The sequence below is a fragment of the Barnesiella sp. B2-R-119 genome (genome assembly GCF_023656675.1).
In the GTDB taxonomy this organism is placed as follows: Bacteria; Bacteroidota; Bacteroidia; order Bacteroidales; family Barnesiellaceae; genus Barnesiella; species Barnesiella intestinihominis.
Window position 1 is genome coordinate 115,343 of sequence record NZ_JAMOKL010000003.1, and the last position, 391,718, is coordinate 507,060.

Genomic DNA, 391,718 nt, shown 5'->3' on the forward strand with positions numbered 1-391,718 from the left:
GTATTTTCCCATTTAATAATAGCCAGTGAATAGGCCGGATCATCTTTGCCGTCATAAATCACTTCTACAACTTCAACCACCCCTTTAGGGGAATTTATAAACTTCGGATTTTTATACGAATAAGTGCTCATGTCTTTTATTTTTTATTTATAGCACACAAAGATACTCAAAAACAAATATATACATATATACATATATACATACGTATGATTAACGTATAAAAACATTTATGGTTATTCTAATCTTTGATTAATTCCGGTACAGAAACAAAACGTACCGAAAGACGGAAACAGGATTTATTTCGGTACGCTTCCCCGATCGGCACAAAAAACACGCAAAAAACGAAAAATACTACTTTTAGTATTTTAGTATATTAGTTTTTGACTATATTTGCGGACATGACAACCATTTAAAAAACTGAATTTATGAGCAAAGCAAAAGTAATCTCCGTATTGAATCACAAAGGGGGAGTAGGAAAGACTACAACCACGATCAACCTGGGCGGCGCGTTACGTCAAAAAGGGTACAAGGTTCTTTTGATCGACCTTGACGGACAAGCCAACCTGACTGAATCGCTGGGCTTCTCTGCGGAGCTTCCCCAAACGATCTACGGTGCGATGAAAGGCGAATACGACCTGCCGATCTACGAGCATAAGGACGGCCTTAGCGTCGTTCCCTCCTGCCTGGATCTCTCGGCCGTTGAAACGGAGTTAATCAACGAGGCCGGGCGGGAACTTATCTTAGCCCACCTTATCAAGGGCCAAAAGGAGAAATTCGATTATATCCTGATCGACTGTCCCCCCTCGCTGTCGCTGCTCACGCTTAACGCACTGACGGCCTCGGATCGGCTGATTATCCCGGTTCAGGCTCAATTCCTGGCAATGCGTGGAATGGCCAAACTTATGCAGGTCGTCCACAAGGTGCAGCAACGTTTGAACTCGGATCTTTCGATAGCCGGGGTTCTGATAACCCAGTACGACGGAAGAAAGAACCTGAACAAGAGCGTTTCGGAACTGGTACAGGAAACATTCCAGGGCAAAGTGTTCAGCACCCATATACGCAACTCCATTACGCTGGCCGAAGCCCCGACACAAGGGCAGGATATTTTTCACTATGCCCCCAAATCTGCCGGGGCAGAGGACTACGAAAAGGTATGTAACGAACTGCTAACAGAAATAAAGTAACCATATGGCAAAGAAGAACGATTTAAAAAACAGTATGTCGGCCGGGCTGACCGGGGGATTAGACAGCCTGATCCAATCCACGGCCGGGCAAAAAGAGGCTCAAAAGCCGAAGAAAGCGAAAACCGTGCATTGTAATTTTGTCATGGACGAAACCTATCACCAGAACTTAAAGCTGATCGCGATCCGCAAAGGCGATTCGCTAAAATCGGTATTGCAAGAGGCTATATCTGACTACTTGGATAAAAACAGTTCCCTGCTATAACAGCGTATCGGGAATATACAGGGCAAACACTCCACAAAAGAAATTCTCCAGGAAAAAGGTACGCAAAAAGCACCCCTACACATCAAAAAGTATATTGAAAATGCGATTCCCTATAAAGAACCCGTTGGCGGGATTAATCTTGCGTATGTTTAACCTGCCAACGGGTACGATATTAATTAAACGTTTACGTCTTTTGCCGCATTAACCCAGCCTGTTGTCTCTGCATCAAACTGGATCGGATTCAACACAGCCTCTCCCTGATCATCATAACCACCACCGAAAATCAACGTGTAGATATGACGCTTGCCCTGTTCCCATGTATCTCCGAACGGAACATAAATTGTTTTGTATTCGCTTGCTGAACCCAACAGATAAGCTCCGGACTGCCGGATTTTGCAGGCGATCTCCAGATAACATTGCTTCGCATTATCGGCCTCCAACTTGCTTTTGGTGGCTGTTTCGGAAACTTTCCAAGCAGTCAGCTCCTGTGGTATATTCAGCATAGGAGTATTTGTGGTAATATCGGTAGCTTCGGTATTGCTATTGACCGTGATGTTTGCGTTTTTCACTACGGTAAATGCGTGTGGAAATGCTAAATCAGACGAACTCCAACTTCCCGTTCCATCGGCTGTCGCAGGCAATGTGAAGGCGCCGGCAAATTTGAAATTATGAATCTTGATCACGTCGATGTCCACCTGCATGTTATCGTATTGGGTCTTTGCTTTGAATACGACCTGTGACAGAATATGTTTGAAATTAAATTTCACTATTCCGTTGTTCATGTCTTTTGTCTGGCCTTTGGCCATGGCATACATCACGTCGTAGTTTGCATGAGTACCGGTTCCATACTCATCCATGCAGGTATAACTTATCTTTTGGACATCCTTGGTGGCTTCCCAACTATAAAACACCATCATGTCTTCACTAACCGTTCCGGGATTGAACGCGTAAAAGTCCAAAGCCTCGGTAGGCCAATAACGAAGGTCGCTCGCATTGTCATAATCCCACTTACCATTTTTGTACACGATCTTCACTCCGTCATGTTCAAATTCCGTGTCGTTCTTTCCCATGAAGGCAGTACCATCCGCCGTAAAAGCGAACACGTCGAAATCGGTGTTCTTCAAGTTGGTGTTGGTAGTAGGGGTAGCCCTCGTTTCCGCCGCATTACTTAACACGTTAAAACCAATCGCATTTCGTGAGGAGGTTTCCACATTCGCAATCTCCTCGTCTGAGCAACCCATGAGTAGAGCTCCAAAGATTGCCCAAAGCATTACTGTACTTTTTTTCATAAATAAAAACAATTTAAATTGATACATATAATTAACAAACTCGATTACAACACTATATCCACATTCACATCATCCCAATCATCAACGTCCACATCAAATCCCGGACCGCCACTTCCCGGCTCGGATGGTACCTCATAATCAAAATTCAACACCAGATGCACATCACCGATATGCCCCGCTACCGGGACATCATGCACTTGGTCGCTCACGTCCTGTTCCAATACAGACATGCTGCCTGAACGGTTCTTGAGATACAGCCGGAAAACATTGGGCTCTCCTTCAAGTGCGGAATGTCCAAACGTATAGAATCCGCCTATAATCTGATTCCGTGAAACCATTCCATCAAAGAGCAGGCTCTCCGAAAGATCGGCGGGCAAACTGTCGCCGGACATGTTAAGCGAGCCGGACATGCCGGAAAGAGCGGCCCGCAAATCCGCCACCCTGTCCAGTCCCCGAAGACCGTTCACCTCATACGTGTAGTGACATACCATGTTTACGGGAGTTAGCCGTACTATCTCCGCGCTACCTCCCGGAATGTCCTTGAGGATAACTCTGTCTATATGGTCGCCACACAGCCAGGGTGGGGTGACGGCCATTGTCCGGTTATCCGGCGACCGAACATCACGCGTATCGGCAGTAAAAAGCGTGTAACTGCCGTTTCCTTTCCAAACCATCCCGTCGGTATCGTAGTTGAAGCAAATTACCCGGTAATCATTCTCGGGTAGCTCCACTTCCCCATCCTCTCCTCCGGGGAAATCAAATGTCCACGTGTTGCTTTCATCGTCGGTCGGATAAAATACGACCCTCATGCCTTCAGGCTTGTCATGATTGGAAATCTTGGTCCAGTCGAATACTACCCGCACCGTGACAAAGTGCGGATGATCGTAACATAAATCCTTATGCTCACAAGCCGTCAGTCCTATCCATAAAAATATGGACACCAGACAAAAGCGTATCCGTATCACTGCCTGCCTCCTTTCTTCCCGTTGTAGTTGCCACGGCCGATCAACCACACCAAAGAGATCCCCGCCTTGGTCGGGCCGAACCAGCGGCGGTTTTTAGTGGTCTGCCATACATAGTGACCGTCCAAAGGGATGTACTCCTTGTACGATCCTCCAAGGTAGCCGATTCCCAACGTGAAATCCACATTGAACCGATGTCCCACAGGTAACGAGTAGCCGTAAGCCACGCCTCCCCCGTAACTCCATTTATCCCCCAAGTAACCTTTCCCACCCAATTCGAAATCATAGGTGACGATCTGCCCGTACAATCCGACATGATGCCCGGAAAACGGTTTTTCCACCGCTCTCCGACCGAACCAGCGGCGCAACTCCACATCTCCCCCATAGATACGCCAGTAGTTATGCTTCCGATCACTTTTCCACCAGGCATACATCCAATTCCCGGCCACAGACCAGTTCTTCCCCAAACAGAACTCAACCCCGATGTCAGGTATCAAAACAGCGTCATAAAGCAAGTTTGTTTTCACCGCCATGCAAAACGGCCGTTTCTTTACCGGAGCTATGACGGTAACGGTATCACGGATGCACAACGTATCACGTGTATGTATATATACCGTATCTCTGACGGGATTCATCGGATCACTATCATAGCATATTTTCACCATCGACGAACGAAGTTTCGGAAAATGGAATTTATACAAATATGAGTATGGCCTCCCCCCTTTCAGTCTTTTCAGTTCTCCCCCCAAATAAGGGCTGTCCTGGTTTTCCAAACGGACGATCTTCTCCAACAAACGAAGGACATCCTCCCTCTCCGGAACATTCACATCCGCTCTCACCATCGTTATAAGTCCGTTCCAGTCACTTCCCGAAAAATGAAAATCCTTCTCCAATACCGGAATCTTTATATAAGGTGATATATACCGCCACAAAACCTCTGCTCGTTTTTCAGACAGCCTTCCATTCAATAGCCCCCCTCCTTCCGGGGAAGCTCCTCCTATTATTTGAATTTTCCTGATAAGACGGACGGAGTCGTTCAATGCGGAACAGATTTTAGCAAACCGCTCCATCTCGTTCCCATTGTCAAGTAAACATGTATCTATATTTACCTTTCCTTGATGAAAATAGATCCTTACCGAATCACGCTTCTCCTGAGCGGATATTTCTCCGCTTATACTCAACACGAGCACGAACAATACACATTTAATATAAAAAAAACATCTTTTCGTCATTTAATCATTTGTTAATATGACAATCCAAACCCAGGCTTTTACACCCCTTGAATTTCGACCGCAAAAATACATACCTATAAACCAACCTCCAAAGCAAAAAACAAGTATTTTAAACTTATAAATACTTAAAAAGACAACCACACAACAGCTACAACACTTACCACAGCAGCCAATCACGCTTACACAACAATTAAAAACACTTAACATCATAAAGAAAAGTACTTAAACATACAAAAAAAAAAAAAAACAGTTATTTTTGCAGGAAACATTATACTTAATAACACTTAAAACAATAAAACACATGAAAATCAGCACAAAAGCCGCTACTTTTCTAAGTTCAATAAAAACTCAAACTTACGACAAAAAAGAAAGAGAAATGATAATAACGTATCAACAAAAACGTGTCTTTCATCTATCCCTGCTCATGCTGGCCTTATGCGCACCCATATACATATATTCAGTTCCATTTCCCAATGAACAGTTTTATTATATTAACAGCGTATTATTCCTGTTTATCATTATGTGCACTCTCGCTTATTTTAAAAAGAGAGTAAATCTGACCACGACCTTTTCCATTATACTGATAGCCATACATATCGAGATTTTTATCGAAATAATTTATTGCTCAATATGTAGCGGATATGAATATAGTTATCAAAGAGCATTGATAATGAGTAACATTACTATCTCTCTCTTATTTACCATGCTTTCCATCTGTGCCTATATGAGTAATATCTCCATCCTATTGTCCTCCCTTACCATAGCTTCCTATACAATCTGCACACTTATCACCGACGAACCGTTCCTATACAGTTATCTGCCTTTGATCATCATCATATACACCATGATCCCCTTATTAGGAAGATCCTTACACAGTAATATCAGCAGCTTGCTAAAAAGTAGCAACTTGCTAAAAGAGGAAGAGGAAATGCTTTTGAAACGTCTCCAAATGAAAAAGGAAGAACTATTCGCGTTCGCCGAGTTGTTAAGCGAGAATAACCCGGAAGAAAAGACAAGCTCCCTGTTAAACATAATAGGGGAACAATCCAAAGAAAATCTTTTTACAGCCCTTGCCGCATACCAGAAAAAGGAAAAAAGTAAACTTGATACAATCAGGAGAATATATCCCAATTTATCCCCGTCCGAATTAAACATCTGCCGTTTAATACTGCAAGACAAGACCGTCAGCCAAATATGCGAATTATTACATCGGAGTAGCGGAAACATAACCAGCCAACGAGCGAACATACGTGCCAAACTCGGACTGAAAAAAAGCGACAATTTAAAAGAAGCATTACAAGAACGCATGAGGCTGTATGAAGAAGAACACCACCGGCAAGAGGAGTTTTCAGCCATGCGTTAGGGATTGCAGAGTAAAGCCCACAGCCTTTAGGCGAGGACTTGAAACGTAAAGCCCGACCGTCCCACGGGAACGCCCAAAAGAAAAAAAATCCCCCGAACATTCATCCGGGGGACATTCAGGCCGTCACGTCAATTATAATACAGATTAAGATCATCCATACCGATCTCCTTCCCGTCCCGGAAAGAAAGGCTCTTTTTCTCGATCTCCTTTCCGTTCTTGTAAACGGTCACAACCCACTGCATCGGCTCGTTCACGACACCGTCCTCCCCGTCCACGACACTACCGGAAACGGCGAACTCGATCGCCTTTCCCGTCGTGGTTAACGTCACCTTTTCGACGGCCAGTTCTTCATCGCTTAGAATCAACGGGCTTGCGAGGCTTTCCCCCGTCGCCCCGTCTTTCAACCGCGTACCGTTGGCGACTACCACGACCGACTTAATGAAGCTGCGGAAATCTCCCGACTGCTCGATCGTTACCTCATACATCGCCCCTTTTCCTCCCGGTTCGTCGTCGTCCTTGCTGCAACCGACGAAACACAATGCCATGCACACGCATACGGCCGACAAATACAAATACTTTCTCATACCTTCAATTATTTAAGTTTATAAATAGATCACGCACCCCAGGCCGACATGGTTGTTATTCCGGAGAATGGAGTTAAACAACATTTCAAACCTGTATTCGGCAAAAAGAGCCACTTTCGGGCTTAGCAACATTTCCGGCCTTATCCCGACCTCGTATCCATACACGAAAGCCTTGCTTTTCGCCAGGTACACAAGATCGCTTTTCGCCTTGGCTTTTTGGTAGCCGATCGTCCCGGCTGCGATCCCCAGGAGCGAGAATTTCCGTCCTTTCAGGGCGTAATAGGCCAGCTCCGGGCCGACCGTCACGGTGTTTGCCTTTACCAGATCTCGGTTTAGATTCCGGTAATTAAGGTTTGCCCCCACCTTGAAAGCCTTGTACACCTTTCCAAAACCGAACGTCCCCTGCACCTGACTTTCATCCACGATATAGCCCAGCTTCACGTTCATATACTGGCTTCCGATATATTGTGCCCTGCACACGGCCACCAGATATGGCAAAGGACTACAGAAAAAAGAAGAAATCATGTGTACCATTGGACGGATATCAGGCGGAACAGCTCGCGAGACTTATCATTGCGGAAACCGAAAGGAAGGTGCATTACGGCACGGAAAGGAAGAAACGGATTGCGGCACCCAGCGGTGCCGTAATTCTTTTCTGAACACCACATTCACGCCGATGCCTCCGCCGGAACTGTTCTCGGAAAGTCCTGACGGAAAGCCGTGCAACCTGATCACGCGGGAAAACTACGAGTACCTGCGTGATTCCTTTTTCAGATATGCGAGTCTTATGAAAAAGGAAGCGGTACATGCACCGGGACTCACAATGGCGGAAGGAATAACGAGACTGCATGATGAAATGAGCGACCTTGTCGGCAATGACATGAATGTAAACATCGAGCAGGATGGGGAAAGACTCATTTTCCGTCTCTGGAAATGCCACAGATGGGGAGAACTTACGCTGTATTACTTCCCTGTGAAATTTGTGGAAAATCTCGGGCCGGAACTGAGACGCATATCTGTCACCTTCATCCACAACCTGATGCAGGCAAACGGAATTGACACCATACTGGACGAGGATGACACGGAATATGCGCTTACCTGGCTGGCTGAAGAGAATGACGACGAACAGGACGACAGGAAAAAACGGCTGAAACTGCTGCATTCATACGAGAAAGGCAGGATACACAGTCTGCTCAGGAGAGTGGAACGGAAATCCTACTACAAGGACCTGCCGAAGGCAATCGGACGGTATAAGCCGGCGAACGGATACGAACAGTCCCTGCTCTCCGCCATGAAGGAAGGTCTGGAATTCCTCTCGCCTGAACGCGGCATCATGGAATACGGCTACGACCCGTTTTATGAAGAGGAACCGGACTACCTGCCCATGTATCTCAACAGGCAGATAAGGGTCGTCTATGACTGCAATGATCCCGTGACGGACAACCTCGTGGACTACTACAACTCCTACAGCCGGGAGACATACGACATCATTCCGGTCACCACCTGTGACCTGTCTCCGGAAACGGAGGAACTGTTCCGCATGGACGACTACCCGGAACGCTTCTTCAAATGGGCGGAAAAATTTATCAACATCACAATATAAACCAATCTGAAAGCATATGATAGACAGCAACGAACTGACCAGAAAGATCAAGACACCGCTCAACCCCAGGGCGGCACTGATAGCCTATGCCTCGGAAGGGGACAAGAACTTCTTCCTTGAAATCCGGGGTATTGACGACCGGGGAAACATGACGGAAGGAAGACCGGTGACACTGGAATTCATGAACACCCTCGTGAAGGAATACTCGGAAAGACACGGTACCACTCCATACGGGAAGATACCCGACAACCTGCTGTATTGCGACTCGCGCAAGGGCAGCGAAAGATACGTGTGGTACAATCCACCGCACAAGCGGATGATGTTCTTCAGCACCGCACTCAAAATAGAAAACGCGGAATATTACCTGCCGGGAGTAATCTACGAGGCCGGAGAGCACGGAATGAGAATCTATGCCTACAAGGGGAACGTTCCCAGACCGGATACCGTACTGTATGCCGCACCGTTCTTCAACGTGACAGGTTCCAGCGTATGTCTGGGAAACGCCAGGATAGAGCTGCCGAAGGACCTGACCTATGAAAAGCTGCTGCAGTACTGGGAACGGAAATTCTGGCTGACGGAATTCACCCACCTGGGAGGGAACGGGAACCCGACAAGGTCAAACCTCGTGCTGGTGGCAAAGGCGGCACGGGACAGGGACTTCAACCTCGACGAACTGAAACAACTGAACAACATAAAACTTAAAGACATACTGAAATGAAAAGAGTACACTACATCGACAACTATCTCATAAACCCGCAGCATCCGGTAACGGTAAACCTTATCGGAGCGGGAGGAACAGGCTCACAGGTGCTTACCTGCCTGGCCAGGCTTGACACGGCACTGAGGGGACTCGGACATCCCGGACTGTTCGTGACACTGTATGATTCCGACATCGTGACGGAAGCCAACATCGGGCGGCAGCTCTTCAGCCCTTCGGACATCGGACTGAACAAGGCGCAGTGCCTCGTCACACGCATGAACAACTTCTTCGGCAACGACTGGAAGGCGGTACCGGACATCTATCCGGCAGCCCTGAAGGACGCCAGACGGGATAATCTGGCCAACATAATGATTACCTGCACGGACAACATAAAGTCCCGTCTCGACCTCTGGAACATACTGAAAGCCGTGCCGGTTTCGGAATACAGAAGCCACGAAACACCACTGTACTGGATGGACTTCGGCAACATGCAGAATACGGGACAGGTCATCCTCGGAACCGTACCTAAGAAAATCAGACAGCCGGCATCCAAGCTGTACGAAACGGTGGAATCGCTGAAGGTGATCACACGATATGTCAAATACGCAAGAGTGAAGGAAAAGGATTCCGGACCGAGCTGTTCGCTGGCGGAGGCTCTGGAGAAACAGGACCTGTTCATCAACTCCACACTGGCACAGCTCGGCTGCAACATCCTGTGGAAAATGTTCCGCAACGGTATGATCGAGCATCACGGGCTGTACCTGAATCTCTCCACCATGAAAGTGAATCCGATAACTGTATAATATCAAAGCGTTTCCGTATGATTAAAATATAAAAAAGAACTCAGGAAAATAATCCTGAAAACCAATATTTTTCGTAACTTTGTATCAAAATCAAATAAGCATAACAATGGAGCCATCTATATACAGTTTTTCACTTTATACCGCACTGCCGTTGATGTTATTCTTCGGCTTTTATTTTTTGTTTGCAAAGACTCCTGAAAAGAAAATTTTCAAGAATTATCTCCGCTCCCGACAGATTATGGGTATAGCTATGCTGCTGCTTTCGGCAAATTATTCGGTACATTTCTTCTTTGGTATCCGATTCAAAAATGCGGATTCTGCCATATTGATGAACATGTCCACATACTTCCTGTGCTATTCTCTGTTCAGTTCGGCATTGATAATGTTGCTTGATCGTTTTTACATTACCAAACGGCGTGTGTGGACACATATCATTTTATGGATTATATTTTCAACTCTTTCCGGAGTTGTGTTGTTCCTGTTGCCAAGCGGAATCATGCAAAAATTCTCTTTATTTGCTTTAGCTGTATGGTTAGTCGTTTTTGGAGTCGTTTTAGCTCGCAGAGTCATAATTGCATACCGTAGAGCCATTCGGATTTTCAATGAAACTCAGGCGGATGATATAGGTACATATATCGAATGGCTTTCCATATTCACTTATTGGGCTGTTATCTTCGGTGTCGGATGCGGATTGCTGACATTTCTGCCAGACAAATATGTTTTTATCTGGATTTTGTCGTCAATACCGTTCTACAGCTATCTTTTCTACAGCTATCAGAACTACCTGCTGTTCTATGAACAGGTGGAAAATGCTTTTGAGCAAGATATACAGTCTGAAGAAGAACTTCTGACAGATACGGAAACAGAACCTGAAATAGTTTCTGAGAAAGAAGTTCCAGTGTCCTATACAGAAATTATAGAGAAAGTGGCCAACTGGATAAAGACAGACGGCTATGTCCAGCAGGGACTTACCATAAAAGAACTGTCCGAAATACTTCACACAAACCGTACCTATCTTTCCGCTTATATCAAGACTACGTATAAAATGACATTCCGCGAATGGATAACCGGTCTCCGGTTGGAGTATGCGAAAAACATACTGAAAGAGCATCCGGAAATCAATATACAGAAGCTGGCTGAGTCTTCCGGTTTTCTTTCCCGCAGTAACTTTATCAAATCATTTACAGAGAAGGAAGGATGTACGCCTGGCAAGTGGAAAAAAGCAAATCTGGAATAATTTGTGTGGTAAAAAGCCGATGAAAAAGCTCTCAGAAACCCATTTTCAAAAAGTGCTCAAGCGACAAAAAAGTGCTAATTCGACAAAAAAAGTGCTCAAACGACAATTTGAAAAGTGCTCAAACGACAATTTTTATAAAACGCTGTATTTCAACAGAAAAAGTTTTTGTAATATTTTGGGCGCTGAATGGCATTTATTACCTTTGGAGAAGACAAAGATAATAAATTCAAGTTTATATGAGCAGAAAAATCACTTTTCTCACCCTGTTTCTGTGGCTGATGACGGTAACTTTTCCTGTCATTGCGCAGCAGAAAGCAGACACGACCTACACCTTCCGGTTCGTTACGCAGAAGGACATGTTCTACGTGCCTTGGAATGGCAATGACACGGAACTTGCCCGTCTGCTGGAATGCATCGAGCGCAACAGAACGGACATTCTTGACGGCAGGCTGCCGCTGCTGGTTGACGGCTACTGCAACTCGCTGGGCAGTGAAACCGAGAACCTTGCCACGGCGAAGATCCGTGCCAACCGTGTGAAATCCGAACTGATTATCCGTGCGGAAATCAAGGAAGAAAACTTTATCACCCGCAACCATGCGACAGAGGGAGACTTTGTCACCGTGCGCCTGACGGTACCGGTCAAGGAAACAGCCGTGACGGATGCGGAAGCGGAAGCACGACGCAAGGCGGAAGCCGAACGACTGGAAGCCGAGAAGCGTGCCGAACAGGAACGACTTGCCGAAGAGCAGCGCAAGGCGGAAGAAGCCCGACTTGCCGCTGAAAAGGCAGAAGCCGAGAAAGCCGCTCAACAAAATACACTTGCCGACACGCCGTCGGAAACCAAAATCACAACTGATTATCATCTCTCCCTGCGTGCCAACCTGCTGCGCTGGGCTACCCTGACACCCGACCTTGGCGTGGAATGGCGCATCTGCCCATCGTGGGGCATTGCCGTAAACGGCTCGTGGACTTCATGGACGTGGAGCGACAAGGACCGCCGCTATGCACTCTGGGAAGTGGCTCCGGAAGTGCGTTACTATATGGGTGAGAAGAAAGCCTGGTATCTGGGCGCGCTGTTCAAGGCCGGACAGTTCAACTACAAGCTCTCCGAAACAGGCAAACAGGGCGACCTGATGGGTGGCGGCATCACCGCCGGCCACCAGCTGCGGCTGAACAAGGCACTGGCTCTTGATTTCAACCTCGGTCTGGGCTACCTGAATGCCGACTATGAGAAATATGAGGTCATCGACGGCGTGCGTGTACGCCACGGCAACGAGACAAAAGATTGGTGGGGCCCCATCAATGCCGGTGTGACATTGGTATGGAAGTTATTCTAACACGGAGGAATAGAATATGAAAGCAAAACAATATATAAATATGATGGGAATGGCAGCCGCCGTGCTGCTCTCTTCCTGCGTGAAGGACACGCTTTATGACACGCCGCACCCCGACTACGGGAAGATTGCGGTAACAGCCGACTGGTCGGCCCGCGGTGAGGGTATCGACATACCTGCCACATGGACGGTCACCATGGGCGACTATACGGGTACGGAGACTTCCGCCACCCATGCCCCCGACCATCTGTTTGCTCCGGGCAGCTACACCCTTGCGGTGTGGAACCCGGCTGAAGGAATCACGGTGAACGGCACCACAGCCACCATTGCCGCAGCCACGGGAACCCGGGCAGGCACGGATGCCTTTGTGAACAATGCCCCGGGATGGTTCTTCACCTATACGGAACAGGTGACCATCGAGAAAGACAAGAACTATCCGCTGACCGCTACAATGAAGCAGCAGGTGCGCGAGCTGACGCTTGTCGTCGAACCGACGGGTGATGCCGCTGGACGCATCACGGAGATTGTTGCCCATCTGACGGGTGCAGCCCGAACACTCAATTTCGCTACTGATACCTACGGAGCCGCTTCGAACGTCGTGCTGCCCTTCACCAAGATAACCGAAGGTGACGATGCTGGCAAGTGGAAAGCCACGGTGCGGCTGCTGGGTGTGACCGGAACGGAACAACTGCTGACGGGTGAAATCCGCTATGCTGACGGCAACCCGACCCCCACCACGCTGAAAAGCGACCTCACGGAAGCCCTCAAGGAGTTCAACACCGGAAAGGGCGAATCGCTGACCCTCGGCGGAACGCTGGTTGAGACTCCCGAAGGCATGGAAGTGGACGGAGCCGAAATCAACGGCTGGGAAGAAGTGAAAGGTGATGATGTAAATGCCGATTTGTAACTAATATAATGACAGATATAATGAAGACAAGATTTTTTGCACTTGCGACGCTCGCCCTCGCACTGGCAGCCTGCAACAACGACAACGAGAACCTGAACGGTGACCCCGTGGCCGCCCAGTTTACCGCCAACATCGCCCCCGCCACCCGCGCCAGCGGAACCACCTGGGATAACGGCGACCGTATCGGCATCACCGACATCGGCAACGACACCCAGTACGGCAACGTGCCTTTCATCCTGAAAAATGGGAAATTTGAGGCAGAAAAAAAGGTCATCTATATCGAAGATACAAAGACCCATACTTTCCGCGCCTACTATCCGTACAACGCGGCGGGAGGTATCCTCGCAGCCACGACCGATGCCACGGCGCAGCAGAACCAGTCTGCCATTGACTTCCTCTTTGCCACAGGAGCCACGGGAGACAAAAACAACCCGGTAGTAAGCTTCACCGACAAAACCGCCAAAGGCGGTGAAGACAACTCCTTCCACCACCGCATGAGCCAGATAACCCTTACCTTCGAGGCGGGCGACGGCGTGAATTTCAGCGTGGTCAAGCCTGAACGTTACACGCTGGACGGATTGTTACTCACCGGTACGTTCAACACGGCCGACGGTATTGCCACCGCAGACAACGGGGCACAGACCGGAGAACTGACCATGAATCTGGCAGACGGCAATCTCACGTCATCGATCATCCTCTTCCCGCAGACAGTTGCATCCCTGCCGTTGGTTGTGAATTACAAAGGTCAGGAATATCATGCCACACTCACCATGCCCGAAGGCGCACTGCAGGCGGGCAACAACTATACCTATACCGTCAAGGTACGCAACAAAGTCCTTGAAGTCAGCGAAGCCACCATTGCAAAGTGGAACGATATAGACGGCGGAGAAGTGAATGCTAGCCTGTAAGATATTAATAATTAATTGATTAGGTTGAAGAATTATGAGACATAGAATTTTTATCCCCGCAGCCACCGCACTGCTGTTCGCCCTCGCCGCCTGCACGCAGGACGAACTTGCTGGCGATAACCGTCTGCCCGAAGGTGAATACCCCGTCGTCATCCGTGCCACCGGACTGTCCGTAGAAGCAACGCCGCTGGCAGCCCCTTCCACCCGTGCCGCTGTGGACGGCGACTGGCAGGGCGTCACTTCCGTGGCACTCAAGTTGGGCGATGCGGTAAAGGAATACACCGTAACGGCTTCTACCGATTTCAAGAGTGCCACGCTTTCACGCGAGAACGACCCGTACTACTGGACCAGCCGCAACCCGATTACCGTATCGGCATGGTGGCCCTTCAACAATGCCAACATCACACAGATGCCTGCCGTGAAGGTGGCCGAAGACCAAAGCAAACTGGCTGACTTCCAGAACAGCGACTTCATCTCTGCTGAGAACCGGAAGGTGGAATTTAACAACCCGACTCTTGAATTTACCCACCGCACGGCACGCGTGACAATCGAACTGAAGCCCGGCACGGGATTCACGAGCGTCGCCGGTGCCACGGTGAGCCTCGTGAGTCTGTCCGCCGATAACGGCAACCCGACCGCCATCAAGACCTACAACGCAAGCGGCAACACCTACGAGGCACTGACTGCCCCGCAGACCGTTGCGGCAGGCAAGCCGTTCGTCAAGGTGAAACTCGGCGGCGGCACCTTCTACTTCCGTCCGCAGAACAACGTCGTATTAGAAGCGGGTAGCCGCTATAAATATACAGTTAAGGTGAACACCACCGGCCTGACGTTAGAGGGTTGCACCATCGGCAGCTGGGTTGACGGCGGCGGCGAGAGCGGCGCAGCCGAGGATTTGGGCTATTCTATACAGAACGACGGCAGTTACATGGTCTATAACGCTGACGGCCTGCTGGCATGGAACAAAGCCGCACAAAAGGACGAATCGATAAATTGCACCCTCACCGCCGACATAGACCTGACGGGTAAGGATTGGACACGGATAGGCACATGGCCTGGCTACTCCGGCGTCTTTAATGGGCAGGGACACCGCATTACGGGATTAAACATTTCAGCAGCGACTACTGAACTTTTTGGGTTATTAAATGTACGTGGTGTGATAAAGAACCTACAACTCATAGATGTGAATCTGTATGGCAGTAGTGGATCAGCAGCTGGAATAGTGGAGCAAAATGAGGGTCAAATCATTGCCTGCTCTGTGACGGGAAAAATTTCTGCATATGGTAGAACTTGTGGTATAGCCGATTTAAATTATGGCAGTATCACCGCTTGCTGGTTCGACGGCACATTGAAAGAGTATGAATCTGGAGCAATAGTGCGTTATAACTACAATACTATAACTTCCTGTTATTGGGGAGGCAATGCCGGGCAAGGAGTATTCCGTAATCATGGAGGAACGGTAGATGCCACGAAGGTGGACGGTGCGACCGCGAAATGGCAGACAGCCGTCGACGGCATGAACCCCGCCCTCACCGGCAACGACTACCAGTGAGCACTCGGCACCGACGGCCTGCCCGTACTGAAAAGAAACAATAACAACCCCTAAACAACACGCATCATGAAACGAACAAACATCCATATATTCGCAGCCATCGCCCTGCTGTTCGCCCTTGCCGCCTGCACGCAGGACGAAGCGGGCTTCCTACCGGAAGGGGCGGAAGGCACATCCATCGTCTTCACCGCCACGGGACTGAATCCCGCCGCGACAGCCACCGTCGGCACCCGTGCCCCCGCGGATGGCAATTGGACGGGTGTGCAGAGCGTGGCAGTTCTGATGGACGGCACGGTGAAGACGTACAACGTGACGCCCTCCACCGCCGACCCCACCAGCGCCACGCTGACCTCCACCGACCCGTACTACTGGACCAACCACAACGACATCACCGTCACGGCGTGGTGGCCCTACACCGCTGGCGAGACAACCCCACCTGCGGTAAAGGTAAAAGCCAACCAAAGTGCCCAGAAAGACTTTGAGGGCAGCGACCTCATCGTAGCCGACGGGCAGACGGTGACCTACGGCAGCCCCACGCTCCGCTTCACCCACCGCACGGCGCGGGTGACCATCGTTCTGACGGACAACACCGAGGGGCTGGCATCCGTGCAGCTGACGGGTCTCTCCACCGAAGGCGGCAACCCGGATATAATCGTCCCGTATGACAAGGGCAGCAACACCTACACCGCCATCGTAGCCCCGCAAAGTGTGGCAGCTGGCACGGCCTTCATTACCTGCACCTTCACTAACGGCAAGACCTTAGTTTATAAGATGAAGAATGCTACCGACTGGCAGGCGGGCGGTGAATATACCTACACCGTCTCCCTCGCTACGGCAAGAGGCTATATCATAGAGGACGACGGCAGCTACACGGTCTATAACGCCGACGGTCTGATGAATATAGCCGAATTAGTGAACGGAGGTAAGACCGACATAAACATTACCCTCGACAAAAACATTGACCTCACCGGCAAAGCCTGGACGCCGATAGGCACAGACTACGACAACTCATACAAAGGCACCTTCGATGGTGGCGGCCATACCATTACGGGGCTGACCTTTACGACAAATGACGAATTTGCGGGTCTGTTCGGCTTGCTCAATAGAGCTGGTACGGTGAAGAACGTGGTGATGGAGGGCGTACAGATAACAAGCAATCAAATATATGGCGGCAGTATTGGCGGCGTGGTAGGATCTAGCTGGGGCACCATTGAAAACTGCTCGGTGTCGGGCAACGTCAGCGGCACGGTGTATGTCGGCGGTGTGGTGGGTGTTCAAATAGGCGGTTCCATCACCGGATGCAGTTCCTCTGCCACAGTGAAGGGAACGGTCGATGTCGGCGGCGTGGCAGGTCAGACGAATTCGAGTGCCACCCTGACCGCTTGCTATGCCACGGGCAACGTGATCATAGAAATAAACCCCAAAAAGAATATCGCTGGCGGCAGTCTGGTGGGAATGAACGCAGGAATCAGCCTCCTTGCCTGCTATGCCACGGGCAACGTAACCAGTACGGGTAGTAGCACCGGCAAAGTACATATCGGCGGCTTTTTGGGAAATAACTACACCACCGTGACCGCCTGCTATTGGAAGAACAATCATGAACAAGGCATCGGCTACAATAAAGAAAACATCGTCCCCGAAGCCACGAAGGTGGACGGCACTGGCGTTACCTGGAAGAATGCCGTTGATGCCATGAACACCGCCTTGCAGAACGCAGGCTCAAAGTGGCGTTACGAACTTAAAGGAGCATTGCCTACCTTGAGGAAGCAGTAAGCCGTTGCGGGCGGAAATGTTCCGCCCGCAACGAACATTAACCGAAGTATAACCCCAATAAAAAAAGGAGGACGTGCTGGAACACACGGAGAATCCACCATATAGGTTTTGGCATCAAGGCATTGTTAATAATAATATAGACTCCAGTGTAAATATGGAAGCTGTAAGCCGGACATTGTCAAGATTGGTGCTCATTAAAGGCAACAAATCAAGTAATTAAATTAAAAACATGGGACTTTTTCACAGAGACAAGAAAAATAATGACGATGAGCCGGACAGTGTTCAAACCAATTCATTCTCTGATATTATGAATGGTTTGCAATACGCCGTAAACTGTGCACAAGATACATTGCAGAATCATCAGATACAAAATCTGACCAGACTTTTTGAAGGAACAAATGCAAATAACGCAAATACGTTCCAATCGAAAAAAATCATGGTTGGAGACAAGACTATTGATATTCCACTTATAGCTTTGATATCCCATCATTATCTTGCGATGGATAATGTGCAGATAAAGTTCAAGGCGAAGGTCGGAAGCGTGGAATCACAGATTCCAGAAAACAACTTATTGTTATCCAGCCCACAAAGAGCCAATCTCCAGATGCAGATGAGCAACATAAAACCGGATGCGGATGATGTCATGGAGGTTTGCGTCAATTTTAAGGTTCAGGAGACTCCAGAGAGCATTTCCCGAATTATTGACGATTTTGTAAAAAATATCTAACAATTTTAAAATTCAAATGTTATGGCAGAAGAAATAAAGAACCAAGGGCAACAAGAAAATGCGGAAAACTTGAATGAAAATGTAAGCGGACAGGCGAAAGAAATTATCTCCGCTGCATTGGAAGAGACTCAAAACAGAGAAACTTCTCCAGTTCTTAAAGCAGATTCAAACGTGACTGACAAATTCAAGGGGCTTCCCATGCGGGAACTTATTGCAGCTCCACTTATTGCAGCAGCCGAAGCACAACAGGAATTGGCAGCGACAGCATGGAATTTCTACCAGCAAATTGCATTTGATGGTAAAAGCGGCAATAAAGCGCGTATATTGGAATTCGATGTCGAAAGACCGATACAGCAGGATGGAAAAATGACAACAATGTCACAAAGTGTCAAGGCTCCGTTTATAGGATTGGTGCCTATTCCTTCCCTGCTCATAGATCGCGTGGATGTCGATTTCCAGATGGAGGTTACCGATACATCAAACGTAAAAAGCACTACCAACGCAGAAGTAGAGGCAAAAGCTTCTGCAAAACATTGGTTTATAAATGCGGAAATCAGCGGCAAAGTCACGACCGCCCGCGAGAACACCCGCATGACCAACCAAACGGCAAAATACCAGATACATGTGACAGCCAGTCAGCAGCCGCAGACCGAAGGTCTGTCAAAACAGATGGATATAATGGCTTCCTGTATCGAGCCTATAAATACAGAAAGCAGTAAATAGAGTATAAACATATAGAACGGGATGGATAAAGTCCCGTTCTTATAATTCATACAAAAATGCCGATATTACCGAGTTTAAGAATTAACCCTGTAGCGACTATCAATAGTTCAAATATCTTTGAAACTTTTTCCTAATATAAAAATATTAGTATCTTTGTTTATTGAAGAGTTGTCTCTTGAGTCTGAGATTGTAAAATACTGAATTTAGCACAATCTCCAAATCGTTACCTGAAATTTTTCTAAACTTCCATAAGTGTTTATCTTTCATATAAATCAGTTAATCTGACAAAAATTTAAAATAAAATTATTTCAATTTCAACGGCATGTTCGGTGTAATGATAGTCATGTTATCCGGTGTTCTGATCGGATATATATTACGGAATATTCGAGCCATACCCGCCCTCGTTTCCAAAATCAACATTTACATTATTTTCTTGTTACTTTTCGTGATGGGTCTATCGGTAGGTAGCAACCCGCAAGTTATACAAGGGCTGGGAACCCTCGGCCTCTTAGGTATCGCAATCTCCGTTGTATCCATTGCAGGAAGCGTATTTTTATCGTGGATCGTTTACCGTCACCTATTCAAAAAAGAAGATGACCAACGATCATGAAAAATAGCCTCATCATTCTGTTATGTTTTGCGGCGGGAGTACTCTGTTCCTACTGGGGCATAATCCCCGAATGCGACGACTCCCTCAGCCTCTATATCCTGTACGTCATGATGTTCTTGGTGGGAATAGGACTCGGCAGTGATTTAACCGCACTATCCGCTCCCATCAAAAAATATAAATTCCAGATTTTGTTGATACCGTTATCCACGATCGTCGGGACAATCGCCGCTTGTTGTCTGTTCTCGCTATTCTGTCCCGTTCCGTTACGAGAAACCGTTGCCATCGGTTGCGGATTCGGATATTACAGTCTATCGGCAATTTTACTGAACGAGCTTGCAGGAGCCGACATCGGTACTATCGCTCTTATTTGTAATCTGAGCAGAGAGCTTTTGACACTTCTTACAATTCCGCTACTTGCCCGTTATTGCGGGAAATTAGCCCCGATTACAGCCGCAGGAGCAACCTCCATCGACACGACTCTACCTCTCATCAGCGCCACCCTCGGAGAAAAATACGTCATCTTCGCCATCTTTCACGGCATCATCGTCGATATTTCGGTTCCCGTCCTCATCTGGCTATTATACCTATGATTGCCCCCGACATACAGAACCGCAAGGGTATCTATCAAAACGACCAAAACGATGCAAAAATCAATCGAATATACCCTCTATGCTCTCCACGGGAGCTGTAACGGATTCTTCGATATATGAACTTCCGCTACAAGGATCGGAATACTCCTCAGGAATCTCGAAGTCGCTATCTTGTGAATAACCCAGACTTTGATCCCCATAAACTTTCTGCATATAAAGACCATAAATAGGCAATGCCATACTGGCTCCCTGCCCATCGGCCATACCATCGAAGTGAATCGAGCGATCCTCGCCTCCTACCCATACACCGGAAACTAAATCGGGAGTAAATCCCATAAACCAACCGTCCGAATTATTATTGGTCGTCCCTGTTTTACCTCCCATAGGAGCAGTAATACCATAACGGAAACGAACACGACCGCCCGTTCCGTGATCTATCACATCTTTCAACATCGGCAAAATGCGATAATAAGCCTGTTCACTGAAAACCTCGGTCATCGAAGGCGTGAACTCGGCTATTACATTCCCTAAATTATCCTCTATACGAGTCACATACAAAGGGTCTACACGCACGCCTTTGTTCGAAAAGGCTGTATAAGCCGTCACCATTTCCTCGACCGAGACCTCGACCGGACCTAAACAAAGAGAGATGACTTCATCTATCTTATTTTTAATCCCGAACGAATGCATCAACCTCGCCAATGACGAGGGCGACAACTTATCCATCAATCGAGCAGAAATCCAGTTATTCGAATTTGCCAACCCCCAACGCAAAGAAACCATCTCGCCCACACGCGCTTTCGACGAATTCCGAGGAGACCAGGGCTTCCCGTCTTCTGTAATCAATGTAGGCTGTTCATTTAAAAACATATCGCAAGGAGTGAATCCCTCCTCCATCGCTAACGTATATAAGAACGGTTTCACGGTCGATCCTATCTGGCGCCGTCCCACCGAAGCCATATCATATTGAAAATGCGTAAAATCAGGACCGCCCACATAAGCCTTCACATGACCTGTATTCGGATCCATAGACATAAATCCCACTCGCAAGAAAGACTTCTGATAACGGATAGAATCCAATGGAGACATAATCGTGTCGATCGAACCTTGATACGAAAAGACCTGCATCTCGACAGGAGTAATAAATGCCTTTCGAATCTGCTCATCGCTCGCACCCGATGCTTTCATCGCCCGATAACGATCCGACTGCTTCATCGCCCTGTCCAAGATTGCCTCCCGCTCTTCCCGAGTTATGCTTCGGGAAAACGGCGCATAACTCCGTCCTTTTTTCTCGGCGAAGAAACGAGGTTGTAAATACCCGCCCAAATGTTTTTCCACAGCCTCCTCGGCATACCGTTGCATCTGCGCATCGAGTGTCGTATAGATTTTCAACCCATCGGTATAAATATTATACTTGGTTCCGTCAGCCTTCACATTTTTCTCGCACCAACCATACAACGGATTATTCGCCCAAGCAATGGAATCGTCTATGAATTTTTGAGCTTCCCACCCCCGATATTCCGATTTCACAGGCTTTTTTGCCGTCATCATCAATCTCAATTGCTCTCTGAAATAAGGAGCCAACCCCTCTTTATGATCCACCCGAGTATATTTCAGCTCCAAAGGCAAAGCTTGTAAAGAGTCAAGTTCTGCCTTTGTAATATACTTGGCCTTATACATTTGGTTCAAAACCGTGTTACGACGCCCCCTCGTGCGCTCGTTAAACCTGCGGGGATTATAATACGAAGGATTCTTGCACATACCCACCAACGTCGCAGCCTCCTCTATTTTCAACTTATCGGGAGTCGTATGAAAATAAATGTATGCCGCCGATTGTATCCCGACCGCATTATTCAGGAAATCGAAATGATTCAGATACATATTCACGATTTCCTCTTTGGTATAAAAACGTTCGAGCTGTACAGCTATAACCCATTCCTGCGGCTTCTGGAACAACCGTTCCACCACATTATCGGCATTAGGAGAATAAAGGAGTTTAGCCAACTGTTGGGTAATCGTACTTCCTCCCCCCGCACTCTTTTGAAATAATAGCCCTCGTTTGATAAAAGCCCGGAACAAAGCCTTCACATCTATGCCGGAATGGTCCTTGAAGCGAATGTCCTCCGTAGCGATAAGAGCATTGACCAAATAAGGAGAAATTTCATCATAATGTACATAAACCCGGTTACTCTTGCTTTGATAAAACCGGCCTATTACTTCCATATCGGAAGAATAAATCTCCGAGGCGAATTTATCTTTCGGATTTTCCATATCCTCTATCGGCGGCATATATCCTATCCACCCCCATGCAATCATCGCAAAGGCCGCAACGACAAGAACAACGATTCCCCCAAAGGCATACCACATATACCGCACAATACGCGATGTATCCCCGATAGATTTTTTCAACTTACCCACTTTCATCTCTCCATCTATGCATTTATTAACAAAGTCTTAAAAGCCATTCGCTCTATCCGCAGCCAATTGTTAAAGCAAAGGTAACAAATATATTTTATCCGAATACATTTTGTAGATTTATAAAGAATATTTTTTATGTCTGAACACTTGGCTTTCGGTCTTTTTTTACTATCTTTGCTTAGTGAAATGAGTGGGCAAGAACAAACATATAATCCATTACGGCACAGGCATTTTTATAAAAGCCAAGAAATACATTTTCTTGAAAAAAACAAAATAAAAAGCCAATATGACTTTTATAGTCGTGTTGGCTTTTTTGTTAACGAGCATTGTAATATAAAAACAAATCATACCGACGATGAAACATGAGAGTTTAGTATCTATTACCGATTTTTCAAAAGAAGAAATTCTGGATCTTCTCGAAAAAGCGCGTCGATTCGAAGAAAATCCCAATCGAAAAATTCTGGAAGGTAAAGTCGTGGCGACTCTGTTCTTCGAACCTTCTACCCGCACTCGACTCAGCTTTGAAACCGCAGTCAACCGATTAGGCGGAAAAGTCATTGGATTTTCAGACGCCAGCACGACCAGCTCCTCAAAAGGAGAAACACTGAAAGACACCATCATGATGGTAAGCAACTATGTCGACTTAATCATCATGCGCCACCATCTCGAAGGTGCGGCTCGTTATGCCTCTGAAATTTCTTCCGTTCCCGTTATCAATGCAGGAGACGGAGCAAATCAGCATCCCTCTCAAACCATGCTCGATTTATATTCCATCTACAAGACACAGGGCACTCTATCGAACCTGAACATTACTATGGTGGGAGACTTAAAATACGGACGCACCGTACACTCCCTGCTGATGGCTATGTCTCATTTCAATCCCACATTCCATTTCGTCGCACCCAATGAACTGAAAATGCCTATCGAGTATAAACTCTTCTGTGAACAAAATCATATTCCCTACTTCGAACACACCGAATTTTCCGAAGAGGTAATCAATCAAGCGGATATTCTATACATGACCCGGGTTCAACGCGAACGATTCACCGACCTCATGGAATACGAAAAAGTTAAAAACGTATATACGCTGCACAACAGTATGCTCGAACACAGCAAAGCTAATCTGAGAATCTTACACCCGCTCCCCCGGGTTAATGAAATTTCTTACGATGTCGACAGCAATCCCAAAGCCTATTATTTCCAACAAGCCAAAAACGGACTATTCGCTCGGCAAGCCATTATCTGTAAAGTTTTAGGAATTGAAGTTTAACCCCTTTTATTTTCGGTAATCATGAACGACGAAAAAAAAGAACTAAAAGTAGCGGCTCTCGAAAACGGAACCGTTATCGACCATATACCTTCGAGCCAATTATTCAAAGTAGTATCTATCTTAGGTCTTGAAAACTGTACGAACAGTATAACCATCGGCAATAACTTAGCCAGTAAAAAAATAGGGAAAAAAGGTATCATCAAAGTTGCCGACCGTTTCTTCAAAGAAGAAGACTTAAATAAGATCGCATTGGTAGCCCCGGCTGCACAAATCAATATTATCCGCGATTACCAAGTCATCGAAAAACGGAAAGTATCTTTACCGGACATCGTGCATGGCATTATCCGCTGCGGGAACCCCAAATGCATCACGAATAACGAACCGATGGAAACCATATTTCATGTAACCGACAAAATCGATGTCCAAGTAAAATGCCATTATTGCGAACGGTCGGTAACCAAAGAAGAAATAGAAATCTGTTAATTCTTCCGATATATGAAACAAAGTTGGAAACCCGGGACTACCATCTACCCGTTGCCGGCCGTTCTGGTCAGTTGTGGTAATACGCCCGAAGAGTATAACCTCATTACGGTAAGTTGGGTCGGCACGCTCTGTACCAATCCTCCCATGTGCTACATATCCGTTCGACCGGAAAGATATTCCTACGAGATTCTAAGAAAAAACATGGAGTTCGTAATCAATCTCACGACCGTTCAAATGGCAAAAGTGACCGATTGGTGCGGCGTTTCCTCCGGAAAGAATTATAACAAATTCGAAAAAACAGGACTCACTCCGAAAACCGCTCAAATCGTAAAAGCTCCCTACGTCGAGGAATCTCCCCTCTGTATAGAATGTAAGGTAAGAGAAATTATCAGCCTCGGGTCCCACGATATGTTCATATCCGACGTAGTAAACATATTGGCCGATGATAAATATATAGATCCCGAGACAGGCGCGTTCGATATGCAAAAGGCCGATCTATTGGTCTATTCCCACGGGCATTACTACGAAATAGGAAAAGAAATAGGGAAATTCGGTTGGTCTGTCCAAAAGAAAAAATAAATAGACAGGTATGAAGAGAATCACTACGGTTATCTGCATGGCACTCTTATGGATTCTTACAGTTCAAGCTCAAATACAAGAATTGAACGTAAGCAAGCGATTCAATTGGGGAATCCGCTTGGGAGTCAATGCGCCGTTAGTCGACATAAGACATTTGACCCTGAACGGTAATAAAGTCGACGAATCCGATTCCGAATCGAGTTTAGGATTATCCGGTTCTTTTATAGGAAGATACAATTTCAAAAAACATTATATACAACTCGAAGTGGGCATGCACCAGTTCCATACCCGGTTATATAATCCCGACTACGGGCTACGCAAAATCAATACATCGGCCTATGCCATCGATGTTCCCATACTATACGGCTATAACATCACCAAACACGGCCCTTACCTCATGAATCTTTTTGCAGGGCCCCGGGTTTCCTACATCTTTAACGAAACAAGCGGAATAAGCACTACGGGAGGTTCATTCCGCAACCTAATCTACGATGAATCCCCTAACAGCTTTTCATTCTATTTGATCGGCGGATTGAGCACCACCATAGGCATCTATACATCGACTTTCGGTATGCCTATTGTGTGGGAAATTCCAAAGATTTATCTTTCAAAGTCAATCCCGATGAGCTCCAAACCAGTCAGGTAAAACTGTCCAGAGCCGTCAACGAATTGAGCATTTCAATAGGATATTTATGGTAAAAACTTTTAATACACAACACAATATGAAAAGAGACGACATTATTTTCGACATCATTGAAAAAGAGAATCAACGACAACGAAAAGGTATTGAATTGATTGCCTCGGAAAACTTTGTCAGCGATCAGGTCATGCAGGCAATGGGTTCTTGCCTGACCAACAAATACGCCGAAGGGTATCCCGGGAAACGCTACTACGGAGGTTGCGAAGTGGTAGACCAAAGCGAACAAGTCGCTATCGACCGTATCAAGAAACTGTTCAATGCCGAATGGGCGAATGTTCAACCGCATTCGGGAGCACAAGCAAACATGGCCGTATTCATGGCCGTATTGAACCCCGGTGACAAATTCTTGGGGCTGAACCTTTCACATGGAGGCCACCTTTCGCACGGAAGCCCCGTAAATTTCTCCGGACTGATGTTCCACCCGTTGGAGTACAGTGTGAAAGAAGATACCGGATACGTCGATTATGACATGATGGAAGAGGTAGCCTTGCGCGAACGTCCGAAACTGATTATCGGCGGAGCCTCGGCTTACTCTCGCGAATGGGACTATGCCCGCATGCGCAAAATAGCCGATGAAATAGGCGCCATTTTTATGGTTGATATGGCTCACCCCGCCGGGCTCATAGCCGCCGGATTGTTGGACAATCCTTTGAAATACGCTCACATCGTCACCTCGACCACACATAAAACCCTGCGCGGGCCCCGTGGAGGTATTATCCTCATGGGTAAAGATTTTGAAAACCCCTGGGGTAAAAAAACACCTAAGGGAGAAATCAAGAAAATGTCTGCATTACTCGATTCGGCAGTCTTTCCGGGAGTACAAGGAGGTCCGCTCGAACACGTTATCGCAGCCAAAGCTGTATCGTTCGGCGAAGCCCTGCAACCCGAATACATCGAATACCAGACTCAGGTGAAGAAAAATGCCGCTGCTATGGCAAAAGCATTCATGGATAAAGGATACAAAATCATATCCAACGGTACTGACAACCACTGCATGCTCATCGACTTGCGTACCAAATTCCCCGAATTGGCAGGAAAAGTCGCCGAGAAAGCATTGGTTCAAGCCGACATCACGGTGAATAAAAACATGGTTCCGTTCGATAGCCGCTCTCCGTTCCAAACATCGGGTATCCGTGTGGGAACTCCGGCGATAACGACTCGTGGAGCAAAAGAAGAAATGATGTGCGAAATCGTAGAACTTATCGACACGGTTTTGGCCAATCCAGAAAGTGAAGCCGTCATCAAAGCCGTTCGGGAAAAGGTCAACGGCATGATGAAAGAATACCCCATCTTTGCTTATTAACACCGTTTATTCATTTCAAGAACACTCCGAATGGAGTGTTCTTACTTCATTTTAAATACCATGAAACTTCTATCGAAACTTTCTTTACCATTCATATTCTTTACAGCAATACTGACTCTTGAATGCGCAGCGCAAGATTGGCCCAATCTGAATCGTTATCGCGAAGCCAACAAAGCTATTATGGAAATGAGGAAAAACGACTCGGAAGATGCCCGTAAAAATTGGGTTGTCTTCATGGGTAACTCAATTACACAAAATTGGGCTTCTTTGGATCCGCAATTCTTTTCCGAAAATGACTACATCGGAAGAGGAATCAGCGGACAAACCAGCTCTCAAATGCTTCTGCGATTCCGACAAGACGTGATACATCTGGCTCCCAAAGCAGTCGTCATATTGGCCGGGACAAACGACATAGCCGGGAATACCGGCCCGACGAGTATCGATATGATCATGGACAATATCAAATCCATGACAGAACTGGCACAAGCCAACCATATAAAAGTCGTCTTATGTTCCGTACTCCCTGCCAATCGATATGGCTGGTCTCCCGAAGTCCAACCGGCAGATACGATTATTGCCTTGAACGAACTCATTAAAGATTACGCCCGTTCGAAACGATTGGTTTACGTCGATTTTTATACTGCCCTTGTCGATGAACAAAAAGGGTTAAACCCCAATTACGGCAGGGATAGCGTCCACCCCAACCTCGACGGATACAAAGTTATGGAACCATTGGTTGTTAAAGGAATCAAACGAGCGTTATCCCGCCCATAGGTCGCCATCTCCAAGCGATTTCCATAAAAAGAAAAAGGCTCGAATTTTTCGAGCCTTTTTCTTTTTATCATTTGATTCCGTATTTCTTTAATATCCTCATAATCTGAGGTTGGTATTGCTCTACCATACGATCGAATCCCAAGTCGTTAGGGTGAGTACCGTCTACCGAACCTTCATGATCTGTCCCGATGGCATGATTGTCCCGAATCAAATACAGGTCCTTTATACCTTGTTTCTTTAACAGTTCATACTGTTTCACAAATGCCTCGCCTTGACGGGTACAACGATCGTGCACAGCTTGATCACTGTATCCGTTTTCCCTCATATAAGTCTCTATCATGATAATAGGAGTTCCCTGATGATATTTCCGAATCGTGTTCACCAAATATTGAGTACGCTCCGTGATCTCCTCGGGAGAAGGATTCGGCATACAATCCAAAATAAAAGCATCGGCATCAATATCTTTCAACATATCGGCCACCGCAGCCTCCATTTTACCGTTTCCGCTCAAACCGTAATTCACGAAATTGATACCCGTATTTCTCGACATTCGCGCAGGGTACGCCAGCCCCGAACGACTGGCACAAGCCCCATGCAAGATACTCGATCCATACATAAGAACCGTATGACGGAACGGAGACGGCTCTGCCTCGATAAAAGACCCCTCGTCTACTCCGATTTCCAACGAACGTACCTCTTCGAACAACGGGAGATATAACAAAAACCTATGCACCCCCGGCTTTAAATTCTTGGTGATGACCCGCTCTTGCTCCGCTTTTCCTGCCGACGGAGTGCCTGCACCCACCGGTATCCATTTCCCGCCGTCATTCATATACAAATCCAATCCTCTATCGCATATCGGCGTAACGTTTCCCATCACACCTTTTCCCTTCGTTGTCCAACGAGCGGCAACCGTCGGGCTATTGGTCTTAAAACTAACGACCAATCCGGCCGAATGCGTAAACAACCGCTTTACTTGAAACGGCATATCGTTATACTTTACCGTATCGACCCGGTGATAGACATTTTCGGGAGTCGGCATCACTTTCCCGATGAGCGTCAAACGAAACGCATCTACATACTTCAATTCCGCATTTATCGGCAAAATAAAAGCCGAAATCATGCATAAAACTGCAATTAAATTTCTATGTTCCATGGATATGATTATAAATTAGTTATTGATCACACTACATCGGGTCTACATCATAATAGAGCAACAAAGTCTTAAACCGGTCGTCCACCAACATATTTTCATAGACCTGTTTCAAAATCTCCTTTACTTTCGGCATCGATGCCGAAAGTTCCATTTTCAAGACGACCTTCCGTATATATAAAGACTGAATACGAGCCACAGGCGGATTATCGGGGCCTAACACACGTGCGCCGAATACCTCTCTCAACAGAGATGTATATCGTACCGACAACTCCTGCAAAAGAGTCTCGTCCCTATGTTTCAGATAAATATATATCAACCGGGTATAAGGTGGGTAAGAAAAAGCCTTTCGCTCGGACAACTGCATGTTATACATACCCTCGTAATCATGAGCGATTACCTGACGTATCAGAGGAGATTCCGGCTGAGAAGTCTGTAATACGACCACACCCTTCCGATTTTTCCGACCGGCTCGTCCCGAAACTTGCTCCATCATCTGGAAAGCTCGCTCGTGGGCTCTGAAATCGGGATAATTCATCATCAAGTCGGCGCTCAATATCCCCACCACGCTCACATGGTCGAAGTCCAATCCCTTCGTAATCATTTGTGTGCCGATAAGGATTTTATTCTTTTTCTTTGAAAAATCTTCGATAATCTGTTCATAAGCACTACGGGAACGGGTCGTGTCCAAATCCATACGAGATACCGGTATATTCGGGAAATGTTGAGCAATATCCTCCTCTATCCGTTCCGTTCCGAAACCCATCACCCCAATCGTAGGCTGTCCACAAACCGGACACACTTTCGGTATCTCATACGTAAAACCGCAGTAATGGCAAGTCAGCTGATTAAAACGCTTATGATAAGTCAGACTCACATCGCAATGTTCGCACTTGGGAACCCATGCACACTGTTTACATTCCACCATGGGCGCGAATCCCCGCCGATTTTGAAACAAAATAACTTGCTCGTCCCCGTCCAAAGCAACCTGCATGCGATTGAGCAATTCAGGTGTAAAATTCCCTCGCATACGGTTCTTTTTTCGCATCTCCCGCACATCTACCGGGATAATTTCAGGTAACTCCACATCGTTAAATCGGCTCTTCAATTCTACCAAACCATATTTCCCCTGCCTCGCATTGAAATAAGTTTCGATAGCCGGGGTAGCCGTTCCCAACAAAGTCTTAGCCCCATGCATCGAAGCCAAAACGATCGCAGCGTTACGAGCATGATAACGGGGAGCCGGGTCGTACTGCTTATACGAAGTTTCATGCTCCTCGTCGACAATTACCAATCCCAAATCGCCGAACGGCAGAAAAATGGAAGACCGCACACCCAAAACGATTCGGGGAGAATGGTCGTCGAGCAATGTATTCCAAATCTCCACCCGCTCGTTATCCGAGAACTTCGAATGATAAATCATCAATTTATCCCCGAAAATTTTGCGTAAACGATTCGTCAACTGTGTCGTCAATGCTATTTCGGGAACCAAGTATAATACCTGCCTGCCTTCGTGCAGAACACGGTCTATCAAATGAGTATAAATCTCTGTTTTCCCGCTCGATGTGACTCCATGCAACAACGTGACGGAATGCTCTTTAAATGAATCAGATATTTGCCGATATGCAACTTGTTGGGCATCGCTCAACGGAGCAGCCACTTGAACAGTATAAACCTCTGTCTCGAAACGACTTATCTCTTTCTTATACGGTTCGAACAGCCCCTTCTCGACCATAGCACCCAAAACCGCCGAAGACACTCCCGAACGATCGAGCAAGCTCTTCCGGGAAACCTCTCTCAGTTTTCCCTTTTGCATAAACAAAGATAAATCGAGAAACGACAGTAGCATCGTCTCCTGCTTCTTGGCTTGCTTCACGCATTCAAACGCATGGCGCAAAGCCGCATCATCGCCTTGCTGGAACGTCAAACGAATATAAGTTTCCGTCTTCGGACGGTAGTTCGTCTTCAACTGTTCGGAGATAAAAACAGCCTCTCGTTCGAGCAACACTCGCAAAGTAGGTAAAATATTGCGCATTCCGCTCTCCTTTTCGAGTTCCTGCACGGTCATGCGTGACTTCTTGCCCAATGCCGCCAACAGCATCCATTCGCGCTCTTTCAAACGATTATCGTCCGGTTCCTCGAAATCTGTATTCAACGTGACCGTCGTTTCACTTTCGAGTTTCAATCCCGAAGGCAACGCCGCTTTATACACATCGCCGACCGAACAGAGATAATAATCGGCAATCCATTCCCAGAACTGTAATTGGGGACGGCGCAAAACAGGACGCTCGTCGAGCACTGAAATAAGCTCTTTCACCTCGTATCCCTGTGGCATGACATCGTGTAACCGAACTACAATAGCCGTATAATACTTTTTCCTGCCGAAAGGAACCACGACCCGACTGCCAATTTGCAAAGCCTCCTGCAAATCGGAAGGAATCCGATACGTAAAATATTTATATAACGGCAGCGGTAATACAACGTCGGCAAGTGTGCTCATATCAAGTCCTGTTCTTTCCGAGAGAAATCAAAAATACCCTCTCTCTCTTATGCAAAGATAGCGAAAGGTAAGAGCAGAGACAAATGGAAATCACATTTCCGACTTGGCTATGCCGAACCGCATCCTATCTTCGTAGTAACAAAGATACATATAAGCGAGAGCAGAGCCAAACAAAGCTCGCTTTAATTTTATTCTGCCGAGCGGAGGTATCTTCGAGTTTCAATGCAAAGATAGCGAAAAGAGAGTGCAAAGACAAACGGAAATCATACTTCCGACTTGACTATGCCGAACCGTATCTATATAAATATAGAGAAAGTCAAAGGTAGAAACGGGTTTATTCGGGCACAGTAGGAAATCAGTGAGATTTATCCCTTTACCCCCTCCTCCCTACACTCCACGGCATTACAAGACATTCACACATTCCTCCCTTGCCGTGTCCAGCCTTACGGGGGTTGCAACGCAAAGTATAGAGCGAGGTAGCACAGACGGAGAATAAAAACAGTAGAACCATGTTATCGAAAGATTTCTACACTACTCCCCTGCGTTTTGCAACGCAAAATATAGGGAAGGTGGCACATAGTGACGGAGGGGTTAGAAAATATCCGCAACAGAGAAAACATATCAAGGTATCAACCCTCTCCCCCGATGTGCCGTAAGGAAACATAGGAGAAGTCCTCACAAAACAAAATGGCCGTTCAAAGCGACGCTTTTACCCTCTCCCTCTGCTCATCGCAGATGAGATAGGGGGAGTGCCCGTAGGGCGAGGGGGTTAAAAAAAACAGGGGAGAAGGGTAAAATCTATCCTTATGCAAAAACGAGAAATACCACCTTTAACCTCTCCCCGCCGTACCCCGCAGCATTGCAGGGTATCGCGAAGCGATACAGAGGTCTTCCGTTAACCGCATAGGGAAAACGAATAAATACGAGGGAGGTATTACCCCCTCCTCCTCTGTGTTTTGCAATGCAAAATATAGGGGAGGTGGCACGAAGTGACGGAGGGGGTAACCCTTACAGCAAAAAAACTTATGAAATCTTTTCAACCCCTCTCCTCAGAAACTACCGTTTCATCAGTTCCCCCCTGATCTCCTATTGAGCCAATATCCCACCAATTATAAGCCAAACCGAAGATTCCGGTTAAGATACTTCTTTCACATTATTCCACAATCATACGCTTAGAATCGACGAGCGTCCCATCGATCACCAAAGCATAGAGATACATTCCGGCGGTTAAGTCCGAGGCCGGAATCACAATCTTTCCCGTTGGCATATCGGGTTGCAGCGTATAGGATTTCAACTGCTTGCCCGTCAAGTCACAAATACATATCGATGCCGATCGAGCATTGGTCGAGAGCCTATATATAATTTCGGTAGTCTGGGAAAAAGGATTGGGTACGTTTTGATAGATCGCAGCCTCTCCGGTGGAAGATTCGATTTCGCTATCCTCCGAATCGCGGGCGTTCTTCGGCACGACTTTTTCCGGAACATTGTCACCCGATAACGACTCTTCCAGTTCGGCAATCCGTTCCTCCTGTCTTTCGATAGTCGCTTGCATCTCCTTCATACCTTCCACCAGTAAAGGTATCAAATCGGTATACATGACGGTCTTCGTCCCGTCCGGCAAAGTTCGTACCACTTCCGGCACCACGATCTCCACCTCCTGCGCAATGAACCCTATGCGTTCCCTGGCATTCTCCGCCTCGATCTGTCTCTTGATATCGGACGAAGCATATCCAGCGTGGCTGTTCTCATTCGCCACAGCCGATACCGGCTGCTCCTCACCCGGTTTATAGCGGAAACTCACTCCTCGCAAAGCCGAGATTCTGTCCATGCCCGAGACAATCTCCTTGACATCTTGTTTCAGCCGTCCGTCCGAGGCTTGCGTAAATCCGCTCAGTCCGTATACCAGCCCGTTTCCATCGACCGAAAACACCTGCATGGAAGTCCGGTACGAATCCGGAGTAGTCGCCACAACATATGCGGCGAACGGCCGGTCTGTATTTTTGTAGACATCAGATCGTATCCCCTCATGAGTTCCTCCTTCCGCACCTGTATAGATGGAATGGATCGATCGGCTTCCACCGCTCCGCACCGTCAATGCGGCATGGTAATGTTGGGGATATATAGACTCATAAAGAGGATCAAATCCATAGTCGACTTCCGTATTAAAAATATTAGACCCGGCCTCCGCCGCCTCCAAAAAGAATTTACCCAAACTTGTCATCTTCAATCCGCCGAATCCATCGCTCCAATAAAAGTCACCCTCTTTACCGAACAATGATTGGCGAAGGGATCCTTCTTCACCGGACAACTTCAATTCTTTATGGATAATCGTACTACCGAGACTATCCACTTCCAGCTGTGCCCAAACCGAAATCTGGCACAGCCATGTCACCAAAGACAATAAAATCACCCTGTTCTTCATAGTTCTTGTTTTCGCTTTATGCTTTTTAACTTACTCTTTATCATATTCTCCCGGACAAAGCACGTAACATCACTTTCTCCACCTTGCCGGCACATTCCACCACATAAAATCCCGCAGGCAGCACCACTTCCATACGGCTACCTGTGGCCTCGACAGTCTTCACTTTGTGACCGGTCGTGTCATAGACGGCAACCGGCATCCCCGGCGAGAGGTTTTCAAGAACTATCGATCCACCCGAGGCATAAATGCGCACGCTACCCTCGGCCGATATCTCCTCTATTCCCGAGAAGTCGGTCGCTATTATATCGAAGTTCTGCCATACCGGGGCATTCCGGTAGGCCTCCACCGAGCCCTCGGCCACATACAGTTTACAATCTCTCTGCCCTATGCCGAGGAAGCAATCGGCCTCACAAATGGGCGGAACTGCGGCTTTACACGTGATTTCCGTCAGACCCGTACAGCCGCTGAATGCCTCTTGACCGATACTCGACACACTCCCGGGGAGCATTACCGAAACTATATTTTCCAGATCTAAAAAAGTGGCTGTTGATATGGAAACTGTACCATCTCGAACTTTCAAGTGTGTATCATAAGGAGCCAATCCCTTATAATCACACAATATATCATTAATGTAAATCAATCCATCTGGCTGGGCAGAATACCACGGAGTAAACAAAAATGCATTTGTTCCTATTTTCTTCACGCTGGTTGGAATATCCATTGATGTCAATAACTTGCAGTACATAAATGCCTCACTACCTATAATAGTGACTCCATCTTCAATCGTTATCGAAGTTAACCCTCCACTATAAAAGGCATTGGCGCCTATCTCGACCACACTGCCCGGTATCGTCACTGATTTCAAATCATAACAATGAGCAAAGGCCCATTCTCCTATCGAGGTAACACTTTTCGGTATCGTTAAAGAGGTCATACGATTAGAGCTTCTTGCAAAGGCATCGCTCGATATAGCGACAGTGCCCTTTCGTATATCAATATGAGTATCGGAAGGCATTTCTCCTTTATAGGTGTACAATATATCATTGATGTACATTACCCCGTCAGGTTGGTTGTTATACCAAGGAGTACCGTCAAAAGCTCGAAAACCTATATTCTTGACACTTTTAGGTATGGACAATGAAACTAAACTTTCACATCTCATAAACACTCCTCGTCCAATCGTGGTTAAACTCTCCGGTAGTGAAATTGAAGTTAGGTTTATACAACGATCAAACGCTTCATTTTCAATTGTCTTTACACCATAGCCTATCTCGACCGATGTCAATCCGACACAATCTTTGTATTTGCAACCAGTTATTTCTCAATAGTTTGTGAGTAATAAGTCAGAAATATGGTCGTAAACTTTAATGGTACATTCTAAAGGGTGAAGATTTAACGCTTTTATTGTTTCTTAACTCGTTGGGAGTGCCAATTTGGGCGTTATCTTCTCTTTTCGATGCAATTTGGGTTCCGCTATTCCACTTCTATTTGGACTTTATCTCCTAAGCCACTGCAAAGGTACGATATTTTGCCGGATAATCTTCCTTGACCATCTCATTTGTGGATTATTTTGCCGCACAGCAAATGTACTAATGCCGCAATACCAACGCAGCAAAGGGAAGGAGGAAAAAGGAATCTATTATTTTGGAGGGAGTGCAGTCTTCCGCTTGCCTTATTTGTTCTTGCTAAAATTAGCCCGCTCCGAAAAAATAATGGTGTGTAATCGGTTTTCAGACCAAGAACTATTGTTTGAGTTGATATTTCTATTATTTCGTCAGTCGTTTGTCTCCGTTGCCGGATGCTTCATTAAGCCAAGCCGATGAATGGGGAAAGGTTTGGGGGCTGTTTACTCTCCGCAGGAGGAAGAAACTGCTCCAAACGGTTTACCGCTTGACCTTTCCATATTCAATGAGGCTGGCTACCTTTGCATCCGACATGAGGAGATAAACGACTGAATGTACTTAAACCAAAGATGGTACCTGTACTTTGCATGTACACTTTTTCTTGGATTATGCAAGGAAAACCGGGGAAAATGTATTACCTTTGCAATCAAAATACAACTGCGCTAATGACCTGAAGAATCAAAACGATAAAGCAACATACGAAACTCCTTCGCTGTCTTATGGGCTTTGGTCAGCCTCGCAGGGATAGCGGTGGAGTTTTTCGCTTTTATATACGATAATGGCAAAGAAAGCAAAAACAAAGGACGTAGTAAAGAAAACCATCGAGCAAACATTGTGGGATTCGGCAAACGAATTACGTGGCAATCTTGATGCAGCCGAGTATAAAAGTGTGGTACTTGGACTTGTGTTCCTAAAATATATCAACGACTGCTTCAAAGTTAAGCATGACGAACTTGTTGCTGAAGGTGAAGGCTTTGAGGAAGACCCAGACGAATATATTGGCGATAACATATTCTTTGTTCCTGTCGATGCTCGTTGGGAGAAAGTTGTCAATGCCTCACTTACTGCCGAAATCGGAGCTGTCGTTGATGCGGCAATGGAAGCATTGGAGAAAGAAAACAAGCAGCTCAAAGGCATTCTTCCCAAGAACTATGCTCGTCCAGAACTAGATAAACGCCGCTTGGGTAACGTAATTGATATTTTTGAAAACAACCTCCACTTTACAGGTTCGGAAGCTCGTGATGTGCTTGGACGTGTATATGAATATTTTCTTGGAGAATTTGCCCGTGAAGAAGGCAAGAAAGGTGGTGAGTTCTACACCCCTTCATGTGTAGTCCGTACCATAGTTGAAGTTATTCAGCCTTATAAGGGAAAAATCTTTGACCCTGCTTGTGGTTCGGGCGGTATGTTTGTGCAGAGTAGTAAGTTTATTGAACGCCATCAAGGTAATATCAATAAAATATCCGTCTATGGGCAGGAACTTAACAGCAATACGTGGAAATTAGCACAAATGAACCTTGCCATTTGTGGAATTGAAGCCAATTTTGGCGACAGTTTCGGAGATTCCTTTCACGATGACAAACATCCATTCTTAAAAGCGGATTTCGTAATGGCAAATCCACCGTTCAATATCTCCAAATGGGGCGGTGACCAATTACGTGACGACCCACGTTGGCAATACGGCATACCGCCGGAGGGGAACGCCAACTTTGCATGGATGCAACACATGTTGTATCACTTGGCAGACAATGGACGCATCGGCTTGGTTCTTGCCAATGGCTCGCTATCCTCTCAACAAGGTACAGAGGGAGATATTCGTGAAAACATTGTCAAGGCCGATTTGGTGGAAGGTATTATCGCCATGCCATCCCAATTATTCTACAATGTGCAGATTCCTTGCTGTTTATGGTTCTTGACAAAGAGCAAAGCACAACCGGGCAAGACGCTTTTCATAGATGCTCGTAACATGGGCTATATGAAAGACCGCACACACCGTGAACTCTCTTGCGGAGAAGAAACGGAGGAGCATGGCAACGACATCGCACGTATCGCAGATACTTTTGAGCAGTTTCGTGCTGGAACGCTTGAAACCGAAAAGGGATTTTCAGCCATTGCAACAATCAAGGATATAGAGAAGCAAGATTTTATCCTCACCCCCGGACGTTATGTCGGCATAGCCGAAGTGGAGGAAGACGGCGAACCATTTCAAGAAAAAATGGAACGCCTCACTTCCGAACTGTCTGATTTATTCGCCCAGTCGCACACGCTCGAAGACGAAATCCGCAAGCAATTGGCAAAAATCGGCTTCACCGTCAAGTGATATAGCTTCTACTCTTCGTTAGGTTCACCATATAATAACGAAGAATATGAAAGAAAAATTAATTCAGGAAATCAGCACCGCAATGACAGAAGTGTTAAGTTTTGAACAAGTAGCTCACCTTAATAGTGTATTGCTTCAAGTAGTAAGCCAATACACTATTACTGAAGATGGCGAGACACTGCACGAAAATGCAGCGTCTAACGACCGTCTGCTTGACATATTCCTGTCCGCGAAGCAAGTGGAGGGTTGCACAACACCTACAATCAAATACTACGGCTCTACCATTCGGCAGTTATTTAAGAAGATGCCTAAAAAGGTCACCGACTATACTACCGAGGACATTAGAGCCTACCTTGCCGTATTCCAGCGAAAAAACAAATCAAGCAAAGTGACCATTGATAATATCCGCCGGATTTTTTCTTCGTTCTTTGCTTGGCTCGAAGAAGAGGACTACATTGTCAAAAGTCCTGTCCGCAGAATACATAAGGTGAAAACAGGAACACAGGTCAAGGAAGTATTGAGTGATGAGAATATCGAGCAACTCCGTGATAGTTGCACTAAAATCCGTGACCTTGCCATTATTGACTTACTGGCTTCAACAGGTATGCGTGTAGGCGAATTGGTAAAACTCAATCGAGAAGACATCAACTTCACAGAGCGTGAATGTATCGTATTTGGCAAAGGCAACAAGGAACGCATCGTTTACTTCAATGCCCGTGCAAAGATTCATCTACAACAATACTTAGCTTCTCGCAAAGACAGAAATAAGGCTCTTTTTGTCTCTTTAGCTAAACCGCATAAACGCTTGGAGATTTCGGGGGTAGAAACTCGTCTGCGCAAAATTGGCCGCTCTGCAAAGATCGTGCGTGTTCATCCTCACAAGTTTCGCCGTACATTGGCAACAATGGCTATCGACAAAGGTATGCCTGTGGAACAAGTGCAACGCTTACTTGGTCATGTCAAGATTGATACTACCATGCACTATGCAATGGTGAATCAAAACAATGTCAAACTCTCACACCGTAAATTCATAAATTAGCATGTGGTATTGTTTGACACATAACAGTGGCTCATCTTTCCTGAAAAACAGACAAGGAAATGATAATTTAGAGCAGCAGGCGCAGGCGTTGTTCAAGTCGTGGTTCGTAGACTTCGAGCCATTCAGAGGCGGTGAATTTGTAGATTCAGCTCTCGGTAGTACCCCCAAAGAGTTACCAATAGTTTACATCGAAGATATACCTCACAATATAGAAAGTGGAAAAAGACCCAAAGGTGGTGCAACCTTTGAAGGCGTTCCAAGCATTGGGGCGGAAAATATCAAAGGATTGGGGTATTATGACTATTCTAAGACAAAGTACATTCCAAAAGAATATGCTCAAACTATAAAAAAGGGAAAGATAAATGGATATGAGCTATTGATTTACAAAGACGGAGGCAAACCGGGATATTTTATTCCAAATTTCTCTATCTTTGGAGAAGGATTTCCTTTCAACGAAATGTATATCAATGAGCATGTCTTCATCTTGGACTTAATGGATAACGCTTATAATGCGTTTGCATATTTTTATATGCGTACACCATACATTATGAACCAATTAAATTCAATTGGAGGAAAGGCTGCAATCCCCGGTATAAATACAAAAGATATTGAGTGTCTTCCAATATACTCAAATGAAAGTCCGTATGTAAAAAGGTATGGAGACATAGTTCTTCCTTTTATCAAAACGATACTTTCTAACAGTCTTGAAAATGCAAGGTTGGCAAAGATGCGTGACACGCTTCTCCCACAGCTAATGTCTGGTGAACTAAAAATTAGTGAATAAAAACGGAGAAATAAAATGGTTAAATCTATCGGCATATTAGATAAGGATTACACTTTATGGGTTAAAGAGCTTGTAAAGCGTTATCGTGGCAGCCAAATCAAGGCGGCTATAAAAGTGAATAGAGAATTGCTTCGCTATTATTGGGAACTCGGTAAAGATATTGAAGAAAAGCAAGCAGATAACAAGTATGGCAGTAAGTTTTACGCTACATTAAGCCGTGACTTGCGCCATGAAATGCCTGATGTGGAAGGATTATCTGAAACATCAATCCGTTACGCAAAACGTTTCTATACTCTTTATAAACAACAGATTGCAATTCTTCCACAAATTGTGGAAGAATCTGAGAAAGAAAATCTTCCACAGCTTGTGGAAAGATTATATTCTGATTTATTCTCTATTCCTTGGGGACATCATCGTTATATCATAGACAAATGTTCGACTGATTCAGACAAGGCTTTGTTCTATGTCCGCCAAACATTAGAGAATGGATGGAGCAGGGATATATTACTCAATGTATTAGGCACAAATCTGTATGAGCGCAGCGGAAAGGCTCTCACAAATTTCAAGAGTACGCTCCCTGATGTGGATAGCGATTTGGCGCAGGAACTAACACGCGACCCCTACGATTTCTCATTCACGGGATTACGAGGAAAATATAATGAACGACTACTAAAAGATACATTGCTCACCAATATCACAAACTTTCTGTTGGAACTTGGCACAGGTTTCGCCTATGTAGGCAAAGAATATCGCTTGCAAATAGCAGAGAAAGAGAAGTTTATAGACTTGCTTTTCTACAATCTTAAATTGTCTTGCTATGTGGTAGTAGAGGTAAAAATCGGAGAGTTTGACTTTGCTGATGCCGGTCAATTAGGCGGTTATGTTGTTGCTTGCAATCATCTTCTTCGCAAGGAGGGGCGCGATAATCCGACAATAGGATTACTCATTTGCAAGCAGAAAAGCAATACGTTGGCTCAATATGCGTTAGAATCAAGTAGTCAGCCTCTCGGAATATCCGAATATGAGCTTGAAAAACTCTATCCTGAAAAGGTTGAAGGAACAATGCCATCAATCAAAGAGATAGAAGCCACATTAGATGGTCAAACAAACAGCTAAATTCTCATTTATGGAACAGCATATTTTGACACCAGTAGTAATCGAATGTATTGCCAATGTCTTGGGCGATACATCAGAAGGTCTGACTGGATCGGAGATACATAAATGCCTTATTCAATCAGGTATTGAAGATGTTGACCCTACAAACACAAAACGATATCGACTTTACAATGCTTTTGCTAAAGCATGTAATGAATCAAAATGTTCAAATTGCGTTTTTACGTTTATTTCCGTGGCGCTTGCCCCAGAACGTTTTGTGTCTGAAAAGGAACGTTTTGAATCATTGAGAGATAAAATAAATCAGCAGCTTGCTTTTTGCGGCTACAAATATAATGAAGATGGCAAATTTTCTAAGACCCAAAAGGCAAGTAGAATTACAGATGTAGAAATAAAAGCTAATAATCTAAAAGTTGAAGTAGAAAAGCGTAAAGCTCACTCTGAAATATTAAATTATTGTAAGGCGGAACTTCTGCAAAACAACTATTTTCATGCTGTTTTTGAAGCAAATAAGGGATTATTCCAAAGAATAAGAGATTTGTCGGGCTCGAAGGAAGATGGAAATAAACTTATCGAACAGGTATTTAGTAGTAACCCCGTATTGATTATCAATAGTTTTATTTCTAAATCCGAGAAGGATGAACATTCTGGCTTCGCAAATTTGTTAAAGGGATTGTGTGGTATGTTCAGAAATCCTGAAGCACACGAGCCTAAAGTCTTATGGAATATAGAAGAACAAGATGCTTTGGAAATATTGGGAATAATATCCTATTGTCATAGGCGATTAGATAATGCTCAACGGATTAGGTTAATTTGATGCTCAAGTGCTATATGTAGAACGAATGTATCGTAAATGTTTGTATTATGGAATTAAAGAAAATACATATATCAGATATTGGTAAAATTGTTACGGGAAAAACACCAAGGACATCAGTTGCGGAGAACTATGATGGATATATACCTTTCTTGACCCCCTCAGACGACCTCTCTCATAAGTCTGCCCCTAAAACGACTAAGACACTTACAGAACAAGGACTAAATGAAGTAAGAAATTGTTTACTTCCGTCACGTTCTATATGTGTGAGTTGTATAGGCTCTGATTTGGGAAAGGTGGTAATGACCAAAGAACCGACTGTTACGAATCAGCAATTTAACTCAATTATTCCCAATAAAAACTTCAATGCGGATTTTGTTTATTATTTTATGACATTGGTTGGTAGAGAGTTGAATTATCTTAGCAAAACTTCTACTGCTGTGCCTATCATTAACAAGAGTTCGTTCTCAAATTATGAAATTGAAGTTCCTGATTTGGAAACTCAAAATAGGATAGCCTCTATTCTTTCCTCTATAGACTCGAAAATCGAGCTGAACCGCCGTATAAATGATAATTTAGAGCAGCAGGCGCAGGCGTTGTTCAAGTCGTGGTTCGTAGACTTCGAGCCATTCAGAGGCGGTGAATTTGTAGATTCAGAGCTTGGATTGATACCCAAAGGTTGGAGAGTTGTTAGCTTAGGTGAAGTCACAAAGCAAATAACAGAAAAGGTTGGCAATCGTGAAGATGTGACAGTGCTGTCTCCTATAAATTCAGGAGAATTGGTATTGTCAGAAGAATACTTCACCAAACAAGTATTTAGCAAAGACTTATCAAAATATCTAATTGTCAACCCTTTATCATTTGCTTATAATCCAGCTCGTATTAACATTGGCTCAATCGGGTTAAATACTTTCGACTTTGTGGGTTGTGTTAGCCCAGTCTATGTCGTTTTTGAGTGTGAACCTAATTACCAGTATTTCTTCGACTTTTTCAAAAGAACAGCTATGTTCAAAGACGAAGTTGCTTTAAGAGCTATTGGTGGAGTCAGACAATCGCTCGGCTATAATGATTTGTCGCTTATAAAAACAATATACCCAACATCTGATGTTGTAGTTGAGTTTAATAACCTCTATTTGAAAATGAAAGAGGTTATGATAAAGAATACGGATCAAAATGAAAAATTCATTTCTTTGCGAGATTCGCTTCTCCCGAAGCTGATGTCTGGCGAGCTAAAAATTAACGAATTTAATTGCTAAATTCTCATTTATGGAAGAATATAATAAAATTGAAATACAACATATTTGTTCAAATATATGCAGTGGTGGTACGCCCAAAAGCACCGTTATGGAATACTATGGCGGAAATATTCCTTGGCTTAACACAAAAGAAATTAATTTTAGCTGCATATATGAAACTGAAAAAACAATAACAGATGAAGGACTTAATAATTCATCCGCTAAATGGATACCTGCAAATTCTGTAATTGTTGCAATGTATGGTGCAACTGCAGGGAAAACAGCTATTACAAAGATTCCACTTACCACTAATCAAGCGTGTTGTAATCTAACCATAAATCCTGTCAAGGCAGATTATAGATTCGTTTATTATGCCTTATATAATGACTATTCTCACCTAGCTTCTCTTGCAAATGGAGGTGCTCAGCAAAATCTAAATGCGCAACAAATAAAGGAATTTGAGATCCCTTTTCCTCCTTTAAAAGAACAAAAACGTATCGCAAACTTCCTATCTTCCATTGACGATAAAATCGAGCTTAACCGCCGTATAAATGATAATTTAATTCCAACCTATTATGCCTAATACGTTCCATTTTACAGAAGATTCATACGAGCAGTCGATAATCTCTTTGTTCAAGGAAATGGGCTATGAATATCATTATGGCCCGGAACTTGAAACCGACACCTGCCGAGAACTCACTGATGCCACCATACCGGGAGCATTGCGTAAGGCGATGTTGCTTATCAATGGAACAGACAAAGTTGGAGCCGTTGACGAAGCTATCCGACAAATACGTGAATTATTCAGCCAGCCTTTGGTTAGTGCAAACGTGACCCTTACCGATTGGCTACAAAATGGCTTGGACGTTACGTTCAAAACTGACCAAGGAACACTGCGCAGTGACCATATTAAAATAATAGACCCCGTTAATATAGACAACAACTCATTTGTTGTTGCCAATCAATGGACGATCGTAAACGGTAATTCCACCAAACGTGCCGATATTGTGGTGTTTGTTAATGGCCTGCCTGTCTCTGTCATTGAGTTGAAGTCTCCTTCCCGTGAAGTTACCAATTCGGAGGAAGCCCATCAGCAGTTGCAGAACTATATGCGTATTGTTCCGCAACTCTTTACCGCTTGCCAAATGCTTGTGATAAGCGACATGGCAGACACTCGTGTAGGTACGATTACGGCACCGCTTGACCGGTATATGGAGTGGAAAACCACAGACGGGAGTTATGAAAGTACAGTATTTGCCGACTTTGAGACTTTCTTTAATGGTATCTTCACCAAACATCGCTTCATTGATATTATTGCAGACTTCACCCTCACTATGGGTGTGGATAAAAAACTCCGCATCCTTGCTGGTTATCATCAGTATTTTGCCGTAAAGAAAGCTCTTGACTGCACAAAGCAAGCCTTACAACGCAATGACGGTAAAATTGGTGTATTCTGGCACACGCAAGGTTCTGGTAAAAGTCTTTCAATGGTATTCTATGCCCATCAGCTTTTGAAGAATCTGTTGAGTGCGACCTTGCTTGTGCTGACAGATCGCCTCGATTTGAACGACCAACTTCATAACACTTTTGCGGCTTGTAGCGATTACTTGCGCCAAACGCCAATAAAGGCTACTGACGGCGAACACTTGTATGAACTGCTGGAAAAGCGTAAAAGTCATGGTGTTATCTTTGCCAATATCCAAAAATTCAAAGACCGTGACAAACTAATCACCAATCGTTCCGATGTGATTGTGATTAGCGATGAAGCCCACCGCACACAGTCAAATACCAAAACGAAAGTAGATACAGAAACAGGTGAACTGAAACTCGGTTTTGCGGCTATCGTGCGTAAACTTTTGCCTCATGCTGCATTCATCGGCTTCACTGGTACACCTATTGAGCAAGACGACAACGATACAAGAGAGGTCTTCGGCAACTATATCGACATCTACGACATGACCCAAGCCGTGGAAGACGGTGCTACAGTCCCTGTATATTACGAAAGCCGCTTGTTGAAATTGGATTTGGATGCCGACACGCTTAAATTGCTGGATAACGAGTATGAGAAACTTGCGGAAGAAGGAGCGGAAGAACAGGACATCAAACGCTCAAAGGATGAAAATGCACGTCTTCACGCCTTGCTCTCAGCTCCGCAAACCATAGACTCTCTATGTAAGGACATCATAGACCATTACGAGAACAACCGTGCCGACTTGCTTACGGGCAAGGCTATGATTGTGGCGATTGACCGTGCTACAGGAATTGATATTTACAAAAAGCTGATAGAACTTCGTCCTCAGTGGAAAGACATTATTTGTGTAGTCATGACACAAGGAAACCAAGATCCAGTAGAATGGAATGATATTATTGGGTCTGGCGCACGAAAAGAGGAACTGGCTCGTCAGTTCAAGGATAACAATTCACCGCTGAAAATCGCTATTGTCGTGGATATGTGGCTCACAGGTTTTGATGTACCCTCGCTTGCCACGATGTACGTTTATAAACCTATGAAGGGACATAACCTGATGCAGGCTATTGCTAGGGTAAACCGTGTTTTCCCGGAAAAGAGCGGTGGTTTGGTAGTAGATTATATTGGCATAGCCAAGGCTCTAAAAAAAGCCATGCACGACTATACAGGACGTGACAAAAAACGCTTTGGTGACCCGAACATCAAGACAACTGCTTATCAGCAATTTGTTGCTGCACTAAAGCATTGCCGTGAATGTATGGATGATTACGACTATTCCGCTTTTGCCGACTGTTCCAACTTGCAACGAGCCAATCTTATAAGAGGCGGTGTGAATGTACTGCTTGACAAAAATAATCTTGTTTCCTCTCAACCTACTACCCAGACTGATGAAAACGGCAACATTATTTTAGTGGATGCCGTTTCTGCAGAAGCTCAAAAGGTATTTATGGAAGAAAGCAAACGTCTAGCGCAAGCCGCATCGCTTTGTCGTAGTCTGCTGACTCCTGCGGAACGCTATGAAGAAGCATACTTTGAAGCGGTTAGGACGTTGCTTTTACGCCTTACGGGAAACAAGAAGATTACCCGAAAAATCATAGACGAGCGTATTACACAGTTGCTCAAAGTGGCTATCAAGGCTGACGGCGTGGTGGAAATACTCAGCACTAAGGGAACTGAAATTTCTCTTTTTGATGAGAATTTCTTGAAAGAGATTGCCGAGATGAAAGAGAAAAACTTTGCTCTCGAACTACTCAAACGCTTGCTTGAAGAACATATCAGAAAACACGCAAAAAAGAGGATGGTTGAAGCCGAGAAGTTCAGTGAGATGCTTGATGCCCGACTTGCCGAATACTTGCGTGGCTTGATTTCCAACGAGGAAGTAATCAAAGAGTTGCTAAAAATGGCGCAGGAGCTGAAAGCGAATGCTGAGCAAGCGTCAGAGTTGGGACTGACAGAGGAAGAGCAAGCATTTTACGATGCTTTGACAAAACCGCAAGCCGTAAGAGATTTCTACGAAAACGACCAACTTGTTGCTATGGCTAAGGAACTGACCGAAGCCTTACGTAGCAGTAAAACGATTGACTGGCGGCAGAAAGAATCGGCTCGTGCCAAGATGCGCTCTATGGTAAAACGATTGCTCAAAAAGTACAAGTACCCGCCTGAAGAACAAGAAGCAGCCCTCGAAACCGTTATCCGTCAATGCGAACTATATGCAGATTCTGATGATAATTAGTACACAATAATTATTGCAATAATAATTCTGTAATATAAAAGCTACAGGTTGACATGAACCTCAAAAGTTAGACAAAAAACTTTCTGGGTTCATGTCAATTTGATACATTCACTCCTTTTCGGAGCTAAGATTTATTGGCAGATAGAAATCCTTAGCATATTCCTCATCAATATCACTAGATCCGCCGATAATCATCATTGGCTTATTGGCAATTACCTTATCAGCCAGATTCTCATTGAGAAATTGACCCAGCAAATCAAGTTCATCATGAAATGTACTATGATTAGTATTAATAATCTTTCGCATGTCAAGATAAGATAAAAATTCATCTTCTGATTCAACAAAGTCAGCAACAACCATCAAGTCAAATAATGACACAACCCATGTATCACGGAAGCGTTCCTCCATCAAACTAGCAGCCACAAGTTTATCCATCTGTCCCAACAACGAAGAATAATGCTGAAAGGTTACAGCTATCTTGTATATTGGTTTTGTCTTGTTAATTAAAACTGCCCCTTGTTGTGTGCCAAATATAGGTTCTGTTGAGTTATTGATAAAATCAACTGACCTGCAGCATTGTTTACATGCCTCAGCAACAGAGGCCTTGAATTTATACTTGGCTCCATCCAACCTAACTCTGTCCTTATAAGAAAGTTCATGGGCTTTAACTTCTATAATATAGACGGCCTTATCTGAAACGCCAAGAATATCTAGTTCTGGATTCTTTTCTACCTCATCCTCTACTATCTTGTAATGTACAGAAGAATAAAATGTGACATCTGACAGAAATGACTCCATAACAGACTTTACTTTATTCTCAATATAAAAGTCTCGGCTAATCGGACTTGTATTCTGCTGGAAATTCTTCTGGTAATAGGCTCCATCGCGCATCATAAGTTTTTCTGCAATCAAGAACAGATTTCTATGAGGAATCATAGGAGTAAAGCAATAGTATTTATCACCATCTTTAACAAATGGTTTCTCAAAAATACTATGACCATTCATAATACTGCCTTTGAAATCGCTTTCTGCAAGAAAAGCAGAATTATCGCCAAATTCCATAGAAAGAGAATCTAGAATTCTTGTTTCCACTTCGTTTTGAGGATAAACCCAAAATATCTTATCAGAATTCCCATAATCATTTGGTTGATACATTAGGAAATGCATACCGTCTTCCGTGTGTGCTACATCCGGGTTTGCCTCAAAGAACGCGCCAAACAGACCTTTTGAGAAATCTCGATTCTCTAATGTAGCTTCATCGTCAATAGGACCAAATGTCTTTTCGTCCCATTTCTTCCACCGTTCATGCATTTTTGTTATGCCATAGATATTCTCTTGACTAGCAATCTTGCATATAACTCTATTTTCCAGATCCATAAAGAATTCAAATAGTTGGTCAACACTATATCCAAATTGTTGTTGGTAAAAGGTTGTATGAGGGAAGAACATTTCTTTAAATACTTCATATACATGATTTTGATAACCATCACCACGAACAGCTATAGTATCCATATGAATCATCCAATCAATGGACTGCATAGGATCATCAACTAAAGGCATATCTTGATAGATATATGTCATGAACAAGGCCCTCAATCGATTTCTCAAATCCTTAACTACTTCATCTGTGGGATTATCTATGCCATCATTTGGCATTGAAAGACCAAAGTTCATTGCATATTCCGCTATCACTTCAGCATTTTCGTCCAGATGCATCTCTGTGCCATTCATCTGTGCCATAAAATACTTTTCAAGATTGGGAAGGTTATCTAATAAATATAATCCAATGCTTCCAAGCAACTGCACAGAATCATATTTCCTGAAATAGCCCTCAATCGTCTCAATATGCTCTCTTAAAGTTGCATTGACAGTATCTTTATCCTTAAAGACCTCAAGCAAGCGTTTACCCATAGCGCGCATTTGTGTTTCAAATAGATTAAAGCCATTGATGGATTGCTTAGCCATTACCTTTTGTTTCTTGGTTTTAGGCTGCTGTCTTTTCTTCTTGGTATGTTTTTTCTTTTTAGTCATAATCTTCTTTAATTTATTTACAAAGTTACTCTTTTTATTCGGTTGTACGTCAAAATCTTACGATTATTATCACTGACATAGCATTATCGGTTATCTTCCCATTGAGAAGCCCCTCTTTTGCTGGTAGTCGTAGCGACCTTCCACCACATTTTCGACCTCTCGTTGGGCTTTGACCTGCTCACGGCTATCCAAGTTTCCTTTTTGCTTGGCTGAAATATACAGGAAATCCCCGGCTGCACGGTGAGATTGTTTGTCACTCCCAAACAGGTTAAGCGCACTCTTGATGTCCGATACCTGCTCCGAGTCAAAACGTGGCTTGTAATAATCCTTTGCCAAACGGATGATGCCGTTTACAGCCTTGCGGAAGATGTCGCTTGTTTTGAGTAGCAGAAAACTGAGACAGCCAATAATATGGTTCTGCCAAGCAATCCGATTTTTAAGTCTTGTGGTTTCCTGCGTATGCTCTGCCTCCTTGCGGTTCAGTTCGGACTGGTGCTTACCCTCCAGCTTCATCAGTTCACGGTGATGGTCGCTCTGCATTGTCTGGATTTTACACTGCAACCTCTCGATAGTGTTCTCGTGCGTGGAAATCTCATCACGCAAATCCTCAATTTCGCTTTTCAGAGCTTTTGACCTGCCTGTAGCCCAGCCGACAGCGACATCCAAAAGTTCGCTCCCTTTTTCCTTGTTCAGTTTGGAGCGTTTCTCGCTGATAGCCCTGTCAAGGTCTTCACTCTGTTGTTGCTTTTGGCTGGCTTGCTCCATGAGAGCGTTGGTAACATTTTCCGCCTCCTGCATCTTTTGATTCGCCTGTTCCAACTGATGCTCACGGTATAGTCTTGTGGCATTAAGGCGGTTCATCTCCTCTTTCTGTTTCTCTATGATGAAATCGTTGCGTTCCAAATGTTCCTTGCCTGTCTCGGCTTTGGATTTTCCTCGTTTCATAGAGAGTAAATCGGCTGCCAAGGTTTGCATCTCTGTCATATCCTCGTCATTGAGCTTTCGGCTCTTTCCTGTGTCGTGGTTCATCCAATCGAATACGATATGAGCGTGGTAGTTCGGTTTGAACCACTTGCCACTGATTTGGAAACTCTCTTCGTCCTCAGCTTCGGGCTGTCCGCCCAGCCAATGCCCCTCGTCCTTGTGCAGGAAGATTTGAAGCGGAGTGATGCCCCAACGTTGTTGACATTCCTCGCCAAACTTGCGCACATCTGCCAGTGTAGTGTCCGGTCTGATGAGAAGTACACCCTCACGGATGGGAGAACATCCTGCCACTTTGATGATTTTACCGTTCTTGCCTTTGCGCTCACGCTCTTTCTCCTGCATGGCACGGCCAGTCTTTTCCTTAACCATCCGCTTGATGTGGTCATAGTGCGCTTGCAAGTCGGGGTTGCCGAAGCCGGGATTTATCCACTGCTCGTTGTCGGCAGAGAGTTCAGGCACGATGTAGATTCTGGACTCGCCGATATTACGCATATACTCGGCAGTTCTTCGGTTATGAGCCCCACTTGATTTGACATTGCAGGACTTGATATGTATGCTTGATTTTGTTGCCATTTTCTTAAAATTTGATTTGGGTTGTTTAACTGAATTCATTTGCTCCGCTCATAACCGCAGAGGTTACTTTCAGTGACCCTCGACTGCATTCTGCATAGGTTAAGCAAGCTTACCTCTGCTCTCATTTGTACGAGGGTTCTTAGGGGTGTAACCCATAAGCGGAGATTGCAAAGAGAAGGTCACTCTTTGCTCTGGGTTCTCAGGGGTGAAACGCCCTGAGTGGGTCAAGGGCAAAGCCTTGTGGGTTATTAGGGCAAAGTCCTAATCCCCTCGGGAGAGCCCACAACTACGGAAGCGAAGCGTGTAGTTATAGTGGGCTATATCAATGGCAAGCCATTGTCTGCAAACTCCAGCCTACGGCTTCCGCTCTCCTCCGTCAGGGAGGTTTTTCATCATCGTTGCCGATTGGAGATGCACCGACCAGCACAAGGTCTAAATCGTCTATCAGTTTTTGCAGGACGGGATTCTTCTCTATCATCCGCTGGAGGATTCTCTCAGCCTCAACCAAGTGGTTGGCGGTACTCATCACCTTGCCCTCCCGTATCTGAAAGATAATCCAATCGGCTATGTCGATATGGGCTTCTTTTTGTTTCGGGGTGGCATTCCTTTCGATGATGTCCGAAACCACCACCTTACAAAAGTACATGCTCTCGGCTCGCTGTTTCCACTCGGCATAAGCATCGGAATCGGGAAAGAGAAGCACGGTTCGCCCTGACAGTACACGGAGTTTCTCTTCTCTCATCTGACTCTTGCCACCCGTAGCCAGCCATACATAATCGGGGAAGATGGCAGAACCGATGACGGCACTCTTCTCGGATTCCACCAAGACCACCACCTTGTCGGGATGGGGTTTCAACAGGTGTTCCCCGAAAAGGCATTGAGATAGCTGCCAATTCTCTGCCAACACACGCTGCTTTTTCAGTATGCTGTGTATCCAGTTCACTGCCGATGTCTGTCCTCCCTTGATACGGTGTCCGTTTTCGGGATTGTACTGCATCACCTTTCCCGTGCGTACCTTGCCCGTCCTGTCTATCTGCCAAAAGATAACAGAGCCGTCACGGGTTGCCCCCAAACGGTATTCCTCCAACAACCGCTTCAACACCTCTTTCGCCTTGCTGCCATAGTAGGAAGTAAGGAGTGTGAAGAGGAAACGGAAGAAATTGCTACGCTCGCTTTGCGACTTCTCCACATAGTGAGGGGGAATATAGCCGATGGCTGTCGGCTTACTTTGCTGCTTCACTTTCTTCTGCTCTGCTCTTTGCCTGTCAAAAGAGAAATCATTGGTAGTTCTGTGTTCAGGATGCTCTTGAAAATACTCTTTCGGAGTGTAGTGATACCCACAACCGCTTTCGTGGTTACATCTGCCGACCGATGGATGCAACGGCACATTATTTTCGTCCACGTAATAGACGAAAGAATGCCTGTCTCCGCATTTGGGGCAGGTATGCCGTGTTGCCGTTCCTTTATACTTCTGTAATGAATAATTGCCCATAGCTTAGTCCGTTTTTGATGGTTGATTGTCGGCTGTCCCATCCTGTCCCATTGTCCCACACTCTAAGGGTTGGGACAGTGGGACACCTGCGTTTTTACTCTCTTTGCTGCGCTGGATGATACGGTTTACGGTGGACTTGCCACAATTCACCTGTGAGGCTATCTCCCTGACGGACTTGCCCGATTGGGAGAGTTGCAGAATTTGGCAATCCCTTTGGCTTGATTCATTGTCGCCCAATTTTTTCAAGTGTTCCTTTTCCGTGGAATAGCCCCTGAACACGAACTGCAAGAAAGCATCCACCTTGTCAATCTCGTAAACGATTACATTATCCGCATCATGAGAGAACGTGCCATAGCGCACTTTAAGCTGCTTCACATAGCGAAGCCCTCCGTCTTGGGCACTTTTTCCAATGGCGAACACGCTGTCAAAGAAATTGTAGAGCCGTTTGCTACCTGCAAGGTCGTTGGACGTGATGGGACAGTCCAATGAACGCTTGGGAGTATGCGCCAACACAAGGATAGACAGCTCGTATCTATTTTTGAGATTATTGAGGTGTATCATCAGCCGTCCTGCCGCATCGCCTTTTTCCATGGCACAGCACAGGTAAGTAAGATTATCAACAATGAATATCCTACAGGCGGTCTGCTGTGCCATCTGTTCTATACTGCCGATAATGGCTTCCTCAAAGTTGGCATCCAACAGGGAATTGCAGTCAAGCGATACACGATACAGCTTCTCGGGAAAGGTGTAGAGGTTGCCATGCTCGTTGGTATAACGGAGTTGGAACTGCTTTTCTGAAAGCTCAAAGTCCAGATACAGCACATTGTCGGTTCGGGCGATACGGTCTGCTATCTGCACGGCAAGGATGGACTTGCCCACATTGGAGTCGGCAAACAGGCAGGAGAGTTCCCCCTCATACCAAAAGCAATCCCACAGCGCACGGGGTGTAGGCTGCAAGGATGCTTCAAGAATGGTCTGGTTGGCTGTCTTGATGTGCATCATGCCTACACTGTCGGGCATACCGTTCTGCGCTTGGGTGGCTTTTGCGAGGTCGCCATGTATCAGGTTGATATAGTTCTTGTCCTCTTCCATACCGTTTACCAATTACGTGGGTTGGGTTTACGGCGGTGTGAAGAGGATATGGACTCGTTCAGCTCTTCGTCTGATAACGGCACGGGATTCTTTCGGGAGGATTCCAGCCATTTGTCAAGTTCGTCACGGTAAAGGCAATAGCGTTTGCCGGGCTTGGTGGCAGGAATACTTCCTTCCGAAAGTTTCATGTAGAGTGTACCTTTGGGGATACCTAAATACTCTGCCGCCTCGTCCACCGACATGGGTACGTGGGTGTCCACCGCTTGGACATTGTTCACACTGCGCTGCTCGGTGAGCAGGCTTCTAAGGCTCTTAACCTCGTCTCGAAGCTGAGCCACAACCTCGGGGAGGTCGTTGAAGGTAAGGATTGTTTTTTCCATTTGCGTACTTGTCTCTTTTGTAAGACTTGGCGCAAAGGACTGAAATGATATATCCGTGAATATCTCCACGACACGTCATTGCAAAATAATTCCCGAATAATTAAGACCAGCCATAAATGACGGGTAAAATTACTCGGGAAACGATGTAAAACAGGATGTTATGAGTTACCTGATGGTTGTCGTTGGTGTCGTGATCATCCTAATTCTGCACATAATCCTCGGGATAGTGGAAATCAAGTTTGCCGTTTTCGGGTTCATCAATGGGAATTTCCGTCTTTAGCGGTTCTACCTTGAAATTCTTGATGGTCGATAAATCCGTATCGGCAAACGCCTTCGGGAAAAGGGCTTTGATGAACTTGGCACGGTTATCCCCGTTATAGTATTTCTTGTACAGGAAACGCTCGGAGATATTCCATACAAAATGACGGAGTGGAATGTTGTTGATGTCTTTGGTAAGCGGTCTTGATACGGGCTTCGGCTTGTAGTCGAAATCTTCCATCCATTTGTCCACCTCCGTGCAGATATGGTTCACGGTTTCTTGGTCGGCAATACGGGGCAGGTAATAATGGCAATACTCCATGACCATGCGGATGCGCCCTTCGTTTTCCCGCTGTTCCCTGCTTACATAGTCGGCACGGTTCTTCTCGTGAAGATCCGGGGCAATGGTCAACTCTATCGGCTGTGTTTGGATAGGTGCCTCTTCTTTTGTCGGGAATGATTCGGGTACAAGCTCAGGAACTGATGTAGGTGCAGGTACAGATGTGGCTTCTTCAAGTGTATTTTGTGACAGTTCTTCCTGCACCTCTATGGCTTCGACAGTCGTTTCTTTCTTTCCGAACTTGATTTTGTAGATTTCGTATGTATCAAAGATGAGCGTCTGAAAGGAGAAATAGAGCAACCATCCCAACAGGTTACAGCATACGAATACTATCCACCTGACAAAGTTGTCTTGGTTGAAGCTGTCCGCTATTACCAGCGTGGCAATGGAAGATATTAAGACGATGACAAAGCAGACAAAGCCCAAGATGATGTATTTGTCCTTGATTGATGATTCCATATTTCATTGAGAGATTGAATGTTCCTATTTTATTTTGTGCAAAGTTAATGCTATTTTTCCCAATTATTGCCCGTTATTTGCGGTTGGAACGGTCTTTTTCAATGTATTTCACTAAATGTCATCATATCATACTCCATTTCATACTCTGAGGGGCTTATAAATGGTGGCATCAAGCCAAAAACAGAGAGGGCGATTATAGCCTTGTATCCATAACCGCCCCTCTGAATACCTGTCAATGTGAGATATTTATGCCTCCTTGCGCTTCAAGGTTATCTTGTCCACCACCTGACACATCTGCTGCGCTGCTATCTTGGAATAGATTTGTGTGGTGGTAATGTTCTTATGACCAAGATAGGCTTGGATGACAGCCATGTCCGTTCCCATTTCCACGTGCAGGCTTCCGAAGCTGTGACGCGTGCAATGAAAGGTGATTTTCTTGGTTATCCCTGCTGCCGTGAGCCACCGTTGGAGTGGTCCTTGCAGCATCTTGTCCTTGAAACCCTCAAAGATTAGCCCCTCGCCACGTTCTCCCAACAGTCCGTAGGCTTCATCGCTGATGGGGTTATGCACTATCTCCTTGGTCTTCTGCATACGGGTGGTAACGAACATCCTGCCGTTGGTGTATGGCTGTATCTGCAGCCACGTGAGCTGCCTGATGTCGCTCTTCCTCAATCCTGTAAGACAAGCGAAAAGGAACGCCCTTTTCAAGACCTCTTCTTCGCAAGGAGTTTCAGCAAGTCGTATCAGTTCCTCTTGGCTCAAATGTTCCCTGATGGTGGGAATGCACTCGATGCGGTCTAAGAAGCCGTTGGGATTCTCCTTTATCTTCCGGTCACGGTAGGCTGTATGAAGTACCGCACGGAAAGTTGACCAATAGCCTGCTGCGGAGTTGATATGCAGCTTTTGGTTGGTGTGGATGGTTTGAGGGGCGTTAAGCAGATACTCCATGAACTTGCGGCACAAGTCCACATCCACCTCTTCAAAGGTGCATTTGCCGTTCACGAACCGCTCGAAGTGTTTGTAAACGTGCTGCCACTTGATATTCTTACGGTCAGCCAGTCCTTTGAAATAGGCAAGGAAATCGCCCTTCATCTTGGTCTTGTCAAAAAAGCCGTTGTTTTCATTGAAAATGGCTTCGTAGCGCTGGTTGCGCAGGATGACCGCTTTCTTCATCATGCGTGCGTTGAAGTCCCGTTCCTGCTGGTTTGCAGGTTTGGCGAAGATGTAAATTCCTAAGGCTTCACGTGTAATCACTCTCATGGTGACATTGTCACGGTAGCCGGGATAGTAGTCAAGGCATAGTGAATACTGTGTCCCGTTCTTAATCTTGCGCTTACGCAAGGTAACTGTTTTGCATTTACTCATAATAATTATCTTTTAATTGGTTGTATACATTTTGGAGTTGTATCCATGTTTCCGATGGCAAAGGAACAACGTGAAATATCCGTGAATACCTCCACGATACATCATTTTGAAATAATTTTCGATAATCCCGATTTTTCACGGTTATTTGTTCCTTTCAGCCATGACACGCTCCACATCTGAGCGCAAAAGCAGGTTTTTCACACCCACCTTTATCTTTTCGATGTGCTTTACCTTGACGATATGGCAGATGTTGGCTGACGAAAGACCATAGATTTGCTGCACCTGCTCAACGGTATAGTAGCGTTCATCGTTCACAAGGTCAGTTCTGCGGAGTTCGTTCAAATGTGATTTGGAGTAATAGGTACGCCCGTACTCTCTTTTAGTGGGTATCTTATGGCGATAGGTGTAGGCACGGAGTGCGGTCGGCTTCATGCCGAACAGTTCCTCCACCTCCTCGGTCAGTAGCCAGTCGGTAATTTCGCTAATATCAACTGCTACACCGAAAAACTCGTCAATATGCTTCTTGCTGTAATAGTTCTTTCCTGCGATACGGCAGATGGGGATATGGTTACGCTTGGCGGAAGTGTAAAGCCACGACTGCTTTACCTTAAAAAGGGACATCACCTCCTCGCCCGAATAGAAGTCCAACACTTCTTCGCTTTCCTTTTCCCTTTTTTCTCTTTTGGCAGGTAAGGAAGATGAAGATGATTTCCTTGGTGTGGAGGTGTTGCCGGGCAGGATGCGGTGATAGGGATTGCCCTCCAACATCTGCTCGATGTCGGCTCTGCGGATGAATGCCATGCGGTTGCTGATGCGTGAGGCTTTCAGCTTGCCGATGGCTACAAGTTTGTAAATGTACTGTCGGGAACAGCCCATGAGGATGGCTGCTTTGGAAAAGGTGAGATACTCCTGATGCTGTATCTCCATCAAGGGTTGGGCGACTTTGAAGAGGTTGTTCTTCTGCATCACTCTGGCTCGTTTGGCTTCTGCCTGACAAGCCTCACTGCAATATCTTTGCATACCGCTTCGGGTTACAAAGGACTTGCCGCAAAAACTGCATTTTCTGGTTGCTTTCATACCGTTTTATCGTTTAATGGTTCATTTCTTCAATCCTATATCTCTGAAATGGTAAACGGATGTGAACGGAAGTCAACCGTTGTCGCTTTTCTACACAGTGTGACTGTTTCCGCATATCGGGGCGGTTATTGTCGCTTATCGTAAACGGTTGTAAACCCTTGTCAACTACCTGCACGATGTGACAAAAAATAAGCTCCGCAAATTCTCCACGTCAGAAATATGTATCAAAAATATGTGGAAAATTGGGAAGCGACAAATGGCAACCGAAAAGTGTTAAATTTTAGAATATGCTGGTAATTAAAGATTTATACTCGGATATTTCTGATTGCTTTTGGTTGTTCTATGGTTCTAAATACAATTCCAAAAAGCGTAAACCCCTATCTTGTCAACACTACCCGGTATAGTTACAGAAGCTAATTCGCTACAATAACGAAAAGCGCCATCAGATATTTGGGTTGTCCCATCTCGGATATCTATGTGTGTTTGGGGAGGCATTTTACCCTTATACGCATAGAATATCGTATTAAAATAAATTTCTCCATTAGGTTGGTTATTATACCAAGGAGTACCACCAAAGGCAGAGCCACCTATGTATTTTATCCCGATTGGTATATTCACAGTCATTAGCGACGTGCATCCACTAAAAGCAGAACTGCCTATATAAGAAAGACTTTCAGGTAAAATTATCTCGGTTAAACCTTCGCATCCCCCAAAAGCACCGGATCCGATCGTAGTACAACTTCCCGGTATTTCAATGGAAGACAAAGATGAACAACCCCGAAATGCAAAATCGCCTATCTCAGTAATTCGATAGTATTTATTCGCAAACTCTACCGTTTCAGGTATCACTACAACGCCCGAATAAGAAGGCTGATAACCAACATCGAATGGATTATCTCTATAAGTTACAAACACTTCAAAAGGAATCGTACCATTGAAATTGTAATAGATACCATCTTTCTCGAAGTCATAGGCTCTCGACTGAAAGGCAACAAAGAGAAGCATTAGCAATATCTCTATTTTTTTAATGTCGTATTTTACAAACTTCATCATATCTATTTTTTAGGTTGTACTTCAAATTTTGTACCCGGTTTTATGGTCGTCCCACGGTCGAGAATCACCTTCTCTCTGCCGGTCAAGGTAACTTCGCCATTGTTATTTTATCCACACTTTCTTTCCGTTCCGTATGTAGAGGCCACGCTCGGGTGTGCCCGTCACCCGACGGCCTTGAAGGTCATACAAAGGCGATTGGGGTTCGTCCAATTCCTCATCGACCCGTATCTCCTCTATTCCCGAGAAGTCGGTCGCTATTATATCGAAGTCCTGCCATACCGGGGCATTCCGGTAGGCCTCCACCGAGCCCTCGGGCACATACAGTTTACAATCTCTCTGCTCTACGCCGGAGAAACAATCGGCATCGCAAACAGGTGGAACCGCAGCTTTACACGTGATTTCCGTCAGACCCGTGCAGCCGCTGAATGCCTCTTGACCGATACTCGACACACTCCCGGGGAGAGTTATCGAATACAAAAGCGGACTATTGCCAAAAGCATAGTCGTCTATCCCGGTCACCCGATAAGTATCTCCTTCATGTTCAACCGATTCCGGTATTGCCACAGTACCCCAATACGTTCCCGTGGGATTGGGATTACTGTAACAGGCTACTTTCACTTCCGAATCGGACGTAAAGCTGATGGAATAATACAGTCCTTTGTTCCAAAAATCATGGTATACCAAATACCTCTCTAAGGAAGTATCCGACAGGGCTTCTTCACGAGTTTGTGAAAATATTTGCGTTTCATTTTCCTCGAAAAGCCCAAGATACTTATCAACTCCCCGTTCCCATTGATTGGGATTCAAGTAACGCAATAGAGGATCTCCCTCCGAACAAAGACACCCTATTCCCTCCACGATTTTCAATCCGTTACTGAGTATAAAAAGTTTTCGTATCTTCCCATCATCGAAGGCTATTTTACGGATTTCGGACACCCATACATCGTCATATCCCTCCACGTGTCCATACTTGTTTCCCACCTTCATGTTGAAGTCATAAAGCACCAACTCTCCTCCATCTGTCTTTTTATAAGGGATATAATCGACATATGCCTTTGTACAATAATTTTTATAATCCTCATAATCCACCAATATGCGACCGTTCTCCTCCCTAATCTTTCTCAAAAGCGTATCCGGTCGATAAAAGTCTGTCTGTCTTTGTAATCCGTGCGACTCACATTGGTCCAACATATAAAAGAGTTTAAAATAAATTTTTCCATTTACCTCTTCCGGATCTCCCACATCATACCATCTACCCTTCCAATGAGCCTCCATATCCTCTAATCTCCAATGCGGATTCCTCTCGAATAAATTATCCGCTTGGACATACACTCCCCCAATAAAAGACAAGAGCACGATGATTATATTCTTCGATTTCATAACTGTCATTTTTTTATTTGTATCTTAAATGTGGTTCCTCGCTTAACGGTCGTTCCACGGTCGAGAATCACCTTCTCTCTGCCGGTCAAGGTAACTTCGCCTTTATCGAAGACGGCTTCTCCTTTCGCTTTCTCGTCCGTGACATGACTGCCAACCTTGATGGTATCAGCTTTGTAATATTTAGGGCCTTGTACAGTCTCGTTCTGAATATAAAGTACATCGGGATATACCGGAAAATCGATTGCGGGAACCTTATTCTGTCCGGACACGCAGACCCGCACATAACGGGCATCGCCCGAATATTCCGCCGAACGGCCGGTATAAAACCGAATTTCTTCTGTCCGCTCGTCGTAAAAGGCGATATCGCCCGCCTCCGAACCTAAATCGACCCGAACCCCGAGACTGTCGCGGGTCACCGAAAACTTCTCAAACTCCGTAGGAGTATCGGTATATATGCGCATGCCGGGGTCGCCGAAGCAATGAAATATCTCCTTAGAAAACTGTGTATAGATGTGTCCCCGATACGCCCCCCAAGTTTCCTCCATACGCCTCAAACCTTGATCCAAAATTTCTCCCAATCGGGTGGTTTCCCACAATCGAGAGGGAGAAGTTGTCATATGCAAAAAGTTATATAGTTTAGAATCCACTCCCGGATCGGGCCAGATGGCATCGAACATGCCTATCACCATCGCATCGTTGTAGCCCGGCCAACTTTTCTCTGTTGCCGCATAGACCGCTATGGCTCCCCCGTTCCGCTTCTGCAAGAACGCCTCCGCAAAACAATCGTCTTCTTGGAAGCTGCCTGTCTCGCAATTGATACTAAAAATAACCGGCAAACGGTCGCCATTAGCGAGTGAGAGGATATTATCTCCTGTAAAATAAGGTTGTACCCAAGTAGAATCCGTACCATGCCCCCGATACAAGACATAGAATGCCCCCTCGTCGATATACCTCACTATATCTGCCGAATCACCATCCCATGCGAAATAAGGTCTTTGTAATTCCACTGGTATGGAATCCCCCCAAGCAAATTCTCCATTGTTCCAAAATGTCGGAGGCGGATAGTCATCCGTTTCTCTATAATCATAAGCAAAATAGACCCGATTGACCGCTTTCCCTTTGGATAGCATATAGTTTCTAACTTCCTCCGAAGTCAATGTAAATCGTTTATCCTCGATACCGTCCCCCGGACCGTTCCAACCATATGGCGTACAATCCTCAAAATAGGCGCAATGCAGTCCCGTATCATAGAAAGCGGTGTCTCGCACCGGATTCCGCTCGTATCGGATAATCTTGTCGACCACCGTCATCGCCTCCGTCGCCGTGGAGACCGGCAATCGCCCCCGGTAGAGGTCGACAAGGACATCGTCCTCACCGTCCATACAACCATAGTAATAATCCGTTACATATTGATAACTGTTTCCATCGTCCTGATTGACGATAGTCCGTGCCATATCCTCCGCCGGCACATCGTCGTGGTCGCCCACGATGAGCAGATAGTAGAGCGAGGGTGCGGAACGGTAAACCTCTTTCACCGCAGACTTGATATGCTCGGGTGTCCAGTCCCCCCGCAACCGGGTATGCACACCGAAGCCCAATGTACGCTTCCAGTCGGCCAAACGTCGCACGGCCTCCTCGAACTCCGGGGTCGAGAGTATCAGATAGTCCTTGCCTGCGGAGCCCGTATCCCCCGCGCTCCGAAACATCTCATATCCGGCCGCCCCGACATTCCCGTTGAGCGTCGTATTGTCCAAGAAAGAGTCGTCAGGCGCTATTCTCCCCTCCGGAGCGGACCGTAGGCTGCCCTCTCCGAAAGTCACCCGATAGACGATCTTGGAACAGGCCCGCACAACGCCGTTCTTCCAGTCGTATCGCACCGGATAGACACCCACTTCCGCCACGGAACGTCCCCGGTACACCCGGACTTCGCCTGTCTCCACGACCTCGCGAGGAAACCACCCTTCGTAGGGAGCGATGTCGGGAACAACCGCCGGGGACTCTTTCCCCTCGGGCTGCGGAGCACGGGCGGGAGAGAGGCGCAACGGCACATCGACACAGGCGCTTTCAAGAACCGAGACGGTGAATGAGGCACAGCCTTCGGGCAGCGCAAACGAGTCCCAACGGACCGGAACGTCCGGCTCGCCCGGAACGACACTATGCCCGAAGCCCGAAATGCGCCACAGATAATGATCCGCGACATCGGGATCGGACAAAACGACCGCATGCTTAAACTCGTAGGTGACCGTGACGCCGTCGGGGGAGACGGAGACCCGACGCTCGGGACGTTCTGCCGAGCTTTCTCCAACGAATGCCCCCGTCTCGTGAGAGACCGTTCTCTTTTGAGCGACTGCCGACGAGACGGTCAATCCCCAAATGCAGAACAGGTAGAAGATGGTCCTTTTCATAGTCTTTGATTTTTCGATCGCTTCTCGCCCGTCAATCATCATGGCTCCTTTCCCCATAAAATAACCGGAAGAAAGAAACGAGATGCCTCTTTTGCAAGATTAAGCATTTATTTACATTTTTGCAAGAAAAACAATCTTTTTTTACTCATACAATCAAAAAAAACTGATTTCAAGCGTAAACAGCCGGAATCTTCCAGCCCCTCTCCCTTGCCGTATCCAGCCTTACGGGGGTTGCAACGCAAAGTATAGAGCGAGGTAGCACAGACGGAGAATAAAAACAGTAGAACCATGTTATCGAAAGATTTCTACACTCCTCCCCTGCGTTTTGCAACGCAAAATATAGGGAAGGTGGCACAAAGGGGTTAAAAAATATCCGCAACAGAGAAAACGTATCAAGACAACAACCCTCTCCCTCTGCTCATCGCAGATGAGATAGGGGGAGTGCCCGTAGGGCGAGGGGGTTAAAAAAACAGGGGGAAAAGGGAACCCCCGATAACAATAACAGAACTGTAAATCAACCTCTCCAAAAAGACTGGAATATGGTTGTTAACAAGAAATTCATCGCTAAAATCCATATCTACATCTCACCACTGATTACCTGCCGAACCCACATTCCCCAGACATAAAAAACAACGAGGCAGAGAGTTTCTCCCTGCCTCGCGATTATATTTTGAAAAAAATCCAGTTTAGAACAAATAAGCCGCCGTAATGGTCCATGCCCGGCTCTTACCTTTCATAACCGAATCGGGAAGGTCGTTCTTGACCTCCATGGCACTACCCAATCCCCAACCATATTGACCGGCAATCTGCAAGTGATTGAAAAGTTCGAGACCGAGGCCCACATTTATCGCCGTATCGAAACTTTTCTCTTTGAATTGCTCTTTGAAATTATCGCCCACACGGAATGCAAAACTCGGCCCGGCATATACAAAAGGAGACAATATAGAACCGACTACCGGCAGCGAAAACTTATATTTCAAATTAATGGGAATCTCTACATAATCGACATGTTTACTCTCCGATATACCACTCGTTATATCTTTCAATTCCGACCCCTTCCGAGTATACATCAAACTGGCATCGACCCCGATACCGATAACAGGAACCATAAACTCGGCCATCAGACCTCCCGTAAAGCTCGAAATATTATTTGCCTTGAAATTATCAGACAAATTTCCACTGAGAGAAAGAGTAGATATATTCATACCCACTTTGGGACCGAACTTAAATTGTGCATTGGCAGGAATAGCCAAAAACAAGGCAGCGACAAGAGCTACACAAAGAACTGTCTTTTTCATAAACTTCATTTTATTTTTATTTATAATCAGCCATAGGCTATTATTATAACCCATTTCTCGACCTCTATTTGCACAAAGATAAAATAAAATATATTAAAATCATAAAATTGACAGACAAATCGACAAGAATCATAAAATTTTACAGACCCTTATCGGCTATCGAAAAAAATAGCGTATCTTCGACAAACAAAAACAAATATATATTTCTATGGAGAATAAACCGACCATCGAAGAAGAAATCGTAAAAATGCTGAGAACCGTTTACGATCCCGAAATACCGGTAAATATATACGACCTCGGGCTCATTTACAACATAGAGGTAAACGACGGGACCGTAAAAATAGAAATGACATTGACCGCTCCTAACTGTCCGGCCGCAGACTTCATCATCGAAGACGTGCGTATGAAAGTCGAGAGTATCGAAAATGTGAAAAATGTGGATATCCAGTTGGTTTTCGAGCCGGAATGGGACAAAGACATGATGAGCGAAGAGGCAAAACTCGAACTTGGACTTTTATAACACAATCATGCCGGGGAAAAAAATTTACTTCGCATCCGACTTTCATTTGGGAGCAAGATATATAGAGAATCCCATCGAATACGAACGTCGCATCGTTAGATGGCTCGACAGCATAAAACAAGATGCCGGAACACTCTATTTATTGGGCGATATTCTGGACTACTGGTATGAATACCGGTATGTAGTCCCCAAAGGATTCACCCGTTTTTTCGGCAAACTGGCCGAGCTAAGCGACAACGGCATTGACATACACTGGTTTATCGGGAACCACGACATCTGGATTTTCGATTATCTACCTCATGAATTGGGCATTACGATACACGACGGAACCTTGATAACCGAAATTGGGGGAAAACGTTTCTTCCTCTCGCATGGAGATAACGTCGGAAAAAGAGCCATGACATTTCGCTTCCTCAGAAAAATATTTCGAAACCGCTTCTGCCAATATCTTTACGCAGCCATACACCCCCGGTGGACCGTTGCTTTTGCATTGCGATGGTCGGCCCATAGTAGAAAAGCCGGAGATGACTACGCCGAATATCAAGGCGAGAAAAACGAGCACTTGGTATGCTTTGCCAAAGAATTTAGAGAAACGGATAAAATCGATTTTTTCATATTCGGTCATCGACATATCCTGCTCGATCTTGCACTCCCCCATCAGAGTCGCATCATTATTTTAGGGGATTGGATCAAGCATCCTTCCTATGCAGTTTTTGACGAGACAGGACTAAATCTGTTCGACTACATCGAGGAATAACAAGCAAAAAGTCACCGACAAGTACGCATTTAATATTTTTTATACATTCGAAGCATTCAAATAAAATAGTTCAAAAGGAACTATTTATCAATAGTTTATCATATAAGAATCAAAAAAGTATTTATAAAAGCATATTGTATAACATATTATTTTGTTTGTTTATCTGCAAAAAAAGGTTGTCCTTTGTCTCAATAACCTAAAACAATCTTTTTTACCTTAAAAAAATTAATACCTATTGAAAACCTATAAAAAAGAGCTTTTGAGAAAAAGTTCTTTTTTGTTTTTATATCCACACAGTTTATCGCTACCTCATACAACCTATCTCTCGATGTGTAACTCCGTTTACGACATGCACTATTTTCTGTCCAATACGTTACGGAGAAATATATTTTATCGCTTAACCATTCCGAAACCCTACATTTCGATAAAAAAACGAAGATTTTAGTATCAATTTTTCAAAAACATTTCTATATTTGCAAAAAATAAAAATATAATATTATTATTTCATATAATTCTTTTCTAATTGTTTTAATTATGAAAAAATCTTACACTTTCACTTGGATTGGGATTGTAATATGTTTACTGGGACTGTCGCCGGTAAGTTACGCCCAAGCTATCGAAATCACCGATAGCGCCCCATTTTTTGAAGATTTTAACGAAATCTCCTCTTCCGAAGAAAATTTTGGATTGAGCGGTTGGACTCTAAAATCGGGATATGCGACAGGAAGCACTGCGACCAAATGGTCGGTAAATACATCAAGTTCAAATGCATGTGATGGCTACTCATTAAAAGCCGATGATGCCAGAGCTACCTCAACGGCAATATTAGTGACCCCGAAACTGTCTTTTGCTTCTGGACGAACTGCTAAAATTTCATTCTTTATGAATCGTCAATCGGGCACAAACAAGCCCAATGAGGGATTTAAAATATATGTCAACTCCATAGGCGATATTTACAACTATGACGATGATAACAAAGTAATTATCAACGGAGACCAAACCGTTACGACTCTAAGTGAACCCATTCTTCACGCCAAAAGATACGCAGGCACTGAGATTACTAAAACCGGAATGTACGAAATGTCGGTCGACATACCGTCCGAAATGGCCGGGCAAGAATTTTACGTTATCTTCGAAGCGATCCAAGAATATGGAAACGCCAATTATATCGACAATATCAAAATCGAATTGATATCGGAGCAACCCAAATTAATCAACGAAACGAAAAATATCGATCTGGGTATGGTGAAAGCCGGGGAATCGGCATCACAAGAATTTATACTTTCCAACGAGGGAATAAACACGTTGAATGCTACCCTTTCCGTAGAAAACGGCGAATCGTCGCCTTTCTCCGTTACTCCGACAACGACCGATATCGCTTTCAACGAACAAAAAACAATTACCGTTAACTTCTCGTCGGCAGAAGTAAATTCATATACCGGGAAATTATACATCGACTCTAACGGAGGAAAAGACACGATTACCCTATCGGCCGAGACCTATCCGGCAACAGCCTACTACGAAACATTCGACGAACTATCCAAACTTCCAGACGAATGGGTGGTCGTTAAAAACGGAAATGAAACTACCTATTCCATCAACAGTAGTAAAGGTGTAAACGGATCAAAATGTTTAAGCGGTTCTATCGGCTCTTGGGGAGATGAATCGACCATCGACACGATATTTACCCCTGTCATATCGGGAAAAGTAACATTCGATTTCAAGAAAGCCGGAGGCTCTTCCGATGCTATTCAAGCGTATATCGTAACAGCCGCCGGTACGCAGACCGCAATAAATACGGGAACAGGTTCTTCGTCATCTTGGACAACAGTCAATGTCGACGATGTACCCGAAGGATCACGCATAGCCTTCACACTGAACAATGTCTATGTAGATAACTTCATAGCATTCACTCGGCAGGAAATTTCCAAAGGCATACAGTTGGTTAAAGAAGCCAACAATAGACCAAGTAGTTGGATGACATTATATGCAGGCCCCGACAAAGCCACTCAAAACACATTGCAATTTGCAGTTAAGAACATCGGGACTCAAACAGTCTCGGCCAACAGCTATAATTTCACAACCCAATTAGTGAACGAGAACAATACCGTAGCCGAAGGCGTCTCCTACAAAACTTACATCATTAACGGAGAAGACACAACCTTATACGAAGACAATGTTATCCCCGGGCCTGAAATAGCCGCAGGCGCAGGAACTACAATCAAGGGTTATCTGTTCATTAGCAGCAATAACGAAAAAAGTAAACTATCGCTCAATGTAAAAGTAAACAACGTCGAAAATACACATTTCACCCAAGTAAAAACGGGCGATAATATAACTATCAAGCCCAATAAGGGGGATGCCTCCTTATCGGCTATAAACTTTGGATTGGTAAACAAAGCGACGACATTGGATTATGTAATCAAAAACAACAGTAACAACGGAGCATTGACCGTATCGAAAATCACAGTGCCATCGGGGTCAGCATTCTCGGTAAATGCAGCACTGCCATTGGTTATACCCAGTAGCAAATCCGATACGATCCAAATCACTTTCAATGCCGAACCGGGCATATATAACGATAATATCACGGTAGAACACGACGGTATAGGCAATACGGAATTTACCGCATCCGGTACAATGCTATCGGCTACGGCTTTATTAGAATCGTTCGAAGGCGAAACCTTCCCGCCAATCCTTTGGGATATGAAACAAGGACTTTGGGAAAGAAATACGACGACTAAACATCATGGTAAAACCAGCATTGTCAATACAGAATCCACAGTCGATACGATCATCACCCCCTTGCTCCATCTCTCGGCAGGAGACTCTATTGCATTCTCTGTAAGAGCGACCTCATCTTCTGGATATAACACAGATATTCTATATTCCGCAGACGGAAAGACATGGAACCTGTTAAAATCTTTCGCCATTTATGCCAATTATTGGAGTGACTGGGCTGAGATGGCGGCTTATATGCCCGAAGACTTTACCGAAGGTGATTATTATATCGGATTCGCCAGCAAAAAGACTTATATCGACTTGGTTTACGGCCCACAAGTAGTTTATCAAGAGCACCGCATCGACATTAAAGGATTTACCGGAGAGAACAAAGGTATGGTAAACTACACTCAAAACTTTACCATCGACGTGGCTTGCTTGGGCACAGCCGGAGAAACGGCCGAAAGCTATTCGATTGCCTTGATGAACGGCGAAGAAAACATCGGCAACTACACAGTAGAACCTATGATATTGGGCGACATGAAAAGCTACACTTGTTCGTGGACCCCGAGAGCCGCCGGCGAAGCATCGATCTATGCACTGCTTACACTCGACGATGTAGTGACCTCGACCGACACGATTACGGTATCTGTTGCCGAGGAAAGCCTGATCTCTACCGTTATGATAGGCGATTTATCGACAGAAAAGTCAACTCCTAACTACACTAACTATCTATATGAGATACTCTACACCCCGGAAGATCTTGTAGGATTACAAGCTGGCGACGTGATTGAAACGGTAAATATCCCCTATTACGCCACAGATGCAGCCATAAAAGGATATCGAATAAATATCTGGATAGGCAATACCGAAAAAACGGCTCTCACTACCGACAAAATGAGCGAAGCGGACATAACAGGATTGAGCCATATCGGAGCGAACTTGCGATACGAAGCGGGAGGAAGCAAAGAATCGCCTCTATATTTCGAAATGAGACCCGAAATTCCTATTACCTATGAAGGAGGTAATCTCAGTTTAATCATCTCGGTAGACTCCACTAGATATAAATCAGGAGCTAAATTCTTCATCAAAGAGGTATCGACCCAATTGATGAAGACATACCAAAAAGATGGTTATATTGCTGATTATATGGATATGTGGACCAATGGTTCTTACACACCCAGCTTAAAAAATGAAATCATGGTGATGGAACTGGGATTGGCAACCGAAGCGCCGGTCGTACACGGCATTATAACCCGGAAAGATAACCAAGCCCCGATAGAGGGTGCTACGGTAACCATGCAATCGGGCGAAGTCATTTACACCGCTACTACCGATGAAACGGGAGCTTACAGCATTTCCGTAATGCAACCGGGAAAAGAATATGAAATGACGGTTAGCAAAGATAACTATACAGGTGTGGACGGTGTGCTTGTGACAGTAAACGAAGATACCGAACAGAATTTCGAATTAACGATTATCAGTGGAATAGACCATACGACAGAAAATGCGACGAAAATATTCACCGACCGCACGGGAAACATTCATGTCGTAGCCGATGCCGTTATCGAAACGATAAAAGTATACTCGACGAGCGGAAGCCTCTGCATAACCGAAACCCCGGCAAGTGAATCGGCCGTTATAAATGCCGGTGATCTGAAAGGTATTTATGTGGTAGAAGTCCAAACAGCAGGCAGTGTGAAGCGCGCAAAAGTAAGGCTATAACATTGACTTGAATCACATAGCGACAGGCGGAAGAACTCTGGTTCTTCCGCCTGTCTTTTTCTTTCCCCTTTTCCCTTCATTCCCCTCGAAACCACCCTTTGCTCTGTACGCACAAAAGAGAATATTTCTCCATACAGAAATAAATCCTTATATTTGTAGAATATAGGAGACGGTTCGACATAGTCAAATCGGAAATGTGATTTCCGTTTGCCTTTGCACTCACCTTTCGCTATATTTGCCTTACGGGTGGAAACAGGCTGCGCTTCGGTACAACCGAATAAATTTGTTTCTGCTCTCGCTTTGTACTATTTTTGTAATCATAGGAAAAGAAGCCATCGATGAAACGATATGCGATCATAGTAGCCGGAGGAAAAGGGACTCGTATGAGAAACGACATTCCCAAACAATTCATCGAGATAGCCGGCAAACCGATATTAGCCCATACGATAGAAAATTTCTACCGATTCGATCCGAATATCGATTTAATAATCGTACTTCCTCAAAACCAACAAGAATACTGGAAACGGCTATGCACAGTTCACCGAATCACAATTCCCCATCTCGTTGTCAAGGGGGGAGAAACACGTTTTCATTCGGTTCTTAACGGACTATCTCTTATCCCGGACGAAGGGATTGTCGCTATCCACGACGGAGTACGCCCGCTCACGGCTCATCGCGTAATAGAAAATTGTTTTCATGTCGCAGAAGAAAAAGGCGGAGCCATACCCGTTCTTCCTCTAACCGATTCATTAAGACAAATATTTCCCGACAAATCCAGCAAGGCCGTCGACCGCACGGCATTCGTGGCGGTACAAACTCCGCAGACATTCCGGGTCGAAGAAATAAAAAAGGCATACAAGCTCCCTTATAACGACACTTTCACCGACGATGCCTCGGTGTACGAGGCTGCCGGATACATTCCCGAATTGGTCGAAGGGAATCGGGAAAACTTGAAAATAACTCTGCCGGTCGACTTGGCAATCGCCGAAATAGGATTGAAGGAATGACAGATTTAGCCGGTTTAAATATCAAATACCTTCCCGGGGTCGGCCCTAAACGCGCCGAACTCCTAAACAAAGAATTAGAGATATTCACCTATCTCGACCTGCTGCACTATTATCCGTATAAATACATCGACCGAAGCAAGACCTACAAAATAAACGAAATCGACGGCTCGATGCCTTATATTCAGTTACGAGGTAAAATCGTTTCATACACCACTCACGGAGAAGGGGCACGCCGGCGGCTCACCGCTCTGTTCTCCGACGGTTCGGGAGTCATAGAGCTCGTTTGGTTCAAAGGAATACGCTATATCACCGACCGTTACAAACCGGGAACGGAATATACGCTTTTCGGGAAACCCACTCTTTTCAACGGGAAATTCAACATCGCCCACCCCGAGCTCGACCCGATAGACGATCGCATAGACAACACGACCGGACTACAAGGATACTATACCACGACCGAAAAAATGAAAAATGCTTTCCTCAACTCGAAAGCCATACAGAAAATGGTATATACCCTTCTCTCCGGAATACAAAACCCACTGCCCGAAACATTGCCCCTTCCCATTATCTCGCGAATGCAACTCATGAGTTCGACCGATGCCCTACGCAACATTCACTTTCCGGTGACGATAGGCCACCTGAGGCGGGCAGAATTCAGGCTCAAATTCGAAGAGTTATTCTACCTGCAATTACACATTCTACGATATACCCGGTTACGGAACCTGAAATTGGGAGGATTCCGTTTCGACCACATCGGGAATTATTTCAACGACTTTTATCATCAAGTGTTGCCCTTCGAACTCACCCAAGCTCAAAAACGAGTCATCAAAGAGATTCGAGCCGATATGGGCAGCGGCAGACAAATGAACAGACTGTTACAGGGAGATGTAGGCAGTGGAAAAACATTGGTCGCGCTCATGAGTATGCTCATCGCCGTAGACAACGGTTACCAAGCCTGTCTAATGGCTCCCACCGAAATATTGGCCACCCAGCATTACGAAGGGCTGAAAAAGATGGTAGAGCCGTTAGGACTACGTATTGAACTACTCACGGGGTCGGTATCTAAAAAACGAAGAGCTCCCATTTTAGAAGGGCTCCTCACCGGAGAAATAAACCTGCTGATAGGAACCCATGCCCTTCTGGAAGACTCGGTAAATTTTGCGAATCTGGGTTTTGTCGTCATCGATGAGCAACATCGGTTCGGGGTAGAGCAACGGGCTCGGCTTTGGAGAAAAAATAAAATTCCGCCACACATTTTGGTCATGACTGCCACCCCCATTCCCCGGACTTTGGCCATGACCGTTTATGGCGATCTCGACGTATCGGTCATCGACCAACTGCCCCCCGGACGCAAACCCATACAAACACTCCTTCAATACGATAACAAAAGAGCCCAGCTATACGCTTCTTTGCGCAAGCAACTACAAATCGGGAGACAAGCCTATATCGTGTATCCGCTCATACAGGAAAGCGAGAAGAGCGACTTGAAAAATTTAGAAGAAGGATATGAACACATTCGGGAAATTTTCCCCGAATATCAAGTGTGCATGGTACATGGAAAAATGAAAGCGGCCGAAAAGGAAACCGAGATGCAAAAATTCGTATCGGGAGAAGCCCGCATTATGGTGGCGACTACGGTCATAGAAGTCGGGGTGAACGTACCCAATGCATCGGTTATGATCATCGAAAACGCCGAACGTTTCGGTCTGGCTCAGCTACACCAGCTCAGAGGGCGTGTAGGTCGTGGCGCCGAACAATCGTATTGTATCTTGATGACATCTTATAAAATCAACCAAGACACCCGAAAAAGGCTCGAAATCATGGCAGAAACCAATGACGGGTTTCGCATTGCCGAAGCCGACATGCAAATGAGGGGACCGGGGGATATGGAAGGGACTCAGCAAAGTGGAATTGCATTCAATTTACAAATCGCCAACTTGGCAAAAGATGCACAAATATTGCAAGTAGCTCGCGATGAAGCAGGTAAACTGCTAGATTCCGATGAATTGTTAGAACGACCCGAAAACCAAATCGTACGAAAAGAACTAAACCGTATTTTCGAAAAACAAAAAAACTGGGGATTAATCAGTTAAATAAAAAGTTTTCACTATTTTATGTTGTAAAACATGTTTACACATAAGGATATATAAATCAATGTTTTATATGAAAAACACAAACAAATCGGCTTACTAGATACCTAAATTTTGTTAACCAACCAGAACACATTCCTCCAAAATTCATTATCTTTGAAAAGTGTGTGCAAAAATATACGCATCTTTCTTTGGTGGACTTAATAAAAAGGCTACTTCGACTATTTATTTTAGGACGCGGCTTATGCCAGAATTAGATAAATAAAATGTATTTCGGAAAAACAAAACATTACATTCTACCTCTCCTGCTTGCATTCTCGCTAGGTAACTTAAATGCCCAGCACAATAGGAATCTCTCCACTCACCTACACTCCAAACAACACCAGGACCTCATCGCAGGGCAACAAAACATACACAAAGAAATAAACTTGGTCGATTCCATCGCCCTACTCGAAATGCTCGAAGAAGAGGAAGAGGAGTTTCCCGGTATCGATATTTATGGAGAAAATTGGGATCAAACATGGGTAAACCCATACAAAGTCCCGATAGACAAATTGCCCGAATCCGCTACTATCGACGTCTCGGAATATTGTATGCCCATCATTGGCCATGTTACATCGAACTACGGTTGGCGACGCAGACGCATGCACAGAGGAGTGGATTTGTCGCTTCATATCGGAGATACGATACGTGCGGCCTTCTCCGGGAAAGTGAGATTAACACGATATGAACGCAGAGGATACGGATACTACGTAATCATTCGTCATGGCAACGGCCTCGAAACCATATACGGCCATCTCTCCAAATTCTTGGTTAAGCCCGATCAAATCGTAAAAGTGGGAGAACCCATTGCTTTGGGAGGTAACACGGGACGCTCCACGGGCCCTCATTTGCACTTCGAAACGCGCTATTTGGGAATGGACATCAATCCCAATAAGATTTTCGACTTTGTAAATCAAGTGCCTCATACCGACCAATATACTTTCAATCCGAAAGAATTAGCCAGCAGCTTGGGATACGGCAGATACAAGGGCAGTAACAACGGAGCGAAATACGTATCCTATCGAGTTAGAAAAGGAGATTCACTATCAAGGATAGCCAATAAATACGGTGTCTCGATCAGTCATCTGTGCAAGCTCAACGGGATTAAGCGAAACGGAGTATTGCGCGAAGGCAAAATCTTACGAATAAAATAAAATACAAAAAGAAATAATTTCATTTCCACTAAAACAAATTGCTTCTTTCTATAAAAGGCATTAACCGAAGGGTTAATGCCTTTTTTAATACATTCGACTCGGCTGCCGAGGGCTTTGCCAGAAATTTCGATTCAGCAGAAAATTCGTGGGGCAGGCTTGAATCTTAGCGACGAATCTCTTATCTACAACCACATTCCAATCTTTTCGGAGAGTGGTTAAAAAGTAGCCGAATAGATTTTCGATAAAATTCAGCCTCCCCCTCTGCTCATCACAGATAAGATAGGGAGAGTACCCGCAAAGCGAGAAGTATAAAATCTATCCTTATGCCAAAACAAGAAATACCACTTTTAAACCTCTCCCTCTGTGTTTCCGTAAGGGAATATAGGGGGAGTGCCCGCAGGGCGAGGGGGTTAAATTCTACAATCAAAAAATCCTATACCCCAAAAACGATGACAGCCTTTTCAATCTCTGCGCAAAAATTACCGTTCCTTCGGCAAACTCTCTACATCACAGCAAGAAAAGTGCAAAGAACCGATAACTCCAAAAATATAAATATCTCCCTCTTTTTTCTAAAAAAGTTCGATCATGCCATAAACAACAGACATACCGGTTCTACATTTGCCTGAAAAAACAGACGTATGGAAACACAAGAACAGATTCTGAAAGAACAACGATTGAGAATAGAAGTGTTGAGACATCAACTCCTATTACGTTATTACGAACTGCTGCTCTCGTTAGACGTACTGACACAAGCTGCGGAAGTAAAAACTTTGATGGGCTACATCAACACCCTCGAACGATATGCCAAGCGATTCGAGAATAAGCCCTCGAAGAAAGAAGCCGGGAAGAAAGGACGGAAAAATACGGCCGACGAGACGACTGCCGATGATATCCACCCCGAAGCCTCTATCTCTCTATCCGAACACGCAAAGGAACTCTTCGATATGATGGCTCTTGACGACAACCTGCCATCGGAAGAAAACGAATTGCCTGCTGACATCGACGACTTCCTGAAAGCCGGATATGCCCGTTTTCTCGAACAGCAAAAACTACGAGCCCATAAAAATACGCCACATATCTATCCCGATAAAATGTAAGCATATCGACACCCCTCATCATAAAAGGAACACTGAAATCCTCATGAGGACAAAAAATATTCAAACATAAAAACAGGGTATCAGAGCTATAAAATAAAAAGAAAAAAAACAGCTCTGACTTGCAACTATTTACCGAACAAGGCACGATATTTATACAGCAAATCGCTGTACTGCGACAAATGTCTGATGGGTAACAGCGATACCGGAGAGTAGCAATCGACATGAATACGATAATAATCGCCATATCCGTTTTGCAACGCCTTGTCGAGATAGGAAATCGACTTGTCGACATCAAAACCGGCATACATGCAGGCTAAATAAAAATAATCGATATTACGAACCGACCCGGAAGCCAAAAGCGAACGCTCCCACTCCTCGGCCTGTTTTTTCAGATGAAGTCTCGCAAATGCGATTCCTTTCAAATTATTGCCATAAGCGGCAGACGTACCGTCCAAGCTAAGTACTTTGCGGTAATCCGCCTCAGCAGCTATACGATTTTCCATACCATATTCTTGCGTATAAGCCCGTGCCAAATAAGAATACGGTTCATCGGGAGCTGCGACGACAGCCTCGTTATAACAACTTATCGCCTGCCCGAAGTCGCCTTCGTCATAGGCAATCATTCCCCTTTCCAGACAAATCGCCACATTCGACGGGTCATATACCGCCGCTTGCCGAACAGCTTGTTCGGCAGCGGCAAGATTGCCGTCTCCCCTCTCGATTTCAGACAACAATCGATAATATTCGGCATTCTGCGAATCTTTCTCTATCGCTCTTTTTATATCGGCTCTCGCTTCGTCGAATCGGGTCAACCTCGACAGACAAAAGGCCCGGTTATAATAGACCGTATGAAAATTGAAAAAGTTCTCCTCCACGATCGTATTCCAATCACGCAAAGAAGATGCATAATCATAATGGTCTTTATAAATGGTGGCACGCACATAATAAAGCATACCCTGCCGGGGAGAACGTTCGATATTCCGATTCAACCCTTCGATAACGCCGTTATACGACTCGTTACTATAAGCGACCAGCTTTTGTATCGCTCCCGAATGCCCATCATCGAGCGAGACGGCATAGACCAAATCATCGACTGCTTCGGGCATCATGTCCATCTCCTTATAAATCTCGCTGCGCTCCAAATAAATCTTCGGATCTTTGGGCGAGAGATTGACAGCCTGAGCTAATAAATCTTTCGCTCTCACCGGCTGGCCGGTATGAGCCTCGACTCGCGCCAACCCCATAAATGCGCTTTGACTGCGGGTATCCATGCGCAACAAATGGTTATAGTCGATTTTAGCCATATCGTATTGTCCCAACCGGCACAGCAGATCTCCCCGGTCTTTCAGAGCCAACCGATGGTTAGGGACTAATCGTAAAGCACTGTTCAAATCGGTCAAAGCAGACTTGGTCTCTCCCCTTTCCGACAGAATCTTGGCTCTCAGCAAATAAGCCTGTGCCAAATCGTCCTTCTCTTTTCGAGGAAAATATTTAATCGCATTGTCGATATCAGACAAAGCCTTTTTCATATCCCCCTGTCCGAAATAAGCCATAGCCCGGCTATAATACGTTCTGTAATCCTGTGGATTGGCAGCCAATTCCTCGGCATATACCTCCATCATGGCTTTCACCAAATCATCGTTCTCCGTTGCATGAAGAGCAAACGACGACGTGAAAAAACAAAATAAGATACCCCCTATAAAACACCTGAGTCGAGAAACCATTGTCAAACAGCTTTTATATGTTACTTATCTTTACTACCCAAAGACATTACAGCCTGCCGAATGCACACCAACCTTGTCAGCAAGCCTTCCAAAAGATCCAACGGCAACATATTGGCTCCGTCCGATTTAGCTTTACACGGTTCGGGGTGAGTCTCCATAAACAACCCATCGACACCCACTGCGATACCTGCCCGGGCGATAGTCTCTATCAATTCCGGCATTCCTCCGGTCACGCCCGAATCTTGATTGGGCCTTTGCAACGAATGGGTAGCATCGAGAATAACCGGGAAACCGAACTTCTGCATAATCGGAATGCCCCGATAATCGACCAACAGATCTTGATAACCGAAAGAGGTTCCCCGTTCTGTAATCATCACATCGTTATTCCCGGCATCCACGACCTTTTGAGCGGCAAACTTCATGGCCTCGGGCGACAGGAATTGACCTTTCTTGATATTCACCACTCGCCCTGTTTTTGCAGCAGCCACCAACAAATCGGTCTGGCGACACAAAAATGCCGGAATTTGCAACACATCGACATACTCGGCAGCCATCTTAGCCTCCTCGGCCGTATGAATATCGGTAACGACAGGTATTTTGTATGTATCGGCGACTTTCCGTAATATTCTCAAAGCCTTCTCATCGCCTATCCCCGTAAACGAATCAAGGCGAGAACGGTTGGCCTTGCGATAAGAGCCCTTGAAAATATAGGGTATCTGCAACGATTCTGTTATCCCGACGATCTTTTCCGCAATATCCATCGCCATGTACTCTCCTTCTATGACACAAGGACCTGCCAACAGAAAGAAATTACCGCTATCGGTATATTTAAGATTTTCGAGTCTCATTATTTCGATTTTAACTGATTCAACACTTGTATCGTATGGCAGGCAACTACTCCGGCCGTTTCCGTACGCAACCGGCTCTGCCCCAACATCACCGGCTGAAATCCACAGGCAATAGCCTGTTCTACCTCTTCGGGGCTGAAATCACCCTCAGGACCTATCAAAATCAAAGCATTCTCTCCCGGGCTATATACCTCGGAGAGTTCTTTCCGCTCGCCCTCTGCATAGCAATGAGCAATGAATTTCTGTCCATCGAAAGGACGGGCGACAAAGTCCGAAAAGGCTTCCATTTCGGACAATCGGGGCAAAACAGCCTTTAAGGATTGCTTCATCGCCGAAATCAGAATTTTGTTCAGACGATCGAGTTTTAACTCTTTCCGTTCAGAGAATCGGCATTTCAACAAAGCAATCGAATCAATGCCTATCTCCGTGACTTTTTCGGCAAACCACTCCATTCTATCGAGATTCTTCGTCGGCGCAATCGCTACATGCACTTGTGCCCGCCACGGATTGGGGACTTTCGATTTTTTCAATATCCGTATGCCACAACGCTTCGGATGCGCCAGAACGATTTCGGCCAGATATTTATTTCCTCCCCCATCGACAATTCCAATCTCATCACCTTCGCCCATACGCAAAACTCTGACACAATGCTGGCTTTCCGCCTCAGGGAGCTCATGCACACTTTCAATATCGGGAGCATAAAATATCTGCATAAGACCTCGTTAAAAGATTAAACTTTCTCTGCCTTGACTTTGGCTTGATGTTTATAGTGGAACGTCAATGCAAACAAAATACCGATTACACAAGCATAAGCCGCAAAGATAGTCCAACATGCCGGCCAGTCGGTCACCACACCATTCTCGCTATGATAAGCGATAACCAACCCAGCACCGTAACCACCCACGATAGAGCCCAGTCCATTCGTCATCATCATGAAGATACCCTGAGCACTGGCTTTTATGGAAGCGGGAGCCTCATCGGCAATGAAAAGAGAACCCGACACATTGAAGAAATCGAAGGCCATACCATATACGATCATCGATAATACCAAGAATACGACCGGGAAGCCCTCGGGACCGCCGATTGCGAAGAATCCAAAACGCAATACCCATGCCATGAAACTGATGATCATCACCCTCTTAATACCGTATCGGCTCATAAAAAACGGTATCGCCAGAATAAAAAGAGTTTCCGATACCTGAGAAAGAGAAGAGAGTATGACCGAATATTTCACAGCCCAAGCCTCGGGGTGAGTCGCCTTGAAGCTATCGAGAAAAGGAACGCCATACATATTGGTCACTTGAAGGGCTGCCCCCAACAAAAAAGAGAAAAGCAAGAATACGGCTGTACGGTAATTCTTAAACAAGACCAAAGCATCCAATCCCAACACAGACATGAGCCCGTTATTCTTCATCGCCTTAGCCGGAGGACAAGCCGGTAAAGTGAAGCAATAAAGTCCCATTGCGGCAGAGGCACACGCAGCCATAATCAACTGCCCATTATTGGAACTGAACCCGGTGAGGTTATCTATCCACATAGCGACAATAAACCCTATCGTTCCCCAAACTCTCACGGGAGGATAGTCCTTAATGCGGTCCAATCCGGCTTTATCGATAGCATTATATGCAACGGTATATGACAATGACAGAGTGGGCATATAGGCCAGCATATTGACCAACATCGCTATTTTGAACAAATCATAATCGGTAACGAACGCCGCACAAAAAAGAGAAATAGCTCCGACCCAATGCAGAACTCCCATCAGCCGTTCGGCATTCACCCACTTATCGGAAACCACACCTATAAGCGCAGGCATAATAAGAGAAGCTATACCCGATAGAGCAAACACACTGCCCACGAGTGCACCGTCGAAAGCCAAGCCCCCGTCTTCAACGGGTGTCGTCATATATAATCCCAATGTACAGAGCCACGATCCCCAGATAAAAAATTGGAGAAAATTCATGACTATCAGTCGAATTTTTACACTTTCCATATTCTTGCGTTTGTGTTGTAATAATTTCCTTTTTTACAGGACATGGTTTAGATTATCCGTCAAAAATAAAGCCGATCGTGCACGGGAATACCTCACTTGTCCGAGCGTTTTACCGACATACGACTTATTTCATGCAAATCTAAAAAAATATCGGTGTTCTTACAAGTTATTATCTCTTTTATTCAGCTCATCTTGAATACGAGCGGCTTCTTCATAAGCCTCGGAAGCAATAGCCTTTTCCAAGCGTTCTTTGAGTTCCTTACGGGAACAATTCGACAAACTCTTTTCTTCGGGGAGTTCTTCTGTCTCTACGACTTCTTTACCTTCATTTTCCTCATAGACAAATCCTGCCTCGTCTATAATATCCTGCATGACATATATGTCGGACCGGGTACGCAAAGCTATGGCTATTGCATCGGAAGTACGGGCATCGATACGAATCTCACGCGTACCATCGTCAAAAAGCATTTCCGAGGAAAAAACTCCATTCTCAAATTTATAAATACAAACCTCTTTCAAACGAATGCCGAAACCGTGAGAGAAACTCACAAAAAGATCATGAGTAATCGGACGAGGCGGAACAATACCTTCCAAAGATATAGCTATAGACTGAGCCTCGGACACTCCTATCACGACAGGAATACGACGAGGCCCATTTTCTTCGGCAAGCACCAAAGCATATGCACCTTTTTGTACTTGACTGTAAGTCAACCCCAACACCTTTAATTTTATACGAGTATCCACGTCACCACATTTTTAATCATACAAATATAGCGAAAGACGAGTGCAAAGACAAACGGAAATCACATTTCCGGCTTGACTCTGCCGAACCGTATCCTATATTCTACAAATATAATGAAAGGTGTGTGCAGAATAAAACAAATACGCTTGTTTTTCATACCGAATCGTATCTTATCTCTCGGTTTGGCAAAGATCTCCTCCTCTTTTGTTCAGGCTCAGAGGGAACTATTATTTATTCTATTCCGAATACAAGAAGCATCGTTACAAAGTAATTACTCCACTACCGACGCAAATATGGCGTTCCTTATCGTACACGACAGCAAATTGTCCGGGAGCGATACCCTGTACCGGTTCCTTCGAAGAGATAGAATACGACTTGCCCTCCTTAATTAAGAGACCTGACGTAAAATCGGGGGTATGCCTGTTCTTAAAAGTTATCTCGACAGGCGATTCCATCTCTCCCCACGGGTCATCTGTAATAAAATGGAACTCCGCCAACTTTAAAACCTTCCCATATTGTTTCTCCGTTCCATACCCGTTCGATACGAATATCGTATTGGTATCGACATCTTTCGCCACGACGTACCACGGACCGCCACTCAATCCGAGTCCCTTCCGTTGTCCTATCGTATGAAACCAATATCCCTTGTGAAATCCCAATATCTTACCGGTTTCGAGCTCTACTATCGCCCCTTGTCGTTCGCCCAAATGTCGACGGATAAACGCATTGTAGTCGATATTCCCCAAAAAGCAAATACCTTGACTGTCACGTCTGGAAGCATTAGGGAGCTTAGCCGAAACAGCCATCTCCCGAACCTCCTGTTTCAATAAATCGCCGATAGGAAATAGCAAATGGGAGACCTGAACAGAGTCTATCTGTGCCAGAAAATCGGTCTGATCTTTCTTTTTATCTCTTGCCGTGGAGAGATAAATTTTACCATTCCTCTCGGTCGTCGTAGCATAATGGCCGGTAGCCGTTTTATCGAACGCATGCCCCCAACGTTCCTCAAAGAAACCGAATTTGATCATTTTGTTACACATCATATCGGGATTAGGGGTTAATCCGAGTTTCACCGTTCGCAAAGCATATTCCATAACATGGTCCCAATATTCCCTATGGAGAGATACGACTTCAAACGGAAGTCCGTACTTACGCGCAATATAAGTACACATTTCTATATCCTCCTCGGCCGAACAGTCGCCTTCGTCATTGTCCATTCCTATGCGAATGTAAAATAAAGTCGGGTCTATCCCTTGCTCTTTCAGCCGATGCACAACAACGGCACTATCCACTCCCCCAGATAATAATACGGCTACGTTCATCTATTCGTTCTCTAATTCCGGTTCCGGTGATACCTGTCTTTCAAAATTAAACTTCTTCCACGCTTTCTGACGAGGTTTCTAAATGAAAAGTCTTCACGAAGAAGGCATCCGCAGAATATCGTCCGGGACCCGCAAGCAGTATAAAAGTATAAATTCCCAAATAAAGCATCGGTAATTCTGCCGTCGACAGGCTAATCGGAGAAAAGGTAAAAAAAGCTGCAATAATCATAGAAAACATCAACGGTAAAACCGCCAACCTTGTCATAAATCCCAACAGCACCAACGAGGAACAACCAACCTCTACCAATATGATAAGGATTAACGACAGCTCACTACTCATTCCCATAGTTGCAGGAAACGTAGATTTCAAAGTATCGAACTGTTCTATTTTGGCGATGCCGTGAGTCAGCATCATGAAACCGATAAACACCCGTAACCCTAGTTTTGCCCAATCGGACAATCGTTCACACAACAAAAAGCGGGAGACCGTTTTAGCGAAATTCTTCATATTCAATTTTGTTAATTCAATATTTAAATAACAACCGAATTGCTCAAATAGATTAAATAGAAAAGACTTTGTGGTCGATTCTTCCTTTTTCAGGTGTTATTGGGTCAAAAAAACCTATGCTCACGCACAGAGGGGATCTCAAATGGACGATTCACATCGTTTACACAGAATCAAAACCACAAAGTCTTTTTACTTATTTTCCTTCAATATCTTTTCTACTTCTTCCAGCGAAGTATTGCGCAATATTATTTTCTTATCTTTATCCACCAAATACAAAGCAGGCATAATCCTCAAATCGAAATAACGGTCTCCATTTTCCATAGAAGCCACCACCCACTCTTTGGGATATTTCTCAACACTGCCCAACCATTCGTCCGTCTCTCCATCGGGATAAACCGACAAAATAACGAGTCGTCCTTCTCTTATTTCCTTCAATAAGGCCTGCGAAACACTCAACCTCAAAGTAGTCAACGAGCAATCATCGCATTCGGGATCGTTAATATATAACAGGACAAAAGGAGCTTTTAATTTCTTAACACGGAACTTCTTTTCTTTTCCCGGTAATTTATATTCAAAGTCGGTCAATTCCATTCCCAATTGGTTTTTAGTCAAAACATCATATTGATAGGAATAACGCAACTTACGTAACTTATCCACTTTTTTCGAATCGAGCACCGCTTTTACAAACGGCAAATAGGCTTCCTCGCTAACTAAATGCCCCTCTCCACTATATAGATATTTATCGGCTATATCGGCATACATCAACAATATATCTTCATCGCTCGAAGCCCGCCTCAATAAAATATCAATAGATTTCAATGTGCTCTCTCGTGAAGCGATACGCATAATAGAGGTAAAATCGACGAAAGCCTGTTCCGGAATTTCCCTCGCATCCAAATATGCGCGGTTTTCAATATCAAAATTATCCCAATAATGGGCAATTAAATATTCGCTTCTAACATCGGGCGTCACCAAACTATCGGGAATATCGGGCAACTGATATGGACGGACAGACTCTTCTTGTGCCTCCGACATTACAAAGGTACATGCGAATATACACAACAGAATTTTTCTTACCATAAAATTTCCCATATAACTAACCCAAGAGTAGGAGCAAACACCCTTGACTATATCGATGTATAATCCGTTTTTGCATCGGTTGCAAATATACACAAATTATCGTAAACAGCAACCCATTTGACTTTTATATTTAGTTCATTCGTACTAAATATAAAATATTAAATAATTTCTATACTAAAAAACAGCCCGATTATTTTTTTAGATTTTTTTATTTTCCCACTTTCCCCATTTCATATAAGCCGCCGAAAATAAAAGGATTCCAATGGCATAGATATGCTCTGTCGTCCAGCAAATAGCAACATCGACCCTCAGATAAAATATCATAATCGCCACATAGACGACATAGAGCACCAGCGCCATCAGTTCCAAAATAAACGCAGCACGAGTATTGCCTGTCCCCGAAACCGACTGAAAATAGACATTCCCCGGAACTATAAAAATATAGGCAGAACAAAGGACAAACAGAGACGGAAGCGATGCCGAAATAAGATCGGGCATATCGGTGTAAATGCGCAAGATCCAATTGGGACAAAGGATAAAAAACAATATAATCGGAAACACAAACAAATATGCCATACGGATACACTGATTCAACGTGCCCCGTACATAGCGAGTATTTCCAGCTCCTATCAAATTACTGATGAGCGTACTACATGTCGAAGAGAACGTAATGACAATCATAAAAGGCAGGGCCGATACGTTACGAATAATATTCGTTATGGCCAACGATCGCTCGCCCAGATGTTCCACAGCGATAAAAAACAGGAACCACGTAGACATGGATATAAAATTTTGAACCATCGTCCATACAGAAATATTCAAAATATTTCCCAAAGGTTCTCCATTCCGCAAACCGAAGCGATTTAATCCATATTTTTTGACATCGACTCGTACACGAGTGTAAACGACAAAGAAAATTACCGATACCAACTCGGCCAAAGAAGAACCGATGGCGGCTCCTGCAATTCCCATAGCCGGAAATCCCAATTTCCCGAAAACCAGAATGTAATTAAACACGACATTCGACAATACCATGACAATCGAATTGAGTGTCAGAGTCTTTGTTTGGGTTGTTCCCACGAAAAAGGCGCGGAACATCACGGCTACGAATGAAAAGAAAAATCCATATACCCGCCAGCGAATATAACTTACGGCAGCTTCATGAACATGAGGCGAATCGATAAATCGTTCGAGAATCAAAGGCGAAACGAAATGAGAAGAGACAAACAGCACCAACGCTACTCCCAGCAAAAAATAGGTTCCCTTATAAAATATCGGGCCTATCTTCGCATAATTTCCTTCTCCGTTTCTCCGCCCCATAATGATTTGCGCTCCCAAGCTAAACCCGAAAGCAATCATATAAAATGTCATGTAATAGACTCCGGCAATGGCCGAAGCTCCCAATTCGACTTCACCGACACGCCCCATAAAGGCGGTATCGGTCATGCCGATGAGTTGCTCCATAACGAGACTGATAAGAATCGGATAGGCAATGAACCAAATCTGTTTATAGCTGAATTTTACCGGATTATTTCCCATACTCTTTCAAATAAGCCTCGGCGGCTTCACAAAGATCGTTATACCACTTTTCTCCAAACCTGCGAATCAACGGTTCTTTCAAAAATTCGTAAACCCTCACTTTTTCCCGGCGGCCCAATACTTCGGCGGCCTTGCAAATTTTCCAACGGTGATAATTTACCGCCGCAAAGTCTTTGTATTCTTTCAAACGCACAGGATACAGATGACAGGAAACAGGCTTGTAAAAATCGATTTTCCCCTCTCGAAACGCTTTCTCTACGGCACATTGGCACATTCCGTTTTTACCGTAACAGGTAAAAACACAATCCTTACCATTCACGATAGATGTCACCAAATCGCCCTCTTCATCGACATAGGCAACTCCTTGCCGTTCGATAACGGCCTTCGCTTCGGGTAACAAATCGTCCCAGATAACCGGAAGAATTTCTTTCAGTTTACGACATTCTTCCTCGGAGACCGGAGCGCCGGCATCTCCCTCAATACAGCATGCCCCCAAACATTTTTCGAGATCACAGATAAAAAAGCGTTCTATGACATCGAGGCTCACCAGCGCACTACCTACTTGCAGCATAATTTCTTCGGATTCTATCGTTTTCATCTATCTTTATGAGGAAGAAAAGCCGGAACGCAAAGCATACGTTCCGGCATATCGTCATCGTCGATCGTTGTTATTTCAACAAATCATGTCCTGTCATTTCGGCCGGCTGAGGCAATCCCATGATGTGGCAAATCGAGGGAGCTACATCGGCCAAAATACCATCTTCGACCCGTGCGTTCTTGTTCTCCGTCACATAAACGAAAGGCACAGGATTCAACGAGTGAGCCGTATTGGGTGTTCCATCGGCATTCTCGGCATTGTCAGCATTACCGTGATCAGCTATGATAATCACTTCGTAACCGTTGGCCTTAGCAGCCTCGACGGTATCGCGCACACAAGCATCGATAGCCACGACAGCTTTTTCGATAGCCGAATAGACACCTGTATGTCCCACCATATCGCCGTTAGCATAGTTCACGACAATGAAGTCGTATTTATTTTCGTCGATGGCGGCTACCAATTTATCTTTCACTTCATAGGCACTCATCTCGGGTTTCAAGTCATAGGTAGCTACTTTGGGAGAAGGAACCAAAATACGATCCTCTCCCTCGAACGGAGTTTCGCGACCGCCGTTAAAGAAGAAAGTAACATGGGCGTATTTCTCGGTTTCGGCAATGTGCAACTGGGTTTTATGCGATTTCGACAAATACTCGCCCAACGTGTTATGTACATTCTCTTTGTCGAAAAGAATATGAACACCCTTGAACGAGGCATCGTAAGGCGTCATGCAATAGTATTGCAAACCGGGAATCGTGTGCATACCGGCCTCGGGCATATCTTGCTGCGTGAGCACAATCGTCAGCTCTTTGGCGCGGTCGTTACGGTAATTGAAGAAAATAACCACGTCGCCCTCCTTGATTCGCCCGTCGCAAGTCGTGTTTACGATAGGTTTGATAAATTCGTCGGTTACATCGGCATCATACGATTCCTGCATGGCTTGCACCATATTATCCGATTTACGACCGATACCGTTTACCAAAAGGTCATAGGCTTCTTTCACCCGCTCCCAGCGTTTGTCGCGGTCCATCGCATAATATCGTCCGATAATAGAGGCTATCTTTCCGGCCGATTTAGCGCAATGAGCCTCCAACTCCTCGATAAATCCTTTACCGCTGCGAGGATCGGTGTCACGACCGTCCATGAAGCAGTGGATAAACGTATTTTCCAAACCATATTCTTTGGCGATGTCGCACAACTTGAACAAATGATCCAGCGAACTGTGCACCCCTCCATTAGAGGTCAGCCCCATAAAGTGGATATTCTTACCGTTGTCACGCGCATAAGAGAACGCAGAGACAATTTCTTTGTTCTGTAAAATGGAATTGTCGGCACAGGCTTTGTTGATCTTCACCAAATCTTGATAGACGATACGTCCTGCACCGATATTGAGGTGACCTACTTCGGAATTTCCCATCTGACCATCGGGCAAACCCACATTCTCGCCACTTGCTTGCAACTGCGAATGAGGATAGGTTTTCAACAAATAGTCCCAATAAGGAGTGGGGGTATTATAAATCACATCTGCGTGCGAATGATTACCGATGCCCCAGCCGTCGAGAATCATCAATAGTGCTTTTTTACTCATCTTCTATATCTATTTAGAGTTATCTAATTTCATATATCAACCGACAAAAACAATGCCGAACTTTCCGAAGAGAAACTCTCTACCCCGACATCTTTGCTTTCTCCGGATATCCCCTGCCAAATTGCGGGACAAAGATAGCGAAAGATGAACACAGAGACAAACGGAAATCTCATTTCCGACTTGGCTATGCCGAACCGTATCCTATCTTCGTAGTGACAAAGATACGAAAAACCAAGAGCAGAAACAAATTTACTTGATTATACCGAGAGGAATATTATATTCAATTTATTTCAACAATCTTTTTAACTTCTGCCCCAAAAACAAAAATCCCCGAAGGTTGCTTTACACCCCCCGAGGATTTTTCCTATCGTGCATTTACCGCTTTACGATTTTATACGTCCTGTTCTGGATACGGCACAAGTACACACCTCGTTTGAGAGCCGACATGTCGAAAGTCATAGCCCCACCGTAGGCCCTGTCCGAAAGCACCAACCGACCGGTCATATCGTACAAGGTAATAGATGTTCCGGTGATTACCCCATCGATATGTAACATATCGTCTACGGGATTGGGATAAATCGACACTTGGTCTGCTTCATGCTCCTCCACGGCATCGACATAGTGCACCGACACATGGCAAGTAGCCGTCAGTGCCCCATCGTTCAACGATACGGTAATATCGGCCTCGCCCTCTTTGTTTGAATGAACAATCCCGGTTTCAGAAACCGTGGCTACCATCTCGTTACTGCTTGTCCAACGAAGGCCCGAAAATGTAGCATGCTCGGGATAGACCGTAGCCAACAGAGACAAGACTTCATCTTCACGGGTTATCTGGTAACTCTCTGTATCGAGTATTAACTTTGCAGGGGCCACATCAGGGAAGGTCTCTATCGTATAGAAAAAACGCCACGGAGCCGTACGACGATAAACCTCCTCGGCCGATGCCGGCACCACTAGAGTACCATCGAGAGTAACTGTTGAAAATGTAGTCATCGTCGCTTCCGGAGGAGTAGCTCCCAAGCAAATAACCTTTGACAAATCTTTACAACCCGAAACATCTTGCATGGTCAATATCATACTACCAACTGTCAACGTCGACAAATAGGCACACTCATTAAACTGCGGCACACCACTAATCTTCCGCCCTATATATAGTGTATCAATCATCATATTGCCACCATTGAAACACTTGCCTTCAATCAAAATAGGCCGATTCCCATCTTTTAGTTCCAATGATGAAACAGAGTCACAGTCCACAAACGACGAAAGAATAGAATCTACCGAGGCGGGTATAGACAAAGACTTTAACCGTCTACACTCCCCAAAAGCCTCAACGCCTATTTTTTTAACTGAATTACCTATCGCAAGGTGCTTCATATTGCTACACCCCTTAAAAGCATAGTCTTCTATACGTTCCACCTCATCGGGAATGGCAACAGATTGCAAACGGCTACAAGAAGCAAAGGCAGATATGCCTATGGCTGTTACACACTGAGGAATGTTTACTACTGTCAATCCTGTACAACCTTGAAAGAGAGAAGCCTCTATTCGCAATAAATTTTCTGGCAAAACGACACTTGTTAAACCGGTACAACCCTCGAAAGCACCTTCTCCAATATCCTTAATATTCATCAAATCGAGGGTACCCTGCAAAGGACAACCCTTATATGCATAAGCTCCTATTTGCGAAACGCTCTTTGGAAGAGAAATCTGCTTCAACTGAGTGCAACCATAAAAGGCCGTGTCACCTATTACTTCCAAACCCTCGGGCAATACAATCTCAGTTAATTGGTTACAATTTCTAAAAGCCGATTTACCTATCCGTTTCACCTCTTCGGCTACTCGATAAATCCCCGAAAAATTTTTAGGGCAATACAACAATTCTCTCTTATCCTTACTATACAGCACGCCATCATCAACCATAAAATAGGGATTCTCTTCGTCAACAGTAATCGAGGTCAAAGAATCGGAGTTCAAAAATACATTCTCCCCTATCGTTTCTACCGATTTTCCCAAATGCACATGAGTCAGTCCAATACAGTTAGCAAACGCATAGGTGACATGTACAACATGGACAAAATCAACAACACCGCTACTTTTTTTTCATAGTAAACCTCCTTATATTTTGTGTTTTGTAAAAGTAAGAAAAAATCTGTTTTTCACAACAATCGGCAGCCACTTTTTTCAAAAATATTTTATATTATATCATCATGCCATAAAATCACTTCTTCCCGATTCTACTTTTTCCGTGTATTAATCACTAAATTTTTTAATTATGACAGCAAATGAAATTTTAGCGGATATCGAAAATTACGAAAAGTTCGATCCGGTCAAAGGAACAGTCGAAGGGAAAACTTATGTGGTAGTCCCGACTACTACAGAAACAGGCAAAAATTCAGACGTCGTTATCAATAGGCATATCACCTTAGCCCACAACACGACGTTGATTTTTGCCGGAGGGAAAATCTCAGGGACAGGCACACTCACCGGCGACAATACTCGGTTGATAGCCCCTATTACCCAAATTTTTGGCGAAGACATCACCGTCGACGGCATTTGGGTAATGGATCGCGCCTATCCTCAATGGTTCGGGGCAAGAAACGATATTTCCAACAATGAATTTTGGCATCTGCGCGTTGCCTGAGAAACAGCCAAATCTACCGAAGAGAACCCTCTCGCCCCCGAAGCTGAAAAAGACAAGATTGAAGAAGCCCGAAATGCGGCCTTAAAAAACTTAAAAGCATGGAAAGTAGACTCCTCCGATGCCATCAACAAGGCCATGAAGCTGAAACATGCCGGAGAAGTATTTCTGCCCAAAGGAGAGTACGCCATTTGTAAAACTTTGAAAGTTCCTTATGGTATTGTACTTCGAGGAGAATTGGCCGACTATCGTCTTAACAGAAGTAACATACAGTTGCCTATCGGTGATTATCCATTAGGAGGAGACACTACTCCCGACGATCTTTCGTCTTATTATAAATTAGGGACTGTTATTCGCCCCTTAAACACCAACTATCCGCTCACAGTCGATAGTGACGGGACGCCTATCACTTCGTTCGACAACAATTTTGCGGTTGTCATCAACCCCAACATTCACCCGAACGAGAATCATAATAAGGCATGGGAACAGGAATTTCCTCCTGCTTTCACTACGATACGAGATATCCAGTTTAACAATTTTTGGACAGAGACTCCCAGCATGCGGGGAATCTATGCGATAGGCGGCATGAAAATCGAGAATGTCAGTTGGAGTCAATTTGTGCAAGCCGTAGCCACACCCGACGATATGTATTGCGACGGAAAGACCATTATCAACTGTGGTTTTAGTGCTCCTACGGGTTGCATATTCAAGGACTTTGTCTTCGAAACCTTAGTAGAAGAGCCCAAGAAAATAATAAAACGATTTGCTCAGGACCAAAAAGAGTATTACGCTTTCGATCTAAATGGATTAGGCGATAATCTCTACTTCCATCGGAATCACATGAATATGAATGAAATCGCCGGAGGATTGAAATTGTCGAAATCGAATGGGGCTCAAATTAGTTGCAATATTATCAACGACAATATTACATTCTATGATTGCAAAGGCATTTCTTTTTCTGCCAACCACTGCGAAAATGGTATTCAAGTAAAAATATCCAATTCTCAAATCGTTTTTTCCAGTAACTATTTCCATAAAGGGTCAAAACCGACATTTCTCATTAGAGATAACAATGCGCGAGGATCGGTCAATGTGCAATCGTCTACAATAACCCTACAAAACAACTCTTTGGTTTTCTTAGACCACGAAGATGAAAGTTCCAACCTTTATATTGGGAATATCAGTCCTTACGATATCCAAACCGACGGGTATCTATCCTTGTCGATACAAAACACCTATCGATACCGTACTCCCAGAAATGCCGCAGGAAGCATGCACGGGTGTGGACTGGCCATTCTTAAAGAGATTTGGACTATTGGAGAACCTGAGCCTAAATTGATTCCGTTTACCGAGTTCAACGATTTGAGTTATCTCTTATCCGGGAACTCACTTATCAAACCCAACTTCCATATCGTACACAACCATATGGTGAACAATACGCAATTTTTCCGAGCCTCGGCTATGCCCAACAACAATATCGTATGGTTCCTCGAAAAAGGCGCATACCATTACCGCATGCAAACTATTTGGGACAAAAAACGACTAATCGGCAGTACTGCTATGGACTTAGAATTTGATTCTAAAAAAGAATTCTATCTAGGAGAAATCGATCCCAATACAAATTTTCCGCAAGGTCTCTTGTTGAATATAGGGGCTAATTCTTATGACGGTCCCAGCGACGGAAATGGCAACCAAGTAGTCATTCGACTCATGCGAGCCCGTGCGAACGGGAATACAGCTTATCACAGTATTGAAATTCCCGTTTGCGGAACCCGCTTCCTATATGACAATGGTCTGTCGGTATGCGGATTCAAATGGAAGCAGGAAACATCGATCGCCCCGTTGACAGTCAACACCATGATCCAATCTATCCACTTTGTCGGCGACAACGTTGTCTGCAAAGGAACCGCTTGTCCTACCGTCGGCGAGTGGACCGTGGGTGATATTGTTTACAACACAGGTACGGCATCGAACAATGCCATGTGGATATACACTGCAAACGGCTGGCAAGCCCGATAAAAAATAGATGAGCTCTACTTAGAAGCTGTTTTAAATTTATTGAGAAATAATATTATCATTGCAAGCAGGTATGTTCCGGCCATATTGAGCCCCCGTCTCGGAATAAATTTAGAACAGCTTCTTAAAACATAAAAACCGCACCGAATATTCGGTGCGGTTTTTATATGCCTTGTAAGAAAGATTAAACTCTTCTTTCTTTAATACGGGCTTTTTTACCGGTCAACGCACGCAGATAATAAAGTTTAGCGCGACGTACTTTACCGCGACGGTTCACTACAATCTCTTCGATGAAAGGCGACTCGATGGGGAAAATTCTTTCCACACCTACATTACCCGACATTTTACGAACCGTGAAACGCTTTTTGTTACCGTGACCCGAGATACGGATAACATCTCCGCGGAATTGCTGGATACGCTCTTTGTTACCCTCTTTGATACGGTAAGATACGGTAACAGTGTCACCACTACGAAACTCGGGGTGCTCTTTACCGCATGCGAATGCTTCTTCTGCAATCTTTACTAAATCCATTTTTAATAGCTATTTAAAATGTTCATACTGAAACGTAATTTAACAGGCCACTTCTCCTGCCAGAGATTACGAAAAGCGGGGCAAAGTAACGACTTTTTCGCCACATAAACAAATATGCCGTCGATTTTTTCAGACAAACCGCTCTTGCAAGGTTAACAAAATTCAATCTTGGGAACAATTTTTGATATATTATCTTCAAATTTGTAATTTCGTCCAAGAGAAAAAAACGACATACTAACATTCTTCACATCATGATAAGAAAACTCATAGGAATAACGGCCATATATTTGTCCGTTTCTTTGTGCGGACTGGCACAAACCGAACGCATCGTCATTCTGCACACCAACGACACTCACAGCCAAATGGAACCTTTCGCAGCCACCCACAAAACATACGGAGGTTTGGGAGGAGTGATGCGGCGTATGGCTATTATAGACAGTATCCGCAATGCCGAACCTAACGTATTATTAGTCGATGCCGGTGACGCTATTCAAGGGACACCCTATTTCAACCTTTTCAAAGGCGATGCCGAATTCGAAGCGATGAACGCCATGCGTTACGATATTCGCACTATCGGAAACCATGAATTTGATGCGGGTATGACCAAACTGGCTCAACTGATAAAAAACTCGACAGCCGATTTTATCTCTTCCAACTACGACGTATCCCATACACCTTTACACGGGACCTTGCAACCGTGGGTCATCAAAAAAGTCGGGAAATATAAAATAGGATTTTTAGCCTTGAACGTCAATCCCGATAATCTCATTCCTTCGGAATCGTGTAAAGGGGTGATATTCCACAATCCTATCCAAGCAGCCAATGAAACCGCAGCTTTGCTTAAACAAAAAGGTGCGGATATCGTTGTGGCCGTATCGCATTTAGGATACACGGCACAAGACAAAAAAGACGTTACCGACCCACAAATAGCGGCAGCAAGCAGCGACATAGACATCATCATCGGGGGACATTCGCATACGGTCATCAATCCCGACAGTATAGACAATAATCCTCTCTCTACCCTACAATACCAAGTTAAAAACAAAGATGGGAAAAACGTACTCATCGCTCAAACCGGAATGAGCGGAGCTTACTTGGGTTGCATTACCATAGAACCTCGAAACTAACTACTAAATCGTTATGAAGAAATTAAATACATACTGTTCCATCGGCTGTCTTTCGGTCGTTTTGTCAATCCTCTCGTCCTGCTCCACGTCCCGACAGGAATTCGACATTTCTTACAAACTCATTCCCGTCGATGCCCGTTGGGACAAGACTCCCGAACCGCTAATGGAACAAATAGTCGATAAATACAAGACAAGTGTCGATAGCATAATGAGTATCGTCATCGGGAAATCGAGCCAATACATGGCTCCGGGCAGACCTGAAACCTCATTGACCAACCTCTCGGCCGACATCATAAAAACCGAAGTTCAACGAGATTTCGGTCAACCGATCGATTTCGCAATCATCAATACAGGGGGGATACGCAATCCACTCATGCAGGGAGATATTACATTGGGCGAAATATATTCTATCTTCCCTTTCGATAATACATTATGTCTCATAAAACTAAAAGGTTCCGATGTACGCGAGTTACTCAATATCGTAGCTTCCCGGAACGGAGAGGCCGTGAGCAAAGATGTACACATGACTATTGCCGACGAAAAAGCCATCGAACCGACCATCAACGGCAGACCTATCGACGACGATCGTATCTATTCCATCGCCACGATAGACTATGTAGCCAACGGCGGGGACCACATGACCCCGTTCCTGAATGCAATAGAACGGAAAAACAGCAACACTTTCATGAGAGATGCCGTTATAAATTTCATCGAGAGAGAAAACCGGGAGGGACACACCATCGCACCTCCCAAAGGGGGACGCATAATCTCATCGAATAACAAGTAACCAGACATGAAAAAGATAATTGCCTGTATCGGGACGTTTTTTGCTTTGGTAGCCCTATCTACGCAAGCTAAAAACCCGTATCTACTTCAAACGGCCGATCGGTCGGCTATGGAGCACTGGGTCGACTCGGTGTTCGAATCGCTTTCTCCCAAAGAGCGAATTGCACAACTGTTAGTTATTACAGTGCGCAACAGCGATACCCCGCAAAACCGTAAAACGTTACAAAGACTCATACAAGAACAAAAAATCGGGGGACTGCTTTTCGACTCAGGAACAGCAAAAGACCAAGCCAACTTAACAAACTACTGTCAGTCTTTATCCAAAGTTCCCCTGATGATCACTCTTGACGGAGAATGGGGGCTCGCCATGCGTTTGTCCGATACTCCGCGCTTTCCGGTCAACATGATGTTAGGAGCCGTTCAAAACGATTCTCTCCTCTACGAATACGGCCGTGCCGTAGGGAAGCAATGCAGGCGCATGGGCATACATGTCAATTTCGCTCCGGTTCTCGACATCAACAGCAACCCGCGTAATCCGGTAATCGGCAAACGTTCTTTCGGAGAGTCTTTAAAAAATGTCTCGTCCAAAGCTATCGCATACGCCAAAGGATTGGAATCCGTAGGAGTCATGGCCGTTGCCAAACATTTCCCGGGACACGGAGACACCTCGGAAGACTCGCATAAGACACTCCCCCTTGTTCCTCATAGCAAGGAAAGGCTCATGAGTACCGAAATACCTCCATTCAAAGCATATATCGACAGCGGGCTATCGGGCATAATGGTGGGGCATCTGAATATTCCTGCATGGGATGCCACCAATACCCCCTCTTCCTTATCGCCGATTATCACCCGCGAACTTTTATGCGACTCCTTAAATTTCGAGGGGTTAATATTCACCGATGCTTTAAAAATGAAGGGAGCATCGAAATTCGGCAATACGGCACTACGAGCCATACTCGCCGGGAACGACATCGCTCTGAACCCATCGAAACCCGAAGAACAGTTGAACAGCATTTTATCGGCTATCGAGCAAGGAAAGATAACTCAACAGGCCATCGATAAAAAATGTAAAAAAGTGCTACGCTACAAATACGTTTTCGGATTAGCGAACTATACACCCATAAAAACCAAAAACCTTATCGAAGATTTGAACGCTCCCGAATACGATGCCCTTAACCGAAAGCTCAACAGCGAGGCCATGACCTTGCTACGTAACAGTCAAAATCTAATTCCTATCACACATTTGAACAAGGGCAGAATCGCCGTTGTATCCGTGGGGAACGACACGGAATCGGTTTTCCAGAAAACAATAACGCTATACGCCGACAACGTAGGCCGTTTCGACGACAGCAATCCTCTGCCTTCACTGCTGGACACACTGAAACATTATGATAAAATCATACTGGCTGTACATAGTGGCAATGCCGAACATAGAGCCAGAATCGGCCGTATATGCCAAACCGGGAAAGCAATAGTCGCATGCTTTCTCTCCCCTTATCAAATGAATCGGTTAAGTCACGAGTTGACTCATTGCAAAACACTTCTATTAGCCTACGAAAATACCTCGTTGGCACAAGAATATGCAGCACAAGCCCTATTCGGAGGATATGCCATAAAGGGAAAATTACCCGTAAGTTTAGAAGGTTCGTTCAAACTGGAAGAAGGCATATATATTCCAAAGTGCCGATTGGGATATGCGATTCCCGAATCGGTCGACATGGACAGCCGGATATTGTCTGCTGTCGATTCCATTATAGAACAAGGGATTAAAGAAGAAGCATTCCCGGGCTGTCAATTATTGGTTGCCCGACAAGGAACAGTAGTCTGGAACAAGGCTTATGGATACTTCGACTACGAAACTCACCGCCATGCAGTCGCCACAAACGACCTCTATGACTTGGCATCCGTCTCGAAAGCGACTGGTACTTTACCGGCTATCATGAAGGCTTATGACAACGGACGTATAGACTTGAACAAACCGATGAGCAAATACTTCGCTCCACTGCGAAATACCGATAAAAAAAGTCTGACGATCAAGGAAGCTCTTTTACATGAAACCGGTATGCCTGCCTCATTGCAAATGACTTCGGTCATTATCGACCCCAACAGCTTCATGAAACCATTAATCAAGCGTAGGAAAAGTAGCATCTACTCCATACAAATAGGGAATAACGCTTTTGCCAACCGCAATGCACAACTACGCAAAGACCTATTATCCTCTCGGAAATCGGATCGATTTCCCATGAGAATCGCCCAGAATTTATATGGTTCGAAATCTTTGCCCGACACCCTTATCAACCGTATCATCGAGTGCAAATTACGCCCCTCCAAACGATACTTATATAGCTGCCTGAATTTCGTCTTATTGAAAGAGACTGTCGAAAGCGCCACCGGCATTGCGATGGACAAATATTTGCAGCAAAACATCTACGGACCCTTAGGCATGCAAACGACCGGATATCGCCCTCTCGACCGATTTCCAACCGAAAGAATCGCACCGACAGAATGCGACAACTTCTACCGGAAGCAACAACTGATAGGGTATGTCCATGACGAAACAGCATGTTTTTTCGGAGGCGTACAAGGCAATGCCGGACTCTTTTCCAACGCCAACGATTTGGCTAAACTATGCCAAATGTGGCTAAACAAAGGGACATATGGAAACGAAAGAATTTTATCCCCGAAAACCGTAGAACTGTTTCTGACAGAAAAAAGCTCGACCAGCCGCAGGGGGCTGGGATTCGACAAGCCCGATATGGAAAACCCGGAAAAGAGCCCTACGGCCATCGAAGCATCGGCCTCGACCATCGGTCATTTAGGCTTCACCGGCACTTGCTTTTGGATAGATCCCGAACAAGAACTCATCTATATATTTTTATGTAACCGGGTATATCCCTCCCGCACGCATGGCGCGCTATCTCAATTGAATATACGTCCCGAATTATTCTCGACCATTTACAGGTCCATAAAAAATCATTCGAAATAGAACGACAATATCACCATATTCGATGTCGCTTTCTTCAAGGACTGAGTAAATTTAATATCGGCCGGATCCCTTAAATCATTTCGTTTCCGGTTAATGACGTCTGTAAGTCCGAAACAGAATTTCAATTCGGGAATCAATTTAAAATATGGTAAATAAAAGTCACAACCGAGGCCGATAGTCAAATAACCGTCGAATGTATTCAGTTTAAGCAAATCGTTTCTCTTTTTCGATACGTCGGCCGTTCCCATGACTCCCCCGATCAGGTATGGACGGAAATTATTACAACGCAAAGCACTGAATTTCAATTCGATAGGGACGACGATATAATTCGATTTAATGTCTTGTGTCCGATATTCCTGCGTCGCCGTCTCTCTAAACTTCACCACTTTATTCCCGAAAAATATACCCGGCGAAAATCTCAAATTCAAATGGGGGCACAAATAAAGGTCGGCCATCAAATTCACATTGAACCCGGGTGAAAAATCGGGAATATCCATGTACCAACTTTCTCCACCATCGGTAACGAAACCCGAATGTACAAACTTCATATCTTGCACATGCGTACCAATAGAAAAGCCCAAATGCAAGAGTTTATGATCTGCATACGGTAAATTCTGTACTTTACGAGGTTGAGCACATACACATACCGGCCACAACAACGCTATGCACGCCACGAAAACGTACAATCGTCCCACGTATCTACGGACCGTAAATCCATGTAATACTTTCCCTTGTATATCACTACCTCTATTCATAGTACGATAACTATTTATCAAACGGAAAAACAAGCGGTATATTGTTCCACAGGAATTGTATTTGACACACAAATTCCTACTCCTTTTCTTTTGCAATAGAGATAAAAATGCTACTTTTGTGTCGCAATTAGATCTAATTATTTCAAACTAAAAACTAAAAACAATGGCTTACGTAATTAATGACAACTGTGTGGCTTGCGGTTCTTGCATTAGCGAGTGTCCGGTAGAAGCGATTTCGGAAGGTGATATCTACAAAATCGATGCAGACAAATGTTTGAGCTGCGGTACTTGCGCTGAGGTTTGTCCTAACGACGCTATCCACGAAGCATAAGCACACCGGTAAAAAAATTAAAGAAAAGGCTACTTGGTATAAAACCAAGTAGCCTTTTTTGATTCAGTAGAAAATTCGTAGGGGGTAGACTTGAATTTTAGAGATGAATCTCTTGCCGACAGCCTTATTCCAAATCTTCTTCGGAAAGGAGTTGGGAAAGACAACATAGGAGTTTTCGATTGTAGGACTTAACCCCTCCGTCACTTCGTGACACCTCCCCTATATTTTGCGTCGCAAAACACAGGGGAGGAGTTTTAAAATAGCTCCGAACAGTAAGGGCACAAGAGACGACAAGGGAGGAGGTTTAATACCCCTCTAACGCATTTTTTAGCGAATAAATGGATTGTGTTTGTCCTCCTCCATTGTGTTGCAGTGCAATAGGGGAGACACCGAAGAAACAACAGTTTCTGAGGAGAAGAGTTAAAAAGCAGCTGAATCGACTTTTGACAAAACTCAACCTCTCCGTCACTCACGTGACACCTCCCCTATATCTTGCGTTGCAAAACACAGGGGAGGAGTTTTAAACACACCGTAAGGACACGAGAGACGACAAGGGAGGAGGTTTAATATCCTTCTAACGCATTTTTTAGCGAATAAGTGGATTGTGTTTGTCCTCCTCCTTGCATTGCAGTGCAATAAAGGGAAGATACCGAGAAACATCAGTTTCTGAGGAGAGGGGCTGGAATATACAAGGACGCTCTCCACTGATTACCTATTGAGCTTATTTTTTTATTATCACGAAACTCCAATTCACAAAACAGAAAATAAAAAACGTGACAACTCATATCCGAGAAGTCACGCTTTCTATAAATAGTTATAACTCTTATCAGTTATTATCCGCCGGTTTCACCGATACATACGAACGGTTTTCTTTACATTTACGGAACACTACCGTACCGTTTACCAATGCGAACAACGTATGGTCTTTTCCAATACCCACGTTTTCTCCGGGATGATGAACAGTACCTCTCTGACGAACCAAAATATTACCGGCCTTAGCATATTGTCCACCGAATATTTTGATACCCAATCGTTTGCTTTCCGATTCACGACCGTTCTTCGAACTACCAACACCTTTCTTATGTGCCATTTTCTTAGAAGTTTAATAGGGTTAAGCAACAATTTCTTTAACTAACACTTCGGTGAAATATTGACGGTGACCGTTCAATCTACGGTAACCTTTTCTTCTTTTCTTCTTGAAAACAAGAATTCTTTCACCTTTCACGAGGCCTTTTTTACCGAAACCGTCGTTCGAAACGACCTCACACACGACTTTCGCACCTTCCACGGTGGGAGTGCCCACAGTTACAGCTCCGTCTTTATCGACGAGCAATACTTTGTCAAATTCGAGAACAGCTCCATGCTCTGCTCCCAGATAGTGGACAAACAATTTCTTTCCATTTTCTACCTTGAATTGTTGTCCTTGAATCTCAACAATAACGTACATTGTATTTTTATTTTTACGTTCTCTCTGCCGGGCGGGGTCAACCGAGACACCTCTTTTTGAGCCCATATCAGAATCAGCCCACAAAAGTACTACAAAAAATCATTCCGCACAAACATTCCGCCGATTTTCTCTGAAAAAGAAAATCTATACCTCCACAATCAATTCCTAAACAAAAATCTTTTTCTTGTAATATATTTCTCGGAACTCTTTGGGCGAGCACCCTTTTTTCTTCTTAAATATGCGATTGAAATTCGACAGATTATTAAATCCGCATTCATAGCATATTTCGGCAACCGTTTTCGTCGAATCGACCAACTGTCTTGTCGCATGTCCCAAACGTATATCGATAATATAATCCGACAGACTTTTTCCTGTTCTTAATTTGAAAAATCGGCTGAAAGAGACCGGCGTCATATCGGTAAGCTCCGCTAATTGCGACAATCTGATTTCTTCCGTATAATGTAAATTGATATACTCCTCCACTTTTTGTACCCGACGACTATCCGACGCAGTCTTGGATCTCGCGAAAGAACTGCTCGACAACGTGCGGGCATCATCACAAATCGACAATTCATACAGGATTGTCAAAAATTTTACGAACTGATAAAATCCCGGTTCTCCTTTTAACAAAGAATCTATTGTCGAATAGACTTTCATCACCGCATGCAGAGGGAACGACAATCCCTTTTGCGCCCTATCGAGCATTTTACGGATAGACGTGAATTGCTTCTTGTCAATAAAATTATTGGAAAATAAATCCGGAGAAAACTGTATAGTAATTTCCCGAATCTGCTTGGATTGACAGTTTCCTTGTTCCCATACATGCTCCAAATTATCCCCGCAAAGCAAGACCAAATCATAATCGCCGATCTCTTCTACCGAATCTCCGACAATCCGCCTTACTCCTGCTCCATTCTCGACGAAATTCAGCTCGTATTCCTTATGATTGTGCAAAGGATACGTAAACTCCGTTTTGTATCGTTCCACAATAAACAAGCAATCTTTTTCCGACAATGGAGATATTTCTGTAATGATATGCTTATTCATGCTATAACCATATAAATGAGGGTATAAAGATACATATTCCGTTCAGCATTCAAAATTATAAGTACAATTTTTATACCTCACCTCCAAAGAATTAACACCCATTCGGAATTGATTAAAAACCCAAATGCAAAAAACTCTCTTGACCCAATAAGCTGATTCAGTAGAAAATTAGTGGGGATAGACTTGAATTTTAGAGATGAGTCTCTTGTCTATAATCCACTCTGAGGACCTATTGAACCGATATACCCTTTAATTATCGACTAAGTCAATAATCTCCCGTATTTCTCCCGGTCGCATTTAAACGATCAAACCCAACTTATTGAACTACAATAAGTTGGGTTAAAATCAGTCGGGGTGAGACGACTCGAACGTCCGACCTCCACGTCCCGAACGTGGCGCGCTAACCAACTGTGCTACACCCCGCACTTAGTTTTGCGGGGACAAAGATACACAAAGTTTGGGAAAAGTAAAACGAATCTTTCAAAAATCTATATTTAAAATAGAAATATCTTCTTTTTTCATTTTTACGGTAAAAAATTAGGAAGATAATCAAAAATAATTCTATCTTTGCACACGCAAAAATGATGGTGCCATAGCTCAGTTGGTAGAGCAAAGGACTGAAAATCCTTGTGTCACTGGTTCGATTCCCGTTGGCACCACAAAAAAAGGACTCGTAAAGACGAGTCTTTTTTTTGTATTCGGACATTACTCATGACCGATACACTCGGCGACATACAAAATATAGAGGAGCAAGTGAAGACATCTCGCCGAGAATGAATATAATGCTTCCCTCTTCTCAAAATAAAAACGATAATCCGGCACAAACGTCAGTCGCTACGATATCCGTGTTATAACGGTATTGTCCCCCTTTCAAATCAAGTTGCAACAGATACTTCTTTCCTACTTGTCGAGAGCAGGTAAAAACGGCATAATAACCGACGTAATCGGAAGAAAGATTCTTGTAATTATAACACCATGCGGATAGAAGGGCGGCATCGTCAATCGAGGAAGGAGTATGAAATAACCGACTATCAAAAGTCATAGCATAATTTCCACCTATTTCCAGTCGTAAAAACCAATCTTTCGACATGCGGGAAACAGACAGCGCTACCTCTGGCGTAACTTCTCTCACACTCATTTCCCGCAACGGATAGACATACTCAGCTTTTACTCGCCCATAATTTACTCGTGGCTGTACAGAATAATTCCACCCTTTTCTACGAACCGCTTCATAGAATCCCGAAAGGGAGAGTCTGTATGCATGACTACTATACTGTTCGGCTTCTCCAATTTTCGGATAAATCTGGTTCGCCGCATCACCGAAAATATTTTCGGTCCCCAATTTCAATTCATAATTCCCAGTCAATTTTATACCCCAGCTCTCAATACCCGACAAACTTTTCCGATACAACCACTCTCCGGCGAAAGTATGCCGCCCAATCCGAGCCATAGGCAATTCGTTCAAGGAAGATATAATCTTTTCACACGAGAAATAACGATACGCCACATTCCCCACGAAACCGATCGAACGCGAAGTGTGCACACCCAAACTTCCTCCCCATTCGTATCCGTTATAATACGTGGAATAATTATTTCCGGCAAATCGGTTATAATGCATTCCCAACCCGGTGAGATGATAGACTTTCGAAACACCCAGCTCACTATAAAATTTAATTCCGTTGGTTTGCTTGTACTTTCGTCCTGAGACCGAAATATCGAACAAATAGGAAGGAGATACCGGTATCGACAAACCTAAGGAAAGCGACAAATCCGACGTGGTGTTTTTAGGTCTCGGATCTATTCCTCTATAAGCGACGGAGGCCTCGTATGAAAAATTACCGCCCCATGTTATCGATTCATAACGAGCGGCATATCCCCCTGTAAAGCTATAAATCTCTTTCGACAAGTCTCCGCCCACCGAATCGGCCAACAAATAGGGATACAACAGCTCCCAATCGGAGGTCTCGTTCCACTTCAAATTTTTCACACGTCCATTTCTATACAACGCATTTCCCCACAAACAATAATTCTTTTTTCGTATGTACGAATCGGCTTGAAAGCCTATCGACTTTTCACCGTCTCCCGATTGTAACAACACAGGCTCGCTCTCCGAAGTATATTGTCCACCGACGGTTGCCCGCGTAAGAGACGAAGAATACCTGTCATAGCGTACCGCAGGATTACGATACGACAATTCGACAAAAGATACAACTACCGATCGATGTTCCCACAACCGATCCCATATAGAAACCCGAACCGTATCTCCGGCTCGTAACTCACAGAGACACACCAAGCATAATACGCAAAAGACACACAACTTTTTCATATCCCTCTAATCTATCAACTCTTGACCTCTACTCCGTCATAGGTTTCTGTTTCGGCCTTCGTACCATTTGCATCTATCGCCGTATGCTGTTGCTCTATCAAAGAGGGCACACACTCGGTATTGAAATCGGCAGACGAATCGTTGGTATCCTTCAATACCCGACGACCGTCACGGGTGAGATAAAGCATTTTTCGACGCACACTTTTGAAATAGCGAGTCTTATCGTGGTCTATCGTACCACAATGTGTCCACCCCCGGTCCAACGAAGGGGCCGTGACATTCCACACATACTCCGATTGTACACTGGTATTCACTGCATCGATAATCCATTCGTTCGGTACTTTATAGGCGGTTTGCTCCATCGGGAAAGTCCCGGCCGGTAAAACCATAACATAGGAATAGGTATATAAATTTTCGGTCAAGAATTTTTCTTTTTCAATGGGAATTCTCGCTATGGCAAATCCCCTGAATCCCCGATTGTGGAGAACCCAAAAACTTTTCGTGTAACAATACCACTTATCGAGATTAGGAACGGTCGGACTGTCTATATCCAAATGAGCAGGAACCGAGGATTCGTCATACCACTCATAATCCGCCCGACTCAAATCAAATGAATTGGGATTCGCGATACGATGGTCTATACCCGTATCGCAAAGGATAAACGACTCTCCGGGAGCGACCGGATGGTCTGTCCCGCTACCGGGGATTACATACACAGCCTGTACAGTCATGTGAGTGCTCATAATATCGGGGGTATAATCGAATTTTTGAGTCGTAACAAATTTCGACTCCATCAAAGCGACCCCATCGGCATATAGCATGTGATCGGTATTGTTATAGATTTTCACATAACCATCTCCATAGTATTGTTTTCCAGAAGACTGCAATGTCCCGGTAAAAAATATTTCCTCTATAATGAAGTCGTCTTTATTCTCTACCTGATAACTACCGATAGAAACACTTCCTTGTGCTCCCATAAGCTCCAATGACCTAGCATACCCGGATAACGAAGTATGAATTGTGCTATCGGCAGTCTGATAAGTTATCGCAGCTTCATAAGAACAATCGTATAATCCCTCGGGCAATGTAATTCCTTTACGGGTCGTAAAACTGGTAACCATACCCGACGTAATATTTCGAAATTCAAAGGTTTCACTTTCCACAGAAATCCCCGACAAATCCGACGGATACCGGACATCGATTTCGACAGTCGTCCAACGTATATCCCGTTCCTCGTCACAACTGCAAAACAAAGCCAACATGCATAAGGAAACACAGAGTGTAATTCTATTCATATATTTCATAATCAAAAATTTTATCGATCATAACGTAAAATTAAGTTCCATACCGAAATAAGGATCCACATTGCGCCGTATGAGCAGACCATTCATCTTATATGAAGGAAGATAATCTAGAATACGATTAGCGAACAATGACAATCTCAACCATTTGCCTATCGTTTTGGTCGCTTTCAGGTTTACATAAACGGCCGTGGGTATTGTCTGTTTTTTATACAAATCGCCGTTATATGTCTTTATAAGAAACTGCAATTTAGGATCGGCAGCCGACTCCTCGGTATAGGGATATAACTTTCCGTCGCTTGCTGCCATATAGCTCACCGGGACTCCATTTTTCCACATTACCCGAGTCGAAACAAACCACATGCACTGTACCGATGTGGAAAAAATCAACCCCCATTCGGGTATTTGAGTATCTAACTGAAAATTAGTATTAAACTGTTCGTTTACTCGACCGTCGTTCCAATCGTACAAACCCACGTATTCTTCCGAAACCGGACGGTTGTCCACTACATCGGCCACAGTCTCGAACATAGGACGACTATTCGTATATACCGAACGGAACCAAGCTCCGTTTATAACGACGGCAGTCCTCAGTGCCGATATACGTTGTGAAGTAAATTGAAACTCGATACCCTGTTTATCGATGCGGCTCCCGTTGGCCGACTGTCTATAACCGTTCAACGCCTTCATATCGGTATAAGGAATGTCTTCCAAAGCAGGAGGCCCTTGTAACCCAGAGGCATCGACTGCCGAATGGTCATACTTCCGATAACTGAACGGAGCATAAAAAGAGGAAGTCCGAAATCCCGATGTAAGATTTTCATGAAAATAAGTTACCGACAACCGGTTTCCCTCAAATGAAATATCGCCTCGTACTTCCCACTTATGATTACGAGCCGGTTTCAAATCATAATTGGTTATATCTTCGATATAAGTAATTATATTTACCCGACTATATTCGAGCGGTTTATTCACATCGTAATAATTGAGTTGCACTATATCGTTATACCACAAATCGGGATAAAGATAGTCGAGCGTAGGCATCTTGGTCGTCACACCATAACCTCCCGAAATCGAAATGTGCAAGTCTTTCCCAGCGACAGGAATCGCAGGGAAGCTCCATTGTGCATTCGCACGAGGATCTATATAAGGCTTTCCTTGTAACAAATATCGCTCGCTCATTCCTATCTGTGTCACAGAACGAGCTCCTACTTGCAGTTCCAATTTATTCTTCCCCAGCAAGAACAATGTATTTCCTTCCAAGAAGAACGACAGATTCTGCAAGGCCGGAATATCGCTATAAGCCCGAGGGCGAGCCCCCCAGCTCGTCGAAATAGGGTGGGATAAATCATAAACTTGCCCCTTCCCGAAATTTTTGGAATAATTCCATTCTCCACCGGCTTTGGCGTTCAACCGATATTTTGCGCCTTCCCAGCCGAACTCCCCTTTGGCTTTCAGAAAAGCATTCACCGGTTTCCCATCGCATAAATAATCTGCCACATACTCCGAAAAAAGATAAGTACCGTCATGAACCCCGGGCTCCTTACCGGTAGGTGCAACCGTCGCTCGCTGAGGACTAATAAGCTTCGTCCTTTTCAACTGATCGGACTGAGCGCTCACCGACGCATCGAGATTTACCGTTTTTATCCATTTTAACCGAGGAAACGTCCATTTGAAATTATTTGTCAAAGAAGCTCTGTTATACGACGATTTATATTTGTCTATTTTTTGATAGCTCAAATCGGGATCTGTCTTCACGTTATCGAAAGATCCCGTATAATCCGCACTCGGTGTCCATGTCATCTCCCACTTATCCCTCTTCCATAACTTCGAAATGCGAACAGAAAAATTCACTCGCTTATAATTTTCAAGATTATTCCGGGGATCTACTTTCGAGTCCAAAAAACCGCCATCGACATTCAATGTGAAATCATGGTTGGGAACTGTAAAACCTTTCCCCACCGAAAACAATTTGCTATATTCATCGGCTTTAAAACGAGCTGTAAGGGGTGTCGCCTTTCTCACTCTCTTTATATTTACCATACCACTGGTAAGATTTCCGTATTCGGCCGAAGGTATACCCCGCACAATCTCGACACTTTCTATATCGTCTGTTGTCAGCGTGCGCATATCTACCCCTTTGTTCGTCATATTTCTGAGCGATTCCGGCGAGGTCCCGTCCGAAGAAGTTCCCCCGGGAATATATTGCAGATTCGCATCGCCGTTAAGAGGAGCTCCATCTACTAAAAAAAGAGTTCCCAACGATGTAATGGCATAATCGGGATTGGAATATTGTTCTCCCGATGAATTCAGCGTTCCCGTTTCTCTCAACTGTATGGAATTGACCTGTCCCATCGAAGGGGTCTTGGATATATTTCCCGGAAGCAGCTCCAATAAATCGCTAAAACTGGTAGGCTGCAAATGGGTCATCATTTCGCGATTTATCTTCGACGAGCTTACCAGCCCCTGCGACTCCCGCGCCGTCACGACAATTTCGTTCAACGAATTTCCCGAAGGGGCCATTTTTACGGTCAGCTTCGTATCCCGTTTCAGTGTAACCCGTTTTTCATAACGATCGTATCCCACATAAGTAATACGCAGTATATAGTCGCCCGGATGCACAGAGGGAAAAGAAAATACTCCATTATCTTTGGACAATACCGAATGGACCTCATCTCCATGCAGTAATTGTATCGTTGCAAACGATAACGGGTCTTTCGAACCTATATCCGAAATTACCCCCTCGAAAGAAACCGTAGCTACTTGCGATACATTCACAGAGTACATAGTCTCTATTCCCACATAACTTATTAATATAATGAAAAATAATCGAAGTCGCATGTCTTAATTTTTGTGGACAAAAATACAAAATGCATAAATCTCGCACCCTCACCAAAAATGGCTATTCTATGTCTAAAAAATACCTATATATTATTATTGTAGCCCAATTATGCAGAAAATAACTTTGCGGTGTCGAATTAAAAAAAATTTGTTATGAAAAAATTCTTACTTTCTACACTCCTCTTTATCGGAGGAATTTTAGGATCGATACAGGCAGAGGGTCCTGTATTTCAATGGGCGAAATCCTTAGATGGAAATCCCGGGAACGGAGGTGACAATGCTCACAGTTTGATAAAGAGCAGCGACGGAAAAATTCTGGCGCTCGCACAATTCGGGTCGAAGAAAGACAACGATCCTGTTTACTATGGAGATGACATTGTCGGCTACGGCTGTGCTACTCAGGCAAACTCCGACAATTGTAATATCGTTCTTCTCAAATTAGATTCGGACGGGTCTAAAATATGGAGCCTATATAGCTTCTCCGGCGATGTAAGCATCTCTTCGAGTTCCATTGCCGCCACTTCTGACGGAGGTGCTGTCTTAGCATTAAAAATGAGATATGCATCCGGTATGACCGATAAAACCCCAGCATTCAAGGATGCCAAAAACAACACCGTGACCATACAAAACTGGAATACCGGTTACCGTACATACTATGCGGTTCTACTAAAAGTCAGCTCGGAAGGAGTTATCGAATGGAACAAATACATCGAAATAGACAACAGCCCCGAAGCCGCCGCTACTTATTACACAGAAGGTACACCAGACGGCATTTACCCTTATGCTACCGCTACCGACGAGAACGGGAACATCTATTTAGCCGGGAATTATCGTAAAACCATGACTTTTTACACGGCAGAAAATTCGCCTGTACAACTAATCCCTCACAACACCGTAAACTGGAACGGTGATTCTCAAAAGACAGTAGGAGACTTGTTTATCGTAAAACTCGACGACAAAGGGAATTATTTGGGCCACTTTACAACCACAGTCTCCGGCACAATCGAAAGAGAACAAATAACCCATCTCATCTACGACAACGGTAAACTCTATTTCTACGGAACTGTAAAAAACAGTAACGAAGGCTCGATCAATTTAGGCTCGATCAACCTCGTGCCTTCGTCGTTCGACGACATTCTCATCGGGGAAATCGATACCAACTTAGACGTGAAATGGGCAAAATTAATAACAGCATTCGGAGCCAGCGACAGCAAGCACACTACCCAGACCAAGAACATGGACTATATAAACGGAAGTCTTTACCTTTCGGGAATGATGAAAGGAGGGTTCGCCCCTTATGGAGAAGAGGAAGCCCGAATAGCCTCTAAATCTACTCCGCTCAATGGGTTTGTAATCAAATGCGATGCTTCAAACGGAGAATGGTTAGGAGGTGTCTCTGCCGACGAACAAGGTATCGGTGGTTATTTCGGAGTAGCCAAAGGAAAAGAAAACAATCTCTATGCCTACGGGTATAGCTGGGCAACCCCCAATAAAGGTATTTGCCTAACCACGATAGATGAATCCAGTTGGGAAAAAACAGAAAAGATAGCCCTCATAACCGAAACCGGTATGGGTACAGCTTGGAGCTGTTTGGCAGACGGTACAAATTTCTACTCCTTTTCAAGAGGTAATAAAGCCGTCAATTTCTATAATTCCGAATTTACCTTACCTGCACCCACAGGTTGGGGAATGTTCATATCGAGCTGGAAACTCGACGATATAGCCACAGGGATAGAAACTCCAAATTTAGCCGGAAACGATACACGAATATACGGAGTGCAAGGAGGAGTAGTCGTCAATACCGAAGAACCTATCGATGTGTATATCTACAACATCACCGGCGCACTGGTTAAACAAATAAAAGTAACCGGCAACGAAACAATAGAACTTCCCAAAGGTATATATATCGCCAATAAGCAAAAAGTCATGGTTTACTAAATCATGGTTTATGAAATGTTTATATTTATAGAACGGTGGCGCATGCCACCGTTCTTTTTGCATCAATCGAACAAACCAAAAATCCCGAACAGAGGAAACCTCTGCCCGGGATTGGGATCGCATATCCTACCTATCTAATAACTTATCGATTATTCTCTTTATCGATTGCGGCTAACCGTGCATACATTTCTACCATAGCGAACTGTGTCAACAGCCACTTCGAATCGTTTTTCGTTTTTCCGCTCCAATCATCGTTAAACAATCCGTTTTTCTCACGCATTTCCGTCCAAGCGAAATCCAGATTTTCCCTAAAAGCATCGATATACAAACTATTATGATCTATACCATACAGCTCAACGAATCCCCTAAACATAATAGCGGTAAACCAAACATCACCCCGATTCAGTACTTTATATTTACGATCCGACTGCGAATCGTGGCTAAAAAAACGATTGTAACAGGCAGCAGCCAGCCGTTGGGCCTCCTGCAAATATTTTTTTTCACCTGTAATTCGATACAAAAGCGCTGCCGATTGCATCATTTGTCCACTGTTATAAGCAAACTTCGCCCTACCGATTTCTCCGTTCAAACTCTTATTATCGAAATATAAACCGTCTGCGGGATCTTGCAGATTTTCTTTCGTCCACTCATACAATCGAATTCCTGCTTGTAAGTAGGAACTATCGCCGGTCGCTAAAAAGAGTTTCGAAGCATACACCGACCCCGGAGCATTGGAACAGGTATTTTTCCCGTTCTTTTTCTGCTCGCACCAATATATGCCATATCCCAATTTATCATCGGTTCCACTTTCTATAAACCGCCAAACCATCTTGGCTTGCGAGAGATATTCTTTTTTCCCGGTCAATAAATACAAGTCGGTAAAATCGAGCCCTATCCAAATATTATCGTCATAGAATCTATCGGAAACCGGAGCCGTGTTTATATACGAAGCATACGCTGTCGGAGTTCTCTGCGTGTCGAGATACATTTCCAGCCCGGGACGAACCGTTTTAGTCAATACCTTTCGGAAATCGGACTTCGGTTTTACTTCCAGAAGAGCCGTAACGGCCGACAGGCTCCCCGAAAAAGGCCACAGATAGGAATATAGTTTCTGTTGCTCGGCCTGTTCTTGATTAGAAAGATAGGAGACTTTCAAATGGTTGTCAAAGGGATAAGTCTCCCTGAATAAAGGGACATCTTCAACTCCATAAAGTTTTTCAATGGCCTTGAACGTATCGGCCGCACGAGTATAGTTATCGTTCCCTGCAAAACTTTTTCCTGAAAAGAACAAAAGAAAAGCGAGCGCAAAGCAACGACCAAGCATAATTGAGAATAATTTCTTCATACGATTTTACAATTTTCCTTTCGGGGAAATTTCTGTTTCCCGGCTTTTTCCATCGATATAAAAACGAGCAAAAAAAATCACCGAGCAGAGGACACCCCCCCGACCCGGTGAAAAACAGAAAGATATTATTTAACTATTACTTTATTGGAATACACAGCGTTACCGCAATTTACCCGAACAATGTACACGCCGCCATGAGCCATATCGAAAGAACAATCGGAAACCATCGCTGTCGAAGCGACACAATTGCCCAACAAATCGAACACCATAACGTCATCGACAACAGCGCCATTGGTCAAAACCTGAATAGTCGACCCACTGACTGTCACAACGGGCTTAACAGCTGCCGAAACTTCCTCAATGGCAGTGGGATCGCCTTGTTCTACCAACAGAGTCAACGCATTGAGATCGACCGTCAACTTGTAATAGCCATCGGAGGGAACGGTAAACTTATTGTCATGGTTACCGGCAGTAAAATAGGAAATCGTATACGTTTCACCTAACGTAATGAGTTGATTTCCCTCTTTTGTTTGATCGAATACAAAACAGTTTTCCCAATTTCCGGCAATGAGTTGATTGATAAATTTGAATTCCGTATCACCTCCTTCGGAGTTCTTAGCATACAAAAATCCATTCCATGTAAACACGCCTTCGCTTACTCTTGTCATTTCAATTCCGTCCTCGGTTTTCCAAGCTCCCGGTTCTCCTTTCATGGCACTACCGATCAGATATAAATGATCATAGTCGATTTTTGTAACCTCCATTTTCACGGTATTCAAATCGATCGTAATCGTATAAGTGGCCGTAGAAGCAATTTGGTATTCCGCAGTGGCGACTCCATCGGCACTGAAAACCGGTGCATAAGAACCAGATTTGACTTCAGATGCATTCGCCGGATTCAAGGATTGGCTATTGTCGTTGCTTACGATATAAAAACCGGTCACGGGATCTTCGACTTCAAGTTTTCCTTTCCATGTATAGACACCGTCCGATTCTTTCGTCATAGCAACTCTTTCGGAGAATGCGCTACCAGCTAAATAGGCCTGTCCGAATTTCTCGACATCAAGAATGTCCAAAGAACTTTCTGTCAAAGTCATCGTTTCTGCATCCAAGTCGATCGTAATCGTGTATACCCCGGTTTTTTCTACTTGGAAAGAGGTGTCATAACCTCCGTGTTCGCCTTTGTCATACAACTTTGCGGGAACACCCGGAGTGACAATTTCGTGATCGGGCACATCGGGATTAGGTGCAAGACAAGGATCCCAGCCTCTTCCTACCAAGAATTTGAATCGACGGTCTCCCGTTTTATCCAATAACTCTCCCGTCCATGTAAATTGGCCGTCTCCGACCTTCGTCATTTCAAGAGCATCCTTAGGGCTCCAACCTGCTGCACAAGCATCTCCGACAACATACAAATTGTCATAATGATTGATAGCCGACATACCGAATACGGCCAACAAACACGCGATTAAAAATGTAATCTTTTTCATAATTTTTATTATTAAGTTTAACAAAAGAATCTACTTTACCGACCTATCAATACCTTTTTGGTAAATACCTTATCCTCAGTATGCACCTTTACGAGATAAACTCCTTTCTCATCTACCGACAAAGAAGCCCGACCACCGTCGAAACTGCCTTCTTTAAGGATTTGTCCGAGCGAATTATAGACCCAATAATCGGTAGAAGAAGACTGCTCGATAACGATATGTTTGTCAAGAGCATAAACCTTCCCCACCGGCTCGGCGCTCTCAGGGGTCTCGATAGCGGTAGTACCATCGGCATATTTCGACAGAGTCATGCGGTCTATATTAGGGCCATACTCCGAATTATTCCCGATTTCCACCGTATTGCTTGCCGTGTGATCGAGGTCTACCCATATAGTTTTATGGGCCAAATTACCGCCGCTCGTTCCTCCTGTACCGACAAATGAGACCTCTTGCCAAGAATCCATATTACCGTTCATCTTTACATAGGCCGTACAAGGGGCATCGGACATATAGTAAACGGTCATCGCATAAGTGCCCGATTCAGGGACTTTTACATCGTTGAAAGTAATGGAACGTCCATTTCCTATCGAAGCCACATATTTCCCACCCGAGCACAAACTATCTGTATCGGTCTTAACCGGTACACCGAACGGAATCGTATTGCCATCGGCCTCAGCCTCATATTTCATGAAAATAGGTTTAGGAAGTTGCGAAGACGTAGAGAACAAAACAGCCGCTCCCCCATGTTTTAACAAATCGATCGACACCGTATCTTTCGATGTCAAATTTCCTTTCCATTCGAATTGAATTTCCGACGGACATTCACCATCTTTATAAATGTACGCATTGTATCGTTCACCGGAGGATAAAAACGAAAGAGGAACGGACACGGTGCGGGCATCGTGTGTCAGCGAAGCGAAATACCACTCATTGCCTTTGCAGCGTACGATACTTACATATTCGTCGGGAACAGCTTCAAGGCAGCGGGTATCGTCCCATGCAGCCGGTACAGTCTTTAAAAATTCCCGGGCAATGTTATATTCGATATTTTCGGGAGCGTCGCCGATATGTTGTACTCCCGATTCAAAAACTACCGATAAAGCCAACTGGTGCGCTGCTGTCGTCTTTTGATGGATGCACCCGTTTTTATCGGCAAAATCTACCGGGACATAATCGGTCGACCCGATAGCCCCTCGGATAATCGCCGAGTTTATATTGTGGATATCGGGAAAAGTCGTAAAAACCGTATTCTCCAACACGGCCTCAGATGTCAGCAAATGCGGCCATGTTCTCCTCAAACCGGTCGGTTTAGTACAGGCATGTAAATTAAGTAACAACTGCTTTTCGGCCGTTACCTTCAAAAGCAAATCGTATTTCTTCATCATAGCCTGATCGTCACTTTCCCAAAAATCGACTTTCAACCCTTTAACTCCTTGTGCCTTCCAATTCTGTACCATAGAAGCCATCGCCGACTCATCGGAAGGAAGCGAGTTTTGATTCACCCATACGAACACTCCCACCGATTTGGAGGATGCATAATCCACTACCTCTTTCAACGAAACACCGTTCTGCTCCCAGCATTTGTCCAATGTGAAATATTCCCAACCTTGCTGTTTAGCCCAATCTATATATTTCTTAATGTTACTCATGCTAAGATAATCGGAGTGGAAGTCTTCTCCGCCGAAATTCCATACAGCACGTCCGGGTTTTACCCACGACAGATTAGTCAAGGCCGTTTTATCGTTCAAATTTTCCAATATAACCGACTCTGCTATCGATTCTAAGGAACCCACCATGAGAACTCTCCACGGCGTATACAAGGGAAGGGTAGCAGCGACATTCCCAACCAGCCGGTAACCGTAGGCTTTCGTCTCTTCATTCACAAACAACGAGCTTCCACAATAATTCCCATTGACCATCGCTTCGGTCAACAACAGATAATCGCTTCCCGTATGAACCAGCAATGGCAACGGGGTATATAGTTCACATGCCATAAATTCTGTATCGTTCTCTTCATAAAGAGCCTGATTATTTTTGGTATATTGCTGTGAATAAACTTTTTCCTGTCTTACCGGCAAACATTCGCTATTTTCGGCATAAACCGAAATGTCTCCGCTACCGAGAATCGCATAGCGGTAAGCCACGCCATCGTCATACACCCGAAAAATAAATTGTACGGTATGTCCGTCTTTATTACATGAAACTGTCGCCTCTTTATATGTATTATCATATCGACTGCGCTTTCCCGACGGTAAGCTATACGAATCGTCCACCAAACGTTCGGTAAAAGAGGGTTCGCTCAATCCCGTTGAAAAATCGCCTACCGAAGTGGTAATTCCCAAAGCCGATTTTTCCACAATAGAGGTAACCCCTTTCACAACCTTATAATACAAAGCATCGTTATCGCTCACGACAACAAGTTTTATAGAATCGGAGGGAGAGACGGTTTCTCCGACGACAGTCTCACCCCATACCGGGCAGGCTCCTGCCATCATCGCGCCGACCAAAAGACCATATATACATTTATTTTTCATTGTCAATATTTACTTCCTGTTTCTACAATAAAGCTACTTCACGATTACTTTTTGCACGACTCGTTCTTGCTGTACAATTACCCCCACCAGATAAGCACCGGGCGGAACAGGTATTCTATTCACACGACCTGCTATTTCACTCTCGTACACAATTTGGCCGGACAAGTTCACTACTTTACAAAATCCATCGGAATCCATAGTAATTACAATTTCGCGATTCTGCGTAGCGACATCGATTCCTTCGGCTACCGGTTTTGTAACAGAAGACGGTTTGTCACTGCCGAACAGTTGCCATTTCAAAAGCTGAAAAGAATCGGCTCCGTTATTTTCGATCGTCCTCAAACGATAGCCTTTATATAATTTAGTACCATTTACTGCAAATTTCATAGTTGCATACCGGCAAGGGAATACAAATCCATTGACTTCGCTTACGGCTTCCCAGTCTTTGTCAAAGCCTTCGACAACCCAACTCTTAGGGTCTCTCTCGGGATAATCCTGACACGAAGTCAACGTATAATAGTCCAATCGATACGGTTTATCTAGTTCTACCTCGACATTGAATACCGGGCTTTCGTCACTATAATACTTCCGTTCCATATCCCGGTCGAAAAGATTAAAATATCTTTCATCGGCAATCGTAAAGGCTCCGAGCGGAGAACCTATCACATTGGAAAAGACATCGACATTTTCGGTAATATCTGCCGGAAAATTTTTATGATCGGCCGATTCATAATAAGGTATCCCGAACAATTGTATTTCCCCGACATTCCGCCCTTTCGTATCGATACGATAATATCGGGCTGCCTTGCCTGCATCTGCATGAGGTTGACGGTTTATCGTAAACAAGGTAGCCGCACTATAACGGGTAGAGGCCCCGGAAGTCAATTGCGAGTAATTTCTCCCGTCAACCGAATATTCAAGGCTCCATGAATCGACATTTTGAGATGTAACTTCTCCCTCGGAAAATAGATAACCTGTAATCAAACAAAGGTCTGTACAGGTAATATATATGTAATCCGAAGAACCCTGTAAATCATAAGCCGTGTATTCATCGTTATCATTCAGAGCAGACCCGGAAATATCTTTTCCGTTAATCGTGATTACAGCATTGTCGGTAAGGTCATAAGCATAAGCTGCCTTCATCTTTTCGGGCTTCGGCATTTTAACCTCGGTCTCCCAGATTTCAAATTTATCTATATTAGGGCCACCGCCATTGTAAGGTGTGATTTTTATCGTATTATCGCCCTTATCGAGATAAATATACGAAAGCATCATACCGACCGGAGGGCGGTTCCAATCTTCTGTCGTCTCCGTCATACCTATCACCACCGGTGCATAAAATCCCGTTTGAACGGCTATGGAACGAATGAACATACTCGTGTAATAGGTACGGAACTCATAAGTGCCTTCCTTATCGACATAGACATTCCTAAACAAAATCTCGGACCCACTGTCGTTGTCCCCTACATAGGCATCTCCCGAATATCCATTCACATATTTGACCTTTACCGGAGGTGTGAGAACCGCATCCTCTGCTTCCAACACTAAAAGCGGATTTTGAGCGCACAAGCCGACAGCAGGCAACAAAGAGAGTAGTAAAATCTTAATTTTTTTCATTCCTTCGCAAATACAATTAAGCATAAGAACCACTTAGAATCTTTCCTAAACCAAAGACTCCAACAAGGATACTTCACAGTCGAAAAGGATAGAGAAACAACCGTTGTCTGAACAATATCTGTACTTACACGAGTTTTTCATGTTGGTAACATTCCAAGGGTTTTACATATCTATGACACAAAAAACATCATACACCCTTATACCAAATGAAAAAAAATTTTACTACCACAAATAGCTGTACTGATCGCCTAAAAATTTTTTGATTTTTTTCAAGGCCGTGGTTATCTGACCCTCAACGGTTTTTACCGAAATATTCAACCTCCGAGCTATTTCCTGATTCGTAAGATTCTCACTTCGGCTAAGCAAAAAAATGTTCCGACATTTGTCCGGTAAAGAAAAAACAGCCTCCTGAATCAAACGATATAATTCCTCGGTTTCAAGAGTAGACACACTGGTATTGATCGTAGAGACTTCCACTCCGTCGAGACCTACCGTCTCTTTCTTTTTTCTCAATTCATTCAAACACTTATTTTTCGCTGCTTGGAACAAATAGGCTTTCAGTGAAAGCTGTATCTGAAATGTCTCTCTGTTTTCCCATAAATAAATAAAAATATCCATCGCCAACTCTTCTGCCACATTCTTATCGTCCAAATGGAGATATATGAAACGGCACAAAGGAGTAAAATATGTTTCAAATAAAGATTTGAATGCATCCTCATTTCCTTCACGAATCTGCCTAAGCAATGATATGTCATTAGTGATATTCGCTACCATTATTTATTACAGGAAAACTATGCAAAGAAAATAATATTATTCAAGATAAAAAAAATAATATTCACAGCAAAAATAAAAAAATATAAAAGCCTCGAAAGATTTCTACTTATTGATTACAAAGTAATTATAAAATGGATATCTATACCAATCAGACATTTTTTCTTTTTTATTATCTACACATATAAGGGTCAAGCCCGATTTTTGTGTCTAAGTAATTGAAATCTTAAAATTCCATCAAACATGAATAATAATCTTCCGTGGGATATAATCATCGCTAAATTCGAAGGAATCTCCCTATCAGAAGAAGAGCAATCGCAGCTACAAAACTGGCTAGCGGCCGATAACAAAAACAAACTTCTTTTCGATGAACTGAAAACCCTTTGGGATAGCATCCAAGCAAAATCTGCCAACTACAATCCCGATGTAGATTATTATTGGAAAAAATTCCAAGCCTATATTCACAAAGACACTATACAGAAAGAACCTATAAAGGTAAAAAAGATTGTTCCCCGGTTACATTTCGGCAAGAAACTAAACCGCATTGCCGCAGCTATCAGTTTATTATTAATCGTTTCGGGGATAGGGTATTATTTCTTTTCCAGCAACAAATCTTTGAACAGAGAGACAATTGTCCAAACTTATTCGACAATTACAGGAAAATCGAAATTCATACTTCCCGATGGTAGTGAAGTATGGTTAAATTCACATTCGAAGCTGGAATACAAAAATCTTCATGCCGACATGCGAGAAGTCGAATTGAAAGGCGAGGCTTTTTTTAAAGTTCAGCACGATGAAAGGCCGTTCATTGTCAAGACCAGCGACATAGCGGTAAAAGTACATGGTACACAATTCAACGTAAGCGCCTACCATACTGACGAAAAATCGGTAGTGAGCCTATACGAAGGTTCGGTATCGATGCATGTATTGGGCGACGATAGCTCGAACTGTTATCTGAAACCGGGGGAAGAAGGCTCTCTCGATAAAAAAGACAAAACAATTCGGGTTGAAAAAGGAGACGTAGAATTTGCAAAAATGTGGACTAACGAAAAAGTCAAACTGGAAAACAAAAATCTTCATGAAGTTTGCAAATATCTTTCCAAATGGTATAACGTGAACATCATCATCGACCCGGCTTTGCCCGACGATCAATCTTACACGTTTACCCTCCATGACCAAAGTCTCGAAGATATCATTCGTATCATGTCGAACATATCTTCGATAAACTACTACTTTACAGAAGACAACACATTAATGATAACCCTTTAACACATTATTGCCTATGACTATACATTAAAGACAAACCACCTATGTAGAATGAATGATTAAAAATTTTTATTCTTAAACCCAAAAACAAAAAAAAGAAAGAGAACTTATTAAGTTAACTTTAATATACCCATGATATGAATCTAAAGAAAAAATTGGCTGTATTTCTAGCCATTTTATTCTCCTTGAACTTGTTTGCTCAAGCACCGGGAGAAACCATAACAATTTCTTTTCAAAACATTCCATTATCCGAGGCTATCAAAAAAATAGAAAGTGTAAGTAAATACACGTTCTTTTACGATGCCTTAAAATTGAATGTCGATCAAAAAGTATCGCTGAACGCCCAAAAGACACCTATTCAACAAGCAATATCCCAAATGCTTGGAAATTCGGGTATTAAATTTGAAATTAAACAGTCTCAAATCATCTTATATAACAAAAACGTATCCTCTGATGAAAAAAAGATTTCCATACGAGGAAACGTTACAGATGTCAACGGCGAGCCGCTTATCGGTGTAACCGTCTCGGTAAAGGACAATCCCTCTATCGTGACTATCACCAATGTAGATGGTATCTATGACATAAAAGTGCCCGATAAAAGTGCCATACTACAATTCAAATACATCGGGTTCGCTTCTCGTGAAGAAGCCGTGAATAGCCGGAAAATTATCAATGTGGTGTTACAAGACGCAGCGACCCAACTCGAAGACGTCGTAGTCGTTGGATACGGAGTACAGAAGAAAGCATCGGTAGTCGCAGCTATCACCAGTGTGAAACCTCAACAATTACAAGTAGGGACGACTCGTTCGTTGAGCAACGACCTCGCTGGTAACATCGGGGGTATCATCGCCGTTCAACGTTCCGGTGAACCGGGTTATGACAACTCCGAATTCTGGATTCGCGGTATGAGCTCTTTCAAGGGCAGCAACTCCCCGCTCGTACTTGTCGATGGTGTAGAACGCTCCTTGAACAACCTCGATATTTCGGAAATAGAATCGTTCTCGGTACTGAAAGATGCTTCGGCAAGTGCCGTGTACGGTGTACGTGGTGCGAATGGTGTAATCCTTATTACAACCAAACGAGGACATTCCGGTAAGACGAACATCAACGTATCGGTAGAACACTCTATCACTCGTCCGGCCAAATTACCCTCGTTCCTCAATGCGGCAGATTACCTTACGCTCTTGAACAATATCAATATCCAAGAGACGGGGACAGAACTTTATTCGCCGGAACTAATAGATAAATACCGCAGCGGATACGATACCGAACTATATCCCGATATAGATTGGATAGATGCAATTACAAAAGACGTCGCTCACAACACGAGGGCCTCGTTCGACCTTTCAGGAGGTAACGAGAAATTGCGTTACTCTTTCGTCGGCGCATACTATAACGAAGCAGGTATTACCGAGAGCGACAAAACTCAAAACTGGAACTCCAATATCTCGGTGAATCGATTCAACTTGCGTACCAACGTAGACATGAACGTCACCTCCTCTACATTATTGACATTCAACATCGGCGGATACCTTCAACAGAGAAACGCACCGAAAGACGGTATCGACGATATTTTCGGCGCTGCATTCAAAGCTACGCCGTACATGGTTCCGCTGATTTATGAAAACGGGGCCCTTCCCAAACCTCGTGAAAATGAAAACCCGTGGGCCAAACTGACACAATCGGGTTTCAAACGTGAGGCAGAAAGTAAACTGGAAACCTTGTTCGCCGTGGAACAAGACTTAAAATGTATCTTACCCGGTTTGAAAATAAAAGGTATATTCTCTTACGACTACTATTCACGAAACGGAGTAAACCGGGGCAAAGCTCCCCGTTACTATTCGCCGGCCACGCAACGCGACCCGGTGACCGGAGAGTTAATACTGACGGTTCTGAGCGAAGGAGACGAATTCTTGGGCTACGAAAGATGGGAAGACTATGGCAATTATAACACCTACTTAGAAGGAAATATCACCTACGACCAACGATTCGGAAATCACTCGGTAAGCGCATTGTTGTTGTACAACCAACGCAACTACGACGACGGTGACCAAGTGCCCTATCGTACACAAGGTTTCGCCGGCCGTGCGGCATATACATACGCCGACCGCTATATCGCAGAGTTCAACTTCGGTTATAACGGTTCCGAGAACTTTGCAAAAGGCAACCGTTTCGGTTTCTTCCCGTCTATCGCTGCGGGCTGGATTGTTTCGGAGGAAGAATTCATGCGTCCGGTACAAAACTACATCAATAAATTAAAACTGAGAGCTTCTTACGGTTTGGCCGGGAACGACCGCTTTTATAACGACGACGGTTCTCAAAAACGTTTTGCCTATATCACTACTATCGGCACGACCGACGGATACAAGTGGGGTAATTCCAATGCATTCTACGATAAAGGCGGTTTGCGCGAAGGTGATCCCGGTGTTGAGTCCCTGACTTGGGAAACCGTGAAAAAAGCCAACGTCGGAATCGAATTGGGTTTGTTCAAAATGGCCGAATTGCAAGTAGACTTCTTCCATGAAAGAAGAGAAGACATCTTCATGCAACGAAAGAACATTCCGTCATCGGCCGGCTTCCCCTCCGCTCCGTGGGCGAACTACGGTATCGTGACAAACAAAGGTTTCGATATTTCATTGGATTTGAACAAACAAATCAACAAAGACTGGTTTATTTCGGCTCGGGCAAGTGTTACCTACGCCAAGAACAAAATCATAGAACAAGACGAAGATTTAGGTGTACTCGGCACTTACCGTTCGAGTACCGGCAAACCGGTAGGCCAGATATTCGGTTTGGTTAACGACGGCTTATATACCGAAGCCGATTTCGAAGACGTAACGACCGGTAAGCTGAAACCGGGACTACCGGTTCCAAAATTCTCGGATAGAGTTTATCCCGGAGATATAAAATACGTGGATTTCAACGGTGACGGAGAAATCACAGAAACCGATAAAACCGCCATCGGAGGTACGGTCAATCCCGAACTCGTATATGGTTTCGGTATTAACCTGAGCTATAAAAATATCGATTTCGGGGCTTTCTTTCAAGGAAACGGCCGCACCTATCGTATCATCGGAGAAAACCAAAAGAACTTCTTACCCGGTTCTACTATCGGTGCCGAAGGTAACATATTTACCAATGCCTCGGATGCATGGACAGTCGACAACCCCAGTCAAGACGTATTCTATCCGAGACTCCACATGGGCTACAACGCCAACAACGCCCAAGTATCGGATTGGTGGTTGAAAGATATGAGTATGTTGCGGTTGAAAAATGTAGAATTGGGATATTCATTCTCAAAAAATCTTATCAAAAAAGCTGCAATGGAGTATGCCCGTATATTCGTTCGCGGAACAAATCTTTTGCAGTTCTCCAAGTTCGACCTGTGGGACCCCGAACTGAATACCAGCAACGGTTTGAAATACCCCATCATGGCCACTTATTCTATCGGACTACAAGTAAGATTCTAAACCTATTAATATAAAAATTATGAAACATACAATCGTTAGATATACATTAGCTATCATCGGTCTGTTTTCGGTCACTTCCTGTACCGATTATCTGGACAATGCTCCCGACGATATTTTAACATTGGATATGGTATTCAACAGTAAGAACCGTACCGAGGAATGGTTGGCCGGTATCTATGACGGAATCCCCGACCCCTACACGCCCATGATGCGTAATTACGATGCCTATGCCGATGATTTCTCGCCTTCGCAAGACTGGCGGGCATTCTCCGACTGGGATTGTATCGACAAAATCTTAGGTAACTGGACTCCCCAAAGCGAGTGGAAGGGGAATTTTTGGAGCGACTTTCCGGTGAGAATACGCGAGGCTTACATTTTCTTAGACAACGTCAAGGCTCTGCCCGAGCAAGAGGTCTATCAAGCCGATGTGGACAACATGAAGGCCGAGGCACGTTTCTTGATTGCCTACTACTATTATCTGTTGGTGAATACCTACGGAGCCATACCGTTCCAAACCTCACTGGTCGACATGAACGACCCCATCGACAAGATATTGATAGGACAAACACCTTACGACCAAATAATCGATTGGCTCGATAAAGAGTTCAAAGCCGTATCGGAACTGTTACCACCCTCTTATACCGAAGAACGTAAATACGGACGAGCAACCTCGGTGATGGCGTTGGCTATCCGTGCCCGTATGCTTCTTTTTGCTGCAAGTCCGTTGGTAAACGGGAACGATGACCCCGATTATGCCGCTTATACGAACAATAAAGGTGAAGCAATCTTCAACTCTACCTACGACCCCAAGAAATGGGAACGTGCGGTAAACGCTTGCAAAGATCTTTTGACCGAGGCCGAAGGCAACGGTTATGCCTTGTACAAAGAGTATAACGGAGATGGTTCGATCGACCCCTTCATGTCCTATTCCAATATGTGTTACAAAGAATTCAATCAAGGTAACAAGGAAATTCTGTTCGCCCGTCCCGATGTAAGTTACGACCTTTACTCTCAACACTCGGTTCCCCGCGGATCCCGTGGACAAGGCGGTTTGGGAGTTACTCAGGAATTGGTCGATGCGTTCTTCATGAGCAACGGTCTGCCCGCTATCACAGGGTATGAGCCCAACGGCGAGCCTATCATCAACAAAGCCTCGGGATACAATGAAAGCGGATTCTCTACCCAGCCCGATGTCAGAAAGACCAAATGGATCGAAGGAGACAAAGATGCCAAAGAATCCAACACCGAAAATACAATCGCTCCGGCCGGAACATTCAACATGTATGTCAATCGCGAGCCTCGTTTCTATGTATCGGTGCTTTACAACGGTGCTTGGTATCGTCAATCGAGCCGTTATGTGGATTTCTATTACGAAGGAGAAGACGGCCGGCCCGCGTCCGGTTCTTTATGGGATGCTCCGCAAACAGGTTATCTGTTGAGAAAACGCGTACACCCCGAAACGAATATCCTCAACTACTCCATTCCCTATCGTCCCGGTATTATCTGCCGGTTGGCAGAAGCCTATCTGAACTATGCCGAAGCTCTCAACGAATGGGCTCCCGAGCAAACCGACGAGATACTGAAATACGTGAACCTCGTAAGAGAGCGCGCAGGTATCCCCCAATATGGAACAGGGAAAGACAGCAACGGATTAGACAAAATCCCCGCACCGGCCGATCAGACCGCTATGCGTGAAGCGATTCGTCGCGAACGTCGGGTTGAGTTCAACTGCGAATATGCGATCCGTTTCGATGATATCCGCCGTTGGAAACAAATCGATATTCTGCGCGGTGACTTCTACGGCATGAACAAGTTCGGGACAGAAAAAAGCTGCGACAAGAACAACGAGAATGCCTACTTCAAACGTCGCGTCGAAATCACACGCGCTTTCAGCGAAAAGAACTATTGGTTCCCCATTCATCAAAATCAATTGGACAAGAACCCCAACCTCAGACAATTACCCAAATGGTAAATTCAATTTTGAAATCTAAAAGTATAAATGTATGAAAACGATATATCATATATTATTCTCACTTCTGTTCGTACTGGCTTTTGTCGGCTGCGACGATGACGACGATAAAGTCATAGAGCGGAATCAATTGAAATTGACAGCCTCCGCCCAGTCGGCGACTCTTACTCCGGATGCGACAGACGACAAGATTATTTCGTTCTCTTGGAACGAAGCGACCAGTTTAGGGGCAGACTACACTTTCTCCTATCTGTTTCAAATAGATATAGCAGACAACAACTTTCAGTCGGCAACCGATGTCCGCACATTCGGACCCAATGAATCGATCAGCTACTCATCGGCCGAACTGTACGACCTTATTGTAGAAAAATGGGGAAAGACAGCCGGAGAAGCAGTCTATGTGGAGGCTCGGGTAGCCGCCAAAGTGGAAGGTCCCAAATTCAAATATCCCGAAATAGCGACCACGAAAGTGCAAATAACCACTTATAAGCCTACATCGCAACCGCTCTATATTACGGGTACGGCTACGACCGGCGGTACGGATCTGAATGCCGCTGAGAAAATAACCGAACTATCTAACGGTCGTCTGTATAATTGGAGAGGCCAGTTGAAACAAGGCGGATTCAAATTCATCACCACGCTGGGGCAAGCCTTGCCTTCTTACAACAAAGGAGCGGACAACAGCTCTGTCGTAAAACGTACGAGCGAAACGGAAGCAGACGACCTCTTCCAGATAAACGAGGCTGGATTGTATTACATCTACCTATCGCTTAAAGATATGACTATCTCATACAAGAAACTTCTATATGAAAACTTATATCTTGTAGGTAATGCGACTGCTGCCGGTTGGGATATAGAAAAGATTATCGCCATGACTCCCGATAACTTGAATCCTAACATCTTTACTTACCAGGGGGCTTTGCAAGAGGGAGAATTAAAAATCCTCGCCCAAAGGAAGTTCGACGGAACCACGTTCAAGCCACTTGTCGAAAACGGGTCTATCGAAAGTACCGATGTACAAGTGACCCCGGGAGAACAGCCCGACTACAAGTGGAAAATAACCGCCGAGCAAGCAGGTCTTTACAAGATCACGCTCGATACGGAAAAAATGGAAATCAAATTTGAAAAGCAGTAATCATGATCGCGCTACTATTCGGAAAATTCCGAATAGTAGCGTCGACCAATGAATCTCGTCAAATTCGTTAAAACATCACACAACTCATCATGAAAAAAAATTTATTAGCACTCGCTTTCCTTGTAGGACTACTGACCTGCTGTAAAAGCGAAGATGCTCCCATCAAACCCGTGAAACCCACTGATCCGGGAAGTATCAATAAGGAGTACATGTCGCGAGCCGAAACGACTTTTGCCAATATTTTCAAATATTATTGGAGCGACAAAGTGCGAATGATGTTCGGCTCATATCCCAATACATTGGGAACTCCTCAAGAACCTTCCAGCCCCGACTATGACAGTCATGCTTACTTATGGGGATTGGGCAGCGTCGTCTCAGCTTTCAACGCTATCGTACAAAATACCGATAACGTAGATTTCCGAATGACCTACGAAAGCCGGTTGAAAGAGACACTGCTCAAATACTACAATACGACAAAAGAACCCATGTGTTTCGGCTGTTTTGTCAACCCTCACGATCAACGTCTATACGACGATGCTATTTGGGTGGGTATAGATTTAGCGGATCTTTACAGCAAAACCAAAGATAGCTGGTATCTCGACTATGCAAAAAGCGTATGGAATTTCGTACTCTCCGGGAAAGACGATGAACTCGGAGGCGGAGTTTATTGGGACGAAAATGCCAAAGACTCCAAAAACACTTGTTCCAACGCTCCGGCTGTGGTTCTCGCTTTGAAACTCTATCAAATCACCAACGATGCAGCGTACTTGGAGAACGGTAAAGATATTTACAAATGGACAAAATCGAAATTACAAGACCCCTCCGACTACCTCTACTGGGATTGCATCAAAACGAGCGGTAAAATCGAAACCAGCAAGTTCTCCTACAACTCGGGACAAATGATGCAAGCAGCTGTGTTGCTCTACAATGCGACAGGCGAGGAACAATATCTCACCGATGCCAAATTGCTAGCAGAGGCTTGCTATAATTATTTCTTCGAAAACTTCATATCCAACTCGTCGGGAGAGCAATTCCGCATTCTTAAAGACGGAAGTCGCTGGTTCAATGCGATCATGGTCCGCGGATTCCTCGAACTGAACAAAGTCGAGAGCAATGGGACTTATATGATCGCCATACGCAAATCGGTCGACCACGCATGGAAATACACCCGGGATGCCGAGACCGGACTTTTCTTCAAACAATTCAGCGGGAACGACATAACGGACAACCCGGGAGATATTCTTGCACAAGGAGCTATGGTTGAATTATTCGCAAAATTAGCAGTTAACTAATAATTAAAATTTTTATCCATGAAATTAAACGGAATTATAGTCGCTTTATGCTCGGTCGGAATCCTCAATGCACATGCCGAAAACGTAGCTATCGCCAAATCTTCTCTCGTGGGAGACGGGATAGTAGAATTCGTTCCGCAAGGATTCGACCAAACGAAAACCCCCTCTTTAATTCTTAAAGAAGAACCCACGGCAAAAGGGTCTGTACCCTCCGATTGGGAATTATATCCACAATTCACCGTCGTGGACGGAAAAGCCAATGCCTCATTGAGCCTGACCGGTGAAATAAGTCTGTATGGCGGTGGCGAAGTTACCGGGCCTCTATTGAGAAACGGCCAATACATAAAACTCTGGAACACCGATACAGGAGCCTACGGCGTCGATGGCGGTAAACGACTGTATCAATCACATCCGTGGGTATTGGGTGTGAGAAGAGACGGTAGCGCTTTCGGTATTTTGTTCGATAGTAGCTGGAAATCGGAACTACATACCAATTCCGACAAAATCGAATTTAACACAGAAGGAGCTCTATTCCGCATTTACATCATCGACAGGGAATCACCCAAAGATGTCCTCAAAGGCCTTGCCGAATTGACCGGGACCATCACGATGCCTGCCCGTTGGACTCTGGGCTACCATCAATGTCGTTTCTCCTACGGTAGCGAGCAGAAAGTACGGGAAATCGCAGACAATTTCCGTAGCAGAAATATCCCTTGCGACGCTATCTGGATGGACATCGATTACATGGACGGCTACCGTATTTTCACATTCAACGAAACTAATTTCCCCGACCCCAAAGCCTTGAATGAGGAACTTCATCAAAAAGGATTCAAAGCCGTATATATGATCGATCCCGGAGCCAAAGTGGACAAAAACTACCACGTTTACCAATCGGGAACAGAAAACGATGTGTGGGTAAAACGCCCCAACGGTGAAATTTACGAAGGTAAAGTATGGCCGGGATATTGCGCATTCCCCGACTTTACCATGCCCAAAGCCCGTGAATGGTGGTCCAATTTGTATAAAGATTTCTTGGCATTGGGAATCGACGGCGTATGGAACGACATGAATGAGCCGGCCGTTACCGACGACGATATTCCCGAAGAAAACCGTATTGGAACCATGCCTTACGATACTCCTCACCGAGGAGGCGGCAATTTACCCGCCGGCCCTCACCTGCTCTACCACAACGCCTACGGTCGTCTTATGGTCGAAGCCTCGTATGAAGGGATTATGAAAGTCAACCCCGAAAAACGCCCCTTCCTTCTTACGCGTGCCGGCTTACTGGGTTATCAACGATATGCAGCAACTTGGACAGGTGACAACTGGGCCGGTTGGGATCACTTGAAACTTTCCGTACCTATGTCTATTACATTAGGCCTTTCAGGTCAAGCATTCAACGGTCCCGATATCGGAGGATTCTTAAATAATACGGATGCCGATTTATGGGCTCATTGGTTGGGATTCGGAGTATTTTTACCTTTTGCCAGAGGTCATGCTTGTGCAGGAACCAACGACAAAGAACCGTGGGCTTTCGGCGAGGCCATAGAAAACACCTCTCGTATTGCCCTCGAACGTCGTTACCGATTGCTTCCCTATTTCTACACGTTGTTCTACGAAGCTCACAAGACAGGTGTTCCGGTTATGGAACCTGTATTTTTCGCCGACCCCAAAGACCTGAGATTGCGCAGCGAGCAACAGGCTTTCCTATTGGGAGACAATGTCCTTGTTATTCCCGCTTTCGCCGAGAATCCCGTATTGCCTTACGGAATTTGGGAAAATATGACACTGATCGATGGAGAATACAGCGATAAGTACCAAGCCAAATTGAAAATCAAAGGCGGAAGCATCGTTCCGGTCGGAAAGGTTATACAAAGCACCACCGAAAATTCGTTCGAACCTCTTACTCTTTTTGTATGCCTCGATGAGAACGGAAAAGCTCACGGTCAACTCTATTGGGATGCCGGAGACGGCTGGAATTTCCAATGCGGAGATTATAGCTTGATGACATTCTCTGCCGAGAAGAAAAACAATCAAGTAAAAGTCTCTCTCGCTTCCAAAGAGGGTAAACGTAAAATAGAGAAAGAAATCAAAGCTCTGAATGTAGAATTAATGATGAACGGGAAAGTATATAAAGGTTCCGGTTCGTTGAAAAAAGGTGTAACAATAAATCTTTAAAAAATGAAGAGAGTGCATCGGTCGATGCACTCTCTCTTTACTAAAACTTTTTTATCATGAAAAACAGATATTCCATCTGGCGACTAATGTCGTTAGGAGCTGCTTTAATGACAGCTCCGTGGCTACAAGCCCAAGACGTGCTTGTAACGCTCGAAGCAGAAAAGGGAATAATCACACTGCCTGCAAAAGTAAAACCTGTCGACGGTAGTACCGTAGAAGGAATCTCGGGCGGTAAATATGTAGGTGATAACGACCCCGGTAGCTCCATAGTTTTTAACGATATTGAAGTGCCCGAAGCCGGGACTTATGAATTCAAGACTTATTACATGAGTATGCAGAATAGGTCTATTGCCGTTAAAGTCAATAACTATTCCGAATACATATCGACGGTCTCCAATACGACACCGGGTTGGGACGTACCTCCCACAAACAAAATGAGTACCTATATCTACATGGATAAAGGGAAAAATACGATAAAAATTACTCCTATGGGAAGCGGTGGCCCTAATATGGATAAATTCGAAATCATTACAACCGACGTAGAGCTTCCGAAACCGGGAGAGTTTCCTATCGTTCTCGAAGCCGAAACCGCTCAATTATTCGGAAACCTGAAAGTAAAACCTACCGACGGTTCTTCCGTTGCCGGTCTATCGGGAGGCAAATATATCGGAGACTTCGACTTAGCCGCTAACTCCTATTTACGGTTCAACAACGTCGAGATACCCGAAGCCGGGACTTACGAATTGAAAGTCTATTCGATGGGGTCGAGCCGAGCTCTCACCATCAAGGTCAACCACTATCAAAAGAGTATCATTCGTACGAAAGACTCCCCCAACTGGGACAATGCCCCTACCTCAATGGTATCTACCTTGATATATCTCGATAAGGGAACAAACACCCTGACTTTCGGACTACACGAGGACAATGGCCCCAATATCGATAAATTCGAGATATGTACAACGACCGAAGAAATAGATAAACCAGAAGTCGAGAAAATCGCTTACTCGTATGATTTTACCGACGAGGCCGAAATTTCTTCTACACAAGAAAATTCTACGCTGAGCTTGTTGACCGATAATGATGAATACACTTATTATGTTCCCGAGACATCGAATGTAGAAATCGTAGCCAAATGCCAGCAACCGGTACTCTTGACGGGATTTTTACTCTCAGCAGGTATCGACAGTGAAATCGACGTTGACACTTGGAAATTATATGCTTCGGCCAATGGCTCTACATGGAAAGAAATTTCTTACGATAAAGTAACCGATCTCGACGGAGCCCACCTATATGAAATAACCCGATATCCGGGAACCGCAGCAGCAGACGCCGCACAATATTACAAATTAGCGGCAACCCACGAAAATCTCGAAATTGCAGAATGGCAATTGTTCGGTCTGCCCTATGTCGCTTCGGGAGACAAAAATTTTCCGACTGACCTGACTGAAAATATCGATGTTCACTCCAATGTATCGGCATATCCTATCGGAGAATCGGGTGATAATTTCTCCGAAGAATTTTACAATCTGTTCGACCGGAACATGAACACCAAATATTATGCACATGAAGCAACGAGTTTTTATGTAGAAATAGATTTGGAAAAGCCCTATACGATCGAATCTTATGCCCTTACAAACGCTCATGATTATCCCGACCGGGATCCTCGCAAATGGATTTTAAATGCTTATAACGAAGAATTGGGCTGGGTAGAACTCGACCGTCAGACAGACACATACTTCCCCACCCGGTATTCTACTTTGAAATATAACGTAAACTCGTCCACGGGATTCACCAAAGTCATGCTCGACGTAGAAGCTAATAATGGAGCAAAAGACATTCAACTCCTTAAATTCCAAATCTTCGGTAAAGAATTTAACGGAGCCGGCATCAACGCCGCCCAGGACAAAACACTTTCCATCATTGCGGATCAAGGGAAAATCATTATTTCTCAAACAGAGGGCAAACCGGTAAACTACACGGTATATAACCTGTCGGGAACAGTGATCGAACAAGGTACGACTGATGTTTCATACCGAGAAATCGTACTGAATGCCGGAGCATACATTGTATCGGCTAATGACGGAAGTAAAAATAAAATAGAAAAACTAATTGTTAAATAAACATTGAACCATGAAATCCAGAAGATATAAACTACCCTTGATAGCCTTATCGCTATCATTAGCATTACCGGCTTTCTCCCAATCGTGGTTTACTCCCGAAGTAGAAAAAAGAGCCGAGGATATTTTAAAAAATATGACAGTAAAAGAACGCCTGACCTATATCGGTGGTATAGATTGGATGTACACCCGCGCTATTCCCCGATTAAATGTTCCGGCTATAAAAATGTCCGACGGACCGCAGGGCGTAGGTACATGGGGAGCTTCCACGGCTTATCCTTGCGATCTTTTACTGGCAGCCACATGGAATCCGGATATGGCCTACGCGTTCGGTGCAGCTTTGGCACAAGACTGCAAGGCTCGTGGTGTAAATATTCTATTAGGTCCTGCCGTAAACATCGCAAGAGCTCCTTTCTGTGGTCGGAACTTCGAATATATGGGAGAAGACCCTTTCTTGACGGCAACGACTTCTACCGGATATATCAAGGGATTACAAGAAAACGGAGTGATGGGAGTAATCAAACACTTCACGGCCAACTTCCAAGAATATGACCGTAATTATGTGAGTTCCAACATTGACGAGCGAACCTTACATGAAATCTATTTCCCGGCATTTAAATCGGCCGTCCAGAATGCAGAAGTCGGTGCTGTCATGAGCAGTTATAACTTGCTCAACGGCGTATGGACAACCGAGAATCCCTGGTTGCTCAAAGAAGTACTACGGGAACAATGGGGATTCAACGGACTCGTGATGTCCGACTGGGGCTCCACTCATAACTGTGTTCCGGCGGTTAAAAACGGACTCGATTTGGAAATGGCAGGAAATGAAATCGAAAACGAGGAAGCTCTGCGCCATTATCTCGAAACCGGAGAAATAAATATGAGCGAAATCGATTTGAAAGTCAAACATATCTTACAAACGATGATCGGATTCGGATTCTTCGACAAAGAACAATTAGATCCGAGCATTCCCCTCGACAACCCCGAAACGGCAAAAGCCGCATTGGAAATTTCGAGAGAAGGAATCGTGTTGTTGAAAAACGAATCGAACATTCTGCCATTGAACACCAATACGATTAAAAACATTGCCGTAATCGGTAATAACGCTACAATTTATGCGGCCGGCGGCGGAAGCGGACTGGTAAGACCTTTCCATTATGTGTCTTACTTCGACGGATTGAAAAAGTTGGCAAATGAAAAAGGCATCAACGTCACACTCGTGGATCTCTATGATCACATGGAAGATGTCCTGTATACAGCTGCCGGCTCGAACGAACATGGTCTCAAAGCCGAATTTTACAACAACGAGAATCTATCAGGAACTCCTGTAACTACCCGCATAGACAGTCGTATCAACTTTGAATGGACCTCGGGACCCGATGCTGCCAATGTCGAGAAAAACTATTTCTCGGTCAAATGGACCGGTGAAATTCGTCCCCAAGAAACATCGAACTATACTTTCATCGTGAAAGGAGATGACGGTTTCCGTTTAATTCTCGATGGAAAAACGGTCATCGATGAATTCAAATCGGGTTCCACTCGTGAAAAACGTTATACCATGAAAATGGAAGCAGGGAAAGCCTACAAAATTCAACTGGATTATTTTCAGGGAGGAGGCGGAGCCTGTATCGATTTGGCATGGCTCAAAGACGGAGATGAAAACCGGTTCCAAAACGAATTGGACAAAGCCGACATAATCGTCGCATTCATCGGTCACAATTCAAGTAGCGAAGCCGAAGCCGGAGAACGGTCCTTCGGATTGCCCCAAGATGTAAAGGACCTCGTCCTAGCTGCCCAAAAGAGCTCCAAACCGATGATCGGAGTCGTCAATGCCGGCGGAAACGTAGAAATGCAAGACTGGGAACCTAAAATGAAAGGTCTTCTTTGGGGTTGGTACGGCGGACAAGAAGCCGGAACCGCGATGGCCGAAGTGTTATTCGGAGAGTACAACCCTTCGGGAAAACTCCCTGTAACATTTGAAAAAAGATGGGAAGATAATCCCTGTTACAACAGCTATTACGATAATGGGACCAAACAAGTGAATTTTACCGAAGGTATTATGATGGGATATCGTGGATACGACAAAGCCGGTACAAAGGTCCAATATCCGTTCGGTTTCGGATTGTCCTATACGACATCGAACTTGGATTTTCATCTCGCGATATAAAATTGAAAGACCAAACTCAAATCAATGTTGTTTCGGCTATTGACGAAGCCCGCCAAGATACCGAAAAAGGCAACTTAATTCCCTCGGTAGTTAAACAAGGTGAAATTATCAGAATTGCAAAAGGCTGTGCTTCCGAGTTAAACATTTTCGACCTTACAGGGCAAATGTTACTCAAACAAATCGATAAATGCACTATCGATACCTCTTATCTAAAAAAGGGAGCCTATCTTGCTTTGTATAAAATAGATGAAAAATTTCATACGGGTAAATTCATCGTTGAATAGCTTTTAAAACTTCCAGACAACAAAGAGGCCCGGAAAATTGAATTTCCGGGCCTCTTCATTTTAATTCGTTCGTTATTCAACCGCCCAAAACAGTTTCTCAAACTAGCATTTATCTGGGCAATAATTTTACTTTCAATTTCTTGTATGCACGATCTGCCTTCGCTCGCGCCTCCTCCACCGTATCGGCTGTCGCCAAAATCACCCCTAATCGACGGTGTCCGACAACTTCCGGCTTCCCAAAAATTCGCATTTGCACTCCTTCTTCCGAGAGAACCTCATCGAGGTTACCAAATACAACTTTATCCGTATCTCCTTCTACAACGATAGCACGAGATGCCGATGGACCATAGAAATGAACTCCGGGAACGGGTAATCCTAAAACAGCACGGGCATGCAAGGCGAATTGTGACATATCTTGCGAAATCATAGTCACCATTCCCGTATCGTGCGGGCGCGGAGAAACTTCGCTGAAAAGGACATCGTCTCCTTTAATAAAAAGTTCTACTCCAAAAATACCATATCCACCCAAAGCATCCGTAACTTTCCGGGCTATATCCTGAGCTTTTTGCAATGCTTTTTCCGACATAACCTGTGGTTGCCAAGACTCCCGATAATCGCCATCTACTTGTACGTGCCCTACCGGTTTTAGAAATGTCGTTCCAGCAGAATGACGGACAGTAAGTTGAGTAATTTCATAATCAAACTGCACGAATCCTTCCACAATAACCCGACCGGCTCCGGCTCGTCCCCCTTCCTGAGCATAGTGCCACGACTTATCGATATCATCGGCCGTACGCACGACACTCTGTCCGTGTCCCGAAGAACTCATGATAGGTTTCACTACACATGGCATGCCTATTTCTTTCACGGCCTCCTCGAACTCTTCTCGTGTAGAGGCAAATTTATAAGGCGATGTAGGCAATCTCAGTTGCTCTGCGGCCAAACGGCGTATGCCCTCCCGGTTCATAGTCAGGTAGGCAGCCGTTGCCGTAGGTGTAACCGAGTATCCCTCTTTTTCGAGAGCCACCAACGTATCTGTCGCAATAGCTTCTACTTCGGGAATGATGTAATCTGGACGTTCCGTTTCTATCACTTCTCTCAACTTTTTGCCATCGAGCATAGACAAAACATGACTGCGATGAGCGACCTGCATAGCCGGGGCATTGGCATACTTATCCAAAGCAACCACCTCCACACCATAACGTTGCAGCTCTATTGCTACTTCTTTACCCAATTCTCCACTTCCGCAAAGCAAAGCTTTCTTACCGACAGGAGTTAGTACCGTTCCAATTTCTACCATATATACTTGATTTTGTATGTGTTATTCATTTATACAAATGTCTTATGCTAACCGAAAAAATGCAGGCTATCCTCAACTATATACCGAGACATAACCTTTCTTTACATCTTATGCAAAGATACAGGAAAAATGAATGGAGTACAAATGAATAAACGGACTTCCTACTAACAAAAAACGGGCTCTCGTTTTCGAAGTCCGTTTCAATTCTTTGGAACACCTTTAATCTTCGACATGGGAACCGTCGCAAAAGGGCTGATTCGACGATTTTCCACAACGGCAGATAAACGCCCGTCGTTTAATAACCATACTCCCATCGGAGAACATAATTCTTACATGCCCACCAATACGCAATGGACCGCATTCGATAACCTTTACGACCACCTCGGGTTTTATCGGCACAATAGTTCCTTTCATAGCTGCTTCTTTTTTAGTTTTATATTCACTTAAACAGCAAATCCGGTTCTTTTGTTTATTGTACCGTTAAACGATCGAGGCGTAGAAAATAATTTCTACGCCTCGATCTATAAACCTACGTATCACTTTATTAAAGCAATACTACCTCTATGTCTGCATCTACTTCATACATGCTCACTTTACCTTCGCGAGCCAACCAGCCAAGGGCTGCATACAATTCTTTTTCTTTCAGTTTCGTTGCTTTTTTCAACCCTTTTACAGTTAATTTTCCGGACTCATTTAAAGCATTCCAAACCTGTCCTGCCCATGTTCCAATAACTTCTGCATTCATTCTTTTTTACGTTTAAATTAAACAACTTGAAAACACATTGTTTTAATCTGGCACAAAGTTAATACATTTTTCTTTAATTTTAATGCTTCAATGTGTTTTTTCATATTATCTATACCCCTCTACAAAAGAAAAATAGACATTATAAAAACACTCTACGGGTGATTTTGTTTGCCCCAATCACTATCTCCCCAGTATAATTTTCAATTCTTCTCTTGCCAAAAAAGAAGGAGCAAATTCTTCACGTGCTTGCTCTAATAACTGTCGCTCATTCTCATATCGAGCCGAGAAATGCCCCAATAATAATTGCTTTACACCTGCTTTACGAGCTATAATAGCCGCTTGCCGAGCCGTCGAATGACAGGTTTCCTTCGCAAGAGCTTCGGCATCGTCCCCGAATGTAGCCTCGTGATACAACAAATCTACACCTTCTATGATCGGTAACAAAGCCTCGTTATAAGCCGTATCGGAACAATAGGCATAACGTAACGGAGGGTCTGCCGGCGTCGTCAAATATGAGTTGGGAATAATTCGACCATCGGAAGTAACAAAATCTTCTCCCGCCTTTATCGCAGCTCTACGGTAAACCGGAACGTTATAAAAATTCATCATATCTCCCAATAAATGTCTCATTCCTACTTTCTCTTCAAAAAGGAAACCCGAACACGGAACCCTGTGTATCATCGGTAAGGAACGAACTCTAATAGATTTGTCTTCATAAATCACCTCCGTTCTATTCGGCAATACAGGTTCGAAACGAACAGTAAAAGGCAAGTCCCGACAGAAAAAATCGAGTTGAGGCCGAAACACCTGCTCTGCCTGATGATGGGCATGAATCACCAGTTCTCCGGTCCTACCTACTAACGCAAAAGTCGAAATCATTCCGATCAAACCGAAACAATGGTCTCCATGAAGATGACTCAAAAAGATATGCCCCAATCTCGTAAACTTCAATCGCATGCGACGAAACTGTATCTGAGCCCCTTCTCCGCAATCAATCATAAACAAATTGTCGCGAATATTCAGAATCTGCGTACTCGGATAGTGACGTGCGGTGGGCAAAGCCGACCCACACCCCAAAATATTTACCTCAAACTTTCCCATTTCAAAGCTCCTTTGACATTTACAAAGATACGCATTTCCTCACTTTAACCTGCACTTTTCATAATCAAACAAAAAGACCGGCAAGATTGCCGGTCTTTTCTTTATAATACGCTTTTAATGCGCCTTATTTTTTCTCTGCGTCGAGTTTCTCTTTCAAAGCTGCCAATGCATCGATATCGCCCAAAGTAGTTTTTTCCATTTGAGGAGTTACGATAGCATCGTCTGCCTTAGCTGCTTTTTTAGCGGCTTTCTTAGCAGCATTTTCTTTCTTAGCCTCGGCCTTAGCTTCATCTTCGAAAATACGGCTGTGAGACAAGATGATACGTTTAGCATCTTTGTTAAACTCTATAACCTTGAACGGAAGTTTCTCTTCCAATTGAGCCTGAGTTCCGTCTTGTTTTACCAAGTGTTTGGGAGTAGCGAATCCTTCTACGCCATAAGGCAAAGCAATTACAGCTCCCTTATCGAGCATTTCGATGATAGTACCTTCATGGATAGAATCAACGGTAAAGATACCTTCGAATACGTCCCACGGATTCTCTTCGAGTTGTTTGTGACCCAAGCTCAAACGACGATTTTCCTTATCGATTTCCAATACTTGAACTTCGATGTCGGCTCCGATTTGAGTAAATTCAGACGGGTGTTTGATTTTCTTCGTCCAAGAAAGGTCTGAGATATGAATCAAACCATCTACGCCCTCTTCGATTTCAACGAATACACCGAAGTTTGTAAAGTTACGAACTTTGGCATGATGACGAGAACCGACAGCATATTTGGTTTCGATATCTTCCCACGGATCCGGTTTGAGTTGTTTGATACCGAGAGACATTTTACGTTCTTCACGGTCAAGAGTCAAGATAACGGCTTCTACCTCATCGCCTACTTTCATGAAGTCTTGTGCACTACGCAAGTGTTGCGACCAAGACATTTCGGAAACGTGGATAAGACCTTCGACACCCGGAGCTATTTCGATGAATGCACCGTAGTCAGCCATTACGACAACTTTACCTTTCACTTTGTCACCCACTTTCAAATCGGGATCCAAAGCATCCCATGGATGGGGTTGCAATTGTTTCAAGCCCAACGCAATGCGTTTTTTCTCATCATCGAAATCGAGGATAACTACATTGAGTTTTTGATCGAGAGAAACTACTTCTTCGGGGTGAGATACACGTCCCCAAGAAAGGTCGGTGATGTGAATCAATCCATCTACGCCGCCCAAATCGATGAATACACCATAGGAAGTGATATTCTTGACAGTTCCTTCGAGTACTTGTCCTTTTTCGAGTTTGGCAATAATTTCTTTCTTCTGTTGTTCGAGCTCGGCTTCGATAAGAGCTTTGTGCGAAACAACCACATTCTTGAATTCTTGATTGATTTTAACAACTTTGAATTCCATAGTTTTACCTACGAATACATCGTAGTCACGGATAGGCTTAACGTCGATTTGAGAACCGGGCAAGAATGCTTCGATACCGAATACATCAACAATCATACCGCCCTTCGTGCGACATTTGATATATCCTTTGATGATTTCGTCGTTTTCAAGAGCCGAGTTAACACGGTCCCAAGAGCGAGTAGCACGAGCCTTCTTGTGCGACAAAACCAATTGTCCTTTTTTATCTTCCTGATTCTCGATATAAACCTCTACTTTATCTCCTATTTTCAAATCGGGATTGTAGCGGAATTCGCTCATCGGAATGATACCGTCCGATTTGTAACCGATGTTTACGACCACTTCACGTTTGTTCAATGCGATTACCGTACCTTCGATTACTTCTTTGTCTTTTACCGTATTCAAAGACTGGTCATAAGTATTTACCAATTCATCATGGCTCTTATCACCATACACTTCGCCTTTTTCAAAGGCATCCCAGTCAAAATTTTCTACCGGGCTGTTTTTTAGTTCTTCACTCATGTTAATTAAATAATTGATTTTTTGATTAATAAGTTAGACATTATATGGTCTTGTTAAAATCGGTGCGAAGATACAAAATCTTTTCCTCTCTGCAAATTATTTCAGAAATATAATCTCCTAACACCCTTTGACATAAACATATATTCATCTTTACAAAAAATTCCGCCATACAATAAACAGCGTATAATTTTGTTTTATATTAAAGAGAATATATACCCACCCATGAACAGACAAAAGATAACATGGTTGCAAATACTCCAAGGTTGGAGTATGTTATTGGTCGTAATAGGACATGTTACCTTAACCGGTATTTTCGAGAATCCTCAAACTCCGGTGAGCGCGACGATAGAGCGTGTCATATACAGTTTTCACATGCCTCTTTTCATGTTTATCTCCGGTTTCCTTTTTTATTTCACAAAAATCAGCCGAGACTTAGCTTATAAAGAAGTTGTGTTCGATAAACTCAAACGGTTGGGCATCCCCTATTTGTTCTTCACCTTTTTCACCTTCTCCGTCAAGTTTATATTCTCACCATTCATGAAACGCCCGGTAGAATTGTCTTTACGACAATTTACCGACAGTTTTCTATATCCCGGCTCCAACCCGTTGAGCGAAATGTGGTTCGTCGCCACACTCTTTATCATCATGCTATCTTATCCTTTGCTGAAATATATGATAACGGGGAATTTCAAAATCGCGGTATTAATTATCGGAAGTGTCGTACTCAATTTATTTTTCCCTCCCGATATATTCTTGCTTTGCCTTTCTAATGTGGCATATATGTTCCTTTTTTTCTGCTTAGGCATACTTTTCTGCAAATTCGATATACAACGTTTTTTGAGTCATTCCGGGAGTCTCCTACTTTCGCTCCTTCTTTTCATCGCACTGAATCTGATTCCCGACTGCCCGATTTTACTGTTAAACCTCACCGGAATAATCTTTTCCGTCTCATTGTGTCTGAACTTAACCCCGATAGTATCGGGACTATTCTCCTCCTTCCGAGACTATACGTTTCAAATTTTTCTATTAGGAATTTTTCCGCAAATAGCCATCAGAATACTCTACTCCAAGATTCCACAAAACGAATTGTCCTATTGGAGTCTCTATATCATTAGTATTCTATTAGGGATTTACCTGCCTGTTTTCATAGCAAAAATCGTAGAGAAGATTCCCAACAAACTTATCCGCCGTTGTTTCGGACTCTGATTCTATCGTTTTTTCGCAAAAAAATCTTTCATCAAAGCGATACACTCCCCAGCCAAAACGCCACATTCTACCTCTGTTTTAGGATGCAATACCTGAGGAGCGAAACGCCGGTAACCTCGTTTCTCATCGCCGGCTCCAAACACGACCCGAGCGAGCTGAGCCCACCCTATCGCACCGGCACACATCACACACGGCTCCAATGTCACATACAGGGTACAGTCGGTCAAATACTTACCGCCGAGCGAAGCCGCAGCCGAAGTAATCGCTTGCATTTCGGCATGAGCCGTCACATCGCCCAGACATTCGGTCAAATTATGTGCCCGAGCCACAACCCTATCTTTACAAACGATGACAGCTCCCACCGGTATCTCATCGGCATCGAATGCCTCTTTTGCCTCCTGCAAGGCCATTCTCATAAACCGTTCGTCCTTTACTCTATCGACCATATCTTCTCATAAGCTTTATGGGAAACACTATCATTTCTCATACAATCCTGACAGTATTCCCCACATAGGAGCTCTTGTCCTTTTTCTTAGAAGCTGTTTTTAATTTATTCCGAGACAGATTGAGACCTATGTTGAAGCAGATTGGAGTCCGAGATATGCAGTCAATAGCGGGCTATTGACAAAAATCAAGGGATTCAAGATGCAAGACAGGGGTTCAATATGGCCGGAACATACCTGCTTGAAATGATAATATTATTTCTCAATAAATTTAAAACAGCTTCTTAATTCTTCAAATAATATACCACCGAGGTCACGACCCGCACATGCTTCAAATAAGGAGTATTGGCATCCCTATCCTCGATAGAGAATTGTCCTTGATATGCCGATGATATTTTGCCCAATTTACTATCGGAGTCTTTAGCGAATTTTTCGGCGGCAACTCTCGCATTTTGAGTGGCTTCGGCAATCATCTCGGGTTTTAGTTCATTCAACTTGGTAAACAAGAACTGAGTGTTATACTGATAATCCCCGGAAACGATAGCCACCCCCTTTTCCAACAAGGAGGCTTGTTTCACGATCAACTCTCGTACTTTCTCTACTTGATTCGAAGATACCGTTATTACCGAAGTAACATTATAGCGATACGGGACACTTTGGTTTCCATACCGTTCGGCCTGCATATCTACGATTCCGGGAGCCGCAATAGAAATTTCGGCGTCGGATATCCCGTTAGCTTTCAGAAAATTTATCACGATTGTATTCTTGGTATTGATTGTACGGTAAATTGTGCCCAAATCATTCCCCAACTCCTTATATACCAAAGGCCAGATAACTTTATCGGCCGGAACCTCACGCTCCGACAAACCCTTTACCGAGACCGTACGCACAGCCTCCTTCGAACGAACGATACCTTGTTCGATTCGTTGCCCCAATAAAAACAAGCCTACTGCTATGATAATAGCCGGCACAATCCATTTGTTTTTCATAATCTTCCATATTTTATTTCTTACAAAGAAAATGCATGCCAGACTCAAAAGCAAATTTTATTTGCAATTTTACCGAAGACATAGACTATTTTCACATCTATTGTCAGGAACTGTTCCAAAGATAATTATTCGCCGTATCTATCAGACTTTTTCTCACTCCGATTTCTTTTTTCATCGAATCTTCGTATATTCGCTTTTCCAAATTCGTACTTATGGCGCAACACAACCAATTGGGAAAAACAGGAGAGGAACGAGCCGCAGAATATTTGATTTCCAAAGGATACATTATCCGAGACATAAATTGGCGGAGTGGAAAAATGGAATTGGATATTGTAGCCTATCGTGACAAAACGTTGGTTGTCGTAGAAGTCAAAACACGAAAAAACAACGAATTTCTACGCCCGGAAGAAGCCGTTACACTCCGCAAGATAAAAAATATAATCCAAGCCACGGATGCCTATATTCGTATGTTCGATATACCTTTCGACATACGATTCGACATCATTACCTTAGTCGGGGAAAATGAAGACTTTCAAATAGAACATATAGAAGATGCCTTTCTTCCTCCATTAAACTGTCGATAAACATGAACGTAGAATCTTTGCGTGAATTCTGTCTGTCACTACCACAGGTAACCGAATGTTTCCCATTCGATGAATGGGTGCTGGTTTTCAAAATCGAAGGTAAAATGTTTCTCTTCTGTGATTTGTCGGCCGAAGAGAAACGAATTTCGCTCAAATGCGACCCCGAACTTGCCATAGAATTACGGGAACGATATCCCGAAATAGAACCGGGCTACCACACGAATAAACGATTGTGGAATTCTATTTGGCTAAGGCCTTCCATCGACGATAAAGTCATTTGCGATTGTATCGTCCATGCTTATAGCGAAGTGCTAAAAAAACTACCCAAAATCAAACGCGAACCTTTATCGGAACTACTCGAAGCATGGAAACAAAAGAAATAAAATTCCAAAAAACTCACTTAAAGGAGATCGGCTCGACCAATACATATCTCCAAGAATCGGACAAAGACAGACTTCTACCGGAAGGAACCATCGTTTACTGCGACATACAACGGTCTGGGCGCGGCCAACGTGGAAATTCATGGGAATCTGAGCCCTTCAAAAATTTAACATTCAGCCTTTTACTCAGGCCAGAACATATCCCTGCCAATCGGCAATTCTTACTTTCTGAAATCGTATCGCTGGCAACTGTCGATGTTCTGAACCGATACGCCACTGGATTCTCTATCAAATGGCCGAATGACATCTATTGGCACGACAAAAAAATTGCCGGTATTCTCATCGAAAATGTACTGAGCGGGAGTACATTCTCACGGGCTATTATCGGAATGGGGCTGAACATCAATCAGAAAAATTTTTACAGCGATGCTCCCAACCCGGTTTCATTATATCAAATAACAGGTCGCACCTACAAGATAGAAAAAATATTAGACGAATTCACAGAGGCTTTCGGAAAGCGATATACAGACACATTTACAAACTCCTCCGACCGTATCCACAAAGAATATATAGCGGCACTCTACCGAAACGACGGGGTATATCCGTTTTATAGCGACGGCAATATTTTCCACGCCTCTATTGCCGATGTCGAACTTGACGGTCATCTGCTTTTATCGACGGAATCGGGAGAGAAAAAACGCTTCGCTTTCAAAGAGGTTTCATTCCTGCTTTAAACGTTTCAAGAACGGACGAATAACCCCGCTGCTTTGAGGCAACTCATCGGAAAGTCCCGACAGCATGGAAAGTTGTTCCAAAAGATATTTATTGCTACGAACCCGTGCAGCAATCGTAAAATATTTTTTAGCACAAGCTATATCGCCGTTGATCACTTGCCTTTTTTCCTCTTTATATACGGAAGCAGAGATAGAAAGACCGTTCGAATCTTCAAGATACTGTTGATCTATCGATTTCAGTTTTTCCTGTCCCTTTATAGCATAATAGCTTCCCAAAAACAAGTTTGCATCAAAATTAAGAGAGTCTATATCCAAAATAGTTTTCTGAACCTCGACCGCTGCAGTATCGTTTCCAAGTAACAACAAAGCATCGGCTTTGGCTTTCAAATAATTAATTTGCCCGGGCATCACCGACAACAATTCGTCAGCAACGGCAAGTATCTTTTCAGCATCATGCCGAAACACATAATACCCCAATAAATAATTATTCGTCACCCGAGTAAACCACGGCTGTTGTTCTTTCACCAACAAAAGTACCTGTTCATAAATGCCCGACTGTCCGATAGATCGCGACAACACGTCTATGCCGGTAAACAACGAATCCAAAGATAGTCCTTGCATTTCCGAACGAACCACATATTGCATAATAGACGAAGAATCGTTCATCATGGCCGATGCGACAACCGCATCCACATACGTTTTCACCCTACCGGGACGGCGTTCCAACAATACGTCATACATAGTAACAGCCTCTTGCCACTCCTTATTGGCAAAGTGATCATCGGCTTTTCTCAACACAGTACGATACGGCATCTCGGCAAAAGCCGAAAAAGCGATACTACAAAAAAGGAAAAATCCTATTATCCGTCTTATATACATTTAATTGTCACCCATTATGAACAGACAAAGATAGCGAAAGGTGAGTGCAGAGACAAACGGAAATTTTATTTCCGATTTGACTATGCCGAACCGCATCCTATTTTCGTACTTACAAAGATAACAAATCAACTCTGTAATATAGGCAATACTGCCGACAAAAATAAAACAGATTCCCCGCGAAACTTGCAGCAATCCGGTAAATAGTCCCGATGAATTAATTAAACATAAACTTTGAACGAGCTTCATTCTAAAAATAAAATAAATTAATATTATATTTATAAATAATAACTTTATACATAGCATTATTCCCATATCTTTGTAACAGTAATTAAAACAGTCCATTAAGATAAAAAGGCTCGTCTTCCTGTACTGTTATTTTCAATCCGAGCCGAAAAATTCCATCATGAAAAAACTTTACTCAAAACTATTGACGTTAGTCACTATCGGTTTTTACAGTCTATCTGTCTGGGCACAAGATGCTCCCGTCATTCAGAATTACAGCGACTATACCGGAGACTCATTCGTAGCCAACTGGGACAAAGTATCGGGAGCAGACAAGTATTTCCTCAATGTCTACACGAACGGGACCAACGTTCAAAACGTAAATGAAACCTTTGGCAACATCAACCATTCCGATGGGAAAATAGACCAGCAATCGCCCAATTACCCGAATGGCTGGGAGATAAACGTGAGTGAAAACGGCAGTACCGATATGGTCGTCTACGAAGGTGTAAATAAAATTATCCTCGATGCGACAGACGACTACATAAGCACCGAACAAATTATCGGAACCGGCGTGGGGAAATATATCGTTAACGCCAACCTCATCAATGCAGAAAATATCACCCAAGAAAATTCAAGCTTATTCAAGATTGAAATATTCGACAAAGCAGGTATACTTCTTAGCACCGGAACAATCGAAACTTTACTTTTTGCCCAAATAACCGAATTCAATATTTTCGACGGCTTCGGATACACACAAGCAAACATCGGGCGCCTAAAAATATCTATCGAAAAAGGTGACGGAAAAATTGGAGACCTCATGATAAACTCTATCTCTTACTCTTGTACCGAGCCTTCGTATATTCTGAAAGATCAAGCAACGGCCGAAAATTCTTATCCTGTAACCAACCTCGACCCGGAAAAGGAATATTACTACTACGTCGCTGCTTCGGTGGAAGGAAAAACGACAGACGCATCGAACATCATCAGAGTAAATGAATTCCTCACTCCCAAAGCCTTAGACGCAACCGGCACATCGGAAAACTCGTTCACGGCAAATTGGGAAAGACTGCCCAAAGCAAAAGGATACATCGTGCAAGCGTACCAATATCACACCGCAACACAAGACAGTGAGAAGAAAATACTCGACGATTCTTTCGAAAAATCGACAGAGGGTACTATGGACGATCCGATCTCTGTTACCGACCCGGACTTATACACCGCAGTTCCGGGTTGGAGCGGGAAAAACATACTGGCAGCCAACGGTATGCTCGGAGCCGACAACGGAAGATTTCCCGTAAGCCTCTCTTATTTATGGACTCCCACAATGAACCTGTCATCGAATAACGGTAAATACAAAATCCACATCAAAGCCCGTGGAACAGCCGGAGATTATCTGTCGATTTATCGAATAGGTTATATGATAGACAGCAACGGAGACGGAGAACCCGATGCCCTTAACATACATAAAGTAACAGCTTTCGACGAAAACGGATACGCCGAAGAAACTTGGGAAATGGAAGACGGTGCTGAAAACATGCAACTCTCCATCGAAGAAAACAAACTAAAAAGATTTTTCATCGACGAAATCACCATCATACAAGAAAGCAAGGCCGGAGAGGTTACGAGAATACCTCTCGTTCCGGCAACCATTTCGGACGGTTCTCAAACGTCTTATACTTTCACAGATCTCGAAACGAATGGAAACTACGGCTACGAAGTGACCGGTATGCGTTACAACGACTATGAGGAAGAAGAATATTCCGAAACGTCTAACCTTATTACCGTGCAGTTAATACATTCGGGAATAGAAAGTAGCACAACTCAAAACGTAAAAGTAATCGCTTCTGAAAACTCAATCAACATAGTTCTATCGGAAAGGGCACTCATACAAATATTTACTGCCAACGGACAACTTGTAAAAACCATAAATGGAACCTCGGGAGAAAATATCGTTTCTATCCCTGCTGCCAATATTTATATCGTAAAAGTCGGAAGCAAGATATTTAAAGTCATCGCCCGATAAATCATCGGAAATAGGAAATCACCTACACAATCGAGACCGACAAGGTAGACTTACTTTGCCGGTCTCGACTTTTCTCATAATCACTAATCGGATATTATTTTCTCTTCAAAGGCTACGTGAACCATAAAAATTGATTATTTTTGCATAAATGCGACTGTTTAATTAAAAGAACGAATCTGATTATGAATAACCAATACAAAAGGATTCTCCTGAAACTGAGCGGTGAATCGCTCATGGGCGAAAAGCAATATGGCATCGATGAAAAAAGAATAGCCGAATATGCCACACAAATTAAAGAAATCGCCGACATGGGCATAGAAATAGGTATCGTCATCGGCGGCGGAAACATATTTCGCGGATTGAGCGGAACTTCCAAAGGGGTAGACCGTGTAAAAGGAGACCAAATGGGCATGCTCGCAACTGTAATTAACAGTTTGGCATTAAGCTCCGCATTGGAAAAAATCGGACAAAAAGCCCAAGTCTTCACGGCAATCAATATGTTCCCCATCGGCGAATATTATAGTAAATGGAGAGCTATCGAGGCCATGCAAAACGGAACCGTAGCCATTATATCGGGAGGGACGGGAAACCCATTCTTCACGACCGATACAGGCTCGGCCCTAAGAGGTATCGAAATAGAAGCCGAAGTCATGCTGAAAGGGACACGTGTCGACGGTATTTACACGGCCGATCCAGAAAAAGATCCTACCGCAAAGAAATTCGACAAAATCAGCTACGACGAAATCTATACCCGTGGATTAAAGGTCATGGACCTCACGGCGACCACCCTCTGCAAAGAAAACCATCTGCCCATTATCGTATTCGATATGGATACGGTCGGAAACCTGAAAAAAGTATTGTCAGGAGAGAACATAGGGACTCTGGTATATTAAACCCGGTCTTATATGGCTATTCTTAAAAAAAAGAGTACATTTGTTCACGAAACTAATTATACAGAAAAATTTCAACCTTATTCATTATGGACGACGTAAAGACATACTTGAACTCTGCCGAAGAAAAAATGGCTATGGCCATCGAATTCTTAGATGAAGCATTAGCTCACATTCGGGCAGGTAAAGCCAACCCCCGAATTCTCGACGGCATACGGGTCGATTATTACGGAAGTTTGGCCCCGCTTTCCAATGTAGCTAATATTTCTGTCCCCGATGCACGTACCATCGTTATTACCCCCTGGGAAAAATCCATGTTCAAAGTGATCGAGAAAGCCATTTTGGATTCAGAATTAGGCATCACTCCCGAAAATAACGGCGAAATCATCAGACTATCAATTCCCCCGTTAACCGAGGAGAGACGTAAAGCACTCGTCAAACAGTCGAAACAAGAAGCCGAAAATGCCAAAGTGAGCGTGCGCAATGCGCGCCGGGATGCCATCGATGGGCTGAAAAAGGCTCAAAAAGAGGGAATGCCCGAAGATGTCGCCAAAGACGGAGAAACCTCGGCACAAAAACTTCACGACAAATACATGAAGAAAATCGACGATATGTTTGCCGAAAAAGAGAAAGAGATCCTCACCGTATAAAACAAAATCTAAAATATATTCAAAAGGGTCTTCATTTTCGGAAGGCCCTTTTTTTCTCGATTCAAAAGTTTCTGCTGTTTCTAAGGTTCAGTAGGAACTCCGTGGGGTAAGCATGAATTTTAATGATAAATCTCTCGTCGGCACACACATTCCGGTCTCCTCGGCGAAAAGTTGGAAAAGATAGCATAGGAGTTTTTGATTGTAGGGCTTAACCCCTCCGTCACTACGTGACACCTCCCCTATATTTTGCTATGCAAAACACAGAGGAGGAGGTTTAATACCTTTCTGCCACATTATTTTATCGAAAGAGAAGGATTGCATTTACACTTATCCCCTGCCGTGTCCCGTAGCATTACGGGGAGTTGCGTTAGCGATAGGGGAGATACCTTTCTAAGGAGAGGGGGTGTGAGATCGTTTGATTGTAGAATTTAACCCCCTCGTCCTATGGGCACTCCCCCTATATCTCTGTGCGACACAGGGGAAGTGGATAAAAGTATCACTTTGAATGGATTTTTTGGATCCCCTCTTCGCGTTGTAGGTACTTACCCTATTCTCTTGCGGAAGCATCGGAAGAGAAGGTGATGCACAATTCTGCCATCGTTACCGAGAGTATTAACACTTCTCCCCTGTGTTGCGGAGCAATATAGGGGAGACACCGAAGAAACAGCCGTTTCTGAGGAGAGGGGTTAAAAAAAATCACATAGGATTTTTCGATTGTAGAATTTACCCCCTCTCGCCCTACGAGCACTCCCCCCAATATTTCTTCGGGAACACCCCATAAGGCTACGGGACACGGCAGGGGAGAGATCCAAAATGCAGTTCAAAAAAAACAAATGCATTCGTTGTTATCCGACTCTCGTCCTTCATTATATTTGTAGAATATCGGAGGCGGTTCGGCATAGTCAAGCCGAAAATGTAATTTTCGCTTGCCTCTGCGCTCACCTTTCGCTATATTTGTGGAATATAAGAGTGGAGTAGCATAGTTGGAAATATGATTTCCTCTTGCCTCTGCATTTCACTTTCACTATCTTTGAGTTGAAACTCGAAGATACTTCTGCTCGGCAGAATAAAATTAAAGCAAGCTTTGTTTTGCTCTGCTCTCGCTTATACGTATCTTTGTCACTACGAAGATAGGATGCGGTTCGGCATAGCCAAATCGGAAATGAAATTTCCGTTTGTCTCTGCTCTCACCTTTTGCTATCTTTGTTCATTAAATTTCATTACATGGAAGGTCTTGTCACAAAAAATACGGGAAGCTGGTATATCGTCCGCACAGAAAATGGAGATTCGATACGCTGTAAAATCAAAGGTAATTTCAGGTTAAAAGGAATACGCAGCACCAATCCCGTATCAGTGGGCGACCTTGTGGATATAGAGTTAAATCCCGACCAAACGGCTTTTATCACTCGCATACACGAACGAAAAAACTACATTATCCGCCGATCGTCCAATTTGTCGAAAGAGTCTCATATCATTGCCGCCAACATAGACCATGCCTTACTGATCGTAACGGTCAATACGCCTCCGACCTCAACCACCTTTATCGACCGTTTTCTTGCCACAGCCGAGGCGTATCGCATACCTGTATGCATCGTTATCAATAAGAGCGATACATTTACCGAAGAAGACCGGGAATATGCCGAAGCACTTCGCTACCTTTACACCTCTATCGGGTATGACTGCCATTGTGTATCAGCGATTACCGGTGAAGGATTCGATTTCATAGACTCATTTATCGCAAACAAAATTACCTTGTTATCGGGGCACTCGGGTGTAGGAAAGTCTACGATTATCGACCGTATTCTACCGAATGCTCATGTAAAAATCGGAGCCGTATCCACTTCTCACCACAAAGGCATGCACACGACCACTTTTTCAGAGATGTACCCTTTGCCACAAGGTGGATACATTATCGACACTCCGGGTATAAAGGGCTTCGGAACTATCGATTTTAATCCCAACGAAGTGGCACATTTCTTTCCCGAAATTTTTGAGATTTCCCAAAACTGCCGGTTTAACAATTGCACCCATCGACACGAACCTGGTTGTGCAGTATTAAAGGCGTTGGAGAACCACCAAATAAGCGAATCGAGGTATACGAGCTATTTGAGCATTATCGAAGATAGTTCGGAAGGAAAATATCGGGAAGCATTTTAAAAAGATTGAAGCGAATCGGCGCAATGAGATACAAAGGCATCGGAATTTTATTTTTCATGATGGCAAATATCCTATCGACAAATGCGGAGGGAAAAGACTTGCTTGTACCATCGAAGACCGACACCGTTACTATCGATACGCTTTCGACAAACAACAGGGTTTCACTACCCCTACCCAACACACTTGTCAACAAACAAATCGACCGTCTCGTCGAATATGCCAGAAAATACATCGGGACACCTTACAGGCGAGGAAGCAAAGGCCCCAACCGATTTGACTGTTCGGGTTTCATGCAGTATATTTTCAACCATTTCTCCTATTCCCTCAATGCAAGTTCCGCTTCTCAATATTTACAAGGAATCTCTGTTAAAGACGAAGAAATCTGCCGGGGAGATTTGGTATTTTTCAAAGGTAGAAATTCTCGGCGGTCGAATGTAGGACATGTAGGCTTGGTTACGGAAGTATATCCCGACGGACGATTCAAATTTATTCACGCATCCACATCACAAGGGATACGGGAAGATTGGAACTTCTCTCCCTATTATGCTCAACGATATGTCGGAGCCCGACGCATTTATTTCGTTCAAATCGACAAACGACTGATTTTAGATGCTATTCTCGAATTGGAAGACATCGATGACAACACTCCTTTTACCGAAACGGAAAAGAGTATTACGCCGCAGGAATTTTCAACTTTTGTCCGGGCTGAATAGCATTTCCTTTCAAATTGTTCGCCCGTTTAATATCTTCGGCCGAAACCCCTTTATATTTTTGAGAAATCGTCCATAGGTTCTCGCCTTTACGAACCGTATGATATTGACCTTTTACTGACGAAGCCCCACTTTTACTTGTCGTTGTCTTGCTACAAACCGCCAAACGTTGCCCGATACGCAAATATGAATTTTTTCGCAAATTATTCCAAGAGCGCAAGTTACTTACCGACACTCCATATTTTTGAGCTATCCCGGAAAGAGTCTCTCCTTTACGAACCTTATGATAAACCGTTGTTCCGGGAGCCAACCCTGCCGGCTCAACGGCAAGCCGTCGTGCATACAGCTCCTGATTATGCGCAAAAATTGCATCTTGCGCCTCGATAAAAGCATAGACCTGTTGCGATGGCAAAATGAGCGCATAAGGCCGGATATTACCCGGTATGATGTCGCGACGATATTGAGGATTCAAACTTCGAATCTCCTCGATCGGAATCTGTAATACATCGGATATCTGCTGCAAATGGACTCGACGTGTCACTTGTACGGTATCCGTTAACAAAGGGCGCCGGGTAAGTACCGGACAGATATTGTGGTCGCCATAATAATTCATCACATAATTGACTGCGATAAAAGCCGGAACATAGCCTCTCGTTTCACGAGGCAAATAGGGATAAATCTCCCAATAATCGGTTTTACCCCCCGAACGGCGAATAGCTTTACTTACATTCCCCGGGCCACAGTTATACGATGCGATAGCCAGTGCCCAATCATGGTAAATACTATATAAATCTTTCAAGTAACGGGCCGCCATCGCCGAAGATTTAATAGGATCCCGCCGTTCATCTACAAGACTGTTCACCTCTAATCCCATACTCTTTCCTGTCTTGACCATGAACTGCCACAAACCGGCTGCTCCTACCCGAGAAGTAGCATCGGGACGCAAAGCAGACTCGATAATCGGCAGATATTTCAATTCCAAAGGCAAACCTTCCCGTTCAAGAGCTTCCTCGAAAATGGGCATATAATATGTACTCAATCCCAAAAGATTCTCAACAAGCGCTCTCCTTTTCTGTACATACATGTCTATATAACGGCGAACGACACTGTTATAAGGCATCTCGATAACAGTCGGCAGTTGTGATAATTTACGGATATAAACCGAATCGGGATAATCCACATTAACGCTATTCACCAAACAGGAATCATCTACAACAGCATATTGCTGCATATACCAGTCGGTCAAAAGATTATTCAAATCGGCCTCCATACTTTCGGGATACACGATAGCATTATCTATCGTATCCGACAAGGCAACCTCTATCGTGTCGGTATCTACGATTTCCTCGTCCGTTTCTATTTGGGAAAAACTATATAAAGACATTCCCAAGCCCATAAAAACAAGCCAAAATTTCTTCATAGCAAATAAGCATTAAAATGTAATCGCACATTGTAATCCGATCGATGGCAATACCGTACGCCCGGTAGGAATAATCGCCGGCTGCCACTTCATCGAAATATCGGGGCTGACATCAAAATGATACAACTGAGCATCGACATAAGCATCTATCATACAAACAGCATAAAGCCCTATCATACAAATAATACATAGGTCACGATTCTGTCTATAATAGTCTTTCCTCTGCTTCAATACACGGGTTAACCATTCCTTGTCTATATCTTCCTCGCGATACGACGACGAAAAAAAATCCATATAACTGTTCGTACCCGGATCACTGTCCATAATATCCAAATAGGCTCGTTGATAATCAGACAGCATACGGCTGTTCCATGTCGTGGCATAAAAAAGCCCTACATATCCTCCCACGACGATAGGCAATTTCCAATACCTATGGTTATAAATTTGACCCAATCCGGGGAACAAAGCCGATAACCATACGGCTCTCATCGGGTCAGGATTGAAATCGGAAGGTCTCCACGATTTGCGTGAAGCCGCTTTCATTCCCAAAGAATCGGACGGAGCAAGCCCACCCAGAGAATCGGTAATCATCACCGGGACCGAATCTTGAAATAAAGCTCCGACACTATCTCCCGAAATAACCGAAATAGAATCGGGACGATTATATCTCGCATTCTCCATTTCCACCGTATCGGCAGAATTAACTTCTACCTCTACTAATTCCTGATATCCAATATTCGAATCGGCCTTGACTTCAAGAATAGACAATGGTAATAACGCAATTATAAAAATAATAATCACGGCACGTCTCAATCCCATGTCACCCGATATTCCCAAAATCTTATTTCAATTTATCGAACAAACCGATAATCCGTTCCAAATCTTCTTCGTTCTTAAATGGAATAGATATTTTCCCTTTCCCTTTTTCATCACAGGTAAACTGAACCTTAGCGTTGAAGAAATCGGACAAATGCGATTTCAGCACATTATACTCTTGTCGCATCATAACTTTCTTCTGTGCTTTCTTACGGGCTCGCTCTCCTCCGGCAGATAAAGTTTTAGCCAAGTCTTCGACACTACGCACACTCAATCCGTCGGACAATATACGCTCGTACAACTCCAACTGTAAAGCAGGGTCGGCAACAGACAACAACGCCCGAGCATGCCCCATATCGATACGTTTATCCCGCAATCCTATCTGTACCTCGGCCGGAAGTTTCAACAAACGCAGATAGTTGGCTATCGTCGTCCTCTTCTTCCCGACCCGCTCACTCAGTTTTTCCTGTGTCAGTTGATACAATTCTATCAATTTCTGGAAAGCCAATGCAATCTCTATGGAGTTCAAGTCTTCCCGTTGAATGTTCTCGATAAGAGCCATCTCCATCAACGTTTCGTCCTCTACTGTTCTCACATAGGCGGGAATCGTTTCCAACCCGGCCATTTGTGCAGCTCTATATCGCCTCTCTCCGGCAATAATCTGATAATTTCCACCATCTACCTGCCGCAACGAAATAGGCTGTATAATACCCAATTCCCGAATAGAGCCTGCCAATTCTTCGAGAGCTTCCTGATCGAATTCCCGACGAGGTTGATCGGGATTAGGCACAATCTGGGATAATTCTATTTCATGAATAGAAGATGTGCCGCTGGTTACAATGTTATCCATCGAAATCAACGCATCCAAACCTCTACCCAATGCACTTCTTTTAGGAGTTGCCATAACTTATCGATTTTAGCCGCTTATCTATTTTTCATTATCAATTCTTTCGCCAGTTCCATGTGATTGACACTACCCCTCGACTCACAATCGTATAGCAAAGCCGGAAGCCCGTGACTCGGAGCCTCGCTCAAACGGATATTCCGTTGAATGACCGTATTAAATACCAAGTTTCCGAAATGCCCCTTCAACTCTTCATAAATCTGATTGGCCAAACGCAAACGAGAATCGTACATCGTTAACAAAAAGCCTTCGATTTCGAGCTGAGGATTCAATTTCGATTTTATGATCTTGATCGTGTTCAACAACTTGCTGATACCTTCCAAAGCGAAATACTCTGCCTGTACGGGAATAATAACAGAATCGGCCGCCGTAAGAGCATTGACCGTAATCAATCCCAACGATGGAGAACAGTCTATCAAAATATAATCATAATCGCCTCGCGCTTCGCTCAACACATGAGATAAAACCCGCTCCCGATTTTTCAAATTCATCAATTCGAGTTCTGCTCCAACCAAATCGATATGAGAGGCGACCAAGCCCAATCCCTCCACACAAGTTTCGACAACCGATTCCTTGATCGAGGATTGCCCCACCAAACATTCATAAATAGACGACTTCACCTGTTGCGGATCCACTCCCAAACCAGACGAAGCATTTGCTTGGGGATCGGCATCAATGAGCAAAACCTTCTTATCCAGAACCGCCAACGAAGTGGCCAAATTTATAGAAGTCGTTGTCTTTCCGACTCCTCCTTTTTGATTTGCAATAGCGATAATTTTACCCATACTGTTATTTTTTCTTCACGAAGACAGTGTAGCCGGAAGCAAAATGAAATCCCATTTCTTGCGCCGAGATACCCTTTCTTCACGAGTTTCCCATCGCAAAGGAATATCTTTTAATTTGTATTTCATTCTCTCGGATGCCCGAAAATATCATAATTGTTGATAAGTGACCCTTTTTGTTGATAAATCAGCAGAATCACTTCTCCATTTTCTGCGTAAAGATACACTTTTTTTACAAGAATCCTATGAGGATAAAATCTGTCTTTTACCTATTTTATGACTCCATATTATCCGTTAAAACATAAAAAACGAGTATTATTCATTACCTTTGCATAAAGCAAAAAATGAAATGAGCCTCGGTATATCCGAGTGAACTTGTTTCGATTCACGTCTTACCCTATCTTTGTAATAGTCAAACATATTTTCTCTTTATATGAAAAAAATAACACGTTCTCATAAACCTCTCATTCTCATCACTAATGACGACGGCATACAAGCCAAAGGTATCCGCGAAGTCGCCGATTTTCTAAAACCCTTAGGAGATATTCTCATAGTCGCTCCGGATGCGCCCCGCTCGGGACAAAGCTCTGCAATTACCGTAACTTCTCCCCTTCGCATGAAAGTCGTCGAAGAGCGAGATGGGTTTCTCGCAATCCGAACCAACGGGACACCGGTCGACTGTATCAAGTTGTCGATGAACATTCTTTTAGACGAACGCCCCGACTTAATCGTATCGGGTATTAACCACGGCTCCAATTCGGGAGTAAGTGTCATCTATTCGGGAACAATGGGGGCTGTTTTTGAAGGAGCCTTATTACATATACCTTCTATCGGATTCTCCCTTTGCAATCACAAAGCCGATGCCGATTTTTCACACTGTCGGGAACTCATTTTGGACGTATGCCAAAAAGCATTGACCCATAACCACTGGCCCCAAAACATAGGACTTAATATCAATATTCCCGATGTGCCCCAACTCAAAGGCTCGAAGATTTGTAGAGCCGCACAAGGTCATTGGACCGAAGAATATGATTGCCGGACAGATCCTCACGGACAGGAATATTACTGGCTAACCGGAAAATTTAAAAATGCCGAACCCGAAGCAACCGATACAGACGAGTATTGGTTGGAACGTGGATATGCGACGATTGTTCCCTGCACAACAGACAACTCCGCCCTCAATATCCTCCCCGAACTATCGTCGGTTCTCGGAATATAAAAAGACTATCCAACACGACAATACAGATAAAAAAAGGCGGAAAACATTTCCCGCCTTTTTTATGAATACAAATTGAATACACATGCAATAATGGTTTAAATATCACCCTATATTGTAAAAAATATACAAAATCCATTCTACCATTTTCATTTTTAAACTATATTTGCCGCATAATTATTCAAATATATCATAGGCATGAAAAATAAAGTTGCCCGCTTACAAGCTATAAGAGAAATTATTATCCATTCAAGAGTAAAAAGCCAAGATGAAATCTTGAAAAAATTACACGAATTAGGATTTGATTTAACACAGGCTACTTTGTCCCGAGACCTGAAACAATTGAGGATTGCCAAAGTTCCCGGCAATGACGGTTCATATGTATATATTATGCCCGAAATAGGGAGTATAGGCAAATTGATGCAGGAAAAACTATCGGAGAATCCCGAGCGACAAATACCCGGAGGATTCATTTCCATTAATTTCTCAGGAAATTTGTCTGTAATTAAAACAAGACCGGGATATGCAGGAAGTCTCGCATACGATATAGATAGCAATACTCCTCCCGAAGTATTAGGAACTATTGCCGGAGACGATACGGTTTTGGTAATTCTGGAAGAAAACATATCCCATCAACAGGCCATGTTGGCTCTTTCGCCCTTTATCCCGGTTTTACATGACTAATTTTTTAACTGATCCTATAACAACACCTACAACACCTCTTTTAAGGAGAAGAGGTTTACACATCATGGAAGAAATAAAAGTATTTGTAGCCGACGAACGACACATTAAATACGTCGACACGATTCTCGACACAATCGAGAGAGCTGCAAAAATAAGAGGAACCGGAATTGCAAAGCGTTCTCCCGAATATGTAAAACAAAAAATGCTGGAAAGAAAAGCAATCATAGCATTGGACGGAGACAAGTTCGCCGGCTTCTGTTATATCGAAAGTTGGAGCAACAAACAGTTTGTAGCCAACTCGGGATTAATCGTCGTCGATACTTATCGGGGACACGGTTTAGCCAAAAGAATCAAGCGCAAGGCTTTCGAGTTATCCCGCGAACGATTTCCGGAAGCCAAGATATTTGGGTTAACGACTGGCGAAGCAGTCATGAAAATAAATAACGAATTAGGATACAGACCCGTAGCATTTGCTTCGTTAACCGACGACCCTGCCTTTTGGAAAGGGTGCGAAAGTTGTGTGAACTTCGACATCTTGCAACGAAACAATCGACGCATGTGTCTCTGCACAGGCATGCTTTACGATCCTCACGAACATGAAAACAAAGACAACCAAGAACTCAAATAACAAAAACATCATGGCAAAAAAGAAAGTAGTATTAGCTTTTAGCGGAGGCTTGGACACCTCGTTTTGCGTTAAATATCTATCGGAAAAATGCGGATACGACGTATATACAGCCATTGCCAACACCGGAGGTTTTAATCAAGAAGAATTAAAATCCATCGAAGAACGAGCCTATAAATTGGGTGCGGTACAACATGCTACACTCGATATAACACAAGAATATTATCAGAAAAGTATCAAATACATGGTATTCGGGAATATTCTAAGAAACGGGACCTACCCTATTTCTGTCAGTTCCGAACGAATCTTCCAAGCCATAGCCATCATCAATTATGCCAAAGAAATCGGAGCCGATTATGTAGCGCACGGTAGTACCGGAGCCGGAAACGACCAAGTACGGTTCGACCTCACATTCCAAATATTGGCTCCCGAAATCGGGATTATCACTCCGACCCGAGATATGACATTGACTCGTGAATACGAAATAGAATATCTCAAAAAGCACGGATATACAGCCGACTTCAAAAAAATGGAATACTCTATAAACAAAGGTTTGTGGGGAACGAGTATAGGAGGTAAAGAGACGCTAAAAAGCGACCAAACCCTGCCGGAGTCGGCCTATCCGTCACAAATGACAGCTACTCAAAGCAAGACTATCACGCTCGATTTCGTCAAAGGTGAAATCGCCGGGATCAATGGAAAAGCATACGACAATAAAGTCGCTGCGATCCAAGACCTCGAAGCGCTCGCCGCTCCCTATGCCATAGGACGCGATATGCACATCGGAGATACGATCATCGGTATTAAAGGCAGAGTCGGATTCGAAGCAGCCGCACCCATGCTTATTATCGCCGCACATAAGATGTTGGAAAAACACACCCTCACCAAGTGGCAACAATATTGGAAAGATCAAGTAGGCACGTGGTATGGAATGTTTTTACACGAAGCTCAATACCTCGAACCAGTCATGCGCGATATAGAGGCTTTTCTCGATAGTTCGCAACAAAACGTTACCGGACGTGTAATCATCGAACTACACCCTTATCGCTATGTTTTAGTGGGGGTCGAAAGCGATTACGACCTCATGAAATCGGACTTTGGCGAATACGGTGAAGTAAATAAAGCGTGGAGTGCCGACGATGTAAAGGGCTTTACCAAAATTCTGGGTAACCAAATGAAAATTTTCTATTCCGTACAAAATAAAAACAAAAAATAAATTGTAGATTAGACGCCGAATTAAATTATTAAACCCGTAATTATGATAAAAGTAGGTATCATCGGAGGGGCCGGCTACACCGCCGGAGAACTTATAAGACTATTGATCAACCACCCCGATGTAGAAATCATTTTCGTTCACAGTGAAAGTAACGCCGGAAACAAAATTACCGACATACATACCGGCCTGTTCGGTGAAACCGATCTCATATTCACCAGCGAAACTCCTTTCAACGAGATAGACCTGCTTTTCTTCTGCACGGCACACGGAGATACCCGTAAATTCATAGAGAGTCACAACCTTCCCGAAGAACTGCGCATCATCGATTTATCGACCGACTATCGGCTCGATGCTCCCGGTAATGACTTCATATACGGTCTGCCCGAATTGAACAGGAAATACATCATTCGTTCTAAACGAGTGGCCAATCCCGGCTGTTTTGCTACGGCCATTCAATTGGCTCTGCTGCCATTGGCAAAAAATCTGCTGCTGAACAATGAAATCCATGTGCACGCAATCACCGGATCGACAGGAGCCGGGCAAAAACCGTCGCAGACGTCTCATTTCAGTTGGCGCAACGACAATATTTCCATTTATAAACCTTTCACTCATCAACATTTGGACGAAATACGCCAAAGCCTGTCCAAACTGCAAAACAGTTTTTCGGCTCCGATCAACTTTATTCCGGTCAGAGGGAATTTCTCTCGGGGTATTTTCGCTTCGCTGTATCTCGACTGCCCTGTCGAAATAGAGCTATTGAAAGATTTATACAATTCATATTACGACGATCATAATTTTACATTTCTCACCGACAAAATGCCCGACTTGAAACAAGTTGTCAATACCAATAAATGTCTGTTGTATCTCGAAAAACATGATAACAAACTTCTCATCGTTTCTGTGATCGACAATTTGTTAAAAGGGGCATCGGGACAAGCTGTGCATAACATGAATCTGCTTTTCGGATTGCATGAACGGGTTGGCTTACATTTAAAACCATCGGCTTTTTAACAAAAAGATATGAAACTTTTCGACGTATATCCCCTGTTCGATATAGAAATAAAATCGGGGAAAGGCTGTTATACTTACGATACAGAAGGGAATGAATATCTCGACCTCTACGGTGGTCATGCCGTCATTTCCATCGGACACTCGCACCCTTATTATATAAACAAAATCACCGAACAGGCACAAAGACTTACATTTTACTCCAACTCGGTCAAAAACAGTCTCCAACAGCAATTGGCCGATAAATTAGGGAAAATATCGGGATACGAAGACTATTCCCTATTCCTCATCAATTCGGGAGCGGAAGCCAATGAAAACGCTTTGAAACTGGCCTCGTTCCACACGGGGAAGAAAAAGGTAATAGCTTTCTCCAAAGCATTTCACGGGAGAACCTCTGCCGCAGTGAAAGTAACCGACAACCCCAAAATAGTCGCTCCCATCAACGACACTTTTGAAGTGGCTTTTTTACCGCTCAACGACATCGAACGAGTGAAAAAAGAAATTTCGAAGGGAGATGTCTGCGCCGTTATTATCGAAGGCATACAAGGTGTAGGAGGAATACAAGTACCCGACACACAATTTTTGAAAGAACTTAGAAATATATGTACCCAAAATCAGGTCGTTCTCATTCTCGATGAAGTACAATCGGGATATGGTCGAACCGGAAAATTTTTCGCACACCAACACTCCGGCATACGCCCCGATTTGATCACTGTCGCAAAAGGAATGGGCAACGGATTTCCCATCGGCGGTGTCCTCATCAGCCCTGCTTTCACACCGGTCTACGGTATGTTGGGAACCACCTTCGGAGGGAATCATTTAGCCTGCACCGCCGCTTGTGCTGTCCTCGATGTCATGCAAGAAGAAAATTTAATCGAGAATGCAGCCACCGTCGGAGAGTATCTCATATCCCAGCTCAAAACAATACCGCAAATTAAAGACATAAGAGGTAAAGGCCTAATGATAGGACTCGAATTCGATTACCCTGTCAAAGAACTTCGGAACAAGCTACTCTTCGAGCAACATGTATTTACGGGAGCTTCGGGAACGAATGTCATTCGACTGCTTCCGCCTCTGTCGTTATCCAAAGAACAAGCCGATTGTTTTATCGGCAAACTTAAAAACATACTCTCATGAAGATATCAATTATCGGAGGCGGGAACATGGGGGGAGCCATAGCCCGCGGATTGTCTCAAAGTTCAATCGTTGCCTCGTCGGAAATCACAGTCAGTAACCGAGGAGAAGAAAAACTAAACGAACTCAAATCATTTAATCCTTCGATTCATACGACCACCGACAACAAAGAAGCCGTCAAGGATGCCGATGTTATCATTTTGGCCGTTAAACCCTGGATACTCGACAGTGTGGCATACGACATACGTGAAGTGCTGGACTTTCCCCGGCAAATCATCGTTTCGGTGGTAGCGGGTATCACATTGGAAAGATTGTCCGAATTATTCTCATCGGAAGATGCGGCTCCGGCTATTTTTAGAGTAATACCCAATACGGCCGTCTCTATTCGACAAAGTATGACTCTCATTTCGCCCTACAATGCCGTACCGGAACAAATAGATTATATTCGGTCTCTATTCGACAGCCTCGGGAAAAGCCTTCTCATCGAAGAGAATCTGATGACAGCAGGGACAGCACTCTGCTCCTGCGGAACAGCTTTTGTCATGCGTTATATGAGAGCGGCCATCGAAGGAGGAATAGAGATGGGAATTTATCCCAAAGATGCGGCTTTACTCGTAGAACAAACGGTCAAAGGTGCAGCGGAATTATTATTGACTAACGGCTCCCACCCCGAAGTCGAGATAGACAAAGTAACTACTCCCGGCGGTATTACCATAAAAGGTCTGAACGAAATGGAAGCCGCAGGATTCTCCTCCGCAGTTATCCGAGGATTGAAAGCCGCCAAATAACAAAATCGGGTTCTATTCTCACTACCATCATAAGCCCCGTTAGAGCAGACTAACGGGGCATTTTTGTAAACCATACAAGGAGTCGTTTGTTTTCTTTTCGATTATATTGGTTACCAATCAAAGATAAGATACACCTTAACTCAAAAAAAACGAATAGACCTGTCTTGTTCTATGCGTAACTTTCACTATCTTTGACGCTACGAAGATACGATGCGATTCGGCATAGCCAAGCCGGAAACAAGATTTCCGTTTGCTTCTGCTCCCATCTTTCACTATCTTTGAAAATTATTTTTACAATCACTCAACGACTATGTCAGTAAATAAGGTTATTCTGATAGGGAATGTAGGAAAAGACCCAGATGTTCGATACCTCGAAAACAATGTATGTGTCGCCAATTTCACATTGGCTACGACAGAGCGTGGATATACGACCCAAAGCGGTATACAAATACCCGATAAAACAGAATGGCACAACATCGTGGTTTGGCGCGGATTAGCCGAAATAGCAGAAAAGTATGTCCGCAAAGGGACTCAACTATATATCGAAGGCAAAATTCGCACTCGTTCATGGGAAGACCAAAACAAGATTCGTCGATACACAACCGAAATTTATGTCGACAATATGGAATTATTGGGCCGACGCGACGGACAATCATCACCGAGTTCTGCACCAGTAATGTCCCAGTCGCAAAATAATCCCTCTCCGGCAAACACAAGTTACAATTCCCCTATTGAAAATAGTAGCGATGATGATTTGCCTTTCTAATATAATATTGTAATTTTGCGAGAAATTAACTGGTATCTATGTATTTATAAAATGGAAAAATACGGCCGAAATAGATAAAATTCGGCAGATACCCATTGTTTAACTAATCCCACTGATTCTTGGACCCAGATTCGTATTTATCGGTATTCTCCTCAGCCATAGAAATTACAGCTCCGTCAGGAGGAGCTATTTTAGCAATCGTATTGGCCGGATTATTTTTGTGTGTTTCTGCATTTGTCTCAGCTTCCGAAATAGCCTATTTCTCCCTCACGTCCGAAGAGTTACAAGAATTCGATGAAGAATCCCCTCGGGATCGTTTAGTCAAACGATTACTTGCCCACCCCGAACACCTTTTAGCTACGATACTTATATCAAACAACTTAGTCAATGTAGCAGTCGTTATCCTTTGCAATTTTTTCTTCTCAGATATTCTACACTTCAATAGTGAAGTATTGGACTTTATTTTCCAGACAATCCTGCTCACCTTCCTCCTTCTCTTATTCGGAGAAGTGATTCCTAAATTTTATGCAAATCTAAAACCTGTCGTTTGGGCTAGGAAAAGCTGCAAAGGATTGTCTTTATTAGGAAAAATATTCTCCCCGCTGGCCAATTTCTTGGTTCGTTCAACCCATATCGTAAATAAACGTATCGTACGAAAAAACACCAACATTTCCATGAATGAACTTTCGCAGGCTCTGGAAATGACAAATGTCGGAGCTAACGACGAAAAAGAAATGCTCGAAGGGATTATAAAATTCGGAGGTAAAACGGTCGAAGAAGTCATGACAGCCCGGGTCGACATCACCGATATTGAAATGCGGACAGATTTCAAACAACTCCTCGACACGATTATCGAAACCGGATACTCCCGGCTCCCGGTCTACGATACGACCGAGGACGACATTAAAGGAATCATATACAGTAAAGACCTATTACCCTACATTGGTCAAGAGGCATCGTTCGATTGGCACAAATTAATGCGCCGAGCTTATTTCGTTCCCGAGACGAAAATGATAGACGATTTGTTAGAAGAATTCCGCACGAAAAAAATACACATGGCAATCGTTGTCGATGAGTTCGGAGGCACATCGGGAATAGTGACTATGGAAGATATTTTGGAAGAAATAGTCGGTGACATCAGCGACGAATATGACGAGGAAGAGAAAAACTATACGAAGATAGATGAAAACACCTATATATTCGAAGGGAAAATACTTTTAAATGACTTTTACAAAATCACAGGACTAGACGAAAATGAATTCGGTGACAAAGCAGAAGATGCCGAGACGCTGGCCGGACTTATTTTAGATATCAAAGAAGACTTCCCCAAAATAAAAGAACAAATCGATTATGGAAGATGCCAGTTCATCGTACTCGAACTAGACAAACGGCGTATCGGTAAAGTAAAAGTGATTATCAATTCCCCTTCGGAAGAGTGAAGCAAACCATCGATTCATATCCACACTTTCACATGCGATTGAATAAAGCCATACTATATACGACCCTCTTCATAACTATGGGACCGGTAATATTTTCCTGCCACAGAAAATATACACCTCTTCCAGACGGATACTTTCGTATAGACCCATACCCCGAAGAATATAAAGAAATGACTTTATTATCCCCTTTTATTTCTTTCGAAATTCCAGACGGGACAACAGCTACCCTCGACAAAGACACCACATTACACAAAAACGACGTTAAATGGCTAAACATAAGATATCCTCGTTATAGAGCCACTATTTATTGCAGTTATCACATCTTGCACAAAAATCTCGAAAGCCTGCTGAACGAAAGTAAAGACTTGGTTTACAGGCAAAGTATTCGTCCGGACTTCATAAAAGCAGGTAATTACGAAGATCCTGAACGAAAAATCTATGCAACCTTGTATAACCTCTCTGCCGAAAGTGCTACGCCTTTACAATTTGTAGTTACCGACAGTACCCGATACTTGCTGAGAGGAGCTCTTTATTTCGATGAATCCGGCAAAAGCGACTCTATCGCTCCGGTCATCGACTACTTATCAGATGATATTATTCACCTAATCGAAAGTATCGAAACTCGTGCCGAATAATGCCTTTTCACGAACACATATCGACAAAATTCGGAGCAACAATCGTTTTGTGGCAGCTCACAGAAAATGAACAGACCATAGCCACCCTGCTTTCAGAAAAAGAGCGAAGCCTCATAGACTCACAAAATCTTTCCCCCAAGCGATTCTGCGAACGAGCTGCCTCCCGATTATCGCTAAACAGAATAAAAGAAACTCTAAACGACGATATAACCTACACCGCCGAGGGTAAACCTCACTTACTCAGGAAGTCCGGTCACATATCGATTTCACACACAAAAGAATGGGTAGCTGTGGCTTACCACCCTTTCTTACCGATAGGAATAGACATCGAACGAATCGGCGAAAAAATAGAAAAAGTAGCCCCACGCGTATTTAACGCCCCTGAATTGAATATATCATCAGAGAATCGGGGAAAATGGTTACACATCTGCTGGTCGGCAAAAGAAGCCCTTTTCAAAGCTATACCCGAGACCGGGATAGACTTTCGGGAACACTTGCATATCGTCCCCGCCCTCCTTACAGAAGAAGGCTACCTATCGGCGTGGGAGACTCGTACCGAAGCCACAAAAGCCTACACCGTTTGGTATCGCATATACGATGATTTCGTACTCGTCTGTACGGTCCCTTTACAATAATTCGGCCTTAAACCCGGCGGCACGCACAGCCTCTACAACTTTCTCCGCAGGCACATCGGCTTTCACCGTCAATAATTTATCGGGAGACGACAAATCGATACTCCACTGCTCAGGAGTCAAAAACGTATTTAGCTGTTCCGCTATCTTGGCAACACAACCGGCACACTTGGCCGAAGTTTTTACTTGTATCATTTCACTATATTTTTTAATTATTCTTTATCGTAACCTCAAACTGTTGAGTATCACCGATACCGAGCTGAATGCCATAGCAGCACTCGCCCACATGGGAGACAATAATATACCTACGGGATAAAGGACTCCGGCTGCAATAGGGATGCACACTACATTATAACCGAAAGCCCAAAAAAGATTCTCCCGGATAATTCTTACGGTCTTTCGCGATAGCTTTATCGCTCTCGGCAACAAAGCCAAGTCCGAGTTCATCAAAGTCACCATAGCTATATCCATAGCCACATCGGTTCCCTTTCCCATAGCCACACTCACATCGGCCCGTGCCAATGCCTGTGAATCGTTAATGCCATCGCCGACCATAGCCACACATTTGCCCCGACGTTGCAAATCCAAGACAAAACGTTCCTTATCATCGGGCAAAACACCCCATTCATAATGGGTAATTCCTGCTTGACGAGCGATTTCGGAAGCCGCAGACTCTTTATCACCGGTAAGCATACAAACCTCTACTCCATACGACTCCAATTGACGTACTGCCTCTTTCGAATTTTCCTTCAAAGCATCTTTTACTTCAAAAGCAGCTACCAACGAATCTCCTTTACCAAAATAGATAGAAAACAAATCGGGTAATAAAACACCCACATTCTCTTCCGCCAATGCCTTGCTTCCAATCCAGAATTTCTCACCTCGGTATTCACACATTACACCTTTTCCCGTAATACTTTCAAAAGCCGATATTTCGACAGGCTTGACCCCCTTCTGTCGCAAATACTCCGAAAGCGACACTGCCAAAGGGTGCTCCGAACGCATTTCGGCTGCCAACAATACCGACACATACTCTTCGAAACCAGAGTATAATTTCTCGCCGACCACCTTCGGCGTTCCTTCGGTCAAGGTTCCGGTCTTATCCAGAACAATTGCATTCACACGGCACATGTTCTCCAAAGCAAAGGCATCTTTGATGAGGATATGCTGTTGCGCCGCTTTACCGATACCTACGGTTAAAGCGGTAGGCGTAGCCAATCCTAATGCACACGGACAAGCGATAACCAATACCGAGACTGCGGTTAATAACGCATAAGGAAACATGTTCCACCCGGCAACCGAAATCCAAATCACAAAAGTAAGTATAGATAACAAAATAACTACCGGTACAAAAACAGACGAAACCTTATCGACCACCCCCTGAACAGGAGCCTTACTCCCCTGCGCCTCCTGAACCATACGAACCATACGGGCAAGTACGGTATCGGCTCCCGAAGCCTGCACGTTCAACAAAAAAGCGCCACGCTGGTTCAACGTTCCGGCCAAAACCCTATCCCCGGCTTGTTTCTTCACGGCCTCAGACTCCCCGCTGATCATACTTTCATCTACATAAGAACCACCTTCCAAAACAGTCCCGTCCACCGGTATTTTCTCACCGGGGCGAACACTCACTGTATCCCCGGGAAGAAGCATAGCAATAGGTACATCTTTTTCTTCCCCGTCCTTTCCGACCAGCCTTGCCGTCTTGGGCTGCAATCCCATTAAAGAACGGATAGAAGCCGATGTGCTCTGCTTAGCCCTCGCTTCCAATAATTTCCCCGACAAAACAAAAGCTATAATCATAGCAACCGCTTCGTAATAGACATGCGGAACAAGTCCCAAAGAAAGCCAAAAATACGGATAAATCGTACTGAACAAGCTGAACAGAAAAGACACGGCAGTACTCAACATTACCAAAGTGTCCATATTGGCTCGTCCTCGTTTTACAGCCTTCCAACCCGATACATAGAACGAACGCCCCCAATATAACACCGGAAGAGTCAGTGCGAGCAATATCCAAGTAAGAATCTGTGAAGGAGAATGAAAAATCATCGACAATACCATCACCGGCAATCCGAAACTCCAAGCACCAATGGTTCTTCTTCGCAAATCGAGATAAAGACGATGTTCGGCATCAATAGCATCAGCCTCCGCATTTTCCGAAATAACCAAGTCATATCCTGCGGCACTTACCGCAGCCTGCATATCCTTCAACGAAATCTTATCGGGATCATAAACCACCTGCAATGTATTAGCCGAAAAATTCACACTCGCCTCTTCGACCCCGGTCAACTCCCGAACAGTCTTCTCGACTGTTGCCGCACAAACGGCACAACTCATTTCCAAAACGGGTATTACTCTTTTTTCCATACTATCCCTTTAATTAGAAATTAACACCCTATCCTCGATTTTGCTCACCAAATCGAAAAAAATAACAACCTTTCAGGCATCGCCTCCATCATCGAGCTGCTGCAACATGGTGCACTTTCCGTTCAACACGGCTCCGGGCTCTATCGCCAACCGTCGAGCCTGTATATCGCCCTCCAAAGAAGATGTCGCTTTCAACACCAACATCTCGGCCACCATTACATTACCGGTTATACGCCCTACCACTTCGGCATTCACAGCAACAATATCCCCTATCACCTGACCGGTCTCCCCGATGACAACCTTACCCTGACATTCCAATCGTCCCTCCAAAGCCCCGTCTATGCGAATATCTTTTTGCGAAACTATCTTCCCGACAATCGTAGTCTCCGCTGTCAGAGCATTATGCGCCATACCCGAAAAAGTATTATCCTTTGCCATAATATAATCTTATTTATTGACTCCAAAGATAACATAAACCAAAGGTAAAAACAAGTTTACCAGATTTTACGAGATACAGTCCATCTCCACATCTCATACAAAAATAATGAGAATAGGCCGAAATGTCATAGATTTCGGCCTATAATATTCAGAAAGAGATTTCAATTTTAAAGCTATACGACAGAAAGCTTATATAATGTAGTGTGGTGATAAGGTTTCTCAGGAAACACAACCCCTTGTGGGAATTCTGAATGATTCGGAAAATCTGGGAAGTATTGAGTTTCAAGACAAAATCCACACATAGGAGTATACTTATACCCTTGCTTCCCGACAATCTGCGATGATAAATACCCACTAGAATAAAATAATACTCCCGGATATGTAGTAAAGACATCGAGTTTTCGCCTCGATTTAGGTTCATACACGCTTGCTGCCCATTTCATCTTTCGCTCATCATACAAGGAGAAAACATAACAATGGTTATAACCTCTGTTCCATTCGAGTTGTTGCGTTTGTTTCTCAATATCCTTACCTATATTTTTTCCATACCGAAAATCGAATTCCGTTGCCTCTACCGGAAGAATACCCCCAGAAGGAATAAACTCTGCATTTGTTTCAAGAATATAGCTCGACGGTATTGTGACTCTATGTTGTAGTATATCTCCTTTGCCAGCAAGATTGAAATAAGCATGATTGGTCAAATTAAGTACAGTAAGACGATCCGACACTCCATCGAAATCAATAGAAACCATTCCGTCAGAAGTAAAACTATAAGAGACCGTCACCTCGACATTTCCCGGATATCCACCTTCTAAATGAGCAGAAGACAAACGAAATACAATTTTGTTTCCCTCATAACTTCCTTTCCAAATTTTAGAATGGAAACCTGAATACCCTCCATGATTTGTATTCGCCCCATCGTTTTTCTCCAATGTATATTCATGATCCTCCAAAGAGAAAGTCGCTCCTGCTATACGATTGGCAAATCTACCCACAATAGCACCCATATAGCAATCATCTTGCAAATAATCCAACACAGTGGGGTATCCCAACAAAATATCGGAATACTTTCCGTTCCCATCAGAAACAACCCACGACAACCATCTCGCTCCCAAATTGCTTACTTCAATATAAGAGCCATCAGAATGGGCAATACGAAAAACTTGTATTTGAGGTTCCCTATTCATTTCAATCAGATCAACGCATTATACGAAACACCAGAACATCTTTCTTGGGTATACAAACCCGCACATTTTTCTTGAATTTCACCTCTTTTCCAGACCATAATTCTTTGGCCTTATAAGTAGAAAATTCCCTTAACCCGAGACGAGACAATGGCAAATCATAAGTGAGATCATAGCCCGAATAATTAAACGCAGCTAAGTAAACCTCTTTTCCCGTATCATACATAAATAGGAAATCTGCTCCGTCCATATTTCCATTTACCGGACGGAAACTTTTCCCCATTTTAGCTATCGCATTTATATCCTCATTTGTCAAAAATTTACGAGCCTTATCCTTAGCCACTTGAATCCCCGAAATATAACTCAAATCATCTCCATTCATAAAGATCCCAGTAATAACGCCTGATGTTATACGAGCTCGATTTTCCCCATCGGAAACTGGTTCTAGCAACAGATGATCTGGATCGTTATAAGTATATACTTGATTAAGCCACCACCCATAAGTCAAAGAGTTCAACGTGTATTCTGTATCTCCTATTCCGGCCCAAGCATCGCATGCGATACGACGAGAGTGAGCATACTGCGATGGGAACAAAGGTGAAATAGCCATAGTAATATACATACCCTCCATCTGTTCAAGTAAATAGGCCATTCCTTTGTTATACGCCTGCATACCGGTTTGAACCTCTGGATCGTAATAATAATCGGCTTCGGCACAACCATGCGTTAAGAAATCAATTTTAATGTATTCATATCCCAATCGTTTAAATCGCTCTGCTGTTTCACGGATACGTTCTTTAATTGCCGGATGCGTAGGATCCATAGCCAACCCACCGGCAACCATATTCTGAGTTTTACCGTTAGCATACAAATAAGCATCTTTACACTTATATCCTGAACTACCGTTGATATAGGCCTCGGGATCTCTCCCCCAATCCGAGAAAGGTGTAAAATATATACCAGCTTTTTGTCCATTTGCTTTACAATGTCTCGCAATATCAGCCAACTGCTCATCACTCATTTTGGCCCAACCAGCATCCATTCCGATATATACAATACCATTATTCTCGAAATTATTGTTTTGCAGATTCTCCTTAAAGAAATCGGATACTTCAAGTACTTTTTCATAGGATAACCGGAACTCCATCTTAGCCCAACTATTCCAACCGAAAGGTGTTCCTAAATTCCACGGTAACGGAGGTGCTATTGTCGCACAAGCCCGTCCGAACTCTTCCATACCGTCACGCCAATCTTCAAAATATCCGAAAAAGGTTTTCGGCGAACGAACAGTTTTCCCTTTTACCTTGCCATGAGGGAGCACATCTCTTGTCCCTTCTCCCGACGCTCCGGTATAAAGTTCAAGACGAGATATGATACCGGGTTCATCGGACTCTATGCGAACACCGCTCTTCCATGTATCGTGTTCCACCGATCCGATAACGATTCCCCTGCGAGTATCTGCATTATAAACAGCACTTACTTCAAAGCTGTTTACCCCGCCTCTCAAATCGGAAGAACGATAGCGTACCCATTTGTCGTTATCAAACGGAACGATAAGAACACGATTATCGCCCTTTCCCAAAATATCACAACGGGTGTCGGGTTCAGTAGAAATAGGACGCAGATAATTGGTTTCAACACCTTTTTCGTCGCTCAGCGCCACATCGGTAAGGAAATAATCTTTCCCCTCATATAAGAAAAAACGCTGTATGACAGAAGGTAAATTTTCTCCCGATCTCGTCACAGTAAAACACATTCCCGTTCCGAAACCGTCCGTTATTTCTTCCTGTCCAATCTCATATTCAGTATACGTTCCTGAAACACCCGTACCCACTTTATCGAACACCGTTTTACCTTGATATATGTATTCGGCACTACCCGTAGAAAGAGTATATTTCAAATGCCATTTCCCATATTTGAAATCGGCCGTATTCCCACCGGCCATAACTATCTGTCCGATAAAGACCAAAAACAATGTGACTACACAAATTTTTCTTCTCATATTCAAAAAACGATATTTTTATTTTTCAAACGGATAGGGGAAAAGGTCCGATTTCACATGAGCCTGCTTTATAAAAATTTCCATTTGCTCCACGATATCGGGGTGCTGTTCAGACACATCGCAATCTTCATGAACATCGTTTTCAAGATTGAAAAGTTGCATAGGAGCTTGGGGATTCTTACCAAAATTCAATTTAACTCCTTTCCAATTTCCCATTCGTACAGCAACGCGTCCGCCTCTTTCATGAAATTCCCAATACAGATATTCATGTTGTTTTTGGCCTTTCCCGCCAAATAATGTAGGAGCAAAAGATATACCGTCACACTCACCTTTTATTTCGCCACCAGCAATATCGGCCAAAGTGGGCATAACGTCCCAAAATGCCGAGATATGGTCGCTACAAGTTCCGGCCTCCACTTTCCCCGGTGCCCAAGCAATCAAAGGGACACGGATACCACCCTCATACATATCTCTCTTAATACCACGAAAAGGACCATAACTATTGAAAAAATCGGGATCTGCCCCGCCTTCTTGATGAGGGCCATTGTCGCTAGCGAAAAATACGATAGTATTCTTATCCAATCCTAATCTTTTCAATGTTTGCATAATTTCGCCGACATAAGCATCGAAACGAGTCACCATCGAAGCGAAATCGGCATGTGGGTTTTCAGAAGAACAATACCCTCCGTACTTATAATATGGATTCTTTATGTCGTCGACACCTTCATAAGGTTTGCCTTCCTCGATTTTACCCTTATACATGGCAAGAATGGAATCTTCGGGCGACACCAATTCGGCATGTGGCAGAATATAAGGCAGATACAAAAAGAAAGGTTTCGATTGATTATCAACGATAAACTGCAACGCTTTTTCCTGTATCAAATCCTGAGCATAAGTTTCGGTTTTACTCCCCTCATTTCCGGGCAGCATCACTTTCTCTTGATTATGCCACAAATGATAAGGATAATAGTGATGAGCCTGACGTTGGCAATTATACCCGAAGAACTCATCGAATCCGAGATTGGTTGGATCACCCTCTGAACACGGATAGCCCAACCCCCATTTACCGAATGCACCGGTCGCATACCCGGCATCCTTCATCATACGAGCAAGCGTATAGGTGTTGCCCGGCAGTGGTTCTTCACCCTCAGTACCATGACTTTGATTTCCCCGAATATAGGTATGTCCCGTATGCTGCCCCGTCATTAGACAAGAGCGCGAGGGGGCACTTACCGTACAACCCGAATAATGCTGCGTGAACAACATTCCTTCCTCAGCAAGCCTGTCGATATTAGGAGTTTTTATAATCTTTTGCCCATAACACCCCAAATCTCCGTACCCGAGGTCATCGGCAAGTATATAAATAACATTCATTTTCTGCTTTTTGCTTTTGGTCGTGCAAGAGCTGCTTATCAACACCCCCAAAAGAGCGACACTCAAAAATACTTTTTTCATATATAGTAATTAGAATATAAAACTATATAACATTTATCTCGACACTCGATGATTTCAAGCCCGGGCTTTTCGCCTGTATCCGCAGTCTGCCGGCATTGTCGGTCGCTTGTAATATCAATAACGCTTTACCATTGAAGGTTTTTCTATGAAGCACTTTATGAGGTGCAATATCCAAGACATCTCCATTTTCAACTCCAATAAGTTTATAATCGCCTTTCACCTCAAAATCCACGTCCACATTGGCATAGGGTACAAAATTCCCTTTCTTATCGGTTACATCGACGGTCACAAAAACTACATCCTTACGATTGGATTTCATTGTTTTTCTATCTGCCGTCAATTTCAAGGAGTAGGCTTTTCCGGCAGTCTTGTGAGAGCATGAGGCGATTACCCGCCCGTCTTTATAAGCTACTGCCTTGATGGTTCCCGGACGATACGGCACATTCCAAACAATCTGCAAAGAATCTCTATGCATATCTTTCCTCCCCAAAGATTTGCCATTATAGAACAGTTCCGCTGCATCACCGTTAGTATAGACAACCACCGGTATTTCTACTCCTTCTTTACCCGGATGTGTCCAATGAGGCAATACATGAACCATAGGCTCATCGCTCCACAAACTCTGATACAGATAATAATGATCTTTCTCAAAACCGGCAAGGTCTATGATACCATAGTTATTGGTTCTTCCGGGCCAACCCCACGATTCTCCCAGATAATCGAATCCTGTCCAGACAAATTGTCCTATAAAAAAGTCATTGTCACGAGTCTGTTTCCATTGCTCCCTTACCGATATACGGCGGGTCTGATTGTCATAACTCGAAGCATAACGAGTATCTATACCATCGAATACCTCTTCGGTCGTAAAACTCGTAAGAGGGAATACTCTGGCAGCATCATGCTCGTTCAACACCTCATCTTTATCCCACGGTTTACGAGTTCCAATCGTGCGGTACACCCCACGAGTCTGCCGAGTATGAGGGATCTCGGTTCCCACAGCCAATTTAAGCGGTTGCTTTTTATGGAAATCAGATATATCGCCATTGCATTCACCATTGGCATTAAATCCCGCAATATCGATATAAAGGTCTGTACAATAGGCCTGCGTTGTAGGACGAGTAGGATCCATATCATGGAAAATCTTATTCATCTTATACTGCAAATACATATGCCTATCATATCCCCAAACCTCATTTCCCAAACTCCACATCACCACGCTCGGGCAATTTCGGTCGCGTTTTATAAAATCGGGAAGATCTTTTTCCCACCAATCAAGAAAGTCATTGCTGTAATCATAAGGCACTTTGTGACAACCATACCAATGGAACCAGCCGTCCCACGGTTCGTCTATCACCATAAAACCAAGTGTGTCGCACATGGCATAAAACTCGGGAGCATAGGGATAATGCGATGTACGTATGGCGTTACCCCCCATTTTTTTCAACTGTATTAAGCGTTTATGCCATATATCTTCTGTCAAGGCCGTTCCCACAGCTCCCATATTTTGATGCAGGCACACACCTTTCATTTTTGTCGGTATACCATTGAGTCTAAATCCCTTTTCGGGTATATATTCCAGTCTTCTGATACCAAAACGCGTCGTATAATTGTCTACGATCTTACCCTCTTTCTCTACAAAGCTCTCCATATAGTAGCATTCGGGAGTATCAGGACTCCACAATCGAGGATTTTCGACACAAATCGTATCAAACAACGTCGATTGATAACAACTGATTTGCCCATTGCGTTGACTTCTACCGACTTCACGGCCTCGGCTGTCCCGAATGACAGAAATTAACTTGATAGGAACCTCACAAGCCTCTGGACTATTCACCTCGGTCTCTATACATATCCGAGCCGACTCGGTCGAAATCTCCTCGGCTCGGATGCACGTTCCGAATCGAGCTATATGAACCGGATCGGTCGTCACCAAATTTACATGACGATAAATCCCTATGCCCGAATACCACCGCGCACTCGGCAATCTACTGTTATCCAATCGTACCGACAGAACATTAGTTCCTTTCACTAAATAAGGAGTGAGATCATAGGAAAATCCAAGATAACCATTAGGATAGAAACCTAGCTTATAACCGTTCAGCCAAACCGTACTGTTCATATAGGCTCCATCAAACTCGATAAATACCTTCTTACCTTCCCACAAAGGATTCCATTCGAGCTCTTTTTTATACCAAACGACACCGCCACCCGGCAAAAATCCGTTTTCACGGCCATTTTTCTGATCATAAGTTCCTTCGATACTGTAATCATGCGGGACATCGACTTTTCGCCAAGATAAAAAACGACTATTATCCATCTCACAACCTTGTATATCGGCTGGGTAGAAATACCAATCGAAATCTATATTCTGTATAACCCTCGCCTCTGTTGCCCTCAGGCAAAGAGGAGAAAGGGTTAAAATCAATAATCCTAAAAGCGATAATCTTCTCATCACCTTTTTTGTGTGTTTATCGGTAACTACTTTACGGTTTATTCTTTAATGAACGAAGCAACAAATCTATTCCTCGTGACGGTATCGGTAGATACCAGTATATAGCTGCCCGGGGCGAGAGGATTCACATCAATCACGTCTCCACCGAAATCGTCCAAAGAAATCAGTTTCTCCCCGGCAATAGAATACACGTCATAATCGCAGTTATTTTCGTTATTCAATTTATTTATATACAGTTCATCATGACAAGGATTGGGATAGATTTTAGTATCTTTATCTGCCACAGCCTCTTCTACCGAAGATATGGTTCCAGGATAAATCTTAAATACTCTGGCATCGGAACGAGGCACTTTCAACGTCAATATATTTGCTGTTTTATCTGTCATTTCTTTTTTATCTGTCCAAAGTTCATGTACAGTGTAAACCACGCCTTCGGCAAGCCCCAAATCACTATATTTCAAATTAAAAACTTTTTGAGTCGGAGACGTAGTAAAGTGATATGCGGCCACATAAAGGGTATCGGCAACTCTATGCATAAAAGCATCGGCTTGACCCGTTCCCCAATAATCGTTCACGATAGGACGAAACGACTTCCCTATTTTACCGATACGATTTATCTCTTCATTCTTGACAATCGACTGTGCACGAACACGCGCTTCCTCTGTACAGTTCAAGAAATCGTCCCCCAACAAACATAGTCCCGTAGTTACCACCGAAGTGAACCGAGCTCGGTTTTCTCCCGGCGAATGCAATGTATAAGTTCTGCCCGACGGATATTCCCCATTACCCGTAAATTTACCGAAGACCATGTAATCGGGGTCGTTATAACAATAGAAACGATCGGTCCACCAACTATGTGTCAATGCGTTAAGCGCATATTTCGTATCGTTCATCGTTCCATATGTATCACAAGCAAAACGACGCCCATTGGCATACTGCGCCGGGAAAAGAGGTGCGATAGAAAGGTTCACGTACATCTTATCACCTATTCTGTCCGAAAGATATTTCATTCCCTGATTATAAGCCTGTATTCCCGTAGTCACCTCTGGATCATACCAAGAGTCGGCCTCGAACGTTCCGTGTGTCATAAAGTCTATTTTCAGGAACTCATAACCATCTTTAATCCATTGGTCTATATAATAATCTATACGCATCTTCGTGCCGATGTGAGTAGGATCTAATGCCCAACCTTTATTTCCACCAGGGAACTGTGCTGGCTGCCCATTGATTTTCAACACAATATCTCCATATTTATATTTACCGTCGGTTCCTTCCACATCTTTATTCATGTTACCTCCCCAATCGACAAAAGGAGTCCAATAGATCCCCGGCTTTTGCCCACGTTCCTTACATTCTCTAATAAAGCGACGGCGATTTTGAGCCGTGATATTTGTCCAATAAGAATCGAGACCGATATATACGGTACTGTCATTGGTAAATTCGGGAGCCAGTTTATCGGCAAAGAAAGCCGATACACTCGAAGCAATCGCATACGAAACATCAGACATCGCATTTCCCCAACTGTTCCAGCCGAACGGTGTTCCTTTATCCCACGCACGTTTAGGTGCCACAACGGCATTCAACTCGCCATAAACCTCCATTCCATCGCGCCAGTCATCAAAATAACCAACCATTACCTTCGGTGACTTCACAGTTGTACCTTTCACTTTACCATGGAGCAGTTGATCTCGGGTTGTAGGTGTCTTCCCGGAATAATTGTCGCTAATTCCTCCATAAACAGTGAGCGATGTAATAGCATTGGGTGTATCGACTTTCGTGACGACTCCCGTTTTCCAATTATCATGTTCGATAGAGCCTAACACCAAACCATTGTTGTTTTTCGTGCTATACAAGCAGCCCGCTTCATAGCTCGTGTAAGTTGATTCCACTCTAAAAACCTTAGAGTTGTAAGCTACCCAACAGTCATTGTCATAAGGGACAATCAAGGCCACATTGGTCCCGTTCTCGGCGGGAAGGAAAGCCGTTGTCTCGGTAGAGGTCAAAGGAGACATATAGTTCGATGCTATCACATCGGGTGACTCTACTTTCAATTCGGTCAACAAATAGTTTTGACCCGAATAGAGATAATAAGTATGCGTAACTGTCAATGCCGGATTCCCGTTCGTATACACAAGATCGACACGCTTGCCCGAACCGAATGAGTCGGAACAATCTTTAATATTCGCTCCGGTAAATGTCAATGATGTGTTTACGGGATACTCGGTCTCATCTATCTTAAATACAGCATGGTTTTTGGAAATCAGCAAGACTTCGTTTTTATAAATATCCGTTTGCCCATCTGCATCCGAAATATTTAATTTCAGAGCTCCTTCCTGTACCGTGATAGCCGATACAGAAAGGGGGATAACACAAAATAAAAGGGAGGTGAGTCGGTTCATATTATTGGCGTTTTTTAATCGCCGGGGATTTTGTTTCCCCGGCGATTAGATTAAAAATTTAATTATACACATTTACGCCCTGCGTAAATCAAAGTTCAAAAAAGGAATTAGAAGCCTGCGATTATCTTAGATACAGATTGTTTGTTTCCAATGATAACTTTTACCAAATAGGTGCCAGTGTTTACATCGAAATTCACGCTCTGACCGGCAGCCACACGATATTGAGACAATGCTCTTCCATCGATTCCCAAAATTTCAAATACGGCAACTTCGTTCGAGGAGTTTTGCAAATACACGGTTTGTCCGGCAGCATACACTTTGTAATCGTTTCTGTCTAAAACATTTTCGATGCCCGAAGTAGAACCTACAACGAAAGGACTGGCCAACCAGCCGTTATCCACAGCAGATACCGCAATTTCCACGCCCTCGGTTTTAGGCATGTACAAATCATATTTATTAACCGGGATCAACGGATATTGCGTCCCATACACTTTCAACGCACCAGTGGTTTTATCGGCAGGAAGTATGAAATTTATCTTACCATCGGGATTCTTGACATAGATATTGTACCGAATTGCCTCGACCGGAGTCGTATCGTCGGTAGCTTTTTCCCATCTCAACTCATAGCAACCTTTGTTTTCATTGTAAATGGCAGTAAAGTTCTGGGGAGCAGAAGGCGCGGCATTGGCAACGACTCCATCGCCTCCCTTGTTGAACAAGATATAATCGGGCCAAGAACCCAATCCATCACCATCTGCCCCACCACCATCACGGTAACCGAAGATACCCATATCGAGGAAACCGTCATTATTAATATTTACGAAAGTAGTCGATCCTCCGCGGGAACGAGCATCGTCGGGAATAAGATTTTGTTTTGTAAACGAATTATCCCCGTTGTTATACATAAAGGTGGCATTGGTATTCCAACCCGTCATGAAATAATCATTCAACCCATCGTTATTCACATCGCCAATCGCCAAAGCACAACCACCACCGAAGAAATTGGTCTCGGCTTCCTCATGACGAGTGAATGTTTCATCTTGATTATTGACATACAATTTCCCGAAAGCGGCCCAACCATTATTTACGTCACGGCCTATCTCAATAATATCGGCATATCCGTCGTTGTTCACATCGATAAAAGCGGTCTCTCCTTGTTGATGTCCCACGAAGTCGATACCTGTCACTTCTGTAAAAGTATCGTTCCCGTTATTCTTATACAATTTTGTCACCGATTTATAGGTATCGTGATACCCGGTAACCACCATATCTATCCAACCGTCATTGTTGAAATCGGCCACATCAACCGATCCGCCATTAACACCGATGAAATTTTCTGTTCCGTTAACCGGGTTTTTCACCAACTCGAACGAGCCTCCTACATTTTTCATAATGGCGCACACACGGCCTTGTCCCGTTCCTCCGGAAACTTCCTCCCACACTCCGCCGGCACTTCCGTTGATAAGCAAGTCGGTCCAACCGTCATTATTGTAATCGAAAGCGGCAAGTAGCTTAGAGCCGTTGTCATTCGATTCGGTGCAAAGACCGGGAAAAGCCTCTATCATATTCCAGTCGGCCACAAATTTATAATCGGGAGCACCGCTGTTCATAAATATGTCCGTAAACGCATCGCTACCGACTTTCCCGACAGTAATCAAATCGAGATTACCATCGTTGTTAATATCGATAAACACGGCCGAACTTTGATTTTTTGCATACAAATCTTCCGACACCGCAGTAACATCGGTATACGTTCCATCGGCATTGCCTTTGAACAAGCCCATACTAGGTGTATTCTGTCCAGCAATAATAAAATAGTCCATAATGCCATCGTTGTTAAAATCGGCAAACAACTGGCGACCGGAAGCAGTCATCGGGAATCCACTCTCCCCGTCCACCGGATTTCGTAAAATTTCCCAATTCACCGAATTTGTAGAAAAGCCTGAAAATACAGTTCCTACAAGAGCCAAAGAGATTAATAATTTTTTCATATTCATAGTGTTTTTATGGCGAGGTCTATTTTTATTTCTCTATCGGTAAGACAGACCTCTTAATCCCACCGATAGAGAATATATAGTCGCTTAATTCAACCCGGGATTTTGATCATCTTCCAAATGAGGATTTTGTTTTATTTCTACCATCGGCACAGGGAATAAGCGATGTTGCGCTCCAATAGTCGAAGCCAAAGCCTGCCAACGGTTTCTCACTTTTATATACTCTTCAAAATGTCCGGTTCTCACAAGATCCATACGCCGCCAACCCTCGCAAGCGAGTTCACGCATACGCTCATCGAGTATTTTCGTGCGGAATTCTTCAGCAGACATACCCGTGTCCCAAACATATTGAGCCGGAACCGTTCCACCGAAAGCACGAGAGCGAACAGTCGTATTCACCAATGTAACAGCACCAGACGTATTTCCTGTCTCGTTCATACATTCGGCCAACATCAACAACGCATCGGCATAACGGAAGTAGTACATATTTCCACCCGTATAATAAAAAGACTTAGTTCCATCGATACGCACATCTTCAAACTTTTTGAAATGGGGCTTCAATTGGTCTTCTCCAAAACCAGCAGATGGAACAGGCTGTTTGCCCTTATAAATAAAATCGGAGCGTATGCTGGCATCTTTTCTCAAGTCTCCCGGCTCGTATATATTCACGCAATAATCAGTCGGTAAAACAAAATCATATCCTCCATACATGCAATTGGGATCTCCGGAACAAGCACGAGTGCCTGCATACCATTGAGCCTCGTTAGAATCGGGCCATACATTATTGAAATAAAACGTGAATATTTCTTCTGTACTGGCCTGAGACGGTAAATTTCCCATTACTTTGTTGGCATCGAACAAATCGGCATAATTGTTTTCAAGAACAAATCCGCCTCTGCTTTTCAAATCTTCCAGCAAAATCTGCGCTTCACCGAAATCTCTATATCCTGACTCCACAGGAGCCGACATATATACCTTCGCCAACAACATTTTTGCGGCCCAAATCGTAGGGATACGTCCATCGGCCGCTCTTTTTTCCGACAAGTAAGTAAGAGATACCTTCAAATCATCTGTAATCATCTTGTAGACTTCTTGCAATTCTTTGCGCGGCCCCAACTGATTCTGGCCGTCTACGATATTGGGCAATGGTAATTTGCCCCAATATTGAGTCAACTCAAAAAGAATACATGCCCGATAAAAAGATATCTGTCCCAAGAACACCTTATACTGCTCGGCTTCATCGGCAGAAGCAGATTTCAACAATCGATCGATATGCCATAACCCCTCACTTGCTTGCACAGCCACCGGCCAACGAATATTCCAAGCCTCTGCAATAGAAGTATTTTCAGAATCATAATATCCGTCATATTTATCGAACGCCGCCTGCATAGCATTTGTCCTTACCTGATACTCACCCTGCTGAGCCTCATCGGTTCCTAAAATCGTGTAAAAACCTTTCCGATTCACACGAGTCGCACGCCATTGATAGTACAGCCCATAAACAAAAGCTTGCACATTCTCTGGTTTTTCAAAAACCTGTTCGCTCGACAAACTGGTTTGCGGATCTTGCTTCAAAAAACCGTCTTCGCAAGACGATACAAAAATCGACAGAAGCAACGCTATAACGATATATCTATTAGTTTTCATATTCCTAACTTTTAATTTCTTAGAATGATATATTTAGACCGACAACATACATACGCATATTGGGATACCAATCCCCGGTTTCAGGATCGAATCCTTTGTATTTCGTCGCAGTAAAGAGATTACTTCCCGTAAAATAGATGCGAAGATTGTCAAGGTAAATCTTATTGATCAATTTACGAGGGAACGTATAAGCCAACGTAGCCGAACTTAACCGGAAGAACGAGGCATCTTGCAAACATAGGCTCGTACTGCCGTACCCGAATCCGCTAAACGCATGATAAGCTCTCGGTATCAATGTATTCGTATTCTCCGGTGTCCAACGATTCAATATATCTTTATGAGCTGCACTTCTTCCATCACTGGTAACCAATGAATTATACAAGAAACTCGTTTTCTTGGCTCCATACGAATAATTCCCGACAAGCGTCAATTCCAAACCTTTCCAACTTACAGTCGTATGGATACCACCATAGAATTTAGGGTCTTTAACCCCCACGACCGTACGGTCCTTATCATTAATAATGCCGTTATGATCTCTATCCAACGGCAAAATATCTCCGGGTTGTGCCGTCCGAGAACCCAATTCGAGAGAGTTCACATAATCCATATCCGACTCCTGTATAATCCGGTCGAACAGATACATATAAATCGTATTCAACGACTCACCCACAAACAAGTTACCCTCGGTCTGTATCTCGTTATTCGACATACCACCTAATTTATAGATTTCCTGAGCCTGCCCGTCCAATTTGATAATCTTATTGCGATCGGCAGAAATATTAAATCCGATATTCCAATTCCAGTCCTTTGTACGAATAGGAGTGGCATTTATCGAAAATTCAATACCTCTATTCCGAAGCGTGCCTACATTGGCTAATTGATCAAGGTATCCCGAAGACGGCGACTTACTAATGGTCATCAACAAATCCTCGTTATCAATATGAAATAAATCGAGTGTAAAGCTCAAACGATCGTTAAACATGCCATAGTCCAATCCCACATTAATTTGTTTCTGCTTTTCCCAGCGTAAATCGGGGTTACCATACCGTCCCCAGTTAATCAACGCACTCGTACCAAGAGTAGCTCTTACATCATAAAGCGTTTGGTAACCATAGTTGGGAATATTTTGATTACCAGCCAAACCATAGCCTACCCGAAGTCTTAGGTTATTAATGACATTCTGCGACTGCATGAACTCCTCTCCTGTAATATTCCACGAAGCAGATACCGAAGGGAAGAATCCCCATTTATTATTGGTTCCGAATTTAGATGAACCATCATAACGACCTGTAAACGTGACATAATAGCGACTATCGTATACATATCCCGCACGCAAGAATACAGAAGCCATAGAGTAAGTCCAAAAATCTGAATTAACGCCGAAATCCTCTTTCTTCGAAGCTCCGGCTATTGCCTTATATGAGAAAAAGTCATTACCAAAACCCTTCACATCAAGACTATTCCAATTTTGACCGTAATAAGACATATTAGCACCCAAAACAGCCGATATCCTATGCTTCTCTTTAATTAATGTTTTGTATGAAACCGTGTTATCCCACTGCCAATTCAACATTTTATCCTTACGATGTTTAGCCTGCCCATCGGCTGACGCTTTATAGGACTGTGTCGTTTCGGTAGAATAGTAGGTATAGTCTTCTTTACTCATATAATCAATAGAAAAGGTCGAACGTATATCAAGTCCTTTTATTGGATTGATATTGATAAAGTTAGAACTCATAAGACGAGCTTGATTCGCATCTCTGACCACATTCAAGTCCCTGATAGGATTATTATTGCTCTGGCTCTCTTCTGTGCCATATTTCATATACCAATATTCACCTGATATCGGTAACAGAGGATCTGCTCTAAGCGCCACAGGAAAAGTATTGTCATCTGCAACAGGATGTCCCACCTGATAAACGAAGGTTGTATTAGTTCCTACCTTCAACCAAGGCTTTACCATCTGATCGAGATTGATTTTACCTGTGTAACGCTCATAGCTTACATTTTTCATTAAGCCCTCTTGCTGATTATAGTTAAAACTCATGAAGTAAGAACCCTTATCACCAGCTCCAGAAAAACTTACCGCATGATTTTGCTGATATGCATTTTGAGTAACCGCATCAAGCCAATTATACGTTTTTCCCGACAGGTAAGCCTCCATTTCATCTTCTGTAAAAATCGTATTAGGTGGAACCGTTGTCGATAAGAAATTATCCTTTATGTATTTTTCTCGTCGGGCAGGCGGTAAATTAGTCGTATTATTAAACTCATTGATATATGCCTCTACGCGGAGGTCATGCAATTGAGAGCCATTGATCAACGGCATCTCTTTGCTGAAACTTTGCGAGCCATACCAACCGTCATAAGTAACACGGGCCTTACCTTTTTGCCCTTTTTTAGTGGTAATTACAACAACCCCATTTGCGCCGCGAGCTCCATAAATAGCAGTCGCCGAAGCATCCTTCAATACGTCGATAGTAGCTATATCATTGGGATTCAGCATCTCGAAACCTTGATCAACCAACAAACCGTCTATGACATAAATAGGAGAAGTCCCATATTGTATCGAGTTATTTCCCCGAATCTTAATGCTGGCAGCCTCTCCGGGTTTTGCACTATTCTGGATAAATACACCGGCAACTTTCCCTTGCAATGCAGTATTCAAATCGGCGGTAGGGATCTGTTGTAAGGTTTTATCGGTCACCCTAGCGACCGATCCTGTCAAATCGCTTTTCTTCATGGAAGCACCTACAACGATTACCTCGTCCATCGCGATTCCCACAGGGTTCAATTCTACTTGAATTTTGGCATTTCCTTTTACCTCATACTCCTGTTTCTCATATCCGATAAAAGAAAATTCAAGCACAGAACTCTTTTGAACGGTAATAGAGAACGCACCGTCGATATTTGTCATTGCACCGACAGACGATCCTTTTACCATTACATTAACACCCGGCAATAGTTCATCTGTTTGAGAATCTCGAACCGAACCCTCAATTTTTACACTTTGTGCCATCGAACCGAACAACGGTAGGACACAAAGCAAAGTGATAAAACATAATTTCAACCTGTTCATAATGTAAAATAATTAGTGTTATCCATGCTATATATTTAGTTTTATTCAGCCGTAATGCGTATCACCTTACTATCGTATTCATTATACATCGTGAAGCGAAGGCCATATTTCATCAGATAGTCGCCCGAAAATACCTTTCCGTCCAACGGCGTAAACCACGAATATCCTTTGGTCTCTTTATTCAATTCCGTTACCCGATAATTTTTATCAGGGTCAAGACCTTCGAGAATCAAAGGTTGTGTATTCCCGTTGATACTTTTCTTCAAAAGATATGTGAACAATACAGCATCATTTTGGTCTTCGGTAACATACATCATAGCCGTACGTTTATTCTCATATGGAGAAAGTAGGCGATACAAATCACCGAACTGTACAATTGAGCGGATACTGTAATAGTCTTTAATCGCATTTTTCGAGAACTCTTTATCCTCGGGGGTCATATCTTTGGGTTGCAAATCCATACCCAATTTGGCAGACATCGCCACATCGAAACGGAACTTCAAGGGAACGATACGACCTGTGATGTGATTGGGAACAACCGATACGTGACTGGCTAGTGCCATAGAAGGGAAGAACTGAGTAGTCCCCCATTGTATAAAAATACGGTCGAGGGCATCGGTATTATCACTAATCCAAAACTCATCGAAATAGGGAAGAGTGGCATAATCTATACGACCGCCTCCCCCAGAGCAGCACATCATAGAAACATCTTTATATTTGGCACGTACCCTATCGAGAACCGAGAATAATCCCCGCACATAACCGATCCAAAGATGAGACTGTTTCTCGGGGGATAAGAAATAAGAACCCGAATTCGTAACAAAGCGATTACAATCCCATTTGATATAGGCAATACCGGGATTTTCGCTCAGCGTTTTATCTATCACCCCGAAAACAAAATCTTGCACTTTGGGATTAGAAAGATCGAGAATCAACTGATTACGACTTAAATCGAGCGGTCGATTCGGTTGCCCGATTACCCAATCGGGATGCTTTTCATACAATTCACTTTTGGGATTAACCATTTCGGGTTCGAGCCATATACCGAATTTAATACCTTTTTTCTTCGACTCGTTCACCAAATAGCCCAACCCATGGGGAAGTTTCTTTTTGTTACAATCCCAGTCACCTAAACCGGCTTTGTCATTATCGCGAGGATATTTATTAGCAAACCACCCGTCATCGAGCAAGAAAAGTTCGAATCCCATGTCTGCCGCATCCTTAATAATACCACTCAAAACCTCTTCATCAAAATTGAAGTAAGTTGCTTCCCAATTATTCAACAAAGTAGTTCTGGTCTTATCGCCCCGATATATACCATATTTTTTCGCCCATCGATGGAAACGTCTCGAAATGTCTCCTGTACCCTTAGACGAATAGGAATACAGCAAAGCCGGAGTTCTGAACACCTCCTTAGGATTAAGTATATATTGTGAAGCATAAGGATTAATTCCCGATATAATATGTAAATTCTCACGATGATCTACTTCGAATGAAAGACGATAGCTACCCGGCCATGCCAATGTTCCTCCTACGACCCGGCCTGCCTTTTCCTGAGCTTTGCCATCGAGTGAAAGATAAAAACAGGGATGCGAATGCTGGTTGGAACGCACACCCAATTTCGATTCAAGATTTTTCACCCCTCTCGATAATTGAGTCTCGACCATGTTCATCTCCATTGCCCACTCACCACAGAATTGAGTGAGATGATAAGACGATTCGTTGAAAAACAAGTGTGATGAAGCATAGTTATAAAGTGTTACCGGCTTTTTTTCGGTATGACTGATTTCGCTCCATTGCTCTATCACATCATTTTGAGCATAAGATTTGAAACAAAGTTTCACCGTGAACGGGAAATAACCATCTTTAAGCGTAATAATCGTTTCGGTTATATCATCGCTCAATTTATTTTGCTCCACACCCTCGAAATAGAGTTCGGTAGAAGTATTTCCGTCACCATGCACTGCACGTAAAGCCGCTTCATTGACATAAGAGGTTCCGAAAGTAGGATAAGCATCGGATTTCGTAACCTGCGTTGCCTCGGACTCTTTCTCATCTAAAAAAGATCCGAAATAGACTTGTCTCAGTTTTTTATCCTTATCTACTTTATAAATTAACGAGGTATTATCCGTATTTATGGATATCGTCTCCTCGGCATAAGTTGTTACTGCGAAACAAAGTAGCAAATAACACAGCATTTGTCTTCCAAGTGTTTTCATGTCTATTTGATTTATCGTTTCTATTTAACTAATTCTTTTTCAAGATCTTCAAGTGATTTACCCTTTGTTTCGGGAATATATTTGAGTGTAAAGAGGAATCCCAATAGGCAAATAAAGGTGTAAAGCAGGAATGTTCCTCCTGTTCCTAATCCCGAATTGAGGAATGGGAAGGTGTAGGTCAACAAGAAACTGGCTACCCACAACGCACCTGTACAAACCGCCATAGCAACCCCACGCACGGCATTGGGAAATATCTCTGAAAGCAACACCCATGCAATAGGACCTAATGACATGGCATACAATCCTATCGCACACACAACCAATATAATCATGAATATACCGCTTGCATGAACGAAATAACACCATGCCAGAATGCTATAAATAAATAATAAACCGCCAGAGCCTATCAGTATCAATTTTTTACGACCGAGCTTCTCTACCGTAAAAATAGCCACGAATGTAAATATAAGATTGGCAATGCCTGTGACAACGATATTCATCAAAATATCGGATACACCATAACCTGCCGCTTGAAATATCTCTTGTGCATAGTTAAATATGACATTGATTCCGCACCATTGCTGAAATACGGCAATAACCAACCCTATGGATAGCACAAGACGCATTTTTTTCGAAAATAGCTGTTTGACCGCTCCCTTACCATGTTTCTTCGCTTCTGCATCCGATTCGCGATAACCGGCACACTCAGCCAATGCATATTCTCGATTGCCTATCCGTTCCAATGCAATCATGGCCTGACGCTCATTTCCTTTTTGAATCAGCCAACGAGGGCTTTCAGGAATAAAAAAGACTAAAACAAAAAAGAGGAACGAAGGAAAACAGACCGCATAAAACATCCATCGCCACCCCATTGTTCCATTCCAAGAGGCTGCAATATCCGCTACGGTAGCATCAGGAGCGACCGATTCTGCGATAAGCATATTGACGATTTGAGCTGACAATATCCCCAGCACAGTAGTTAACTGATTGAGTGAAACCAGCTTGCCCCTCACACTTCTCGGTGCAATCTCGGCTATATACATAGGAGAGACATCGGCTGCGAGCCCAATAGCTATCCCTCCGATAAAACGCGATATGACAAAAATCACAAAATAATCCGCCATGCCGGTACTTAGCGAAGAAAAAAAGAATACCAAAGCCGCAACTATCAACAGACGTTTCCGTCCATATTTATCGGCCAGTACCCCTGCTATCATAGCTCCTACAAGACACCCCAGCAGAGCCACACTCATCGCCACGGCCCGCATCGTGTTATCATCGGTAATTCCAAAATACGGTTCATAAAACGGCTTCGCCCCGCCTATTACTACCCAGTCGTAACCGAATAACAATCCGCCCATTGCGGATACAAGGCATATAAAATAGACAAAACCTTTCTTATATTGTGCATTCATGTGTATAAATTTTAAGAGTCAGTTTCTTTCACAGCACATTCAATCCTTGATGGTTGATATCGAGCTCTCTCACTTTTCCGAGAAATCTTTCTGCTGTCTTTCTATCGTTCAAGCCCAAATATCCAAGCCCCATCACCAAATTACAATGTATCTGGTTGCGCAGATTGAGATCGTCCTCCCAAATCAACAAATCGGGTAGAGAAACAGCAAAGTAATCGATTTTCACATGGTCGAAGAGATGCTGTTCCCCATGATTGATAAGCTTATTGAAACGGCTTCGAGCTTTCTTTTCGTCTCCCAACTTACGCCAAGCAAGTCCTTGATAATATATCTTGTCAGGTTGTTGGTCGTTATAGAAGAATGCAATCGCAGGTTCGGCTGAACCGACCGTAGCCTTTCCAAAATAAAGTTCAGCATTTTCCTTATCACCCAATCCTTCATAGGCACAACCCATAAAATAATGTATATCGTTTTCTTCGGCTCCCGCGAGTTTTCCTTCTCCAAGATTGAAAGGATAGTATTCTGTCTCTCTAAGTAAATCGATAGCATCTTGATAACGTTTTTCGGCAATTGCCTTTTTCGCCAATTCAATGCGGCAGATTATATACTGTCCAGAAATCTTACCCTCTCCGCCTTCCCACGGATGGAATTTTCTCGAAGCAATCAAAGATTTGGCTTTTTCATACTCGCCCAATTGATTATATAAGGTAACACGCTCTACACTAAGGTCGTCGCGTCTCTCCACCAAATCGAGATGCTTTTCAAGGAATGCCAAACGTTCTTTATGCGGACGACGCAACTTCTTATAGAGTTGATCCAATTCCATCAAAATGCGATCGTCGTTCGTATCGAGAGCAAACGCTTTTTCAAGACAAGCCAACGCATCTTCTTTCCTGTTGCGTTTGTTGTAATATCCCAATGCAAGATTACGCAAAACAGTAGGGAATTGATCGTCAAGTTCTACCGAACGTTCCCAACAAGCGATAGCTTCATCGTGCTGACGAGCTCCATACCAAAAGTTTCCAAGATAATACCATGCTTTGGAATCATTCGGTTGCAATCTATTTGCATCTTGCAGCATAAGAACTTCTTCCAATTTATTAGGGAAACAATAGTCGGGAGCCATCTGAGACGCTTTCTTGTAATAATCGATAGCTTTAAGCACATCGTCCGATTTCGATGCAAAGTAACCAAGTGCATAATAAACCATCGGATATACTATTCCATCGTTTTTGTTTACCCACAAAAGGAGAAGTCGCTCAGCTTCCGCATAAAGTCCGGCATTGGCAAAATCCAACGCATACTCGATATAAGAATGTACCGATGTCGTCTCATTCATCAAAGCCATCATCTCGTCGAGAGCTTGTTGCGCAGATTCCCCACCAAGCAAATAAAGCTCGAATCGGCATCCTATATTAAACTTATCTATCGAGAGAGACTCTGCTATGAGCGTAGCCGCAGCTTCTTTTTTACCCAATTTGCGAAGAATACTTGCTTTCAACTGACGTGCTTTATGATTGTGCCAGTTACGCACCAATGAACGATCGATATGTTCGAGAGCTTTCTCGAAATCATTTCTAATACAATCAATTTGGGCAAGAGCGTAATATGCGGAATCTTGTTGGGCAGCACTCCAAGTCGCTTTAAAAAAAGCATCATAAGCTTCGTCAAACTTACCTTGCATTTTAAGACTCCAACCCAAATTGTAATGAGGTTCTCCGTCAATCGGGTTGGGATTGCGTTCTATCAATGTGGCGATGGCAGCCTCAAAATAAGGTTGAGCTTTTGCGAACTGGCCTCTACGCATCAAGAACAACCCCATGGCATTATTACAACGCACATCACCCGGTTCACGAGACAAAGCCTCCATATAGTAATCGGTAGGATTATACGTAGCATGACGATACTGTTCCAAATGTAACCCGGTCAGATACAATTGTTCTATGCTTGCGATATCTTTGGGATCTTTGGCTGCTTTCGCAGGATCGGGGATAGGTTTGATTTCCTTTTTTTCGGCCTCATATTCTACCAACACCTTACCATTATTATCGTATACGCATAACTTTAAAGAATCAAATTCGACACCATTTAAAGCGAACGATTCTTTTACCGGTTCGGCAGGAGACATGTCGTGAATACTATCCAAATAGACTTTTCCACCACATGTCACCAGAATTCTCACACTTTTATATACACTTGTCGTGTAGAGGATTACTTCTCCTTTATCCTCATTCTTTTTTAGTGTAACAATCGCCTCTTTTGTCGCATTTTTCACCATACCGACAGCACTGTAAGGCATGAAATATTGCTTCCACTCTTTCTCCTCATACGGTTGCAACCATGTAAAATCGGGCTGATTATCACAATACATACCCGTCATAAGTTCTATATAAGGGCCATCTTCATCGGTCAAGTTTCTATCCCAAGCCTGTCCGAAATCCCCACACCCCCATGTCCATTGCTTCTTACCCGCATTGACATGATGATCGGCCACATGCAACAGACCAGCCTCTACGTTTTCCTCGTATCCTCCCACAAAATCATACTTGGAATTGATTGCCATATAAGAGGTAGGAACCGGAATATTTTTATACTTCGAAATATCCACACCCGAAGAATAATCCTGTTTATAGTAAACTCCGGTAGCAATAGGGAAACTCGATACCGCACGTTTACCATGGTCAAACACGGCATTCACATCGGGCGGAAACACCGAATAATAATCCTTATGGACTACAACCGCAGGATTCGCCCACCACAAGAACGTTTGCGGTAACGAGGTGCGATTATATACTTTCGCTTTTATTTCAAGATATGCTTTTCCCGGATACAGGGTAAACCCAGCCATTCCTTTTGTGCGAAACATTCGTTCCACCTCAGAACACCACACCGTAACACTTCCATCAGGAAATTCCTCTATCGTACATTCCGTTGGCAAATATGTCGAAGGACGGTGATGTTGAGGCCAGTTAAATTCGATACCACCCGAAATCCACGGACCAGTCAACCCCACGAGTGCCGGCTTGATTACTTGATTATAATATACGAAATGACGTTGTTTAATTTTATCGTACGCCATTTGAACCCGACCACCAAGCTCGGGAAGAATCATTATTTTCAGATATTCGTTTTCCAAGAAAACAGCACGATAAGCTTTCTCCTTCTTTTCATCACATATTTTTTCCACTACCGGATAGGGATATACCACTCCCGAACTGCCTTGATAAACTCTCTTTTCTATAAAAACCGGATTTTTCTCCTCTTTACCGATCTCATAAGTCGGCAACATAACGGTTTCTTCCCAAGCCTTTACTTCGCTTTTCTTTACAGTACTTTTGATAAGATATTTTGTGATATTTTCCATGATATAAACATATCTTTTTGAATATTCTTTTTAATATTACAAATATATGGCAAATATAAACTTGAAAGCAAGGGGAAAAAATGTATGTAATATTTGAAAATATGTATATTATATTCTTATATTTGCCATATAATATCTAATAATATGAGTATCAAAACTTTTATTCCATCTGGATTTCCGGGAGAAAGGGAGATTATCATTCCTGCTGATTTATTGGATTCTATAATAAACAACCCCGTTACAGAACAATTGTATGTCACTCATATAGGATATTACCCAAATGCCAAATGTCATTATAGAGAACGACCTATCGGAGCAGAACAATACATATTTATATATTGTGAAAACGGAATTGGTTGGGTAGAATACAATGGAGAACGCATGACATTAGCCAAAGACCAATTCATTATACTACCGCCCTATGAGAAACATGCATATGGATCGGGCGATAAGAAATCATGGAGCATATATTGGCTTCATTTTAAAGGAACAAATGCGCCTTTTTTCAATTCAATCATGGGGCGCAGCATTGAAATAAAAGATGCCGACAACAGCCGTATCCAAGATCGACTCATATTATTCGCCGAGATATATCGTAACATCGAACACGATATATATGACCCCGAAAATCTTCAATACACATCTTTCTGTCTAATGCATTTTTTAGCCTCTCTAAAATATATAAAATCATTTCGGGAAATAAAAACCATCGGGAAAATCGACAATATCCAAAAATGTATACAATTCATGAAAGATCATTTAGAAGAAAAAATTACCCTTAGTGATATTGCCGATTTCAGTGGTTATTCCATAACTCGAATCAATGCCCTTTTCAGAACGGAAACCGGAGTAACACCTATGGAATATTTTTCTAATCTAAAAATCCAAAGAGCCTGTAAATACCTCAGAGATTCTGATTTAAAAATTAAAGAAATCGCTTTCAAATTAAATTATTTTGACCAATTTCATTTTTCAAAGAATTTCTATAAAAAAATAGGAATACCCCCATTAAAATACCGCAAAATGGTCCAAACAAAAGATACAATTTGACTCAATAAAACCACATTTGTATGAGAACCTCCATTCACATTGGGACCCTGCGCTTCTACGCCCATCACGGAGTACTGCCCCAAGAACAAAAAGTAGGGAACTATTTCAAAATAGAGACCACTCTTTATACGGACTTCTCCCGAGCTCTCGTTACGGACGAACTGACCGATACACTCAACTACGCAGAAGTCTGTAAAATCATTTCTGACGAAATGGCCATACCCTCTCGCTTACTTGAACACGTTGCAGGGCGAATCATCAACTCGCTTCGTTCTCATTATCCACAAATAACAGGAGGTCGATTAATCGTTACCAAAGAAAAGCCTCCAATCCCCGGCGACATTCGCGATGTGTCGGTCATTGTCGAATGGTAGACCTTCTTCCCAAACTAACGGTCAGCAGGTATTTTGTCGATTCTCCTTTGATGGCGACCGCCCTCGAAATCGGTATTCAAAAATACGTCGACTATCTCTCGGCAAAGTTCTCCCGAAATAAATCGGCCGGGCATAACTAACACGTTAGCATCATTATGTTGACGAGCCAATGCTGCAATCTCAGTCGTCCAGCACAATGCCGCACGGATTCCCTGATGTTTGTTCAGAGTCATATTTATACCATTTCCACTACCGCAAATAGCGATACCCGGATAACATTCACCCGCTTCCACAGCCAAAGCCAGAGGATGTGCGAAGTCGGGATAGTCGCAACTTGCTGTCGAATATGTCCCGAAATCCTTATATGCAATACCTCGAACATCAAGTTCCTGCATAACAATCTGTTTCATCTCATAACCGGCATGATCACATGCTAATCCCACCGGCTTTCCCTCTTTTAATATGCTCATAAATTTTGCAGTTCAATTAAACTATAATAGGGAATAAAAACACAAAGTCGGCATCTTGATGTCCAAACACCCCTGTTTTTGCATCCCACGGATACAAAAATACGAAATATTTTGAGATATAGACCGATTCAAATATAATAAAGTAGGGAAGTACAAGTCAATGATATAAGGTTTTGTCGGGCAACATTCTTCCTCTCTGTCGAAAAAACAGAGAATTGACGGGTTGAAAAGTGCCCTCGCTTTTTGCTTACCCATAGCTTTTTATCTCACTTTCTATATCTGTCCGGCACAGCAGAAGCCACGAAAATCTCTCACATATACAATCTTTCTATATTACTCTAAGACAAATTCAAACAGCTCTTATTCTATCACCGAACCATGTTCTTTCAAATAGATACGCAACAATTCGAAAAATGCAGGTGCATCTAACAATACAATACTATCATCTTGCGCTTTCACCTCATTCATCACCTCACAATACCAAGTAGGTTGTTTCAGAATATTACGAAACCAATGGAACGGTAATGCAGAACGCTCTTTTACACGTTCCACGATTCTTTTGGCGGCAACTTTCGGGTCACCGTCATTGATGTCCAAATCGGCTCGTATTACAGGCATATTGCCATGTAACAGGGCGGTTGCAATCTTCTGAGGCACAATACCATTCGGGCTAAAAGAAGCATAACAGTCCAAACCCTCTTTATTCAATCCCGGGGCATGTCCGTCAATAACAAAACCGGTAATCGACAATCCCCATTTCTTATAATACTTTTTACAGTGCTTACCCCATGTTTCCAAACCGGACGGAAGCCCAGACTCTCGCGGTTCTTGCAACATACCAGGCATGATATATCCCGCTCCATTATCGGCCGCAGCGAAATAATCATTTTCAGTGGCCGTTGTGCGGAAGTTATGCATAATATGGGGCACGCGCTCAGCCAATACGGGACTGATACACCACATCAGAGGCAATTTTCCACGGTTCGGGTCGTCCCATATAGAAGGTGTTCTTTGTGATATCCATGCGGAAGCATCATAATCGCCGACATAAAAAATAATAAAATTCCTGCCATCTACATTTACTTTACCGTCAGCCGTCAACAACCCTCTTTCTCTTAATTCTTTATGAGAAATCCAATTTTGAGTATATTGCTTTTTGGTAGGGAAATGTTGCCAAAAAGAGGCATTCGCCAATGCGCCATAGCCAATAGCATCTGCATCCTTAAAAGCATTGTATGCACTGATGATACGGCTGAACTCCCATTCCGTAGGCACATCATCGTGGCTACCAGAAGCATGCATTGTGTATTTATAAGCCCACGCAGGAAAACCTCCTATGTAGCACATCTTTTCATTGTTATTTTGCCGATAAGCCAACAGCAACATTTCTTTCAGTGTATTCAAATCAGTGCCAACAGCTTGGGTAGGATCATCAGTGGCCGGTTCATCTCCCCACGGAGATAAATCGAAGAAAAAGGCTCCTTTACTTACAAAAAAATCGTGGTTGCACAAAGTGTGGTGATTCCTTACGGTGGCAAAAGGTTTCTGCTTCCAATACTGATCAATGTAATAAGCGGCAAACTCCGTATTGCACTTTCCGGTTTTCATATACTTCTCTATAAACCAAACATAAGGATCGTTCTTCAAGGATCCGGTAGAGTAGCGTTCCGTTCCCGGAATCTTTGTCCCTTTCTTACCGGTAAACATAGAAGTGCCATCAGGGTTCAACAACCATCTTTTTACCGGCAATTTAGGCCCGTGCAATACAAGACGATCATACAAACTTCCCGGAGTTTCATCATAACGAATAGCCACCAAATTTTCAATTCCTGCTACCGAGGATGCCACATTACTGGTAGAGGCGATGTTTCCATCATAAACGACTACCCCCTCTATATAAGGAGCATATACCGTGAATAAATCCTCCATTGTCTGGTATGTCCGTGTCTCACGTCCATACAACCATTCACCTTTCTGACGATATTTATTCCACCAATAACCATCGATATCGTGATTACCCTCCATTACAAAGTAAACATACAACCGGGGAGCATCCCTGTTTACCACTCCTTGCAAAGTAGAGACCGCATGAACATCGTCCCAAGCTACATCGAGTCCTTCTTTGGTATTCAAGTCGGTATTGAGTGTATAACGTAGATCATAAATACCGATTTCCGCATTGGCAAAAGCCGTATATATCATCAACAATAATACAGCTACGATTTTTAAATATCTATTTATCATTTTTCTATGTTTTATTTTTGTTATCTATTATTTTTCACACGGTATTCTCAATACAGTCAGCGAATTGGCCTGACAATCAATAGTAAATTCACTGCTAATTCCCGATAACTCGGTGACGTTCGGAACAATTTTCAAAGGATCGCTGAAACTATTTTCATCAAATCTGTCGTCTGCACCTAATACAATTTTAGTTCCTTTCGATGCCAGATTTTTCGCCTTATCCAATTGTAACCTGACTTTCCAGTTACCGGCCTCGGCATTTACCAATTTAACAATAACTTCTTTTCGCTCTCTGTCATAACCCGATACGACATAATGTTTTTTCTTAGGAGCATAAGTATATTCATATTGTAGCTCATCGTTAAGAAAACATTTCCAATGAGCACCCTCGATTTCGATTCTCACCGTATACCATTGATCAGTCTTAATAGATGCCGTATTTCGATAATCAAATAACGAAATAGGACCTTCATTATTCACCTCTCGAAAAATAACAGACTCATTAGTGTGGCTTCCTATGTCCGCCATAAAATAATTATTCGAATCCGTGCCGCCAAACACAATTCTGAATCCTTCTGTTCCAGAAATTTTTTTGGCCTTCAACTCAATCGTACAATCATCAAACTCCCTATCTTCAAGGATAGCCAAAGCATCTATTCCTTTCTGGCTCTGAGACAAAAGATTTCCTTCCATTTTCCAATCGCCGCGAATTATAGTCCATTTATCCACGAAATCACTCCACCCCGAAGTATATATTTCTTCGCCATTTACAATGACTTTCAAATCTTTAAATTGAGCTTCCGTATTATTCGTACCCAATCCGATAAATCCATTTGTGCGGAATACCGGCTCAGGAGAAGCAGGTTTTAAATCTGTGTGTAAATTCACATCAGGGCGATTCTCCGAGAACATTTTCAACACATAGTAATTCGTACGGCCATAGACTGAATCATTTTTCAGCACTAACAAATGATCTTTTCCGTGAGCCGCATTCTCTATCAACGGGGCATAAGATACCATTTGAACTTTATCCGCATTCCTTTCAACCCCCGTCAGATAAGCAGCCTCTGCCAAAGACGAATAGAGAGAGGGTCTGCCGATAGCCGCATATTCCCCCACATAGATTTTATACGGAATATCATCGGGCAACTTATCATAAACATCTGCATTATTATAGAACCAACCAGCCGTCTCATAATAATGGGGATCCAAGATATCTATTTTCTCCGCCTCTTGAATATAAGGACTGAACATGAGAGCACATACGACCTCTATCTGAGGATATTTTTCTTTGATGGCTTTATAAAAGCGATTATAGTTTTTCACGTAACGAAGCCCTACATTTTCGTTTCCCACCTCTACGTATTTGAGAGGGAAAGGGGCTGCATGACCATTCTCCGCTCTTCTCTTTCCGTAAACGGTGGTCGTATCGCCCAACGCATACTCGACAGCATCCAAAGCATCTTGAATCAAATTATCAATCCGATTCTCTTCTTCCCAATAATCACCATTCCGAAACAGGCAAGACATACCGGCATTACAAACGAACAGACCATCGGCATCAATATCTTCACAAAATTGTAAGAATTCATGATAACCGAATCCATAGGTACTACGATATCCCCACAAATTATATTCTCCGGGGCGTTTCACAATATCACCTATCGTTTCTTTCCATTTGATACGGTTATCCATAGTTAACCCTTCGACTATGCATCCGCCCGGCCAACGAACAAAATCGGGTCGCAAGTCTCGAAGCATCCCGGCAACATCTTCTCTCAAACCATTTTTATGTCCGCAAAAAGTGTTCTCGGGAAACATGGATACAAAATCGATATATACTTTCCCTTTATGAGGTAACAGCAAAGCAAAACGAAGATCATTCGCTGTCGTGTCGACTGTAAAAGCTCCCTCATAATGATTCCACGAACCATCACGTTCTATCTGGAAATTCTTAGAAACAACTATCTGTTCTTCGCAATCCAGCAAGGCCGCCGTCACTACCGTATTCTTCAATTCTTCCGTAAACAGATAAAATTGGAAATTATACCTTTGTCCCTCTGTAACGGCTATTCCCCAGTAACCGTCATTCACAACCCATACATCGGATGCGGACGCACCCAAATCGATAAATAAGGCATGGGGAGTAGCGTTATTCAGTGGCTTAACCTCGGTTATCTCATAAAAAGGAGGCCTCGTATCGGAAACACACTTCACTTCCCAGCTTTCCATAAAAAGCGAATCGTTCCAAGCGATACTAAAATGGTTAATGGAATCATTGGAATAGCAATGCAAAGGTTTGGCAACTGCCTTTCCATCTTTCAACACCGTGCCGGAAGGTAAAGTACCATCTTCAAAGCCACGATTTCTTATCATTTCTGCATATAAACCGCCATCTCCAGAATGAGTAATCTCTTCAAAAAAGATACCATACAAGGAGGGTGGTATCTCGGCCTCTTCCCTTGACAAATCGATCGTTACTACATCGACGGGCTGATTGCAGGACATAAAGAGGAATAAACCTCCAAATTGCATTATTTTTTTGATCCACTTTTCCACAATCTATTTCCTTTTATTTCTAAGATAATGATCCAATGATTTCATAAAGACACCTCCGACCACCGAACGCGCCCGAAAGTTTATATAGTCGGCATTCAATGTTTCATACCAATCGCCCAAAGGGACTCTCGAAGAAGTCTCATTTACATATTTCCAAATCGGTCGTATCAACTCTTGAAAATCACCTTCCGAGTCGGCCATTGTGGCACTCCATACGGTATCGTCAGTTTTACCCCATGTAAAGCGATTGTCCAAAGGCAACCCGTATTTGTTCTGGGTTTTCAGATAGAAAGTGACTTCCTTTTTCATTATACGGTCTGGCAATATATTAAGGCCCAAAACTTTATCCCATACAAAATTATACTTCTGGCTCCAAGTACCCGGCATATCGAAGGCCAACCGATAATGATCTCCGTCATCGGCTCTCCGTTCCCACTCAATGGCCATTCTTTTAGCCATTTCGGTAAATTTCTTGGCCTCCTCCGGCTTATTCAACATTTCGGCCAAGCGACCATAACCGGCAATCGCCATAATGGCTTTGGCCGAAAGATTGGCATTGTGCGCCAAATGTCCCGCAAAATCTTCGGTGCACAACTGATTTTCAGGATCCATACCTGCCTCGGCCAAATAATTGCTCCAAGCCGTCAAGATTTCCCAATGTTTTGCCGCATAGTCTGCATTCCCATCGGCAATAGCGATCGCAGTCGTCATAATCAACATATTCCCCGTTTCTTCCACAGGCATATCTCCCTGATAAGTTTGCCCATTTGCCAAAGGATATGTACCGACATCGTGTGCGGCAAAAGGCTTTTTCCAACGGCCCGACTCGCTATAATCGAAAATGAAATCCAGCATAGCTTTCATTATTTCTGTATTATACCGAATAAAAATAGGACAAGAAGGATATGTCACATCAACCGTACCAATAGACCCGTTACTGTTATTTTCCTTAGAAAAAAAGAACAACTCACCGGCGGGGCCACAAACCAGTTTATGAGCCGATATAGCTTGGCGATAAGAGGCTGCACAAAGTTCGGCATACTGCTGTCCTCCGGCTTCAACAGCGTCTTTCATAACCTTATAATCCCACTCGTCACATCGCTGCATGTTTTTTTTATAATTCTTTCGGGCATCGGCCAATGCGGCTTCCATCGTCGGATATTTTTTCTTCCAATACGCTTTCAGATTTTTCCCGAAATATTGTACAGAGGCAATATCGTCATAACCGATCATCAAATATCCTTCGGATTTCCGTTCTCTCACATTGCCCAGATTTTCGCTATACGCTAAAAGAATTTCTTCCTTATCCAAACGTACCGATGTCCGAGATATTTTTGTATCCGGCAGTATTCCTTTTCCTGCAAAACTCTCTTGAATAAAGCGGGGAGTTCCCACAGACATATCAGAAAATTCAGATAGGTTACCGGCCAGATAAAAGTATCCCCAATCGATACAAATAATATCACCGCTTTTACCTAAAACATTCTGCTCTAATGTCCCCGTTTTCAGAATATGAATGTCGGAAGATCGATAGTTTTCTACACTTACTTCTTGATCCAAACTGTTAACTGCCCATCGAGGAGTCGCAGAAAAATAAATCTGCACATCGTGAGCGCGTTTATCCAATGACCGGACTTCATAACTAATATAATTAACCGGGCTACTCAATAAATCCAAATCATTCAAGACCAATGGACTCGTAAATTTCAAGTCCAATTGGACAGGACCACAATAAAAAGAATAATAGGTCTGGGTAGGTAATACGCTTACCTTTGTCTGTTCGGCTTCCGTACCGAAAAAAGACTCCATTTCATCATCGGTAAATAGGCCGAAATCGACATAAGCTCCTCCCTTCGTATTGTGACAATGGGCTGCAATGAGATTATCTTCTGCGGTTAGCGATTTCACTTGTTCTGCATCCAACGGTTGCACGACATAATTCCGCCACTTGTATCCCGTGCTCACTAACATCTGCCCATTCAGATACAGTTCAAAAACATCATCGTGCGAATAAACGAGATATAACCGTTTCTTCGAGATATTCTTATCTTCGATCGAAAACTTCCTACGTATCCAAATATCCCCCTGATTCCACTCGGTTTTAACATGAGGCATATCGGCGCTCCCGAAAGCCCCCGCACCTTCCTGCCATTCCGTATCATTATACTCTTTTGTATACCAATCGGCATAAGGCATTGTATTCGTATATCTGGCTGTCCATTCCTCGTCTCGGGCATCTTTCAAAATTGAAGTTAAAGCCTGTTCGCCTTTTCCCATGAACCGATAGCATTTACCATCGACCCTTAAAACGCCTGTCAAAGAATGTTCTGTTCCTGTCCAATGCCGAACTTCATCTTCATACAGCTTATCGGTATGTGACCACGCCGAAATGTAAGGATCGATGGTAACCAAAGGATAGGCCGGAACTCTCAAATTAGAAACGGGCACTTCCTTGTTATTCCCGGCTTCCACAAAGACACCCCAAAAAGTAGTTAATAGCAAAAATAAAATACCTCGTTTCATAATCCTGTTTTTTGTTTGGTCATTCTGTTACTAATATTTTCTTCACGACCGCACCACCATTCCCTCTTGTTATCCTGACAATGTAAAATCCGGGAGCGACCGATACGAATGCCGAACAATCGGAAAGCCTCAATTCTTTCACTTTCAATCCTTCGGGAGAATAAACCTCGACATTACTTATAGGTGTCGCAGAATTAATTCTAAAACCCAATTTACCGCCAACGACAATCAGTTTTTCCTCCTCTATATCCATCACGGAAACGACATCACTCTTATCCAGATAAACATTAGCCACGTTCGCACTATTCCCGCGCCAGACCATTTTCAAACGATGCTTACCGGATAGTTCTCCCAAAGTTCCTTTGCCAAATTCATACTTCGTCAAAGACCCTGTACGAATCAGTTCTACGCTGGCAAAAGGGACCAATTCATTTGCCCCGAACGTTTTCAGACAGGCCGAATGGTTTCTCCACCGGACATATATGGCATGAGAACCAGTAATGTTTACACTTAACGGAGCCGACGCTTCTTTATACTCTCCCTCTTTCGTCTGTTCCACAGGAATCGATGCCACAGGGACCGCCGTATCTTCTATATAAATATCAAAGAAGCCGTCCTCGCAATCTCCGGGGTGCGTGTATTCCACCATAAACCGGTTATACAAACCATACCTTGCATCCCCGAAATCAATATCTCTGATACGTATCCTCGTTCCCGAACTCGTATTAATTATAGATTCGGTCTTTCCATCATACTTAGCGCCTTCTGTACCCTTATTGACGATAACAACTTGATAAAGGCCTCCTCCTTTGGCCGGAATACGAATATCCCCGGCATATGCAGGCTTTGCGGCAACAAGGAACGACAGAAGTAAAAACAGAAAGAATTTATTCATGCCCATTTCCTCCATTCTTTTCAATATACTCTTTTAGCGTAGCACAAAGATCCATGGGCAATAAAAACTCATATGTATTCGGCAAATAACTTTCGACACGCTGTAATTCACGAATCAACCGTTCATATCCTCCTACTCCGCCGTAACTGGCCGCAATCAGATAAACATTCCGAAAAACAGGCTTTTGCCCGTTGGGTTTTACACTTATCAAATCTTTATACACATCGCCCTCTTCCCAACAATGAGCTCCTTGTAGAATACAGACAACACCTTCGCCGTCTTTACCAACCTCATAACGTTCCTTATTATTTTCAAAACCATCAAAAACGCCCTGCAAGCCACAAGTTTGCATATATCTCCCAAAACGTTCTTTATTAGTTGTATTCCACAGGCAAGCAGTATGGAAGCCGGCTGTTTCCAACCATTTTTGATTGGTTTCCAGCCATTTCTCATAATTATTTTCATTGTATTTATCGCCATAGATAAACTGGAATCCAGAGGGACCGGCTACTAATTCATCATTGGGAGTCAGATTTTTATAAAAATACTCCAACAAAACGGGATTCAACTCTTGCAAAGATGCAGCCATTGTCATACCTACCGGAACCTTTCCCCTACCCGGAGCATTCTTAAACATATTGTACATTTGATTGGAGTCGAATTGTACGTTATCTCCATCGCTCCATATAAGACTCACATAGATTTTGCCGGGTAATGCCTCTATGGCTTGACCCTTACGCTGTTGGAAAGCTTTCCTCGGGAACGAGCACCAAAAACTTCCGTTTGCATAATAATCACTAACCATAAAACCTACATTATACGGATTGGTTGCATTATTCAGAGCATCCCCGTCTTTTCCTGCCCCATAACCCATTGTGGAAGAACCCGGTTGATAGTCCATTTTATCACAAATCTTCTGGATCATGGCAAATTCATCGGGATCTGAGTCGCTTAAAAAAAATACAAACCCTTTGGAGGCTGCTGCATAATCATATATCTTCCACGGGTTGGAAACATAGTCACTACGCAAACCGGCAGAAAAGCTCAGAGACTTATGACATCCGTCGGCCAAGTTATCGATAGCCCACTGATAGGCCTCCAATTTAGTGGCCCAATTATTCGAAATGTCTTCACATTCTATATTCCAATCCAGTTCATTGTTAAAAAATTCCTTTATCTCCTTAGTAACCGGAATCCCTTTTTGCTGTGCACAAATCATTTGTGCCAAGCACCAAGTCCATTCCTTATCAGGATCCCAAAGGACCATCTTTTTAAAACGATCTTTATACTTATCGACCAACGTAGCTAATCCCGCATATTTTTCTTCCGAATAATTTCCCCGTAAGAGGTTCCACGTTTCCCCCTGTTTCCCATAAACGTCTTCGAACTGTGTCTGGTGATGATCTTCATACACCAAGTAAACCTCCGCATTGCTCTGGTTCAACACGCCCTGAGCAACGGCCGCCGTTATTTTACCATAACTGTCATCACCCCTAACATCAATTACCGAAATCTGGCTTAAAGGCACATTCTGATTTTTGAAAAAAAGACCTTCCTGAGGTTGTTTATCGGATTCATAAGAATCGAGATGGGGAAGTTCCTGTGCAATTGTAAAATCGGTCTTAGGTTCCAAAAGCATGTCATCTAAATAAAAATCGAATCCGGTCTGCTCCGTCGGTTTCATAACATTTGCCATCTCAACCCAAACACGATCATAGTCCCCCGAACCGAAATCGATCTCTCCCAAATCCAATGTCAAACCATCGCTTGTCCCTTTTATTCCCTCATCTGTAAAAACCACCGAGGTCTTGGGGTCATAAACGACCGACACCTTCGATTCTTCCATAGGCAGAATCATAGCATCCTGTGAAGGAGAATCGATATCCCCATTCGTTAAAGGAGCAGCCTGTGACATGACTGCCACAGTGCTGCTCAAACCAGATGCCAATATTATAGCATACTTTACATTCATATTTTATAATTTTATTTTTCAGCAGTTTGTGCCGGAACAACAATTTCTTTTATCGTACTAAAATTATATCGTTTTTGAGGATTAGCGGTACGGACTCCAATACGCACCCAATATTTCCCCGGATCCAAATTTCTTACATTCTTTTCTACCACTTGGAAAGGTACTCCGGGTTCATAATCGCCACGTTCAAATTCCTTTTTAGCTCTTATCGTATACTTGGTTTCCGAATTATTCACTCCCACATTAGGAGATTTGCTGGAAATAAAAACTTGGGCTTCGCTCAAAGTATACAACCCCTCGTCCAAACCTTCCGTATTGACTTCCTTCTCTGTATCTTCAATCGTATATTTGATCTCCAAATTATTCTGTTTGCTACCGGTCAATGTGATTTCATCTATATTCACACGAGCATAAGGTATAACGGAATAATCCAATCGGGTCAAACGATTCTCTTTCAAATACACGACTTCCGGTTCGGGAGCGTAAAATGCGCCTTCTTTCAAAGTAATCCGATATTTCCCGGCAAAAATTTTCGTATTCAAAAAAGTGCCATCGGCTTTCCCCCAAAAGAATCGGGACTGGGTATTGGCGTGTCCCGCCTCTTCCCAACTTAACTCATAATATTCGACTTTATAGCTATTTGCCGCTTCTGCCTGCAAAGGCTCGTTGGTCTTACGGTCGACAACAGTCCCTTCCAAACCGGAATTCGGAGCTTCATAATTGTCATATTCAAAATAGTTGCAGGACGAGAGAAGCAATGCCGACAAACCAAATATATAATATAACCTTTTCATATTTTATTACGCTTTTAATTATAATACGGATTTTGTTTCAATTTCTCATTCTTGGCAATTTCCCCATCAGGAATTCTCTCATAATACATTTTTACATCGAATGTATAATAGTATTTATTGGCAGCGACTTCCTCGAATATATACTTCTGTTTGTTAATATCGAAATATGGACACAAACCCGTATACTGCTTGGTCTCGATTTCTTTATCGGCAATTCTCCAACGTCTCAAATCCCAATACGTGTGATTTTCAAAAGCCAGCTCGATTCTGCGTTCGTGTCTAACCTTATCTACGATCAAGTCGCTTAAAGAAAGTTGCTTAATATCTGCACGACTGCGGATATCATTTATCCAAAGCAAGGCATCGTCCAAATGCTGCCCCATTTCTACCGCCGCTTCGGCTCCATTCAAGAGAGCTTCTGCATATCTGAACTCAATCCAATGTTGTTCCGAATAATTTTCGATGACTTCTGATTGCGGCATATTCTCGTTCAAGTACTTGCGCATAAAGAAACCAGTCATATTACCCGAATAATTTCCACTTCCGCTTTTCCCTACAATATGATAAACCTGTCCGTCATTGGCCGTATAAACAGCCTCCTCATAATTCGTGGCATTTTCCTTCTTGCTGCCATCTTCTATGATCAATCCCTTTTGTATAGAACAAGGCTCTCCCTTGAAAATAGCATTCGGATAAATGATCGAACCGCCAAAACGGGCATCCATATTTTGAAACAGCTCCGAAGGATCATCGAAATAAGTGTCCTTCGCTCTTTCTGCGAAATTTGCAGGAGTACCGTCTTTGTGTTCAAACATTTCAACAAATTCCAATGTAGGGTTCATATTGGAAGAAAAACCGTTTCCACGGTATTGGTAAGGAACGAAATAAACATCCCAGCCATGTGCGTTTACATTGCGTTGGAAATATTTACAGAAAATATTCTCTGGGCTGTCCTCGGCAAGGAACAGCTCGGCAAAATTTTTCTCTTTATCCGAGTTCTTCCTATACAACGAAAATCTCTTCGATTTTTCAAGTTCCTTTACAGCTTTATAAGCTAATTCGAAATAATCGTTTGCCAAAGCCTTATCGATACCGACCAAACCATTCAAATCAACGGTTCCATAACGCGCGATACTACCGGCATACAGCATAGCGCGAGATTTCAATGCCAAAGCAGCATATTTGGTGGCACGTCCTTTTCCCAAAATCTCCTCATTATCGGGCAACAGACGGAAAGCCTCGTCTAAATCTTCCGCAATAAAATCATAGCAGGCCTTTTCCGTATCTCTCGGTACTTTCAGCGATTCAATATCGCCTACATACTCTTGCGGTTCTCTCAATATAGGTACACCACCATATCTTTTCACCATTGCAAAATAGCAGTAAGCCCGGATAAAATGAGCCTCTCCCATCCATGCATCAGCAAGAACCGTATTCTGGAAATTGGATTTATAGGCCGGGAAATTTTTCAAAAAGTAATTCACCCGACGAATTTTTCCATAATCCCAACAGCCCCACCAAGTTCCATCACCGATGGTCGAAATATCATCGCTGGAACTACACATAGCCTCACCCGACACATTCGGTAAACGACCTTGCCCTTTACCCGATACATTGAATCCTTGTTGTGTATAGCGAAAGTCCTCTATGGGTAAGTCATAGTAAAGAGTCGTCATATAAGACGTTATACCCGATTCTGAATTAAAAATCGCATCATCTTGTATAATATTAATGGGCGGCACATCTAAGTAATCACACGAATAAAACGATAGGGCCATCACCAATGCCGATACTAATATCTTATTTATTCTCATCGTATTTCAAATTAGAATGATAAATTCAATCCAAAGTTAAAGTTTCTCATAATCGGATACAGGTATCCATAATTCCCTTCCGGATGCTCGGGATCGACGAAATCCAAATTAGATAGCGTAAATAAATTATAGCCATTTGCAAATATCCTCAAACGATCCACTTTGAATTTACGAGTGATATGCTGGGGTATTGTATAGCCAATTTCCACGCTTTTCAACCGTAAATAAGAAGCATCGTATGTCGTCTGTTTACATCTTGCATAATTCACGCTATAAGATCCGGCATCACGGGTCGTAGGCCATTTTCCGGGAATCCAGTTCCCATTTTCGTCCTGACGATATCTGTCATAAAAATGAGCCAAACCGTTTCCACCGAAACACAACGGGTATTGCAATTGCTCGAAATAGATCACATTGAATCCACCACCGCCTTGGAACAACAGGTTCACATCAAACCCTTTCCACTCGGCAGCGATAGTAGCACCGAATGTCATTTTGGGATTTCCGTTATCATTGGTGTGCTCGTACACGTTCGGATAAACATCATTGTCATCGATGATTCCGTCGCCATTCCAGTCTTCATATTTCCAGTCACCCGGCAACTGGGTAGCACCACCCTGACCGTCTTGAATAGGCGACCGCCAAATATCCTCCATCGAAGTAAATTGTCCGTTTGAGCCATAAGCCCACCCCATATCGGAATATCGGTTTGAATATTTATTTCTCCATCTATCATAGGAATTCACTGCATCCCCTTCCTCCAAATGTCTGTTCTGACGACGAGTCAATGCAAAATTCAAACTTACCGAATAGTTGAAATCATTAATCTTATTGCGATGTCCCAATACGATTTCAAAACCTTTATACAAATCTTGATTCAAATTTTCTTCCGGCAATTCAGCACCTATAGTACCGGGAACTTCACCACTTCTCTTTCCTAACAGACCATCTCTGTATCTCCAAAAGAAATCTACCTGTGCAGACAGCATACCATTCCAAAGATCAAGATCGGTTCCCACGTTCAAGGTCTTCGACTTATACCAAGTTATCAGTTCATTCGGTAGACCTCTGAAACCCAATCCTTTATAGACAACATCGCCGAATACATAACTGGCGCCCGGATAATCATATCCCGACAAATATTGATAGGACGAGGAACCATCGTCACCCATAGCTCCATAAGATGCTCTTAACTTCCAATTCGTAATAAAGGACAGCGGAGCAAATTCTTTGATAAAGCTCTCTTCCGAAATTCTATATCCGACAGAGGCCGATGGGAAAAATCCCCAACGATGTCCTTTGGCAAACTTGGAAGAACCGTCATAACGGAAGCTAACTTCTGCCAAATATTTGGATTGATAATCGTAATTGACACGTCCGACTATACCCATATTCGTTACACGATAAATCTGGCCAGCATCGGCATTACCGATTTGCTCTTCTTCGGAGCCTGCAAAAATCTCATCTACGGCATCCATCTCGAAGTTTCTTTTTGCCCACAAGTTATCCTCTTCCTTTGCACTTTGTTCGTACAAAAACAAGACTTTCAAGTTATGTTTCTCTGCAAAAAGACGCTCATAGTTCAAAGAGGCCTGTAATTGATTCTGTGCTCCCTCCCATGATTTTCTGTAAATAGAAGAAGGCGATGAATATATCTGAGAATTATAAACATCTTTCTCCCTATCGTATTTATATAATGTATATTGTTTTTGAAATTCTTTCTGTTGATAGTTCTTATAATCATAAGCATACAAAAACTTAGCACTTAATCCTTTCAAAAAAGGAGCTTTATAAGTCAATGTAAATGTAGTATTCAAGGTTCGGTTTATCCTACGCTTATAACCGGATTGATCGGCATCGGTAATCATAAGCGGATTCAAACCATACATCACGTCATTAGGAAAACTCTCATTATTATTGGCATACGGAGTTTCCGTAGGTTTAAGCATCCAAATAGCTTTGAACTGTTCCCAAGTATCTTTATAAGGTTGATTCTTTTCATCGGACATCGCACCGATCAACAATTCGGCTTTCAAATCTTTTGTAACATCGAAACTCAAATTGGAACGGATATTATAACGATGGTAATTTAAATCGCCGGTTTTCCAAATACCGTCTTCGCCATAGTAACCAAAAGAAAGGAAATATTGTGTACGTTTCCCGCTTCCGCTGGCTGTCACATTGTGATGGGTTTGAGGAACCAAATTTTTCATAGCCAAATCATACCAGTCGGTTCCTCCCTCCCGGCGGAAACGAGCTACATCTTCTTCCGTGAAAGTGGTATTAATACCTCTACCCATATTTCTATTAGCTTCACGAACAAGCTCGGCATATTGAGCAGCATCCAAAACATCAGGCAAGCCCGACGGATTCTGGAAACCGAAACTTCCGGTATAATCAATTCGGGTTTTACCGCTCTCACCCTTACGAGTCGTCACCAATAACACGCCATTCGATGCACGCATACCGTAAATAGCGGCAGATGCGTCTTTCAATACAGACACGCTCTCGATATCGTTAGCTTCCAACCGCTGGAAATCTGACACCTCTCTTACGACACCATCAATAACGACCAAAGGAGTACCCAATCCACGGATATCCATCTTGGCATCATAACTACCCGGCTCTCCCGTACGTTGTTGAATACGTACACCCGGCAATTTACCGGCCAACATATTTTGGACATTCGAAGTGGGTGTAACGGTCAGTTCATCTGTTCCTATCGTACTGACTGCTCCTGTTAAAGTAGCTTTTTTCTGTGTGCCGTAACCTACGACCACTACTTCATCTAATATCTGGTCATCTTCACTTAAAGTCACATTCACTACGGTTTTTCCCTTCAAGGCAACATTTTTCGAAGCAAAGCCGATCAATGAGAATTTCAATTCCGCTTTGTCCAATTTGTCACCAGATACATTCAAATTGAAAACACCGTCTATATTCGACATCGTACCGGTATTAGTTCCCACCATTACGACATTAACCCCGGGTAAAGGTTCCCCGGACTGATCCCTCACTACCCCTGAAATTTTCTGCTGTCGATCATTTTCTGCCAAAACCGTAGCGCAGCCTACCACAACAAAAAATAAAAATAGGAATGAATGAGAATAATGGGAAAGCATTGAAACCGCCTTTTCCATATAAAAGAAATTGTTTTTTTTCATGCGTCCTGTTAGATTATTGTTATTCAACCATTTCCTTAACAAGCAATTGCAATTTTAGAATTTTAAAAAGAGAGGAAAGGAGAGGACCGACTAAGCGAATCCTCTCCTATTTGATTTTTTATTTTACAACCTTAAATGCTTGGGAAGCTCCGGTTGAAACGATATTGACTACATAGATACCTTTCCCGGTCAAAGAAATATTCTCTATTGTATTTTCAGCTATTTGTTTAGCCACCAACACACCATTCGTCGTATAGACATAGATCATTTCATTTCCATTCAAACCTTCTGCTCGGATACCGTCGGTAGTCACATAAACGTTATAAGCGGCTTTTTCGACATTTGTAACTCCACTTGTGCTTGTTTGCCATTTAAATACCGGATAAGGAGAAATAGTGGGATCTATTGTCCATATTTCATCAAAATCCCAACCCATATCGTCTGCATAAAACGATTCGGTCAGTTCCTCTACCGTTTCTCCATTATCGGTATCGATTCCCGTTCCCTCTGTTACGGCTTGACCATTCAATAAAACCGAAGAGTGCGCATAATTATCAGAAACATCTCCACCGTTTCTCTTTCCTACAACACGATGTGTCACTTCGACTTCGCCTATAATATCCTTGTTCAAAGACAAACAGGAAATAACCGCGCCACCATCATTAGCACCGACAATACCACCGACATTGGTTTTACCTTCGATAGTAGAAGTCGAATAACAATACATCACTGTGGCATTTCCAGAACTAACGATTCCACCTACGGCATCCCCGGTCTCACCATCAGTAGACTTAGCCATTACATTACAATCGGCCGTATAACAGTCTGTGATTACAGTAGTACCGGCACAAGGCCCAACGAGGCCGCTGGAATTAGAACCTGTTCCAATGTTCGAACAAGAACTGTTGATAACTCCCACTTGCTCAATCGTAGCATTACGAGTTAATCCCGTCAAGATACCTAAACGCCCGCCACCAATGACAGTCACATTATCAAGCAATAAATTTCTAATCGTACCACCGTCAACAACGCCGAAAACACTCATATCATGCGCACCGGTATCATCTCCATGCTTAGCCATCAAATTGGAAATCTTATGCCCATTACCATCAAACGTACCGCTAAAACGTTGGTCCGAACCATCTCCGCTTCCCCATTCTCCTAACGGCCACCAACCGCCTTCTTTTTCATAAGAAGCAAAATCCAAATCGGCCATCAATTTAAAATAGGAGCCCCGATTCTCGCGTACAGCATCAAACTGAGCTTCCGTCTCAATCAAATAGGGATCTGACTTTGACCCAGTACCTCCGGCATACAAATCACTTTCCTGTGCCCAAGCACTCGAAACCAGCATCATGCTGCAAAAACAAGATACTACAATCTTTTTGTAATCATTCTTTTCCATGACATTAAAACTTTAAATTATTAATAACACTTTATTTAATAGCGGATTTCGGACGACAATCCATATTCGTCCCAAAATCCTTATTCGGTTTATTTCCCATTGTAATAACCAATGTTCCCCCATTCACTATATCGGCATGAGAGATATAAGACTTATCATACGGTCGACCGTTCAACTGAACCGACTGAATATATTTGTTCTCTCTTGAATTATTGACCGTCCTTATTTCAAACACCTTATTTTCTGGCAATTTCAAAGCGACCTTATCAAAAATCGGTCTGCCGAAAACATAGATTCCATTAGAAGGATTGACCGGATAAAAACCTAAGGACGAAAACACATACCACGAAGACATCTGCCCGCAATCCTCGTTACCCTGTAACCCGTCGGGTGAATCATGATACATTTGTGACAATATATAATCGACCTTCTCCGCCGTTTTCCACTGCAATCCGGCATACGAATAAAGATATACGGTATGATGTCCGGGTTCATTGCCATGTGCATATTGCCCTATCAAACCGGAAATATCAGGAGATGCCGCATCGCCCAAATCGGCATTAACCGAAAACAAACTATCTAATTTCGAAACAAAAGCGTCATCACCACCCAACAAAGAAATGAGACCTTCCACATCATGAGGGATTAACCATGTATATTGCCAACCATTTCCTTCGCAATAAGCATCGTTCCGATGAGTTGAATGAACAGGGTTAAACGGAGTAAGCCAAGAACCATCTTGATTCTTTCCTCTGAAAAAGCGGGTATCCTTGTCCCAATATTTTTGATATGCCAAAGCTCTCTTCGAAAAATACTCATAGTCATCTACCTTACCCAGCTTTCGAGCCACTTGTGCAACTCCCCAATCTGCAATGGCATATTCCAATCCCTTAGCTACCGATTCCTTCTCTTTATCTGCCGGAATATATTCAAGTTTTGTCACATACGATAATCCTTTATAATCAGACATCATTGAAGCCTTCATTGCCTGATAAGCCCGTTCGTAATTAAAACCTTTCATATTTTTCAATATAGCATCCGCTATAACAGGAACCGACTGAATACCTATCATTTCATTCGTGTCCGAACCATACAAATGCCAAACCGGCAAACGTCCTTGTTGCTCATAAATAGCCAACATCGAATTAATAAAATCGGGAACACGCTCCGGCTGTACCAACGTATATAATGGGTGAGCCGCACGATACGTATCCCACAATGAGAATACGGTATAATTGGTGAAACCCGGATCGCCATACACATTTTTGTCGGTACCTCTATATTCCTTGTTACAATCATTGAACATAGCCGGTTGTATAAACGCATGATATAAAGCTGTATAAAAAATACGTTTGGCCACTGTATCCGTAATCGATACTTGCAGTTTGGACAATTCGGCATTCCATTTGGCAGTCGTCTCATCTACAACCCGTTCAAAATTCCAATCGGCGATTTCTTGTCGAATATTAGCCGCCGCATTTTCCATACTCACCGGCGATATTCCCACTTTCACATCAAGTTTCTCGACATCAGATGCGACAATTACATTTCCCTTCACGTCGATACCTTGTAAAACATTTCCTTGTACTGGTATCGAATCGTGAAACAAAGCTAAACGTATCGGTTCGGAGAAAACAGCCGTAAAATAGATTTGCTGTTGCTTCGACCAACCAGAGGAACAACGATAACCACTGACAGTAGTATCGTTTACTTGTTCCAGAAATGTATCGGTAGGACGATCGTCGCCATTGGCATCCTTTAAATTAATCATCACATACTTTTCGACATTCTTCGGGAAAGTGTATCTGTGAAAGGCAACTCGGTCCGACGCCGTCAATTCTACTTTTGTACGATGAGTTTTCAATACTACTCCATAATATCCGGGTAAAGCCGTTTCATCACTCTTAGAATAATAAGAAGCATAACCCGATAAGGGATTATCTTGGGTTCCCGGCTGCGTACGCATTTTCCCCGTATATGGCATAAATAACAAATCGCCCGTGTCGCTACAACCGGTTCCATTGAGATGCAAATGTGAAAATCCTATTACAATCGAATCGGAGTAATGATAGCCAGAACACCAATCCCACCCTTTATTTATATTGTTAGGACCGATCTGCACGGCTCCGAACGGAGCAGCGACTCCTAAAAACGTATGACCATGTCCGCCGGTTCCTATATACGGGTCCACATAATTTACCGGAGAAAATATCGCCGATTCGATATTTTCGTCTTTTACTCTACACGATACAAGTAAAAATAAAATAGAAATGAATACAATTAAAGGTTCTTTTTTCATTACAGCATTTTATGTGTGTGAGACAAAAGTAAGATTATAATATTAACAAAAACATTAATAATACATTAAGAATCCACGATTCAAGCATACATAAAGTAGATTTTTTACGACCGAAACATTAACAAAACATTAATATTCGAAAGGTATCATTTTTCAATTCACTTTTCCCGTTATTCCTCCGACATTCGTAATTCCTTCTATCCGACAAGTCGAGTAACAATCGATGATTTCGCTATCTTTACTCATGGAACTGGATATACCACCCGCACAATCCTTCGCATAAACATTTCCACCCTTCACAGAACAGTTTTTTATCACCGACCGGTAAAGTGGTCCTGTCAAACCTCCGGCATTCGACCCATGATCCGATAATCGGTTTTCGCATTGGCTATCGAGTATATCGACCTGTTCTATCTTTGTAGAAAAGGTAGCGCCTGTCAGAACTCCTAAACGCCCCTCTCCAATGATGCTGCAATTTTCAACTTTCAAGTTGATAATCTCTGCACCTTCTGTCACTCCAAAAATACTCAGGTCATGAGCTTTTCGTTCCACCGACAAATTCCTAATCGAATATCCACCTCCATCAAAAAAGCCACGAAAACGCTCCATAGCATTATCTCCACTTCCCCATTCGCCCAAAGGCCACCAACTTTGGCCATCTTCTCTGACATAATCAGAAAAATCGAGGTCGTTAATCAATCGAAAGCATTGGCTTCTATACTCCCTTATATGGTCGAACTGTTGCGGTGTAGAAATAAGAAACGGATCTTCCCTACTCCCCGTACCACCGGCAAAAGGAGCAGTTTCCTTCAAATAAATCCGCAAAAGCTCAAAAAAAGACGGGGCATCCAACAAACAGATACTATCATCTATTTTTTTCAGTTCCTCGACTACCTCTACATACCACGTGGGAGATTTTATTATATTTCTAAACCAATGAAAAGGCAACCCCTCTCTCTCCCTTATTCTATTGACGATAGCCACCGCAGCATCTTTGGGCTCGACATCATTGATATCGTAATCGGCCCTCAACACAGGCATATTTCCAAAAAGCATACTCCACGAAGATAGTTTCTGAGGAACGATTCCATTGGGACTAAATGATCGATAGCATTCCATTCCTTCCCAATTCAAACCGGGAGCATAACCGTCGACAATAAAGCCGGTAATGCTCAATCCCCATTTCTCATAATAGGGCTTGCAGTGCTCCGCCCACGATTGTAATCCAGAAGGTAATCCCGAAATAGGTCTGGGTTCTTGTAACATTCCGGGGCTCAAATATCCTGCTCCGTTGTCCGATGCGACAAAATAATCATTCTTAGTAGCCGTTTTTCTAAAATTATGTAACACATGAGGCACGCGCTCCTGTAATACCGGACTTATGGCCCACATCATCGGGACTTTTCCTCTATTGGGGTCGTCCCAAGTAAGAGAGGTAAATTGGCTCACCCACGATGACGCATCATAATCCCCCACATAAAATATCAGAAAGTTCCTTCCTTTCACGTCGACTTTACCGTCTTCGGTCAACAATCCTCTTTGCTTCAACTCTTCATGAGTAACCCACGGTTGCGAATACCGTTCCTCCAAAGGGAAATGCTGCCAAAAAGAGGCATTCGCCAACGCTCCGATTGCAATTGCATCGGCATCTTTAAAAGCGTTGTAAGCGCTGATAAGACGTAAAAACTCCCACTCCGTAGGAACATCGTCGTGGATACCGCCGGCATGCTTCGTATATTTAAATGCCCATGAGGGGAACCCTCCTATATAGCAGTACTTTTCACCTTTATTCTGTTGGTATGCCAACAATAGCATTTCTTTAAGGGTAGCCAAATCAGTCCCTACCTTTTGAGTCGGTTCGTCTGTTGCCGGTTCGTCTCCCCACGGTGATAAATCGAAAAAGAAAGCTCGCTTGCTAATGAAAAAATCATGATTAGAAAGCGTATGATGATTCCGTACCGTAGCACCGGGATTTTGTTTCCAATATTGATCCAGATAATAAGCGGCATATTCCGTGTTACACTTGCCGGTTTTCATATAATTCTCTATATACCAAATGTACGGATCGTTTTTTATAGAGCCTGTGCTGTTTCGATTCGTCCCCGGAATCACCCCCGATCCCGTAAACATAACACTTCCATCTTCATTGATCAATCTACGCTTTACTTTCAATCGGGGACCACCCAAAACTAAGCGACTATACAAACTCTCGGAATCAAGATCATAACGGATCGGCAAAAGGTCTTCCGCACCCGCAACGGCAGAAGCGACATTGCTTGTGGACGGAACTCTCTCATCATAAAGTACCACCCCCTTTATGTATCCGGCGTAAGCCGACACCAAGTCTTCAATGGTATTATACGTCACCGTTTCCTTTCGATACAACCACTGCCCTTTCCTACGATACTTATTCAACCAATATTTATCAATATCCAATTGATCCCTATCCACAAAAAAGACATATAGTTGCGGAGCATCCCGATTGACGATTCCTTGCAAAGCCGAAACGACATGTACATCGTCCCAAGCGAAATTGCGTCCCTTTGGTGTCGACAAGTCGGTTTCCAAAGTATAATGCAGGTCATAAAGCCCTATCGCCTCTTGACCGGCTGCCTTATAGCAACCCAATACCCAAAACAGCACTCCATAGATAAGAACACTCTTCATCATGCGACTCACCTCTTAAATTTTCAGACTTTTTATACCACGCCATCAAGATCACCTCCACCGATTTTACTTTTCATCAAGCAGTAAAAAGTAGTTTTCATGAGGTCAAAACATGGTCACCTCCGGTTTATCCGAACCGGAACACCTCGAATGTACATGGGATTTATTTGATTCTTACTTATCCTCGTTAGTCAAAGAATACGGGAAATCTTCATCGTTTATTCCGCGCTCTGTATTAGGCGTATGACTCATATCGAAATCAAGAACAGCGCCGTCCATCAATTCCTCGTGTTTCAACCAATTATGGTTATACTCTTTCCCGTTCATTTTCAGAGAACGTATATATCTATTTTCGTTCGTGTTGTCAGGAGCATTCAAAACGATCTGCTTTCCATTTTCCAACGTAAGAATCGCCTTTTTAAAGAGCGGAGCTCCCATCACATACTCCCCTGAGCCCGGACATACCGGATAAAAGCCCAACGCAGAAAATATATACCATGCAGAAGTCTGTCCATTATCTTCATCTCCACAATAGCCGTCAGGATAAGGAGTATATAGCTTATCCATCACTTCCCTTAACCAATATTGCGCTTTCCAAGGCTGCCCGGCATAATTATAAAGATAAATCATATGTTGGATAGGCTGGTTGCCATGTGCATAATTACCCATATTCATAATCTGCATTTCCTTTATTTCATGAATGCACTGCCCGTAATAACTATCGTCATAAATAGGAGGAACCACAAAAACAGAATCCAACATGGAGACAAAGTTCTCCTTCCCTCCCATCAGATCGATAAGTCCCTGCACATCATGAAACACGCTCCATGTATAATGCCAACTGTTGCCTTCGGTAAAAGCATCACCCCATTTATACGGACTGAAAGGAAACTGGAATGTACCATCTTCGTTTTTCCCGCGCATCAGATTGTTCTCTTTATCGAAAACGAACCGATAGTTTTTACTCCTTTCCCGATAAAGATCGATTTCTTCCTGCGGCCGGTTCAATTGTTGCGCCAGTCTCATAATACACCAATCATCATAGGCATACTCCAACGTGCGCGCCACATTCTCGTTAATACCTACATTATAAGGTACATATCCTTTTTGATTGTAATATTCATATCCCAATCTTCCCGTCGAAGGAACTTGGGGGTGCACATGATTCGCTCCGTGCAGAACAGCCTCATACAACAGATCGATCTTTTCTGTCTGGCATCCTTTCAAATAAGCATCGGCCACAACAGATGCCGAATTATTACCCACCATGCAGTGACGGTGTCCCGGGCTGGCCCATTCGGGTAAAAATCCACTTTCTTCATAACTGTTTGCCAATCCTTCTTGAATTTCTTTGTTGACAGAAGGATACATGAGGTTCAAGAAAGGAAATAAAGCGCGGAACGTGTCCCAAAATCCGGTATCTGTATACATATATCCTCTCCTCACTTCTCCGTTGTAAGGACTATAATGGACAATATTTCCATATTTATCTACTTCATAAAACTTACGGGGAAACAATAAAGAACGATACAAGCAAGAGTAGAAAGTACGTAGTTGTTCATCAGTTCCTCCTTCTACTCTCACTCTATTCATTACATCGTTCCAAGCATTTCGAGCAGACTCTTTTACCTCGTTAAAATTCCTACTGCCCAATTCTTCCAAATTCAACCATGCCTGCTCTTCACTGATAAAAGAAGAACTTACCTTTACACCAATCTTTTCACCTTTATAAGTCTTGAATCCCAACACAGCACCGACATGATTATCCTCTACCTCTCTTTTACCTTTTATAATTTTATCTCCGCTCCATACTTCCGCCGAGGCAAAAGGCTTATCAAATTTCATCACGAAGTAATTTCTAAAATTATCCGGTACTCCCCCGCTATTTTTAGTCGTATAGCCGGTTACCGTGCCATTTTCCTCATCTATCTGAACAAAAGACCCGTTATCGAATGCATCTACTACGATATACGACTCTTCACTTTCTGGGAAAGTAAACCTAAAATAAGCAGAACGTTCCGTCGGAGTAATTTCTGTTTTCACATCATGGTCAGCCAAATACACACTATAATAATAAGGTCTTGCCGTCTCAGCTTTATGAGAAAACCAGCTTCCTCGTTCATTTTGCAGGAACTTTTTACCACCGGTCACCGGCATCAATGCAAACTGCCCATAATCATTGATCCACGGACTGGGCTGATGTGTCTGCTTAAATCCTTTTATCTTGTCGTCGGTATAACAATAGGCCCAGCCATTTCCCATATCTCCCGTTTGCGGTGTCCAGAAATTCATTCCCCACGGTAATGCGACAGCCGGATAGGTATTACCCGTAGACAAGGTAAACTTAGATTGAGTTCCCACTAACGGATTCACATAGTCAACCGGTGAAAAAGAAGTAGAAAGCACCTCTTTACCTCCGCACGATATAAGTAAAACAGATAAAAATATAAGTAAAGAAACTTTTTTCATGGAATCATTTTTTTATTTTTTGTGACAAAAGTAAGCCGGAGCAATTAATAAAACCATTAATAGAATATTAATTATCCATATGCAATACTTATTTCCGAATCAAAAACATTAATAAGGCATTAACAATTCTCATAAGAAAAGGAGCGACATAACAAGATTAATAACAGGGGGGGGGTAACCACTCGACAATCAGCATAAAAACAATTCTTTCAAATAAAGCTATCGAGGTCAACGTTATTGCCTCATATCTTTCCATATATTTTACTGTAAATAGTCACGTGTAGAAAACAACATCGCCTCAAACAAGAAAAACAACTCAATGAAAATTTTCTTGTTTGAGGCGATGATACATTTCTGATACTATTCGCTAATCCGTAAGCCTATTGACACCGACACCGTCGAAAGTCATCTTCACCGGTTTAATAAAACCATTTTCGTCAAAATACATACGGTCGATACAAATCTCTCTATGATTTGGAATCGTATCGCCCAATGGGTGACGATGATAAACAATATACCACTCGTCTTTCCCCGGTATCTGAATGACCGAATGATGTCCCGCACCTGTACCCACACTCTCGTCTTGTTGCAATATTTTCCCAATACGCTCGAAAGGGCCGAACGGAGAATCGGCAATGGCATAAGCCACACTATAATCCGAACCTCCCCAACTGCCTTCCGACCACATAAAATAATATTTGTTATTCCGTTTCAGCATAAAAGGTCCCTCCACATAATTCTCAGGTGTGACAGATTTATAATACGAACCATCGTCAAAAGGAACGAGACTCAATAAATCCGAACTCAATTTTACCATATTACAATGATGCCAGCCTCCATAATACATATAATAACTACCATCGTCATCTTTAAAAACGAACTGATCGATCGGCTGGGCACCGTTCACAATCTTATCGATCAAAGGTTTCCCCAAAACGTCTTTAAATGGGCCTGCCGGGTTATCAGCCACAGCGACACCGATTCCTCCATATTGCTCATCATTCTGGATATCATTCCCTCCGAAAAACAGATAATATTTGCCATTCGCCCGAACAATAGACGGAGCCCATAAGGCAAATTCCAACCATTTTATATTCTCAACAGACAACACTTTGGGATGCTTAGTCCAGTGGACCATATCTTTTGATGAAAAAGCATCCATATAAGTCTGTATATTATAGACCTGATGAATGGCCCGCGTTTCTTTTTGCAATCCGGGAAAATCTGCGCTATCGGCTCCGAAAGGAATATCGGACAACGTAGGATATATCCAATATTCATCATCGAAGACAACCCCTTCTGGATCGGCATACCAACCCTCGACAATAGGATTGCCACTATACTCTTTCTCATGCTTACACGCCACCAACAGCAGCGCCAAACTCAATACAATAATACTTCTCATCATGTGTCGTTTTTAATTAATGTAACAAAAATAAACGTCGGTCATTAACGGAAATATTAATAAACCATTAACAAACAAACTTCGGTACACAGTAAAAATACTCTACCCATTAATAATATAATATTTTTATTATCAATTCCATGAAAAGATTCCATAAATATAATTTTTTTCTTTGTAACCCTCCTAAACCATATTATCTTTGCAAAAAACAGTTATAAGTATTCATGCAAAAGACGCTTATATTTCTGCTCTTAATGTTGGCCCTGATACCGGTTGAAGCACAAAATATTTCATCTGGATTATATTTTGCTGCCCATACCTCCATTAAAGAAGAAAGAACATCGCTTATCCTATCTCCCGAGTTCGACGCCTCAAAAGGTCTAACATTAGATTTCGATATTAAATTCAGACCCGAAGAACATAACTACGGATATGTCTTTCGAATCATAATCGACGATGAAAAGAGTTTCGATTTGATAGCGAATATTACACCCGAAAAAAGAGCGTTGAATTTGATAGAAGGGAACAACGTCTATCTGGCTTTCGATGAAGAACTACTGAATCAATACTCATGGAATAAATGGGCGCATATCCAGTGTTCAATCTATCCGGATAGTTTACGGCTCATCTTCGACAACCAAACATTGCAAGGCCAGTATAAATCCATCAATATCAAAAACGTGAAATTCTACTTCGGATACTCCGATCATGAAAAGTTTCATTCTTCCGATGTTCCTCCGATGTCTATACGTAACATAAAAATCACAGACAATAAAAATAAAACAATTGCATATTGGCCTTTAAAAGAACATCTGTCGTATTCCTGTTTGGATAGTCTGTATCAGATTCCGGCGACAGTCACCAATCCTACATGGGAAATAAATAAACACACCAAGTGGGTAAAAGAAAAAACATTAGCATTACCCATATATACACAAATCTGCCATGCCCCGTCAAAAGGGAATATTTATTTTGCCAACAGCTCATTTGTACTCGTTTATTCGACTATCGACAATACATTAGATACGATTTATCCTGCTCATGGAGCTCCATACACAGAAATAAACAACCAACTCATTTATCAGCCTTATTACGATGAATTATGGTCATACGATTTCGATCCCTTGAAACAGATGTCTATATTCAATTTCAAGGATAACACATGGACAAACAATGACCGTGAAATAAAAAATCCGGAATATTCTCAACACAATACGTTTATATCGCCCAATGACTCGTGTCTGTATATTTTTGGCGGATATGGTAATTATCAATATAAGAACTTGATACTTAAAAAAGGACGGACACAGGACGACTGGATTCCGGTATCGTACAACGAAGAAATACCTCCGCGTTATCTAAGCGGATCGGACTACAAAAACAGAGACACGATATTGGTGTTCGGCGGCTGTGGCAACCCGCAAGGGAAACAAGAATTAGGAGTCATAAATTATTACGATCTTTATGCGATAGACATCAACACATTCAAAACAAAGAAATTGTGGACTATCCCCAACGATACGAAAAACTTCGTCGTCGGTAATCATATTGTTACAGACGAAACGAATAACAAGCTATATGCTTTATGTTTTCCGAATGATTGTTCGAACAGCTATATCCTGCTAAAATCGTTCGATTTGACAGATGGGAATAACTGTACGAACTATGCAGATACAATCCCTTTCTCCTTCAATGATGTAAATTCTTTCTGTACACTCTACTACGACTCGTTACAGTCGAGGCTGTATGCCGTAACCAATTATAACTATAACAACAAATCAAATATAAACATATACTCATTAGCTTACCCCCCGTTAAAAATAGAAGATACGTTGCAAACAGTTGCAGGACATAAGGCACTTGTTACAAAGATAGGGTTCTTCATAGGTATAGGAATTTGCATAATTGCAGGTATGGGCTGTATGTACCTCTGCTACCGAAAAAAGAAAAGAAGAAGAAAAGAAAGCCACATTCCTCACAACCCTTCGGTTGTTACAAATACGGATCGTTCCTCCAAGACAACTACCCAAGACGAAAACTATAAGCCCCAACCGGACATTCACAAAAAATCATCTATTCTTTTCTTAGATGGATTTCAAGTATGGGATAAAAATGGTGCAGATATCACCAAATCATTCACACCTATTTTGAAACAACTGCTCATTCTTATCATATTATATAGCGTAAATAACAAGAAAGGGATTTCAAACGTCACTCTGAGAGAGTTGCTTTGGTTTGATAAAACAGACGAAAGTGCCCAAAATAACCGCCGAGTAAATATCCGAAAACTAAAACTTTTGCTGGAAAAACTAGACGGTGTCGAACTTGTAAAAGAAAGCACCTATTGGGCGTTAAAGTTCACTCACGCTTATTGCGATTATATCGATGTTTGTAATTGGATCGACAAAGTAAAAAACAAAGAACCTATCACAGCCGAAAACATCAATGATTTACCCTTAAACCTGCTATCGGGACAATTATTACCATATGTCCAAACAGACTGGTTGGATTCTTTCAAGTCCGATTACACGAATTCCGTATTAGATATGGCAATAAATTTATCCAAGCAAGAATATATAAAGGGAAACAACGAATTATTAATTCAGATAGCCAACAGCATGTTTGCACACGACAAAACAGACGAGTATGCATTGATTCTCAAATGCCACACATTATATAAACAAGGAAGAACCAGCTTGGCCAAAACGACATTCGACACATTCTGCAATGAATATAAAGCAATGCTGAATACGAATTACACAAAAACATTCAATGAAGTAATTAATTGTCAATTGTAATCCGCAACTACATAGAAGAATAAAAACGAACGTTCATCGAGACCGGTCAATAATCGTCCATATATATTTATTTATATCGGACTCTCGTTAAAATACAAAAAATATACACCGAAAAAATTTTATATCCTGAATATTTCTCAAAATCGATCTTTACTTTCCCTCGTCAATATTAAATTATTGAACCTTCTGAATAATAATTTGTTATTACAAGAAAGGACAATTCCCACCGCTACGCTACACCTCCATATAGACAAATGACACGAGAAAGAAAATTTATACAAAACTTAACATATTGAATAAAAAGCAATTAGGCAATTAGCCACAGAAAATATACATTTGCATCTGAACTCGTGAGAGAAACAAATTAATTATATGAAACAATTCATTCGATATACGATATTATGCGTCGGATACATTTTAGGCTCCCAAAGTCTTTTGTACGCCGAAACGCCAACCGATAGTATAGATACTATTCCTACCGACTCGATTATCGCAAAAAAAGATACCACCGTAAAAAAACTGAACATATTCCAAAAGGTTCTGAAATACTTCGATGACTCCAATGCTCCACGCCCCGATAAAAAATTCGATTTCGGTATCATCGGAGGACCTCACTATTCTTCCACGACAAAGCTGGGAATAGGCTTGGCTGCCTCGGGGACATACCGGTTACGAAGAGACTCGATCACACAACTCTCCAACGTTTCGCTTTATGGAGATGCCACGACCACAGGCTTTCTTTTGATAGGAGTAAAAGGGAATAATATCTTTCCCAAAAATAAATTCAGGATAGATTACGACTTTTATTTATACACATTCCCGAGTGACTTTTGGGGCATAGGTTACGAAAACGGAAATAACAACGCCAACAAAAGCTCCTACGACAGACTGGAAACTATTTTACGTATCGACTGGCTGGCTCGCTTACATAAGGACCTCTACGGAGGAATTTCTACGGGATTTAACTGGGTGAAAGGATCGGATTTCACAAAAATCGAACTACTCGAAGGAGAAGCCCGAGAAGTAATCAGCACGAGTATAGGAGCCACACTTGTATACGACAGTCGCGATTTTATTACCAACGCAGCAAAAGGAGTTTATATAAAAGTTAACCAACGATTCTTCCCCAAATTCTTGGGCAATAAAAAAGCGTTTACTCGCACCGATTTCATTTTCGATTATTATCACCGCCTATGGGAAGGAGCGATCCTTGCTTTTGACCTACATGGAGAATTCAATTACGGCGATGTACCCTGGAATATGCTTGCAGCTTTGGGAGGGTCGGCCCGTATGCGAGGATACTACGAAGGCAGATACCGAGACAAAAATTTAATCGAAACTCAAATAGAACTCCGTCAACACATTTGGAGGCGAAATGGCATAGCCGTATGGGTAGGAGCAGGAAACGTATTTCCTTCGTTCTCAGGTTTTAAATGGGGACATACACTCCCCAATTACGGAATAGGCTATCGCTGGGAGTTCAAAAACCGAGTCAATGTACGACTCGACTACGGATTCGGAAAAAAAGGACAATCGGGATTTTTATTCAACATCAATGAAGCATTTTAATCAAATATTTACACAGAGGCGCATATTTTGGATTTTTTCGGGAATCATGTTGGTTCCCAATATTTTTCTATGTTTTACAGAACAATTGCCACTCCTGTTCAAAGTCTCCTATATCCTCATTCCGGGAGCTTTATACCTTTTGTTATTAATTCTCTCCCGCAAACCGGGAATCACCTTTTGGGCTCTTTTTCCCCTTCATTTCATAGGCGCGTTTCAATTGGTACTACTCTATCTTTTCGGTAATTCCATTATCGCCTCAGACATGTTCCTGAACATGTTTACGACCAACAGCGGAGAGGCTTTCGAATTACTCGATAAATTGGCTCCGGCGGTGGTAGGCGTATTCTTACTTTATCTTCCGGCATTGGCTCTTGCCGTTTACTCCATACGTCGCACCGAGACCCTCACACCTCTTTTTCAAAAAAGAGTGTTCATGTTGGCTATGCTCATGATCGGTAGTGGAATACTTGTTTACACACCTGCTCACCGAAAATATCCTCATACGGCAAGGCTCGACAACCTTTACCCCATCAACGCGTTCAACAATGCCCGATTCGCCGTGGACAGTTGGGAAGCAGCAAAGAACTATCCACGCACATCGAGAAAATTCGACTACCGGGCCACATCGACAAGAGACACCGAACTCCCCGAAATCTATATCTTCGTAATCGGAGAAACCTCCCGCGCCGGAAACTGGGGGCTATATGGGTACGAACGAAATACGACCCCCAAACTCGACGCCATGCCCGATGTCATTCATTTCGACGATGTACTGACACAAATCAATGCGACTCATAAAAGCGTTCCGTTAATGCTATGCCCCGCCGATGCACTCAATTACAATGAGATATACCGACAAAAGAGTCTTATTTCGGCATTTAAACAAGCCGGATTCCACACGTCGTTTCTCTCCAACCAACTGCGCAACGGATCATTTACCGAGTTCTTCGCCGACGAAGCAGACTGTACGATCTATTTCGCCGCACCGAAAAATAAACCGCATCTACATGACGATGTACTATTATCCGCAGTCGACTCGTTACTGAACATAGGTAAAACGAAGCAACTCATTATCCTTCACACCTATGGCTCCCACTTCAATTACTGTGAACGATACAATACCGATTGTCGAATATTCACCCCCGACCACATTAAAGAAATCGATCATAAGAACAAGCAAGCCATGATAAATGCCTATGACAACTCGATCGTTGCCACCGACAAATTCTTGGCACAAGTTATCGATAAACTCGACCGAACCGGAAAAACTTCGGCCATGCTGTATCTCTCCGACCACGGGGAAGATCTGCTCGACGATGAACGTAATCGATTTCTGCACGCCTCCCCCATTCCCACCTATTACCAGCTGCACATACCCTTTGTCATTTGGTTCTCGGATAATTACTCTACTCTTTTCCCCGATGACATACGACAAGCCCGGAATCGGCATACCACCCCATTCGACTCGCGAGTCGTATTCCACACCCTACTGGGTATCGGAGGCATCGAAACCGAATATCGCGATGACCGACTCTCCCTCATAAGTCCGTCGTTTCATCTCGAAAAAAGATATTATGTAGGAGAACAAAACATACCTATTCCCGTTCGACGTTTACCCCTCGAAGAAGAAGACTTACAAGCCTTCGAACGATACGGAATCTCTCCCCGATAATACAATACTTGCATCCTTGATTCTCTTTACTTCTCCTAAATAAAGGAGAAGCGAATATTCATATTTTTATATTTTATAACTATTATAATAGACCGACAAGGAAAAAGCAATAATCAAATATTTACTACAAAATAAATATTCTATACACTATTACACTTTCAAAATTCAAGAAATTCACTTTAATATAAGACAAAAGCTATTTTTAAAAAATCTATATTTTAAATCAATTTCAGAGAAATCAGCCCCAAATTAGTTAAAATAGCATAAATACAATACAGGTAATACGACAATATCGATGTATTATTTAATATTATAAATATTTTTGCAAATAGAGTTTCATTACAAACCAAAAATATTCATTATCAATTCTGTTTCACTATGAAAAAAAATCTAATCACATTTTGCTTTTTATTGCTATTATTTGTGCCCTTTGGTACAAAAGCGCATCTGATCGCTCCACGGAACGCATCAGAAAAAACGACTGTCATTCCGGCCTCCCGAATCTCCTCTCCAAAGGGACTTACAAAAGTTTTGGAAAACACAGTCGACGGAACGACCCTTTATGGGAACCTTATCTTTGCTCAAAGTTGGGGAAACGATTCCAGTCCTATGGGTATCTACAAATTCAATACGACAGACAACCCTAAGGCAGAATTGGTGTATCGTCCCGAAGCCGGACCAATAGGAGCCAATGGAGGAGCGACTCTCGTCGATGCAAAATATTTCTACTGTATTACCTATACAAAATTAAGCGGTACGACGATAAGCAACGAATTGATTTGTTATGACATCGAATCGTGGACAGAGGTAAGCCGTAAAGCTATACCTTTAACGACTATTTCCACCGACATGACTTGGAATCCGGCAGACCAAAAAGTGTACGGAGCCTTCTACAACACGACTAAAAACGGTTATGTATTCGGAACTCTCGACCTTGAAACCGGTGCAGTAAACAAACTATCGGATATCACTCTGCAAGACGACAAGGGATATCCTGCCGGATTCGTAGTCATCGCAGCCAATTCCATCGGTGAAATATATGGCATTTCCCAAATGGGAGATTTATACAAATTCAATACCGAAGACGGCTCATATAGCCTTATCGGAGCTACCGGATACACACCTCTTTACCAACAAAGCGGATGCTTCGACTTCACGACCAAGCAACTTTATTGGGCAGCCTGCAACGAAAATTCCTCCGGTATTTATCAAGTAAACACCGATACGGGAGAGGCTACACTACTCGGGTCCTTTAACGATTTGGAAGAATTTGTGGGACTATATTCCCTAAGTCCTAACGCAGACCTCGAAGGGCCGGGAAGCGTTACCGACATCGACATCGCATTCGAAGGAGCAGCCCTTTCAGGTACAATAACTTTCAAACTCCCCACTACGACTGTCAGTGGTAACAAACTCTCCGGCGATATAAACTACACCGTTGAAATAGACGATGAAACCCTTTCGTCAGGCACATCGACCGCCGGTTCGCTTGTCGAACTGCCGATAACCCTATCCGAAGGGAACCACACTTTGGGAATCACGACACATACAATACATGGCACAGGTCCGGCTTACAAGGCTCCATTCTATGTCGGCACAGATACTCCGGCAACGGTCACAGGAATCACGGTCAACCGAGAAAGCGACAATGTAACAATCGCATGGGAAGCAGTAACGAAGGGTCAACATGGAGGATACGTAGATATAAGCCTATTGACTTATAACGTCATACGCAAACCCGACAACAAGATTATCGCTACCCGAACAACCGAAACGACCGTCACGGATACAGAGCTACCTCTCATTCTGGGTGAATACACATACGAAATCATAGTCTCAGACGGCACTCGACAAAGTGATCCCGCTCTATCCGACGGAATAATGCTCGGTTCATATCTCGAACCACCTTACAACCATTCGTTCAAGTCGATGGATAGTTTCGACCAATATACTATCATCAATGCCAACGAGGACGACAAAGCATGGACGGCAACGGTCAACGGTGCACAACTCAATTATAGCCGCACACTCGCCGCCGACGACTGGATCGTCTCTCCGGCCATGAAGTTGAAAGCGGGTTTCCTATATACCCTCATCTTAAAAGGACGTTCCAGTAGCGCCACTTACAAAGAACGGTTTGAAGTAAAATACGGGACAGAAGCAACAGCCGACGCTTTGACAAACGTCATCATAGAACCTAATTTCTTCACGACCTCGAAAGAAGAGACCTTCCAAGCTGTATTCTCGCCTCAATCCGACGGAACATATTATATAGGTATTCACGGTATCAGCGATAAATACATGGGGTCGTTATATATCTATTCCATCGAAATTACAGAGCCGATCAACGCGCTTGCCCCAGCAGCGACAGACGAAATGAACGCTGTTGCCGCTCCCGAAGGAGCGCTCGGAGCGACCATATCGGCGACCGCCCCCTCTAAGCGAGCCGATGGCAGCAACTTGACAACAATCGCCAAAGCCGAAATTTGGAACAAAACAAAAGAAAGACTTGTAGGAAGCATCGACAATCCACAACCCGGTAGCGAAGTATCCATAACCGATACTCAGGCTGCTAACGGATTCAATACCTACTCGATCGCATTCTTTAATGAGGCTGGAAAAGGATACGAAACAGAATGCAATGCATACATCGGGATAGACATTCCCACCGCTGTTATAAACCCACACGTAGTACAAGCCGGAGACAAGGCAGTACTTACATGGGAAGCACCTGTGACAGGTATCAACGGCGGTTACATCGACCTCGAAAAACTAACCTACCAGATTTCGCAATTGCAGCCGATGTCTGTTTCGACTGCCACCGAAATAACCGGACTTACCTATACCGACGAATCATTGAACGCCGATTCGGGACAAATGCTTCTAAGTTATCAAATAAGCGCAAAAAGTATCGCAGGCGAGGGCGAAGCCACACCCACCAACTCCATACTTTTCGGGACTCCCTATCCGGCTCCATTCATAGAGTCTTGGCCTGAGGGTAAAACCGAAAACGACCCGTGGGCAATCGACATCGTCGAAAAAGGATATGGCGATTGGTCGGTAACACAGACCAGTTTCTCCACAATATTGGGAGCACAAGACGGCGATGACGGTTGGATATCGTTCAGCGGACCCGGCTCGTACCGACTGGTTTCTCCCAAAATAAACGTCGCTGCACTCGAAAATCCGGTGTTGAAAGTATGGGTAAATAATCCCGACGGGTTATCCGAGATTCATATTCAGGCAAGTGTCGATTTAGGTACAAATTGGACAACGCTTCTCGAAATCAATAGCGCAGACAATAATATATGGAAATGCCACGCCATCGACCTTAGTAACTATCGCAACGCAGACTTTCTGCAAATAGGTATTCTCGGAGCAACCGAAGATTGGGGCGCCGAAAGCATCATGATCGATAACCTGCGAATTTTCGACCAACTGGCAAACGATCTTGTTCTGAATGGATTTACAGGTCCCGAATCGGTTATCGGGGCAAAGCCGGCAGACTATTCTGTCAAGATATATAACGATGGAACCAATGAGGCTACCGACTACAAAGTATGTATCTATTCGGGAGACAAACTCATTGCAGAACAAAACGGTAAACCCATACGGCCCGATGCCTACGAGACTTTCGATTTCGTTCTTTCATCACCGGTAAACAGTACGGTCTTCGACCTCACTGCAAAAATAGAATTCGATGGCGATCTCGACACAGACAACAACTCGGCTGCACTGTCGGTCGCAGTCGAACGACCCAAATATCCCACCATCGACAACCTCAGTGCCGAAGATAACGACAACTCGGTATCGCTCACATGGAGCAGACCCGCTTTATCCTGTATCCCAGATCCCGCTACCGACGACATCGAAAGTTACGAAGAGTGGAGTATCGGCGGAATTGACGACAGTAATCGTACCGGAACTATCGGAGACTACACGGTGTACGACAACGATGGCCAAACGACGGCCAAGATAAACGCATGGGCTCCCCAATACCCGAACAGCGAAGCGAAAATGGCATTCCAAGTCATGAGTACGAACTCCGAATCTCTGTCACAACAATTGACTTTCTATGGCCTCACCGCTCACTCGGGCAAACAATTGTTCGCTTGTTGGAGTACTATGGGAGGAGCTGCCAACGACGATTACCTGATATTACCCGAGCTTAAAGATGGCAATAGAAGTATCAGTTTCTGGGCTCGCTCAATTCCTTTTATGTATGGAGGAGAAGGCTATGACAAGTTCGAGATCGTGTACTCGACCGGCAACAACGACATCGACAACTTCGTAATCCTCGAAGGTAGCGAAACAATCGTCCCCGATGGATTGGAGCGAGATCCTGAAAACGGATACAACAAATACAGCTTCAAACTGCCGGACAATGCCAAATATGTCGCAATCCACTGTATATCTTCGGGCAAAATCGGTTTGCTCATCGACGATATAGAGTTTATTGCAGCCAATATGCCCGATGAAACGCTTATCCTCAATGGATATAACCTGTATCGCAATGGCGAACTGTACAAACAACTCCCGGCGACCGAGGGCTATACCGACACGGAAATAGAAAAAGGAAACATTTATACCTACAATGTCACGGCCGTATTCGATAAAGGAGAATCGCCATATTCCAACACGGTTACGGTAGATAGGTCTCAATCGGGTATCGATGAGACATCTGGAAACCCGATAAAAGTATATGCCGCCGGCCACACGATCGTCATTGAAAATGTCGATAACCGGCAAGCCGAAATATTCAAAATAGACGGTAGCAAAATTTTCGACGAGATTATTTCTTACAAAGACCGGATTCGCGTTGAAACCGGCATATATATTGTTCGCATCGATGGAAAATCGTTCAAAGTCATAGTCCGATAAATCGTTCGACTGATCGATTATCCTTATTCATAAAGGCTAAACCCTGAAAAGGGTTTAGCCTTTATGCTATCGGCGAACAAGCACACGTCAAGTTTTATTACCCTTCATTCACACCTTTTTTGCCTGTTCCGAAAGTCCGAATAAAAAAAGTACTTATATTTGTAGAACATAAAAACAGAGGCGAAGCGACACGACATCATAAATTTATATGTCGTCTGCACAATCTGTTTCGACAAATACACTAACAATACCTATATGGACAGTACAGCGCTTTCGAGATCAGACAGCATAGTTCTCATTCCCACTTACAATGAGAAAGAAAACATTGCCGCAATTATCCATGCCGTATTCGAACTTCCCCGTCAGTTCCATATACTCATCATCGACGACAACTCCCCCGACGGAACAGGAGTGATTGTCAAAGATTTACAAAAACAATTTCCGGGCGCTCTCCACCTCATGGAACGAACCGGGAAACAAGGGCTGGGAACAGCCTATATTGCAGGATTCAAGTGGGCTATCGAACACCAATACGAATACATTTTCGAGATGGATGCCGATTTCTCCCACAACCCCAAAGACCTGATGAATCTGTTGGCTGCTTGCAAAACCGGTGGTGCGGATATGGCTATCGGTTCCCGCTACGTCACGGGAGTGAACGTAGTTAATTGGCCTATGGGAAGAGTCATGATGTCCTATTTCGCATCAAAGTATGTGCGTTTCGTCACCGGTATGAAAATACACGACACGACCGCAGGATTCGTTTGTTACCGACGTCGGGTACTCGAAACGATCGGACTCGATTCAATCCGATTCAAAGGATATGCCTTTCAAATCGAAATGAAATTCACGACCTACAAATACGGATTCACCATTAAAGAAGTACCCATTATATTCATTAACCGAGTATTGGGTGAAAGTAAAATGAACACCAGCATATTCGGTGAAGCTGTATTCGGAGTCATCAGATTAAAAATAAACAGTTGGTTCCGCAAATACCCCAAGCAGGGAAATTAACCGCCGACGCCTCAAAAGACAACCGGTCATGTGCAGAACAATCATTACAAACGGAACAATCGTAAACGATGGAGAACATTTCATCGGGAGCATCATCGTCAAAGGAGAGTTTATCGAATCCGTCATAAAGGGAAAACTTCCTGAAAATATCGTATGCAACACAGACCATATCATCGACGCCTCGGGCAAATGGATTCTCCCCGGAGTCATCGACGACCAAGTGCATTTCAGAGAGCCGGGACTCACTCATAAAGCCGAGATCGCCACCGAATCGGTTGCAGCGGTCGCAGGAGGAATCACCTCATTTATGGAAATGCCCAATACCGTTCCCCAAACGACGACCCTCGAAGCCCTCGAATGGAAATACTCCCGTGCAGCCGAAGTTTCCCCGGCGAACTATTCTTTTTATATCGGCGCTACCAACGACAATTTCGAGGTACTGAAACAGGTTGACTTCTCACAGGTTTGCGGTGTAAAAATTTTCATGGGATCATCTACCGGAAACATGCTGGTAGACAACGAAAAAACATTACGACGGATCTTCGCCGAAATTCCTGCGCTCATCGCCGTACATTGCGAACAAGAATCCATCATACAAGCTAACAAAAAGTATTATACCGAACGCTTCGGAGAGGACTTACCCATTTTCTTCCACCCTCTTATCCGCAGTGCCGAGGCCTGCTATACATCTTCGGCCAAAGCCGTGGAATTAGCGACAAGATACGATACCCGATTGCATGTCCTACACCTCTCCACGGCACGGGAAATGTCTCTTTTCGACAATCATAAACCACTCTCGGAGAAACATATCACGAGCGAAGTATGCGTGCACCATCTCTGGTTCGACGACAACGACTACGCCCAATTCGGGAACCGCATAAAATGGAATCCTGCCATCAAAACCTGTGCCGATCGTCGGGCTCTGCTCGATGCACTTCGATGCGGCAAACTCGATGTCGTGGCGACAGACCACGCCCCTCACCTATGGAGCGAAAAACAAGGTTCCTGTCTGAAAGCGGCATCCGGTGGTCCGCTGATACAGCATTCCTTGCAAACCATGTTGGAACTTTCTCTAAAAGGAGAATTCACGATCGAGCAAGTCGTTGAAAAGATGTGCCACGCTCCGGCGACGCTCTACCGCATCGACCGCCGGGGATACCTGCGCTCCGGGCACTACGCCGATATCGTTGTCGTCGACCCTTGCAAACCCTACACAGTAACAACAGAAAATATTCTGTCGAAATGTAAATGGTCTCCTTTCGAGGGACACACATTCCCAATATCGATCGATCGTACTTTCGTCAACGGAAACGAAGTATTCTCCGAAGGGAAAGCATGCAATCGAACCCGAGGAAAACGACTTACATTCCACGATAATTCAACTCAAAACAAAAATGTTTAGAAAGCATTATATATGTTAATTTTTATATAAAACCCTTTTCCCAATATTTATAAATGTCAATCATATGTTTTTTTTTCGAATCGTTTTATTACTTTTATAGTCTCAAAACGAAACTGTTTTATAACGAAATGAAACACATTAGACTTATTTTTTCAGCGATACTCTTATCGCTCGTCGTTCCATGCGGATACGCACAAACACGACAAGACTCATTGGCTATCGCCCATGCACAATGGCATACCGATACGTTGCAACACGGAGCAGTATGCATGTACACGAATATACACGTATTCGATTCACCCCAACAAATTTCTATCATAAAATACGATCCTAAAAAGTATAAAACTCAAATCGTACAAGCTCCGCAAATGACGATGACCAGCCATTTGGCAAAGGAAAATCAGGCCGAAGCCGCAATCAACGGCAGCTACTTCAATGTAAAAACAGGAGCCCCCACGACATTCATACGGCTCGACGGTATCGTTCGTGGAGAAACCACCCGTGCCGAAGCCTTTCGCACAGACGGGGCTATCTCCACAGATAAAAACAAAATAAAAATTCATACCTTCGACTCCATTACAAGTAAAAAATTGGGCAAAAAATACAAAAACATTTTGGCCGCAGGACCTCTATTGTTGAAAAACGGAGTACGCCAAATGGCTCCGACCTTCCCAGAAAACACAGGCAAAGCCACCAAAGGAAACGCCCACAGTTCCGACGTTCCACAAGGTTTCTTCAAACGCCACCCTCGTGCTTTTATCGGCATTACCCCAGACAACCAAATCATGATGGTAGTGGTGGACGGCCGTTTCAAAAAACACTCGGTAGGTATGTCTATCGATGAACTATCTTATTTGGCAAAACAATTAGGCATGCGCGACGCACTGAATCTCGATGGTGGAGGGTCTTCCACCTTGTGGAACAATAAAACGGGAATCGTCAATCACCCGTACGATAACAAAAAATTCGACCACGAAGGAGAAAGAGAAGTAAGCAACGCCATACTTGTTATTCCTAATAAATAAAGATTTACCATGAAAACACTGTTGAAAACCATAGGAATCGTAAGTACACCGATTGGCAGCTCATTTTTATTTCAAAACAGTTCCGAAAAAGAGAGTATTCCGGGAGGTATTATTCCCCCTACCGACTCGGTAAGCTCAAAGATAGAAATTAAAAATTTCTCGATCGAAGCCAAAAGGCTAAACGTAGGGGCTACCACGACAGCCGATTTCGTTTCCTATGCGACCGCCCACATGTTCAAGGCCACAGCATCGAACGCAACCTCTACCGTAAAAATAAAAGTAACAGACCGATTCGGAAATACATACAGTGAAACAATGAATCGGCCCAAATCACTCAGTTGTTCTATGAAATAAAAGAAAGAAAAACAATAACATTAACACACAAAAGCCTATGAAACAATTTGCAAAAAAGTCTTTGGTTCTTTTCATCGTCCTATTTTTTACGGCCACATTATCCGCAAAAACGCCCAAATACATCTTCTATTGTATCGGTGACGGCATGAGCTTTGCCCATGTAATGGCAACCCAACTTTTCTACGAAAACGGGAACTATGAAGATGGAAACGAATCACTGGTTTTCCTCGATTTTCCTGTCCGTTCCGCCATCAGAACCCATGCCAACAATAGTCTCATCACTTGCTCTGCTGCCGCAGGCACAGCATTGGCTACCGGCCATAAAACCAACTTGACTCATATCGGAATCGGCCCCGACAAACAACCGTTAACCTCCGTTGCCAAACAACTGAGAGACAAAGGATATGCAATCGGGATTATCACCAGCGGGCAACTCGACGATGCTACCCCTGCGGCCTTTTATGCCGGGCAAATGCGAAACGACACCTACCAAATAGGTAAAGAAGGGGCAGACAGCCAATTCGATTTTCTAGCCGGGAGTACATTAATGAAACCATTTAACAGGAGAGACCCGAGCCAACCTTATATATACGACTACTATCGCCAAAAAGGCTACACGGTATGCCGAGGTACGGAAGGCTATAACTCCCAAAAAAATGCAGACAAAATACTACTAGTGGATACCGACACCACACTCAAAAAATGGTTACCCTACGTGATAGAAAGGGAGCCCGGTAAATTAGGTTTGGAGTTTATGGTTCAAGCCGGTATAGAGAAACTATATAAAAAGAAAAATAAAAAAGGTTTTTTCATGATGATAGAAGGCGCAAGCATCGATCATGCATCTCACCCCCGCGATATAGCCACGGCAATTAAGGAAACCATCGAATTCGATCGAAGTGTACGCTTGGCATACGAATTCTATAAGAAACACCCCGATGAGACTCTCATCATCGTAACCGCCGACCACGAAACCGGAGGGCTCACCATTGGAGAAACGACTACACACCCTTTCAACTGGGAGTATGTAAACTATCAAAAAATGTCCAAAGAATCCCTCTCCAAATTATTTCAAAAAATGAGAGAGACAGGAGAAATAGACACTTGGGAAAAAACAAAAAAAATATTGGCCGAGAACACCGGATTATGGGATAAAATTCCTGTAAACGCAGGGGAGGAAGCCCAGTTAATGCAATGCTACTACGAGACGATTGTTAAAAAAAACAGCAAACAGGAAATTACACTATATGCAAAAAGCGAACCGCTCGTTGCCGATGCCATTGCTTTATTGAACAAAAAAATAGGAGTAGGCTGGACCAGCTTTTCACACACCGGTGGATTCGTTCCATTCTACGCCATCGGCTGCCAAGCCCGACAATTCGGAGCTTTGAACGATAACATCGAAATACCCAATACAATTCGGAAAATCATGAAAATAAAATAAGCGGTAAGTTTTAAAAAACCTGAGAAACTGACCGATAAAAAACGGTATAACACCGGGGTTCTTCAAAAGTTCTCTATCGGCTATTTGAACCATCGAAACCATAGAACTTGAAATACATACCAAACTTCCCGAGGCGCAGGTCATAAAAACACCTGTCGCCGACGGCGGGAAGACTCATGCAAACATAGATAATTTTATCAATAAACAATAATCTGTAATTTAAGAACATGAAAACAGAATTTCAAAAATGTATGGACGGAGAAATCTTTGATGGGAAAGACAAAGAATTGGCAGAGATGACATTAAAAACCAAACGTCTGCTTGTAAAATTAAATTCTACGGATTTGCCGATACGAAACAAAAAGAAGCCATCTTACGGGAGATGTTCGGGCATTTGGGAGAAAATGTCCATGTAGACATCGACTTTCGCTGCGAATACGAAAAAAATATATTCGTAGGCAATAAAGTCATTATCAACATGAACTGTACATTCGTAGATAATAATCGTATCGAAATAGACAATAATGTTTTGATTGCCTCCAACGTACAAATATACACAGCCACACACTCGACAAATGTAAAAGAAAGAACCATGCAAAATTGGGACGAAAGTAAAGCCATTTGCAATACATTCGCACTTCCCATAAAAATCGAAGATAATGTATGGATAGGAGGTGGAGCCATTATCTTGCCGGGAGTTACGATCGGGCGTAACAGTGTCATAGGCGCCGGCAGCGTAGTCACCCGTTCCATTCCTGCCGACTGTGTGGCGGTGGGAAATCCTTGTCGGGTAATCAAGCACATGAACAACGAGCCGGACTAAAAATAAAAAGAGCTATCTCTCGCCCGAGAGTAGCTCCAATTCTTTCCTTGTTTAAGTTGCAAATTATTCAGCAACAACAGCAGCAGAGTCAACTGCAACAGAGTCAGCAGCAACAGTATCAACTACTTCTACTGCAACTTCTTCTACAACAGCAACGCTATCAGTAGCTTCGGTAGATTCAGCGGCTTTATTGCCACAAGAAGCGAAAGACATTGCAAATGCAACAGCGAAGAACAAAACTAACTTTTTCATTTCCTTCAAATTAAAGATAAAACAATATTTTTTTGCTTCAAAAACGCCACAAAGGTATATATTCTTTTTATATGTTGTACTCTTAATCTTACTTTTTTTTCAGAATCTTTCATTTTTTCTGTAAAAAATGATTCAAAAAAAGTTCAATTATCATATAAATATCGTTTTATACTCCTTTTAGGTGTTTTCTCGAATTCATTCGGATAAAGTTGAATGCGAGTAATCTGCTCGTATGGAGCCAACATCTTATTTAAATTATTTCTGACCTCCTCCATAGCCATCGGTAAATCTCTATTAGAGACACCGTAACTATCCATCGCTTCATAGTCGGGACATACCAAAGCGACTAATTTCCCGTCCCGCTCGACAATTAGGCTTTCCATCACAAAAGGCATATTATTCAGTTTAGCCTCTATTTCCTCGGGATAAATATTTTGCCCGTTCGAAGTGAGAATCATTGTCTTAGAGCGACCCTTTATAAAAATAGTACCATCGGCGCTTATGGTTCCCATATCACCGGTATGCAACCACCCGTCCTCATCGAGAACCGCTTTCGTCGCCTCCTCGTTTTTATAATAACCTTTCATCACATGTTCGCCCCGTACACATATTTCACCGGGAATATTTTCCGGGTCAAGAGAATCTATTTTGGTCTCTACATACCCGAACAATGTCCGCCCCGACGATCCCGGTCTAAACTCCCGATGGGGTGTATAACTGATCAACGGAGCGCATTCGGTCATTCCATATCCCACCGTAAAGGGAAATTTTATTTTATGCAAGAAAGTCTCTACCTCCCTATTTATCGGGGCTCCACCCACAATCACCTCCTCGAATCGGCCTCCGAACGCATCGATCAATTTCTTCCTCACCTGTCCGTAAATACGACTGTCCAATATAGGAATATTTAACGCCCACCGCATAGGCGTTTTATTGAGCAACGGCTGTATCTGTTTTTTATAAATTTTTTCTAAAATCAGAGGAACACAAATAATCAAATTAGGTCTTATCTCTTCCAACGCTTTCAGCAAAATTTTAGGGGAAGGAATCTTACCCAACAACGTGATATGTGTACCCACGGCCAAAGGAACCAACAAATCGAAGGCACACCCGTAAGCATGTGCCAACGGTAAGAACGAAATACATTTACTCCCCTTATAATGCAAGTGAGAACGAACACCGAACATGACATTTCCCGCCAAATTGTTCCCGGTTAGCATCACTCCCTTACTAAATCCGGTTGTCCCCGATGTATAATTAATCAAAATAACTTTGTCGTTATCCAAATCGGCATACTTGATGTCCTCTCTATTGAAACCGTTCGGATAAGTAGCTTTGAATTTCCGCTTCATCTCCCGCAAACACTTGGCAATCTCCTCGCCATCGCGTTGCACGAGGCAAGAAAAATCCTGCAAAGAAATAGCAGCCCTCACTTCGGGTAACTTCTCCATTTCGATATTTTCCCAAATATGATCGCCGACAAACAGCAACACCGAATCGGAATGATTGATAATATGATGTATATCATGAGGATTGAACTCTTGAAGGATCGGAACCAAAATAGCACCATACGAAACGGTAGCCATAAAGGCGATACACCAGTTAGACGTATTTTTTCCCACTAATGCGATCTTATCGCCTCTTCTGATTTGACAATGGCGAAAAAGGATATGCAATTTTGCGATTTCTCGCGCCATGTCTTCATACGTGAGCGTACGTTGTTCATTATAATCGGTCAAAGCTGGCAAATCCCAGTTTTCACGAAAACTCGACTCATATAGCTTTATAAAATTTTCGGGAATCATATTCAAAATTTAAATAGTTTGGCAACAAAGATAGTACAAACAAAAACAGAAACAAATGATATTCGGTTGTACCAAATCCTGTTTATTTGTGCATTTGCCGACAAATATACAACATAGTTTGCAAAATAGCTTCCTCATAAACAACTATTAGAAATCTATGGGAAGGTATTTTCAAACGAAATGAGTACCTTTGTTTTTTATTTTGCATTACGACCGGCTGAATATGATAGACGTCCATACATTCGAAAATAAAACAGCGGCCTACTATACATTGGGCTGTAAACTTAATTTTGCCGAGACCTCCACACTTGGAAAAATTCTCGAAGAAAACGGCATTCGCAAAGTACGACCGGGAGAGAAAGCAGACATTTGCGTGGTCAATACTTGTTCGGTAACCGAACTGGCCGATAAAAAATGTCGTCAGACAATCCGAAAGATAGCCCGGCAACACCCCGGAGCGTTTATCGTCGTCACCGGCTGCTATGCACAACTCAAACCCGAAGAAATATCCCATATTCCCGATGTCGATTTGATCTTAGGAGCTGAACAAAAACTCGATATCCTGCAATACTTGGGAGACTTGCAGAAAAAACAAAAAGGAAATATCGTCACGACCCCTACCAAAGACATCAAAAAATTCTCTCCCTCTTGTTCCCGAGGTGACCGCACCCGATATTTTTTAAAAGTTCAAGACGGTTGCGACTACTTCTGTACCTATTGTACAATTCCGTTCGCACGGGGCAGAAGCCGAAGCGGAACCATCGAACAACTCACCGAACAAGCTCGGGAAGTAGCCCTGTCCGGAGGAAAAGAAATTGTCATTACCGGAGTCAACATAGGAGACTTCGGCAAACAAACCGGAGAAACCTTTCTCGACCTCATCGAGTCGCTCGATCAAGTAGAAGGAATCGAACACTACCGTATATCCTCGATAGAACCCAATCTACTGACCGACGACATCATTTCGTTCGTCGCCCGGTCGAAACGATTCGCCCCTCATTTCCATATACCTCTGCAATCGGGTAGCGACACCGTTTTGAAATTGATGCACCGTCACTACGACACCGATTTATTTGCCCGTAAAATCGAAACCATACGGGAAAAGATACCCGCTGCATTCATCGGCGTCGATCTCATTACCGGTGTACGGGGCGAAACCGAAGAACTGTTCGAGGAAAGCCGTCGTTTCGTCGAAAGCCTCGACATTTCACAACTACACGTGTTTACCTACTCCGAAAGACCCGGAACGCAAGCGTTGAAAATCAATCCGGTCGTTCCCGTCCCCGAAAGACACGAGCGTTGCCGCCGCATGCTCGAAATCTCCGAGAAGAAATTGCACGACTTCTATTATAAATTCCAAGGGACAACACGTCCTGTATTGTTCGAGCAACCGCGTAAAGGAGCTCCCATGCACGGATTCACCGACAATTACATACGGGTAGAAATGCCCTATCGTAAAGAATGGGTAAATACTTGTCGTCCTGTTAAATTAGGAGAATTTAACGAGTCGGGAGATGCTCTGCTCGCAATCGAAATATAAATTCGTGATATGAAAAAAGAGACTCTTCAAAATATCGTCTATTCTCCGCTTCACCTGTGGTTCAAACTGCATGCTATTCTGCCCATGCGGATACTATATATTCTATCCGATATTTTATATTTTCCTCTATATCACATCGTTCATTACAGGAAAAAACTAGTATCCGAAAATCTGCGCAAAGCGTTTCCCGATAAGACCGACAAGGAACTGAAACAACTGGAACAGAAATTTTATCACCACTTCTGCGACTATATCGTCGAAACTATAAAGCTAATGCATATCTCCGACGAGGAAATGCGTCGCCGCATGAAATTCGAACAGGTAGAAATCATAGACCGTCTCTTTGCAGAAAACCGCTCTATCATTATCCTGTTAGGGCATTTCGGTAATTGGGAATGGGTTCCGTCCGTAACGCTGTGGACCCACACACCCGATGTCATGTTCGCACAAATATATCGCCCCTTGAAAAACAAGTGGTTCGATCGTTTTTTCCTGAAACTTCGTTCCCGATTCGGCTCCGTATGTATTGCCAAACAAGATACGTTAAGAGCCATCTTACAAATGAAACGTTCGGGCAAACCGTCCATTACAGGCTTCATGTCCGATCAAACCCCCTCACCGAAAAACATACACCATTGGGCTCGATTCCTCTCGCAAGACTCTCCCGTATTGACCGGCTTCGAGAAAATCGCCCGTAAAACAGATTTCGCCGTTCTTTACTTCGATGTCGAAATCGTTAAACGCGGATACTACAAAACGACTATACGGGAAATAGCCCTGCGCCCCAACGAACTGCCCGAATTCGAAATCACCGATCGCTACACGGCCATCATGGAAAAAACGATTCTCAGGAATCCGTGGGCATGGTTGTGGACTCACAAACGTTGGAAATACAAACACGAGGATTTTCCCGGTACATGATATGAAAAAAATCGCCGTCATTATACTCAACTGGAATGGAGCGGATTTACTGCGTAGATTTCTTCCTTCGGTATGTGCCCATACCAATGCCAATATAGCCGATGTCATAGTCGTTGACAATGGTTCCGACGATAACTCGGTCGAAGTTCTCAAACAGGAATTTCCACAAGTTAAAACGCTGCTATTCCCTCAAAATTACGGATTCGCCGCAGGCTACAACAAGGCGTTGGAGATGCTGGATTACAAATACGCCGTATTGCTTAACTCCGATGTCGAAACCACTCCACACTGGCTCGAACCTCTGTTGGAATTTGCGGAGGGCAACCTCGATGTAGCGGCTTGTCAACCCAAAATCAAGTCATTAAGGAAGCGTGAAGAATTCGAATACGCAGGTGCGGCCGGCGGATTTATCGATCGTTACGGTTACCCGTTCTGCCGGGGAAGAATCTTCAATACCCTCGAAACCGACCGGGGACAATATGATGATATATGCGACATCTTCTGGGCCAGCGGTGCGGCTCTTTTCGTCCGCTCTGAAATCTATAAAAAAGTCGGAGGATTAGACCCTTCATTCTTCGCACACATGGAAGAGATCGATCTCTGCTGGCGCATCCATCTCGCAGGATACCACATCGCTGTCGTACCGCAAAGCACGGTCTATCATTTGGGAGGAGCATCGCTCGATGCCGCCAATCCCCGGAAAACCTATCTCAACTTTCGCAACAACCTTTTAATGTTGCACAAGAACCTGCCCTGCAAAGAAGGGAAAAAGACACTGTTTGTCCGCAGGCTTTATGACACGCTGGCTTTTGTGCGGTTCGCCCTTTTAGGACAGTTTTCCCATGCCCGTGCCATACTACGCGCCCACAACGACTTTCGGCAAATGCGTAAACGATACACCGAATTTCCGAATACCGATTTGTTAAAAACATTCCCCGAATCCGGGCGCAACATAACAATAGACTATTTTCTCAAAGGGAAAAAACGATTCCGATAAAAACCGGTTCTACCGAAACATCTGAACGACACGCTTCACAGCCGCAACAAATGCTTCCGCTTCGGCATTCGTATTATATGCGGCGAACGAGGCTCGCACTGTACCCTCGATACCGAGAGAGGTCATCAGCGGTTGCGCACAATGATGCCCCGTGCGAACGGCAACACCCAGTTTATCGAGCAACATACCCATATCGTAGTGGTGTATCCCGTCCACCAAAAACGAAATAACCGAACTTTTATGTTCCGAAGTACCGAATATACGCATACCTTCTATGTCTTGCAATCGATCGGTCGTATAACGCAACAATTCGTTTTCATGAGCGGCAATAGATTCCAATCCTACATGGTCGACATAATCCAAAGCCGTCGCAAAAGCGCTCGTCCCCACATAGTCCGGTGTACCGGCCTCGAACTTGAAAGGCAACTCCCCGAAAGTCGTACCCGAAAAATCGACATGAGCGATCATCTCCCCACCTCCTTGATAAGGAGGCATGGCATCGAGCCACTTTTCTTTACCGTATAACACACCTATCCCCGTAGGTCCATATACTTTATGAGCCGAGAACACATAGAAATCGGCATCGAGCTCCTGTACATTCACCCGCAAATGAGGTACGGCTTGTGCGCCGTCCACCAAGACAGGAACCCCCTGCGCATGAGCGTAAGCGATCATTTCACGCACCGGATTAATCGTCCCCAATACATTCGAGACATGGGCGACACCGACCAAACGAGTATGCTCATTGAAAAGAGACTTATATGTTTCGACGTTCAAATCTCCACGTTCGTCGATGGGAACTACCCGGAGTTTGATATTGCGCCGGCGCTGCAAAAGTTGCCACGGCACGATATTGGCATGGTGTTCCATAACGGTGAGAATAACCTCGTCGCCGTCGTGCAGGAACTCATCTCCAAAAGAAGAAGCCACCAAATTGATTGCCTCCGTTGTTCCTCTTGTAAAAATAATTTCCGAAGACGAACCGGCCCCGATGAACTGTTGCACCCGACGGCGGGCAGCTTCGTGGGCATCGGTAGCCTCTTGACTAAGCGTATGGACTCCACGATGCACGTTTGCATTTACCCGATAGTATGTATCGGCAATATGATCGACCACACACTTGGGAGTCTGAGACGTAGCGCCGTTATCCAAATAGATTAACGGTCTTCCCGAAATCTCCCGACTCAGAATAGGAAAATCTTCCCTTATTTTTTCGACATCAAACATAACGGCACTCCTTTCTCATAAATCTTAATGACATGCTTGACAACCGGAGCATTTCGCCAACTCTCCACGAAACCTTTTCTCAACCAATTGACGCAGCCGATCTTTCAAGGCATCGAGTCGTACCAACTCGATGACATCGTTGGTAAACGCGAACATCAACAACATGCGAGCTTCAGACTCGGGAATACCGCGCGACCGCATATAAAACAGGGCATTTTGGTCGAGTTGACCGACCGTGGCTCCATGACTACACTTCACATCGTCTGCATAAATTTCGAGTTGAGGTTTCGTGTACATTTTGGCGAGCGGAGATGCACACAAATTCTTATTACTCTGATAGGCTTCGGTTTTCTGAGCCCCGTGTCGGACCAATATGCGTCCGCTGAACGAACCTCGCGCCGAATCGTTCAACACGTATTTGAACAACTCGTTACTGTGGCAATGAGGGACGGCATGATCTATATGCGTATACGTATCGACGACCTGTCCTTTATCGGCGATAGCCATACCGCAGAGAGACAATTCGGCATGCTCTCCTTCAAAAGCCGAATAGTAATTATTACGGGTTACTCCGTTATGCAATACGATACCATTGACCAATACGTTAGATCGTTCCCCTTGACGCACGAACACCGACGAAACTTTCGACGTATTCTCCGAAGACTCCTCTATATCGTAGTAGTCGAACACAGCGTCGTCGTCCACGAATATCTCGCAAACTTGCGACGACAGAAATTTAACGGTGGCCTCGTCCGAGTGATCGCACACCAGCAATTTGGCCTGCGCCCGTTTTCCTACGACAATCAACAACCGGCGATTCACCATAAAATCGACATTGCCCCGAAGGATATTTACCAACTGTATCGGTTTTTCCACGACGACTCCGTCCGGAATATACAAAAAGAAGCCGTCTTGGGCAAAAGCCGTGTTCAAGGCAACGGTCCCGTCTCGTTTCATATCGGCGACCTTTCCGTAATAACGCGATACCAAATCGGGGTATTGCAAGGACATGTCACAAAGGCTACCCACCAAAACGCCGTCAGGGAGTTTAGATGATACCGGCTGAACCCGTTTGTAAAAAGAGTCATTGACAACGAAATAGAGCAACGTACTCAAATTAGGCACATCGCAACGAAACACTTCGTAAGGATTGATCTCTATATCTATCCGACCCAGATTCAACCCGTAATCGAGAGAATAGACCGACTCTATATCTGTCCGCCGGTGTTCCTCATCTTTCAAAGAGGGTAATCCCCGACTCTCCAACAAAGACACAGCCTCTTCGCGCAACCCGTTCATCACGGCCGACGAATGGCTGTTTATCAAATCTTTTTGAGACCTATATAAATCTATATATTGTTGTACTGCACCCATATCGACTTAAATTTCGCCCAACTCTTTTTTTATCCAGTCATACCCGCGCTCTTCCAGTTCAAGAGCCAATTCGGGGCCGCCCGATTTCACGATTCTCCCCTTATAGAGCACATGGACGAAATCGGGGGCGATATAGTCCAACAAACGTTGATAGTGTGTGATGACAATCGTCGCGTTCTTCTCGGACTTCAATTTATTCACACCGCCGGCAACGATACGCAGGGCATCGATGTCCAGCCCGCTGTCGGTCTCATCGAGAATAGAAAGACGGGGTTCGAGCATAGCCATCTGGAATATCTCGTTCCGTTTCTTTTCTCCACCCGAAAAACCCTCGTTTACCGAGCGACCGGCCAGTTTATTGTCCAACTCCACAATCTCCCGCTTTTCCCGCATAAGTTTCAAGAAATCGGTAGCCGACAGTGGTTCGAGGCCTCTGTACTTGCGTTGCTCGTTCACAGCCGTGCGCATGAAATTAACCATACTCACACCCGGTATCTCCACCGGATATTGAAAACTCAAAAATATACCTTCGTGAGAACGATCCTCGGGTGACAAAGCCAAAAGGTCTTTCCCATAAAACTCGACCGAGCCACGAGTCACCTCATAAGCCGGATTACCGGTCAATACGGCGGAAAGCGTACTTTTCCCCGAACCGTTAGGCCCCATAATCGCATGCACCTCGCCCGGTTTCACTTCGAGGTTTATACCTTTCAATATCTCTTTGCCATTTATGCTGGCATGTAAATCTTCAATCTTCAACATAGATATTTCGTTTTATTCTTTTCTTTATTTATTCCCTGCCGTTACTGCGACTACTTGTCCCGCCACGACATATACACCACAAGGCAAATAGTCGGTATTCAAGCCCTCAACTACATTCATCATCTTCACTATTTGTCCCGTCACTTTGTAAACAGGCAACTGCATCGACCGATCACTTTGTACGAACAAACGTCCGTTTGCAGCGTACACTCGACCCTCCGAATGATCTGCCGGTGAATCCACTCCATCGACAATACGGTCGATATGCACCGGATAGCCGTCGTTTTCCCCGGGAATATATCCCCAATTCCGGCATGAAGTGCCACCTTTCGTCGCATTATTATTCAACGCTTCCAAAAAACCGCTTCCGGCAGACTGCATCTCTGCTGTGCTATACGCAATACCGTTCTCGCCGACTTCTGTACCTTCTATGACTGCATCACTGTTATAATAACAAAAATGCACGTTCGACTCACTCAACCGGCACACCTTGACACCAGCGACATCGCTGTATACATCACCAGTCGAATAACTATTCCACAATAACTTATAAGCCTTTCCAACCAAGCCTCCGACGCTTCCCTGTGAAGAACCTTCCTCATCTATATGTGCATCGATTAAAGAGATATTTCCTCGATTATAGCTATTGTACACCGGTTCTTCACAATATCCGACCAGTCCACCTGCATAAATAGCATTCCAACTGGACGAAGAGCGGGGAGCCGAACTTTCGATTTTCAAACCTCCACGATTCCAACAATCTACAACCGGGCAATCTGTATTCTGACCCATCACTCCCCCGACCGACAACATCGAACCATTCGATTTAACCTCGATCTCACCTTCGTTTCCACAGGTGTACAACGAATCGGTTTGCAAACTATTATAAGAGGAATAAGAGCAAACACCTCCTACCTGTACTTCAAAACCATCGCTTTCACAAATCACGGAGTCCCTATTGAAACAGTACGTTATACCCATGCTCGCCGAGGAAACCCCGCCGACATAAGCACTCCCTTCATAAGCATTCACCTTAACGACCGAATGGTTCTCGCAACTATCCACCCGGAATGAATAATTACTCGAAATTCCGCCTACCGACACACTTCCCGAAGTATTGCCCGATACGAAAATATTTCCCCGGTTCGTACAAGAGACAATACGATTCTCTTTACCATAAACCGGTCCGCATCTACCCACAAGACCCGACACCCTTATGTCGACCACATCGCTGTTATCTTGAATATCCACTATTATCTTTCCCTCATTGGAACAATCGAGGAACTTCACCTCATCAGCATGAGCCACAAGCCCGCTTACCGAGCAAACGATCTCATGTGAATCGCCAGTTCGCAATACAGGAGTAGTCACAATATCGGCTCGATTCACACAGCGAATGAAACGGACATCACCCTCTGCCGAAGCCGCTATCGTACCTATCTTCAAATCCAAGTCCCCGAAAGAAAAGTAATAGGTTCCAGATACTTCTACCCGACAAGTCTCATCTAACGTCAAGTCCCTTATTTCGGCTCTTCGGACCTTACCGAACAAACCGGCTGTAACACGTTTGTAATCATCGCTGTATCCACCACCTTCTTCTGCCGGCACGACCGTCAAACCGCTAATCGTATATCCATCTCCATCGAATACGCCGCTAAAATAACCACCAAACTGCTCGTTAACAGGTGTTATCCATTTGTGTGCCGACATATCTATATCGGCCGCTAACCGAACGGTTTTATCCGGATAATTCCACGACCATCTATTCATGGCCGCCCCCCAAGCAGCGAACTCCTCGGGCGTGGAAATAATCATCACATTGTTATCGAAATTCTTGTCAAGCCATTCTTCATCGTAATTCCCTTCATCGAACCACGAGTCCTCTTGCGCCGAAACAGGAAAAACCTCCACAGCCAAAACACTCAATAACACAATGAGAAAAAAACGATACGCAATCCTTTTCATATCACTCTACTATTTTCCTTAACCTACCGAACCTTCCAACGAGATCTGCAATAGCTTTTGCGCTTCAACGGCAAACTCCATAGGCAGTTTATTCATTACCTCTTTGGCATATCCGTTCACGATAAGACCCACGGCATCCTCGGTAGGGATTCCACGCTGGTTACAATAGAATATTTGGTCTTCGTTGATTTTCGAAGTAGTCGCTTCATGCTCTACCACGGCCGAATCATTCAGAATCTCCATATACGGGAAAGTATGTGCCCCGCAATCGGAACTCAACAACAAACTGTCACACTGGGTAAAGTTCCTTGCATTCTCGGCACTCGGCAACACTTTCACGAGTCCTCGATAGCTATTCTGGCTACGACCCGCCGAAATACCCTTCGATACGATCGTACTGCGGGTGTTTTTCCCGATATGTATCATCTTCGTTCCTGTGTCGGCTTGTTGATAATTATTGGTAACAGCCACCGAATAAAACTCCCCGACCGAATGATCGCCCGCCAGCACACAACTGGGATATTTCCAAGTAATGGCCGACCCCGTCTCCACCTGCGTCCAAGAGAGCTTAGAGTGATCACCTTTGCACATGCCTCGCTTCGTCACGAAATTATAGATACCGCCTTTCCCGTCCTTATCGCCCGGATACCAATTCTGCACGGTCGAATATTTCACTTCGGCACGATCATGCACTACAATTTCCACGATAGCTGCGTGCAATTGATTCTCATCACGCATAGGAGCCGTACAACCTTCGAGATAGCTCACATAGCTGTCGTCATCGGCAACAATCAATGTTCGTTCGAACTGTCCCGTATTAGCGGCGTTGATACGGAAATAGGTAGATAATTCCATAGGACACCGGACTCCTTTGGGAATATAAACGAACGAGCCGTCACTGAATACGGCCGAGTTAAGCGCTGCAAAAAAATTGTCCCGATACGAAACGACCGAGCCTAAATAACGTTTCACCAAATCGGGATAATCTTTCACCGCCTCGCTGAACGAGCAGAAAATCACACCCAATTCGGCCAGTTTTTCCCGGAAAGTCGTCCGTACCGACACACTATCCATCACCGCATCGACCGCTATACCCGACAGTTTCATCTGTTCTTCGAGCGAAATTCCCAGCTTGTCGAATGTCTTGCGTAGCTCAGGATCCACTTCATCGAGGCTTTTCGGAGCCTCTTTGGTCTTGGGAGCGGCATAATAACTGATAGCCTGATAGTCTATATCGGGAATATTCAAATGCGCCCAATGCGGCATTTCGAGCGTCTTCCAGTAAGCGTATGCTTTCAGACGGAATTCAAGTAACCATTCCGGCTCCTTTTTCTTCTCCGAAATATGGCGGATAATATCCTCGTTCAATCCGGTAGGAATAATATCTGTCTCTATATCGGTTACAAATCCGTATTTATAATCGTTAGTAGTAACGTCGTTTAATATTTCATTCGAATTATCCTGTTTCATTTTTAATCTGCTTTACAATTTTCACAACAGAGATACGGCTCGTTGCATATCGAATAAGGTATAAACAATCCCCTCGTCGGTTTGGTTTCCGAAACGAACTGCTCTTGTGCCATCGAAAAGAGCAACGGAGCTACACGTAATGTATATCCATAGAACTGTGACGAAGCCGTCTCTTTTTCCGGAATCAGTTTACCCTTAGGATCGATAATATGGACAAGATTAAGCACTATACTCAATATGACCAAATATTTGACGGCGCCGAACAAAGCCCCGGCCAATCTATCGAGCCACCCCAATGCCACATGATGCGTAATGTGATGTATCAGCCTCATCAGTTGAACGCATATAATGTAAACAATAAGGAACAATAACGAATATGCGATAACCCGGCTTACACCCTCAGGCAAATCGAACATCTCCCTCAACAACGCAGAGAACGAATTTCCGAAAAACCGGGCGACGACTATACCTGCGATAAACCCGCCCAACGAACCTACCTGACGGATAACCCCTTTGATAAGTCCGTACAGAAAACCTATAACGGCGATCAATAGGATAGTAAAATCAACATAATTCATCTCTCACACTCCCGATTCTTAACCCTGCAAAATTACTTTTTTATTTTGAATACTCCGTATTTCCGCCTTATTATCCGTCAAAGACGATAACAAAGGCCGCCCCGTACCTACGAGGCAGCCTCTCTATTCCCGAAAAACGTTTCTTTCTTAAAGCGTCTTTTTCACTTCTACCTCTTCATAGGCCTCTACGAGATCGCCTATCTTAACATCGTTGTAGTTCGTGATGTTCAATCCGCACTCAAATCCCGTAGTCACCTCTTTAACATCGTCTTTGAAGCGTTTCAGAGAACCCAAATCTCCGCTATAAATCACGATACCGTCTCGTATCAAACGTATCTTGCTCGACCGTTTCAGCTTACCTTCCTTCACGATACAGCCGGCAACCGTACCGACTTTCGTGATATGATAAGTTTCCAAAACCTCGGCCGTGCCCAATATTTCCTCTTTGATTTCGGGAGACAACATACCTTCCATAGCCGATTTCACCTCCTCGATAGCATCGTAGATGATCGAATAGAGACGTATATCGACTCCTTCTTTCTCGGCCAATCGGCGAGCAGCCACGGAGGGTCTCACTTGGAATCCGATGATAATAGCATTGGATGCGGCGGCCAACGTAATATCCGATTCGGATATTTGTCCTACGGCCTTATGCAATACATTGATTTGTATTTCGGGGGTGGATAGTTTGATAAGCGAATCGCTCAAAGCCTCCACCGATCCGTCCACATCGCCCTTCACAACCAAATTCAACTCTTGGAAATTACCGACAGCTATACGACGACCTATATCGTCGAGAGTCAATAACTTATGAGTACGCAAGCCCAATTCGCGTTGCAATTGTTCGCGTTTATTGGCAATCTCGCGTGCCTCTTGCTCCGTATCCATCACATGGAACACATCACCTGCCTGAGGAGCACCGTTCAAACCGAGAATCTGAACGGGAGCCGACGGACCGGCAACTTCGATACGGGCATTTCTTTCGTTGAACATAGCTTTTACCTTTCCGTGATTGGTTCCCGCCAACACGACATCGCCTTTATGCAAAGTCCCATTTTGCACCAATACGGTAGCAACATATCCACGCCCTTTATCCAAAGTGGACTCGATAATCGAACCGGTAGCCCTCCGGTTGGGATTCGCTTTTAAGTCGAGCAATTCGGCCTCCAACAAAACCTTTTCCATCAATTCATGTACTCCGGTTCCTTTTTTAGCCGAAATCTCCTGCGACTGATATTTACCGCCCCAATCTTCTACGAGGTAGTTCATATTAGCCAACTCCTCTTTAATCTTGTCAGGATTGGCATTCGGCTTATCGATCTTATTGATAGCGAACACAATGGGAACACCGGCTGCCGAAGCATGATTGATGGCCTCCACAGTTTGGGGCATTACATTGTCGTCGGCAGCGACGATAATAATGGCGATATCGGTCATTTGAGCTCCGCGGGCACGCATAGCCGTAAATGCCTCGTGACCCGGAGTATCGAGGAAAGTGATACGACGTCCATCTTCCAATTTCACATTATATGCACCGATATGCTGAGTGATACCTCCGGCTTCCCCGGCAATCACATTCGAATTGCGAATATAGTCGAGCAATGAAGTTTTACCATGATCCACGTGTCCCATCACGGTCACGACAGGAGGACGAGATGTCAAATCTTCTTCCCTATCCTCTTCTTCATGAATAGCCTCGACCACCTCGGCGCTTACATATTCGGTCTTAAAACCGAATTCTTCCGCAACGATATTGATCGTCTCGGCATCGAGACGCTGATTGATCGACACCATCATGCCGATACTCATACAGGTAGCGATAACCTCGTTCACCTGAACATTCATCATCGAAGCCAAATCGTTTGCCGTAACAAACTCCGTCAGCTTCAACACTTTACTTTCAGCTTCCTCCATTTCGGCGAGTTCACGTTCGCGATTCGAGAAAGCCTCGCGTTTTTCCTTACGCCATTTAGCCGATTTCTTCTGTCCTTTTGTATTATTGGTGAGGCGAGCCAATGTCTCTTTTATCTGCTTTTGTACATCTTCCTCGCTCACCTCGGCCTTTATAGGACGTTGTTTTTGTTTATTCGGTCTATTTCCTCCGTTATTTTTGCCATTTCCTCCACGGGAGGGTTGTCCACCCATCGATGAAATGCTTTTCGATATATCTACCTTTTCTTTACTGATTCGTTGACGCTTCCTACGTTCACCACCTTGCTGATTAGCATCGTCACCACCGGCAGCCTTGTGTGATTCTTGTCTCTGTTTCTCTTTACTCTCCCGCTCTTTACGTTTTTCCTCTTTCGTCTTTTTCTTCGGACGAGTCTGTTGATTCAACGCATCGAGATCTATTTTACCGACGACATTGATATTCGAGGTAAACGCCGGACGATTAATGGTAAACACCTCGTCTTCATGGGATTCCTCGACTTCCTTTTCTTCTTTAACCTCTTGCTCGACAGTCTCCTCTTTTACTTTCGGTTCAACTATTTGAGGTTCTGGGTTCGATTGAGAGACAACCTCTTGTTTAGGTTCGGCGACCGGCTTATTCTCTTCTTCGGCAGGCTTCACTTCTTCACGGGCCGACACCGCCGGCTCTGGTTTTTCCTCTTTCGTTTTCACTTCGACCTTGTTCTCCTCCGATTTAACCGGCTCTTTTTTCTCTACCGGATTTTCCTTTTTATGTTCGGACGACTTCGGACGATTCAAAGCGTCGAGATCTATTTGACCGACCACTTTCGGGCGTTGTGTCTCGGGAATAATTGTTTTCAGCTCCTTCGGTTCTTCCTTTATTGCCGATGAAGAATTCCCCTCCTCCGATTCGGTAGCCGATGTCGCCTTGCTCTTTTCCTTATGACGTTCAAGACTAATGCTCTCCGATTCGAGTTTCAAATTTTTGTCCTTACTGAACTCCTTGACAAGCAGTGCATACTGTTCGTCGGTTATCTTGGTGTTAGGGTTAGCTTCAACCGTAAAACCTTTCTTTTGAAGAAATTCGACCGCCGTCTGAATTCCTACATTCAAGTCTCTTGCTACTTTATTTAACCTTATCGACATACTCAGTTTTAGTTTATAAATAATGGAAGAATTAAAGATGCCTCCGACAAAGGCACAAAGACCGCATTGTATCGGTCCCGAAAACGGATTACTCTTCAAACTCCGCTTTCAAAATAGCGAGAACTTCGTCCACGGTGTTCTCTTCGAGGTCGGCTTTCTCGATCAATGTTTCACGAGGCAACGCAAGCACACTCTTCGCAGTAGCGCATCCGATACCTTTCAAGGCCTCGATCACCCAGTCGTCGATTTCGTCGCTGAATTCGTCGAGGTAAATGTCCTCCTCTTCTTCCTCGTCTATATCTCTGTAAACATCGATATTGTAACCCGTAAGCATGCAAGCCAACTTAATATTCAAGCCGCCTTTACCGATAGCCAACGAGACCTCCTCAGGTTTAAGAAATACCTCTGCTTTCTTCTCCTCTTCATTCAACCGAATCGAAGAAATCTTGGCCGGACTCAAAGCGCGTTGTATAAACAGTGATGGATTGGCCGTGTAATTAATGACATCGATATTTTCATTGCGCAATTCCCGGACAATACCATGTATACGCGAACCTTTCACACCCACGCAAGCTCCTACCGGATCGATACGATCGTCATACGATTCAACGGCAATTTTAGCACGCTCTCCCGGAATACGGGCAATCGCTCTTATCAAAATCAAACCGTCGTGAATTTCGGGCACTTCGAGCTCGAAAAGACGGCGAAGAAATTCATTGGACGTGCGGGATACCAAAATTTTAGGATTGTTGTTCTTGTTATCGACTTCCAACACGACAGCCCGCACGGTCTCACCCTTCCGGTAAAAATCCGAAGGTATCTGTTCGGCTTTCGGCAACAGCAACTCATTACCGTCGTCATCGATCAACAACATCTCCTTTTTCCAAATCTGGTAAACTTCGGCACTTACCAATTCGCCTATTTTATCTTTATATCTATTGTATATGGCATCTTTTTGCAAATCGAGAATCTTCGAAGCCAGTGTTTGGCGCAAGTTCAAAATAGCTCGACGACCGAATTTCTCGAAATGCACCTCGTCGGTCATCTCCTCGCCGACCTCGAAATCGGGGTCGGTTTTCCGAGCTTCCGACAAAGAAACCTGCAAATTACTGTCGGTCACCGCTCCGTCTTCCACAATCTCACGGTTACGCCATATTTCGAAATCCCCCTTCGTCGGATTCACGATTACATCGAAGTTTTCATCGGTCCCGAACATCTTTGCCAATACGTTGCGGAAAGATTCTTCCAGCACACTAATCATCGTAGTTATTTCGATGTTCTTCAACTCTTTGAACTCTGCAAAGGTATCGACCATGCTAACGGGTTCCTCTTTTTTTGCCATATTATTTAAATCTGATTAGATATTTTGTATATTTTACTTCATCATATCCAAAAGCGAGGTCTTCCTCGACCTCCACTTTTCGTTTACTGGTTTCGCTCTTTACTTTCTTGGTTATCGTCACGACAAATTTCTCCGAATCGGCACTTTTCAATATCCCCGAAAGTTTCATGCCGTTTTTGGTCAACAATTCCACTTCCTTGCCTATATTTTTCTTGTACTGCCCGAGGACTTTGAACGGAGAGGTAATCCCTGCCGACCCAACCTCCAATTCATAATCTTCGACATCTCGGTCGAGCTTCGATTCCAAAAAACGATGTAACGCCACGCAGCGATCTATATCCACACCCTCTTCGTTATCTATTTCCACGACAATCACATTATCGGGTTTTACTTGTACATCGACTACGAAACAGTCGCTTCCGGTCAACCCTTCTTCAACAAATGCCTCTATTTCTTTTTTATCTATCATAACGACTCTATGCAAAGAAAAAAACGAGGGGACATCATTGCCCCCTCTTCCATTCCAACCGCCACAAAGATAGCACAATATTATATAATACGCAACTCCACAGATTCCCTACGAACCAAAATAGGATAATTCGCACCTAAAATTTAAATATTTTTCAACAAATATATTCTTATTTAATATAATAAAAATGCGAAAGAACGCAATTGTTTCCGCAACAAAAGTTCTCTGCCCCCACAATAACGATTACACAAAGCATGAAATAATGGACTGTGATCCATATATTTTAGATGAGCGAGCTCATGGCAAATAACATAATCGATCAACTCTTCGGGTAGGTACATCAAATAAAACGACAACTGTATCTCTCCCCGACGGGTACAATGCCCCAACTTTCGCCGCCCGCGACCTATCGTTACCGAAACCACTGGCAACCCCAATCTCGACGAGATTTGATTCAGCCTCCGAGGTAAAACCTCTTGCGCCCTTCTGTAAACGAAACGACCCACTCCCCGCGACAACGTTTTCCGTACATTCGTCTCATTCAAATCGATTCCCGGAGGACAAAACACCTGTAAACAATCACCCTCATACCGAAATAAAAACTTATTCGACACACCCGGCAACAAACATATATCTCCTCCATAACAAGGAATACTATCGCCCGTAGACAAAACTCGATTTTTCCGTATCGTCACGCTTCGAGACACCAACACCCTCAGTTTTTCACGGTTATCGTCCACTGCCGATTTCACCCGGTTTACAGCATATCCTTCCGGGCAAGTAATCTGCAAACCATTATCCTTTACTCTAAATATCAAACGGCACGCCCGACTATCCGAACGAATATAAATCTCCCCGAATTCCTCGTCTCGATAAACAAACATCTACTTTCTCCTTTTCCATTTGCGAAGATAATGGAATTGGAGCATTTGAACAAAATCGGACAAAAATGGCTCGATCGATAATTAGTCGGGATATCGGCTTAAAAAAAATCGGAGGCGATTCTCCTTTAACTTCTCTCTTGTATTCACAGACAGATATGAAAAAGAATATTTGAAGCAGCATTATAAGTCCTCTTCCCTTCTGCGTCCCGCAGCCTTACGAGGTGTTTTGCAACGACAAAAATCGAAGCAGGGAAGAAAGCGAAATTCATACCAATCTCTCCCACTGTGTTACGCAGAGATATAGCGGGAGTGCTCGAAAAGCGGAAGAGCTAAATCAAGAAAAACACAAAAAGGTGTTAACGACAGAATACTATTAACCTCCTGCCCTGCGCACGCATATGCGACACCGGGGAGAAGTGTAAAATCTATCCTTATACCAAAAAAGAGAATATTCCTTTAACCACCCCACCTATACCCTGTGGCATTGCAAAGCACTCACCCCTCCACTGTGTTTTGCAACGCAAAATATAGGGGAGGTAGCACGAAGTGACGGAGGAGTTAAATAAATATCCACAACAGAGGAAACACATCAAGGTATCGACACTCTCCCTCTGCTCATCACAGATGAGATAGGGGGAGTGCCCGCAGGGCGAGGGGGTTAAACTCTCAAAAACATAATTTATTATCTTCCCAATCCTTCTCCGAAGAGCCTAAAATATAGCTACCGTCAAGCAATTCATCGCTAAAATTCATGTCTATCCCCGAATTCTCCATTGAATCCAAAAACGCTCTCCCCCACGAAAAGAATTGTCGGTAAAATCTATTTACCACCGGTTCCCCAAAAATAGTTTCGCTCCACAACAAAACCGAAATAACACCCCATTAGTTAAAAAATCATATTTATTTAGTACCATGCGATACAAACTACTAAACCATACCTATATTTGTGTTGTAAAAGGTACTAAACATGAATACAGACAACGTTAAATCTCAGATGAGAAAAGGGATACTGGAATATTGTACCCTGTTGATTCTTCAAAAAAGAAGAGCCTATGTTTCTGATATTATCCAATCGCTCAAAGAAGCGAAACTCATTGTAGTGGAGGGAACGCTATACCCGCTTCTTTCCCGCCTTAAAAACTCCGGATTACTTACTTACGTTTGGGAAGAATCCACGCAAGGCCCCCCGAGGAAGTATTATGAACTTACTCCCGAAGGAACTGTTTTTCTAAACGAACTCGACAACGCTTGGAAAGAATTGAATCAAGTCATAGACCACATCAAAGAACAATAAACCAAATACACTTTTATATGAAAAAGACCGTAACCGTCAATCTCGACAAAACGATTTTCAATATCGACGACGATGCCTATACCGTCCTCGAATCTTATTTAGAAGCACTACACGACCATTTCAAAAAAGAAGAAGGCGGGCAAGAAATCATGAACGACATCGAAAGCCGCATTTCCGAACTTTTCAAGGAAAGGTTAGGGTTCGGCATGCAAGTAATCACCCTGCAAGAGGTCAACGAAGTCATCGCCATAATGGGCCAACCGGACGAAATAGAAAACCCACTCGATTCGGGAACGGCTCCCGACAATAATGCGGAAGGCGATAACTCCGGGCAAACGACCGATACTCCGAACAACGAATCTCACAAATCGACCAAACGGCTGTACCGCGACCCCGACAATCGCATATTGGGAGGTGTAGCATCCGGTATGGGCTACTATTTCGGTATAGACACGGTAGCCATTCGCGTCATCATGGTATTGCTGTTACCCTTATGGGCTTCATCGGTATGGATATATCTGTTGCTTTGGATATGTATTCCCGAAGCCCGCACGACCTCTCAAAAACTCGAAATGCGAGGTGAAACACCCACTGTCGACAATATCAAAAGAGCCGTAGAAGAAGAAAAAGAAAATGTCTCCCGAAACAGAGGTGTCGCCAATTCGATTTGGCGAAGCATGGGGAGTATATTCCGTGGACTTTTCAAATTCATATTTATTTGTATCGGCGGGCTTATCGCCATATCCATTATCGGAGCCTTAGTTACCTGCATCATCAGTATTCTAGGTTTCTTTTTCTTAGGGACAGCAACCATAACGACCCCCTTCTTCTCGATTTTTCCCGGAGGGATGCACGTTCTTAACGGACATTGGGAACTGGTGGTATTCACACTCTCGCTATTTTTTACTTTCGGTATCCCTTTGTATGCCATACTTCGAGCCGTATTAGGATCTATATTCCACTGGAAAGCCCAATCGTCGGCACTCAACATTTTCCTGCTGGTTCTTTGGATACTTTCTCTGGTCGGGCTATTCGTCTCCACCTTCATTTACATGCCCGAATATCCATTATTAAACCTATAAAGCTCCATAATTAGAAAGAGAACGCCACAAAACTGCCGGGAAACCCCAGTTTGTGGCGTTCTTGCTTTATAAAAAAATCGGGTCACTCCCGTTTATCGACCCCCCACATCAATTTCGCGCGGAGCGTTGCCGAAAAACTATGGCCCAATCGCTTCACCACTTTTATGGAAAACGGAGCCTTTCGCAACACGACTTGCGAATCTGTATCCAACATAACCGAACGACCGTCGAGACTCAACAAATAACTATGGTTGCGGCTATCCACACGCAACGTAATATTCATATCGTCATTCACGACCAACGGTCGAACCGTCAAGCTGTGCGGCGCCACAGGCGAAATAACCCAATTGGCAGCCCGAGGCATAATAATAGGGCCTCCTACACTCATCGAATAAGCGGTCGAGCCGGTAGGTGTCGCCACGATTAAACCATCGGCCTGATAGGTATTCAAATAACTATCTCCCACAGTCGTATGAATGGAAATCATCGATGAAGTATCCTGCTTCAAGACAGCGACCTCATTAAGAGCATAAGGCCAAAAATTCTCCGACAAACCGTTAAACTCGACTTGAAGCAACGATCGCTCCTCTATTTTATACTTTCCCTCTAAAATTTCGTTCAATACCGGTTCTACTTCTTCGGCAGGGACATCGGCTAAAAAGCCCAGACGACCGATATTCACACCCAAAACAGGAATACCCCTGTCGCCTATTTTTTCGGCAGCCCGCAGGAAAGTACCGTCCCCGCCGATACTCAATGCCATATCGGCAGTATAATCGCTTCGACAATCGATCTCCCCGATTCTATGACAAACATCGGGAAATTCTTTCGATAAAAAATCATAAAAATCCCCGTGCGCTACAAGCTCCGCCTCGGTACGGGACAATGTCTGCAACACATGCCGAATCTGTTCCGATCGAGATGGTTGATAAGTATGCCCGAATAATAAGATCCTCATATATTTCTACTTCATATTTCAAGATAATACATCAATTCTTTTATCCTTTGTTCTATCCGCTCGTCCATGACTCCATGCAACTGGTAATAACTCACTACCCGATAATCGAACCGCTCCAACGAACGAAGCACAGGGGTGGCATCTTCCCTGTCTATTCGCAAACAAGCCTTCCATATACCTGTTTTCTCATCGGGACGAATCATCAAATTCATCACTCGACAATCGTTATCCTCCACCAATCGAGTCAACTCGGTAGCCGAATAATCTTCTCGCGGAATCTCCAATTCAATAATCGCTCCCGAAGAAGAGGTTTGGCACAAATGAGCGACCGCAACCAAAGCCGAATGAATGGATATCGCGCCCACATAACGGTGATCGGTCGTTACCACCGGAAGTATATCGTCGGAGTATTGAGCAAGTTGATTGACGACATCGAACAAATGGCTCTCTTCCCGAACAGACGGAGTACGCCAGTTTTCGCGCCCGATCTTTCCGGCTACATCGTCCCGAAGCAGCTCTTTCTCATGAACGACTCCGACATACGAGCCCTCGTCCACAATCGGCAGACTCGACAATCCAGACATCTGCATCGTCACCAACCCTTGTTTGACCGACATTCCCGGGGTTAAAAGAGGTATTTCGGGCAATATCATATCTTTTGCTTTCATTTTTTGCTCATATTTCTGTAATTCGTATTATTTTTGCGGTAAAGATTATACAAAAATAATGAAAGGTGTGTGCAGGATAAAACAAATCCGTTTGCTTTTTACGCCGGACTGCACCTTCTTTTCGCATTTTATGCAAATATAGTGAAAGGTGAGTGCAGAGACAAGAGGGAATTATATTTCCGACTTGGCTTTGCCGAAATGAGTCCTACACTATACAAATATAGGTATTTTTTCGGTGGACAAACCCGTCGGATTGTTTGAGTTAAAATTATTACCGACAATACCGAAGGTTTCAACACCAAAGCGAGATAAGGTTAATAAAGAGAAATGACAAAATTAAGTGTAAATGTCAACAAAATAGCCACCTTGCGAAACGCAAGAGGCGGTAATATTCCAAACGTGTTAAAAGTCACTTTGGACTGTGAATCATTCGGAGCAGAAGGTATCACGGTTCACCCCCGTCCCGACGAACGCCACATACGTTATGCCGATGTGTATGAATTAAGACCTGCTGTAAGCACCGAATTCAACATCGAAGGTTATCCCTCCGAAAAATTTCTCGACATGGTTCTCAAAGTGAAACCCACGCAAGTGACGCTCGTTCCCGATGCACACGATGTCATTACATCGAATGCAGGTTGGGACACCAAAAACAACTTCGATTTTCTTTCCAAAGTGGTCGACCTTTGTAAATCAGCGAATATACGAACCTCCATTTTCGTAGAACCGGATTTAGAGATAGTCGAATACGCCGCAAAAACCGGAGCCGACCGTATCGAATTATATACCGAGCCCTATGCCGTTCGCTATCCACAAGATAAAGAAGATGCGATAAAACCATTCGTCGAAGCAGCCGAGCATGCACGCGGCTTGGGATTGGGCGTAAACGCCGGGCACGATTTAAGCCTTGAAAACCTCCGGTTCCTGCATGAAAGAATCCCTTTCCTAAGCGAAGTATCCATCGGGCATTGCCTCATCTGCGATGCTCTGTATTTAGGTCTGCGGGAAACCATCAAACAATATAAAGAATGCCTGAAATAATCCATTAAACCGAACGCCATGAATTTATTGACATTGCTTTTGCAGACTACCGACACGCTTGTGACCCCCCCTGTTCTGACACCCACGGTCGAAACCGCAGGTGATTTGAATCTTTGGGAACTCGCCTGCAAGGGAGGAATCATCATGATTCCCCTTTTGTTGCTCTCCTTGTTATCCATCTACATTTTTTTCGAAAGGCTGCAAGTCATCAGACGAGCCGCACGCGAAGACAATACGTTTATGGAACGGATCAAAGACTATATCCACGAAGGCGATATAGATAGTGCATTGAAACTCTGCAAAAAAACCAATACGCCCTATTCCCGACTTATCGCCAAAGGTATCTCTCGCTTGGGTCGTCCCATGAACGATGTTTTAGTAGCCATCGAAAACGTGGGAAACATCGAAATCGCCAAACTCGAAAAAGGATTTCCGTGGTTAGCGACAACCGCCGCGGGAGCACCCATGTTGGGATTCCTCGGGACCGTCACTGGTATGGTGAGGGCTTTCTATAACATGGCATCGGCCGGAAACAATGCCGATATCTCCACGTTGTCGGGAGGTATCTATGAAGCACTGGTAACGACCGTAGCCGGTCTCATCGTCGGAATTATCGCACTCTTTGCCTATAACTATCTCGTATCACGTGTAGACGGGGTGATGAATCAGTTGGAAGCGAAGACTATGGAATTTATGGATTTGCTCAACGAGCCGGCAGAATAACTTGGAATCATGGCACTCAAACGAAGACATAAAATAGACGCGACGTTTAGTATGGCATCGATGACCGATGTCATATTCCTGTTGCTCATATTCTTCATGATCACCTCTACGATCGTCTTTCCCAACTCCATAAAGGTAAACCTTCCGCAAAGTAATCAGCAAGCGGCGGCCAAACCGCTCACACGGGTAACGATCGATGAAAACTTGAACTATTACATTGCTTTCGGAAACGAAGCGGCACAACCTGTCACATACGACCAACTGGTACAGAAATTGGCAGAAGCCCCGCAACACGACACCGAGCGATTCGTCGCTCTTTATGCCGACGAAACAGTCCCCTATCGCGAAATCGTCAAAATACTCAATATAGCCAACGACAACCGATTAAAAATGGTACTGGCCGCCAAGCCCGTACACAACCCATAACCCTTTTCCGTTTTCCGTGGAACAACAGAAAAAAGATAAAATACTGGCACTTGTCACGACAATCGTCTTGCACATAGTCGTCCTGTTTGTCCTGTGGCTCACTTTCTTAGGAAAGGAACCCATCGGCACAGGTAGCGGCGTATTGGTACAAGTAGGTTTTGTAGATGAATCGGCAGGTATGTTCGAATCGAATGCCGATCGTCCCGAACAAACCGAGGCGGAACGTCCCCGTGAAAACGAAGATGAGCTACTGACTCAAACCGACGAGGAAAGCATACACATCGAAAAGAAAGAAGATAAAAAAGATAAAACCATACAAGAGAATAAAAAAGACGAGCGCATAGCCAATCAAGTCAAAAATGCTTTCGGGAAAGGAGTTTCCAATGACGGCAGCAGAGGCGATAGCGACGAAGGAAGCGGCACGCAGGGCAATCCGTTCGGTAACTCTTCGACCGGCGAAATAACCGGTGTGGGAGGATATGGAGGATACAACCTCGGCGGACGCGGACTCGTAGGTTCATTACCATATCCCGAATACGACAACAGTAACGATGCCGGTATCATCACCATATCCATAACCGTGGATCCGCAAGGAAAAGTCATCAGTGCTATCGCTACGGTTAACGGCAGCAAAGGCACGGCATTCTCCAACCCGAAGTTGCGGGCATCCGCCGAAGCCGCCGCCCGCAAATCGCGATTCGAGCGCAGCACGGGTTCCTCCAATCAAACAGGAGTTATCATCTATATCTTCAAACAAAATTAAGCACTTCTTTACTACGGAATTAAAGTCGAAAGGAGAAACCTCTCGACTCCTTTCCTCTTGTCCCTCGCACCTTCGGCTTGTCCCGTAGCATTACGAGACAGCCTCTCACTCCTCCCCTGCCGTGTCCCGTAGCCTTACGGGGTGTTTTGCATCGCAAAATATAGGGGAGGTGTCCGAAGGACAGAAGGGTTAAATAAATATCCACAACAGAAGAAATGTATCAAGGTATCAACACTCTCCCTCTGCTCATCACAGATGAGATAGGGGGAGTGCCCGCAGGACGAGGGGGTTAAACTCTCAAAAACATAATTTATTATCTTCTCAATCCTTCTCCGAAGAGCCTGAAATGTAGCTATCGTCAAGCAATTCATCGCTAAAATTCATGTCTACCCCACAGTTTTCCTACTAAACTAAAAGAACAGTGCAATAAACGTAGAAATAGCGAGAGAATAATTTACGCCGTCTAATACCCCAACGCTATATTATCGATCCAAAAAGTATTGCCCAATCCTCCTATATAGGCAGTTCCACAAGTAGCCGAAGCCATTACCAACATGTGCGTTACCGGTTCATCGGCTTCTCCCCAACCCACTTCGACCACCGGAACCATATCGCCTTTGCTGTTTCGGCAATAATACGATTTATCTTCGGGAATAAGCCCCATATAAGATTTGTAAAAAGGCTTATCGGTAATATCCCCGTAGTGAATAGGCACACTATGACCGTTAACCCAATCGGGTGTACTCTTTATATATCGTTCTCTCCCAGTGCCCACACGACGAGCATACACATTTCCGTCCTCATCTTCCCACCGGTGCTGCAACAAAATATATACTTCCGCGCTATCTCTTCCGGCCAACTGTTTCCGAGAACTGAATCCGGTCGATTCCGTACGGAAATCATCGGGCGAAGCCTTATATTTATAATCGAAAATCAATCGCACGGGACGTTTGGTGAACGGTATACCCATTTCCATTTTGCCATAGGGATTACTCGTCGAACGAATCGGCTCGTTCACCTCTCCTAAAAAAATACTTCCGCTCACCAACACGTGAAGATTCATCATACCCAACACACGACAATCCTCTATGACGGTTTCCATACAAGCACATGTCCCGCCATCTTGACGTTTCTCCGGTCGTACGGTATTACTGGTTTTCACTATCCCCATTACATTCGCCATCACATTCGACGACGCCCAGGGAGAACCGCCCATGTTCCGATACGCTTTATTCCCTTTGATATACTGTGTCGGAGCGATGGCGTATACAGTCTTCGTTTTTCCTCCCAACAAAGCAGATTCCTTGATTTCACGAGTTACCCAATGTTCAAAATCGCCGAAAGCTATCGGTTCCACATGTTGAGCCCTCAGACTCACCGGCTCCAAAAGACCGAGCAAAATAATAAACAAACTTAGTTTTCGCATCTTTTTCATCTTAATTTTCACAAAGTCAGACGTTACAAAATTAAATCCTCCTTCGATTTATTGTGGACAATTATCTATTTTTAAATATTCACAGGTCCTCATTTTGTATAAAACCTTTCTATTCCGCTTTTTGTTCGAAACAAAAAATGTTTCTTTATGTAAAAATACAGAGGGTTTCAGAAAAGTATTTAAATCGGAAACGATCTCTTTAATTTTCATTATTTTTGCAATATGTATGAAAATAGAAGCGGTTTAACACGAGAAAAAACATATTCGTCTTACTCGGCCCCTATCCCATCATGCGTTATTTTTGTAAAAACATTACTATTCATTTATCTTATATCGAAAAAACACAATGGACACGGCTACATTCAATACATTCCTCGTCGTCATGGCCGTTACGGCACTTATCGTTTTCATCGCGCTACATTTTATCAACGCGGGCTACGGTATGCTTTTCGATAAAAAATGGGGAGCATCACTTTCCAATCGCATAGGCTGGATCGTCATGGAAGCTCCGGTATTTATCGCCATGATTTTCTTATGGATTTTCGCCACCGACGAATACCGGTTCGACCCGATTCGAATCACATTCCTCGTCTTGTTTCAAATTCATTATTTCCAACGCTCTTTCATATTCCCCTTTCTCATTAAAGGGAATAGCCGCATGCCACTCAGTATCGTGAGTATGGGTATCATCTTCAACCTGCTCAACGCACTCATGCAAGGAGGTTGGATCTTTTATATCTCACCCCTAGACTACTACACTGCCGAATGGTTCTATTCTCCGCAATTCATCATCGGAGTTATTATCTTCTTTGCGGGAATGTTTATCAACATTCAATCCGACTCCATTATACGCCACCTGCGCAAGCCCGGTGACCGACGGCATTACATACCGCAGGGAGGAATGTTCCGATGGGTATCCTCGGCAAACTATTTTGGAGAATGGCTCGAATGGGTAGGATTCGCTATCCTCACTTGGTCATGGGCCGGAGTCGTATTCGCTTGGTGGACATTCGCCAACCTCGCCCCACGGTCGGCGGCTCTTTACAAGCGATACAGAGAAGAGTTCGGAGAAGAATTTACAAAAGAAAAACGAAAAAAAATAATACCCTTCATCTATTGACAACATGGATAACGAATATTCCCAAAAACAGGCCATACTGTTCACTCCGGCTTCGATAGGCCCGATAACCCTGAGAAACCGCACAATCCGCTCAGCGGCGTTCGAAGGCATGTGCGACCATAACGCACCCACCGAAATGCTCTATGACTACCATCGCAGCGTAGCGGCAGGGGGTATCGGTATGACCACATTGGCCTATGCTTCGGTAACCCGAAACGGGCTCTCGTTCAAACATCAATTATGGATGCGACCCGAAATCGTCAAACCGCTGCGACGCATTACAGATGCCATTCACGACGAGGGAGCCAAAGCCTCCATTCAACTTGGACATTGCGGCAATATGTCGCACCGCAGCACAGCCGGCCAGATTCCCATATCGGCATCGACCGGATTCAACCTCTATTCCCCCACATTTGTGAGAGGAATGCGTAAAGACGAAATCGAGGAAGTCGCAAAAGCCTTTGGCACTGCCGTCAATACAGCACGTGATGCCGGATTCGACGCCGTAGAAATCCATGCCGGACACGGTTATCTCATCAGCCAATTCCTGTCCCCGTACACCAACCGGCGGCATGACGAATACGGAGGCTCGCTTGACAACCGCATGCGATTTATGCGCATATGCATGGAAAATGTGATGAAAGCGGCCGGCAGCGATATGGCGATAATCGTAAAAACCAACATGAGAGACGGATTTAAGGGAGGTATCGAAATCGACGAAGGCATACTCATCGCACAAGAACTCGAACGCTTGGGAGCCCATGCCTTAGTATTGAGCGGAGGGTTCGTCAGCAAAGCCCCCATGTATGTCATGCGAGGCGAAATGCCCATTACCTCCATGACTTATTACATGAAAACATGGTGGCTAAAATACGGTGTCAAACTGGCCGGACGATTCATGATACCCAAATCCCCGTTCCGAGAAGCCTATTTTCTGGACGATGCACTCGAATTTAGAAAAGCATTGAAACTTCCCCTCATTTATGTGGGTGGTTTGGTAGCTCGTCCGACGATCGAAAAGGTGCTCGACCACGGATTCGAATTCGTACAAATGGGACGTGCGCTCATCAACGAACCCGATTTTGTCAACCGCATGAAAAACGAAGGCGAAGAACGTTGCGGGTGCGATCATACGAACTATTGTATCGCCCGCATGTATTCCATCGAAATGGCCTGCCACAAACATTTGGAAGGACAGCTTCCCCCTTGTATCGCACGGGAAATAGAGAAAATGCACCATGCCACGAAATAAAGATCTTTCGGCATACACGGCTCTCGTCACCGGAGCGAGTTCGGGAATCGGGCTCGAATATGCTCGACAGTTAGCTGCGCAGGGAGCTAATTTGGTGATGGTGAGTATCGACAGGGAAGACCTCGATCGGGAAGCAAAAAAGATTGTCGACACCAGTGGCGTATCGGTCGAAACCATTTGCATGGATTTGGCCCAACCCGATGCGGCAAACAAACTTTACGACCACTGCCGACAAAAAGGAATACAAATAGAGATTCTCATTAACAATGCAGGCATATTCTCTTTTCAGGAAATAACACACACCGATCCGAAGAAGATAGAAACAATGCTCCAACTGCACATCGGTACAGTTACCCGCCTGTCCCGCCTCTTCGCCGCAGACATGTGTAACAGGAAACACGGATACATACTCAACATGTCCTCCTTATCCTGTTGGACGCCCTATCCCGGCATAGCGCTCTACACAGCGACCAAAGCCTATATCAGAGTGTTCACCCGGGCTTTGGGCTACGAATTGCGCGACTACGGAGTCGTAGCCACAGTCGTTTGTCCCGGAGGCGTTGCCACCGGATTATACGGATTAAAACCCGGCCTACTGAAATTGGGAGTTCGGTTAGGAGTCCTTATGACAACCGAGCGCTTGGTTCGCAAAGCATTAAAAGCCCTGTTCCGAGGCAAAAAACAACTTATCCCCGGAGTATTCAACCGTCTGCTGATTCCTTTGGCATCTATTATGCCCACCTCCATACGGCTATTTGTAAAACACCATCTGCTCGATGAATAAAGATTATTACATAGTTACCGGAGCGAACGGTAGCATAGGACAAACCATTACCGAAGCTCTCGCTGCCCAAAACCTCCCTGTCGTCATGGGCTGCCGGAATATAGCCAAATCACAACCCATCAGACAACGAATCATAGAGAAAACCGGTAATTCCGATATTCTCCTCTTGCCGCTCGACCTTGCCTCATTCCAATCCATATCCCATTTTTGTAAACAACTGGCAGAAACGGGTATCTCCATAAAAGCACTCGTTAATAATGCAGGAGTCATGTGCAAGGACTTCGGTAAAACCGTCGACGGATTCGAAACCTCGATAGGCGTCAACTACATAGGAACCGTTTTTCTCACCGAGTCGCTAATACCGCTCATGCACCCGGGGAGCCGCATTGTCATGACCACTTCGTTAACCCGATATATCGGGAAAATAGATTCCTCTTTTTTCTCCGACTCACCCCGAACCTACAAACGATTCAAGGCATACGGAAAATCGAAACTCGCCCTTACCATATACACGGCACACTTGTCCATGAAAATTCGAGATAAAGGAATATCGGTAAATGCAGCCGACCCCGGTATCGTCGATTCCGACATGATCACCATGCATTCTTGGGTCGATCCGTTAGCCAATCTTTTTTTTCGACCCTTTATCAGCTCACCCCGAAAAGGAGCGATCGGAGCGATCTATGCAGCGAGTGCGCCGGATACGGATAACATTACAGGCGAAATTTTCACAAAACACCGCCATACCCCTATCCCAGCTAAATGGAGAAAGTCTCGGCAAGCCCTATGGTTGCAAAACGAAACCGAAAAAATAATAGCCGGTATTAGGGCGTAAAACGCCCTTGCTTCCGACTGAAAATATAAAATTATACAAGACTTGTATTTTCTTATTAACTCGCCGCAACCGCCTATTAGACATAGGCACGAATGGTAACATAGGCATAATAATATGACAATTATCCAGATACGGAAAGTCCCATCTATCGACATACCTCTATTTAATCATATTTTTATAAACGAACCCCCTTTTTTCAGCACGTAGAATAAGAATTATAATTTTGTTTTTAATTCCGAAAACACTATCTTTGCCGAGTATTCAGACTTACATTTTCTCTTGTTTCAAGGGAAAAAGAAACAAGAGACATCTTTGATATTACGAACAAGTTCTGCCGGAAAAAACAACGATGTGAATCGTTATACTATCAGTCCCCTTTTTTTATGATATCGAGATTCCGGCAGAACTTTCCTTTTTTATATCCTTAGACCAAACAAATAAACATTAACCTCTCTGCACACGATGCAAGAGATGTCATCAACAAACACAATCTTGCCTTTATCGAGTTTTACCGGAAAGCAATAAAGCACAATAACAATACGACCAATTAGAACCGATTAAAAGGACTAAGTCGATAATTAGTGGGGATTCTCCTTTTATACCTCTAACCCCTCAATCAAAGATTATATAATATTTTCAACCCCCTCGCCTTGCAGGCACTCCCCCTATCTCATCTGCGATGAGCAGAGGGAGAGGATTGAAAGTATCACTTTGAACCGTTTTATCCCTTCGGAGCCTTATGGGGTATTCTCCTCCTCCCCTGCCGTATCCCGTAGCATTACGGGGTGTGGCAATAGGGGAGACACCGAAGAAACGGCAGTTTCTGATGAGAGGGGTTAAATGATATATAAAAACACTACTCCCTCTGATTTCTTACTGAGCCCATTCAAATTAACCTCATTTTTTATCTCCTAAAAACAAAAACCGCCGAGCTCGTTCAGAACTCGGCGGCATTATGTATGTAATCAAATCCTTCAATTACAATTTACCGGCACTGCCCAATACATTTTCAATTTTGTGCTTGTACAATTTTTCCATGTTGTCACGAGCCGGGCCCAAATATTTACGAGGATCGAATTCTGCGGGTTTCGTCGCAAACACCTCGCGGATAGCGGCTGTCATAGCCAAACGGCTGTCCGAGTCGATGTTGATTTTACAAACGGCCGACTTAGCAGCTTTACGCAATTCCTCTTCGGGAATACCGATAGCGGCATCCAATTTTCCTCCGTATTTGTTGATCGTATCGACCTCTTCTTGGGGTACAGAAGACGAGCCGTGCAATACGATGGGGAAGCCCGGAAGTTTTTCCATAACGGCATCCAATACGTCGAATGCCAAAGGAGGAGGAACCAAACGACCCGTCTTAGGATCTACATGACATTGTTCGGGTTTGAATTTATAAGCTCCGTGAGAAGTACCGATAGAGATAGCCAAAGAATCGCAACCTGTGCGAGTAGCGAAATCGATTACTTCTTCGGGGTCGGTATAAGTGTGATGTTCTGCACTTACCTCGTCTTCTACACCGGCAAGCACACCCAGCTCACCTTCTACTGTTACATCGAATTGGTGAGCATAGTCCACTACTTTCTTAGTCAGAGCCACATTCTCTTCGTAAGGCAAGTGAGAACCGTCGATCATTACCGAAGAGAATCCCATATCGATACAAGATTTGCACAATTCGAACGAATCGCCGTGATCGAGGTGCAGAACGATTTGAGGATGTTCGCAACCCAACTCTTTGGCATATTCCACTGCACCCTGTGCCATATAACGAAGCAATGTTTGGTTGGCATAGTTACGAGCGCCTTTCGAAACTTGGAGAATTACCGGCGATTTGGTTTCAACAGAAGCCTTGACAATAGCCTGTAACTGTTCCATATTGTTAAAGTTGAAAGCGGGAATTGCATAACCGCCTTTGATAGCCTTAGCAAACATCTCTTTGGTGTTTACCAATCCTAATTCTTTGTAGCTTACCATCTTATAATAAATTAATGTTAGTAATTCCTCATGTGAAAAGATTGCGAGCAAAATCAATAGGACTTTTTCTTATCAGCCAGTCCGACTTGTTTTCGACAATCGTTGCAAAGATAAACATTTTTGCCGACTCCCTTTATCAACAAGTATAAAAAACATGCATACCGCATACTTTTTTACTAATTTTACATAACGGAAAATGTGGCATTCCACTCTCTTTATATCGATATAACCTGCAAAATGTTCAATAAATATACTCAGAAAAAGGTTAAATCTTTGTACAATCGCACATTATTGCATTTTGAAACCGTTTCTGCTTTCTCTATTCAATTATTATCCGTACTTTTGCCCTCCGTATATTTTTTATAACCCCTTAAATTCAATTCGTTTATAAAAAATGAGAAAATGGCGTATTGAGGACTCCGCCGAACTATATAACATCAACGGGTGGGGCCTGAAATATTTTTCGATCAACGACAAAGGGCACGTCGCTGTAACGCCCCGGGAGGGAAGCACATCGGTCGATTTGAAAGAATTAATGGACGAGTTACAAGTCCGCGACGTCACATCGCCCGTATTGTTACGTTTTCCCGATATTCTCGATAATCGTATCGAGAAAATATCCAAATGTTTTCAACAAGCGGCCGACGAATATGGTTACACGGCCAAAAACTTCATCATCTACCCCATCAAGGTCAACCAAATGCGACAGGTGGTGGAAGAGATCGTCAGTCACGGTAAAAAATTCAACATCGGCTTGGAAGCGGGTTCCAAACCCGAATTGCATGCTGTATTGGCAATCAACACCGATGAAAACTCGCTCATCATCTGTAACGGATACAAAGATGAAAACTACGTCGAACTGGCGCTTTTGGCTCAAAAGATGGGACGGCGCATCTTCCTTGTCGTGGAAAAATTGAACGAACTACGTCTCATAGCCGATATTTCCAAACGCTTGAAAATACGTCCGAACATCGGGATTCGCATCAAACTGGCAAGTTCAGGCAGCGGTAAATGGGAAGAAAGCGGAGGAGACGGAAGCAAATTCGGGCTCAATTCCAGCGAATTGTTAGAAGCTCTCGATTTCTTGGAAAAAGCCAAGATGACCGATTGTCTCAAACTGATACACTTCCACATTGGCAGCCAAATCACAAAAATACGACGCATCAAAAATGCGCTCAAAGAAGCCTCGCAATTTTATGTCCAGCTCCAAAACATGGGATTCCATGTAGAGTTCGTCGATATCGGCGGAGGCTTGGGTGTCGATTACGACGGAACCCGTTCCTCATCGAGCGAAAGCAGCATGAACTATTCTATACAGGAGTATGTCAACGACTCCGTCTCGGCGTTGGTCGATGCTTGCGCTAAAAACAATTTGCCGCAACCGAACATCATCACCGAGTCGGGACGATCGCTTACTGCCCATCATTCCGTACTAGTATTCGAAGTACTGGAAACTACCTCGCTCCCGATATGGGACGAGAAAGAAGAACTCGGTGAAAATCCTCACGAACTGGTAGACGAGCTCTATAAAATATGGGACAACATGAATCAACCCCGGTTGCTCGAATCGTGGCATGATGCCCTGCAAATCCGGGAAGAAGCGCTCGACCTGTTCGGGTTGGGTCTGCTCGACTTACGTACCCGTGCCCAGATAGAGCAACTATTCTGGTCTGTGGCTCGCGAAGTGAACGAAATCGCCTCCGACATGAAGCATGCTCCCGAAGAACTTCGGAAAATCTCCAAACTTCTGCCCGACAAGTATTTCTGCAACTTCTCTCTGTTCCAGTCGTTACCAGATTCATGGTCGATCGACCAACTTTTCCCCATCATGCCCATCAGTCGGCTCGACGAGCGCCCCGACCGCACGGCAACCATACAAGACATTACTTGCGATTCCGACGGAAAAATCAATAATTTCATCTCGTCGCACGGAGCGAACTCGCACCTTGCCGTACATGCGCTCAACAACAAGGAGCCCTATTACATAGGCGTATTCCTCGTGGGAGCCTATCAAGAGATATTGGGAGATATGCACAACCTCTTCGGTGACACGAATGCCGTGCACGTCAGCGTGTACAAAGACCGCTACGAAATAGACCAAGTCATCGATGGCGAGACGGTGGCCGAAGTCCTCGACTACGTGCAGTTCTCACCCAAGAAACTGGTTCGCAGTGTGGAAACATGGGTAACCTCGTCTATGAAAGCCGGCATCATCACTCCCGAAGAAGGTAGAGAATTTCTCTCCAACTACCGATCGGGTTTGTACGGATATACCTATTTAGAAAACGACTAACTTTTCACATGGATTATCGGGACACGAGTTTCCCGGTAATCCATTCCTATTTAAAAATGCAACGCTATTTCATCTACCTCTCTTTCAACGGTGCGCAGTATCATGGCTGGCAAATACAGCCCAATGGAATCACTGTGCAAGAAGTCCTTGAAAAAGCGTTAGCCACATTGCTCCGCCGTGAAACTCCGGTGACAGGAGCGGGACGAACCGACGCCGGCGTCAACGCCCGACTCATGGTTGCCCACTTCGACGCTCCAATACCCCTCGACAATCCGACCGAAACGGCCGACAAACTCAATCGTATTCTGCCGCCCGACATAGCTGTCTACGAAATACGTCCCGTCATTGCCGAAGCACACAGTCGATTCGATGCTTTGAGTCGCACCTACAAATACTACATAATAGATCACAAATCACCATTTATCGAATCCTTCGCCTGCCGTTATCGGGGAGATCTCGACTTCGACAAAATGAATACGGCGGCCGAACAGCTCTACCGATATACCGATTTCACCAGTTTTAGCAAACTGCATACCGATGTTAAAACCAATAATTGCCGAGTGACATTCGCCCGCTGGGAACCCGAAGGCGAACGACATGTATTTACCATCACTGCCGACCGTTTCCTCCGTAACATGGTGCGGGCCATCGTAGGAACGCTGCTCGATGTAGGACGGGGAAAACTTTCGGTGGAGGACTTCGGCCATATCATCGAGCAAAAAAACCGTTGCGCCGCTGGAACTTCGGTCCCCGGCAAAGCGCTCTTTCTTCACGACATCGTTTATCCAGACCACCTTTTCCTGCCTCGTTAATCCTTACACGACCTGTGAAAATCAAACACATCACACAAAACAAGGCCGACTTTCTTGACCTGCTTTTATTGGCCGACGAAAGCGAAACTATGATAGCCCGCTATCTTGACCGCGGCGAAATGTTCGCCTTGTATGATGACGATTTGAAAAGTACCTGTGTTATCACACAAGAAGGGAAAAATCTTTACGAGATTAAAAATCTGGCCACCTATCCGCCATTCCAACGACAAGGATATGCCCGTCGGCTAATCGAATACATAGAAAATCGCTACAACGCACCCGGCACGATACTGCAAGTCGGCACAGGCGACTCGCCTCTCACGATACCCTTTTACGAGCATTGTGGGTTCCGCTACTCCCATCGTATTCCTCGTTTCTTTACCGACAATTATCCGCACCCCATCTTCGAAGGAGGGAAACAGCTCGTCGATATGATCTATTTGAGAAAAGAACTCTAAGAAATTCTTTCGAAATTTCCCGGACAACGACTCTTGCGCGACCACCTATCGAACCGCTTTCTTCCGCTTCGTGATTACGAAATATAGCCCCAACAAGACAAACGGGATACTCAATATCTGCCCCATATCGATAGGCAATACATTCTCGAAATCCACCTGCCGCTCCTTCAAGAATTCGATAAAGAAGCGGAACAAAAATATCACAGTAATACACAACCCGAAGTAAAAACCTCGCCCGTAATTATCCTTTTTATATCGAGCGACCCCGACCATAATCAAGAAAAACAGAAAATAAGCGATAGCCTCGTACAACTGAGCCGGGTGACGAGGGAGCATATCCACACGCTCGAATACAAAAGCCCACGGCACATCGGTGGGCAAACCTATAATTTCGGAATTCATCAAGTTGGCAAGCCGTATGAAACCCGCCGCCAACGGTGCGGCGATACCCATCATATCGAGAATATCGAGATAATGAATCTTGGTCTTGCGACAAAATATAGCAAGGGCTATAATCAACCCCAACGTTCCACCATGACTTGCCAATCCCGCATATCCCGTAAACTTCCAATCGCCATCGGGATAAAAGTGCACTGGCAAAACGATTTCCAACGGGTGACTCAGGTAATAGTCAGGCTCATAAAACAAACAATGTCCCAACCGTGCCCCGATAAAAATACCTAAGAAACTGTATAAAAACAAATTCTGAAACGTATCGACAGGTAAACCCTTCGATTGATACAATTTATAAACCACCTGACTGCCCGCCAAAATGGCGATAAACCAAAAAATACTGTACCAACGTATCGCAATGCCGGCAATCGAAAACAATATGGGATCGGGATTCCAATGGATATATAGCAACTCCATAATTTACAACGATGTATGTTAAAGAAATAGTACAAGCCGAGAGTGGAAACAAATTCACTTGGTTACACCGGGGCACAGTCTATTTTCGTAAAATGCAAAGATAACGCAAGGCACGAAAAGGGCAAAACGGACTTGTCCATTTTTTATTTCGAATCACTACCTATCTGCAATAGACTTTTCAAAAAACAACACAAACAAAGTCCTAATCTACCATCTTCTCCCTCTTTCCCAATCTCATCGGAAATAAGCAGGAGAAGATGGGGCGAAGAGACCCATTCAGTCAGACACCCGTTCCACTTACACCAAACATCTATTTGTAAAAATTAAAACAGTTTCTAACTTTGCAAGCGATTTACAGATATAACTAAAAGATACAAAAGATGTGGTTATCACTCGCTTTTCTCTCGGCTTTCCTATTAGGCTGTTACGAAGTCTGTAAAAAGAAATCGCTCGACAACAACGCTGTCATTCCTGTACTCTTTCTCAATACCTGTTTTTGCAGTCTGTTGTTCCTCCCGTGTATTGTCCTTTCCTACGGGTTTCCCGAACTTATGCGAAATTCACTCTTCTATGTGCCCCCTTCCACCGGTCACGAGCATATTTATATCATAGGCAAAGCGGCGCTCGTCCTCACATCATGGACTTGTGCCTATTTCGCCACCAAACATTTGCCCATCACCATAGCCGGGCCAATCAAGGCTTCCCAACCCATTCTCACACTCATAGGAGCATTACTCATCTTCGGCGAGCAACTGAATCTCTACCAATGGATCGGAGTTATTCTGGCGATCGTCTCGTTCATTATGCTATCCTTCTCCGGAAGAAAGGAAGGCATCAATTTCAAACACAATATCTGGATTCTCTTTATAGTCCTCGCCACAATCACCGGTGCGGCCAGCGGGTTGTACGACAAATATCTCATGTCGCACGGCTTCGACCGAATGACCGTACAAGTATGGTACTCCTACTATCAAATGGCGATGATGACCGTTATTCTCTTTGTGTTATGGTATCCCAAACGTAAGCATACCACACCTTTTGTTTGGAAACCCTCTATCTTTTTCATCTCCTTATTTCTCGTTTGTGCCGACTTCGTATATTTCTACGCCCTCAGCTACCCCGACTCCATGATTTCTATCGTCTCTATGGTACGTCGCAGCAGTGTCGTCGTCAGCTTCATAGCCGGCGCATTCCTGTTCCGAGAAAAAAATATCCGTAGCAAATCGTTCGATTTGATACTCGTCCTATTGGGTATGTTCTTCCTTTATCTCGGCACAAAATAAAAAACGGTAACAATATTTACGGCTGTTTTTTTGGCTCACAGAAGCAAATATGATTACTTTTGTGTCAAACGATCGTTATGAAACTAAGGAATCTGTTATTCTGTTTATGCTCGATAGTCACCTTGACATCATCGGCAATAGAACCAGTAGCGCAATTATTCATTGCCATGCCCGACTCGCTCGTCCCCTCTATCGAAATAAACCGGAGGAAGGACTTGATCGATTTGATGCACGCCGGACAGAAAGCCGAGATTGTCACGAAACTCGGCGGTAAAGCCGAGATGACACTGCTACAAGACAGCCTGCTCTCGATCGACCTGTCGAAACGCAGTAAAATGGAAATACGGTGGTATGATACAACCGGCAACGATACGATTATCGCTCTTGTCAATACGGTATATGCCCCGGCGGGAGACAGTCGCATACGGTTTTTCGACACTGCATGGAAGGAACTCCCCGCTTCGGAACGCATTCGCCAGATACGACGGGAAGAGTTTTTCCAATTCCCCGATAGCTTGACAAAGGCAAAAAAAGAAGACTTGTTACGTCCGGTAGACATTTTCCTTGTGGAGTACAACTTCGCTACCGACGGTTCTCTATGTGCCCGGCAGTCATGGGCAAACTATCTAGACAAAGAATCATTCGATCGTATCGAACCCTATCTGCAAGATTCAATCGTGTTGCATTGGAACGGAAAAAGATTCAAATAAAACAACCTCACTTTCCTGAACAGAATCAGATTCAATCGCAGCGATAATCATCTTATATCATCAGAGACCAAACGGGCTCAGTCGATAATTAGTAGGGATTGACCTTGTATATTCCAACCCCTCTCCTCAGAAACCGTTGTTTCTTCGATGTCTCCCCTATACGGCTAACGCCACACAGGGGAGAAGGGTAAATACAATCTCCATCTCATTCTCCAAAATAATGCGGCAGAGGGGAAACTCATCCCTTACCGTTTCTCGCAACCCTATGGAGTATATGTCGCCAAACAAAATATAGGGAGAGGAGACACATAGTGACGGAAGAATCGGAAAACAGAAAGGTATTAACCTCCTGCCCTGCGCACACACGTACGATAGGGGAGGTGGCACGTAGTGACGGAGGAGTTCAAAAATACCCGCAGCAAGAGGGAACGGATTAGGGCATCCCCCTCTCCCCCTGCCGTGTCCCGTAGCTTTACGGGGTGTTCCCATAAAGGGATACAAGGAGAGTACCCGCAGGGCGAGGGGATTAAACTTTCAAAAAGCAATATATTGTCTTTCTCAATTCTTCTCCGAAGATATCCGGAATGAGGTTGTCGACAGAGATTCATCTCTAAAATCCAAGTCTATCCTCACAAATTTTCTACTAAATCACAAAACGGGGTTACCTTTACAGGTAACCCCGTTTAATTATACAAAAAAACCTCTTTAAAACTCTGCGTTTTTCGGTGTACGAGGGAACGGTATCACGTCGCGGATATTAGTCATACCCGTAACGAACAACAGCAACCGTTCGAATCCGAGCCCGAAACCCGAGTGGGGAGCCGTACCGAAACGGCGGGTATCGAGATACCACCACATATCCTTCATCGGGATATGCAACTCTTCGATACGAGCAAGCAACTTATCATAATTTTCCTCACGCTGCGAACCTCCGATAATCTCGCCGATACGGGGGAACAGCACGTCCATCGCCCGAACCGTCTTGCCATCGTCGTTCATTTTCATATAAAAAGCCTTTATCTCTTTCGGATAATCGGTGAGGATAACCGGTTTCTTGAAATGTTCCTCTACCAAGAAACGCTCATGTTCGCTCTGCAAATCGGCACCCCAATAGACTGGATATTCGAATTTATGGCCCGACTCTTCCAAAATTTTCACACCCTCGGTGTACGGCAACCGCACAAAATCGTTATCCACGACGAACTTCAATCGGTCGATCAATTCCTTGTCGTACATCTGGCACAAAAATTCGAGGTCGTCCTGACAGTGATCGAGCGCATAACGAATCAGGTATTTGAGGAAATCCTCCGCCAAATCCATATTCTCTCCGATTTCATTGAAAGCGACTTCCGGCTCTACCATCCAAAACTCGGCCAAGTGACGTGGCGTATTCGAATTCTCGGCGCGGAACGTAGGGCCGAACGTATAAATCGCGCCCAAAGACATCGCACCCAATTCACCTTCGAGCTGTCCCGATACAGTGAGGCTGGTAGGTTTGCCGAAGAAATCCTCGCTATAATCCACCGCTCCGTCCTCGGTCTTAGGTACTTGGTTCAAGTCGAGAGTCGTTACTTGAAACATAGCACCTGCACCTTCGCAGTCGCTACCCGTAATTAACGGAGTATTCAAATAGAAAAATCCCCGATCGTTGAAATATTTGTGAATGGCATAAGCCATATTGTGACGGATACGCAACACTGCTCCAAATGTATTCGTACGAGGACGCAAATGTGCGATTTCCCGTAAAAATTCCAGCGTATGCCCTTTCTTCTGCAACGGATATACATCGGGGTCGGCGCCACCGTAAAGTTCTATGCTATCGGCCTGTATCTCGGCCTGCTGACCTTTACCTTGCGACTCCACCAATGTACCGATGACACTAATACAAGCACCGGTCGTTATCGGTTTCATCTCCGCTTCCGAAAATTTGGAGAGATCCACCACGACCTGTATATTTTTAATGGTAGAACCGTCGTTCACGGCAATAAAGTTCACATTTTTATTGCCACGGCGCGTACGCACCCAACCCTTTACATTCACTTTTGTCCCGTAAAGAGATGCATCAAATGCATCGACGACTTTGGTTCTTTTCATTGTTTCCATACTTTCCTATATAATTGTACACTTTTTTAAGCATCGCCCCGTACGGAGAACCGTTCGGGACGTGATAAACATTTCTTATTCGAATGAACCCATCTGCAACATGTTCACCTCTTGCTGAGTGAGGTAACGCCAACGTCCCCGTTGCAAGTTCTTCTTGGTAAGCCCGGCGAAATAAACCCGGTCGAGTTTAACCACACGATACCCTAAGGCTTCGAAAATACGACGCACGATACGATTCCGACCCGAATGAATCTCGATACCCACTTGGTTCATATCCGTCTCGTTGGCATAACTTACGGCATCGGGCTGTATAGGGCCGTCTTCCAATTCTATACCATCGGCGATTCGTTGCATATCCTCCTCGCTCACATCTCGGTCGAGCCACACATGGTATATCTTTTTCTTGATAAATTTCGGGTGCGTCAGTTTCGATGCAAGGTCGCCATCGTTCGTCAGCAGTAGCACACCGGTCGTGTTGCGGTCAAGACGTCCCACCGGATAAATACGTTCGGTACAAGCGTTACGCACGATATCCATCACCGTGAGCCGTCCTTGCGGGTCGTCCGATGTAGTCACACAATCCTTAGGTTTATTCAACAACACGTAAATCTTGCGTTCCAAAGTCACCACCTTGCCACGGAATGTCACCGTATCATTACGGGTAATCTTCGTTCCCAGTTCGGTCACGGCAACCCCGTTGACCAACACTTCTCCGGCTTGAATAAATTCGTCGGCCTCACGACGGGAACAGATCCCTGCATTAGCCATAAATTTATTCAGACGAATCGGTTCATTCGGATCCACCTCCGGCAACTCATATTCGATGCGCTGCGGGCGGCTGAACACCTTATTATTCCGACGCGGTTGCTGGCGATTCTGATTATATCCTCCACGATTATTATACCCCCGGTTATTATATCCGCCCGGGCGATTGTTTTGCTTCGGATAACGAGGTCTCTCACTTTCCCCGTAAGGCTGCTGAAACCCCTCTCCCACTTCGTTATTACGATTATAATCCTGATTATACCTCGGAGTATTGTTGTAGTTATTGTTCCGACGGTTGTTTCCGTAATTGCCCTGACGGTTATTGCTATACCCTCCCTGACGATTACCATAGTTGTTAGGACGTTCGTTGCCGTAAGAACGATTTCCTCCATCTCCATAGTTATTGCGGGGATAGTATGGTCTTTCCGCATTCGCACTGTACGAGGAGTGTCCCTCTTCTCCTCCATTTCTTCTGTACTCTACTTTTTCATATCGCTCGGTCGCACCTTCGCGGTTCGACATTCCGATGCGCGGACGCTTAGCTCTTTTTTCGCTTTCCATAGAAATTGTTTGTAATTAAAAATACAAGCCTCTCGGCCTATTAAAAACATCTGTTATAAATGATAGTTCTTTTTTCTCATAAACAAAAATTCGTGCAAACCGAAAGTAAAAACAAATTTACTATCGAGCCGCAGCCTATGTTTGTAAACACGTTGCAAAGATACGAAGGATTTTTCATTTTGCTTCTATTACAATCGAATAAGTTGTTATTTTCTGCTTAAAAAAACAAAAGCTCGGGCCTTTTGTTCGTCCGGCTCGCAAAGAATCTGCCTTACAACCGTTCAAAGCAATAAATACATACTCAATACGGGAATCAGTGAAGATTGTCCTTGCATATTTAACCCCTCTCCTCAGAAACGACTGTTTCTTCGGCCGCTCCCCTATCGCTATGCAACACAGGAGAGAAGAGTAAAATCTATCCCTGTGCCGAAATGAGAATTACCATTTTAACCTTTTCTTCCTATTGTATCTATGTGGCATTGCCGGACATTTCAGCCTTTTTTTTAGAACAGTGAGGGATTGGAGTGAGATTATTAAAACCTCTTCCCTGCCGTGTCCCGTAGTATTACGGGGTGTTTTGCGACAGCAAAATATAGGGGCGGTGTCCGAAGGACAGAGGGGTTAAATAAAATTATCCGCAACAGAGGAAACATATCAAAGTATCAACACCCTCCCTCTGTTCATCGCAGATGAGATAGGGGGAGTGCCCGAAGGGCAAGAGGATTAAGCCTTCAAAAACATAATACATTATCTTTCCCAATCCTTCGCCGAAGAGATCGAACTGTTGCTATCGTCAAGAATTTCATCGCTAAAATTCATGTCTATTCCTTCTGATTTTCTGCTGAACCCAATACAGAACCGACATGCGATAAATGTCGAAGGAGAATAAGAGGCTCTCTTATTCTCCTTCGGTTACAAGTCTCATTTTTATTTTTCATCTAATCTTGCGAGGCTTCCCCACCTCATCAAAACCCGGTATATGAGTGAGGAGTTATCTTTCGTAATTCCTCTTTTACCGATTCCGAAACATCGAGCGTATCGATAAATTCCCGTATGGAGTCGGCATTAATTACCGTATTCGTCCGTGTCAAAGCCTTCAAAGTCTCGTACGGGTGAGGATAACCCTCCCTCCGCAAAATCGTCTGGATACCTTCGGCTACCACATTCCACATTTGATCGAGATCGCGATATATAGCCGGTTCGTTCAGTAACAGTTTATTCAAGCCTTTGATTGTACTATGGAAGGCAATTAACGTATGAGCCAAAGGAACACCCACATTCCGCAACACGGTCGAATCGGTCAAGTCGCGTTGCAAGCGCGAAACCGGCAACTTCGAAGACAAGTGGTCCAATATGGCATTGGCTATTCCGAGATTCCCCTCCGAATTTTCATAATCGATGGGGTTCACCTTGTGAGGCATTGCCGACGACCCCACTTCTCCCGCTTTGATTTTCTGCTTGAAATACTCCATAGAAATGTATTGCCAGAAGTCCCGGTCGAGATCTATCACAATCGTGTTGATACGGCGCAATGCATCGAACAGAGCGGCGAGATTGTCGTAATTCGAAATTTGAGTGGTCCATTCCTCCCGGTCTATCCCCAACCGCTCCTTCAAAAACCTGTTCCCGAAAGCCGGCCAGTCGATATCGGGATAAGCAAAACGATGAGCATTGAAATTACCGGTAGCTCCTCCAAACTTACCACTCACCGGAACCGATTCGAGCAAAGCCATCTGCCGCTCCAACCGATAGCCGAATACCCGTATCTCTTTCCCCAGACGGGTGGGCGATGCCGGCTGCCCGTGAGTTTTGGCAAGCATGGGAATATCTTTCCATTCCTCGGCATACCGGTTGATAATAGCCAGCATATCTTTCAACACCGGGAAATAACAATCGTGCAAAGCCTCTTTCAACAAAAGAGGAACCGACGTATTATTAATGTCTTGTGAAGTCAACCCGAAATGGATAAACTCTTTATAAGCCTCCAAATGCAATTCGTCGAATTTCTCTTTGATGAAATACTCGACAGCCTTCACATCATGATTAGTAACAGACTCTATCGACTTCACTTTTTCGGCATCGGCCTCCGTAAAATCGGCATATATCTTGCGCAACGCCGGGAATAAATCAGGATTTACCCCCGAGAGCTGAGGCAGCGGCAATTCGCACAATGCAATGAAATACTCGATTTCGACCCGTACCCTATACCGGATAAGTGCCCATTCCGAAAAATAAAGCGACAAATTTTCCACCTTATTGCGATAGCGGCCATCGACAGGAGATATGGCCGTGAGTGATGATAATTCCATAGTCTTTTATTTGAAATAGAGTACAAAAATACGATTTCCCCGGCAATTTTTACACAATAATTTCATTTTTTGTTTTGCAGATAAAAAAATAGTATTACCTTTGCAACGCTTTTCGGCAAACTATCCGGGCGTTTAGCTCAGCTGGTTTAGAGCATCTGCCTTACAAGCAGAGGGTCGGCGGTTCGAATCCGTCAACGCCCACTATCCCGGATAAAACCCTGTGGGGCGAAAGCCTACGAAAACAGGGGCGTTTAGCTCAGCTGGTTTAGAGCATCTGCCTTACAAGCAGAGGGTCGGCGGTTCGAATCCGTCAACGCCCACAAAATCTTGGACAAAACCTTGTTGAGCGAAAGCTCAAGAAAACAAGGGCGTTTAGCTCAGCTGGTTTAGAGCATCTGCCTTACAAGCAGAGGGTCGGCGGTTCGAATCCGTCAACGCCCACTACCCCAAAAACAACTATATATGTCCGCACTTGTAAGAATCAGTCTTGCAGGTGTTTTTTGTTTTATGGCAAAGCCTACTCTTTACCATACATAATACAGAAGATGCAGCCTACCATTTGCATATTAGGAAAAAATAGGTCAGTAAAAATTTAGTGGGGATTATTCTTGTATATTCTCTCCCATATATAGCTAACACCGTTCTCCGTAATACTACGGGATATAGGGGGAGGGAGATACATCACTCTGTTCCTGTTATCGAATTTTTACAAAAAAAGCGCCTGCATTTCTGCAAGCGCTTCTGTGACCCCGGAGGGACTCGAACCCTCGACCCAATGATTAAGAGTCATTTGCTCTACCAACTGAGCTACGGAGTCGACTTCTTAGACGGAACGGGTGCAAAGGTAACTCTTTTCGAGAAACCGGCAAACGATTATTCAAAAAAATTTCTCGCAACCACTATTTTTGACACTCCGGCAAACGATCCGGCTATCCAAGACAGTCATCTTCTCCCGAAACCGCACTGTTCCAATCCATTCTTTCCGACTCTTCAAACGTATAAAGCTCCGACGGGTGATTACGGGTAAGTGCCACCAACTCCACATCTTTACCCACTCGTATGCCTTCCTCGTAAAGTCGGTTTTCCACCGTCTTATAAGCCAGTTCAGGGTGATTGTTATCCCCGCTGAGATGACATAGAAAAATATTTCGCAAAGCCGGCGTATAGATTCGAGCCAAATATTCGGCCGTACGGGCATTGTCCATATGGCCGCTATCGGCAAGGATACGTCTCTGCAAATGAAGAGGATAAGAACCGTTACGCAACATCGCCTCATCGTAATTCGATTCGATGACCAGATAATTAGCTTGCCGCAAATATTTATCTGCCGTAGGCGTGATATGCCCCAAATCGGTCGCAAAAGCAAAATACAAATTCCCGTAAGAAATAAAAAAGCCTACGTTGTCGCTCCCGTCATGGGGTACTTCGAAGGCTGTAATCGTAAAATCCTTGATCTTGAACGGAATCTCTTTTACAATAGGCCGATGAGCGCTGTAAATTTTATCGACCATACAATAATTACGATTCATTCCGTTCTTGATGGCCTCGGTGGTATAAATGGGTATGCCGTATTTTTCGCCTAATGTCCCTGCCGCCTTGATATGGTCGGCATGGTCGTGGGTAATGCACAGAGCAACGATTTTTTCAAAAGGGATACCATACTCTTTCAAAACCTTCTTGATCGTCCGCACACCCTTGCCGGCATCGATCAGTATGCCATACTCCTCGTTTCCCAGATAATAACAATTGCCGCTACTGCCGCTGGCAAGGCTTAGAAATTGTAAGCTCATATCCTTTTTTCTCCTCGGGGCACAAAGATAGCTTTTTAACGGCACAATTGAAAATTATCGAAGGTAAGATATTTAGAATCCGTTTAAATTTCTTCGATCTCCGACGAAGCATAAAGGCAAAAAAAAACGATTCTGCCAATAGAGATTGTCCTTCATCTCCCCAGCCGTGTCTTGTAGCATTACAGGGTGTTTTGTGGCAAATAAAATATAGGATAAAGTGTCACGAAGAAACAAAAGGGTTGAAAAAACAGAAAGGTATTAACCTCCTCCCTGCCGTGTCCCGTAGCCTTACGGGGTGTTTTACAACGCAAAATATAGAGGAGGTGTCCACAAGACGGAGGGGTTGAAAAAAAATAACCACAGCAGAGAGAGCGGATTAGGGCATCCCCCTCTCCCCCTGTGTTTCCGCAAGGAAATATAGGGGGAGTACCCACAGGGCGAAGGGGTTAAACTCTATAATCAAAGGGAAAAAATCTACTTATAAAGTAAAAAAATGGCAGGGGTTTTCTGATAATCATACTTCGTCTTCGCCCACTCACCCAACGAGAGCGTACGAATACTTTCATCGGGGCAAGAAATACCCGCCGCCACGCACAACCTCGTATGAGGACGACAGGCACGCACCAAATCCTCTATCATCTTATGATTACGATAAGGCGTTTCGATAAATATCTGCGTCTGCCCTTCGGCATATACCCGTTGTTCGAGCTGCTTGATTCTCTTTATCCGTTCTCCCGCCTCGATAGGCAGATAACCCTGAAAAGCGAAACTCTGCCCGTTGAATCCCGAAGCCATCAGCGACATCAATATCGACGAAGGGCCCACCAATGGAACCACAGGCAAATGCTCCCGCTGGGCGATCGCCACAACATCGGCCCCCGGATCGGCCACAGCCGGGCAACCGGCCTCCGAAATCACGCCTGTCGCATATCCCCGCCGCAACGGTTCGAGAAAACCCGACACCTCCGTCGCCTCCGTGTGACGGTTCAATTCATAAAACGTCAAGTCGTCGATACAAATATCGGGATTTGATTTTTTGAGAAACCGTCGAGCCGAACGCACATTCTCTACGATAAAGTGACGTATCCCGGCTATTACTTCGCGGTTATAAGAAGGTAGCACCTGCTCGACCGGCGTATCGCCCAGAGGAACAGGAATCAGATATAATGCGGTTTTGAGCATACAAATTCGATTTATCGGCAAAACCCATTTTCACCGTTCGACAAAAATAGGTATTTTTGCCCAAAGAGAAAAACAGAAACTGTTATGACAGACCTGCCTGCCCCATTTATCGAACGTACCCGCCGATTACTCGGCGACGACTATCCCCGCTTTGCCGAGGCCCTCGAATCGGAATCTCCGACAAGCATACGGCTCAACCCTTCGAAAAGTACTCCGACAGGCACGATAGGCGATCCGGTTCTCTGGGCTCGACATGGGTTCTATCTCTCTTCCCGGCCAACGTTTACCTTCGACCCCCGGCTTCACGCCGGAGCCTATTACGTACAAGAAGCGGCATCGATGTTCCTCAATCGGGTAATACGGCAATACGTTCATGAGCCGGTCCGTTATCTCGACCTTTGTGCCGCACCCGGTGGAAAATCGACCGATGCCGTTGCGTCGCTCCCGGTCGGCAGTTTAATCGTCAGCAACGAAGTCATACCCAACCGGGCGCATATCCTCGCCGAAAACATTGTCAAATGGGGATCGCCCTATTGCATAGTCACCCGCAACGAAGCCTCGGCATTCGGCGCACTCGAAGAATACTTCGACATCATTGCCGCCGATGTCCCTTGTTCGGGAGAAGGTATGTTCCGCAAAGACCCCGCCGCCATCACCGAGTGGTCAGCGGCGAATGTGGCGCATTGCGCCGAGCGACAGCGCGCCATTCTCACCGATGTGTGGAACGCTCTACGCCCCGGCGGATTGTTCATTTACAGCACCTGTACCTACAACACCGAAGAAAACGAGGAGATGATCGGTTTCCTCCGAAAAAAGTTCGGGGCCATACCTCTCACAGTCGATATCGACCCAGCTTGGAACATAACGCCTGCACTCGTTGGCGATCTGCCCGCCTATCGCTTCATGCCCCACCGTACCCGGGGCGAAGGTCTCTTTATGGCAATCCTTCGGAAACCGGGCGAACCCGGTGAAACTCGACGAGAGGCTCTCCTCTCGACAGCCGAAAAGACAGAGAAACGCAACAAAAAAAATAAAACACCCCGAATAGCTATACCCGATGAATGGAGGCTTCTCGTTGCCAACCCCGACCGCTATACATTCATATCCGACGAAGAGAAAATTATCGCTATCCCGGCCGAGTATACAACCGATTATAAACTCCTCGACCGGAATCTCGACCTGTTGCACGCCGGTATCACCGTAGCCACGCTCAAAGGAAAAGACTACGTGCCACATATCTCGCTGGCACTCTCCACAGCTTTCGACACGAGCCAAGTCGTCCGCTACGAGGCCTCCCTCGACACAGCCCTTGCCTACCTCCGACGAGAAAGCCTCTTCCTGCCCACCGACTTACCCCGGGGATATATACTTGTCTCCTATGAAGGATTTCCCCTCGGCTGGGCAAAACATCTTGGCAACCGAACCAACAACCTCTACCCGCAAGAGTGGAGAATCCGTAGCGGATATACGCCCGATACTCCGTTCGAATTGAACATCGCACCGAAATAACGACATAAATCTTCTCTCGGACTTTCCCTCTGGCACTGCGTGCCACCTCCCCTATTGCTGACGCCACAAAGAGGAGGAGGAAAACACATACCTCTCTGTTCCTGTCATCAAAAGTATTAACACTTCTCCCCTGCCGTGCCCCGTAGTATTACGGGGAGTTGCGTTAGCGATATAGGGGAGAGACAGAGGAGCGGTAGCGACGATGAGAGGGGTTAGAAATACTACATCATTCTTGCTTATGGTATTGAAAAACGACATCTCATCAGTCTGCTTCTATCGGACATATCCCTTCCTCCCTACTTTTACCCGATACCGATCGGGTAAAAAAATTCAATCATGCCATAAAATGCGAATGCCCCGACCATACATTTGCCTCAAAAAAAGTATGGAAACACAAGAACAGAAATTCACCCGGGAACTGGCAAATAGCCGTATGCAAATAGAACTGTTACGCAATCAAGTATTGCTGCGTTATTACGCACAATTGCTCGAACTCGATATTATGCAGCATCCCAAAGAAGTGAAAACGCTCATGAGCAGCATTAACACCCTCGAACGTTATGCTCGCAAATACACCCCCAAAGACTCTGCCGAGGTTACTCCCGTCTCTAACGAAATCCAACCGATGACAAACGGGAAAGAAACGGCAACAAACACAGTTCCACACGAAGGAGAAAAAACCGAAACTATTGAACCGAAAAAAATACAGAATACGGCTGTCGCAAAACCCACCCCACATACGCCGGTCGAACCGCCACACCTCCCGTCAGTGACAAATTTCCCCGAAGGAATAAAGATAAAGAAAGTTGTCCATCGAAGTAAAACACACCGAAAATAACCTCCGGGGGAAACACAAAGTCGATTTTTCGACCACACGGTCGTCTCCGGCATCAATTTTCATATATTTAAACTTACCGAATACAAAAAGCACATTCGATATAAAAATAAATAAACTTGTTTGTTCTGCGCTCGACTTTCATTATATTTGCACGTGATGCAAAGGAAATCGAGCCCGGCCGTGCAAAAAATTTTCACATCGGGTCATTTGTTTTTTCTTTGTACAGAAACAACGGGCAGAAGCAGTAACTGCATCGCTCTTTATATTCCTCCTTAAAATACAGCCCTATGAAAACTCTGAAACTGATAAAAAACGACCCGTGGCTGGCTCCTTATAAACAGGCTATCGAAGGCCGGCACAATCGTGCCGTGGAAAAAATTTCGGAACTAACCGGAGGAACAGGAAACCTTTCCGATTTTGCCGACGGCTATCTTTACTTCGGATTACATAAAGAAAACGGCCACTGGGTATTTCGGGAGTGGGCGCCCAATGCCAATGCTATCTATTTGATAGGAAACTTCTCGAACTGGAAAGAACGCCCCGAATATCGGTTATTGGCCATCGGCAGAGGAGTATGGGAAATAAAACTTCCACTCGATACGTTACACCATCTCGACTTTTACAAACTATCCGTACACTGGCCCGGAGGACAAGGAGAACGCATTCCGGCTTGGGCCACGAGAGTCGTGCAAGACCCCGAAACATATATCTTCTCGGCACAAATTTGGGATCCCGAAAAGCCTTTCGTTTTTTCAAAAAAGCCGTTTCGCCCCCAAACCTCCCCGCTACTGATTTACGAATGTCACATCGGTATGGCGCAACAGGAAGAAAAAGTTGGCAGTTATACCGAATTTAAAGAAAAGATACTTCCCCGCATTGTTGCCGACGGATACAACGCCATACAAATCATGGCTATACAAGAGCACCCCTATTACGGTTCTTTCGGGTATCACGTATCCAGTTTCTTCGCCCCGTCGTCCCGCTTCGGGACACCCGACGAATTGAAATCGCTCATCGACGAAGCTCATAAAATGGGAATAGCCGTCATTATGGACATCGTACACTCTCACGCTGTCAAGAACGAAGTCGAAGGGTTAGGTCGATTCGATGGCTCGTACAACCAATACTTTTACGGCGACCACCGGCGAGAGCACCCCGCTTGGGACTCTTTGTGTTTCGACTATGGAAAAAACGATGTAATCCACTTCTTGCTCTCCAACTGCAAATACTGGCTCGACGAATTCAGGTTCGATGGGTTCCGGTTCGACGGCGTCACCTCGATGCTCTATTACAACCACGGTTTGGGACAGGCTTTCGGTTCGTACGACGACTATTACAACGGAGGGCAGGACGACAACGCCATCGTTTATCTCACTCTGGCCAATGAACTCATTCACCAAGTAAATCCGCGGGCGATAACCATCGCCGAAGAAATGAGCGGAATGCCGGGATTAGCAGCGAAATTCAACGACGGAGGAATAGGGTTCGATTACCGAATGGCTATGGGAATACCCGATTTCTGGATAAAGACCATTAAAGAGAAAAAAGACGAGGACTGGAAACCCACGGCCATATTTTGGGAACTGACCAATCGGCGTTCCGATGAAAAGACCATCAATTATGCCGAGAGCCACGACCAAGCACTGGTCGGCGATAAAACCATTATTTTCCGGCTCATCGACGACGTCATGTATTGGCACATGAGCAAGGGAGATACCAATCTGATCGTAGATCGAGGCATGGCCCTGCATAAAATGATACGGCTGGTAACCCTCTCGACCATCAACGGCGGTTACCTCAACTTCATGGGAAATGAATTCGGCCACCCCGAATGGATCGATTTTCCGCGTCAAGGAAACGGCTGGTCCTATAAATACGCCCGTCGGCAATGGGACCTCGTAGACCGAAACGATTTGAAATATCAATACCTCGGAGCCTTCGACGAAGCCATGATTCACATCATAAGCCAAAAGAAAAAATTCGAACGAACCCCTATTGTCAAACTCTGTGAAAACGACGGAGACCAAGTACTCGCATTCCTGCGCGACGATCTGCTTTTCGTATTCAACTTCCACCCGTTCAAATCCTTCAACGGATACGGCATTTTGGCCCCGACAGGAGAATACGAACACATACTCAGTAGCGACGATCCTGCATTCGGAGGATACGGACTCATCGATATGAAAGTGAAACACCTCACCCGACACGATCCGTTATTCGAAAAAGACAACAAAGAATGGCTCATGCTCTACCTCCCGGCACGGACAGCTCAGATTTTAAGATGGAAAAAGCCCGAACCCGGAGAAACGAAGAATGCAAGTAAATCGAAAAAATCGGCAGGTTCGATAAAAAAAGAGAATAAAAGCAAAAAGAAATAGTCCATCGACAATCCGTTTAGATATGGAAAAGCGTAATAAATGCAAAGCTCGAAATGCAGTAATTCACACAATTGGCATTTATTAAGTAGTAATCTTTCATTCGGAAGCTCATGAAAAAAATACTTGGAACGCTACTGATACTCACAAATATCGTGATATTCTCCGGTTGTACTTTTATTAACGAAGAAGAAAAATTCAATCCGGTCGCTTTGAAAATCGAAAGTACAGATTTGGCACAAACGACCCGAGACGAATATACGATACCGGCGGGAGGAGGGCAGCTAACTGTTTATAGTGCAGAAGAAAAAAATCCTTTTTGCCTCGTCAACTGGTTCGAAGTAAACGGTGTGGAATGCTACCTGAACGGAGTAGAAAATGATTTATACAACGACAGGGCAGACTATTCCTACGACTGGGGAGAAATTATCATCTCATCGGCCACTCTACCGGTCAAAAACAATATTACAATTCGTCCGAATCTTTCCGGGAAAGAGAGGAAAATTCGCATAGGACTCAACTGTTTCAAATACGATTATAGAATTCTGGATATAATCCAACTTTCGAATGAAAGCAACCCTTAACGAGCTTTACAAAATCGAGTTACGACGAAGATAGTCTATTGAGAAAGCCATGATACCGAAAGTAATCGAACAATTACCGAGGACATTTTTGCCTCTTACAGAATCTCCTGCTCGAATTTCCGGCACTCCACCGACGAAAATCGAAGAAAAGAAACAAGATAGATACATGTTTGTAACGCTTCTGTAACATCAATATCGTTTCTTTGCGAGTGAAAAAACATGCAAATTGGACATTATGGAAACGTTCTATCTGATCATCGTTATTTTTATCTTTCTCATCGCCATTTTCGATTTATCGGTGGGAGTCAGTAACGATGCCGTCAACTTCCTCAATTCGGCTATCGGGGCAAAAGCAGCCCCCTTCAAAGTAATTATGGCGGTCGCCGCAATAGGAATCTTTGTAGGAGCCTCCATGTCGAACGGTATGATGGATATCGCACGGCATGGAATATATCAGCCCCAATATTTCTACATGAACGAAATCATGAGTATCTTGTTGGCGGTCATGCTCACAGATGTAGTTTTACTCGACATATTCAATACGATGGGACTTCCCACATCGACCACCGTATCGATGATATTCGCATTGTTAGGCGGCACATTTGCTTTGGCTATCGTGAAAACGATAAATAGCGCAGGAGCCTTGCAAATGGGAGACCTCATCAATACAGACAAAGCTCTGCAAGTAATCGTAGCCATTTTCGTATCCGTAGCCATCGCCTTCTTCTTTGGTGTTTTGGTACAATACATCGCCCGCTTGATTTTCAAATTCAATTACCAGAAACAGTTAAAATACTTCGGTGCGCTGTTCGGCGGATTCGCGGCTACCTCCATCATCTATTTCATACTTATCAAGGGATTAAAAGAGTCCACGCTGATGACTCCCGAAAACCGCCAATGGATTCACGACAACACACAAATACTTTTAGGCTGTTGCTTCCTATGCACGACAATACTCATGCAAGTACTCATGTGGTGTCGCATAAACATTTTGAAAATAGTCGTCTTGTTGGGAACTTTTGCTCTGGCATTAGCTTTTGCGGGAAATGACTTAGTCAACTTTATCGGTATGCCTTTGGCCGGTTATTCGACCTACCACGACTACATCGCCAACAGCAACGGCGTCAGTCCCGATCAGTACTTGATGACCTCTCTTCTCGATTCGGCTTCAACGCCTTCCATATTCCTCATCGGTTCAGGTATAATTATGGTTGTCGCCCTGCTCACCTCCAAAAAAGCACATAACGTAATCAAAACTTCTCTCGACCTATCCCGCCAAGAAGCCGGAGAAGAAAGTTTCGGGACTTCTCCCATCGCTCGTAAATTGGTGCGCATGACAACAAATACATCTTCTTTTATTGTCAATAACATACCGCCCAAAGCCAGAACTTGGCTCAACGCCCGATTCGACAAAGACGAAGTCATACTCGAACACGGTGCGGCATTCGACTTAATTAGAGCCTCGGTAAATTTGGTGCTTGCCAGCTTGTTGATCGCACTGGGAACCTCGTTGAAACTACCCCTATCCACTACCTATGTCACCTTTATGGTTGCTATGGGTACATCTCTTGCCGACAGAGCTTGGGGACGCGATAGTGCCGTTTACCGTATCACCGGAGTCATCTCCGTTATCGGAGGTTGGTTTCTCACGGCCGGAGCCGCTTTTTTGATTTGTTTTACAGTGACGATGATTGTCTATTTCGGAGGTAGTATCGCTATTATCCTGTTGGGAGCATTAGCCGCTTATATGCTCATACACAGCCAAATATCATACAATAAAAAACTAAAACAAGAAAAAAACAGCTCGCTGGCACAACAAATGGTCGCCAACAAAGACAAGCAAGAAGCACTTGTCTTATTGAGAAAATTCAGCCGGGAAGAATTCGCCAAAGTCCTCGAATGGAGTGCCGACCTATATCATCGAGTCACCACCGGTTTCCTCAACGAAAGTTACAGAACCCTGCGCAAAGCGATGGGCGATATAGAAACAGAGCGGCGATACTTCAAACAAGTAAAACGTTTGGGAACCATAGGAGTCTCCCACTTGAATGACAAAGTAGGATTAGAAAAAGGTCTCTATTATTTTCAAGGGAACGATTTCTCTTACGACATTATCCACTCCATAAAAAGGACCTGCGAACCTTGTTTGGAACATACCGACAATAATTTCAATCCTTTGGAGCAAAGTCAGAAAGACAGCTTTGGAGAGATAGCGCAATCGATCGTATCGTTCTTGGAGGAAAGCCGGCAATCGATCGAAAAAGATGCGTTCGGAGATCTTGCCGCCCTCTACAATCAAGGGAATATACTCATCAATCAATTAGGTGTACTCAAACGGGAAGAAATACGTCACATGCGGGAACAAGTCTCCTACATCAAAGTAGGAATCGTTTACCTCACTGTCATTCAAGAATCCCAAAATGTAGTAGCTTATACGATAAACCTGTTGAAAATGAATCAAAAATTTCAGGAAGGGAATTAACAATCATATAAAGTCTCAATTTGCATCTTTTAATTTTTGAGAACTTGGGTTGCCTTTTGCGGGAGTAAAGGGCAACTCTCTTTTTATAGACAAAAATAGGGCTTATCATTTCTGAATATGCCCTATCGGTTATAACGACTCTGTCGATAATTTAGCAAGGATATGACTCCGTGGTAAATCAGGAGGAGTTATGTTTTTTACCCATCTAACCCCTCTCCTCAGAAACTGTCGTTTCTGAGGTCTCTCCCCTATTGCTAACGCAACTCCCCGAATGCTACGGAACACGGCAAGGGAGAAGGGTAAATGTAATCCTTCTCTTTCGATAAAATAATGTGGCAGAAAGGTATTAAACCTCCTCCTCTGTGTTTTGCACCGCAAAATATAGGGGAGGTGTCCGAAGGACGGAAGGGTTAGTTCTACAAAGATACTATATGCCATCTTTTCAACCCCTCTCCTCGTCGCTATCGCTCCTCTGTCTCTCCCCTATATTTCCCCTACGGAAACACAGGGGAGAAGTGTTAGTACCTTCGATAACAGGAACAGAGAGGTATGTGTCTCCCTCCTCCTCTGTGTGGAGCAGCCATATAGGGAAGGTAGCACACAGTGACGGAGAGGTTAAAAAATATCCGCAACAGAGGAAACGTATCAACCTCATCGATTAGTCCGAAATGTGATTATTTACAAAGAATTCATCTCTAAAATTCAAGCCTATCCCCCACGGATTTTCTACCGAATCGTTGTGCTTCGATTTTGTATTATTTTTCTTCATGAGGAACGATACGAATCCCCACGTCGGAAATTCCTCTGATACGATCGTCCCGCATAGCTTGTTGCACAGTGAAGACATGTTCCTTCTCGCCCGAAAAGCGGAAATCGTCATTCAGCAAAACCTCCTGCTGATAATAAGAGCCCCAACCTCCGCCCGACCATCGTCCGAACTCATCGGCCAATTCACAATTTACCGTATCGGTTTTCAAAACTCCGCCCTCGTCGTTGTAAGAAACGAAAAGCCACAAATTTCTATACGTATAATCTCCGTTATGCCGCAGAGACAAATAGACATCATACCGGTTCACAGTATCGGGAACTTCCGGTGTAAAGCGTTGTACGTCCCGTTTGAACCAGCCGTTTTTAGGAAGGGTATTAAACTCGTTATACACATCGGTTCGCCCGCAAGAGACCGTGCCTCCCAACAAAAGACAAACGATACCTGTATTTACCAAGTTCCTCCACATACGCCCATCTATTCTTTCTTATCGGAAGCGGCAGGTTTAGACGAATTGTTTTCACTACCGTTGCGAGCAGCAGCCGTATGGTTGCCATTGTCATTTCCGCCCTTTTTATTTCCATCGCGGGAAGACTTATTCTGATTCCGATTGTTATTATTAGAACGGTTATTGCGCTCGCCCGACTGTTGACGACGATTGTTATTACCTCCGTTATTATTCCGTTTCTTATTTTTCTTCGCCTTATCGAAGCGAGTCAAACTATCTTGTCCCACCACGTCTTCGAAATCACGACGTTCGGGAGCACGAGCTCCGGCTTCCGACTCCAATGTATCGGGCTTTATTCCTTTCTTATTCAAAGCGATTACCTCGAATACCCTATCGGCAGAAATCGTTACCAAATTGGCGGCAATAGACTTATCGGTCGAATAAGTCATCTCACGTTTGAAAATATCGGTTTTGAAGTGATAATAGGTATTCATCTTCGTTTCCAACGGAATCTCTCGCGATGGTAACCGCTTCTGGGCTTCCACGTATGCATCAGCCTCATAATTCAAGCAACATTTCAATTTGGCACATTGTCCGGCCAACTTTTGAGGATTGAGGGCTATATCTTGGAAACGGGCAGCACTGGTCGCTACCGAGACAAAGTTGGTCATCCAACCCGAACAGCACAATTGACGACCACAGGGTCCCAAGCCCCCGATACGTCCGGCCTCCTGACGCGCCCCGATCTGCTTCATCTCGATACGCACCCTGAACGCTTCGGCCAACACTTTAATCAACTGGCGAAAATCGACCCGCTCGTCGGCAATGTAATAGAAGATGGCCTTATTACCGTCTCCCTGATATTCGACATCGCCGATCTTCATATTCAAATGCAAATCTTCGGCAATCTTGCGGGCTCGAATCATCGTATCATGCTCTTTCGCCTTAGCTTCTTCGAATTTTTCCAAGTCGTTGGGTTTGGCTTTCCGATAGACACGCTTTAACTCAGGATTATCGATCTTTACATTGTTCTTTTTCATCTGTATCAAGACCAAACGCCCGGTGAGAGTAACCTCACCGATATCATGACCGGGCGAAGCCTCGACAGCGACCAAATCGCCGGGAGCGAGTTTGATATGAGTTGTATTACGGTAATATCCTTTTCGGGTATTTTTGAAACGCACCTCGACCAAATCGGTATCGTCGTGCGATTCGGGAATATCGGACAGCCAGTCGTAGACTTCCAATTTCGCACCTTTCCGACGACAAGCGCACGGGTCGAGTTGTGTTTTTTCCGACGGATTTATCGTATTGTTATCGTTTGTATTATCCATTTTGAATTTGTCGTTAACAAGAACAAAGCCATAGATCGTACACGAATTTCATTCGGGTAACGCCCTACGGCCTCGTCATTCGTTTTTAAAGTGGAGCGGTATGGCGTCTCCTTGTTATTTGGCGAAACTTACAGCCCGAGTTTCCCGGATAACAGTAATCTTCACCTGACCGGGATAAGTCATCTCGTCTTGAATACGTTTTGCAATTTCGGTAGACAAGTTTTCGGTTTCGGCATCGCCTATCTTATCGGCTCCGACAATCACCCGCAATTCGCGGCCGGCCTGTATGGCATAGGTCTTCAACACGCCCGGATAAGACAGAGCCAACTGTTCGAGATCGTTCAACCGTTTAATGTAGGCCTCGACGATTTCACGACGGGCGCCGGGACGAGCTCCCGAAATAGCGTCGCACACTTGTACGATAGGAGCCAACAGACTGGTCATTTCGGTTTCGTCGTGGTGAGCTCCGATAGCATTACAAATGTCGGGCTTTTCCTTATATTTCTCCGCCAACTTCATGCCTAACAATGCATGCGGCAATTCGGGTTCCTCATCGGGCACTTTACCTATATCGTGCAACAAACCGGCCCGACGGGCTTTCTTGGGATTCAAACCGAGTTCCGAAGCCATAACGGCACAAAGGTTCGCCGTTTCACGAGAGTGTTGCAGCAAGTTCTGCCCGTAGGAAGAACGGTATTTCATTTTACCCACCAGACGAATCAATTCGGGATGCAGACCGTGCACGCCTAAATCAATGGCAGTGCGTTTACCGGTCTCGATGATTTCTTCCTCGATCTGTTTACGCACTTTGGCAACCACCTCTTCGATACGTGCCGGGTGGATTCGGCCGTCGGTTACCAACTGATGCAAGGCCAGACGGGCGATTTCACGGCGAACGGGATCAAAAGCCGAAAGCACAATGGCTTCGGGGGTATCGTCCACGATAATTTCCACCCCGGTAGCCGCTTCGAGAGCTCGGATATTACGACCTTCACGCCCGATAATACGACCCTTGATTTCATCGGATTCGATGTGGAATACCGTAACCGAGTTTTCGATAGCCGTTTCGGTCGCTACCCGTTGGATACTTTGTATCACGATACGTTTCGCTTCCTTATTGGCCGTCATTTTGGCATCGTCCATGATGTCGTTGATATAAGAAGCTGCCTGCGTCTTGGCTTCTTCCTTCAAAGATTCTACCAAACGTTCTTTCGCTTCTTCGGCAGAGATTCCCGAAAGGTGTTCGAGCCGTTCCACTTCGGACTTATGGAGTTTTTCCAGTTCTTGTTTTTTCTTCTCTACCATTTCGAGCTGAGTATCGAGGTTGGCACGAATGGCATCGGTCTCACTTTTCTTCTTTTGCAGGTCTTGTTGCTGCTGGGAAAGCTGCATTTCCCGTTGTTTCAGTTTAGCCTCGGCCGACTGTATCTTGGCATTGCGAGCATTCGCCTGCTTTTCCATTTCGGCTTTCATGTGGATAAACTTCTCTTTCACTTCGAGCAGCTTGTTTTTCTTAATTACTTCGGCTTCTTTTTCGGCCTCTTCCAAAATCGTTTTCGACCGAGTCGCCAGCAGATAGCGGTTCACCAGAAAGACAACAAGCCCCCCTATGACCAAACCGCCAATTACTGAAAAAATCAATAGTATGTAATTCATCTTTTCTAAATTATAGTTATAAAAAAAGCACTACCAACCGGTCCTTTCGAAGGACCTGTCGCAGTGCAGGAATTATCTCTCTTTTCCATACCGTTATTCTCCGGTATGTCCGTCTAATATCTTCGCAGCCTCGGCTTCAAGTTTTCTTAAATCGGCCAGCAAGGTTTTACGGTCTTGTACCATCTCACAGTACAATCGAGCCATCTCTACCGCCACCATCGCCATCATAGATTCCGAATCCATCAATCCGTCTTTATACTTGTCCTTATAAAAAGCCCAACGCTTATTGAACAAGTCGGCAGCATCTCTCCAATATTTTTCGTCCGCTCCATAATCGACCCGCAAGGCTAACGGGGTTTTCAGATCGGCGATCCTCAGAGTTATTTTTAATTTATCATCGTTCATAGCATCTATTCATTCAAGAGTGAGATGCATTTATCGATTTCCCGCACTAATCTGGCAAACCTGACTTTTGTTTCTTCGGTACTCGAACCATCTTGCCCCGCAACCGTCTTCGAGAGCTTCAAATTTCCATATCTTTTCTCCAACTCTTCGTACTTACTTTGCAAAGCTTGCATCTCTTGTTTCTGATGCATCAACTGCTCTTTCAAAATACCGTTTTCGTTCTCGAAAGCCTTACATAAATCACTCATAGCATGAAACTTAGCAATCAGTGAATCTATTATGTCTTTCGAACTTCCGGCCATTATCCCACCAAATTTCTATACAAATATAGGTATTTCCCGCCAAAAGCTGTAACATCGACCCAATTATTTCTTTTTTTCTCTCTTTTATTACAAATTTTAATCTTATTTAGTACCTTATTTACTATAAAGCCATAGGGGAAAAACCTTCAACTCCGCTATCCTTAATCGAATTTGAAAATTTCAAACAGATTACCCGCTCGAAAACTCAAACTACACCGGTCGGCTCGGACACAACGTTGCACCACCTATCGCAAAAACTACTGTCTACCTGTGACTTCGAGGGATGCAAAATCAGGTTTATCAGCGTCTGAGTAAGCAGTTCACCCGAAGACAGTCTCGACGGGGTTCAACTGCAACTTCCCTTAGACGATCCTCCTTAAAAATCCTGACTATATCCAATTACCACGCGACTTTCTGCACGATACGCCCACCGCGATTGTCGGTGAGAGTTACCACATAGATACCCGAAGCGAGGCCGGTGGTGGGAATAATCACCTCGCCCGGTTCACCGTCAAGGTATTCGCACCACACCAAGCGGCCGGTAGTGTCGATGAGTTCGGCCAGGCGGTAACCGTCGCCCGGCAGGGTCACGACCAAGGCATCGGGCGTGCGGGCGATGCGCAGGGCTGCTACACGGGTCTCGCCTACGGCCAGTATGCAGTTGCCGTCGTCCAGAGGAGTTCCGTTGTGGTTATCCTGTAAATAGATATATTCTCCGTTCTCCCGCAGATAATAAAGAAAATAATTATCGTCGTCACATGGTCTGTCTGGATATGGACAGCCTTCATGATCATCGAAAGTCCATAGGGTTCCCTGATTCATATCGCCGATGCCTTCCATCCAGTAGCCTATATAATAGCCATAACTATTTTTGAAGTAGATGCACTTGCGTTCTTTCCCGGCAAATTCGACGGTTTTTACATCGTATACGGTTATATTTATATCAGTATCTAAGGAATTGTGCATGTTGCTCAAGATAATACCATCGCCTTTGGTCAGGTTGAAATCATAGCCTATCTCTTCTTCCGTACCTCGGAAATATACTTGTCGATTCTCTTCCCTGATTTGTTTGGCCAAGGGGATTCTATCCCAGTCGGGACATTCGCCCGTGAGAGAGATGTTCTTGTATGCCTTGCCGTTGATGGTTGTGTCGCCTGCTATGCGGTAATGGACATAATTGCCCGTTAAGTCGCCGCCGTGGTAATAGTAATCGGCCTCGTAATAGCCGTATTCACAGTCTCTGACAAACGGTTCGTACGACCGGCCAAACTCGCACTCGTCGCGCAGCGTGTTGACTGTCCCTTTATATTCATAGTCGCCGGTCTCCATATTCTTTATGTATCCGAGCCGGTTGTGAGGGTCCCCGATTTCTTCTGTCGTAGCTTCGAAGGGGAAGAAGAATCCCCGGCAGGGTTCGAGGCTCCCGAACCCTTCGATATAACTGCCCGACGACAGTTTGATGCGTCGCCGCAGCTGGTCGTTATTCACGGCTATGGTGTCGATATGAATCACCGGCTCGCCTTCGGGATTGAGCCGGGTAGGCACCCGGTCGCCGGGCTTCTCGACGCTGAAGTCGTAGAGTACCGTCTCCTGTTCGTCGCCGGGACGCAGGCAATAGACCACCCGATCGTCCTCGCGAGCCAGGCCATAGAGTGTCTGCCCCTCTTCGAAGGGGCAGCTCTCGCTCACATAGCATTTCTTGTACGACACCCCGCCGACTACCGTATCGCCCTCGAAACGATAGCATTCGTCATATCCCCACTTTACCCCTTCACGCACGAAAGGCACATATTCATAGGTGCCCCATCTGGACCACTCGGGTTGGTAGATAAGGCGGTTCTCTATATTTTCAAAGGACTCTAACCGGTCGAGATATTTTGTCCCCGCTTCGGTATCGGGATTGCAAAAGGGATAATAGAGATTATTACGCTTGCCGGTATAGCCTATACCCTCGATGCAGACTCCATCGACATCCTTCAGTTTGATTCGTCTCCTGTATGTGTTGTTGACGAGTATCGTGTCAATCCACTCGACCTCCATGCCGAAATAGGGCGGGTCGTTGTGCCAGGCCCACATGGTATCGCCAGCCTGCTCTACATTGAAGTCGTAGATGGGAATTTCGGATTTCTGGGGAACCGTATCGAAATGATCTATATTTACATCCACTTGATAGACGACTTTATTCTCTTCACGCAGGAATATCAAAATCTTTGCCCTGTACGAAAAGTCGGGCATATAGGCATAGGCATAGAGTTGCCCATTCACATATCGGTTATCCGGCAAAATAGTCATCGTCTGTCCATCACTAAATGTATATCGAACATTCTCCCGCACAATGGGCACATATTCATACTCCTGCGCCTGACTGGCGATGCAGCCGAGACATATCAGCGCGAAACTCCAAAGTAGTGATTGTGTTTTCATATCTGTGAGTTTTATTTAAATTCGACATTTGCTCCTGCTTTTGCTTCAAAGCCAGGCTGTATCTCTATTTCTTCGCCGGCTTCAATTTGCAGGGTACCGCCCCCTTCGACAAGTCCGCCGGAAAGAATGGCTTTACCAGTGTTTTTGATAATCAATGTAGCTCCACCCTTTATGATGAGTCCGTCGCCAATCCATACATCGCCGTTCGATTCGAAAGTCAGTACGCCTGATTCTATAACCACATTCCCTTCGGTGCGGTTCGTATCTACCACTTTACCGATATGAATGTCGTTCACCTGGAAATATTGCGAAGCGTCTAACGTGTCGTTTTGCAGATACAACGGTGCCACATAAGGTATGGCATTGCTTTTATATACTGTTACGATGCTGCTGGGTGAGGCATTGGCAAATGTGATATTTGTACTTGTCGCCTCTTTTACCTCGGGCAGTTGATTGACTCCCGACGTAATGGCGATCTTGCTGCCTGTTATTCCTGCACCGGATACGGTAATCGAGTGGTCGGTTCGAGTTACCGATATATCGCTGTAAACCGATGGAATATCGGTCCACATGGAGAATTCGGGACAGCCAATTAGATGGTGAGCCAAAATAACTTTATGAGCAAGATCTGTATTAACTTCATTAACAGAATCTTTATTCTCATTTAAATACGCCTTCGAAAGAGCCTCCGCTGCTCCAATGCAATTACCCGCCTTGATTAAGTTGACAAATTCTTCTTCCAATGTGGCCGAAGCATAATTTTTATAATAGCCTTCACGTGTATTTCCCAAAAAGGCAGGGCCACCATATAACCCAGCCACAGTAAAGGAACTCCCTATATTGTATGGAATATTATAACTGCCATAAATATCAAATGGTGTTGTTGTACAGGCTATTGAATAGGCTATGGCCGGATAATCGTGATTGGTCAAGCAATCCAATCCGTGACCGCTTTCTTGGATAAAACCTTCTGGACTAACATTTTGGAATGCTGTAATCACGCGGTTGCTATCAACATGAGCACTATTACTTACCACTATATGTGAAGGGGCTCCATGTCCATGCCAGCTTAAAAAGCCATATCGATTGTTCATCTCGTCGATTACCTGCTTCCCGGTTGGGCCGGTGGTTTCATTGGCATCGAAAGAGGGCTCTTCTTGCATGATTTTATGCTCGATAAAGGTCGTCCCCCAAGCTCTTTTTATTATCTCGGCTTCATTATTTTCTTGTAATTGGTCGCTTTGACAGTAAAAGGCTTTCTTCAAATAGCTGAAATCTCCATTACCGGGATTGCGCTCATATCGCAACAATTTCTCGGTATAATTCTCAACTTCTTGTGAGGTGGTACACAACAGCCTTCCTACAAAAATTTCGGGATAATGATCTATTTGATCGGCATTAGGCTCTCCATAACAACGATTTCTGTTTGAGTCCCAATCCCCATTAAAATCGCTAAAATATAAGTCTGTAGGTATCATTTTATCGATGTTGTCAGGTTGGCTCATTATATCATAATCTTTCCTATAACCATACCTGATTGGGAGTATGCGATAATCTCCGGCCAACAGAGCATATTGGAGGGAACCTAATTTGTAGGCATGTTCCAGATAAGCCCGTAGCTTACCGGCATCGTCGTTGATATGGGATAGGGTATCCCCTTGTTGAAACTCTTGGCATGCCAGAATATCTTCAATACAGACTACTCCCGCCGAAAGGCCTTTTTGCCGTTTCCACCCTAATAGGCGATCAAAAGCCGGTGCCAATGCTCTACTTGTGACAACCGTGTATTCATAGCTGGGTAAAACCGTCGCTTCGTTAAGGGGTACCGTTGCATGCGCTATGGTTATTGGTGCAAATCCATCGACCTGCGAAGGGTTGACTACCAGCCGTTTGGTTTGTTCCCGACCCCATCGATGAACCCTTCGTGAATTTTGGCGGGTAATAGCCCAAAGTATCGGTGTTGGGGCAGAAGCCAGTGTCGTATTTCCATTCCTTAATGTATAGTCGAGCCGAATTGTCACAGAATTGCGAAACATCATCTCCCCGTTGGCCGGAGCATAGCTTATCGGCCATACGGCTATGGTGACGATGTGGTTATCGCCATCGAGAAAACCTTCATTGACAACCTGTACCGGAGATATTGGGCAATATCGGCTACTGTTGTATACAACACTATCTGGAAAAACAAACGGGATATCGGCGGAGTCAATCGGTTGTACTGGCTGAACGGGATAAACAGGTAATGTGTAATGTTCTGTAACGGTATTCTGTTCTGTGATGGTTACCGTAAAATCGACAGCATTGTAAGGGACCGAAAAGCGCAGGTAGTGAACCGGCAATTCGGGGGATCCGATGTTACCCTCTCCCCATAAATCGAGATATTTAATTTTCAAGTACGAAACACGATCCACCACGGTTGTGTCGATACTTAGAAGATTGCGATCGAAAGTCACCGTGTGAGTCAGCTGGGCATTTAGGAGTTGAGCCAAGCAAAGGCATGATAGAGAAACGGCTATATGCCGAAACCGCATAATAATCGGATTCATACACTCACCTCCTTTCCCTTATTTAGTCAATATCATACGTTTGCTGTCTATCTCTTTCCCATCGGCTATGAGCGAGTAAATATACATACCGGCCGAGAGCTCGGAACCTTGTAAAGTTACACAACTTTTACCTCGGTCGACAATTTCAATCCGACGTATTTGAGTACCTTGCATATCATAAATATACAAGTCTGCCTGTACCGTTTCATAAGGTAAAGCAAACCGTATGAATGTGGTAGCGCTAAACGGATTAGGATTGTTTTGGTAAAGTGCAGGAACGATAGTGTTCTCCGACTCGATAGAGGCCGTATTCCGTTCGGATCGACGGAGCGGTGATACGGGTTCTCCACCCTTGTGCTTCAATTCAACCAACTCCTGCTGTAATTGGGCAATGACAGTTTCTTGAGAATCGACTTTGGCTTGAATTTCGTTTAAAGCATTCACAATCAGAGGAACCATACCCATATAATCGACATACATATAGCCCAACGAATCGATTCGCACCAATTCAGGATAAACCTCTTTTACCTCCTGAGCCAAAAAACCAAATCGGGTACGGTTATCGCCTTTAACATTTATCTTACGATTTTGGGCAGAATCAGAAGGGGCACTTACGTTTAAGCGAAAACTAACGCCTGTAAGTTGCTCTAATCCGGACAGGGTATTGGAGAGAGGAGTTATATTACCCTTGAATCGACTGTCGGAAAGGGTATAAAAATTGCCGATGACATCAGAAGAAAAATAGACTTGGTCTCCGTAAGTGTCGGCATCATATTGCATAATCGAACCCGCATCGGTGGTCATCTCTACACCCGATGCCCCGTGCAGATGCAATCGAGGCGATTCTCGTCCATCAGTTCTATCGGGATAACGCCCCACAAAGACATCGAGGTCAGATTGATTTTCGGTATATCTCGAGTTGAAAGAAACTCGGGTAATCCCTGACGTATTACTGGGGTAAAGACTTATCGCAGCATTACCGATCGTGTTTTCTCCATAGTTGCCGACTAAGATATTTCCTTCACCATTTTCAATTTTCATTTGCCCCATTACACTTACAGATAGACAACATGCTACAACTAAGATAGATAACCCGGTTTTCATAATCGAGTAAAATTTTAATTTCGTTTTTTAGAATATTAAGGTTCCTAATCGCTTGCTTCTCGATAGTTCCCAACAGTTATATCGTGGTATGTTACAGCTCCAAAAACGTATTGGTTTGGAATCGATCTACACAGATCGACACTTTTCAAAGGTAATAAAAACTTTTAATAAATCTATAATTATGAAAGAGGAAAATGTACCTATCCGACGGCTTTTTCTAAACTCTCCCGATAGAGAACAAACAGGCATTCCTACCCTTCACTTGATAAAAGAATTACCATAATCTAAAACTGGGAGTAAATGAAAGGAACCAGTTCGCTCGAACGCACCTGCAAAACAAAGAAGAGTACCAGCGCCAGAATAGCTGCCTTAACTACCAGCGGCGACCACGAAAGCTCGCGTTGCAGCCACTGCGACCAGCGATGCGGGGCAAAATGGAGCAGATAGCCGACTATCAAAGCCACGAATATAACGGCGTATCCCGACACGAAGGCGGGAATGGCTTCGGGACGGAAGTTGGTGAATATCTGGGTAAATATCTGTCCGGCAACATCAAGAGAAGGCGACCGAAAGAATATCCAGCCGGCGGCCACAACATGGAACGTAAGCAAAACATGAAAGAAATGGCGGATAATACCCGGGCGATCGTCTTTCGCCGCAGGGAATATACGCCGATAAACTTTATGGACAATCAACAAAACGCCATGCCAAGCACCCCATATCACAAAAAGCCACGAAGCTCCATGCCAAAGTCCACCCAGCACCATAGTTATGAACAAATTGAAATAGGTACGGACTTTGCCTCGACGATTCCCGCCCAAAGATATATAGAGATAGTCTCGCAACCAACTCGACAAAGAGATATGCCAGCGACGCCAGAACTCGGTAATAGAACCCGACTTATAGGGAGAATCGAAATTGATTTTAAAACGATACCCCATAAGCAAGGCTATGCCGATAGCCATATCGGAATAACCCGAAAAATCACAGTATATCTGCAAGGTATAGCCATAGACACCCATAAGATTCTCGAATCCGGTATAGAGCATGGGATTGTCGAAAATGCGGTCTACGAAATTGACACTAATGTAGTCGGAGATAACCACCTTTTTAATCAATCCGCACATGACGAGAAAAAGACCTTCACCCAACAGCATAGGTGTAATCTCCAACGGACGGTGTATCTGAGGGACAAAGTCTTTCGCCCGAACTACGGGACCCGCCGCCAACGGAGGGAAGAACGAGAGGTAAAAAACATAATCTCTCAAATTCGTCACCGGGGACATTTGCCGCCGATACACATCTATAATATAGCTCAACGAACGGAAAGTGAAAAAAGAGATACCGATGGGCAACACAATATCCAACGGCTCGAAAGGCTCACGGGTGAAATCGGCAATCGTACCCAGTAACAAGTTGGTGTATTTGAAATAACAGAGCATGCCCAAATTGACCGCCATGCTCATCAAAACGAAAAATCGACGCATCCATTTCCACGAAACCCAACCTAAAAGCCTCCCCAACGAATAGTCCGAAAGGGCGACGAAAAGCAACAACAGGAAACACAGCCCACTCGATTTATAATAGAAATAGAGAGAAAAAAGTATCACGAAGTAGATACGCAAAGTATCGCGCCTCGCCAACAACCTGTATATCCAGACAAATCCGACGAAAAGGAACAGAAACAATCCGGTATTGAACATGAGCGGATTCTGCCCGTCATAAACGAATAAATCCACGACTTTCGATACGTCAATACTTTCCCAAAAGGAGATCGCACCGGTCTTTATATTATTGAGCCACTCTATCCACATATTCCTGATAAGCTTTCATAAGAGCACGATACAACATTTCGCCCTGCACCCGATAGCCCGTCTCGGTACAATGGGTGCGATCATAGGCCATGAACCCGGCCTTCCGCCATTGCGAGGACGAACCTTCGCCTCCGGCAATTTCGTACCAATCCCAACAAGCCAGCCGATGCTCCACCGCATAGGAACGAATCGTTTCCCGAACGAGCTTTACCCGAGCATTCGGCGTATAATAAACTCTACGTTTTTTATTTACGCGACGCACCCGACGCCGAGCACATTCGGCCGGAGTAGTCAGCAAAATCTGAGCCTGCGGACAATCTTTTCGCAAAGACGAAACGACGGTATCGATCTGTTTATATAACTCGTCGCGGGTCAAAGAGGTGGAAAACGACTCATTCGTACCCAACGACAAAACAATAAGCGACGGCGAGAGTGCTGCCACCTGCTCGGAAAAGCCGGGAATGGCAGCATAACTACTGTAAAAAGCCCCGTTGTTGCCGATAGTGTGGTAAAGAATTCCGCTCTCACCGGTTTCAAGGCTCGCTCCATAAATGGCCAAAGGCGTCTCTTTCGAGACGGCTTCTCCCGTAAGATGAACGCTACACACGGACTCCTCCCACGAAAAATGGGTCAAAAAAGGTAATCGGGTTTCACCCTCGACCAAAAAGGGTTCTGAAATTACTCCCGGAAAAGAGTCGACCGGCGCATGGAACAAACGAACTTTCTTGAAACCTGCACAGTCATCGGTCTTACTAAGCGTGGAAACCGTCAAATCAATGCGACCGTTACGGGGTACAATAGCTATACCGCCTACTCCCGGTGTATAGTTACTATACTTCCGCCCTACACAACGAGAAAAATTCCAACTTCCGTCCGCCACGACCGAATAATCTCTCGGTTCATTGGTCTTCGCTAACTTCAAAGGAACGACCAACCCACGCCCTGCATCCCCGAACCTTCGCTGCAACGGTAATCGGACAGCCTCGGTGAGAAACCCTGCCTGAACATGCGAATCGCCGATATGAACCATCGCCACTACCCGAGGAACAGTATCCGTGTCGTTCTGCAACCGTACCATTCCATCGAACAGAACCGACCAATCGGCATCGTTAAACTCGATAACGTTTTTCTCTTTTTTCAAAAAAGAGGGTACAGTAACGGTGTCGCCTGTCAGCTGTGCACAAAGTTGCACTGCCAGCACTGCGACAACGAAGAAAAACCCTATTACCGACAAACGAAATTTCATAAGCCTTCTCGATTCATTTCATACTCCAACGACTTGACAAACTCGGCCGCCAATCGTTTACCGCCTTTATGGTTAATGTGCGTATAGTCTTTATTCGCCTGTCCGTTAGCGACAAAATCGAGCATCCCGTTGTGCCCTCCCATCGCCTCGTATGTATCCCAAAAAACGACACCAGCACTTCGTGCCGCACGACGTTGCGCTTCGGAAAGAGCGACTACCGCCGGCATCGTAACGAAAGCCCCGTTCGCTTTGCGACTGCGATCACCTACTCCCATCAATATAATGTCGGTATGCGGATAGCACTCCCGCAAGTGACGAACGACCTCCGTCATCTTACGGGCATAAGACCCGTAATGCAAAATTTCGGGAGTCATCACATTCAGTCCGTATTGCAACACAATGGCATCGTAGGGAACGATACTGTCCATCTGAACCGCCCTTTCCCGGGACAATGCTCCGAGCGAAAGGCCCGAATAACCACGAGTCGATATATTATCGACAGCAATGCCCTGCACATCGTCCAGCCACACGCCTATGGCTGCAAATCCCGGTGTATTTCCCACTCTTACTTGAAAACGTGGGGTTTGCCCCTCTACCGCCAAAGATTGAATCTCATGAGAACCCGCAACGGGAAAAACCTGCCATTCGCCATCGGCTATTTTCAACTCGACCGAGCAATCCTGCCGGGCGATAAATACGAACCGAGACAGTGCCCAACTATCGGCATGTTCTATTTTCGTAGTTCCTCTGTATTGAGCCGTAGCACCCTCCAACGGTACGAAATACTGCTGCTGCAAAGTCATGACTTTCCAGTCGACTTCTTTGGGTTTCAATACACTATGCACTTCCCAACCTTCGCCCGACTGTATGACCGACCGACGAAATCCGGGAAAATCGGAATGCATAGATACGTATCCCACACCACTCCCACCATATCGGGATTGCAACAAACTTCGCACGTCTTGCGTAAATATATCGGCCTCGATAAACGAATCGCCCAAAAATGCCAAACGCACGGGACGTCCCAATGAGGCTCGTTCCTTCAAGGACGAGAGAAGATGAGACAAACCATTTTTCCCCGGCGAGAAATCTTCGAACAAAACCACATCGCCGTCCCGTCGGGGAAGATTCCCGACCTCTGCCGTATCGGACGAAATATTCGTTACGAGAAGAGTGTCGGCTGTTTCTTGTACCCTTATCGTATCGGGCACGACTTGTCGATCCTGCGGTTCATCTTTCTCCACAGAGGAAAGAGAGTCCACCCCCTCGTTCAACCACTCCATTCCCTCCTCCTGCCACTCTGCATCGCCCGGCAAATCCAAATCTTGCTCATCGACACGGATATCGGAAAAGAGATCGACAGGTTTCGTCGCGAATCCACCCCACTCCAAAACAGGCAACTGAGTCAGGAGAAACAGAAAAACGAGAGAGAGTACCAACAGAGCAACCACATGCCCGTCTTTGTATTTAGAGGAATTATTCCCTTGCTTTTTATTCTTCACTTCGGCTATTCAAATGAGACTACAAAAATAGAGAAAGGAGAGTGGAGAAAAAAGAACTCGCCCTATTTTTCTACCGAGCTACCTCCCATTTTCGCATTTCACACAAAAATAGGGAAAGATTTATATCTACGAACGATTCCTTCCAAATTTCACTCGTCCCATTCACATTTCTTACAGTTCTCTCCCTCCTCATGATTTTTTCAAGAAACAACTATCCTATTTGCTTTTTTCAGATTTTTTTTCTAATTTAGCTTTCGGAATGTTGACACTCGCCCTATTACCGCCAATCGACGACTGGGTATACATCGTGGTCTATACGATATATGCCATTACCATACTGGGTACGATCGTGATAATCATCACAGAGAATCGCAATCCGGTAAAAAGTTTGGCATGGGTGCTCGTATTGGCATTTCTTCCCATCGTAGGATTGGTTTTCTATATTTTTTTCGGGCAGAATTTCAAGGCGAAAAGAATGGTTTCCCGACGCATAAAGAGGAAATTACGAAAGCGGGATTATCATTCGATCGTCAATATCGACAGTCTTCCACTGAGCGAGGAGAGCAAGCAAGAGATAAGATTGTGCCACAGTTTGTGCAGTGTACCGTATTATTCGGGAAGCCACGTGAAGATATTCACTTCGGGAGAAGACAAATTCAAACACTACCTGCAAGATTTGGAGATTGCCCAAGAGTATATCCATATCCAATATTACATCTTCGAGGACGATAAACTCGGCAACCGAGTCAAGGAGGTTTTGCTTCGATGCGCCCGCCGAGGCATACAAATAAGAATCCTATACGACGATGTGGGTTGTTGGTCGGTGAAAAAACGTTTTTTCAAAGAGATGCAGGATGCGGGAATCGCCGTACGTCCTTTCCTTGAAATCACATTTCCCCAGCTCGCCAGCCGAATCAATTACCGGAACCACCGCAAAATAACGGTCATCGATGGAAAAATAGGCTACATAGGAGGCATGAATATCGCCGACCGCTATGTCGAAGGAACCAAATGGGGAACGTGGCGCGACACACATTTGCGTATCGAGGGGCCTGCGGTAAGAGGATTACAATTATTGTTCGCCGTCGATTGGAGCTACGAATGCAAAGAGGTTCTTTCGGATTCCCGATTTTTTCCACCGGTAGCAGACAAAGGGAAAAGCGGCATACAAATCGCTCCGGGCGGCCCCATAGGGGAATGGTCGAACATCGCCATGCTTTTCTTGAAAGCGATTACCAATGCTAAAAAAAACGTATATATACAAACGCCTTATTTCCTGCCTACCGAAAGTTTGGTGAAAGCCTTGCAAACCGCAGCTCTCGCCAAAGTGGACGTGCGGCTAATGATACCGGAACGGTCGGACTCGACGGTGTTGCGTTTTGCATCGTTTTCTTACATAGCGGAAATGTTACGCGCCGGGGTAAAAGTTTACTTTTACCAACCGGGCATACTTCATTCCAAGACGATCATCATAGACGACGAGTTATGTTCGGTAGGCTCTACCAACTTCGACTTCCGCAGCTTCGAACACAATTTCGAAGCCAACGCTTTCATTTATGACCGAGAGGTCAACAGTGAAATGAAACGTATTTTCTTGGAGGACCAGCAACAATGTCGTCGCATTATCCAACACTATTGGCGACACCGGCCCCTCTATCAAAAAGGGATAGAGTCTATCATGAGGTTATTGAGCCCTGTATTATAAAGACGACTCCCGAAACTCTTCGCTCATATTGACCAGCCATATCTTCTCGGTCGCCCGGGTGAAAGCCGTATAAAGCCAACGATAGAAATCGAGCGAAACCGCACCCTGAGGGATATACCCCATATCGACATAGACATGTTTCCACTGACCGCCTTGCGCTTTGTGACAAGTTACCCCATAGGCATATTTTACTTGCAAAGCGTTGAACCACGGATCGGTTTTCAGCCGTTTCATTTTTTCTCTCTTTGTCGTAACGTCATAATAGTCGGCCAAGACTTGCGCAAAAAGAGTCTCCTGCTGTTCCCTTGTCAGAGAAGGGGACTCACTGGTAAGGGTATCCAATAGAATCTTAGCTTCCATCTCGACTTCCAAATCGGGGAAATAAAGTTGTACATCGGCAAAGCGGAAACCATACATATCGGTACGTTTAAGTACTCGCACGACACGGGCCACATCGCCGTTAGCGATGAAATCGACCTCTTTATAGTCCTTTCCCCAGAAATAGTTATTCTTGGCGACCAACAACAGATCGCCTGCGGTAAGTTCCTCTTCCCGATAGAGTATCTGGTTGCGAATCCCCTGATTGAATATATTGGCCCGTTTATTGGAACGAGTGACGACAATCGTTTCGTCGAGTCCGACACGGTCGTAAGAGTCGGATATACGTTCTACCAAATACTCTCCGCTAAGAGCCTCGACATCGGGAAACCCGTTCACCCGCAAGCAGGGTCGGGGCAATGGCATCTCTTCCATACATTCCCGCAAACGGGTGGCATTATAGAGGATTCCCGATTCGGCAGCCTGCCGAGCGACCTCCCGCAATTCATATTCCACGACATTCAATCCGTAACCGCCCATAACGGCGGCATCCAAAGCCGGACTACGCTCCTGACCCACCGGAGGCAGCTGTGCGGTATCGCCCAACAAAATCAACCGACAATGCTCGCCTGAATAGACATACTCGACCAAATCGTCGAGCAGCCTCCCGGAACCGTAAACCGCCCCTTCGCCCACCGAGTTGGCAATCATGGAGGCCTCGTCGACAATAAACAGCGTGTGTTTCGCCAGATTTTCCCCGATAAGAAATCCTTCCATATCGGGCGAATAGCTCTTTTGCCGATATATCCTCCGATGAATCGTATAGGCCGGGTGACGAGCATACCGAGAAAACACCTTAGCCGCACGCCCCGTAGGAGCCAGCAATACCACCTTGCTCTGCAACTGTGTCAATGCTTTTACCAAAGCTCCCACCAGTGAGGTTTTACCAGTTCCCGCATATCCCCGTAGCAGGAACAACGAGTCGTCCCGTCCGTCGAGGACAAAAGCGGCTAGCTGCTGCAACAACTCGCTCTGTTCGCGATTCGGTTCGTACGGCAAACAACTTTCTATCTGTTGGACAAGCAGGTCGGTAATCATGTGCAATCGGTTAAAGCATACTGCAAAAATAACGTTTCCCGGTTTCTTTACCTACATTTGTATAGGATAAAATACCAGAGTATTTTTGTAGGCATAGTCAAGCCGAAAATGTAATTTTCGCTTGCCTCTGCGCTCTCCTTTCACTATATTTGCAACAAATACGAAGGCAAACAACGGTTATTTCCAACCACCCGACCCTTTGCACTATGTGCCGCCTCTCCTATATTTTGCCTTGCAAAACACAGAGGAAGAGACTAAACCCGGGGATACCTTGCTCTGTTTGCACAAAGACTGTTAAAACAAATTGACGATGGAACCGATAGAGGCACTGAACCGACCGATAAAAGAGAGTCACAAATACATCTTGGCGATGTATGCCGACGGTTCGTATCTGTATATTTTATTACAACACACGGAGAATCGTGACGAAATCGTAACGGAACGTTTACCGCTGACCTCAGAAAAGGGAGTTCTTTCTATCGAAGAGGCTGTTTTCTCCCAACCCATATTGACCCGTCCGTTCGAGAAAGTCTTTTTCATAGCCGACTCTCCTCGGTTTATCTTTATCCCCGACGCATTCGCTTCGACGGAGGACAATCCTCTCTATTTCGATTTTTGTTTTCCAGACAGCGAGGGAACTTTGATTTCGGCCGACCTACCTCAAACGGGAGCGAAAATACTTTTCGACCTGAACACAGAGCTGTCGTCTTTCGTGAAACGCACGTTGGACCGCCCCGTACTGCTACACAGGTTGGCTCCGGCGTGCGAATACTTTTTCAGAAAAAGCCGATTGGGATATACGTCTAAAATGTATGTTCACTGGGAAACCGACCATATCGATTTGTTTTGTTTCAACCAACAGGGCTTCCTGCTATCCAACAGTTTTCGCATACGCCATATCAACGACGGTATATATTATCTATTAAACGCTTGGAAACAATTGGGATTCCATGCCGGAGAAGACGAACTGTCCTTGTCCGGGGACCATGAGAATCTCCGACAAAATGTTATCCCGGCTCTTCGGAAAAATTTGTCTTATATCACCTTGACGAAGTTCCCTTCCCACGCTCTCACCGGGAACGAGAATCTGCCGTTACCTCTGCGCCTAATATCCGTCTACATGCGATAACCCGACACCGCCGTATCCCGTAAAACAAAAAAATGCTTTCGGGATTCGGTCGAACCCCGAAAGCATCTCTAACCTAATCTCCCAAAAAGCCTATAATTCGAATTTATACATACGAGCCAATCGCAACTGATACTCATATTCCAAAGAGAGTTTATTCTCAAAAGCTTCATAAAGTTGCGTAGCATCTACCAAGTACTCCACCATCGAGATCTTGCCGGATGCCAAAGCCTTCTGTAACAATTCAAAATTATTCTGCCGAGTCAACAGCTCATATCTCTCCCGATTATCTTTCAATGCAACTGCTTCGTTATAGGAAGACTGCAACGCCGCCAACGTCTGCAACTCCTTGTTATTAACGGTGAAAGAACCGGCCACCGCTTGTGCTTTGGCTATCTTTACTTTCTTGCGATTGGCAAACAAAGGAATGGAAACACCCACGGACAATCCGTTGAAACGCTCGCCCAATTCGTAGGCATGACGATAGCCCAGCTCGAACTTCGGCAACCAGCCTGCCCGGTTGAGAGAAACCTCCTTACCGGCAATCTGGTTTTCCTGCCGCAACATTTGTAATTCGGGATCGGATTGCAACGCCTGTTCTTTCAAGTCATCGAACGATGCCGGCAACTCCCTATCGGAATATTCCGTCAGAGCCGACTCCGCCAAGTTCAACGGCTCACCGCCATTCAACGCCTGCAACTGCGCCAGACAAGCGGCCAGTTCATTCCGGCGTTGTATATTGCTCGTCGTAATATTCAACTGCTCGATTTCGATTTTATTCACGTCCAGAATATTGGCATCGCCAGAGGTCAGCCGTTCACGATATAGTTTGACCAACTCGTCGGCGGCAGCTTGCCTCTCGTTTCCCAACCGAATACAACGATTCAAATAGATCACCTGCAAACACAGCTCCTTTGCCTGCAACAATATTTGTTGTCGCAAAACAGCCTGCTGCCCATCGTACAAAGTACGTTTCAAATTCCCTATTTTATTCCGCTGAACATATAGCGAAGGAAAATCGAACGACTGGGAAACCGAAATATCGTACTTGCGGTCTTTGGCATTGTCGGCTCCCCATAAATGTTCGAACTCGAAGTTAGGGTCTTCCAACGTGTTCTGTGAAGATACTTCGGCTTTCTGACTCAAAACGATTTGAGTCCCGGCTTTCAATTCGGGATTGTTCGTTTCGATAGAAGCCAATATATCCGCCATATTATTTTGTGCTCCTATATTCGCAACAGCGAATACAAAAAGACATAAAAAGCTATTTCTCATCGATTTTCTTTTTTACGGTTCATAATCCAATAAACAACCGGAACGACAAAAGCATTGAGGAAAGTCGAAGTTATCAATCCTCCTAAAATGACTTTTGCCATAGGGCTTTGTATTTCATTCCCCGGCAAATCACCACCCAAAGCCAAAGGAATGAGTGCAAGAGCCGATGTAAGTGCCGTCATCAATATGGGGTTCAACCGGTCGAGCGAACCTCTTAAAATGGTATCGTGCAACGAATTACCTTCGGACAGCATCGTATTATAGTGCGAAACCAACAACATACCGTTACGCGTGGCGATTCCGAAAAGAGAAATAAATCCGATAATAGCCGGTATACTTATCTCTCCGGTCGTAAAGCGCAAGATAAACACGCCTCCGATAAGTGCTAACGGAAGATTCAGCAAAATGACCGCCGACTGCGATACGCTTCGGAACTGATTGTATAACAACAAGAATACAACCAGCAAGGAAAAAAGCGAAACGAACGAAAGCGTACGAGAAGCTGCCGCCTCGCTTTCAAACTGTCCTCCATACTCGATGAAATAACCTTCGGGAAGCACCACGGTTTCATCGATACGTTCCCTTATATCGTCCACTACACTACGCAAATCGCGGTCGCTGACATTGGCCGATATGACAATCTTACGTTTCACATTCTCCCTATTAATCGTATTGGGTCCCGTGGCGGACTTGATTTCCGCCAAATAACTCAATGGAACTTTCCCGTCCTGGGTATCGACCATCAAATCTCCTATCTTGGCCGCCGAAGAACGTTCATCGTCTTTTACTTTTACCGTCAAATCGAATGTGCGGCTTCCTTCGTACACCTGCGACACAACCTCGCCAGCCAATGCGACATCGATAAATTCGGCGAATTCGGACAGCGATACACCATAACGAGCAAGCATTTCCCTACGCGGAGTGATTTTCAATTGCGGGCGTTCGATTTGTTGCTCCACGTTCAAATCGACCACTCCATCGATTGCCGAAATATTCTTCTTAATCTGATTGCCCAACATAAACATGCGGTTCAAATCATCGCCGAAAAGTTTAATGGCAATACGTGCCTGAGTACCGGAAAGCATAGCGTCGATACGGTGAGAAATGGGTTGTCCAATCTCGATATTCACCCCCGGAATCACCGACAGTTTTTTGCGTACATCGGCAACGACCTCGGCATGCGAACGGTCTCCCAATACAAAGGGGGCTTCTATCTCGGAGGTATTCACGCCCAAAGCATGTTCATCGAGTTCGGCACGCCCCGTCTTCCGGGCGACAGTCTGTATCTCGGGAACTTCAAGTAGAAGTTCTTCTGCCCGACGACCGATATTGTCCGATTCCTCCAACGAGATACCGGGCAAAGTGCTCACGTTGATTGTAAATGAACCTTCATTAAAAGGAGGCAAGAAACTACGTCCCAACGTGAAAAAGGTAATCATGGCAGCCACAAACAGGGCGATAGTTCCGCCCAACACACCGGTACGGTGACGCAGCGCCCACTCCAAAGCTTGCCCATAATATTTTTTCAAAGTACGGGCGACAAACGGTTCACGACTAATATCCTTATCAGTCTTTCCTTTGCCCAACAGATAGCTGCACAGTACCGGTGTCAACGTCAATGCAACGACAGTCGATGCAAACAACGCGACGATAAAAGCAATACCGAGGGGCACGAGCATGCGGCCTTCCATGCCGGTCAAGAAAAAGAGCGGAATAAAAGTGACAATAATGATTAATGTAGAATTGAGAATAGGCATACGCACCTCGCGCGAGGCTTCGAACACGACTTCGACAATCGGCTTCCGTTGTCCCGGCGGTAACAGTCGATTTTCCCGCAGATGTTTATATACATTCTCCACATCGACAATGGCATCATCGACCAAAGATCCTATGGCTATGGCCATACCACCGAGGCTCATCGTATTGATGGTCAACCCCATAAAATGGAGCGCCAATATAGAGAACAGTAAAGACAACGGCAAAGCGACCAACGAAATGAGCGTCGTACGCACATTCATCAAGAAGAAAAACAGAACGATCACTACGAATATAGCCCCTTCGTATAAGGACTTTTGTACATTGTTTATGGAACTTTCGATAAAATGAGACTGACGGAATATATCGGTCGAAACCGTGACATCGGCCGGCATATTTTTCTGTAACTCGTCCATCGAAGAAAGCAGTTTTTCCGTGAGGTCGAGAGTACTCGTATTGGGCTGCTTGGTAACTGTCAGCAAAACGGCAGGATTGGCCCGAACCGAAGCCGTACCCAATTTAGGGGCTTTGTCTCCTATCTTCACCTCGGCAACGTCGCCCATCAACACAGGAACGCCATCGACCCGTTTTACCACGGCTTTGGCAATCGCATCGACGTCGGTCGTAGCGACAGCTCCCCGTACAATGTATTCATTGCCATATTCATACAAAATACCTCCGTTGGCATTCCGGTTCATCTCACGAGCAGCATTGAGAACCTCGTCCAATGTGACACCGTACTGTTTCATACGGGGCAAGTCCAAAAGAATCTGGTATTCCTTCATCTCGCCGCCGATAACCGTAACCTGCGCCACACCGCCGATAGAAAGCAAGCGGGGACGGATAGTCCAATCGGCCAACGTGCGCAAATCTCTCAAAGATGTAGAATCGGACGTCAGACCGATAATCATCATCTCGCCAAGAATAGAGGATTGAGGGCCTAATGTGGGAGTTCCCACTCCCTCGGGCAAACTTTCACCCACGACAGCCAATTTCTCGGAAGTAATCTGCCGTGCCCGATAAATATCGGTTCCCCAATCGAATTCCACCCAAACCACCGAAAACCCGGTCGTCGAGGAGGAACGTACCCTACGCACATCGGTCGCTCCGTTCAATGCGGTTTCTACGGGGAAGGTCACCAACCGTTCCACCTCCTCGGGCGCCATACCCGGAGCCTCGGTCATGACGACTACCGTAGGAGCATTCAAATCGGGAAAGACATCGACGTCCATTTTCATAGATGTGTACAATCCCGCAAAAAGTAACAATACAGATGCCACTAAAATCAGCAGCCGATTGTTCAAAGAATATCGGATAATTTTATTCAACATGGCTGTAATGTATTAGTGGTTGTGCGAATGGCCTTCGGGAATCACTCCGCTATTGGCGGCGAGTTTTACCTGATAGACACCCCGTGTAACGACTTGGTCGCCTTCGTGCAAACCGGACAATATTCTCACATTCTCGCCATCGGAATTTCCGACTGTAACTTCTTGCTTTTTATACCCTTCTTCGTCTAAACGCAAATAGACGAAATAGAGCCCTTGTTCCTCGGTTAGTGCCGAAACAGGAACCACGATCGCATTATCGATCGATGCCGTCAACAAAAAGACTTCTATGTAGGCTCCGGGAACTATCTCGCCCTTATTGTCCAATTCGAAAACCACGGGGATATAAGCACCTCCTGCCAAAGTGCCCTTTCCGTAACTCAATAATCGTCCGTTCAACCGAGAAAGCTCATATACCCGGTCGTCATAAGGTGTCTTGAAATTGGCCGAAACAACCGCCGGCAATTCCTTATAATAACGTTGAGGAACTTCGGCCCGCAATTGTAAACGTTTATTTTGCGAAAGGGTCATCAGCGGTTGTCCCATCTCTACAAAATCACCGTCTTTCACCATGATATTTTTCAAATAACCTCCCATAGGGGCTTTCACGGCACTGCCCGACTTTCCTCCGCCAATGGCTTCATAAGCCAATTTCGCCGTCTCATAGTCTTTATATATCTGTTCGTATTCCTGTCGGGAAATAATCTGATCCTTTACCAGCTCCTGAGCACGCTCATAGGTCTTGCGAGCAGTTTCGTAATCGATATAAGCCCGTTTAGCCGGATCTCCGGTAGCCATCTTCTCGGCAGAAACATTCAACAACACACTGCCTTTGGCGACCGAACTACCGTCGGTAATATGTTTACCGGCCAATGAAACCACACCGGCAACCGGCGAAACAACGGTTACTTCATCTCCCTGCGCAGCCAATAAAGTTCCCGAGCAAGAAATAACGCCGTGAAATTTTTCGGGACGGATAGTCTTGGTCGTTAAACCTATGGCTTCGGCCTCGGCTTTTTTCAAAATTATCTCGTCGCTATGTTCTTCGGCGTCATGGTCATGACCTTCGTGTTCGTCGTGATTATGATCATGAGCTTCTATATGATCGCTATGTTGATGCTCATGTTCATCACTGTGAGAAGAAGACGAACCCGAACACCCCCAGAATATATAAGTGAAAAGAATTGAGAATATAATATTTCGTTTCATAGGTATAATTAATTATGGAATAAATAATAGTTAGCGGTTCGGATACAAAAATACCGAACGAATTTTCTCTTATGGAATTAAGAGATATTTATACCTATGCGACGGGAGGAGCCCGCAGCCCCAACGTTTTAAGAAAAGTAAATGTATGCAGCCGCTCGATGTAAATACCGAAACAGGGAGATACCTCCAAACTGTCGATAACGAAATCGGGCAACATAGCCCACGTCCCCAACAAAATTTTTACCGGGGCAAACTTTAATGTAAGATATTGATTTAAAGAAACTGTATCGACCGGAGCCTTATATGCAAACCAACTACAACCGCTGCAATCGCCAGCCTTTTCGGGGACATCGGACGAATGGGTATCTCCCGACTCTGCGGCATCGATTACCCAGCAGATCATACCATTCTCATGATGGTGATGAGGAATCACCGTCGAAAAAACAGCCAGACAACCGGCCAAACAAACGAATAGTATTTTCAGTTTTTTCGCCCACATAAGACTTAATCTTGCAGACAAAGGTAAGGGAGATTATTTCAGAGGAGTTATACGGTCCTTTCTTTTTTAGAAAATTTAAATATTCGACTTTATCCAACGGGAAATACATTCCGCTATCCCCTATTCGTCCAAGTCGTCATCTTCGAAATCGAAATCAAAATCGAATCCATCATCGGCATACTCCGATTCGAGGAATTGCTTCATTTGACGACCGTCTCTTTTCGTCGGTCGTCCCAATCCTTTTTGGCGATTGACAAAACCTCCTATACGCACCATTTCGAGCAATTCGTATTGTTCCGTCGGAGTGATATTCTCCAAATACCCGGGAACTAATTTTGCCCCCATACGATTTTCAGAGAGAGCCAAAACTCGAAAAGAATATGTTACAGGCGGTTTTCTCACTTGTATGACATCGCCAACTTTGATCATTCTGGAAGGTTTCACCGCAACTCCGTCGAGCATTACCCTTCCCTTTTTACAGGCTTCGGTCGCTATGGTACGAGTTTTAAAAATGCGGGTAGCCCACATGAATTTATCAATTCTTACCTCGTCTTTCGCCATATCTGCTATTTATTGTTATATTGATTCATAGTTTGCTGCACGCCGGCTAAACAAAAACTCTTGATAATCTCGCCGGCTCGTTCCAACTTTTCGGGGAGTTGCTTCTCCTCTTCCGGAGGAAAAGATCCTAAAACGAACTCTATTTGTCCCCCTCGCGGAAAATCATTCCCTATACCGAATCGAAGACGGGCATAGCATTGTGTACCCAATATTTCGCAAATATGTTTCAATCCATTATGACCGGCATCGCTGCCTTTGGGTTTCAATCTCAATGTACCGAACGGCAAAGCCAAATCGTCTACGACGACAAGCATATTCTCCACCGGTATATTTTCTTTTTGCAACCAGTACCGAACCGCATTTCCGCTCAAATTCATATAGGTCGAAGGTTTCAACAAAACCAACACACGTCCTTTTAACCGAAGTTCGCATGTAGCACCGTAACGTCCATCGGTAAAAACGAGATTGGACGCCTTAGCTAAGGCGTCCAATACTCTGAATCCTATGTTATGCCGGGTATTCTCGTATTCATAACCGATATTCCCCAACCCTACAATCAGATATTTCATCAATAAAACAGGTTTATCGATCGTTATTTAGCGGCAGCTTGCGCACCACGAGCGGCACGAGTCAAGTTAACCGCACAAACCACGGCATTCTTGGCGTTCATCAATTCCAAACCTTCGAAATGGAGTTCTCCCACTTGCAAGGTTTTACCCAATCCCAAATTGTCGATATTGATTACCAAACGTTCGGGGATATTGGAATAGATGGCTTTTACTTTCAGTTTTCTCATCGACAAACTCAATTTACCACCGGCACGTACACCTTCGGAGTGTCCTTCGAGTTGAACCGGAACTTCCATAACAACGGGTTTCTTATCCGATACTTCCAAGAAATCCATATGCAGAATAGCATCGGTCACAGGGTGGAATTGCAAATCTTTCAATACCGCCATCTTTTTTTCACCATCGATAGTCAACTCGACTGCAAAAATATCGGGAGTATAAACCAATTTACGAACGGCATCCTTAGTCACAGTGAAATCGGTAACGATAATACCTTTTTTACCACCGGGAAGTTCTACCAACTTTTCACAGGGTTTGAGCGCTCCTTGATAAGGCAATTCTACCAACTCGCCACCATTCAGCACTGCGGGAATCAATCCTTGCTTACGCAAACCTTTTACTGCTTTCTTGCCCAAATCGGTACGGGCCGTACCATTTAATTGAAATGTTTTCATCGTTGTGTTGTTTTGTGTTACTCAAAATTAAGCTTTCACTGCTCCTTAATTTCCCATCACACGGAATTTTCAAAAAGCGGGGCAAAGTTAACATTTTATTTTCTTACCCACAAGCCTTTACGAAATTATTCCTCTCGAAACAAAAAATCGGGGAAGCGTTTTTTCTCCGCTCTCCTTTCGCTATCTTTGTCACTATGAAGATAGGTGCGGTTCGGCATAGCCAAATCGGAAATAGAATTTCCGTTTGTCTTTACACTCACCTTTTTGTATCTTTGCAATTCATAATAAAGAATTTAAACACACCAACCACCATGAAAGGAAAAATCTTGGTTACCGGAGGAACGGGATACATCGGGTCTCATTCCACAGTAGAACTGCAAAATGCAGGTTACGAAGTTGTCATCATCGACAATCTATCCAACTCTAACATCGAAGTACTCGACGGAATCGAACGTATCACAGGCAAACGTCCTACGTTCGTTCAAGCCGACTGTACCGATATGGAGGCTTTGCGCCAACTTTTTAAAGAGAATCCCGGAATAAAAGGGATCATACATTTCGCGGCGAGCAAAGCAGTGGGCGAATCGGTTCAAAAACCTTTGCTCTATTACCGCAACAATCTAATGTCTCTTGTTAATTTATTAACTTTAATGCCGGAATATGGCGTAGAAGGAATCGTATTTTCATCGTCTTGTACCGTTTACGGACAACCGGACGTTTTACCGGTAGACGAATCGGCTCCTATCAAACCCGCCTTATCGCCCTACGGCAATACCAAACAGATTTGCGAAGAAATCATTAAAGATACCATTCATGCCAACGCTCCTTTCAAATCGATCATTCTCCGTTATTTCAACCCGATAGGGGCACACCCGACCGCCGAAATAGGAGAACTGCCCAACGGCGTTCCCCAAAACCTTATCCCATACTTGACCCAAACCGCCATCGGTATTCGCAAAGAATTGAGCGTATTCGGCGACGATTATCATACTCCCGACGGTTCTTGCATTCGCGATTACATCAACGTCGTAGATCTTGCAAAAGCCCATGTGACAGCCATGAATCGTATGCTTGAAAATAAATCGCCCGAAGCTATCGAGATATTCAACCTCGGTACGGGGCGAGGGGTTTCCGTGCTCGAACTAATTTCTGCATTTGAAAAAGCTACGGGGGTAAAAGTTCCTCACAAAATAGTAGGACGCCGAGAAGGCGATATAGAACAAGTGTGGGCTAACCCTGAAAGAGCGAATAAAGTTCTAGGCTGGACAGCACAAGAAAGCATCGAAGACACGCTTGCTTCTGCATGGAAATGGCAATTGAAATTACGCGAAAGAGGTATTATGTAATGTACAATCATCTATCTTTCTAAAAAACAGAGCCTTTAATAAAGGCTCTGTTTTTTGTTTCTATCAAAGTTATCAGACAAGAAATATCCCTCTGTCTTATTGCATTATATTGCTTTTGCGAGTATGAAGATAGGCTGCGGTTCGGCATAGTCAAATCGGAAATGGAATTTCCGTTTGCCTCTGCACTCGCCTTTCGCTATCTTTGCCTTAAACAGAAATAAGAAAATATGCCGGAGGTATGTAGATTCTTTGGAATTATAATCAGTTTATAAATGCATCAACGACCCAAAATCCAGTATAACAACAATAAATAATTATTTTATATCTCTTTCGTCAAGCTAAACTCCTTATCGGCAAATAATTCGGCTAACCCGGATATTTGTTTAAACCGTAATAATTCGTCCTTATCCATACCAATATTCCGCATAATCCAGCTATCGGACATACCGGCTTTCGTCAACTCCGAAACAATTTCGCACATCAATTCGATACAATGCGTACCTCTCGCCCTATTATGCCGTATGGTAGAAGCCATTCTGTTCGAAAGGTCTTTATCTATCACCACCACCGGCAACAAACCCTTTTCCCTGTCATATATACGCTTGGAGGTTTTCATAACTTTATAGCGATGAAACCCGTCGACCAGTTCATACTGGTCTTTCTCCGGAATATAATAACACACACAGGGCATCGTATATCCGTCCTCCCAAATAGAAAGTTCGAGTAATTTCATCTCGGGCGGAGCAACAATATTCGGATTATACGTATTGGCGACCACTTTTTCCACGGGAACAGCAATCACATTGTAAACCGGACTTTTATACTCTTCCATTTTTCAAATCAATGCTTTATATTTTTCCATCACTCGTTCTTTTTGTTCTTTCTCGGCCTTATTCAAAGAAAAGCCCATGTATTTGCATGCATGATCGTTTTTAAGAATACATATACACATGCGTTTAAATGTGGGGAGTTCTTTAAATTCGGGGATATCGATATCGTCTAAATATTCCATTCGTACAGGTTTTTTCTCGGTCCTGTAATTGGAATGGTCGCCCACGGTAATAGGAATTCCCATCTTTTCCAGCTTTCGAATGGTTTCATCTGCCAGACACCCCCCTTTATCCCGCCAGAAGTTCATACTCACCGACAATTTTCGCTGGTAATTTTTACGAGTACTTTCCGGAAGCGTTTTCAACAAAAAATCCAAATATCCTTCCCATGTCATATTGGGTGGAAGTTTGATAGAATGCCAGCCCATCATAGATGTATTCCCATACAATCCGGCAAAATTCACCCCATTGACCCGACTTACCATTTTCCCCCACATATCCGGGTCTATCGCACGATACAACCGGAGGCTCGATATGGCTTGCGATATAAACGGGCTGGCCACCCTTTGCTTATCCAACGGAACCCCGGCTCGATAGTAGAGATCGTACAACTTATTATAATCCCAATGATACCGGCCGTTAGCGACCCACACGTCGGTCGTCAGCCAATCGTGTATGGGATAGGCATTGCAAATGCCATATTTCATCTCACGAATCCACTTCAAACCTTTATACTTCCTGTAATTCTTATCGCTATGAATCGTGCGCCAACGATTGAAACTTTCTTGTGTGCGAATGCCGATGAGACAACAAGTCCTGCGAGCTGCATTCCGCTTGTGCAACCATTCGGCGAACTTAATCTGAAACTCATAGTCCCATAAATCATCTGTATAAAAATCGAAGTCTTCTTTCGTATAACAGTTTTCTGGTTTTTCTCTTACCCATAACGGGCGCATAGAGTCCTCCCACGGGCGCCAATAGTTTTGATACATCGAAGCACACGTCGCAACCTTGAACGGGACGCAAATCCTATATACATCTAATATATCGGAATTAGATGCCAATACTCTGTCTACATAACGCGTCGTCTCCTCATATTGGACTTCATAGTCGATATGAAATACCCCCAATCTACGATTCAATTTATTCTGGCGAATATAATCGATACATAAATTAAGAAGCACACCGCTATCTTTTCCTCCCGAAAAAGAAACATACACATTATCAAAATCGGAAAATATCCGATTCAATCGCTCCAAAACGACTTCATACACACTGCTTCTCAGATTCCCCATTTGCCTCATACACCATTTTTACATACAATTTCCACGTTTTCAATTCAGAAAATCCACACGCCCGAAAGGCATCAACATGCCGAACATGAGAAATCGCATAAAGAGTGCAGTCTTGGGCAAACTCTTCTTTCGCTTTTTCGATAAGAGAAGTCAACAATTCGGAAGAATCTCCCGCCAAATAGTAATTATCGATACAAGCTCCCGCAGTTTTTCTTTCAACAGGCATAAAACCTTTTACCTCGCCTCGTTCCAAAGCGATAAACCAAAGGTGTTTACGAGAGGTTTTAAACGGATAATTATTGTTCTGACGAATAATGGGAACACTCATAACTAACGGCGCAACAAGGGCATATAGCCGCGCATCTGTCCCCGGCAATTTTTCTACTATCATGGTGGAGCATTTTTGTGATTCATTCGAAACATAACATCGGTATGTTCCAAATGCCTCTATCTTATTTTAGTCACAAAAATAAAAAAAGAATGAATATATACAGCAACAAAAATGTCACAATTTCACTATAACAATAATATATAAAATACGATTTATCGTTATTCTATGGGCAAACCGTACATTTAAAATGTTTTAGAACATATCCATTTATATTTTTCACAACACCTAAAAACCTGTCGCGAACAAATTTTTCCACTTAAAAATCATACCTGTCTTATTCCCCTTGTAATCTTTGTTTATTCACAAAAAATTTTTATCTTTACCCATAATTATAAAACTTTCTTAAATAATCGTTTTCTTAAATTAGAAATATTCCAATTTAAGAATTATTCTAATTACATTTGTACCAGAATTAAAAACACATCAAAAACAAAGAATGCTATGAGTAGTATTAAAGGAACAAAAACAGAACAGAACTTATTGAAAGCTTTCGCCGGAGAATCGCAAGCTCGTACTCGTTACACTTTTTTTGCCAGCGTAGCAAAAAAAGAAGGTTATGAACAAATCAGCGCCATTTTCATGGAAACAGCCGAACAGGAAAAAGAACATGCCAAAAAGTTCTTTAAATTTCTCGAAGGTGGTATGGTCGAAATCACAGCCTCCTACCCTGCCGGCGTAATCGGAACAACCGCTGAAAACCTGAAAGCGGCAGCAGAAGGTGAAAACGAAGAGTGGGTAGATCTTTATCCCGAATTTGCCAAAATCGCCGACGAAGAAGGATTCCCCGCTATCGCACACACATTCCGTAACGTCTCCAAAGTAGAAGAAGAACACGAGAAACGCTATCGCAAACTGTTATCAAACATCGAAAACGGAACCGTATTCTCCGACAGCGAAGAAATCGAATGGCAATGCCGCAACTGCGGATATGTGTTCCGTGGCAAAAAAGCGCCCGAAGTATGTCCCGCATGCGCTCACCCGCAAGCCTTCTTCGAACGCAAGAAAAACAACTATTAAAATTCAGTTTCAAAAATCTAAAAACAACCTATCGGTCTGCCCTTATCGGGTAGACCGATATTCTTTAATTATGGATATTACAGCATTACGAAACCTCACCTACGGGCTATATGCCGTAGGCACTAATGACAACGGCCGCCCTACGGGGTGTATCATAAATACTTGTTTTCAAGTAACCAGTGAAAATCCCATTGTCGCTATTTCCATGAACAAAAACAATTATACCCACGATATAATCGTACGACATGGAAAATTCAGCTTAGCTATTCTCGCAGAAGAAAGCGACACATCTTTAATCACTACTTTCGGGTTTCAATGCGGCCGAGACCGAAACAAATACACAAATTACGATTATGAGTGGCAAAACGATGTCCCCATCTTATCAGGGAAATTTTCAGGACATATTATCTGCGAGGTATTGCACATTGCCGACAACGAAACTCACGACGTAATTTTTGCCCGCGTCCTCAATACCATTCCCGACAATGGTACTCCTATGACTTATGCCTACTATCACCATGTAATTAAAGGAAAAGCTCCCAAAAACGCACCGACCTACATCAAGGAGGAAAATGTTTCCCCAGAAGATCCAAAACCAAACTCCGGGAAAAAGTACGTTTGCGAAGTATGCGGATACATTCACGAAAGAGAATTGCCAGACGATTTCAAATGTCCGGTCTGTCAAGCACCGAGGAGTTGTTTCAAAGAAATTTGATTTACTATGAACCAAATTCCCGATCAAAAGTTCTATTTTCAATCGGGAATTTTTACTGTTTCAAAAGATAGGAACCACCGAGAACCCAATCTAATTCACCAAACTTGCTTTGGCTTATAGTTTACACTATCTTTGCATAAAATACAAAACAGACGATATTATCTTTTATTAGAACTTTTAATCTTTACACAATGGATTTTATAATCGACAATCATCTGCAAGGCCTCGTTATTGGAATCTGCACATTTCTAATCATCGGAATGTTCCACCCCATAGTCGTCAAAGCCGAATACTATTGGAGTACTCGTTGTTGGTGGTTATTTTTATTTTTGGGGATAGCAGGCGTGATATCGTCTCTATGCATCGAAAATGTAGTTATATCGTCCTTGTTGGGTGTTTTTGCCTTTTCTTCTTTTTGGTCGATTAAAGAAATCTTCGAACAAGAAAAACGCGTGCAAAAGGGCTGGTTTCCCAAAAATCCTAAGCGGACTTACAAATTTTAAAGAGCATACCCATCATATTTAACGCCTTATCCTATACAATACTACAAAAAAGAGCTATCTTTGCAAGAGATATAAATAGATGCCACACCGGCATAATCGATTGAAACATATCGATTTGCAAGACATTCTATTTTTAGATAGTGTTGTTATGAAGTATCTTTACGCAGTCTTTTTCGCGTTAGTATTCAGTGGCTTCGTCCTTCCAACGGCCGTAGCTCAAACAACTATGGAGAAAGAGATCTGGAAGATCGACGACAACCGTCAAAATGAACCCGTCCAAGAAGCCCCCATAGAGGTTTCGAGCAAGGACGGAAGCATTTATATTCGTACCCCACGCAAAGCACAAGTAGTAGTCTACACGATATTAGGACAGATCGTAACCGACCGGACCATCAATCCCGGCCTCTCTGAATTAAAAATAGGTGTCCGAGGTATTTATTTAGTTAAAATAGAGGGACAAACACAAAAGATTGCTCTTTAATATATCCTTTTTACTTCAAATCGATATTACAAAAATAAAACCTTAAACATTGTTTCAATATTTCATGAAATAGTTTAACTTTGTCCCTATAAAGTTAAACTTAAAAACCGAAACAATGGAAAGTATCGATTGGTCAAACCTGTCATTCGGCTATATGCCTACCGATTATAATGTACGGTGTATTTACAAAGACGGGAAATGGGGCGACATTACAGTTACCAGCTCACAAACATTCGAAATACACATGGCAGCCACTTGCCTTCATTACGGACAAGAGGCATTCGAAGGAATGAAAGCCTTTCGGGGTAAAGACGGAAAAATCCGCATTTTCCGTATGGACGAGAATGCAGCTCGCTTGCAAAGTTCCTGCCGGGGAATCATGATGCCCGAACTGCCCACAGAGAAGTTTAACGAAGCCATACTAACCGTAGTCAAGAAGAACGAAAGGTTCGTACCTCCCTACGAAAGCGGAGCTTCACTCTATATACGCCCATTACTAATAGGAACATCGGCACAGGTAGGAGTCAAACCGGCCAAAGAATATTTGTTCATCGTCTTCGTATCTCCGGTAGGTCCTTATTTCAAAGAGGGTTTCAAACCTACCCCTATGGCGATACTCCGTCAATACGACCGCGCCGCTCCACTCGGAACAGGACGCTACAAAGTAGGAGGAAATTACGCAGCCAGTTTAGTGGCCGGTGAAAAAGCCCATGAACTGGGATATTCCGCCGTACTCTATCTGGACGCCAAAGAGAAAAAATATATCGACGAATGCGGTCCGGCTAACTTCTTCGGCATTCGGGGAAACAGCTATATCACCCCGAAATCGACGTCCATTCTCCCTTCAATCACCAACAAAAGCCTCATGCAACTTGCCGAGGACATGGGCATGACGGTAGAAGTACGACAAATACCGGAAGATGAAATCGGGACATTCGACGAAGCGGGAGCTTGTGGAACAGCTGCCGTCATCAGTCCTATCGCCCGTATAGACGACCTTGATGAAAACAAATCGTATATTTTCTCCAAAGACGGTAAACCCGGACCTATTTGCGAAAAGCTATACAATAAGTTACGCGCTATACAATATGGCGACGAACCCGATACTCACAAATGGATTACTATCGTAGAATAACTACAAGATTATACAACGGCAGCCCGGAGAGACACTCTTTCGGGCTGTCGCTTTTATAACACATTTTTTCAGTGACAACCATGAATATCCAACAAATCTTCGAAAAATACTATCAACCCGGAACGCCTCTTTATAACAGCGTATGGTCCCATAGCAAACTGGTTGCCGAAAAAGCCCTGAAACTAGCCCAAGCCCACCCGGAATTAAATATCGATTCGGACTTTGTTTACGAAGCCGCCATGCTTCACGACATCGGCGTATACCTTACCCATGCTCCTTCGATTTACTGTACAGGAGAAGAGCCCTATATCCGTCACGGCATTATAGGAGCCGAACTTCTTCGAAATGAAGGATATCCCAAACACGCTCTCGTTTGTGAACGACACACAGGAACCGGACTGACGGTCGATGACATCGTCTCCCAAAACCTCCCGCTTCCACACCGTGACATGTGCCCTATAAGTCTCGAAGAAAAACTCGTTTGCTTCGCCGACAAGTTTTATTCGAAATCTACTCCCGACCAAGAAAAACCGTTCGATAAAGTTCGTAAAAGCGTTGCTAAATATGGCGATGCGTCTCTACACCGTTTCGACGAAATGGCCACTCTGTTTTTATAGAAACCTACACAATCAATAAAAGGAAGATACTCTGAACATTGAATAAAATATATTAAATAAAGCCCAAACGCCGATAAGTCATGGAAAATGTGTATTTTTGCGAGTTGATTACAGATTAACAGCCGGATGCCAAAAGACAGCAAAAAATACGCTATACTTTTATCTCTTCTATGCTCCTCACTGTTTGTGTCGCTCATCGCACAAGACAGGCATCCGTCTTATAGCGAAGTGACTTCACTCGATTCCACCACGAGCAAAGATAGTGCTACTTTATTATCAAATAAACCGATAACACTTTTAGACAGTATTTCCAAAGATTCGTTACAATCGGATTCGTTAGGAGTCGATTCGCTTGCCAATGATTCTGTCACACCCAAGAAAAAGAAAGCCGGTTTGACTTCGGTTGTCGATTACAAGGCCAACGATTCTATCGTTTTCACCCACGGTAACGAGGTGTACATGTACGGAAAAGGGGTAGTACAGTTCGATGGCATGGAGCTCAATGCAGATCAAATCGAGATGAACATGGACAGTAGCTTAGTCTACGCCGTGGGTCGTCCCGACTCTGTGGGAGATATAGTGGGCCGTCCCGTTTTCAAGGATAAAAGCGGAGAGTACGAATCGGAAACCATGAATTATAATTTCAAGACAAAAAAGGGATATATTACCAATATTGTCACCCAACAAGGCGAAGGTTACTTGACAGGCGGACAAACAAAAAAAATGGAGAATGACGAATTCTACATGAAAAGCGGACGTTACACGACATGCGACAATCACGATCACCCGCACTTTTATCTGCAATTAACCCAAGCGAAAGTCCGTCCCAAAAAGAATATCGTAACGGGGCCGGCTTATATGGTACTGGCCGATGTTCCTCTTCCCCTCGCCATTCCGTTCGGCTTCTTCCCTTTCACCGAAAAATATTCATCGGGTATCATCGTTCCCACTTTCGGAGACGAACTGGCACGAGGATTTTATTTGCGTGACGGCGGTTATTATTTTGCCATCAACGATTACATAGACCTTGCACTGACCGGTGAAATTTACACAAAAGGTTCATGGGGTATCAACGCTCGTTCGGCTTATATCAAACGATACAAATATTCCGGTAACTTCGATTTGAGTTTCATCACAACCATTACCGGAGATAAAGGGTTGCCAGACTATTCAAAGATGAAAAACTTCAAAATAGCATGGACCCATACCCAAGACACTAAAAACAACCCTAACATGTCGTTATCGGCAAGCGTTAATTTCACAACCAGCGGATATACCCGAAACGATTTAAATAGCTATTACAATTCCAACAGCTTTACCGAAAACACCAAAAGTTCTACGGTAAACATGACCTACCGTATTCCTAACTCGTCATGGAGTTTTTCGGCAACCGCCAATATCACTCAACGTACGCAAGACTCGACACTAAATGTTTCTTTCCCCAATTTAACCGTGTCAATGGGGCAAATTTATCCATTCAAACGGAAATCGGTCGTGGGCAATGAACGATGGTATGAAAAAATACAAATGTCGTATAGCGGTCGTTTCCAAAACTCGATTCTCACCAAGCAAGACCAGATACTTAAATCGAATCTGATTAAAGACTGGCGAAACGGTATGTATCACAACATTCCCATATCGGCGACTTTCAATGTGTTCAAATATCTCAACCTGACTGCCAGCTTCAACTTTACCGACCGTATGTACACCAACAAAGTTATGAGAGAATGGGATACTCAACAGTCAAAAATAGTTCAAGACACGACCTACGGATTTTACAACGTATTTAATTATTACGGTTCGTTAAGCGCAGATACCAAACTGTACGGATTCTACAAACCGTGGAAAATATTCGGCGACAAAGTACAGGCCATACGACACATTTTCACTCCATCTATATCGTTCAGCGCCGCCCCCGATTTCAGTTCTCCCCGATATGGTTTTTGGAAAACACTTTCCTACGTAAACGAACGAGGAGAAACGGTGACCGAAAAATATTCTCCTTTCTCAAACGGAATATTCGGCACAGTGTCACAAGGGAAACAAGGAACAGTATCGTTCTCGGTATCGAACAATTTGGAGATGAAGGTCAAATCGGACCGCGACTCGACAGGAGTTCGCAAAATATCCCTAATCGAAAACCTATCGGCCAATATGAGTTATAATATGGCCGCGGACTCCATGAAATGGAGTAACCTAAACACCTCAATACTCATTAAACTAACCAAAGGGTTTAACCTACAAATGAGTGCGACATGGGATACCTATACTTATCAATTGGACAGTTACGGAAACCCTGTACGAGTGAACAAACCCCGGTGGACCGTAGGCAAGGGATTAGGCCGTTTGTCCAGTACAGGAACATCTTTCTCCTATACCTTCAACAACGATACTTTTAAAAAGAAGGACAAGAAAAAAAACGACAACAAACAGCCTCAACCACAACCCAATACACTGCCACCCGACCCGAATGAAGAGCCGGAAGACGATACAGCCTCGGAAGAATCGGACACACAATTCGGGGCCGACGGTTATGCGATTTGGGAGGTCCCGTGGAGTCTATCTATCAACTATTCGGTCAATTACGGATATGGGTCTTTCAACAAAAAGAAAATGGAATATAACGGCCGGTTTACCCAAAACCTAAGTTTTTCGGGGAATATCAACTTTACGAAAAACTGGTCTTTTAACTTCTCGGCCAGCTATGATTTCGACGCCAAGAAAATTGCCTATATGAACTGTAACATCACCCGAGACTTGCATTGCTGGTCGATGAGTGCCAGTTTCGTCCCTGTGGGACCTTACAAATCATACAATTTCCACATTAGCGTGAAATCGTCTTTATTGCAAGACCTCAAATATGACAAACGAGGAAACTCTTACAGCCGACTCGACTGGTATTAAACCCGGTCGCATTTGTCGCAACCCGTAAAAACCAACACATTTATAAGCTATTCAACCAATAACCATGCAAACCGACAACGATCTTATACTCGACCATTTGAACGACCCGATATTTCATCTCATCGGTGAAGTCGCCGATGAGATGAATCGCCCGTGTTTCGTCATCGGAGGATATGTACGCGATATTTTTCTGGACCGACCGTCCAAAGACATCGACATCGTAACCTTAGGCAGCGGTATAGAACTCGCCGAGGCTGTAACGACCAAACTGGGGAAACGGGCCCACCTGTCGACATTTCGGAACTTCGGAACAGCACAAGTAAAATACAGTGACCAGAAAGAAAATATAGAGATAGAATTTGTCGGAGCTCGAAAAGAGTCATACAGCCATGACTCGCGTAAACCGATAGTCGAAGACGGAAGCCTGCAAGACGACCAGAACCGAAGAGACTTCACCATCAATGCTTTGGCTCTTTGCCTGAACAAAGAGCATTGGGGCATGCTCGTAGATCCATTCGACGGCATGAACGATCTGAAAAAGGGAATTATTCGCACCCCCCTCGATCCTGACATTACATTCAGCGACGACCCCTTACGCATGATGCGTGCTATCAGATTTGCCACTCAGCTAAATTTCCACATCGAGAAAGAGACATTCGCAGCCATCGAACGAAACCGAAAACGAATCGAAATCATTTCGAAAGAACGCATCATCGACGAACTCGGCAAAATCATACGTTCGGATATTCCCTCTCGGGGATTTATTTTATTAGACGACTGTAAACTGCTGCCTATCATTTTTCCCGAAGTCGCCGCACTCAAAGGAACAGAAACAATCGAAGGACGAGGACATAAAGACAATTTTTATCATTCGCTCGCCGTCCTCGACAATGTGGCACTGCGCAGCCGCAACGAATGGTTACGTTGGGCTGCACTACTCCACGACATCGGGAAACCACGTACCAAACGCTATGATTCCCGCTTGGGTTGGACATTCCACAATCACAATTTCATAGGAGAAAAAATGATTCCCGGTATTTTCCGCAAAATGAAACTACCACTCAATGAGAAGATGAAATACGTACAGAAACTCGTAGGATTGCACATGAGACCTATCGTCCTCGCCGAAGAAGTCGTTACCGACTCGGCCGTAAGAAGACTCTTGTTCGATGCCGGCGATGACATAGACGATTTGATGCTTCTTTGCGAATCGGATATTACCTCCAAAAACAGAGAAAAGGTGAAACGATTCCGCGACAATTTCGAATTGGTGCGAACCAAACTGCGAGAAATAGAAGAAAAAGACAGCATACGTAATATGAAGCTCCCGATACGGGGAGAAGAAATCATGGAAACCTTCGGGTTACCGCCGTCCCGTCCCGTAGGTGAAATTTTATCGGCTATCAAAGAAGCCATACTCGACGGAAAAATTCCCAATGAATATGAACCGGCACGACTTTTTATGCTGGAAACCGCTGCAACAATGAATTTATTTCCGACAAAGAAATAATATAATATCAATTTTGCCGCAAATACAACACCAATAGCATACAAACAGATACATTTTTATCATTTTTATTGTGAAGTGGAAGTTTTTATAAGAAAATGCTTTCATTTTACGTATTTTGTATTATCTTTGCAACGAAATCAAAGAGAAAGATTACATATTTATAGAGACTTTCCAAAACTCAAAAAACATACTTATCAATGAAAACAACAGAAGTATTGAGCGAATTAAAACGCCGTTTCCCTAACGAACCGGAGTACCACCAAGCTGTGGAAGAAGTGTTATCGACTATCGAAGATGTGTATAACGAACATCCCGAATTCGATCGTTACAACCTGATCGAACGGTTGTGCATTCCCGATAGAATGTTTTCATTTCGGGTAACTTGGGTCGATGACAAAGGTCAAGTCCATACCAATATGGGATATCGTATCCAACACAATAACGCCATCGGTCCGTATAAAGGAGGCATCCGTTTTCACTCATCGGTCAATCCTTCGATCTTGAAATTCCTTGCTTTTGAACAAACCTTCAAAAATGCCTTGACTACTTTACCTATGGGCGGAGGAAAAGGCGGATCGGATTTCAACCCCAAAGGGAAATCGGACATGGAAATCATGCGATTCTGCCAAGCATTCGTTACCGAACTTTGGCGGCATATAGGCCCGGATACCGACGTACCCGCCGGTGATATAGGAGTAGGCGGTCGGGAAGTAAGCTACATGTATGGTATGTATAAAAAGCTGGCCCGCGAAAATACCGGGACATTCACCGGAAAAGGTCTTGAATTCGGAGGCTCACTTATTCGCCCGGAAGCCACAGGATATGGAAATGTATATTTCCTACTCGAAATGCTTAAAACCAAAGGAATAGATATTAAAGGGAAAGTAGTCACCGTATCGGGGTCGGGAAATGTCGCTCAATATACGGTGCAAAAACTTATCTCCCTCGGAGCCAAAGTTGTCACCATGTCCGATAGCGACGGTTATATCTACGATCCAGACGGAATCGATGAAAAGAAACTGGCTTACATCTTCGAACTGAAAAACCTCTATCGAGGACGTATTCGTGAATATGCCGAAGAATATGGCTGTAAATACGTAGAAGGAGGACGTCCGTGGGGAGAAAAATGCGACATAGCCATGCCTAGCGCAACACAGAACGAGCTAGATGGCGACGACGCCCGTACCTTGCTTGCCAACGGCTGTTTCGCCGTTTCGGAAGGTGCAAATATGCCTTCTACTCCCGAAGCTATCGAACAATTCCTCGCAGCCAAAATTTTATATGCTCCGGGTAAAGCCGCCAATGCAGGAGGTGTCTCGGTAAGCGGATTGGAAATGACACAAAACTCAATGAAAATAAGCTGGACAGCCGAAGAGGTAGACCAAAAACTGAAACAAATCATGCACGATATTCATGAACAGTGTACCCGCTACGGTAAAGAAAGCGACTCTTATACCAATTATGTGAAAGGAGCCAATATCGCCGGCTTCATGAAAGTAGCCAAAGCGATGATGGCACAAGGGATATTGTAAACAAGTAGATTTGCCAACCGACATGAAACTGAGAGTGTGTTTTACGAACACACTCTCAGTTTTATTTTTAATATCTTACTTAAAATTATCCTCCGGCCTCTTTTCCCGTCATTATTCAAACATCAGAATCACCTAAGCATAATATTCCTCCTTATAAAAAGTTTCTATAAAAAATATTATCTTCGCTATTCAAAACAAATCTAATTATGGCAAAGCAGCCCTATATTCAATCGCCGCTTAATTATATTGGAGGAAAATATAAAATACTTCCGCAAATATTACCACTATTTCCCAGTCGAATACGAACATTCGTCGACTTGTTTTGCGGAGGATGTAATGTAGGCATTAACGTTTCTGCCGATAGAACGATTTTCAATGACAATATTTCGTATTTGATAGATTTGTACAGAAAATTTAATGACACTCCTGTACAAGAAACGATGGATTATATCGAGCAGAGAATATCGGAATTTCAGTTATCGTTGACAAATGAAAATGGATATAGAGAATTGCGTAGGATATATAACGAACAGAAAAATCCATTGGATTTATTTGTCTTGACAGCTTATTCATTCAATCATCAGATCCGATTTAATAACTCTCACGAATTTAACATTCCGTTCGGTCGGGAACGTAGCCATTTCAACTCTACTATGAAATCCAATTTATATACTTTTCTAGATAGATTGCATACGAAAGATTTTATTTTTTCATGTACCGATTTCGACAAATTCGATTTTTCCGAATTATCAGAGAACGACTTTGTCTATTGTGATCCTCCTTATCTCATAACGACAGGAACATATAATGATGGAAAGAGAGGCTTTACCGGTTGGAACGAAAAGCAGGAATGCAAACTATTGAAAATATTAGACATGTTACATGAACGGGGTATCTCTTTTGCTCTTTCGAATGTCCTTATTCATAGAGGACGGAGAAATACTACTTTGTTAGAATGGATAGAGCATAGAGGGTACACAATTACTTATTTAAATAAAAATTATGCGAATTCCAACTATCAGATAATCGACCGTGAGAGCAAAAGCGAAGAAGTATTGATAACGAATTATCACCATGAAATACAGCAAGGAGTTTTATTTGAATGAGATATATAGGGAATAAGGAAAATGTAATACCTCGTATGTATGAAATATTGATACATAAAGGTATAGCAGGGAGGAGTTTATTTGATTTCTTTTCGGGAACAACCAGTGTATCTAAATTTTACAAACGATTGGGATATACAGTATCGTCTTCTGATTTTATGTATTTTTCATATTGTTTGCAAAAAGCCTATATTGAAAATAATTCCACGCCGACATTCGAGCGACTACTACCTTTACCGCCTTTGAAATCATGTGCGAGCCCACTTGATCGGGTTATTGCATACTTGAACGAATTAGAACCAGAGGAAGGTTTTATTTATAATAATTATACTCCCGAAGGAACTTCTCATTTATCTCAGCCGAGAATGTATTTCAGCAATGAAAATGGAAAAAAAATAGATACTATCCGCCAACAGATTGAACGATGGAAAAATGATAATTTGCTTTTGGGAAACGAGTACTACATTCTTCTCGCCAGTCTTATAGAAACAGTTTCATTTTATGCGAATGTCGCAGGTGTTTATGCGGCATTTCAAAAAAAATGGGACCCGAGAGCAATCAAACCGTTCATATTGAGACCCATTGAAATTATTTCGAATAGACAGGAAAATAGAGCGTATCATGCCGATTCAATGAAAATTTTAAACCAAATAAACACAGATATTTTATATTTAGATCCGCCTTATAACGAGCGTCAATATGCTCCGAATTACCATATACTAGAAACAATCGCCCGATATGATAACCCAGAAATTCGGGGAGTGACCGGCATGCGAAACTATGATAGCCAAAAGTCTCGCTTCTGTAAAGCCTCTACTGCCTTAGAAGATTTGGATAAGGTGGCTCGGATTGCCACCTACGAATATCTCGTTTTGAGCTATAACTCAGAGGGCATTATGCCACAACACAATATTCTTGATGTATTGTCGCAATATGGCGAAGTGGAATTGGAACAATTTGAATATCTGCGATTTAAAAGCAATAATAATGGATTATCTAAAACAAAGAAGCATATTTGGGAACAATTATACATTTTGAGGAGGCTATGAATGCGAAAAATTTGTGGATATTGACCGAAGAGAGGCCTAAAAAAGAGGTCTTAAAAACAATTTTCGAATATTTTGCGAAAGATCATCAATGCGGATTTTTCGGAGATACATTGAGAATTATTCCTATACTGAACGAAAAACACGAGTTCGCTTTTATTTATGAAGTTGTCGGTTTTACTTGTGCGAAAGTTAATCGGGTCTTTATAAAAACGATTTCGGGATATTCAAGTTTTGTGGATTTCCTCATTTTCTATCAAGATGCAATGCCCGTACAAACAGATACCCCTATTTATGCGATTGAAGAGACAAAAACCGATGATAAGGAAAGCCGGAATACCGGAGTATTCCAAAGATGTACTAAATTTGTTTTTGTAAAGCATTACTATCCTTCTGTCAAGATGATCATGCTATATGCCTTACAGGTTGAACAAAAGAAAGAACCTACACAAACCTATATCTTTGGGACTCGGCTTTTACTAACTTTCGGAGTAGAAATTCTTGGAAAAATATTAAATCCGAATGTGTTCAAACCTTTCACTTCGATCAATGACATTATAGCATTCAAACAAAACATGCGAAAAGCTCCCAAAGGGAACGTCCCGATTATGTTATTTAAAGAAAACGATAAAATTTCCATTTCTGGGAGACTATACAAGAATAAAGGCCTTTCACATGACCCTAATATAGGTGCATTAAGTATTTTATCCGCAATCTTGCGAATGTTGGGTTGGACAAGAAAAATAGAAATAATCCGGCACGGATTATTACCACAACATGTAGGAGTGAGGAATAAATTCATACAAGTGGCTAATCTATTAAAGATCAAATTGGAAAACCTCGAAATTCCTCAAACCAACATGCCTGAATTCTATTGGAAATACGATACAACAGGTGAGAAGTTAGGAACTATTTTCATTCATATTATCGTTGAGAATTTCACAGAGGGGTATTCTATATTCGAGAATCACGCCGGATGCGAAAAAGGCTACTTTATGAAATCCGATGGCACGCCTATACCATTGGCAAAATATAATGACCGGAAAAAATATAAAGAGGGAGATAAAAAAGAGAAAATTGCTATCCCCGATTTAGTCTTGATCGATATATCTGAAAACGAAACGATTACAATCGAAGGCAAAAAATACCAGTTTAGGCAACAGGGAATAAGAGAATTGGAAGATTATGATTCTTTTGAAAAGCGATATTTAAAATATTATTATCCCGATTATAAAGTAGTGCGAACTGTCGTACTATACGGAAGCCGAGAAGAACGAATCATAGAAACCCAAATCGGATTTCTTCTGAATAAAGATGGAAAATTGGTTTTGGGAATACAAGCTCCTTTATTATTTCGTCGGGCTATTGCTCACTTGTTGGATTATTGGAATTGATTATCAGAACGGATATCCGATAGCCAAGTGGAATGCGAGACTGTTTTTGAAAGAAGTCATATTATAATATCCTTTCTTTCCGGTATCATAGGGTGCATGTATTCCGATACCTAAATCTCCCCGTAAAACGAGCATACCGATATCGTAGCGTAATCCTATACCTGTACCGAGGGCTATATCTTTGAGAAAAGTTTTCCGGTCGAGTTCTCCACCGGGACGTTTCGGATCTTTTTTCAATAGCCAGATATTCCCGGCATCGACGAATGCCGCACCGTGCAAATCACCCCAAATGGGAAAACGGTATTCGATATTCGCTTCGAGCTTGAAAGTACCTGTTTGGTCGAAATATCCGTCGACATCGTCTTTTGCCGGAATATAACTTCCGGGACCGAGCGAACGTATAGTAAAAGCCCGTATGCTGTTCGCACCTCCGATATAAAATTGTTCGCTGTACGGAACTTCTTTGGAATTTCCGTATGCATGTTCCGCACCTATAAACAACCGGGTCGCCAACCAGTGTTCGGCACGGAAACGGTGATAATATTTCATTTCGGCACTTCCCTTTACGAATTGAGAAAAACTGCTGCCAAAGATATGTTTCTCCCCATGCTGTCCAAAAAGCGATGTTATCCCACTAAGGATATTTCCAGCCGACATTCCCATGAACTGCCAGATAAAGCGGTTATCCACTTCCCGGCCGTATGAGGTGTCGTAAGTATAGGTGTAACTCGAAGAAGGAATGAACTGATCTCGGAAACTGAGGGCAATGGCTGGATTCTCTTCCATCGTTTTATCGAACGATTCGGTCGTATTGAGCAGTTTTGTATATACCAACTTGAATGGCGTAACCGAGTGTCCGGCCCGCAAGGAGGTGCGATAGTCGTATGACATCGAACCGTTGAAAGAGACCATACGAAAATAATGAGGCCGATTCATCAAGTTTGCCCCCAATTGGAACCGAGTATAAGCGGGATATTTTCGGGTACGGGGTAGTTGCGGTAGAAATCCCGGCACGATACGAGGATAAGTTAATGACGAATTCAAACCCACTTCGTAAGAGTTGAATAGCGAAGCCTTACCATGCTGCGAGCCTCCGCCCGTCTGCCACTCATAACTCCCGTTGAGTTTGACCGAAAGTTTTTCACCGCCCCCGAACACGTTGTTGTGATTAATACCAAAAATAAGTCCCGGGCCTATATAGCTGTTCGATTTAGACGAAACATTGGCTTCTATGGTCGCTTCGAGCGGCACGTCGAATGTCGCCTGTATCGTTACATCGAGAGAATCTTTTCGTATCAATGAATCGAGAGGGGTTACTTCGACAGCGACAGTACGGAATATTCCTAACCGCCCAAGATTGGATTGCGTCTCATTTTGGATCGCAATCGAATAGATTTCGCCCGGTTTGAAGGTAATATTTTTGGGTAATACCCATTTTTTCAATCGTATAGGTTTGTAATAAGCGACAGTCATACGAGGGTAGCGAATGGTATCGGGAGTTCCGTCGCCGGTGGCACGGTTGAGTCGAACTGTTACATCTCCCACATAATAAGGTTTGAGCGCTTGTGCCGGAATCCCTTTTTTCAACGTCATTCTCAACGCCACTTTACCCGGAGAGAACGTAGTGTCGGCAAGGTATTCGATGTATTCGGGTCGGAAATAAAAATATCCGTTATTTCTCAGTGCGGTAGTAATTCGGTTTCGCTCGAAAGATAAAGAATCGAGGCAGTAACGATCGCCCTTTTGTAAAATCGAAGAACTATTTATACTGTCGATAAACCGAGTTACCGGAGTCGTAGGAGCCGGTAATTCTATGGTATCGAGCGTATAGGCTTCGGGGACTTCGATTCGATATTTAATGCGGGCTTTTTTAGGGTTCCGTTTGTTGTATATCAATTCATAATCGACTTTCGCTCCGAAATATCCGTTATTCCCGAGAATGTCTTTGACTACCCTCATACGCAGTTCGGGCTGTACGGTCGAAATAAGTACCGGCTCTTTGGCCAACTTCTCGTATATCCAGTGCTTCAACCCCTTTTCCCGCTTAGGTTCCATGTAATTCCACACCCACAAACCTATGGGAAACGGCGTGCGGATATAAGGAGAGAACAAAGGATTGTTGGGTGCGACGGAAAGAGTAGATCGAACGTCCGATGCTGCGGCATCGGCGATTTTCACACCAGAGTCGGGTATTATTTCCATTTTCTTTACACCGGTATACAATACTTCATCATCGGCAATACGCTTTGTCGTGGAACAGCCAATCAGTATCAGCAATAGAAAAGCGACGGTAAATACATTTCGGAATACTCTTTTCATAGGTTCACCCCCTTTCTGCTTTTCCGTGGTCGAAACAGCTCCATCAAATTGAGCAGCCTTTTCTTAACGACAAAACCGACACCGGTTTGAGTGATCTCTCCTTCGAGAATACTTTCATATCCCGTATGCCGGAATACTTTAACATACATGTTATCCCTTTGATTCAAATAATATTCGAGGGAAATGTCGTCTATGAAGTTCTCTTTGAAATTGACATCTGCGTTGTCGTCCGGGCTGAGGCTTCCGCCAATGACGACTTTCACCCTATTGTTAAACAGACTCTTAGCAGCCCTATAAGAATAATCGGTGCGAGTATTCACTCCCGAAGCATCGGTGTAGGAATTAATATCGAAAGATAAATCGATACCTTTCAAGTTATCCTGAGCCCATTGGTTCAATTCTTTTTGCAGGAATGCGTTAAGCGGATTACCCAATAGATCGGATTTCGTGGTCGACGTTCCGGGACCGGTATATGTATTATATATGAGCAGGCTCATGGCTTGCGAAGCCCGTTGCTCGGCCGTGAGCGATGTCAACTGATTTTGCAGAGTGAGATCTTCGGGTGCAGAAAGGTCGAAAGAAACAGACAAATTTTCCAATGAATTTTTAATGATGATACTGATGTCAAAATTGACTTGCCGGGTATTTTTCTCCTCCTCGGAGATAGTCGTGCGTACGGTCTCGACAGCTGTAATAGACATTTGAGGATCGGCGATATCACCGTTCCAAGACACATAGCTTCCGTCTTGAATTTTAAACAATTTTTCCGATATGATAGGCGGGTTGTAGCGGACGAAACCTCCGGTGAGATTGTATCGACCGGTGAAACGGCTGTCGCCCAACGTATTCATAGTATAGGCCAATTCCCCTCCGCCTTGAAGGTCTATCCGATTTTTTCCGTCCACCGAAAGATTCACACCCATTTTAACAGTGGGAGCAATGTTGATATTAACCAATATATCCATGCCCAATACACTGCTCTTTTGCAAAGTATCTTCTTCGGCTATTTCAGTACTGTCGTTGAACGAAACGAATGTAACGATATTGTTCTCTTGTTGTTGAAGAGCGAAAGGAGAATCTTGCATAACGTAGGTTACTTCCGTTCCTGTGAGCAACCCTACATTTCCCCGAATTTTCAAGGCATCAAGCGGACCGTTTACCGCCATATCCATATCTGCGATAACCGAACCGTAAACAGTCGCTTTCGTACTTCTCGCCGATTTAACCGGTTGGAAAGCCGATGCATATAATCTCAAATCGGTAACGATTTTATCTAATTTTTTGAAATCGATATTTCCATCGATGTGCAGTGGATTTTTATTCGCTCCCGTGATCTCATAATTGTCGAAATGCAAAACATTTTGTTCCACTCGAATCTGGCTTTGAGGAAATTTCAAAGTAGCTCCCATCGATTTAGAATTAGCCACGGCTTCTTCCATCTGTATGTAACCATTCAGGAGAGACGTATCGGTACTACCCGTAATTCCCATTTTCCCATTCAAATACCCCTGTAATTGCGCCATTTCGGAAGGGAGGAACGGATTGGCTGTCGCCAATGGGAACTCATCTATGGACAAGTTTAACCGAACGGGATTTTCTGCTTGATTGTCAAGAAGCCCGTTCAACGTCAATACTTTCTTATCGTCTATTTCCAAATCGGCTTGTGCTTCCTGACGACCCAAAGAGTCTAATTGATAATCGACATTCAGATTAAAATTTCCCACACGTTGTTTCCCATAATATAAATCACCGATTCCCATACTACCAGATACTTCCGTCGCACTCTGCGGAAAGTTTACCAGCAAGTCGGCAGAAATACTTCCGTCGATTTGAGGAGAGAATGGCGATAAAGCTAACCACGGAGCTATTTCCATACCGTTTATATCGACTTTCAAGGCCTCTTGATGAGAGAAATCATGTGATTGTTCGTTGTGTAAAGTCTTGATAATAAAATGCCGATCCTCGTGAGTGAGAGCTATGTTGGCATCGAAATGTCGCCCATAGTGGTAGGAAAAAAAATTGTCGGGATTCAATGTCCACGTTTCAAAGCCAATAATCGGATTTTTCGGGAAAAACGACACTTGAATCAATGAATCTAAGAAATCGGCTTGGCAACCTATTCGGAATCCTTCTTGTCCTTGTCTGTTTTTTTGCACACAAAACAATTTAGTCGTATTCCCGGAGAGGAATCCGTTAAGGATTACAGAGGCTAATTGATCGAGGTTTCCGGGCTTGTTGCCGACTTGAAGAGAGTAATATAATCTTTCCTCCTTTTCACGACGTTCGAATAAAGAAAGTTGCAGGGTATCGATAGTAATTCCCCCGGTCGAAAAGCGGTCTATCTTACCCGTCGTATTCAATAGAGAATCGTTCTGGATATTCAGGTCGATTTGAGAAAATCCCATGTTCATTCCTTTGAGATACTGCTGTATGAGATTATTCCGCTTTGCGTTCGCATGAAACTCGAATGGAGGCAGAACTTGATGCAACGCTTTCATATCCAATCGCTTTTCTTCTTGAACCGTAGCAATAATAGGTAACGACTGGTTCAGCTTTTCCAAGAAAGAGCTAAATCCTATACTCGAAACAAAATTCATAGCCATGTCTCCGCTTCGGACAGCGGCATTTATGTGCGTAGAGTCTGTTTCGGCCGAAATCGACAATGCATTGGTTTGCAACCTGCTGGTCGGCAAGAGGGCAGAAAAGTCACTTAACCGTATGTCTGCCCGATAAGATTCACTCATGGGCGAAACATAGCCAGAAAGAGAAAGGCCGGTAGAAACCGAGCATGCTTCGGTTACCAGTTTCAGAGCTTCCAAATCGGTATGAACCTCGCCAGTCAAGTCGGCCGTATATTCTTCGGGAGACAGCGATCCCGATACGGAGAGTCCCATCAACAAATTAGGATCGGTACAAGTTATACCGCCACTCATTTTACCCCTATTCAATTTCGCTTCGATAGACAGTCCGGTATACCGGTAACCCGAATAATCCACGGAATCTATTTTCAAGTCGACAGTCGCATACATACTGGAATCCATCGGATTGTATTTTTCTCCTGAGAACCGGGTCGAAGCAGAGAGTACTCCCAAAGAATCATGAGGCAGGAACGAAGATAGAGGGAATCGATCTATCAGTATCCGTCCATCATATTGCTCTTTTTTAGTATTTAATCGAGCAAGGAGAGTGATGAGGCCATCGCCGGATTCGATTTGGGCTTTCGACCGGATCATCTCCGGTGAAAGTCGGGCATTACCGGTGAATCGGGTCGGCGGTATATGTATTTTTTTGCTTAGGGAGTCCGGCATTACATTCGCAAAGACCGGCGAATTTTTCAGTCGAAGCTCCCATTGGAGACTTCCGTTAATCCGATCTGCTTCGTGCAAATTTTGCACATTGCCTGTCGCTTGGCAAACGAATGTTCCCGGCAGGGATATATCGGCCTTTTCCAAATTTAAATCTCCCAATTTACCGTTCATCGAGATGTTTGAAAGAAAACCGGTCGACAACAACAACCCTCTGGTATAATTGTCGTATTCGGGTAATACCCGAATAATGTCCCCAATAGCGAGCTTAGCCTGTAATCGAGCTTCGACCGGTGTTTGTGAATTTTGTGTGAAAATACCGTTTCCAACTTTAATCTGCGCCGAAATCTCGGATAAAGCAGTGTTCATCTGAAATTTTTGCAAGGAGATACCTGTCGAATCCATAGTAAAAGTTCCTTGTGTTCGAGTTACGGCTATCCCCGAACGTTCGGTGAACGCCAATTGTTTGATAGGAACGCATATTTCGCTTCCTCGATTATAGAGGGAGTCGATGGCAATCTCAATATTATCGAGAGAAAGATACCCGAAGTCAAGCCCTTTTTGGGGGATTCGGGTCGGCAAGGCATAAAGAGCATGATTCCGATGCAGCCGCAACTTTCGAATTTGTACGGTCCACGGCGGCGAAACGATTGTATCGGCATCATTTTCCTCCGGTTCTGCTTCATTATTTCCACTCCCCGGATAATAACGATAATCTCCTTTGTCTATAATCGCCTCGGAGACTCGAACCGATTGCCCGTATAAATCTATTTCTCCTTGCAAGAGTCTCGCTTTTTGTATCGAAGCATCCAAATTTTCGATAGTAGGTTTCATCTGCATAGAATAATGGATATTCGATAACCCTATTTCTCCTACCAAGATGCTCCAATTCAATGGAGCGCTTTCCGCAGAAACAGTATCGGGGGAACTCTCCGACAAGTTCAAAGTTATTTCCCCTCCGTCCAATCGGGTAGAAGGTAATGAGATGTGGAAATCTTTTAAATTAACGTTTGCTTTCTGTGTGGAGAATTGTTTTATGTTAGCCGATAGTAATAAAGTAGAGTCTGAATTCGAAAAACGAAAAAGTGTTTCATTCAATGCTATTTTCTGGATTTGAACTTGTCCACGCAAAAGTGCCGCCGGGGCTACCCCTACTTGTATACTTGAACTTTGCAACAGCGTATCCCGACTCGAAGTCAGTAAAAGTATATCGTCGATTTGCAGTCGGAACGGGAATTTAAGAGACAACTTTCCTATGGAAAGCTCCATTCCTGTCGATCGGCCGACATAACCGCTAATCTCATTCTTTCCCCATCGTTGTACTGCCGGAATATAAATAGGCAGAGGTAAAGTCAACAATAGCACTAAAAGTGAAATCAATACGATAGCAATATATTTTAGTGCTTTTTTCATTTTGGAGGAATTCTTTTTTGAAAGACTCTATATACACCTTATTTAACTGTATTCCGGTGGCTATTTTATAAACATTGGCACGACAGCATTTGTTTTTAGAATATACAGAAAACCTAAAAAACAAGGTAAATATATGAAAAATTATTTGTACCTCATTGCTTTATTTACAACGATCGCGTTAGGAATAAATTCGGGGCATGGCCGAATCAGAAAGCCGATCAACGACCGGAATACCCCATTCCTATACCGATGAGTTTATCGTAACGTACTCCCTGCGGACGATGATAAACCTTTACTAAATATTCGTTTACCGTTTCATAATAGTTTCCTTCGATAGGGCCTGCCGAAGCGGCACTCCCTCCATCGGGCAAAAATAGGTATTGATAATTGTATGAGCCCTGTTTCAAGAGCAGGGTTTTCTCATATTTCCCAGAAGCAGGATTATAAACCATTTCGTTATAAGGGGTATACCGATGATTCGTCATTTCGCCATCGATATATATTTTTCCTCCCGGAATCGGATCGGAATCAAGCGTGAAATGCACGACGAAATAATCGGCTTCGGTATTGCTGTCGTCTGCCCCGCTTTGGCGTATGACGAAACGCCCGTTTTGGGTTTTATCATAAAGATAACTCGTTTGCGCTCTGGGAACAGACGTAGCTAACACGACGTGATAATATGGGTCGAAATAGTATATTTTTTCAACCCCTAATCCGGCATAACGGGTAGCTACCATTTCGAACCGACGAAATTCATTCCCCGCTTCGAATATCATATTGCGGTCATGACCGAAAACAATTTGATTCCCTTGTACCCTTAAAGGTCTATTTATAATAACCTCCTTATCCCGTCGGCTATTTTGAAGAATACTTATTTTCAATTCGTTATAAGGATTTTGAACCCGATAATTGTTGGTATTGAGAGCAACTTCTACCTGTTGATGCTCACGGTTATAATCTATATCGGTGCGAGATGTTACAGAAGGAGCGACCAAAACTTGGTTTTCATAGACCGAAAAACACACTTGCAACAAAATATTTTCCGGTTCGTTTTCGGGATAAACCACAAGCACATAATTACCCGATACTTTAAACTGTACATCGGCATTGGGAAGCGTAATCCTGTAATGCACATAATGCGCGAAAGTCGCAGTAGAAAATTCATATTCTTCGACAGAATTCGTATTGAAGCCATCGAGATATTCCAAATCCGACAAGTCGGAAGGACGCCAATCTGCATTACAATGTATAAGACTGTATTGCAGATAAGTGACATCTTCGGCCAACTCATCGAACGAAATCGTTATGTGTTCGTCGGTATTCAATTCAATAATGGGAGGGAACAATTCCCTACCTTCCACCTCGGTCTGTATAGTTCGAAATCGATCGGAGAAGGCTTGTGTTTCATACGGTTCCGAACGATTTTGGGCCGTTGCAGAAATGTCTCCCAAAAGGACACAAACAGAAATAAGCAATTGAAAAATATAACTTGTTTTCATAACCATTCCATTATCGAGTTACTGATGCAAACATACGAAATTTTACGCCTATATCCTAATATATCCCTTACAGCCATCAATTCTATCGCAATAGAACGAAAATAATTTATAACTCGAATCATACAGAATGCAGTTCGGCATGAAAAATAAATATATTTATTTTATCATACATCTACCTTTCGTTATATTATTCTGTATAATATAGGATGCGGTTCGGCATAGTCAAGCCGAAAATATAATTTTCGCTTGTCTCTGCACTCACCTTTCACTATATTTGTACCGTATTTTAAAATATAGTTGTGTATGAATTGTAAGTTTTTCACTATCGCTTGTGCTTTATTGTCAATGTCTTTCTGCTCATGGGCAAACGAAAATAAAACGGATTCTGTGGGTTACCAATTTACTGTAACCAAAGAATTGAAGACCAACCCGGTAAAAGACCAAAGCAGATCGGGAACGTGTTGGAGCTTCTCGACTTTATCGTTTATCGAAGATGATTTGTTGCGTCAAGGAAAGCCTGCGGTAGACTTATCGGAAATGTTTATCGTGCGTAACGATTATATAGAAAAAGCGATTAAATATGTACGCATGCACGGCGATATCGCCTTTTCGGCCGGGGGTAGCGCTTATGACGTGCTCTATATCATCGATAAATATGGCATTGTTCCCGAGGAGGTTTATACCGGTTTGAATTACGGGACAGACAAGCACCAGCACGGAGAACTCGACGCTATCCTCAAAGGTTATGTCGATGCTATCATTGCCAACCCCAATAAAAAACTTTCGACGGCATGGCTCGATGGATTCAAAGCCGTGCTGGACACTTATTTAGGCAAAGTTCCCGAGAAGTTTACTTACAACGGCGTAGAATACACACCTCAATCTTTTGCAAAATCATTGGGTATAAAAGCCTCGGATTATGTTCCGTTGACATCATTCACCCATCACGATTTTTACAAACCTTTTGCCATTGAAGTACCCGACAACTGGTTATGGTCGGAATATTATAATATCCCGCTCAACGAATTGATGGAGACAATCGATTATGCCATCGATAAAGGTTTTACAGTCATGTGGGCTTCCGATGTAAGCGAGAAAGGATTCCAATATCTGAAAGGGTTTGCTGTGGTTCCCGTAGAGAAGAAAAACGAGAACCTGTCTGGAACCGAATTGGCTCGTTGGGTAAAATTGTCAAAATCGGAAAAAGAAGGAGAACTATATAAATTCGAAGAACCGGAGGAAGAACAATACATCGACCAAAAACTTCGACAAGAAGCATTCGATAACTACGAGACTACCGACGACCACGGCATGGTATTCGTAGGAACAGCCGTCGACCAGAACGGTACGAAATATTATAAAGTGAAAAATTCATGGGGTACGGAACAAATTTATGGAGGCTTTTTCTACGCATCAGAAGCATTCGTGAAATATAAAACTATGGATATCTTAGTCCACAAAGATGCTGTTCCCGTAAAGATTCTGAAAAAATTACATCTGAAATAGCACGATGAAACGGCTTCGTCTATCTGGACTTTTGCTGTTGATATTGTGTTTGTCTCTATTGGCTATCCCGTTTTGGAACGACCGAATCGTACGCCGTTATATCGACAAAATATGGTTACACCGGACGAACTCGATCGAGAAGTTGCACGAGTTTGAACAGGAGTATAAAAATTTTGAGTGCGACGTGCTGTTCCTCACCGATTCAGCAACATTCGAGATAGGGCATGACGAACCTTCGGGCGAACCGTTGAAGCCCTATCTCGACTTTTTAGGAGCTAACCCCGACCGAGAACTTTGGCTCGATTTAAAGAATCTGAACGAAAGTAACTGCATACAAGCCGAAACGACACTTACCGGACTACTGGCACAGAGAGATGTCGATAAAGATCAATTGATTATCGAATCTCGTGATTGGAAAGCGTTACATCATTTTACACAAGAAGGGTATTACACTTCTTGCTATCTGGATATTCCCCATATAGACGAATTGTCCGACGCAGAATGTTTACACAGACTGGATTCCATTCAACAAATAGCCCATAGCGGAGCTGTTTCGGCGCTCTCCTTTCCGGCTTCGTATTACGCTTTTCTAAGGAATCTGGATTTCTCGGTAGATTTACTCACTTGGGAACATCGTCGATGGGCTTGGCAATTACCCTTCTTTTCCCGATCAAGGGCGATTCTGAAAGACGGGAGAATAAAAGTCGTTTTGGTGAAAGAAAAGGGACATTATCACAAATGAATCTTTTTATAAAAACAGGTCAAACACAATCGATATACCCACGCAACAACGATACAAAGCAAGAGATACAATAACCCGGATATCTCTGGGGGAAGGGCTTGATCGTGCGCAAGAACTTGTTGACGCACAAAAGCATGAGTTACAAACAGCGCAGCTGAAAGTTTTCCCATGAAAAGCAGAACGTTTTGAAGAGGTTCCTTTCTGGCAAGCGGGAGAACGGCAGCCACAGGAAAGAGGGCTAATATGGGACTAACCACCCACAAATAGCGATTGAACAAACTCAGAACAAAAAGAACGACTCCCAAAGAAATCCATCTCCACGAAATATATACAGGGTGACGAGACAGGAGAATGCCTACACAAAACACCGGTAACCACCCTATGCTGTTATAACGAAAAGCAAAAACCCAGTTATCCAACCCGAGACTAGACAACACAATGAGCAACGTCCACACCCCTGCTATAATACCCCATAGAACCTTGTCCGATGATTTCCGCAAGAATAATGCGTAAATAACATACAACAGAAATGCCATGCCGAAATACCACCACGGCCCGGCAATGATAAATCTGTCGGCAAGGCCATTGGCCGTAAAAGTAAGCATAAACAACATGTCGGTCCAAATCTTGTTATTACCCAGATAGGCATAGGTAAAATGCGTATGCCCCGAATAACGGTCGAGAATAAGCAGTAGCGCCATAGGAACGAGCCATTTCCACAGTTGTATGGCTCGGCGCAAAATGATATACCACTTCGATTCCCCGCTGTGGTCATAACATTTGGAAAGTCCATAACCACTGACAAAGACAAAAATCGAAACTCCGTAATGTCCTAAAAAGGAAAATAGTGATAAAATTATAATGCGTAAATTACCAGACAACATGGCCTCGGTAAAACGGGAAACATTTTCGGGAGCATACTTAAACTCACATTCTGGCGGAAACTCAGGAAACGTATGAAAATAATTATGTAATATAATCAATAAAATACCAATACCTTTTACAATATCCAGATTTTTATCCCGCGTAAATGTTCGTAAATTACCCCCCCCCTTTAAATATTCACATTCATTAGCATTATTTGTATTTATTTACATTCATCAGATGCAAAATAACATGAGATTACATTTCTTCCGATACCTCATTGAGCTTTTCACCGATCAATCGAGCAGCCGATGCTACATAATCGGCACAAGGGCGACGCTTGTAATACGTTTCGGTACGAGCCTCGGGAGTAGGACTATCGCTTTTATGGTCGAGTCCCAACAGCTCTCTGCAAATAATAGAACCGTTTAGGGCCTTCGATTTCTCTGCCAAATCCTGCACCGTGCTGTAAACGATTTTTCGTTTAGTCATATCCGACGGGATATCATTTTTGTAAAATAACCCAGCAACCATAAACATGCCGCTAACTGCACCGCACACTTCTCTCAATCGTCCCATGCCTCCACCCAACGGGGCACTGATAGACGCTGCCAAAGACGGGCTTATATCGAACAAATCGCAATAAGCCAACACAACGGCTTGCGCACAATTATATCCTTCCAGAAAAAACCGACGAGCCTTTTCCGCTCTTTGTTCTACATCTACTCTTTCCATACCGCTACCATCGAATAGGTTCGATTCCGTGAGCCTCTAAATATTGGTTAGTTTGACTGAAATGATGATTCCCGAAGAACCCCCGATGTGCCGACAAAGGCGAAGGGTGTGGAGATTGCAAAACAAGATGCCGACTGCGATCTATAAAATCGCCCTTCCGTTGGGCATACGATCCCCATAGGATAAATACCAAATGCTCCCGCTCTTCTGCCAATTTATGAATAACTGCATCGGTAAATGTTTCCCAACCTCTACCTTGATGTGATGCCGCTCCGTGAGCCTCAACCGTGAGAGTAGCATTCAAAAGCAAAACTCCTTGCTGCGCCCATCGAGTCAAATTTCCACTCCGAGGAACAGGAATTCCTAAATCGCTCTCGATCTCCTTAAAAATATTTTGAAGCGAAGGAGGAAAAGGAATATGGTCATTAACCGAAAAACAAAGCCCATGTGCTTGACGAGGCTCATGATAGGGGTCTTGCCCCAAAATAACAACCTTTACTTGGTCGAACGGACAGGCGTCGAAAGCCGCAAAAATCTGACTACCGGGAGGATAAACCGTTTTAGTAGCATATTCGTGCCGTACAAAAGCCGCCAGATTTTCAAAATAAGGCTTGTCAAATTCGCTTTGTAAGCGTTGCTGCCAGCTGGATTCGATACGAACATTCATAATAGTCGAATAAGATTTTAACTATATCTGTTTGCAAAGCTACAAATATTTCTTACTTTTGCCACGCAAATGAAGAATTGTTTCTCATTTTTGAGTAGAAACAATCTAGCTTTTTTATATCGGCACCCGTAGTTCAATGGATAGAATAAAGGATTCCGGTTCCTTCGATTGGGGTTCGACTCCCCACGGGTGTACAAATTACGGCATTAAATAGCCTAATAATTAGACGATTATTATATCTTAGGTAGCAAAAATCGACACATTACCCCCTGTTTTATCTCCATTCTTATATACGTGTGCAGAAGATTATCATACGGGTAATACCCTTATGAAGGTCGTATAATAAATAGGGGAAATTCCCCCTATTTAGATTTGCATAATAGTGCATAAAGTTCTGCGCTATTCAGTATTATTTCTATATTTGTATGTCCTTATTATTTATCCTTTTTGTCTGGTATTAGGAGGGGGTATGTCCTGTACGGCTACCCCCTTTCTTTTATACCTCATCGATGAAAGATAAATTTATAGATATGACAAGGTGAGGAAAATTTTCCTCACTATTTTACACTCACTGATAAGTGGCAAATTTAGGGCAAATTAGATTGCGAGTTGGACGTTTTAACCGAGTGGGGAGGGAATTAGGAAGGTTACAGGAAACACCCTAAATTATAAATGCTTTATAAGAGTATAAAGCAAAAAAGAGGGCACAAAGCGCCCTCCTCGTTATAATTACTGTTTTATATGCTTACCACAAAGCAACCTTTCCGCCTATTCCCAAATCAAGGGTGGCCGTTGTAATTCCCAAAGCTTGGAAAACTCTACGCATCGTGGAAAGGGTTATAGAGCTTTTACCGTTCTCCAACTTACAAATTTGAGAGCGTTTCACGCCTACCTTTTCGCCTAATTCCTCCTGTGTGAGGTTTTGTTTAAGACGCGCCTTTTTGATGGCCTCACCGATACGGTAAGCATGTAAAGCCTCCTCTACTCTCATTTCGTGTGCGTCACGTCTTGGAGTGCCTTTCTTCCCTAATTGCTTGTCTAATACCTCCTCAAAGGTGTATAACTTCATATTGCCTACGGTTTCCATATCTTAATATTTTTTGTTTTCAAAGTAATACTTCCTTATCGCTTCCGCTTTTGCTATCTCTTTATTCGGTGTCTTTTTGGTTTTCTTTACTATGCCGTGGGTGACTATTACCAATGTATCTTGGTCGTTGTCCCAAAAAGCGAATAATCTGTATGCCGTTCTATTGTAAAGAGTGCGGAACTCCCATATATCCGTATTCTCTAACTTTTTGAATAGCTCATTGTTCCGTTCACCTAACATAACCCGATGAATGTTATAGCGTACCTTTTCGGCGGCAGCTTCGGGCAAATTGGCTATGAAATACTCGGCTTCACTCGTCAATATTAAACGGAATGCTTCTTTTTCCATGTTCGTTTGAATCTTCGACAAAGATAATATTTTGTTTCCAAATTAGCAAACAATCATATCTGTTTCATTCTATTTTAGAAAAATTTCTCTCTCGGCTTGCCGTTCGTCTGGATACTCCACATTACCTGAATGCTCGGAGGGGGAGTTTTGCGACATTCTTTTATCATGTAATTTTTGCCGGTAAGATAAGGAGAATTCAACCTTCTCCCCTGTGTTGCGGAGCAATAAGGAAGAGACCGAAGGAACAGTAGTTCCTGAGGAGAAGAGTTGAAAAAGACTACCCAGAATTATTTTGATTGTATTTTTTAACCCCTCCGTCCTACGGACACCTCCCCTATATTTTGCTGAACAAAACACAGGGGAGGAGGTTGAATACCCTTTTATCGCATTATTTATCGAATGAGATGGATCGTGTTCGTCCTTCTCCCCTGCCGTGTCGTAGCATTACAGGGTGTCACGTTAGCCATATAGAAGAGATATCCGCAGGACGGAGGAAGTTGAAAAGATTATATAATCTTTGATGGAGGGATCAGACGCATAAACGGACAATCTTCATTAATTTCCTACTGAGCCGATATCCCCACTAAATATCGACAAGCCTAACTTTTTTCTTTTATATTCACCTTCTTTCTGTTTTTATTCATTTGAATTTTGTAGTTTGAAACCGACTATGATTCGATACGAAAAATAGACAAGCTCATTTTGTCCTTCTCTCGGCTTACACTATCTTTGCACTATGGAAAATAAAATAGATTGGAGCCGTACAGATGGATTAATTTTCGATATGGACGGAACCCTGTGGGATGCAGTAGACACATATGCCCGCATTTGGAACGAAGTATTTCTGCGAGCAGGAAAAGAAGTTCACATCACGAGGGAAAGCCTCATCGGTAACATCGGTATTCCTATTCCTAAGATTTTGGCAAACCTCTTTCCAGAAATCAAAAACGAAGAGGCAAACCGTTTCTCAAAAGAGTTAGCGGAACATGAACCCGAATTATTGTCCCGTTACGGCGGTATACCCTATCCCGGCGTGGTTTCTGGATTAGAACAACTCTCCTCGAAATACAAATTGTTTTTAGTCAGTAATTGCGACACCCATACTTTACCTATTTTCATGTCTTGTATCGGGATAACCCCTTTCATCACCGAGGCCATTTCATTCGGCGACACACATAAACCTAAGGGTGACAACATGTTATTACTGAAAGAAAAATATCATCTGCAACACCCCCTCTATATGGGCGATATAGAAGCCGACGGGAGGGAAACTCATCGGGCAGGACTACCGTTCGTATATGCCCGTTACGGATTCGGACACACCGACGATTATGAATTAGCATTCGATTCGTTCGAAGATTTTACCAATTTCTTCTTAAAACTTAAATAAAAATGTATTCGAGTAATTTTCAACCCGAGGCTTCGTTACGGTGGAAGAGAGTACAGTCGGTATTACAGTCGATAAATGCCGATGCCGTTTTGTTGAATACGAACGCCAATCTATACTATTCTTCGGGCCGGGTATTCAACGGTTATACCTATATACCTTCGGAGGGTGAAGCGATTTATTTCGTTCGCCGTCCCATAGGGTTGAAAGGAGAAAATGTTCATTATATCCATAAACCCGAACAAATTCCGGCTTTACTCACCGAAATAGGACTACCACTTCCCCGTAAACTCGCAATCGAGTGGGATGCATCTCACGGCGATTTCACACGGTTATGCGCCGTATTTCCCGATGCAGAAATAACGAACGGCTCGGCTGTCATGCGGAAAGTACGTTCGGTAAAAACCGATTACGAATTGGGGTTATTGCACGAGTCCGCCGTGAAACATGCCGAAGTATATCATCGTATCGAATCGGTCTATCATAACGGAATGACCGATATCGAATTACAGATAGAAATAGAACGCTTGTTGCGGTTGCATGGGAATCTGGGGCTTTTCAGAATAAACGGACAAAGCATGGAGATTTTCATGGGCAATGTCATTTGCGGCGATAATGCAGATACTCCCACACCGTACGATTTTGCTATGGGAGGAGCCGGATTGAGCTGCTCGATACCGGTAGGTTGCAATGGGTCGCTCATTCGTCCGGGCATGGCTGTGATGGTAGACATGTGCGGCAATTTCACCGGATACATGACCGACATGACCCGAGTCTATTCGGTGGGGGAATTACCCGACTTAGCCCATCGAGCCCACCAGTGTTCCATCGATATTCATCGTGCTGTAAGCCAAATGGGCAAACCGGGTGTGCAGGCGGCCGACTTATATAATCTGGCGATTTCGATAGCAAAGGAGGCCGGATTGGAAAATTACTTTATGGGACATACCCAGAAGGCCGGATTTATCGGACACGGTGTAGGCATCGAAGTTAATGAAGCTCCGGTCTTAGCTCCGCGCTCGAAAGATATTTTAGAAGGGAATCAAGTCATAGCTCTTGAACCGAAATTTGTCATACCCCATGTAGGCGCAGTTGGAATCGAAGATACCTATACGATCACACCCGAAGGCATGAAGGCCATTACGAACGCTCCGGTAGAAATAGTATCTTTATCGTAAAAATGTCTTTTTGAATTCCTCCGTCACTTCATGACACCTCTCCTATCGCACTTTACCGTGCGCAGTGGAGGAGGTTAAAATGCATTATCCTTTACCCCCGTTCCATAAAACAGGAACGTGGGTAAAGGATAAAGATGCAACCCCGCCGATTTTCTATCGTCGTGTCCTTTTTTCTCTGCGAATAACTTCGTAACTTTAAGCCCCTGAAACTAAATTCTATCTGTTTATGCAACCCTTTATTCATCTGCACGTTCACTCCCAATATTCTATTCTTGACGGTCAGGCTTCGATTCCGGCATTGGTCGATAAGGCTATACGCGACGGAATGAAAGGTTTGGCATTGACCGACCACGGTAATATGTTCGGGATAAAAGAGTTTTTCAATCTGGTAAAAAAGAAAAACGGAGCGACAAAAGATGCCATTAAAGGTGTACAGAAACGAATCGAAGCCATCGAAAGCGGCGCGGAAGAGGCAGAAGACAAAGAAAAAGAATTGGCCTCCCTGCAAGAAGAAAAGGCAAAACTCGAAGCCAAAATATTCAAACCGATATTCGGGTGTGAAATGTACGTAGCCCGTCGCCGGCTTACCGACAAGGATGCCACACCGAGGGAAATACGTACTGCCGTCGTCAACGAGGTCGATGGCTTTTCTATTCGTCGGGGAGCTGTCGACGAGGGCGGTTATCACTTGGTTGTCCTTGCAAAGAACCTGAAAGGTTATCACAATCTGGTAAAGTTGGTATCGAAAGGCTGGACCGACGGATTTTATTCCCGTCCCCGTACCGACAAATACGAACTTGAAAAATATCACGAAGGGCTGATTGTTTGCTCTGCATGTCTGGGTGGAGAGATTCCGAGAAGAATCCTTACCGGCGACATTCAAGGAGCCGAGGAAGCTATCCTATGGTTCAAGAATATCTTCGGAGAAGATTATTACCTCGAATTACAACGCCACAAAGCTACCGTACCGAGAGCCAACCACGAAACATACCCGCTGCAACAAGTAGTGAACGATAGACTGATAGAGCTCTCTCGCAAGCATGGAATCAAACTGGTATGTACCAACGACGTTCATTTCGTGGAAGAAGAAAATGCCGAAGCACACGACCGACTCATTTGTTTGAGTACGGGTAAAGACTTGGACGACCCCAATCGCATGCTATATACCAAACAAGAGTGGTTAAAGACCCAACAGGAGATGAACGACATCTTTTCCGATGTGCCCGAAGCCCTGTCCAATACGTTGGAAATCCTCGACAAGGTAGAGTTTTATTCCATCGACCACCCGCCTTTGATGCCTACTTTCCCGATTCCCGAAAACTTCGGTACAGAAGAAGAGTATCGGAAAAAATTTACCGAAGAAGATTTGTTCAATGAATTCACTCGGGACGAAAACGGGAATGTCGTTTTGGACGAAGCCGCAGCGAACAAGAAAATAGGAAATTTGGGCGGTTACGACAAGCTGTATCGTATCAAGTTGGAAGCCGATTACCTGAAAGAATTGACTTTCAAAGGAGCGCACGAACGATACGGAGAGGAACTATCCGACGAAATTATGGAGCGAATCACTTTCGAACTTCATATCATGAAAACGATGGGTTTCCCGGGTTACTTCCTCATTGTACAGGATTTCATCAATGCAGCCCGCAGAGAGCTCGATGTCTCGGTCGGTCCGGGACGTGGTTCAGCCGCCGGTTCGGTTGTCGCTTATTGTTTGAAAATTACGCAGATAGACCCTCTGAAATACGATTTGCTATTCGAACGCTTCCTTAATCCCGACCGTATTTCCTTGCCCGATATCGATGTGGACTTCGACGACGACGGTCGTGGGCGGGTATTGCAATGGGTAACCGAAAAATACGGAGCCGAAAAAGTGGCGCATATCATCACCTATGGTACGATGGCTACAAAATTGGCGATTAAAGATGTAGCCCGTGTACAAAAACTACCGTTGCCCGAATCGGATCGTTTGACTCGCTTGATTCCCGACCGTTTACCCGAAAAGAACGGGAAAGCCCAGAAAATAAACCTGAAAAATTGCATCGAGAACGTGAAAGAATTGCAGGAGGCTTGCAATTCGAGTAACGAACTATTGGCCAATACGATGAAGTATGCCCAAATGCTCGAAGGAAACGTGCGTAATACCGGCGTTCATGCCTGTGGCGTTATCATCGGGCGTGACGATATAACCGATTGGGTTCCGGTGAGTACGGCCGACGATAAAGAGACCGGAGAGAAAATGCTCGTTACCCAATATGAAGGCAGCGTTATAGAAGATACCGGCTTGATAAAAATGGACTTTTTGGGATTAAAGACACTCTCCATTATCAAAGAAGCCGTCGAGAATATTCGCCAAACTCGTCACATAGACCTCGATATCGACTCTATTCCTATCGACGACCCCAAGACGTACGAATTATACAGTGCCGGACGGACGACCGGAACATTCCAGTTCGAGTCCGCCGGTATGCAAAAATATCTGAGGGAGCTGCATCCCACGACGTTCGAAGACCTCATCGCCATGAACGCTCTTTATCGTCCGGGACCTATGGAATACATACCGCAATTCATCGCCCGCAAGCATGGGAAAGAACCTATCGTGTACGATATTCCTATTATGGAAAAGTATCTGAAAGATACTTACGGAATTACGGTATATCAAGAACAGGTCATGTTGCTCTCCCGTTTGCTCGCCAATTTCACACGCGGTCAATCCGACGGATTGCGTAAAGCGATGGGTAAAAAACTGAAAGATAAACTGGATGCGTTGAAGCCCCTTTTCATTTCGGGCGGCGAGAAAAACGGACATAAAAAAGAAGTACTCGAAAAAATATGGGCCGACTGGGAGAAATTCGCTTCCTATGCTTTCAATAAAAGCCATGCCACATGCTACTCATGGGTAGCGTTCCAAACGGCATATCTGAAAGCCAACTATCCATCGGAATATATGGCGGCAGTGCTGAGTCGAAACCTCAATAACATCACGGAAATCACGAAATTCATGGACGAGTGCAAATCCATGAAGATTCAAGTTTTAGGTCCCGATGTCAACGAAAGCCAGTATAAGTTCTCGGTAAACAAGAAAGGGAATATCCGTTTCGGATTAGGAGCAATCAAGGGAGTCGGCGACTCGGCGGTACAAGCCATTGTCAAAGAGCGCGAAGCCAACGGCCCGTATAAGGGAATATTCGACTTTGTGGAACGAGTCAATCTTTCGGCTTGTGGTAAAAAAACGATAGAGTCATTGGCCATATCCGGAGCCTTCGACTCATTCAAAGAAATTCACCGGGAAGATTTCACTGCATTGAACAGCAAAGGAGAAATTTTCTTAGAAACATTGGTACGTTACGGTGTAAAAGTACAAAATGACAAAATGTCCCAAGCTACGTCTTTATTCGGAAGCGTAGCTCCCATCGTAACGACCCCGCCCGAAATCCCACGGGGTGTGCCCCTCTCCGACATCGAGCGTTTGGACAAGGAAAGAGAGCTCGTTGGCATGTACCTTTCGGCACACCCGCTCGATGCCTATAAATTGGAATTATTGTACGGCTGCAATACCCGCATGACCGATTTGAAAGACCGAGAATCCCTCTTAAATAAAGAGCTGACATTCGGAGGAGTGGTTGTCGACTACCGAACGGGAATCGGGAAAAGAGGCGGTCAATATGGTTTCCTTAAAATAGAAGACTATTCGGGAGCCGAAGATATACCTTTATTCGGCCAAGACTTCATAGACTACGGAAAGTATGGAGCCAATAACGGAACTTTCGTGTGGATAAGGGCTCGCTGTCAACCATCGAAGTTCACCCCCGGCCGTATTGATTTGAAAATTTTGGAGATAAAGCTACTATCCGAATTAAAAGGTACTTTACTTAATTCCATCACAATCGAGCTACCGGCCCGATTGGTAAAAAACGGATTCATACAGACACTTTCCGAATTTATGCCTCCGGCACACCAGCACAAGGCAGAATTGAGTTTCAAAATATACGATTCGGAGTTGGATAAATCGGTACGGCTGAGATCGAGGCGCAAACCGATGATAACGGAAGAACTCATCGATTTTTTAAGCGAGAACGACGAGGTCTCTTTCAAAATAAATGAATAATCGTTTGCGACTCAACCAGAGATTACCTACTTTTGTTGTAAAATAAATTGAAACGATAAAACAGTAAAAAATAAAATTATGGCATTGAAAATCAATGATGAAAATGCAAAAGAATTGATTGCCTCCGGCAAACCGGTAGTTATCGATTTTTGGGCGGAATGGTGCGGCCCTTGTCGTGCGATCGCACCTTCGGTAGACGAACTTGCAGAAGAATATGAAGGCAAAGTGATAATCGGGAAATACAATGTTGACGATGACGCCGATTTAAGTGCAGAATACAGTATTCGCAATATCCCCACCTTGCTCTTTTTCAAAGAGGGTAAACTAGTGGACAAACATGTCGGTTCTGCTTCGAAAGCCGATTTGGAAGCTAAAATCAAAGCACTACTGTAAAAATCCGAAAAGAAAATCGTATAAACCCCTCGCCTATATATACAAGGCGAGGGGTTTCTTTGTCTTGGAATAGAGAATAGTTCTTTACCAGTTAAGATACTCTTTTAAAGTATTTACATAGGCTTCGAAAGCCCCCCTTCCTTTTTCGGTTATTTGGCACGATGTCCTTGTTTTCTTGCCGACAAATTCTTTCCTGACCCGAATATATTCGGCCGCCGATAATTTATCTATCTGCACACTCAGGTTTCCGGAAGTCGCCCCGGTCTTTTCTTTCAGATAAACAAAATCCGCCTCATCTACCGACAAGAGAATCGACATGACAGCCAACCTCAACTGCGAGTGTAACAAAGGATCTAATTCTTTCAACATATTTTTTTACACTTTGCATTAAGAATATGTCCCGGAACAATCATCACGACGACAAACGATCCCCCGAAATAGAGCTGCCACACCATAGGCGTATGTAAAGAAGGCATAGTCATAAACATATAAATAGCCGTGACAAGCGCGAGCAACGGGAAATAAGTAAGGCTGGATTCCTTGATAACCAGACCGGTAATCGACGTACCCATACCACAATACAACAAAGCCAACGGCATCATCAACCCGAAATTGACACGACCGATAACAAACCCCAATACGATCATCGTCAAGACAGTAAGTACAAACAATGCTCCTATGACTCTCCATGTTTCGTTGATCATGCGGTCGGTATAAGTCACTACTTTCGGCCTATTTCTTTTCTCCCATACGCTACTGACAAGAAATGGCAAAAACATCAAGAACCACCCGGCACTCCACGCACTGTTTCCCGTAAAGTAAACCAAAGCATAGATAACGATCGACAGAATAGCAGCCGTATAGCCATACATCAAAAATTTATTTCCACTGCCACTCCCGATGCTTTGTTTTGTAACTCGAATCATCTGAGCGATGAGTTCCAAACTCTCTTTCTCATTCATTTTCTGTTCTTCCATAAGTCGATTTTTAGATTTACAAATTGGTTTATTTTATAAACTATATAGCTATATACTCTCTTTTCATGCTATAATTACAGCACAAATATAAATCGGTTTATATTATAAACCAAATAATTTTCTAAAAAATTTTTATTATGATATATTTTTCATTGGCAAGAGAGACAACAGACCTTCTCTGTTATACAATTTTCCATACTCTAATAGATAAGAGAAGAAAAGAGATTTCGCTCTTTTCAACTAAAACATTTTACAAATCCAGCTTGTACAAAACATTTCTTTCATCTCGATTTATAAGTAAAGGAGAAACTAAAACAGTTCTGTCGATAATTAATGGAGATTGTCCGTTTATGCCTCTAACCCCATATAATCTTTTTCAACCCCTCCGTCACTTTGTGACACCTCCCTAATATGACTAACGCCACACCCCGTAATGCTGCGATTCGATAAATAATGCGATAGAAGGGCAGTAAGCCTTCTCCCTTATGTTTTGCAAGGCAAAACATAAGGGAAGTGACACAAATGAATAGAGGGTTATTTAAACTCCTCCCCTGTATTTTGTTCAGCAAAATATAGGGGAGGTGGCCGAAGGACGGAGGGGTTAGAAAATACCGACAGCGGTAGTGACAGGGTTACCCCTCCTCTCCCCCCCTGTGTTCCCAAAGAAATAGGGGGAGTACCCGTAGGGTGAGAGAGATTAATCCTTACAGTCAAAAATCCTATATACTATCTTTTTTAACCACTCTCCTCGTCGCTACCGCTCCTCCGTTTCTCTCCTATATGGCTCCGCAACACAGGTGAGAAGGAGTAATACACTTTGCATAGAAATTTAAGCAAGAATCAACCCTTCACCGAAATGTCCGGAATATGTTTATCGACAAGAGACTCATCTCTAAAATTCAAGTTTTCCCTTTACGAATTTTTTACTAAATCACTAAACCACCGACTCTATTTCATAAAAAAGGCGATTCCTTTGCAGGAACCGCCTTCATTATTACTAACACAAAAAGGATATTAAAGTCCTTTCCCGTGACAATTTTTATATTTCTTACCACTACCGCAAGGACAAGGATCGTTACGCCCCACACGTGGTGCAGCCTTAATCGGCTCGGTGACCCGGGGCTGTTGAGGAGCAGCCGCAGCGGCAGCTTGTGCTGACTGGCCGGGATAATCGTCTTTTTGAGTACGATACTTGCTGTAATCTTCCCTTCGTTCGGGAGCTGCTTCACGCACATCTTGCGGTTCCTGAATATAAATCTGTCCCCGCATGAGAACAGCGATGGCTTTCCGGTTCATCGTCTCGACCATCTCTTTGAAGAGATTGAACGATTCGAGTTTATAAATCAACAGCGGGTCTTTCTGTTCGTAGCTGGCATTTTGCACAGATTGACGCAATTGGTCGAGCTCACGAAGATGCTCTTTCCAAGCCTCGTCGATCGTCATAAGCAACACGGCTTTCTGGAATTGCTTAACGACCGATTGCGACTCACTCTTATAGGCTTCGTTTATATCGCAAGCAATACCGAATACACGCTTGCCATCGGTAATGGGCACTCGTATCATACCCGTGGATAATCCCCGTTGTTCCACAAACGGTTTTATATTCATGTGAGCGATCTCGGCCATACGGTCGCCTTTGCGCTTAAAGGTAGCGACAACGGCCTCATAAAGGCTGTCGATCACTTCGCTCTTTTTCATGGAGCGGAATTTCTCCTCATCGAAAGGCATTTCCACGGCAAAAATCTTGAACATCTCCATCGACAAGTCTTCGTAATCGCTCGTACCGTCATAGGTATCGGCCAAAGACTCTATCGTGTCATAGAACATATTCATAATATCGATGCCGATACGTTCTCCCATCAAAGCATGGTGACGCTTGGTATAAATCACATTACGCTGTGCATTCATCACATCGTCGTATTCGAGCAATCGCTTACGGATTCCGAAGTTATTCTCCTCTACCCGGCGTTGGGCATTCTCGATGGACTTGGAAACCATATTGTGTTCGATCATCTCGTCTTCTTTAAGACCCAGCCGGTCGAGCATTTTCACTACCCGATCGGTAGCGAACAGACGCATAACCGTATCTTCGAACGAAACGAAGAACACCGAAGAACCGGGGTCTCCCTGACGACCGGCACGACCACGCAACTGACGGTCTACACGACGGGATTCGTGACGCTCGGTTCCGATAATCGCCAAACCTCCGGCTTCACGCACGGCCGGCGAGAGCTTGATATCGGTTCCACGACCGGCCATGTTGGTAGCGATCGTGACCGTACCTGTTTGTCCGGCTTGTGCCACGATCTCGGCCTCGCGTTGGTGCAACTTGGCGTTCAATACATTGTGTTTAATCTTACGCAAAGTCAACATACGGCTCAACAATTCCGATATTTCGACCGAAGTCGTACCTACCAATACAGGACGACCTGCTTCTACCATTTTCACGATTTCTTCGATGACGGCGTTGTATTTCGCCCGTTTGGTTTTATATACCCGGTCGTTCATATCGATACGAGCTACCGGCTTATTGGTAGGAATCGTCACGACATCGAGCTTATAAATATCCCAGAACTCCCCGGCTTCGGTCTCGGCAGTACCGGTCATACCGGCCAGCTTGTGATACATACGGAAATAGTTCTGCAAAGTAATCGTCGCAAAAGTCTGCGTAGCGGCCTCTACCTTAACGTGCTCTTTCGCCTCGATAGCTTGGTGCAAACCATCGGAGTAGCGGCGGCCTTCCATGATACGCCCCGTTTGCTCATCGACGATTTTCACTTTATTATCGATTACCACATATTGGTCGTTCAATTCGAAAAGGGTATACGCCTTTAACAGCTGATTCACCGTATGAACCCGCTCGGCCTTGATCGCGTAATCTTGCAAGATTCCGTCTTTTTTGGCTTGTTTTTCTTCGGGAGAAAGTCCTTGATTTTCAAGGTCGGAAAGCAGCTCGCTGATATTCGGCAATACGAAGAAATTAGGATCGTCCGATTTCCCGGTCATCACGTCGAGACCTTTGTCGGTCATATCGATACCGTTATTCTTTTCATCGATTACAAAATAGAGGTCGTCCGTAATCTCAGGCATACGACGGTTGTTATCGGCCATATAGATAGCCTCGGTTTCGAGCAACAAAGGTTTAATACCCGGTTCGCTCAAATATTTGATAAGCGCCCCGTTCTTAGGTAATCCTTTGAAACAACGATACAACAGTACGGCTCCTTCCTCACGAGTCTTTTTATCATCGGAAGCTATCTTAATCTTGGCTTCGGCCAACAACTTCGTAACCAAGTTTCGCTGCATCTTCACCAATTCTTCCACTTTGGGCTGGAACTGCTCGAACATCTGGTCATCGCCTTTGGGGGTAGGACCGGATATAATCAACGGCGTACGTGCATCATCGATCAACACAGAGTCGACCTCATCGACTATCGCATAGTTGTGCATGCGCTGTACCAAGTCGAGCGGAGAGCTGGCCATATTGTCACGCAAATAGTCGAAACCGAATTCGTTGTTCGTACCGAATGTAATATCGGCGTTATATGCATTACGACGGGCTTCGGAGTTCGGCTCGTGCTTGTCGATACAATCCACCGACAAACCGTGGAACATATAAAGAGGCCCCATCCACTCGGAGTCACGTTTCGAAAGGTAGTCGTTCACAGTTACCACATGTACGCCATTGCCCGACAAAGCATTCAAGAATACAGGGAGCGTAGCGACCAGAGTCTTACCCTCACCGGTAGCCATCTCGGCAATTTTACCCTTATGCAACACGACACCGCCGATCAGCTGCACATCGTAGTGTACCATGTCCCAAACGACCTCGTTACCACCGGCCATCCAGTGATTGGCATAAATAGCTTTGTCTCCTTCGATATGTATAAAATCATGGTCTACCGCCAAGCTCCGGTCAAAATCATTTGCCGTAACCTCGACAGTTTCATTTTGGCTGAATCGACGCGCCGTCTCTTTCATCACAGCGAAAACTTCGGGAAGCGATTCGTCGAGAACATCTTCTATTTTTTTCAATATCTCTTTCTCGATTTTATCGATTTCTTCCCATGTAGACTCGCGTTTATCGTAATCGAGCGTTTCTACATGCTCTTTCAGTTCGGCGATACGTTTACGGTCATCGGCCACCGAATCCTGAATATGTTGTTTCACCACATCGATACGGTGACGCAACTCATCGTTCGACAATTTTTCAAGTTCGGGCGAAATAGCCTTTATTTTCTGAATGTAAGGCTCTATTTCTTTTAAATCGCGCTGCGACTTATTACCGAACAGCTTTTTTAATAAATCATTAAATCCCATATAAAGTATTTGTTTTATTCGTTAAAAATTACCTATAAGGCAAAGGTATAACATACCCTGCAAAAATAGTGCAAATTTTGCTAACTCCGCAAAAAGGAATGAATTAGTATTGTATTTCGGGAAGCGGAGCATCGGCCGAACCATTCGGCGAACGAATCCGCAAAAGGCGAGAAACGGTAGGAGCGATGGCCGTCGCACGCACCGGAGAGGTGATACGCACCGGCTTCACATCGTGTGCCAAAATAAAACACGGTGCAGGAACAGCATTGACACGAACATATTCGCGGGTATCATTCGCATCTTCATAAACAACCTCCCAACCGGGACACAAATCCAGCACGAGATCGCCCGACAGTTTGGGATAATAGCTGTTTCGCATGGCGGCGACACGATCGGTTCCATTACTCAGCAACAGACGTTGCGATGTATAAACGTCTTGTACACCCGTCATCTGAATCAGAAACGAAGCTGCCCGATTACGCATTTCATCGGCATCGACATCTCGCTCCTTAATTAGTTTCCGGTTCAAGAAAATCTGTCGATTCTGGTAACCTATCACCCAATCTCCTTGACCGTAAAGAGCCATCAGATAAACGTTCAACAAAGAGACTGCACGCCGGGGATAAAATTCTCCCGAAGGTATATTATAAATGGGCGACTCTTTCGCCTCCCCCTTGAAATATCCCGTAGAGGTCAAAAAAACGACCGTGTTAGCAAGACCCACTTTCTTGTCTATTTCATCGAGCAGACGGGCTATATCCCTATCCAGTCGCACATAAGTATCCTGCAACTCCAAGCCGTAGTCCTGTATGGTCTTGTTCAGATACACGCCGGCCGTATAACCGACATTCAGCATATCGAGGACACCACGGCGTCCCAAAAGTCCTTTATCCAAGAACTCCACGGCCACATCGGTAATCTCCTGATTAACCAAGGCCGTCGTCTTAAACTGCACGAACTTATCGCGGCCGTCCCGGGCAAACGTTCGTTTAAAAGAAAAATCATTCGTCAGATACGGTATGGCCGTATAACGGTCGGGCGTATAAACCGGAGTCCAAGAAAGCGTATCGATACGAGCCGATAAAGAACGCACATAATTGAATTGTTCGACATAAGCGGGAACATCACGATAATAAGTGGTCGTCGCCCACTTGCCATTCCTATCGTTAATCCAGAAAGCGCAATTAGCCGCATGTCCCGCACTGATAATAGACTGCTGTGCATCGGGCGCTACGGCATACACGCGTCCCAATCCTCCGCTCACGATTTTTACCTCGTCGCTGAGCGTCGAAGTACGAATACGTTCAGGTGAAAAAGTTTCATCGGTATAATTCCCTATCTTGGACGGGTCGTTCAGAATAAACTCTTCCCGCAGAAATGCCGTATTGAAAAAACGCTCCGACGGAATGCCATGAAAAAACGGAGTTGTTCCCGTATACAGAGTAGCCGTTGCCGAAGCCTTATCGATATTCGGGAAATCGAAAACCAAATTTTCACAGACAACTCCCTCTCGCATCAACCGTTTAAAACCCTTTTCCCCGAAAAGGTGTTGCAAGGCTTCCAAATAATCGGTACGCAGTTGATCGACCGTAATACCCACCACCAAACGAGGACTGTTGTCGGCAGACTGCACCAACGGTACGACCAGCAGAGAAAAGAGAATTGTCGCTAATACTTTATTTTTCATCTTTGTTTTTCTCCGTTTTTTTCAAACGAACGGATACCGCCAAATAGGTAAACGAACGAATTACCAATACCAACACTAACGGAAAAAATGCGGCATTAAACTGTTGTGGAATCCAGTGCCAAAGGGCCACAAATAACAACAACCCTGCAAAGTTAGCAAAATGATAGTATCTAACGATACTTTTAAGAGATTTAAACCAAATAAAAAGAGCCATCAACAGCCAAAAGGGATGCAACCAAAACGCTGAATAGTTGGGATAAGTCGCCGGGTGAACAGAAACGAACATAAGGAAAAACACGACTAAGCCGCCCAATCCGTAAATCGAAAACAAGACTGTATCGAATACCCGGGAGTACCTTTTTCGGGAAATACCATATACCGACACAGCCGCGACAAAGAAGAAAAACAACCATGCAACGAAAAGTGGCGTCAAATAAAATGGTGTTTCGGGAGGACACGCCGGAACCTCAGGATCGTACAGCACCTCCGTTCGGCTCACCAACGGGACAGCCGCCGAGTCGGGACTCATTTGAACGGCCGCCTCGGAAAAAGCTTTCTCTAATATTTCGGGACCGAACATTTGTTCCCGATAAGTCATCGGCCTATCCAAACCGCTTCCCAATGCCAAGTCGATACCGAAAATCAACCACGGGCAAATACCCGCATATCGGTCTATCTCCTCGCGAAAAGTAGGCAAAGACTCCCCCGGCTCTTTATATCGCACCTTGTTATCCAATACCATCTCTACCATATTACGAGGACGGGTAGCACAATTATCGAACAGGAAATTATACCGGTAAACCCGGTTCTGAGGCATGGCATTAACCAACAGAGCCTCGAATAAGGCTCTGCTTTGTATGGGTGTCAAGTTCAACACCTGCTCATCGACCTTCGATTCCCGAAACTGATAATTTAATAAGAAATCGGGAAAATCGTTTATTCCTAAACAATAATCGGTTTCACCTTTCGTGAACCGCCAGATAAAGCCGGGAGCATCGAAATTAAACATGCCATAATTGAAAACATAATCGAAACCTCCGGGTCTCTGCTGTTTCACCCGCAGCGCCGTATGACCGAACAATTCATACACCTCCGTTCCGGGTCCGCAAGTCAATAAACTCACTTGTAAAGTATCGGGCAAGATTCCCGGTTTTGATTCCTGCGCTTGTATTTTCTCGTTCGAAAACAAGGCCACAAGAATAAAACCCAGAATTATATATAGTTTCTTCTTCATAAACACTCCACATTATTGCAGCAAAATCGGTGTAAAAGTACAACTTTCCATCTAATTACCTCGGTATGTAACTCTTTTATTTTCTTTGACTTTGATAAATTTCACATTTTTATTTCCACACTCTACCGAATAATTTTTTATCTTTGTTCGAAACACAAAACAGAGTATTATGAAAATCAAAGGTTTACTATTATCTCTATTCGTAACAAGCAGCTTACTCTCGATTGCACAAGACATAAAACTCCCCTCCCCGCAAAAACAGGGCGGAGAACCTCTCTTGCAGGTTCTCTCCAAACGCGCCTCGACACGCGACTTCGATACACAAAAGAATATAGACTCACAAACCCTTTCCAACCTATTGTGGGCGGCATGGGGATACAACCGAGAAGACAAGCGTACGGCGCCTTCGGCCATGAATCGTCAAGAAATTTCACTATATATCGTCACGGCACAAGGGGTCTATCTCTATGATGCCAAACAGAATAAACTGGCGGAAATCGCCAAAGGAGATTTCCGGGAAAACGCAGGCATGCAACCGTTCGTACACACTGCGCCTCTCAACATTATTTTTACTGCCGATTTGGAAAAAGCGCCGGGTAACGACATGATGTTCGTCGATTGCGGATTCATCTCCCAGAACATTTATCTCTATTGTGCCTCGGTCGGTTTGGGTACAGTCGTTCGCGGCTCGTTCAATGGCGATGAATTGGCAAAAATATTAAAGCTGAACGAAAAACAAAAAGTAGTATTGACCCAGACTGTCGGCTATCCGGCTAAATGATTTCTCCGGAAAAACCTTACATCATGCGACGGTTCTCATTTCTCTTTTTTACGATCGTTATATTCCTGTCTTTTTTATCTGGCTGCAAAGGCAAACAGGTCGAATCTGATTACCCGGAAAGTTCTCTTATCGATACATTCGAAGTAAAACAACAACCCCAACCGCGCACAACCGGCTGGAAAAAGAGTCCTGTACGATATTCCAGTTTCCGCAAACTATTCAACGACTTGAACGACAAACATCTTGCTGTTGCCAAAAAGAACGGGATAGAACCATTGGAATCGCTCGATGATGCCCGGAATTTGGGATTCTGGAAACTTGCTAAAATAGACAGTTGTGAATACTACACCGTCGATAAACTGACTCATTCGATCCCATATCTGACTCCCAAAACCAAATGGTTGCTCATGAAGATAGGCAAAAACTTCCAAGACTCGTTAACGAACCGAGGTTCGGGAGGAAGACAAATTATTCTCACCAGCGCATTGCGTTCCGATGAATCGATAAAGTCGTTACGCCGGCGAAATACAAACGCCAGCGAAAACTCGGCACACCGTTACGGCACGACTTTCGACATAGCCTACAATCGATACAACGTAACCGACTCGACCTATTTCGTACCCTCCGACCGACTACGAATTTTACTCGGCGAGGTTCTGTACGATTTACGCAAAGAACACAAATGCTACATCAAATACGAAATACGACAAGGCTGTTTCCACATTACGGCGAGATAAATCAAACGACAACCGTACAATCGACCGGCCTTTCGTGAAAAATTATTATCTTTGTCACAACGAAGATACGATGCGGTTCGGCATAGCCAAATCGGAAACAAGATTTTCGTTTGTCTCTGCACTCACCTTTCCGTATCTTTGAGGCGTTTAACAATAACCGACCGATGAAACGATATTTATATGCCCTGCGCTATCTGATTTCGATACATGTGTTGGGACTCATTCTCTTTACGGCATTCCGTCTGATCCTCTTCCTACAAGGGTACGAATATCTCATGGACGAAGAAATTTCGGTATTCACCCGTCTCGAAGCATTCGTCCGGGGATTGTGGCTCGACAATGTCGTAGCCTGTTATATATCGATTCTGCCGCTCGTTATCGTCTCGATCTGTTCCCTGATAGGATATTTCGGTAAAAACCTGTACCGGGGAATCCATATCTTTTTCTCGGTCTTTTACGTCGTGGCATTCGCCATATCGGCTGCCGATATACCTTATTTCGCTTATTTCTTCAAACACATCAACGCTTCCATTTTCAACTGGTTCGGCTACACCGGAACGACATTGGGACTTATGTTCGGTGAATTCTCCTATATCGTCGCATTCGTCTTGTTTCTGTGTCTCTCTTTCCTTTTCGTCTTTCTCTCCCGGATATTATTACATCGAACTTGTCGCGATATACAAAGAGTATCTGCCGAAAAATTTCATTGGAAACCCGAGCTGCTTACACTCCTTTGCTCGACTCTTCTAATAGGAGTATGTTTATTCGGCATACGCGGACGCATGGGATACAACCCTATCAAAGTAAGTGCGGCCTATTATTGCAACAATACATTTTTGAACCAATTGGGTATAAGCCCCTCGTTCAATTTATTGCGCAGTTCGTTAGAGGCTTCCAAATCGGAAAATCGGGAAATCGATTTGATGGACGAGAAAGAGGCGATCTCTACGGTTCGCAGAGAACTGAATATCACGGACTCGCTTCCCGACATATCGCCCATTGCCCGAAAAATAGAAAATCCGGGACAACCCAGCCGTAAAAACGTAGTCCTCGTTTTCATGGAATCGATGTCGGCCGAATTGCTGGGGCATTTCGGTAATCCCGAGCACCTCACCCCGTTTCTCGATTCAATAGCCGTCCGGTCGCTTTGCTTCAATCGATTTTTCTCGGCGGGAACTCATACCAACCATGCCATACACTCCGTCTTGTATTCCTATCCGGCTCTGATGAAACGGAATTCCATGAAAGGAGCCGTTATTCCTTTCTTCGCCGGACTACCCACCATTTTACAAGATAACGGATACCGTACGCTTTTTTTCATGACTCATGAGTCGCAGTATGATAACATGAACGGCTATCTGCGAACCAATGGTTTCGACCGCATCTTTGCACAAGAGGACTATCCGCAAGACAAAGTAGTCAACAGTTTCGGTGTCCAAGACGATTTCCTATACCAATACGCCCTGCCCATTCTCACAGAGACTGCCAACGAGGGGCAGCCCTTTTTCGCTGTATTGTTAAGCATCAGCAACCACCCGCCGTATGTTATTCCCAAAGATTTCAAGACACACAGTAATACCGACGAACATCGAATCGTCGAATTCGCCGATCATGCTTTAAAGGAATTTATCGATGAAGCGAAACAACAGGAATGGTTCGACAACACGATATTTGTCTTCGTCGGTGACCACGGGAAAATCGTGGGTACTCCCCGCAGCGATATGCCGCTCAGTTTCAACCATGTGCCTCTTTTCATTTATTCGCCTTCATTTATCGAACCCCGACAGATACAAGACCTCGGCGGACAAGTGGATATAGCTCCCACCGTATTGGGTTTGCTGAACATAGACTATACCGACAACGGATTCGGGGTAAATCTCTTGCAAGAAAAACGTAAAGCGGCATTCTTTACCTCCGACGATGCTATCGGATGCGTGAACGATTCGCTGTTCTATATCTATAAACCCAAAGAAAACCAAGAGTGGTTGCTCTCGCAAGAAAGAGCTATCGAAAAGAGGGGCAATATCGATAATCCTGCCGTCTGCCAAGAACTGCGGGAATATGCCTTCTCCATGCTTCAAACGGCACAATACCTCATGAGCAACAACCTCACAGGGAAATATATAGGTTATCAACCCCGTTAAACGACCGACTGTTATGAATAAGATATTTTATACATTCGTTCTTTCGGCGCTCGTACTCCTTTCGGTACAATGTAACCCGAAATCCCAAGAAAGCGACGAACAACTCGGAAACGATTCTATCATCGAGTATGCCGAACTACTCTCTATTACCTCTCATGACGACTACACCGATGTAAAAATAAGCAACCCGTGGGACAGCGCCCGGTTGCTGCACCGATATATCCTCGTTCCCAAGACACAAAACGTTCCATCGAATCTACCGCAAGGAACCGTCGTAAGGACTCCGTTGTCCAATACATTAGTCTATGCCTCGGTACATTGCAGCCTGTTGGAGCAATTAAACGCATTATCGCAAATAGGAGGAGTCTGCGACCTCTCCTATATCAAAACGCCCGCTTTGCTCTCTCGTGCGGAAAACGGAAAACTGACCGATGCCGGAAATTCCATGTCGCCCGACATCGAACGAGTAATGTCGTTGAATCCGGATGCCATCTTATTATCTCCTTTCGAAAACGCCGGATACGGACGTATCGGGAAAATGGGAATACCCATTATAGAATGCGCCGATTATTTGGAAACTTCACCTCTGGGCCGGGCAGAATGGATAAAATTCTTCGGTCTGTTATACGGTAAAGAGGTCGAAGCCGATTCCATTTTTACGGAAGTCGAAAAAAACTATACCGAATTGAGAAATAAAATAGGTATTCTTTCTTCTGCTCCCGTTGTCATCAGCGAATTAAAAAGCGGTTCGGCATGGTATATGCCCGGCGGAAAAAGCTATATGGCCCGCTTTTTCAAGGATGCCGGAGCCGCTTACCCGTGGAGCGACAATCCAGAAACAGGGTCTATTCCGCTCTCTTTCGAAACGGTATTCAACTGGGCAGGAGAAGCCGACATTTGGCTTATTAAATCGTTCAATGTGTCGGAGCTTTCCTATCGGACTCTGCAAAAGGAATATGCACCCTATGCAAGATTCAAAGCCTTCCGGGAGAAAAAGATATACGGTTGCGACTCGTCCCGATGCAACTACTACGAAGAGACTCCGTTTCGTCCCGACCTGTTGTTACAAGAACTCGCTGCATTGTTCCACCCCGGTCTGTTCCCCGATTATCGATTCCGTTACTATCAACCGCTATCCGAATGAACGACAAACCGAACAAACAGCATGAACAACGGCTAATAGTCGTTCTCGTCCTGTTACTTTTGGCATTATGTGCCGCCAATTTATGGTTCGGGTCGGTACAAATACCGGCTTCGGCCGTATGGGATATCCTGTGCGGAAAAGAACCTGAAAAGGAAGTCTGGAAATTCATCGTGCTGGAATCCCGATTACCGCAAATGGTGGCGGCACTCCTGTCGGGAGCCGCATTGGCAGTTGCCGGGCTGCTTCTTCAAACGGCATTCAACAACCCGCTCGCCGGACCTTCGATATTAGGAATCGATACGGGAGCCAGTTTAGGAGTGGCTTTGGTCATGTTATTTTGGGGAGGGACACTCGGCGTGTCCGAGGCAACCACCCTCACCGGATTCACCGCCATCATTGCCGGAGCTTTTCTCGGTTCAGTCACTGTATTAGGTACGATACTCTTTTTCTCGACCATTGTCAAGAACAACATCATGCTCCTCATTGTCGGTATAATGGTAGGCTATATTACTTCGTCGGTTATCTCTCTACTCAACTATTTCGCAACAGCCGAAGGGGTACACTCCTATACGATTTGGGGTATGGGAAATTTCAGCGGAGTCACCGGCGAGCAGCTGCCCTATTTCGCACTTTTCGTATCTGTGGGCCTCATCATCGCTATACTTCTGATAAAACCACTCAATGCCTTGCTGCTCGGTGACCGTTATGCTGCCAATCTGGGAGTAAACATTAAACTCACCCGCAATCTGCTGCTCATCGTCACCGGTCTGCTCACGGCATCGACCACGGCATTCTGCGGCCCCATTTCGTTTATCGGGCTCGCCGTTCCTCATATCGCCCGACTGTTATTGGGGACATCGAACCACAATACCTTGTTGCCGATGACTTTGCTGTGCGGAGCCGTAACCGCATTGCTGTGCAATCTCATCTGTATCCTGCCGGGAGAATCGGGCATCCTGCCCATCAATGCCATCACTCCGGTCTTAGGTGCGCCGGTGATTATTTATGTCATCATCAACCAACGAAAAATCCAATATTTCAACTGATGGAGGAACAGGCAAACATATTATCGGCACAGCAGCTCTGTATCGGATATAAAACGGGGCACGGGCATATTAAGCAAGTTCACGGCGATCTGTCGTTCTCCCTACGCAAGGGCGAGCTCACCTGCTTGTTAGGTGCAAACGGTTCGGGCAAATCGACTCTGTTACGCACCTTATCGGCGTCCCAACCTTCGTTATCGGGAAAAATCCTGTTGAACGGAAACGAGTTGTCTGCCATGTCAGAGCGGGAAATTTCCCGCCAAATCGGGGTTGTACTGACCGACAAGACACAAACCGGAGGATTGACCGTATATGAATTGGTCGCCCTCGGACGGCAACCGCATACGGGATTTTTCGGGAAACTCGACCGACAGGATCGGCAAGTAGTGGACGAAGCTATCGAAGCCGTGGGCATCTCACACAAAGCGCACTCCTATATGGCGCAACTCTCCGATGGAGAAAAGCAAAAAGCCATGATCGCAAAAGTATTGGCGCAAGAGTGCCCTCTGGTTATATTAGACGAACCGACCGCTTTCCTCGACGTGGTGAGCCGCATAGAAATCATGACTCTGTTACACCACATCGCCACGGCCCAAAACAAAGCGATACTACTGTCGACCCACGACATAGAACAAGCGCTGGTGCTCGCCGATTGCCTATGGCTTTTACGGAAGGGGCACGGAATGCGTAGCGGAATAACCGAGGACCTCATTTTGAATGGAGAACTCGATACCTTGTTCGACCGTAAGGAAATTTGTTTCGACCGGGCGCATGGCAGTTACTACCCTTCGGTTCAATGGGAAAAAGAAATTGTCGTAGATGCGACGGACGAAACACTTCTCCATTGGACAGTCAATGCTCTGAATCGTAACAATTACGGTTGCCGCATATCACCTTGCGAAGCCGATTCATCGCTTCCCCGCCTCATCGTCGAAAGAAACGACTCGCTGTCGTTACACACCGCAACGAACGAAGTGCGATTTACCTCTTTCGCCGCCCTCATTGCATACCTTAAAACACCGGTTCAAAAGGGTTGAATGGATTCCGAAGGTTGAGCACTATCAACCACACCCGAAAAATAACATGGAACAAGAGTCTCACCCCCTACGCACTGCAATAACATGTCACCTTGTTCGTAAATCGGCAACCATAGACCGGGCGGCATTCTTTGGAGCGCCGGGAGCACCCAATCGCTCGGCAACAAGATCATATCCCTCCAACATTTTCTTTCGGGTAGTCTCTTCGAACAACGAAGTTAACTCTCGACGAAGATTCTCAGGAGTCGCCCGATAGCCCAATAACTCGCATACGACAGGACTATCGGCTATCAAATTAACCAACGAAACATACGGTACTTTCAAGATTTTCTCGAATGTTTTATAAAACAACTTGCCTCCTCCCAGTCGATAGCATACCACCTGAGGCACTCGCAACAAAGCGGTTTCGAGCGTAGCGGTTCCCGATGTGACCAATGCCACCCGACTCTGTTGAAGCAAACGATAAGTTTTGCCCCAAACAACTTTTACCGAACGGTCCTGCAAATAAGGAGCATATTGGTCGGGAGAAATACCGGGAGCCCCTGCGATAACCAACTGATAGTCGTGGAACGTTTTTGCGGCCTCTATCATTAAAGGCAGATTATGATCAATCTCGGCTACCCGGCTACCCGCCAGCAGAGCTATTATGGGCTTTTTTCCCAAGCCGCACTCCGCCGTAAAATCCTCGAAACTCTCATCGGCATAAGGCCGCACAGCCAATTCATCGACCGTAGGATTTCCTACATACTCCACCGTATAATCGTGCTTGGCATAAAACGAAACCTCGAACGGAAGAATGGAATAAAGTCGATCTACATACCGACGGATACTCTTTACCCTCCATTCCTTCCAAGCCCAAATCTTAGGAGAAATATAATAATAAACCGGAATACCCAAACGACGTTTCACATATTTGGCTATTTTCAGATTGAAACCCGGATAATCTATCAATATAACCACATCGGGACGGAATGCGGCAATATCCTGTTTACACAAACGCATGTTCGCCAAAACTTTATCGAGATTCATCAACACCGGAATAAATCCCATATAAGCCATATCCCGATAATGCTTTACCAGCGTACCGCCACAAGAAGCCATCAAGTCACCGCCGAAAAAACGAAATTCAGCGTTCGCATCTTCCTGTTGCAAAGCTCTCATCAAATTGGAGGCATGTAAATCGCCCGAAGCCTCCCCGGCGATAAGATAATATTTCATACCCGATTAGGAATAATTGGTCACGTCATTCGACCCTGACAGCTGTCCCGCTACACGTAACCATCAACATACTACCCGATCCGCCGACAGTCTCATAGTCCAAATCGATACCCACCACGGCATTTGCGCCCAATGCTTCGGCCTGTCGAGCCATTTCTTCAAGAGCCGTATCTTTGGCCTCTCTCAAAACCGCTTCGTAAGAAGCGGAACGGCCTCCGAAAAAATCTCTTACCCCTGCAAGAAAATCACGGAACACATTCGCCCCGATAATAGTCTCACCTGTCACAACTCCCAAATATCTTACAATCCGTTTCCCTTCTACCGAAGGAGTCGTAGTCATTAACATCGTCTTCTTGTTTTTATCGATTCATATTCTATGAACAAAGATAGTGAAAGGTATGTGCAGAGACAAATGGAAATCATAGTTCCGGCCTGCCTATCCCGAACCGCAGCTTATCTTCGTACTTACAAAGATAGTGAAAGGAGCAAGTAGTACAAACATACTTGTTCTTTTTTATCGAGTTACATTCTATATTGCAATTACAAAATCAAAACGCCACTCTCCCGAAAGAAAATCGTCAGCCTTCCGCAATAAAGATGCACCGATATCGTTTTTATAATACAATGAAAGCGACAACTTTTGCTTTAATTTTACTGAGTATCTTGACAGGTACATGCCTGACGAGCTGCATCGATGACGATTTCACCACAAATCCGTCGCATGTACTCGCATTCTCCACCGATACGGTTGCTTTCGATACCGTATTCACCACGATAGGTACATCAACTCGTTCATTCCGCATTTACAACCGGAACAAGAAATCGTTGAACATCTCTTCCATCAAACTTGCCGATGCCGAACATTCGGGCTTTCATATCAATGTGGACGGTATGTCGGGCGATAATTTCACCAATGTCGAAATCCGAGGGAAAGACAGCCTATATGTATTTGTAGAAGCCAATATCGATCCTACCAATCAGGACAACCCCATTTTCATCATCGATTCTATCGTCTTTGTAACCAACGGCGTCCAACAAGACGTGAAGCTGACGGCCTACGGACAGGACGTTATTATCAAAAGAGGGGAAACCTTCACGACCGATACTCATCTGACCGATGAACGGCCATACCTCATCTACGACAGCTTAGTCGTGGCTCCGGGAGCGACATTACAAATAGAACCCGGTGCAAGACTGCATTTCCACCATAGAGCTTCGCTGTTGGTACAAGGGAAATTACAAGTCGAGGGGTCGATGGAAGCCCCCGTTCAAATACGAGGCGATCGACTCGACCGGCTCTTTGCAGACTTGCCTTACGACAATCTCGGCGGGCAATGGGGCGGTATCCGTTTTTATCCCGAAAGTTTCGGAAATAAAATATCGTACGCTTATGTACGAGGAATGATTTCGGGTATCGTATTGGATTCGTGCGCTTCGGAAGAGCCTCGTCTCGAAATAGCGAATTCCCGCATACGCAACTCGTCGGGTAATCTCATCACATCGGCATACAGCCGGCTGAATTGTTGGAACAGCGAGCTTTCCGATGCCGGAGGAGCCATACTCTCGCTGACAGGAGGAATAGCCGATTTCACCCACTGCACGATCGTCAACTACTATTTCTACGACATTATCACCTCGCCCATCGTAAACATGAGTTATTGTGCTCCGGCCGATACGATTTCGGGAGGTCCCGCCCTTCTGCGAGCCCGATTCAACAACAGCATACTATACGGTAATACATCGGAAATTCCCTCGATCGACCTCACCGGCAGCCATGTATACTTCCGTTCCTGCCTCCTCCGTTCCAACGGAGAAGACGACGACAATTTCATCAATACCGTATGGAACGGACAACCGTTTTTCAAAGCCACCGGCGAAGAACATTACTACTACGATTATCGAATCGGGTCGGATAAATCCGATGCTATCGGGAAAGGAAATCCCGATTTCGCGATCTTCCCATTGGATAAAGATATGTATGGGAACCTTCGTTCCACGAGCGTGGATATCGGAGCTTATCAATACATTCCACAAGAATTTCCCGAAGAATAGAGAATGCACATAACATTCAAAAATGCGCAAATCGCACCCTTTTCGGTCTCTCTCCTCTCTTAATAAAAGTTACAAAGTTCAATTACTCACCCTATTTGTATAACAAATTTCTTTTTTCTCTCTCATTTTTCTATTTTTGTAAGAGATATTAAAACCTCTTTCTAAATATTTGCAATCATGAGCGAAGAGATACGACAAATAGCGGAACGGCTCGTTGGCCTTAGAGATGCCTTAGACCTTCGACCCGAAGATATTGCATCGACCTGCAACATCGATTTGGAAACCTATTTAGGTTACGAGTCGGGCGAAAAAGACATTCCGGTCAGTTTTCTGCACCAGATAGCCAAGCACTACGGCGTAGAATTGCCGGCATTGATGTTCGGATACGAACCCCGAATGAACTCTTATTTCCTTACCCGCAAAGACAAAGGTGTCGCCGTAGAGCGTACAAAAGCCTATAAATATCAATCGTTGGCCGCCGGATTCGCCAACCGCAAAGCCGATCCTTTCATGGTCACGGTCGAGCCATCGGCTCCCGAAGCGCCATTCACGCTCAACACCCACCCCGGACAAGAATTTAACCTTGTTCTCGAAGGGAGCATGCATCTACGTATCGGAGAAAAAGAATTAGTGCTGAACGAAGGCGACAGTATTATATTCGACTCTACCCGTCCGCACGGTATGAAAGCGATAGACCGACAAGTTAAATTTCTGGCGATCATATTTTAAATGATCTTTCCGTAACAATAGGTATTTCACAAACATCAAGTAAAAAGAGGGAATATTCCCACATAGTCATTATGTTAGAACGCTTTTTAGATAAAACGTCTTTCTCTTCACAGGAAGACTTCATGAAAAATTTTAAGGTAAAAGTTCCCGATTGTTTTAATTTCGGATACGATGTCGTAGACGAATGGGCACGTATAGCTCCCGAAAAAAAAGCACTGCTTTGGACCAACGATCAAGGGAAAAGAATAGATTTTACATTTGCCGATATTAAACGAGAAAGCGACAAAACTGCATCTTACTTCCAATCATTAGGAATAGGGCACGGCGATATGGTCATGCTCATTTTGAAACGAAGATACGAATTTTGGTTCTCCATTATTGCTCTTCACAAACTGGGAGCCGTATGTATTCCCGCCACTCACCTGCTGACCGAGAAAGACATAGTGTACCGATGCAATGCCGCCGACATAAAAATGATTGTATCCTGCGGCGACGGGATTGTAGTCGAGCACATCAACCGGGCCCGACCGTCCTCGCCTTCATTACAACGTTGTGTCTCCATCGGGCCCATCATTCCAGAAGGGTGGGACGACTTCCATAAAGGAATAGAATCGGCTGCTCCTTTCGTCCGTCCCGAATCGGTCAACACGAATGACGATATTTCACTGCTCTATTTCACATCGGGAACCACCGGCGAGCCCAAAATGGTCGCCCATGATTTCACCTACCCGTTAGGGCACATCATCACCGGCTCCTTTTGGCACAACCTGCACGAAGACAGCCTGCATTTGACTCTGGCCGACACGGGTTGGGGAAAAGCCGTATGGGGAAAACTATACGGGCAATGGTTTGCCGGGGCGAACGTGTTTGTCTATGACTTCGAAAAATTCAAACCGGCCGATGTACTCGAAATGATACACAACTTTCACATCACTTCATTTTGCGCTCCTCCCACCGTATTCAGGTTTCTCATTCGGGAAGACCTCACCAAATACGATATTTCTTCTCTAAAATATTGTACCATAGCCGGTGAAGCCCTTAACCCCAAAGTATACGAAGAATGGCTACGGCTCACAGGTATAAAACTGATGGAAGGTTTCGGACAGACCGAGACGACCCTCACTATCGCCACCTACCCGTGGGTAGAACCCAAACCGGGATCGATGGGAATACGCAACCCGCAATACGACATAGACCTGCTCACAGCCGACGGACGCTCGGCCGAAGATGGGGAACAGGGACAAATCGTTATCCACACCGATCACGGGAAACCTTTGGGACTGTTCAAGGAATATTACCGTGACCCTCAAAAAACGTATGAAGCCTACCATGACGGCATTTACTATACAGGCGATGTAGCTTGGCGCGACGAGGACGGATACTTCTGGTTCGTGGGTCGTGCCGACGACGTCATCAAATCGTCGGGCTACCGTATCGGGCCATTCGAAGTGGAAAGCGCTCTAATGACCCACCCCGCCGTAGTGGAGTGTGCCGTGACCGGAGTCCCCGATGAAATCAGAGGACAAGTTGTCAAAGCTACTATCGTACTATCGGCCGCATACAAAGACAAAGCGGGAGAAGCTCTTGTCAAAGAGATACAAGACCATGTGAAAAAAGTCACGGCTCCCTATAAATATCCTCGGGTTATCGAGTTCGTCGAAGAGTTGCCCAAAACCATCAGCGGGAAAATACGCCGAGTAGAAATACGAGACAAAGACAAAGTCTAATAACGTAAAACGATCGTCCCATGCAAATCAGTAACGATTGGTTCGTCGCCGAAACAGAATTTGAAAACAAGTCTTTTATCATACGAGGGAGACTATTTCTCGATGCCATCAGGCAATCGGGAAAATTCGCCACACGTATCGCTCTCGTATGGGAATATCAGGGCGATGAAAAAGGCATGCCCACCGAAAAAGAGACGCAAGCGCTCGATAGCCTCAACGAGAAACTGCGCGATATATTGGAAGAGAAAGAAATCGCAATACTAACCGCCATTCATATAGGAGGGAAAACCGCCCGTTATGAATATTACGGAATCTCAGCCGAAAAATTCTCCATCGTCTTGAACGAGACTTTCAGCGAATACCCGCCGCTGCCGATAAAAATTGGAGCGGAAAGCGACCCCGAATGGAACAACTACATCGAAACGATTCAACAATTCGCCATGCAGCCATGAGTTACAAACGTAAACGTATTACCGTAAAAATAGGGAGTAACGTTCTTGCTCGTCCAGACGGTACGCTAGACATCACCCGCATGTCGGCTCTCACCGACCAAATCGCCGAGCTGCACAAAGCCGGAGTCGAAATTATTGTCATATCGTCGGGAGCTGTGGCATCGGGCCGCAGCGAATTGAAGATACACCGCAAGCTCGACGCAGTTTCTGCCAGACAATTATTCTCGGCTGTGGGGCAAGCCAAACTCATCAATCGTTATTACGAGCTATTCAGGGAACACAATATAGCTTGCGGCCAAGTGCTCACGACCAAAGAAAATTTTTCGACCCGGCGACAGTACCTCACACAAAAACAATGTATGGAGGTTATGCTTGAAAACAAGGTTATCCCTATCGTCAACGAGAACGACACGATCTCGGTTACCGAGTTGATGTTCACCGACAACGACGAACTGTCGGGGCTCATCTCTGCCATGATGGACTCCGAAACCCTCGTCATTCTCAGCAATATCGACGGTATTTACAACGGGGCTCCGGGACAAGCGGGCAGTAAAGTCATACCGGAAATTCACCCCGGTCAAGAACTGTCGCAATACATACAGTCGGGGAAATCCTCTTTCGGGCGGGGCGGTATGCTTACCAAATGCAACATCGCCCGTAAGGTGGCGGACGAAGGTATAGAAGTCATCATCGCCAACGGCAAGAAAGAAAATATCTTGCCCGATCTTTTACGGGAAAACAGCTCGGCGATTTGCACGCGATTCATTCCCTCTGCCAACCCCATATCGAGCATTAAACGTTGGATCGCCCACTCCGAGGGATTCGCCAAAGGAGAATTACATATCAATGCCGGAGCCGTGAAAGCGATACACTCGCAACAAGCCGTCAGTATATTGCCGGTCGGAGTCACCCGTATCGAAGGAGACTTCGAAAAGGACGACATTGTCCGCATCATCGATCCCGATGGAAATTCCATAGGAGTAGGCCGCATTGCGTTCGACAGCGAAACAGCCCGAGAATTTATCGGACATCAGGGTGCGAAACCTTTCGTCCACTACGATTATCTCTATCTCGACTAACTTTAACGATTCCGATACAACTATACTCGAAAAAAAAGATTACTTTTGCTTTACACACATTATGAGCTATGACCGCCGATGTATCACATATTTTCGAAAACGCACGAGTCGCTGCCCGCAAATTGAATCTCGTCGATACCGAGACTATCGATAAAATACTTCTTGCCGTTGCCGACGAAGCCGAGAAAGAAGTCGATTACATCTTGCAGGAAAACTGTCGGGACTTGGCTCTTATGCCGAAGACAGACCCCAAATACGACCGGTTAATGCTCTCGCGGGAGCGAATTTTAGGAATAACCTCCGATATGAGAAAGGTAGCAGGGCTTCCCTCTCCATTGGGCAGAATATTGGCTTCATTCGACAGGCCCAACGGCATGCGCATCGAAAAAGTATCTGTACCGTTCGGAGTCATCGGCATTATCTACGAAGCCCGTCCCAATGTAACCTTCGACGTTTTTTCTCTTTGCTTGAAATCGGGGAATGTCTGTATTTTGAAGGGAGGTAGTGATGCCCAATATTCCAACAACGCTATTATCAACATTATCAACAAGGTGTTGATAAGTTACGGAATAAACTCTAACACAGCGACTTTACTACCTAACGACCACCGCTTTACCGACAAGTTATTAACCGCCGTGGGACAAGTCGACCTTATCATTCCAAGAGGCAGCAGTCGATTGATAAATTATGTACGCGAACATGCGCTTGTACCGGTTATCGAAACCGGAGCCGGGATATGCCACACCTATTTCGACAGTGACGGAGATTTGGAAAAAGGCCGCAATATCGTGTTCAATGCCAAAACCCGTCGGGTGAGCGTATGCAATGCGCTCGACTGTCTGATTATTCACAAGGAGAGATTATCCGACCTTGCAAGCCTCTGCAAGCCGTTGTCCGAAAAAAACGTACTCATATACGCCGACCCGAAAGCCTATGGCGCACTTGCGGGGAAATATCCGGAATCGCTCTTGCAGCCAGCGACCGACGATAGTTTCGGGACGGAATTTCTGGATTATAAGATGGCCGTCAAAACCGTCAACTCCTTTGAAGAGGCTTTGGCTCACATAGCTCGCTATTCCTCGAAACACAGCGAAAGTATAATCACCGAAAACGAATCTCACAAACAGCGCTTCGCTCACGAAGTCGATGCCGCATGCGTATACACCAACGTGTCTACCGCATTCACCGACGGAGGACAATTCGGATTCGGGGCAGAAATAGGTATCAGCACACAGAAACTGCATGCAAGAGGTCCTATGGCTCTACCCGAGCTAACGACTTATAAATATATTATTTCCGGTAACGGACAAACCCGTCAATAAAACATTATGAGACATTTCACTAACGTACACGACCTCGGAGATTTAAAAGCTGCTGTTAAAGAAGCTCTCGAAGTAAAATCCAATCGGTTTGCCTACAAACACTTGGGGCAGGATAAAACCTTGATGATGATTTTCTTCAATTCCAGCCTCCGTACTCGCCTAAGTACACAAAAGGCAGCTATGAATTTAGGCATGAATGTCATAGTTTTAGATGTCAATCAAGGAGCTTGGAAATTAGAGACCGAACGAGGTGTAGTCATGGACGGGGATAAACCGGAGCATTTACTCGAAGCTATACCGGTCATGGGGTGTTACTGCGACGTGATAGGCGTGCGTTCTTTCGCCCGGTTCGAAAGCAAAAGCGACGACTATGAAGAAAAAATTCTCAATCAGTTCATTCGATATTCAGGCCGACCGGTATTCAGCATGGAAGCAGCTATACGGCATCCATTGCAAAGTTTCGCCGACCTCATCACCATCGAAGAACATAAAAAAACCGAACGCCCCAAAGTAGTCCTCACATGGGCCCCTCACCCGAAGGCTCTACCTCAGGCCGTACCTAATTCTTTTGCCGAATGGATTAACCAAACCGATTACGAATTTGTCATTACCCACCCAGAGGGGTATGAATTAGCCCCTCAGTTCGTAGGCAATGCCCATGTGGAATATGACCAGCGAAGAGCTTTCGAGGGGGCAGACTTCATCTACGCCAAGAACTGGGCAGCCTATGCCGACCCACATTACGGACAAGTCATCAGCACAGACCGGGCATGGACGGTAGATAGCGAAAAAATGGCTTTGACCAATAACGCTTTTTTCATGCACTGTCTTCCGGTACGTCGCAACATGATTGTTTCGGACGATGTTATCGAAAGTCCGCAATCATTGGTAATCCCCGAAGCCGCCAATCGGGAAATCTCGGCACAAGTCGTACTGAAACGTATTCTTGAATCCCTCTAATTCTATACTTATGAAACGGCTTTTGACTTTCTTTCTGATATGTTTCTCATTCGTCGAATATACCCGGGCAGAAGATATTATCGACTATAAGTACTGGGACGAAGGGAAATTGACATGGGACGATTTCCAAGATACTCTCAGTCTCAAAGGAGTACCCTCGGCTTTTAACGCTTTTCTGAGAATTGAAAAAACAGAAAAACGAGATGGCAATACCCGCACGATTCGTCCCGAAGCGCAAGCCTGTTTCGACAAACGTCATTCTTTCGCCGACCGGCAAATACAAAACGAGAACTTACTGCGGTTGTTCCAGCTGAAATACGATTTGCTTGAAATGTATCGGCGAAGACTACAAACCGAATTAAATCTCGGAGTGGTGGGTATTGCCGCCGACAATCGCACTCGGCAATACATGGACCTATACACAGAAAAAAGCAAAAAAGCAGAACAAGAAACCGAAAACGGACAGAACGAGATAAAGCTGCAAGAATGGGAGTTCTACGTAACCAAAGAACTGATCGAAAACCCGGCTCCGTCCATTCCTCGAATCTCTCCGCGGCGATTCGGTTACGGATTCTATTTAGGAACCGGCGCCTCCTTCCCGGTCGGAAGCATCGCCGACTATTGGGCCCCTGCTTGGCAAATCAATGTCGGATTCGATTTAGCTTATGCCAATACGCATCTGCTCTGCGACTTTTCTGCCGGAACAGCCCGTACCCGTCAGGAAATTACAGTTTCCAACGGACAAATCAAGGATACATGGCTTCGAAACGGACATAACACCTATACTTCTATATCCTTAGGTATAGGACAACAACTCATCTCCACCAAGTATTTCGCCCTTATGCCTTATGTCGGGTGTATATGGTCGGGATACTCCGATCAAGCAAAAATTCAAGAAGGGAGAAACGAAAGAACGACATTGTCCTACACGAATTTTAATTGGACGGCCGGAATCTGTTTCGACTACCGGTTCTCCACGACAATATCCTTAGTTCCTTCATTCTGGCGCGGTCATCGTGAAATATTTACCGCATCGATTCGTACAAAGCTATTTATCAATCGGGAGCAATACAAAAATTTCAACGCCATAGAAGGAAACATGATAAGAGGCTGTAAGCTGGGATTCTCGGTCGCTTGCCTCGGATTCAGCAGATTACTGCAAATCAAATAAAACTACATTTACGACATGAAACAATATCTCGACCTCTTACAACACGTGCTCGACCACGGCATCCTTAAAGAAGATCGCACAGGGACAGGCACTCACAGTGTCTTCGGCTATCAAATGCGTTTCGACCTGCAAAACGGATTCCCGCTCCTCACCACGAAGAAACTGCATTTGAAATCGATTATCCACGAACTGTTGTGGTTCCTTAAAGGCGACACCAACGTGAAATATTTGCAAGCAAACGGAGTCCGCATTTGGAACGAATGGGCCGACGAGAATGGCGACTTAGGGCATATCTACGGATATCAATGGCGCTCGTGGCCCGATTATGACGGCGGACATATCGACCAAATAAAAGAGGCTATCGACACCATACAAAACAATCCCGACTCACGTCGCATCATTGTCAGTGCATGGAATGTGGCAGACCTACCCCAAATGAACCTACCTCCTTGCCATGCTTTTTTCCAGTTCTATGTAGCGAACGGCAAACTCAGTTTGCAACTATATCAACGCAGTGCGGATATTTTTCTCGGAGTGCCTTTCAATATCGCCTCTTATGCACTATTACTCATGATGGTCGCACAAGTGACCGGGCTCGAAGCCGGAGATTTCGTCCACACACTCGGAGATGCCCATATTTACAACAACCATATCGAGCAAGTGCGGGAACAGCTTTCTCGCGAACCGCGAGCCCTGCCTACAATGAAACTGAACCCCAATGTAAAAAGCATCTTCGATTTCAAATACGAAGACTTTGAATTGACGGATTATAACCCTCACCCCCATATCGCAGGAAAAGTAGCCGTATAAGTATGAGTAAAATAGCATTAATCGCAGCCGTTGCCGAAAAAGGAGCCATTGGCCGGGACCAACAACTGTTATGCCACTTGCCCAACGACTTGAAACATTTCAAAACACTCACGTCGGGACATACCGTCGTCATGGGGCGAAAGACTTTCGAATCATTACCCAACGGCGCTTTACCTAACCGCAAGAATATCGTCTTGACACATAACACGGCACTATCGTGGCCGAATGTAACTGTCGTCCATACGCTTGACGAAATACCGATACAAGACACGACAGAAGACGAAATTTTCATTATGGGGGGAGCGACACTATACAACGAAACCATCAAGATAGCCGACACGCTGTATATCACACACATTCACCATACATTCGACGACGCCGACACATTCTTCCCGACCATAAACCCATCGGAGTGGGAAATCGCAAATTCGCAAGAAATGCCGGCCGACGAGAAACACGCTTATCCTTATACATTTGTAACCTATACCAGAAGACGGATAGAAAACCGGGAACCTTCCGACAAATAACCGGGTCAATCCCTATCGATCTGCGTCACATTCCCGTCATTGTCGAATTCCAATTCTACGAGAGGTGCCGTGTTCAACTCCACTTCATATCCCCAATCGTAACGAGCCGCTTCGACAATTCCGGCAGTAGGATACTGTGTAGCGACATAAGTCAACAAATTACCCGGCAAAATATCTATTTGTAAAGCCGACGGCAACACTTGCAAGTTTCCATCTACCTTTTGCCACCCGCCGTCCTTATAGAATTTCAATTCGAATCCGTTACTCAACCAAACTTTGTAACGGGGCTCTTCATTCTTCTTTTCGGCCTTAACTACCTTTACATCGGAAAAATAAGTACTAACAAATTGATGAACAGAATCAGGCAAGTATTGATAGTCCACCCGTTCGTCCTCATCACAGGCACTCAATCCGGCAAGCCCTGCGAACAAAATAAAACTCCACAAAAACGTTTTCATAATCTCCCATTTTAATTTTTATCTTATAACAACATCGTTTGGCAATAGGTCGATTCCTTACAAAATTTAAATAGAATCATGTTACATATAAAATAAGCGAATCAGAATGTAACACTTTTGTAATACAAATCCAACATATTGCTATAAAAACCGGAAATCACAAAAATAATGTTAAATATAATCGTTTTTATTGGGTATTTTGTTTGTATATAAAATTATATGCGTACATTTGCAATGTGTTTTTCATGGTATTAGAATTAAGGTTAACAAAGATTGGTTGTCGTGATGACAATCAATTTTTTCATTTTAAACTGTTCCGTTTTTCATCTATACTTACTCTCATATAAATTCAGTAGAAAATTCGTAGGATAGAATCTTGAATTTTAGGTACATTTGTAACCAAAATCCAACCTTACTGCAATGAAAAAAGCATTATTATCCATCGCACTATCGGCATTTGTTTTTTCACTGATAGCGGGAACAGGACTTTCGGCCGATTCCCCGTTAACCGTATCGCAAGCTCTTGCCAAGAAGAATGACCGGAAATCCTATTATGTAAATGGATATATAGTCGGGGAATACAGAGACTACTCCAACAATAAACACTTCTACAACATCGCACCGCCCTTCGATGGAACCTCGGCCTACCTCATCGCCGACGAAATCGATGAAATCGATTTAAGCAAGATGATGCCCGTACAAATCAAGGACTATGTCGATTCGTACAATTTAGATGAAAATCCACAATATTGGCGCAAGCAACTGACCATAAAAGGAACGTTAACCGATTACTTCACCCTGCCGGGAATCAAGAATCTCACAGATTGGATAGCACCCGGCGAAAATGTCACAGACGAAACGAAATACTGGAACTTTTATGAAACTTTTGAAACGAAAAAAGCCTATACTCCCAACAACTCTTTAATGTATGGAGGAGGAATCTATGCCAGTGCCGAAACATGCCGATGGAAATTCGTAGGCGCTACATACGGAGACAGCTCCAACGATATGAAATGGGATAATGCAGCAGCCCACCTACGCCTCACCGAATCGACCTCCGGCGAACCCGGATACATCTACATGCTCGAAGATAAAAGCAACGGAATCGGGTACATACGCTTATGGGCTGCCCGATACAAAGATGATAAAGGTTCTGGTTCCTTCGGTGTATACATATCCGATGACAAAGGAAAAACTTGGGAACCCGTTCAAACCGGTATTCCAATCAAAAAAGAATTGACCGAATACCAATTCAAAGTAATGCGTCCGGGAGACCTACGAATAAAAATAGGTAAAACCGAGAGCTCGATGACCGGAATAGACATTGACAATATCCACATCAGCGACTATTATACGGAATCGTCCGTTGAAAACATATTGTCTCCGACAAATATACGAATATGGAGTTCGAAAGGTCATCTTTATTTCGACACAGAAATGCCCGAACAAATCGACATCTACCTGATAAACGGCACACTCGTTAAGACTGAACATATAATCGGGAGCGGCAACATAGCCCTACCTGCCGGATTCTATATAGTCTCGATAAAAAACACCGTTACGAAAATTATCGTACAATAAATAAAAAGTAGTAGAAGCCATTAGTATATAATTTAATTGGTACACTCCAAAAAGTCCTAAATATAATTCTCCTTATTTTAACCATCAACAGATAAAAGAGAAAGAGGGAATATTTTGAAAATGGGTAGAGCAGCCAGAAGTCTTTCCATCTCTCTTTATCTCTACAATTTGCCACAATAAAAAAGCCGTATCGAATGATACGGCTTTTTCTTATCAAAAATTTATCGTTATTCCTCATTAAGAGTAATTCTCTTACAAGCAACAGCTGTAAGTTCTTTGTTGCTTGAATGAAGATACTGTTGAATAGTTTGCTTGGGATCTTTCACAAAAGCTTGTTCAAGTAAACAAACTTCTTGATAGAATTTGTTCAGACGACCCTGAGCAATCTTATCGAGCATTTCCTCTTTCTTACCCTCTTGACGAGCCTTATCTTTTGCGATTTCAAGTTCTTTTTCTACCACATCGGCCGGAACTTCATCACGAGAAACAGCGATAGGGCTCATAGCAGCAGCCTGCATAGCCACATCGTGAGCTACCTGATAATCGGTATCGGCAAGGTTAAAACCTACAATCGTAGCCAATTTATTCCCCGGGTGAATATAAGCGGTGGTATAAGGAGCCGAAATAGCTTCGTAGTAACCGAGCTCCATCTTTTCTCCGGTTTTACCGATTTCATCGACAATCAAGTTAGCGACGGGAGTACCATTGACAACCAAAGCCTTTACGGTTTCAAGATCGGTAGCTTTTGCCTCGATGGCAGCATCGAGAATAGATTTAGTCAAGGCTACGAAAGAATCGTTCTTAGCAACGAAATCCGTTTCGCACTTCAAAGCTACGATAGCAGCGAAATCGCCTTTGGCAGCAGCCAAAACGCAACCTTCCGAAGCTTCGCGGTCTTCGCGTTTAGCAGCGACAGCTTGACCTTTTTTACGAATAATTTCTTTTGCAGCTTCGATATCACCGTTAGTCTCGGTCAAAGCATTCTTACAATCCATCATGCCGGCTCCCGTAAGTTTACGTAGCTTGCTGATTTCAGCCATTGTAACAGCCATATACTTAATCTCCTATTTTTATAATTAGAAACGAACAAAGAGTGAAGTCAAAGAAAAGGCTCCACTCTTTGTCTTTGATTATTTTTTATTCTTCTACTTCTTTAACTTCAGCGGCAGGAGCTTCGTCTGTTATTTCGGCAACCTCTGCATCTTCGGCTTTCTTGCGAGAGATACGAGTTTTACGTTCTTTCTTAACAGGAGCATCCTCACCCTCGGCAGGAGCATCAACTTTTTCAGCCTTACGTTCTTCCAAACCTTCGGCAATAGCACCGCATACAGCATCGAGAACCACTTCGATGGATTTCGAAGCATCGTCATTAGCCGGAATAACGAAATCTACATCGTTCGGATTCGAGTTGGTATCTACCATAGCAAATACGGGAATACCCAAACGATTGGCCTCGCGCACGGCAATATGTTCTTTCAAAACATCGACAACGAACAAAGCGGAAGGCAGACGATTCAAATCGGCAATACTACCCAAAGTCTTTTCCAACTTGGCACGTTGGCGAGAGATTTGCAATTTTTCACGCTTAGACAAATTGTCAAACGTTCCGTCCTTTTCCATTTTATCGATGGTAGACATTTTCTTCACAGCCTTACGAATCGTAGGGAAGTTAGTCAACATACCACCCGGCCAACGCTCGATAACATATGGCATATTCACAGCAGAAGCCTTGTCGGCGACAACTTGTTTGGCTTGTTTCTTAGTAGCGACGAACAGAATTTTTTTACCCGATTTAGCGATTGATTTCAATGCAGCTGCGGCTTCGTCGATCTTTGCTACGGTTTTATACAAGTCGATAATGTGGATACCGTTACGCTCCATGAAAATATAAGGAGCCATAGCAGGATTCCATTTTCTTTTCAAGTGTCCGAAATGAACACCGGCTTCCAATAACTGGTCAAAATTAGTAATAGACATTTTTTCTTTGTTTAATTTGTTTACATTCTACTTACACAACCACAAGGTAGTTCCCTATGAAAAGAAAAGTCCTTGCGGTTTGGATACTAAACACAAATATATCTTCGGCCTCAGGCCGTCGCATATTAACGTTTACTGAACTGGAATCTCTTACGAGCTTTGGGACGTCCCGGTTTCTTACGTTCAACGGTACGCGGGTCACGAGTCATGAAGCCCTCCGATTTCAGAGCAGGTTTATCCTCGGGATTGATTTTTACCAATGCGCGGGCAATCGCTAAACGAAGAGCCTCGGCCTGTCCTTTGAAACCACCGCCATTCAGATTCACTTTAATATCATACTTTTCTGCAACGCCCAATTTTTCAAGCGGTTGCTTTACAATGTATTGAAGTATTGAAGAGGGGAAATAAACAGCCAACTCTCTTTTGTTTATCGTAACTACACCCGAACCTTCGCAAACAAATACTCGTGCTACTGCGGCTTTACGTCTGCCTAATGCATTAACTACTTCCATATTACTTATTTAAGGGTGTTAATATCTATTGTTTTAGGGGTTTGTGCAGCATGTGGATGCTCGCTTCCTCCATAAATATAAACGTTTCTCAACAATTGAGCGCCCAATTTATTTTTAGGGAGCATACCTTTCAGTACACGTTTGAATAATCTCGATTCTCCTTTTTTCATCAAATCGGCAGGAGACAATTCTCTTTGACCACCGGGATAACCTGTAAAGTTCAAATAAACCCGATCCGTCCATTTTTTCCCCGTTAATTGCACCTTATCGGCATTGATAATAATTACATTATCGCCACAATCCACATGAGGAGTATAGCACGGTTTGTATTTACCACGCAATATTTTAGCAACTTTTGCACACATACGGCCCAAAACTTGATCGGTTGCATCAACCACAACCCATTCTTTTTTAACGGTCGCTTTGTTTGCAGAAATGGTCTTATAACTTAAAGTATCCACTGCTTATTCTTTTAATTATTAAATACTTGACATATACATAGCATTCATGCTTCCGGCCAAAGAAGACATGACTACTATTCAAATTTTCTCAAATTTGGGTAATAATCGGATTGCAAAGGTACGCTTTTTATTTGAAAAACAAAAGATTTCGATTTTTCTTTTACAGATTTAAACAAAAAAATCGGCCCGGAAAACCGGGCCGATCTATTATCAGGAAGTATTTATTTCACCAGAACTTTCGTTGTTCTACTCCCGACTTTCACAATATAGAATCCGGGTAATAGATCATATTGGTTTTCTCCTACCCCGACAGAATCTTCCAATACCGACATTCCCGAAATAGAATAAATCTCTATCTTAGAAGGAACCTCGGCTTGCACATACAACTTTCCATCTATGGCATAAACCTTAGCACCAGATACAGAGAGTGAATTTACCCCCGAAGGGATATATTCCACGATCTGCCGGTCCGAAAATTCCGATTCGACCAAATCATCGCCCAGCAAACGATAGGCCGATACCTCATAACCATATTTATACTGTCCGCATTGTAATCCAGTAAAGGAGTACGAAATAGTTTCGGGGTCCCTCACAATAACACTGTTTTCCAATCTGGACACCTGAGCACCCGCTTTCAACTTTTGTTTAACGACAATATTATCGATAAAGAAAAGAGCACCGCCATCGGTAGCGAAACGGAGGCAATCTTTTTCAATACCGTTTTTCATTTCCACCGTAAATGTTTTAGATTCCGATTTCTCGAAAGTCAGTGTTTTAGTATCGTTTTCAGAGTAGATATATAAATCGGTCCAACCACTCGAAACCTTTGCCCATGCTGTTACTGTCACTTCGAATACGGTATCGTTATTCAGCACCAGTTCGGGCGTTTGAAGAGTCGCCTGCCAACCATACCCTCCAAGCATACCGTTTGCCAAACGAAGTCCGCCGCTAAATAACCAATTGGGCAACAAAGTATATTCATCTAGAATCACAAGAGAACTCGACTCAAACTCGTCTGGATTTTCTGGTGTAGCCAAAGTCGTTACTTTCGAAAAATCTTCTTCCAAAACGACATATTCTTCGTCTTCTCTTGCCGTATAAACACTATAATTATTCACTCTATACCCCTCGGCCTTAGGTGTTTTTTCCCAATGAGCCGTGTATGACGATTCTGTTACATCGGTAGCGGCAGCCACAACAGGAGCGACCAATCCTATTACAGCGATTTCGTCAGATGGTTCAGACTGCACTCCATTTTCCGAAGAAGCCTTTACATAATAATAGTAATCCAAATTCTCGTCTAAGCCTTCCACGGCATAAGACGTCACACTCCCTACATTCTTATCTTCGAAAACATATATATTTTCTCTGACAGGCATACAACTGTAAGAAATATCATCGATAGCGACACGTCCGTTATTCTTCTGTTCGAACCATATCTTTACCCGATAACAATCGGACGGTAGAGAAGAGGTAAGATCGATATAGCGCCCCGTTTGAAGCGAAGAAGCAAAAGAATAACCCAAGTCCTTCCACTCTACTCCATTAAAATATTCAGCATGAATTTTCGAGCTATTTCCAGAAAGCATAGTTTTACCCCAAAACGAAAAGCTATCCATAGGATCATCTTCCAATGGAGTTACGATAGAGTCTCCCGTAGCATCAAATGCCAATGCAACCGAAGCAGAATTGTAATTGCCGTCATCTGTATACACATGACGAGTCCCATGAGTAACGACATCGACAACCCAACCTTCGGGATATTGAGGATTATCAGAGCTAATCAACGAGTCGGTACAATTAACGGTATCGAAAGTCTCCTTCACTGTTTTCGGGGCCTTCCCATCAGGGAATCGTTTACTATACACGCTCAATAAATAGTCTTTGGCTCGCTCACTGCTTTCCCAATGAGCCGTAAACCCCTCCCGAGTGAGATCAGTCGCTTCCAACGATTTAGGCGTAGGAATAATTTCTTTTATCCGAACAATCTTTATATCATCAATTAAAACTTTGTCTTCATCACCAGCAGAAAACTGAATAAAACAACGGTCAAAAGTACCTTTTTTAAACTCTCCCGTATAGGTTTGCCAGTCAGTGGTAAGTGTATGTGCATAAGAATCGATAGTGTTATAACCTTCACCCATCACTACATTTATTTTCGATTGATCCCCCTCTTGCAGACGAGCTCGAAAAGAATAAGTAATCACCCCCGAATAATCCCCCTTAGGAGTATTCAAATAACCACCTTCATAGAAATAATAATTATATACAGGAGCTATCGCACAAATTCCCCCAGCCTGAAAAATACCCATACCAGACCAGCCCGCTTGTTGGGTATATTGGGCATCGATTGCGCCAGTACTTTCATCTGCCAAATCCTGCTCCGTAGGAGCTGTTTCAGCCCCCTCGACAAATTTGGAAAAATCCTCGTTAATCAATACGACCGGCGTCGATTCCGAAACAACGATCGCCGACACATTCACAGTTAATAAAACTACGAATAAAATACAAAGTAAACCTCTTTTCATAAACTAAAATTTATAGTGAATTTTGGATTTTTCAAAAAACAAATCGAAGAGCACGGATATAACCCAAAGCTCATCTACACTAAAACGAGAGGTTACAAATGTAAATATTATAAATAATAAACAAAATACAACATATCCATTTTCAAAAAATCTATATATTAGATATTATCAAAGGGTTATGAACCGAAAATCAGGGGTATGGAGTGGCGTCGGGGACGACGGGGAGAGCTCTCAGGAACGGGAGTTTCTTCGGTGGAGTGAAAAGAGAGGTTTAACGCCCTTTTGTTACATCGTTTTAACAAACGAGATAATTGTATTCGCCTTTCTCCTCTGCCGTGTTACGGGACACGGTAAAGGAGGAGGGTAATACTTTCTTATATATCGTGTTTGTCCTTCTCTCCTGTTCAGCATTCCGGTACAGGGGTGGGGTTTAATCCGCTAACGATGAGGTGAAACGATTCCGGTTAGGTTGAACTTCTCCGTCTTTTGGATAGGAGCGGGGGTTGCGAGTCCTATATACAAAAAGAGAAAGCCGAAGGGGTTCCCCTCTCCGGCTTTCTCTCCTATAAGTTGGCGGCTACCTACTCTCCCACTTGCGCAGTACCATCGGCGTGGCGGGGCTTAACTTCTCTGTTCGGAATGGGTAGAGGTGGATCCCCCGCGCTGTAACCGCCTGAATG

General features: G+C 44.1%; 300 protein-coding genes, 7 tRNA genes, 1 rRNA gene and 2 pseudogenes (1 of these 310 cut by a window edge). 152 read left to right on the forward strand and 158 right to left on the reverse strand.

What is annotated here, in order from left to right; genetic code table 11:
* Positions 1 to 131, reverse strand: the start of a protein-coding gene (locus tag NBH06_RS06905) for a hypothetical protein (protein WP_005868799.1). The gene continues 199 nt to the left of window position 1, outside the view; 131 of the gene's 330 nt are visible here — the first part of the coding sequence; it begins with the start codon at positions 129 to 131; the stop codon falls past the left edge of the window.
* A gap of 294 nt (positions 132 to 425) precedes the next feature.
* Between NBH06_RS06905 and NBH06_RS06910 the strand changes: the two genes are divergently transcribed.
* Together NBH06_RS06910 and NBH06_RS06915 are read left to right on the forward strand one after the other, a co-directional pair.
* Complete coding sequence (locus NBH06_RS06910; protein WP_250793481.1) at positions 426 to 1,184, forward strand: ParA family protein; 759 nt, start codon at positions 426 to 428, stop codon at positions 1,182 to 1,184.
* A gap of 4 nt (positions 1,185 to 1,188) precedes the next feature.
* A complete protein-coding gene (locus tag NBH06_RS06915; RefSeq protein ID WP_005648607.1) occupies positions 1,189 to 1,446 on the forward strand; it encodes a hypothetical protein in 258 nt (85 codons plus the stop codon).
* Between the two features lie 176 nt (positions 1,447 to 1,622).
* Here NBH06_RS06915 and NBH06_RS06920 read toward each other — a convergent pair whose 3' ends face one another.
* Genes NBH06_RS06920 through NBH06_RS06930 form a run of 3 tightly spaced genes read right to left on the reverse strand, consistent with a single transcriptional unit; the run spans position 1,623 to position 4,929 of the window.
* On the reverse strand, positions 1,623 to 2,735 hold the full coding sequence (locus tag NBH06_RS06920) for a fimbrillin family protein (RefSeq protein ID WP_250793483.1): 1,113 nt from the start codon (positions 2,733 to 2,735) through the stop codon (positions 1,623 to 1,625).
* A 44-nt stretch (positions 2,736 to 2,779) separates the two neighbouring features.
* The gene (locus NBH06_RS06925; protein WP_250793485.1) at positions 2,780 to 3,700 is read right to left on the reverse strand and encodes a DUF5119 domain-containing protein; all 921 of its coding nucleotides are present in this window, start codon (positions 3,698 to 3,700) and stop codon (positions 2,780 to 2,782) included.
* Positions 3,697 to 4,929 (reverse strand): DUF3575 domain-containing protein, encoded by a 1,233-nt coding sequence (locus tag NBH06_RS06930; protein WP_179138481.1) that lies wholly within the window; start codon positions 4,927 to 4,929, stop codon positions 3,697 to 3,699. Before NBH06_RS06930 ends, NBH06_RS06925 begins: the two co-directional genes overlap by 4 nt.
* Positions 4,930 to 5,230: 301 nt before the next feature.
* Here NBH06_RS06930 and NBH06_RS06935 point away from each other — a divergent pair, with 301 nt between their 5' ends.
* On the forward strand, positions 5,231 to 6,292 hold the full coding sequence (locus NBH06_RS06935) for a helix-turn-helix domain-containing protein (protein ID WP_118024036.1): 1,062 nt from the start codon (positions 5,231 to 5,233) through the stop codon (positions 6,290 to 6,292).
* 128 nt (positions 6,293 to 6,420) lie between these two features.
* Here the strand turns inward: NBH06_RS06935 and NBH06_RS06940 are convergent, their stop codons facing one another.
* Positions 6,421 to 6,876 (reverse strand): DUF4425 family protein, encoded by a 456-nt coding sequence (locus NBH06_RS06940; RefSeq protein WP_014776477.1) that lies wholly within the window; start codon positions 6,874 to 6,876, stop codon positions 6,421 to 6,423.
* An 18-nt stretch (positions 6,877 to 6,894) separates the two neighbouring features.
* Positions 6,895 to 7,323 carry a conjugal transfer protein TraO gene (locus tag NBH06_RS06945; RefSeq protein WP_225739830.1) on the reverse strand — a complete coding sequence of 143 codons (429 nt, stop codon included), beginning with the start codon at positions 7,321 to 7,323 and terminating at the stop codon, positions 6,895 to 6,897.
* 76 nt (positions 7,324 to 7,399) lie between these two features.
* On the opposite strand from NBH06_RS06945, the gene NBH06_RS06950 reads away from it, so the two are divergent.
* The 13 genes from NBH06_RS06950 (at position 7,400) to NBH06_RS07010 (ending at position 20,343) form a co-directional block, all read left to right on the forward strand.
* Complete coding sequence (locus NBH06_RS06950) at positions 7,400 to 8,479, forward strand: hypothetical protein (RefSeq protein ID WP_075965635.1); 1,080 nt, start codon at positions 7,400 to 7,402, stop codon at positions 8,477 to 8,479.
* Positions 8,480 to 8,495: 16 nt separating this feature from the next.
* The gene (locus NBH06_RS06955) at positions 8,496 to 9,197 is read left to right on the forward strand and encodes a prokaryotic E2 ligase family D protein (protein ID WP_250793487.1); all 702 of its coding nucleotides are present in this window, start codon (positions 8,496 to 8,498) and stop codon (positions 9,195 to 9,197) included.
* A complete protein-coding gene (locus tag NBH06_RS06960) occupies positions 9,194 to 9,982 on the forward strand; it encodes a PRTRC system ThiF family protein (RefSeq protein ID WP_075965637.1) in 789 nt (262 codons plus the stop codon). Before NBH06_RS06955 ends, NBH06_RS06960 begins: the two co-directional genes overlap by 4 nt.
* Before the next feature lie 154 nt (positions 9,983 to 10,136).
* On the forward strand, positions 10,137 to 11,219 hold the full coding sequence (locus NBH06_RS06965) for a helix-turn-helix domain-containing protein (protein WP_007749116.1): 1,083 nt from the start codon (positions 10,137 to 10,139) through the stop codon (positions 11,217 to 11,219).
* Between the two features lie 236 nt (positions 11,220 to 11,455).
* Entirely contained in the window at positions 11,456 to 12,556 is a 1,101-nt protein-coding gene (locus tag NBH06_RS06970) for a DUF3575 domain-containing protein (RefSeq protein ID WP_250793489.1), read from the forward strand.
* Positions 12,557 to 12,572: 16 nt separating this feature from the next.
* The gene (locus NBH06_RS06975) at positions 12,573 to 13,460 is read left to right on the forward strand and encodes a FimB/Mfa2 family fimbrial subunit (protein WP_250793491.1); all 888 of its coding nucleotides are present in this window, start codon (positions 12,573 to 12,575) and stop codon (positions 13,458 to 13,460) included.
* Between the two features lie 20 nt (positions 13,461 to 13,480).
* A complete protein-coding gene (locus NBH06_RS06980; protein WP_250793493.1) occupies positions 13,481 to 14,368 on the forward strand; it encodes a fimbrillin family protein in 888 nt (295 codons plus the stop codon).
* Between the two features lie 34 nt (positions 14,369 to 14,402).
* Positions 14,403 to 15,920: a fimbrillin family protein gene (locus tag NBH06_RS06985; RefSeq protein ID WP_250793495.1), complete on the forward strand. Its 1,518-nt coding sequence runs from the start codon at positions 14,403 to 14,405 to the stop codon at positions 15,918 to 15,920.
* Between the two features lie 66 nt (positions 15,921 to 15,986).
* Positions 15,987 to 17,693, forward strand: coding sequence for a fimbrillin family protein (locus tag NBH06_RS06990; protein WP_250793497.1), 1,707 nt, complete (start codon positions 15,987 to 15,989; stop codon positions 17,691 to 17,693).
* A gap of 229 nt (positions 17,694 to 17,922) precedes the next feature.
* Entirely contained in the window at positions 17,923 to 18,420 is a 498-nt protein-coding gene (locus NBH06_RS06995; RefSeq protein ID WP_005680436.1) for a DUF2589 domain-containing protein, read from the forward strand.
* Positions 18,421 to 18,441: 21 nt separating this feature from the next.
* Positions 18,442 to 19,143, forward strand: coding sequence for a DUF2589 domain-containing protein (locus tag NBH06_RS07000; protein ID WP_250793498.1), 702 nt, complete (start codon positions 18,442 to 18,444; stop codon positions 19,141 to 19,143).
* A 334-nt stretch (positions 19,144 to 19,477) separates the two neighbouring features.
* Complete coding sequence (locus NBH06_RS07005; RefSeq protein WP_157260369.1) at positions 19,478 to 19,753, forward strand: LysO family transporter; 276 nt, start codon at positions 19,478 to 19,480, stop codon at positions 19,751 to 19,753.
* Positions 19,750 to 20,343 carry a LysO family transporter gene (locus NBH06_RS07010; protein ID WP_021891116.1) on the forward strand — a complete coding sequence of 198 codons (594 nt, stop codon included), beginning with the start codon at positions 19,750 to 19,752 and terminating at the stop codon, positions 20,341 to 20,343. The genes NBH06_RS07005 and NBH06_RS07010 overlap by 4 nt, the downstream gene beginning before the upstream one ends.
* Positions 20,344 to 20,403: 60 nt before the next feature.
* Here the strand turns inward: NBH06_RS07010 and NBH06_RS07015 are convergent, their stop codons facing one another.
* On the reverse strand, positions 20,404 to 22,767 hold the full coding sequence (locus tag NBH06_RS07015; protein ID WP_373114126.1) for a transglycosylase domain-containing protein: 2,364 nt from the start codon (positions 22,765 to 22,767) through the stop codon (positions 20,404 to 20,406).
* A 129-nt stretch (positions 22,768 to 22,896) separates the two neighbouring features.
* Here NBH06_RS07015 and NBH06_RS07020 point away from each other — a divergent pair, with 129 nt between their 5' ends.
* From NBH06_RS07020 to NBH06_RS07050, 7 genes are all read left to right on the forward strand, one after another.
* Positions 22,897 to 23,127, forward strand: a complete 231-nt coding sequence (locus NBH06_RS07020; RefSeq protein WP_021891118.1) for a hypothetical protein — start codon at positions 22,897 to 22,899, stop codon at positions 23,125 to 23,127.
* The gene (pyrB, locus tag NBH06_RS07025; protein ID WP_250793501.1) at positions 23,117 to 24,031 is read left to right on the forward strand and encodes an aspartate carbamoyltransferase; all 915 of its coding nucleotides are present in this window, start codon (positions 23,117 to 23,119) and stop codon (positions 24,029 to 24,031) included. The genes NBH06_RS07020 and pyrB overlap by 11 nt, the downstream gene beginning before the upstream one ends.
* 21 nt (positions 24,032 to 24,052) lie before the next feature.
* Positions 24,053 to 24,514 carry an aspartate carbamoyltransferase regulatory subunit gene (gene pyrI, locus NBH06_RS07030; protein WP_021891120.1) on the forward strand — a complete coding sequence of 154 codons (462 nt, stop codon included), beginning with the start codon at positions 24,053 to 24,055 and terminating at the stop codon, positions 24,512 to 24,514.
* 12 nt (positions 24,515 to 24,526) lie between these two features.
* Positions 24,527 to 25,093 (forward strand): flavin reductase family protein, encoded by a 567-nt coding sequence (locus tag NBH06_RS07035; RefSeq protein ID WP_195343207.1) that lies wholly within the window; start codon positions 24,527 to 24,529, stop codon positions 25,091 to 25,093.
* Positions 25,094 to 25,103: 10 nt separating this feature from the next.
* A complete protein-coding gene (locus tag NBH06_RS07040; protein WP_250793503.1) occupies positions 25,104 to 25,739 on the forward strand; it encodes a porin family protein in 636 nt (211 codons plus the stop codon).
* A 76-nt stretch (positions 25,740 to 25,815) separates the two neighbouring features.
* The gene (gene glyA / locus NBH06_RS07045) at positions 25,816 to 27,096 is read left to right on the forward strand and encodes a serine hydroxymethyltransferase (protein ID WP_250793505.1); all 1,281 of its coding nucleotides are present in this window, start codon (positions 25,816 to 25,818) and stop codon (positions 27,094 to 27,096) included.
* Between the two features lie 60 nt (positions 27,097 to 27,156).
* On the forward strand, positions 27,157 to 27,870 hold the full coding sequence (locus NBH06_RS07050; RefSeq protein ID WP_051008922.1) for an SGNH/GDSL hydrolase family protein: 714 nt from the start codon (positions 27,157 to 27,159) through the stop codon (positions 27,868 to 27,870).
* 67 nt (positions 27,871 to 27,937) lie between these two features.
* Here the strand turns inward: NBH06_RS07050 and NBH06_RS07055 are convergent, their stop codons facing one another.
* The 4 genes from NBH06_RS07055 to NBH06_RS13620 form a co-directional block, all read right to left on the reverse strand.
* Positions 27,938 to 29,026: an SGNH/GDSL hydrolase family protein gene (locus tag NBH06_RS07055; protein WP_250793507.1), complete on the reverse strand. Its 1,089-nt coding sequence runs from the start codon at positions 29,024 to 29,026 to the stop codon at positions 27,938 to 27,940.
* A gap of 31 nt (positions 29,027 to 29,057) precedes the next feature.
* Positions 29,058 to 31,523, reverse strand: a complete 2,466-nt coding sequence (gene priA, locus NBH06_RS07060; protein WP_250793509.1) for a replication restart helicase PriA — start codon at positions 31,521 to 31,523, stop codon at positions 29,058 to 29,060.
* A 1,153-nt stretch (positions 31,524 to 32,676) separates the two neighbouring features.
* Positions 32,677 to 33,945, reverse strand: a complete 1,269-nt coding sequence (locus NBH06_RS07065; RefSeq protein ID WP_250793511.1) for a tail fiber domain-containing protein — start codon at positions 33,943 to 33,945, stop codon at positions 32,677 to 32,679.
* A gap of 40 nt (positions 33,946 to 33,985) precedes the next feature.
* Positions 33,986 to 35,263: a leucine-rich repeat domain-containing protein gene (locus NBH06_RS13620; RefSeq protein ID WP_350449413.1), complete on the reverse strand. Its 1,278-nt coding sequence runs from the start codon at positions 35,261 to 35,263 to the stop codon at positions 33,986 to 33,988.
* Between the two features lie 863 nt (positions 35,264 to 36,126).
* Between NBH06_RS13620 and NBH06_RS07075 the strand changes: the two genes are divergently transcribed.
* From NBH06_RS07075 to NBH06_RS07110, 8 genes are read left to right on the forward strand one after another with little or no spacing between them, the layout of a single operon-like run.
* Entirely contained in the window at positions 36,127 to 37,668 is a 1,542-nt protein-coding gene (locus NBH06_RS07075) for a type I restriction-modification system subunit M (RefSeq protein WP_118404477.1), read from the forward strand.
* Positions 37,669 to 37,714: 46 nt separating this feature from the next.
* Complete coding sequence (gene xerA / locus NBH06_RS07080; RefSeq protein WP_118404476.1) at positions 37,715 to 38,707, forward strand: site-specific tyrosine recombinase/integron integrase; 993 nt, start codon at positions 37,715 to 37,717, stop codon at positions 38,705 to 38,707.
* A gap of 13 nt (positions 38,708 to 38,720) precedes the next feature.
* The gene (locus NBH06_RS07085) at positions 38,721 to 39,491 is read left to right on the forward strand and encodes a restriction endonuclease subunit S (protein ID WP_250793515.1); all 771 of its coding nucleotides are present in this window, start codon (positions 38,721 to 38,723) and stop codon (positions 39,489 to 39,491) included.
* 15 nt (positions 39,492 to 39,506) lie between these two features.
* A complete protein-coding gene (locus tag NBH06_RS07090) occupies positions 39,507 to 40,607 on the forward strand; it encodes a PDDEXK nuclease domain-containing protein (RefSeq protein WP_118404474.1) in 1,101 nt (366 codons plus the stop codon).
* Positions 40,608 to 40,617: 10 nt separating this feature from the next.
* A complete protein-coding gene (locus NBH06_RS07095) occupies positions 40,618 to 41,421 on the forward strand; it encodes a TIGR02391 family protein (RefSeq protein ID WP_118404473.1) in 804 nt (267 codons plus the stop codon).
* A gap of 47 nt (positions 41,422 to 41,468) precedes the next feature.
* Positions 41,469 to 42,674: a restriction endonuclease subunit S gene (locus NBH06_RS07100; protein ID WP_118406603.1), complete on the forward strand. Its 1,206-nt coding sequence runs from the start codon at positions 41,469 to 41,471 to the stop codon at positions 42,672 to 42,674.
* Positions 42,675 to 42,684: 10 nt separating this feature from the next.
* Positions 42,685 to 43,236, forward strand: a complete 552-nt coding sequence (locus NBH06_RS07105; RefSeq protein WP_118406602.1) for a restriction endonuclease subunit S — start codon at positions 42,685 to 42,687, stop codon at positions 43,234 to 43,236.
* Complete coding sequence (locus NBH06_RS07110) at positions 43,229 to 46,354, forward strand: type I restriction endonuclease subunit R (RefSeq protein ID WP_118406601.1); 3,126 nt, start codon at positions 43,229 to 43,231, stop codon at positions 46,352 to 46,354. Before NBH06_RS07105 ends, NBH06_RS07110 begins: the two co-directional genes overlap by 8 nt.
* A gap of 108 nt (positions 46,355 to 46,462) precedes the next feature.
* Here NBH06_RS07110 and NBH06_RS07115 read toward each other — a convergent pair whose 3' ends face one another.
* From NBH06_RS07115 to NBH06_RS07170, 12 genes are all read right to left on the reverse strand, one after another.
* Positions 46,463 to 48,385 (reverse strand): hypothetical protein, encoded by a 1,923-nt coding sequence (locus NBH06_RS07115; protein WP_250793517.1) that lies wholly within the window; start codon positions 48,383 to 48,385, stop codon positions 46,463 to 46,465.
* 90 nt (positions 48,386 to 48,475) lie between these two features.
* Complete coding sequence (locus tag NBH06_RS07120) at positions 48,476 to 49,942, reverse strand: mobilization protein (protein WP_118406600.1); 1,467 nt, start codon at positions 49,940 to 49,942, stop codon at positions 48,476 to 48,478.
* Positions 49,943 to 50,318: 376 nt separating this feature from the next.
* Complete coding sequence (locus tag NBH06_RS07125) at positions 50,319 to 51,434, reverse strand: DUF6371 domain-containing protein (RefSeq protein ID WP_250793519.1); 1,116 nt, start codon at positions 51,432 to 51,434, stop codon at positions 50,319 to 50,321.
* Between the two features lie 3 nt (positions 51,435 to 51,437).
* Positions 51,438 to 52,526: an AAA family ATPase gene (locus tag NBH06_RS07130; protein WP_172774753.1), complete on the reverse strand. Its 1,089-nt coding sequence runs from the start codon at positions 52,524 to 52,526 to the stop codon at positions 51,438 to 51,440.
* A gap of 5 nt (positions 52,527 to 52,531) precedes the next feature.
* On the reverse strand, positions 52,532 to 52,906 hold the full coding sequence (locus NBH06_RS07135) for an excisionase family DNA-binding protein (RefSeq protein ID WP_118404488.1): 375 nt from the start codon (positions 52,904 to 52,906) through the stop codon (positions 52,532 to 52,534).
* A 199-nt stretch (positions 52,907 to 53,105) separates the two neighbouring features.
* On the reverse strand, positions 53,106 to 53,963 hold the full coding sequence (locus tag NBH06_RS07140; RefSeq protein ID WP_118407057.1) for a transposase: 858 nt from the start codon (positions 53,961 to 53,963) through the stop codon (positions 53,106 to 53,108).
* 246 nt (positions 53,964 to 54,209) lie between these two features.
* On the reverse strand, positions 54,210 to 55,328 hold the full coding sequence (locus tag NBH06_RS07145) for a tyrosine-type recombinase/integrase (protein WP_118404466.1): 1,119 nt from the start codon (positions 55,326 to 55,328) through the stop codon (positions 54,210 to 54,212).
* Between the two features lie 141 nt (positions 55,329 to 55,469).
* Positions 55,470 to 56,405, reverse strand: a complete 936-nt coding sequence (gene tnpA / locus NBH06_RS07150) for a transposon Tn4555 protein TnpA (RefSeq protein WP_004292844.1) — start codon at positions 56,403 to 56,405, stop codon at positions 55,470 to 55,472.
* 348 nt (positions 56,406 to 56,753) lie between these two features.
* The gene (locus tag NBH06_RS07155; RefSeq protein WP_250793521.1) at positions 56,754 to 57,458 is read right to left on the reverse strand and encodes a leucine-rich repeat domain-containing protein; all 705 of its coding nucleotides are present in this window, start codon (positions 57,456 to 57,458) and stop codon (positions 56,754 to 56,756) included.
* A gap of 102 nt (positions 57,459 to 57,560) precedes the next feature.
* On the reverse strand, positions 57,561 to 58,838 hold the full coding sequence (locus NBH06_RS07160) for a leucine-rich repeat protein (RefSeq protein WP_215664057.1): 1,278 nt from the start codon (positions 58,836 to 58,838) through the stop codon (positions 57,561 to 57,563).
* A 5-nt stretch (positions 58,839 to 58,843) separates the two neighbouring features.
* Complete coding sequence (locus tag NBH06_RS07165) at positions 58,844 to 61,243, reverse strand: C25 family cysteine peptidase (RefSeq protein ID WP_215664061.1); 2,400 nt, start codon at positions 61,241 to 61,243, stop codon at positions 58,844 to 58,846.
* A gap of 686 nt (positions 61,244 to 61,929) precedes the next feature.
* Positions 61,930 to 62,541 (reverse strand): porin family protein, encoded by a 612-nt coding sequence (locus NBH06_RS07170; RefSeq protein ID WP_195555022.1) that lies wholly within the window; start codon positions 62,539 to 62,541, stop codon positions 61,930 to 61,932.
* A 208-nt stretch (positions 62,542 to 62,749) separates the two neighbouring features.
* On the opposite strand from NBH06_RS07170, the gene NBH06_RS07175 reads away from it, so the two are divergent.
* The 7 genes from NBH06_RS07175 to NBH06_RS07205 all read left to right on the forward strand — a co-directional run bounded on the left by NBH06_RS07175 (position 62,750) and on the right by NBH06_RS07205 (position 73,654).
* Positions 62,750 to 63,061, forward strand: a complete 312-nt coding sequence (locus tag NBH06_RS07175; RefSeq protein ID WP_155013095.1) for a metal-sulfur cluster assembly factor — start codon at positions 62,750 to 62,752, stop codon at positions 63,059 to 63,061.
* A 7-nt stretch (positions 63,062 to 63,068) separates the two neighbouring features.
* Entirely contained in the window at positions 63,069 to 63,818 is a 750-nt protein-coding gene (locus NBH06_RS07180) for a UDP-2,3-diacylglucosamine diphosphatase (RefSeq protein ID WP_250793523.1), read from the forward strand.
* A gap of 534 nt (positions 63,819 to 64,352) precedes the next feature.
* Positions 64,353 to 68,264, forward strand: coding sequence for a choice-of-anchor J domain-containing protein (locus tag NBH06_RS07185; protein ID WP_250793525.1), 3,912 nt, complete (start codon positions 64,353 to 64,355; stop codon positions 68,262 to 68,264).
* A gap of 338 nt (positions 68,265 to 68,602) precedes the next feature.
* Positions 68,603 to 69,271: a 2-C-methyl-D-erythritol 4-phosphate cytidylyltransferase gene (locus NBH06_RS07190; RefSeq protein ID WP_250793527.1), complete on the forward strand. Its 669-nt coding sequence runs from the start codon at positions 68,603 to 68,605 to the stop codon at positions 69,269 to 69,271.
* Positions 69,268 to 71,364 carry an ATP-dependent DNA helicase RecG gene (gene recG, locus NBH06_RS07195; protein ID WP_021891135.1) on the forward strand — a complete coding sequence of 699 codons (2,097 nt, stop codon included), beginning with the start codon at positions 69,268 to 69,270 and terminating at the stop codon, positions 71,362 to 71,364. Before NBH06_RS07190 ends, recG begins: the two co-directional genes overlap by 4 nt.
* Before the next feature lie 263 nt (positions 71,365 to 71,627).
* Positions 71,628 to 72,557 carry a M23 family metallopeptidase gene (locus NBH06_RS07200; protein ID WP_021891136.1) on the forward strand — a complete coding sequence of 310 codons (930 nt, stop codon included), beginning with the start codon at positions 71,628 to 71,630 and terminating at the stop codon, positions 72,555 to 72,557.
* Positions 72,558 to 73,195: 638 nt separating this feature from the next.
* Positions 73,196 to 73,654 carry a hypothetical protein gene (locus NBH06_RS07205; protein WP_250793529.1) on the forward strand — a complete coding sequence of 153 codons (459 nt, stop codon included), beginning with the start codon at positions 73,196 to 73,198 and terminating at the stop codon, positions 73,652 to 73,654.
* Between the two features lie 125 nt (positions 73,655 to 73,779).
* Here NBH06_RS07205 and NBH06_RS07210 read toward each other — a convergent pair whose 3' ends face one another.
* From NBH06_RS07210 to NBH06_RS13550, 13 genes and pseudogenes are all read right to left on the reverse strand, one after another.
* Entirely contained in the window at positions 73,780 to 75,378 is a 1,599-nt protein-coding gene (locus NBH06_RS07210) for a tetratricopeptide repeat protein (protein WP_250793531.1), read from the reverse strand.
* A 20-nt stretch (positions 75,379 to 75,398) separates the two neighbouring features.
* Complete coding sequence (gene kdsA, locus NBH06_RS07215; RefSeq protein ID WP_250793533.1) at positions 75,399 to 76,226, reverse strand: 3-deoxy-8-phosphooctulonate synthase; 828 nt, start codon at positions 76,224 to 76,226, stop codon at positions 75,399 to 75,401.
* Positions 76,226 to 76,939 (reverse strand): 16S rRNA (uracil(1498)-N(3))-methyltransferase, encoded by a 714-nt coding sequence (locus NBH06_RS07220; protein WP_250793535.1) that lies wholly within the window; start codon positions 76,937 to 76,939, stop codon positions 76,226 to 76,228. The genes kdsA and NBH06_RS07220 overlap by 1 nt, the downstream gene beginning before the upstream one ends.
* A 17-nt stretch (positions 76,940 to 76,956) precedes the next feature.
* A complete protein-coding gene (locus tag NBH06_RS07225) occupies positions 76,957 to 78,219 on the reverse strand; it encodes a nucleoside permease (RefSeq protein WP_040296173.1) in 1,263 nt (420 codons plus the stop codon).
* Between the two features lie 159 nt (positions 78,220 to 78,378).
* On the reverse strand, positions 78,379 to 78,963 hold the full coding sequence (locus tag NBH06_RS07230) for a bifunctional nuclease family protein (protein ID WP_021891139.1): 585 nt from the start codon (positions 78,961 to 78,963) through the stop codon (positions 78,379 to 78,381).
* 258 nt (positions 78,964 to 79,221) lie between these two features.
* Positions 79,222 to 80,283 carry a tRNA 2-thiouridine(34) synthase MnmA gene (gene mnmA / locus NBH06_RS07235; RefSeq protein WP_008862594.1) on the reverse strand — a complete coding sequence of 354 codons (1,062 nt, stop codon included), beginning with the start codon at positions 80,281 to 80,283 and terminating at the stop codon, positions 79,222 to 79,224.
* A 46-nt stretch (positions 80,284 to 80,329) separates the two neighbouring features.
* Complete coding sequence (locus NBH06_RS07240) at positions 80,330 to 80,791, reverse strand: DoxX family protein (RefSeq protein ID WP_250793537.1); 462 nt, start codon at positions 80,789 to 80,791, stop codon at positions 80,330 to 80,332.
* A gap of 189 nt (positions 80,792 to 80,980) precedes the next feature.
* Complete coding sequence (locus NBH06_RS07245; RefSeq protein ID WP_157260370.1) at positions 80,981 to 81,871, reverse strand: DUF5106 domain-containing protein; 891 nt, start codon at positions 81,869 to 81,871, stop codon at positions 80,981 to 80,983.
* A gap of 198 nt (positions 81,872 to 82,069) precedes the next feature.
* Entirely contained in the window at positions 82,070 to 83,410 is a 1,341-nt protein-coding gene (locus NBH06_RS07250; RefSeq protein WP_250793540.1) for an MATE family efflux transporter, read from the reverse strand.
* The gene (locus tag NBH06_RS07255; protein WP_040296241.1) at positions 83,400 to 83,981 is read right to left on the reverse strand and encodes a DUF3109 family protein; all 582 of its coding nucleotides are present in this window, start codon (positions 83,979 to 83,981) and stop codon (positions 83,400 to 83,402) included. Before NBH06_RS07255 ends, NBH06_RS07250 begins: the two co-directional genes overlap by 11 nt.
* A 97-nt stretch (positions 83,982 to 84,078) precedes the next feature.
* Positions 84,079 to 85,593, reverse strand: a complete 1,515-nt coding sequence (gene gpmI / locus NBH06_RS07260; protein ID WP_008862599.1) for a 2,3-bisphosphoglycerate-independent phosphoglycerate mutase — start codon at positions 85,591 to 85,593, stop codon at positions 84,079 to 84,081.
* 375 nt (positions 85,594 to 85,968) lie between these two features.
* Positions 85,969 to 87,516: a leucine-rich repeat protein gene (locus NBH06_RS07265; protein ID WP_284703187.1), complete on the reverse strand. Its 1,548-nt coding sequence runs from the start codon at positions 87,514 to 87,516 to the stop codon at positions 85,969 to 85,971.
* Positions 87,517 to 87,540: 24 nt separating this feature from the next.
* A pseudogene (locus tag NBH06_RS13550) lies at positions 87,541 to 87,636 on the reverse strand (hypothetical protein); the annotation flags it as partial.
* 232 nt (positions 87,637 to 87,868) lie between these two features.
* On the opposite strand from NBH06_RS13550, the gene NBH06_RS07270 reads away from it, so the two are divergent.
* Entirely contained in the window at positions 87,869 to 88,237 is a 369-nt protein-coding gene (locus tag NBH06_RS07270) for a hypothetical protein (RefSeq protein WP_046416862.1), read from the forward strand.
* Positions 88,238 to 88,372: 135 nt separating this feature from the next.
* The gene (locus NBH06_RS07275; RefSeq protein WP_250793544.1) at positions 88,373 to 90,253 is read left to right on the forward strand and encodes a hypothetical protein; all 1,881 of its coding nucleotides are present in this window, start codon (positions 88,373 to 88,375) and stop codon (positions 90,251 to 90,253) included.
* Between the two features lie 181 nt (positions 90,254 to 90,434).
* Here NBH06_RS07275 and rplS read toward each other — a convergent pair whose 3' ends face one another.
* Positions 90,435 to 90,782, reverse strand: a complete 348-nt coding sequence (gene rplS, locus NBH06_RS07280; protein WP_008862602.1) for a 50S ribosomal protein L19 — start codon at positions 90,780 to 90,782, stop codon at positions 90,435 to 90,437.
* A gap of 251 nt (positions 90,783 to 91,033) precedes the next feature.
* Between rplS and NBH06_RS07285 the strand changes: the two genes are divergently transcribed.
* From NBH06_RS07285 to NBH06_RS07295, 3 genes are read left to right on the forward strand one after another with little or no spacing between them, the layout of a single operon-like run.
* Positions 91,034 to 91,909, forward strand: a complete 876-nt coding sequence (locus NBH06_RS07285) for a bifunctional metallophosphatase/5'-nucleotidase (RefSeq protein ID WP_250793546.1) — start codon at positions 91,034 to 91,036, stop codon at positions 91,907 to 91,909.
* A gap of 13 nt (positions 91,910 to 91,922) precedes the next feature.
* Positions 91,923 to 92,696, forward strand: coding sequence for a 5'-nucleotidase C-terminal domain-containing protein (locus NBH06_RS07290; protein WP_008862604.1), 774 nt, complete (start codon positions 91,923 to 91,925; stop codon positions 92,694 to 92,696).
* A 6-nt stretch (positions 92,697 to 92,702) separates the two neighbouring features.
* Positions 92,703 to 95,681, forward strand: a complete 2,979-nt coding sequence (locus NBH06_RS07295) for a serine hydrolase domain-containing protein (protein ID WP_250793549.1) — start codon at positions 92,703 to 92,705, stop codon at positions 95,679 to 95,681.
* Here the strand turns inward: NBH06_RS07295 and porT are convergent.
* On the reverse strand, positions 95,669 to 96,436 hold the full coding sequence (gene porT / locus NBH06_RS07300) for a type IX secretion/gliding motility protein PorT/SprT (protein ID WP_229065988.1): 768 nt from the start codon (positions 96,434 to 96,436) through the stop codon (positions 95,669 to 95,671). The genes NBH06_RS07295 and porT overlap by 13 nt on opposite strands.
* A gap of 163 nt (positions 96,437 to 96,599) precedes the next feature.
* On the opposite strand from porT, the gene fdxA reads away from it, so the two are divergent.
* Positions 96,600 to 96,767, forward strand: a complete 168-nt coding sequence (gene fdxA, locus NBH06_RS07305) for a 4Fe-4S ferredoxin (protein WP_008862607.1) — start codon at positions 96,600 to 96,602, stop codon at positions 96,765 to 96,767.
* 826 nt (positions 96,768 to 97,593) lie between these two features.
* On the opposite strand, the gene rpmA is transcribed toward fdxA, so the two are convergent.
* From rpmA to NBH06_RS07325, 4 genes are all read right to left on the reverse strand, one after another.
* Positions 97,594 to 97,857 carry a 50S ribosomal protein L27 gene (rpmA, locus tag NBH06_RS07310; RefSeq protein WP_008862608.1) on the reverse strand — a complete coding sequence of 88 codons (264 nt, stop codon included), beginning with the start codon at positions 97,855 to 97,857 and terminating at the stop codon, positions 97,594 to 97,596.
* Between the two features lie 21 nt (positions 97,858 to 97,878).
* Positions 97,879 to 98,214 carry a 50S ribosomal protein L21 gene (rplU, locus tag NBH06_RS07315; protein ID WP_008862609.1) on the reverse strand — a complete coding sequence of 112 codons (336 nt, stop codon included), beginning with the start codon at positions 98,212 to 98,214 and terminating at the stop codon, positions 97,879 to 97,881.
* 165 nt (positions 98,215 to 98,379) lie between these two features.
* Complete coding sequence (locus tag NBH06_RS07320) at positions 98,380 to 99,261, reverse strand: AraC family transcriptional regulator (RefSeq protein ID WP_021891151.1); 882 nt, start codon at positions 99,259 to 99,261, stop codon at positions 98,380 to 98,382.
* Positions 99,262 to 99,610: 349 nt separating this feature from the next.
* Positions 99,611 to 99,684: transfer RNA gene (locus tag NBH06_RS07325), tRNA-Pro, on the reverse strand.
* A 163-nt stretch (positions 99,685 to 99,847) separates the two neighbouring features.
* Between NBH06_RS07325 and NBH06_RS07330 the strand changes: the two genes are divergently transcribed.
* Positions 99,848 to 99,920, forward strand: a tRNA-Phe gene (locus tag NBH06_RS07330).
* A gap of 137 nt (positions 99,921 to 100,057) precedes the next feature.
* Here the strand turns inward: NBH06_RS07330 and NBH06_RS07335 are convergent.
* Genes NBH06_RS07335 through NBH06_RS07345 form a run of 3 tightly spaced genes read right to left on the reverse strand, consistent with a single transcriptional unit; the run spans position 100,058 to position 105,690 of the window.
* Positions 100,058 to 101,587, reverse strand: a complete 1,530-nt coding sequence (locus tag NBH06_RS07335) for a DUF6850 family outer membrane beta-barrel protein (RefSeq protein ID WP_250793551.1) — start codon at positions 101,585 to 101,587, stop codon at positions 100,058 to 100,060.
* Between the two features lie 14 nt (positions 101,588 to 101,601).
* Positions 101,602 to 102,891: a DUF4876 domain-containing protein gene (locus tag NBH06_RS07340; RefSeq protein ID WP_046415030.1), complete on the reverse strand. Its 1,290-nt coding sequence runs from the start codon at positions 102,889 to 102,891 to the stop codon at positions 101,602 to 101,604.
* 18 nt (positions 102,892 to 102,909) lie between these two features.
* A complete protein-coding gene (locus NBH06_RS07345) occupies positions 102,910 to 105,690 on the reverse strand; it encodes a TonB-dependent receptor (RefSeq protein WP_250793553.1) in 2,781 nt (926 codons plus the stop codon).
* Between the two features lie 192 nt (positions 105,691 to 105,882).
* Here NBH06_RS07345 and NBH06_RS07350 point away from each other — a divergent pair, with 192 nt between their 5' ends.
* Complete coding sequence (locus NBH06_RS07350) at positions 105,883 to 107,667, forward strand: T9SS type A sorting domain-containing protein (protein ID WP_250793555.1); 1,785 nt, start codon at positions 105,883 to 105,885, stop codon at positions 107,665 to 107,667.
* A gap of 142 nt (positions 107,668 to 107,809) precedes the next feature.
* Here the strand turns inward: NBH06_RS07350 and NBH06_RS07355 are convergent, their stop codons facing one another.
* The 5 genes from NBH06_RS07355 to NBH06_RS07375 all read right to left on the reverse strand — a co-directional run bounded on the left by NBH06_RS07355 (position 107,810) and on the right by NBH06_RS07375 (position 115,427).
* A complete protein-coding gene (locus NBH06_RS07355) occupies positions 107,810 to 109,012 on the reverse strand; it encodes a glycoside hydrolase family 76 protein (RefSeq protein ID WP_250793556.1) in 1,203 nt (400 codons plus the stop codon).
* Positions 109,013 to 109,137: 125 nt separating this feature from the next.
* Positions 109,138 to 110,502 carry a T9SS type A sorting domain-containing protein gene (locus NBH06_RS07360; protein ID WP_250793558.1) on the reverse strand — a complete coding sequence of 455 codons (1,365 nt, stop codon included), beginning with the start codon at positions 110,500 to 110,502 and terminating at the stop codon, positions 109,138 to 109,140.
* Positions 110,503 to 110,537: 35 nt separating this feature from the next.
* Entirely contained in the window at positions 110,538 to 113,036 is a 2,499-nt protein-coding gene (locus NBH06_RS07365; RefSeq protein WP_008862617.1) for a glycoside hydrolase family 97 N-terminal domain-containing protein, read from the reverse strand.
* A 33-nt stretch (positions 113,037 to 113,069) separates the two neighbouring features.
* Positions 113,070 to 114,653, reverse strand: coding sequence for a T9SS type A sorting domain-containing protein (locus NBH06_RS07370; protein WP_250793560.1), 1,584 nt, complete (start codon positions 114,651 to 114,653; stop codon positions 113,070 to 113,072).
* A gap of 222 nt (positions 114,654 to 114,875) precedes the next feature.
* Positions 114,876 to 115,427 (reverse strand): RNA polymerase sigma-70 factor, encoded by a 552-nt coding sequence (locus NBH06_RS07375; RefSeq protein ID WP_008862619.1) that lies wholly within the window; start codon positions 115,425 to 115,427, stop codon positions 114,876 to 114,878.
* Between the two features lie 240 nt (positions 115,428 to 115,667).
* Between NBH06_RS07375 and NBH06_RS07380 the strand changes: the two genes are divergently transcribed.
* The 9 genes from NBH06_RS07380 to NBH06_RS07420 all read left to right on the forward strand — a co-directional run bounded on the left by NBH06_RS07380 (position 115,668) and on the right by NBH06_RS07420 (position 131,302).
* Positions 115,668 to 116,693 carry a FecR family protein gene (locus NBH06_RS07380; protein ID WP_195329521.1) on the forward strand — a complete coding sequence of 342 codons (1,026 nt, stop codon included), beginning with the start codon at positions 115,668 to 115,670 and terminating at the stop codon, positions 116,691 to 116,693.
* A 134-nt stretch (positions 116,694 to 116,827) separates the two neighbouring features.
* Positions 116,828 to 120,160, forward strand: a complete 3,333-nt coding sequence (locus tag NBH06_RS07385) for a TonB-dependent receptor (protein WP_250793563.1) — start codon at positions 116,828 to 116,830, stop codon at positions 120,158 to 120,160.
* A 19-nt stretch (positions 120,161 to 120,179) separates the two neighbouring features.
* Entirely contained in the window at positions 120,180 to 122,132 is a 1,953-nt protein-coding gene (locus NBH06_RS07390) for a RagB/SusD family nutrient uptake outer membrane protein (protein ID WP_008862622.1), read from the forward strand.
* Positions 122,133 to 122,163: 31 nt separating this feature from the next.
* Entirely contained in the window at positions 122,164 to 123,264 is a 1,101-nt protein-coding gene (locus NBH06_RS07395; RefSeq protein ID WP_008862623.1) for a SusE domain-containing protein, read from the forward strand.
* An 89-nt stretch (positions 123,265 to 123,353) separates the two neighbouring features.
* On the forward strand, positions 123,354 to 124,556 hold the full coding sequence (locus tag NBH06_RS07400; protein WP_195555014.1) for a glycoside hydrolase family 76 protein: 1,203 nt from the start codon (positions 123,354 to 123,356) through the stop codon (positions 124,554 to 124,556).
* 18 nt (positions 124,557 to 124,574) lie between these two features.
* Complete coding sequence (locus NBH06_RS07405; protein ID WP_195329515.1) at positions 124,575 to 126,734, forward strand: TIM-barrel domain-containing protein; 2,160 nt, start codon at positions 124,575 to 124,577, stop codon at positions 126,732 to 126,734.
* 56 nt (positions 126,735 to 126,790) lie between these two features.
* Positions 126,791 to 128,854, forward strand: a complete 2,064-nt coding sequence (locus tag NBH06_RS07410; protein ID WP_250793565.1) for a T9SS type A sorting domain-containing protein — start codon at positions 126,791 to 126,793, stop codon at positions 128,852 to 128,854.
* 10 nt (positions 128,855 to 128,864) lie between these two features.
* Positions 128,865 to 131,018: a beta-glucosidase gene (locus NBH06_RS07415; RefSeq protein WP_250793567.1), complete on the forward strand. Its 2,154-nt coding sequence runs from the start codon at positions 128,865 to 128,867 to the stop codon at positions 131,016 to 131,018.
* Between the two features lie 2 nt (positions 131,019 to 131,020).
* Positions 131,021 to 131,302: a T9SS type A sorting domain-containing protein gene (locus NBH06_RS07420; protein ID WP_250793569.1), complete on the forward strand. Its 282-nt coding sequence runs from the start codon at positions 131,021 to 131,023 to the stop codon at positions 131,300 to 131,302.
* A gap of 109 nt (positions 131,303 to 131,411) precedes the next feature.
* On the opposite strand, the gene purT is transcribed toward NBH06_RS07420, so the two are convergent.
* From purT to rpsA, 5 genes are all read right to left on the reverse strand, one after another.
* Positions 131,412 to 132,602 carry a formate-dependent phosphoribosylglycinamide formyltransferase gene (gene purT / locus NBH06_RS07425; protein WP_250793571.1) on the reverse strand — a complete coding sequence of 397 codons (1,191 nt, stop codon included), beginning with the start codon at positions 132,600 to 132,602 and terminating at the stop codon, positions 131,412 to 131,414.
* 219 nt (positions 132,603 to 132,821) lie between these two features.
* On the reverse strand, positions 132,822 to 133,016 hold the full coding sequence (locus NBH06_RS07430) for a CDGSH iron-sulfur domain-containing protein (protein ID WP_046411604.1): 195 nt from the start codon (positions 133,014 to 133,016) through the stop codon (positions 132,822 to 132,824).
* 130 nt (positions 133,017 to 133,146) lie between these two features.
* Positions 133,147 to 133,347, reverse strand: a complete 201-nt coding sequence (locus NBH06_RS07435; RefSeq protein ID WP_008862630.1) for a winged helix-turn-helix domain-containing protein — start codon at positions 133,345 to 133,347, stop codon at positions 133,147 to 133,149.
* 180 nt (positions 133,348 to 133,527) lie between these two features.
* Positions 133,528 to 134,448, reverse strand: a complete 921-nt coding sequence (locus NBH06_RS07440; protein ID WP_046411607.1) for a ribonuclease Z — start codon at positions 134,446 to 134,448, stop codon at positions 133,528 to 133,530.
* A 124-nt stretch (positions 134,449 to 134,572) separates the two neighbouring features.
* Positions 134,573 to 136,366, reverse strand: coding sequence for a 30S ribosomal protein S1 (gene rpsA / locus NBH06_RS07445; protein WP_008862632.1), 1,794 nt, complete (start codon positions 136,364 to 136,366; stop codon positions 134,573 to 134,575).
* 222 nt (positions 136,367 to 136,588) lie between these two features.
* Here rpsA and NBH06_RS07450 point away from each other — a divergent pair, with 222 nt between their 5' ends.
* Positions 136,589 to 137,572, forward strand: a complete 984-nt coding sequence (locus NBH06_RS07450) for an acyltransferase family protein (RefSeq protein ID WP_250793572.1) — start codon at positions 136,589 to 136,591, stop codon at positions 137,570 to 137,572.
* Between the two features lie 2 nt (positions 137,573 to 137,574).
* Here the strand turns inward: NBH06_RS07450 and NBH06_RS07455 are convergent, their stop codons facing one another.
* On the reverse strand, positions 137,575 to 138,018 hold the full coding sequence (locus NBH06_RS07455; protein WP_250793573.1) for a nucleoside deaminase: 444 nt from the start codon (positions 138,016 to 138,018) through the stop codon (positions 137,575 to 137,577).
* Between the two features lie 281 nt (positions 138,019 to 138,299).
* The gene (locus NBH06_RS07460; RefSeq protein WP_008862635.1) at positions 138,300 to 139,004 is read right to left on the reverse strand and encodes an SIMPL domain-containing protein; all 705 of its coding nucleotides are present in this window, start codon (positions 139,002 to 139,004) and stop codon (positions 138,300 to 138,302) included.
* Positions 139,005 to 139,216: 212 nt separating this feature from the next.
* On the opposite strand from NBH06_RS07460, the gene NBH06_RS07465 reads away from it, so the two are divergent.
* The 3 genes from NBH06_RS07465 to NBH06_RS07475 are packed head-to-tail and all read left to right on the forward strand — an operon-like array spanning position 139,217 to position 140,702.
* A complete protein-coding gene (locus NBH06_RS07465) occupies positions 139,217 to 139,588 on the forward strand; it encodes a YraN family protein (RefSeq protein WP_008862636.1) in 372 nt (123 codons plus the stop codon).
* Positions 139,589 to 139,590: 2 nt separating this feature from the next.
* Positions 139,591 to 139,971, forward strand: a complete 381-nt coding sequence (locus NBH06_RS07470) for an MmcQ/YjbR family DNA-binding protein (RefSeq protein ID WP_008862637.1) — start codon at positions 139,591 to 139,593, stop codon at positions 139,969 to 139,971.
* Positions 139,953 to 140,702 carry a biotin--[acetyl-CoA-carboxylase] ligase gene (locus NBH06_RS07475; protein ID WP_008862638.1) on the forward strand — a complete coding sequence of 250 codons (750 nt, stop codon included), beginning with the start codon at positions 139,953 to 139,955 and terminating at the stop codon, positions 140,700 to 140,702. Before NBH06_RS07470 ends, NBH06_RS07475 begins: the two co-directional genes overlap by 19 nt.
* Here NBH06_RS07475 and NBH06_RS07480 read toward each other — a convergent pair.
* Positions 140,688 to 141,581 (reverse strand): tetratricopeptide repeat protein, encoded by an 894-nt coding sequence (locus tag NBH06_RS07480; RefSeq protein WP_008862639.1) that lies wholly within the window; start codon positions 141,579 to 141,581, stop codon positions 140,688 to 140,690. The two genes, NBH06_RS07475 and NBH06_RS07480, sit on opposite strands and share 15 nt — an antisense overlap.
* A gap of 403 nt (positions 141,582 to 141,984) precedes the next feature.
* On the opposite strand from NBH06_RS07480, the gene NBH06_RS07485 reads away from it, so the two are divergent.
* The 5 genes from NBH06_RS07485 to NBH06_RS07505 all read left to right on the forward strand — a co-directional run bounded on the left by NBH06_RS07485 (position 141,985) and on the right by NBH06_RS07505 (position 148,239).
* Positions 141,985 to 143,829, forward strand: a complete 1,845-nt coding sequence (locus NBH06_RS07485) for a T9SS type A sorting domain-containing protein (RefSeq protein ID WP_250793574.1) — start codon at positions 141,985 to 141,987, stop codon at positions 143,827 to 143,829.
* A gap of 182 nt (positions 143,830 to 144,011) precedes the next feature.
* A complete protein-coding gene (gene pyrH / locus NBH06_RS07490) occupies positions 144,012 to 144,722 on the forward strand; it encodes a UMP kinase (RefSeq protein ID WP_008862642.1) in 711 nt (236 codons plus the stop codon).
* 86 nt (positions 144,723 to 144,808) lie between these two features.
* Entirely contained in the window at positions 144,809 to 145,369 is a 561-nt protein-coding gene (gene frr, locus NBH06_RS07495) for a ribosome recycling factor (RefSeq protein WP_008862643.1), read from the forward strand.
* Between the two features lie 1,224 nt (positions 145,370 to 146,593).
* Positions 146,594 to 147,526, forward strand: a complete 933-nt coding sequence (gene rsgA / locus NBH06_RS07500) for a ribosome small subunit-dependent GTPase A (RefSeq protein ID WP_021891455.1) — start codon at positions 146,594 to 146,596, stop codon at positions 147,524 to 147,526.
* A gap of 56 nt (positions 147,527 to 147,582) precedes the next feature.
* Positions 147,583 to 148,239 (forward strand): C40 family peptidase, encoded by a 657-nt coding sequence (locus NBH06_RS07505; protein WP_157260372.1) that lies wholly within the window; start codon positions 147,583 to 147,585, stop codon positions 148,237 to 148,239.
* Here the strand turns inward: NBH06_RS07505 and NBH06_RS07510 are convergent.
* The 4 genes from NBH06_RS07510 to NBH06_RS07525 are packed head-to-tail and all read right to left on the reverse strand — an operon-like array spanning position 148,199 to position 152,161.
* Complete coding sequence (locus NBH06_RS07510) at positions 148,199 to 149,656, reverse strand: lytic transglycosylase domain-containing protein (RefSeq protein WP_250793575.1); 1,458 nt, start codon at positions 149,654 to 149,656, stop codon at positions 148,199 to 148,201. The genes NBH06_RS07505 and NBH06_RS07510 overlap by 41 nt on opposite strands.
* Before the next feature lie 12 nt (positions 149,657 to 149,668).
* A complete protein-coding gene (locus tag NBH06_RS07515) occupies positions 149,669 to 150,475 on the reverse strand; it encodes a DUF5683 domain-containing protein (RefSeq protein WP_215664091.1) in 807 nt (268 codons plus the stop codon).
* A gap of 22 nt (positions 150,476 to 150,497) precedes the next feature.
* On the reverse strand, positions 150,498 to 151,376 hold the full coding sequence (locus NBH06_RS07520; protein WP_250793576.1) for a ParB/RepB/Spo0J family partition protein: 879 nt from the start codon (positions 151,374 to 151,376) through the stop codon (positions 150,498 to 150,500).
* 20 nt (positions 151,377 to 151,396) lie between these two features.
* A complete protein-coding gene (locus NBH06_RS07525) occupies positions 151,397 to 152,161 on the reverse strand; it encodes a ParA family protein (protein WP_008862649.1) in 765 nt (254 codons plus the stop codon).
* 430 nt (positions 152,162 to 152,591) lie between these two features.
* Here NBH06_RS07525 and surE point away from each other — a divergent pair, with 430 nt between their 5' ends.
* From surE to NBH06_RS07580, 11 genes are all read left to right on the forward strand, one after another.
* Entirely contained in the window at positions 152,592 to 153,377 is a 786-nt protein-coding gene (gene surE / locus NBH06_RS07530) for a 5'/3'-nucleotidase SurE (protein ID WP_008862650.1), read from the forward strand.
* Positions 153,378 to 153,572: 195 nt separating this feature from the next.
* A complete protein-coding gene (locus NBH06_RS07535) occupies positions 153,573 to 154,058 on the forward strand; it encodes an arginine repressor (protein ID WP_008862651.1) in 486 nt (161 codons plus the stop codon).
* 64 nt (positions 154,059 to 154,122) lie between these two features.
* A complete protein-coding gene (locus tag NBH06_RS07540) occupies positions 154,123 to 154,686 on the forward strand; it encodes a GNAT family N-acetyltransferase (protein WP_008862652.1) in 564 nt (187 codons plus the stop codon).
* 10 nt (positions 154,687 to 154,696) lie between these two features.
* Positions 154,697 to 155,899 carry an argininosuccinate synthase gene (locus tag NBH06_RS07545; protein ID WP_250793578.1) on the forward strand — a complete coding sequence of 401 codons (1,203 nt, stop codon included), beginning with the start codon at positions 154,697 to 154,699 and terminating at the stop codon, positions 155,897 to 155,899.
* A gap of 42 nt (positions 155,900 to 155,941) precedes the next feature.
* Positions 155,942 to 156,910: an N-acetyl-gamma-glutamyl-phosphate reductase gene (argC, locus tag NBH06_RS07550; protein ID WP_046415053.1), complete on the forward strand. Its 969-nt coding sequence runs from the start codon at positions 155,942 to 155,944 to the stop codon at positions 156,908 to 156,910.
* Between the two features lie 9 nt (positions 156,911 to 156,919).
* Positions 156,920 to 158,044, forward strand: a complete 1,125-nt coding sequence (locus NBH06_RS07555; RefSeq protein WP_250793580.1) for an aspartate aminotransferase family protein — start codon at positions 156,920 to 156,922, stop codon at positions 158,042 to 158,044.
* Complete coding sequence (proC, locus tag NBH06_RS07560) at positions 158,041 to 158,829, forward strand: pyrroline-5-carboxylate reductase (RefSeq protein WP_250793581.1); 789 nt, start codon at positions 158,041 to 158,043, stop codon at positions 158,827 to 158,829. Before NBH06_RS07555 ends, proC begins: the two co-directional genes overlap by 4 nt.
* A gap of 310 nt (positions 158,830 to 159,139) precedes the next feature.
* Entirely contained in the window at positions 159,140 to 159,595 is a 456-nt protein-coding gene (locus NBH06_RS07565; RefSeq protein WP_046411643.1) for a single-stranded DNA-binding protein, read from the forward strand.
* A 119-nt stretch (positions 159,596 to 159,714) separates the two neighbouring features.
* A complete protein-coding gene (gldE, locus tag NBH06_RS07570) occupies positions 159,715 to 161,034 on the forward strand; it encodes a gliding motility-associated protein GldE (RefSeq protein ID WP_250793582.1) in 1,320 nt (439 codons plus the stop codon).
* A 32-nt stretch (positions 161,035 to 161,066) separates the two neighbouring features.
* On the forward strand, positions 161,067 to 161,669 hold the full coding sequence (gene gldD, locus NBH06_RS07575; RefSeq protein WP_008862659.1) for a gliding motility lipoprotein GldD: 603 nt from the start codon (positions 161,067 to 161,069) through the stop codon (positions 161,667 to 161,669).
* Positions 161,669 to 162,304 carry a 4'-phosphopantetheinyl transferase family protein gene (locus tag NBH06_RS07580; protein WP_021891466.1) on the forward strand — a complete coding sequence of 212 codons (636 nt, stop codon included), beginning with the start codon at positions 161,669 to 161,671 and terminating at the stop codon, positions 162,302 to 162,304. The genes gldD and NBH06_RS07580 overlap by 1 nt, the downstream gene beginning before the upstream one ends.
* On the opposite strand, the gene NBH06_RS07585 is transcribed toward NBH06_RS07580, so the two are convergent.
* The 14 genes from NBH06_RS07585 to NBH06_RS07650 form a co-directional block, all read right to left on the reverse strand.
* Positions 162,296 to 162,496: a heavy-metal-associated domain-containing protein gene (locus tag NBH06_RS07585; RefSeq protein ID WP_021891467.1), complete on the reverse strand. Its 201-nt coding sequence runs from the start codon at positions 162,494 to 162,496 to the stop codon at positions 162,296 to 162,298. The two genes, NBH06_RS07580 and NBH06_RS07585, sit on opposite strands and share 9 nt — an antisense overlap.
* Positions 162,497 to 162,520: 24 nt before the next feature.
* On the reverse strand, positions 162,521 to 164,671 hold the full coding sequence (locus tag NBH06_RS07590) for a heavy metal translocating P-type ATPase (protein WP_250793583.1): 2,151 nt from the start codon (positions 164,669 to 164,671) through the stop codon (positions 162,521 to 162,523).
* Between the two features lie 72 nt (positions 164,672 to 164,743).
* Entirely contained in the window at positions 164,744 to 165,109 is a 366-nt protein-coding gene (locus NBH06_RS07595) for a bactofilin family protein (RefSeq protein ID WP_250793584.1), read from the reverse strand.
* 173 nt (positions 165,110 to 165,282) lie between these two features.
* Entirely contained in the window at positions 165,283 to 166,296 is a 1,014-nt protein-coding gene (locus tag NBH06_RS07600; RefSeq protein WP_008862664.1) for an aldose epimerase family protein, read from the reverse strand.
* A 10-nt stretch (positions 166,297 to 166,306) separates the two neighbouring features.
* Entirely contained in the window at positions 166,307 to 168,295 is a 1,989-nt protein-coding gene (locus tag NBH06_RS07605; RefSeq protein WP_250793585.1) for an alpha-galactosidase, read from the reverse strand.
* Positions 168,296 to 168,313: 18 nt separating this feature from the next.
* Positions 168,314 to 169,750, reverse strand: coding sequence for an arylsulfatase (locus tag NBH06_RS07610; protein WP_008862666.1), 1,437 nt, complete (start codon positions 169,748 to 169,750; stop codon positions 168,314 to 168,316).
* 22 nt (positions 169,751 to 169,772) lie between these two features.
* Positions 169,773 to 172,202 carry a glycoside hydrolase family 2 TIM barrel-domain containing protein gene (locus NBH06_RS07615; RefSeq protein WP_250793586.1) on the reverse strand — a complete coding sequence of 810 codons (2,430 nt, stop codon included), beginning with the start codon at positions 172,200 to 172,202 and terminating at the stop codon, positions 169,773 to 169,775.
* Positions 172,203 to 172,240: 38 nt separating this feature from the next.
* The gene (locus NBH06_RS07620; RefSeq protein WP_250793588.1) at positions 172,241 to 174,601 is read right to left on the reverse strand and encodes a T9SS type A sorting domain-containing protein; all 2,361 of its coding nucleotides are present in this window, start codon (positions 174,599 to 174,601) and stop codon (positions 172,241 to 172,243) included.
* 107 nt (positions 174,602 to 174,708) lie between these two features.
* On the reverse strand, positions 174,709 to 176,592 hold the full coding sequence (locus tag NBH06_RS07625) for a T9SS type A sorting domain-containing protein (protein WP_250793590.1): 1,884 nt from the start codon (positions 176,590 to 176,592) through the stop codon (positions 174,709 to 174,711).
* Positions 176,593 to 176,682: 90 nt separating this feature from the next.
* Positions 176,683 to 178,242, reverse strand: coding sequence for a RagB/SusD family nutrient uptake outer membrane protein (locus NBH06_RS07630; protein ID WP_250793592.1), 1,560 nt, complete (start codon positions 178,240 to 178,242; stop codon positions 176,683 to 176,685).
* A gap of 19 nt (positions 178,243 to 178,261) precedes the next feature.
* Positions 178,262 to 181,321 (reverse strand): SusC/RagA family TonB-linked outer membrane protein, encoded by a 3,060-nt coding sequence (locus NBH06_RS07635; protein WP_250793594.1) that lies wholly within the window; start codon positions 181,319 to 181,321, stop codon positions 178,262 to 178,264.
* Positions 181,322 to 181,362: 41 nt separating this feature from the next.
* The gene (locus tag NBH06_RS07640; protein ID WP_502800950.1) at positions 181,363 to 183,519 is read right to left on the reverse strand and encodes an alpha-galactosidase; all 2,157 of its coding nucleotides are present in this window, start codon (positions 183,517 to 183,519) and stop codon (positions 181,363 to 181,365) included.
* Between the two features lie 41 nt (positions 183,520 to 183,560).
* Positions 183,561 to 184,955, reverse strand: a complete 1,395-nt coding sequence (locus NBH06_RS07645; RefSeq protein WP_195634539.1) for a sugar porter family MFS transporter — start codon at positions 184,953 to 184,955, stop codon at positions 183,561 to 183,563.
* Positions 184,956 to 184,983: 28 nt separating this feature from the next.
* Positions 184,984 to 188,319 carry a DUF5107 domain-containing protein gene (locus NBH06_RS07650; RefSeq protein WP_250793598.1) on the reverse strand — a complete coding sequence of 1,112 codons (3,336 nt, stop codon included), beginning with the start codon at positions 188,317 to 188,319 and terminating at the stop codon, positions 184,984 to 184,986.
* 144 nt (positions 188,320 to 188,463) lie between these two features.
* On the opposite strand from NBH06_RS07650, the gene NBH06_RS07655 reads away from it, so the two are divergent.
* Complete coding sequence (locus NBH06_RS07655; protein WP_250793600.1) at positions 188,464 to 189,369, forward strand: AraC family transcriptional regulator; 906 nt, start codon at positions 188,464 to 188,466, stop codon at positions 189,367 to 189,369.
* 20 nt (positions 189,370 to 189,389) lie between these two features.
* On the forward strand, positions 189,390 to 189,743 hold the full coding sequence (gene folB / locus NBH06_RS07660) for a dihydroneopterin aldolase (RefSeq protein WP_250793602.1): 354 nt from the start codon (positions 189,390 to 189,392) through the stop codon (positions 189,741 to 189,743).
* Between the two features lie 14 nt (positions 189,744 to 189,757).
* Here folB and rpiB read toward each other — a convergent pair whose 3' ends face one another.
* From rpiB to NBH06_RS07730, 14 genes are all read right to left on the reverse strand, one after another.
* Positions 189,758 to 190,213: a ribose 5-phosphate isomerase B gene (gene rpiB / locus NBH06_RS07665; RefSeq protein ID WP_250793604.1), complete on the reverse strand. Its 456-nt coding sequence runs from the start codon at positions 190,211 to 190,213 to the stop codon at positions 189,758 to 189,760.
* Positions 190,214 to 190,573: 360 nt separating this feature from the next.
* On the reverse strand, positions 190,574 to 192,457 hold the full coding sequence (locus tag NBH06_RS07670; RefSeq protein ID WP_008862679.1) for a GxGYxYP domain-containing protein: 1,884 nt from the start codon (positions 192,455 to 192,457) through the stop codon (positions 190,574 to 190,576).
* Between the two features lie 27 nt (positions 192,458 to 192,484).
* Positions 192,485 to 194,965 (reverse strand): alpha-L-arabinofuranosidase family protein, encoded by a 2,481-nt coding sequence (locus NBH06_RS07675; RefSeq protein WP_229033613.1) that lies wholly within the window; start codon positions 194,963 to 194,965, stop codon positions 192,485 to 192,487.
* Positions 194,966 to 195,019: 54 nt separating this feature from the next.
* Positions 195,020 to 197,539 carry a glutaminase family protein gene (locus NBH06_RS07680; protein WP_250793607.1) on the reverse strand — a complete coding sequence of 840 codons (2,520 nt, stop codon included), beginning with the start codon at positions 197,537 to 197,539 and terminating at the stop codon, positions 195,020 to 195,022.
* 19 nt (positions 197,540 to 197,558) lie between these two features.
* Entirely contained in the window at positions 197,559 to 198,440 is an 882-nt protein-coding gene (locus NBH06_RS07685; protein ID WP_008862682.1) for a T9SS type A sorting domain-containing protein, read from the reverse strand.
* Positions 198,427 to 200,406: a GxGYxYP domain-containing protein gene (locus NBH06_RS07690; protein WP_250793609.1), complete on the reverse strand. Its 1,980-nt coding sequence runs from the start codon at positions 200,404 to 200,406 to the stop codon at positions 198,427 to 198,429. Before NBH06_RS07690 ends, NBH06_RS07685 begins: the two co-directional genes overlap by 14 nt.
* Before the next feature lie 11 nt (positions 200,407 to 200,417).
* Entirely contained in the window at positions 200,418 to 201,200 is a 783-nt protein-coding gene (locus NBH06_RS07695; RefSeq protein WP_046410099.1) for a DUF3823 domain-containing protein, read from the reverse strand.
* Between the two features lie 14 nt (positions 201,201 to 201,214).
* The gene (locus NBH06_RS07700; protein WP_250793611.1) at positions 201,215 to 203,014 is read right to left on the reverse strand and encodes a RagB/SusD family nutrient uptake outer membrane protein; all 1,800 of its coding nucleotides are present in this window, start codon (positions 203,012 to 203,014) and stop codon (positions 201,215 to 201,217) included.
* Positions 203,015 to 203,025: 11 nt separating this feature from the next.
* A complete protein-coding gene (locus tag NBH06_RS07705) occupies positions 203,026 to 206,154 on the reverse strand; it encodes a SusC/RagA family TonB-linked outer membrane protein (RefSeq protein ID WP_250793613.1) in 3,129 nt (1,042 codons plus the stop codon).
* Positions 206,155 to 206,296: 142 nt separating this feature from the next.
* On the reverse strand, positions 206,297 to 207,583 hold the full coding sequence (locus tag NBH06_RS07710) for a T9SS type A sorting domain-containing protein (RefSeq protein ID WP_250793615.1): 1,287 nt from the start codon (positions 207,581 to 207,583) through the stop codon (positions 206,297 to 206,299).
* A 31-nt stretch (positions 207,584 to 207,614) separates the two neighbouring features.
* Positions 207,615 to 209,882 (reverse strand): GH92 family glycosyl hydrolase, encoded by a 2,268-nt coding sequence (locus NBH06_RS07715; protein WP_155013048.1) that lies wholly within the window; start codon positions 209,880 to 209,882, stop codon positions 207,615 to 207,617.
* Positions 209,883 to 210,035: 153 nt separating this feature from the next.
* The gene (locus tag NBH06_RS07720; RefSeq protein ID WP_250793617.1) at positions 210,036 to 212,552 is read right to left on the reverse strand and encodes a GxGYxYP domain-containing protein; all 2,517 of its coding nucleotides are present in this window, start codon (positions 212,550 to 212,552) and stop codon (positions 210,036 to 210,038) included.
* 171 nt (positions 212,553 to 212,723) lie between these two features.
* A complete protein-coding gene (locus NBH06_RS07725) occupies positions 212,724 to 215,018 on the reverse strand; it encodes a GH92 family glycosyl hydrolase (protein WP_021891482.1) in 2,295 nt (764 codons plus the stop codon).
* A gap of 367 nt (positions 215,019 to 215,385) precedes the next feature.
* Complete coding sequence (locus NBH06_RS07730; RefSeq protein WP_021891483.1) at positions 215,386 to 216,426, reverse strand: glycoside hydrolase family 43 protein; 1,041 nt, start codon at positions 216,424 to 216,426, stop codon at positions 215,386 to 215,388.
* Between the two features lie 221 nt (positions 216,427 to 216,647).
* On the opposite strand from NBH06_RS07730, the gene NBH06_RS07735 reads away from it, so the two are divergent.
* The 10 genes and pseudogenes from NBH06_RS07735 to NBH06_RS07780 all read left to right on the forward strand — a co-directional run bounded on the left by NBH06_RS07735 (position 216,648) and on the right by NBH06_RS07780 (position 233,408).
* Complete coding sequence (locus NBH06_RS07735) at positions 216,648 to 219,221, forward strand: hypothetical protein (protein ID WP_250793619.1); 2,574 nt, start codon at positions 216,648 to 216,650, stop codon at positions 219,219 to 219,221.
* A gap of 372 nt (positions 219,222 to 219,593) precedes the next feature.
* A complete protein-coding gene (locus NBH06_RS07740; RefSeq protein WP_008862694.1) occupies positions 219,594 to 220,790 on the forward strand; it encodes a BamA/TamA family outer membrane protein in 1,197 nt (398 codons plus the stop codon).
* Positions 220,777 to 222,462, forward strand: a complete 1,686-nt coding sequence (locus NBH06_RS07745) for a phosphoethanolamine transferase family protein (RefSeq protein WP_250793620.1) — start codon at positions 220,777 to 220,779, stop codon at positions 222,460 to 222,462. Before NBH06_RS07740 ends, NBH06_RS07745 begins: the two co-directional genes overlap by 14 nt.
* A 378-nt stretch (positions 222,463 to 222,840) precedes the next feature.
* Complete coding sequence (locus NBH06_RS07750) at positions 222,841 to 227,343, forward strand: choice-of-anchor J domain-containing protein (RefSeq protein WP_250793623.1); 4,503 nt, start codon at positions 222,841 to 222,843, stop codon at positions 227,341 to 227,343.
* Positions 227,344 to 227,598: 255 nt separating this feature from the next.
* Positions 227,599 to 228,360: a polyprenol monophosphomannose synthase gene (locus NBH06_RS07755; protein ID WP_250793624.1), complete on the forward strand. Its 762-nt coding sequence runs from the start codon at positions 227,599 to 227,601 to the stop codon at positions 228,358 to 228,360.
* A gap of 28 nt (positions 228,361 to 228,388) precedes the next feature.
* On the forward strand, positions 228,389 to 229,762 hold the full coding sequence (locus NBH06_RS07760) for a dihydroorotase (protein WP_250793625.1): 1,374 nt from the start codon (positions 228,389 to 228,391) through the stop codon (positions 229,760 to 229,762).
* 128 nt (positions 229,763 to 229,890) lie between these two features.
* Positions 229,891 to 230,787, forward strand: a complete 897-nt coding sequence (locus NBH06_RS07765; protein ID WP_250793626.1) for a phosphodiester glycosidase family protein — start codon at positions 229,891 to 229,893, stop codon at positions 230,785 to 230,787.
* 9 nt (positions 230,788 to 230,796) lie between these two features.
* Positions 230,797 to 231,141 (forward strand): calcineurin-like phosphoesterase C-terminal domain-containing protein, encoded by a 345-nt coding sequence (locus NBH06_RS07770; RefSeq protein WP_046417960.1) that lies wholly within the window; start codon positions 230,797 to 230,799, stop codon positions 231,139 to 231,141.
* A gap of 37 nt (positions 231,142 to 231,178) precedes the next feature.
* The gene (locus NBH06_RS07775) at positions 231,179 to 232,585 is read left to right on the forward strand and encodes an alkaline phosphatase (protein ID WP_250793627.1); all 1,407 of its coding nucleotides are present in this window, start codon (positions 231,179 to 231,181) and stop codon (positions 232,583 to 232,585) included.
* Positions 232,586 to 232,812: 227 nt separating this feature from the next.
* Positions 232,813 to 233,408 (forward strand): annotated as a pseudogene (locus NBH06_RS07780) (sugar O-acetyltransferase).
* 63 nt (positions 233,409 to 233,471) lie between these two features.
* On the opposite strand, the gene NBH06_RS07785 reads toward NBH06_RS07780, so the two are convergent.
* On the reverse strand, positions 233,472 to 233,660 hold the full coding sequence (locus NBH06_RS07785) for a PG1828 family lipoprotein (protein ID WP_008862702.1): 189 nt from the start codon (positions 233,658 to 233,660) through the stop codon (positions 233,472 to 233,474).
* A gap of 143 nt (positions 233,661 to 233,803) precedes the next feature.
* Positions 233,804 to 235,465, reverse strand: coding sequence for an AMP-binding protein (locus tag NBH06_RS07790; RefSeq protein WP_008862703.1), 1,662 nt, complete (start codon positions 235,463 to 235,465; stop codon positions 233,804 to 233,806).
* A 223-nt stretch (positions 235,466 to 235,688) separates the two neighbouring features.
* On the opposite strand from NBH06_RS07790, the gene mtaB reads away from it, so the two are divergent.
* The 3 genes from mtaB to NBH06_RS07805 are packed head-to-tail and all read left to right on the forward strand — an operon-like array spanning position 235,689 to position 238,923.
* Positions 235,689 to 237,005: a tRNA (N(6)-L-threonylcarbamoyladenosine(37)-C(2))-methylthiotransferase MtaB gene (mtaB, locus tag NBH06_RS07795; protein ID WP_195555041.1), complete on the forward strand. Its 1,317-nt coding sequence runs from the start codon at positions 235,689 to 235,691 to the stop codon at positions 237,003 to 237,005.
* Between the two features lie 9 nt (positions 237,006 to 237,014).
* A complete protein-coding gene (locus NBH06_RS07800; RefSeq protein ID WP_155013038.1) occupies positions 237,015 to 237,926 on the forward strand; it encodes a lysophospholipid acyltransferase family protein in 912 nt (303 codons plus the stop codon).
* 1 nt (position 237,927) lies between these two features.
* Positions 237,928 to 238,923, forward strand: a complete 996-nt coding sequence (locus NBH06_RS07805; protein WP_250793628.1) for a glycosyltransferase family 2 protein — start codon at positions 237,928 to 237,930, stop codon at positions 238,921 to 238,923.
* Positions 238,924 to 238,932: 9 nt separating this feature from the next.
* On the opposite strand, the gene NBH06_RS07810 is transcribed toward NBH06_RS07805, so the two are convergent.
* From NBH06_RS07810 to NBH06_RS07855, 10 genes are all read right to left on the reverse strand, one after another.
* Positions 238,933 to 240,150 carry an aminotransferase class V-fold PLP-dependent enzyme gene (locus NBH06_RS07810; RefSeq protein WP_250793629.1) on the reverse strand — a complete coding sequence of 406 codons (1,218 nt, stop codon included), beginning with the start codon at positions 240,148 to 240,150 and terminating at the stop codon, positions 238,933 to 238,935.
* A 24-nt stretch (positions 240,151 to 240,174) separates the two neighbouring features.
* Positions 240,175 to 241,524 (reverse strand): Fe-S cluster assembly protein SufD, encoded by a 1,350-nt coding sequence (sufD, locus tag NBH06_RS07815; RefSeq protein ID WP_195555000.1) that lies wholly within the window; start codon positions 241,522 to 241,524, stop codon positions 240,175 to 240,177.
* A 6-nt stretch (positions 241,525 to 241,530) separates the two neighbouring features.
* Positions 241,531 to 242,286, reverse strand: coding sequence for a Fe-S cluster assembly ATPase SufC (gene sufC / locus NBH06_RS07820; RefSeq protein WP_008862709.1), 756 nt, complete (start codon positions 242,284 to 242,286; stop codon positions 241,531 to 241,533).
* Positions 242,287 to 242,310: 24 nt separating this feature from the next.
* Entirely contained in the window at positions 242,311 to 244,251 is a 1,941-nt protein-coding gene (locus NBH06_RS07825; protein ID WP_250793630.1) for a hypothetical protein, read from the reverse strand.
* An 18-nt stretch (positions 244,252 to 244,269) separates the two neighbouring features.
* Complete coding sequence (gene sufB, locus NBH06_RS07830; RefSeq protein WP_008862711.1) at positions 244,270 to 245,721, reverse strand: Fe-S cluster assembly protein SufB; 1,452 nt, start codon at positions 245,719 to 245,721, stop codon at positions 244,270 to 244,272.
* A gap of 2 nt (positions 245,722 to 245,723) precedes the next feature.
* Positions 245,724 to 246,299 (reverse strand): CvpA family protein, encoded by a 576-nt coding sequence (locus NBH06_RS07835; protein WP_250793631.1) that lies wholly within the window; start codon positions 246,297 to 246,299, stop codon positions 245,724 to 245,726.
* Between the two features lie 147 nt (positions 246,300 to 246,446).
* Positions 246,447 to 249,356, reverse strand: a complete 2,910-nt coding sequence (infB, locus tag NBH06_RS07840; protein ID WP_250793633.1) for a translation initiation factor IF-2 — start codon at positions 249,354 to 249,356, stop codon at positions 246,447 to 246,449.
* Between the two features lie 88 nt (positions 249,357 to 249,444).
* Positions 249,445 to 250,698 (reverse strand): transcription termination factor NusA, encoded by a 1,254-nt coding sequence (gene nusA, locus NBH06_RS07845; RefSeq protein ID WP_195554997.1) that lies wholly within the window; start codon positions 250,696 to 250,698, stop codon positions 249,445 to 249,447.
* A gap of 1 nt (position 250,699) precedes the next feature.
* On the reverse strand, positions 250,700 to 251,167 hold the full coding sequence (gene rimP, locus NBH06_RS07850) for a ribosome assembly cofactor RimP (protein WP_008862715.1): 468 nt from the start codon (positions 251,165 to 251,167) through the stop codon (positions 250,700 to 250,702).
* Positions 251,168 to 251,340: 173 nt separating this feature from the next.
* Entirely contained in the window at positions 251,341 to 252,051 is a 711-nt protein-coding gene (locus tag NBH06_RS07855) for a M48 family metallopeptidase (RefSeq protein WP_021891505.1), read from the reverse strand.
* A gap of 967 nt (positions 252,052 to 253,018) precedes the next feature.
* Between NBH06_RS07855 and NBH06_RS07860 the strand changes: the two genes are divergently transcribed.
* The gene (locus NBH06_RS07860) at positions 253,019 to 253,345 is read left to right on the forward strand and encodes a PadR family transcriptional regulator (protein WP_008862717.1); all 327 of its coding nucleotides are present in this window, start codon (positions 253,019 to 253,021) and stop codon (positions 253,343 to 253,345) included.
* 17 nt (positions 253,346 to 253,362) lie between these two features.
* Entirely contained in the window at positions 253,363 to 254,427 is a 1,065-nt protein-coding gene (locus NBH06_RS07865) for a PspC domain-containing protein (protein WP_250793636.1), read from the forward strand.
* Between the two features lie 82 nt (positions 254,428 to 254,509).
* Here the strand turns inward: NBH06_RS07865 and NBH06_RS07870 are convergent, their stop codons facing one another.
* Both NBH06_RS07870 and NBH06_RS07875 read right to left on the reverse strand, forming a co-directional pair.
* Positions 254,510 to 255,385, reverse strand: a complete 876-nt coding sequence (locus NBH06_RS07870) for an NAD kinase (protein ID WP_195242008.1) — start codon at positions 255,383 to 255,385, stop codon at positions 254,510 to 254,512.
* An 11-nt stretch (positions 255,386 to 255,396) separates the two neighbouring features.
* The gene (locus NBH06_RS07875; RefSeq protein WP_250793639.1) at positions 255,397 to 256,053 is read right to left on the reverse strand and encodes a CBS domain-containing protein; all 657 of its coding nucleotides are present in this window, start codon (positions 256,051 to 256,053) and stop codon (positions 255,397 to 255,399) included.
* Between the two features lie 327 nt (positions 256,054 to 256,380).
* On the opposite strand from NBH06_RS07875, the gene NBH06_RS07880 reads away from it, so the two are divergent.
* From NBH06_RS07880 to tolA, 4 genes are read left to right on the forward strand one after another with little or no spacing between them, the layout of a single operon-like run.
* Positions 256,381 to 257,094, forward strand: coding sequence for a pyridoxine 5'-phosphate synthase (locus tag NBH06_RS07880; RefSeq protein ID WP_021891509.1), 714 nt, complete (start codon positions 256,381 to 256,383; stop codon positions 257,092 to 257,094).
* Positions 257,095 to 257,112: 18 nt separating this feature from the next.
* Positions 257,113 to 257,817, forward strand: a complete 705-nt coding sequence (locus tag NBH06_RS07885) for a MotA/TolQ/ExbB proton channel family protein (RefSeq protein ID WP_008862723.1) — start codon at positions 257,113 to 257,115, stop codon at positions 257,815 to 257,817.
* Between the two features lie 9 nt (positions 257,818 to 257,826).
* Positions 257,827 to 258,243, forward strand: a complete 417-nt coding sequence (locus NBH06_RS07890; protein ID WP_046410164.1) for an ExbD/TolR family protein — start codon at positions 257,827 to 257,829, stop codon at positions 258,241 to 258,243.
* A 16-nt stretch (positions 258,244 to 258,259) separates the two neighbouring features.
* Entirely contained in the window at positions 258,260 to 259,006 is a 747-nt protein-coding gene (gene tolA / locus NBH06_RS07895; protein WP_250793641.1) for a cell envelope integrity protein TolA, read from the forward strand.
* Positions 259,007 to 259,469: 463 nt separating this feature from the next.
* Here tolA and NBH06_RS07900 read toward each other — a convergent pair whose 3' ends face one another.
* Positions 259,470 to 260,441: a PCMD domain-containing protein gene (locus NBH06_RS07900; RefSeq protein WP_229033605.1), complete on the reverse strand. Its 972-nt coding sequence runs from the start codon at positions 260,439 to 260,441 to the stop codon at positions 259,470 to 259,472.
* A gap of 346 nt (positions 260,442 to 260,787) precedes the next feature.
* Between NBH06_RS07900 and NBH06_RS07905 the strand changes: the two genes are divergently transcribed.
* Genes NBH06_RS07905 through NBH06_RS07920 form a run of 4 tightly spaced genes read left to right on the forward strand, consistent with a single transcriptional unit; the run spans position 260,788 to position 264,432 of the window.
* Positions 260,788 to 261,561: a DUF1295 domain-containing protein gene (locus tag NBH06_RS07905; protein WP_250793642.1), complete on the forward strand. Its 774-nt coding sequence runs from the start codon at positions 260,788 to 260,790 to the stop codon at positions 261,559 to 261,561.
* Positions 261,562 to 261,565: 4 nt separating this feature from the next.
* Positions 261,566 to 262,813, forward strand: a complete 1,248-nt coding sequence (locus NBH06_RS07910; RefSeq protein ID WP_250793644.1) for an NADH:flavin oxidoreductase — start codon at positions 261,566 to 261,568, stop codon at positions 262,811 to 262,813.
* On the forward strand, positions 262,800 to 263,597 hold the full coding sequence (locus NBH06_RS07915; protein WP_250793646.1) for an SDR family NAD(P)-dependent oxidoreductase: 798 nt from the start codon (positions 262,800 to 262,802) through the stop codon (positions 263,595 to 263,597). The genes NBH06_RS07910 and NBH06_RS07915 overlap by 14 nt, the downstream gene beginning before the upstream one ends.
* Positions 263,590 to 264,432: an SDR family NAD(P)-dependent oxidoreductase gene (locus NBH06_RS07920; RefSeq protein WP_250793648.1), complete on the forward strand. Its 843-nt coding sequence runs from the start codon at positions 263,590 to 263,592 to the stop codon at positions 264,430 to 264,432. Before NBH06_RS07915 ends, NBH06_RS07920 begins: the two co-directional genes overlap by 8 nt.
* Positions 264,433 to 265,410: 978 nt before the next feature.
* Here NBH06_RS07920 and NBH06_RS07925 read toward each other — a convergent pair.
* Complete coding sequence (locus NBH06_RS07925; protein ID WP_008862732.1) at positions 265,411 to 266,409, reverse strand: class II fructose-bisphosphate aldolase; 999 nt, start codon at positions 266,407 to 266,409, stop codon at positions 265,411 to 265,413.
* A 394-nt stretch (positions 266,410 to 266,803) separates the two neighbouring features.
* Between NBH06_RS07925 and speA the strand changes: the two genes are divergently transcribed.
* From speA to NBH06_RS07940, 3 genes are read left to right on the forward strand one after another with little or no spacing between them, the layout of a single operon-like run.
* Positions 266,804 to 268,702 (forward strand): biosynthetic arginine decarboxylase, encoded by a 1,899-nt coding sequence (speA, locus tag NBH06_RS07930; RefSeq protein ID WP_250793650.1) that lies wholly within the window; start codon positions 266,804 to 266,806, stop codon positions 268,700 to 268,702.
* A 56-nt stretch (positions 268,703 to 268,758) separates the two neighbouring features.
* A complete protein-coding gene (gene truA / locus NBH06_RS07935) occupies positions 268,759 to 269,514 on the forward strand; it encodes a tRNA pseudouridine(38-40) synthase TruA (RefSeq protein ID WP_250793765.1) in 756 nt (251 codons plus the stop codon).
* A gap of 14 nt (positions 269,515 to 269,528) precedes the next feature.
* Positions 269,529 to 269,972, forward strand: a complete 444-nt coding sequence (locus tag NBH06_RS07940; protein ID WP_250793652.1) for a GNAT family N-acetyltransferase — start codon at positions 269,529 to 269,531, stop codon at positions 269,970 to 269,972.
* Between the two features lie 45 nt (positions 269,973 to 270,017).
* Here the strand turns inward: NBH06_RS07940 and lgt are convergent, their stop codons facing one another.
* On the reverse strand, positions 270,018 to 270,842 hold the full coding sequence (gene lgt / locus NBH06_RS07945) for a prolipoprotein diacylglyceryl transferase (RefSeq protein WP_250793654.1): 825 nt from the start codon (positions 270,840 to 270,842) through the stop codon (positions 270,018 to 270,020).
* 380 nt (positions 270,843 to 271,222) lie between these two features.
* Between lgt and NBH06_RS07950 the strand changes: the two genes are divergently transcribed.
* Both NBH06_RS07950 and NBH06_RS07955 read left to right on the forward strand, forming a co-directional pair.
* Positions 271,223 to 272,125 (forward strand): EamA family transporter, encoded by a 903-nt coding sequence (locus NBH06_RS07950; RefSeq protein WP_008862737.1) that lies wholly within the window; start codon positions 271,223 to 271,225, stop codon positions 272,123 to 272,125.
* Positions 272,126 to 272,202: 77 nt separating this feature from the next.
* A complete protein-coding gene (locus NBH06_RS07955) occupies positions 272,203 to 272,835 on the forward strand; it encodes a DUF3256 family protein (RefSeq protein ID WP_195554995.1) in 633 nt (210 codons plus the stop codon).
* A gap of 705 nt (positions 272,836 to 273,540) precedes the next feature.
* On the opposite strand, the gene asnS is transcribed toward NBH06_RS07955, so the two are convergent.
* The 3 genes from asnS to purB all read right to left on the reverse strand — a co-directional run bounded on the left by asnS (position 273,541) and on the right by purB (position 278,573).
* The gene (gene asnS, locus NBH06_RS07960) at positions 273,541 to 274,938 is read right to left on the reverse strand and encodes an asparagine--tRNA ligase (RefSeq protein WP_040296184.1); all 1,398 of its coding nucleotides are present in this window, start codon (positions 274,936 to 274,938) and stop codon (positions 273,541 to 273,543) included.
* A 75-nt stretch (positions 274,939 to 275,013) separates the two neighbouring features.
* Positions 275,014 to 276,264: a pseudouridine synthase gene (locus NBH06_RS07965; RefSeq protein ID WP_021891525.1), complete on the reverse strand. Its 1,251-nt coding sequence runs from the start codon at positions 276,262 to 276,264 to the stop codon at positions 275,014 to 275,016.
* Between the two features lie 965 nt (positions 276,265 to 277,229).
* The gene (purB, locus tag NBH06_RS07970) at positions 277,230 to 278,573 is read right to left on the reverse strand and encodes an adenylosuccinate lyase (protein ID WP_155013025.1); all 1,344 of its coding nucleotides are present in this window, start codon (positions 278,571 to 278,573) and stop codon (positions 277,230 to 277,232) included.
* 126 nt (positions 278,574 to 278,699) lie between these two features.
* Between purB and NBH06_RS07975 the strand changes: the two genes are divergently transcribed.
* The 3 genes from NBH06_RS07975 to NBH06_RS07985 all read left to right on the forward strand — a co-directional run bounded on the left by NBH06_RS07975 (position 278,700) and on the right by NBH06_RS07985 (position 279,014).
* Positions 278,700 to 278,774: transfer RNA gene (locus NBH06_RS07975), tRNA-Val, on the forward strand.
* 44 nt (positions 278,775 to 278,818) lie between these two features.
* Positions 278,819 to 278,893, forward strand: a tRNA-Val gene (locus NBH06_RS07980).
* A gap of 46 nt (positions 278,894 to 278,939) precedes the next feature.
* Positions 278,940 to 279,014, forward strand: a tRNA-Val gene (locus NBH06_RS07985).
* A 303-nt stretch (positions 279,015 to 279,317) separates the two neighbouring features.
* Here the strand turns inward: NBH06_RS07985 and NBH06_RS07990 are convergent.
* The 3 genes from NBH06_RS07990 to NBH06_RS08000 form a co-directional block, all read right to left on the reverse strand.
* A tRNA-Lys gene (locus tag NBH06_RS07990) sits at positions 279,318 to 279,390 on the reverse strand.
* A 112-nt stretch (positions 279,391 to 279,502) separates the two neighbouring features.
* Complete coding sequence (locus NBH06_RS07995) at positions 279,503 to 280,363, reverse strand: MBL fold metallo-hydrolase (protein ID WP_021890880.1); 861 nt, start codon at positions 280,361 to 280,363, stop codon at positions 279,503 to 279,505.
* A 474-nt stretch (positions 280,364 to 280,837) separates the two neighbouring features.
* Positions 280,838 to 281,545 (reverse strand): SAM-dependent methyltransferase, encoded by a 708-nt coding sequence (locus tag NBH06_RS08000; protein ID WP_250793656.1) that lies wholly within the window; start codon positions 281,543 to 281,545, stop codon positions 280,838 to 280,840.
* 84 nt (positions 281,546 to 281,629) lie between these two features.
* Between NBH06_RS08000 and NBH06_RS08005 the strand changes: the two genes are divergently transcribed.
* The 5 genes from NBH06_RS08005 (at position 281,630) to NBH06_RS08025 (ending at position 289,333) form a co-directional block, all read left to right on the forward strand.
* On the forward strand, positions 281,630 to 283,054 hold the full coding sequence (locus tag NBH06_RS08005) for a methyltransferase RsmF C-terminal domain-like protein (RefSeq protein WP_250793659.1): 1,425 nt from the start codon (positions 281,630 to 281,632) through the stop codon (positions 283,052 to 283,054).
* A gap of 385 nt (positions 283,055 to 283,439) precedes the next feature.
* Positions 283,440 to 283,892 (forward strand): hypothetical protein, encoded by a 453-nt coding sequence (locus tag NBH06_RS08010; RefSeq protein ID WP_046416605.1) that lies wholly within the window; start codon positions 283,440 to 283,442, stop codon positions 283,890 to 283,892.
* 287 nt (positions 283,893 to 284,179) lie between these two features.
* Positions 284,180 to 286,270, forward strand: a complete 2,091-nt coding sequence (locus NBH06_RS08015) for an alpha amylase C-terminal domain-containing protein (protein WP_008862747.1) — start codon at positions 284,180 to 284,182, stop codon at positions 286,268 to 286,270.
* A 110-nt stretch (positions 286,271 to 286,380) separates the two neighbouring features.
* Complete coding sequence (locus NBH06_RS08020; protein ID WP_021890901.1) at positions 286,381 to 286,851, forward strand: hypothetical protein; 471 nt, start codon at positions 286,381 to 286,383, stop codon at positions 286,849 to 286,851.
* 235 nt (positions 286,852 to 287,086) lie between these two features.
* A complete protein-coding gene (locus NBH06_RS08025; RefSeq protein WP_250793660.1) occupies positions 287,087 to 289,333 on the forward strand; it encodes an inorganic phosphate transporter in 2,247 nt (748 codons plus the stop codon).
* Between the two features lie 755 nt (positions 289,334 to 290,088).
* Here NBH06_RS08025 and NBH06_RS08030 read toward each other — a convergent pair.
* The 11 genes from NBH06_RS08030 to NBH06_RS13625 form a co-directional block, all read right to left on the reverse strand.
* Positions 290,089 to 290,568: a gliding motility lipoprotein GldH gene (locus NBH06_RS08030; RefSeq protein ID WP_021890903.1), complete on the reverse strand. Its 480-nt coding sequence runs from the start codon at positions 290,566 to 290,568 to the stop codon at positions 290,089 to 290,091.
* Between the two features lie 8 nt (positions 290,569 to 290,576).
* Complete coding sequence (locus NBH06_RS08035) at positions 290,577 to 291,881, reverse strand: PSP1 domain-containing protein (RefSeq protein ID WP_195329266.1); 1,305 nt, start codon at positions 291,879 to 291,881, stop codon at positions 290,577 to 290,579.
* A gap of 114 nt (positions 291,882 to 291,995) precedes the next feature.
* Positions 291,996 to 293,537, reverse strand: coding sequence for a ribonuclease Y (rny, locus tag NBH06_RS08040; protein WP_008862752.1), 1,542 nt, complete (start codon positions 293,535 to 293,537; stop codon positions 291,996 to 291,998).
* A gap of 93 nt (positions 293,538 to 293,630) precedes the next feature.
* Positions 293,631 to 293,942, reverse strand: a complete 312-nt coding sequence (locus NBH06_RS08045) for a cell division protein ZapA (protein ID WP_021890905.1) — start codon at positions 293,940 to 293,942, stop codon at positions 293,631 to 293,633.
* Between the two features lie 5 nt (positions 293,943 to 293,947).
* Positions 293,948 to 294,244 carry a coiled-coil domain-containing protein gene (locus NBH06_RS08050; RefSeq protein WP_008862754.1) on the reverse strand — a complete coding sequence of 99 codons (297 nt, stop codon included), beginning with the start codon at positions 294,242 to 294,244 and terminating at the stop codon, positions 293,948 to 293,950.
* A gap of 399 nt (positions 294,245 to 294,643) precedes the next feature.
* Positions 294,644 to 296,668 (reverse strand): T9SS type A sorting domain-containing protein, encoded by a 2,025-nt coding sequence (locus NBH06_RS08055; protein ID WP_046415154.1) that lies wholly within the window; start codon positions 296,666 to 296,668, stop codon positions 294,644 to 294,646.
* A gap of 11 nt (positions 296,669 to 296,679) precedes the next feature.
* Positions 296,680 to 299,214, reverse strand: coding sequence for a C25 family cysteine peptidase (locus NBH06_RS08060; RefSeq protein ID WP_250793662.1), 2,535 nt, complete (start codon positions 299,212 to 299,214; stop codon positions 296,680 to 296,682).
* Between the two features lie 18 nt (positions 299,215 to 299,232).
* Positions 299,233 to 300,318 carry a tail fiber domain-containing protein gene (locus tag NBH06_RS08065; RefSeq protein WP_195491902.1) on the reverse strand — a complete coding sequence of 362 codons (1,086 nt, stop codon included), beginning with the start codon at positions 300,316 to 300,318 and terminating at the stop codon, positions 299,233 to 299,235.
* Positions 300,319 to 300,602: 284 nt separating this feature from the next.
* On the reverse strand, positions 300,603 to 302,132 hold the full coding sequence (locus tag NBH06_RS08070) for an MBOAT family O-acyltransferase (protein WP_250793664.1): 1,530 nt from the start codon (positions 302,130 to 302,132) through the stop codon (positions 300,603 to 300,605).
* The gene (locus NBH06_RS08075; RefSeq protein ID WP_250793666.1) at positions 302,110 to 303,378 is read right to left on the reverse strand and encodes a GDSL-type esterase/lipase family protein; all 1,269 of its coding nucleotides are present in this window, start codon (positions 303,376 to 303,378) and stop codon (positions 302,110 to 302,112) included. The genes NBH06_RS08070 and NBH06_RS08075 overlap by 23 nt, the downstream gene beginning before the upstream one ends.
* Positions 303,375 to 304,880, reverse strand: coding sequence for a GDSL-type esterase/lipase family protein (locus NBH06_RS13625; RefSeq protein ID WP_250793668.1), 1,506 nt, complete (start codon positions 304,878 to 304,880; stop codon positions 303,375 to 303,377). Before NBH06_RS13625 ends, NBH06_RS08075 begins: the two co-directional genes overlap by 4 nt.
* A gap of 259 nt (positions 304,881 to 305,139) precedes the next feature.
* Here NBH06_RS13625 and cls point away from each other — a divergent pair, with 259 nt between their 5' ends.
* Positions 305,140 to 306,585 carry a cardiolipin synthase gene (gene cls / locus NBH06_RS08085; RefSeq protein ID WP_250793670.1) on the forward strand — a complete coding sequence of 482 codons (1,446 nt, stop codon included), beginning with the start codon at positions 305,140 to 305,142 and terminating at the stop codon, positions 306,583 to 306,585.
* On the opposite strand, the gene NBH06_RS08090 is transcribed toward cls, so the two are convergent.
* The gene (locus tag NBH06_RS08090; RefSeq protein ID WP_250793671.1) at positions 306,580 to 308,001 is read right to left on the reverse strand and encodes an ATP-dependent DNA helicase; all 1,422 of its coding nucleotides are present in this window, start codon (positions 307,999 to 308,001) and stop codon (positions 306,580 to 306,582) included. The two genes, cls and NBH06_RS08090, sit on opposite strands and share 6 nt — an antisense overlap.
* Positions 308,002 to 308,311: 310 nt before the next feature.
* On the opposite strand from NBH06_RS08090, the gene NBH06_RS08095 reads away from it, so the two are divergent.
* Positions 308,312 to 309,130, forward strand: a complete 819-nt coding sequence (locus NBH06_RS08095) for a DUF3822 family protein (RefSeq protein WP_250793679.1) — start codon at positions 308,312 to 308,314, stop codon at positions 309,128 to 309,130.
* Positions 309,131 to 309,220: 90 nt separating this feature from the next.
* On the opposite strand, the gene NBH06_RS08100 is transcribed toward NBH06_RS08095, so the two are convergent.
* From NBH06_RS08100 to NBH06_RS13560, 8 genes are all read right to left on the reverse strand, one after another.
* Complete coding sequence (locus NBH06_RS08100; protein ID WP_250793681.1) at positions 309,221 to 310,402, reverse strand: TolC family protein; 1,182 nt, start codon at positions 310,400 to 310,402, stop codon at positions 309,221 to 309,223.
* The gene (locus tag NBH06_RS08105; protein ID WP_021890913.1) at positions 310,399 to 313,488 is read right to left on the reverse strand and encodes an efflux RND transporter permease subunit; all 3,090 of its coding nucleotides are present in this window, start codon (positions 313,486 to 313,488) and stop codon (positions 310,399 to 310,401) included. The genes NBH06_RS08100 and NBH06_RS08105 overlap by 4 nt, the downstream gene beginning before the upstream one ends.
* Positions 313,489 to 313,500: 12 nt before the next feature.
* Entirely contained in the window at positions 313,501 to 314,694 is a 1,194-nt protein-coding gene (locus NBH06_RS08110) for an efflux RND transporter periplasmic adaptor subunit (protein WP_250793683.1), read from the reverse strand.
* Between the two features lie 94 nt (positions 314,695 to 314,788).
* Positions 314,789 to 315,193 (reverse strand): DUF6769 family protein, encoded by a 405-nt coding sequence (locus tag NBH06_RS08115; RefSeq protein ID WP_250793685.1) that lies wholly within the window; start codon positions 315,191 to 315,193, stop codon positions 314,789 to 314,791.
* A gap of 120 nt (positions 315,194 to 315,313) precedes the next feature.
* Positions 315,314 to 315,754 carry an RNA-binding S4 domain-containing protein gene (locus NBH06_RS08120; RefSeq protein WP_046415167.1) on the reverse strand — a complete coding sequence of 147 codons (441 nt, stop codon included), beginning with the start codon at positions 315,752 to 315,754 and terminating at the stop codon, positions 315,314 to 315,316.
* 5 nt (positions 315,755 to 315,759) lie between these two features.
* Positions 315,760 to 316,323 carry an aminoacyl-tRNA hydrolase gene (gene pth, locus NBH06_RS08125; RefSeq protein ID WP_008862766.1) on the reverse strand — a complete coding sequence of 188 codons (564 nt, stop codon included), beginning with the start codon at positions 316,321 to 316,323 and terminating at the stop codon, positions 315,760 to 315,762.
* A gap of 23 nt (positions 316,324 to 316,346) precedes the next feature.
* On the reverse strand, positions 316,347 to 316,997 hold the full coding sequence (locus tag NBH06_RS08130) for a 50S ribosomal protein L25/general stress protein Ctc (protein WP_008862767.1): 651 nt from the start codon (positions 316,995 to 316,997) through the stop codon (positions 316,347 to 316,349).
* 125 nt (positions 316,998 to 317,122) lie between these two features.
* Positions 317,123 to 317,257, reverse strand: coding sequence for a hypothetical protein (locus NBH06_RS13560; protein WP_262893686.1), 135 nt, complete (start codon positions 317,255 to 317,257; stop codon positions 317,123 to 317,125).
* Positions 317,258 to 317,308: 51 nt separating this feature from the next.
* On the opposite strand from NBH06_RS13560, the gene galE reads away from it, so the two are divergent.
* Positions 317,309 to 318,343, forward strand: coding sequence for a UDP-glucose 4-epimerase GalE (gene galE, locus NBH06_RS08135; protein WP_155013007.1), 1,035 nt, complete (start codon positions 317,309 to 317,311; stop codon positions 318,341 to 318,343).
* Between the two features lie 319 nt (positions 318,344 to 318,662).
* Here the strand turns inward: galE and NBH06_RS08140 are convergent, their stop codons facing one another.
* Genes NBH06_RS08140 through NBH06_RS08150 form a run of 3 tightly spaced genes read right to left on the reverse strand, consistent with a single transcriptional unit; the run spans position 318,663 to position 320,859 of the window.
* The gene (locus NBH06_RS08140) at positions 318,663 to 319,175 is read right to left on the reverse strand and encodes an IbrB-like domain-containing protein (RefSeq protein ID WP_021890919.1); all 513 of its coding nucleotides are present in this window, start codon (positions 319,173 to 319,175) and stop codon (positions 318,663 to 318,665) included.
* Positions 319,176 to 319,178: 3 nt separating this feature from the next.
* Positions 319,179 to 320,468: a DUF3440 domain-containing protein gene (locus NBH06_RS08145; RefSeq protein WP_502800949.1), complete on the reverse strand. Its 1,290-nt coding sequence runs from the start codon at positions 320,466 to 320,468 to the stop codon at positions 319,179 to 319,181.
* Complete coding sequence (locus tag NBH06_RS08150) at positions 320,440 to 320,859, reverse strand: hypothetical protein (protein WP_008862771.1); 420 nt, start codon at positions 320,857 to 320,859, stop codon at positions 320,440 to 320,442. Before NBH06_RS08150 ends, NBH06_RS08145 begins: the two co-directional genes overlap by 29 nt.
* Before the next feature lie 441 nt (positions 320,860 to 321,300).
* Between NBH06_RS08150 and rbr the strand changes: the two genes are divergently transcribed.
* The 12 genes from rbr (at position 321,301) to NBH06_RS08210 (ending at position 334,819) form a co-directional block, all read left to right on the forward strand.
* Positions 321,301 to 321,876 (forward strand): rubrerythrin, encoded by a 576-nt coding sequence (gene rbr, locus NBH06_RS08155; protein ID WP_008862772.1) that lies wholly within the window; start codon positions 321,301 to 321,303, stop codon positions 321,874 to 321,876.
* 70 nt (positions 321,877 to 321,946) lie between these two features.
* Positions 321,947 to 322,591, forward strand: coding sequence for a flavin reductase (locus NBH06_RS08160; RefSeq protein ID WP_250793695.1), 645 nt, complete (start codon positions 321,947 to 321,949; stop codon positions 322,589 to 322,591).
* 191 nt (positions 322,592 to 322,782) lie between these two features.
* Positions 322,783 to 323,094 (forward strand): DUF4491 family protein, encoded by a 312-nt coding sequence (locus NBH06_RS08165; protein ID WP_008862774.1) that lies wholly within the window; start codon positions 322,783 to 322,785, stop codon positions 323,092 to 323,094.
* 226 nt (positions 323,095 to 323,320) lie between these two features.
* Positions 323,321 to 323,575: a DUF6383 domain-containing protein gene (locus NBH06_RS08170; protein WP_250793698.1), complete on the forward strand. Its 255-nt coding sequence runs from the start codon at positions 323,321 to 323,323 to the stop codon at positions 323,573 to 323,575.
* 88 nt (positions 323,576 to 323,663) lie between these two features.
* The gene (locus NBH06_RS08175; RefSeq protein WP_262483666.1) at positions 323,664 to 324,710 is read left to right on the forward strand and encodes a branched-chain amino acid aminotransferase; all 1,047 of its coding nucleotides are present in this window, start codon (positions 323,664 to 323,666) and stop codon (positions 324,708 to 324,710) included.
* A gap of 80 nt (positions 324,711 to 324,790) precedes the next feature.
* Positions 324,791 to 325,327, forward strand: a complete 537-nt coding sequence (locus NBH06_RS08180) for an HD domain-containing protein (protein ID WP_118686946.1) — start codon at positions 324,791 to 324,793, stop codon at positions 325,325 to 325,327.
* A 126-nt stretch (positions 325,328 to 325,453) separates the two neighbouring features.
* The gene (locus NBH06_RS08185; RefSeq protein ID WP_250793700.1) at positions 325,454 to 328,231 is read left to right on the forward strand and encodes a putative LPS assembly protein LptD; all 2,778 of its coding nucleotides are present in this window, start codon (positions 325,454 to 325,456) and stop codon (positions 328,229 to 328,231) included.
* A gap of 64 nt (positions 328,232 to 328,295) precedes the next feature.
* Entirely contained in the window at positions 328,296 to 329,741 is a 1,446-nt protein-coding gene (locus NBH06_RS08190; RefSeq protein ID WP_046412332.1) for a CCA tRNA nucleotidyltransferase, read from the forward strand.
* 197 nt (positions 329,742 to 329,938) lie between these two features.
* Positions 329,939 to 331,273 carry an NADP-specific glutamate dehydrogenase gene (locus NBH06_RS08195; RefSeq protein WP_008862780.1) on the forward strand — a complete coding sequence of 445 codons (1,335 nt, stop codon included), beginning with the start codon at positions 329,939 to 329,941 and terminating at the stop codon, positions 331,271 to 331,273.
* Between the two features lie 206 nt (positions 331,274 to 331,479).
* The gene (locus NBH06_RS08200; protein ID WP_008862781.1) at positions 331,480 to 332,379 is read left to right on the forward strand and encodes a Dam family site-specific DNA-(adenine-N6)-methyltransferase; all 900 of its coding nucleotides are present in this window, start codon (positions 331,480 to 331,482) and stop codon (positions 332,377 to 332,379) included.
* Entirely contained in the window at positions 332,376 to 333,428 is a 1,053-nt protein-coding gene (locus NBH06_RS08205) for a DNA adenine methylase (protein WP_195329254.1), read from the forward strand. Before NBH06_RS08200 ends, NBH06_RS08205 begins: the two co-directional genes overlap by 4 nt.
* Positions 333,395 to 334,819, forward strand: a complete 1,425-nt coding sequence (locus tag NBH06_RS08210; RefSeq protein ID WP_250793704.1) for a hypothetical protein — start codon at positions 333,395 to 333,397, stop codon at positions 334,817 to 334,819. The genes NBH06_RS08205 and NBH06_RS08210 overlap by 34 nt, the downstream gene beginning before the upstream one ends.
* A gap of 3 nt (positions 334,820 to 334,822) precedes the next feature.
* Here the strand turns inward: NBH06_RS08210 and tamL are convergent, their stop codons facing one another.
* From tamL to NBH06_RS08225, 3 genes are all read right to left on the reverse strand, one after another.
* The gene (tamL, locus tag NBH06_RS08215) at positions 334,823 to 337,138 is read right to left on the reverse strand and encodes a translocation and assembly module lipoprotein TamL (protein WP_250793706.1); all 2,316 of its coding nucleotides are present in this window, start codon (positions 337,136 to 337,138) and stop codon (positions 334,823 to 334,825) included.
* Entirely contained in the window at positions 337,135 to 341,856 is a 4,722-nt protein-coding gene (locus tag NBH06_RS08220) for a translocation/assembly module TamB domain-containing protein (protein ID WP_250793709.1), read from the reverse strand. The genes tamL and NBH06_RS08220 overlap by 4 nt, the downstream gene beginning before the upstream one ends.
* Positions 341,857 to 342,074: 218 nt before the next feature.
* On the reverse strand, positions 342,075 to 343,355 hold the full coding sequence (locus NBH06_RS08225) for a type IX secretion system plug protein (RefSeq protein WP_250793711.1): 1,281 nt from the start codon (positions 343,353 to 343,355) through the stop codon (positions 342,075 to 342,077).
* 303 nt (positions 343,356 to 343,658) lie between these two features.
* Here NBH06_RS08225 and NBH06_RS08230 point away from each other — a divergent pair, with 303 nt between their 5' ends.
* Together NBH06_RS08230 and NBH06_RS08235 are read left to right on the forward strand one after the other, a co-directional pair.
* Positions 343,659 to 344,861, forward strand: coding sequence for a C1 family peptidase (locus NBH06_RS08230; protein ID WP_021890959.1), 1,203 nt, complete (start codon positions 343,659 to 343,661; stop codon positions 344,859 to 344,861).
* A gap of 4 nt (positions 344,862 to 344,865) precedes the next feature.
* Positions 344,866 to 345,603 carry a hypothetical protein gene (locus tag NBH06_RS08235; RefSeq protein WP_021890960.1) on the forward strand — a complete coding sequence of 246 codons (738 nt, stop codon included), beginning with the start codon at positions 344,866 to 344,868 and terminating at the stop codon, positions 345,601 to 345,603.
* Here NBH06_RS08235 and NBH06_RS08240 read toward each other — a convergent pair.
* From NBH06_RS08240 to ung, 3 genes are read right to left on the reverse strand one after another with little or no spacing between them, the layout of a single operon-like run.
* Complete coding sequence (locus tag NBH06_RS08240) at positions 345,594 to 346,694, reverse strand: acyltransferase family protein (protein ID WP_350449414.1); 1,101 nt, start codon at positions 346,692 to 346,694, stop codon at positions 345,594 to 345,596. The two genes, NBH06_RS08235 and NBH06_RS08240, sit on opposite strands and share 10 nt — an antisense overlap.
* 31 nt (positions 346,695 to 346,725) lie before the next feature.
* Positions 346,726 to 347,202: a C-GCAxxG-C-C family protein gene (locus tag NBH06_RS08245; protein WP_195634485.1), complete on the reverse strand. Its 477-nt coding sequence runs from the start codon at positions 347,200 to 347,202 to the stop codon at positions 346,726 to 346,728.
* A gap of 4 nt (positions 347,203 to 347,206) precedes the next feature.
* Entirely contained in the window at positions 347,207 to 347,869 is a 663-nt protein-coding gene (gene ung / locus NBH06_RS08250) for a uracil-DNA glycosylase (RefSeq protein ID WP_250793713.1), read from the reverse strand.
* Between the two features lie 122 nt (positions 347,870 to 347,991).
* Here ung and NBH06_RS08255 point away from each other — a divergent pair.
* A tRNA-Arg gene (locus tag NBH06_RS08255) sits at positions 347,992 to 348,063 on the forward strand.
* Positions 348,064 to 348,614: 551 nt separating this feature from the next.
* On the opposite strand, the gene NBH06_RS08260 is transcribed toward NBH06_RS08255, so the two are convergent.
* Positions 348,615 to 348,956, reverse strand: coding sequence for a helix-turn-helix domain-containing protein (locus NBH06_RS08260; RefSeq protein ID WP_250793715.1), 342 nt, complete (start codon positions 348,954 to 348,956; stop codon positions 348,615 to 348,617).
* A 3-nt stretch (positions 348,957 to 348,959) separates the two neighbouring features.
* The gene (locus tag NBH06_RS08265; RefSeq protein ID WP_250793716.1) at positions 348,960 to 349,304 is read right to left on the reverse strand and encodes a type II toxin-antitoxin system RelE/ParE family toxin; all 345 of its coding nucleotides are present in this window, start codon (positions 349,302 to 349,304) and stop codon (positions 348,960 to 348,962) included.
* 736 nt (positions 349,305 to 350,040) lie between these two features.
* Here NBH06_RS08265 and NBH06_RS08270 point away from each other — a divergent pair.
* The 4 genes from NBH06_RS08270 to trxA all read left to right on the forward strand — a co-directional run bounded on the left by NBH06_RS08270 (position 350,041) and on the right by trxA (position 356,370).
* Entirely contained in the window at positions 350,041 to 350,694 is a 654-nt protein-coding gene (locus tag NBH06_RS08270; protein WP_250793718.1) for an HAD family hydrolase, read from the forward strand.
* A 2-nt stretch (positions 350,695 to 350,696) separates the two neighbouring features.
* Positions 350,697 to 351,869, forward strand: coding sequence for a M24 family metallopeptidase (locus tag NBH06_RS08275; protein ID WP_250793720.1), 1,173 nt, complete (start codon positions 350,697 to 350,699; stop codon positions 351,867 to 351,869).
* Positions 351,870 to 352,095: 226 nt separating this feature from the next.
* Positions 352,096 to 355,977, forward strand: a complete 3,882-nt coding sequence (gene dnaE, locus NBH06_RS08280) for a DNA polymerase III subunit alpha (protein ID WP_250793721.1) — start codon at positions 352,096 to 352,098, stop codon at positions 355,975 to 355,977.
* Positions 355,978 to 356,055: 78 nt separating this feature from the next.
* Entirely contained in the window at positions 356,056 to 356,370 is a 315-nt protein-coding gene (gene trxA, locus NBH06_RS08285) for a thioredoxin (protein WP_008862796.1), read from the forward strand.
* 84 nt (positions 356,371 to 356,454) lie between these two features.
* Here the strand turns inward: trxA and NBH06_RS08290 are convergent, their stop codons facing one another.
* From NBH06_RS08290 to NBH06_RS08310, 5 genes are all read right to left on the reverse strand, one after another.
* Complete coding sequence (locus NBH06_RS08290; protein ID WP_250793723.1) at positions 356,455 to 356,739, reverse strand: winged helix-turn-helix domain-containing protein; 285 nt, start codon at positions 356,737 to 356,739, stop codon at positions 356,455 to 356,457.
* Positions 356,733 to 357,347, reverse strand: a complete 615-nt coding sequence (locus NBH06_RS08295; RefSeq protein ID WP_250793724.1) for a hypothetical protein — start codon at positions 357,345 to 357,347, stop codon at positions 356,733 to 356,735. Before NBH06_RS08295 ends, NBH06_RS08290 begins: the two co-directional genes overlap by 7 nt.
* Positions 357,348 to 358,361: 1,014 nt before the next feature.
* Positions 358,362 to 361,667, reverse strand: coding sequence for a preprotein translocase subunit SecA (secA, locus tag NBH06_RS08300; RefSeq protein WP_250793725.1), 3,306 nt, complete (start codon positions 361,665 to 361,667; stop codon positions 358,362 to 358,364).
* A 103-nt stretch (positions 361,668 to 361,770) separates the two neighbouring features.
* Entirely contained in the window at positions 361,771 to 363,354 is a 1,584-nt protein-coding gene (locus NBH06_RS08305) for an alkaline phosphatase family protein (RefSeq protein WP_250793727.1), read from the reverse strand.
* The gene (locus tag NBH06_RS08310; protein WP_250793728.1) at positions 363,344 to 364,588 is read right to left on the reverse strand and encodes an Lnb N-terminal periplasmic domain-containing protein; all 1,245 of its coding nucleotides are present in this window, start codon (positions 364,586 to 364,588) and stop codon (positions 363,344 to 363,346) included. Before NBH06_RS08310 ends, NBH06_RS08305 begins: the two co-directional genes overlap by 11 nt.
* Before the next feature lie 169 nt (positions 364,589 to 364,757).
* On the opposite strand from NBH06_RS08310, the gene NBH06_RS08315 reads away from it, so the two are divergent.
* The 6 genes from NBH06_RS08315 to NBH06_RS08340 all read left to right on the forward strand — a co-directional run bounded on the left by NBH06_RS08315 (position 364,758) and on the right by NBH06_RS08340 (position 371,474).
* On the forward strand, positions 364,758 to 365,369 hold the full coding sequence (locus NBH06_RS08315; protein ID WP_008862803.1) for a SagB/ThcOx family dehydrogenase: 612 nt from the start codon (positions 364,758 to 364,760) through the stop codon (positions 365,367 to 365,369).
* 23 nt (positions 365,370 to 365,392) lie between these two features.
* Positions 365,393 to 366,106 (forward strand): DUF5715 family protein, encoded by a 714-nt coding sequence (locus NBH06_RS08320; RefSeq protein WP_040296270.1) that lies wholly within the window; start codon positions 365,393 to 365,395, stop codon positions 366,104 to 366,106.
* A gap of 164 nt (positions 366,107 to 366,270) precedes the next feature.
* Positions 366,271 to 368,250 (forward strand): LTA synthase family protein, encoded by a 1,980-nt coding sequence (locus NBH06_RS08325; RefSeq protein ID WP_250793730.1) that lies wholly within the window; start codon positions 366,271 to 366,273, stop codon positions 368,248 to 368,250.
* Between the two features lie 13 nt (positions 368,251 to 368,263).
* Entirely contained in the window at positions 368,264 to 369,394 is a 1,131-nt protein-coding gene (locus NBH06_RS08330; RefSeq protein WP_250793732.1) for an ABC transporter substrate-binding protein, read from the forward strand.
* The gene (locus NBH06_RS08335) at positions 369,391 to 370,440 is read left to right on the forward strand and encodes an iron chelate uptake ABC transporter family permease subunit (RefSeq protein ID WP_250793734.1); all 1,050 of its coding nucleotides are present in this window, start codon (positions 369,391 to 369,393) and stop codon (positions 370,438 to 370,440) included. Before NBH06_RS08330 ends, NBH06_RS08335 begins: the two co-directional genes overlap by 4 nt.
* Positions 370,440 to 371,474, forward strand: coding sequence for an ABC transporter ATP-binding protein (locus tag NBH06_RS08340; RefSeq protein WP_250793736.1), 1,035 nt, complete (start codon positions 370,440 to 370,442; stop codon positions 371,472 to 371,474). Before NBH06_RS08335 ends, NBH06_RS08340 begins: the two co-directional genes overlap by 1 nt.
* Positions 371,475 to 371,561: 87 nt before the next feature.
* Here NBH06_RS08340 and lpxB read toward each other — a convergent pair whose 3' ends face one another.
* On the reverse strand, positions 371,562 to 372,692 hold the full coding sequence (gene lpxB / locus NBH06_RS08345) for a lipid-A-disaccharide synthase (protein ID WP_250793738.1): 1,131 nt from the start codon (positions 372,690 to 372,692) through the stop codon (positions 371,562 to 371,564).
* A 25-nt stretch (positions 372,693 to 372,717) separates the two neighbouring features.
* Positions 372,718 to 373,038, reverse strand: coding sequence for a heavy metal-binding domain-containing protein (locus NBH06_RS08350; protein ID WP_046412132.1), 321 nt, complete (start codon positions 373,036 to 373,038; stop codon positions 372,718 to 372,720).
* 278 nt (positions 373,039 to 373,316) lie between these two features.
* On the opposite strand from NBH06_RS08350, the gene NBH06_RS08355 reads away from it, so the two are divergent.
* The 10 genes from NBH06_RS08355 (at position 373,317) to NBH06_RS08400 (ending at position 383,521) form a co-directional block, all read left to right on the forward strand.
* Positions 373,317 to 374,744, forward strand: a complete 1,428-nt coding sequence (locus NBH06_RS08355) for a hypothetical protein (protein WP_250793741.1) — start codon at positions 373,317 to 373,319, stop codon at positions 374,742 to 374,744.
* A 177-nt stretch (positions 374,745 to 374,921) separates the two neighbouring features.
* Positions 374,922 to 375,473, forward strand: coding sequence for a helix-turn-helix domain-containing protein (locus NBH06_RS08360; RefSeq protein ID WP_008862812.1), 552 nt, complete (start codon positions 374,922 to 374,924; stop codon positions 375,471 to 375,473).
* Between the two features lie 71 nt (positions 375,474 to 375,544).
* Entirely contained in the window at positions 375,545 to 377,200 is a 1,656-nt protein-coding gene (locus NBH06_RS08365) for an AMP-binding protein (protein ID WP_250793742.1), read from the forward strand.
* A gap of 20 nt (positions 377,201 to 377,220) precedes the next feature.
* The gene (locus tag NBH06_RS08370) at positions 377,221 to 377,652 is read left to right on the forward strand and encodes a DUF695 domain-containing protein (RefSeq protein WP_008862814.1); all 432 of its coding nucleotides are present in this window, start codon (positions 377,221 to 377,223) and stop codon (positions 377,650 to 377,652) included.
* The gene (gene proB, locus NBH06_RS08375; protein ID WP_250793775.1) at positions 377,649 to 378,731 is read left to right on the forward strand and encodes a glutamate 5-kinase; all 1,083 of its coding nucleotides are present in this window, start codon (positions 377,649 to 377,651) and stop codon (positions 378,729 to 378,731) included. Before NBH06_RS08370 ends, proB begins: the two co-directional genes overlap by 4 nt.
* 68 nt (positions 378,732 to 378,799) lie before the next feature.
* Positions 378,800 to 380,053, forward strand: coding sequence for a glutamate-5-semialdehyde dehydrogenase (locus NBH06_RS08380; RefSeq protein WP_250793744.1), 1,254 nt, complete (start codon positions 378,800 to 378,802; stop codon positions 380,051 to 380,053).
* A 6-nt stretch (positions 380,054 to 380,059) separates the two neighbouring features.
* On the forward strand, positions 380,060 to 381,013 hold the full coding sequence (locus tag NBH06_RS08385; RefSeq protein WP_250793746.1) for an N-acetylornithine carbamoyltransferase: 954 nt from the start codon (positions 380,060 to 380,062) through the stop codon (positions 381,011 to 381,013).
* Between the two features lie 10 nt (positions 381,014 to 381,023).
* Positions 381,024 to 382,184: a hypothetical protein gene (locus NBH06_RS08390; RefSeq protein ID WP_250793748.1), complete on the forward strand. Its 1,161-nt coding sequence runs from the start codon at positions 381,024 to 381,026 to the stop codon at positions 382,182 to 382,184.
* Between the two features lie 15 nt (positions 382,185 to 382,199).
* A complete protein-coding gene (locus NBH06_RS08395) occupies positions 382,200 to 382,994 on the forward strand; it encodes a thymidylate synthase (protein WP_250793750.1) in 795 nt (264 codons plus the stop codon).
* A gap of 2 nt (positions 382,995 to 382,996) precedes the next feature.
* The gene (locus NBH06_RS08400) at positions 382,997 to 383,521 is read left to right on the forward strand and encodes a dihydrofolate reductase (RefSeq protein ID WP_008862820.1); all 525 of its coding nucleotides are present in this window, start codon (positions 382,997 to 382,999) and stop codon (positions 383,519 to 383,521) included.
* A gap of 5 nt (positions 383,522 to 383,526) precedes the next feature.
* Here NBH06_RS08400 and NBH06_RS08405 read toward each other — a convergent pair whose 3' ends face one another.
* Positions 383,527 to 383,979, reverse strand: coding sequence for a PepSY-like domain-containing protein (locus tag NBH06_RS08405; protein WP_250793752.1), 453 nt, complete (start codon positions 383,977 to 383,979; stop codon positions 383,527 to 383,529).
* A 420-nt stretch (positions 383,980 to 384,399) separates the two neighbouring features.
* Between NBH06_RS08405 and NBH06_RS08410 the strand changes: the two genes are divergently transcribed.
* Positions 384,400 to 385,560: a DUF6359 domain-containing protein gene (locus NBH06_RS08410; RefSeq protein WP_250793754.1), complete on the forward strand. Its 1,161-nt coding sequence runs from the start codon at positions 384,400 to 384,402 to the stop codon at positions 385,558 to 385,560.
* A gap of 227 nt (positions 385,561 to 385,787) precedes the next feature.
* Here the strand turns inward: NBH06_RS08410 and tsf are convergent, their stop codons facing one another.
* From tsf to rrf, 6 genes are all read right to left on the reverse strand, one after another.
* Positions 385,788 to 386,612, reverse strand: a complete 825-nt coding sequence (gene tsf / locus NBH06_RS08415; protein ID WP_008862823.1) for a translation elongation factor Ts — start codon at positions 386,610 to 386,612, stop codon at positions 385,788 to 385,790.
* 85 nt (positions 386,613 to 386,697) lie between these two features.
* Positions 386,698 to 387,537 (reverse strand): 30S ribosomal protein S2, encoded by an 840-nt coding sequence (gene rpsB, locus NBH06_RS08420; protein WP_008862824.1) that lies wholly within the window; start codon positions 387,535 to 387,537, stop codon positions 386,698 to 386,700.
* Between the two features lie 125 nt (positions 387,538 to 387,662).
* Positions 387,663 to 388,049, reverse strand: coding sequence for a 30S ribosomal protein S9 (rpsI, locus tag NBH06_RS08425; RefSeq protein WP_008862825.1), 387 nt, complete (start codon positions 388,047 to 388,049; stop codon positions 387,663 to 387,665).
* Between the two features lie 5 nt (positions 388,050 to 388,054).
* Entirely contained in the window at positions 388,055 to 388,510 is a 456-nt protein-coding gene (gene rplM / locus NBH06_RS08430; RefSeq protein ID WP_008862826.1) for a 50S ribosomal protein L13, read from the reverse strand.
* 221 nt (positions 388,511 to 388,731) lie between these two features.
* Positions 388,732 to 391,038, reverse strand: coding sequence for a T9SS type A sorting domain-containing protein (locus NBH06_RS08435; RefSeq protein ID WP_250793756.1), 2,307 nt, complete (start codon positions 391,036 to 391,038; stop codon positions 388,732 to 388,734).
* Positions 391,039 to 391,606: 568 nt separating this feature from the next.
* Positions 391,607 to 391,715: ribosomal RNA gene (gene rrf, locus NBH06_RS08440) — 5S ribosomal RNA — on the reverse strand.
* Positions 391,716 to 391,718 lie beyond the last annotated feature (3 nt).

Excerpts from the sequence above, each read along its gene's own strand:
- NBH06_RS06910 (WP_250793481.1), top strand. The coding sequence starts at position 426 with ATGAGCAAAGCAAAAGTAATCTCCGTATTGAATCACAAAGGGGGAGTA.
- NBH06_RS06915 (WP_005648607.1), top strand. The coding sequence starts at position 1,189 with ATGGCAAAGAAGAACGATTTAAAAAACAGTATGTCGGCCGGGCTGACC.
- NBH06_RS06920 (WP_250793483.1), bottom strand. The coding sequence starts at position 2,735 with ATGAAAAAAAGTACAGTAATGCTTTGGGCAATCTTTGGAGCTCTACTC.
- NBH06_RS06930 (WP_179138481.1), bottom strand. The coding sequence starts at position 4,929 with ATGACGAAAAGATGTTTTTTTTATATTAAATGTGTATTGTTCGTGCTC.
- NBH06_RS06935 (WP_118024036.1), top strand. The coding sequence starts at position 5,231 with ATGAAAATCAGCACAAAAGCCGCTACTTTTCTAAGTTCAATAAAAACT.
- NBH06_RS06940 (WP_014776477.1), bottom strand. The coding sequence starts at position 6,876 with ATGAGAAAGTATTTGTATTTGTCGGCCGTATGCGTGTGCATGGCATTG.
- NBH06_RS06945 (WP_225739830.1), bottom strand. The coding sequence starts at position 7,323 with ATGAACGTGAAGCTGGGCTATATCGTGGATGAAAGTCAGGTGCAGGGG.
- NBH06_RS06950 (WP_075965635.1), top strand. The coding sequence starts at position 7,400 with ATGTGTACCATTGGACGGATATCAGGCGGAACAGCTCGCGAGACTTAT.
- NBH06_RS06955 (WP_250793487.1), top strand. The coding sequence starts at position 8,496 with ATGATAGACAGCAACGAACTGACCAGAAAGATCAAGACACCGCTCAAC.
- NBH06_RS06960 (WP_075965637.1), top strand. The coding sequence starts at position 9,194 with ATGAAAAGAGTACACTACATCGACAACTATCTCATAAACCCGCAGCAT.
- NBH06_RS06965 (WP_007749116.1), top strand. The coding sequence starts at position 10,137 with ATGTTATTCTTCGGCTTTTATTTTTTGTTTGCAAAGACTCCTGAAAAG.
- NBH06_RS06970 (WP_250793489.1), top strand. The coding sequence starts at position 11,456 with ATGAGCAGAAAAATCACTTTTCTCACCCTGTTTCTGTGGCTGATGACG.
- NBH06_RS06975 (WP_250793491.1), top strand. The coding sequence starts at position 12,573 with ATGAAAGCAAAACAATATATAAATATGATGGGAATGGCAGCCGCCGTG.
- NBH06_RS06980 (WP_250793493.1), top strand. The coding sequence starts at position 13,481 with ATGAAGACAAGATTTTTTGCACTTGCGACGCTCGCCCTCGCACTGGCA.
- NBH06_RS06985 (WP_250793495.1), top strand. The coding sequence starts at position 14,403 with ATGAGACATAGAATTTTTATCCCCGCAGCCACCGCACTGCTGTTCGCC.
- NBH06_RS06990 (WP_250793497.1), top strand. The coding sequence starts at position 15,987 with ATGAAACGAACAAACATCCATATATTCGCAGCCATCGCCCTGCTGTTC.
- NBH06_RS06995 (WP_005680436.1), top strand. The coding sequence starts at position 17,923 with ATGGGACTTTTTCACAGAGACAAGAAAAATAATGACGATGAGCCGGAC.
- NBH06_RS07000 (WP_250793498.1), top strand. The coding sequence starts at position 18,442 with ATGGCAGAAGAAATAAAGAACCAAGGGCAACAAGAAAATGCGGAAAAC.
- NBH06_RS07005 (WP_157260369.1), top strand. The coding sequence starts at position 19,478 with ATGATAGTCATGTTATCCGGTGTTCTGATCGGATATATATTACGGAAT.
- NBH06_RS07010 (WP_021891116.1), top strand. The coding sequence starts at position 19,750 with ATGAAAAATAGCCTCATCATTCTGTTATGTTTTGCGGCGGGAGTACTC.
- NBH06_RS07015 (WP_373114126.1), bottom strand. The coding sequence starts at position 22,767 with ATGAAAGTGGGTAAGTTGAAAAAATCTATCGGGGATACATCGCGTATT.
- NBH06_RS07020 (WP_021891118.1), top strand. The coding sequence starts at position 22,897 with ATGTCTGAACACTTGGCTTTCGGTCTTTTTTTACTATCTTTGCTTAGT.
- pyrB (WP_250793501.1), top strand. The coding sequence starts at position 23,117 with ATGAAACATGAGAGTTTAGTATCTATTACCGATTTTTCAAAAGAAGAA.
- pyrI (WP_021891120.1), top strand. The coding sequence starts at position 24,053 with ATGAACGACGAAAAAAAAGAACTAAAAGTAGCGGCTCTCGAAAACGGA.
- NBH06_RS07035 (WP_195343207.1), top strand. The coding sequence starts at position 24,527 with ATGAAACAAAGTTGGAAACCCGGGACTACCATCTACCCGTTGCCGGCC.
- NBH06_RS07040 (WP_250793503.1), top strand. The coding sequence starts at position 25,104 with ATGAAGAGAATCACTACGGTTATCTGCATGGCACTCTTATGGATTCTT.
- glyA (WP_250793505.1), top strand. The coding sequence starts at position 25,816 with ATGAAAAGAGACGACATTATTTTCGACATCATTGAAAAAGAGAATCAA.
- NBH06_RS07050 (WP_051008922.1), top strand. The coding sequence starts at position 27,157 with ATGAAACTTCTATCGAAACTTTCTTTACCATTCATATTCTTTACAGCA.
- NBH06_RS07055 (WP_250793507.1), bottom strand. The coding sequence starts at position 29,026 with ATGGAACATAGAAATTTAATTGCAGTTTTATGCATGATTTCGGCTTTT.
- priA (WP_250793509.1), bottom strand. The coding sequence starts at position 31,523 with ATGAGCACACTTGCCGACGTTGTATTACCGCTGCCGTTATATAAATAT.
- NBH06_RS07065 (WP_250793511.1), bottom strand. The coding sequence starts at position 33,945 with ATGAAGAACAGGGTGATTTTATTGTCTTTGGTGACATGGCTGTGCCAG.
- NBH06_RS07075 (WP_118404477.1), top strand. The coding sequence starts at position 36,127 with ATGGCAAAGAAAGCAAAAACAAAGGACGTAGTAAAGAAAACCATCGAG.
- xerA (WP_118404476.1), top strand. The coding sequence starts at position 37,715 with ATGAAAGAAAAATTAATTCAGGAAATCAGCACCGCAATGACAGAAGTG.
- NBH06_RS07090 (WP_118404474.1), top strand. The coding sequence starts at position 39,507 with ATGGTTAAATCTATCGGCATATTAGATAAGGATTACACTTTATGGGTT.
- NBH06_RS07095 (WP_118404473.1), top strand. The coding sequence starts at position 40,618 with ATGGAACAGCATATTTTGACACCAGTAGTAATCGAATGTATTGCCAAT.
- NBH06_RS07100 (WP_118406603.1), top strand. The coding sequence starts at position 41,469 with ATGGAATTAAAGAAAATACATATATCAGATATTGGTAAAATTGTTACG.
- NBH06_RS07105 (WP_118406602.1), top strand. The coding sequence starts at position 42,685 with ATGGAAGAATATAATAAAATTGAAATACAACATATTTGTTCAAATATA.
- NBH06_RS07110 (WP_118406601.1), top strand. The coding sequence starts at position 43,229 with ATGCCTAATACGTTCCATTTTACAGAAGATTCATACGAGCAGTCGATA.
- NBH06_RS07115 (WP_250793517.1), bottom strand. The coding sequence starts at position 48,385 with ATGACTAAAAAGAAAAAACATACCAAGAAGAAAAGACAGCAGCCTAAA.
- NBH06_RS07120 (WP_118406600.1), bottom strand. The coding sequence starts at position 49,942 with ATGGCAACAAAATCAAGCATACATATCAAGTCCTGCAATGTCAAATCA.
- NBH06_RS07125 (WP_250793519.1), bottom strand. The coding sequence starts at position 51,434 with ATGGGCAATTATTCATTACAGAAGTATAAAGGAACGGCAACACGGCAT.
- NBH06_RS07130 (WP_172774753.1), bottom strand. The coding sequence starts at position 52,526 with ATGGAAGAGGACAAGAACTATATCAACCTGATACATGGCGACCTCGCA.
- NBH06_RS07135 (WP_118404488.1), bottom strand. The coding sequence starts at position 52,906 with ATGGAAAAAACAATCCTTACCTTCAACGACCTCCCCGAGGTTGTGGCT.
- NBH06_RS07140 (WP_118407057.1), bottom strand. The coding sequence starts at position 53,963 with ATGGAATCATCAATCAAGGACAAATACATCATCTTGGGCTTTGTCTGC.
- NBH06_RS07145 (WP_118404466.1), bottom strand. The coding sequence starts at position 55,328 with ATGAGTAAATGCAAAACAGTTACCTTGCGTAAGCGCAAGATTAAGAAC.
- tnpA (WP_004292844.1), bottom strand. The coding sequence starts at position 56,405 with ATGAAAGCAACCAGAAAATGCAGTTTTTGCGGCAAGTCCTTTGTAACC.
- NBH06_RS07155 (WP_250793521.1), bottom strand. The coding sequence starts at position 57,458 with ATGATGAAGTTTGTAAAATACGACATTAAAAAAATAGAGATATTGCTA.
- NBH06_RS07160 (WP_215664057.1), bottom strand. The coding sequence starts at position 58,838 with ATGAAATCGAAGAATATAATCATCGTGCTCTTGTCTTTTATTGGGGGA.
- NBH06_RS07165 (WP_215664061.1), bottom strand. The coding sequence starts at position 61,243 with ATGAAAAGGACCATCTTCTACCTGTTCTGCATTTGGGGATTGACCGTC.
- NBH06_RS07170 (WP_195555022.1), bottom strand. The coding sequence starts at position 62,541 with ATGAAAAAGACAGTTCTTTGTGTAGCTCTTGTCGCTGCCTTGTTTTTG.
- NBH06_RS07175 (WP_155013095.1), top strand. The coding sequence starts at position 62,750 with ATGGAGAATAAACCGACCATCGAAGAAGAAATCGTAAAAATGCTGAGA.
- NBH06_RS07180 (WP_250793523.1), top strand. The coding sequence starts at position 63,069 with ATGCCGGGGAAAAAAATTTACTTCGCATCCGACTTTCATTTGGGAGCA.
- NBH06_RS07185 (WP_250793525.1), top strand. The coding sequence starts at position 64,353 with ATGAAAAAATCTTACACTTTCACTTGGATTGGGATTGTAATATGTTTA.
- NBH06_RS07190 (WP_250793527.1), top strand. The coding sequence starts at position 68,603 with ATGAAACGATATGCGATCATAGTAGCCGGAGGAAAAGGGACTCGTATG.
- recG (WP_021891135.1), top strand. The coding sequence starts at position 69,268 with ATGACAGATTTAGCCGGTTTAAATATCAAATACCTTCCCGGGGTCGGC.
- NBH06_RS07200 (WP_021891136.1), top strand. The coding sequence starts at position 71,628 with ATGTATTTCGGAAAAACAAAACATTACATTCTACCTCTCCTGCTTGCA.
- NBH06_RS07205 (WP_250793529.1), top strand. The coding sequence starts at position 73,196 with ATGGAAACACAAGAACAGATTCTGAAAGAACAACGATTGAGAATAGAA.
- NBH06_RS07210 (WP_250793531.1), bottom strand. The coding sequence starts at position 75,378 with ATGGTTTCTCGACTCAGGTGTTTTATAGGGGGTATCTTATTTTGTTTT.
- kdsA (WP_250793533.1), bottom strand. The coding sequence starts at position 76,226 with ATGAGACTCGAAAATCTTAAATATACCGATAGCGGTAATTTCTTTCTG.
- NBH06_RS07220 (WP_250793535.1), bottom strand. The coding sequence starts at position 76,939 with ATGCAGATATTTTATGCTCCCGATATTGAAAGTGTGCATGAGCTCCCT.
- NBH06_RS07225 (WP_040296173.1), bottom strand. The coding sequence starts at position 78,219 with ATGGAAAGTGTAAAAATTCGACTGATAGTCATGAATTTTCTCCAATTT.
- mnmA (WP_008862594.1), bottom strand. The coding sequence starts at position 80,283 with ATGAACGTAGCCGTATTATTATCTGGGGGAGTGGATAGTGCCGTTGTT.
- NBH06_RS07240 (WP_250793537.1), bottom strand. The coding sequence starts at position 80,791 with ATGAAGAATTTCGCTAAAACGGTCTCCCGCTTTTTGTTGTGTGAACGA.
- NBH06_RS07245 (WP_157260370.1), bottom strand. The coding sequence starts at position 81,871 with ATGGTAAGAAAAATTCTGTTGTGTATATTCGCATGTACCTTTGTAATG.
- NBH06_RS07250 (WP_250793540.1), bottom strand. The coding sequence starts at position 83,410 with ATGGGAAATAATCCGGTAAAATTCAGCTATAAACAGATTTGGTTCATT.
- NBH06_RS07255 (WP_040296241.1), bottom strand. The coding sequence starts at position 83,981 with ATGCTGCAAGTAGGTAGTGCGCTGGTGAGCCTCGATGTCATAGAACGC.
- gpmI (WP_008862599.1), bottom strand. The coding sequence starts at position 85,593 with ATGAGTAAAAAAGCACTATTGATGATTCTCGACGGCTGGGGCATCGGT.
- NBH06_RS07265 (WP_284703187.1), bottom strand. The coding sequence starts at position 87,516 with ATGGTTGATGATGGCGTGCTGTATAGTAAGGATAAGAGAGAATTGTTG.
- NBH06_RS07270 (WP_046416862.1), top strand. The coding sequence starts at position 87,869 with ATGACAGCAAATGAAATTTTAGCGGATATCGAAAATTACGAAAAGTTC.
- NBH06_RS07275 (WP_250793544.1), top strand. The coding sequence starts at position 88,373 with ATGAAGCTGAAACATGCCGGAGAAGTATTTCTGCCCAAAGGAGAGTAC.
- rplS (WP_008862602.1), bottom strand. The coding sequence starts at position 90,782 with ATGGATTTAGTAAAGATTGCAGAAGAAGCATTCGCATGCGGTAAAGAG.
- NBH06_RS07285 (WP_250793546.1), top strand. The coding sequence starts at position 91,034 with ATGATAAGAAAACTCATAGGAATAACGGCCATATATTTGTCCGTTTCT.
- NBH06_RS07290 (WP_008862604.1), top strand. The coding sequence starts at position 91,923 with ATGAAGAAATTAAATACATACTGTTCCATCGGCTGTCTTTCGGTCGTT.
- NBH06_RS07295 (WP_250793549.1), top strand. The coding sequence starts at position 92,703 with ATGAAAAAGATAATTGCCTGTATCGGGACGTTTTTTGCTTTGGTAGCC.
- porT (WP_229065988.1), bottom strand. The coding sequence starts at position 96,436 with ATGAATAGAGGTAGTGATATACAAGGGAAAGTATTACATGGATTTACG.
- fdxA (WP_008862607.1), top strand. The coding sequence starts at position 96,600 with ATGGCTTACGTAATTAATGACAACTGTGTGGCTTGCGGTTCTTGCATT.
- rpmA (WP_008862608.1), bottom strand. The coding sequence starts at position 97,857 with ATGGCACATAAGAAAGGTGTTGGTAGTTCGAAGAACGGTCGTGAATCG.
- rplU (WP_008862609.1), bottom strand. The coding sequence starts at position 98,214 with ATGTACGTTATTGTTGAGATTCAAGGACAACAATTCAAGGTAGAAAAT.
- NBH06_RS07320 (WP_021891151.1), bottom strand. The coding sequence starts at position 99,261 with ATGAATAAGCATATCATTACAGAAATATCTCCATTGTCGGAAAAAGAT.
- NBH06_RS07335 (WP_250793551.1), bottom strand. The coding sequence starts at position 101,587 with ATGAAAAAGTTGTGTGTCTTTTGCGTATTATGCTTGGTGTGTCTCTGT.
- NBH06_RS07340 (WP_046415030.1), bottom strand. The coding sequence starts at position 102,891 with ATGAAATATATGAATAGAATTACACTCTGTGTTTCCTTATGCATGTTG.
- NBH06_RS07350 (WP_250793555.1), top strand. The coding sequence starts at position 105,883 with ATGAAAAAATTCTTACTTTCTACACTCCTCTTTATCGGAGGAATTTTA.
- NBH06_RS07355 (WP_250793556.1), bottom strand. The coding sequence starts at position 109,012 with ATGAAGAAATTATTCTCAATTATGCTTGGTCGTTGCTTTGCGCTCGCT.
- NBH06_RS07360 (WP_250793558.1), bottom strand. The coding sequence starts at position 110,502 with ATGAAAAAGATTACATTTTTAATCGCGTGTTTGTTGGCCGTATTCGGT.
- NBH06_RS07365 (WP_008862617.1), bottom strand. The coding sequence starts at position 113,036 with ATGAAAAATAAATGTATATATGGTCTTTTGGTCGGCGCGATGATGGCA.
- NBH06_RS07370 (WP_250793560.1), bottom strand. The coding sequence starts at position 114,653 with ATGAAAAAAATTAAGATTTTACTACTCTCTTTGTTGCCTGCTGTCGGC.
- NBH06_RS07375 (WP_008862619.1), bottom strand. The coding sequence starts at position 115,427 with ATGGTAGCGAATATCACTAATGACATATCATTGCTTAGGCAGATTCGT.
- NBH06_RS07380 (WP_195329521.1), top strand. The coding sequence starts at position 115,668 with ATGAATAATAATCTTCCGTGGGATATAATCATCGCTAAATTCGAAGGA.
- NBH06_RS07385 (WP_250793563.1), top strand. The coding sequence starts at position 116,828 with ATGAATCTAAAGAAAAAATTGGCTGTATTTCTAGCCATTTTATTCTCC.
- NBH06_RS07390 (WP_008862622.1), top strand. The coding sequence starts at position 120,180 with ATGAAACATACAATCGTTAGATATACATTAGCTATCATCGGTCTGTTT.
- NBH06_RS07395 (WP_008862623.1), top strand. The coding sequence starts at position 122,164 with ATGAAAACGATATATCATATATTATTCTCACTTCTGTTCGTACTGGCT.
- NBH06_RS07400 (WP_195555014.1), top strand. The coding sequence starts at position 123,354 with ATGAAAAAAAATTTATTAGCACTCGCTTTCCTTGTAGGACTACTGACC.
- NBH06_RS07405 (WP_195329515.1), top strand. The coding sequence starts at position 124,575 with ATGAAATTAAACGGAATTATAGTCGCTTTATGCTCGGTCGGAATCCTC.
- NBH06_RS07410 (WP_250793565.1), top strand. The coding sequence starts at position 126,791 with ATGAAAAACAGATATTCCATCTGGCGACTAATGTCGTTAGGAGCTGCT.
- NBH06_RS07415 (WP_250793567.1), top strand. The coding sequence starts at position 128,865 with ATGAAATCCAGAAGATATAAACTACCCTTGATAGCCTTATCGCTATCA.
- purT (WP_250793571.1), bottom strand. The coding sequence starts at position 132,602 with ATGGTAGAAATTGGAACGGTACTAACTCCTGTCGGTAAGAAAGCTTTG.
- NBH06_RS07430 (WP_046411604.1), bottom strand. The coding sequence starts at position 133,016 with ATGAAAGGAACTATTGTGCCGATAAAACCCGAGGTGGTCGTAAAGGTT.
- NBH06_RS07435 (WP_008862630.1), bottom strand. The coding sequence starts at position 133,347 with ATGAATGCAGAAGTTATTGGAACATGGGCAGGACAGGTTTGGAATGCT.
- NBH06_RS07440 (WP_046411607.1), bottom strand. The coding sequence starts at position 134,448 with ATGGGAAAGTTTGAGGTAAATATTTTGGGGTGTGGGTCGGCTTTGCCC.
- rpsA (WP_008862632.1), bottom strand. The coding sequence starts at position 136,366 with ATGAGTGAAGAACTAAAAAACAGCCCGGTAGAAAATTTTGACTGGGAT.
- NBH06_RS07450 (WP_250793572.1), top strand. The coding sequence starts at position 136,589 with ATGAACAGACAAAAGATAACATGGTTGCAAATACTCCAAGGTTGGAGT.
- NBH06_RS07455 (WP_250793573.1), bottom strand. The coding sequence starts at position 138,018 with ATGGTCGATAGAGTAAAGGACGAACGGTTTATGAGAATGGCCTTGCAG.
- NBH06_RS07460 (WP_008862635.1), bottom strand. The coding sequence starts at position 139,004 with ATGAAAAACAAATGGATTGTGCCGGCTATTATCATAGCAGTAGGCTTG.
- NBH06_RS07465 (WP_008862636.1), top strand. The coding sequence starts at position 139,217 with ATGGCGCAACACAACCAATTGGGAAAAACAGGAGAGGAACGAGCCGCA.
- NBH06_RS07470 (WP_008862637.1), top strand. The coding sequence starts at position 139,591 with ATGAACGTAGAATCTTTGCGTGAATTCTGTCTGTCACTACCACAGGTA.
- NBH06_RS07475 (WP_008862638.1), top strand. The coding sequence starts at position 139,953 with ATGGAAACAAAAGAAATAAAATTCCAAAAAACTCACTTAAAGGAGATC.
- NBH06_RS07480 (WP_008862639.1), bottom strand. The coding sequence starts at position 141,581 with ATGTATATAAGACGGATAATAGGATTTTTCCTTTTTTGTAGTATCGCT.
- NBH06_RS07485 (WP_250793574.1), top strand. The coding sequence starts at position 141,985 with ATGAAAAAACTTTACTCAAAACTATTGACGTTAGTCACTATCGGTTTT.
- pyrH (WP_008862642.1), top strand. The coding sequence starts at position 144,012 with ATGAATAACCAATACAAAAGGATTCTCCTGAAACTGAGCGGTGAATCG.
- frr (WP_008862643.1), top strand. The coding sequence starts at position 144,809 with ATGGACGACGTAAAGACATACTTGAACTCTGCCGAAGAAAAAATGGCT.
- rsgA (WP_021891455.1), top strand. The coding sequence starts at position 146,594 with ATGGAAGGTCTTGTCACAAAAAATACGGGAAGCTGGTATATCGTCCGC.
- NBH06_RS07505 (WP_157260372.1), top strand. The coding sequence starts at position 147,583 with ATGATGGCAAATATCCTATCGACAAATGCGGAGGGAAAAGACTTGCTT.
- NBH06_RS07510 (WP_250793575.1), bottom strand. The coding sequence starts at position 149,656 with ATGAAGAAATTTTGGCTTGTTTTTATGGGCTTGGGAATGTCTTTATAT.
- NBH06_RS07515 (WP_215664091.1), bottom strand. The coding sequence starts at position 150,475 with ATGGGATTGAGACGTGCCGTGATTATTATTTTTATAATTGCGTTATTA.
- NBH06_RS07520 (WP_250793576.1), bottom strand. The coding sequence starts at position 151,376 with ATGGCAACTCCTAAAAGAAGTGCATTGGGTAGAGGTTTGGATGCGTTG.
- NBH06_RS07525 (WP_008862649.1), bottom strand. The coding sequence starts at position 152,161 with ATGGGTAAAATTATCGCTATTGCAAATCAAAAAGGAGGAGTCGGAAAG.
- surE (WP_008862650.1), top strand. The coding sequence starts at position 152,592 with ATGAAAAAAATAACACGTTCTCATAAACCTCTCATTCTCATCACTAAT.
- NBH06_RS07535 (WP_008862651.1), top strand. The coding sequence starts at position 153,573 with ATGAAAAATAAAGTTGCCCGCTTACAAGCTATAAGAGAAATTATTATC.
- NBH06_RS07540 (WP_008862652.1), top strand. The coding sequence starts at position 154,123 with ATGGAAGAAATAAAAGTATTTGTAGCCGACGAACGACACATTAAATAC.
- NBH06_RS07545 (WP_250793578.1), top strand. The coding sequence starts at position 154,697 with ATGGCAAAAAAGAAAGTAGTATTAGCTTTTAGCGGAGGCTTGGACACC.
- argC (WP_046415053.1), top strand. The coding sequence starts at position 155,942 with ATGATAAAAGTAGGTATCATCGGAGGGGCCGGCTACACCGCCGGAGAA.
- NBH06_RS07555 (WP_250793580.1), top strand. The coding sequence starts at position 156,920 with ATGAAACTTTTCGACGTATATCCCCTGTTCGATATAGAAATAAAATCG.
- proC (WP_250793581.1), top strand. The coding sequence starts at position 158,041 with ATGAAGATATCAATTATCGGAGGCGGGAACATGGGGGGAGCCATAGCC.
- NBH06_RS07565 (WP_046411643.1), top strand. The coding sequence starts at position 159,140 with ATGTCAGTAAATAAGGTTATTCTGATAGGGAATGTAGGAAAAGACCCA.
- gldD (WP_008862659.1), top strand. The coding sequence starts at position 161,067 with ATGCGATTGAATAAAGCCATACTATATACGACCCTCTTCATAACTATG.
- NBH06_RS07580 (WP_021891466.1), top strand. The coding sequence starts at position 161,669 with ATGCCTTTTCACGAACACATATCGACAAAATTCGGAGCAACAATCGTT.
- NBH06_RS07585 (WP_021891467.1), bottom strand. The coding sequence starts at position 162,496 with ATGATACAAGTAAAAACTTCGGCCAAGTGTGCCGGTTGTGTTGCCAAG.
- NBH06_RS07590 (WP_250793583.1), bottom strand. The coding sequence starts at position 164,671 with ATGGAAAAAAGAGTAATACCCGTTTTGGAAATGAGTTGTGCCGTTTGT.
- NBH06_RS07595 (WP_250793584.1), bottom strand. The coding sequence starts at position 165,109 with ATGGCAAAGGATAATACTTTTTCGGGTATGGCGCATAATGCTCTGACA.
- NBH06_RS07600 (WP_008862664.1), bottom strand. The coding sequence starts at position 166,296 with ATGAATAGGGAACCTCAAATACAAGTTTTTCGTATTGCCCATTCTGAT.
- NBH06_RS07605 (WP_250793585.1), bottom strand. The coding sequence starts at position 168,295 with ATGAGAAGAAAAATTTGTGTAGTCACATTGTTTTTGGTCTTTATCGGA.
- NBH06_RS07610 (WP_008862666.1), bottom strand. The coding sequence starts at position 169,750 with ATGAAAAAAGTATTTTTGAGTGTCGCTCTTTTGGGGGTGTTGATAAGC.
- NBH06_RS07615 (WP_250793586.1), bottom strand. The coding sequence starts at position 172,202 with ATGAGAAGATTATCGCTTTTAGGATTATTGATTTTAACCCTTTCTCCT.
- NBH06_RS07620 (WP_250793588.1), bottom strand. The coding sequence starts at position 174,601 with ATGAACCGACTCACCTCCCTTTTATTTTGTGTTATCCCCCTTTCTGTA.
- NBH06_RS07625 (WP_250793590.1), bottom strand. The coding sequence starts at position 176,592 with ATGAAAAAATTATTAATCTCTTTGGCTCTTGTAGGAACTGTATTTTCA.
- NBH06_RS07630 (WP_250793592.1), bottom strand. The coding sequence starts at position 178,242 with ATGAAAACTAATAGATATATCGTTATAGCGTTGCTTCTGTCGATTTTT.
- NBH06_RS07635 (WP_250793594.1), bottom strand. The coding sequence starts at position 181,321 with ATGAACAGGTTGAAATTATGTTTTATCACTTTGCTTTGTGTCCTACCG.
- NBH06_RS07640 (WP_502800950.1), bottom strand. The coding sequence starts at position 183,519 with ATGCTGTGTTATTTGCTACTTTGTTTCGCAGTAACAACTTATGCCGAG.
- NBH06_RS07645 (WP_195634539.1), bottom strand. The coding sequence starts at position 184,955 with ATGAATGCACAATATAAGAAAGGTTTTGTCTATTTTATATGCCTTGTA.
- NBH06_RS07650 (WP_250793598.1), bottom strand. The coding sequence starts at position 188,319 with ATGGAAAATATCACAAAATATCTTATCAAAAGTACTGTAAAGAAAAGC.
- NBH06_RS07655 (WP_250793600.1), top strand. The coding sequence starts at position 188,464 with ATGAGTATCAAAACTTTTATTCCATCTGGATTTCCGGGAGAAAGGGAG.
- folB (WP_250793602.1), top strand. The coding sequence starts at position 189,390 with ATGAGAACCTCCATTCACATTGGGACCCTGCGCTTCTACGCCCATCAC.
- rpiB (WP_250793604.1), bottom strand. The coding sequence starts at position 190,213 with ATGAGCATATTAAAAGAGGGAAAGCCGGTGGGATTAGCATGTGATCAT.
- NBH06_RS07670 (WP_008862679.1), bottom strand. The coding sequence starts at position 192,457 with ATGATAAATAGATATTTAAAAATCGTAGCTGTATTATTGTTGATGATA.
- NBH06_RS07675 (WP_229033613.1), bottom strand. The coding sequence starts at position 194,965 with ATGTCCTGCAATCAGCCCGTCGATGTAGTAACGATCGATTTGTCAAGG.
- NBH06_RS07680 (WP_250793607.1), bottom strand. The coding sequence starts at position 197,539 with ATGAAACGAGGTATTTTATTTTTGCTATTAACTACTTTTTGGGGTGTC.
- NBH06_RS07685 (WP_008862682.1), bottom strand. The coding sequence starts at position 198,440 with ATGGGCATGAATAAATTCTTTCTGTTTTTACTTCTGTCGTTCCTTGTT.
- NBH06_RS07690 (WP_250793609.1), bottom strand. The coding sequence starts at position 200,406 with ATGAATGTAAAGTATGCTATAATATTGGCATCTGGTTTGAGCAGCACT.
- NBH06_RS07695 (WP_046410099.1), bottom strand. The coding sequence starts at position 201,200 with ATGAAAAGGTTATATTATATATTTGGTTTGTCGGCATTGCTTCTCTCG.
- NBH06_RS07700 (WP_250793611.1), bottom strand. The coding sequence starts at position 203,014 with ATGAGAATAAATAAGATATTAGTATCGGCATTGGTGATGGCCCTATCG.
- NBH06_RS07705 (WP_250793613.1), bottom strand. The coding sequence starts at position 206,154 with ATGGAAAAGGCGGTTTCAATGCTTTCCCATTATTCTCATTCATTCCTA.
- NBH06_RS07710 (WP_250793615.1), bottom strand. The coding sequence starts at position 207,583 with ATGGAAAAGAATGATTACAAAAAGATTGTAGTATCTTGTTTTTGCAGC.
- NBH06_RS07715 (WP_155013048.1), bottom strand. The coding sequence starts at position 209,882 with ATGAAAAAAGAACCTTTAATTGTATTCATTTCTATTTTATTTTTACTT.
- NBH06_RS07720 (WP_250793617.1), bottom strand. The coding sequence starts at position 212,552 with ATGATGAAGAGTGTTCTTATCTATGGAGTGCTGTTTTGGGTATTGGGT.
- NBH06_RS07725 (WP_021891482.1), bottom strand. The coding sequence starts at position 215,018 with ATGAAAAAAGTTTCTTTACTTATATTTTTATCTGTTTTACTTATATCG.
- NBH06_RS07730 (WP_021891483.1), bottom strand. The coding sequence starts at position 216,426 with ATGATGAGAAGTATTATTGTATTGAGTTTGGCGCTGCTGTTGGTGGCG.
- NBH06_RS07735 (WP_250793619.1), top strand. The coding sequence starts at position 216,648 with ATGCAAAAGACGCTTATATTTCTGCTCTTAATGTTGGCCCTGATACCG.
- NBH06_RS07740 (WP_008862694.1), top strand. The coding sequence starts at position 219,594 with ATGAAACAATTCATTCGATATACGATATTATGCGTCGGATACATTTTA.
- NBH06_RS07745 (WP_250793620.1), top strand. The coding sequence starts at position 220,777 with ATGAAGCATTTTAATCAAATATTTACACAGAGGCGCATATTTTGGATT.
- NBH06_RS07750 (WP_250793623.1), top strand. The coding sequence starts at position 222,841 with ATGAAAAAAAATCTAATCACATTTTGCTTTTTATTGCTATTATTTGTG.
- NBH06_RS07755 (WP_250793624.1), top strand. The coding sequence starts at position 227,599 with ATGGACAGTACAGCGCTTTCGAGATCAGACAGCATAGTTCTCATTCCC.
- NBH06_RS07760 (WP_250793625.1), top strand. The coding sequence starts at position 228,389 with ATGTGCAGAACAATCATTACAAACGGAACAATCGTAAACGATGGAGAA.
- NBH06_RS07765 (WP_250793626.1), top strand. The coding sequence starts at position 229,891 with ATGAAACACATTAGACTTATTTTTTCAGCGATACTCTTATCGCTCGTC.
- NBH06_RS07770 (WP_046417960.1), top strand. The coding sequence starts at position 230,797 with ATGAAAACACTGTTGAAAACCATAGGAATCGTAAGTACACCGATTGGC.
- NBH06_RS07775 (WP_250793627.1), top strand. The coding sequence starts at position 231,179 with ATGAAACAATTTGCAAAAAAGTCTTTGGTTCTTTTCATCGTCCTATTT.
- NBH06_RS07785 (WP_008862702.1), bottom strand. The coding sequence starts at position 233,660 with ATGAAAAAGTTAGTTTTGTTCTTCGCTGTTGCATTTGCAATGTCTTTC.
- NBH06_RS07790 (WP_008862703.1), bottom strand. The coding sequence starts at position 235,465 with ATGATTCCCGAAAATTTTATAAAGCTATATGAGTCGAGTTTTCGTGAA.
- mtaB (WP_195555041.1), top strand. The coding sequence starts at position 235,689 with ATGATAGACGTCCATACATTCGAAAATAAAACAGCGGCCTACTATACA.
- NBH06_RS07800 (WP_155013038.1), top strand. The coding sequence starts at position 237,015 with ATGAAAAAAGAGACTCTTCAAAATATCGTCTATTCTCCGCTTCACCTG.
- NBH06_RS07805 (WP_250793628.1), top strand. The coding sequence starts at position 237,928 with ATGAAAAAAATCGCCGTCATTATACTCAACTGGAATGGAGCGGATTTA.
- NBH06_RS07810 (WP_250793629.1), bottom strand. The coding sequence starts at position 240,150 with ATGTTTGATGTCGAAAAAATAAGGGAAGATTTTCCTATTCTGAGTCGG.
- sufD (WP_195555000.1), bottom strand. The coding sequence starts at position 241,524 with ATGGGTGCAGTACAACAATATATAGATTTATATAGGTCTCAAAAAGAT.
- sufC (WP_008862709.1), bottom strand. The coding sequence starts at position 242,286 with ATGTTGAAGATTGAAGATTTACATGCCAGCATAAATGGCAAAGAGATA.
- NBH06_RS07825 (WP_250793630.1), bottom strand. The coding sequence starts at position 244,251 with ATGAAAAGGATTGCGTATCGTTTTTTTCTCATTGTGTTATTGAGTGTT.
- sufB (WP_008862711.1), bottom strand. The coding sequence starts at position 245,721 with ATGAAACAGGATAATTCGAATGAAATATTAAACGACGTTACTACTAAC.
- NBH06_RS07835 (WP_250793631.1), bottom strand. The coding sequence starts at position 246,299 with ATGAATTATGTTGATTTTACTATCCTATTGATCGCCGTTATAGGTTTT.
- infB (WP_250793633.1), bottom strand. The coding sequence starts at position 249,356 with ATGTCGATAAGGTTAAATAAAGTAGCAAGAGACTTGAATGTAGGAATT.
- nusA (WP_195554997.1), bottom strand. The coding sequence starts at position 250,698 with ATGGCAAAAAAAGAGGAACCCGTTAGCATGGTCGATACCTTTGCAGAG.
- rimP (WP_008862715.1), bottom strand. The coding sequence starts at position 251,167 with ATGATAGATAAAAAAGAAATAGAGGCATTTGTTGAAGAAGGGTTGACC.
- NBH06_RS07855 (WP_021891505.1), bottom strand. The coding sequence starts at position 252,051 with ATGTTTGTTTATCGAGACGAGGAATTCGGGGAGATTTATATTCGTTCG.
- NBH06_RS07860 (WP_008862717.1), top strand. The coding sequence starts at position 253,019 with ATGAATACAGACAACGTTAAATCTCAGATGAGAAAAGGGATACTGGAA.
- NBH06_RS07865 (WP_250793636.1), top strand. The coding sequence starts at position 253,363 with ATGAAAAAGACCGTAACCGTCAATCTCGACAAAACGATTTTCAATATC.
- NBH06_RS07870 (WP_195242008.1), bottom strand. The coding sequence starts at position 255,385 with ATGAGGATCTTATTATTCGGGCATACTTATCAACCATCTCGATCGGAA.
- NBH06_RS07875 (WP_250793639.1), bottom strand. The coding sequence starts at position 256,053 with ATGAAAGCAAAAGATATGATATTGCCCGAAATACCTCTTTTAACCCCG.
- NBH06_RS07880 (WP_021891509.1), top strand. The coding sequence starts at position 256,381 with ATGACAAAATTAAGTGTAAATGTCAACAAAATAGCCACCTTGCGAAAC.
- NBH06_RS07885 (WP_008862723.1), top strand. The coding sequence starts at position 257,113 with ATGAATTTATTGACATTGCTTTTGCAGACTACCGACACGCTTGTGACC.
- NBH06_RS07890 (WP_046410164.1), top strand. The coding sequence starts at position 257,827 with ATGGCACTCAAACGAAGACATAAAATAGACGCGACGTTTAGTATGGCA.
- NBH06_RS07900 (WP_229033605.1), bottom strand. The coding sequence starts at position 260,441 with ATGAAAAAGATGCGAAAACTAAGTTTGTTTATTATTTTGCTCGGTCTT.
- NBH06_RS07905 (WP_250793642.1), top strand. The coding sequence starts at position 260,788 with ATGGACACGGCTACATTCAATACATTCCTCGTCGTCATGGCCGTTACG.
- NBH06_RS07910 (WP_250793644.1), top strand. The coding sequence starts at position 261,566 with ATGGATAACGAATATTCCCAAAAACAGGCCATACTGTTCACTCCGGCT.
- NBH06_RS07915 (WP_250793646.1), top strand. The coding sequence starts at position 262,800 with ATGCCACGAAATAAAGATCTTTCGGCATACACGGCTCTCGTCACCGGA.
- NBH06_RS07920 (WP_250793648.1), top strand. The coding sequence starts at position 263,590 with ATGAATAAAGATTATTACATAGTTACCGGAGCGAACGGTAGCATAGGA.
- NBH06_RS07925 (WP_008862732.1), bottom strand. The coding sequence starts at position 266,409 with ATGGTAAGCTACAAAGAATTAGGATTGGTAAACACCAAAGAGATGTTT.
- speA (WP_250793650.1), top strand. The coding sequence starts at position 266,804 with ATGAGAAAATGGCGTATTGAGGACTCCGCCGAACTATATAACATCAAC.
- truA (WP_250793765.1), top strand. The coding sequence starts at position 268,759 with ATGCAACGCTATTTCATCTACCTCTCTTTCAACGGTGCGCAGTATCAT.
- lgt (WP_250793654.1), bottom strand. The coding sequence starts at position 270,842 with ATGGAGTTGCTATATATCCATTGGAATCCCGATCCCATATTGTTTTCG.
- NBH06_RS07950 (WP_008862737.1), top strand. The coding sequence starts at position 271,223 with ATGTGGTTATCACTCGCTTTTCTCTCGGCTTTCCTATTAGGCTGTTAC.
- NBH06_RS07955 (WP_195554995.1), top strand. The coding sequence starts at position 272,203 with ATGAAACTAAGGAATCTGTTATTCTGTTTATGCTCGATAGTCACCTTG.
- asnS (WP_040296184.1), bottom strand. The coding sequence starts at position 274,938 with ATGGAAACAATGAAAAGAACCAAAGTCGTCGATGCATTTGATGCATCT.
- NBH06_RS07965 (WP_021891525.1), bottom strand. The coding sequence starts at position 276,264 with ATGGAAAGCGAAAAAAGAGCTAAGCGTCCGCGCATCGGAATGTCGAAC.
- purB (WP_155013025.1), bottom strand. The coding sequence starts at position 278,573 with ATGGAATTATCATCACTCACGGCCATATCTCCTGTCGATGGCCGCTAT.
- NBH06_RS07995 (WP_021890880.1), bottom strand. The coding sequence starts at position 280,363 with ATGAGCTTACAATTTCTAAGCCTTGCCAGCGGCAGTAGCGGCAATTGT.
- NBH06_RS08000 (WP_250793656.1), bottom strand. The coding sequence starts at position 281,545 with ATGCTCAAAACCGCATTATATCTGATTCCTGTTCCTCTGGGCGATACG.
- NBH06_RS08005 (WP_250793659.1), top strand. The coding sequence starts at position 281,630 with ATGACAGACCTGCCTGCCCCATTTATCGAACGTACCCGCCGATTACTC.
- NBH06_RS08010 (WP_046416605.1), top strand. The coding sequence starts at position 283,440 with ATGGAAACACAAGAACAGAAATTCACCCGGGAACTGGCAAATAGCCGT.
- NBH06_RS08015 (WP_008862747.1), top strand. The coding sequence starts at position 284,180 with ATGAAAACTCTGAAACTGATAAAAAACGACCCGTGGCTGGCTCCTTAT.
- NBH06_RS08020 (WP_021890901.1), top strand. The coding sequence starts at position 286,381 with ATGAAAAAAATACTTGGAACGCTACTGATACTCACAAATATCGTGATA.
- NBH06_RS08025 (WP_250793660.1), top strand. The coding sequence starts at position 287,087 with ATGGAAACGTTCTATCTGATCATCGTTATTTTTATCTTTCTCATCGCC.
- NBH06_RS08030 (WP_021890903.1), bottom strand. The coding sequence starts at position 290,568 with ATGTGGAGGAACTTGGTAAATACAGGTATCGTTTGTCTTTTGTTGGGA.
- NBH06_RS08035 (WP_195329266.1), bottom strand. The coding sequence starts at position 291,881 with ATGGATAATACAAACGATAACAATACGATAAATCCGTCGGAAAAAACA.
- rny (WP_008862752.1), bottom strand. The coding sequence starts at position 293,537 with ATGAATTACATACTATTGATTTTTTCAGTAATTGGCGGTTTGGTCATA.
- NBH06_RS08045 (WP_021890905.1), bottom strand. The coding sequence starts at position 293,942 with ATGAACGATGATAAATTAAAAATAACTCTGAGGATCGCCGATCTGAAA.
- NBH06_RS08050 (WP_008862754.1), bottom strand. The coding sequence starts at position 294,244 with ATGGCCGGAAGTTCGAAAGACATAATAGATTCACTGATTGCTAAGTTT.
- NBH06_RS08055 (WP_046415154.1), bottom strand. The coding sequence starts at position 296,668 with ATGAAAACACAATCACTACTTTGGAGTTTCGCGCTGATATGTCTCGGC.
- NBH06_RS08060 (WP_250793662.1), bottom strand. The coding sequence starts at position 299,214 with ATGAATCCGATTATTATGCGGTTTCGGCATATAGCCGTTTCTCTATCA.
- NBH06_RS08065 (WP_195491902.1), bottom strand. The coding sequence starts at position 300,318 with ATGAAAACCGGGTTATCTATCTTAGTTGTAGCATGTTGTCTATCTGTA.
- NBH06_RS08070 (WP_250793664.1), bottom strand. The coding sequence starts at position 302,132 with ATGTGGATAGAGTGGCTCAATAATATAAAGACCGGTGCGATCTCCTTT.
- NBH06_RS08075 (WP_250793666.1), bottom strand. The coding sequence starts at position 303,378 with ATGAAATTTCGTTTGTCGGTAATAGGGTTTTTCTTCGTTGTCGCAGTG.
- cls (WP_250793670.1), top strand. The coding sequence starts at position 305,140 with ATGTTGACACTCGCCCTATTACCGCCAATCGACGACTGGGTATACATC.
- NBH06_RS08090 (WP_250793671.1), bottom strand. The coding sequence starts at position 308,001 with ATGATTACCGACCTGCTTGTCCAACAGATAGAAAGTTGTTTGCCGTAC.
- NBH06_RS08095 (WP_250793679.1), top strand. The coding sequence starts at position 308,312 with ATGGAACCGATAGAGGCACTGAACCGACCGATAAAAGAGAGTCACAAA.
- NBH06_RS08100 (WP_250793681.1), bottom strand. The coding sequence starts at position 310,402 with ATGAGAAATAGCTTTTTATGTCTTTTTGTATTCGCTGTTGCGAATATA.
- NBH06_RS08105 (WP_021890913.1), bottom strand. The coding sequence starts at position 313,488 with ATGTTGAATAAAATTATCCGATATTCTTTGAACAATCGGCTGCTGATT.
- NBH06_RS08110 (WP_250793683.1), bottom strand. The coding sequence starts at position 314,694 with ATGAAACGAAATATTATATTCTCAATTCTTTTCACTTATATATTCTGG.
- NBH06_RS08115 (WP_250793685.1), bottom strand. The coding sequence starts at position 315,193 with ATGTGGGCGAAAAAACTGAAAATACTATTCGTTTGTTTGGCCGGTTGT.
- NBH06_RS08120 (WP_046415167.1), bottom strand. The coding sequence starts at position 315,754 with ATGGCGAAAGACGAGGTAAGAATTGATAAATTCATGTGGGCTACCCGC.
- pth (WP_008862766.1), bottom strand. The coding sequence starts at position 316,323 with ATGAAATATCTGATTGTAGGGTTGGGGAATATCGGTTATGAATACGAG.
- NBH06_RS08130 (WP_008862767.1), bottom strand. The coding sequence starts at position 316,997 with ATGAAAACATTTCAATTAAATGGTACGGCCCGTACCGATTTGGGCAAG.
- galE (WP_155013007.1), top strand. The coding sequence starts at position 317,309 with ATGAAAGGAAAAATCTTGGTTACCGGAGGAACGGGATACATCGGGTCT.
- NBH06_RS08140 (WP_021890919.1), bottom strand. The coding sequence starts at position 319,175 with ATGGAAGAGTATAAAAGTCCGGTTTACAATGTGATTGCTGTTCCCGTG.
- NBH06_RS08145 (WP_502800949.1), bottom strand. The coding sequence starts at position 320,468 with ATGGGGAATCTGAGAAGCAGTGTGTATGAAGTCGTTTTGGAGCGATTG.
- NBH06_RS08150 (WP_008862771.1), bottom strand. The coding sequence starts at position 320,859 with ATGATAGTAGAAAAATTGCCGGGGACAGATGCGCGGCTATATGCCCTT.
- rbr (WP_008862772.1), top strand. The coding sequence starts at position 321,301 with ATGAGTAGTATTAAAGGAACAAAAACAGAACAGAACTTATTGAAAGCT.
- NBH06_RS08160 (WP_250793695.1), top strand. The coding sequence starts at position 321,947 with ATGGATATTACAGCATTACGAAACCTCACCTACGGGCTATATGCCGTA.
- NBH06_RS08165 (WP_008862774.1), top strand. The coding sequence starts at position 322,783 with ATGGATTTTATAATCGACAATCATCTGCAAGGCCTCGTTATTGGAATC.
- NBH06_RS08170 (WP_250793698.1), top strand. The coding sequence starts at position 323,321 with ATGGAGAAAGAGATCTGGAAGATCGACGACAACCGTCAAAATGAACCC.
- NBH06_RS08180 (WP_118686946.1), top strand. The coding sequence starts at position 324,791 with ATGAATATCCAACAAATCTTCGAAAAATACTATCAACCCGGAACGCCT.
- NBH06_RS08185 (WP_250793700.1), top strand. The coding sequence starts at position 325,454 with ATGCCAAAAGACAGCAAAAAATACGCTATACTTTTATCTCTTCTATGC.
- NBH06_RS08190 (WP_046412332.1), top strand. The coding sequence starts at position 328,296 with ATGCAAACCGACAACGATCTTATACTCGACCATTTGAACGACCCGATA.
- NBH06_RS08195 (WP_008862780.1), top strand. The coding sequence starts at position 329,939 with ATGAAAACAACAGAAGTATTGAGCGAATTAAAACGCCGTTTCCCTAAC.
- NBH06_RS08200 (WP_008862781.1), top strand. The coding sequence starts at position 331,480 with ATGGCAAAGCAGCCCTATATTCAATCGCCGCTTAATTATATTGGAGGA.
- NBH06_RS08205 (WP_195329254.1), top strand. The coding sequence starts at position 332,376 with ATGAGATATATAGGGAATAAGGAAAATGTAATACCTCGTATGTATGAA.
- tamL (WP_250793706.1), bottom strand. The coding sequence starts at position 337,138 with ATGAAAAGAGTATTCCGAAATGTATTTACCGTCGCTTTTCTATTGCTG.
- NBH06_RS08220 (WP_250793709.1), bottom strand. The coding sequence starts at position 341,856 with ATGAAAAAAGCACTAAAATATATTGCTATCGTATTGATTTCACTTTTA.
- NBH06_RS08225 (WP_250793711.1), bottom strand. The coding sequence starts at position 343,355 with ATGAAAACAAGTTATATTTTTCAATTGCTTATTTCTGTTTGTGTCCTT.
- NBH06_RS08230 (WP_021890959.1), top strand. The coding sequence starts at position 343,659 with ATGAATTGTAAGTTTTTCACTATCGCTTGTGCTTTATTGTCAATGTCT.
- NBH06_RS08235 (WP_021890960.1), top strand. The coding sequence starts at position 344,866 with ATGAAACGGCTTCGTCTATCTGGACTTTTGCTGTTGATATTGTGTTTG.
- NBH06_RS08245 (WP_195634485.1), bottom strand. The coding sequence starts at position 347,202 with ATGGAAAGAGTAGATGTAGAACAAAGAGCGGAAAAGGCTCGTCGGTTT.
- ung (WP_250793713.1), bottom strand. The coding sequence starts at position 347,869 with ATGAATGTTCGTATCGAATCCAGCTGGCAGCAACGCTTACAAAGCGAA.
- NBH06_RS08260 (WP_250793715.1), bottom strand. The coding sequence starts at position 348,956 with ATGGAAACCGTAGGCAATATGAAGTTATACACCTTTGAGGAGGTATTA.
- NBH06_RS08265 (WP_250793716.1), bottom strand. The coding sequence starts at position 349,304 with ATGGAAAAAGAAGCATTCCGTTTAATATTGACGAGTGAAGCCGAGTAT.
- NBH06_RS08270 (WP_250793718.1), top strand. The coding sequence starts at position 350,041 with ATGGAAAATAAAATAGATTGGAGCCGTACAGATGGATTAATTTTCGAT.
- NBH06_RS08275 (WP_250793720.1), top strand. The coding sequence starts at position 350,697 with ATGTATTCGAGTAATTTTCAACCCGAGGCTTCGTTACGGTGGAAGAGA.
- dnaE (WP_250793721.1), top strand. The coding sequence starts at position 352,096 with ATGCAACCCTTTATTCATCTGCACGTTCACTCCCAATATTCTATTCTT.
- trxA (WP_008862796.1), top strand. The coding sequence starts at position 356,056 with ATGGCATTGAAAATCAATGATGAAAATGCAAAAGAATTGATTGCCTCC.
- NBH06_RS08290 (WP_250793723.1), bottom strand. The coding sequence starts at position 356,739 with ATGTTGAAAGAATTAGATCCTTTGTTACACTCGCAGTTGAGGTTGGCT.
- NBH06_RS08295 (WP_250793724.1), bottom strand. The coding sequence starts at position 357,347 with ATGGAAGAACAGAAAATGAATGAGAAAGAGAGTTTGGAACTCATCGCT.
- secA (WP_250793725.1), bottom strand. The coding sequence starts at position 361,667 with ATGGGATTTAATGATTTATTAAAAAAGCTGTTCGGTAATAAGTCGCAG.
- NBH06_RS08305 (WP_250793727.1), bottom strand. The coding sequence starts at position 363,354 with ATGAAAAATAAAGTATTAGCGACAATTCTCTTTTCTCTGCTGGTCGTA.
- NBH06_RS08310 (WP_250793728.1), bottom strand. The coding sequence starts at position 364,588 with ATGAAGAAGAAACTATATATAATTCTGGGTTTTATTCTTGTGGCCTTG.
- NBH06_RS08315 (WP_008862803.1), top strand. The coding sequence starts at position 364,758 with ATGAAAATCAAAGGTTTACTATTATCTCTATTCGTAACAAGCAGCTTA.
- NBH06_RS08320 (WP_040296270.1), top strand. The coding sequence starts at position 365,393 with ATGCGACGGTTCTCATTTCTCTTTTTTACGATCGTTATATTCCTGTCT.
- NBH06_RS08325 (WP_250793730.1), top strand. The coding sequence starts at position 366,271 with ATGAAACGATATTTATATGCCCTGCGCTATCTGATTTCGATACATGTG.
- NBH06_RS08330 (WP_250793732.1), top strand. The coding sequence starts at position 368,264 with ATGAATAAGATATTTTATACATTCGTTCTTTCGGCGCTCGTACTCCTT.
- NBH06_RS08335 (WP_250793734.1), top strand. The coding sequence starts at position 369,391 with ATGAACGACAAACCGAACAAACAGCATGAACAACGGCTAATAGTCGTT.
- NBH06_RS08340 (WP_250793736.1), top strand. The coding sequence starts at position 370,440 with ATGGAGGAACAGGCAAACATATTATCGGCACAGCAGCTCTGTATCGGA.
- lpxB (WP_250793738.1), bottom strand. The coding sequence starts at position 372,692 with ATGAAATATTATCTTATCGCCGGGGAGGCTTCGGGCGATTTACATGCC.
- NBH06_RS08350 (WP_046412132.1), bottom strand. The coding sequence starts at position 373,038 with ATGTTAATGACTACGACTCCTTCGGTAGAAGGGAAACGGATTGTAAGA.
- NBH06_RS08355 (WP_250793741.1), top strand. The coding sequence starts at position 373,317 with ATGAAAGCGACAACTTTTGCTTTAATTTTACTGAGTATCTTGACAGGT.
- NBH06_RS08360 (WP_008862812.1), top strand. The coding sequence starts at position 374,922 with ATGAGCGAAGAGATACGACAAATAGCGGAACGGCTCGTTGGCCTTAGA.
- NBH06_RS08365 (WP_250793742.1), top strand. The coding sequence starts at position 375,545 with ATGTTAGAACGCTTTTTAGATAAAACGTCTTTCTCTTCACAGGAAGAC.
- NBH06_RS08370 (WP_008862814.1), top strand. The coding sequence starts at position 377,221 with ATGCAAATCAGTAACGATTGGTTCGTCGCCGAAACAGAATTTGAAAAC.
- proB (WP_250793775.1), top strand. The coding sequence starts at position 377,649 with ATGAGTTACAAACGTAAACGTATTACCGTAAAAATAGGGAGTAACGTT.
- NBH06_RS08380 (WP_250793744.1), top strand. The coding sequence starts at position 378,800 with ATGACCGCCGATGTATCACATATTTTCGAAAACGCACGAGTCGCTGCC.
- NBH06_RS08385 (WP_250793746.1), top strand. The coding sequence starts at position 380,060 with ATGAGACATTTCACTAACGTACACGACCTCGGAGATTTAAAAGCTGCT.
- NBH06_RS08390 (WP_250793748.1), top strand. The coding sequence starts at position 381,024 with ATGAAACGGCTTTTGACTTTCTTTCTGATATGTTTCTCATTCGTCGAA.
- NBH06_RS08395 (WP_250793750.1), top strand. The coding sequence starts at position 382,200 with ATGAAACAATATCTCGACCTCTTACAACACGTGCTCGACCACGGCATC.
- NBH06_RS08400 (WP_008862820.1), top strand. The coding sequence starts at position 382,997 with ATGAGTAAAATAGCATTAATCGCAGCCGTTGCCGAAAAAGGAGCCATT.
- NBH06_RS08405 (WP_250793752.1), bottom strand. The coding sequence starts at position 383,979 with ATGAAAACGTTTTTGTGGAGTTTTATTTTGTTCGCAGGGCTTGCCGGA.
- NBH06_RS08410 (WP_250793754.1), top strand. The coding sequence starts at position 384,400 with ATGAAAAAAGCATTATTATCCATCGCACTATCGGCATTTGTTTTTTCA.
- tsf (WP_008862823.1), bottom strand. The coding sequence starts at position 386,612 with ATGGCTGTTACAATGGCTGAAATCAGCAAGCTACGTAAACTTACGGGA.
- rpsB (WP_008862824.1), bottom strand. The coding sequence starts at position 387,537 with ATGTCTATTACTAATTTTGACCAGTTATTGGAAGCCGGTGTTCATTTC.
- rpsI (WP_008862825.1), bottom strand. The coding sequence starts at position 388,049 with ATGGAAGTAGTTAATGCATTAGGCAGACGTAAAGCCGCAGTAGCACGA.
- NBH06_RS08435 (WP_250793756.1), bottom strand. The coding sequence starts at position 391,038 with ATGAAAAGAGGTTTACTTTGTATTTTATTCGTAGTTTTATTAACTGTG.